Source organism: Arthrobacter sunyaminii, assembly GCF_018866305.1.
Classification (GTDB): domain Bacteria; phylum Actinomycetota; class Actinomycetes; order Actinomycetales; family Micrococcaceae; genus Arthrobacter_B; species Arthrobacter_B sunyaminii.
Map to the genome: position 1 here is coordinate 2858916 of NZ_CP076456.1, position 458576 is coordinate 3317491.

Annotated in this window: 425 protein-coding genes, 6 tRNA genes, 1 other RNA gene and 4 pseudogenes (1 of these 436 only partly in view); 145 read left to right on the forward strand and 291 right to left on the reverse strand. The window is 64.7% G+C overall.

The features are described from left to right. Positions 1 to 61: 61 nt before the first annotated feature. From thrB to argS, 5 genes are read right to left on the reverse strand one after another with little or no spacing between them, the layout of a single operon-like run. Positions 62 to 1072 (reverse strand): homoserine kinase, encoded by a 1011-nt coding sequence (gene thrB / locus KG104_RS12865; protein ID WP_207348022.1) that lies wholly within the window; start codon positions 1070 to 1072, stop codon positions 62 to 64. Between the two features lie 5 nt (positions 1073 to 1077). After that, complete coding sequence (gene thrC, locus KG104_RS12870) at positions 1078 to 2193, reverse strand: threonine synthase (protein WP_104052468.1); 1116 nt, start codon at positions 2191 to 2193, stop codon at positions 1078 to 1080. 4 nt (positions 2194 to 2197) lie between these two features. After that, on the reverse strand, positions 2198 to 3496 hold the full coding sequence (locus KG104_RS12875; RefSeq protein ID WP_207348021.1) for a homoserine dehydrogenase: 1299 nt from the start codon (positions 3494 to 3496) through the stop codon (positions 2198 to 2200). A 17-nt stretch (positions 3497 to 3513) separates the two neighbouring features. After that, positions 3514 to 4965 (reverse strand): diaminopimelate decarboxylase, encoded by a 1452-nt coding sequence (lysA, locus tag KG104_RS12880; protein ID WP_207348020.1) that lies wholly within the window; start codon positions 4963 to 4965, stop codon positions 3514 to 3516. Positions 4966 to 4968: 3 nt separating this feature from the next. Beyond that, positions 4969 to 6618: an arginine--tRNA ligase gene (gene argS, locus KG104_RS12885; RefSeq protein ID WP_207348019.1), complete on the reverse strand. Its 1650-nt coding sequence runs from the start codon at positions 6616 to 6618 to the stop codon at positions 4969 to 4971. 169 nt (positions 6619 to 6787) lie between these two features. Between argS and KG104_RS12890 the strand changes: the two genes are divergently transcribed. From KG104_RS12890 to KG104_RS12940, 11 genes are all read left to right on the forward strand, one after another. Continuing rightward, the gene (locus KG104_RS12890) at positions 6788 to 7231 is read left to right on the forward strand and encodes an FMN-binding protein (protein WP_237687158.1); all 444 of its coding nucleotides are present in this window, start codon (positions 6788 to 6790) and stop codon (positions 7229 to 7231) included. 7 nt (positions 7232 to 7238) lie between these two features. Next, positions 7239 to 8105, forward strand: coding sequence for an FAD:protein FMN transferase (locus KG104_RS12895; protein ID WP_207348018.1), 867 nt, complete (start codon positions 7239 to 7241; stop codon positions 8103 to 8105). After that, positions 8102 to 9652, forward strand: coding sequence for a ferredoxin--NADP reductase (locus KG104_RS12900; protein WP_207348017.1), 1551 nt, complete (start codon positions 8102 to 8104; stop codon positions 9650 to 9652). Before KG104_RS12895 ends, KG104_RS12900 begins: the two co-directional genes overlap by 4 nt. An 82-nt stretch (positions 9653 to 9734) precedes the next feature. After that, positions 9735 to 9807: transfer RNA gene (locus KG104_RS12905), tRNA-Arg, on the forward strand. Positions 9808 to 10100: 293 nt separating this feature from the next. Next, positions 10101 to 10700 carry a TetR/AcrR family transcriptional regulator gene (locus tag KG104_RS12910; RefSeq protein WP_104160573.1) on the forward strand — a complete coding sequence of 200 codons (600 nt, stop codon included), beginning with the start codon at positions 10101 to 10103 and terminating at the stop codon, positions 10698 to 10700. After that, complete coding sequence (locus KG104_RS12915; RefSeq protein ID WP_207348016.1) at positions 10697 to 11671, forward strand: NADPH:quinone oxidoreductase family protein; 975 nt, start codon at positions 10697 to 10699, stop codon at positions 11669 to 11671. Before KG104_RS12910 ends, KG104_RS12915 begins: the two co-directional genes overlap by 4 nt. A gap of 71 nt (positions 11672 to 11742) precedes the next feature. Further along, positions 11743 to 12537 carry an ABC transporter ATP-binding protein gene (locus KG104_RS12920; RefSeq protein WP_207348015.1) on the forward strand — a complete coding sequence of 265 codons (795 nt, stop codon included), beginning with the start codon at positions 11743 to 11745 and terminating at the stop codon, positions 12535 to 12537. After that, entirely contained in the window at positions 12534 to 13250 is a 717-nt protein-coding gene (locus KG104_RS12925) for an ABC transporter ATP-binding protein (protein WP_104052478.1), read from the forward strand. Before KG104_RS12920 ends, KG104_RS12925 begins: the two co-directional genes overlap by 4 nt. 1 nt (position 13251) lies before the next feature. Further along, the gene (locus KG104_RS12930; protein WP_104101277.1) at positions 13252 to 14130 is read left to right on the forward strand and encodes a branched-chain amino acid ABC transporter permease; all 879 of its coding nucleotides are present in this window, start codon (positions 13252 to 13254) and stop codon (positions 14128 to 14130) included. After that, positions 14127 to 15311, forward strand: a complete 1185-nt coding sequence (locus KG104_RS12935; RefSeq protein WP_207348014.1) for a branched-chain amino acid ABC transporter permease — start codon at positions 14127 to 14129, stop codon at positions 15309 to 15311. Before KG104_RS12930 ends, KG104_RS12935 begins: the two co-directional genes overlap by 4 nt. Then, positions 15308 to 16639, forward strand: a complete 1332-nt coding sequence (locus KG104_RS12940) for an ABC transporter substrate-binding protein (protein ID WP_237685716.1) — start codon at positions 15308 to 15310, stop codon at positions 16637 to 16639. The genes KG104_RS12935 and KG104_RS12940 overlap by 4 nt, the downstream gene beginning before the upstream one ends. 101 nt (positions 16640 to 16740) lie before the next feature. On the opposite strand, the gene KG104_RS12945 is transcribed toward KG104_RS12940, so the two are convergent. The 3 genes from KG104_RS12945 to KG104_RS12955 all read right to left on the reverse strand — a co-directional run bounded on the left by KG104_RS12945 (position 16741) and on the right by KG104_RS12955 (position 18731). Further along, entirely contained in the window at positions 16741 to 17193 is a 453-nt protein-coding gene (locus KG104_RS12945; protein WP_104052482.1) for a MaoC family dehydratase, read from the reverse strand. A 2-nt stretch (positions 17194 to 17195) separates the two neighbouring features. After that, entirely contained in the window at positions 17196 to 17969 is a 774-nt protein-coding gene (gene fabG, locus KG104_RS12950) for a 3-oxoacyl-ACP reductase FabG (protein ID WP_104052483.1), read from the reverse strand. 111 nt (positions 17970 to 18080) lie between these two features. Then, the gene (locus KG104_RS12955; protein WP_307859003.1) at positions 18081 to 18731 is read right to left on the reverse strand and encodes a DinB family protein; all 651 of its coding nucleotides are present in this window, start codon (positions 18729 to 18731) and stop codon (positions 18081 to 18083) included. A 123-nt stretch (positions 18732 to 18854) separates the two neighbouring features. Between KG104_RS12955 and KG104_RS12960 the strand changes: the two genes are divergently transcribed. Together KG104_RS12960 and hrpA are read left to right on the forward strand one after the other, a co-directional pair. After that, positions 18855 to 19853: a helix-turn-helix transcriptional regulator gene (locus tag KG104_RS12960; RefSeq protein ID WP_104052484.1), complete on the forward strand. Its 999-nt coding sequence runs from the start codon at positions 18855 to 18857 to the stop codon at positions 19851 to 19853. A 13-nt stretch (positions 19854 to 19866) separates the two neighbouring features. Next, positions 19867 to 23787, forward strand: coding sequence for an ATP-dependent RNA helicase HrpA (gene hrpA / locus KG104_RS12965; protein ID WP_207348013.1), 3921 nt, complete (start codon positions 19867 to 19869; stop codon positions 23785 to 23787). Between the two features lie 171 nt (positions 23788 to 23958). Here the strand turns inward: hrpA and KG104_RS12970 are convergent, their stop codons facing one another. The 3 genes from KG104_RS12970 to KG104_RS12980 all read right to left on the reverse strand — a co-directional run bounded on the left by KG104_RS12970 (position 23959) and on the right by KG104_RS12980 (position 26060). Beyond that, entirely contained in the window at positions 23959 to 24387 is a 429-nt protein-coding gene (locus KG104_RS12970) for an HIT family protein (RefSeq protein ID WP_104052486.1), read from the reverse strand. Positions 24388 to 24522: 135 nt separating this feature from the next. Further along, on the reverse strand, positions 24523 to 25395 hold the full coding sequence (locus KG104_RS12975) for a sulfurtransferase (RefSeq protein WP_207348012.1): 873 nt from the start codon (positions 25393 to 25395) through the stop codon (positions 24523 to 24525). Next, positions 25392 to 26060: an MBL fold metallo-hydrolase gene (locus KG104_RS12980; RefSeq protein WP_207348011.1), complete on the reverse strand. Its 669-nt coding sequence runs from the start codon at positions 26058 to 26060 to the stop codon at positions 25392 to 25394. The genes KG104_RS12975 and KG104_RS12980 overlap by 4 nt, the downstream gene beginning before the upstream one ends. A gap of 181 nt (positions 26061 to 26241) precedes the next feature. Here KG104_RS12980 and KG104_RS12985 point away from each other — a divergent pair, with 181 nt between their 5' ends. Further along, complete coding sequence (locus KG104_RS12985) at positions 26242 to 26664, forward strand: Fur family transcriptional regulator (protein ID WP_207348010.1); 423 nt, start codon at positions 26242 to 26244, stop codon at positions 26662 to 26664. A 6-nt stretch (positions 26665 to 26670) separates the two neighbouring features. Here KG104_RS12985 and KG104_RS12990 read toward each other — a convergent pair whose 3' ends face one another. From KG104_RS12990 to KG104_RS13010, 5 genes are all read right to left on the reverse strand, one after another. Continuing rightward, positions 26671 to 27546 carry a metal ABC transporter permease gene (locus KG104_RS12990; protein ID WP_207348009.1) on the reverse strand — a complete coding sequence of 292 codons (876 nt, stop codon included), beginning with the start codon at positions 27544 to 27546 and terminating at the stop codon, positions 26671 to 26673. Further along, positions 27533 to 28348: a metal ABC transporter ATP-binding protein gene (locus KG104_RS12995; protein WP_104052491.1), complete on the reverse strand. Its 816-nt coding sequence runs from the start codon at positions 28346 to 28348 to the stop codon at positions 27533 to 27535. The genes KG104_RS12990 and KG104_RS12995 overlap by 14 nt, the downstream gene beginning before the upstream one ends. Then, positions 28345 to 29352 (reverse strand): metal ABC transporter solute-binding protein, Zn/Mn family, encoded by a 1008-nt coding sequence (locus KG104_RS13000; RefSeq protein ID WP_207348008.1) that lies wholly within the window; start codon positions 29350 to 29352, stop codon positions 28345 to 28347. The genes KG104_RS12995 and KG104_RS13000 overlap by 4 nt, the downstream gene beginning before the upstream one ends. Positions 29353 to 29476: 124 nt before the next feature. Then, positions 29477 to 30547 carry a hemolysin family protein gene (locus tag KG104_RS13005; RefSeq protein ID WP_104160562.1) on the reverse strand — a complete coding sequence of 357 codons (1071 nt, stop codon included), beginning with the start codon at positions 30545 to 30547 and terminating at the stop codon, positions 29477 to 29479. After that, entirely contained in the window at positions 30544 to 31962 is a 1419-nt protein-coding gene (locus tag KG104_RS13010) for a hemolysin family protein (protein WP_104052494.1), read from the reverse strand. The genes KG104_RS13005 and KG104_RS13010 overlap by 4 nt, the downstream gene beginning before the upstream one ends. Positions 31963 to 32477: 515 nt before the next feature. On the opposite strand from KG104_RS13010, the gene KG104_RS13015 reads away from it, so the two are divergent. The 7 genes from KG104_RS13015 (at position 32478) to KG104_RS18325 (ending at position 43742) form a co-directional block, all read left to right on the forward strand. Beyond that, positions 32478 to 36326 carry a multifunctional oxoglutarate decarboxylase/oxoglutarate dehydrogenase thiamine pyrophosphate-binding subunit/dihydrolipoyllysine-residue succinyltransferase subunit gene (locus KG104_RS13015; RefSeq protein WP_104052495.1) on the forward strand — a complete coding sequence of 1283 codons (3849 nt, stop codon included), beginning with the start codon at positions 32478 to 32480 and terminating at the stop codon, positions 36324 to 36326. Positions 36327 to 36390: 64 nt separating this feature from the next. Next, positions 36391 to 36990: a GDSL-type esterase/lipase family protein gene (locus KG104_RS13020; protein WP_104052496.1), complete on the forward strand. Its 600-nt coding sequence runs from the start codon at positions 36391 to 36393 to the stop codon at positions 36988 to 36990. 340 nt (positions 36991 to 37330) lie between these two features. After that, the gene (locus KG104_RS13025) at positions 37331 to 39085 is read left to right on the forward strand and encodes an ABC transporter family substrate-binding protein (protein WP_104052497.1); all 1755 of its coding nucleotides are present in this window, start codon (positions 37331 to 37333) and stop codon (positions 39083 to 39085) included. 113 nt (positions 39086 to 39198) lie between these two features. Further along, a complete protein-coding gene (locus tag KG104_RS13030) occupies positions 39199 to 40731 on the forward strand; it encodes an ABC transporter permease (protein WP_207348007.1) in 1533 nt (510 codons plus the stop codon). Positions 40732 to 40743: 12 nt separating this feature from the next. Further along, complete coding sequence (locus KG104_RS13035; RefSeq protein ID WP_237687157.1) at positions 40744 to 41781, forward strand: ABC transporter permease; 1038 nt, start codon at positions 40744 to 40746, stop codon at positions 41779 to 41781. Continuing rightward, on the forward strand, positions 41778 to 43565 hold the full coding sequence (locus KG104_RS13040; protein ID WP_104052499.1) for a dipeptide ABC transporter ATP-binding protein: 1788 nt from the start codon (positions 41778 to 41780) through the stop codon (positions 43563 to 43565). The genes KG104_RS13035 and KG104_RS13040 overlap by 4 nt, the downstream gene beginning before the upstream one ends. 102 nt (positions 43566 to 43667) lie before the next feature. Continuing rightward, positions 43668 to 43742, forward strand: coding sequence for a 50S ribosomal protein bL37 (locus KG104_RS18325; RefSeq protein WP_369299106.1), 75 nt, complete (start codon positions 43668 to 43670; stop codon positions 43740 to 43742). Between the two features lie 97 nt (positions 43743 to 43839). Here KG104_RS18325 and rsrA read toward each other — a convergent pair whose 3' ends face one another. Then, positions 43840 to 44100: a mycothiol system anti-sigma-R factor gene (gene rsrA, locus KG104_RS13045; protein WP_104052500.1), complete on the reverse strand. Its 261-nt coding sequence runs from the start codon at positions 44098 to 44100 to the stop codon at positions 43840 to 43842. After that, complete coding sequence (locus tag KG104_RS13050; RefSeq protein WP_104052501.1) at positions 44097 to 44864, reverse strand: sigma-70 family RNA polymerase sigma factor; 768 nt, start codon at positions 44862 to 44864, stop codon at positions 44097 to 44099. The genes rsrA and KG104_RS13050 overlap by 4 nt, the downstream gene beginning before the upstream one ends. Positions 44865 to 45123: 259 nt before the next feature. Here KG104_RS13050 and KG104_RS13055 point away from each other — a divergent pair, with 259 nt between their 5' ends. From KG104_RS13055 to KG104_RS13080, 6 genes are all read left to right on the forward strand, one after another. After that, positions 45124 to 45705, forward strand: coding sequence for a DoxX family protein (locus KG104_RS13055; RefSeq protein WP_104052502.1), 582 nt, complete (start codon positions 45124 to 45126; stop codon positions 45703 to 45705). A 4-nt stretch (positions 45706 to 45709) separates the two neighbouring features. After that, on the forward strand, positions 45710 to 47086 hold the full coding sequence (aroA, locus tag KG104_RS13060) for a 3-phosphoshikimate 1-carboxyvinyltransferase (protein ID WP_104052503.1): 1377 nt from the start codon (positions 45710 to 45712) through the stop codon (positions 47084 to 47086). Beyond that, the gene (rsgA, locus tag KG104_RS13065) at positions 47086 to 48201 is read left to right on the forward strand and encodes a ribosome small subunit-dependent GTPase A (RefSeq protein WP_104052504.1); all 1116 of its coding nucleotides are present in this window, start codon (positions 47086 to 47088) and stop codon (positions 48199 to 48201) included. The genes aroA and rsgA overlap by 1 nt, the downstream gene beginning before the upstream one ends. Before the next feature lie 115 nt (positions 48202 to 48316). Next, complete coding sequence (gene hisN, locus KG104_RS13070) at positions 48317 to 49126, forward strand: histidinol-phosphatase (protein WP_104052505.1); 810 nt, start codon at positions 48317 to 48319, stop codon at positions 49124 to 49126. A gap of 2 nt (positions 49127 to 49128) precedes the next feature. After that, complete coding sequence (locus KG104_RS13075; protein ID WP_237688595.1) at positions 49129 to 49920, forward strand: class I SAM-dependent methyltransferase; 792 nt, start codon at positions 49129 to 49131, stop codon at positions 49918 to 49920. Between the two features lie 121 nt (positions 49921 to 50041). Beyond that, positions 50042 to 51154, forward strand: coding sequence for a carboxylate-amine ligase (locus KG104_RS13080; RefSeq protein ID WP_181032237.1), 1113 nt, complete (start codon positions 50042 to 50044; stop codon positions 51152 to 51154). Between the two features lie 8 nt (positions 51155 to 51162). Here the strand turns inward: KG104_RS13080 and KG104_RS13085 are convergent, their stop codons facing one another. Together KG104_RS13085 and KG104_RS13090 are read right to left on the reverse strand one after the other, a co-directional pair. Continuing rightward, on the reverse strand, positions 51163 to 51603 hold the full coding sequence (locus KG104_RS13085; RefSeq protein WP_181032236.1) for a DUF2568 domain-containing protein: 441 nt from the start codon (positions 51601 to 51603) through the stop codon (positions 51163 to 51165). Between the two features lie 35 nt (positions 51604 to 51638). After that, complete coding sequence (locus KG104_RS13090; RefSeq protein WP_207348006.1) at positions 51639 to 53348, reverse strand: glycoside hydrolase family 13 protein; 1710 nt, start codon at positions 53346 to 53348, stop codon at positions 51639 to 51641. A 257-nt stretch (positions 53349 to 53605) separates the two neighbouring features. Between KG104_RS13090 and KG104_RS13095 the strand changes: the two genes are divergently transcribed. Both KG104_RS13095 and KG104_RS13100 read left to right on the forward strand, forming a co-directional pair. Further along, a complete protein-coding gene (locus tag KG104_RS13095; protein ID WP_104160712.1) occupies positions 53606 to 54097 on the forward strand; it encodes a DUF1269 domain-containing protein in 492 nt (163 codons plus the stop codon). Positions 54098 to 54239: 142 nt separating this feature from the next. Beyond that, positions 54240 to 54641 (forward strand): hypothetical protein, encoded by a 402-nt coding sequence (locus tag KG104_RS13100; RefSeq protein ID WP_104160553.1) that lies wholly within the window; start codon positions 54240 to 54242, stop codon positions 54639 to 54641. Positions 54642 to 54742: 101 nt separating this feature from the next. Here the strand turns inward: KG104_RS13100 and KG104_RS13105 are convergent, their stop codons facing one another. The 9 genes from KG104_RS13105 to KG104_RS13145 form a co-directional block, all read right to left on the reverse strand. Further along, the gene (locus KG104_RS13105) at positions 54743 to 55378 is read right to left on the reverse strand and encodes a uracil-DNA glycosylase family protein (protein ID WP_104052510.1); all 636 of its coding nucleotides are present in this window, start codon (positions 55376 to 55378) and stop codon (positions 54743 to 54745) included. 351 nt (positions 55379 to 55729) lie between these two features. After that, positions 55730 to 56099: a transfer-messenger RNA gene (ssrA, locus tag KG104_RS13110) on the reverse strand. A gap of 85 nt (positions 56100 to 56184) precedes the next feature. Beyond that, complete coding sequence (smpB, locus tag KG104_RS13115; RefSeq protein ID WP_104052511.1) at positions 56185 to 56658, reverse strand: SsrA-binding protein SmpB; 474 nt, start codon at positions 56656 to 56658, stop codon at positions 56185 to 56187. Positions 56659 to 56700: 42 nt separating this feature from the next. Beyond that, on the reverse strand, positions 56701 to 58101 hold the full coding sequence (locus tag KG104_RS13120; protein ID WP_104160552.1) for a peptidoglycan DD-metalloendopeptidase family protein: 1401 nt from the start codon (positions 58099 to 58101) through the stop codon (positions 56701 to 56703). 53 nt (positions 58102 to 58154) lie between these two features. Beyond that, positions 58155 to 59066 (reverse strand): permease-like cell division protein FtsX, encoded by a 912-nt coding sequence (gene ftsX / locus KG104_RS13125; RefSeq protein WP_104052513.1) that lies wholly within the window; start codon positions 59064 to 59066, stop codon positions 58155 to 58157. Beyond that, complete coding sequence (gene ftsE, locus KG104_RS13130) at positions 59063 to 59872, reverse strand: cell division ATP-binding protein FtsE (RefSeq protein ID WP_104052514.1); 810 nt, start codon at positions 59870 to 59872, stop codon at positions 59063 to 59065. Before ftsE ends, ftsX begins: the two co-directional genes overlap by 4 nt. Before the next feature lie 127 nt (positions 59873 to 59999). Then, complete coding sequence (locus tag KG104_RS13135; RefSeq protein ID WP_207348005.1) at positions 60000 to 60773, reverse strand: 3-hydroxybutyrate dehydrogenase; 774 nt, start codon at positions 60771 to 60773, stop codon at positions 60000 to 60002. Positions 60774 to 60883: 110 nt separating this feature from the next. Further along, the gene (gene prfB, locus KG104_RS13140) at positions 60884 to 62002 is read right to left on the reverse strand and encodes a peptide chain release factor 2 (protein WP_104101322.1); all 1119 of its coding nucleotides are present in this window, start codon (positions 62000 to 62002) and stop codon (positions 60884 to 60886) included. A gap of 57 nt (positions 62003 to 62059) precedes the next feature. Next, entirely contained in the window at positions 62060 to 63718 is a 1659-nt protein-coding gene (locus KG104_RS13145; protein WP_207348004.1) for a DUF2142 domain-containing protein, read from the reverse strand. Between the two features lie 205 nt (positions 63719 to 63923). Here KG104_RS13145 and KG104_RS13150 point away from each other — a divergent pair, with 205 nt between their 5' ends. Beyond that, a complete protein-coding gene (locus KG104_RS13150; RefSeq protein ID WP_237685718.1) occupies positions 63924 to 64430 on the forward strand; it encodes a GtrA family protein in 507 nt (168 codons plus the stop codon). Between the two features lie 109 nt (positions 64431 to 64539). Next, positions 64540 to 64872 (forward strand): hypothetical protein, encoded by a 333-nt coding sequence (locus KG104_RS13155; RefSeq protein ID WP_207348003.1) that lies wholly within the window; start codon positions 64540 to 64542, stop codon positions 64870 to 64872. 21 nt (positions 64873 to 64893) lie between these two features. On the opposite strand, the gene KG104_RS13160 is transcribed toward KG104_RS13155, so the two are convergent. From KG104_RS13160 to KG104_RS13185, 7 genes are read right to left on the reverse strand one after another with little or no spacing between them, the layout of a single operon-like run. Then, entirely contained in the window at positions 64894 to 65379 is a 486-nt protein-coding gene (locus KG104_RS13160; RefSeq protein WP_207348002.1) for a pilus assembly protein TadG-related protein, read from the reverse strand. Beyond that, positions 65376 to 65837 carry a hypothetical protein gene (locus KG104_RS13165; RefSeq protein WP_104052520.1) on the reverse strand — a complete coding sequence of 154 codons (462 nt, stop codon included), beginning with the start codon at positions 65835 to 65837 and terminating at the stop codon, positions 65376 to 65378. Before KG104_RS13165 ends, KG104_RS13160 begins: the two co-directional genes overlap by 4 nt. After that, complete coding sequence (locus tag KG104_RS18140; RefSeq protein WP_372434178.1) at positions 65821 to 66162, reverse strand: TadE family protein; 342 nt, start codon at positions 66160 to 66162, stop codon at positions 65821 to 65823. Before KG104_RS18140 ends, KG104_RS13165 begins: the two co-directional genes overlap by 17 nt. 47 nt (positions 66163 to 66209) lie before the next feature. Continuing rightward, on the reverse strand, positions 66210 to 66431 hold the full coding sequence (locus KG104_RS18145; protein WP_237687156.1) for a hypothetical protein: 222 nt from the start codon (positions 66429 to 66431) through the stop codon (positions 66210 to 66212). A gap of 26 nt (positions 66432 to 66457) precedes the next feature. Continuing rightward, complete coding sequence (locus tag KG104_RS13175) at positions 66458 to 67399, reverse strand: type II secretion system F family protein (protein WP_207348001.1); 942 nt, start codon at positions 67397 to 67399, stop codon at positions 66458 to 66460. Further along, complete coding sequence (locus KG104_RS13180; protein ID WP_207348000.1) at positions 67396 to 68250, reverse strand: type II secretion system F family protein; 855 nt, start codon at positions 68248 to 68250, stop codon at positions 67396 to 67398. The genes KG104_RS13175 and KG104_RS13180 overlap by 4 nt, the downstream gene beginning before the upstream one ends. Continuing rightward, positions 68247 to 69473: a TadA family conjugal transfer-associated ATPase gene (locus KG104_RS13185; protein WP_104052524.1), complete on the reverse strand. Its 1227-nt coding sequence runs from the start codon at positions 69471 to 69473 to the stop codon at positions 68247 to 68249. Before KG104_RS13185 ends, KG104_RS13180 begins: the two co-directional genes overlap by 4 nt. 260 nt (positions 69474 to 69733) lie before the next feature. Here KG104_RS13185 and KG104_RS13190 point away from each other — a divergent pair, with 260 nt between their 5' ends. Further along, complete coding sequence (locus KG104_RS13190; protein WP_104052525.1) at positions 69734 to 70618, forward strand: glycosyltransferase family 2 protein; 885 nt, start codon at positions 69734 to 69736, stop codon at positions 70616 to 70618. Positions 70619 to 70640: 22 nt separating this feature from the next. Here KG104_RS13190 and KG104_RS13195 read toward each other — a convergent pair whose 3' ends face one another. The 7 genes from KG104_RS13195 to KG104_RS13225 all read right to left on the reverse strand — a co-directional run bounded on the left by KG104_RS13195 (position 70641) and on the right by KG104_RS13225 (position 77767). Beyond that, complete coding sequence (locus KG104_RS13195) at positions 70641 to 71666, reverse strand: D-alanyl-D-alanine carboxypeptidase family protein (RefSeq protein ID WP_181032235.1); 1026 nt, start codon at positions 71664 to 71666, stop codon at positions 70641 to 70643. Positions 71667 to 71673: 7 nt separating this feature from the next. Next, the gene (locus KG104_RS13200; protein WP_104160545.1) at positions 71674 to 72117 is read right to left on the reverse strand and encodes a DUF2304 domain-containing protein; all 444 of its coding nucleotides are present in this window, start codon (positions 72115 to 72117) and stop codon (positions 71674 to 71676) included. Beyond that, the gene (locus KG104_RS13205) at positions 72114 to 72821 is read right to left on the reverse strand and encodes a glycosyltransferase family 2 protein (RefSeq protein WP_104160711.1); all 708 of its coding nucleotides are present in this window, start codon (positions 72819 to 72821) and stop codon (positions 72114 to 72116) included. Before KG104_RS13205 ends, KG104_RS13200 begins: the two co-directional genes overlap by 4 nt. Before the next feature lie 260 nt (positions 72822 to 73081). Further along, positions 73082 to 73987 (reverse strand): glycosyltransferase family 2 protein, encoded by a 906-nt coding sequence (locus KG104_RS13210; protein ID WP_104160544.1) that lies wholly within the window; start codon positions 73985 to 73987, stop codon positions 73082 to 73084. Further along, positions 73984 to 75411, reverse strand: coding sequence for a sugar nucleotide-binding protein (locus KG104_RS13215; RefSeq protein WP_104160543.1), 1428 nt, complete (start codon positions 75409 to 75411; stop codon positions 73984 to 73986). The genes KG104_RS13210 and KG104_RS13215 overlap by 4 nt, the downstream gene beginning before the upstream one ends. Positions 75412 to 75415: 4 nt before the next feature. After that, positions 75416 to 76414 carry a dTDP-glucose 4,6-dehydratase gene (gene rfbB, locus KG104_RS13220; protein WP_104052531.1) on the reverse strand — a complete coding sequence of 333 codons (999 nt, stop codon included), beginning with the start codon at positions 76412 to 76414 and terminating at the stop codon, positions 75416 to 75418. Positions 76415 to 76480: 66 nt separating this feature from the next. Further along, positions 76481 to 77767, reverse strand: coding sequence for a hypothetical protein (locus tag KG104_RS13225; RefSeq protein ID WP_104160542.1), 1287 nt, complete (start codon positions 77765 to 77767; stop codon positions 76481 to 76483). 297 nt (positions 77768 to 78064) lie between these two features. Here KG104_RS13225 and rfbA point away from each other — a divergent pair, with 297 nt between their 5' ends. Together rfbA and KG104_RS13235 are read left to right on the forward strand one after the other, a co-directional pair. Then, on the forward strand, positions 78065 to 78934 hold the full coding sequence (gene rfbA / locus KG104_RS13230; RefSeq protein WP_104160541.1) for a glucose-1-phosphate thymidylyltransferase RfbA: 870 nt from the start codon (positions 78065 to 78067) through the stop codon (positions 78932 to 78934). A 104-nt stretch (positions 78935 to 79038) separates the two neighbouring features. Next, a complete protein-coding gene (locus tag KG104_RS13235) occupies positions 79039 to 81042 on the forward strand; it encodes a DUF6541 family protein (protein ID WP_207347999.1) in 2004 nt (667 codons plus the stop codon). Between the two features lie 100 nt (positions 81043 to 81142). Here the strand turns inward: KG104_RS13235 and KG104_RS13240 are convergent, their stop codons facing one another. From KG104_RS13240 to KG104_RS13265, 6 genes are all read right to left on the reverse strand, one after another. After that, positions 81143 to 81874, reverse strand: a complete 732-nt coding sequence (locus tag KG104_RS13240; RefSeq protein ID WP_104160539.1) for an ABC transporter ATP-binding protein — start codon at positions 81872 to 81874, stop codon at positions 81143 to 81145. A 3-nt stretch (positions 81875 to 81877) separates the two neighbouring features. Next, a complete protein-coding gene (locus KG104_RS13245; protein WP_104160538.1) occupies positions 81878 to 82750 on the reverse strand; it encodes an ABC transporter permease in 873 nt (290 codons plus the stop codon). A gap of 2 nt (positions 82751 to 82752) precedes the next feature. Then, a complete protein-coding gene (locus KG104_RS13250) occupies positions 82753 to 84669 on the reverse strand; it encodes a glycosyltransferase (RefSeq protein ID WP_104160710.1) in 1917 nt (638 codons plus the stop codon). 92 nt (positions 84670 to 84761) lie between these two features. Then, positions 84762 to 85949, reverse strand: coding sequence for a UDP-galactopyranose mutase (gene glf, locus KG104_RS13255; RefSeq protein ID WP_104052536.1), 1188 nt, complete (start codon positions 85947 to 85949; stop codon positions 84762 to 84764). Between the two features lie 106 nt (positions 85950 to 86055). Next, a complete protein-coding gene (locus KG104_RS13260; RefSeq protein ID WP_237688596.1) occupies positions 86056 to 88116 on the reverse strand; it encodes an acyltransferase family protein in 2061 nt (686 codons plus the stop codon). A gap of 256 nt (positions 88117 to 88372) precedes the next feature. Then, positions 88373 to 88810 carry a hypothetical protein gene (locus KG104_RS13265; RefSeq protein WP_237688597.1) on the reverse strand — a complete coding sequence of 146 codons (438 nt, stop codon included), beginning with the start codon at positions 88808 to 88810 and terminating at the stop codon, positions 88373 to 88375. A 248-nt stretch (positions 88811 to 89058) separates the two neighbouring features. On the opposite strand from KG104_RS13265, the gene KG104_RS13270 reads away from it, so the two are divergent. Further along, positions 89059 to 89307, forward strand: a complete 249-nt coding sequence (locus KG104_RS13270) for a WhiB family transcriptional regulator (RefSeq protein WP_104052537.1) — start codon at positions 89059 to 89061, stop codon at positions 89305 to 89307. 129 nt (positions 89308 to 89436) lie between these two features. Here the strand turns inward: KG104_RS13270 and KG104_RS13275 are convergent, their stop codons facing one another. From KG104_RS13275 to KG104_RS13290, 4 genes are all read right to left on the reverse strand, one after another. Continuing rightward, on the reverse strand, positions 89437 to 90918 hold the full coding sequence (locus tag KG104_RS13275) for a sensor histidine kinase (protein ID WP_104052538.1): 1482 nt from the start codon (positions 90916 to 90918) through the stop codon (positions 89437 to 89439). A 21-nt stretch (positions 90919 to 90939) separates the two neighbouring features. Further along, the gene (locus KG104_RS13280; protein WP_207347998.1) at positions 90940 to 95784 is read right to left on the reverse strand and encodes an NAD-glutamate dehydrogenase; all 4845 of its coding nucleotides are present in this window, start codon (positions 95782 to 95784) and stop codon (positions 90940 to 90942) included. Between the two features lie 85 nt (positions 95785 to 95869). After that, positions 95870 to 97237, reverse strand: coding sequence for a CpaE/TadZ family protein (locus KG104_RS13285; RefSeq protein ID WP_207347997.1), 1368 nt, complete (start codon positions 97235 to 97237; stop codon positions 95870 to 95872). Then, a complete protein-coding gene (locus tag KG104_RS13290) occupies positions 97234 to 97881 on the reverse strand; it encodes an SAF domain-containing protein (protein WP_104052541.1) in 648 nt (215 codons plus the stop codon). The genes KG104_RS13285 and KG104_RS13290 overlap by 4 nt, the downstream gene beginning before the upstream one ends. A gap of 208 nt (positions 97882 to 98089) precedes the next feature. Here KG104_RS13290 and KG104_RS13295 point away from each other — a divergent pair, with 208 nt between their 5' ends. Beyond that, positions 98090 to 98323: a helix-turn-helix domain-containing protein gene (locus KG104_RS13295; RefSeq protein ID WP_207347996.1), complete on the forward strand. Its 234-nt coding sequence runs from the start codon at positions 98090 to 98092 to the stop codon at positions 98321 to 98323. 3 nt (positions 98324 to 98326) lie between these two features. On the opposite strand, the gene KG104_RS13300 is transcribed toward KG104_RS13295, so the two are convergent. Beyond that, positions 98327 to 98872 (reverse strand): hypothetical protein, encoded by a 546-nt coding sequence (locus KG104_RS13300; RefSeq protein ID WP_104052543.1) that lies wholly within the window; start codon positions 98870 to 98872, stop codon positions 98327 to 98329. A 222-nt stretch (positions 98873 to 99094) separates the two neighbouring features. On the opposite strand from KG104_RS13300, the gene KG104_RS13305 reads away from it, so the two are divergent. Continuing rightward, positions 99095 to 99901 (forward strand): LysM peptidoglycan-binding domain-containing protein, encoded by an 807-nt coding sequence (locus KG104_RS13305; protein WP_207347995.1) that lies wholly within the window; start codon positions 99095 to 99097, stop codon positions 99899 to 99901. A gap of 85 nt (positions 99902 to 99986) precedes the next feature. Further along, positions 99987 to 100595, forward strand: coding sequence for an Rv3235 family protein (locus tag KG104_RS13310; protein WP_237687155.1), 609 nt, complete (start codon positions 99987 to 99989; stop codon positions 100593 to 100595). A gap of 24 nt (positions 100596 to 100619) precedes the next feature. On the opposite strand, the gene secA is transcribed toward KG104_RS13310, so the two are convergent. From secA to KG104_RS18330, 4 genes are all read right to left on the reverse strand, one after another. After that, on the reverse strand, positions 100620 to 103373 hold the full coding sequence (gene secA / locus KG104_RS13315) for a preprotein translocase subunit SecA (RefSeq protein ID WP_207347994.1): 2754 nt from the start codon (positions 103371 to 103373) through the stop codon (positions 100620 to 100622). Between the two features lie 91 nt (positions 103374 to 103464). Continuing rightward, positions 103465 to 104673 (reverse strand): winged helix-turn-helix domain-containing protein, encoded by a 1209-nt coding sequence (locus KG104_RS13320; RefSeq protein ID WP_207347993.1) that lies wholly within the window; start codon positions 104671 to 104673, stop codon positions 103465 to 103467. Positions 104674 to 104813: 140 nt separating this feature from the next. After that, positions 104814 to 105542 (reverse strand): ribosome hibernation-promoting factor, HPF/YfiA family, encoded by a 729-nt coding sequence (gene hpf, locus KG104_RS13325; protein WP_104052548.1) that lies wholly within the window; start codon positions 105540 to 105542, stop codon positions 104814 to 104816. Positions 105543 to 105670: 128 nt separating this feature from the next. After that, positions 105671 to 106096 carry a ComF family protein gene (locus KG104_RS18330; RefSeq protein ID WP_420481770.1) on the reverse strand — a complete coding sequence of 142 codons (426 nt, stop codon included), beginning with the start codon at positions 106094 to 106096 and terminating at the stop codon, positions 105671 to 105673. Here KG104_RS18330 and KG104_RS18150 point away from each other — a divergent pair. Then, positions 106076 to 106474 (forward strand): hypothetical protein, encoded by a 399-nt coding sequence (locus KG104_RS18150; RefSeq protein WP_237687154.1) that lies wholly within the window; start codon positions 106076 to 106078, stop codon positions 106472 to 106474. The genes KG104_RS18330 and KG104_RS18150 overlap by 21 nt on opposite strands. A gap of 241 nt (positions 106475 to 106715) precedes the next feature. Here the strand turns inward: KG104_RS18150 and KG104_RS13335 are convergent, their stop codons facing one another. The 3 genes from KG104_RS13335 to mtrA all read right to left on the reverse strand — a co-directional run bounded on the left by KG104_RS13335 (position 106716) and on the right by mtrA (position 110851). Then, positions 106716 to 108476, reverse strand: a complete 1761-nt coding sequence (locus KG104_RS13335) for an LpqB family beta-propeller domain-containing protein (RefSeq protein ID WP_207347991.1) — start codon at positions 108474 to 108476, stop codon at positions 106716 to 106718. After that, positions 108466 to 110049: an MtrAB system histidine kinase MtrB gene (gene mtrB / locus KG104_RS13340; RefSeq protein ID WP_104052551.1), complete on the reverse strand. Its 1584-nt coding sequence runs from the start codon at positions 110047 to 110049 to the stop codon at positions 108466 to 108468. Before mtrB ends, KG104_RS13335 begins: the two co-directional genes overlap by 11 nt. A 124-nt stretch (positions 110050 to 110173) precedes the next feature. Then, positions 110174 to 110851: an MtrAB system response regulator MtrA gene (gene mtrA / locus KG104_RS13345; protein ID WP_104052552.1), complete on the reverse strand. Its 678-nt coding sequence runs from the start codon at positions 110849 to 110851 to the stop codon at positions 110174 to 110176. 261 nt (positions 110852 to 111112) lie between these two features. On the opposite strand from mtrA, the gene KG104_RS13350 reads away from it, so the two are divergent. The 6 genes from KG104_RS13350 to KG104_RS13375 are packed head-to-tail and all read left to right on the forward strand — an operon-like array spanning position 111113 to position 117471. After that, positions 111113 to 112456 carry a glycerophosphoryl diester phosphodiesterase membrane domain-containing protein gene (locus tag KG104_RS13350; RefSeq protein ID WP_207347990.1) on the forward strand — a complete coding sequence of 448 codons (1344 nt, stop codon included), beginning with the start codon at positions 111113 to 111115 and terminating at the stop codon, positions 112454 to 112456. Between the two features lie 50 nt (positions 112457 to 112506). Then, positions 112507 to 113136 carry a DUF4129 domain-containing protein gene (locus tag KG104_RS13355; protein ID WP_207347989.1) on the forward strand — a complete coding sequence of 210 codons (630 nt, stop codon included), beginning with the start codon at positions 112507 to 112509 and terminating at the stop codon, positions 113134 to 113136. Next, a complete protein-coding gene (locus tag KG104_RS13360) occupies positions 113133 to 114353 on the forward strand; it encodes a DUF4350 domain-containing protein (protein ID WP_207347988.1) in 1221 nt (406 codons plus the stop codon). Before KG104_RS13355 ends, KG104_RS13360 begins: the two co-directional genes overlap by 4 nt. After that, positions 114350 to 115459 (forward strand): AAA family ATPase, encoded by a 1110-nt coding sequence (locus tag KG104_RS13365; RefSeq protein WP_207347987.1) that lies wholly within the window; start codon positions 114350 to 114352, stop codon positions 115457 to 115459. Before KG104_RS13360 ends, KG104_RS13365 begins: the two co-directional genes overlap by 4 nt. Positions 115460 to 115473: 14 nt before the next feature. Beyond that, positions 115474 to 116766: a DUF58 domain-containing protein gene (locus KG104_RS13370; protein ID WP_207347986.1), complete on the forward strand. Its 1293-nt coding sequence runs from the start codon at positions 115474 to 115476 to the stop codon at positions 116764 to 116766. 3 nt (positions 116767 to 116769) lie between these two features. Further along, the gene (locus tag KG104_RS13375; RefSeq protein WP_207347985.1) at positions 116770 to 117471 is read left to right on the forward strand and encodes a DUF4166 domain-containing protein; all 702 of its coding nucleotides are present in this window, start codon (positions 116770 to 116772) and stop codon (positions 117469 to 117471) included. 7 nt (positions 117472 to 117478) lie between these two features. On the opposite strand, the gene KG104_RS13380 is transcribed toward KG104_RS13375, so the two are convergent. Genes KG104_RS13380 through KG104_RS13395 form a run of 4 tightly spaced genes read right to left on the reverse strand, consistent with a single transcriptional unit; the run spans position 117479 to position 121410 of the window. After that, on the reverse strand, positions 117479 to 118588 hold the full coding sequence (locus KG104_RS13380) for a uroporphyrinogen decarboxylase/cobalamine-independent methonine synthase family protein (RefSeq protein ID WP_207347984.1): 1110 nt from the start codon (positions 118586 to 118588) through the stop codon (positions 117479 to 117481). Further along, positions 118572 to 118952: a chorismate mutase gene (locus KG104_RS13385; RefSeq protein WP_104052560.1), complete on the reverse strand. Its 381-nt coding sequence runs from the start codon at positions 118950 to 118952 to the stop codon at positions 118572 to 118574. Before KG104_RS13385 ends, KG104_RS13380 begins: the two co-directional genes overlap by 17 nt. Positions 118953 to 119011: 59 nt before the next feature. Further along, positions 119012 to 120166: a tRNA 2-thiouridine(34) synthase MnmA gene (gene mnmA, locus KG104_RS13390; RefSeq protein WP_104052561.1), complete on the reverse strand. Its 1155-nt coding sequence runs from the start codon at positions 120164 to 120166 to the stop codon at positions 119012 to 119014. Then, positions 120163 to 121410 carry a cysteine desulfurase family protein gene (locus KG104_RS13395; protein ID WP_207347983.1) on the reverse strand — a complete coding sequence of 416 codons (1248 nt, stop codon included), beginning with the start codon at positions 121408 to 121410 and terminating at the stop codon, positions 120163 to 120165. Before KG104_RS13395 ends, mnmA begins: the two co-directional genes overlap by 4 nt. 144 nt (positions 121411 to 121554) lie before the next feature. On the opposite strand from KG104_RS13395, the gene KG104_RS13400 reads away from it, so the two are divergent. The 8 genes and pseudogenes from KG104_RS13400 (at position 121555) to KG104_RS18220 (ending at position 127088) form a co-directional block, all read left to right on the forward strand. Continuing rightward, complete coding sequence (locus KG104_RS13400; protein WP_207347982.1) at positions 121555 to 122226, forward strand: nucleoside/nucleotide kinase family protein; 672 nt, start codon at positions 121555 to 121557, stop codon at positions 122224 to 122226. A 153-nt stretch (positions 122227 to 122379) separates the two neighbouring features. Then, positions 122380 to 123342, forward strand: a complete 963-nt coding sequence (locus KG104_RS13405; RefSeq protein WP_207347981.1) for a J domain-containing protein — start codon at positions 122380 to 122382, stop codon at positions 123340 to 123342. 22 nt (positions 123343 to 123364) lie between these two features. Further along, positions 123365 to 123832: a tRNA (cytidine(34)-2'-O)-methyltransferase gene (locus KG104_RS13410; protein ID WP_104052564.1), complete on the forward strand. Its 468-nt coding sequence runs from the start codon at positions 123365 to 123367 to the stop codon at positions 123830 to 123832. An 8-nt stretch (positions 123833 to 123840) separates the two neighbouring features. Further along, positions 123841 to 124641, forward strand: a complete 801-nt coding sequence (locus KG104_RS13415) for a class I SAM-dependent methyltransferase (RefSeq protein ID WP_207347980.1) — start codon at positions 123841 to 123843, stop codon at positions 124639 to 124641. 117 nt (positions 124642 to 124758) lie between these two features. Next, complete coding sequence (gene sigK / locus KG104_RS13420; protein WP_104052566.1) at positions 124759 to 125409, forward strand: ECF RNA polymerase sigma factor SigK; 651 nt, start codon at positions 124759 to 124761, stop codon at positions 125407 to 125409. Continuing rightward, positions 125402 to 126193, forward strand: a complete 792-nt coding sequence (locus KG104_RS13425) for an anti-sigma factor (RefSeq protein WP_207347979.1) — start codon at positions 125402 to 125404, stop codon at positions 126191 to 126193. The genes sigK and KG104_RS13425 overlap by 8 nt, the downstream gene beginning before the upstream one ends. A gap of 164 nt (positions 126194 to 126357) precedes the next feature. Next, positions 126358 to 126900: pseudogene (locus tag KG104_RS13430) on the forward strand (MerR family transcriptional regulator); the annotation flags it as partial. A gap of 86 nt (positions 126901 to 126986) precedes the next feature. Then, positions 126987 to 127088, forward strand: a complete 102-nt coding sequence (locus KG104_RS18220; protein ID WP_237687152.1) for a TipAS antibiotic-recognition domain-containing protein — start codon at positions 126987 to 126989, stop codon at positions 127086 to 127088. 73 nt (positions 127089 to 127161) lie between these two features. Here the strand turns inward: KG104_RS18220 and KG104_RS13435 are convergent, their stop codons facing one another. The 4 genes from KG104_RS13435 to KG104_RS13450 form a co-directional block, all read right to left on the reverse strand. Continuing rightward, positions 127162 to 127926, reverse strand: a complete 765-nt coding sequence (locus KG104_RS13435; protein ID WP_207347978.1) for a PIG-L deacetylase family protein — start codon at positions 127924 to 127926, stop codon at positions 127162 to 127164. Between the two features lie 4 nt (positions 127927 to 127930). Beyond that, the gene (locus KG104_RS13440) at positions 127931 to 128875 is read right to left on the reverse strand and encodes an electron transfer flavoprotein subunit alpha/FixB family protein (protein ID WP_104052569.1); all 945 of its coding nucleotides are present in this window, start codon (positions 128873 to 128875) and stop codon (positions 127931 to 127933) included. Between the two features lie 56 nt (positions 128876 to 128931). Then, positions 128932 to 129780, reverse strand: coding sequence for an electron transfer flavoprotein subunit beta/FixA family protein (locus KG104_RS13445; protein WP_207347977.1), 849 nt, complete (start codon positions 129778 to 129780; stop codon positions 128932 to 128934). 171 nt (positions 129781 to 129951) lie between these two features. After that, positions 129952 to 131469, reverse strand: coding sequence for a S1C family serine protease (locus KG104_RS13450; RefSeq protein WP_207347976.1), 1518 nt, complete (start codon positions 131467 to 131469; stop codon positions 129952 to 129954). A gap of 259 nt (positions 131470 to 131728) precedes the next feature. On the opposite strand from KG104_RS13450, the gene KG104_RS13455 reads away from it, so the two are divergent. Both KG104_RS13455 and KG104_RS13460 read left to right on the forward strand, forming a co-directional pair. Next, positions 131729 to 133768 carry a TPM domain-containing protein gene (locus KG104_RS13455; RefSeq protein ID WP_207347975.1) on the forward strand — a complete coding sequence of 680 codons (2040 nt, stop codon included), beginning with the start codon at positions 131729 to 131731 and terminating at the stop codon, positions 133766 to 133768. A gap of 105 nt (positions 133769 to 133873) precedes the next feature. Beyond that, positions 133874 to 134614, forward strand: a complete 741-nt coding sequence (locus tag KG104_RS13460) for a PspA/IM30 family protein (RefSeq protein WP_104052573.1) — start codon at positions 133874 to 133876, stop codon at positions 134612 to 134614. A gap of 232 nt (positions 134615 to 134846) precedes the next feature. On the opposite strand, the gene KG104_RS13465 is transcribed toward KG104_RS13460, so the two are convergent. The 3 genes from KG104_RS13465 to KG104_RS13475 form a co-directional block, all read right to left on the reverse strand. Then, a tRNA-Met gene (locus KG104_RS13465) sits at positions 134847 to 134923 on the reverse strand. 70 nt (positions 134924 to 134993) lie between these two features. After that, positions 134994 to 137999: a UPF0182 family membrane protein gene (locus KG104_RS13470; protein WP_207347974.1), complete on the reverse strand. Its 3006-nt coding sequence runs from the start codon at positions 137997 to 137999 to the stop codon at positions 134994 to 134996. Between the two features lie 226 nt (positions 138000 to 138225). Beyond that, a complete protein-coding gene (locus tag KG104_RS13475; protein ID WP_237687151.1) occupies positions 138226 to 139392 on the reverse strand; it encodes a YlbL family protein in 1167 nt (388 codons plus the stop codon). 300 nt (positions 139393 to 139692) lie between these two features. Here KG104_RS13475 and KG104_RS13480 point away from each other — a divergent pair, with 300 nt between their 5' ends. After that, the gene (locus KG104_RS13480) at positions 139693 to 141141 is read left to right on the forward strand and encodes a zinc-dependent metalloprotease (protein ID WP_207347972.1); all 1449 of its coding nucleotides are present in this window, start codon (positions 139693 to 139695) and stop codon (positions 141139 to 141141) included. Positions 141142 to 141187: 46 nt separating this feature from the next. Here the strand turns inward: KG104_RS13480 and KG104_RS13485 are convergent, their stop codons facing one another. Further along, a complete protein-coding gene (locus KG104_RS13485) occupies positions 141188 to 141829 on the reverse strand; it encodes a M48 metallopeptidase family protein (protein ID WP_104160517.1) in 642 nt (213 codons plus the stop codon). 135 nt (positions 141830 to 141964) lie between these two features. Between KG104_RS13485 and KG104_RS13490 the strand changes: the two genes are divergently transcribed. After that, positions 141965 to 143035 carry a ThiF family adenylyltransferase gene (locus tag KG104_RS13490; RefSeq protein WP_104052578.1) on the forward strand — a complete coding sequence of 357 codons (1071 nt, stop codon included), beginning with the start codon at positions 141965 to 141967 and terminating at the stop codon, positions 143033 to 143035. 8 nt (positions 143036 to 143043) lie between these two features. Here the strand turns inward: KG104_RS13490 and KG104_RS13495 are convergent. Then, positions 143044 to 143350 (reverse strand): annotated as a pseudogene (locus KG104_RS13495) (manganese catalase family protein); the annotation flags it as partial. Positions 143351 to 143467: 117 nt separating this feature from the next. Between KG104_RS13495 and KG104_RS13500 the strand changes: the two are divergent. The 3 genes from KG104_RS13500 to KG104_RS13510 all read left to right on the forward strand — a co-directional run bounded on the left by KG104_RS13500 (position 143468) and on the right by KG104_RS13510 (position 145457). Then, entirely contained in the window at positions 143468 to 144259 is a 792-nt protein-coding gene (locus KG104_RS13500; protein ID WP_181032446.1) for a GAF and ANTAR domain-containing protein, read from the forward strand. Positions 144260 to 144360: 101 nt separating this feature from the next. Continuing rightward, positions 144361 to 144933, forward strand: a complete 573-nt coding sequence (locus KG104_RS13505) for a hypothetical protein (RefSeq protein ID WP_207347971.1) — start codon at positions 144361 to 144363, stop codon at positions 144931 to 144933. Between the two features lie 161 nt (positions 144934 to 145094). Continuing rightward, positions 145095 to 145457, forward strand: a complete 363-nt coding sequence (locus KG104_RS13510) for a hypothetical protein (protein ID WP_207347970.1) — start codon at positions 145095 to 145097, stop codon at positions 145455 to 145457. A 118-nt stretch (positions 145458 to 145575) separates the two neighbouring features. Here KG104_RS13510 and KG104_RS13515 read toward each other — a convergent pair whose 3' ends face one another. Beyond that, on the reverse strand, positions 145576 to 147693 hold the full coding sequence (locus KG104_RS13515) for an ATP-dependent DNA helicase UvrD2 (RefSeq protein ID WP_207347969.1): 2118 nt from the start codon (positions 147691 to 147693) through the stop codon (positions 145576 to 145578). Continuing rightward, on the reverse strand, positions 147690 to 148652 hold the full coding sequence (nudC, locus tag KG104_RS13520) for an NAD(+) diphosphatase (protein WP_207347968.1): 963 nt from the start codon (positions 148650 to 148652) through the stop codon (positions 147690 to 147692). The genes KG104_RS13515 and nudC overlap by 4 nt, the downstream gene beginning before the upstream one ends. A 141-nt stretch (positions 148653 to 148793) precedes the next feature. Between nudC and KG104_RS18270 the strand changes: the two genes are divergently transcribed. The 4 genes from KG104_RS18270 to KG104_RS13540 all read left to right on the forward strand — a co-directional run bounded on the left by KG104_RS18270 (position 148794) and on the right by KG104_RS13540 (position 152558). Then, positions 148794 to 150278, forward strand: a complete 1485-nt coding sequence (locus KG104_RS18270) for a macrolide 2'-phosphotransferase (RefSeq protein ID WP_207347967.1) — start codon at positions 148794 to 148796, stop codon at positions 150276 to 150278. A 281-nt stretch (positions 150279 to 150559) separates the two neighbouring features. Continuing rightward, entirely contained in the window at positions 150560 to 150946 is a 387-nt protein-coding gene (locus KG104_RS13530; protein ID WP_104052585.1) for a GntR family transcriptional regulator, read from the forward strand. Beyond that, the gene (locus tag KG104_RS13535) at positions 150943 to 151872 is read left to right on the forward strand and encodes an ABC transporter ATP-binding protein (RefSeq protein WP_207347966.1); all 930 of its coding nucleotides are present in this window, start codon (positions 150943 to 150945) and stop codon (positions 151870 to 151872) included. Before KG104_RS13530 ends, KG104_RS13535 begins: the two co-directional genes overlap by 4 nt. After that, positions 151869 to 152558, forward strand: coding sequence for a hypothetical protein (locus KG104_RS13540; RefSeq protein ID WP_104052587.1), 690 nt, complete (start codon positions 151869 to 151871; stop codon positions 152556 to 152558). The genes KG104_RS13535 and KG104_RS13540 overlap by 4 nt, the downstream gene beginning before the upstream one ends. A 91-nt stretch (positions 152559 to 152649) precedes the next feature. Here the strand turns inward: KG104_RS13540 and KG104_RS13545 are convergent, their stop codons facing one another. The 3 genes from KG104_RS13545 to KG104_RS13555 are packed head-to-tail and all read right to left on the reverse strand — an operon-like array spanning position 152650 to position 159895. Continuing rightward, on the reverse strand, positions 152650 to 156174 hold the full coding sequence (locus KG104_RS13545; RefSeq protein WP_207347965.1) for an ATP-dependent helicase: 3525 nt from the start codon (positions 156172 to 156174) through the stop codon (positions 152650 to 152652). Beyond that, on the reverse strand, positions 156171 to 159494 hold the full coding sequence (locus KG104_RS13550) for an ATP-dependent helicase (RefSeq protein WP_207347964.1): 3324 nt from the start codon (positions 159492 to 159494) through the stop codon (positions 156171 to 156173). The genes KG104_RS13545 and KG104_RS13550 overlap by 4 nt, the downstream gene beginning before the upstream one ends. Next, entirely contained in the window at positions 159491 to 159895 is a 405-nt protein-coding gene (locus tag KG104_RS13555; protein WP_207347963.1) for an MGMT family protein, read from the reverse strand. The genes KG104_RS13550 and KG104_RS13555 overlap by 4 nt, the downstream gene beginning before the upstream one ends. Positions 159896 to 159967: 72 nt before the next feature. Between KG104_RS13555 and KG104_RS13560 the strand changes: the two genes are divergently transcribed. The 4 genes and pseudogenes from KG104_RS13560 to KG104_RS13575 all read left to right on the forward strand — a co-directional run bounded on the left by KG104_RS13560 (position 159968) and on the right by KG104_RS13575 (position 163765). Continuing rightward, positions 159968 to 160651, forward strand: a complete 684-nt coding sequence (locus KG104_RS13560; RefSeq protein ID WP_207347962.1) for a 3'-5' exonuclease — start codon at positions 159968 to 159970, stop codon at positions 160649 to 160651. Between the two features lie 321 nt (positions 160652 to 160972). Further along, entirely contained in the window at positions 160973 to 161962 is a 990-nt protein-coding gene (locus KG104_RS13565; protein ID WP_104052591.1) for a methionine ABC transporter ATP-binding protein, read from the forward strand. Then, a pseudogene (locus tag KG104_RS13570) lies at positions 161959 to 162636 on the forward strand (methionine ABC transporter permease); the annotation flags it as partial. The gene KG104_RS13565 and the pseudogene KG104_RS13570, both read left to right, overlap by 4 nt. A gap of 289 nt (positions 162637 to 162925) precedes the next feature. Beyond that, a complete protein-coding gene (locus tag KG104_RS13575; protein ID WP_207347960.1) occupies positions 162926 to 163765 on the forward strand; it encodes a MetQ/NlpA family ABC transporter substrate-binding protein in 840 nt (279 codons plus the stop codon). An 81-nt stretch (positions 163766 to 163846) separates the two neighbouring features. Here KG104_RS13575 and hemL read toward each other — a convergent pair whose 3' ends face one another. The 8 genes from hemL to hemE all read right to left on the reverse strand — a co-directional run bounded on the left by hemL (position 163847) and on the right by hemE (position 172663). Continuing rightward, positions 163847 to 165181: a glutamate-1-semialdehyde 2,1-aminomutase gene (gene hemL / locus KG104_RS13580; protein WP_207347959.1), complete on the reverse strand. Its 1335-nt coding sequence runs from the start codon at positions 165179 to 165181 to the stop codon at positions 163847 to 163849. Then, on the reverse strand, positions 165181 to 166164 hold the full coding sequence (gene hemB, locus KG104_RS13585) for a porphobilinogen synthase (RefSeq protein ID WP_104052595.1): 984 nt from the start codon (positions 166162 to 166164) through the stop codon (positions 165181 to 165183). Before hemB ends, hemL begins: the two co-directional genes overlap by 1 nt. Before the next feature lie 32 nt (positions 166165 to 166196). Then, complete coding sequence (locus KG104_RS13590; protein ID WP_104052596.1) at positions 166197 to 167072, reverse strand: uroporphyrinogen-III synthase; 876 nt, start codon at positions 167070 to 167072, stop codon at positions 166197 to 166199. A gap of 24 nt (positions 167073 to 167096) precedes the next feature. Next, positions 167097 to 168053, reverse strand: coding sequence for a hydroxymethylbilane synthase (hemC, locus tag KG104_RS13595; RefSeq protein ID WP_207347958.1), 957 nt, complete (start codon positions 168051 to 168053; stop codon positions 167097 to 167099). Beyond that, on the reverse strand, positions 168053 to 169249 hold the full coding sequence (locus KG104_RS13600) for a ferrochelatase (RefSeq protein ID WP_104052598.1): 1197 nt from the start codon (positions 169247 to 169249) through the stop codon (positions 168053 to 168055). Before KG104_RS13600 ends, hemC begins: the two co-directional genes overlap by 1 nt. Then, positions 169246 to 169965, reverse strand: coding sequence for a hydrogen peroxide-dependent heme synthase (gene hemQ, locus KG104_RS13605; protein WP_104052599.1), 720 nt, complete (start codon positions 169963 to 169965; stop codon positions 169246 to 169248). The genes KG104_RS13600 and hemQ overlap by 4 nt, the downstream gene beginning before the upstream one ends. 74 nt (positions 169966 to 170039) lie before the next feature. Then, positions 170040 to 171599, reverse strand: coding sequence for a protoporphyrinogen oxidase (gene hemG, locus KG104_RS13610; protein ID WP_207347957.1), 1560 nt, complete (start codon positions 171597 to 171599; stop codon positions 170040 to 170042). Between the two features lie 2 nt (positions 171600 to 171601). Then, complete coding sequence (hemE, locus tag KG104_RS13615) at positions 171602 to 172663, reverse strand: uroporphyrinogen decarboxylase (protein WP_104052601.1); 1062 nt, start codon at positions 172661 to 172663, stop codon at positions 171602 to 171604. Between the two features lie 156 nt (positions 172664 to 172819). On the opposite strand from hemE, the gene KG104_RS13620 reads away from it, so the two are divergent. After that, positions 172820 to 174178 (forward strand): glutamyl-tRNA reductase, encoded by a 1359-nt coding sequence (locus KG104_RS13620; protein ID WP_104052602.1) that lies wholly within the window; start codon positions 172820 to 172822, stop codon positions 174176 to 174178. A 31-nt stretch (positions 174179 to 174209) separates the two neighbouring features. Here KG104_RS13620 and moeB read toward each other — a convergent pair whose 3' ends face one another. Beyond that, entirely contained in the window at positions 174210 to 175394 is a 1185-nt protein-coding gene (moeB, locus tag KG104_RS13625) for a molybdopterin-synthase adenylyltransferase MoeB (protein ID WP_207347956.1), read from the reverse strand. 116 nt (positions 175395 to 175510) lie between these two features. Here moeB and KG104_RS13630 point away from each other — a divergent pair, with 116 nt between their 5' ends. Genes KG104_RS13630 through KG104_RS13640 form a run of 3 tightly spaced genes read left to right on the forward strand, consistent with a single transcriptional unit; the run spans position 175511 to position 176718 of the window. Further along, a complete protein-coding gene (locus KG104_RS13630) occupies positions 175511 to 176125 on the forward strand; it encodes a TetR/AcrR family transcriptional regulator (protein WP_104052604.1) in 615 nt (204 codons plus the stop codon). Between the two features lie 47 nt (positions 176126 to 176172). After that, on the forward strand, positions 176173 to 176397 hold the full coding sequence (locus KG104_RS13635) for a DUF3107 domain-containing protein (RefSeq protein WP_104052605.1): 225 nt from the start codon (positions 176173 to 176175) through the stop codon (positions 176395 to 176397). Positions 176398 to 176415: 18 nt separating this feature from the next. After that, positions 176416 to 176718, forward strand: a complete 303-nt coding sequence (locus tag KG104_RS13640; protein WP_207347955.1) for a hypothetical protein — start codon at positions 176416 to 176418, stop codon at positions 176716 to 176718. A 10-nt stretch (positions 176719 to 176728) separates the two neighbouring features. Here the strand turns inward: KG104_RS13640 and KG104_RS13645 are convergent, their stop codons facing one another. Both KG104_RS13645 and KG104_RS13650 read right to left on the reverse strand, forming a co-directional pair. Then, entirely contained in the window at positions 176729 to 177796 is a 1068-nt protein-coding gene (locus tag KG104_RS13645; protein WP_207347954.1) for an SGNH/GDSL hydrolase family protein, read from the reverse strand. An 83-nt stretch (positions 177797 to 177879) separates the two neighbouring features. After that, on the reverse strand, positions 177880 to 178596 hold the full coding sequence (locus tag KG104_RS13650) for a ferritin-like fold-containing protein (RefSeq protein WP_104052608.1): 717 nt from the start codon (positions 178594 to 178596) through the stop codon (positions 177880 to 177882). Between the two features lie 395 nt (positions 178597 to 178991). Here KG104_RS13650 and KG104_RS13655 point away from each other — a divergent pair, with 395 nt between their 5' ends. Together KG104_RS13655 and KG104_RS13660 are read left to right on the forward strand one after the other, a co-directional pair. Then, on the forward strand, positions 178992 to 180608 hold the full coding sequence (locus tag KG104_RS13655; protein WP_237688721.1) for a DEAD/DEAH box helicase: 1617 nt from the start codon (positions 178992 to 178994) through the stop codon (positions 180606 to 180608). Positions 180609 to 180627: 19 nt separating this feature from the next. Further along, complete coding sequence (locus tag KG104_RS13660) at positions 180628 to 181518, forward strand: DNA-methyltransferase (RefSeq protein WP_104052609.1); 891 nt, start codon at positions 180628 to 180630, stop codon at positions 181516 to 181518. 2 nt (positions 181519 to 181520) lie between these two features. Here KG104_RS13660 and KG104_RS13665 read toward each other — a convergent pair whose 3' ends face one another. Next, complete coding sequence (locus KG104_RS13665; protein ID WP_207347953.1) at positions 181521 to 182369, reverse strand: PHP domain-containing protein; 849 nt, start codon at positions 182367 to 182369, stop codon at positions 181521 to 181523. A 124-nt stretch (positions 182370 to 182493) separates the two neighbouring features. On the opposite strand from KG104_RS13665, the gene KG104_RS13670 reads away from it, so the two are divergent. Beyond that, positions 182494 to 184065: an aminopeptidase P family protein gene (locus KG104_RS13670; RefSeq protein ID WP_207348070.1), complete on the forward strand. Its 1572-nt coding sequence runs from the start codon at positions 182494 to 182496 to the stop codon at positions 184063 to 184065. A 77-nt stretch (positions 184066 to 184142) separates the two neighbouring features. On the opposite strand, the gene KG104_RS13675 is transcribed toward KG104_RS13670, so the two are convergent. Next, the gene (locus KG104_RS13675; RefSeq protein WP_207347952.1) at positions 184143 to 185036 is read right to left on the reverse strand and encodes a YflT domain-containing protein; all 894 of its coding nucleotides are present in this window, start codon (positions 185034 to 185036) and stop codon (positions 184143 to 184145) included. Positions 185037 to 185197: 161 nt separating this feature from the next. On the opposite strand from KG104_RS13675, the gene KG104_RS13680 reads away from it, so the two are divergent. The 3 genes from KG104_RS13680 to KG104_RS13690 are packed head-to-tail and all read left to right on the forward strand — an operon-like array spanning position 185198 to position 188240. After that, positions 185198 to 186484, forward strand: coding sequence for a magnesium transporter (locus KG104_RS13680; RefSeq protein ID WP_104052613.1), 1287 nt, complete (start codon positions 185198 to 185200; stop codon positions 186482 to 186484). Continuing rightward, positions 186477 to 187094: a DUF1003 domain-containing protein gene (locus tag KG104_RS13685; RefSeq protein WP_104052614.1), complete on the forward strand. Its 618-nt coding sequence runs from the start codon at positions 186477 to 186479 to the stop codon at positions 187092 to 187094. Before KG104_RS13680 ends, KG104_RS13685 begins: the two co-directional genes overlap by 8 nt. A 3-nt stretch (positions 187095 to 187097) precedes the next feature. Then, a complete protein-coding gene (locus tag KG104_RS13690) occupies positions 187098 to 188240 on the forward strand; it encodes an Mrp/NBP35 family ATP-binding protein (protein WP_237688598.1) in 1143 nt (380 codons plus the stop codon). 36 nt (positions 188241 to 188276) lie between these two features. Here KG104_RS13690 and KG104_RS13695 read toward each other — a convergent pair whose 3' ends face one another. From KG104_RS13695 to sigE, 3 genes are all read right to left on the reverse strand, one after another. Beyond that, positions 188277 to 188696 (reverse strand): twin-arginine translocase TatA/TatE family subunit, encoded by a 420-nt coding sequence (locus tag KG104_RS13695; RefSeq protein ID WP_104160496.1) that lies wholly within the window; start codon positions 188694 to 188696, stop codon positions 188277 to 188279. Between the two features lie 73 nt (positions 188697 to 188769). Further along, positions 188770 to 189705 (reverse strand): zf-HC2 domain-containing protein, encoded by a 936-nt coding sequence (locus KG104_RS13700; RefSeq protein ID WP_104160495.1) that lies wholly within the window; start codon positions 189703 to 189705, stop codon positions 188770 to 188772. Between the two features lie 4 nt (positions 189706 to 189709). Beyond that, on the reverse strand, positions 189710 to 190315 hold the full coding sequence (gene sigE / locus KG104_RS13705; RefSeq protein WP_104052617.1) for an RNA polymerase sigma factor SigE: 606 nt from the start codon (positions 190313 to 190315) through the stop codon (positions 189710 to 189712). Between the two features lie 242 nt (positions 190316 to 190557). On the opposite strand from sigE, the gene KG104_RS13710 reads away from it, so the two are divergent. Beyond that, positions 190558 to 191193 (forward strand): O-methyltransferase, encoded by a 636-nt coding sequence (locus tag KG104_RS13710; protein ID WP_104052618.1) that lies wholly within the window; start codon positions 190558 to 190560, stop codon positions 191191 to 191193. A gap of 27 nt (positions 191194 to 191220) precedes the next feature. Here KG104_RS13710 and KG104_RS13715 read toward each other — a convergent pair whose 3' ends face one another. From KG104_RS13715 to KG104_RS13740, 6 genes are all read right to left on the reverse strand, one after another. Continuing rightward, entirely contained in the window at positions 191221 to 192876 is a 1656-nt protein-coding gene (locus KG104_RS13715; protein ID WP_237687150.1) for a leucyl aminopeptidase family protein, read from the reverse strand. 12 nt (positions 192877 to 192888) lie between these two features. Further along, complete coding sequence (locus KG104_RS13720; protein ID WP_104052619.1) at positions 192889 to 193056, reverse strand: DUF3117 domain-containing protein; 168 nt, start codon at positions 193054 to 193056, stop codon at positions 192889 to 192891. Between the two features lie 155 nt (positions 193057 to 193211). Then, positions 193212 to 194498: a hypothetical protein gene (locus tag KG104_RS13725; RefSeq protein WP_237687149.1), complete on the reverse strand. Its 1287-nt coding sequence runs from the start codon at positions 194496 to 194498 to the stop codon at positions 193212 to 193214. Then, positions 194458 to 195036: a DNA-3-methyladenine glycosylase I gene (locus KG104_RS13730; protein ID WP_104052621.1), complete on the reverse strand. Its 579-nt coding sequence runs from the start codon at positions 195034 to 195036 to the stop codon at positions 194458 to 194460. The genes KG104_RS13725 and KG104_RS13730 overlap by 41 nt, the downstream gene beginning before the upstream one ends. Beyond that, the gene (locus KG104_RS13735) at positions 195033 to 195410 is read right to left on the reverse strand and encodes a DivIVA domain-containing protein (protein WP_207347951.1); all 378 of its coding nucleotides are present in this window, start codon (positions 195408 to 195410) and stop codon (positions 195033 to 195035) included. Before KG104_RS13735 ends, KG104_RS13730 begins: the two co-directional genes overlap by 4 nt. A gap of 53 nt (positions 195411 to 195463) precedes the next feature. Continuing rightward, entirely contained in the window at positions 195464 to 196234 is a 771-nt protein-coding gene (locus KG104_RS13740; RefSeq protein WP_104052623.1) for an LOG family protein, read from the reverse strand. A gap of 136 nt (positions 196235 to 196370) precedes the next feature. On the opposite strand from KG104_RS13740, the gene KG104_RS13745 reads away from it, so the two are divergent. From KG104_RS13745 to KG104_RS13760, 4 genes are all read left to right on the forward strand, one after another. Further along, a complete protein-coding gene (locus KG104_RS13745) occupies positions 196371 to 197147 on the forward strand; it encodes an amino acid ABC transporter ATP-binding protein (RefSeq protein ID WP_104052624.1) in 777 nt (258 codons plus the stop codon). A gap of 113 nt (positions 197148 to 197260) precedes the next feature. Beyond that, positions 197261 to 198106: a glutamate ABC transporter substrate-binding protein gene (locus KG104_RS13750; RefSeq protein ID WP_104052625.1), complete on the forward strand. Its 846-nt coding sequence runs from the start codon at positions 197261 to 197263 to the stop codon at positions 198104 to 198106. Positions 198107 to 198208: 102 nt separating this feature from the next. Continuing rightward, a complete protein-coding gene (locus tag KG104_RS13755) occupies positions 198209 to 198886 on the forward strand; it encodes an amino acid ABC transporter permease (RefSeq protein ID WP_104052626.1) in 678 nt (225 codons plus the stop codon). Next, the gene (locus KG104_RS13760; RefSeq protein WP_104052627.1) at positions 198883 to 199761 is read left to right on the forward strand and encodes an amino acid ABC transporter permease; all 879 of its coding nucleotides are present in this window, start codon (positions 198883 to 198885) and stop codon (positions 199759 to 199761) included. Before KG104_RS13755 ends, KG104_RS13760 begins: the two co-directional genes overlap by 4 nt. Before the next feature lie 102 nt (positions 199762 to 199863). On the opposite strand, the gene dapE is transcribed toward KG104_RS13760, so the two are convergent. Further along, positions 199864 to 200955: a succinyl-diaminopimelate desuccinylase gene (gene dapE, locus KG104_RS13765; protein WP_207347950.1), complete on the reverse strand. Its 1092-nt coding sequence runs from the start codon at positions 200953 to 200955 to the stop codon at positions 199864 to 199866. 87 nt (positions 200956 to 201042) lie between these two features. Between dapE and dapD the strand changes: the two genes are divergently transcribed. From dapD to galE, 3 genes are read left to right on the forward strand one after another with little or no spacing between them, the layout of a single operon-like run. Continuing rightward, positions 201043 to 202023 (forward strand): 2,3,4,5-tetrahydropyridine-2,6-dicarboxylate N-succinyltransferase, encoded by a 981-nt coding sequence (dapD, locus tag KG104_RS13770; RefSeq protein ID WP_207347949.1) that lies wholly within the window; start codon positions 201043 to 201045, stop codon positions 202021 to 202023. Between the two features lie 12 nt (positions 202024 to 202035). Then, a complete protein-coding gene (locus KG104_RS13775) occupies positions 202036 to 202908 on the forward strand; it encodes a hypothetical protein (RefSeq protein WP_207347948.1) in 873 nt (290 codons plus the stop codon). Between the two features lie 36 nt (positions 202909 to 202944). Then, complete coding sequence (gene galE / locus KG104_RS13780; RefSeq protein WP_104160488.1) at positions 202945 to 203961, forward strand: UDP-glucose 4-epimerase GalE; 1017 nt, start codon at positions 202945 to 202947, stop codon at positions 203959 to 203961. A 98-nt stretch (positions 203962 to 204059) separates the two neighbouring features. Here galE and KG104_RS13785 read toward each other — a convergent pair whose 3' ends face one another. The 3 genes from KG104_RS13785 to fdxA all read right to left on the reverse strand — a co-directional run bounded on the left by KG104_RS13785 (position 204060) and on the right by fdxA (position 207024). Further along, positions 204060 to 205352, reverse strand: a complete 1293-nt coding sequence (locus KG104_RS13785; RefSeq protein ID WP_207347947.1) for a citrate synthase — start codon at positions 205350 to 205352, stop codon at positions 204060 to 204062. A gap of 194 nt (positions 205353 to 205546) precedes the next feature. Beyond that, positions 205547 to 206701, reverse strand: coding sequence for a succinyldiaminopimelate transaminase (dapC, locus tag KG104_RS13790; protein ID WP_207347946.1), 1155 nt, complete (start codon positions 206699 to 206701; stop codon positions 205547 to 205549). After that, positions 206698 to 207024, reverse strand: coding sequence for a ferredoxin (fdxA, locus tag KG104_RS13795; protein ID WP_104052634.1), 327 nt, complete (start codon positions 207022 to 207024; stop codon positions 206698 to 206700). Before fdxA ends, dapC begins: the two co-directional genes overlap by 4 nt. Before the next feature lie 121 nt (positions 207025 to 207145). Between fdxA and KG104_RS13800 the strand changes: the two genes are divergently transcribed. Continuing rightward, a complete protein-coding gene (locus KG104_RS13800; RefSeq protein ID WP_207347945.1) occupies positions 207146 to 207379 on the forward strand; it encodes a putative acetyltransferase in 234 nt (77 codons plus the stop codon). Between the two features lie 73 nt (positions 207380 to 207452). On the opposite strand, the gene KG104_RS13805 is transcribed toward KG104_RS13800, so the two are convergent. From KG104_RS13805 to KG104_RS13835, 7 genes are all read right to left on the reverse strand, one after another. Next, positions 207453 to 207884 (reverse strand): hypothetical protein, encoded by a 432-nt coding sequence (locus KG104_RS13805; protein ID WP_207347944.1) that lies wholly within the window; start codon positions 207882 to 207884, stop codon positions 207453 to 207455. Between the two features lie 19 nt (positions 207885 to 207903). Continuing rightward, entirely contained in the window at positions 207904 to 209826 is a 1923-nt protein-coding gene (gene typA, locus KG104_RS13810; protein WP_104052637.1) for a translational GTPase TypA, read from the reverse strand. A 281-nt stretch (positions 209827 to 210107) separates the two neighbouring features. Beyond that, the gene (locus tag KG104_RS13815) at positions 210108 to 211817 is read right to left on the reverse strand and encodes an ABC transporter ATP-binding protein (protein ID WP_104052638.1); all 1710 of its coding nucleotides are present in this window, start codon (positions 211815 to 211817) and stop codon (positions 210108 to 210110) included. Positions 211818 to 211831: 14 nt separating this feature from the next. Then, the gene (locus tag KG104_RS13820) at positions 211832 to 212824 is read right to left on the reverse strand and encodes an ABC transporter permease (RefSeq protein ID WP_104052639.1); all 993 of its coding nucleotides are present in this window, start codon (positions 212822 to 212824) and stop codon (positions 211832 to 211834) included. After that, positions 212817 to 213743: an ABC transporter permease gene (locus tag KG104_RS13825; protein ID WP_104101493.1), complete on the reverse strand. Its 927-nt coding sequence runs from the start codon at positions 213741 to 213743 to the stop codon at positions 212817 to 212819. Before KG104_RS13825 ends, KG104_RS13820 begins: the two co-directional genes overlap by 8 nt. 132 nt (positions 213744 to 213875) lie before the next feature. Then, positions 213876 to 215519 carry a peptide ABC transporter substrate-binding protein gene (locus tag KG104_RS13830; protein ID WP_104052641.1) on the reverse strand — a complete coding sequence of 548 codons (1644 nt, stop codon included), beginning with the start codon at positions 215517 to 215519 and terminating at the stop codon, positions 213876 to 213878. Between the two features lie 319 nt (positions 215520 to 215838). Continuing rightward, positions 215839 to 217638, reverse strand: coding sequence for an ABC transporter family substrate-binding protein (locus KG104_RS13835; protein WP_207347943.1), 1800 nt, complete (start codon positions 217636 to 217638; stop codon positions 215839 to 215841). Between the two features lie 177 nt (positions 217639 to 217815). On the opposite strand from KG104_RS13835, the gene KG104_RS13840 reads away from it, so the two are divergent. Next, positions 217816 to 218427 (forward strand): NAD(P)-dependent oxidoreductase, encoded by a 612-nt coding sequence (locus KG104_RS13840; protein WP_207347942.1) that lies wholly within the window; start codon positions 217816 to 217818, stop codon positions 218425 to 218427. A gap of 27 nt (positions 218428 to 218454) precedes the next feature. Here KG104_RS13840 and KG104_RS13845 read toward each other — a convergent pair whose 3' ends face one another. From KG104_RS13845 to KG104_RS13895, 11 genes are all read right to left on the reverse strand, one after another. Then, positions 218455 to 220086 (reverse strand): glycoside hydrolase family 43 protein, encoded by a 1632-nt coding sequence (locus KG104_RS13845; RefSeq protein WP_207347941.1) that lies wholly within the window; start codon positions 220084 to 220086, stop codon positions 218455 to 218457. After that, positions 220079 to 222391 carry a beta-glucosidase gene (locus KG104_RS13850; RefSeq protein ID WP_207347940.1) on the reverse strand — a complete coding sequence of 771 codons (2313 nt, stop codon included), beginning with the start codon at positions 222389 to 222391 and terminating at the stop codon, positions 220079 to 220081. The genes KG104_RS13845 and KG104_RS13850 overlap by 8 nt, the downstream gene beginning before the upstream one ends. A 105-nt stretch (positions 222392 to 222496) precedes the next feature. After that, on the reverse strand, positions 222497 to 223315 hold the full coding sequence (locus tag KG104_RS13855; RefSeq protein WP_104052646.1) for an ABC transporter ATP-binding protein: 819 nt from the start codon (positions 223313 to 223315) through the stop codon (positions 222497 to 222499). Continuing rightward, positions 223315 to 224202 (reverse strand): ABC transporter ATP-binding protein, encoded by an 888-nt coding sequence (locus KG104_RS13860; protein WP_207347939.1) that lies wholly within the window; start codon positions 224200 to 224202, stop codon positions 223315 to 223317. The genes KG104_RS13855 and KG104_RS13860 overlap by 1 nt, the downstream gene beginning before the upstream one ends. Beyond that, positions 224199 to 225122 (reverse strand): ABC transporter permease, encoded by a 924-nt coding sequence (locus KG104_RS13865; protein ID WP_104052648.1) that lies wholly within the window; start codon positions 225120 to 225122, stop codon positions 224199 to 224201. The genes KG104_RS13860 and KG104_RS13865 overlap by 4 nt, the downstream gene beginning before the upstream one ends. An 11-nt stretch (positions 225123 to 225133) precedes the next feature. Further along, on the reverse strand, positions 225134 to 226123 hold the full coding sequence (locus tag KG104_RS13870; protein WP_104052649.1) for an ABC transporter permease: 990 nt from the start codon (positions 226121 to 226123) through the stop codon (positions 225134 to 225136). A 65-nt stretch (positions 226124 to 226188) separates the two neighbouring features. Beyond that, positions 226189 to 227874, reverse strand: coding sequence for an ABC transporter substrate-binding protein (locus KG104_RS13875; RefSeq protein WP_207347938.1), 1686 nt, complete (start codon positions 227872 to 227874; stop codon positions 226189 to 226191). A gap of 228 nt (positions 227875 to 228102) precedes the next feature. Further along, complete coding sequence (locus KG104_RS13880; RefSeq protein WP_207347937.1) at positions 228103 to 229134, reverse strand: LacI family DNA-binding transcriptional regulator; 1032 nt, start codon at positions 229132 to 229134, stop codon at positions 228103 to 228105. 139 nt (positions 229135 to 229273) lie between these two features. Next, complete coding sequence (locus KG104_RS13885; protein ID WP_207347936.1) at positions 229274 to 229741, reverse strand: NUDIX hydrolase; 468 nt, start codon at positions 229739 to 229741, stop codon at positions 229274 to 229276. Further along, on the reverse strand, positions 229738 to 230265 hold the full coding sequence (locus KG104_RS13890; protein ID WP_104160477.1) for a GNAT family N-acetyltransferase: 528 nt from the start codon (positions 230263 to 230265) through the stop codon (positions 229738 to 229740). The genes KG104_RS13885 and KG104_RS13890 overlap by 4 nt, the downstream gene beginning before the upstream one ends. 163 nt (positions 230266 to 230428) lie before the next feature. Beyond that, complete coding sequence (locus KG104_RS13895) at positions 230429 to 231439, reverse strand: hypothetical protein (protein WP_207347935.1); 1011 nt, start codon at positions 231437 to 231439, stop codon at positions 230429 to 230431. Between the two features lie 89 nt (positions 231440 to 231528). Between KG104_RS13895 and KG104_RS13900 the strand changes: the two genes are divergently transcribed. Beyond that, a complete protein-coding gene (locus tag KG104_RS13900; protein ID WP_207347934.1) occupies positions 231529 to 232101 on the forward strand; it encodes a TetR/AcrR family transcriptional regulator in 573 nt (190 codons plus the stop codon). Between the two features lie 264 nt (positions 232102 to 232365). Then, positions 232366 to 234297 (forward strand): annotated as a pseudogene (locus KG104_RS13905) (beta-glucosidase); the annotation flags it as partial. 16 nt (positions 234298 to 234313) lie between these two features. Here the strand turns inward: KG104_RS13905 and KG104_RS18160 are convergent. The 4 genes from KG104_RS18160 to KG104_RS13920 form a co-directional block, all read right to left on the reverse strand. Beyond that, positions 234314 to 235804 carry an MGDG synthase family glycosyltransferase gene (locus KG104_RS18160; RefSeq protein ID WP_237687148.1) on the reverse strand — a complete coding sequence of 497 codons (1491 nt, stop codon included), beginning with the start codon at positions 235802 to 235804 and terminating at the stop codon, positions 234314 to 234316. Positions 235805 to 235868: 64 nt separating this feature from the next. Continuing rightward, a complete protein-coding gene (locus KG104_RS13910) occupies positions 235869 to 236426 on the reverse strand; it encodes a dihydrofolate reductase family protein (protein ID WP_207347932.1) in 558 nt (185 codons plus the stop codon). Between the two features lie 46 nt (positions 236427 to 236472). Continuing rightward, positions 236473 to 237021, reverse strand: a complete 549-nt coding sequence (locus KG104_RS13915) for a GNAT family N-acetyltransferase (protein WP_207347931.1) — start codon at positions 237019 to 237021, stop codon at positions 236473 to 236475. A 102-nt stretch (positions 237022 to 237123) separates the two neighbouring features. Continuing rightward, positions 237124 to 237477: a DUF1801 domain-containing protein gene (locus KG104_RS13920; RefSeq protein ID WP_237687147.1), complete on the reverse strand. Its 354-nt coding sequence runs from the start codon at positions 237475 to 237477 to the stop codon at positions 237124 to 237126. 264 nt (positions 237478 to 237741) lie between these two features. On the opposite strand from KG104_RS13920, the gene KG104_RS13925 reads away from it, so the two are divergent. Further along, a complete protein-coding gene (locus tag KG104_RS13925; RefSeq protein WP_207347929.1) occupies positions 237742 to 238386 on the forward strand; it encodes an NAD(P)-dependent oxidoreductase in 645 nt (214 codons plus the stop codon). A 189-nt stretch (positions 238387 to 238575) separates the two neighbouring features. Here the strand turns inward: KG104_RS13925 and ychF are convergent, their stop codons facing one another. From ychF to KG104_RS13940, 3 genes are all read right to left on the reverse strand, one after another. After that, the gene (gene ychF, locus KG104_RS13930) at positions 238576 to 239661 is read right to left on the reverse strand and encodes a redox-regulated ATPase YchF (protein ID WP_104160466.1); all 1086 of its coding nucleotides are present in this window, start codon (positions 239659 to 239661) and stop codon (positions 238576 to 238578) included. 22 nt (positions 239662 to 239683) lie between these two features. Continuing rightward, positions 239684 to 240763: a 4-hydroxy-3-methylbut-2-enyl diphosphate reductase gene (locus tag KG104_RS13935; RefSeq protein WP_207347928.1), complete on the reverse strand. Its 1080-nt coding sequence runs from the start codon at positions 240761 to 240763 to the stop codon at positions 239684 to 239686. Between the two features lie 86 nt (positions 240764 to 240849). Continuing rightward, the gene (locus KG104_RS13940) at positions 240850 to 241665 is read right to left on the reverse strand and encodes a hypothetical protein (RefSeq protein ID WP_207347927.1); all 816 of its coding nucleotides are present in this window, start codon (positions 241663 to 241665) and stop codon (positions 240850 to 240852) included. Between the two features lie 64 nt (positions 241666 to 241729). Between KG104_RS13940 and xseA the strand changes: the two genes are divergently transcribed. Both xseA and KG104_RS13950 read left to right on the forward strand, forming a co-directional pair. Beyond that, positions 241730 to 243019, forward strand: a complete 1290-nt coding sequence (gene xseA, locus KG104_RS13945; RefSeq protein ID WP_207347926.1) for an exodeoxyribonuclease VII large subunit — start codon at positions 241730 to 241732, stop codon at positions 243017 to 243019. Between the two features lie 41 nt (positions 243020 to 243060). Next, positions 243061 to 243300, forward strand: coding sequence for an exodeoxyribonuclease VII small subunit (locus tag KG104_RS13950; RefSeq protein ID WP_104102740.1), 240 nt, complete (start codon positions 243061 to 243063; stop codon positions 243298 to 243300). A gap of 45 nt (positions 243301 to 243345) precedes the next feature. Here the strand turns inward: KG104_RS13950 and KG104_RS13955 are convergent, their stop codons facing one another. The 11 genes from KG104_RS13955 to galU form a co-directional block, all read right to left on the reverse strand. Then, positions 243346 to 244563, reverse strand: coding sequence for a pyridoxal phosphate-dependent aminotransferase (locus KG104_RS13955; protein ID WP_207347925.1), 1218 nt, complete (start codon positions 244561 to 244563; stop codon positions 243346 to 243348). 82 nt (positions 244564 to 244645) lie between these two features. Then, positions 244646 to 245608, reverse strand: a complete 963-nt coding sequence (locus KG104_RS13960) for an ABC transporter substrate-binding protein (protein ID WP_104052668.1) — start codon at positions 245606 to 245608, stop codon at positions 244646 to 244648. Then, on the reverse strand, positions 245605 to 246390 hold the full coding sequence (locus KG104_RS13965) for an ABC transporter permease (RefSeq protein ID WP_237688599.1): 786 nt from the start codon (positions 246388 to 246390) through the stop codon (positions 245605 to 245607). Before KG104_RS13965 ends, KG104_RS13960 begins: the two co-directional genes overlap by 4 nt. 10 nt (positions 246391 to 246400) lie before the next feature. Continuing rightward, complete coding sequence (locus KG104_RS13970) at positions 246401 to 247174, reverse strand: ABC transporter permease (protein WP_207347924.1); 774 nt, start codon at positions 247172 to 247174, stop codon at positions 246401 to 246403. 1 nt (position 247175) lies between these two features. Continuing rightward, entirely contained in the window at positions 247176 to 248318 is a 1143-nt protein-coding gene (locus KG104_RS13975; RefSeq protein ID WP_273545195.1) for an ABC transporter ATP-binding protein, read from the reverse strand. A gap of 115 nt (positions 248319 to 248433) precedes the next feature. Further along, a complete protein-coding gene (locus KG104_RS13980; RefSeq protein WP_207347923.1) occupies positions 248434 to 248886 on the reverse strand; it encodes an NUDIX hydrolase in 453 nt (150 codons plus the stop codon). Continuing rightward, positions 248879 to 249805 carry an N-acetylglucosamine kinase gene (locus tag KG104_RS13985; RefSeq protein WP_207347922.1) on the reverse strand — a complete coding sequence of 309 codons (927 nt, stop codon included), beginning with the start codon at positions 249803 to 249805 and terminating at the stop codon, positions 248879 to 248881. Before KG104_RS13985 ends, KG104_RS13980 begins: the two co-directional genes overlap by 8 nt. Positions 249806 to 249863: 58 nt before the next feature. Further along, positions 249864 to 251063, reverse strand: a complete 1200-nt coding sequence (locus KG104_RS13990) for an aminoglycoside phosphotransferase family protein (protein WP_207347921.1) — start codon at positions 251061 to 251063, stop codon at positions 249864 to 249866. A gap of 25 nt (positions 251064 to 251088) precedes the next feature. After that, entirely contained in the window at positions 251089 to 252159 is a 1071-nt protein-coding gene (locus KG104_RS13995; RefSeq protein ID WP_207347920.1) for a hypothetical protein, read from the reverse strand. An 87-nt stretch (positions 252160 to 252246) separates the two neighbouring features. Then, positions 252247 to 252861 (reverse strand): GNAT family N-acetyltransferase, encoded by a 615-nt coding sequence (locus tag KG104_RS14000; protein ID WP_104052673.1) that lies wholly within the window; start codon positions 252859 to 252861, stop codon positions 252247 to 252249. 4 nt (positions 252862 to 252865) lie between these two features. Then, a complete protein-coding gene (galU, locus tag KG104_RS14005; RefSeq protein ID WP_104052674.1) occupies positions 252866 to 253771 on the reverse strand; it encodes a UTP--glucose-1-phosphate uridylyltransferase GalU in 906 nt (301 codons plus the stop codon). A 78-nt stretch (positions 253772 to 253849) separates the two neighbouring features. Between galU and KG104_RS14010 the strand changes: the two genes are divergently transcribed. The 3 genes from KG104_RS14010 to cpaB all read left to right on the forward strand — a co-directional run bounded on the left by KG104_RS14010 (position 253850) and on the right by cpaB (position 255682). Continuing rightward, on the forward strand, positions 253850 to 254473 hold the full coding sequence (locus KG104_RS14010) for a 5-formyltetrahydrofolate cyclo-ligase (RefSeq protein WP_207347919.1): 624 nt from the start codon (positions 253850 to 253852) through the stop codon (positions 254471 to 254473). Positions 254474 to 254571: 98 nt separating this feature from the next. Continuing rightward, positions 254572 to 254898 (forward strand): FmdB family zinc ribbon protein, encoded by a 327-nt coding sequence (locus KG104_RS14015; RefSeq protein WP_207347918.1) that lies wholly within the window; start codon positions 254572 to 254574, stop codon positions 254896 to 254898. 109 nt (positions 254899 to 255007) lie between these two features. Beyond that, entirely contained in the window at positions 255008 to 255682 is a 675-nt protein-coding gene (gene cpaB / locus KG104_RS14020) for a Flp pilus assembly protein CpaB (protein WP_237688600.1), read from the forward strand. A 42-nt stretch (positions 255683 to 255724) separates the two neighbouring features. Here cpaB and KG104_RS14025 read toward each other — a convergent pair whose 3' ends face one another. The 11 genes from KG104_RS14025 to groES form a co-directional block, all read right to left on the reverse strand. After that, positions 255725 to 255913, reverse strand: coding sequence for a hypothetical protein (locus KG104_RS14025; protein WP_104052677.1), 189 nt, complete (start codon positions 255911 to 255913; stop codon positions 255725 to 255727). Beyond that, a complete protein-coding gene (locus KG104_RS14030) occupies positions 255910 to 259818 on the reverse strand; it encodes a DUF4011 domain-containing protein (RefSeq protein WP_181032225.1) in 3909 nt (1302 codons plus the stop codon). The genes KG104_RS14025 and KG104_RS14030 overlap by 4 nt, the downstream gene beginning before the upstream one ends. 135 nt (positions 259819 to 259953) lie before the next feature. After that, complete coding sequence (gene guaA, locus KG104_RS14035; RefSeq protein ID WP_104052678.1) at positions 259954 to 261543, reverse strand: glutamine-hydrolyzing GMP synthase; 1590 nt, start codon at positions 261541 to 261543, stop codon at positions 259954 to 259956. 57 nt (positions 261544 to 261600) lie between these two features. After that, on the reverse strand, positions 261601 to 262041 hold the full coding sequence (locus KG104_RS14040) for a DUF3817 domain-containing protein (RefSeq protein WP_104052679.1): 441 nt from the start codon (positions 262039 to 262041) through the stop codon (positions 261601 to 261603). Next, positions 262038 to 262853 carry an SURF1 family protein gene (locus KG104_RS14045; protein ID WP_237688601.1) on the reverse strand — a complete coding sequence of 272 codons (816 nt, stop codon included), beginning with the start codon at positions 262851 to 262853 and terminating at the stop codon, positions 262038 to 262040. The genes KG104_RS14040 and KG104_RS14045 overlap by 4 nt, the downstream gene beginning before the upstream one ends. A gap of 83 nt (positions 262854 to 262936) precedes the next feature. Next, positions 262937 to 263377, reverse strand: coding sequence for a PTS sugar transporter subunit IIA (locus KG104_RS14050; RefSeq protein ID WP_104102747.1), 441 nt, complete (start codon positions 263375 to 263377; stop codon positions 262937 to 262939). Positions 263378 to 263447: 70 nt separating this feature from the next. Then, complete coding sequence (locus KG104_RS14055) at positions 263448 to 265172, reverse strand: glycerol-3-phosphate dehydrogenase/oxidase (RefSeq protein ID WP_104160458.1); 1725 nt, start codon at positions 265170 to 265172, stop codon at positions 263448 to 263450. Positions 265173 to 265235: 63 nt separating this feature from the next. Continuing rightward, complete coding sequence (locus tag KG104_RS14060; RefSeq protein WP_104052681.1) at positions 265236 to 266375, reverse strand: GuaB3 family IMP dehydrogenase-related protein; 1140 nt, start codon at positions 266373 to 266375, stop codon at positions 265236 to 265238. Positions 266376 to 266481: 106 nt separating this feature from the next. Next, positions 266482 to 268002, reverse strand: a complete 1521-nt coding sequence (gene guaB, locus KG104_RS14065) for an IMP dehydrogenase (protein ID WP_104052682.1) — start codon at positions 268000 to 268002, stop codon at positions 266482 to 266484. 200 nt (positions 268003 to 268202) lie between these two features. Continuing rightward, on the reverse strand, positions 268203 to 269813 hold the full coding sequence (gene groL / locus KG104_RS14070; RefSeq protein ID WP_104052683.1) for a chaperonin GroEL: 1611 nt from the start codon (positions 269811 to 269813) through the stop codon (positions 268203 to 268205). 80 nt (positions 269814 to 269893) lie between these two features. Beyond that, entirely contained in the window at positions 269894 to 270190 is a 297-nt protein-coding gene (gene groES / locus KG104_RS14075) for a co-chaperone GroES (RefSeq protein WP_104052684.1), read from the reverse strand. Positions 270191 to 270560: 370 nt separating this feature from the next. Here groES and KG104_RS14080 point away from each other — a divergent pair, with 370 nt between their 5' ends. From KG104_RS14080 to KG104_RS14095, 4 genes are all read left to right on the forward strand, one after another. Continuing rightward, positions 270561 to 271520, forward strand: a complete 960-nt coding sequence (locus tag KG104_RS14080; RefSeq protein WP_104052685.1) for a siderophore ABC transporter substrate-binding protein — start codon at positions 270561 to 270563, stop codon at positions 271518 to 271520. Between the two features lie 86 nt (positions 271521 to 271606). Beyond that, complete coding sequence (locus KG104_RS14085) at positions 271607 to 272644, forward strand: ABC transporter permease (RefSeq protein WP_104052686.1); 1038 nt, start codon at positions 271607 to 271609, stop codon at positions 272642 to 272644. Further along, a complete protein-coding gene (locus KG104_RS14090) occupies positions 272637 to 273653 on the forward strand; it encodes an iron chelate uptake ABC transporter family permease subunit (RefSeq protein WP_207347917.1) in 1017 nt (338 codons plus the stop codon). The genes KG104_RS14085 and KG104_RS14090 overlap by 8 nt, the downstream gene beginning before the upstream one ends. After that, complete coding sequence (locus KG104_RS14095) at positions 273650 to 274408, forward strand: iron ABC transporter ATP-binding protein (protein ID WP_104052687.1); 759 nt, start codon at positions 273650 to 273652, stop codon at positions 274406 to 274408. Before KG104_RS14090 ends, KG104_RS14095 begins: the two co-directional genes overlap by 4 nt. Here the strand turns inward: KG104_RS14095 and KG104_RS14100 are convergent. The 4 genes from KG104_RS14100 to KG104_RS14115 are packed head-to-tail and all read right to left on the reverse strand — an operon-like array spanning position 274405 to position 277896. Continuing rightward, the gene (locus KG104_RS14100; protein WP_104052688.1) at positions 274405 to 275787 is read right to left on the reverse strand and encodes a hypothetical protein; all 1383 of its coding nucleotides are present in this window, start codon (positions 275785 to 275787) and stop codon (positions 274405 to 274407) included. The two genes, KG104_RS14095 and KG104_RS14100, sit on opposite strands and share 4 nt — an antisense overlap. Next, positions 275784 to 276176 carry a hypothetical protein gene (locus KG104_RS14105; RefSeq protein ID WP_104052689.1) on the reverse strand — a complete coding sequence of 131 codons (393 nt, stop codon included), beginning with the start codon at positions 276174 to 276176 and terminating at the stop codon, positions 275784 to 275786. The genes KG104_RS14100 and KG104_RS14105 overlap by 4 nt, the downstream gene beginning before the upstream one ends. 47 nt (positions 276177 to 276223) lie before the next feature. Beyond that, positions 276224 to 277525 (reverse strand): hypothetical protein, encoded by a 1302-nt coding sequence (locus tag KG104_RS14110; protein ID WP_207347916.1) that lies wholly within the window; start codon positions 277523 to 277525, stop codon positions 276224 to 276226. Continuing rightward, positions 277525 to 277896: a hypothetical protein gene (locus KG104_RS14115; protein ID WP_207347915.1), complete on the reverse strand. Its 372-nt coding sequence runs from the start codon at positions 277894 to 277896 to the stop codon at positions 277525 to 277527. The genes KG104_RS14110 and KG104_RS14115 overlap by 1 nt, the downstream gene beginning before the upstream one ends. 239 nt (positions 277897 to 278135) lie before the next feature. On the opposite strand from KG104_RS14115, the gene KG104_RS14120 reads away from it, so the two are divergent. Further along, a complete protein-coding gene (locus KG104_RS14120; protein ID WP_104052692.1) occupies positions 278136 to 278435 on the forward strand; it encodes a hypothetical protein in 300 nt (99 codons plus the stop codon). A gap of 18 nt (positions 278436 to 278453) precedes the next feature. Here KG104_RS14120 and KG104_RS14125 read toward each other — a convergent pair whose 3' ends face one another. Further along, positions 278454 to 279617 carry a MalY/PatB family protein gene (locus KG104_RS14125; protein ID WP_207347914.1) on the reverse strand — a complete coding sequence of 388 codons (1164 nt, stop codon included), beginning with the start codon at positions 279615 to 279617 and terminating at the stop codon, positions 278454 to 278456. A 54-nt stretch (positions 279618 to 279671) separates the two neighbouring features. On the opposite strand from KG104_RS14125, the gene KG104_RS14130 reads away from it, so the two are divergent. After that, complete coding sequence (locus KG104_RS14130; RefSeq protein ID WP_207347913.1) at positions 279672 to 280895, forward strand: class I SAM-dependent methyltransferase; 1224 nt, start codon at positions 279672 to 279674, stop codon at positions 280893 to 280895. 10 nt (positions 280896 to 280905) lie between these two features. On the opposite strand, the gene KG104_RS14135 is transcribed toward KG104_RS14130, so the two are convergent. Next, positions 280906 to 281718, reverse strand: a complete 813-nt coding sequence (locus KG104_RS14135; protein WP_207347912.1) for a shikimate 5-dehydrogenase — start codon at positions 281716 to 281718, stop codon at positions 280906 to 280908. Between the two features lie 162 nt (positions 281719 to 281880). On the opposite strand from KG104_RS14135, the gene KG104_RS14140 reads away from it, so the two are divergent. Continuing rightward, positions 281881 to 283029 (forward strand): glutamate--cysteine ligase, encoded by a 1149-nt coding sequence (locus tag KG104_RS14140; protein WP_104052696.1) that lies wholly within the window; start codon positions 281881 to 281883, stop codon positions 283027 to 283029. 264 nt (positions 283030 to 283293) lie between these two features. Further along, complete coding sequence (locus KG104_RS14145) at positions 283294 to 284610, forward strand: HNH endonuclease (protein ID WP_207347911.1); 1317 nt, start codon at positions 283294 to 283296, stop codon at positions 284608 to 284610. A gap of 64 nt (positions 284611 to 284674) precedes the next feature. On the opposite strand, the gene tsaD is transcribed toward KG104_RS14145, so the two are convergent. The 12 genes from tsaD to glmS form a co-directional block, all read right to left on the reverse strand. Continuing rightward, complete coding sequence (tsaD, locus tag KG104_RS14150) at positions 284675 to 285742, reverse strand: tRNA (adenosine(37)-N6)-threonylcarbamoyltransferase complex transferase subunit TsaD (protein ID WP_104160447.1); 1068 nt, start codon at positions 285740 to 285742, stop codon at positions 284675 to 284677. Next, the gene (gene rimI, locus KG104_RS14155; RefSeq protein ID WP_104160697.1) at positions 285739 to 286209 is read right to left on the reverse strand and encodes a ribosomal protein S18-alanine N-acetyltransferase; all 471 of its coding nucleotides are present in this window, start codon (positions 286207 to 286209) and stop codon (positions 285739 to 285741) included. Before rimI ends, tsaD begins: the two co-directional genes overlap by 4 nt. A 38-nt stretch (positions 286210 to 286247) precedes the next feature. Continuing rightward, positions 286248 to 286916, reverse strand: coding sequence for a tRNA (adenosine(37)-N6)-threonylcarbamoyltransferase complex dimerization subunit type 1 TsaB (gene tsaB / locus KG104_RS14160; protein ID WP_104101566.1), 669 nt, complete (start codon positions 286914 to 286916; stop codon positions 286248 to 286250). Between the two features lie 68 nt (positions 286917 to 286984). Continuing rightward, positions 286985 to 287566, reverse strand: a complete 582-nt coding sequence (tsaE, locus tag KG104_RS14165; protein WP_207347910.1) for a tRNA (adenosine(37)-N6)-threonylcarbamoyltransferase complex ATPase subunit type 1 TsaE — start codon at positions 287564 to 287566, stop codon at positions 286985 to 286987. Further along, entirely contained in the window at positions 287563 to 288729 is a 1167-nt protein-coding gene (gene alr, locus KG104_RS14170; RefSeq protein ID WP_237688602.1) for an alanine racemase, read from the reverse strand. The genes tsaE and alr overlap by 4 nt, the downstream gene beginning before the upstream one ends. Positions 288730 to 288819: 90 nt before the next feature. After that, positions 288820 to 289866 (reverse strand): L-glyceraldehyde 3-phosphate reductase, encoded by a 1047-nt coding sequence (mgrA, locus tag KG104_RS14175; protein ID WP_207347909.1) that lies wholly within the window; start codon positions 289864 to 289866, stop codon positions 288820 to 288822. A gap of 3 nt (positions 289867 to 289869) precedes the next feature. Next, positions 289870 to 291624 carry a malto-oligosyltrehalose trehalohydrolase gene (treZ, locus tag KG104_RS14180; protein WP_104052702.1) on the reverse strand — a complete coding sequence of 585 codons (1755 nt, stop codon included), beginning with the start codon at positions 291622 to 291624 and terminating at the stop codon, positions 289870 to 289872. Continuing rightward, positions 291621 to 293960 (reverse strand): malto-oligosyltrehalose synthase, encoded by a 2340-nt coding sequence (gene treY, locus KG104_RS14185; RefSeq protein WP_104052703.1) that lies wholly within the window; start codon positions 293958 to 293960, stop codon positions 291621 to 291623. Before treY ends, treZ begins: the two co-directional genes overlap by 4 nt. Then, positions 293957 to 296146: a glycogen debranching protein GlgX gene (gene glgX / locus KG104_RS14190; protein WP_104052704.1), complete on the reverse strand. Its 2190-nt coding sequence runs from the start codon at positions 296144 to 296146 to the stop codon at positions 293957 to 293959. Before glgX ends, treY begins: the two co-directional genes overlap by 4 nt. 59 nt (positions 296147 to 296205) lie before the next feature. After that, complete coding sequence (locus tag KG104_RS14195; protein ID WP_104052705.1) at positions 296206 to 297810, reverse strand: NAD(P)H-hydrate epimerase; 1605 nt, start codon at positions 297808 to 297810, stop codon at positions 296206 to 296208. Positions 297811 to 297819: 9 nt separating this feature from the next. Beyond that, positions 297820 to 298170, reverse strand: a complete 351-nt coding sequence (locus tag KG104_RS14200; RefSeq protein WP_104052706.1) for a holo-ACP synthase — start codon at positions 298168 to 298170, stop codon at positions 297820 to 297822. After that, entirely contained in the window at positions 298170 to 300065 is a 1896-nt protein-coding gene (glmS, locus tag KG104_RS14205; RefSeq protein WP_104052707.1) for a glutamine--fructose-6-phosphate transaminase (isomerizing), read from the reverse strand. The genes KG104_RS14200 and glmS overlap by 1 nt, the downstream gene beginning before the upstream one ends. 206 nt (positions 300066 to 300271) lie before the next feature. Here glmS and coaA point away from each other — a divergent pair, with 206 nt between their 5' ends. Beyond that, on the forward strand, positions 300272 to 301189 hold the full coding sequence (gene coaA / locus KG104_RS14210; RefSeq protein ID WP_216202377.1) for a type I pantothenate kinase: 918 nt from the start codon (positions 300272 to 300274) through the stop codon (positions 301187 to 301189). Between the two features lie 24 nt (positions 301190 to 301213). Here the strand turns inward: coaA and glmM are convergent, their stop codons facing one another. The 51 genes from glmM to rpoB form a co-directional block, all read right to left on the reverse strand. Further along, positions 301214 to 302578 carry a phosphoglucosamine mutase gene (gene glmM, locus KG104_RS14215; RefSeq protein ID WP_104052709.1) on the reverse strand — a complete coding sequence of 455 codons (1365 nt, stop codon included), beginning with the start codon at positions 302576 to 302578 and terminating at the stop codon, positions 301214 to 301216. A gap of 225 nt (positions 302579 to 302803) precedes the next feature. Continuing rightward, positions 302804 to 303301: a 30S ribosomal protein S9 gene (rpsI, locus tag KG104_RS14220; RefSeq protein WP_104052710.1), complete on the reverse strand. Its 498-nt coding sequence runs from the start codon at positions 303299 to 303301 to the stop codon at positions 302804 to 302806. 40 nt (positions 303302 to 303341) lie between these two features. Continuing rightward, a complete protein-coding gene (rplM, locus tag KG104_RS14225) occupies positions 303342 to 303785 on the reverse strand; it encodes a 50S ribosomal protein L13 (RefSeq protein WP_104052711.1) in 444 nt (147 codons plus the stop codon). A 242-nt stretch (positions 303786 to 304027) separates the two neighbouring features. Further along, positions 304028 to 304969 (reverse strand): tRNA pseudouridine synthase A, encoded by a 942-nt coding sequence (locus KG104_RS14230; RefSeq protein WP_207347908.1) that lies wholly within the window; start codon positions 304967 to 304969, stop codon positions 304028 to 304030. Positions 304970 to 305006: 37 nt separating this feature from the next. Further along, entirely contained in the window at positions 305007 to 305549 is a 543-nt protein-coding gene (gene rplQ, locus KG104_RS14235; RefSeq protein ID WP_104160437.1) for a 50S ribosomal protein L17, read from the reverse strand. A gap of 66 nt (positions 305550 to 305615) precedes the next feature. After that, on the reverse strand, positions 305616 to 306626 hold the full coding sequence (locus tag KG104_RS14240) for a DNA-directed RNA polymerase subunit alpha (RefSeq protein ID WP_104052714.1): 1011 nt from the start codon (positions 306624 to 306626) through the stop codon (positions 305616 to 305618). A gap of 186 nt (positions 306627 to 306812) precedes the next feature. After that, positions 306813 to 307214, reverse strand: coding sequence for a 30S ribosomal protein S11 (gene rpsK / locus KG104_RS14245; RefSeq protein WP_104052715.1), 402 nt, complete (start codon positions 307212 to 307214; stop codon positions 306813 to 306815). A 67-nt stretch (positions 307215 to 307281) separates the two neighbouring features. Beyond that, positions 307282 to 307659 (reverse strand): 30S ribosomal protein S13, encoded by a 378-nt coding sequence (rpsM, locus tag KG104_RS14250; protein ID WP_104052716.1) that lies wholly within the window; start codon positions 307657 to 307659, stop codon positions 307282 to 307284. Positions 307660 to 307817: 158 nt separating this feature from the next. Further along, on the reverse strand, positions 307818 to 307931 hold the full coding sequence (gene rpmJ, locus KG104_RS14255) for a 50S ribosomal protein L36 (RefSeq protein WP_012397712.1): 114 nt from the start codon (positions 307929 to 307931) through the stop codon (positions 307818 to 307820). Positions 307932 to 308015: 84 nt separating this feature from the next. Then, complete coding sequence (infA, locus tag KG104_RS14260) at positions 308016 to 308237, reverse strand: translation initiation factor IF-1 (protein WP_055239372.1); 222 nt, start codon at positions 308235 to 308237, stop codon at positions 308016 to 308018. 255 nt (positions 308238 to 308492) lie between these two features. After that, positions 308493 to 309323, reverse strand: coding sequence for a type I methionyl aminopeptidase (gene map / locus KG104_RS14265; protein WP_207347907.1), 831 nt, complete (start codon positions 309321 to 309323; stop codon positions 308493 to 308495). Between the two features lie 15 nt (positions 309324 to 309338). Then, the gene (locus KG104_RS14270) at positions 309339 to 309911 is read right to left on the reverse strand and encodes an adenylate kinase (RefSeq protein WP_104052718.1); all 573 of its coding nucleotides are present in this window, start codon (positions 309909 to 309911) and stop codon (positions 309339 to 309341) included. Beyond that, complete coding sequence (gene secY / locus KG104_RS14275; protein ID WP_104052719.1) at positions 309908 to 311218, reverse strand: preprotein translocase subunit SecY; 1311 nt, start codon at positions 311216 to 311218, stop codon at positions 309908 to 309910. The genes KG104_RS14270 and secY overlap by 4 nt, the downstream gene beginning before the upstream one ends. 253 nt (positions 311219 to 311471) lie before the next feature. Beyond that, positions 311472 to 311936, reverse strand: a complete 465-nt coding sequence (rplO, locus tag KG104_RS14280) for a 50S ribosomal protein L15 (RefSeq protein ID WP_104052720.1) — start codon at positions 311934 to 311936, stop codon at positions 311472 to 311474. Position 311937: 1 nt separating this feature from the next. Beyond that, entirely contained in the window at positions 311938 to 312150 is a 213-nt protein-coding gene (rpmD, locus tag KG104_RS14285; RefSeq protein ID WP_104052721.1) for a 50S ribosomal protein L30, read from the reverse strand. After that, positions 312150 to 312827, reverse strand: a complete 678-nt coding sequence (gene rpsE, locus KG104_RS14290; RefSeq protein ID WP_181032224.1) for a 30S ribosomal protein S5 — start codon at positions 312825 to 312827, stop codon at positions 312150 to 312152. Before rpsE ends, rpmD begins: the two co-directional genes overlap by 1 nt. 29 nt (positions 312828 to 312856) lie before the next feature. Beyond that, a complete protein-coding gene (gene rplR / locus KG104_RS14295; protein ID WP_104052723.1) occupies positions 312857 to 313240 on the reverse strand; it encodes a 50S ribosomal protein L18 in 384 nt (127 codons plus the stop codon). A 2-nt stretch (positions 313241 to 313242) separates the two neighbouring features. Further along, positions 313243 to 313779 carry a 50S ribosomal protein L6 gene (rplF, locus tag KG104_RS14300; protein ID WP_104052724.1) on the reverse strand — a complete coding sequence of 179 codons (537 nt, stop codon included), beginning with the start codon at positions 313777 to 313779 and terminating at the stop codon, positions 313243 to 313245. Positions 313780 to 313797: 18 nt separating this feature from the next. After that, on the reverse strand, positions 313798 to 314196 hold the full coding sequence (gene rpsH / locus KG104_RS14305; protein WP_104052725.1) for a 30S ribosomal protein S8: 399 nt from the start codon (positions 314194 to 314196) through the stop codon (positions 313798 to 313800). A 90-nt stretch (positions 314197 to 314286) separates the two neighbouring features. Next, positions 314287 to 314856 carry a 50S ribosomal protein L5 gene (rplE, locus tag KG104_RS14310; RefSeq protein ID WP_104052727.1) on the reverse strand — a complete coding sequence of 190 codons (570 nt, stop codon included), beginning with the start codon at positions 314854 to 314856 and terminating at the stop codon, positions 314287 to 314289. After that, positions 314856 to 315215: a 50S ribosomal protein L24 gene (gene rplX, locus KG104_RS14315; RefSeq protein WP_104052728.1), complete on the reverse strand. Its 360-nt coding sequence runs from the start codon at positions 315213 to 315215 to the stop codon at positions 314856 to 314858. Before rplX ends, rplE begins: the two co-directional genes overlap by 1 nt. A 3-nt stretch (positions 315216 to 315218) precedes the next feature. Continuing rightward, positions 315219 to 315587, reverse strand: coding sequence for a 50S ribosomal protein L14 (gene rplN, locus KG104_RS14320; protein WP_055239356.1), 369 nt, complete (start codon positions 315585 to 315587; stop codon positions 315219 to 315221). 353 nt (positions 315588 to 315940) lie between these two features. Continuing rightward, the gene (gene rpsQ, locus KG104_RS14325) at positions 315941 to 316246 is read right to left on the reverse strand and encodes a 30S ribosomal protein S17 (protein WP_104052729.1); all 306 of its coding nucleotides are present in this window, start codon (positions 316244 to 316246) and stop codon (positions 315941 to 315943) included. Beyond that, positions 316243 to 316575, reverse strand: a complete 333-nt coding sequence (rpmC, locus tag KG104_RS14330; RefSeq protein ID WP_104052730.1) for a 50S ribosomal protein L29 — start codon at positions 316573 to 316575, stop codon at positions 316243 to 316245. The genes rpsQ and rpmC overlap by 4 nt, the downstream gene beginning before the upstream one ends. 2 nt (positions 316576 to 316577) lie before the next feature. Beyond that, positions 316578 to 316994: a 50S ribosomal protein L16 gene (rplP, locus tag KG104_RS14335; protein ID WP_104052731.1), complete on the reverse strand. Its 417-nt coding sequence runs from the start codon at positions 316992 to 316994 to the stop codon at positions 316578 to 316580. Further along, the gene (gene rpsC, locus KG104_RS14340) at positions 316995 to 317837 is read right to left on the reverse strand and encodes a 30S ribosomal protein S3 (RefSeq protein WP_104052732.1); all 843 of its coding nucleotides are present in this window, start codon (positions 317835 to 317837) and stop codon (positions 316995 to 316997) included. After that, entirely contained in the window at positions 317838 to 318203 is a 366-nt protein-coding gene (rplV, locus tag KG104_RS14345; protein ID WP_104052733.1) for a 50S ribosomal protein L22, read from the reverse strand. A gap of 38 nt (positions 318204 to 318241) precedes the next feature. After that, complete coding sequence (gene rpsS / locus KG104_RS14350; RefSeq protein ID WP_104052734.1) at positions 318242 to 318523, reverse strand: 30S ribosomal protein S19; 282 nt, start codon at positions 318521 to 318523, stop codon at positions 318242 to 318244. 12 nt (positions 318524 to 318535) lie between these two features. Further along, positions 318536 to 319375, reverse strand: coding sequence for a 50S ribosomal protein L2 (gene rplB, locus KG104_RS14355; RefSeq protein ID WP_104052735.1), 840 nt, complete (start codon positions 319373 to 319375; stop codon positions 318536 to 318538). 30 nt (positions 319376 to 319405) lie between these two features. Next, the gene (gene rplW / locus KG104_RS14360; RefSeq protein ID WP_104052736.1) at positions 319406 to 319711 is read right to left on the reverse strand and encodes a 50S ribosomal protein L23; all 306 of its coding nucleotides are present in this window, start codon (positions 319709 to 319711) and stop codon (positions 319406 to 319408) included. Continuing rightward, positions 319708 to 320322 (reverse strand): 50S ribosomal protein L4, encoded by a 615-nt coding sequence (gene rplD, locus KG104_RS14365; protein WP_104052737.1) that lies wholly within the window; start codon positions 320320 to 320322, stop codon positions 319708 to 319710. Before rplD ends, rplW begins: the two co-directional genes overlap by 4 nt. Positions 320323 to 320326: 4 nt before the next feature. Continuing rightward, positions 320327 to 320983, reverse strand: coding sequence for a 50S ribosomal protein L3 (gene rplC / locus KG104_RS14370; RefSeq protein ID WP_104052738.1), 657 nt, complete (start codon positions 320981 to 320983; stop codon positions 320327 to 320329). A gap of 17 nt (positions 320984 to 321000) precedes the next feature. Continuing rightward, on the reverse strand, positions 321001 to 321309 hold the full coding sequence (gene rpsJ / locus KG104_RS14375) for a 30S ribosomal protein S10 (protein WP_003803825.1): 309 nt from the start codon (positions 321307 to 321309) through the stop codon (positions 321001 to 321003). Positions 321310 to 321777: 468 nt separating this feature from the next. After that, entirely contained in the window at positions 321778 to 321903 is a 126-nt protein-coding gene (locus KG104_RS18225) for a hypothetical protein (RefSeq protein WP_258059862.1), read from the reverse strand. A 32-nt stretch (positions 321904 to 321935) separates the two neighbouring features. Further along, positions 321936 to 326273: a hypothetical protein gene (locus tag KG104_RS14380; RefSeq protein WP_216202323.1), complete on the reverse strand. Its 4338-nt coding sequence runs from the start codon at positions 326271 to 326273 to the stop codon at positions 321936 to 321938. Positions 326274 to 326499: 226 nt separating this feature from the next. After that, positions 326500 to 327690, reverse strand: coding sequence for an elongation factor Tu (tuf, locus tag KG104_RS14385; protein ID WP_104052739.1), 1191 nt, complete (start codon positions 327688 to 327690; stop codon positions 326500 to 326502). A gap of 224 nt (positions 327691 to 327914) precedes the next feature. Beyond that, a complete protein-coding gene (fusA, locus tag KG104_RS14390) occupies positions 327915 to 330029 on the reverse strand; it encodes an elongation factor G (RefSeq protein WP_104052740.1) in 2115 nt (704 codons plus the stop codon). Between the two features lie 117 nt (positions 330030 to 330146). Beyond that, positions 330147 to 330617, reverse strand: coding sequence for a 30S ribosomal protein S7 (gene rpsG / locus KG104_RS14395; protein WP_104052741.1), 471 nt, complete (start codon positions 330615 to 330617; stop codon positions 330147 to 330149). A 1-nt stretch (position 330618) separates the two neighbouring features. Next, a complete protein-coding gene (rpsL, locus tag KG104_RS14400; protein ID WP_104052742.1) occupies positions 330619 to 330993 on the reverse strand; it encodes a 30S ribosomal protein S12 in 375 nt (124 codons plus the stop codon). Positions 330994 to 331303: 310 nt separating this feature from the next. Further along, positions 331304 to 332095, reverse strand: coding sequence for an IclR family transcriptional regulator domain-containing protein (locus tag KG104_RS14405; protein WP_104052743.1), 792 nt, complete (start codon positions 332093 to 332095; stop codon positions 331304 to 331306). Positions 332096 to 332123: 28 nt separating this feature from the next. Further along, a complete protein-coding gene (locus KG104_RS14410) occupies positions 332124 to 332843 on the reverse strand; it encodes a 3-oxoacid CoA-transferase subunit B (protein WP_207347883.1) in 720 nt (239 codons plus the stop codon). Beyond that, positions 332840 to 333523 carry a 3-oxoacid CoA-transferase subunit A gene (locus tag KG104_RS14415; protein ID WP_207347882.1) on the reverse strand — a complete coding sequence of 228 codons (684 nt, stop codon included), beginning with the start codon at positions 333521 to 333523 and terminating at the stop codon, positions 332840 to 332842. The genes KG104_RS14410 and KG104_RS14415 overlap by 4 nt, the downstream gene beginning before the upstream one ends. 8 nt (positions 333524 to 333531) lie before the next feature. Continuing rightward, on the reverse strand, positions 333532 to 334743 hold the full coding sequence (locus KG104_RS14420; RefSeq protein WP_207347881.1) for a thiolase family protein: 1212 nt from the start codon (positions 334741 to 334743) through the stop codon (positions 333532 to 333534). Next, positions 334740 to 335150, reverse strand: a complete 411-nt coding sequence (gene pcaC, locus KG104_RS14425) for a 4-carboxymuconolactone decarboxylase (protein WP_104101603.1) — start codon at positions 335148 to 335150, stop codon at positions 334740 to 334742. The genes KG104_RS14420 and pcaC overlap by 4 nt, the downstream gene beginning before the upstream one ends. 5 nt (positions 335151 to 335155) lie before the next feature. Then, positions 335156 to 335968: an alpha/beta fold hydrolase gene (locus KG104_RS14430; RefSeq protein WP_207347880.1), complete on the reverse strand. Its 813-nt coding sequence runs from the start codon at positions 335966 to 335968 to the stop codon at positions 335156 to 335158. Then, positions 335965 to 337386, reverse strand: coding sequence for a lyase family protein (locus KG104_RS14435; protein WP_207347879.1), 1422 nt, complete (start codon positions 337384 to 337386; stop codon positions 335965 to 335967). The genes KG104_RS14430 and KG104_RS14435 overlap by 4 nt, the downstream gene beginning before the upstream one ends. 2 nt (positions 337387 to 337388) lie before the next feature. Continuing rightward, positions 337389 to 337955 carry a protocatechuate 3,4-dioxygenase subunit alpha gene (gene pcaG, locus KG104_RS14440; protein WP_207347878.1) on the reverse strand — a complete coding sequence of 189 codons (567 nt, stop codon included), beginning with the start codon at positions 337953 to 337955 and terminating at the stop codon, positions 337389 to 337391. Beyond that, positions 337955 to 338773 (reverse strand): protocatechuate 3,4-dioxygenase subunit beta, encoded by an 819-nt coding sequence (gene pcaH, locus KG104_RS14445; RefSeq protein WP_237687141.1) that lies wholly within the window; start codon positions 338771 to 338773, stop codon positions 337955 to 337957. Before pcaH ends, pcaG begins: the two co-directional genes overlap by 1 nt. A gap of 120 nt (positions 338774 to 338893) precedes the next feature. Further along, positions 338894 to 340099: a 4-hydroxybenzoate 3-monooxygenase gene (locus KG104_RS14450; RefSeq protein ID WP_207347876.1), complete on the reverse strand. Its 1206-nt coding sequence runs from the start codon at positions 340097 to 340099 to the stop codon at positions 338894 to 338896. Positions 340100 to 340229: 130 nt separating this feature from the next. Beyond that, complete coding sequence (locus KG104_RS14455) at positions 340230 to 344120, reverse strand: DNA-directed RNA polymerase subunit beta' (protein WP_104052752.1); 3891 nt, start codon at positions 344118 to 344120, stop codon at positions 340230 to 340232. Between the two features lie 96 nt (positions 344121 to 344216). Continuing rightward, positions 344217 to 347717, reverse strand: coding sequence for a DNA-directed RNA polymerase subunit beta (gene rpoB / locus KG104_RS14460; RefSeq protein WP_104053681.1), 3501 nt, complete (start codon positions 347715 to 347717; stop codon positions 344217 to 344219). Between the two features lie 489 nt (positions 347718 to 348206). Between rpoB and KG104_RS14465 the strand changes: the two genes are divergently transcribed. Further along, positions 348207 to 349427 (forward strand): acetyl-CoA C-acetyltransferase, encoded by a 1221-nt coding sequence (locus KG104_RS14465; RefSeq protein WP_207347875.1) that lies wholly within the window; start codon positions 348207 to 348209, stop codon positions 349425 to 349427. A gap of 145 nt (positions 349428 to 349572) precedes the next feature. On the opposite strand, the gene rplL is transcribed toward KG104_RS14465, so the two are convergent. The 8 genes from rplL to KG104_RS14505 form a co-directional block, all read right to left on the reverse strand. Further along, positions 349573 to 349947 carry a 50S ribosomal protein L7/L12 gene (rplL, locus tag KG104_RS14470; RefSeq protein ID WP_104052754.1) on the reverse strand — a complete coding sequence of 125 codons (375 nt, stop codon included), beginning with the start codon at positions 349945 to 349947 and terminating at the stop codon, positions 349573 to 349575. A gap of 78 nt (positions 349948 to 350025) precedes the next feature. Beyond that, positions 350026 to 350589, reverse strand: a complete 564-nt coding sequence (gene rplJ, locus KG104_RS14475) for a 50S ribosomal protein L10 (RefSeq protein WP_104052755.1) — start codon at positions 350587 to 350589, stop codon at positions 350026 to 350028. A 285-nt stretch (positions 350590 to 350874) separates the two neighbouring features. After that, complete coding sequence (locus KG104_RS14480) at positions 350875 to 351966, reverse strand: GNAT family N-acetyltransferase (protein WP_207347874.1); 1092 nt, start codon at positions 351964 to 351966, stop codon at positions 350875 to 350877. A gap of 107 nt (positions 351967 to 352073) precedes the next feature. After that, positions 352074 to 352781, reverse strand: coding sequence for a 50S ribosomal protein L1 (gene rplA / locus KG104_RS14485; RefSeq protein ID WP_104052757.1), 708 nt, complete (start codon positions 352779 to 352781; stop codon positions 352074 to 352076). Between the two features lie 140 nt (positions 352782 to 352921). Then, entirely contained in the window at positions 352922 to 353353 is a 432-nt protein-coding gene (gene rplK / locus KG104_RS14490; protein WP_104052758.1) for a 50S ribosomal protein L11, read from the reverse strand. A 129-nt stretch (positions 353354 to 353482) separates the two neighbouring features. Next, entirely contained in the window at positions 353483 to 354274 is a 792-nt protein-coding gene (gene nusG, locus KG104_RS14495) for a transcription termination/antitermination protein NusG (RefSeq protein ID WP_104052759.1), read from the reverse strand. Between the two features lie 101 nt (positions 354275 to 354375). Beyond that, a complete protein-coding gene (secE, locus tag KG104_RS14500; protein ID WP_104052760.1) occupies positions 354376 to 354657 on the reverse strand; it encodes a preprotein translocase subunit SecE in 282 nt (93 codons plus the stop codon). An 81-nt stretch (positions 354658 to 354738) separates the two neighbouring features. After that, positions 354739 to 354811 (reverse strand) — tRNA-Trp (locus tag KG104_RS14505). Positions 354812 to 355131: 320 nt separating this feature from the next. On the opposite strand from KG104_RS14505, the gene KG104_RS14510 reads away from it, so the two are divergent. Next, positions 355132 to 356352 carry a pyridoxal phosphate-dependent aminotransferase gene (locus KG104_RS14510; RefSeq protein ID WP_207347873.1) on the forward strand — a complete coding sequence of 407 codons (1221 nt, stop codon included), beginning with the start codon at positions 355132 to 355134 and terminating at the stop codon, positions 356350 to 356352. Between the two features lie 22 nt (positions 356353 to 356374). Here the strand turns inward: KG104_RS14510 and KG104_RS14515 are convergent, their stop codons facing one another. Together KG104_RS14515 and KG104_RS14520 are read right to left on the reverse strand one after the other, a co-directional pair. After that, positions 356375 to 357028, reverse strand: coding sequence for a LuxR C-terminal-related transcriptional regulator (locus KG104_RS14515; RefSeq protein ID WP_104160422.1), 654 nt, complete (start codon positions 357026 to 357028; stop codon positions 356375 to 356377). Beyond that, positions 357025 to 358377, reverse strand: coding sequence for an ATP-binding protein (locus KG104_RS14520; protein WP_207347872.1), 1353 nt, complete (start codon positions 358375 to 358377; stop codon positions 357025 to 357027). The genes KG104_RS14515 and KG104_RS14520 overlap by 4 nt, the downstream gene beginning before the upstream one ends. Positions 358378 to 358511: 134 nt before the next feature. Between KG104_RS14520 and KG104_RS14525 the strand changes: the two genes are divergently transcribed. The 5 genes from KG104_RS14525 to KG104_RS14545 all read left to right on the forward strand — a co-directional run bounded on the left by KG104_RS14525 (position 358512) and on the right by KG104_RS14545 (position 362293). Continuing rightward, positions 358512 to 359834 (forward strand): PspC domain-containing protein, encoded by a 1323-nt coding sequence (locus KG104_RS14525; RefSeq protein WP_207347871.1) that lies wholly within the window; start codon positions 358512 to 358514, stop codon positions 359832 to 359834. Then, positions 359831 to 360130, forward strand: a complete 300-nt coding sequence (locus tag KG104_RS14530) for a hypothetical protein (protein ID WP_237687098.1) — start codon at positions 359831 to 359833, stop codon at positions 360128 to 360130. The genes KG104_RS14525 and KG104_RS14530 overlap by 4 nt, the downstream gene beginning before the upstream one ends. Positions 360131 to 360134: 4 nt before the next feature. Further along, complete coding sequence (locus tag KG104_RS14535) at positions 360135 to 360374, forward strand: PspC domain-containing protein (RefSeq protein WP_104052767.1); 240 nt, start codon at positions 360135 to 360137, stop codon at positions 360372 to 360374. A gap of 128 nt (positions 360375 to 360502) precedes the next feature. Then, entirely contained in the window at positions 360503 to 361531 is a 1029-nt protein-coding gene (locus KG104_RS14540; RefSeq protein ID WP_207347870.1) for a 6-phosphofructokinase, read from the forward strand. Positions 361532 to 361573: 42 nt separating this feature from the next. After that, positions 361574 to 362293 carry an N-acetyltransferase gene (locus KG104_RS14545; protein ID WP_104052771.1) on the forward strand — a complete coding sequence of 240 codons (720 nt, stop codon included), beginning with the start codon at positions 361574 to 361576 and terminating at the stop codon, positions 362291 to 362293. 28 nt (positions 362294 to 362321) lie between these two features. On the opposite strand, the gene KG104_RS14550 is transcribed toward KG104_RS14545, so the two are convergent. The 4 genes from KG104_RS14550 to KG104_RS14565 form a co-directional block, all read right to left on the reverse strand. Further along, on the reverse strand, positions 362322 to 362723 hold the full coding sequence (locus tag KG104_RS14550; RefSeq protein ID WP_104052773.1) for an ankyrin repeat domain-containing protein: 402 nt from the start codon (positions 362721 to 362723) through the stop codon (positions 362322 to 362324). Positions 362724 to 362777: 54 nt separating this feature from the next. Beyond that, a complete protein-coding gene (gene ygfZ / locus KG104_RS14555) occupies positions 362778 to 363869 on the reverse strand; it encodes a CAF17-like 4Fe-4S cluster assembly/insertion protein YgfZ (protein WP_207347869.1) in 1092 nt (363 codons plus the stop codon). Between the two features lie 63 nt (positions 363870 to 363932). Then, positions 363933 to 364532, reverse strand: a complete 600-nt coding sequence (locus KG104_RS14560) for a heme-binding beta-barrel domain-containing protein (RefSeq protein ID WP_104101634.1) — start codon at positions 364530 to 364532, stop codon at positions 363933 to 363935. A gap of 219 nt (positions 364533 to 364751) precedes the next feature. Beyond that, entirely contained in the window at positions 364752 to 365501 is a 750-nt protein-coding gene (locus KG104_RS14565) for a hypothetical protein (RefSeq protein WP_146067196.1), read from the reverse strand. A 144-nt stretch (positions 365502 to 365645) separates the two neighbouring features. Here KG104_RS14565 and KG104_RS14570 point away from each other — a divergent pair, with 144 nt between their 5' ends. The 10 genes from KG104_RS14570 (at position 365646) to KG104_RS14615 (ending at position 375143) form a co-directional block, all read left to right on the forward strand. Next, positions 365646 to 366356 carry a winged helix-turn-helix transcriptional regulator gene (locus KG104_RS14570; RefSeq protein ID WP_104052782.1) on the forward strand — a complete coding sequence of 237 codons (711 nt, stop codon included), beginning with the start codon at positions 365646 to 365648 and terminating at the stop codon, positions 366354 to 366356. A 75-nt stretch (positions 366357 to 366431) separates the two neighbouring features. Continuing rightward, positions 366432 to 367415 (forward strand): mycothiol synthase, encoded by a 984-nt coding sequence (mshD, locus tag KG104_RS14575; RefSeq protein WP_104160415.1) that lies wholly within the window; start codon positions 366432 to 366434, stop codon positions 367413 to 367415. 91 nt (positions 367416 to 367506) lie between these two features. Beyond that, positions 367507 to 369732, forward strand: a complete 2226-nt coding sequence (locus tag KG104_RS14580; RefSeq protein ID WP_104160414.1) for an RNA degradosome polyphosphate kinase — start codon at positions 367507 to 367509, stop codon at positions 369730 to 369732. Positions 369733 to 369737: 5 nt separating this feature from the next. Then, positions 369738 to 370748, forward strand: a complete 1011-nt coding sequence (locus KG104_RS14585) for an NUDIX hydrolase (protein ID WP_237685631.1) — start codon at positions 369738 to 369740, stop codon at positions 370746 to 370748. A 77-nt stretch (positions 370749 to 370825) separates the two neighbouring features. Next, the gene (locus KG104_RS14590; RefSeq protein WP_104052788.1) at positions 370826 to 371353 is read left to right on the forward strand and encodes a ferritin; all 528 of its coding nucleotides are present in this window, start codon (positions 370826 to 370828) and stop codon (positions 371351 to 371353) included. Positions 371354 to 371393: 40 nt separating this feature from the next. Next, entirely contained in the window at positions 371394 to 371933 is a 540-nt protein-coding gene (locus KG104_RS14595) for a DUF1648 domain-containing protein (RefSeq protein ID WP_104052790.1), read from the forward strand. A 16-nt stretch (positions 371934 to 371949) separates the two neighbouring features. Further along, positions 371950 to 372753 (forward strand): thymidylate synthase, encoded by an 804-nt coding sequence (locus tag KG104_RS14600; RefSeq protein WP_104052792.1) that lies wholly within the window; start codon positions 371950 to 371952, stop codon positions 372751 to 372753. Positions 372754 to 372764: 11 nt separating this feature from the next. Further along, complete coding sequence (locus KG104_RS14605) at positions 372765 to 373451, forward strand: dihydrofolate reductase (RefSeq protein ID WP_237687097.1); 687 nt, start codon at positions 372765 to 372767, stop codon at positions 373449 to 373451. Between the two features lie 9 nt (positions 373452 to 373460). Then, entirely contained in the window at positions 373461 to 374600 is a 1140-nt protein-coding gene (asd, locus tag KG104_RS14610; RefSeq protein WP_207347868.1) for an aspartate-semialdehyde dehydrogenase, read from the forward strand. 108 nt (positions 374601 to 374708) lie between these two features. Beyond that, entirely contained in the window at positions 374709 to 375143 is a 435-nt protein-coding gene (locus KG104_RS14615) for a hypothetical protein (RefSeq protein WP_207347867.1), read from the forward strand. Here the strand turns inward: KG104_RS14615 and KG104_RS14620 are convergent, their stop codons facing one another. From KG104_RS14620 to KG104_RS14670, 11 genes are all read right to left on the reverse strand, one after another. Then, entirely contained in the window at positions 375144 to 376217 is a 1074-nt protein-coding gene (locus KG104_RS14620) for a UDP-N-acetylmuramate dehydrogenase (protein ID WP_104053685.1), read from the reverse strand. It lies immediately after the preceding gene. A 5-nt stretch (positions 376218 to 376222) separates the two neighbouring features. Then, entirely contained in the window at positions 376223 to 376654 is a 432-nt protein-coding gene (locus KG104_RS14625) for a MaoC family dehydratase (protein WP_104052797.1), read from the reverse strand. 4 nt (positions 376655 to 376658) lie between these two features. Further along, complete coding sequence (locus KG104_RS14630; protein WP_104052799.1) at positions 376659 to 377108, reverse strand: FAS1-like dehydratase domain-containing protein; 450 nt, start codon at positions 377106 to 377108, stop codon at positions 376659 to 376661. Then, entirely contained in the window at positions 377105 to 377335 is a 231-nt protein-coding gene (locus KG104_RS14635; RefSeq protein ID WP_104052801.1) for a hypothetical protein, read from the reverse strand. The genes KG104_RS14630 and KG104_RS14635 overlap by 4 nt, the downstream gene beginning before the upstream one ends. 69 nt (positions 377336 to 377404) lie before the next feature. Continuing rightward, positions 377405 to 378334, reverse strand: a complete 930-nt coding sequence (locus KG104_RS14640) for a DUF2797 domain-containing protein (protein WP_181032454.1) — start codon at positions 378332 to 378334, stop codon at positions 377405 to 377407. 93 nt (positions 378335 to 378427) lie between these two features. Then, positions 378428 to 378994, reverse strand: coding sequence for a type 1 glutamine amidotransferase domain-containing protein (locus tag KG104_RS14645; protein WP_207347866.1), 567 nt, complete (start codon positions 378992 to 378994; stop codon positions 378428 to 378430). A 116-nt stretch (positions 378995 to 379110) separates the two neighbouring features. Beyond that, positions 379111 to 380295, reverse strand: coding sequence for a MinD/ParA family ATP-binding protein (locus tag KG104_RS14650; RefSeq protein ID WP_216202326.1), 1185 nt, complete (start codon positions 380293 to 380295; stop codon positions 379111 to 379113). A gap of 248 nt (positions 380296 to 380543) precedes the next feature. Further along, positions 380544 to 381827, reverse strand: coding sequence for a M20 family metallo-hydrolase (locus KG104_RS14655; RefSeq protein WP_207347864.1), 1284 nt, complete (start codon positions 381825 to 381827; stop codon positions 380544 to 380546). Then, the gene (locus KG104_RS14660; RefSeq protein ID WP_207347863.1) at positions 381824 to 383521 is read right to left on the reverse strand and encodes an amidohydrolase; all 1698 of its coding nucleotides are present in this window, start codon (positions 383519 to 383521) and stop codon (positions 381824 to 381826) included. Before KG104_RS14660 ends, KG104_RS14655 begins: the two co-directional genes overlap by 4 nt. Beyond that, entirely contained in the window at positions 383518 to 385209 is a 1692-nt protein-coding gene (locus KG104_RS14665; RefSeq protein ID WP_207347862.1) for a thiamine pyrophosphate-dependent enzyme, read from the reverse strand. The genes KG104_RS14660 and KG104_RS14665 overlap by 4 nt, the downstream gene beginning before the upstream one ends. A gap of 21 nt (positions 385210 to 385230) precedes the next feature. Beyond that, the gene (locus tag KG104_RS14670; protein ID WP_207347861.1) at positions 385231 to 386553 is read right to left on the reverse strand and encodes an MFS transporter; all 1323 of its coding nucleotides are present in this window, start codon (positions 386551 to 386553) and stop codon (positions 385231 to 385233) included. A 169-nt stretch (positions 386554 to 386722) separates the two neighbouring features. Between KG104_RS14670 and KG104_RS14675 the strand changes: the two genes are divergently transcribed. Next, the gene (locus KG104_RS14675; RefSeq protein WP_207347860.1) at positions 386723 to 387892 is read left to right on the forward strand and encodes a helix-turn-helix domain-containing protein; all 1170 of its coding nucleotides are present in this window, start codon (positions 386723 to 386725) and stop codon (positions 387890 to 387892) included. Between the two features lie 53 nt (positions 387893 to 387945). Here KG104_RS14675 and KG104_RS14680 read toward each other — a convergent pair whose 3' ends face one another. The 4 genes from KG104_RS14680 to KG104_RS14695 all read right to left on the reverse strand — a co-directional run bounded on the left by KG104_RS14680 (position 387946) and on the right by KG104_RS14695 (position 393669). Next, on the reverse strand, positions 387946 to 389397 hold the full coding sequence (locus KG104_RS14680; RefSeq protein WP_207347859.1) for an APC family permease: 1452 nt from the start codon (positions 389395 to 389397) through the stop codon (positions 387946 to 387948). A 74-nt stretch (positions 389398 to 389471) separates the two neighbouring features. Then, the gene (locus KG104_RS14685) at positions 389472 to 390959 is read right to left on the reverse strand and encodes an aldehyde dehydrogenase family protein (RefSeq protein ID WP_207347858.1); all 1488 of its coding nucleotides are present in this window, start codon (positions 390957 to 390959) and stop codon (positions 389472 to 389474) included. A gap of 53 nt (positions 390960 to 391012) precedes the next feature. Then, positions 391013 to 392209 (reverse strand): acyl-CoA dehydrogenase family protein, encoded by a 1197-nt coding sequence (locus KG104_RS14690; protein ID WP_207347857.1) that lies wholly within the window; start codon positions 392207 to 392209, stop codon positions 391013 to 391015. Positions 392210 to 392277: 68 nt separating this feature from the next. Then, the gene (locus tag KG104_RS14695) at positions 392278 to 393669 is read right to left on the reverse strand and encodes an aminotransferase class III-fold pyridoxal phosphate-dependent enzyme (protein ID WP_207347856.1); all 1392 of its coding nucleotides are present in this window, start codon (positions 393667 to 393669) and stop codon (positions 392278 to 392280) included. 80 nt (positions 393670 to 393749) lie between these two features. On the opposite strand from KG104_RS14695, the gene KG104_RS14700 reads away from it, so the two are divergent. Then, positions 393750 to 395255, forward strand: coding sequence for a PucR family transcriptional regulator (locus KG104_RS14700; RefSeq protein WP_207347855.1), 1506 nt, complete (start codon positions 393750 to 393752; stop codon positions 395253 to 395255). Here KG104_RS14700 and KG104_RS14705 read toward each other — a convergent pair. From KG104_RS14705 to KG104_RS14715, 3 genes are all read right to left on the reverse strand, one after another. Then, on the reverse strand, positions 395243 to 396499 hold the full coding sequence (locus KG104_RS14705; RefSeq protein ID WP_207347854.1) for a CaiB/BaiF CoA transferase family protein: 1257 nt from the start codon (positions 396497 to 396499) through the stop codon (positions 395243 to 395245). The two genes, KG104_RS14700 and KG104_RS14705, sit on opposite strands and share 13 nt — an antisense overlap. A 246-nt stretch (positions 396500 to 396745) precedes the next feature. Continuing rightward, positions 396746 to 396819, reverse strand: a tRNA-Met gene (locus tag KG104_RS14710). A gap of 80 nt (positions 396820 to 396899) precedes the next feature. Continuing rightward, positions 396900 to 396971: transfer RNA gene (locus KG104_RS14715), tRNA-Thr, on the reverse strand. A 197-nt stretch (positions 396972 to 397168) separates the two neighbouring features. Between KG104_RS14715 and KG104_RS14720 the strand changes: the two genes are divergently transcribed. Then, positions 397169 to 398542 (forward strand): protein kinase domain-containing protein, encoded by a 1374-nt coding sequence (locus tag KG104_RS14720; protein WP_237688603.1) that lies wholly within the window; start codon positions 397169 to 397171, stop codon positions 398540 to 398542. 186 nt (positions 398543 to 398728) lie between these two features. Here KG104_RS14720 and KG104_RS14725 read toward each other — a convergent pair whose 3' ends face one another. From KG104_RS14725 to KG104_RS14735, 3 genes are all read right to left on the reverse strand, one after another. Beyond that, on the reverse strand, positions 398729 to 400633 hold the full coding sequence (locus KG104_RS14725) for a DEAD/DEAH box helicase (protein WP_207347853.1): 1905 nt from the start codon (positions 400631 to 400633) through the stop codon (positions 398729 to 398731). Positions 400634 to 401048: 415 nt separating this feature from the next. Further along, positions 401049 to 401723, reverse strand: a complete 675-nt coding sequence (locus KG104_RS14730) for an MOSC domain-containing protein (protein ID WP_207347852.1) — start codon at positions 401721 to 401723, stop codon at positions 401049 to 401051. 62 nt (positions 401724 to 401785) lie between these two features. Next, complete coding sequence (locus tag KG104_RS14735) at positions 401786 to 403084, reverse strand: glycosyltransferase 87 family protein (protein ID WP_237687096.1); 1299 nt, start codon at positions 403082 to 403084, stop codon at positions 401786 to 401788. A 127-nt stretch (positions 403085 to 403211) separates the two neighbouring features. Between KG104_RS14735 and KG104_RS14740 the strand changes: the two genes are divergently transcribed. Both KG104_RS14740 and KG104_RS14745 read left to right on the forward strand, forming a co-directional pair. After that, positions 403212 to 404393 (forward strand): amidohydrolase, encoded by a 1182-nt coding sequence (locus KG104_RS14740; RefSeq protein WP_104052841.1) that lies wholly within the window; start codon positions 403212 to 403214, stop codon positions 404391 to 404393. 23 nt (positions 404394 to 404416) lie between these two features. Further along, complete coding sequence (locus tag KG104_RS14745; protein ID WP_207347851.1) at positions 404417 to 404833, forward strand: hypothetical protein; 417 nt, start codon at positions 404417 to 404419, stop codon at positions 404831 to 404833. 13 nt (positions 404834 to 404846) lie between these two features. Here the strand turns inward: KG104_RS14745 and KG104_RS14750 are convergent, their stop codons facing one another. Next, the gene (locus KG104_RS14750) at positions 404847 to 405995 is read right to left on the reverse strand and encodes a cystathionine gamma-synthase (RefSeq protein ID WP_104160397.1); all 1149 of its coding nucleotides are present in this window, start codon (positions 405993 to 405995) and stop codon (positions 404847 to 404849) included. Positions 405996 to 406027: 32 nt separating this feature from the next. Next, positions 406028 to 407407 carry a cystathionine beta-synthase gene (locus tag KG104_RS14755; RefSeq protein WP_104160396.1) on the reverse strand — a complete coding sequence of 460 codons (1380 nt, stop codon included), beginning with the start codon at positions 407405 to 407407 and terminating at the stop codon, positions 406028 to 406030. Positions 407408 to 407532: 125 nt separating this feature from the next. On the opposite strand from KG104_RS14755, the gene KG104_RS14760 reads away from it, so the two are divergent. Continuing rightward, positions 407533 to 408528, forward strand: a complete 996-nt coding sequence (locus KG104_RS14760; protein ID WP_207347850.1) for a DNA-3-methyladenine glycosylase family protein — start codon at positions 407533 to 407535, stop codon at positions 408526 to 408528. A 71-nt stretch (positions 408529 to 408599) separates the two neighbouring features. Here the strand turns inward: KG104_RS14760 and KG104_RS14765 are convergent, their stop codons facing one another. From KG104_RS14765 to KG104_RS14785, 5 genes are all read right to left on the reverse strand, one after another. Continuing rightward, positions 408600 to 410201 (reverse strand): ammonium transporter, encoded by a 1602-nt coding sequence (locus KG104_RS14765; protein WP_207347849.1) that lies wholly within the window; start codon positions 410199 to 410201, stop codon positions 408600 to 408602. Between the two features lie 283 nt (positions 410202 to 410484). Next, on the reverse strand, positions 410485 to 411711 hold the full coding sequence (fdhA, locus tag KG104_RS14770; RefSeq protein WP_104160393.1) for a formaldehyde dehydrogenase, glutathione-independent: 1227 nt from the start codon (positions 411709 to 411711) through the stop codon (positions 410485 to 410487). A 274-nt stretch (positions 411712 to 411985) separates the two neighbouring features. After that, positions 411986 to 412384, reverse strand: a complete 399-nt coding sequence (gene trxA, locus KG104_RS14775) for a thioredoxin (RefSeq protein WP_104052859.1) — start codon at positions 412382 to 412384, stop codon at positions 411986 to 411988. Positions 412385 to 412523: 139 nt separating this feature from the next. Further along, positions 412524 to 412605 (reverse strand) — tRNA-Tyr (locus KG104_RS14780). A gap of 136 nt (positions 412606 to 412741) precedes the next feature. Continuing rightward, positions 412742 to 413098, reverse strand: coding sequence for a hypothetical protein (locus KG104_RS14785; RefSeq protein ID WP_146068440.1), 357 nt, complete (start codon positions 413096 to 413098; stop codon positions 412742 to 412744). A gap of 127 nt (positions 413099 to 413225) precedes the next feature. Between KG104_RS14785 and KG104_RS14790 the strand changes: the two genes are divergently transcribed. Further along, a complete protein-coding gene (locus KG104_RS14790; protein WP_104101679.1) occupies positions 413226 to 413717 on the forward strand; it encodes a YajQ family cyclic di-GMP-binding protein in 492 nt (163 codons plus the stop codon). A gap of 246 nt (positions 413718 to 413963) precedes the next feature. Here the strand turns inward: KG104_RS14790 and KG104_RS14795 are convergent, their stop codons facing one another. From KG104_RS14795 to KG104_RS14805, 3 genes are all read right to left on the reverse strand, one after another. Then, positions 413964 to 414656, reverse strand: a complete 693-nt coding sequence (locus KG104_RS14795; RefSeq protein WP_207347848.1) for a histidine phosphatase family protein — start codon at positions 414654 to 414656, stop codon at positions 413964 to 413966. A 66-nt stretch (positions 414657 to 414722) separates the two neighbouring features. After that, positions 414723 to 415595 carry a zinc metalloprotease HtpX gene (gene htpX / locus KG104_RS14800; protein WP_104052868.1) on the reverse strand — a complete coding sequence of 291 codons (873 nt, stop codon included), beginning with the start codon at positions 415593 to 415595 and terminating at the stop codon, positions 414723 to 414725. Positions 415596 to 415658: 63 nt separating this feature from the next. After that, positions 415659 to 416930: an MFS transporter gene (locus tag KG104_RS14805; protein ID WP_104052871.1), complete on the reverse strand. Its 1272-nt coding sequence runs from the start codon at positions 416928 to 416930 to the stop codon at positions 415659 to 415661. Positions 416931 to 417047: 117 nt separating this feature from the next. Between KG104_RS14805 and KG104_RS14810 the strand changes: the two genes are divergently transcribed. Then, positions 417048 to 417791 carry an MBL fold metallo-hydrolase gene (locus KG104_RS14810; protein WP_104160389.1) on the forward strand — a complete coding sequence of 248 codons (744 nt, stop codon included), beginning with the start codon at positions 417048 to 417050 and terminating at the stop codon, positions 417789 to 417791. Here the strand turns inward: KG104_RS14810 and KG104_RS14815 are convergent. Further along, positions 417788 to 418489, reverse strand: a complete 702-nt coding sequence (locus tag KG104_RS14815; protein ID WP_181032221.1) for an esterase/lipase family protein — start codon at positions 418487 to 418489, stop codon at positions 417788 to 417790. The two genes, KG104_RS14810 and KG104_RS14815, sit on opposite strands and share 4 nt — an antisense overlap. After that, on the reverse strand, positions 418489 to 419244 hold the full coding sequence (locus tag KG104_RS14820) for an alpha/beta fold hydrolase (RefSeq protein WP_207347847.1): 756 nt from the start codon (positions 419242 to 419244) through the stop codon (positions 418489 to 418491). The genes KG104_RS14815 and KG104_RS14820 overlap by 1 nt, the downstream gene beginning before the upstream one ends. 105 nt (positions 419245 to 419349) lie before the next feature. Here KG104_RS14820 and KG104_RS14825 point away from each other — a divergent pair, with 105 nt between their 5' ends. Both KG104_RS14825 and KG104_RS14830 read left to right on the forward strand, forming a co-directional pair. Next, positions 419350 to 419799, forward strand: a complete 450-nt coding sequence (locus KG104_RS14825) for a Fur family transcriptional regulator (RefSeq protein WP_104052876.1) — start codon at positions 419350 to 419352, stop codon at positions 419797 to 419799. A 32-nt stretch (positions 419800 to 419831) separates the two neighbouring features. Beyond that, on the forward strand, positions 419832 to 421322 hold the full coding sequence (locus KG104_RS14830; RefSeq protein WP_207347846.1) for a catalase: 1491 nt from the start codon (positions 419832 to 419834) through the stop codon (positions 421320 to 421322). A gap of 211 nt (positions 421323 to 421533) precedes the next feature. Here KG104_RS14830 and KG104_RS14835 read toward each other — a convergent pair whose 3' ends face one another. From KG104_RS14835 to KG104_RS14860, 6 genes are read right to left on the reverse strand one after another with little or no spacing between them, the layout of a single operon-like run. Beyond that, positions 421534 to 422421, reverse strand: coding sequence for a prenyltransferase (locus KG104_RS14835; RefSeq protein WP_104052881.1), 888 nt, complete (start codon positions 422419 to 422421; stop codon positions 421534 to 421536). After that, positions 422418 to 422786 (reverse strand): lycopene cyclase domain-containing protein, encoded by a 369-nt coding sequence (locus KG104_RS14840; RefSeq protein ID WP_207347845.1) that lies wholly within the window; start codon positions 422784 to 422786, stop codon positions 422418 to 422420. The genes KG104_RS14835 and KG104_RS14840 overlap by 4 nt, the downstream gene beginning before the upstream one ends. Beyond that, positions 422783 to 423133: a lycopene cyclase domain-containing protein gene (locus KG104_RS14845; protein ID WP_207347844.1), complete on the reverse strand. Its 351-nt coding sequence runs from the start codon at positions 423131 to 423133 to the stop codon at positions 422783 to 422785. Before KG104_RS14845 ends, KG104_RS14840 begins: the two co-directional genes overlap by 4 nt. After that, positions 423133 to 424785 carry a phytoene desaturase family protein gene (gene crtI / locus KG104_RS14850; protein ID WP_104160387.1) on the reverse strand — a complete coding sequence of 551 codons (1653 nt, stop codon included), beginning with the start codon at positions 424783 to 424785 and terminating at the stop codon, positions 423133 to 423135. Before crtI ends, KG104_RS14845 begins: the two co-directional genes overlap by 1 nt. Then, positions 424782 to 425693: a phytoene/squalene synthase family protein gene (locus tag KG104_RS14855; protein ID WP_104160386.1), complete on the reverse strand. Its 912-nt coding sequence runs from the start codon at positions 425691 to 425693 to the stop codon at positions 424782 to 424784. Before KG104_RS14855 ends, crtI begins: the two co-directional genes overlap by 4 nt. A gap of 3 nt (positions 425694 to 425696) precedes the next feature. After that, positions 425697 to 426764 (reverse strand): polyprenyl synthetase family protein, encoded by a 1068-nt coding sequence (locus KG104_RS14860; protein WP_237687095.1) that lies wholly within the window; start codon positions 426762 to 426764, stop codon positions 425697 to 425699. Positions 426765 to 426799: 35 nt separating this feature from the next. Between KG104_RS14860 and idi the strand changes: the two genes are divergently transcribed. Beyond that, the gene (gene idi, locus KG104_RS14865) at positions 426800 to 427363 is read left to right on the forward strand and encodes an isopentenyl-diphosphate Delta-isomerase (RefSeq protein WP_207347843.1); all 564 of its coding nucleotides are present in this window, start codon (positions 426800 to 426802) and stop codon (positions 427361 to 427363) included. Here the strand turns inward: idi and KG104_RS14870 are convergent. Further along, positions 427318 to 428103 carry a glycosyltransferase family 2 protein gene (locus KG104_RS14870; protein ID WP_207347842.1) on the reverse strand — a complete coding sequence of 262 codons (786 nt, stop codon included), beginning with the start codon at positions 428101 to 428103 and terminating at the stop codon, positions 427318 to 427320. The genes idi and KG104_RS14870 overlap by 46 nt on opposite strands. Positions 428104 to 428202: 99 nt before the next feature. On the opposite strand from KG104_RS14870, the gene KG104_RS14875 reads away from it, so the two are divergent. Next, positions 428203 to 428841, forward strand: coding sequence for a DUF2238 domain-containing protein (locus KG104_RS14875; RefSeq protein ID WP_207347841.1), 639 nt, complete (start codon positions 428203 to 428205; stop codon positions 428839 to 428841). Here KG104_RS14875 and KG104_RS14880 read toward each other — a convergent pair. From KG104_RS14880 to exaC, 11 genes are all read right to left on the reverse strand, one after another. Further along, complete coding sequence (locus KG104_RS14880) at positions 428800 to 429552, reverse strand: ABC transporter permease (RefSeq protein ID WP_237688604.1); 753 nt, start codon at positions 429550 to 429552, stop codon at positions 428800 to 428802. The two genes, KG104_RS14875 and KG104_RS14880, sit on opposite strands and share 42 nt — an antisense overlap. 29 nt (positions 429553 to 429581) lie before the next feature. After that, on the reverse strand, positions 429582 to 430400 hold the full coding sequence (locus KG104_RS14885; protein ID WP_207347840.1) for an ABC transporter permease: 819 nt from the start codon (positions 430398 to 430400) through the stop codon (positions 429582 to 429584). Further along, positions 430397 to 431203, reverse strand: a complete 807-nt coding sequence (locus KG104_RS14890) for an ABC transporter ATP-binding protein (RefSeq protein ID WP_207347839.1) — start codon at positions 431201 to 431203, stop codon at positions 430397 to 430399. The genes KG104_RS14885 and KG104_RS14890 overlap by 4 nt, the downstream gene beginning before the upstream one ends. A gap of 48 nt (positions 431204 to 431251) precedes the next feature. After that, positions 431252 to 432313: an ABC transporter substrate-binding protein gene (locus KG104_RS14895; RefSeq protein ID WP_207347838.1), complete on the reverse strand. Its 1062-nt coding sequence runs from the start codon at positions 432311 to 432313 to the stop codon at positions 431252 to 431254. A gap of 221 nt (positions 432314 to 432534) precedes the next feature. After that, complete coding sequence (locus KG104_RS14900; protein ID WP_207347837.1) at positions 432535 to 433722, reverse strand: TerC family protein; 1188 nt, start codon at positions 433720 to 433722, stop codon at positions 432535 to 432537. A gap of 164 nt (positions 433723 to 433886) precedes the next feature. Beyond that, complete coding sequence (locus KG104_RS14905) at positions 433887 to 434522, reverse strand: nucleotidyltransferase family protein (protein WP_237688605.1); 636 nt, start codon at positions 434520 to 434522, stop codon at positions 433887 to 433889. Positions 434523 to 434526: 4 nt separating this feature from the next. Further along, on the reverse strand, positions 434527 to 434832 hold the full coding sequence (locus KG104_RS14910; protein ID WP_104052900.1) for a DUF4193 domain-containing protein: 306 nt from the start codon (positions 434830 to 434832) through the stop codon (positions 434527 to 434529). A gap of 239 nt (positions 434833 to 435071) precedes the next feature. After that, positions 435072 to 435440 carry a YtxH domain-containing protein gene (locus tag KG104_RS14915; protein WP_104052901.1) on the reverse strand — a complete coding sequence of 123 codons (369 nt, stop codon included), beginning with the start codon at positions 435438 to 435440 and terminating at the stop codon, positions 435072 to 435074. A 133-nt stretch (positions 435441 to 435573) separates the two neighbouring features. Further along, positions 435574 to 436008 carry a DUF779 domain-containing protein gene (locus KG104_RS14920; protein ID WP_237687094.1) on the reverse strand — a complete coding sequence of 145 codons (435 nt, stop codon included), beginning with the start codon at positions 436006 to 436008 and terminating at the stop codon, positions 435574 to 435576. Continuing rightward, entirely contained in the window at positions 436008 to 437027 is a 1020-nt protein-coding gene (adhP, locus tag KG104_RS14925; protein WP_237687093.1) for an alcohol dehydrogenase AdhP, read from the reverse strand. The genes KG104_RS14920 and adhP overlap by 1 nt, the downstream gene beginning before the upstream one ends. 60 nt (positions 437028 to 437087) lie before the next feature. Next, positions 437088 to 438611 (reverse strand): acetaldehyde dehydrogenase ExaC, encoded by a 1524-nt coding sequence (gene exaC, locus KG104_RS14930; protein ID WP_104052902.1) that lies wholly within the window; start codon positions 438609 to 438611, stop codon positions 437088 to 437090. Positions 438612 to 438784: 173 nt separating this feature from the next. On the opposite strand from exaC, the gene KG104_RS14935 reads away from it, so the two are divergent. Further along, positions 438785 to 440452: a DHA2 family efflux MFS transporter permease subunit gene (locus tag KG104_RS14935; RefSeq protein ID WP_207347836.1), complete on the forward strand. Its 1668-nt coding sequence runs from the start codon at positions 438785 to 438787 to the stop codon at positions 440450 to 440452. Between the two features lie 13 nt (positions 440453 to 440465). On the opposite strand, the gene KG104_RS14940 is transcribed toward KG104_RS14935, so the two are convergent. Further along, entirely contained in the window at positions 440466 to 441821 is a 1356-nt protein-coding gene (locus tag KG104_RS14940) for a GAF domain-containing protein (RefSeq protein ID WP_207347835.1), read from the reverse strand. A gap of 142 nt (positions 441822 to 441963) precedes the next feature. Next, positions 441964 to 443385: an FAD-dependent oxidoreductase gene (locus KG104_RS14945; protein ID WP_104052905.1), complete on the reverse strand. Its 1422-nt coding sequence runs from the start codon at positions 443383 to 443385 to the stop codon at positions 441964 to 441966. A gap of 185 nt (positions 443386 to 443570) precedes the next feature. Here KG104_RS14945 and rarD point away from each other — a divergent pair, with 185 nt between their 5' ends. Further along, positions 443571 to 444635: an EamA family transporter RarD gene (gene rarD, locus KG104_RS14950; RefSeq protein WP_372434166.1), complete on the forward strand. Its 1065-nt coding sequence runs from the start codon at positions 443571 to 443573 to the stop codon at positions 444633 to 444635. Between the two features lie 81 nt (positions 444636 to 444716). On the opposite strand, the gene KG104_RS14955 is transcribed toward rarD, so the two are convergent. The 3 genes from KG104_RS14955 to KG104_RS14965 form a co-directional block, all read right to left on the reverse strand. Further along, positions 444717 to 446387 carry a CAP domain-containing protein gene (locus tag KG104_RS14955; RefSeq protein WP_207347834.1) on the reverse strand — a complete coding sequence of 557 codons (1671 nt, stop codon included), beginning with the start codon at positions 446385 to 446387 and terminating at the stop codon, positions 444717 to 444719. Positions 446388 to 446690: 303 nt separating this feature from the next. Next, a complete protein-coding gene (gene gabT, locus KG104_RS14960; protein WP_207347833.1) occupies positions 446691 to 448046 on the reverse strand; it encodes a 4-aminobutyrate--2-oxoglutarate transaminase in 1356 nt (451 codons plus the stop codon). Between the two features lie 65 nt (positions 448047 to 448111). Beyond that, positions 448112 to 449542: a gamma-aminobutyraldehyde dehydrogenase gene (locus KG104_RS14965; protein ID WP_104160375.1), complete on the reverse strand. Its 1431-nt coding sequence runs from the start codon at positions 449540 to 449542 to the stop codon at positions 448112 to 448114. A 160-nt stretch (positions 449543 to 449702) separates the two neighbouring features. On the opposite strand from KG104_RS14965, the gene KG104_RS14970 reads away from it, so the two are divergent. From KG104_RS14970 to pqqE, 9 genes are all read left to right on the forward strand, one after another. Next, positions 449703 to 451127 (forward strand): PucR family transcriptional regulator, encoded by a 1425-nt coding sequence (locus KG104_RS14970; protein ID WP_104052912.1) that lies wholly within the window; start codon positions 449703 to 449705, stop codon positions 451125 to 451127. A gap of 125 nt (positions 451128 to 451252) precedes the next feature. Then, positions 451253 to 453205, forward strand: coding sequence for a M13 family metallopeptidase (locus KG104_RS14975; RefSeq protein WP_207347832.1), 1953 nt, complete (start codon positions 451253 to 451255; stop codon positions 453203 to 453205). 304 nt (positions 453206 to 453509) lie between these two features. Beyond that, positions 453510 to 453986, forward strand: a complete 477-nt coding sequence (locus KG104_RS14980) for an MSMEG_3727 family PQQ-associated protein (protein ID WP_207347831.1) — start codon at positions 453510 to 453512, stop codon at positions 453984 to 453986. Between the two features lie 15 nt (positions 453987 to 454001). Then, entirely contained in the window at positions 454002 to 455687 is a 1686-nt protein-coding gene (locus KG104_RS14985; protein ID WP_207347830.1) for a PQQ-dependent dehydrogenase, methanol/ethanol family, read from the forward strand. Between the two features lie 57 nt (positions 455688 to 455744). Next, entirely contained in the window at positions 455745 to 455840 is a 96-nt protein-coding gene (pqqA, locus tag KG104_RS14990; RefSeq protein ID WP_104052918.1) for a pyrroloquinoline quinone precursor peptide PqqA, read from the forward strand. A 74-nt stretch (positions 455841 to 455914) separates the two neighbouring features. Further along, entirely contained in the window at positions 455915 to 456808 is an 894-nt protein-coding gene (gene pqqB, locus KG104_RS14995; RefSeq protein WP_104052920.1) for a pyrroloquinoline quinone biosynthesis protein PqqB, read from the forward strand. A 9-nt stretch (positions 456809 to 456817) separates the two neighbouring features. Further along, positions 456818 to 457510 (forward strand): pyrroloquinoline-quinone synthase PqqC, encoded by a 693-nt coding sequence (gene pqqC / locus KG104_RS15000; protein WP_181032456.1) that lies wholly within the window; start codon positions 456818 to 456820, stop codon positions 457508 to 457510. Next, entirely contained in the window at positions 457497 to 457775 is a 279-nt protein-coding gene (gene pqqD / locus KG104_RS15005; RefSeq protein ID WP_207347829.1) for a pyrroloquinoline quinone biosynthesis peptide chaperone PqqD, read from the forward strand. Before pqqC ends, pqqD begins: the two co-directional genes overlap by 14 nt. After that, positions 457768 to 458576, forward strand: partial view of a pyrroloquinoline quinone biosynthesis protein PqqE gene (gene pqqE, locus KG104_RS15010; RefSeq protein WP_207347828.1) — the 5' portion only. Its footprint extends 367 nt past the window's final position; only the first 809 of its 1176 coding nucleotides appear in the window; its start codon is at positions 457768 to 457770; its stop codon lies beyond the right edge, outside the window. The genes pqqD and pqqE overlap by 8 nt, the downstream gene beginning before the upstream one ends.

Sequence of the window (458576 nt, forward strand, 5' to 3'; positions counted from 1 at the left end):
TCAACAAATACTCAGTGCGGTCCAAGTATGGACGGCCTGGATGCGGGAGCACAAATGACGGTTAGTACCGCTGGTGCTCTTCCACTCTAGCACCATCACGATCAACACTCAGCCGCAAAACACGCCACAAATGAGCAGTTTTAGCGTCCGCAAGATGCCGGCCAATCAGATGCTCGGCCCGCTGCGCCTGGTCCTCGCCGTTGGCCAGAGCCATGACCGTGGGGCCCGCACCGGAAATGACGGCGGCGATGCCGTGTTCACGCAGGTGCCGCATCAGTGCCGCGCTGGGCTCCATGGCCGAAGCGCGGTAGTCCTGATGCAGGAAATCCACTGTTCCCGCCGGCAGCAGGGAGGGTTCCGCGGCGAGGGCATGAATCAGCAGGGCAGCCCGTCCCGAGTTGGCAGCGGCGGCCGGATGCGGGACCTGCGCGGGAAGCAGCCCGCGGGCACTCTCAGTGGAGAGTTCAGTGGCCGGCACCGCGGCAACGGGGATGATGTCGCCGTGCACCGGTGCGCTGACAGAGCGGAAGATCCCCTCTTCTTCCCAGGAAATCGCCAAGCCGCCGGCCAGCGCCGGGGCCACATTGTCCGGGTGGCCTTCCAACCGGGAACACAGGTCCAGCAGCGCAGCTGCATCCAGCCGGTGCTCCCGAGGCAGCAGGGCGTTGCCGGCCAGCACACCGGAAACGATGGCCGACGCCGAAGAGCCCAGCCCCCGGCCGTGGGGGATGACGTTTTCCGCGTCCAGCTGCAGTCCGGGCAGGGAGAACCCTGCGGACTCCACGGTTTCCCTGATGGTCCGGACCACCAGGTGCGTGTCATCGGTGGGCAGCGTTCCGGCGCCCTCACCGGTGATGCGCACCGTGGTGCCCGGCTGAGCGGACGTGCGCACGCGCACGGTGTCATACAGGCCGACGGCCAGGCCCAGGCTGTCAAAACCCGGGCCCAGATTGGCGCTGGTGGCGGGAACCCGCACGGTCACGTCCTGACCGGCGGCCACCGCTCCGGTTACCGTTCCCGGCGCAGGCACTGACGCAGCGCGGGGCAGGGCAGCGGAATCACTCGCATGCATATCTGTTAGCCCGCAGCCTGTGCTTCCAGCCCCAGCGCGGCGGCAACGGAGACGACGTCGAACTCCACCTTGGTGGGTTCAACCTCGGAACCGTCGGCCGTGCGCAGGGCCCACTGCGGGTCCTTCAGGCCGTGGCCGGTGACGGTGATGACAATCTTCTTGCCCGTGGGTGCCTCGCCGGCGGCGTGCTTCTTGAGCAGTCCGGCCACGCCTGCGGCGGAGGCCGGCTCCACAAAGACGCCTTCCCGGGAAGACAGCCAGCGGTGCGCTTCGAGAATCTCGGTGTCCGTCACGGCTTCGATCAGCCCGCCGGACTCGTCGCGGGCAGCAATGGCCTGCTCCCAGGAGGCAGGGTTGCCAATACGGATGGCGGTGGCAATGGTGTCCGGATCCGTCACCGGATGACCCTTTACCAGTGGTGATGCACCCTCAGCCTGGAAGCCCCACATCACGGGAGTCTTCGTGGCCACCGGTGCCAGTTCCTCGCCCGCGACGTTGGTGTAAGGCTCGGAGTATTCCCGGTAGCCCTTCCAGTACGCGGTGATGTTACCGGCGTTGCCCACTGGCAGCAGGTGGTAATCGGGGGCATCGCCGAGGTAGTCCACCACTTCGAAGGCAGCGGTCTTCTGTCCTTCGATGCGGGCGGGGTTTACGGAGTTCACCAGGAACACCGGATAGGCCTCGGCGAGCTTGCGGGCCACATCCAGGCAGTTGTCGAAGTTGCCGTTGACCTGCAGCAGTTCAGCGCCGTGGGCAATGGCCTGGCTGAGCTTGCCCATGGAGATCTTGCCGTCCGGAACCAGCACGGCGCAGGTGATGCCGGCCTGCGTGGCGTACGCGGCGGCCGAGGCGGAGGTGTTGCCGGTGGAGGCGCAGACCACGGCCTTGGCACCGGATTCGACGGCGGCCGTCATGGCCATCGTCATCCCGCGGTCCTTGAAGGAACCCGTGGGGTTCATGCCCTCGACCTTGAGGTAAACCTCATTGCCGGTCAGTTCGGAGAGGGCCTTCGCTTTCACCAGCGGAGTGCCGCCCTCACCGAGGGTGATGATCTCGGTGCTCTCGGTTACGGGAAGACGATCGGCGTATTCGGCGATGACGCCGCGCCATTGATGAGCCACGGTATTAGACCCCTTCTACCCGCAGGACGGATGTGACTGAATTGATGATGTCCAGGCCCTTGATGGCCTCGACGGTGGCTGCCAGCGCAGCTTCGGATGCCCGGTGCGTAACGAAACGCAGCTCGGCAGACGAGGCCGTGCCGTCAGCATGGATGGTCTGGCGCATGGTTTCGATGGACACGCCGTGCTCGGCGAAAACCTGCGCCACCGCAGCCAGGACGCCCGGCTGGTCGGTAACCTGCAGGCCGATGCTGTAGCTGGTGGTGACCTTGGCGAACGGCAGAGCCGGTACGGAGCCGGTGGGCGTTTCAGCGCCGAGCGGTCCGCCCAGGACCAGACGGCGGGCGGTGGAGACGACGTCGCCCATCACAGCCGACGCGGTGGGTGCACCGCCGGCGCCCTGGCCGTAGAACATGAGCTCGCCGGCGTTTTCTGCTTCCACGAACACTGCGTTGAAGGCACCGTGCACCGCGGCGAGAGGATGCGTGCGCGGCAGCAGCGTGGGGTGCACGCGCACACTGACGCCGGGCTCGCCGTCGTTGTCCAGCTTTTCCGCGATGGCGAGCAGCTTGATGACGAAGCCGGCGTCCTTCGCCGCTGCAATGTCATCGGCGGTGACGGAGGAGATGCCCTCGCAGGAGACGTTGGCCAGGTCGAAGTTGGTGTGGAAGGCCAGCGAGGCGAGAATGGCGCCCTTTGACGCAGCGTCATGGCCCTCGACGTCGGCGGTGGGATCGGCTTCGGCGTATCCGAGGCGCTGGGCGTCAGCCAGGGCATCGGCGAACTGGGCGCCGGTGCTGTCCATGGCGTCCAGGATGTAGTTGGTGGTGCCGTTGACGATGCCCATGACCTTGGTGATCCGGTCGCCGGAAAGGCTGTCCCGGATGGGGCGCAGGATAGGAATGGCTCCGGCGACGGCGGCTTCGTAGGCCAGCCGCACGCCGGCTGCGTCGGCCTTTTCAAACAGTGTGGCGCCGTCGGCAGCGAGCAGGGCCTTGTTGCCGGTGACCACGGAGGCGCCGTGTCCGATGGCGTGCAGCATCAGCGTGCGGGCCGGCTCCATGCCGCCCATCAGTTCGATGACGATGTCCGCGCCCTCCACCAGCTTTTCGGCGTCAGTGGTGAACAGGTTCCGCGGCAGGTCCGTGTCGCGCGGCGCGTCCGGATTGCGCACGGCGATGCCGGTCAGTTCCAGCCGGGCACCGGTGCGTGAGGCCAGGTCTTCGGCGTCGTCAAGGAGGATCCGGGCAACCTGCGAGCCAACGTTTCCGCAGCCCAACAGGGCAACTTTGAGGGTCTTCATGGTGCGTGCCTACTCCTTCAGCGATTCGGGCGGTCGGACGCCGGCGTGTCAATGTCCCGGGCCAACAGGTCTTCTTCGGTTTCTCCGCGGATAATCAGCCGTGCGGCACCGTTTGATACGGCAACCACGGGCGGACGGGCAATGTAGTTGTAGTTGCTGGACAGGGCCCAGCAGTACGCGCCCGTTCCCGGAACGGCCAGCAGATCGCCGTCACCGGTGTCCGCCGGAAGATAGACGTCCCGAACCACTATGTCCCCGCTCTCGCAGTGTTTGCCAACTACGCGTGACATAACGGCGTCATCTTCGGACGTCCTGGAGGCAAGCACTGCCGAATAGTCGGCGTCGTACAACACGGGGCGGGCGTTGTCGCTCATGCCGCCGTCCACTGACACGTACCGGCGTTCGGCGGTCCCGCCGTCGGCCGTGTCCACGCGGACCGTCTTGACGGTGCCGGCGCGGTACAGGGTGAAGGTGGTGGGGCCAACAATGGCACGGCCGGGCTCAATAGAGATCCGCGGCACGGCCAGGCCCAGCTCGGTGCAGGTGGTGCCGACGACGGCGGCCATCGCCTGCGCAATTTCAGCCGGCGGACGCGGGGTGTCGGCTTCGGTGTAGGCAATGCCGTAGCCGCCGCCGAGGTCCAGCTCCGGCAGTTCGACGCCGTGGGCAGCCTTGATGTCCGCCAGGAAGCCGAGCAGCCGCTTGGCGGCCAGCTCGAAGCCCTCCGGCTCAAAGATCTGCGAACCGATGTGGCAGTGCAGGCCCAGCAGCCGGATGCCCTTGGCTTCCAGCGCAGCGGCCACAGCGGCAGCGGCCGGAGATACGCCGCCGGCAGCCGGATCCGGTGCCATGGAAAGGCCGAACTTCTGGTCCTCATGGGCCGTGGCAATGAACTCATGCGTGTGCGCATGCACTCCGGGCGTCAGCCGCAGCATCACGTTGGCCTGTTCGCCGCGGGACACCGCGAGGGCGTCCAGACGGTGCAGCTCGGCCATGCTGTCCACGACAATCCGGCCCAGGCCCATGTCCAGGGCCCGGGTCAGCTCTGCGTCGGACTTGTTGTTTCCGTGCAGTCCCAATTCAGTGCCCGGGATCCCGGCGCGAAGGGCAACGGCCAGCTCACCGCCGGAGCAGGTGTCCAGACGCAGGCCTTCTTCACGCACCCAGCGGGCCACCGCGGTGCAGAGGAACGCCTTGCCCGCATAGTAGACGTCCACTCCCCCGCACAGGTCGGCAAAGGCGGCGTCGAAGGAGTCCTTGAAGTCCCTGGCGCGGGCGCGGAAGTCCGCTTCGGAGACCACGAACAGCGGCGTGCCGAACTCCCGTGCCAGGGCGGAGACGGACACTCCCGCCACTTCCAGTTCGCCGCTGGCGCCGCGGCTGACGTCACGGGCCCACATTTGCGGGCGCAGCGCATTGGCGTCCGCCGGGTGGCTGAGCCATTCGGGGGCGAGCGGGGAAACAGTCATGAATTACATCCGTTCCGGTGCGGAGACTCCCAGCAGGCCAAGGCCGTTGGCCAGGACCTGGCGGGTGGCAAGGTTCAGCCACAGGCGGGTGCGGTTCACATCGGTGATTTCCTCGTCGCCCTGGGGGGCGATCCGGCAGGCGTCGTACCAGCGGTGGTAGGTGCCGGCGATGACTTCCAGATGGCGGGCCACGCGGTGCGGTTCACGGAAGGCGCTGGCCTGCGCGACGACGCCGGGGTACTGTCCCAGCGCGGCCAGCAGTTCACCTTCGGTGGGGTGGGTCAGCAGCGACGCGTCGAACCCTGAATCGTCCACGCCGGCGGCCTCGGCGTTGCGGGCCAGGGCGTAGGTGCGGGCGTGGGCGTACTGAACGTAGAACACCGGGTTCTCGTTGCTGCGCCTGGTCAGCAGGTCCAGGTCAATGTCAATGTTGGAGTCGGCGGAGAAACGGGCCAGCGTGTAGCGGGCAGCATCCACGCCCACGGCGTCCACGAGGTCCTCGAGCGTGACCACGGTGCCGTTGCGCTTGGACATGCGCACGGGCTTGCCGTCCTTGACCAGGTTCACCATCTGGCCGATCAGCACCTCAACACACTCCGGGTCGTGCCCCAGGGCGGCGGCAGCGGCCTTGAGCCGGGCCACATAGCCGTGGTGGTCGGCGCCGAGCATGTAGAAGTTCAGGTCAAAGCCGCGGTCGCGCTTGTTCTGGATGTAAGCGATATCCCCGGCGATGTAGGCGGCGTTGCCGTCGGACTTGATGACCACGCGGTCCTTGTCATCACCGAACTCGGAAGAGTTCAGCCACCAGGCGCCGTCCTTTTCGTACAGGTTCTTGGAGCCCTTGAGCTGTTCCAGGAGCTTGTCTACCTGGCCGTTTTCGTGCAGGGAATCCTCATGGAAGAAGACGTCAAAGTCCACGCCGAAGTTGTGCAGGGATTCCTTGATGTCGGCAAACATAAAGTCGACTCCGGCGGCCCGGAAGTGTTCCTGCGCTTCGGCGTCGGGCAGTTCCATGATGTCCTGTTCAGCGGCCAGGATGCGGTTGGCGATGTCCTCGATGTAACCGCCGGCGTAGCCGTCTTCGGGAGCCGGCTCGCCCTTGGCCGAGGCCAGCAGGGACCGGGCGAAGCGGTCAATCTGCGCACCGTGGTCATTGAAGTAGTACTCGCGGGTGACTTCGGCGCCCTGGGAGGAGAAGATCCGGGCCAGGGCGTCGCCGACGGCGGCCCAGCGGGTTCCGCCCAGGTGGATGGGCCCGGTGGGGTTGGCGGAGACGAACTCCAGGTTGATCCGGGTGCCCTTGAGGACTTCCGAGGTGCCGTAGGACTCGCCGGCATCAACAATGGTCTTGACCAGCTCACCGGCGGCACCGGCGTCGAGCGTAATGTTCAGGAAGCCGGGCCCGGCAATGTCCACCTTGGCGACGCCGTCGATCTTTTCGAGGCGTCCCTTGAGGATTTCCGCGAACTGGCGGGGATTCATTCCGGCCTGCTTGGAAAGCTGCAGGGCAATATTGGTGGCCCAGTCGCCGTGGTCGCGGTTCTTCGGACGCTCCACGCGCACCTCCCGGGGCACGTCGATGCTGAAATCACCGGCATCGATGGCGTCTTGGAGGCAGGCAGTTACGGCGGAGGAAAGTTCTTCAGGAGTCACCGGTTAAGCATAGCCTCCGGGCAGGTGCCGGTCCGCGAACTGTGACGACGCCGCGGACTGCCCCGGCTGTCCCCTGGTCCGCCCGGTGGGCAAATCAACACCCCGCGCACAGGCGAAGCGCAACCGAATACGTTGTAATGGATAGGGATCCCGCCTCCAAGGAGAGAAATTGACCCCCTCACACAAGACCATGCTGTTCGCCGCCGCTTCCCTGACCCTGGCTTCTGCCGCCTGCGCCCCGGCGGCCGACGACGGCGCCTCCGCCGACCCGGAATCTGCACCCCCGGCTGCCGGATCAGCTGTCCGGACCGGCAACTACGCCGACGGGGAATACTCCGCGCAGGGCAGCTACATTCCCCCGTCCAACCAAACCGAGGAAGTGGACGTGACCCTGACGCTGGAAGGCAATGTGGTCACCTCCCTGGACGTTCAAACGTCCGGCAACAACCCCACATCCAAGCAGTACCAGCGCGAATTCACCTCCGGCATCCAGGAACAGGTCGTGGGCAAAAACCTTGATGAGCTTGACGTGGACAAGGTTGCCGGCTCGTCCCTGACCAGCTCCGGTTTCAACAAGGCGCTGGACGCCATCCGGACGGAAGCCGCGAGCTGACGCTTCCATGCCGGATTTCAGCTTCGAGGCCATCGGCACCGCCTGGACCGTGAGCACCGCCGCCCCGGTGACTGAGCAGGAACGGGCAGCCGTCACGGAGCTGGTGGACTGCTATGACCGGACCTACTCGCGTTTCCGGCAGGACTCGGTCATCGCACCGCTTGCCGCATCGCCGGGAACCGTGGACCTTCCGGTGTCCGCCGCACCGCTGCTTTCCCTCTTCGATACCCTGAACCGGCTCAGCGGGGGCGCCGTGAATCCTTTGGTGGGCTCGTCGCTGGAGAAGCTCGGCTACGACGCGGCGTACTCGTTTGCCGCCGCGGCCCCCTCCCCGGCACCGGACTGGGCGGCCTCGGTGTCCTGGCAGGTGCTTGGTGACCGGACCGTGCTGAGCACCTCGGTGCCGGTGACTTTCGACATTGGCGCCGCGGGAAAGGGACAGCTTGTTGACCTGGTCTTTGAACTGCTGCGCGCGGCCGGGCACCGGGAGCTGACAGTGGACGCCGGTTCCGACCTGAGGCACCGCGGCCCCCGTGCCCTGCGGGTGGCCCTGGAACACCCGTATGACACCACGCAGGCCATCGGCGTGCTTCCGCTGCAAAGCCGCGCGCTGTGCGCCTCGGCGTCCAACCGCCGGCAATGGGGAGACGGGCTGCACCATATTGTTGATGCAGGGACCGGCCGTCCCGTGGAGACGGTGGCAGCCGCCTGGGTGCTGGCGGATAACGCCATGACCGCCGACGGGCTGGCCACCGCACTGTTTTTCACCGACCCCGGCACGCTCGCCGAAGAATTCGCCTTTGACTATGTGCGGATGTTTTCGGACGGGCGGGCCACTTTCTCAGATGCCATGGCTGGAGTTCTTTTTTCATGAGTCTTTCCCTGTCCGCCGCGTCCCGCAGGCTGGACGCTTTCGCCGGCCGCTGGACGATGTACCGGCTGACCACCCTGCTCCTGCTGGCGATGACGGCGTGGTCCTTTGTGCTTTCCGCGGCGGGGCAGCTGTTCTACACCCCGGCCGAGCTCGCCGCCACCGCAGCCACCGCCGTCGTGTCCGCCCTGGTGGCCAGCCGGGTCATGGGACTGCTCTTCCGGACCCGCCCGCAGACCGACTCCTCCATCATCACCGGGTTGTTGCTCTACTTCCTTTTCTGGCCCACCACCGAAGGATCCCAGCTGTTGACCGTGGCACTCGCGGCCGGGGCTGCCACGGCATCCAAGTACCTGCTGGTGTGGCACGGCCGGCACATCTTCAACCCCGCCGCTTTCGGAGCCGCAGTGTTGGCTGTGACGGGCCTCAACAGCGCCGTGTGGTGGGTTGCGGCTCCGCTGATGCTCGTAGTGGTCCTGCCCGCCGCGGTGCTGATCCTCTACCGCAACCGGCTGCTGCCGATGGCCGGCGTGTTCCTGCTGGCCTCGGGAGCGATCATCGTGGCACGGTTCCTGTCCGGCGGGGAACCGCTGACGACGGCGCTTGCCACCCTGATCGCTTCCTATCCGGTGCTGTTCTTTGCCGGCTTCATGCTGTCCGAGCCGCTGACGCTGCCGCCCCGGCGCGTCCAGCGCCTGCTGGAAGCCGCCGTCGTCGGCGTCCTGTTCGCCGTGCCGCTGAACCTTGGACCCGTGTATATGTCCCCCGAGCTCGCCCTGCTCATCGGGAACCTGCTGGCCTTTGCCTTGGCACCGCGTGCAGGCATCAGACTGCGGCTGCGCGAAAACCGGGCCCTGACACCCACGGCGAGGGAGCTGGTGTTCGAGCCCCTGCGACCGCTGACGTTCCGGCCGGGACAGTATGTGGAGCTGAGCCTGCCCCACGCCAGCCCCGATGCCCGCGGCGCCCGCCGCATCTTCAGCCTCACCACGGCGCCCGAAAAGCCGGACACAGTGGCCGTGGGACTGCGTGCCACAGAACCGTACAGCTCCTTCAAGTCCACCCTCCTGAAGCTGAAGCCGGGGGCCGTAATTTCCGGAACCACGGTGGCCGGGGACTTCCTGCTCCCCCGCGATCCGGGCGTTCCGCTGCTGCTGATGGCGTCCGGCGTCGGCATCACGCCGTTCATGAGCCATCTGCGTTCCCTTGCTGCCCGCGGAAGTTCCGGGGAGAGCACCGGGGGATCCCTCGGACGCGACGTGGTTCTGGTCTATGCGGCGTCCTCGGTGGAGGAGCTGGCATATGCGGCGGAACTGCACGGGATGGGAATCCGCGTTTTGGTCTGTACGCCCACCGATCCGAAGATCAGCGGATGGACTTGGCTGGGCCCCGGGCTGCCGGACGCTCAGGCGCTCGCCCAAGAGGTTCCGGACGCTGCCCGGCGTGCGGCGTATGTCTCCGGATCGCCGTCGGCTGTTGCCGCGGCACGGGCTGCGGTCCGAGGTGCCGGCGGCCGTTCCGTAAAGACGGACGCGTTCCTGGGCTATTGATTTCCGCCGCGTTTTCACACGGCGCGCCGGACCTGCTAAGCTTCTTGAGTCCCACAGGACCTGCCGGTTTACCGGTGTCCTTGCCCTCGTAGCTCAGGGGATAGAGCGGTTGCCTCCGGAGCAACAGGCCGTAGGTTCGAATCCTATCGAGGGCACATTGAGACACGAAAGGACCCCGCACAGGTTGCGGGGTCCTTTTGCGTTACGGATCAACCCCGGCTCACGCTGCCCGCTGTGAGAGGGCTCCTGCTGCCGAGATGACATGGCAACCGCGGGCAGCCCAAGTATTTCCTCTCGTGTGCCGGCGAAAAACTTCCGAAAAACCCTTGCGCAAGGCGGTCTGGTCAGCGGTAGGGTGTGGCACATACCAACCGGTCGGTTCCTTCACTGAGGGAGCGTCCCGACCGGGCAAGACACCACCGCCACGAGAAACACGGATCACCGCCCCATGAAGACCCTGAACATCAAAGAACAGCTGGCCCGCGTTTCCGTGGACCTCTTCGCCACGCAAGGCTATGCCAAAACCAGCGTCCAGCAGATTGTTGACGCGGCCGGAGTCACCAAGGGCGCCCTCTACCATTACTTCGATTCCAAGGACGATCTGCTCTTCGACATCTATGACCGCATCCTTACACTGCAGCACCGCAATCTCGAAGAAATCACGGCGCGGAATCTTCCGGTGGAGGAAACGGTCCGAATGGCGTGTGAAGACGTCCTCATTACTTCGATCGAATGGATCCGCGAAGGGGCCGTCTTCTTCCGTTCCCAGCACATGCTCAGTACGGATCGGCTGGAAGAAGTAAAGAGACGGCGCCGCAGCTACAGCGAAGTCTTCGCCGCCCTGATTGTCCGCGGCCAAGCCGAAGGTGTTTTCCGCAGCGACATCCCCACCGCCGTCCTGGTGGCCAATTTCTTCGCCAATCCGCACTATCTCTCGTATTGGTACCAGCCGGACGGACCCCTGACCAAACAGCAGGTCGCGAAGCAACTGACCGATTTGTACCTCGCCGGGCTCCGGCCTGCCACATCAGGAGGATCAGCACATTGAAAGCCTGGAACGTCGTCACCCTCGCCGAACCCCGTGACGCGATGCGCCTCACGGATCAGCCCTCCCCCGCCGCCGCACCGGGCTCGCTGGTGTTGAAGACCCTTGCCGTGGCCCTGAACTTCCCTGATGTGCTGCTGTGCCGCGGGGAGTACCAGGAGAAGCCCGAGCTGCCCTTCGTGCCCGGCATCGAACTGTGCGGCACCGTCACCGGAATCGGCGACGGCGTCACCGGCTTCCGGCTGGGCGACCGCGTGATTGCCACGCATCTGGGCGTCATGGCGGAGGAAGTGCAGGTTCCAGCCGCAACGGCCTTCCCTGCGCCCGGGTCCCTCTCCGACGCGGAAGCCGCCGCTTTGTGCATCGGCTACCAGACCGGCTACTTCGGACTGCACCGCCGGGCACGGATAGCGCCCGGCGAAACACTGCTGGTCCATGCGGCAGCAGGAGGCGTGGGAACGGCAGCCGTGCAGTTGGGCAAGGCTGCCGGCGCCACCGTGATCGGGGTGGTGGGCAACGAAGCCAAGCGCCGGATTGCCGAAAAGGCCGGAGCGGACATCGTGGTCAACCGCAGCACCGAAGATTTTGTCGACGCTGTCAAAGAGGCAACCGGGGGCCGCGGAGCCGACGTCATCTATGACCCGGTGGGCGGTGAAACGTTTGAACGTTCAACCCGTTGCATCGCTTTTGAAGGGCGGATCATCGTCGTCGGGTTCGCCGGCGGTACCCTGCAGACCGCCCGCATGAACCACGCTTTGGTCAAGAATTACTCACTCCTCGGACTCCACTGGGCGCTTTACACCAAGAAGGCCCCTGAACTGGTTGCCGAGGTCCATGAACAGCTCACGCTCCTGGCAGACAAGGGCTTGATCCGGCCCGTGGTCAGCGAAACCGTACCGTTCGACTCCGCTCCCGACGCCGTCCAGCGCCTGGGCGACGGCAAGACTGCAGGGCGGGTGGTGCTGACCCTGTAACTGAACACGCGCCCGCGTTCCCGGCACCGCGCCACTCACCGGAGCAATCTTCTCGAGACAACGGAGTACTCATGGAAGTTTTACATACCGACCAGTCGGTTTTGACCCCTCGCCTGCGCTTCAGTGACGTGAGCGTGCGGTTCGGCGGACTCACCGCCCTGGACTCGGTGTCCTTCACCGTTCCGCCCGGGGCCGTCGTCGGCATCATCGGGCCCAACGGCGCAGGCAAAACCACGCTGTTCAACGTGATCTGCGGTTTCAACACTCCGGCGTCCGGGTCCCTGGAGCTCGACGGCGAAAAGTTCCAGCCGCGGCGCCACCGGCTCACGCGCCAGGGTGTCGCCCGGACACTGCAGGGACTGGGCCTGTTTCCCGGGCTGACCGTGCTGGAGAATGTTCTGCTCGGGTTGGAGAGCACTGCCCGGCACAACCCCGTGGAGGATGCCCTGGCCCTGCCTCGTTCCCGGAGCGGTGAAGCCCGGCTGCGCGTGCGCGGGCTGCAGACGCTGGACGATCTCGGCATCGCGTCCTTCGCGTCCGCGTTGCCGGACACCCTTCCCTACGGGATCCGGAAGAAGGTGGCCCTGGCCCGTGCCCTCGCCGGCTCTCCCCGCCTCCTGCTCCTGGATGAACCCGCCGGCGGACTGGCCCACGAAGACATTGACGAACTGGCCGAAATCATCCGCTCGGTTCCGGAGACCGGCTGCTCCGTAGTCCTTGTGGAACACCACGTGGACCTGGTCATGAACGTCTGCGAGCGCATTGCGGTCCTGGACTTCGGCAAGCTGATCGCCGACGGCACCCCCGCGGAGATCGGCGCCAATCAGGCCGTCACCGATGCCTATCTGGGAGTTGAGCCGGCATGAGCGGCCTGCTGGTCCTGGACTCGGTCAGTGCCGGTTACGGCCAGGTTCCCGTCCTGCACGGCGTCAGCCTCAGTGTCGAGGCCGGCAGCATCACCGCCGTCGTTGGCGCCAACGGCGCAGGCAAAACCACGCTGCTCCGCACCGTGATCGGCCAGCTGAGACCGGCGTCCGGAAACATCCGCTTCGACGGCACCGACTTGGCGGCCACCAAAGTGGAGGACATGGTGCGGCGCGGCATCGCGCTGGTGCCGGAGGGACGGGGAGTCATCACGGAACTGACCGTGGAGGAGAACCTGCGCCTGGGCGGGTTGTGGCGCCGTGACCGGGCCGCGGCCGCAGCCCTGCTGGCACGCATGTACGAACTGTTTGAACCGCTGGACCGGCGCCGCAAGGCACCCGGGCACCAGCTCTCCGGAGGTGAACGGCAAATGCTCGCCCTGGGCCGCGCCCTGATGGCCGGTCCCCGGCTGCTGCTCCTTGATGAACCGTCCCTGGGCCTGGCACCGCGCATCACCGCACAAATCCTGGGACTGCTGCGCAGCCTCTGCGACGACACCGGACTCACCGTCCTTCTGATCGAGCAAAACGTCCGCAGCGCCCTTGCCGTAGCCGACGACGGCGTGGTCCTCAACCTGGGATCCGTCGTCGCCGCCCGTCCCGCCGCCGACCTGGCAGCGGACACCGACCTCCGCCACACCTATCTGGGGTTCTGACATGGACAGATTTCTCTTCCTCACCGTCGACGGACTGGCCCGCGGCGCTGTGCTCGCTGCCTTTGCCCTCTCATTGGTCATCATTTGGCGCGCCGCCCGCATCGTGAACTTTGCGCAGGGGGCGATGGCCGTTGCCACCACGTACATCGCCTATACCGTCACCAGCGCCACCGGCAACTACTGGCTCGGCCTGGCCTCCGCCGTGGTCACCGGCCTGCTGCTCGGGGCCCTGGTGGAGCGGACGGTCATGCGCTTTGTGGGAAACACCAATCCCCTGAACTCGGTCATTGCCGGGCTGGGACTACTGCTGGTTATCCAAGCAGTCCTGGGCATGATCTTCGGCAACGGATACAAGTCAATGGCCACACCGTTCAGCACAACACCCCTTTCCATCGGCGGCGTCAGCGCCGTCTCCCCCTACGACCTGTTCATCTTTGCCTGTGTCGGCCTGATCGTCGGTGGACTGGCCCTGCTGTTCACCAAGACCGCCCTGGGGCTGCGGCTGCGCGCCTCGGCCTTCGCTCCGGATCTGGCCCGGCTGCTGGGCGTGCGGTCCTCCCGCATGTTGACCCTCGGCTGGGCATTGTCGTCCGCCGTCGGCGCCCTGGCAGCACTGCTGATCATTCCCACCGAGCTGGGCCTGAACCCGCATGCCGTGGACACCGTCTTCGTCTACGCATTCACCGTTGCCGTGGTGGGCGGACTGGACTCCGCAGGCGGAGCCGTTGCCGGCGGGCTGGCCGTAGGCGTGGTGCTCAGCTGGGTCAGCGGATATCTGGGCGCCACCCTCGCACCCATCGCTGTACTGGTCCTCCTGCTGGCGGTGCTGCTGCTCCGACCGGCCGGACTGTTCTCCATGACGAAGGAGCGCACGGCATGAAACCGTTGAAGCCGGGGACTTCCCTCCTGGTTGCCGTTGCTGCGGCAGCAATACTGATCGGCCTCACCTTTGCCGTGGATCCCTTTCGGTCCTACCAACTGGCCACCGCGTGCGCCTACCTGTGCGCTGTTGCCGGCCTGACCCTGCTCACCGGAGCGGGTGGACAGCTCTCCCTCGGCCAGGCGGCGCTCATGGCCGCCGGTGCCTACAGCTACGCGCTCAGTGCCAATGCGCTGGCCGAAGCAGAAGTGGAAGGGCCCCTCCTGCTGCTGGCTCCGCTTGGGGCCGCAGTGCTGGGAGCAGGCGTCCTCGGCCTCATCATCGGATGCGCCGCCGGACGGTTGCACGGCCCCTACCTGGCCGGCTTCACCCTTGCCCTGGTGGTGGCCATTCCCGCGGTGACCAGTACGTTCTCGAATGTTCTGGGCGGGGACCAGGGCTTATGGATCACGGTGGAGAAGCGTCCGGCCGCGCTGCGCGGCACCGTCAGCAACGAACAGTGGCAGGCCTGGCTGGCCATTATCTGTGCGGTCGCGGTGATGGTGGTGCTGAACAACCTCCTGCGCGGACGGTTTGGGCGCCAGCTGCGGGCCGTGCGCGACAACGACGCCGCGGCCTCGCTTTCCGGTGTCAACGTGGCCCGAACCAAGATCATCTCCTTCACCGTGAGCGCTGCAGCAGCGGGCCTGGGCGGGGGCCTGCTCGCTTACGTCACCCAGAGCGCCAGTCCGGGCGCGTACTCGCTGGTGTTGTCCCTCTATCTGCTGATGGCAGCGGTCATCGGCGGCATCGGTTCGCTGACCGGCGCGGTCTGGGGTGCCCTGGTCATGGTGTTCCTGCCCTACGCGGTCAATTCCTTCACCGCTGATCTGCCGGTCTCCGCCGACGTCGCCTCCAGGCTGGACGGGAATCTCGCCATAGCGGTGTTCGGCACCATCCTCGTGCTGGTGATCCTGCTTGCCCCGCGCGGCATCCAGGGGCTGCTCTCCGCTGCGGGCCGCCGGATCCGGGCCCGTGTCTCTCCCGGGCCGGGTCCCTCAAACCCTGCCCCCGCCGTCGTCGTACCCGTTCAGCAGTCCCGCACACCAGCAGATAACCCGCCATCAGGAACAGACAAGCCGCCATCAGGAACAGACAATCCTCCATCGGAAACACTGTCCACCACGAAAGGTCAACGATGATTATTTTCCAGCACTCAGGTTCTGTCCGCAGCACCTCTGCTCCCGGGCGCACGAGCCGCTCCAAGCGCAATGTCCTCGCCGCGGCAGTCACTGTGGCTGCCATGGCTCTTGCGGCGTGCGGGTCCTCCGGAGAGGGCACCTCGACGGCGGCGGAAGACGTTCCGGGTGTCACCGACAGCACAGTCAAAGTGGGCACGCATCAGCCCCTGACCGGTCCGGCAGCGGCAGGATATGCCTCAATTTCGCCGGCCACCAAGGCCTACTTCGACCATGTGAACGCAAACGGCGGAATCCACGGCCGCACCATTGAATACACGGTCAAGGATGACGGTTACAACCCGGCCAACACTCAGAGCGTGGTGCGCGAACTGGTGCTCCAGGACGAAGTGTTCGCGATCCTCGGCGGTCTCGGCACACCGCCGCACAGTTCCGTGCTGGACTTCCTGAACGACAATGAAGTCCCGGACCTGTTTGTCGCCTCAGGCAGCCCCACCTGGAACCAGCCCGAAGACTACCCCTACACGTACGGCTTCATGCAGGACTATGACACCGAGGCCAAAGGCCTGGCTGCGTATGTGCAGGAAGAATTCCCGGACGCCACTTACTGTCTCTTCGGCCAGGACGACGACTTCGGAGCGGACTTCAAAACCGGCCTCGAGTCGGCGCTGGGCAGCGACGGACTGGCCAGTGCACAGGTTTACTCTACGGCGAACACGGACGTGGCAGCCCAGATCAGTGCCCTGCAGGCGGCCGGCTGCGATGTGAATTTCCTGGCCTCGATCAACGGCTTCACCGCGCAGGCCATCGGAACCGCTGCCAAGCTGGGCTACATGCCGAAGTGGGCGGCGTCCTCTGCCGGCGGGGATTACAACACGTTGTCCAGTTACCTCGGAGAGAACACCGACGCGCTCTTGGAGGGCTTCATCAGCTCAAACTACCTTCCGGCCAATACCGACGCCGACGATGAGTGGACGGCCAAATTCAAGGAGATCAACGAGAAGTACAACCCCGGCGCGGAGTTCGACGGAAACACGATCTTCGGCATGTCCATTGGCTATCTCTTCGCCGAAGCCCTGAACGAGGCCGGCGAGAACCCCACGCGGGAGTCGCTGCTGGAGGCGCTGGAGTCCGGCAACGTGCAGGGCAACGGACATGTGCCGCTGGGCTTCAGCGGGGACAGCCATGCCGGGTACACCGGTGGCATGATCACTGTAATTTCGGACGGTGTGCAGGCCTACACGGGAACCCCGTACTCCGCGGACGGTGACTCGGTCAGTGCCTACACCGAAGAACGTCCCGCGATGCCGGAAAACGGCATCCCGCAGTAACATTCCCTGTCCACCGCCGGGACGCCAACCGCATAAACAAGTAAAGGGCCCGCCGCTGAAATGTTCAGCGGCGGGCCCGTCTCTTTGGCTGCACCTGCTGCTTAGGCCAGCACGTACAGGGTGATCCACTCTGCAACCACCGCGGGCTTGTCCGCCCCTTCCAGTTCAATCGTGACCGCGGTGACAACGCGGACGCCCTGGCCTGTGGTCTCGACCTTGGACAGCTCGGAAACCGCCCGGACGCGGCTGTTCACCGGCACCGGGTGCGGGAACCGCACCCGGTCCAGTCCGTAGTTGATGCCCATCACGGTTCCGTCCACGCTCACCCGGTCCGCGGCCAGCGCCGGCAACAGGGAAAGGACCAGAAAACCGTGGGCGATGGTGGAGCCGAACGGACCTGCGGCAGCCCGTTCAGGATCCGTGTGGATCCACTGATGGTCATCGGTGGCGTCAGCGAACCGGTTGATCCGGTCCTGGTCGATGGTGATCCATTCACTGGTTTCGCGCTGCCCCACGGCAGCTTCCAGCTCTTGTACGGAGTTAAAGTGCGCCATCGCTAAGCCCTCGGTCCGCCGGCAACGTACAGCACCTGACCGGAGACAAAGGACGCTTCCTCCCGGATGAAGAAGGACGCCGCAGCGGCAATGTCGGCCGGTGTTCCGGCCCGCCCCACCGGGATTTCGGCCACCGCGTGCTTAACGAAGTCATCGAACGGCACTCCGACCCGTTCCGCGGTGGCCCGCGTCATGTCAGTCTCAATAAACCCCGGCGCAATGGCATTGACCGTGACGTTATACCGGCCCAGCTCGATCGCAAGCGTCTTAGTGAATCCCTGCAGCCCGGCCTTGGCAGCGGCATAGTTGGCCTGGCCTCGGTTGCCGAGGGCAGAGGTGCTGGAGAGATTGACGATCCGCCCCCACTTCTCCTGTACCTGGTGTGCCTGCACGGCACGGCTCATCAGGAAAGCGCCGCGCAGATGAACGCCCATGACCGCATCCCAGTCACTGTCGCTCATCTTGAACAACAGGTTGTCCCGGAGGATGCCCGCGTTGTTCACCAGGATGGTTGGTGCGCCGAGCTCGTCCGCGATCCGGGCCACAGCCGCTTCGACGGCGCCCGCATCCGCGACGTCAGCACCAACGCCCACAGCCTTGCCGCCGGAGTTGTTGATGGCCTCCACCGTTTCTGCGGTGTCTTCTTCCCGTAAATCGATGACGCCCACGCGGTGGCCGTCGGCCGCCAGCCTCGCTGCGATGGCCGCGCCAATGCCGCGTCCTGATCCGGTGACAATGGCGGTTCGCTGAACCGGAGGGTCCTGGGCTTCGGTCATGTTTCTCCTTGGTGTGTGAGCTGCATCATGGTGTCCCGCTGAGCGTACCGACCGGACGGTACGCACGCAACGTCTTCAGTGCCCGTCTACACACTCGCCGGGTTCCGTTGGTTATTTCGGGGTCCGGTGTGCGTACAGGTCCCGCAGCAGTGCCACCTCGGCGAGGTGATGAATCATCTCGCGGTGGATGTGCAGGACCAGCTCCGCCATCGGCGCCTGCGCCCAGTTCCCCTCCGCTTCTCCCACTGGTGCGGCGAGCGCGGATTCGGCCAAAGCGGCAACTGACCGGATCCAGGTCCCGTAATACTCATCCAGCACCTCCAGAGCCCGCGCCGCGGTTCCCGGATACTCAAAGGTTTCATAGCTGACCGCGGGAGCACCAAAGTGCGCCGCGTTCCGCATGCCCAGCACTCCCACAAGGATGTGGCTGAGCCGCCAGGCAATGGTGGTCACCGGAGCGGGAACGGGTTCCGGATACTCGAAGTCGATCGTGAAATTTCCCTTACCGGCTGCCTCCGCGTCCGTGCCGGAGGGCCGCGGACGCACATTCCAGGCTCCCGGCACGGGTTCCCAGAAATACTCGTCGTCGGTAAGCCCCTCCAGCCGGGGGCGCGCCTGGTTGTCCCAGTGCCACTGCATCTGGTCGACAAGCAGCCGCGGAATGTCCAGTGCGCCGCCGCGTGTCAGCCCCTCGCCGCCCGACGGACCTCTCCCCTCATCCTCGGCAGCGGCTTCCTCAACCATGTCCCTGTCCTGCTCCATTACCGTCCCCTTCCCTCGTAGAGCAACGGGGCTGCCGGGGTCCCGGCGCCCGTCACTCAGCTCCCCTCACCGTAAAAGCACATCAGGACAGCTTCTGTCCGCATCCGGGCGTATCTTGAAACCATGTTGGAAACCTCGGCCAGGCTGCTGCACCTGCTGTCGCTGCTGCAGATGAGACGCGAGTGGACCGGGGCAGCCCTGGCGGACCGGATGACGGTCACCGAGCGCACGGTGCGGCGAGACATCAGCAAGCTGCGCAGCCTGGGTTACCCCATCTCCGCCTCCCCCGGCATTGCCGGGGGCTATCAGCTGGGATCCGGTGCGCAGCTTCCACCCCTGCTGCTGGACGACGACGAAGCGCTCGCCGTCGCCCTCGGGCTGGCCGCCGTTGCCACGGGTCCGGTGTCCGGTATCGGCGAAGCCTCAGTACGTGCGCTCGCGAAGCTGGAACAGGTCCTGCCAGGACGCTTGCGCCCCAAGTTTTCTGCGCTTCGCCAAGCCGTCAGCGTGCTGGGCGGCAGTGCAGCCACCGTGGATCCGCAAACCCTGACCGCTTTGTCCGGGGCCATTGCCGAACAGCGCGTGGTCTCGTTCCGCTACACGGCGGCGGGCAACGCACCGGGAAGGCGGCTGGTGGAACCCTACAAACTGGTCAGCACCGGCCGTCGCTGGTACCTCGCGGCCTGGGACCTTGAACGGCAGGATTGGCGGACCTTCCGCATGGACCGCTGCCAGAGCATTCCGGCCATCCGTGAGCGTTTCTTCCCACGCCCGCTGCCCGCCAAGGACATGGCGGCCTATGTCCAGGACTCCATTACGCGCTTTCCCTACCGGTACGACGTCGTACTGCGGCTGGCGGCGCCCATCGCCGATCTCCGGGACCGGATACCGCCGGATGCAGCCAGCCTGGAAGCCGACGGCCCGGGGCACACCATCCTGCGCGGCGGGTGGGATTCCCTGGATCTGCCGCTGATGCGTCTGGCCGCGCTGGACATCGACTTCGAAATCCTGGCACCGGCCGAGATGCGCGATCGGGCGCGGGCTGCGGCAGCGCTGCTCCAGCGTGCCGCCGATGTCCAGCCCTCGGCGGAATACGGGAAGGCCGCGGATTCCAGGGATTAGACTGGGAGCAATCATGGCACTGACTATTTCCTACCCCGCGCTTTTGCCCGTTTCTGAGCGCCGCGAAGACATCATGGCGGCTATTGCCGCCAACCAGGTAACGATCATTGCGGGCGAAACCGGTTCCGGCAAGACCACCCAGATCCCCAAGATGTGCCTGGAACTCGGGCTGGCGGAGAAGGGCCTGATCGGGCACACCCAGCCGCGCCGGCTCGCCGCCCGCACCGTGGCGGAGCGCATTGCCGAGGAGCTCGACGTCGAACTGGGCGCCGAGGTGGGTTACCAGGTGCGCTTCACCGGCGAGACCAGCCGGCAGACCAAGGTCAAGCTGATGACCGACGGCATCCTGCTGGCCGAGATCCAGCATGACCGCAAGCTGAAAAAATACAGCACCATCATCATTGATGAGGCCCACGAGCGCAGCCTGAACATCGACTTCATCCTCGGCTACCTGCGCCGGCTGCTGCCGGAACGGCCGGACCTGAAGGTCATCATCACCTCGGCCACCATTGATCCGGAACGTTTCGCCGGGCACTTCGCCGCGGACGGCAAACCCGCCCCCATCATCGAGGTGTCCGGGCGCACGTTCCCGGTGGAAATCCGTTACCGTCCGCTCAACCAGCCGGCCGACGGCGGATCGGACGACGAAGCGATTGATGATGAGCTGGAGGAAGACCGCGATCCGGTGGACGCAGTCTGCGACGCCGTCGAGGAACTCTCCCGCGAAGCTCCCGGGGACATCCTGATCTTCTTCTCCGGGGAGCGCGAAATCCGTGACGCCGCCGACGCCCTGCGCTCCTCCGTGCAGCGGGTGCCCCGCCTGGCCAACACTGAAATCCTGCCCCTGTACGCCAGGCTTTCCCTGGCAGACCAGCACAAGGTCTTCCACCCCGGCAAGCACCGGCGCATCATCCTGGCCACCAACGTTGCCGAGACGTCGCTGACCGTGCCGGGCATCAAATACGTCATCGACACCGGCACCGCCCGCATCTCCCGGTACTCGCACCGCACCAAGGTTCAGCGCCTGCCGATCGAGCGCATCTCCCAGGCCTCCGCCAATCAGCGTTCAGGCCGCTGCGGCCGCGTCTCCGACGGCATCGCCATCCGTCTCTACTCCCAGGAGGATTTCAAGTCCCGTCCTGAATTCACGGATCCCGAGATCCTGCGCACCAACCTTGCCGCCGTCATCCTGCAGATGGCCGCCATGGGCGTGGCCAAGGGGCCCAAGGACGTGGCGGATTTCCCGTTTGTCCAGCCCCCGGATTCCAAAGCCATCAACGACGGCGCCACTCTCCTGAAGGAACTCGGCGCCCTGCAGCCGGCCGGCGGCATCACCCCGGTGGGCCGCAAGCTCTCCCAGCTGCCGGTTGACCCGCGGCTGGGCCGGATGATCGTGGAGGCCGGCGCGCGGGGCTGCGCCAAGGAAGTCATGGTGCTCACCGCCGCGCTGACCATCCAGGATCCGCGTGAGCGTCCCTCGAAGGACGACGCCGCCCGCGCCCAAAAGGCCGCAGAGCTGCACAAACGCTTCGTGGACGAAAACTCGGACTTCACCGGCTACCTGAACCTGTGGCGCTACGTGCAGGAGAAGCAGAAGGAACTCTCGTCGTCGGCTTTCCGCCGGTTGTGTAAAAACGAGTTCCTGAACTATCTGCGCATCCGCGAGTGGCAGGACCTGTTTACCCAGCTGCGCCAGATCGCCAAGCCGCTGGGCATCACCCTCTCCCCCGGCCCGGTGGACCCGGTGGCTCACGACAAAGAAATCCATATGAGCCTGCTGGCCGGCCTGCTCAGCCACATCGGTCTCTACGACCAGCGCAAGCGGGAGTACTCCGGCGCCCGCGGCACACGCTTTGCGGTCTTCCCGGGATCGGCCCTGTTCAAGAAGACACCGGACTGGGTGATGGCCGCCGAGCTGGTGGAAACTTCCCGGCTTTGGGCCCGCGTGGCCGCCAAGTTTGACCCGCTGTGGGTGGAGGAAGTGGCTCCCCATCTGATCAAGCGTTCCTACAGTGAACCGCACTGGTCCAAGAGCCGCGGCTCCGTCATGGCTTATGAAAAGGTGACCCTCTACGGTGTCCCCGTCATCCCCCAGCGCAGCATCAACTATGGCCGCGTGGATCCGGAACTCTCCCGGGAGATGTTTATCCGCCATGCCCTGGTGGAAGGTGACTGGCGCACCCACCACAAGTTCTTCCACCGCAACCAGGCGCTGCTGGCCGAAGTGGAAGAACTGGAAAACCGCGTCCGGCGCCGCGGCCTGCGCGTGGATGACGAGACACTGTTCGAGTTCTATGACGAGCGCGTGGGCAAGGACGTGGTCTCCGAGCGGCACTTCGACAAGTGGTGGAAGAGCGCCCGCCACGAGAACCCGGCGCTGCTGGACTTCGACCCTGATGCGCTGCGCACCGACGACGCTTCCGGACTGGACGAAAACGACTTCCCCAAGAGCTTCCGCTACGGCGATTTTGACCTGCCGCTGTCCTACGAGTTCTCCCCCGGCGTTGCCGGAGCCGGCGACGGCGTCAGCGTTGAGGTCCCCGTACTGTTCCTGAACCAGCTGGACCCTGAGCCGTTCAAGTGGCAGATCCCCGGGCTGCGCGCCGAGCTCATCACAGCGCTGATCAAGTCCCTGCCCAAGGCAATCCGGAAGAACTTCATCCCGGCACCGGACGTGGCGCGTGCGGCTGCGGCCGCCCTGGCCGCTGACTTCGATCCCGCGCAGGACGCGCTGGAGCCCTCCTTGGAACTGGCGCTGCGCCGGCTCAAGGGCCACATCATTCCGCCCGGCTCCTGGAACTGGGATGCGGTGCCCGAGCACCTGCGCATGAGCTTCACCGTGGTGGACGGCTCCGGCAAGGTCCTGGACGAAGGAAAGGACCTTGCCGGACTGCAGGAATCCCTCGCCCCCGCCACCCGGCGTGCCATTGCCGAATCCCTTGGCGCCACGCCCAAAACCGTTACTCCCAAGGCGGCCGGCAAGCGCGGCGGCAAGCCTTCCGGTCCGGCTGGAAACGCGGGGGCAGGGCAGCCGGGGGGTGCGGCGTCGTCGGGCCCCTCACTGGCCGAACAGACCGGGCTGACCGAGTGGAGCGTCGGCACCATCGACAAGCAGGTACAGCGGCTCGTGGCCGGGCACATGGTCACCGGCTATCCCGCACTGGTGGATGAAGGAAAAACTGCCGGGCTGCGCATGTTCCAAAGTGCCGGCGAACAGTCAGTGGCCATGCGCGGCGGTGTGATCCGGCTGCTGGTGCTGCGGGTTCCCAGCCCGGCGAAATACGTTCTGGAACACCTGAGCAATGCCGAGAAACTGACGTTCAGCCAGAATCCGCACGGATCGGTGGCGGCCCTGATCGAGGACTGCACCCTGGCCGCCGTGGACAAGCTGACGCCGGAAGCGCTGCCGTGGACCCGCACAGAGTTTGATGAACTCTACGAAAAGGTCCGCGCCGAGCTGATCGACACCGTCTTCACGGTGACGGCCACGGTGGAGAAAATCCTGTCCAGCACCCGCCGGATCACCAAGGCGCTCAAGGGAACGCAGTCCCTGGCCCTCATCAGCGCCCTGAATGACATCCGCGCGCAACTGGATTCCCTGGTGTACCCGGGGTTTGTGGCGCGCACCGGCTACGCGCAGCTCACGCACCTCCCCCGTTATCTGGCCGGCATTGAACGGCGGCTGGAGAAACTGCCCACCAATGTGCAGCGTGACGCCCAGCAGATGGCAGTGGTCCAGGCGCTGGAGGACGACTACGACGACGCCGTTGCGGCGCTGCTGCCCGGCGCAGGGACACCCCCTGCGCTGACCGAAGTCCGCTGGATGATCGAGGAACTGCGGATCAGCTTCTTCGCACAGGAACTGGGAACCGTGCGGTCGGTATCGGAAAAGAGGATCCGCACGGCCCTGAACGCGGCTCTGGCTCCGTCTTAGGCCGCAGATCCCTCCGCTTTGGGCAATCGCTGCCAGTTTGGGAAATCCCTGCCGGTCCGCACCGGCAGCAAAGGCCCAAAGTGGTTGCGGAATCCCAAACCGGTTGCCAGGCCGCGGCGCAATAAAAAGAGGGGCGGGTTTCCCCGCCCCTTTGCCGATCTGAGCTGCCCGCTACGCCTCCGGCACGAACTCCCCGTGTCCGGCGGCCCGCAGCGCCCCGCGGAGCTTCTGGGCATTGGCGTCCATGCGTTCCGGGTCGGGATTGGACTCGGCCCTGCTGAAGTCGAAGTCCTGCAGGGAGTTCGCGGGCCAGACATGCAGGTGAAGGTGATCAATCTCGAACCCGGCAATGCTCAGTCCGGCCCGCTCCGAGCCGAAGGCGGCAACCTGCGCCTGTCCAATAACCTGTGCCACGGCAGTGAGTTTCTGCACCAGATCAGCCGGAGCATCCGTCCACTTGTCGACCTCGAGCCGGGGCACCACCAGAGTGTGTCCGTCGGTGAGCGGACCGATGCTGAGGAACGCCACCACGTCCTCGTCCTTCCAGACAAAGCGGCCGGGAATCTCGCCGTTGATGATCTTGGTGAACAGGGTGGGCATGGGTGCTCCTTGCGGGGGCTGGGAGGTGGATGGCGGGGTTGCGGCGCCGCTTGATACATCGGATTGCTGCCTGGTTGCAGGCACCTTCAAGCGCAGGGGCGGCGGAACGGGACGGCCGGTAATCATGCTTAGACGCTATCGCTTTTTGACCGCCCCCGGCCATTCCCCCGCCTGTGTTCCCAGGGCAATCGGGGATCCTTTGGTGGAGGACCACTGGGACCAGGACCCGGGATAAAGGGCCGCCCGGTAGCCGGCCAGCTCCAGGGCCACGACATCGTGGGCAGCACTGACACCGGATCCGCAGTACACGGCCACGGGATCGCCTTTTCGAACACCCAGTGCCTCGTACGCTGTCCGCAGCTCCTCCGGCGGGCGGAAGGTGCCGTCCTCGGCAAGGTTCCCCGCGGCAGGAGCATTCACGGCTCCGGGAATATGCCCCGCCCGTGGATCCACCGGTTCGCGGTCTCCGCGGTAGCGTTCCTTTGCCCTCGCATCGATCAGGCGCCCGCTTGCCACAACTGCGGGGACGTCCCACATTTCCACCACCGGCATACGGCCCCAGGAGAGCTCGACGTTCCCGGGGTCGGGCACCACAGGTCCGCCCTGCAGAGCGAAACCGGCCCGGTGCCAGGCGACGACGCCGCCGTCGAGCAGGTAAACGGAGTCCAGCCCGGCGTGGCGCAGCAGCCACCAGGCGCGCGCTGCCGACGTGCCGCTGACGGCGTCGTACACCACCACGGTGTCCCCGGGGTTGATGCCCCAGCCGCGGACCGTGCGGTGAAAGTCTTCCGGCGCGGGCAGCGGATGCCGGCCCGCGGAACCGTTCCCCGCCGGAGCGGCCAGTTCCTTTTCCAGGTCCACGTAGACAGCACCCGGAATGTGCCCGCGCTCGTACTGCTTGTGCCCGTCGGTGTGTCCCAGCGCCCACCTCACGTCCAGCAGCACCACCGGCTCACCGCTGGCCAGGAGTTCCTGCAGGGACTGAACGCTGATGACCGGCCCGCTCATACCTCGACCGACTCTCCGGGGGACAGATGCCGGTACACGGTTCCGTACAGTTCGCCGAAACGGGTCACATGGCTCTCGGCGATCCCCAGGCCGCGCTCATTCAACAGGGCGTCGTGGATGGGATAGGCACGCTCGGCCCCGGAAGCGATGACAAAGTCGATGACCTCCCCCACCTTGGACCACGGAGCATGAATGGGGACCAGCAGGGTCTTCACCGTCAGCCCGTTCGGAATCACGAAGGAATCCCCCGGGTGATAAAGGGTGCCGTCAATCAGGTAGCCGATGTTGGCCACCAGGGGCACCAGCGGATGGATGAGGGCGTGCTGGCCGCCGAAGGACCGCACCTCGAAGCCCGCTGCCGAAAAAGCACTGTTGGGTTCGACGTCGATGATCCGGTCATCAGCGTCGTTGCCGTTCGCGGCTGATGCCGACCGCAGCTCTGCGGCCAGGGCCGCCGGCGCGTGAAGCACCAGCTCCGTGTTCGCGGCCAGCACGGCCAGAACACGGTCCCGGTCCAGGTGATCGGCGTGTTCGTGGGTAATCAGGACCGCTGAAGCGCCGTCCAGGGCTTCCTCCACTTCGGAGAAGGACCCGGGATCCAAGACGAGGACGTTGCCGTCACGCTCCAGACGCACGCAGGAATGGGTGTACTTGGTCAGATTCATAGGGTCACAGTACCCCTGCGCACCTGTCCTTGGCCGGACAATTCCCCGTGACCCGCGGGGCCGGCCGCAGGCCCGGTGCGATAATCTGGAAGTTGCGCCGGCGGTACCGGTTGCGGAGAGTCCATGTTGGGCTTGTCCCCCGGGGCCTGCAGGCACCGCCACCACTGTTCCAAGGAGGAGCATGTCATCCGAGACGTCCCGCCCAGTGAAGCGGCAACCGGAGCAGCGGGTCACCCGCCAGCGGATCGCCGTCGGCCGGACCCTGGATGAGCTGGATGATTTCGTCAGCACCCAGGAGCTCTACCGGCTGCTGCACGAGCGCGGAGACAGCGTCTCCCTGGCCACCACCTACCGCATCCTGCAGTCAATGGCGGAAGAAAACCAGGTGGATGTCCTCCGCACCGGCGACGGCGAAGCGCTCTACCGCCGCTGCGCCGTCGAGCACCACCACCATCACCTGGTGTGCCGCAACTGCGGAAAGGCTGTGGAAGTGGAGGCGCCCGCCGTGGAGGCCTGGGCTTCCGGGCTCGGGGCCCAGTACGGGTTCACGGACGTGGCCCACACGGTGGAGATCTTCGGCCTCTGCCCGGACTGCAGCGCCTAGGGCGGGCTACGCCCGGACTGTTGCGCCCGTCTGTGCCCGTCCCTTTGTCCGCATCCGCTTTATCAGCCGGCAGACGAGGTAGATCAGGAACGAGATGGTGGTGATGTAGGGGCTGATCGAGATCCGCCCGCCCAGCGCCAGCAGGATTCCGCCCACCGCCGAGGTCACGGCAAACGCAACACTGAGCAGCACGACGAGCCGCGGCGAGGATGTCACCAGCAGTGCGGCGGCCGACGGCGTGATCAGCAGCGAGAGCACGAGCAGCGCACCCACCACCTGGATGGACAGGGCCACTGAGAGCCCCAGCAGGATCATGAAGACAATGGACAAAACGCGCACGGGAACACCGCGGGCTTCTGCCAGTTCCGGGTCCGCGCTGGCAAAGGTCAGCGGCCGCCAGATCAGGACGAGTCCGGCTATGACGACGACGGCGGTGCCGGCCAGCAGGTTCAGCTGCACGGTGTCGACGGCAACGATTTGCCCGGTGAGCAAACCGAACTTATTGGCCGAACGGCCCTCATAAAGGCCCAGGAACAGGATGCCCAGGCCCAGGCCGAAGGGCATGATTACTCCGGTCACGGAGTTCCTGTCACGGGCCTTGAGCCCCATCACGGCGAGCAGCACTGCTGCGGCCACGGAGCCTGCCAGAGACCCGATCACCACGTTGGCGCCGATCAGCAGGGCAAAGGCTGCGCCGGCGAAGGACAGTTCGGCGATGCCGTGCACAGCAAAGGCGAGGTCCCGCATCAGGACAAAGGTGCCGATCAGGCCGCCTACCAGTCCAAGGATGGCTGCCGCCCAGATGGAGTTGGCCACCAGGGGCAGCAGCTGCCCGTAGTCGCTGAAGTCAAAGATGGCGGAGAAGTAATCACGCAAGTCCATGGTCATCCTCGCTCTCGCCGTGGACATGGGTGGTCGCATCGGGGATGCCGAGGACCACAATGCGGCCGTGGCTGCGCAGTACCTCCACCCGGCTTCCGTACATTTCCGAGAGCACGTCCGAGCGCAGCACCTCAGACGGCGTGCCGGTGCGGAAGGTGCCGCCGGCCAGGTACAGCACCCGGTCCACGTAATCAATGACGGGGTTGATCTCGTGGGTCACGAACACCACGGCCGAACCCTGTTCATGACAGCGCCGGTCAATCAGTGAGCTGATGGCCTGCTGGTGATGCAGATCAAGGGACAGCAGGGGTTCATCGCACAGCAGGAGGTCGGGATCGGTGGCCAGTGCCTGCGCGGCCCGCAGCCGCTGGACTTCGCCGCCGGAGAGCAGGCCCACCGGTTCATTGGCGTAACGCGTGGCACCGACCTGTTCCAGGAGTTCATCCACCCGCCGGCGGACCGGGGCGCGCTTCAGCCGAAGCCCCCATTTGTTGCCGTCGACGCCGAGTCCCACGAGGTCGCGCGCCCGCAGCGGCGTCCCGGGGCCGAAGGCCTTCTGCTGGGGAATATAACCGATGTCGGCGCTGCCCCGCTGGGCGGGTTTTCCGTTGATCTCCACGGTTCCCCGGCTCAGCTGCTGCAGACCCAGCAGGACTTTCAGGAAGCTGGTCTTGCCGGAACCGTTGGGGCCCAGCACCGTAAGGAATTCACCGGGTTTGATGTCCAGGTCCAGGCCGTCCCAAAGAGTGCGCTGCCCGTAGGTCAAGCCGGCATTCCGGAGCCGGACAACGGGACCGGTCACCGCAGCACGTCATCAATTGAGGTCACGTTCGCGCGCATCCAGCCAAGGTAGTCCTGACCTTCGGGCAGGGTCTCGGAGAAGTCCAGCACGGGTACGCCTGCGTCTTCCGCCGCGGCACGGACAGTTTCGGTCTGCGCCGTGGAGGTTTGGGTGTTGTAGGCCAGGAAGGCCACGTCACCGGAGCGCAGCAGATCCTGCATTTGTTTCAGAACCGCCGGCGGGACGTCGGACCCTTCCTCGACGGCTGAGGTGAAGTCTGCGGGGGTCACGTTGTGCAGGCCGGCAGCTTCGAACAGGTATTCAGGAACAGGTTCCGTTACCGCCACATCCCTGCCGCCGGCCGCGGTTTTGTCTTCGGCCAGGTCAGCCGTGAGCTCTTCGATGCCACTGTTGAAGGTTGCGGCATTGTCCCGGTAGGAGGAGGCATGGTCGGGGTCCAGAGTGGCCAGGCGTTCTGCGGCCGCTTCGGCGAGCAGCCCCATTGCTTCGGGGCTGTACCAGACGTGTTCGTTGAAGGATCCGTGGGAGTGTCCGCCGTGATGGTCGGCATGATCGTCTCCGCTCTCGGCGGAGTGCGAGGGGTCGTCGTCGTGCGTTTCGCCGCCAGCTTCCCCCAGCCCTGAGATCTCCACGGCGTTGAGGACGTCCGCGCTGTCGATGCCGGAATCGGCAACCAGCGTTTCCATGAAGGTGTCGTAGCCCCCGCCGTTCAGGACCACCACGTCCGCCTCTGAGACGGCCAGCTTGTCCCGTGCCGTCGCTTCGTAGGAGTGCGGGTCCTGGCTGGGGCGGTCGATGATCGAAGTGACGCTGACCCGGTCCCCGCCCACGGTCTCCATGATGTTCCCGTAGACATTGGTGGAAGCCACCACCTCAAGAGCGCCGTCGCCTCCCCCTGCGGAGGAACCGGAGCCGGAGTCACCGGAGCCCCCGGTGCAGCCGGAGAGCGCCAGGGCTCCCCCGGCCAGGAAGATGCCGGCAAGACGGACGGAGGGTCGTCGCATAAGTTTTTGTTTCCCTGTCGAGCGGAAGTGCTTGGAGATGGAGGGGGAGTTCCGCGGGGGAACTCCCCCAGCATAACCTAAACGCGAATCATTCGCATCTAGGACTGCGCGTTACGAGCCGGAGCTACTCGGAATAGCTTTCCCCGGACCGCCGGAATCCCTGGGCCTGCGTTGCGTCCCGGATCTCGCCCACGAGCTGCTCGATGATGTCCTCCAGGAAGAGCACTCCGCGGGTCTGGTTGTCCGGACCGAGCACGCGGGCCAGATGGGATCCGGTGCGCTGCATGGTGGCCAAGGCATCTTCAATCCCGTCCTCCAGCCGCAGGTTCGCCAGGGTCCGCACCTTGTTTTCGGTCAGCGGGCGGTCATAGGCATCCAGCGGCATGGCCATGATGTCCTTCAGATGCATATACCCGGTCAGGTTTCCGTGGTCATCCATCAGCACGAACCGGGAGAAGCCCGTGCGCCCCACGGCTTTCTCGAACTCTGCCGGTGTGGTGTCGGTGCTCAGCGTCACAAGCTCCTCCAGCGGCACCATCACTGTTCCGGCGGACTGCCCGGAGAACTCCAGTGCTCCTGAAATCACGCCCGAATCATCGGCTACCAGCCCGTGCTTCGTGGACTCCTCCACAATGGACTGCATTTCCTCCAGTGTGAAAGCCGAGGCCACCTCATCTTTGGGGGTAATGCCCATGACACGCAGCGCGTGGTTCGCCAGCCAGTTCAAACTGGAAATGACAGGCCGCACCAGCCGGGAGATAAAGACAAGCGGAGGTGCCAGAAGCAGCGCCGCCCGGTCCGCCACGGACACGGAAATATTCTTCGGCACCATTTCGCCAAAGGTCACGTGCAGGAAGGTCACGATCAGCAATGCCACCAGGAACCCGGCGCCGTCTGCGAATTCCACCGGCAGCCCAAGGGCTTCCAGCGGAGCCGCCAGCAAATGGTGGATCGCCGGTTCGGCCACGGAGAGAATGAGCAGCGAACACACCGTGATGCCCAGCTGCGCGCAGGCCAGCATCAGGGATACGTGTTCCATGGCCCAGAGCGTGGTCTTTGCCCGTTTGGACCCGGCTTCGGCCAACGGTTCAATTTGGCTGCGGCGCGCGGACATAACGGCAAACTCGCCGCCCACGAAAAAGGCGTTGCCGATCAACAGCACCACCAGCCAGAAGATGCCCATCAGGTCACTCATCGCCGATCCCCCTTGCCGGCAGCATCCGTTGTCGGAGCATCAGCTCCGGCTGCGCTCTTCGGTTCCGGCTTTTTCGAAGCCGCGGGTGCGCTTTCGTCGACAGCGGCAGGATCGTCGTCGTCGTACCGGGGAATGAAACTGACCCGGTCAATGCGCCGGCCGTCCATGCGTTCAACTTCCAGGAGTCCGCCCTCAACGCTGACGCGGTCACCGGTGGCTGCGATGCGGCCCAGCTCGGCCATAATGTAGCCGCCCACCGTTTCGTAGCCGGCTTCATCAGGAATGTGCAGCAGCGGCACGAGCCTGGAGACTTCATCAGGACGCATGATGCCCGGGAAGTACCAGGCACCGGCGGCACTCTGCAGCACGCCCGGCTTGATCTTGTCGTGTTCGTCGGACACTTCGCCGACGATTTCCTCCACCAGGTCCTCAAGAGTTGCGACGCCGGCTGTTCCGCCCCACTCATCGAGGACGACGGCGAGTTGCAGGTTCGCGCCCCGCAGCTCGGAGAGCAGGCTGTCCAGGTGCACCGTCTCGGGCACCCGGAGGACCTCACTCATGATGGCCCCGGCCGGCAGGTCCGCCCGCCGGCTGCGGGGCACAGCCACTGCCTTTTTCACGTGGACCACTCCCCTGATGTCATCCGGGGAATCACCCAGGACGGGAAAGCGTGAATATCCGGTGCGGCGTGCAGCTTCAATGACATCCGCTACGGACTGCTCGGAATCGATGGTCTCCAGCCTGATCCGGGGCGTCATGACATCTGCGGCGGTCCGCTCCGCGAAGGAGAACGTCCGGGACAGGAAGTTGGCCGTGCCCTGGTCCAGGGTGCCCATCTCGGCCGACCTCCGGACCATGGAGGAAAGTTCGGCGGGGGTGCGCGCTCCGCTCACTTCCTCCTTGGCTTCCAGCCCGAACAGGTTCAGGACCTTGTTGGAGAAGCCGTTGAGCACCAGGATGGCGGGCTTGAACACCACGGTGAACGCCAGCTGCGGCCGGGCGAGGGCGCGCCCTACCCGGAACGGCAGCGAGATGGACATGTTCTTGGGGATCAGCTCTCCCAGAAGCATGGACAGGAACGTGGCCAGGATCATGGCCGTCACCACGGACACGGAATCCACGGCAACCGGCGGCAGGCCCAGGGCAGACAGCGGGGTTTTCAACAGGCGGCCCACTGACGGCTCCATCACGAATCCGGTCAGCAGCGTGGTGAGGGTAATACCCAGCTGGCAGCTGGAGAGCTGGGTGGAGAGGGAGGTCAGGCAGCGCAGGAGCGGCTCGGCACCCTTGTCGCCGTTTTCCACGGCCCGCCGGACCGTGGGCTGGTCCAGGGCCACCAGAGAGAACTCAACAGCCACAAAAAAGCCGGTGCCGAGAATCAGCACCAGGCCAAAGAAGAGATATAACCATTCCATTTAGGCTCCCACCGCCGGATTGTGAAGCGCTGCGCGGCTTATCAGGGGAAGCGCGGAAGGAAGTACCGCGGGAAAGTGCCCGCTGCGGGCGGCAGGCGGAGGGTGATCGGCCGAAGCCGGTCTGGAAGGCTCCGATGCGGCGCCGGGGGTGCGGGGTGAATGGGTGCGGGCGTGGCCGGCTCTGTGCGTGCGGTCCGCAGAAGCTGCGGAACCGGACGCAGGCCGGCGCCTAGAGAAACTGTCCATGAGATTTTCAGTTTACAGGTTTGGCATTTGGGCGCCACCGGTGAAACGGAACGGCCGCACGCGCCACTGAGGAGCTTGCGCGTGGGAGGCCCCGCTGCATGACGGATGTCAAACAGAATTGGCCAGTTGTCCCGCAATGTCACTAGACTGGCATGAAGTCTCGGTCACTGCGCACCGGCCGGGCCGCACCAGTGAGCTTTGAGGCTTCTTGCCCTCAGACATGGTGCCAATCAGGGCAAAAGGCAACTCATGGAAGAGGCGTATTAACAGTGCCAGACCAATCCAACCACCGGCTGCCGGAAGAATTCGGCGGCAACGAGTGGCTTGTCGATGAACTCTACGAGCAGTACCTCAAGGACAAGAACTCGGTTGACAAGAAGTGGTGGAGCATTTTCGACTCCTTTAAGAACGAGGAGGCCCAGGCCTCCGGTTCGAGCACTTCCAACGGAAACGGATCGGCAGCCCCCAGCGAACTTGGCGCCAATCCCACAACGCGCCAGCTTCCGGTAGTGCAGGCCGAATCCGCCAAGCCGAAGGCTTCCGGCGAGTCCCCCGCCTCCACCCAGCAGTCCGGCAAGCCTCCGGTTGCCAAGGAATCCGCAGCGTCCAACTCTGCTGCCAAGGATTCCAAGCCGGCCGCCGGCAAGGGCGAAGCAGCCGAGAACAAGGCAGCTGACAGCAAGACCCCGCCGATTCCGGCCCAGCTGCCCAAGACGCAGCCCAACAGCAAGCCCTCCGAAGAGGACAAGGTCAACGTCCTGCGCGGTCCGGCCAAGGCCATCGCCACCAACATGGACCTGAGCCTGAGCGTCCCCACGGCAACCACTGTGCGTGCCGTGCCCGCAAAGCTGCTGATCGACAACCGCATTGTCATTAACAGCCACCTGGAGCGCGCCCGCGGCGGCAAGGTCTCCTTCACCCACCTCCTCGGCTACGCAATCATCCGCGCCGCCGCCCAGTTCCCGTCCCAGAACGTGTACTACGACGTCGTGGACGGCAAGCCTGTTGCTGTGCAGCCCGCGCATGTGAACTTCGGGCTGGCCATTGACATGCCGAAGCCGGACGGCTCCCGTCTGCTCGTCGTGCCGAACATCAAGAAGGCCGAAACACTGAACTTCTCGGAGTTCTGGCAGGCGTATGAAGACCTCGTGAAGAAGGCCCGCAACGGCAAGCTCACGGCGGACGATTACAAGGGCACCACCATCTCGCTGACCAACCCGGGCGGCATTGGAACGGTGCACTCCGTCCCCCGCCTGTCCAAGGGCCAGGCCTGCATCATCGGCGCCGGCGCCCTGGACTACCCGGCTGAGTTCCAGGGTTCCAACGAGAAGATCCTGGCCCAGAACGCCATCTCCAAGATCATCACCCTGACCTCCACCTACGACCACCGCGTGATCCAGGGCGCCGGCAGCGGCGAGTTCCTGCGGATCATCCACCAGCTGCTCCTCGGCGAGCAGGGTTTCTACGACGAGATCTTCGAATCCCTGCGGATCCCCTACGAGCCCGTGCGCTGGAGCCCCGACATCCAGGTCAACCCGGACGAGCAGATCAACAAGGTTGCGCGCATCCAGCAGCTGATCCACGCGTACCGCGTCCGCGGCCACCTGATGGCCGACACTAACCCGCTGGAGTACGTCCAGCGCCGCCACGCGGACCTGGACATCCTCAACCACGGCCTGACCCTCTGGGACCTGGACCGGGAATGGCCCACCGGCGGCTTCGGCGGCAAGCCGATGCTCAAGCTGCGCAAGATCCTCGGCGTGCTCCGCGACGCGTACTGCCGCACCGCCGGAATCGAATACATGCACATCCAGGATCCGGTGGAGCGCGAGTGGTTCCAGGATCGTCTGGAAACCAAGTACAGCAAGCCGACGCGCGAAGAACAGCTGCGCATCCTGGGCAAGCTCAATGCCGCTGAAGCCTTTGAGACGTTCCTGCAGACGAAGTTCGTCGGGCAGAAGCGCTTCTCCCTGGAAGGCGGCGAGTCCCTGATTCCGCTGCTGGACGCCGTGATTTCCGGTGCCGCCGACGACGGACTTGAAGAAGTCGGCATCGGCATGGCCCACCGCGGCCGCCTGAACGTCCTGACCAACATCGCGGGCAAGACCTACGCCCAGGTCTTCCGCGAATTCGAAGGCACCCAGGACCCGCGCAGCGTCCAGGGTTCCGGTGACGTGAAGTACCACCTCGGCACCGAAGGCACCTTCACCTCGGACAACGGCAACCAGACCAAGGTGTACCTGGCCGCCAACCCGTCCCACCTCGAAGCCGGGGATTCCGTGCTCGAAGGAATCGTGCGGGCCAAGCAGGACCGCCTGGACCAGGGGGACGAGTTCCCTGTCCTGCCCATCCTCATCCACGGAGACGCCGCTTTCGCCGGCCAGGGCGTGGTGGCGGAGACCCTGAACCTTTCGCAGCTCCGGGGCTACCGCACCGGCGGAACCATCCACGTTGTGGTCAACAACCAGGTGGGCTTCACCACCTCGCCCACGTCGTCGCGCTCCTCGGTGTACTCCACCGATGTTGCCAAGATGGTGCAGGCTCCGATCTTCCACGTGAACGGCGATGACCCGGAGCAGGTTGTGCGTATTGCACAACTGGCCTACGACTACCGCCAGCGGTTCCACAAGGACGTTGTCATTGACATGGTCTGCTACCGCCGCCGCGGCCACAACGAAGGCGACGATCCTTCGATGACGCAGCCGATGATGTACAGCCTGATCGAGGCCAAGCGCTCGGTGCGCAAGCTCTACACCGAGTCCCTCATCGGACGCGGCGACATCAGCCAGGAAGAGGCCGAACAGGCGCTGCGCGACTACCAGGGCCGCCTTGAGCGGGTCTTCGCTGAGACGCACGCTGCCCAGACCTCTCCCCTGCCGGTAATCACCAAGGACACCGAAGCCGTCTCCGATCTGGAGCGCCCGGCGTCCCAGCAGGAAGGCAGCACCATTGTGTCCCCGGCATCCACGGCTATTTCCGCCGAGGTCCTGGCACACATCGGCAAGGCCCACGTAGCAGTGCCCGAAGGCTTCACGGTGCACCCGAAGCTGAAGGCACTGCTGGAAAAGCGCGAGCAGATGTCCCGCGAAGGCGGCATTGACTGGGGCTTCGCTGAAATCGCAGCCTTTGGCTCATTGGTCATGGAAGGCGTCCCCGTACGCCTCGCAGGCCAGGATTCCCGCCGCGGAACCTTCACCCAGCGCCATGCCGTCTTCCACGACCGGGCAACCGGTGCGGAATGGATGCCGCTGGCAGAGCTGGATCCGAACCAGGCCAAGCTCTGGATCTACGACTCGCTGCTGTCGGAATTCGCCGCCATGGGCTTCGAATACGGATACTCCGTGGAACGCCCGGATGCCCTCGTTCTGTGGGAAGCGCAGTTTGGCGACTTCGTCAACGGCGCGCAGACCATCATCGACGAGTTCATCTCCTCGGCTGAGCAGAAGTGGGGCCAGCGTTCCTCGCTGGTGCTGATGCTTCCGCACGGCTACGAAGGCCAGGGTCCGGACCACTCCTCGGCCCGCATCGAGCGCTTCCTGCAGATGTGCGCCGAGGACAACATGATCGTGGCGAACCCCACCACGGGCGCTTCCCACTTCCACCTGCTGCGCCGCCAGGCCTACAGCCGTCCGCGGAAGCCGCTGATCATCTTCACCCCGAAGCAGCTGCTGCGTTTGAAGGCTGCGGCAACGTCGGTGGAAGACTTCACCCAGGGTTCGTTCCAGCCGGTCATCCCGGAGCACGCAGACCTGGACGCGAACGCCGTCGACCGCGTGCTGCTGGTCTCCGGCCGCCTGTACTACGATCTGCTGGCCAACCGGCAGAAGACAGGTGACGAAAAGACAGCCATTGTCCGGGTCGAGCAGCTTTATCCGCTGCCCGTTGCGGAGATCCAGGCAGCTGTCGCCAAGTACCCGAACGCTGACATCGTTTGGGCACAGGATGAGCCCGCCAACCAGGGTCCGTGGCCGTTCATCGGCCTGAACCTGCCGGCACAGCTGGACCGCCCGCTGCGCCTGGTGTCGCGTCCGGCGTCCGCGTCCACCGCCACCGGCTCAGCCAAGCGGCACGCCGTGGAGCAGGACATTCTCGTCAAGAAGGCCTTCGAGCGTCAGTAGGCTAAGTTGGGGTGGGGCGCCGCGGCGCCCCACCCCGTTTTTTTGTGACCGGAGAAGGTGACTAGTGGAACAACGCAAAATCAGGCTGGCAGCCGTCGGCGACGAGCTGCTGGCCGGGCACGGCGACCCTCGCGCCCTGGGCTGGCTGGGCCGCGTTTTGGCCCGCACCACCCCCGAAAACGTGAGCGTACAGGCGTATACCCTTGCAGCACCCCAGGAGGGAACCGAATCCCTGGCGAACCGCTGGCTTCAGGAGGCCGGCCGCCGGTTTGACGACAGGTGCGAGAACCGGCTGGTGATCGGACTGTCCGACCGGGACCTGGACCTTGACTTGTCAACGGCGAGAAGCCGCCTCAACCTGGCCAATATCCTCGACGGGGCCGCACAAATGAGCATCAAGGTCTTTGTCGTCGGTCCCCCGCCGGGGCTCGATGCCGAACGGAACCGCCGTCTGTCGGATCTGTCTGCCGCCTTTGGTGATGTGACCACACGGCGCAAGCACGTGTATGTGGACACGCTGACTCCCCTGCTAAACCATGAACAGTGGCGCACTGACCTGGCTTCCAACGGCGGGACTCCGGGACAGGCCGGATACGGCCTGATGGCCTGGCTGGTTCTCCACCGCGGCTGGTACCGCTGGCTGGACCTTCCGGACATGAACTGAATAGACGAGAACCCCTCATGAGGGCCTTCGGCGACACGCCGGAGGCCCTCTACACATTAAGACGTATTGCCCCAAGTAATTTTCTCCTCCATCCCTGATGCAGGCGGCGAAAAATCCGTGCAAAGCCGCGCCTTTCCGGCCTGCAACTGCAACTAAAGCACCTTCCTGCACAACCCTGCCGCCGTGCTTTACAAGTAACAATCAGTTAACGTCCGCTCACAGTTAGCACAGTGGAAACAATTAGTGACTAGTCTTTCGGAACATGTGGCGGTCATCACGATCGCTTGGGGGAGCCGCCAGCGGTGGTTCCTGACGACTTCATCACAAGTTAGGACTACGAATGCGTACAAAGCGCACGGCAACTCTTGCCGCACTTTCCGTGGGGGCCCTTTTCCTGGGCGCCTGCGGCTCAGCCGGAGGCGGAGAAACCGCCGAAAGCGACACCACTGAGGACGCCAACCTCGCGTCGTCCATCTCAGTTGCCATCAGCCAGGCCCCCGATTTCTACAACGGCGGCACGTCCAAGTCCAACAGCGTGTACAACACGTACGTGGACAACTTGGTTCACAGCAACTTCTCGGAGTACAGCCCCGAGGGCGTCATTCGCAATGAAGAGTTTGGCACCTTCGAAAAGACCAGCGATGACCCCCTGACCGTGAAGTACACGATCAATGAGGACGCCCAGTGGTCCGACGGTACGCCCATCGACTTCGATGACGTGCTCCTGAACTGGGCCGCATTCTCCGGCAAGGTCGTCGACGGCGAGACGGAAATCTTCGAGCCCTCCTCCAACAACGGCTACGAATACCTGGCCATGCCTGAAGGCGAAGCCGGCGACAAGGAATTCACCTACGTTTTCGACCAGCCGTACGCTGACTGGGAAAACCTCATGATCGGTTCCCTCATGCCGGCCCACGTTGCGGCTGAGCAGGGCGGACTGAGCACCGAGAACAATGGCGAAGCACTCGTTGCCGCCATCCAGGACAGTGACCTCGCGTCCCTGAAGCCCGTGGCCGAGTTCTGGAACACCGGCTGGGGCTACGCCGAGGGACTCCCCTCCCTGCCGGACTCCGCGCTCATCCCGTCCTCCGGTCCGTACAAGCTGGACAACGCAGCCGGCGGAAACCTGACGCTGACCGCGAACGAGAACTACTGGGGCGAAGACCGCAAGGCCGCCACCGAGAGCATCGTGTTCAAGACCATCGCCGACACCGAAGCTGTGCAGGCGCTGCAGAACGGCGACGTGGACATCATTGAGCCTTCCGGTCCCACCGGTGACACCAAGGATCAGATCGAAGCCATCGGCGATTCAGTCACCATGCTTACCGGCACCGGCATGACCTTCTCCCACATTGACCTGGACCAGTCCGAAAACGGCGTGTTCAAGGACATCAAGGTTCGCCAGGCGTTCTCCAAGTGCGTTCCGCGCCAGGACATCGTTGACAAGTTCGTCAAGCCGGTTGATCCCGAATCCACCGTGGTCAACCTGCGCGAATACCAGCCCTCCCAGCCCGAGTACGACGAGATCCTCGAGGGTGCACCCGCTGCCAGCGAATACGACGAAGTCGATCTCGAAGGCGCCAAGTCCCTCATGGCTGAAGCCGGAAAGACCGAGCCCGTTGACGTCCGCGTGCTGTTCTCCTCAGCCAGCCAGGTCCGCGCAGACATGACCGCACTGATCAAGGATTCCTGCGATCAGGCCGGCTTCAACATCATTGCCACCCCGGATGCCGAGTGGACCAAGAAGCTTGACGAGCTTGGCTCCTGGGACGCTGCACTGTTCGGCTGGGCCGGTTCCGGCCTCGTAGCCAGCGGCCAGTCGATCTACGACTCCGAGGGTGTGCAGAACTACGGCAAGTACAAGAGCGAAAAGGTCGACGCACTGTGGGATGAAATTGCCCAGACCACAGACGCCGACAAGGTGAAGGAACTGAAGATCCAGCTCGAAGAGGAACTCGCCAAGGACGTCTACAACGTCCTCCTCTTCGCCAACGCTGACATCGTCGCCCACAACTCCTCCATGGAGGAAGTGGTGTACAACCCCACCCAGAGCGGCGTCACTTGGAACGCCTTCAACTGGACCAAGCAGGCCTAACCAAGGCATCACGCCATAACGGTTAGAAAGCGGGATGGGCAGACCCACGGTCTGCCCATCCCAAACTTTTGCCCCGCTACGGCTTTACGTACCACCCCCAATAGGAGCCTTCGGTGTTCTCTTTCATCCTCAGAAGAGCGGTGACCTCGTTCTTCGTCCTTCTCGCCGCCACGGTGCTGATGTTCATCCTTGCCGTCAACTCTGGCGATCCCTTTCATGACCTGATCGAGCTCCAGAGCGCCGACCGCGAGTCGCGCATTGCCCAGCGAACGGCAGCACTGCATCTTGATCAGCCTGTCGCCGTCCGCTACCTCCTTTGGCTGCAGGAAGTTGGCCGATGCATGATCCCCGGCGGTGCCGAATGCACACTTGGGCTTAACCGTGCCGGCAGCCCCGTGATCGACCAGCTGCAGACAGCGATCGGCTCCACCTTCCGGCTCGTCGTCGTAGCTGTCCTGGTGGCAATCGTTCTCGGCGTCGCCGTAGGCCTGATCACTGCCCTTCGCCAGTACAGCACCTTCGATTACTCCATTACCTTCATTTCCTTCCTGCTCTTCTCCATGCCGCTGTTCTGGCTCTCCACGCTGCTCAAGCAGTACCTGGCGATTGATCTGAACACCTGGCTGGCCGATCCGCAAATGTCCTATCTGGGAATAGCGGCCGTGGGACTCATAGTGGGACTCATTGGAGCAGTCGCTGTCGGCGGCGACAGGAACCGCCGCCTTCGTGTCTTCGCCATTGTTGCCGTTGCCACGTCGGTCACGTTCTACCTGCTGCTCATCTCCAACTGGTTCAAGACACCGGGCCTGGGCCCGATTGGCCTGTTCATTACCGCCTTTGGACTGGCCCTGGGACTTACAGCCTTGCTGGCAGGTTTCCGCCGCCGCCGGATTGTCTATGCCGCTCTCGCAACTGCGGCGGTTGGTTTCATCGGTTATCTGGTGACCCAGCCGCTCATGCAGGATCCCAATTGGGGCATCATTGCAGGCCTCGCGGTACTCACCCTTCTCGTGTCACTGGCCATCGGTCATTTTGTGGGCGGTCCCTATGCCAGGCAGACCCGTAACCTGACCGCAGTCATCGGGCTGGCCATAGGCTTCTTCGTCTTTATTGACGCACTGCTGGGCGCCTATCCCTCCCTGTCCCGCAAAAACGGGGGTCGCCCCATTCCCACTACGGGGTCCTCGACTCCAAACCTGCAGGGCACCTTCTGGGAGATCAACCTGGATTACGCCCTGTACCTGGTCCTGCCGACCATCGCGATCATGCTGATCTCCTTTGCCACCTACACCCGCTACACCCGCGCCAGCATGCTTGAGGTGATGAACCAGGACTATGTGCGCACGGCACGGGCCAAGGGCCTGAGCGAGCGTTCTGTGATCGTCAAGCATGCCTTCCGCAACGCCATGATCCCCATCACCACCCTGATGGCGTTCGACTTCGCCGGAGTGTTGGGCGGGGCGGTCATTACCGAGGCGGTGTTCGGCTGGAGCGGAATGGGAAAGATGTTTACGGACGGCCTGAACAATGTGGATCCCAACGTCATCATGGCCTTCTTCCTGGTGACCGGTGTGGCCGCGGTGACCTTCAACATGCTGGCCGACATCGCGTACGCGTTCCTCGACCCGCGCATTAGCCTGAACTGATAGGCGGAAGACATGACTGAGAAAATACCGTCCGGAACCACGGGCAGCAGCCCGGAACTGACGAGCATGACTCTGGAAAGCCAGAGAACGGATATCGCTGACGCGCCCGCAACCCGGGCCGTCACGGCGGATCCACAGATCACCGCTGCGAAAAGCCAGGGCCAGCTGGTCCGCGAACGGTTTTTCCGCCATAAGGGTGCCATTGCCGGCCTAAGCGGTCTGGTGTTCATCGTGCTGCTCGCGTTTACCTCCATCGGGCTCTCCGTGGGCCCGCTGCGCATCCCCGGCTGGTGGCCGCACACGTTCTCCACGGTGATGCCGCTTGAAGACGGCGGAGCCCCCACCCTGTCCTGGACGGGACTGGGGAACCACCCGTTCGGCCAGGACACGCTGGGCCGCGATTACTTTGCCATGACGATGCGCGGCGCCCAGATTTCCCTGACCATCGCCTTCATTGTCGGAATCGTAGGCACCGTCGTGGGAACCGTCGTCGGCGCCCTTGCCGGGTATTTCCGCGGCTTCATCGAAACCGTCCTGATGCGCTTTACCGACGTCATCATCACCATCCCCCTGCTGGTGGTGGCCGCGGTGCTGGCCAGCATCGTCTCGGACTACGGCATCGTGGTGTTTGCGATCTTCCTTGGTTTGCTGACCTGGACCGGGCTGGCCCGTATTGTCCGCGGCGAATTCCTCTCCCTTCGGGAAAAAGAATTCGTCGAGGCTGCCAAGTCCGTCGGTGCCAGCTCCGGCCGCATCATCTTCAAGCACATCCTGCCCAACACCGTTGGGGTCATCATCGTGTCCGCCACTCTGGCAATCTCGGGCGCCATTCTGCTGGAGACCGCGCTGAGCTTCCTGGGCCTCGGTGTACAGCCGCCGGATACGTCCCTGGGCAAGCTCATCAATGAGAACCGGGCAGCCATGACCACCCGTCCGTGGCTCTTCTTCTGGCCCGGCATCTTCATTGTGGCCATTGCGCTCACCGTGAACTTTATCGGCGACGGCCTCCGGGACGCGTTTGATCCCCGACAGACAAGGAACAAGCAATGAGTTCGGCACCCCTGTACAGCGACATCACATCAACAGCGGGCACGGCTCCGATCCTGGAAGTGTCCGGCCTGGGCGTCGATTTCAGCGTGGACAACAAATGGGTAATGGCGGCGGAGGACGTTTCCTTCACCGTCTCCCCCGGCGAGATCCTGGCCATCGTGGGTGAATCAGGTTCAGGTAAGAGCATGTCGTCCATGGCGCTGCTGGGGCTCCTCCCCGGCAACGGACGTTCCAAGGGCAGCGCCAAGCTTCAGGGCAAGGAGTTGATTGGTGCTCCGCAGTCGGCACTGCGGAAAATCCGAGGCAATGACATTGCCATGATTTTCCAGGAACCCATGACCGCGCTCAACCCGGTGCTCACCGTGGGCGAGCAGATCAAGGAGATCATCGAACAGCACACTGATGCTTCTCCGGCACAGGCCAAGGCACGGGCCATCGAGCTGCTGCAGATGGTGGAAATCCCCGAGCCGGAGAGGCGGTACGATTCCTATCCGCACCAGTTCTCCGGCGGTCAGCGGCAGCGGGCCATGATTGCCATCGCCATCGCCAATGACCCCATCCTGCTGGTCGCCGACGAGCCCACTACGGCCCTGGACGTAACCGTTCAGGCTGAAGTGCTGGAACTGCTCCGGAACCTCAACAAGCGCCTGAACAGTGCTGTCATGCTCATCACCCATGACATGGGCGTGGTGGCGGACCTCGCTGACAAAGTGGTTGTCATGGAGAAAGGCCGGATTGTGGAAGCGGCGCCCGTGGCTGAGCTCTTCAACAATCCGAAGGAGGAGTACACCCGCCAGTTGCTGGCAGCGGTACCGCATCTGGGGTCAGTAGTCGGCGGAGTGCTGTCGGCCGTTGAGGTGGAGAATGACGGCTCGCTCCAAATATCCGCGGCTCCCCGGGCGGTCCTCCGGGATTCCGAGGATCTGACGACGCCGGACGCCGGCGTCGTGCCTGCCCTGCAGCTGACCGGGGTATCCATTGAGTACCCCGGCCGGTTCCGCCAGCCCGCCTTCAAGGCAGTGACCGACGTTTCCTTCGTCATCAACCCCGGTGAAGTCATGGGGCTGGTTGGCGAATCCGGTTCCGGCAAGTCGACCATCGCCCGGGCCGTAACGGGACTACTTCCGGTCAGTGCCGGCAGCGTTGACATCAACGGCACCAACATCGCCGGCCTGTCGCCGAAACAGATGCTGCCGCTGCGCAGGAAATTTGCAATCGTGTTCCAGGACCCGGCGGCGTCGCTGAACCCGCGCATGTCCATCGGCGAATCCATCGGCGAGCCGTTGTTCCTGCATGAGAAGCTCTCGCGCAAGGACCTCGACGCCCGGGTTGAGGGCCTGCTGGACGATGTCCAGCTCCCCACCAGCTTCCGCAACCGGTATCCCCATGAGTTGTCCGGCGGACAGCGGCAGCGCGTTGGTATTGCCCGGGCCCTCTCCCTGCGGCCGTCGCTGCTGGTGGCCGATGAGCCAACGTCCGCACTGGACGTTTCGGTACAGGCCAGGGTGCTTGCCCTGCTTCAGGACCTGCAGCAGCAGTACGGTTTCGCCTGCCTGTTTGTCAGCCACGACCTGGCGGTGGTGGAGATCCTGGCAAGCCATATCGCAGTGCTGAACAAGGGCATCATGGTTGAACAGGGCTCCACCGAGCAGGTGCTGCGGTATCCGCAGGATGCATATACGCGCCGCCTGCTCGCCGCAGCACCCGTGCCTGATCCGGCTGAGCAGGCTCTTCGGCGGGAACAACGCAACGCCCTCATGGCCGCAGGCAGCTCAATCGACTAAGCAAGCCTATTCCGCGGCCGGTCCGGGCCGCGGTTTAGGTTGTCGGGCTCACCTTGTGGGACACTGGAGGGCAGAACTTTCCGCAAATCGAAGGAGGCAGCTATGAGCAAGCGTGCACGCAAGCGTCGTGACCGTAAGCGCGGCGGCGCCAACCACGGTAAGCGTCCCAACACTTAAGTCTTGGACTAACCGTGTGGCCCATCGCCACTAAGAAAAGAACCCCCGGAGCCTTACGGCCGCCGGGGGTTCTTTTTTGGTATCAGCCGCCGGCTTGCTAGTGCTCAGCGGTCTGGATCTGGCTGATCCTCGCCAGGATGCTGGCTTTGAGTGTTTCCGGGGCGGCCTCGGTGCAGGACCGCTTCACCACGGAGCGAATGACACACTCCAGGTCGTGTTCCTCGGCGCACTCGGGACAACCGTCCAGATGCTCCTTGATTTCCACAATGTCATCGTGGGACAGAGCACCGTCCAGGTATTCGTACAGCCGTTCGATGCGGGTATCCTCGCAATCACCCAGGCTTTGGCAATCGCTCATAGCGTGTTCCCCTGTTTCTTGTTCTGGCTGGCCGCGGCGGGTGCAGGTGCTGCCTTGCCGCGGATACCGCGTTCATGTGCATATTCGGCCAGCAGTTCACGGAGCATTTTACGGCCCCGGTGCAGGCGCGACATTACGGTTCCGATGGGAGTATTCATGATTTCCGAGATCTCCTTATAGGCAAATCCCTCAACATCAGAGAAATACACTGCCAAACGGAATTCTTCGGGAATGGACTGCAGGGCATTCTTCACATCGGAATCGGGAAGATGATCCAGCGCCACTGCTTCGGCGGAGCGCAGCCCGGTGGAGCTGTGTTCGGCCGCACGGGCAAGCTGCCAGTCCTCCACACCGTCGGAGTTGGCCTGCAGCGGTTCGCGCTGCCTCTTCCGGTACAGGTTGATGTAGGTGTTCGTCAGGATCCGGTAGAGCCAAGCCTTCAGGTTGGTCCCCGGCCGGTACTGGTGGAACGCCGAGAAGGCCTTTGTATAGGCCTCCTGGACCAGGTCCTCGGCATCGGAGGGGTTGCGGGCCATGCGCATGGCCGCAGAGTAGAGCTGATCCACATACTGCATGGCATCGCGCTCAAAGCGTATCTTGCGGGCCTCTTCCGATTCGGAAGCGACATCCAGCTCGGAGTCTTCCACCTGGGGGCTGCCTTCCGGCGCATCAGTTCTCATCACTTCCAAGTCTACGGTGCGGGCTGCCGGACCCACACGCAACTGGACGGTTGGTGATGAAGCCTCCGGGTGTGCATCTGCCATCGCTAAAGTACCCGGCACGAACACTCTCCTCACTTGGGGCTGCTTTGCTTCAAGGGCACCGCGGTGCCCCCGAACCCGGTAATCCCCCGCTTCGCGAAGAATGCCGTATACCCCGCACAACGCCCGGCTGCGTCCGCTTATTCCGCCGCGGTGTTTTGGCGCCGCCGCGCGGCATAAGGTGTGCGCGACCGGTAAAAGTGCCAAACTAGGAGTATTCTGCCCGGCTATTCCGAGACCGGGCAGCAACCAGGAGGTCAATATGTCGATTGTCCGTTTGCTCGCCCGCCCGCTGCTAGCCACCGGCTTTATTGCAGCCGGAGTTGACCGCCTGCGGGATACCGACCAAACCGCGCAGCAGTTGCGGCCCACCCTGGATCGTGTCGGTGCACTGGTGCCTTCCGCTGCACCCGTTACCGGCAACGCCCAGCTCGTTGCCAAGGTTCTCGGCGCCACGCAGGTGGGTGCCGGTTCGCTGCTGGCTCTGGGCAAGTTCCCCCGTTTGTCCGGCCTGCTGTTGACGGGCACCGCAGTGCTGAACGCCGTCGTTGAGTACAAGAATGCCGAAACAGACACTGCCGATGAGCGCAAGGCACGCCGTGCCGCCCTGCTGAAGAACCTCTCCCTGATCGGCGCCGTCCTCCTGGTCGCCGTGGATACCAACGGCCGTCCCGGCCTGGCATGGCGTGCCGGTCATCTTGCTGATGACACCCGCCGCAGCGTTGCCTCCCTTGGCAAGGATGCCGGCCGCAAGTCGCGGTCAGTCCAGAAGGACGCCGCCAAGCAGCTCAAGAAGGCCAACAAGACCGTCCGCACCACCGCAGCCGGCATTGTGGGTTCCTAGCTCCATGTCTTTCCCCGCCAATCCGCAGACAGTCTCTCCCTGGCCCGCTCCCCGGGTGTCGGCACCGCTGGACGCCGACGTCCGGGTACCGGGTTCCAAGTCCCTGACCAACAGGTATCTGGTCCTTGCTGCCCTGGCTGACGGCCCCAGCAGGCTCCGGGCGCCCCTTCATTCCCGGGACACCGCCCTCATGGTCCAGTCACTCCGGGCGCTGGGCGCCACGGTGACCGAGATCGACGGCGACGGCGCCTTCGGACCGGATCTCGAGATCCGGCCGATGGATTCGGGGACCGCATCCGGGACAGGCATTGACTGCGGGTTGGCGGGAACAGTCATGCGGTTCGTGCCTCCTCTGGCCGCACTGAAAACCGGAAGCACAGACTTCGACGGCGATCCCCACGCGCGCCAGCGGCCGATGGCCGCGATCATCGATGCGCTCCGCGCGCTGGGCGTGACGGTGCACGACGACGGCAGAGGGGCCCTTCCCTTTAGCGTGGCCGGCACCGGAGAGGTAGCCGGGGGCCGGTTGGAAATTGACGCCGGAGCGTCCTCCCAGTTCGTCTCGGCCCTGCTGCTGGCAGGCGCGCGCTTCAGGGACGGACTGCACCTGGTCCATGTGGGCTCCACCCTTCCCAGCCGTGAGCACATTGCCATGACAGTCCAGGTGCTGCGCGGGGTTGGTGTGCAGGTGGACGATTCCGTCCCGAACGAGTGGCGCGTGGCGCCCGGCCACATCCGTGCCTTCGACGTAGCCATCGAGCCGGACTTATCCAATGCCGGACCGTTCCTGGCCGCAGCCCTCGTGGCAGGCGGCACCGTGCGCCTGGCCGGCTGGCCCGAACACACCACACAGGTGGGCGACCGGTGGCGGAGCATCCTGCCCGCCCTTGGCGGCACAGCCACCCTGTCCCGGGGCACCCTGACTGTGACCGGCTCCGGCCGCATCACCGGAGCGCAGCTTGCTGACACCAGCGAGCTGGCTCCCACGGTGGCCGCGCTGTGCGCCCTGGCAGATTCCCCCTCAACACTCACCGGCATTGCCCACCTGCGCGGCCACGAAACCGACCGCCTCGCTGCCCTGGTGACCGAGATCAACCGGCTGGGCGGAAACGCCGAAGAGACCGAAGACGGCCTGATCATCCGTCCCGCGCCCCTGCACGGCGGTGTTTTCGAAACGTATGCCGATCACCGGATGGCAACGGCAGGCGCTCTCATCGGCCTGGCGGTGCCGGGAGTCCTGGTGCAGGACATCGGCACCACCGCCAAGACGCTGCCGGAGTTTCCTCAGTTGTGGCGTGAACTCGCCGCCACGGCCCAACCACCGGCTGCAGCGGAACCAGGCTCTGCCGCGGCTCCGGGCCGGACGGAAGGTGCGCGCTGATGGCCCGCTCAACCGGCAGCTGGGATGAATCGGATGTCCGCATCCGTCCCAACAAAAAGGGGTCGCGGCCCCGCACCAAGGACCGGCCCGCCTATGACGAGGCCGTCACGGGCCGCATCATCACCGTGGACCGCGGACGATACACCGCCGTCGTGGACGAAGACACCCCCACGGAACGCATCGTCACCGCAGCCCGTGCCCGTGAACTGCGCCGAAACCCGGTGGTTGCCGGCGACCTCGTGTCGCTGGTGGGAGACGTGTCGGGCGGACCGGACACGCTTGCCCGCCTCGTACGCATCCAGGACCGCCGGACCCTTCTGCGCCGCAGCGCCGATGACACCGATCCCGTGGAACGCGCCGTCGTTGCCAACGCTGACCAGCTGGTCATCGTGGTGGCGGCAGCAAACCCCGAGCCGCGCACCGGGTTCATCGACCGCGCCCTCGTTGCTGCCTACGACGCCGGCATCTCGCCGCTGCTGTGCATCACCAAGGCCGACATCAAGGACCCCGCTGAACTGCTGGCCAATTACGAGCATCTGGACCTGGATGTCATCATCAGCCGCACCGCGGCGGACGACGCGTCGGGAATCGATGCCCGCTCCGACGATGGCCTGTCCGCCCGCCTGCAGGGAGACGCCGTGCAGCAGCTGCACCGCCACCTCGAGGGCAAGGTCTCGGTCCTGGTGGGGCACTCCGGTGTCGGCAAGTCCACCCTGGTGAATGCCCTGACCGGCTCCGACCGCGCCACCGGCGGCGTCAACGCAGTGACCGGCCGCGGAAGGCATACCTCATCCTCTGCGCTGGCCCTGAAAGTCCTGGAGGCGCCGTCGGGCAGCTGGATCATTGACACTCCCGGTATCCGCTCCTTTGGGCTTGCGCATGTTGACCCCGACCGGATCCTGCAGGCTTTCCCGGACCTTGAACCGGGAACTGAAAGCTGTGAACGCGGGTGCCGGCACGACGACCAGGCCAAGAACTGCGGGCTGGACCCGTGGGTGGAGTCGGGGCGGGCCGGGGCTGCCGGGCCTGCACGGCTCGCCTCCCTGCGCCGGCTGCTGGGTTCCGGCACCCGGACGGAAAACCGGGCATCTGCCAAGGAGCTCGGCGCGCAGTGACGCTTGCCGGGAACACACCAGAAGACTGCCGCGGCGTCCACGAGAGCGCGCCACGGCAGGTCCCGGGCCGTGTAATCGTGGGCACCGCCCACCGAATAAGGATAAGTTGAACAGTATGCCGTTCGCCCAGAACTACAACGATGACCTGCGACTCGCCCACGTCATGGCCGATTCCGTGGACGATCAGACAATGTCCCGCTTTAAGGCCCTTGATTTGAAGGTTGAAACGAAGCCGGACCTGACGCCCGTCACCGACGCCGACAAGGCTGCGGAGGATGCCATCCGCGGGCAGCTCTCCCGCGCCCGCCCCCGGGACGCGGTGCTTGGTGAAGAGTTTGGCTCCACCGGATCCGGGCCGCGCCGCTGGGTGATTGATCCCATCGACGGCACCAAGAACTTTATCCGCGGCGTCCCCGTCTGGGCCACCCTGATTTCCCTGGTCGACGACGGCGTTCCCGTCCTGGGCGTCGTCAGTGCACCGGCGCTGGGCAAGCGCTGGTGGGCCGCCACCGGAACCGGCGCCTATATGGGACGCTCCCTCGCCTCCGCCACCCGGCTGCGGGTGTCCAACGTTTCCGAACTTTCAGATGCTTCGCTGTCCTATTCCAGCCTCGGAGGCTGGAAGGAACGCGGCAACTTTGACGAGTTCATTGGGCTGACGGAATCGGTCTGGCGGACCCGGGCATTCGGAGATTTCTGGTCCTACTGCATGGTCGCGGAGGGCGCCGTGGACATTGCCTGCGAGCCGGAGCTGAACCTGTATGACATGGCAGCGCTGGTCCCCATCATTACCGAAGCCGGTGGCAGATTCACTTCCCTGGAAGGTGAAGACGGTCCGTTTGGGGGCAACGCCCTGGCCACCAACGGTGCGCTGCACAGTGACGTCCTGCGCCGGCTCAACCCGGCGCTGGACGACCTGCTCTGACCGTGGCCCCGTCAAGGTCCGGCCCCCGGCTGGAAGCCCTGCGCCGGCAGGAACTGGCGCGCAGCTATGAGGACGGCGGGGAACACTATGACCGCATCCGTCCCGGCTACCCCGCCGAAGCGGTCCAGTGGTTGTTTGCCGGGCCCCGGAACGCAGCTGCCGGGCCCGGCGCCCGTGTGGCCGACATCGGGGCCGGTACCGGCAAGTACACACGTTCCCTGGCCGCCGCGGGTTACCGGCCCACCGCCGTCGACCCCTCCGCCGACATGCTCAGCCAGCTGCAGCAGATACTGCCCGGAGTACCCGTCCTGCAGGGCACTGCTGAGGCCACCGGACTTCCCTCCTCCTCCATGGACGCCGCCACCGTGGCACAGGCCTGGCACTGGTGCGATCCCATCGCAGCAAGTACCGAGCTGGCACGGATTCTCCGGCCCGGCGGAATCCTGGGGCTGGTCTGGAATCAGCTGGACGTCAGCGTCCCCTGGGTCCACCGCTATTCGCGCATCATTCATGCCGGAGACGTCCTGAAACCCGGATTCCGGCCGGTTGTCGGCCCCGAGTTCTCCCCTGATGATTCCCACGTCACCCGGTGGTCGCAGCAGATGACCCCCGAGGACCTGATGGAGCTCGCCAAGTCCCGTTCCTACTACCTCAGCGCCGGCGGACAGGTGAGGGACAAGGTGATGGCGAACCTGGCCTGGTACCTGTTCGAACATTTGGAATACCGTCCGGGGCAAATCCTGGAGCTGCCCTATCTGACACTCTCCTGGCGGATGGTGCTGTCCGGGGGCTGATTAACAGCTCAGGTAGTATCTGTTCGCCGAGACCCCGCGGCATGTAGTCTGATGCCTCCGGCTCCGATGGGTGCCCGGACTTATCCAGCAACATACTCTGCTGCGGAACGGGGGCACGCACGTGGTCACCTTTGGAATCGAAGAAGAATTCCTGCTCGTCAACCCTGACAGCGAAATGCCCAGCTCCCGGGCCGGTGAGGTGATCACGGCGCTGATCCCCGGCGACGGCGTCAGTCTTACCAGCTCCGCGGAATTTCTGGCCTGCCAAGTCGAGAGTGCCACTCCTATCTGCAGCGACCGGGACGCAGCTCTCACCTCCCTGCTCGATTTCCGCGGCCGCCTTCAGGAGGCAGCGGCAGCGGCCGGACTCGCCGTCGCGCCCACCGGAGCAGCTCCTCTGGTTGAGGCTTCCCCGGCCGTTGTGAGCGGCACGGAACGCTATCAGGACATGGGTGCCATGGCCGGCGCTGTAACCGATGAGCACTATGTGAACGGAACGCACGTCCATGTTGCCATTCCCAGCCGGGAAGAGGGCGTCCAAGTCCTCAACCGCCTGCGCCCCTGGTTGGCCACTCTTGGGGCCATCAGCGCGAACTCTCCCTATTGGCATGGAAGGGACACCCTCTTTGCAAGCTGGCGGCTTGTCCAGTACCGTCGCTGGTCGGTGCAGGGGTGCCCGCCGTATTTCCAAAGTTCAGCGGACTACGACGCACGAGTGGCCAAACTTATGGCAACCGACGTTGTCCTTGATTCCGGCCACGTCGGCTGGACTGCCCGCCTTTCCAACCGGTTTCCCACCATCGAGATTCGGGTGGCCGATACGCAGTTGGAGGCACGGGACGCAGTTTTGCTGGCCCTCGTTGCCCGCGGGCTGGTAAGCACCGCGCTGTCCGAGGAGACTGCCAGCGTTGACGGCAGCCCGGACACGCTGGCCGATCCGGAAATCCTTGATGCCGGACTATGGCAGGCTGCACGCTTTGGATTGCGGGGGAACCTGTTGGATCACGGACCCAACGGCGGTGATCTGAGCCGTGCTGCCCCCGCCCAGGTGGGCGCGTTGCTGGACTATATTCGGCCTGCCCTTGAGGAGTCAGGCGATGATTCCTTTGTCCGGGCGGGTCTGGCGCATGTACTGTCCACGGGAACCGGCTCGCAGCGGCAGCGGGAGGCGGTACGCCACGGTGGCTTCGCCGCGCTCAGGCCGCTCTTTGCAACATCACTGACGGCGTCCTGACAACCGGTTTATTTGGCCCGCCGGCCGGAACGACGCGGCGCTGAAGCCACGGCCGGGTACCCGGCGGCAAGGTCCCACACCAGGTTCACAACGGCAGCCGCTGCAACCAGCACGGCGGCCAGGGCCAGACCGCTCACCATAAGTGCGCCCGCACCGGCAAGAAAGGCACCGCCGGCTACCAGTGGAAGCGCCGGCCACGGCAACCGGTTCTTGGCGCGGGGTGCCAGTACGAGGCTCCACAGGACAACCGACAGTGCCAGTGCAACAACAGCGGCGGGAGCCCGGTGCGAGGGAAAAGCGGTAATAGCCCAGTATGTAACAGCAAAGAGGAAAGCTGTTTCCAGGGCGAAGGCCAGCACCTGCCGGACAATTAGTGTCCACGGTCGGGAGCGGCCCTCACCTGCGGGCTTCGTTGCGGTGCGGGTCCGGGATGTCTCGTCCTCTGTCACAGAAGCAACTTTAGCCCCAGCGGCAGAGAATCCGGCTACCCGAACTCGTAGGTGGAAATATCCACGATCCGAGCCTCCCAGGGGCGCAGCCAGTGCGGCTCACCGGCTTCCTCATAGTTGCCCAGGATCAGGTCTCCGCTGCCGAGGTTGGAAGGCAGCTCCAGCACAGCACCGGAGACGTTGCACTCGACCAAAAACTGCTGGTCGCCGAGGCTGCGCCGGAATGCATAGAGAGTGGGATGTTCCGGGTCCAGCAAATGAAAATCACCGAGTGAAACAACTGCGGATTCATGCCGCAGACGGATCAGCTTCTGGTAGTAGCGGTAAACGGACTTCTCCGAGGCCAGGTCCGCCTCGGCGTTGATGTGGCGGAAGTTGGCGTTCACCGGTATCCAGGGCGTTCCGGTGGTAAACCCGGCGTTCGGTTCACTGCTCCACTGCATGGGGGTGCGGGCGTTGTCCCGGCTCATGGCGGCAAGCGCCGCCAAGACTGCGTCCGGATCGGACCCGCGGCTGAGTGCATCAGCGTAGTAGTTCAGAGATTCCACGTCGCGGTATTGATCGATGGACGTGAACCCGGCACTGGTCATTCCGAGTTCTTCACCCTGATAGATGTAAGGGGTTCCACGGTGCAGATGCAGCAGGGTAGCCAGAAGCGTTGCCGACTCGTAGCGGTATTTCCCGTCATCTCCGAACCGGGACACCTGCCGCGGCTGGTCGTGGTTTCCCAGGTACAGGCTGTTCCAACCCGTTGCGGAAAGTCCCCGCTGCCAACGGTTCCAGCTTGTTTTCAGATCTCTCAGGTCCAGTCCCCGGTAGTCCCACTTGTTTCCGGGGCTCTGGTCAAGGCTGACGTGTTCAAACTGGAAAACCATGTCCAACTCTCCGCGGTGCGGATCAGTGAACAGGAGCGCCTGGTCTACGGTTGCCCCGGGCGTCTCCCCCACGGTCAGGAAGTCCCCGGTGCGGTTCGCAAACACCGCACTCCGCATCTCACGCAGGAACTCGTGGATCCGGGGACCTGAAGTGAAATACGGCGTCCCGTCACCCCATACGCCGCCGGGCTCCACTACGCCGTCGGGCAGCGCCGGATCCTTGGAGATGAAGTTGATGACGTCCATCCTGAATCCGTCGACGCCCCGGTCGATCCACCAGTTCATCACGGCGTGGACGCGTTCCCTCACCCTGGGGTTTTCCCAATTGAGGTCCGGCTGCTGCGGGGTAAAAAGGTGCAGATAATACTGTTTGGTTCCCGGATCATAGGTCCAGGCGGATCCGCTGAAGTGCGAGCCCCAGTTGTTGGGTTCCGCCCCGGGCTCTCCGGGTTCAAAGCCTGGCCGCGGATCACGCCACCAATAGGTGTCGCGTTCCGCGTTGTCCCGCGAACGGGACGATTTGCGGAAAGCCTCATGCTCGCTGGAGGTATGGTTCACCACAAGATCCATGATGAGTTTCATACCCCGGGCATGGATGCCGTCGAGCAAATCGTCAAAGTCCTGTTCGGAGCCGAACATGGCGTCGATCCGGCGGTAGTTGCTGATGTCGTAGCCGTTGTCGAACTGCGGGGACTGGTGCACCGGCGAGAGCCAAATAACGTCTACGCCCAGTTCGGCAATGTAATCCAGCCGCGCTGTGATTCCGGCCAGGTCACCGGTTCCGTTTCCGCTGCTGTCCGCGAAGCTGCGCGGATAGACCTGATAGACAACGGCGTTGGTCCACCATGCCGGAAGGTCAGGATCGCTCATGCTGGCGCCTCTCACTTGGCCCGCCGCGCTCGCGTGCGGCCCGCACCAGGCCGGACCCAGATGTGATCCGGACACGCGGGTTCGTGCATTCTACGTCGGCCCCGGCCGGTCGGACAGTGCCGCGGGACACACTCCCCCAGTCCTCACCCGGTCAGGACGATTTCCTTGCCCCCAACTTTCCGGCGTCGTTAGTGTGGGCGCTACTTCGTCCCTTTATGGTGGACGATTTCTGGATCCCCACGTTTGGAGACAACGCGATGACAACACTGACCGTATGGAAATTTCCGGATTCAGGTTCTGCGGAACAGGCAACCGAGACGCTGTCCAGCCTGCAGTCACAGGGCTTGATCAGTGTCGAGGACGAGGCCTACGTAACCTGGCCCGAGGACAAGAAGAAGCCAAGCACTCATCAGGAACATCATCTGGTGGGAGCCGGCGCTCTGGGTGGCGGGTTTTGGGGCCTCCTCTTTGGATTGATCTTCTTCATTCCACTCATCGGTCTGGTCGTGGGCGCAGCCGTCGGTGCACTTTCGGCTTCCATGGTTGACGTGGGGATCGACGACAACTTTATTAAGCAGGTTCGCAGCGAAGTCACCCCGGGAACCTCGGCACTGTTCGTCCTCACCTCGGACGCTGTGGAGGACAGGGTACTGGATACCTTCAAGAGCAGCTTCCCCGACGCGAAGCTGATTTTCACCAACCTCTCCAAGGAGCAGGAAGCCAACCTGCGCCAGGCGTTCGCGGACTAATTCGTTCGGCGCAAACATGCTGACAGCATGACCGCGCCGACCCAATTCGTGGAGGCCGGATCGTCCGACTGGACGGCCCGGCCTTCACGCATGTCCGCCCCTGCGCGGCACGCTCGCCCCGGTTCCCGTATCGTTAATGGAGATGATTACCAGACGCCAAGCTGCACTTGCCCTAGACATTCCGCTTGAAATGGCGACCCGCCATGGAATCCCCGCCCGCCTCTCCGAAGAGGAACTGGACCGCCTGCAAACTGATCCCCCTGCCTGGCTGGTCCAGTCACGCGCCAATCGGACGGGCAAACGTCCCGTATGGGTGGAGCTGGAGTGTGTGGTGTGCGGTTACCGCGAAAACGCCCGGCCAAAGAAGTGGTGGCCGGACTTTTCGTTCCTGGCCTGTGCGGACCATGCCCTTCGCGAGCTTCCCGCGGTGCCGGCCGGACATGCGCGCGGCGAATATGACGGCATCGGAACCCGCTTTACCGGATATGTTCATGTGCCGGCGGATCAGGTTCCCGGCCGCACGGAATCGCCCGACAGCCACTGACCTCCAGGGGCGGGGCCCAAACTTTCAGACATCAAAAAACCAGGTGCGCCGCGGGGCGCACCTGGTTTTTTATGTACCGGGTTGAAAAACCGGCGAGAGTCTCAGTTCCCGGGAATGGCCAAACCGGTGCGTGCCATCGCGTCCTTGTACGCGATCCGCATGGCAGCCAAGCCTTCTTCCTGACGTTCCGCCGTTGCCCCAAACGCGCGGCCGTCAACAGAGCGGGCCTTGTAAATCTTGAAGCTGCGCCGGTAAATCATCCGGTTCTCAGTCTTGAGGAAGGCTGCACACAGGCGCTGTGCTTCAGTGCCGTGGGCCACGATGGCTGAGGCACGCGGCACCAAGGCGAGGAAGCGCAGCAGAGGCTTGAGCCCTTCCTGGATCTGTTCCTTGGTCAGTTTGCCGTTGGGCTCGCCGGGAACGTACCAGGGATAAGTGTTCCACGGCATGACGTACTCCGGCCGGAGCCCCACCTGCCAGTGGACTCCGAGAAGCCGGGCAACGGCGTCGTCATCGCCCGCGGTGATGAAGCCCGATGGGTGGGCTGTGCCGATATTGGAGAAAAGGCTCACAATGCGGGTCTCGCCCACGTCGTGCATGGGATCAACGTAGGGCACCTCGGTGCCCGGCTTCAGCGCTTTGAGTGAGTCGCAGAGCTGATTGACCTCAGCTACGTTGTCGTCATAGCGACGGTTCCAGAGTTCTTCGGATTGTGTTCCATTGTCCAGGCTTTGCATAAGGTGGTGCGTCTCCTACAGGGTCGTATCGACCGGTTATAGCTCATGTGCCCGGACGGAGCGCGTACGGGCGGATGCTGCCGTATCCCGCAGCGCCGTGAGGCGGCGGCATTCACGACCGCCGACAGCGGAAGGCCGGACGCGGTTCCTGGCAACAGGTTTCCGGCTCCTGCCAGTCTAGCAATTCCTGTGGTCCCTCCTTCCCGGCTCTGCAGACCGGGGACTGAAAAACCGGGGTGCTGTGACCAAGAACTCCCCGCAGTCCGGCTAATCGCCCGACGCCGGGACAAAGAAGTCGTTAAAACAAAAACAGGGAAGCTGCCTGTGGCAGCTTCCCTGTTTTTTACTATTGGGTGGAGATGGGGGGAATTGAACCCCCGTCCGATGTCGTGTTGTCAGGGCTTCTCCGGGCGCAGTCTGCGGTGGATTTTCTCGGCCCCAGCTGTCATGCAGACAAGCAGCTGATCCGGGCCCAGCCGTCTAAGAGTCCCGAACACGCCAACGGCGAGCATGTTCAGCAGTGGCCCTCTAAATGACGCCAGGATCCGGGACGAGAGCATTCCCGGGCTGACGGACTATGCCCGCTGCTTAGGCAGCGAGAGCGAAGTCAGTGCGCTTTGAATCGGCACTTATTGTTTTACAAGGAGCGTTTACGAGATAACCCTGTATCCTCGGCCCGCTTCACCTGTCTCGACTAACACCGTCGAAACCTGTCATCCCCAATGTATTGCTAACCCATATGTACTTTTCAAACCGGCCCCATGAACCGGACCGGTGCGTTAAGTGTAGCCCATGAGCGAAGCGGGTCAGGCGCCGCGGTTTTTCTCCCGCATGTCCCGCAGGGCTTCCCTGTTGTCCTGCTTTTCGCGCAGCGTCTGGCGCTTGTCGTAGTCTCGCTTGCCGCGCGCCACGGCGATCTCCACCTTGGCCCGGCCGTCCAGGAAATACAGCTGCAGCGGAACGATGGTAAAGCCGGATTCCCGTGTCTTCTGCATGATCTTGTCCAGCTGCTCCCGGTGCAGCAGGAGTTTCCGGCGCCGGCGGGCCGAATGGTTGGTCCAGCTCCCGTTGAGATACTCCGGAATATAAGCTGCCTCGAGCCAAAGCTCATCGTTGTAGAAGGTGCCGAAGCCGTCCACCAGGGACGCGCGGCCTTCCCGTAGTGACTTGACCTCGGTACCCATCAGAACCATGCCGGCCTCGTAGGTATCGAGGATTTCATAGTTGTGCCGGGCCTTGCGGTTGGTGGCCACAACCTTACGGCCACTTTCTTTGGGCACGGGGGAACTCCTTGTCGATAAACGGAAAACTCTATTGTAGGCCTACAGCAGGCCCATGGGGTCAACCAGCGCACCGTTCAGCACCGTCTCGAAGTGCAGGTGGCAGCCCGTGGAGTTGCCGGTGGTGCCGACGTAGCCAATGAGCTGGCCGGCATTGACCCACTGGTTAACGGAGACCACAAAGCTGGTCAGGTGGTAGTAGTTCGTTGCGAGGGCACTGTTTCCGATGACGCCGTGGTCGAGGACCACGCGGTTGCCGGTTCCGATCATGCCGTCGGGCTGGCCCTGGTCGGCGCGGTAGACCTGGCCGGCTGCCGGAGCGTAGACGGGTGTGCCGCAGCTGGCGGCGAAGTCGATTCCTGAGTGCAGGTATCCGCCGGTGCCGAAGAAGTCGATGCTGCCCGGAGGCGTGGCCCGCCAACCAAACCCGGAGGAAATGGAGGCCTGCACGGGGTGGCTCAGGCCGAAGGCAGACGGATTGGTAGGCGTAACGGAGGGCACTTCAGCCACAGGCGCCGGTCGGTTGTTGCGTGCCGCTTCTTCGGCGGCTCGGCGGTTCGCCTCAGCGATCCGGGCTTCCTCTTCCTTGCGTGCCTTCTCAAGGAGGGCGCGCTGGCGTTCAGCGATATCAGCCGTTGCCTTGGCCTTGGCCGTTTCCAGGGAAGCGAGCTGCGCCTGGATGACCGGCTTTCGGGCTTCCAGCGCAGCGTTCGCTGCCGCGGTCTGCTCGATCAGGGCATCCACCTTGGCCTTTTCAGCCGCAGCGGAGTCTCTGGCTTCCTGTTCCAGGACCAGTGCCGCTTCCGCCTGGGCCTTGAGGTTGGAGATCTCCTCTTCAACCGCGGCGAGGCGAGCTTCAGAGTTCACGTTGGTGGCGTTCTGCTGGGACAGCTGCTGCATGGCGGCGTTCTGGTTGCGCAGTACCTGTTCCGCCAGCCCCATGGAATCAGTCAGGCTGTCCGCACCGTCTGCTCCCAGCATCAGCGAAAAGCTGGAGGGCACCCCGCCGCTCTTGTAAGCCTGCGCGGCAATTTGGCCAATCACTTCTTCCGTGTCATCCATGGCCGCCTGATCCTGCTGGATCTGGGCAGCTATGGTGTTGCGGGTTTCCTGCGCCAACGCAACCCGGTCGGTAAGGGCGCTGACTTTACCCGCAGCTGCAGAAACTCTGCCTTCAGCATCAGCCAAGGCCTGCTGGGCTCCGGGAAGCTGCTGCTGGTAGATCGCCAGCTCGGCGACCTTCCTGCTGGTTTCGGCGTCCAGATACTCGTACGTTTCCTGCACCTTCTGCTGCTCGGCCTCGATGGCTGCCTTGCGGTCATCCAGTTCGTCAGCAGAGGCGGTTCCGCTGAAAGCAAGCGTCAACGCGAGTACGGCGGAGGCAACCACGCCTGCGGTGGTTTTGCGCAGGACCGGCCTCGCTGCCGGCTGGGCACTAACCATTGATGGAACCGTCCATGGAGTCTGTCAGCTTTCTCTTCAAAGTGAGCAACACTCTAAACCTTTAAGTAGCGTCTAAGCGTTAGTAGTGAGGATCCTCCGGCCAGCAAAGCCCCAATAACAAGTAGAACAGGGCTCAAGACCAGTACCTGTTGTGCGGAAATGAAAGCAGTCGCGGGGTAGGCCTCGGCAAGTGCACCGATAAAGAAGTGCGCCACTGCCCACAGCGTACCCGATGCCAGGACGGCACCAATGACGGCTGCGATGACCCCCTCCAAGATGAACGGCAGCTGGATGACGGCCTTGGACGCTCCCACCAGCCGCATAATACCGGTCTCGCGCCGCCTGCTGAAGGCAGACAAGCGGATTGTTGTGGCAATCAGCAGAATGGCGCAAACCAGCATCACCGAGGCAATAATGAGTGCGATCAGTGACGCCATGTTCATGAACGAGAAGACCTTCTCCAAAAGCTCACGCTGGTCGCTGACGGTCTCCACGCCGGGCATCGACGAGAATGCTTCATCAATAACCTCGTACTTTTCCGGATCAACCAGGGATACGCGGAAGGATTCGGGCAGCTGCTCAGCCGTCACGGAATCAACGAGCGGAGAGTTGGCGAACTGCTCACGGAAATGGCTCAGCGCCGTCGCCTGGTCCTCATAGTCAACCGACGCCACGTACTGGGAGAACGCCGGTGACTGAAGCTGGTCTTCAATGGCCTCCCGCTGCTCATCCGTCACAGCCCCGGCTGCGCAGGAGGCGGTGGTAACAGTGTCTCCGCAGAGGAAGATCGCCACCTGCACCTTGTCGTACCAATACCCCTTCATCTGGCCGATCTGCAGCTGCAGGAGTCCGGCAGCACCGACAAAGGTGAGGGATACAAAGGTCACCAGAATGACGGAGACCACCATGGACAGGTTTCGGCGGATGCCGGAACCGATTTCGCCCAGGACAAATGCCAGTCTCATGCCATGTCCCCCGTTCCCGCCGCGCCGGTCCCGCCCGGTGAACGGACGCCGTCGGCCTTGACTCCGTCGGCGGTCTTGATAACTGCGGGCTGCGGGATCACAGGTCCCTGCTGTGTCTGGGGCGCGCCCAAGTAGATGCCTTCACGCTCGTCGCGCACTATCTTTCCGTGGTGCAGCTCAACCACGCGTTTGCGCATCGTGTTGACGATGTCGTCATCGTGGGTGGCCATCACCACGGTGGTTCCGTTCTGGTTGATCCGGTCCAGGACCTTCATGATCCCCAGCGATGTGGTGGGATCCAGGTTTCCCGTGGGCTCGTCGGCAAGGAGAATTCCGGGCTTGTTGACGATGGCGCGCGCAATGGCCACCCGCTGCTGCTCACCGCCGGAGAGCTCGTGCGGCAAGCGGTTGTCCTTGCCCTCAAGGCCCACGGTTTTCAGGACCTCGGGAACGGAATCGCGGATAACGGCCCGGCTGCGTCCAATCACCTGCATGGCAAAGGCCACGTTGGCAAAGACCGTCTTGTTCGGCAGCAGGCGGAAGTCCTGGAAAACGACGCCGATTCCCCGGCGCAGGCGCGGAACGCGCCAGCTGGGGATTTTCGCCACATTGGACCCGGCCACGTAAACGGTGCCCCGGGACGCGTGCTCCTCCTTGAGGACCAGGCGGATGAAAGTCGATTTGCCGGACCCGGATGCCCCGACCAGGAACACGAACTCGCCGCGGTCCACTTCGAGGTTCACGGAATTCAGTGCCGGCCTGGAATTGCGGTCGTAGACCTTGGTGACGTTGTCGAAAGTGATCATGTCTGCTTAGCGCCCATCAATCGGCCGGAACACGGGCCTTGGTTTGGGAAAAGGGCGCCGGCTGTTCGACTATATCGGCGGTTCCCTCGACAAACGGCGATTAGGGCCGGTGTGTCGCCACAGGCGCTCACCGTCCGGACCATCCGCCGTCCATGGTGTAGGAGGCTGCAGTGACCATGCCTGCGTCTGCACCCGCCAGCCAGCCGGCGAGGGAAGCCACTTCAGCGGGCTCGACCAATCGCTTCACCGCCGGTTCGGTCAGCAAAACCGAGGAAAGTACCTCTTCCTCAGTAACACCGTGAATCCTGGCCTGGTCCTGGATTTGGGCTTCAACCAAAGGGGTGCGCACGTAGGCGGGGCAAATGCAGTTGGAAGTTACTCCGTGCGGACCGCCTTCGAGAGCTGCCACTTTGGACAACCCTTCCAAGCCGTGTTTGGCACTGACGTAGGCACTCTTGAAAGCCGAAGCCCGCAGGCCGTGGATGCTGGAAATGTTGATAATGCGGCCATAACCCCGGGCGTACATGCCCGGGAGCACAGCCCGGATCAGCAGGAACGGCGCCTCGAGCATTAGGCGCTGGATCAGCCGAAACGCTGCGGGATCGAAGTCCTCGATAGCGGCGATACGTTGAATTCCGGCATTGTTGACCAGGATGTCCGTGTCCAAATCCAGCTCGTCGAACGCGGCGGTATCGCTCAGGTCCACCTGCCAAAACGCGCCGCCGATGTCGTCTGCAACCCTGCCGGCGGCCTCACCGTTGATGTCAGCAACAGTGACTTTGGCACCCTGAGAAGCAAGTTGCCGGGCACATGCCTCTCCGATGCCGCCGGCTCCACCGGTGACTACCGCCCGAAGTCCGCTGAGATCGCCGCCGTTGCCCGGCTTGCCCGCACTTGCCACGAAACCGCCCCCTGAGCCAGGGCTGTGCCGTCCGCCCAGCCTCTAGGCCAGCATCATGCCATCCGACCCGCAAATTCGCGAGCTTCCCCCGCGAAAGTGCCGGACCTGCGCTACTTCCGGGCGGATACGCTCCCGTGGGCGCGCCAGCGAATGCCGGCGTCGATGAAGTCGTCAATCTCGCCGTCGAACACCGCTGAGGTGTTGCCGACCTCGTGCTCAGTGCGCAGGTCCTTCACCATCTGGTACGGATTGAGCACATAGGAGCGCATCTGGTCTCCCCAGGAGGCTTTGACATCCCCGGCGAACGCCTTCTTCTCGGCGTCCTCCTGTTCCTTCTTCAATAGCAGCAGGCGGGACTGCAGCACCCGCATGGCCGCGGCACGGTTCTGCAGCTGCGACTTTTCATTCTGCATGGAGACCACCGTCCCGGTGGGGATGTGGGTCAGGCGCACAGCCGAGTCCGTGGTGTTCACGGACTGTCCGCCCGGGCCGGAGGAACGGAAGACGTCCACGCGGATCTCATTGTCCGGGATTTCGATGTGGTCAGTGGGCTCGATCAGCGGGATCACCTCGACTGCCGCAAACGACGTCTGGCGGCGGCCCTGATTGTCGAAGGGGCTGATGCGGACCAGGCGGTGTGTGCCGGCCTCCACCACCAGCGTGCCGAAGGCGTAGGGCGCCTTGACCTCGAAGGTGGCCGATTTCAGGCCGGCCTCTTCGGCGTAGGAGGTGTCCAGGACCGTGGTGGGGTAACCGTGGCGCTCGGCCCAGCGCAGGTACATGCGCAGCAGCATTTCGGCGAAGTCGGCCGCATCCACTCCCCCGGCGCCGGAACGGATAGTCACCACGGCCTCGCGGGCGTCGTACTCACCGGAGAGCAGGGTGACCACTTCGAGCTGGGACAGGGACTTGCGCAGTGATTCCAGTTCCGTCACGGCTTCGGCCTTGGAGTCGGCATCGGCCTCGTCCTGGGCGAGTTCCACCAGCACCTCGAGGTCATCGATGCGTGACTGGATTCTCTCCAGGCGCTCCAACTCCGACTGGCGGTGCGAGAGCTTGGAAGTAATCTTCTGCGCCTCGGACGGATCATCCCAGAGGTCCGGAACGCCGGCCATTTCACTGAGCTCTTCGATGTCCTCTTTGATTTTGGCTACATCGGAGACCTCCTCGATGGAAGCAAAAGTGGACCTGAGGGCGCGGATCTCCGCGGGAAAATCTATTTCAGCCATGGTTCTTACAGCCTACGCCATGCGCCCTGCCGGCCGCCTCCGGGCATTGCGTCCGGGCTAGTGCCCCTCTGTACCGGATTCACGGTGCCGCCCGGCGGTCCCGGCAGAACCTGCCAGCACGCCCGCAGCAGGACTCGCGTTTGCCGGCGGCGACACAACAGGGTTTTCCGCACCTGACCCGCCGTCGGCGTCCGCCGCCGCAGCGGGATCGGGCGTCGGCCGGAACAGCGCCCGGTGAGCCAGGACGGCGCCGGCGGCCAGCACCAGCGCATACAGTGTGACGAGCACCGGCCACGTGAACGGCGGCTGCCAAGCCGTGTCCTTGAACATGCCAGCCCAGCGGATACTCTCCTCCAGCCCGACTGTGTAGCGGCGGAGTACGTAAATGAAAGCGTAGAACTGCGCCGCAGCCGTGCCGGCGAGCAGCCATGCCCCGGCCCTGCGGGCTACCGGGCCCGTGGGGAAGGGAACAGTGCGGAAGGCTACGCCGCAGGCCAGAAGCAACAGTACGATGACGGCCAGCAGGTAGCGTCCCTGCCAAATCCAGCCAAGCTGCGCAATGACCTGTCCCTGGAGGATGGGCGGCAGTGCTATGGCCGCGGCCACCAGAACCAGTACTGCCAGCCGGTCCCGCCGTTTGGGGGCTGCCAGCCCCAACAGCAGGACTGCTCCCATGGCCGCGTGCCAGAAAATGTAGACGCCCGCGGGAAGAGGTGTGTCCAGCCACCCCATATAACCGATGTAACCGGACACGTAATCGAAGCTTCGATCCAGCATGATCTGGGCCGCGTCCCACCGGCTCAGGTCCACGGGACGGCCGGTCAGACTCTTGAGACTGTCTGCCTGAAGCACCCAAAGGAGGCCCAGTACGCAACCCACACCGATCAGGGCGGTCATGGCTATGCCGAGCCGGTTCCGGAGGATGGCGAACATCGGTTTCCACCCGTACATGATGAGCGGAACAACTACGGCCAGGGCCAGCCAGACCAGTGACAGCGAACGGGTATTGGCGAGTACGGCTCCTGAGACTCCCACCAGGACGATGTTGCTCCGCACTGACCTCAGCGCCGCACTGTTCTCGAGGACAACACACAAATTGAGGAACAGCGCGGCTGTGGTGACGATTTCCAGGGCATTGGGATTAATCGACCCGTTCAGGAACAGCACCATGGGAGTGATCGAAACGATCGCGGCGGCCATCGGCCACCGGGGGCGGCGGAGGCGCGCCGCAGCCCCCAGCGACACCGCGAGGAAGGCAGCCCCGATAAGTCCGCTGACGATACGCATGGCGTAGACTGCCGGCGCTCCTGACATGAACAGGGAGGGCCAGCCCACCAGGAAGTAATACATCGGGTTGTAGTTGCCCGCGCTCGTTTCGGCTGCTGTCAGTGACGTGTCATCAGCATCGACCACGGGGGCGCAGTCGGCGGTAATCCGTCCGTCGTACGCGTGGCAGGCCTGCGCCGGGAGGCTGGCGATATAGCCCGGAACCTGAACGGTGGCCCGATCACCCTGTTCGCCGCCGGACACCCCGAGTAGCTCACCGCGGACCACAGACGCTGCCTTGATGGCGTGTGCCGGCTCGTCCGGTACTGCCATCAGCGGAGAGGCCAGCGCCCACAGGGTAGACAGCGCGGCGAGGACCAGGAAGGCCAGGGGAAGGAAAAGCCGCCCGGTAAAGGGCAGTGGGCGCGCACGGCGGTGCAGCACATTCATTCGTCGGTGTCCTACTCAGTGAAATGGTCCGGTCGACCCCGGCGCTGGGAGCCGACGCCTTTGAGGATGTCCAGTCTACTTGGCCACAGGGTCACGCTTTCGGTTCAGTGAATTTCCGGGCAGGCGTTAGTCTTAGTGCACTCCAGAGGTCTGTTTGCCGGTCCGTGGAGGGATCAGATCCGGTTTGGCGAGTCAGAAAGATGCAATGGTCCAAAGCAGAATGCACCGCGTGAACTCGGCGGTGGCTACTTTTCTGAGGCACCGGGTCGTCAGGTTCCTTATTGTCGGAGGACTCTCCTTCGCCATCGATCTGGGCCTGCTGATGATCCTGCATGAGGCGGCAGGGGTTGCTCTGTGGATCGCCACGCCCGTCGCCTTCATCACCAGCCTGGTGTTCAATTTCCTGATGCAGCGCATCTACACCTTTAGGGCCACGAACAAGGGTCACGTCAGCGCCGCAAAGTACGGGACGCTCGTGGTGTTCAACATCCTCGCCACTGACGCCATTGTGCTGCTGTTCGCCCAAACCGAGTTCACATACGCCGTCGGCAAGGTGGTCTCTACCGCACTCACGATGGTGTGGAACTTCTTCATCTACAAGTACTGGATCTTCCCCGCCGCAAAGTCCGACGCCGCGGCCTCCGCAGCCGTTTCGACTGCACCTGTCGAGCCTGATGCCCACGGGCCGGGTGTCCGGAACCGCCTCCCCTGAGCTGTTGTCCACCGCCCGTCCGGTGCCCGACATGCGCACTCCCGCTTTCAGGCTTTGCCGGGGGATCGAAGTAAATTAGAACTGTCAGCACATGCCGAAGGAGCCAAATGTGAGCAACCGGAACGCAACGAAGACAGCCACCAAAGACGCTAAATCCCTGCCCGTCCGCCACCCCGAATCTGGGCGCCGATACTCCTTGGAAGAGCTTGAGGCGCTGGCCGCCGAAGGTGATCCCTGGGCCCTGGGAAAGATGGACGATTGGGACCTGTCCTTCTCCAACGAGTACAAGGGCTCGCTGACGGACCGCTGTCCCGATCCGGAGTGCGACCAGTACGGCGAGCCGGTGACCCTGTGCTACGGAGAAGACGGCGAACTGCTCGACGTCGACCACGGCGGCTGGGGCCACCCGCCCGCCGCTGAGGTCCAGGCCAAGGCGTCCTAGCCGCACTGGATTATCCTGCCGCTACTGGCTGAGTTGCGCCCTTGCCTCGCTCACCGCGGTGATCGGAATTCCGTCCGGCACCAGAAAATTCACCAGCGGCGGATGCACGACGCCGGTCAGCACAACCTTGGCGGTGCGGCCGTCAACCGTTCCGGTCTCAGAGTCAACGGCCAGACCAGGAAGCCGTTCTGCGGCGTCCGTCAGCGACAGATAACGGTTCACCTCGGCCTGGACCGCTACCGGGGCCAGCACAGCCGCCGGTCCCTCCCCCGGCGCGGCAACATCCCCCAGCGAAAAAGTGTCGGCGGCCGCGAGCGCGGCTCCGTCCGCTGCGGAGAGCAGTTTCTTGTGTCCCAGATAGAGGGCAGAGGCGCCCATGACCACCGACACCACCAGCAGGCTCACCAGCATGTATCCGATGATCAGAACGCCGATTTGGCCTTCCTCTCCCCGAAGAAGGAACCGTTGGCTACCCGTTGGTGCGGCAGCATCCGCAGTTCTCCTCATCCGTAGCGCTCCACTATCTGGGTGGACGACGAGTCCACAGTCACGGGCGCAAAATCCATTCCCGGAACTCCCGGTGCCAGCGGCAGGGGAACGTCAAAGCGCACCAAAGCGGTCACCGTCGACCCCGCTGCCAGGCATTCTGCCGAACAGGAAATGTCCAACAGCATTTCCTCCGGCTCGAACCCGAAATCAGTGAACGCCAGCTCAGCCGCCGCCCTGGCCCGCTGTTCGCCGCTGACCGGGTCCTCCGCATCCACGTACACCCTCGCAGCCGCTTCAGCAGCGCCCACTGCGGCAAACGCTGCGCCCTGGACCTGCCCGGCCGTGACGATGAGATAGACCACGGGCACCAGCAGCACCAATCCGAGGAAGATGAACTCCACCACCGCGCTGCCTTCTTCACCGCTGCCGGCTGCGGCGTAGATCTGCTGCGGCTCCCTCCTACCCCCAGAATCCATGACCGGTCACCTCCAATCCGTCACTCGGGCCCAGGAAACCGATCACGGGAAGCGGAGCCCGAACCGTGACCTGCAGCGTCCGGACGCCGCTGACCGTCGTTTCCTCGTACGTCACGTTTTCCGCCAGCGAGTCATTCAGTGCAAGTCCGATCAGTTCTGCGGTGCGCTGCGCGCCGTCGGCCGGGGTGCGGTCAGCCAGCGTGCCGTACCGTGCGCCGGAAGCCGCTGCGTCAATCAGCGTATTGCGCACATGCAGGACCAGGGCCAGCTGGATGATCGACATGAACAGCAGAGTCACCAGGGCGCCCACCATGACAAAGTCCACTACGGCTGATCCTGATTCCCGGCTGTGTGCGCCGGGAGGCGAGACCGTCAGGGGTTGACCTTGGCGATCGCCGCGTTGAACATGTTGCGGAGGGCATCTTCTGCCAGAAACAGGATCATAGCGACCAGCGTGGCCGACATCAGGGTGATCATGACCCAGCCGGGGACGTCGCCGCGTTCGCGGTCCTCGCTCCTGAGCGTCTGTCCGAGACGTACGATCAGCGAGGTGCCGAGCAGAAGCAGGAGCCGCGGTGCGTGAATGGTGCGCATGGGATGTTCCTTTCATTGGGGTTGTCCTAGAGTCCGATTCCCAGGAGGGAAAGACCGGGGAAAATCGAGAAGAGCACTGTCAGCGGAAGGACCCCGAAAACCAAGGGGATCATCATCGCGATCTCCTTCTTGCCGGCGCTTTCCATGAGTTCGCGTTTGGCCAGGTCCCGCACGTCCTGGGACTGTGCCCGCATGACGTCCGCCAGAGGGGTGCCGCGTTCGATCGCCACAGTCAAGCCGTCCACAAACCGGGACAGCGGTGCGAGCCGGACCCGGTCCGAGAAATGCTGCAGCGCGTTGGTCAGGGGCACTCCGGAACGGGTTTCACCGAGGATGCGGGCAAACTCCCCGGCCAGTTCACCGTGGGCTGTGCGGGCGATCCGCTCAAGGGCGCCGTTGGCGCTTTCTCCGGCGCCCACGGCAAGGGCCATCATCTCCGCCAGGCTGGGAAACTCGGCGAGCATACGGGTCTCGCGGCTCGAAATCTGGGAGCTCAACCGGTAGTCGCGGAGGACGAACCCCAGGACCGCCCCCATGACGGTGCCGAAAATGACACCGGCCACGCCTAACCGGTCTATGCTGGCCAACCACACCGAAGCCACGCCGCCGCACAGGAAACCTCCGCCTGTCCACACCACCTGTTCGGCCCGGAAATCCAGCACGCTCAGGCCCTGCCCAGCGCGTTCCAGACGGCGTTCAAGGTCCCGGGTGACCGGGTTGATCCGGTTGAGCCGGCGAACTGCCAGGTGCAGGGCCGGACGCAGGATCCGCTGCAGCGGGCCGAACGGTGTGAGGTCGCCTGCCGGCACAATCAGGAGGCGGGATCCCTGGCCGCCCGTGCGCAGCTGCGGAGCAATCCGTTCGCTGAATGTCACGGGCCGGAGCCAGGGCACCCGCAGGACGGCAAACCAGAGGGAGGCCCCTAGGGAGATACCCAAGGCGACCGCCAGGAACCACGGCGCGCTCACCGCAGCACCCGCTCTTCTTCGGGGAGCGCCCCGATTCTAAGCATGAGCCGGTAGCAGATCACGGAAATGACAATGCCGGCCGCCAGCACGGTTGCCCCGCCGGCAGTGTTGTAGGCGGCAACGGCTTCCGGACGGGCGGCAAGCAGAATCAGCACGATCCATGGGGCGGCGACGGCGAGCCGTGCAGCGTTGACTGTCCAGGACTGGCGGGCCAGAAGTTCGCTGCGGGTTCTCGCGTTGTCCCGCAGGAACTCGTTCAGGGTGCCGAGCAGACGTCCAAGGTCTGAGCCTCCCACCTCGCGGGTGAGGCGCAGTGCTTCGACGATGCGGTCTGCCACCGGATCCGCCAAGGTGGCTTTCAGCCGTGTCAGGGAGTGATCGAACTGTCCTCCGGATCGGTAATCTGCTGCAAACTCACGGAAAGGCTGCCTCAGCTCTTCCGGACCGTTCTCCCCCAGCTGGATCAATGCCTCCGGCAGGGACAACCCGGCCCGGATGGCTGACCGCAGGTGATCCACGGCGTCCGGCCACAATTCCGCACGTGAGGTTCGCTGCTTCCGCGCCTGCCAACGGATCAGGAAGAGCGGCACACCGGCACCGAACAGGCCAAAGCAGGCGGCAATGGGTACGGCGCCTGTGCCGGCCAGCACCAGCAGCGCGACCAGCAGTCCGGCGGCGACGCTGGACCCTACTACTGCCCGCGGAGTTACCCGCTGGATTCCTGCCTGCAGCAGTTCATCCTCCAGCCGTCTGCTCCGCGGACGCCGGGCCGACACGGGCGGAACCACCCAGAAGGACCGCCATACCAGGAACAGTCCAAGGCCCAGCAGCAATCCCGCCGCGGCGCTCATGGCCGCACTTCCAGCAATTCGGCCACGTTGTAGCCGGCGCGGGCGAATTTCTCCGGTGCCGGCATGGACGCGGCCGTCACTTCCAGCCGCCCGTCGGTCCGCTGGAAAATGGATGACGCTTCAATCACGCCGTTCTCCACCCTGTTGCCAAGCGCCATGATCTCCACTACCTGGCGCTTACCGGCAGCGTTGCGGGCACAATGGATGACCAGATCAATGCAGGATGCCACGGTGGGCACCACGAAGGCACTGGAAATGTTGGCTCCGGCCAACAACGGCAGCGTACAGATTTTCGTGATCGCGTCATGGGCGCTGTTCGCATGGACACTGCACATTCCGGGCAGACCCGAGTTCAGCGCGATCAGCATGTCCAGGCTTTCGGCTTCCCGAACCTCACCAACAATGAGGCGGTCCGGGCGCATGCGCAGAGCTTCTTTGACGAGCCTGCGCAGTGGGATTTCTCCGACACCTTCCAGGTTGGACTGCCGGCACTGCAGCCCCACCACGTCCCGCAGCGGCAGCTGCAGCTCGAAGATTTCCTCAACCGTGACGACACGTTCCCGTGGGCCAATGGAAGCGCCCAGGCAGTTCAGCATGGTGGTCTTCCCGGCCTGCGTTGCTCCGGACACCAGGACATTCAGGCCGCTGGCAACTGCGGCACCCAGGAACCTTGCCGCCTGCGGTGTCAGGGTCCCCAGTTCCACCAAATGTTCCAGCCGGCTGGCGCGGGCAATGAATTTGCGGATGTTGACCGCCCAGTGACGCCGGGTAATGTCCGGGATCACCACGTGCAGGCGTGAGCCGTCCGGCAATGATGCATCAACAAACGGGGAGGAAAGATCCAGTCTGCGGCCTGAACTCTTGAGCATTCGTTCCACGAGGTCCCGCACCTGGTCCGCGGACAGGACCAGAGAGGTCAGCTCCGACCGCCCGTCACGTGCCGCATAGATCTCAGTGGGTGAATTGATCCAGACTTCCTCCACCGTGGGGTCATCCAGCAACGGCTGAAGGGCTCCGAACCCGGCTACGGCGTCAAAGACGCGGCGGCGGGCGGGCTCCAATGCGCCCAGCGGTGGCAGCGAACCGAGGAGGGAACGCTCGTCGTAATCGGTAACCGCATCCTCGACCAGGCGCCGTACCTCCGCGAGCTGGCTGGCGGGGTCAAGGCCGCGCAGACGGATCAGTTCCCGGACCTCATCCTCCACAATTGCAACGGCGTCCACTAGCTTCCCCCGGACTAAGCACGGAAAGGACGGATGTTGCCATCCTTGCCGTGAGACTGGTGCAGCCTGGTTGCGGCCACGGGGGTCAGATTAGGAGACTCACTGTCCAGATACGAGAGTGTTTTCATAACTGTGGATAAGCAGGTAGTTCATACCCGGGACCCGTTCCGGAGGCTGGAGCATTGCCCGGGTAGAAGCCCGCTCCTACCCTTGAATCACTCCCAGTGGGATTCTGACGCCGGAAAGGAGGGATCCCTGGCATGCCTGCCGTCGATATCCTGTTGCCCTATTACGGTGACGTGGACCTTATGAAGGCCGCAGTGGGCAGCGTGTTTGCGCAGACCCGCGAGGACTGGCTCCTGACAGTGCTGGACGACGCCTACCCGGACCCGGAGCCGCAGCGCTGGTTCGCGTCGCTGGAGGATCCGCGCGTCACCTATCTGCGCAACGAAACCAACCTCGGCGCCAATGGTAACTACCGGAAGGCCCTGGACATGGCCCAGGCCCCGGTGGTCGTTATCATGGGGGCCGACGACGTCATGCTGCCGTCCTATCTGGAGCACGTTACGGCCCTCCTGGACGAGTATCCGGAAGCCTCAGTGGCACAGCCTGGCGTGGAGATCATCGACGGCACGGGACATCGGGCGAAGACTCTGACCGACTCGGTGAAGTCCCTGACCGCCCCCTCCGGTCCGTATCCGGCGCTGGTTGGCGGTGAGCGGATGGCCGCCAGCCTCCTGCGGGCCGGCTGGCACTATTTCCCCGCCCTGGCCTGGCGCCGGGAAGCCATAGCGCATTTTGGGTTCCGCCCCGAGTTTGACGTTGTTCAGGACCTCGCGCTCCTGATGGACATCGCCGCCGCCGGCGGATCCATAGTGGTGGACGGCCCGGTTTCCTTCCAGTACCGGCGCCATGCATCTTCGGACTCATCTGTGCGGGCAGCAGACGGTCGACGCTTCGACGAAGAGCGCCGGTACTTTCGGGAACAAACCAACCGATTCCGGGACCTGGGCTGGCCTCGTGCGGAACGGGCGGCCCGCTTCCACTGGACTTCAAGACTGAACGCCCTGACGGTGCTTCTGGCGTCCCTGCGGCATCCCTCCGTGCGCACGGCACAGAACATGACCCGTCACATCGTGGGATGACGACGGCGGCTTGAAGGCGGCGCTACCGGGCCGGGTAGCCGGGAGCAGCAGGAAGATGGAAGTACTCCTCCAGCGTGCTGACACCTGATGAGTGAACGGCGAAGGCCAAGTCGACACCCACGAAACGCAGGTGCCACGGCTCATAGGCATAGCCGGTCACGGCAGAGGCTCCGGCAGGGTACCGGACGATAAACCCAAACCGATGGGCATTTTCTGCCGCCCACGCCCCGGCCGGGGTGTCTGCAAAGCAGGCCTGCAAAGAGCAGGCGCCATCCGCGGCGGCAATGTCCACGGCCAGTCCGGTCTGGTGCTCGCTGTAGCCCGGCCGGGCGGAGATGGCATCTGCCTGTTCCTGGCCGTACTGCGAGGTGTAGCCGCTGTACAGCTCGAACTGTGTCTCGAAGGGACGGTAGCCGCTGATGGCCCGGACCGTCACTCCGTCGGCGGCGGCCGCCTGCTGCAGGAGGATCAGCGCTTCCGCCGGTTCAGCGCGCAGAAGCTGTCCGTCGACGCTCAGGAGATCCTCCGGAGCATAATCTTCCGGCTCCAGCGGGCGTTCTTTGTTGACGACGACGGCGGTGTTCTTCGGGTTGTCGATGTCCAGGTCCACTGTGGCCGGCTCGGCAGGACGCCACGAAATGGTGCCGCGCTGGAAGCTTTGCGAACAGGTACCGCCGCTGCAGGCCGGGCTGGCAACCGGATAACCCAGCGGGCCATTCTCGAAGGAATACGTGGCCCAGGCCTCGCGGATGGCTCCCCACGAGGGCTGGGCGCCCGTGGCCGGGGACCACACAATTCCGCCGTGTTCATAGTTGCGGTAACAGCCGCCGTCGCGCAGGCCGCAGGTCTCTGCCCCCGTGGGCCTGCCAAGCCCGCTGTCCGTTCCACCCAACCGCTGATACTCCCGGTCGATGGCTGTTTCTGCCCGCTCAGCGCCTGTTTGGGCTGCCGGTGAAGCGACGGCGGCAGGAGCTCCGCCCAGAATCAGGACCAGGGCACAGACCGCTGCGGACAGGACCGAGAACCTCGGTCCTGTCCGGGCGGTCACTGGTGTCTTAGCCGTGGCGCGGTCCCTGCAGGCCGTCACCGTGATGAGGCGCCGGTGAACTTCCGTCCGCAGTCCCGTCCTGGCCGGACGACACAGACAGGGCTTCGACACGGGCGGTGAGCTTGTCCAGGGCGGCTCGAAGGATGGCTGCCTCTTCGGCCAGCGCTCTCGTTTCGTCCTCGACCACCGAAATTTCCAGAGACAGGTGCAGGCACACACCCAGGACCAGGAAGATCGCCAGGGTAAAGAGGAGGTTGGCCGGAATAGCGAACCCTGCCAGATCGGATGCCCAGCCCAGGAGTTGCGGGAACCCTGCCAGGACGATGATCAGCAGGCCGACAATGACCCACAGGACAGCGTATTTTTCTTTCAGCTTGCGCTGGCGCAGAAGCAGGACCACCCAGCAGACCACTGCCAGGGCAAGGAGGAACGGTAAGAGGGTGGTGGTCATTTCGCTGCGCTCCGGTCGGTTCCCACGCTGGTCTTCTTGCGTGACATGGCAATGAGCAGGGCGAAGCCGCTGCGTGCCAGGTAGATGGCCGCCTTGGCCGGGTTGTGGCTGGGCTGCCCGCCCTGGCGGGGCCGCATTTCCACCGGCACCTGGGTAACGGTCAGTCCGGACCGGACGGCAACAACCAATGAATCAATCGTGTCACCCAGGTACTCGGCCGGATAATGCTCACAGTACTGGTCGATGGCGCGCGCGTTGCCCGCGCGGAATCCGGACGTGACGTCGGTGAGGCGGGTTTTGGCGATCTTGGAGATGGACCACCCGAGAAATGACATGGCCCACTTCCGCGGGCCGCGCACTTCGTAGCTGCCCTTGTCCGCAAACCGCGCGCCGATGGAAATGTCCGCGTGCTGCAGCCCGTCTACAACGTTGATCAGGTCCTTGGGATCATGCTGGCCGTCTGCATCGACCTGGATGACCCGTTCATAACCGTGCCTCTTGGCATATTTGAAGCCGGCCCGCATGGCTCCGCCCACGCCGAGGTTGAACGGCAGCCGCAGCACGGTAGCACCGGCTGCTTCAGCGATATCGGCTGTGCCGTCCGCAGATCCGTCATCGACGACAAGGACGTCGGCGTTGGGGACGGCGCCAAGGACTTCCGTCACTGTGTTGCCGACGGACTCTGACTCGTTCCATGCCGGCATGATGACCAAAATACGGTCTTCAACGGCCGGAAGACTAAGCCTGTCCGTGGCTGTCTCGTGATTATTCTGCCCGCTCAGTGGTTCCAACTCCTACATAGTGCTGAAAGCGTGATCAAACCCGCCGCATCCCAAAAGCTTGTGCGACGTCGCCTCATTATCTGTGGTGTCCCCTTATTAAGGTATCCCAGGTCTGTCCGGGCCGCTGCCATAGCGTGGGGAACCGGGGGGGCACCCTCTCTCCGGGCAGGCCCGAAGAGCAGTTAGCTGCCGAAGGCGTGCCGCAGCAGAATCGGAACCGCACGGGTGTTCCCCGAGCGCAGGGCTCCGGGAACCAAGACAAGAGCGTGCGCACGCGAGGTGAGGTGCAGCCGGGCGGCCCGCCGGGTGCGGGACCACCCCTTGTCTGCCGTCAGGCTGGCTGCCAGGGAGAAGAACCGGCGCTCCCCCTCGAACCGGCTGCCGTCCACCAGTTCCAGTGAAGACGCACTGGAACTATGTCGGCGATAACAAAATACGGGGTCCGGAAGCACCATCAGGTCTTCGCCGTCCATGACCAGGTCCAGAATGAGGGCGAGGTCCTGAATCACGGAAAAATCGTCACGGAAATCATGGGTTTGGACGGCGTCCCGCCGGAAGGCCAGAGACGGCCAGTACAGCCAGTTTCCATGCATCAGGCCCGCCATCAGGCGGTCTCCGTGGAGCGTACGGACGGGCGGAGTCCGCGGCCGAAGCATCTTCTGCTTGACGCTGTCCGCCAGCGTGGCGGACTGTTTACCGTGCTCATCCACCACCTGGACCCCGGGCTGAATGATCCCGACCCGTGGAGCCGCCCGGTGAGCCGCCATCACCGTCTCGACGTAGCCGGGCAGCATGAAGTCGTCGCAGCCCATAATGACCAGCCGCGGCTCGGTGGCCATCTGCACGCACCGGCGGAAATTCTCGGTAATGCCGCAGTTTTCCGGATTGCGGATGTACCGGATTCGCGGTTCCTCCGCCAGCCCGGCAAAGTACTCGTCAACGGCGCGGTCCGGGTAATCATCGTTGATGACGGTCAGGCGCCAATGGGGGCTTGTCTGGCTGCGCACACTCTCCACCGCGGTCCGCAAATAGCCAAGGTCTCCCCAGAACGGGATGTAAATGCCCAGCACTTCCGGCTCGGCGGTCATGATTCTTCTCCCAAATCCCGGACATAGCTCTCCAGGCGCTTGGCCGCGGTCTCGGGCACAAACCCGGCGGCCTCAAGTTTGCCCAGGTCCAGGGTGGAGAGCAGCGGCCGCGGAGCCACGCCCTCCTTGCCCGCGAAGTACTCCGCCGTGGACACACCCGTCACGGACTCCGGTGCCGCCTCGCAGAGACGGAACACCTCCCGTGCAATCTCCGCCCAGGAAACAGCGGGCCCGGTGTTCGTGAGGTTGTACGTACCGTACGGGGCACCGGATTCCAGCAGATGCCGGATACCTGCGGCCAGGTCCTCGGTGAACGTGAGCCGGCCGATCTGGTCATCCACCACTGACGGTGTAATCCCCCGGGCGGCCAGGGAGGCCATGGTCTTCACAAAGTTGCTGCCGTCCCCGATCACCCAGGACGTGCGGACAATATAGTGCGCCGGCACGGCCCCCGCCACGGTGTCCCCGGCGGCCTTGGACTGCCCGTACACGCCCAGCGGCGAGAACGGTTCATCCTCGCGGTGCGGCTCAACAGTGCCGTCGAAAACATAGTCCGAGGAAACCTGCACCAGCGTGATCCGGTGTTCCACGGCAACCCGGGCCAGCCGGGCCACGGCTTCGGCGTTGATGGCCCAGGCCGCCGCCCTGCCCTCGGCTGTTTCAGCGGTGTCCACGGCCGTGTACGCGGCCGCGTTGATCACCGCTGAGTAATTCTTCCAGTTCCGTGACGCGAAGGACGCGGGATCGGTGAGGTCAAAGTCGGTGCGGGCAGCGAACTCAACGTTCCCGGCGCCGTCGTACTCAGCGCGCAGGGCACGGCCCAGCTGTCCGTCCGCCCCGAGGACCAGGATCTTCTTCGGCGGCATCGGCACCACATCGGCCAGCCGCGGATGGGCCTTGTCCTTGTCCGAGAGCTCCGCCTGTTCCAGCGGGATCGGCCACTGGATGGCCGCGGTCTCGTCAGCGAGGTTCAGGAACGTGTACTGCCCCTGGGCACCGGCGCTCCAGTGGTCATTGACCAGGTACGTGTAGGCGGTGTTGTCCTCCAGGGTCTGGAAGGCGTTGCCCACCCCCCGCGGGATGAAGATGGCCGTATCCGGGCCCATCTCGGCGGTAAAGACCGTGCCGAAGGACGGGCCCTCGCGCAGGTCCACCCACGCGCCGAAGATTCGGCCTGTGGCCACGGAAATGTACTTGTCCCAGGGCTCGGCGTGGATGCCGCGGGTGGTGCCGGCCTTTTCGTTGAAGGAAATGTTGTTCTGCACCGGCCCGAAGTCTTCCAGCCCCAGCGCAAGCATCTTTTCCCGCTGCCAGTTTTCCTTGAACCAGCCGCGGTTGTCGCCGTGGACCGGGAGGTCATACAGGACGACGCCGGGAATGGGCGTGGAGCGGGCAGCCAGCGGCTTGGAGAATTCTACGGTCATGGCGTTACTGGCCCTGGACCTTGTACTTGGCTTCGGTGACGTCCTTCTGGGGCCGCCACCATTGCTCGTGTTCCCGGTACCAGGCGATGGTGTCCGCCAGTCCCTGCTCAAAATTGGAGAACTGCGGAGCCCAGCCCAGCTCGGAGCGCAGCTTGGAGGAATCAATGGCGTAGCGCAGGTCGTGCCCGGGCCGGTCGATGACCTGGTCATAGGCGTCCGCGGGCAGCCCCATGTGCGTCAGGATCAGTTCCACGACTTCCTTGTTGTTCTTCTCCCCGTCAGCGCCGATCAGGTAGGTCTGGCCGATCTCGCCCTTTTCAATGATGGTCAGCACGGCCGAGGAATGGTCGTTGGCGTGGATCCAGTCCCGCACGTTCTCCCCGGCACCGTAGAGCTTGGGCCGCACGCCGTCGATCACGTTGGTGATCTGGCGGGGAATGAACTTTTCCACGTGCTGGTACGGGCCGTAGTTGTTGGAGCAGTTGCTGATGGTGGCCTGCAGCCCGAAGGACCGGACCCAGGCGCGCACCAGCAGGTCCGAACCGGCCTTCGTGGAGGAATACGGGCTGGAGGGGTTGTACGGGGTGGCTTCGGTGAACCGTGCCGGGTCATCCAGTTCCAGGTCGCCGTAGACCTCGTCCGTGGAGATGTGGTGGAACCGGGTGCCGTGCTTGCGGGCCGCTTCGATCAGCGTGTAGGTGCCGATGATGTTCGTGTCCAGGAACGGGCGCGGGTCATGCAGCGAATTGTCGTTGTGGGACTCAGCGGCGTAGTGCACCACGACGTCGGCCTCAGCCACCAGCGGATCCACCAGGGCGGCATCGCAGATATCGCCCACGACCAGGGTGAACCGTGCCGGGTCCAGGCCCTGCAGGGAGGCACGGTTGCCGGCATAGGTGAGCTTGTCCAGCACCGTAACCTGCGCATCGGTGTGCTCGAGTACGTAATGGACAAAGTTAGACCCAATAAAACCGGCTCCGCCGGTCACCAGAAGTTTCTGCATGATTTTAACCCTACCTGCCCGTCAGGGCGCCGTTGTCCGAGTCTGTACAGGCCTGCAGTCCTTCGCTCAGGGGGCTGCAGTGCTGCGCTTTGTGCCGCCGGCGGCACCGGACGCGGGCGCTGAGCGAACGATGACCCACAGGTGCACCGCGATGCCGCAGAGCGGACCCGCGGCAAGGCTGATAATCGTCCGTGTCTCGATGTCCAGCGGCAGCCACAGCAGGGCAAAGGACACCACGCAGGCCGTAACCCAGCCCAGCGAGTAGGCACGGTGCCGGTTACTGGCGATGGTCAGCGCACCGGTCAGGGTGAGCAGCGCCAGGAATCCGGCGTCGAACGTCAGTGCAGCCAGCACCGCCGGGGACATGTCATAGTGTTCGCCGAAGAAGGCCACCATGAGCCAGGGGCCAAGAAGCCACGCCGCCGCAGCACCCACCACGGCGACTCCAATCACCAAACCAAAAATGGGAGCCACTGCTTTCAGCCCCTCCGATCGCCGGGACATGAAATGGGTGATGGCGACGCCCTGGTAAGCCTGCAGCGGGATCATAAGCGGTGCCCGAGTCAGCGACAGCGCCATCAGGAGGGCAGCAGATTCCAGATACACGGAATCCGTGGTGGTCAGGCGCAGCAGGACGGGAAACCCAACCACCAGTGATGCACTGGCCGCCGCGGCCATGCAGGCATGCCACACGGTGCGCAGGTAGGGCCGCAGGCTCGTATCGGACCGCTGCAGGAAGGCTCTGCGGCTTTGGGGTGAGAGGAGCATGAACAGCAGCCAGGCAGCGGTGCCCGCGGCGGTTGCCCAGGCCAGTCCCGCTACCGTTGCCCCGATCAGCACCACCACAACCAGGACGGCGAGACGGACCGCTGACTCGGAGGCGATCATTCTCGAATAAGTCCCCCAGCGTCCCAGCCCGCCGAACTGACCCATCATGACAGCATGGCCGGCGTAAAACACCGCGGTCACACAGACCACGGGGACGAGTGCGGTGGCGTAGGTGCCAAAGACCGGCGGTGCCCACAGAGGGGACGCTGCGGCGAGGACAAGGCCCGTCCCCAGGCCCACAGCCAGAGCAACCGGGCCCATGCGGGGCCGGCGCCGGCCGTCAGGCGTTTCTGCCGGCACGGAACCGGAAACCTCGAGATTGCGTGCGGTCTTGGCGGCACGGGTGGTCTCGACGGCGATGCCGCCCAGCACGCCGATAACAAGGAACACCACAGACCAAAAGGTCAGGAAGGCAGCGTTGTCCTGCTTGTCCAGCGTGCGGGCCGCCACCACGATCACGACGTAACCCACGGCGGCGGAGGCCAGCGAGGCAGCTCCCACGCCGGCGGCCGAAGCCTGGCCCATGCCCTTTTCAGGGGTTTGAGCCCCCGTAGTTTTACCCAACTTGAACCTGATTGCTTTTCACCTCGTGTCAGCCGCTCCTTCCGGCCCGCAGCGGGACGGAGAAGATTATGCGGAGGATGCCGGGCAGAGATGCCGCCCCGGAGACAAAACTCCCACCGATCAACCCTACCGGAGCTTCACCCGGGGCACACTGCGTCCTGTGCGTGCTCTGCGCTCGGAACCTCTGTGCTCGAAACACCGCGGCCTGTCCGCGTCCTGTGATTTTGCCGGTGCCAAGGGCTGGGAGAAGATGATTCCATGCGCGGAATAATACTGGCCGGCGGCACGGGATCCCGGCTGCACCCCATCACCCACGGCATCAGCAAGCAGCTTGTCCCTGTCTATGACAAGCCGATGATCTATTACCCGCTGTCCACTCTGATCCTGAGCGGCATCCGCGACATCCTCATCATCACCACCCCGTACGACGCCGATCAGTTTGAGCGCCTGCTCGGAGACGGCAGCCAGTTCGGCATAAACATCACTTACGCCCAGCAGGCTTCCCCGGACGGGCTGGCCCAGGCCTTCATCCTGGGTGAAGAGCACATCGGCAGCGATTCCGTGGCTTTGGTGCTCGGTGACAACATCTTCTACGGACACGGCATGGGAACCCAGCTGCGCCGCTTCGAAAACGTGGACGGCGGCGCCATCTTCGGTTACTGGGTCCAGGACCCCAGCGCCTACGGCGTGGTGGAGTTCGACGCGGCCGGCAAGGCGCTGTCCCTGGAAGAGAAGCCCGCACATCCCAAGAGCAACTACGCCGTTCCCGGCCTGTACTTCTACGACAACGACGTCGTGGAGATCGCCAAATCGCTCAAGCCCTCCCCCCGCGGCGAACTGGAAATCACCGACGTCAACCGGGTTTATCTCGAACGCGGCAAGCTGAGCGTGGACATCCTTCCCCGCGGAACGGCATGGCTGGACACGGGAACCTTCGATTCCCTGAACGACGCCTCAAACTTCATCCGCACGGTGGAGAGCCGGCAGGGCCTGAAGATCGGTTCGCCCGAGGAAGTTGCCTGGCGGCTCGGATTCCTTTCGGACGATGAGCTGCGCAAGCGGGCGGAACCGCTGGTTAAGAGCGGCTACGGGGATTACCTGCTTAACCTGCTAACTCACGGGAAATAGGGCTTTGCTCACAACCGTTCAGTAGTGAGCTTGGCTCCGGGAGCAACCGGCTAAACTGGCCCTTGGCCTTTTCAGGCCGGATTTTATGCACTCAAGGAGGCCACTTGTCCTGGATACCCGCACTACCTGCCCTGCTGACAACGGCGGGGCTGGTGCTCATACCGGGGCTGGTCGTTGCGTTCTGCCTCCGCTTTAAGGGCTTTTCGGTCCTCGCCCTGGCGCCGGCCTTTTCAGCCGCGATCGTTGGTGCTTTCGGCGTCCTCGCCGGGATCCTGAACATCAGCTGGAGCATCTGGGTCTATCTCGCGGGAACGGCCATCACCGCCGTTGCTGCCTACCTGCTCACCATGAACAAAGGGCGGCAGGCGCCGGACACCGCGATTGCGGACGATGTTTCGCCCCAGGCTGAGCCCGGCAGTCCCTGGCGCGGTGTCTGGCTGCCGATTGCAGCTGCCGGGCTAGCTGCGGCCATGGTGGCCCGACGCCTGCAGCAGCTCATTGGCCAGCCGGATAACTTTGCCCAGAACTTCGACAATGTTTTCCACCTCAATGCCATCCGGTACGTGCTGGAAACCGGCAACGCCTCCTCGCTCACTCTTGGCCAGCTTCAGGGGGAAGGCTCCCTGGGCGTGTATCCGGCAACCTGGCATGCCTTTGCCGCCCTGACCGTCCAGCTCACCGGTGCGTCGGTGCCTTTGGCTGAAAACTCCATCAACATCGTCGCCGCCAGTATCATCTGGACGTTGTCCTGCATTTTCCTGGCCCGGACGCTCTTCGGGCGCAGCCCGGTTGTCACTCTGGCCGCCGCTGTCCTCTCAGCAGTCCAGATTGCTTTCCCCTTCATGCTTCTGGTGTGGGGACCGTTGTTCCCCAACACCCTGGCGCTGAGTATGATCCCCCTGCTCATCGGCATCGTGGTCATGCTGACCCGCGGAGCCCGGCTGGACAGTGACCAGTCGCTCCGCCGGTCCTGGTGGTTCGCGCTCCTGCTGGGTCTCGCCGGCATGTCCACGGCGCACATGAGCTCCGTGAATGCTCTTCTCGTGTTCGTCCTCCCGTTGCTCCTCGCTGTGTGGTGGCAGGAACTGCGCAAACTGATCAGTACGGGCGCCAACGCCCGAAAGCTGACAACGTTCTCGGTGCTGTCCGTAGCCGGTGCAGCAGTGGCGCTGGCCCTGTGGGTTTTCCTGCGGCCTGCCTTCTACGATTCCTGGGGAACTTCCCAAACCATGGGCGGAGCAATTGGCGAGGCCCTGACCAACGGCCCCATGGGCACACCGGTCAACTGGCTGGTTACCATCCTGGCCTTTGTCGGCATTGTCCATCTGTTCCGTATCCGCCAGCACCGCTGGCTGGTGGTCAGCTATGCCATTTCCGTGACCCTGTACGTGGTCGATGCTGCAGTGGAGCGCGGTTTCCTGCGCAACTTCCTGACCGGAAACTGGTACCAGGACACCTACCGGCTGGCCGGGTTCCTCCCGATCTTCGCAACAGTGCTGGGAGCCGCAGGTGCATGGGCCATCGCGCAGTACCTGATGAAGGCTGTCGGGGAGCGCAACGCCCGGCTGCGCCGCCCGGTCCCGGCACGGAACCTCAGGGCGCTGGGCGCCGGCACTCTTGCCGCGGCCACGGCCGGTGTTGCGCTCCTTGGCTACTTTGGCCCGGTCCAGCAGTACATCCAGGAAAAGATGTCTCTGTACTACTTCAATGAGGCATCGCCTTTGGTCACTCCCGAAGAGCTTGAGCTTATTGAGCAGCTGGATGAGTACGTTCCTGATGGCACCGTACTGGCCGTCAATCCCTGGAACGGCAGCTCCATGGCCTATGCCCTCGGCGGCGAGGAAGTCCTCACGCCGCATCTGTTTGCTAATCCGGACCCCGAACGCAGACTCATTTCGTATGACCTCGACAGCTTCTCGCCGGAGGTCTGCACCGCCGTGGAGGATGAAAATGTTGGCTATGTCCTGGACTTCGGCAGCCAGGTCCTGGCCGACCTCGCCGGAGACGAGTACATCGGTGTGACCGATGTGGCCGGTGAACCGGGCTTCGAACTCGTTGCCTCCACGGGCGAGAACGCAAACCTCTACCGTATTACGGGCTGCGACTGACAGGTCCCGCTGCGGAAAGCGGGCATAAGAAAGGGCGGGCCCCGCGGGGCCCGCCCTTTCTTATGCCGTCATGGCCGGGTGTGCGCTGTTCGGCGGCCTGCTAGCCCTGGCCGCGCAGGCGGGCGACAACGTCGATCACCGGCCCGTCCATGACCACCTGGCCGTGTTCAAGCAGTACGCCGCGTTCACAGATCTTGGACACCAGGTCCAGGTCGTGGCTCACGACAACAAGGGTCTTGCCCTCATCAGCCAGCTCACGGATCTTGGCGATGCACTTCTTTTGGAACGGTTCGTCTCCCACGGCGAGGATTTCATCGACGAGGAAAACCTCGGGGTTGGTATGCACCGCCACCGAGAAGGCCAGCCGGAGATACATTCCCGAGGAGTAGAACTTCACCTCGGTATCAATGAACTGGCCAATCTCCGAGAACTCAACAATCGAGTCGAACTTCTCATCGATCTCCTGCTCGGTCATCCCCAGGATGGCGCCGTTCAGGTAGACATTGTCCCGGCCGCTGAGGTCGTGGTGGAAACCTGCTCCCACCTCAATGAGCCCGGCCACCCGTCCCCTGGTCCCCACGGATCCGCTGTCGGGGCGCATGACGCCGGAGATGTGCTTGAGCAGGGTGGACTTGCCGGACCCGTTCAGGCCCAGCAGTGCCACCGTCTCGCCCTGCTCAATATTGAGCGAGACACCCTTGAGCGCGTGGAACTTCTCGGACAGGTCGCCTTTTCGTCCTTTGACCAGCCAGACGAACGCTTCTTTCATGGAGCGGGTGTGCCGCAGGACGAACTGCTTGTTGATATTGCGTACTTCAATGGCATTTACCACGGTTTACAGCTCCTGCGCGAAACGGCCTTCAAGGCGACGGAAGACTAGCTGGCCCAGCAGCAGCACAGCTGCCGAAATGGCTAGTGCAACGGGAATCCACACGGAAAGCAGATGCGGCGGAATTGCCTCGGCACCGTCCGTGGTGGGAAGCCAGAACGCGTAGTGGAAGGTTTCCACGCCTACTGTGATCGGGTTCAGCTGGTAGATGTTGAAGTAGGTCTCCCCCAGCTTGTCCCGCACCATAATCCAGGAATAAAGCACCGGCGAGGCCCAGGTGGCAATCATGAGGAGCATGTCCACCAGGTTCTCCGCATCGCGGAAGTAGACATTCACCGCTCCGAAAAGCAGGCCCAGACCGGTCGCAAGCAGGGTCACGATGATGAATCCTGCCGCCGCGGCCGCCAGCTGCAGTAGTGATGGCCGCCAACCGTTGAACAGGCACGCGACCACCAGGATGACTATCTGCGGCACAAAGTGCACTCCGGAAACCCACACGGAAGCCATCGGGAAAAGTTGGCGGGGAAGGTAGATCTTCTTGATCAGGCCTCCGTTGCCGACGATGGATCTGGACGCGTTGCCGAGCGCTTCGGTGAAGAAGTTGATCAGGACAATGCCGGAGAACAGGTAGATTGCGTAGTTTGGCAGGCCGTCGGGGTTCCGGTCGCTTTCCTCAAGTCCGAGGAAGACGCCCAGGGCAATGTAGAAGACCACAAACTGGACGCCGGGCTTCACATAGGACCACAGCAGCCCCAAAACCGATCCTCGGTACCGGACCTTAAGTTCCTTCGAAACCAGCAGTTTGAGCAGGAAGCGGGACCGGAAAATATCAGCCAGTCCTGCTCCCCGCCCCGGGGTTTCAAGCGCGCCGGTGGACAAGCTTACTTACTCTCTTCCGAGTGCTTTTCGAAGGTCGCTTTCCAGGCCTCCATGGACGTAATTTCCGGAAGCGCCTTGCGGTACTTCTGGCTCAGCTTGTGCCAGTCCTTCAGGATTTCTGCGTTGAGGCGTGCCCCCTCGGCCAGCAGTGCCCGCAGCTTCTTTGGATCCCGCTGGTACCACGAGGCTGCCGTACCGTCTGCGTTGGTGACCACCGCGCTGTCGTACTGCGACATGCGCCACCACCGGTTGTCGATGTGGGCAACCCGGGCCTGGGGCCGTTCGATGCTGGACTTCGCCACCGGCTTGGTCAGCTGCCGGACAATGGTCTTGGCTGCCCAGGGCACGAGCGTGACGTAGGACGGTGCTTTGAAACCCTGCCCGTGGCGCGGCGGCTTGACCATGCCCGGGCGGGGGAACGCCTCGGGGTCGGCTTCGAACTGTGCTTCGGAGTATTCCTTGCGCATCGCCTGGATGGCAGGGAGCCGGCTGGGCAGGATGTCGTGGAGCTGCTCCGGACCGGCGATCAGGTCCTTCAGCGCCATGACGCGTCCCTGTGCCGTGAAGTACTGCATGGAAATCAGGTGCTTGATATCAATGAAGCTGCCCTCACGCACCACCCGTCCGCCACGCGGATAGGGGCTGTGCAGCAGGGCGGTGATGATGCGGTTCCGGCTGTGGAAGTAGGCCTGCCAGTCCACGGCATCGTCTTTGTCAGCCCAGGTGATGTGCCAGACGGCGGCACCGGGCAGCGAGACGGTGTTGTAGCCTGCGGCCTTGGCGCGGAGGCCGTATTCGGCGTCGTCCCATTTGATGAACACGGGCAGGGAAAGCCCAATGTTGCGGATAACCTCGGTGGGGATCATGCACATCCACCAGCCGTTGTAGTCCACGTCCACCCGGCGGTGCATCCACGAGGTGGTGCGCAGGTTGGAGCGCGCGAAGTCGTGGCCGAGCACCTGTTCCTTGAAGGGATGGTCAGGCTGGAAACGGAAGACGTTCACTGTCTCGCCGAAGGTGTGCAGGACCGAGCGGTTGTACAGGTCGAACATGTGCGCCCCGACGATGGTGGGCGTCTTGCAGTGGTCAGCGAACGTCAGCATCCGGGTGATGCTCTCCGGCTCCATGACAATGTCGTCATCGAGCAGCAGTACGTAGTCGCTGCCGCTCTCGACCGCCTCGTACATGCCGCGGGCAAAGCCGCCGGAGCCACCGAGGTTGCCCTGGTGGATCATTCGCAGCTTGCCGCCAAGCGCTGCTTCGGCTTCGGCGAAGCCCTCTGCATCGACCAGCTTCTTTGTTCCCTGGTCAACGATCAGCACCTCGGCAACGTTTTCCAGTGCCTCGGGATTGTCCGCCAGAATCTTGAGGTTGTTCAGGCAGAACTCGTTCTTGTTCAGCGTGGTGATTTCCAGCGTGATTGAACCGGGTTTCTGCGCCTCGCCTTCGGCCATCCAGTTGGCTTCAACCAGGGCCATGGGCTCGGCGCCCGCCACCAGGTCAAACCAGTACCAGCCGCCGTCGCCAAAGGGCTTCAGCGTGAGGTCGAAGTCGGAAACCGTGTCACCGTCCACCCGCCGGGTCTCCACATGCTGCAGGGAGCCGCGGGCGTTGGACTTGTAGACGCTGACGGCGCCGGCGCCCTTGGTTTCCACGTGCAGGCGGACACTTTCAACGTCGGTCCAGCGGCGCCAGTAGCTCGCCGGGAACGCATTGAAGTAGGTGCCGAAGGACAGGCGCTGCCCGGGGCGGGCAATGGTGCCGGTGCGGGAGAGGAAGTCCTCCACATGCACTTCACCGCCGGATGCGGCGGCCTCGGTGCTCTGCGTCTTGGTGGACTTCATCATGGAGCCGTCCATGGTGTTGAACTGCGCACCCATGGCAGAGCCGCTGTCGACGTACAGCAGTGCCGTGTCCATTTGGCTCTGGTCCGGGAAAATAATGCGCTGCAGTGTATGCCACTGCTCCGATTCCCCGGTGGTGCCCTGCTTTTCTTCAGTCTTCAGCTGGCTCACGCGTCAACTCCTCCGCTTTCGAGCTTTGCCCCGCCGGTGAAGTGGGGCTTGATCTTATTGTCGTACATCGACAATGCCGATCCGATCGCCATGTGCATGTCCAGATACTTGTAGGTGCCCAGGCGGCCGCCGAAGAGGACTTCCTTTTCGCCCTTGGCAAGGTCGCGGTAGGCCAGGAGCTTGGCCCGGTCCTCCGCCGTGTTGACGGGGTAGTACGGCTCGTCACCCTTCTCCGCGAACCGGGAGAATTCGCGCATGATGACCGTGGCGTCCTTGGTGTAGTCGCGCTCAGGGTGGAAGTGACGGAACTCATGGATCCGGGTGTAGGGAACGTCCTCATCCGGATAGTTCATGACCGAGGTGCCCTGGAAGTCCTCCATCGGCAGGACCTCTTCTTCGAGGTCAATGGTGCGCCAGGAGAGGTTGCCCTCGGCATAGTCAAAGTATCGGTCCACGGCGCCGGTGTAGATGACCGGCACCTGGCCCCGGGTGGCGTCGCGGGAGAACTCATGTCCGGCGTCGAAGAAATCGGTGTTCAGGTGCACCTGGATATTGGGGTGGTCCGCCATCCGCTCGATCCAGGCGGTATACCCGTCAACGGGCAGCCCCTCGTACTTGTCGTTGAAGTACCGGTTGTCATAGTTGTACCTGACCGGCAGGCGGCTGATGATTTCGGCCGGCAGGTCCTTGGGATCGGTCTGCCACTGCTTGCCGGTGTAGTGCTTGATGAACGCCTCGTACAGCGGGCGGCCGATCAGCTGGATGCCCTTGTCATTGAGGTTGGCCGGATCAGTTCCGGCGAGCTCGCCGGCCTGCTCCTGGATCAGGGCCTTTGCCTCGGCGGGGCCCATGGAGGAACGGAAGAACTGGTTGATCGTGCCCAGGTTGATGGGCATGGAGTACACCTCGCCCTTATGGCTGGTGTACACCTTGTGAACGTAGTTGGTGAACTCGGTGAACCGGTTGACGTACTCCCAGACGCGTTCATTGGACGTATGGAAAAGGTGCGCCCCGTAGCGGTGCACCTCAATGCCCGTCTGAGCTTCCTTTTCACTGTAGGCGTTGCCGCCAATGTGGTGGCGGCGATCCAGGACAGCGACCTTAAGGCCCAGTTCCTTTGCAGCGCGCTCGGCTACGGTCAGACCGAAAAATCCCGATCCGACGACGACGAGGTCAACGTTCACTTGCTTCTCCTGTTTGTTTCGGTACGGCCCATGCGGGCACGGACCCGACGGTCTAGGTTATCCGAGAATCGGCACACCGGCACTTTTTGGCAACACGACTCCGGCGCTACCAGTTCAGAGCTGCATGGAATCGGCTCTCGAATGCGTCAATCATTGAGGCGGTATAGGTGGTTGTGAGGTGATTGTCGTCCAGGTAGACGTAGACGTTGCCCACCGTTGGGACGCAGGTGCCGTAGGGGCAGATCAGGTCCGTCATATCCATCAGCTCTACCCCCGGCACCGATGCGAAGTAAGAGGCAGTGGAGACGGGATCTGAGAGTTTCTCACTCACATCGGCGCTGCATTCTTCGGAATGCGGGCCATTGGCCTCGGCGCATCGGAGCATATCGAAGCTGTACCGAGGATTGTCACGGACGCCCACCATTGGAATCCCGGCCTGCCGCAGCACCTCGGATGCTTCCGGCAGCCCGTCGACGGGCGGATCGGCAGCCTCCACCGGGTCAGCGGCCGTCGCCACGGTGAAGACGGCGTCGGGATTAAGCTCCAGTGCGTAGTCCAGCGCTGCAGCGTTAAAGTCATTGCATCCAGGGCTCCGGCCCTCGGAGGACTCCCCGAATGAGCAGGCGCCCATCAGCAGAGAGATCAGCTGGTAGTTGTGCTCCTTCGCCATCGGCTCCAGCACCCCAAGCCACTGCTCGGTATGGGAATCCCCGATGACGAGAACAGTTTTCTCTGCCTCGCCCTTCGGCACCGATGCCATGCAGGAGTCCAACAGCACGGGATCGGACGGCCGTGTATCAAGGTCCGAACAGTCGGTTTCCAGGACACCCCATTCTTTGCCCAGCGCGCTCAGCAACGGAATGGGCTGGGCATCCGGAGTACTCATGTCATTGAAGCCTGCCAGCAACACACGCGCCCCGGGATTGTTCTTGAGCGCCTCGGCTTCAAGCCGCTCGGCCTGGACCTTCAGCCCGTACTGCCAGCCGGCTACCGGGGCTGCCACCAGGGCGACGCACAAACCAATCACTACGGCGGCCCGCATCGAGTTTCGATTGACCCAGGCCGAGGAACGAAGCGGGCGTTCAACCAGCTTGGTAGTCAGGTAGGCCAGGACAAGGGAGAGCATGATGATCGCTGTTCCGCCTACCGGTCCCACTTCCTGCCTGTCACGCCAGATCAGGTAGATCACCAGGACGGGCCAGTGCCATAGATACAAGGCGTAGGACATGTCGCCCAGCCGCATCAACGGCTTCCAGGACAGGAACCGGTCTGCACCGATTCGGCTGCCTGTCTGCCCGGCCACGATCACCAGCGATGCCGCCATCAGCGGCATCAGCGCGACATAGCCGGGGAACTGCCCCTGCACGTCCAGCAGGAAGCCGACGCTGAGCATCGCGGCCAGCCCCAGCCACCCGGCGACAACCCGCAGACCCCGGGGCAGCTTCAGATACGGCAGGGCCAGTGCAAGCAGGGTTCCGAAAGCGAATTCCCACAACCGGGTGCGGGTGTCGAAGTAGGCGTGCGCCTGGTTTCCGTAGGTCTCAATAACGGAAAAAGTAAAGGAAGCGGCGAAAACTGCACCAAAGACGGCCAGCACCACGGCACGGAAACGGAGCCTAAAGGCTTTGGCCAAAAGCGCCGACGCGGCGAGCAGCAGGGGCCACAGAATGAAAACCTGGCCTTGAATGGACAGCGACCAGAAATGCTGCAGCGGACTCGCGGTGCTGTGGTCCGCAGCGTAGTAGTCCACGGATTCGGCCGCCAACAGCCAGTTCTGGAAATACAGCAGCGAAGCCCAGCTCTGGGACAGAATCTCGGTCCACCTGCTTTGCGGAACAAACAGCGCCGTTGCCGTCAGTGTTCCGAGCAGCACCACCACCACGGGCGGCAGCAGGCGCTTGAATTGGTGCAGCCAGTATCTTCCCAGCTGGAGGGCCCGCCCACCCTCCACCTTGCGGATAAAAGAGAGGGTCAGCAGGAAGGCGGAGATCAGGAGGAAAACATCCACACCGCCGGAGACACGCCCAAACCAAATGTGATAGGTGACGACCATCAGCACTGCGAGGGCCCTGAGTCCCTGCACTTCGGGGCGGTAGGTGGACTTTACTGCCGACGGAGCCGGGGTGTCAGGGGAGACCGGTACGGTTTCCGTTTCTAGCCTAGACACATAGTCCTCTCGTCAGTACAGGCATTCCAGCCATAGACAATACCCTCAAAGCCTTGCGGCCTGAGCTTAGGCTTCGGCCGCGGGACCGCCCACAGTCCCCGCCAGCTTCCATTTTATGCGGCTTGCTGACCCGGTTTGACGGCCAACACGCGAGGAACCGGCCAACAGAGGATGCTCCCCGGCTCTCGGCGGAACGCCGGCGCCTGTGTCCGATCAGACAGCGGATACCGCCTTTGGGCCCCGCTTGAGATCGTTCCTAGAAGGCCTTCGGCTCGCCCGAGATCCGGCTGGTGTGTTCCAGCACCGGGCGGGTGAACAGCAGCAGCAGCACAACTGCCGCGGGCAAAAGCAGGAGCAGGCCAATGAGGACCACTCCGCCCTGCAGAGTTGGAACGGCAAGGACTATCGCGAACAGCTGGAACACCAGCGCTCCGGCACGGGTCCAGCGGAAGCCGCGGAAGAAAAAATGGCCGAGGACCAGCAGCCACACACCTGCGGCGGCAAGGATGACTGCCGTGAAAACCGCTCCGCCCAGGGATGCCGCCTCGGTGGTGAAGAGACTGTAGACAAACCAACCTGCCAGCGCCAGCAGGGCCGCTGCTTCGAGGACGAGGACTGCCGAAATAACAATGACGGCCGCCGGAACGGACGCAGGGCGACCGGCCGGGGGCTGTGGTTCTTGGGGTCTTGACACACTGGCACACTACCGGACATAGTCGGAGAGCGTCCGGCCCATGGGGCCCGGATAACGGATGCTGTGACGCATCCCTCACGCCTTTGGCCAGATTGAGGGCAGATTAACCCTTGTCTGAGTTTCCGTAACGTGGAATCCTAGTAGTTGGGGAAATCAGGGGCCGGAACTGGCCCCTTTCGTTTGCAGTTGCTCGTGAATGTTTTCACAAACACGTGGGAGTCAACTATTTAGAGGAGATTGTGATTAACATGGATTGGCGGAGCCGCGCAGCGTGTCTGGACAAGGATCCGGAGCTGTTCTTCCCTGTGGGCAACACCGGCCCGGCTCTTCTTCAGATTGAAGAAGCCAAGAGTGTGTGCCGGCGGTGCCCGGTCATGGATACCTGCCTCCAGTGGGCCATCGAAACAGGCCAGGACGCAGGCGTCTGGGGCGGTATGAGCGAAGATGAGCGCCGCGCACTGAAGCGTCGTGCCGCACGAGCACGCCGCGCTTCGTAATTCAGCACGGACGCTTGGCGGTCCCACGGGACTGATCTCGTCTACAAGACTTCAGAATGGCCGCTGCCACGGGCAGCGGCCATTCCTGTTTAACCCCGGGTGCTCCGTAGCGCACCGTCCGCCGGGGCGTCAGCTCCTGCGTGACTCATTGTCCAGTCCCATTTCAATCCGAACCTCTGTGCCTCCGCCCGGACGGGCAGACCATTCAATGGTGCCGTCCAGTTCGCTTTGGACGAGGGTGCGCACAATCTGCAGCCCCAGCCCCTCCCGCCGCGGCTCCGGCGGCAGCCCGGCGCCGTCGTCGGCCACGGTGACCGTGAGGATTTCCTCGGCGTAGGCGCCCCTCTGCCGGGCGGCACTGAGCCACACCGTACCCTTGCGGTCCGAAAGTCCGTGCTCGACGGCGTTAGTCACCAGTTCATTGATCACCAGGGCCAGCGGTGTTGCAAAATCGCTGGGCAGCTCTCCGAAAGAGCCTTCCTTCTCAGTGCTCACCTCTTGCGTGGGGGAAGCGACCTCCGCGGCAAGCCGGAACTGCCGGTCGATCAGCTCGTCGAAGTTCACGTTCTGTGTCAGTCCCTGGGACAGCGTTTCATGCACCAGCGCAATCGTGGCGACCCGGCGCATTGCCTGCGCCAGCCCCTGTTTGCCTTCTTCGCTCTCCATCCGCCGCGACTGCATCCGCAGCAGGGCTGCCACGGTTTGCAGGTTGTTCTTTACCCGGTGGTGGATTTCACGGATAGTGGCGTCCTTGGACACCAGTTCCATTTCCCGGCGGCGCAGCTCGGAGACATCCCGGCACAGTACCAGGGCACCAAAGCGCTCCTTCTCGTCCCGCAGCGGAATGGCACGCAGGGAGAGGCTTACCCCGCGGGACTCGATCTCGGTGCGCCACGGCATCCGGCCGGTCACCACCAGCGGCAGTGTCTCGTCCACCATGCGGCGGTCCTTAAGCAGCGCCGTCGTAATCTCCGCGAGGGCCCGCCCCTCCAGGCTCTCCATCTCCCCCAGCCGGCGGAAGGCGGAGACTCCGTTGGGTGAGGCGTACTGCACAATGCCGTCGGCATCCATTCGGATGAGTCCGTCCCCTACCCGCGGAGCGCCGCGGCGGGAACCGGTGGGTGTGGCAAAGTCCGGCCAGAGACCCAGCGTGCCCATCCGCAGCAGGTCATAGGCACACTGCCGGTAGGTCAGTTCCAGCCGTGAGGGCATGCGGGAGGAGGACAAATCCATGTGACTGGTGACCACGGCAAGGGTTCGGCCGTTGCGGACAAAGGGGATGGCTTCCACCCGCATTGCCGTCTCCGCGGTCCAGTTTGTTTCGGGTGAACGCTCGATGACCTGGCTGGTCCAGGCCCTGTCGACCAGCGGCTGAAGATCGGCACGGATCCGCTCCCCGACGAAGTCACTGTGGAATACAGTGTGCGACGTCGAGGGGCGGGCGTGTGCCAGGGCCACGTAACTTCCGTCCGGAACCGGAAACCAGAGCGCCAGATCGGAGAACGCCAGGTCGGCGACCAGCTGCCAGTCGCCGACCAAGAGGTGCAGCCATTCCGCGTCTCCCGGTCCAAAATCGGCATGATCCTTGATGGGGTCGGTGAATATGGCCACAGTCTCGTCTTCTTTTCGTTTCTAGCGTCGAACGATGGAGCGCAGCAGACGCAGGGCAACCGAGAGGGATGCCATGTCTTCGTGCTCCAGCTTGTTCACATCTTCGAACATGACACGGGCGCGTTCCAAATTGTCGGCGTTCTGCTCTTCCCACAATTCCACCCGCTTCAGCGGGTCCTGCTCCGCCTGCCCCGCGGTTGCCGTCAACGCGGCCACCGTCATGTCAGCCACCGTCGAATACAGGTCATCACGCAGCGCTGCCCGGGCCAGAGCCTGCCAACGGTCACCGCGCGGCAGCTTGGTGATCCGCTCCAGCAGGTCATCCACGCCGAACCGCTCATAGAGGGCGAAGTACACGCCGGCAACGTTCGCAGCCGGTTCATCCACCCGCTTGGCGGCCAGCAGCGCGATGTCCAGCAGGCCGAAGCTCTCGAACAGCTCAGCCCAGTAAGTGCCCAGGCCTTCGGGGAGCTCCCACTGGCGGGACCGGTCAAGTGCGCTCCGGAACCGCTCCAGGTCCTCTCCCTGCAGGTACTCGAGCAGGTCTGCGCGAAGCGGGGTCATGACGGGCTTGAACGCTTCGATGTCCTCGTCGATGGAGCTTCCGCGTCCCACATGGTTAATGAACCAGCGCACGGCACGGTCCAGCAGCCTGCGCATGTCCAGGTGGATGGTGGTCCAGTTCTCCGTGGGGAAACTGGCCGGCAGGTGGTTCAGCTCCTTCACGACGCCGTCGATCTCGTAGATTTCCCGCAGTGCGGTGAAGGCCCGGGCCACCATGGATTCGGTGGCCGAGGTCTCTTCGATGACACGGAAGGCAAACGTGATGCCGCCGATGTTGATGATGTCGTTGGCCACCACCGTGGAGATGATTTCCCGACGCAGCGGGTGGGTGTCCAGCTGGTCCTCGAACCGCTCCACGAGCTGCTTGGGGAAGTACCGGCGCAGCGTGCCGCTGAAGTAGGGGTCATCGGCCAGATCGGAGTTGGTCAGGGCCTTGGTCAGCTCGATTTTGGCGTAGGCCGCCAGCACCGACAGTTCCGGGGAGGTCAGACCCTCGCCGGCCGCCACCCGGGCGCGCAGCTCCTCGTTGGAGGGCAGCGCTTCCAGCTCGCGGTTCAGGTCCGCGTGCTTTTCGAGCCAGTCCATCAGCCGCTCGAAGCTCGGGTTCCATTCAATGACATGCCGGCGGTCGTTGAGCAGGAGCATGTTCTGGTCCTTGTTGTCCTGCAGAACCAGGCGCCCAACTTCATCCGTCATGGAATGCAGGAACTCGGCGCGCTCTGCCGGGTCCAGCCGCCCGGCGGCAACCATCCGGTCCACAAAGATCTTGATGTTGACCTCGTGGTCCGAGCAGTCGACACCGGCGGAGTTGTCGATCGCATCGGTGTTGAGGATGACTCCGGCCCGGGCGGCTTCAATGCGGCCGCGCTGGGTCATGCCCAGGTTGCCGCCTTCACCGACCACCTTGACCCGCAGGTCGCGCCCGTCAACTCGGATCGCGTCGTTCGCCTTGTCCCCTACCTCGGTGTGGGTTTCCGTGGAGGCCTTCACATAGGTGCCGATGCCGCCGTTGTAGAGCAGGTCCGCAGGCGCCTTGAGGATGGCGCGGAGCAGATCCGGCGGACTCATTTTGGTGACGCTGTCTTCCAGGCCCAGCACCTTGCGGACCTGGGGGCTCAGCGGAATGCTCTTGGACTGGCGCGGGAACACTCCTCCGCCCTCGCTGATCAGCGACGCGTCGTAATCGGCCCAAGAGGAACGCGGAAGCTCAAAGAGCCGCCGGCGTTCCGCATGGGATGCCGCCGGATCCGGGTTCGGATCCAGGAAAATGTGACGGTGGTCGAACGCCGCCACCAGCTTGGTCTGCTCGGACAGGAGCATGCCGTTGCCGAAAACATCGCCGCTCATGTCTCCAACGCCGACGGCGGTGAAGGGCTCGGTTTGCGTGTCGACACCCAGCTCGCTGAAGTGCCGCTTGACGGATTCCCAGGCGCCGCGGGCCGTGATGCCCATGGCCTTGTGGTCGTAGCCAACGGAGCCGCCCGAGGCGAAAGCATCGCCGAGCCAGAAACCGTATTCAGCCGACAGGGCATTGGCGATGTCGGAGAAGGAAGCAGTGCCCTTGTCCGCCGCCACTACGAGGTAGCTGTCATCGCCGTCATGACGCACAACGCGCTTTGGCGGGACCACCTGTTCCGCGCCGTCCTCGGACAGCACCAGGTTGTCGGTAATGTCCAGCAGCGCCCGGATAAAGGTGCGGTAGCTTTCCTTGCCCTCTTCCATCCAGGCCGCGCGGTCCGCCGCCGGATCCGGCAGCTGCTTGGCATAGAACCCGCCCTTGGCACCGGTGGGCACGATCACGGCGTTCTTGACCGTCTGGGCCTTGACCAGGCCGAGGATTTCGGTGCGGAAGTCTTCGCGCCGGTCTGACCAGCGCAGACCGCCGCGGGCCACTTCGCCGAAGCGCAGATGCACGCCTTCCACCCGAGGGGAGTAAACCCATACCTCGTATTTGGGCCGCGGGAACGGAGCGCCTTCAATCGCGGCCGTGTTCAGCTTGAAACTGACGTACGGCTTGTCCTGGTAGAAGTTGGTGCGCAGGGTGGAGTTGATCAGGTTGGCGACGGTGCGCAGGACCCGGTCCGCGTCCAGCGTGGGAACCTGTTCCAGACCCGAGTCCAGTGCGGCACGGGCCGTTTCCTCGGCTGCAGTGCGCTCGTCCTCGGACAGATCCGGGTCAAAGCGGGCTTCAAACAGGGCAACCAGAGCACGTGCCACGTCCGGATTCCGGCGCAGCGTGCCCGCCACGAAACCGTAGGAGTTGGTGTTCCCCAGCTGGCGCATGTACTTGGCGTAGCTGCGCAGGATGACCACCTGGCGCCAGGAAAGTCCCTGTTCGAGAATGAGGCGGTCGAAGTAATCAGACTCGCTGGCTCCGGACATTCCGGCGCGGAAGGCCTCGGCCAGCAGCGAACCGGTTTTCACCGGATCCAGCCCGGCGGGGTACTTCAGTCCCAGGTCATACAGGAACACGGTGGTGCCGTCTCCCCGGCGGATCTCGTAAGGACGTTCGTCGAGGACTTCCAGGCCTAGGTTGTGCAGGGTCGGCAGCAGCTGTGTCAGGGAGCGCGGCTCCAGAAGGTACAGCTTGAGCCGTGCGTCTTCGTCGCCGGTGACACCGGTGCGCTCCGGAACGTAGACAAACAGTTCGGGGGCGGAATCCGGCGCCGCGAGACGCGCCTCGAAGCGGGCGATGTCTTCCAGGGCGTCTTCGACTTCATAGCCCACACGGTAGTTTTCGGGGAAGGCTTCAGCCCACAGGCCGGCCAGCCTTTCGGCGTCGCTGCCGTACTTTGCCCGGACAACTTCGCTGATCCCCTCGCTCCAGGACCGGGCGGCCTTGACCAGCCGCTGCTCCAGAGCAGCCGGATCCAGGTTCTTCATTTCGACGCCGCGCGGCAGGCGGATACGGAAAAAGAGGCGGGCCAGTGCGGACTCGGTCAACCGTGCTTCGAAGTCGATGGACTCCGCATTGAAGCTGGAGCGCAGTTCATCCTGGATGCGCAGGCGGACCGAGGTGTTGTACCGGTCCCGCGGCAGGAAGACCAGCGCGGACATGAACCTGCCGTAAACATCGGGACGGAGGAACAGCCGGGTGCGGCGGCGTTCCTGCAGCCGCAGTATGCTCTGGGCAGTCTCCAGCAGTGTTTCCACGTCAATCTGGAAGAGCTCATCCCGCGGATAGGTCTCCAGGATGGACAGCAGATCCTTTCCTGAATGCGAGTCGGCAGGAAAACCTGCACGGCGCATGACTTCGCGAACCTTGTCCCGCACGATCGGCACGTTGCGCACCGAACCGGTGTAGGCGCCCGTGGAGAAAAGCCCAATGAACCTGCGCTCACCGTTGACGTTCCCCTGCGCGTCGAATCGCTTGACACCGATGTAGTCCAGGTAAGCGGCACGGTGAACGGTGGAACGCGAATTGGCCTTGGTAATCACCAGCGCACGCTTTTCCCGTGCCTTGGCCCGGCCTGCACTGGTCAGGTGCTGAACGCGGCGGGCGCCCGAGGAGCGGCTCAGCAGCCCCAGGCCCTTATCTTCGCTGACCTGCAGCAGGTCCTCGCCGTTTTCGGTGATCAGGTCATACTCCCGGTAGCCCAGGAAGGTGAAGTTGCCGTTGTCCAGCCAGGAGAGCAGCTCGCGGGCCTGCTGAAGATCGGGAATGCTGCCTGCGTTGCCGGCAGCTTCCAGAGAGCGGGAAACTTCATGGACTTTCGCGCGCATTGCCGGCCAGTCAGTGACGGCCAGCCGCACGTCCTCGAGGACCTTCCGGAGTCCTTCAATAAGCTCGGTGCGCTGCGCTTCGTCGCTCACGCGTCCAATTTCGACGGCGATCCAGGACTCTACCCGGGTGGTCTCGTCCTGGCTGCCCAGCAGGCTGGAAAGGTTGGGCAGGGCTGCGGTGTCTCCGCTGGAAACACCGGCGGCCGAAGGAACGCGGTGCACTGACTGCAGCTCGCCGGTCTCACGGTCACGGCTGGCCAAAAAGGTTGGGTGCACCACAAGCCGGATGGCAGCATTGCGGCGCACCACTTCAGCGGTCACAGAATCCACGAGGAACGGCATGTCATCAGTAACGATCAGGATGATGCTGGAATCATCCTGATCAAACATGTCCACAGACGCCTGGCCCTCCGGCCGCACGGCGCCCAGCGCCCGGTGGCGTTGGGCTCTTTCCTGCAGTGCCGACGGCGGATATCCGTCTGCGTCTTCCCCCGCCAGATGTTCGTAGTAGTTCCCTATGAATTCGTCCAGGGAATCGTCGGTACCTGGTAGATCCGGAATACGGGATCCAGACGACATGTAATACGCCTCCGTTGTAGCCTTCTTTGCGACCCGCTTCTTTGCGGATGGCCTTACCCGAGCCTATCCCGCAAGAAAGAAAAGGTCACTTTGCCGCGGCCGCCGCCTTCCTGGCACGCCGCCGAGTGGAGACCCGCACGTTGGCGAGCGCTGCTATCGCGTGTCGCAGCGGCGATGAGGGCGCCGTTTCCAGCAGCGCCGATCCCGCCAGCAGCGCCGCATCAACCGTGGCGAACTCTGCCGGGAGGAAAGCCGTCACCGGGATTCCCGGACCGAAGCGTTCCCAGGCATCACGCAGCTGCCGCTCGGGGGAACGCCCCACGGAGGAAGCACGGACCTTGTTCAGCACGACCTTCGGGGCCGACCCGGGGACAGCGGATTCCAATTCGGTGAGGGCCCGGACGAGCCGGGGCACCCCCACTGAATCCGCTGAACCGACGGCAAAGACGGTGTCAGCAAGTTCAAGGGCCCGCAGTGTGGCGCCGTTCCGCCGCGGGGCCATGGTGTCGAAGCTCAGCTCTTCATCGGCCTCCAAGCTGAACCCGCAGTCGATGACGATCAGATCCATTGCCTTTCGTGCCTGTTCCACCACCAGGCCCAGCGCCGTGGGGCGCAGCTCGATCCAGCGGTCAGACCGGGTGATGCCCGTAAGCACCAGCAGCCGCTCCCCCTTCATCGACACGCTGAGGGTGCTGCGGAGCAGGGAATCAACATCCAGAAGTCCCTGATCCGCTAAACGGCAGGCCTGGGCCACCCCTGCGGATTCATCAAGAAGGCCAAGGTGTGCGGCAACAGAGGAACCGTAGGTATCCGCATCAATCAGGAGCACGGTTTTGCCTGCCGCCGCGGCCTCCGCTGCCAAGTTGACGGCAAGCATGGTCCTGCCCGGTGCTCCCGCCGGACCCCAAACTGCAATCACCGAACCGTCCACGCGGCCGCCGCCGGGCACGCTTTCCTGTCCGTCTTCCCAGTTGTTCCCTGCCGCGCGGTATCCCGGTGCCCGTTCCGCCGTCCCCGTACTGCGGCTCCCCCCGCCGTCGGCTTCCACCGCCCAGGTGTCCAAGGCTGCCGCCGGATCGGCCGGAACGGAAGAACCGCCGCCGGCTTTCATCCGGTCCACTGCATCCGCGACGAGGTCAGAGAGCATCTCGGGGGCCGAGCCCCTTGGTGCATGGACGATGTTCAGTGCGTCAAGGCGGCGCAGGGCACCCTCCTCATCTGCCAGCACCAGCAGTGCCACACCCGATGCCGCCAGCCGCTCTGCCAATGCCGCAGTGACTTCTCCGGCGTCGTCGGACACGATGGCTGCCCGCGCTATCCCGCTCTGGCACGCTGCAATCAGTTCGGGCAGCTCGGCGCAGCGGCGCACCACGGTGACCGGCCCGTGCAGCCGCTCCAGGTCCTGCACAAGGTTCCCGACGCCGCTGCCCACCGTCACGACGGGAATATTCATGACCCGGCAGCCGGGTTGAGGACCACCGAAATCTTGGCGCCATTGGACTGGGCGCTGAGCAGCGACGGAAGATCGTCATCCTCTACGAGAACCAGTATCTGCATGGCGCGGTTGGCTCCCAGTACGGATTCGTCAACGCTGAGCTCGGAGATTTCTGCTGCCGTCAGGATCTGCTTGGGCTCTTTGAATCCGTTTCGTTCATCCGGCATGGAAACCCACACATCGACCCGCGACCCCGCCTCGGTTCCCGCCGGCAACGGATCATCAATGCGAAGGCCCACCGGCTTCCGGTCCAGCTCATCCGCTTTGCCCAGGTCCGCCCGGGAAAGCAGTTCGCCCTTCCTCAGCAGGGACGAAGCCACCATGTTTTCAGGAATGCCGTCTGCCGCCGGCAGATAGGCCCCTGAAACCTCGCCGAGCCGAACCGGTACCACCGCGAAGTCCTCTGCGGTGACCCGTGTTCCCAGCGGGATCGCCTCCTCTACGGCGAACACATCGGTGGTTTCGTCCGCTGCACCGACAAGCCCAACGACTCCTGCCGTTGAGGCAAGCACCAGCAGTATTCCCAGCAGAAGCCGGGGATCCTTCCACGACGGTTTTTTCAGACGCGGCGCGGACGCCTGCATGCTTGTTGCGAGACTCATTCTTCCCCCTGGTGGCACCGGAATCCGGGCTGCAGAGCTCCGGATTGGCAATCGGTGCCATTGTTAACCACAATTCCGTGGAAGAACACGGTGTTTCTGCGAAAAGTTCAAAGTGTGGATAACCTGCCCATCCCGGCGTTGGAGATGGGAGACTAATGGCAGCGTTCTGGAAAAGGAACACGCGCCCGAGGAATACAGAGGTAGAAACGTGGATGAAAAGAGGTTCCTGACACTGGCTGATGTCGGTGAGGTGCTGAACATATCCTCGTCACAGACGTACGCCCTGGTGCGTTCCGGAGAGTTGCCGGCCATCCAGATCGGAGGACGGGGCCAGTGGCGGGTGGAATCACGGGTGCTCGAAGAGTTCATTGCCGACGCGTACCGCCGTTCGGCTTCCGGTCTTCGCGAGGAAGCGTCCCAGGGCCAGACTGCCAAGCAGTAGCCCTTACGAAGAGACGACGGCGACCGATTGCAGGGGCACTACGTAAACGCCCCGCACGTTTTCCTGCCTGCGCGCTTCTCCGCGGGGTATTAGCGACAGCTCAAAAAAGTCCTTGCCCACCCGGTCCACGCTGCCGTCCAAGGCTGCAGCCGGCGGCTGTCCTGCCGGATAGACCCGTACCGACGCACGGTCCCGGGACAATCCCCTGAGCGCGGATGCGAGACCCAACCGGGGCACGGGTGCCCCGGAGGTGGAGAAACGATCCATTCCAGCGATGAACACCGTGTGAGCGAGGGCAATGACGGACGATCGTCCGCCGCCTTCCAGGACCAGCCAACCGCGGCCCACGTGGCTCAGTACTCCCTGAAAGGATCCGGGAAGCCCAAGATCCACTTTCAGCGGCCTGCCCATCTGGCTTTGCAGCCGTCCCGACAGCTCCATTCCGGCAAAGTCCGTCCGGAGCCGTTCCGAAACCTCGGATTCCTGGACAGCATCCCGGGCGGAAGCCAGTTGGGCCTCCATGTCGGCAAAAAGGGCATCCCATCGCATGTGCACAGGCTAACGGCTCTCATCGATGTCACCCAGTGCAGAGCGCGACAAACATTCTCCAAATCACCCTAGACACACTGCTTCCGGACCTGTAGACAAGTCCCACCAAACGAAGTTACTGAGTTCAAAGCGCATCAAACAACACCAAATGACATCAAACAACATCGGATAGCGGCTGACCTGGTCATCCAACGGGTCAGCGACGGCGGAAGGAAGGCAGCTGTGCGCAACCATGGAAAGGACCTGCTCACTTTTGCCGCCGTCGGGGCTGCGGCAGCAATTCTGATCTGGGCTGGACTGGCAACCCGGCCGGACCCGGCAACTCTGTTCAGGGGTTCCGTTTCCTCCCTGCAGGACGCCGCCGGATTCGCCGCCGCCGCCTTCGGCCTCGTCGTCGCCCTGTGGTGGAGTCTGGGAATGATCCTGGCTGTGGTATCCGCAGCACTGCACAAGGCGGGGCACGCGGCAGCCGCAGCGGCCGCGGGGGCCCTGGCCCCCTCGTTTATGAAACGGCTGGCCGCAGCCGCGATCGGGCTAAACCTCGTTTCCGGGATGGGAGCAGCCGCTGCCGCTGAATCCCTCGCTCCCGCCAGCCCGCCGCAAAGCATCTCCGCACTGCAGCGGCCGGGTGATGCTGCGGTTCATCCCCAGTGGGAACCAACCGCGCAGCTGCGCGCAGGAACGGACCCTCAGCAACCGGCAGACGGTTTGAGTGCTGCAGCGGAGGCAGACCAGAGCGGCGAGCCGCCCTCTGCGCACTGGAAGCCGCGAACTGCGCCGTCCGCAGAGAACGTTTTTATCCGTCCGGGCCGGTCTGACACCCCGGAGCAGGCCGTAGTCCAGGCGGGCGATTCGCTGTGGAGCCTGGCCGCGGCCCAGCTAGGCCCTCTCGCCACTGACACCCAGATCGCTGCCCATTGGCCCCGCTGGTACGAGCTCAACCGGACGATCATCGGTGATCATCCTGACCTGATTCTTCCCGGTCAAGTTTTGGAAGTTCCGGAAGTCCCGGAAGTTCCCCGGCAGTAACAAGCGCGGTTGCGTGAACCACCAGTTTCGACGTACATCCAATCACTGCCGCTCCGTGGAGCAGCCTGCAGGAAAGGACAGTTCCATGACCACCGTGATCACGTTTCCCGTCCAAGAAGAAGCCGGCGAACTGGCTGCCGCTTCCGGCGCGCCCCGTCCGCTCACCGTCCACCGAATTCCCGTTACCGGCTATGCGCCGCTGGGTGCGCCTCCGGTCAAGCTGCGTCCGCGCCCCGCCGCGCAGCCTGACTGCTCCGAGGCAGTGCCGGCTCCGGAACCCTTGGAGCAGCAGCATTGGCACAGCGAACCGGTTGATGACGCACGGGTGGACGCGATCGCACGATCCGTCACCCAGGCCGCGCTGGAAGTGCTTGGCGGAACCCGTCCGCTGCAGCAAATGGTTCGCTGGCTGGATCCGGAAAGTTACGAACGGCTTCAGCTGCGGGCTAACCTCGTTCGCAGCAGGGAAGCGGCGCTTGCGGGCCGCAGGAACACCCGGGGAGGAACCCCCGCTCCCGCGCCGCTGCGCCTGCACCGCCAGGTTGTGATCCGATGCTGCCGGCTATGCCCTGTTTCGGAGGGGGTCTACGAAGCATCTGTCGTAGCGGCAGAACAAAACAGAGTCCGCGCCGCGGCTCTGCGTATAGAGCTGCGGCGCGGACTCTGGAAGATCACCGTCCTGGAGATCGCCTAAGCGGCCCTCCGGAGGTTTTCGGACCTATTTGCGGCGCTTGTTCTTCTTCGGGGCGGAGTTTCCGCCCTTCCGCGACTGGCCTTCCGGCTTCGCCGGCTTGTCCGAGGTGGCCCGCTCCACGCGGGTTTCCACTCCGCCCTCGCTGTTCGGGGCTGAGAACTGCAGACTGGCGGGGCGCTGCGGAGCCTCCAGCCCGGCGGCGGTGATGGTCGGCTGGCCAACCACTGACCGCCCATCCTTAAGCCCGGCCAGCGCTGCGGGAACGTCCGCTGACGGCTGGTTGACCTTCACCTCGGCATTGAACAGGTATCCGATGCTCTCCTCCCGGATCGCTTCGGTCATCGTCTGGAACATGACAAACCCTTCGCGCTGGTATTCCACCAGTGGATCACGCTGGGCCATCGCCCGCAGGCCAATGCCTTCCTTCAGGTAGTCCATCTCATAGAGATGTTCCTGCCACTTGCGCCCAATTACCGACAGGACCACCCGGCGTTCCAGTTCACGCATCGCCGGTGCGCCCAACGCCTCTTCCCGCGCCTGGTAGGCGAGCCTGGCGTCGGAGAGAATCTCTTCCTGCAGGAACTCGCGGGTGACCTTGGAGCGTCCGCCGGCTTCCTCAATGACCTCGTCAATGGTCAATCCCACCGGGTAGAGGGTCTTGAGGTTGGTCCACAGCTGCTCGTAGTCCCAATCGTCGCCGTGCCCTTCGGCAGTGGCTTCGTTGACGATCGAAGTCACGACATCCTCCAGGAAGAATCCGATTTTCTCCTGCAGGTCATCGCCCTCCAGGATCCGGCGGCGGTCGCCGTAAATGGCTTCGCGCTGGCGGTTGAGGACGTCGTCGTACTTCAGGACGTTCTTGCGCTGCTCGGCGTTGCGTCCCTCGACCTGTCCCTGGGCGTTCTGGATGGCTTTGGAAACCAGCTTGGACTCGAGTGCGACGTCGTCGGGCATCGAGGAACTGTTCATGATGCGTTCCGCGGCACCGGAGTTGAACAGGCGCATCAGGTCATCAGTGAGCGAAAGGTAGAAGCGTGACTCCCCCGGGTCGCCCTGGCGGCCGGAACGTCCGCGCAGCTGGTTGTCGATGCGCCGGGACTCGTGCCGCTCGGTGCCGAGCACGTACAGGCCCCCGAGGTCGATGACTTCCTGCTGCTCGGTTGCCACGGCTTCCCGCGCCTTTTCGAGGGCGTCAGGCCAGGCGGCTTCGTATTCGTCCGGATTCTCATTCGGATCCAGTCCGCGCCGTTCCAGCTCGGCGATGGCATTGAACTCGGCGTTTCCGCCAAGCATGATGTCGGTGCCTCGGCCGGCCATGTTGGTCGCTACGGTGACGGCGCCCTTGCGTCCGGCCTGTGCCACAATTGCGGCTTCACGCGCATGGTTCTTGGCGTTGAGGACCTCATGGCGGATGCCTGCCTTGGCCAGCTGCTTGGAGAGGTATTCGCTCTTCTCCACGCTCGTGGTACCCACCAGCACGGGCTGGCCCGCGGCATGGCGCTCGGCAATGTCCTGGACAACGGCGTCGAACTTGGCGATTTCGTTCTTGTAGATCAGGTCCGACTGGTCGATGCGGGACATCGGTTTGTTGGTCGGGATGGGCACCACGCCCAGCTTGTAGGTGCTCATGAACTCGGCGGCTTCGGTCTCGGCCGTGCCGGTCATGCCTGCGAGCTTTTCGTAAAGCCGGAAGTAGTTCTGGAGCGTCACCGTGGCCAGCGTCTGGTTCTCGGCCTTGATGGCCACGCCCTCTTTGGCCTCGATGGCCTGGTGCATGCCTTCGTTGTAGCGGCGGCCCGCGAGGATACGGCCGGTGTGCTCATCAACGATCATCACCTCACCGTTGAGGACCACGTAGTCCTTGTCCCGCTTGAACAGTTCCTTGGCCTTGATGGCGTTGTTCAGGAAACCGATCAGGGGCGTGTTGGCGGACTCGTACAAGTTGGAAATGCCGAGGTAATCCTCGACCTTCTCAATGCCGGCTTCCAGCACACCAACCGTGCGCTTCTTTTCATCCACCTCATAGTCGGTGTCCAGCTTCAGCCGCTGCACCACCTTGGAGAACTCGGTGTACCAGCGGTTGACGTCACCGCTCGCTGCACCGGAGATGATCAGCGGTGTGCGGGCCTCATCAATGAGGATGGAGTCAACTTCGTCGACGATGGCGAAGTGATGGCCGCGCTGAACCAGCTCGGCAGCGCTCCAGGCCATGTTGTCGCGCAGATAGTCGAAGCCAAACTCATTGTTGGTTCCGTAGGTGATGTCCGCGTTGTACTGCTCGCGGCGGGTGGCCGGGTCCTGGTTGGACAGGATGCAGCCGCTGGTCATGCCCAGGAAACGGAAGACACGGCCCATCAGGTCCGACTGGTACTCGGCCAGATAGTCGTTGACAGTCACAATGTGGACACCGCGGCCGGTCAGGGCGTTCAGGTAGGCAGGCGCCGTTGCCACGAGGGTTTTACCCTCACCGGTCTTCATTTCGGCAATGTTGCCCAGGTGCAGTGCAGCACCACCCATCATCTGGACATCGAAGTGGCGCATTCCCAAGGTCCGGCCCGCGGCTTCGCGCACCGCGGCGAAAGCCTCCGGGAGCAGATCGTCCAGACTCTCTCCGTCGGCGTACCGCTCCTTGAAGCGTTCTGTCTCCCCCCGGAGTTCGGCGTCGGACATGCCCCTGTACTCGTCCTCGAGCACGTTGATCGCATCGGCGTAGTTGCGCAGCGTCTTCAGCGTCTTCTTATCGCCTGTACGAAGAACCCGTTCGAGTAGTGATGCCACTGATTTGCTCCCAATCTAGTGTTGCCTAATTCTGGCGTCCCCAGTCTACGTGAGAGACGTTTGGCAAGGTGCCGGAATTCCCGCAGCGGGGCTATTCCCGGCATACTGCCAGTTTCAGTTCCTCCGCAAGATTCCCCAACGGTTTTACAATAACGTCCTCAAGCCCCAGCCAATCTGCCATCATACGTAGTTCCGCGGCAAGCTCAACGGCAGTGTGGGCCGGTGCGTCCGGTTCCCGGTGGGCAGCCTGCACCAGCAGGACCCTTCTCTCCCGGTCCGCCTTCAGATCTACCCGGGCCGCGATTTGCTCTCCCAGCAGGAACGGCAGCACATAGTAGCCGTACCGGCGCTTGGGCAGCGGGGTGTAGATCTCCAGCCGGTAGCGGAAGCCAAAGAGGGCCTCGAGGCGTTTCCGTTCAAACACCAGGGAATCGAAGGGACTCAGGAGGGCACGGGCCGCGGAGCGGCGCGGAATGACGGTGTCTGCATGCAGGTAGGCCGGCGTGTTCCAGCCCGCCACCTGCACCGGGCGCAGTGTCCCGGAACGGACAAGGTCAGCGACGGCGGTGGCGGTGTCGCGCTGCGGAAGCCGGAAATAATCGGCGAAACAGCGCACGGAGCCCACGCCGTGCGCCTGGGCCGCGAGCTCGGTCAGACGCAGCACCGCTTCCTGCGGATCGGAGGCTTCCAGCGCAGCTTCTCCTGCGGGATGCACGCAGGCCGTTGGAGCGTACTGCCGCTCGAACTGCTGCGTACGCCCGGCAGAACTGATGGTTCCGGCCGCGAAAAGGTCCTCCAGCACCCGCTTGGAAGCGCTCCAGTTCCAGCCCCAGTTGCCGGAGTCCTTGGCTTTCCCTCCGTCGAGCCTGAGTGCAATCTCCCTGGAGGTCAAAGGCGGACCGCCGTCGAGGACCGCCATAATTTCTTCGCTGAGCCTGTTCCGAACCTCGGCGGGAAGAGAGTGCGCCGTCATCCAAACGCGCCGCTGGACCGCCCGCAGATCCGCGAAAAGTTCGGGGCGGATATAGCTGGCCTCGTGGGCCCAATACTCCACCATCCGTCGCGGGGCCCGGGAGGCCAGTCTGTCGGGGATGGCGGTGTCATAGGGACCAAGCCGTGAGAAAAGGGGTAGATAGTGGCTTCGGGAAAGGACGTTCACAGAGTCGATCTGCAGCAGCTGCAGCCTCTGCAGCGTCCGCTCAACCGATCTGCCGGCAGGGTTTTCCGGCCGCCGCCTGACCAGCCCCTGCGCCCCAAGCGCTGCCAGCCGCGCCTGCCTGAGCGTGAGGGTGGTTTTCATACGCCCCATCCTAGGTCCATGGCGGAAACCTGCTGCCGGCAGCAAAAGACCCCCGGGCCGGTGGACCGTCAAAACGTCCAGCTGCTCCGGAGGCCTTTTGCTGCATTACGGTGGTGAGCGCCTGTCAGGCGCTCACCGCGTCAGGCGGTCTTGGCGGACCCGGCAGACGCGCGGTAAGGCCGAATTTCTTCCTTGATGTCCTCAGCGCCCTCCGCGCACCGGGAATCGAGCGTAATCACGCCGTAGGTCCAGCCGCGGCGCCGGTACACGACCGAAGGTGCTCCGGTGGCGGAATCCACGAAGAGATAGAAATCGTGGCCGACCAGCTCCATGTTGTCCACGGCATCGTCAAGGCTCATGGGGGCACCCGGGAAAACCTTGCGCCGGATCAATACAGGGCAGTCATCCGCGGCTTCCGCGGCATCGTTCTCTTCGGTCACGGCATCGGCCGAAGCTTCAGCCTCAGCGGCGGTTTTTTCCAGCTGAACATGGAGCGGTTCGCTGGTGCTGACCGTGTCCAGGTCTGCGGTAGCAATCCGTACTGCTACCGGGGTATGGCGGCCATGATGGACCTTGCGGCGGTCGCTGGCCCTGCGCAGGCGTTCAAGGAGCTTGGCATAGGCAAGGTCAAAGGCTGCGAATTTGTCCCCGGAGGTGGCTTCGGCCCGTACCACGGGTCCCCGGCCCACAACGGTCAATTCCACGGTGAGAGAGCTGTCGGCCTCACGGACGTTGGGCTGCTTGGTAACGCGCGCATCAACACGCTGGACCTTGTTCGCCAGGTTTTCCACCTTGGCGATTCGTTCTTCGGCATACTCCCGGAACCGGTCGGATACTGCAACGTTGCGTCCGCTGATCATGAATTCCATGGTGCCCTCCAATAGATTTCGGTGACACAGCAACGGCCGCTGCCAAAACCCTTGCGACCGCTGCCGCAGGACAGCTCCGCTTCTTGAAGCTGTCCATACCAACACGTTAGATCACTGCCGGACGTTATTCACCTCCGGACATTCCGATTACCTAAGACGCCGGAAACTGGATTAGGATCCTCCCTTGTGTTAGATGCGTCATATGAGGGTGGTGTGGTTGCAGCCAGTACAACAGCGCCCTCAACCCGCGCTCCAGCAGCCCTTAGCGCACGAGTGGCTTCCGCTATGGTTGCCCCGGTAGTCAGGACGTCATCAACTACCAGGCATCGTGTTCCGGCCAGCGACCCCTTCTCCCCGGCCGTCATAGTCCCGTAAACATTTCTGCGGCGCCCGCTGCGTCCCAGTGTCTTTTGGCTTCGCACCCCGCCGGCAGCCGCAGCCGGGGCGGAGGGACGCACAAGGTCCCGTGGACGCCGTCCTCTGAATCTGACCAAAGGTTCCAGGGCTGTTCCGGCCGGCAGGAGACTCTTGGATTGGAGAGTGGAGAGGAGCATGCCAAGCGGGTTGTAGCCCCGCCGGCGGCGCGCACGCCCCGTTGCGGGGACCGGGACCAGGACGATCTCGGTGTTATCACCGCCCGTCAGGCCACCGACGTCGGCCGCGGCCTGATGCAGTGCACCGGCGAGCATCGGACGCAGCACATCCGCGAGATCAGTATGGCCGTGATTCTTATAGGCAAGGAGCACTCTCGCCAGGCTGCCGGCATAGCGGCCGGCAGCGGTGACGGGCAGCGGCGCCGGCTCATCGGCCTCCAACCCCTGGGCGCTGTCCGCCGAGTTTTCCCTGCCGGGCAGCAGTTCCGCTGCGTCCTGTGCATAGTAGGGGCGCGTTCCGCTGCGCCGGACCACGCGGCGGCAGCCGGGGCAGAGTGAACAATCCGCGGTTTCGCAGACCACGCAGGACGTTGGCAGGAGCACCGCCAGCAGGTCTGCCCACGCGGCTCCAACCGAGGCTGCCCATGGTTGAAGCCGCCACCGGTCAGCACGGCGGGCCAGGTCCGAAAAGCAGGAAAACACGCTCATCCGCCCAGCATCCGCCTGGATCTGCGCCGAAGCTGGGCGAAACGGCCCGGCAGTGGATAAGCGGCGCGGGCGCCGGCCTGTGCAGGAGCGCCTACCCCGGGAACGCCGGGTCCAGCAGCCCCTCCCCCACCTCGTACCAGCTGTTACCCATGCGTTTGTACATTGCAGCTTGGGTTTGTACGTAGATTTCCTGCTCACCCTTGCCGACGCTCAGACCGGTAATCCCGGTCAGACCGGCCAGAGGCTCGGGATCGGCACCGAGCCTGAGGATCAGCGGAGTCACCTGGCCTTCGGCAGAGGTCTTCAGGACTGCAATGGCATCCTCGGAGACCCACTTGGCGCGGTCCACCGGCTGTGTTGCCGGAATTCCCGAACCTGACTCGGTGGTAACAGCGAGTTCCAGCGGAGTCGTGAGAGTTTTCGGAACCCCTCCCGCATCCCGAACAACGCCGGCCACCAGGACGTGGCTGCTGCCGCCGGAGTTCGTGACCAGCAGCGCGCGTGCACCGTCGCGTGAGATCCGAAGCTCGGAAATGGTTGCCTCATCCAGCCACGGAACGGACAGCGTCAGGATTTGGTCGGCGTCGCCGCCCGGCGGCAGGGCCAGGATTCGAGCGGCCGTTCCGGTGTTCGAGGCAGTCCAGGTCCACTTTTCAGGATCAATACTGGGCGCGGTCAGGGACGCGCCGTCGGCCGCTTTTCGCACCTCCTGATTGGGCCCCGTCAGGAACAACGAGGTCCGGTCCGCGTTGAGGAACGCAATGGTGGCCAGGTCCAATGACAGGGCCGGATCCCGGGGACCGTACTCCGCCACGCTCGGGATGCCCTCGATGGCCTGTGGTTCCACTCCCTTGAAGTAGGCCAGTTCGTTCTGGTAAACGGCTATCTGTGTGCTTCCCGCTTCGGGGTCCGCCACGGCCTCCACCAGGGCGCCGCTTTCCTTGCCGAGATCCACATCCCGCTGGTTGACGGTCATGCTGACAGTATTCACGTTGTTGAGGTGGGTCAGGTTCTGCTGCAGCTGCAGGGCCATCTGCTGCCGGTTCAGGTCGCTGGAATCCTGCAGGACGTCCGCGGAAAGATCCACGGTGGCCACCCCGGAGACCACCGGCACGGCATCCCGGGCAAGCGCGGTGCCCGCCGGGAATGCGCTGCTTACGGCCCCCTGAAGGTAGGGAGCCGGGCCCTCGAGCATTGCTTTGACCACATTGGCGGCGATTCCGGATTTCTGCACGAACCAGCGCGTGTCCGGCACCCAGAACTCAAAGTTGCTCGAATAGAAGTACAGGTTGTGGGAAAGGAACAGCCAGGAAAAATTGACTTCGGACATCATGATGCCGTGCGGAATGGCGCTGATGCGCCATTGCCCGTCCACCTGCTCCATGGAGGCGGAGAGGGTTTCCGTGGTGCCTGATGCCTTGTCGGTGCGGATTCCGCGGGCATCGAGGGCGCCCACCACTTCGAGCTGAATGGAGTAGGTGTTGCCGTCCCGCGCCGCCACAATGTTGGGATCCGCGCCGTAGATCAGCACACGGTCGGTGGGGTTCCAGGTGTCGGCGAGGCTGTCGGTGAGGAACTCGCGGGCAACACTGTAGTCGTCTGCGGCCCCCGTTCCCGCAGTGATGAAGCCCTGCAGGATTTCTTCCGGCGTTTCTCCCCCGTCTTGGCCGGGGCCGCGCGGAGCCACGGCAAAGGTGTCTACCAGCGAACTGCCGTCACTGTCCGCAGAGGCTGTTCCCACCGGGCCTGTGGTGGGAATGGACGAGCATCCGGACAGCACAGCCAGTACCAGTGCTGCCATCAGGATCAGGCGTGCGAACGGCCGCTGGCGGGCCGGACTGTTACCCTTCATCGTTCATCTCCTGTGTGACAGGTGCAGGTGCGGCCAGTGCCCTGGTCCCGGAGGCGCCGTCGTACGGCGACAGCGGCACCGGGAAATCGGAGAACGGAACTCCGTGCCGGCGGGGCAGCGTGAGACGGAAACAGGCTCCGTCTCCGGGTCGCCCCCATGCTTGAAGCAGGCCGCCGTGCAGCAGCGCGTCCTCGACGGCGATGGAGAGGCCAAGTCCGCTGCCGCCCGTGGTCCGGGCGCGGGCCGGATCGGCACGCCAGAAACGGTCGAACACCCGGGAGGCTTCGTCGTCGGTCATGCCAATGCCGTGGTCGCGGACGGCAACCGCGACGGCGTCAACGTTGGAGCCGATGGCAATCTCGATGGGCTGCCCCTCGCCGTGTTCCAGGGCATTGACCACCAGGTTGCGGATGATCCGCTCGATCCGCCGCGGATCAGCGTCCACCATGCAGCTGACTTCCTTCGAGACCACGGTGATTTCGGACCCGATGTTCAGGGCCAGCGGTTCCGTGGCGTCGATGACGTCGCGCACCACGGTGAAAATGTCGGTGGGTTCCAGATCCGGTGACGCGGCACCGGCGTCGAACCGGGAAATCTCCAGCAGGTCCGCCAGCAGCGCCTGGAAGCGCTCGACCTGGTGGTAAAGCAGTTCTGTGGACCGTTTGCTGATCGGATCGAAGCCGTCCCGCGCGTCGTAGAGCACTTCGGCAGCCATCCGCACCGTGGTCAGCGGGGTGCGCAGTTCGTGGGAAACATCGGAAACGAAGACCTGCTGCATGCGTGAGAGCTGGGCCAGCTGGGTGATCTGGTCCTGGAGGGTGGCGGCCATGCGGTTGAAGGACGCAGCCAAACGCGCCACGTCATCCTCGCCCTTGACCACCATGCGTTCCTGCAGCTCACCGTTTGCCAGTTTCTCAGACACCGCCGCGGCGTCACCGACGGCGCCCACACCGGCCTTGGTGACCAGCCATGCGATGGTTCCGATGATGACCATGAGCAGCCCGCCGGCGATCCACATGATGCGGTGGATGTCATCGAGAGTGTGCTGCATGGACGACAGATCGTAAATCAGGTAGAGCGCGTACTCGGCGCTGTCCGGCGGCAGCGTGACCTTGGTGCCAAAAGCCAGGCCGGGCTCCCCATGGGAGAGCGCGAGCGGGGACCAGTGGATGGTGTCCAGGTCCTCGTTGACGTTGATGCTGCTCACGGACTCGCTCAAGGCCAGCGGAATGCTGCCGGCGGTGATGCCTTCTCCGAGCGTTTGGGAGACGAACAGGTTCTGTTCCTGGTCCGGCAGGGGCGTGAGAAGGTACAGCCGCCGTGCATCGGCGCCCTGCCCTTCCAGCAGCGACAGGGTGTTCGAGACGAGCCGTTCAGTGCCTTCACGGTCAGTTGCCGCGGTGGTCCGGAAGTTTTCCTTCGCCGAAATCAGTCCGGCTGTGGCTTCGGACTGGAACTGGTTTTGCCGCTCTTCATAGAGCGCGCCGGCAATCTGGTGGGAAAGGAAAGCACCCACGCCGCCGCAGGCAAGGGTCACCAGCAGCAGCGTGGAGACCACGGTCTTGAACAGCATGGAACGCCGCCAGAGGCGGGCAACCCGGTGGAACGTCGCTTTTCGCAAACCGTTGCGGAGACGCCGAAGCGTCCGCAGTACCACCGGCAGGATGTCATGTTTTAGGACCGCAGTCCGTGAGCGCCTAGCTCTGACCGGCTTTGTAACCGACACCACGCACCGTCAGAACTATCTCGGGTGCTTCGGGGTCGCGCTCGATCTTGGAACGAAGCCGCTGCACATGGACGTTGACCAGCCGGGTATCCGCGGCATGGCGGTAACCCCACACCTGTTCCAGCAGCATTTCACGGGTGAAAACCTGCCAGGGTTTCCGGGCCAGGGCCACCAGGAGGTCAAATTCCAGCGGGGTCAGCGAAATGATGTCGGTGCCGCGCGTCACTACGTGTCCGGCGACGTCGATGGTGACTTCTCCGATGCTGAGCGTTTCAGGGGACTTCGTGTCGCCGGGACGCAGGCGGGCACGCACGCGGGCCACGAGCTCTGCCGGCTTGAACGGCTTCGGCACGTAGTCGTCCGCGCCCGATTCCAGGCCGCGCACAACATCGGACGTGTCAGACTTCGCAGTCAGCATGACAATGGGAACATCGGATTCACCGCGGATTTGGCGGCACACCTCGATGCCGTCAATGCCGGGCAGCATGAGGTCCAGCAGGACCAGATCCGGCTTGGAACTGCGGAAGACCTCTAGAGCCTTCGAGCCGTCCGCGCAGAAGACAGGCTCAAACCCGTCGTTGCGGAGCACAATGCCAATCATCTCGGCCAGTGCTTCGTCGTCATCCACGACCAGAATGCGTGCCTTCATATCTCCCTGTCCCCGGATGACTTCTCACACCGGTCCATCGTTGCGGTGCCGGACGAATTTCCGGCTGCCCGGTGCCTGCACCGCGCTTCAGCCCGCTGTCCGGAAAAGGTGGTTCCCCGGGTGCGTCCCGGGACACCGCGACAGCTGGCAATATCCCTATCATCCTAAGGGACGGAGTTTCCGGCTATTTCTACAGGGGCTGTCCGGACTGCTCTGGAACTATGGTGGGATAAGGCCAAACAACTCTTTTGGGGGGACACCTTGGGTCAGGACAATCACAGCGGCGGAGATCCGCGGGAGCAAAATGACGACGGCGGGATCCCCGGCATCCCGCCGGCGCCGCGTCCGGGCGGCTCCCCGGAATGGCAGCCGCCGCAGTGGAACCAGCCCCCGCAGCCGCAAAACCCGTGGAACCAGCCCCCGCAGCAGAACCAGTGGAACCAGCCGGGCACACAGTGGAACCAGCCCGGCGGCTTCCCGCCCCACCAGCCCAACCAGCCCTGGGGGTTCCCCGGCGCCCTGCCGCAGGGCGGCTGGACGCCTCCGCCCAAACCCGGCATCATTCCGCTGCGGCCCCTCGGCCTGGGCGAGCTTTTGGACGGTGCTTTCCAGGCCTGCCGGAAGAACCCTGCCGCAACGTTCGGAACGGCACTGCTGATCCAGGCCGTCATCTCACTGCTGACGTACCTGTTTATCGGCAGCCTTGTGCCCGATGCCTTGTTCAGTCCGGACTTCGACGACACCGACTTTGAGTCCGTCGAGTCGAACGCTGCCTGGTCCGTGACCGGTTTGTCCCTTTTGGGTGTTATCTCCGTAGTGGGAGTCCTGCTGTTGCAGGGAGTGCTGGTGGTGCCCCTCGCGCGGTCCATCCTGAATCTCAAGACCGGCTTCGCGCAAACGTGGAGGCTTTGCCGCTCCCGGCTGCTTGCGCTGGCAGGAATGGGGCTGCTGCTGACCGTGGCCTTCGTTATCGGGCTCGCGGTTTTCGGTGTGCTGGTGGGACTGCTGGTAAGTGTCCTCGGCGCAGCGGGCGTTCCTGTCCTGATTCTGGGCTTCCTGGCCCTGATCGCCGTGTTCGTCTGGCTGGGGGTCAAGCTGGCCTTTGCTCCGGCGGCACTGGTCCTGGAACCCGCGGGGATCTTCGCGTCGCTTCGCCGTTCCTGGCAGCTGACCAACCGCAACTTCTGGCGTTCTTTCGGGATCCTTGCGCTGACTGCCATTCTGGTCTCCATCATCTCCTCGGTCATCAGCGTTCCGGTGCTCCTCATCACCAGCCTTGCCGGAGCTTTTGGCAGCGGCTCCGGCACAGATGCCGGAACAGTGGTGGCGCTGTTTGCCTTGAATGCGGCCCTCACCACCTTCTTCAGCGCCATCGGTTACGCCTTTCAGGCCGCGGTGACTTCGCTGCTGTATGTTGATCTCCGAATTCGGCGCGAGGGCTTTGACCTCACCCTGATGAAGGAGCAGGAGATTGCCGGGGTCACCCCGGATTTGGTGCCCGGACGGCACAGCGGCAAGCCCGGTGACGGCTTCGGCGGAATAACACCGCCCGGAGCGGGACCGGCACCCTACGGCGGACCTCCCGGCACGGGCTACGGCGGATGATGCTGCGGGCGGCGGGGCCGGTGCAGGGGTTTGGGGTGCGGGAGGTCCCGGTGCTTCCCGATGCGGATCAGGGCCGGGAATGGGCTGAGCAGGAATTGTCCCGGCCCGTGTACCAGGCCGCCGAGCCCACCCTTCTGGAGCGTTTCTGGCGGTGGGTGGGCAACTTCTTTATCGAGCTCCTCAACGGCATTGCCGGTTTCGATCCCACCGTTGGCGTGGTTCTCCTGGCTGTCGGGGCGGCAGCGGTGCTTGCCGCAGCGGTGTTCCTGGTCCGCCCGCGGTTGAATGCGCGGCGCCGCCGGGAGGTTTTCGACTCAGGCGAAGTCCGGATCGCAGTGGATCACCGCAGGCTCGCCGAGGAGGCAGCCGCCCGCGCTGAATGGGACACGGCGGTGACCGAACGTCTGCGTGCCATCATCCGTTCGGCCGAGGAACGTGTTGTCCTCGAGCCCCGTCCCGGCCGCACGGCTGCAGAGGCGGGACATATCCTGGCCGGGTCTTTCCCCTCAGCCTCGGACGAAATCATCTGGCTGGCCCGGCGGTTCGACGACGTCCGGTACGGCCATCTGCCGGCCACCTCCGGTGACGCGGAGCGGGCCGGCGTTCTGGATGCTTTGCTGGAACGCCTGTCTCCCGCAGTTCCCTCCCCGGCCCGTAACACGTTGGCGGTTCCACGGTGAGCGCCCCGCACGCGGGCACCGCACCCCCGGAAGCCGTTCCGGTACCCCCGGCAGGTCCGGACCGCAGTCCGACGCTCAGCGAAACCGTGCGGACCCGGCTGCGGGCGTGGCGACTGTGGATCATTTTGGGCCTGGTGCTGTGCTTCGTTGTCCTCCTGGCCGTCCTCGGGAGATCCGGCGATGACGATACAGCGCTCTCCCCCGCAAACCCCGCCCCCGCCGGTGCACAGGCAGCGGCAACGATCCTGGGCAACCGGGGCGTGGACGTTCAAGTTCCGGACTCCTATCAGGAAGCCGTTGACATGCTCCAACGCCGGGGCGGGCAGTCAACGCTGTTTCTGTACGACCCCAACGGCTTTCTGGGGCCGGACCAGCTCGCGGAGTTGAACGGCCTTGCCCGTAGGCAGGTGCTGGTGGAACCCGGCTTTGTCCAACTCACCGAGCTCGCCCCGGAGATCCGCTCCGCCGGGGTGCTGCCGGAGCAGGACGCCGGTTTGGAGGCGCAGTGCGATGCTGCGGACGCCTCCGCCGCCCAAAGCATCGACGCCGGCGGTTTGGCCTACCGCGGGCCGGTCACCTGTTTCCCCGCCGCCGACGGCGGTACCGGGGCAGGTTCGTACGCGGGCAACGACGACGGCAGCGTGATTGTCCTGGGTAATTCCGCGCTGCTGGCCAATGAGTCCCTCGCCAACCGGGGCAATGCGGCACTGGCGCTGCGCACCCTGGGTTCCACCGAGACCCTGGTCTGGTTTTTGCCCACTGTCTCGGATGTGCCGCCCGCGGAGGCACCTGCCGATTTCCGCACGCTGCTGCCCGGATGGGTGGATCCGCTGCTGCTGTGGCTGCTCGTCGTGGCGGCACTGGCGATGCTCTGGCGCGGACGCCGGTTGGGGCCTCTGGCCGCCGAACCGATGCCCGTGGTGGTACGGTCCGCAGAGACGGCGGAAGGCCGCGCCCGGCTGTACCAGGACGCACGTGCAACGGACCGCGCGGCCCAAACACTTCGCGCCGCCGCGCTCACCCGCCTTGCCGCCCGGCTGCGGCTGGGACCCGGAAGCAGCACCGACACGGTGGTCCGGGCGGTCGCCGCGTCCACCGGCCGGCCCGAGGACGAGGTTAATTCGCTGTTGAACGGGGCTCTGCCTGCAGGCGATGCCGCGCTTGTTCAGTGGTCACAGGATTTGCAAGCCCTAGAGGAAGAGGTCACCGCATCATGAGCCAGCAGTACCAGCCGCAGCCCCCGGGTTCCCCGCCGTCACCCACGGCCCAGGTCAGTGCCGAAGAAATCAGGGCCGGGGAAGCGCCGGGAGCCGGAGTTGCGGAGCAGGCCGCTTCCTCAGGGCCGGACGCCGGCCGGGATGTTGACCCGGGCACCGATCCGGTCCGCCAGGCCCTGCTTGACGTCCGCCGGGAAGTGGCCAAGGCCGTAGTGGGCCAGGATGCCGCGGTGACGGGGCTGATCATTGCGCTGCTGGCGCGGGGGCATGTGCTCCTGGAGGGGGTTCCGGGCGTCGCAAAAACTCTGCTGGTGCGTTCCCTCTCCGCCGCCCTGTCCCTGGATACCAAGCGGGTGCAGTTCACCCCTGACCTCATGCCCGGAGATGTCACCGGCTCGCTGATCTATGACGGCCGCACTTCGGAATTCTCCTTCCGGGAAGGACCTGTTTTCACCAACATCCTGCTGGCGGACGAAATCAACCGCACCCCGCCCAAGACCCAGGCATCGCTGTTGGAAGCCATGGAGGAGCGGCAGGTGTCAGTGGACGGAGTGTCTCGTCCGCTGCCCGATCCGTTCATTGTGGCGGCCACCTCCAATCCCGTGGAGTACGAAGGCACGTATTCCCTGCCGGAGGCCCAGCTGGACCGGTTCCTGCTCAAGCTGACCATGGACCTGCCCGGGCGGGACGACGAAATTGAGATCATCCGCCGGCACAGCGGCGGTTTCGATCCCCGGAACCTTGGTGCCGCCGGAGTCCGTCCCGTTGCCTCTGCTGCCGATCTGGAGTCAGCCAGACGCGCCGTCGCCGAGGTGGAGGTCTCCCCCGAAGTCCTCGGCTACATCGTGGACCTGGTCCGGGCAACCCGGAGTGCGCCGTCGTTCCAGCTTGGTGTCTCCCCGCGCGGCGCCACGGCACTGCTGAACACTTCCCGCGCCTGGGCCTGGCTCTCGGGGCGGCCCTTCGTCACGCCGGACGACGTCCAGGCACTCACATTGCCGGCGCTGCGGCATCGGGTGTCGCTGCGCCCGGAGGCACAGATGGATGGTGTCTTAGTCGACGGCGTGCTGGGCAGCATCCTGGCCACCGTTCCGGTACCGCGCTAGGTCGCCGGTCTCTGATGGCGATCTCCGGCCGGCTGGTCTTCCTTGCCGCAGCGGGTTCCGTGGCGGTCCTGCTCTTTCCGGGCGCTGCCTCGATCACGCTGTGGCTGGTGTTTTTGTGCGCCGCTGTCGGCGTTGATCTGGTGGCGGCTGCATCGCCGCGCTCGCTCACCCTCGAGCGCACCGTTCCGGGAAGCGTTCGACTGACCGAGCCTGCCGCCGCGGTCCTGACTGTCCGCAACACCGGCCCCCGTCCCCTTCGCGGCAGCTTCCGGGACGGCTGGCAGCCTTCGGCCGGAGCCCTGGACCCTGTGCAGCGGATGCAGATACCCGCGCATGAAGCCCGCCGCTTTGAGGTGCGGCTCCTTCCGGAGCGCCGGGGGGACCTGCACAGTGAATCCGTCACTGTACGCAGCTTCGGTCCGCTGGGTCTGGCCGCCCGCCAGCGCACCCTGCCGTGCCCCGCAGTGCTGCGGGTGCTCCCCCCGTTCCACGCCAAACGTCACCTGCCGTCGAAACTGCGGCGGCTGCGGGAGCTGGACGGCAACACCACGGTGCAGATGCGGGGTGCAGGAACGGAATTCGATTCCCTGCGTGACTATGTGCGCGGGGACGACGTCCGGTCCATCGATTGGCGTGCCACTGCCCGCCGGCGGGACACCGTGGTGCGGACCTGGCGTCCGGAGCGTGACCGGCGCGTGGTGCTGCTGCTGGATACTTCCCGCACGTCAGCTGCCCGGATTGGCGATGAACCGCGGCTGGACACCGGCATCGAAGCCGCTCTGCTGCTGGCCATGCTGGCTTCCGGCGGTGCCGACCGGGTGGACTTCCTGGCCTTTGACCGGCGGATCCGGGCACGTGTCCAGTCCGGGGGAAAGGGCAACCTCCTGCACCGCCTCGTTTCGGCGATTGCCCCGCTGGACGCCGAGCTGATTGAAGCTGACTTTTCCCTGGTGCCCGGTGCCGTCCAATCCGTTTCCACCCGCCGTTCGCTGGTGGTGTTGATAACTGCCCTGGATTCCGGCGCACTCGAAGAGGGGCTGCTGCCGGTGCTGCCGCAGCTGCTGGACAAGCATGTGGTGGTGGTTGCCTCGGTCCGGGACCCGGAGCTGGAGGAACTGCGGCGGCAGCGGACAACGGCCACCGAGGTGTTCCGCGCAGCAGCGGCGGAGCGTGCCCTTCTGGACCGGGCAGCGGTCAGCGCCCAGCTGCGGTCCATGGGTGCCGAGGTGGTTGACGAAACCCCGCACGAGTTGCCGCCCAAGCTCGCGGACCTCTATATCCGGCTCAAAGCTTCCGGAAGGCTCTAGATCATGGCTCCAGTCGAACCAGCAGCGGTTCCCCGCTCCGTTTACCGCCAGGTCCTCGGAGCGGACTTCGAGCGGCTCCAGCCCGCGCTGCAGGAGTACTTCTCAGCAGCGGCCGGCGGCGGCGTGTACGGCGAGGGAGAGGGCGTTTTCGAAACCGCCGGCTGTCCCCGGCCCTGGCTGCGGCCGCTGCTCAAACTAGTTCCGGTATCGAATGCGTTCTTCCCCGATTACGGCACCGGCGTTCCCTTTACCATCCGCAACTACCCGCATCAGGATCCACAGGGCAGGCCGTCGCTGACCGCGGTGCGGACCTTCCGGTTTCCCGGCGGCAACCGGACCTTTGAGGACACCACCACGCTGACCGGTCCGGGGCATCTGACTGATTATCTGGGACGTAAACGAAATCTGGCCACTGATTTGGTGCTGTCCGTGACCGGGGAAGGGCATCTGCTCATGGATTCTCCGCGCGGCCGGCTGTTCCTGGGCCCGCTGCGGCTTCCGCTGCCTGGCTTTGCTGCTGCGGACGCACATGTGGAGCAGCGGTACGACGACGGCGAGGGCGTCTTCCGCATCCGCACGCGGGTGGTGCAGCGGCAGGTGGGTACCATCTTCGTCTACGAAGGAAGCTTCACTTACCGGCAGCAGCCCTGGGACGGCGAACTTCCGGCCGAGGCCGTGCCTTCCCGCTGGGAGCGGCGGGTATAAGAGCCGGTTAAGTTCCGGTGCCCCAGCCCTCGGCGGCCACCTGGGACAGCGCCTGCGCAGTCTGCGTGAGCCGGCTCAGGACCTTCCGGGCGGACGACGGCGATACCTCCGCCAGCTCGGCGGCCGGTGTCAGGCGAAGCGCCGGAAGCGCGTTGGCTGACAGGCCGATTTTGGTCCACGGCCGCAGTACATCCTCCACCAGGGCTTTCACTTGGCGGGGCTCAGCGTTCCCTGCCGGTTCCGGCAGTATTCCCAGCCACAGCGACTTTCCGCTTTCGACCGCTTCCGCAATTCCTTCCCAATCCGCTCCGGTAAGCCCGGCGGCAGGCAGGGCCGCGCCGGTTGCGCCCGCCCCCAGTGCCAAGGCAAAAGGTGTCTGGGCTCCGGGGCGAAGCACCGCGGAGCGTCCGGTCTCCGGCAGGCGCAGGACGATCTGCTCAGCCCCCGCAAGGGTCAGTGCCTCCATGAGCTGGGCCCAGGCGGATGACACTTCCGTGGCCGGCACGGAGCGCAGTGTCCGGTAGCCGCTGGCCGTGGGAATGGCGCCGCCGAGAATTTCGGCGATGTCGGGCTCATCGAGCTGGACGATAATGCCGGCCTCCGGTGCGGCTGTGCGTGCACGCGCCACATAGTCCACTGCGCCTGCGGTAAGTGACTGCAGCAGTTCCCGGCGGGCTCCGGCGTCAGAGAGGGCACGTTCGCCGTTGTGCAGGTAGAGACCGGCGGCCAGGGACAACGGACCGCGCAGCGAAATCTTCAGCTGCCTGCCCGGGGATTCCTCGGCACCAACAACATCGGCGAGGGCATTGAGATCCTGGCTCAGCAGGGAGACTGCCCTGCGGTGGTCCTTTCCGGGCCGGGGCACCAGGCGCCAACCGTGCGGCTGGAGGTCCACGGCGAGCTCCACGAGCAGTGCGGCCGTCCGCCCCAGGGCGTCGGCGCCCGGACCGCGGTGCGGCAGTTCCACCAGGAACGGAAGATGCGGCGCACCGAGCTCACCGCGGATGATTCGGGTGGCTTCCACCGGGTCATCGCCCGGCCACGAGCCTAAGGCAGTGGCCGTGACGGTGGTGGATTCCGGCTGCTTAGTGTCCGTCTGGTCAGAGTCCTGCTGCATTGCTGTTGCCGCCGTTGTGGTTGTCGGAGATCGCCTGGTGGTGCCGGATGACCTCGCTGATGATGAAGTTCAGGAACTTTTCCGCGAAGGCCGGATCCAGGTGGGCGTCCTCGGCGAGCCGGCGCAGCCGGGCAATCTGGGCCACTTCCCGTCCCGGGTCAGCAGGCGGCAGATCGTGCTCCGCTTTCAGGTACCCCACCCGCTGGGTGGCCTTGAAACGTTCCGCGAGGAGATACACCAGAGTTGCATCGATGTTGTCGATGCTGCTGCGGACAGCCAGCAGTTCCTGCATAACGTCGTCGGAAATTTTACCGGCGAGGGAACTGGCAGCGGGGTCGAACTCATCTGCGGATGTTTCAGTCATGGCTCCAGTCTAGAGTCCGGCCCGCGTGCGGCAGAGCACGTTACGCCGGCCCGCCCGGATCAGGACACCGCGGCGGGATCCCATTCCAGCGAACGTGCCGAATCGATCGTGGCCTGGCCCAGGACGCGGGTGCCCTGGTAGATAACCATGGACTGGCCCGGTGCAACGCCGCGCATCGGTTCGTTCAGCCGGACGACAAGCTCCTCGCGGACGCCGCCGTCGGCCTCATCGGAGGCAACATCTTCCATCCAGCCGCGGGCGGCCACGGGATCGCCGTGGGCGCGGACCTGGACCATGCAGTCAAACTGGGTGCGGGCCTCAATCTCGGGGATCGGCAGGCCGGCCCAGGAGATCTTGATGCCGCGCATCTGGTCGATGTTCAGCAGCTTCTCCGGCCCCACGACCACCTTGTTTTCCTTGGGCCTGATTTCCAGCACGAAGCGGGGCTTGCCGTCGTCGGCCGGGCGGCCCAGCTTCAGGCCCTTGCGCTGGCCCACGGTGAAGGCGTTGGCGCCGGGGTGCGTGCCGATCTTTTCGCCGGAGGAATCGACAATGTCGCCCTCCGTCATGTCGATGCGCTCTTCGAGCCAGCCGCGGGTGTCGCCGTCGGGGATGAAGCAGATGTCGTGGCTGTCCGGCTTGTTGGCCACGGACAGGCCCCGCCGTTCGGCTTCAGCGCGGACCTCGGCCTTGGACGGGGTTTCGGCCAGCGGGAACATGGAGTGCTTGAGCTGTTCGTGCGTGAGCACGCCCAGGACGTAGGACTGGTCCTTGGCCCAGTCCGCGGCACGGTGCAGCTCCGGGTTTCCGTCGGCGTCGGTGATCACCTTGGCGTAGTGGCCGGTGCAGACGGCGTCGAAGCCCAGGGCCAGTGCCTTTTCCAGCAGGGCGGCGAATTTGATCCGCTCATTGCAGCGCATGCAGGGGTTGGGGGTGCGGCCGGCGGCGTACTCGGCGACGAAGTCATCCACCACGTCTTCCTTGAACCGCTCGGAGAAGTCCCACACGTAGTACGGGATGCCCAGGATGTCGCAGGCCCGCCAGGCGTCGCGCGAGTCCTCGATGGTGCAGCAGCCCCGGCTGCCGGTGCGCAGGGTGCCCGGCATGCGGGACAGCGCCAGGTGGACGCCGACGACGTCGTGCCCGGCTTCCACTGCTCGTGCTGCGGCTACAGCGGAGTCCACTCCGCCGCTCATTGCTGCCAAAACCTTCATGAAGTAAAACCTGTTCCTGCTGTTTGGATGCTGCTGACGTGGGAAGCCATACCGGCCTTTTTGGCCCGCTCATAGGCTTCGGGAAGTGCGTTCAACAAGGTGTCAACGTCTGCGGCCGTGGTTGTATGCCCGAGGCTGAAACGCTGCGCACCGCGGGCCTCGGTCTCGCTCAGTCCCATGGCCAGCAAAACGTGTGAGGGCCGGGGAACTCCCGCCGTGCACGCCGAGCCGGTGGAGGACTCCACCCCGGCCAGATCCAGCAGGAACAGCAGCGAATCGCCTTCGCAGCCCGGAAACGTGAAGTGGGCATTGCCCGGCAGCCGGCGTGGCCTGCCTTGCTGGCCGGTATCCCCGCTGTGGTCCTCCCGTGCGCCCCGAAGCACTGCGTCCGGAATTTCGCGCTCCACCCCGGCGATCAGCGTGTCCCTCAGGTTCCGCAGGCGGGCGGACTCAGCGGGAAGGTTTTCCGTGGCTTCACGGGCTGCAGCGGCGAAGGCCGCAATGCCGGGGGTGTCCAGGGTTCCGGAGCGGATGTCCCGCTCCTGCCCGCCGCCGTGCATCACCGGCGTGAGTCTCACGGCCCGTCCAACGACGAGCGCCCCGACCCCCACCGGTCCGCCGATCTTGTGACCGCTGATGGCCATGGTGTCCACACCGGCCGCCCGGAAGTCCACCGGCAGTGCGCCGAACGCCTGCACGGCGTCGGTGTGCACCGGCACCCCGTATTCGTGTGCCAGCGCAGTGAGCGCGGGAATGTCCTGGACCGTGCCCACTTCATTGTTGGCCCACATGACGGTCAGCAGGGCGGTGGTGTCTGCGGAGGCGGCAAGCTCGGCCCGGATGGCTTCCTCGGAGACCACGCCGTCCTGATCCACCGGCAGCCACACCACGGTGGCACCCTCATGCTTTTCCAGCCACTGGACGGTGTCCAGGACGGCATGGTGCTCAATCGGGGAACAGAGGATCCGGGTGCGGCGCGGGTCGGCATCGCGCCGGGACCAGTACAGCCCCTTGACGGCCAAATTGTCCGCCTCGGTTCCGCCGGAGGTGAAGATGATCTCCGAGGGGTGGCAGCCTGCGGCGGCGGCGAGCGCTTCGCGCGATTCCTCCACCACCATCCGGGCGCGGCGGCCGGAGCCGTGCAGGGAGGACGGATTGCCGCTGCGGCTAAGTTCTGACGTGAGTGCGGCGAGGGCCGAGGCCGAGATAGGCGTGGTCGCCGCGTGATCTAGGTACACGGGCACCTGATCATTCTAACGGGGATCGCAACCGATGCCGATTGGAACTGGCACAATGCCTCTGTGACCACTCCGCCTCCCCCGCCGGCGCTCCCGGTTTGCCCTGTGCCTGTCCGCCGGGCTGCGCTCCTGCAGAACCTGGCGGCATGCTTGTCCGGCAGGTCCCCCGGCTGCCGGGTATTCGCGGCGGTGGACGGCGTTGACGGCTCCGGGAAAACAACCTTTGCAGACGCCCTGGCTGCCGAGCTGGCCGGTGCCGTGAACCCGCGGCCGGTGATCCGGGTGTCGCTGGATGACTTTCATCACCGCCAAGGCATTCGGTACCGGCGCGGCCGACGTTCGGCAGCCGGCTTTCGCCATGATTCCTACAACGTGGAACAGTTTCGGGCCTACGTCCTCGACCCGCTGAAGCCGGGAGGCGGCGGGAGCTACCGGCCCGCCGGGCACAGCCTCGTCACCGACGCCGTCCTGTCCCCGCCCGAGCTGCCCGCCCCCGCCAACGCCGTCGTGCTGGTGGACGGACTCTTCCTGCACCGCCGCGAACTGGCGGCGGATTGGGACTTCTCGTTGTTCCTCGACGTGCCGTTTCCCGTGACCGCGGCTCGGATGGCTCAGCGCGACGGAACGCCGGCGGATCCGAATGATCCGGCCATGCACCGCTACGTGGGCGGCCAGCGTCTCTACTTCGCTGACACGGATCCCGCGGGCCGTGCCACGGTGGTCGTGGACAACACCGATCCGGACCACCCGCGGGTCATCCCCGCTGCCGCGGCGAGTTATCACTCTGTCCGCAGAGTTGCCCGGTCCGTCCGGGAAACATAGTTCACCCTTCCAGCGTTATAGCTGGTGCAGCCTTATGGCTGCCGGTTTGGCCGGTGACGCTGCCAACCTGAGAGAATGCAACCGCTGTGAAACCTGCGGCGCCATCCGCGCGCTGTGCCTGCCGGGTCTTCCGGCCCAATGAGAGGATCCGCTGTGAGCCCGTCACCCAAGACGCTGTATGAGGTTTTGGGTCTTACCCCCTCGGCCACAACGGACCAGATCAAGACGGCCTACCGCAAAGCCGCACGCGCCACCCACCCGGATCACGGAGGCAGTGCCGAAACGTTCCATGTCATCGCCGAGGCGTACGAGGTGCTGTCCAACCCGGAGCAAAAAGCGGCGTATGACCTGAGCCTGGGCCGCGGCTCCGGCGGGCGGCCCGGAGCCGCGTCCAAACCGGCGTCCTCCGCCCGCACCGGCTACACCCGCGGCGGATCACCCTCCCCCGACGAGGCCCTGGCCAAGACCCCGCGCTTCGTCCCGGACTTCTCCCCCGGTTCCCCGCCGGTGCTGCCGCTGGCACTGGCCGGACAGCAGGTCCACGGATCCCCCCGCAGGCCCGGGTTCATGGCGCGCCTGGGCTCCGGTGCGGGCGCCCGGTACGACGGCGAGGTCCTCACCATTCGCCTGCTTGAACGCACCCTGCTGCCGGATTATCCGGCAGGACGGCTGGTCAACGGCCTGCACCTGCCGGACCGCTCTCCCCGCGGCGGCAACCTCAACGTGGGCCATGTGCTCCTGGGCGGCTACCGGATGGCCGTCCTTGAATCCCAGGTTGCTTCTCCCGGCAATTACAGCTGGGACGGCCGGCACCTGCGCTACCGCGGCAAGGAGGTGTCCAGTAACCGGCTTCCGGATGCCGTGCGCACCCTCCAGGACCGCTTCCCGGAGTGCAACGTCAGCGGCTGGGTGGTGCTGCACAGCCCCAACGGCAACCCCTTTGAACCCGTGATCGACTATCCGCCCTCGCTGAGCCGCAGCGCCCCCGCCATGGTTCACGTCGCCAATGCCGGAACCCTCCAGCGCGAACTCAAGCGGTTCTTTAGCGAAGGACCACAGGCCAACGCGGTGCAGCTCCCCGTGCTTGGCGGACTCCTCGATGCAACGGTCCGCTAGCTGCCGGGCTTAGGATGGGGTTGTGTTCCGCATCCTCTTCCACACCCCTGAAATCCCCGGCAATACCGGCAATGCAATCCGCCTGGCCGCCATTACCGGAGCCGAACTCCACCTCGTTGAGCCCCTGGGCTTTGAGCTGGAGGATTCCAAGCTGCGCCGCGCAGGGCTGGACTACCATGACCTGGCCGTCCTCCACGTGCACCCCACCCTGGAGGCCGCGTGGAAAGCCCTTGCTCCGGAACGGGTCTATGCCTTCACCTCCGACGGTGACACGTCCTACACGGACATCGCCTATCAGCCCGGCGATGTGCTGATGTTTGGCCGCGAATCCGTGGGACTGCCCGAAGAGGTAAAGCAGGACCCGCACGTTACCGCGCGTGTCCGCCTGCCCATGCTGCCGTCCCTGCGCTCCCTGAACCTTGCCAACTCCGCCTCCATCGCCGTCTACGAAGCCTGGCGCCAACACGGCTTCGCAGGTGCCCAGCTCTAAGGACTCCCATGCCCGAGATCACGATTGGCTCCGCGTTCGACGACGGCGCCGCCGACTTTGAGCGCCTGGCACCTTCGCTCTGGAACCCGATGGGCAACGCCCTGGTGGCAGCTGCCGAGATTGAGGTTGGCCACAGGATCCTGGATGCGGGCTGCGGCACCGGAGCAACCACCATCCCCGCGGCACAGTACGCCGGCCCGGACGGGCGGGTGGACGGCGTCGATCTTTCGGCACAGATGCTGGCCCTGGCCCAGGCGAAAGCCAGCACCCTCTCCCTCGAGAATGTTGTCCTGCATCTGGACGACGCCGGTGCGTGGACCGGGGACGAGCCGTACGACGTCGTGCTGTCCGCCTACTCGATCTTCTTCCTTCCGGACATGGACAAGGGAGCAGCTCACCTGGTCTCGAACCTGCGCCCGGGTGGCATGCTGGCCCTGAGCACGTGGGCGGAAGGTGCCCTGAGCCCGTTTACCGATCTTTTGGTGCAGGAGTGCCGGCGTGAGCGGCCCGAGCTGACGGGACTGATTTCCGGGGCACGGGACAACACCGAACGCCTGAACACGCCGGAGAAACTTACCGCTTGGCTCGAGGGTTTCGGACTCCAGGACATCAAGGTTCTCTCCACTCCGGCGCAGGTCCAGCTCAACCAGTCCCTGGCCTGGTCGCTGGTGATGGGCAGCGGACTGCGCTTCCTCCTGCCGGAGGACGAGGAAGCGGCGGCAAGGGTGAAGACCGCCTTCTTGGCGCAGTTGGGTGAGGAGTACAACCTGAATGCCGATACACTGATCGCCTCCGCCCGCCTCCACTAGAATCCTTCGGGAACTGCCGCCGGGAGACCGCCCCATCAATTCCGCCTCCGGCAACGAATAGGGGGCATGGAAACTCAGGGAGCCGCAGCCACGGGTTTCCCCCTATGCTGGAAGCCTATGGACAAGCCGAACCAGGGACGGCCCTCCGCCGCGCAGGCCTCCATTCCGGAGCGCGCCGCCGAAGCCGCGCAGAACCACGGGCAACAGCCTGTCCCCCAGCCTTCGCTGGAGTCACTGCTGGCGGGGATTGCCGGCGGCAGCCGTGGTGATTTCGAGCGCTTCTATGCACTGACATCACGTCGTGTCTACGGGTTGGCCCGCCGGGTGCTCATTGATGCCGAGCTCAGCGAGGACACCACGCAGGAGGTCTACCTGCAGGTGTGGACCAGCGCTTCCCGCTTCGATCCCGCCGTCGGTTCGCCCCTGGCCTGGCTGCTGACGCTCGCCCACCGCCGCGCCGTTGACCGGGTCCGTTCCGAACAGAGTTCCGCCAACCGGGAGGCCCGCTTCGGCGCCGCCATGCAGGAACCGGACTATGACAATGTGGCGGACACCGTCGCTCAGCGGCTCGATGCCGAAGCGGTGGTGGAGTGTCTGGAGTCCTTGACCGACACCCAGCGGGAATCGGTTCGCCTCGCCTACTACGGCGGATTCACCTACCGCGAGGTCGCGGAAAAGCTGAATGCCGCAGTGCCAACCATCAAGTCGCGGATCCGCGACGGACTCATACGACTGAAGAAATGTCTGGGGGTGCCCGCAAATGCCTGAAAACAGCTTTGATGCCTCCTCAGATGCCCTCTACACAGACTTGGCCGACGGCCGGCTGCTGGAATGGGCTGAGGTTTATGCCCTGAACGCCCTGCCCGACGACGACCGGCAGGCAGTGGATGCCGCCCTGGAACGGGCAGACCCGGGCGTCCGCCGGTCCTTCCTCCAGCGTGTCTGGGCCACGCGCGAAGCACTGGCCGGAGGCTACCGGGCCGAAGCCGCTCCGCCCGAAGACCTCTTGGAACGGATCATGGCCCGGCTGCCGGAGCAGGAGGATTCCGCTCCCGCCCCGGATCCCGGCGACGAGCTTGCCGCCCGCCGCAGCCGCCGCTCGCCCCTGGGCCGCGCCGGCCGCTGGATCCTTGCCGGCGCCGCAGCCGCCGCAATCGTTGTGGGAGGCGTGACCGTCAGCAACCTCGGACAACCGGATTCGGTGAGCGAGGAAGTGCTGCAAGCCTCCGACGTGCAGCAGCGCACCATTGACCTTCCCACCGGAGGTACCGCGGAAGTGGCCACCTCCAAGGGCAAGGACGCCGCCGTCGTTACTCTCAGCGGAGTCCCGGCCCCGCCGGAAGGATCGGTCTACCAGATGTGGCGCGTCCCGGCCGACGGATCCGATCCGGTGTCGGTGGGTGTCATGACAGGCGAGGAAGTCTCCGGAACCAAGGCCACGGAGCTGACGGACATTGATCCCTACAGTGCGGTGGCGTTGACGGTGGAGCCCGACGGCGGTTCGCCGACTCCCACACCGCCCATCCTGCTGGTCATCCCCTTCGCGGCCTGAGCCCTTGCCGGCCGCTTGACGTTGACGCTGGGTCAACGCCTACCGTAAGGAGAAGCAGCCGGATCCCCCGGCTGCACATCCCGGCAGGAGCTGAAAATGATGCCCAGGGGACGGCTGTGAAGTCCCGGCATAAGGATGCCTGGCCCATCTCCGAGGTGGCACGCATGGCTGGAGTTTCGTCGCGGACGCTGCGCCATTACGAGGAACGCGGTTTGCTCTCCCCGGCTTTTACCGGCCCCAACGGATACCGGTTCTACCGGATGGAGGAATTGCTGCGGCTGCAGCGGATCCTGCTGCTGCGCCGGCTGGGTCTGGGACTGGACTCCATCGCGTCCGTCCTTGCCGGGCAGATCGATGAGGCTGAGGCACTGGCGGTCCACCACCGGTGGCTGCAGGAGGAGAGCCGGCGCCTGGCGGAGATGGCAGCGACGGTCCGGGCAACACTGGATACCTTGGCACAAGGAGGAACCATGGACGCGCAGGAACTGTTCCGGGGATTCGAAGAGAACCCCTATGAGGATGAAGCCCGGCAGCGCTGGGGCAATGCCCGGGTCGAGTCCAGCAAAGAAAAACTGGAATCGCTGGGAAAGGACCGGCAGCAGGAACTTCTGCAGGAGGCCCGAGTCATCAACACGGAGCTTGCCGCCTGCCTGCGCGCCGGACTGGCGCCGTCGGATCCTCAGGTCGGTGCCGTCGTCGCGCGCCATTACCGGTGGGTCTGCGCCGGCTGGACTCCCGACCGCGCAGCTTACAAGGGTCTGGGTGAGCTGTATGTGCAGGACAGCCGCTTCATGTGCAGGACAGCCGCTTCACCGCTTTCTACGACAGTGAAGCGCCGGGGCTGGCGGCCTACCTGGCTGAGGCCATCGGTTTCTGGGCCGAGGCAAACCTGTAGCGGATCAAGGACCCCTTCCACCGGTACAGCACAAGGACGGGCTGCGGTCGGCATGAGTGAGCCGGTACAGACGTCAGAACCCGGCGATGGTCTGCTCGGTATTGACTCCCACCACATGAAAAACTTCGGCACTGGCACCGTCGGGGAGCCCAAAACGGCGGGCGTTATCACGAAGCATGGACTTCACCGCAGCTTCCATCCTGCCAATGTCCGGATGCTGGCTGGCGTGTACCCGGATCGCTGCCAGTTTGGTTTCAACCAGCCCGCTGATATCCACGGCATGGTTTTCCCGTTCCCGCGGAGCACCGTAAAACCACAGCCACGGGACCTTGAATGCTTCCAGGCCCCGTTCCGCCAGCCGCGGGAAGGCAAAGGGATTCTCCGCCGCCGGATATACCGCCCGGGTGACGATCTCGCCGCAGGCCAGATGGTCTGGATGGCTGGCCTGGATGCGGTCCCAGTTGCGTTCGGGATGCATGGAAAGCACGACGTCGGGGCGGACTTCGCGGATCAGCGCGACAACCTGCTCCACCACTTCGGGGGTCACCGCCAGGAAGCCGTCGCGTTCACCCAGGAACCGGATGTCCCGCACACCCGCGAGTTCTGCGGCTGCCTGCTGTTCGCTGCTGCGCAGCTCCGTTACTTTGTTTCGGTCTCCGGGCTCGAAACCGCCGGCGTCACCGGCGGTCATGATGCAGTACGTGACCTCGGCTCCTGCCGCGGTCCAGCCCGCCACGGTTCCGGCGGCACCGAAGTCGATGTCGTCCGGATGGGCGGCGAAGGCCAGCACACGCTGCACCCGGGGAACCTCTTGCTCTTGTTCCTGTGCCTGGGTCATGGAATCAGGACCTGCGCTTCTTGATTTCCTCGGTGGCCTGCGGCAGGACTGAGAACACGTCCCCCACGATTCCGAAGTCCGCAATTTCAAACACGGGTGCATCGGCGTCCTTGTTGACCGCCACAATGACCTTTGCCGTCTGCATTCCGGCTTTCTGCTGAATGGCGCCGGAGATGCCTGCCGAGATGTAGAGCTGCGGAGAGACCGTCTTCCCGGTCTGGCCCACCTGGGCGGAGTGTTCAATCCAGCCGGCGTCGGTGGCTGCACGCGAGGCGCCCACGGCACCGCCCAGCGCGTCCGCGAGGTTTTCCACCGGCGTGAAGTCACCGTCCATTCCGCGTCCCCCCGCCACAATCACCCTGGCTTCGGAGAGTTCGGGACGGCCGCTGACCCGCTTCTCGGTGCGGCCCGTGACCCGTGCAGCGGGACCGGCGTCGGGGACGGCAACCCGGCGGCGTTCCGGAGCCGCGGGAGCCTGCGCCGGAACCGGCTCAACGCTGTTGGCTTTCACCGTGATGACGGGAATTCCGGCCTGTACCCGGCAGGTGGAGGTGTAGGACCCGGCCAGCACCGATTTCGTCACTGAAAAGTCCGGAGCAACGGCCACGGCGTCCGTAATGACGCCGGAACCCAGTTTTATGCCTGCACGGGCCGCCACCTCGCGGTCCTCGAAGGAATTCCCCAGCAGCACCCCTGCAGCGCCTGCGCTCTGGGCGGTTTCGGCCAGGAAGGCGGCCTTGGCCGCGATCAGGACGTCCGGCAGTTCCGCTGCGGGTTCGTAGACGGCTGCGACGCCGTAATCCCCCAGAGCCTGCAGCGCCTCATCGCTGAGGGCACGGGGGCTGGCCACCGCAGGCTCCCCCAGCCCGCGGGCAATGGTCAGCAATTCGCGGCTCGCCCGCGGCAGCGGCAGGCCCGGTACATCGATAAAGACGAGGACAGAGGCCATGGTGGGCTCTCCTTAGTGCTTCGGGCGCAGCCGGGGCAACGCCGGTGAAAGGATTATCAGATCAGTTTGGAAGCGGCCAGGAAGTCCACCAGGGCAACCCCGGCGCTGCCGTCATCGGTAATGATGGTTCCGGCTGAACGCGGCGGTCGGGGCGCGGAGGCGGCCACGGAGGTCCAGGACCCGGCCAACCCTGTTTGCTCCGGTTCGATGCCCAGATCCTGCAGGGAAAGAACCGTGATGGTCTTTTTCTTGGCGGCCATGATGCCCTTGAAATTGGGGTAGCGCGGTTCGTTGGCCTGATCAGTGACCGAAACCAGTGCCGGCAACGGTGCTTCGAGCGTCTCCGAGAAGGAATCGCCGTCCCTGCGGGCACGGACCGCGGGAGCGCCGTCAACATCGCGCACCTCAATCTCGGAGGCAAAGGTGATTTGGGCCAGCTGGAGACGTTCCGCCAGCTGCGCCGGAACCAGGGACGTCTCTCCGTCCGTGGACGCCATTCCCGTCAGCACCAGATCCGGCATTGCCGGGGCACCCGGCGCGCCGGCGGCGTGCTGCACTGCCGCGGCGAGCACCAGCGAAGTTGCCGCGGCATCGGAACCGGCCAGAGCGGCGTCGTTCACGTGAACACCCTGGTAGGCACCCATCTGGAGGGACTTCTTCACCGCGTTAACCGCGGCATCCGGACCCATGGTCAGTGCAGTCACCATGTTCCCGGCCGACTGGCCCCCGCGCGCCTCGGCCAGCTGCAGCGCCGCTTCAAGGGCGTACTCGTCCAGCTCGGAGAGGATGCTCTCGGAACGGTCGAGCGTGTGAGCGGGACCGGAAAGGTGCCGGTCAAACTGGGCATCGGGCACGTGCTTTACCAGGACAACAATATTTAGCGGCCTGTCGGCTGATTCCTGCATGCGGAACCTTTCTGCGTGTGAGATCCTTCCGGACTCGGCTTCGCCGGGTCCGGGACCAGCCGCCGGGGCGGCAAACTTAAGCTAATCACACCGGGAGGCAGCCCCGTGCCCGCCCCCGAACACGGGTGGACCCGCCCTTCCCGAAGAAGAGCGGGTCCGTAGTGCATGGAGTTACTGGTCTGCGGAGTTGCCCAGCGTCACGTCCGTGCTGTCCGTGCGGCCGCCGCTGGTGTAATCGATGGTGACCTTGGTGTCTGCTGCCTGCATCCTGATGGCGGCGGTCAGGGACTGCGCGTCGGTGACCGGAATTCCGTTTACTGCCGTAATGACGTCACCCTTTTTGAGTCCTGCCCGGGCCGCCGGGGTTCCGCTGGCCGGGTTCTCGGCCACCTCGGCGCCCACGGTAAAGGCCGAGGAGCTGGAGGCCACCGCCGGAGTGACCGAGACACCCAGGAAGCCGTGGGTCGCAGAGCCGCTGTCGATGATCTCATTGGCCACCCGTTCCGCGTAGCTCATCGGCACTGCGAAACCGACGCCGATACTTCCGCTGTCCTCGCTGGCGGACGCAATGGCCACGTTGACGCCGATGACCTCGCCCTCCGTGTTGACCAGTGCGCCGCCGGAGTTTCCGTGGTTGATCGCCGCGTCCGTCTGGATGACGTCCAGATAGATGGAGCCTTGAGCCGCACTTTGGCTTTGGCTGGACCCGTCCGGCGGAGCAAAACGGAACCCGTTGCCGTCATTGTCCTGGCCGGTTCCGCCGTCCGCCGGGGATTCCGGGGCCGCGGAAGACTGAACGCTGATGGTCCGGTTCAGCGTTGACACGATGCCGTCCGTTACCGTGCCCGCCAGTCCCAGTGGAGCACCGATGGCAATGACGGTGTCCCCCACGTTCAGGTCGTTTGAGTCACCCAGGCTGGCCGGGGTCAGGTCGGACGCGTCCACTTTGATGACAGCCAAATCGGAGACGGGGTCGGTTCCCACTACTGTGGCGGAGAACACACGGCCGTCATGGGTCTGAACTTCGACGGACGGGGATGCAGCAGTCCCGCCCAGAGTGACTACGTGCGTGTTGGTCAGGATGTGTCCCTCATCGTCCAGGATGATCCCGGAGCCAGTGCCGGAACTGCCGCTGGCGGAGACATCGATGGTGACAACGCTCGGCGAGGCTTTCACGGCGGCCGCAGTCACCGCATTGACGCTGTCATCGTTGTTGACCACAACAGTCTGTGCCTGGCCTGTGCTTTGCGGAGAGGAATCGTTGTCCATCAGTGCGTCAGCGCCCACTGCAACGCCGCCGCCCAGCAGACCGGCCAGCACCATGCCGGTGATCAGGGTGCCGGCTCCGAACCGACGCGGCGAACGCTCCTGCGCCGGCTGGTGACCGGAACCGTAGGGATCCTGCCCGTAGCCGCCGGTCGAATAACCGCCGGTTGACCCTCCGCCGCCGTTACCGGTGGCGGAGGGGCTGCCGCCGTAACTGCTGCTGCCGGAGGCCGACGGCGCATGGGCAGGCGGCTGCTGGGGCGCCTGTGGCTGAGCATGCCTGGCCGCAGCATCGGGGAACTGCTGGGTCTGACCCTCGTTTGCCTCACCCGCCGCTGCACCCTCGGACGAAGCAGGCGGTGCAGGCGGACGGGGAGGAATCGGACGCTGCGGACCCTCGGTGCCCCCGTATTGCTCAGACATGTGCTGTCCTTTCCAAATCAATGTGCCCGTGGAAGTGTGAGGCTTCCTCAACTATGACAGTACTTTCTGTGACGATTGATGGAGGTTCCTGAACAGTTCCTGAAAGCTTGCCGAAAGACATCCAGCCTTCTCCATGGTGGACTCGGTATGTTGGCGAACAATAGAATCAAACCAGGAACCGGCCTTCCCCCGCGGAGGGACCGAATCCGGCGGAACGAAGCGCAGTTGCCACGCACCACACGATCCTGAGGACAAATTTATGCGGTTGAAGACCATGCGGCTAGCTGCCGTGCTCGGTTTGAGTGTCTCGGCGCTTCTGGTTCCGGCTGCAGCCGCTTCCGCGGTCCCTCCGGTAACCATTCCGCCCGGGCAGTTCCTGGTCGACGACGCCGGCGTCCTGGGCTCAGATGCCGGCGAGGTCAGCACCGCCATCATGGAGGTGCGGGAGGACAGCCGGTACACCCTCTATGTGGTCTACGTGGACGAGTTCACGAACCCCTCCGATCCCGCTGCCTGGGGACAACAGGTGGTCGAGAACGAAAACATGGGACAGCGCGAAGTGCTGCTCAGTGTTGCCACAGAGAGCAGGGAGCTTCAGGTTTCCACTCCCGCAAATACTGAACTGACCGAAGAGCAGGGCAACGCCATCTATGACGCGGCCACGGATGAGCTGTTCGGCAAGCAGACCATTACTTCAGCGGATTGGGCCTCTGCAGCGGTCAGCGCTGCCGATGCACTTGAGTCCGGCCGCACAGGTTCTTCCAGCGGCGCGTCTTCATCTTCCGGCGCCAGCCTTGCTCCGGTCGTCCTCATTGGCGGGATTATTCTGCTGGGCGGCGGCGCGGCCTTCCTGTTTGTCCGCAGCCGCCGCAAGGGCGCGATCGCAGCCGGACCGGATGCTTCGGGCCCCCGGGGGCCCGTGGACCCGCTGGATGAAATGAGCGTGGAAGACCTGCGGAAGCGTGCCGGCAGCCTTCTGGTGGCCGCGGACGACGCCATCAAGTCCAGCGAACAGGAACTCGCCTTCGCGATGGCCTCCTACGGAGACGACGCCGTCAAGACATTCACTGACGATCTGGCAGCGGCGAAGAACCACATGAGTGAGTCCTTCAAGATGCAGCAGCAGCTGGATGACCATATTCCGGATACGGAAGCCCAGCAGCGGACCTGGCTTAAGGACATCATCCGCCGCTGTGAAGCGGTCAACGAGTCGCTCCAGGCGCACAAGGAAGACTTCGACGCGCTGCGTGAACTCGAAAAGAACGCACCTGCGGCTCTGGGTGCGGCCCGGACCAGCGCACAGTCTGCGGGCGGGCGTCTGGCCGCTGCAGAGGCTTCCCTCACCGGGCTCCGCCAGCGTTATGCCGATTCCGCCCTGGCCCAGATCGCGGACAACATTGAACAGGCACGCCAGCGGCTTGAGTTTGTCGACAATGCCGAAGAAACAGCCCAGGCCAAGCTCGACGAAGGAGACACCGCTTCCGCCGTCGTCGCCGTCCGTGCCGCCGAGGAAAGCGTGCACCAGGCCAACGTCCTGCTGGATGCCATCGAGAAGACCGGACACGAACTCGACGCAGCGCGCAATGAACTGCAGCGTGCGGTCGCGGATGCCCGACAGGACCTTGCCCAGGCCCGGGCCTTTGCAGCCAACGGCGCCAACGCCGGACTGGCTGGACCGATGGCAGGTGTGGAAGCGGCGTTGGCCGCAATAGAGCGCGAATCTTCGGACCGGAACAATCCCGTGGATCTGCTCCGTCGGCTGGAGACGGCCAACTCCCAGCTCGACAATGCGCTGGAAGGCATCCGGGACCGGCAGGAACAGGAACGCCGCGCACGGGATGCGCTGCAGCACGCCGTGATGTCAGCCCAAGCACAGATTTCTGGCACCTCCGACTACATCCGCGCCAGGCGCGGCGGTGTCGGCAGTGAGGCCCGCACCCGGCTGGCCGAGGCTGAGCGGAACCTGCAGCAGGCCATAGCCCTGCAGTCCTCGGACCCGGTCAGCGCCCTCGCTTACGCCCAGCAGGCCAACGCGCTGGCCGCGCAGGCAGCTGAGATGGCCCAGCAGGATGTCGACGGATTCGGAGGCGGCTTCGGCGGCGGCGGCGGAATGTACGGCGGCCGCGGCGGCGGCTCAGGCCTGGGCGGTGCGATCCTGGGCGGTATCCTGATCGATTCCATCCTGCGCGGCGGAGGCGGAGGCTTCGGCGGCGGAGGTGGCTGGGGCGGCGGCGGTTTCGGCGGTTTCGGCGGCGGTGGAGGCGGTGGAGGCTTCGACGGCGCAGGCGGGAGCTTCTAGGTTCGGGCTGTAAGCACAGCCGGTCACAGCAGGACGCAACATCAGTGAAGGTGCACCATCAGTTTTTTCAGCAGATTCAGTTCCACAAACCGAAAGGCAGACACCGTGGTAAAGCAGTCAATCTTTGGACGCATCACCCAGCTGGCCAAAGCCAACATCAACGCCATCCTGGATCAGGCCGAAGATCCGCAGAAGATGCTGGACCAGATGGTTCGGGACTACAGCAACAACATCGCTGAGGCTGAGAGCGCCGTTGCCCAGACCATCGGCAACCTGCGCATGCTTCAGGATGATTACAACGAAGACATCCAGAATGCCCGCAACTGGGGCAACAAGGCCCTTGCGGCCTCCCGGAAGGCTGACGAGTTCCGCGCCGCGGGCAACACTGCCGACGCGCAGAAGTTCGACAACCTGGCTAAGGTGGCAATTCAGCGCCAGATGGCGTCGGAGAACGAGGCCAAGGGTGCAGAACCCACGATCGCTTCGCAGGAAGAGATTGTGGAGCGGCTCAAGACCGGCCTGGACCAGATGAAGGGCAAGCTTAACCAGCTGCAGAGCAAGCGGGACGAGCTGATCGCGCGTGCCCGCAACGCGCACGCCCAGACCCAGATGCACGAAGCCATGAAGAGCATCGACGTCATGGACTCGACCTCGGAGGTTGGCCGCTTCGAAGAGAAGATCCGCCGCGAAGAAGCCCGCGTCCGCGGCGCAAACGAGCTCGCTGCGTCCAGCCTGGATGCACAGTTTGAGAGCCTTGAAGACCTGGGCGAGCAGACCGAGGTTGAGGCCCGTCTGGCCGCACTGAAGAGCTCCGGCTCCGGACAGTCCGCCATCGGCCAGAACTAAGCACTAAGCGGCGCTGCCGGCCTACGGGCGGCATTCCCCTGCGGGAGTGCCGCCCGTCTCCGTTTACCGGGGCTTAGCCACCCCCGGCGGAGAAGCGCGAGCCGTCCGTGCCCAATTTCCCATGCCGCGGGTCTGATGGCACCAGTGCCGGGGAACAGGGGAATTCCCGGAAAGCAGAGAATCCCGGCTGGCATCTCTGCCAACCGGGATTCTCTGATGATTCTGTGTTATTTGGTTGCGGGGGCAAGATTTGAACTTGCGACCTCTGGGTTATGAGCCCAGCGAGCTACCGAACTGCTCCACCCCGCGGCGTGATAGTTAACTCTACCCGCCGCGGGGCCCGGCTGCAAATCGGCAGCCGGGCCGCAGCCTCAGCGCGTTAGTTACCCTCGGTGGGCGCGGGAGTCGCACCCTCCGTGGCACCGGTTTCCCCGCCGTCGGTTTCCCCGGCGGCAGCGTCCATGGCCTCCTGTGCGGAGATGGCGCGCTGGATTGCTGTGTTGAGCTTGTCCTGCGCCGCACCGTAGGCAGCGAAGTCGTTGTTTGCCAGTGCCGCCTGGCCTTCCTGGATGGCGGCTCCGGCATCAGCCAGAGCAGCGGCCAGGTCAGCAGCTGCCGTCGTGTCGCCCGGCACCTCGCCGGTCCCGGCGTCGGGGGTCTGGCCAACATTCTCGGAGTCACCGGTAATGGCACCGGAGTCACCGCCGAAGACCTGGTTCAGTGCTTCATCCAGTGTGGGAGCGAAGCCGACCGTCTCGCCGAAGTTCACGAGCACGCGCTGCAGCGTCGGGTAGGACGCGTCACCGGAAGACTGCACGTAAACGGGCTGCACGTAGAGCATGCCGCCGCCCACAGGCAGGGAGAGCAGGTTGCCGTTGATGACCTCGGAAGCACCCTGGCGCAGCAGGTTCAACGCGTTGGAAACCGTCGGGTCCGAGTTGAACCGGTTCTGGGCCTGGCCGGGACCGGGGACCACGGTGTCGGTGGGCAGCGACAGCAGCCGCAGCTTTCCGTAGTCCTCGCTCTTGACGCCCGCCTCGCCCGTTCCGGCATCAGCTTCGGCTGACAGGAAGCCGTACAGCACGTTGCGGGCTTCACCGTTGGGCGAGACAAACGGAATAAACGGAGTGGTCAGGGAGAACGCTGTGTCATCCTGGCCCGGCATCTGCAGGGACAGGTAGTACGGAGGCTGCTTCACCTCGGCGTTGGCCACAGTGGGATCGTTCGGCACGGACCAGGCGTCGTCGTTCTTGAAGAACGAGTCCGCGTTGGTGACGTGGTACTTGCCCATCAGCTCACGCTGGACCTTGAACTGGTCCTCCGGGTAGCGCACGTGCGACATCAGCTCGGCGGACATCTCGCTGTACGGCTTCAGCGTGGACGGGAAGACTGCCTGCCAGGACTGCAGCAGCGGATCCTTGTCGTCCCAGGCGTACAGGGTGACGGAACCGTCGTAGGCATCGACGGTGGCCTTGACCGCGTTGCGGATGTAGTTCACCTTGTCCGCCGGAAGGGCTGCGGCACCCGTGGTGAGGGAGTCAGTGGTGGCTGCCTGCAGTTCCTGCTGGGTGGAGTAGGGGAAGTACTTGCTGGTGGTGTAGCCGTCCACGATCCACTGGACCCGGCCGTCGACGATCGCCGGGTAGGCGTTGCCGTCCACCGTCAGGTAGGGAGCAACCTTTTCGACGCGTTCGCGGGGATCGCGGTCGTAGAGGATCTGGGACTCGGGGTTGATGGCGTCCGAGAGCAGCATTTCGGTGGACTGGAACTTGATGGCGTAGACCAGCTGGTTGAACAAATTGCCCACGCTGGGTCCGCCGTCGCCGTCGAACGTTGTCTGGGACTCGGTGTCCGAGTCGCCCGTCTGCGGGCGGTCGATTTCCTGCGGTGCCGAACCCTCGGGTGCACCGACCACCGAGTAGTCGGGTGAGGATTCGCCGAAGTAGATCCGGGGTTCGTAGTCCCCCAGCACGCCGCTGGAGGGGATGCCGGATTCCATGAAGCTGGGCTTGCCGTCGGCCTGGACCGTTGATCCGCGGGCCGCTACGACGCCGTAGCCGTGCGTATAGAGAATGTGTTCGTTGACCCAGCCGTCGGGAACGCCGTCGATGTTCAGTTCACGGACTGCAATCACCGTGTCCTGGGTTTCGCCGTCGATGTCGTAGCGGTCCACGTTCAGTGTTTCCGGGAACTGGTAGTACTGACGGAACTGCTGCAGCTGCGAGAACGCCGGGGACACGACGTTCGGATCCAGCAGGCGGATGTTGGAGGTGGTGCCTGAATCAGCGGCCAGCGCGCCGGCATTTGCCTCAACCGTGGCCTTGTAGTCGATGACTTCTGTTTCATCCAGGCCGTAGGCCTCACGCGTGAGATCAATGTTGCGCTGGATGTAGGGCGCTTCCTTGCTGAGCTCGGAGGGCTTTACCTGGTACTGCTGCACAATCCACGGGTAAACGCCGCCGGCAACAATGGCCGTGATGATGAGCATGGCCGTACCGATGATCGGCAGGCGCCACCGGCCGATGACCGCAGACACGATGAAGAGCAGCGCCACGATGACCGAGGCAACGGTGAGGATGGTCTTGGTGGGGATGACGGCTTCGACGTCGGTGTACAGGGCACCGGTCCAGGTCCCCGAGGTGCTCAGCAGGGTGTCGTAGCGGTCCAGCCAGAAGTTGGCGGCCTGCAGGAGCAGGAAGCTGGCCGCAATGACGGCAATGTGGATTCGCGCCTGGCGGGAGGTGAAGATGCCCTTTTCCTCCAGGCGGATGCCGCCGTAAAGGTAGTGGGTCAGCAGCCCGGCGATGCCCGAGATGACGACGACGCTGATGAGGAAGCCGACGATGAAGCCGATGAACGGCAGCTGTGTGAGGTAGAAGCTGAAGTCCAGGCCGAACTCGGGATCCTGCTGGCCAAAGTTGCGGCTGTTGAAGAACAGCAGCGCCTGCTGCCACATGGACATGGCGGCGGTGCCGGCGAACCCGCCAACGACGACGGGGATGCCGATCATCAGAAGCTTGCGGACAGGCTCAAGCTGGGCCTGGTAGCGGTTCAGGTTGTCCTGCAGTGCGCTGTCCGGGGCATAGACAGGCCGTGAGGCGTACGCGGCCCTAATGCTCAGGAAGACACACGCGGCCATCACGATGAAGGCACTGAGGAACATCGCGATTCGCGTCAGGTTTTCCTTGACGAAGACTTCGAGGTAGCCCAACTGGTTGTACCAGAGGACGTCCGCGTAGACCTGGGAGAAGTAGACGAATCCAATTACGAGGATCGCCACAACAATCAGTGTGGCAATCAGCGGGCTCGGTCCGCGCCGCTTGCCGGGGCGGGCGCCCGCGCTGGGGCTGGGTCGGGAAAATGGGCCATTAGGTCCGGAAGTCACTGTTACCTCATCGTTCGGTGCGTCGGTCCACGGCGCCTGCAACGGGTATTACAGGACATTTTTTCGTCCCCTTTGCAAGTTGCCGTGCTTTCTCATTCTGCCTTGTCTTTATTGCGGCGGGCCACCTGCCGGGCCTATCGGCAAGAACCTTTTCAAGATCGTGATGGGCCGCCCGGAAAATCCGGCGCCGTTTGGCAGCTATATTGCCGCCTTTTCCTGTCCGTCCCTAGTCCACCGAGCACTGTGCCAGACCGGCCGGGTCTGCCCCGGCGGCCAGATCCTCGACGGCGCTGCGGGCCTCATCCAGCGTGGCCACCCGGACCACGGCCAGCCCGTCCGGGATGTTCCCCACCACTTCACCACAGTTGTCGGCCGGTGCGAGGAAGAACTGCGCGCCGGCGTCGGAGGCGCCCTCCATCTTCTGGGCAATTCCGCCAATGGCCCCGACCTTTCCAGCCGAGTCAATGGTTCCGGTTCCGGCAAAGTGCTTCCCTCCCGTCAGCTCTTCGGGGGTCAGCCGGTCAATGATGCCCAGGGCAAACATCATGCCGGCGGACGGGCCGCCCACGTTGTCCAGGGCGATGCTGACGTCGAAGGGGAACTCGAAACTCGTGGCGAGATAAATGCCGAGCTGATAGGAACCGGCATCACCGGGAGCGGGGGTAAGCGCCGCTGCCTGTTCCTCCCCGTCGCGCCGGTAGGTGACGTCCACCGGATCGCCGCCGCTTTCCTGCAGTTTGGTGCGGAGGGTGTCGATCCCGTCAATATCGGTGCCGTCCACCCTGATGAGGGTGTCTCCGGTCTGCAGCACGCCGGCGGCCGGCGAGTCCTCCACGAGATCCGCCACGGCGAGCTCCTCGGTGAAGGCGATGTCCAGTTCGCGCAGTGCCGCAGCAACGGCTGCCTCCTGGGAAGAGGTCATGGCTGCTGCATTCTGCTCATCAACCTCCTCGCCGGTGGTTCCGCGGGGGTAGACAAACTCCTCGGGAACCACTGAGTCTTCCGGGCTCAACCAGGCTCCAACGGCTTCCAGAAAGCTCATGGCGCTGCCCGGACCACCGGCAACATAGACCGTGGTGAGGTCCAGCTGGCCCTCTGTGGGGTAAGTGGTGGCACCGTCGATCTCGATGAGGGGCGAGTCTTCCCCGTTCCCCGTCTTCACGGTTCCGACGGTGTTGAAAGTGGGGCCGGGCGATTCCACCACATAGGGTGCCGGAAGGAACACGGCAACGGCGCCCAGAGCCAGAGTGAGCGCCCCCGAGATCACCAGCGCGCGTGACCGCGGGTCCCTGTGGTGGGCGTCGGGACGGGACGGCGGCGGCACGGGGCCGTTCCAGTCCGCCGGGTCATGCCCGCCGGCAGCGGGGTCGTGCGGAGTATCTGAGGGGCGCAAGTGGCCAACCCTTTTCTGCTGAGGCGGGAACCCGAGGCAACCCACAGAGGCTGAAACGGCGAAGACTGCCACCCAGCCTACGCCCGCGTGCTCTGCCCTGCAGGCATCCACGCCCAGGCGCTTTGCCAACAGCGAACGAATCGGGTGAACGCGGGACAGGCATACGGGCATGCCGGTAACGTAAGGAAACCATGGTCGCTGTTCGGCGGTCCATGGTCCGGGGCAGTTGCCGGCCGCTGGCCGGCTGACAATTCTGCACCTTGCAATGCACTTCAATCTTCCACAGGACCGGTGGTATCCATGAGCTCCAACCCTTCCGACTCCGGGGATACGCCCCAGGATCCGCTTTCCGAGATGCTTGCCAAGCTCTTCGGCGGCGCGGGTGCCGGCGGCATGGATCCGTCCGAGCTGGCAAAGGCAGCCGGGCTTCCCTCTGACCCCAATGCCATGGCCATGATCTTCCAGCAGGTCCAGGCAATGTTCAGCGCTCCTTCCGACGGCCCGGTCAACTGGCAGCTTGCCAAGGACAACGCCCGCCGTGTTGCTGCGGCAGACAGCGATCCCTCCGTGTCGGCTGCGCAGCGCCGCGAAGTCGACGAAGCCCTGCACCTCGCCCAGCTTTGGCTGGATCCGGTGACGGATTTTGCTTCCACTTCCACGCTGGGACAGGCCTGGAGCCGGGCCGAGTGGGTGGAAGCCACCATGGCCTCCTGGAAGCGCCTGACGGAGCCGGTGGCGGTCAGCATTTCGCAGGCCCTCTCCAACGCCATCACCACTCAAATGCCCGAGGAAATGAAGGTCATGATGGGTGGGGCCTCCTCGATGCTCGCCAATATGGGCGGGGCCATGTTCGGAATCCAGCTTGGCCAGGCCATTGGCGCGCTTTCCAAGGAGGTTGTCAGCTCCACCGATATCGGTCTTCCGCTGGCTGCCGGAACCATGGCGCTGCTGCCGGCCAACGTGACCAAATTCGGTGAAGGCCTGGACGTTCCCGAGACCGAAATCCGGCTGTACCTGGCGGTCCGCGAAGCGGCCCACGCCCGGCTTTTCACCCACGCTCCATGGCTGGGTGCCCACCTCTTCGGTGCCATCGAAAGCTATGCACGCGGCATCCACATCGACATGTCCAAGATTGAGGAAGTGGCCCGGGACCTGGATCCGTCCAACCCGGAGTCCATCCAGGAAGCCCTCTCCGGCGGAGTCTTCCAACCCGAGCAGACGCCCGCGCAGGCAGCGGCACTGGAACGCCTGGAAACGGCACTGGCACTGGTGGAAGGCTGGGTTGACGAGGTCACCGCAGCCGCCACGGTCAATCTGCCCTCCGCCGGTGCCCTGCGTGAGATGATCCGGCGGCGCCGTGCCAGCGGCGGTCCGGCAGAGCACACCTTCTCCTCGCTCGTCGGCCTTGAACTGCGGCCGCGCCGTCTTCGTGACGCCGCCGCCCTATGGTCCCAGCTGCGTGAAGAGCGCGGCATCGAAGGCCGCGACGCTGTCTGGGAACACCCGGATCTCATTCCCACATCCAAGGACCTGGATGACCCGCAGGGCTTCAGCAAGCGCCGTGAGCTGCTCGAGGCCTCGGATTCCGACGTGGACGCCGCTCTGCAGCGCCTGCTCGACGGCGGTTTTGACACGCCCGCCGAAGATCCCGCCGGCTCGGATGAAACACCGGATGACGGCGCGGACGAGGGACCCGGAAACGGTGAAGAAGGAAACGGTTCGGACGAGGGCGAAGCGCCCAAGCCCTGACCGGCCCTGACAGGCACGAATTGAAGAGCCGGGCGGCGGGCGAAAGCTAGTCGCCCGGCTCTTCGGCGCCCTGGTCCTCCTGCATGGCGCCGTCAAGCCCCCGCGCGGAGGCAAAGGCCGCCCCTTGAAGGTACGCCTTGGCAGTTTCGGTTTGCGGATAAGCCTCCAGCAGCTGCCAAAACGCGGCTGAATGGGAAGCCTCAATCAGGTGCGCCAATTCGTGCAGCAGCACATAATCCACCACCCACCCGGGCATTCCCTGCAGCTTGTCGGAAAGCCGAATGGTTCCCCGGGCCGGGGTGGCGGAGCCCCACCGGGAATTCTGGTTGCTGACCCACCGCACCGACACCGGCCGGGCAGCCCCGCCCAGATACCGCTGTGACAATTGGGCCGCACGCTCGGCAAGCTCATTGGCACGGGCCTGCGGATCGGGCAGCTGTGCCGGAGCCGTGCGCTGCTCAAGGCGCATCACCATGCGCTGGACCCACTCCGCTTCCTGCGCCGTAGTGAAGTGGCCGGGGATCGAAATGACCGCTTTTCCGTCCCGGAAGGCGGCGTTCACCGTACGCCTGCGCTTGGCTGAGCGCCGCACTTCAATGGGGATGCCGGTGCTGGTTACCGACGGCACGGCTGTCCCGCCGGAGCGGAGCCGGCGTTGTGCTGAGCGGGGTAAATCTCCTGAAGGCATGTCTTAACCCTAGGCGAGGCACCGGTGTGCACGCGCACCTGTGGATAACCGCTCCCTCTTTCCAACCGCATGCCAAGATGGCTCAGCAGGCCCATCCCGCCCGCTGCCGAGCGGATGTCCCCTTTGGAGGTTTCCATGCGGATCAACCCCGGAATTCATGTCCTGGTGCTCTCGCTGACAGCCCGCCAATTCGGGCTGGGGCCGGATGCTCTGGTGGTCCGCGGGCTGCAGGCGGGTGATGTGGAGTTTTTGGCGGTTCTCCGCGCCGGAGTCCCGGACGGTGCGGAGACTGCAGCCGCCCGGCAGTGCTCCGTCCCGGCACAGCGTGCCCGCGCCCTGATCTCCGCTCTCTCCCCCGTACTTGTGTCGTATGCCGATACGGCGGAGCCGCCCGGGCAGGCTGTTCCGGCGCTGCGCCTCGAACGGCTGGCCGGGGATCTGGACCATTTGTCGGCGTCGTATCGGATGAATGCAGGCGCGTGTGCCCGTTCCCGTGCCCGTGCAGTGGTGGAGGTCAGCGGGCTAAGCCGCACCGGCGCCCTTCTTGCCCGCACTCTGGCCGGCGCCGGCGTCGGCACCTTGGTCCTGAGCGACCCCGGAGTGGTGCTGCCCTCCGATGTGGGCGCCGCCTATCCCCTCACTGATCTGGGAATGGGACGTGCGCAGGCAGTGAAACGGCACATTTACCGGTTGGATCCCACCGTGCAGGTTCTTCCCACCACCAGCCCGGAGCAAAGTCTGCGGGCGGGGAACCTGGACCTGGCGGTCGTGGTCGGCGGCCCACCCATTGCCGGACGCCAGACGGGCCTGCCAACGCGGGAACACCCCCTCCTGAGCGTGACTGTCCATGAGGCGGGCATAGACGTCGGGCCGCTGGTGGTTCCGGGGCTGACACCGTGCCTGGAATGTCTCGAGCTGCAGCTCATCGACGGCGACAGCACGTGGCACGACGCATCGGAGGCCTTGGGGCGGCAGCAGGTGGAGGCCAGGCCCGCCGGCGAGGAAACAGCCGGAGCCGTCTCTGCCGCCGGTACCGCTGCTGCCCAGGTGCTGTCCTTTCTGGACGGCGTGGTGCAACCGGTGACTTGGTCCGCTGTGCTTTCGCTGCGGGCGGCCGACGGATATGCCGGCCTGAAAAGACTTGCGTTCCACCCGAAGTGCGGCTGCCGGCTGCAACGGAAAAACACTCCGGCGCAGGCGTCCTAGCGCTTTCTCGGCGTCGTTGCTGACCACACCGGGCGGGCACCGGCTCCGGCCACCTTTTCGGGCAGCTGGGCGATCATGACGGCGAGCATCTCCACCTGCCGCCCGTCTCCTCAGCCGCAATCCCGTAAAATAGATGTCGGTGCTTGCCGGACAGGTGCGAATTCCAGGACTGGAAGCCGTGCTGCATTACTACGGTGATTTCACCTGTCCGCCGAGCAAGTCCTGAAGCTTTCGTGCGTAGACGGCATCCGGCTTATCCGGCGTTGCCTTGAACTGAAGTTCCTGCTTATGAAAAACACTATTCGCCTTTGTCAGGCCCGACAGTTGCGCCTCTGATGCCGACACCGGGCCGGGCCAGTGACTGACATCTGAACCGGCATGCAACTAATAAGCACACTCGGTAACGGCAGTAGGGGTGGAGAGGACCACCAAATGAAACAGATGCAGGGGATGCATACAGAGGTTAGGCATGCGTTCGAGAGCCATGCCGGATCACCCGAGACCCTGGACAGCTTCTTGCTGGACCGGCTGGAAGACGTCATTCTCTCGAGCTGCACCGTCCCGGAATTCCTGCATCGGCTGGCCGTCCTCACGTCAGAGACTTTTTCGACGGACACCGACCCGATACTCACCGCCATAGCCCTGCTCCGGGACCGCAAGCCCGTCTGCATGGGGTTCAGCAGCGAGCCGCCCCCGTCCGTCGAAAAGCTGGAGTATGCCTTTCGCCGGGGACCGGCGAAAGCAGCCGTGAGCCAAGAGTCCACCGTGCACATATCCGACCTTTGGAACGACCCCGCCAGCGGTGCCTACGCCGACGTCGGGCAGCAGCTTGGCGTGCGCTCCCTGATCTTCGTTCCCCTGAATCTCGACACCGAAGGACGTGCCGGGCTCACGCTGTACTCGGCCCGGCCAAACAGGTTCGATGCCGACGCCGTTTCCCGCGCCGAGGCGTACGGCCGCCGGATCCTCAAGCCGCTCCGCATCGCCGCACGCCTGGCGTCGAGGGAGGAGCAGTCCTCGGACCTGAGGGCGGCCATGGAGTCCCGCACCACCATCGATCTGGCCATGGGAATCGTGATGGGACAGAACCGCTGCGGCCAGGACGAAGCCTTCACCATCCTGCGGTCCGCCTGCAGCCGCCGCAACATAAAGCTCCGGGATCTGGCGGCTCTTTTGGTGGCCTCAGTGGGCGAAAGAGCGCCACGGACGCACTTCGATTTCTGACGCAGCCGTCCGTTCCTCCCGATTTGCTCCCGCCAAGGTCGGCCTTCTACGCTTATAGCAGAGGCTCAGCAGTGCGCCCAGGAACTCTTCTTTGGAGACCCGTGGAACATAAACTGCATGTCCTCGTCCAGCTTGATGCCGATCCCGTCGAGGCGGTCCTGCAAGTATCGGGCTGCCTGACGGCCGAAAGCTGCCAGGCCCTGCCTCCCATCGTTCACAAAGCCGCTGCCCTTCTCCACGGAAACCGGATCACGGTTGACCTGACACGGGCACGGCACATCGAACGGGAAGCTGTTGCCCTTCTGCGCAGCGGCACCGGCTTCGGCAAGTCCGAAGTCGTGGTCAAATGCCCGGATCTTCTGCCCCAATGCCCAGCACCGAAAACGGCCCCGCGGGCACACCGGGTGCATCACGAGCTATTCCCCGCCCAACGTCCCTCTGCGCTGTCGTGGATGGACCTGCCGACGGATCCGCTGGACACCGAGGCCCTGGCAGCCCTTCCCCAGCGCACTCTGCAGGCCCTGACGGACCGGGTTTTTCACCAGTTGGATTCCGATCATCCATCTGCCTTCGCGCTCGAGTGGTACAGCGCGCTGTGCGGGGAATGGGCCCGCCGCACGGGACCCGGCGCAGGCCAAAGCACCACGAAGATCTACGACCACGAGTATCCGTAAGTCCCTGTGGCCCGGCACCCGGGACAGGGATAAGGTCAAGGGTTACTCCTTGGGGGAAGGAGTCTTTGGTGTTCTGTCACGCAGCGGCGAATATCCTGCCCAGCGTCTCAGAGCACGTCATCAAGAGCGTTGGGAAACGACAGCGCGGCTAGGGGCAGAAGATGGTCTTCGAGGCAGTTGAGCCGGAGCAGCGGCAGTTGCTCAAGAAAGCGCTCGACGACGCCCGGCTGTGCGTGCCCGATGTGTGGATACAGTACGTCAGCCTCGGCGGCATTGTGGGCGAGTACGAAGTCGATGCCTACATCAACGGCTCTTTGTCGCTTCCTCCGCTGCAGCGGGACATCCTCGCCCATGCCGCGAACGAGCTCATCGACGAACTCCCGCCGCGTCCGCGCGCGCCGTACGGTGCCGACGTCGCCCGCACGCAGGCTGGCGGGCATCCGCTGGAAGACGGCAGGCACCCGCAATCCGCAGAGGAGCAGGGCTACGGACGCGGCCGCGGCTCGAACCCGGGCGAGGGCTAGCGTCCCGATATTCTTTCCGCGCACCAGGAACGCGAAGAGGCCGAAGCGGCAGGCGTTTCCGCGCCGACGCCCGACGCCGGAGACTGCAAACCCCTGTGACGTGACGCTGATGTGCCGGCTAGTTGTCCGCCAGCACCCGCAGCACGGCTTCCCCGTAGCGTTCCAGCTTGGACGGTCCGACACCGGGCAGGGTTGCCAGCCGGTTCAGCGACGGCGGGCGGTCCTCGGCTATGGCTACCAGCGTGGCGTCCGTAAAGACCACAAAGGCAGGAATCCCGGCCTCGGACGCGGCTTCACGGCGCCATTCCCGCAGGGCATCGAAGGTGCTCTCTTCATAGGTCACCGGGCATTCGCCGCAGCGGCCCACCTTCCGCTCGGCTCCGGTGGTGAGCAGGGTTCCGCAAACGCGGCACTTGGCCGGGCCGCTGGATTTGCGCCGTGCCGGAGCCTTGGGCGTAACAGTGCGCTGCAGGTCGCGGGTGGTCTGCGGCCGCAGGCCGTCCAGGAACCGGGACGGCTTGCGGTTGGCACGGCCGCCGGGGGTACGGGCAGTGGACCAGGAAAGATGCAGGTGTTCCCGGGCACGGGTGATGCCCACATAGAGCAGACGCCGTTCTTCATCCACTGCCTCGGGGGTGTCCGCGAAGGAGATTGGCATCAGCCCTTCGCTCAGCCCCACCAGGAACACCGCATCCCATTCCAGGCCCTTGGCGGAGTGCAGCGAGGCCAGCGTAACGCCCTGGACCGTGGGGGCATGCTGCGCGGCGGCACGCTCGTCGAGCTCTGCAACAAAGTCCATCAGCGTGAAGATGGCATCGGGATCCTGTGTGCGGTTGGCGTGCAGTTCATCGGCCAGTGCCACCAGGGCTGCCAGCGACTCCCATTTTTCCCGCACGGCGCCGCCGCCGGCCGGAGCCTCAGGACTGTAGCCCAGGGACACCAGGATGTCCCGGACCAGCTGGGGCACCGGCTCGTTGCCCACTGAACGCGAGGCTGCCCGCAGTTGGAGCATGGCATCACGCACTTCGCGCCGTGCGAAGAACCGCTCCCCGCCGCGCAGCTGGTAACCGATGCCGGCCGTGGCCAGCGCCTGCTCGTAGGCCTGGGACTGACCGTTGGTGCGGAAAAGGATGGCGATTTCCGCGGGCTTCACGCCGTCCTTGATCAGCGCCTTGATACGTTCGGCCACCGAGGCGGCTTCGGCGTCGTCGTCGGCGCATTCCGTAAAGGTGGGCTCGGGACCTGCCGGACGCTGGGCGATCAGTTCCAGCGGCTTGGGCCACGGCGGAGCGAACCGCGAGCGCTCCCCCTCCGCCGTGCGGGCGGCAAGGATCCGGTTGGCCAGTCCCACCACTTGGGGCGTGGAGCGGTAGTCCCGCACCAGTTTGACGATGGGAGCGTTGGGGAACCGGGACGGGAAACCCAGCAGGTGCTTGGACGTGGCGCCGGTGAACGAGTAGATGGTCTGGCTGGAGTCGCCCACCACGCACAGCTCGTCACGCCCGCCCAGCCACAGGTCCAGAAGCCGCTGCTGGAGCGGGGACACATCCTGGTACTCGTCCACCACGAAGTGGCGGTACTGGTCCCGCACCGTGGCGGCCACGCGTTCGTCCTCCTGCAGGATGCCCACGGTGATCAGCAGGACGTCCTCGAAGTCGATGACGTTGCGGTCCACCTTGACGTCTTCATAGGCCTGGAAGATGCGGGAAATGGTGATGAGGTCAAAACCTGCCGGAGCTTCACGTCCCTTGGCAGCGGACACATAGCTTTCCGGCGTCAGCATGGACACCTTGGCCCATTCGATCTCGGCGGCGACGTCCCGGATGGCGGCGCGGTCGGTGGAGAGCCTCAGGCGCCGGGCGGCTTCGGCAATGAACTGGGCCTTGTGGCTGAGCAGGTCCGGGAGCTGGCCGCCGACGGTCTGCGGCCAGAAGTACTGCAGCTGCTTCAGGGCAGCGGCGTGGAAGGTCTTGGCCTGCACTCCGCCGGCCCCCAGGTCCCGCAGGCGGGTACGCATCTCAGCCGCTGCGCGGGCGGTGAACGTCACGGCCAGGACACGCTGGGGCTTGTACACGCCGGTGTGCACCCCGTAAGCCATGCGGTGGGTAATGGCGCGGGTCTTACCGGTACCGGCACCCGCGAGGACACACAGCGGGCCGGTCAGGGAGGTGGCCACTTCACGCTGTTCATCATCCAGTCCGGCGAGGATTCGGGCTTCAACGGTGTCGCCGCTCATGCCTGCGCCTCGACCTCCGGTTCTGTGATCGGTCCTCCGTACCAGCGTTCAATCAGATTCCGTGCAATGGAGATCCCGCTGGCAATCGTAATTTCACCGCTGGCTACTGCCTCTCCCAGTTCTTCCCTGGTGAACCAGCGCACGTCTGAAATCTCAACGCCGTCGGGTGTCGTGGCGGTGTCCTCGGTGCGGGCGGTGAAACCCAGCATCAGGGAGCAGGGGAAGGGCCAGGGCTGTGAACCCAAATACTGCGGAGAGTGGACGGTCAGCCCGGACTCTTCGGCCACCTCACGGATGACGGCCGCTTCCAGGGACTCTCCCGGCTCCACGAACCCGGCCAATGTGGAGTAGCGGTTGCCCTTCCATGCGGCAGCCGAGCCGAGCAGGATGCGGTCCTGCGGGTCGGTGATGGCCACGATGATCGCCGGATCCGTGCGGGGGAAATGCTGGCTGTTGTCCTGCGGGCAGCGGCGGACCCAGCCGCCCTGCTCGGGAACGGTGGCGGCACCGCAGCGCGGGCAATGAGTGTGGGCGGCATGCCAGTTGGAGACGGCAGCTGCCTCCACAAAAAGGGCGGCGTCCAGCTCACCCAGGAGGACGGCGACTTCGCGCAGCGATGCCCAGCGGGCGCCGTCGATCTCCAGCAGCGGATCTTCCTGAGCCAAAGTCACCAGTACGACGTCGGTGCCTGCCGGTTCCTGCGCGTCCGCCAGGGTGCGGCCAAGGTAGATGGGCACGTCTCCGAATCCGGTCTCCGCGACCGGGGCGAGCACCACCTCGGTGCTGTTGATCAGGGCCTTGCCCCCGGCCATGTACATGACGCGGGTGGCGGGATTTGTGCGGATCTGTTCAAAGAGGTCCGCGGCGACACGGCGGTCCGAACCGCGGTCCACTGCTGTGCGGGCCAGCGGCAATAATCCTAATGGGGGTACAACTGCTACCGGTGCTGAGCTGCTCATGTTCCTACCGTACTGACTTGCACCCCCCAACCTGTAGTTCGCCCCCGGACTACCCGCCCGGCTGAGTTATTGCTCACGCATCCGGCGACTCGCCGTGAGCCTATGGTTATTCGCACCACATCTGCCTCTACGGTTGAAGATGTGAAACGCACCCCCATGGAATTGGCAGCAATGGCCAGCGCCGCCGTCCCCGGGCTGGCCCCCACCGGCGTCGCAGGCTCCCCCGACGACGCCGCGGACTTCGACTCCGCCGTCCTTGTCGACGAAGCCGGAAAGCAGTGGCGGGTACGTTCGCCCAAGCACATCGATGCCAGCATGCGGCTGGAAACAGAGCTCCTGGTACTGCGGGCCTTCGTGCCGGCGGTACGGGCAGAGCTCCCGTTTGCCCTGCCCTATGTGGCCGGCACCGTACGGCAGGGTGACCTCTGCACTTTTGTCTACTCGCACCTGCCCGGTTCCACCCGGGACATTGATTCACTCGTAGCCGAAGGCGGGCCGCTGCCCCGCGAGGTGGGGCGTGCCATGGCCGCCATCCACAGCCTGCCGCATGACCTGGTGAATGACGCCGACCTGCCCAGCTATTCGGCAAACGAGTTCCGGCAGCGCAAACTCAACGAACTGGACCAGGCCGCCACCACGGGCAAAATCCCCCCGGTGCTGCTGCGCCGCTGGGAACACGCCCTTGAGGACGTCACCCTGTGGCGCTTCAACCCTTCAGTGGTTCACGGTGACCTGCACGAAGACAACCTGCTGGTTTCCAACGGCCGCATCAGCGCCGTCACGGGCTGGACGGACCTTCGCATCGGCGACCCGGCAGACGACTTTGCCTGGCTGATCGCCGCCAACGATCCCACCTTTACCGACGCCGTGCATGCTGCTTACAACGCCGCACGTCCGGAAGCGCCTGATCCTCATCTGATCCGCCGGGCGGCCCTCTCCGCGGAGTTCGCACTCGCTCAGTGGCTGGTACGCGGTGTGGCAGCCGAAAACCCGGGAATGGTTGCCGAGGCCGAGGAAATGCTCGCCACCCTTGAAGCGGACATTCTGGAGCAGGAAGCCGCGGAAAAGGCCGAGCAGGACGACGCCGAAGCCCTTGCGGCGGAAAGTGCCGCAGCCTACAAGGCCGCCGCTGCGGAAAAAGCCGCGGCAGCCGATGCCGCGGCAGCCAGCCAGGCCGCCGCACCTGCAGTTGTGCTTCCCGCTTCCCATCCGGCTCCGGCCAAGGGTCCCACGGTCAGCGGTACGGTGAGCGCAGGCTCTTCACGCGTCACGGTCATGCCCATCGAGACTGTGCCTGCTAAATCCGAAACAGACGGCGCACAGGATTCAGGCAAACCCCCGGCGGCGGCCACCGGTGCCATTTCCGCGGTTGCCGTTCCGCAGGGCGTCACTTCAAGCGGTACTCCTTCAGCGGGTGCTTCCGTATCAGAAACCGCCTCGTCGAAGGTCACCGTCCTCGACGCAAGCAGCGGGACCGAGGCAGAGTCCGGAAAAACACGGAACGAGGATTCATCCTCCGCCGCACGTTCCGAAGCGGCAAAGCCGGCCGCAGCTGATGATTCACACGGAAAGCAGCAGAATTCGGGTCCTGCGAAAAAGAAGTTTGGACCGATAAAGAAGAAGTAGGTACTGGCGGCCGCATCTGCCCCCCCCCGGCGGGCGGCAAACCCGGTCCGGCATCCGTTGGCCCCTTTGATGCCCCACGGCACCCCTTGATACCTCACACCAGGAGGGCTCTCTGCGACCCTCCTGGTTTTCTGCTGCCCGGATTCTGTCACTCAGCCCTTGCCACCGGGCTATCCTGGTTCTATGGTTAGTTACACCACCAACTAACCAAGCAACCAGATCAGGCGCTTTCTGATCCCACTCCGTGAAACCGAGGCAGGCATGACCCTCAGGCCGCATCCGTGAACGTTTTCGATGAAAGCCGTCCCATCTTTGTGCAGATAGCCGAGCGCATCGAGGCCGACATATTGGACGGTGTCCTTGCGGAGGAAGCCCAAGTTCCCTCCACCAACGAATTCGCTGCCTTTTACCGCATCAATCCGGCAACCGCCGCCAAAGGCGTCAACCTGCTGGTCGACGAGGGCCTCCTGTACAAACGGCGGGGCATCGGAATGTTTGTTGCCTCCGGATCCCGCGCCGTCGTCCTGGCCAAGCGACGTGAACAGTTCTACCGCCAGTACATCCAACCCGTCGCCGACGAAGCGCGAAAGCTGGGCATCGGCATTGACGAGTTATCCGAACTCATCCACCGCAGTGCCGCCGAACACGAAGGGACCCCGGCACCATGAACGTCGTAGAAACCCGCAACCTCACTCGCCGTTACGGAGACGAGACGGCATTGGACAACGTGACCCTTTCACTGCCGGCCAACCGCATTTACGGCCTGCTGGGCCGCAACGGCGCCGGAAAAACCACGTTGATGTCCATCCTCACCGCACAGGCGTTCGCCAGCTCCGGGGACGTCCGGATCTTTGGTGCACACCCGTTCGAGAATGAATCTGTCCTGTCCCGAATGTGCTTTGTCCGTGAGTCGCAGAAATACCCTGAGGACTTCACCATCCGCAACGCCCTCGACGCAGCGGCCCTCTTCTTCCCCAACTGGGACAAAGACCTGGCGGAGGTGTTGTTGGCTGACTTCCAGCTGCCCGCTCCGAAGAAGCACCGGATCAAAAAGCTCTCACGCGGACAGCTCTCGGCCGTAGGAGTCATCATCGGCTTGGCCTCCCGCGCCGAACTGACTTTCTTTGACGAGCCTTATCTGGGTTTGGATGCCGTGGCACGCCAACTCTTCTACGACAGGTTGCTGACTGACTTCGCCGATCATCCCCGGACCATCATCCTTTCGTCCCACCTGATCGACGAAGTGGCAAACCTGCTCGAACATGTGATCGTGATCGACCACGGCCGCATCGTTATGGATGACGAAGTGGATGCCGTCACAGGTTCGGCCTTCGCCGTCGCCGGTTCCGCCGCCGCGGTGGAACGGTTTGTAGGTGAACGGCCCATTCTGCACAGGGACTCGCTCGGGGCACTTTCCTCGGTGACGGTGGACAGCACGCTGACCGCGGACGACCGTGAGCTTGCACGGACGCTGGGGCTGGAACTTGCACCGGTCTCACTGCAGCAGCTGATTGTCCGGCGCACCCTCAAAGCGAATGAAAGCTCCGGTTCTTCGGACGAAACCTACAACAAGGATCTGGAGGTGCTGCGATGAACCGGCCGCTGGCAGTAGCTCGCATGCAGCTGCTCAACAAATGGATTTATTTCGGCATCCCGGCGATCATCCTCGTTTCCTCCACGCTGATCGCAGTGGCGATTCTGGCGGTTATACCGGACACCGGCGGCACCAGGATGGCCCTCTCCGGCCAGTCCGTCATGTGGTATTTTCTCGGCATCGGTGTGCAGGCTCTGACCCTCACCTTCCCGTTCTCGCAGGCCATGAGCGTCAGCAGGCGTTCCTTCTACATTGGAACCCTGGGCCTGTTCGCCGTCATGGCCCTCGGGCTCGGTGTGCTCTACTGGCTCCTCGGCCTGGTGGAAAAAGCGACGAACGGTTGGGGAGTGAACGGTGCCATCTTCGCGATTCCCTGGATAGTGCAGTCCGCCTGGTACACGCAGATCCTGCTCTACTTCGCACTGTCGACGCTGCTGTTTATGTTCGGCTTCTGGTTTGCCACGGTCTACAAGCGGTGGCGCACCACGGGCCTGCTGGTCGCCCTTATAGGGTTCGCCGTGATTCTTCTGGGGGCCGTGGCATCGGCCACCTGGACGGACTCCTGGGCAGCGGTGGGAGCCTGGTTTGTCCAGCTGACGCCTCTCGCGCTGACGGGTTGGCTCCTCTTGGGCGGCGTCGTGCTGGCGGCGGGTTCATACGGAACCCTTCGCCGGGCCACGCCGTAGGCAGGCTTTTGCCGCCGGCAAAACAAGGCGACTAAATAACAGAGGTGCCGCCGCCCCTTCACCGGGGCGGCGGCACCTCCGTTGTCCGGGATCAGTTCCGGTCCGAAGAATTCGCCGATCGGATGATGTCCTCCAATTCCTTCTCCCCCAGCAGGTTGAAGGGACGAATGAGCTTGTCGGCTGCCACGTAATAGAACGCGGCGTTGACCTTCTCCAGCGGCACCTGCTTCAGTCGGGCCCACGCCAGCCGGTACACCGCCAACTGGACCGAGCGGATGTCCAGCTTGTCCTTGGACGGCGGCGCTCCGGTTTTCCAGTCGATAAGGTCCCAGGTTCCGTCGGCATCCTGGAAGACGGCGTCGATGCGTCCGCGCACCACCACCGTGTCCACCCGGGTTTCCACCGGCACTTCGATGAAGGCCGGAGTACGCCGTGCCCAGGGCGAAGCCTCGAACGTGGCGATCATGTCTTCGAGCTGATAAGCCTCGTCCACGTAGGCGTCGGCTGCGCCGGGGTGCTCGTCGATGTCCAGCATGCCGCTGGTCCCGAAGAACTCCTCAACCCAGGCATGGAACGCCGTTCCCTTGCGCGCCGCCATGCCCGGCTCCCGCGGTACGGGACGCCGCAGCTGCCGGGTGACTTCCTGGGGATCGTCTTTCAGATCCACCAGCAGGGAGGCGGAAATGTGGGCGGGCAGTTCAACTTCCACCACCTCGTTGGGCGGGCGGTGCCGGGCCAGGACGAGCTCCACCTCTTTTGCCCATCGAGTGGGTTCAAACACGCTGCCGGACGACTCCCGGGGTTCCTCCTCCGGAAGGGCATCCGCGCCTGTGAGGATGTCGATCTCCGACTGCCCCACCCGTCCCGACTGCCGGGCCGCTGCGCCGAGGACTGCCGCTGCAGCAGCCTGCATATCTGCGCGCCGCTCCCCCAGCGGATCGACGGGCCAGCTCCGGCGCTGGACGTCGGCATTGGCCGGGTTGGAGGTCCCTTCGTTCCCCTCGTCCACCCATGACAGGAGATGGAATCCGGGAGCTCCGGCCTTTCCGAGGTCGTACAGGTCCTGGAGATAGCGGGAGACCGCCGTCGGTTTGGACCGCCCGCCTCCCCACGCACTGGAGGTACAGATCAACACATATTTGGCCCGGGTAAAGGCAACGTAGGCCAGACGGCGTTCTTCACGCTCCGCGTGTCCGCGCGCGTCTTCGCTGAAGGCCTTCTCGCTGTCCACCCAGCCCTTCTGATCCTCCTGCTCCCAGTCCCACTGCGGAAGATCGGGGGCGTCCCCCCGCAGGGGCCAGGGAATGGCGCCTTCCCCGCTGCTCCAGCGCGAATCACGGTCATTGGGGAACTGGCCCTCGTTCAATCCCGGAACCACCACAACGTCCCATTCCAGTCCCTTGGAAGCATGGACGGTCAGCAGCTGCACGGCGTCGCGGCTGGCTTCGAGCTGTGTGACAGGCAGTCCGTTTTCTTCCTCGTTGGCAGCCTCCAGCCACGCCAGGAAGGCCATGAGGTCCACCCTGTCGCTCGACGCACTGAAGGTGGCTGCTGCGTCCACGAAGGCATCCAGGTTCCGCCGCGACTCGTGAATGGTGACGCCGGGCTTGGCTGCCACTTCGATGTCCAGCAGGATCCGGCGCTCAACCTCGCCGATCAGAGTGGTGAGGTCTTCGCCGACATAGCTGCGCAGGTCCCGCAGTTCGTCGCGCAGCAGGGTCAGCCGGCGCAGCCCTTCCGCGGAAATGGACCGGCCGGCGTTGGATACCCAATCCGGGCGCGGAAGCGCATCAACGGCTTCCACCAGGGAACCGGCTTCCGCCATGTCCGCTTCCACCACGGTTTCGGTGCCGTCCGGCGCCTCATCGGGACGGTGGACGTCCGCTGCATCAGCCACGGACATAGCGCGCTCCCGGACCCGGACGAGGTGCCGCGACCAGTCGGCCAGTGCCATCAGGTCTGCGGGACCAATCCGCCAGCGTGCTCCGGCCAGGATCCGCAGCATTGAGTCCGAGCGTCCGGGGTCGCCCAGGACACGCAGGACGGCCAGAAGATCCACCACTTCAGGCGTGGACAGCAGACCGCCAAGGCCCACGATCTGCACTGGAATTCCGCGCGCTTCGAGTGCCTCCCGGATGGGGCCGAACTGTTTGCGCCCGCGGCACAGGACGGCCATGGTGGGCTGGAGCTCCTTGCCTGCGTCGTCCTTTTCGAACCGCCCTCGGCGGTGGAGCAGGATCTGTTCGGCCACGGCGTCGGCTTCGCCCGGGATGTCTTCAGCATCTCCGGTCCCGGGTACGGAGACGTCCGTCAGGTAACGCCCGAGATGGACCTCGCCCAACGGTGCCCGCGGCTTGGCCTGCAGTTCGGGAACGTGCGGCAGCCTCTGGTGTTTCAGCCACGGTGCGGTGGTGTTCAGGGGTGCCGAGACGGCGTTGGCGGTGGCGAGGATGGAGGTTGAGTTGCGCCACGCCACCGACAGATTAGCTACCGGCGCCAGTGCCCGGGAACCGTCGGGCAGGAATAGCGGGAACTGGTCACGGAACGTACCCAGCTGACCGGCGGATGCGCCGCGGAAACCGTAGATGGACTGATGCGGATCTCCCACGGCTGTCACGGCACGGCCGTCGCCGAACAGTTGGGAAAACAGCACCATTTGGGCGTGGGAGGTGTCCTGGAATTCATCAAGGAGGACCACCTTGTACTTTGCCCGCTCCATTTCAACGGCCTCGGGGATGGTGGCGGCGATCCTGGCCGCCAGTTCCACCAGGTCACCGAAGTCCAGCTGCCGGCGCTCGGATTTGGCCCTGCGGTAGTTCTCGACCAGTTCCGTAACGGAGATGCGGGTGCGCAGCCGGTCCATCAGCTTCTGCACCGCTGCGGTTGCGGCCTTGGTTTTGCCAGCCTGGTAGGGCAGCCCGGAAACGACGGCGAGATGGGCCGCCAGGTGCTCCCGAACGTCACCGGGGGTCTGCAGGTGTTCGGCGCATTCGCTGGCCATCTGCAGCACGCCGTTGACCAGGGTGGACTTGGCGGCCGTGAAATGTTCAAACTCTCCGGTGTAGGCCTCCACCACTTCGGTGGCCAGCTGCCAGGACTGGGCTCCGCCGAGCATCACGGAATCCCGTTCCACGCCCAGGCGCAGACCGTAGTCGTTGACGATGCCGTTCGCGTAGGAATGGTAAGTGGACACGGTGGGATCCAGCCGGGCGTCGGCGCTTTCGTCGGGGTCGGTTCCCGGCGGAATCAGGCCCGGATCGGCAGTGCCCACCGAAAGGACCCGGTGCAGCAGGTCCAGCCGCTGCCGGATGCGGGTTTCCAGCTCTCCCGCCGCCTTGCGCGTAAACGTCACGCCCAGGATTTGTTCCGGGCGCACCAGCTGATTCGCCACCAGCCACACCACCCGGTCGGCCATGGTTTTGGTCTTGCCCGAGCCGGCACCGGCAATGACGAGCAGGGGTTCCAGGGGCGCTTCGATGATGCCGATCTGGTCATCGGTGGGGTACTGCACCGGGTTCTTCGGATCGGTGTGCAGCATTTCAGCCAGCTCGCGGGCCGAATACCGGGGGGTGCCGGGAACCTCGGGAGGCAGGGTTTCACTCAGGGAGGCACTCATTCGGTGACCTGCTTTCCTTCGGGGCAGAGCGGGCAGATTTCCGGAAGACGGCAGCCGTGGCCGCCGAATCCGCTGCGTGTGGGGTCATGCACGGTGTCAAAGGTGGAATCGGACATCAGCGCCGCCGCCGTCCGGATCATGTCCTGCGCCCGGGTGTCTTCGGGGTCCAGCGGTTCCTGCTCCTGCACGGACACTCCCTTGTTGGTGGTGCCCAGCTGAACCAGTGCCGCCCCGCCGGGCAGGGACGACGGCGCAGCAGGCTTCGCCGCGGGGGCGTCCCCTTCCTCAGGCTTTTCCCGGGCGACGGCACCTTCCCGGACGGCTTCCTGATAGGCCGCAAGCTGCGGGTGTCCTTCGAGTTCGTCCTTCTTGGGGGCAGACTTTCCCGTTTTGAGGTCAACGATGAACAGCCTGCCCTCGGCGTCGATCTCCAGCCTGTCGATCTGCCCGCGCAGCAGGGCGGTCCGTTCCTGTCCGCGGATTTCCACCGGGATTTCCGCGGCGAAGTCCCGTTCCACATCCACCAGGGAGCGGCCTTGCGGCCGCATCTTGATGACGTACTCGGCGAGTTTTCGCACCATGGTTTCGGCGCGCTTGAAATCCACTTTGCCTTCCCAGTTGTCCTTCATGCCCAGGGCCGGCCAGCGCCGCTGGAGTTCCGCGACGTATTCGCTGCCTGAGGCGTCCGGCAGGTCCTGGGCGATTTGATGCACCAGGGTGCCCAGGGAACGGGCGAAGTCGGTGGCCTGCTCCCCGCCCGCAGCGGACACAAACCAGCTCAGCGGGGATTTCAGCACAGCGTCAACCTTGGACGGCGAAACCGGAATAGGAGTTTCCTCGGGAATCACCGGGGCGTCCGTGGACAGGGGCGCCAGCCCCCACCACTCGGACGGCGCAGCACCGGGCACCCGCACGGGGTGGTTAAGCATGGTGCCCAGATGATGGACTGCCTCACGGGCGAGTTCCGGTTTTTCCTCCCGCTGCTGCGCATGGGCCCGCAGCTCCGCCACCAGGGAGCGCAGGGTGAGCGGACGCAGGACCTCGGTGCGTTCCCGTTTCATCGCTTCGGGCGGCAACGGTTCCACCAGGTCCAGGAACGGGGAGGGCTGTTCATCATCCGAGGACACCGCTGTGCAGATCAGCAGATCGCGGGCACGCGAGACGGCGGTGGAAAAGCTGCGCAGCTCATCGTGCCGGGTGGCGTGCATCAGTGTTTGCGGGCTGCGGTGCCTGGCAAAGCCGTCACCGTGCTCAACGGCCGCCACCAGGTCTCCGCTGCCCAGCAACTCTCCGCGGAGCCGGAGATTGGGCCAGACTCCGTCCTGCACGCCGGCAACAATGACCATGGGCCATTCCCGCCCCGCAGCGCTGGCCGGTGTCAGCAGTTCCACGGCATCGCGGCGCTGGGCACGGGCGGCCAGGGTATCCATCGGCAGTTCGGAGCTGGTCAGGTAGTCGAGAAACTGGGCCGGCGTGGAGCCCGGCAACTGGTCAACGTAGCGTTCAGCGGTCTGGAACAGCGCCATGATGGCATCCAGATCCCGGTCGGCCCGTGCCCCGGAGGCCCCTCCGGAGAGCGCCGCTTCAGCCCACTTTTTGGACCAGCCCGAGGCTGACCACAGGGCCCAGAGCACTGTTTCAGCTGTGGCACCGGGCTGATCCGCCGCGGTGCGCCCGGCGCGCAGCATGGCGGCCAGCCGCTGGGCTGCCCGTGCTTCCCACGACAATCCTGCGAGCGCCAGGCCGCTGGGCGACAGCGGGTCCAGCAGCGCCTCCACCAGCAGGACATCGCTGGTGCGCCCGCCTCCGCTGCGGACTTCTTCCCGCCGCAGTGCCTGGCGCAGCCGGCGCAGTTCAATCGAGCTGGCGCCGCCGATCCGCGAAGTCAGCAGGGCAACGGCCGATTCGGGCGTCAGCAGGTCCGGATTCAGGACGACGGCGAAAGCGTCCAGCAGCGGCCGCACCGCGGCTTCATCGCGCACCGCCTTTTCCGCAACGGGCACTTTGACGTCGATGCCCTGGCCGCTGAGGTACCGCTGGATCCGGGCCAGCTGGCCTCCGGTGCGGACGATCACGGCCATGTCTTCGAGCCTGCGCCCGTCCAGCAGCTGTGCCTGGAGGATGCGCTGGGCTATGTAGCGCAGTTCATGCATGGGCGAATCGACGACGTGTGCCTCAGCCCGGCCGGAAACCACCGCGTCAACCGGTACCTCGTCCGAAACTGCACCCTCTGCCGGTTCCTCCGGCCCGGTAACGGGAAGATCAGCGGCGGGAAGAACAGCAGCCCGGTAACGGGGCAGCTGCCCGACCACCGAAATGCGCGATGCCGTCCGGAGCCAGGCTGTGGCAATGGAACCGGTAAGCCGGTGCTGTCCGGACAGCACAAACGTCTGCAGCCCCTCGCCCAAGATGTCGGAGAGTTGACCCAGCAGGTCGGGGCGGGCTCCGCGGAAGCCCTGCACAACGGTGTCGGGGCACGCGGTGACCACGGCGTCCCCGCCTCCGGCGAGCAGTCCCAGCAGGGCGTGGATGGCCGGGTTTGCTTCCTGCAGGTCATCCACGAGAATGAGCTGGAAGCGGGCCCGTTCGGCAGCCAGGAACTCGGGATCATTCTCCAGGATCTGCAGCGCGCTGGTGATGATGCCCGCCGGGTCAAAGGCCTCCGGCATCCGGATATCCAGGACGTCACGGTACTCCGCATACAGGGCAGCCGCGGCCACCCAGTCCGGCCGGTTGTGCCGGCGGCCCAGATCCGCCACCCGCTCCGAGGAGATGCCGTACTCGATAATGCGGTCAAACAGCTGCCGGATCTCCTGCCGAAAACCCCGCGTGGGCAGGGCCAGGTCCAGGGACTCAGGCCACGGCAGGGCGGGGATCCCCTGCTGGCCGTGCCCCTCCAGCAGTTCCTTGATGATGACGTCCTGTTCGGCGCCCGACAGCAGCTTGGGTGCCCGCGTGATGTAAGGCAACCGGCCTTCGGCTTTGGCCCGCCGAATCAGATCAAAGGCGTAGGAAGCCCAGGTGCGGGCCGGAGACGTGCTCAGGGTGCCCTGCAGCCTCGCGGACAGCGCATCGCGCAGCGCCGCGGCGGCCAGGCGCGTGGGGGCCAGCAGGAGCAGTCCCGCGGGATCGAGTCCGCGGCTGATCCGGGCAACGGCCGCTTCCACCAGAACCGTGGACTTGCCGGTGCCGGGAGCGCCCAGCACCAGGACGGGTCCGCTGCCGGCGGGCAGGTCCACGACCGCCTGCTGGTCCGGCGTCAATTCCGGGGCCTGTGCGGTTGCCGCGGAGGGCCCCACCAAATGCAGTTTTACGCTCATGTCTCTACTTCATCACGTCCCGCCGACACTTCCGGCCCAATGCCGCCCAGCCCGGCGCGCAGGACCTCGAAGACGGCCCAATCCGTTTCCGAGGGGGACCACCGTGCTGCGCCGATCCGCACCCGGTAGCCGCCGCCGTCGTCGTCCGGGGTCCCCGTCACGGGGGTACCTTCGGCCGCGTAATGCTCCCAGGCGCGCCGGCCGTGGCACCGGGGAGGTTCACCGCCGGCGCGGATCACGCGCCACCAGGGCAGGCCGGCTCCGTGACGGGACAGGACGGCACCCACCTGGCGCGGACCGCCGTGGCTGAGGATTTCGGCCACATCCCCGTAGGAGAGGACATGTGCGGGCGGTATCAGCTCAACCACTGAGCGCACGGCTTCGACGTAGTCATTGCGCATATGACCAGCGTAAGCCGAGCGCCCGGCGTACCGGAATCTTGGAATGTCAGTGCCCAACGGTACGTTTATTTCATGAACAGCTGGCATGAACTCCCCCACGCGGCCTTTGATCTTGAGACCACCGGCCGCGACCCGCAGACCGCACGCATCGTCACCGCTTCCATCATTTTGGTCAACGGTCAGGGGGAAGTCCTGAAGCACCATGAGTGGCTTTCCGCTGTGGAAGAGGACATTCCCGCCGAGGCTGCCGCCATCCACGGCATCAGCACCGAACACGCCCGTGCACAGGGGCAGCCCGCGGCCGAGGTTTGCGCTGAAATTGCCGGAGTGCTGGGAAGCCTCTTCGCTGCGGGCATCCCGGTCCTGGCGTTCAACGCCTCCTATGACTTCACCGTCCTGAACCGGGAGTGCGAGCGGTTCGGGCTGACACCGCCGGCCCCTGCCCCCGTCATCGATCCGTACATCCTGGACAAGCAGGTGGACCGTTACCGCCGCGGAAAGCGTACGTTGACGGCGCTGACGGAACACTACGGCGTCGGCTTCGAGAACGCGCACACTTCAGCCGCTGATGTCATGGCCACGATCGGGGTTGCCCGGGCCATGGCCGGCAAGTTCCCCGTGCTGCACCGCGAAGCAACACTGCTGCATGAGGCACAGGTCAACTGGGCCCGTGAACAGGCAGCCAGTTTCCAGGAGTACCTGCGGCGCAAGGATCCATCCGCCGTGGTGGACGGCACGTGGCCCGCGCGCAGCTGACACCCCGCCTTCCCGGACATCCCCGTGTCCGGCAGCAACCCCGCGTCACGTTACGAAACATATTGGAAGCCTGCTTCACACTGTCCGCCCCGAATCGAGTCAGTAGCCCCCTGCGTGAGATACTGACAGCTGTGTTAGGCGCTGATGGCGCCCCAGGCGCGACCCGGAGACCCCGTGGCAGGGCATCTCGCAGGGATCCGGCGTCTTGTGCCACGTGATTGGCAGACACCACCCGGTTGGCCGGCACCCAGACGTGCCCGGTACTTTCCGCGCCCGGCAACCGCCCGCTGACCAGCACCAATACACAGACCACGAGGATCAATGATCACAGTTACCGACCTGCGCAAGGTCTACCGCCAGGGCGACCGAGACGTCACTGCGCTCGACGGCGTCAGCCTGAGCGTGCCGAAGGGATCCATCCACGGGATCATCGGGCATTCCGGTGCCGGCAAGTCCACCCTGGTGAGATGCCTCACCCTGCTGGACCGTCCGACGTCGGGCTCGGTCACCATCGACGGGCGGGAGCTGACCGCGGTCAAGGACTCCGAAATCCGCAGCGCCCGGCGCCGCATCGGCATGGTTTTCCAGCACGCCAACCTGATGGATTCCCGCACGGCAGCAGCGAACATCGCGCATCCTTTGGAGCTGGCCGGCGCCAAGAAGCAGGTCATCCAGGACAAGGTGTCCGATCTCCTGCGCCTGGTGGGACTGGAAAGCTTCGCGGGTGCTTATCCCGCACAACTGTCCGGCGGCCAGAAACAGCGCGTTGGCATTGCCCGCGCCCTGGCCTCTGATCCGGACATCCTGCTGTGCGACGAGCCCACCTCGGCCCTGGACCCCGGCACCACCGATGACATCCTGGACCTGATCTCGGACCTCTCGCACCGGCTGGGACTGACGGTTCTGATCATCACCCATGAAATGAACGTCGTGAAACGCATCTGCGATTCCGTCTCCCTGCTCGAAGCAGGGCGGGTTGCCGAGCACGGACCGCTGAACGAGGTCGCTTCCAACCTCGGCGGCCGGCTGGCCAAGGCGCTGATTCCGCTGCCCGCCACTCCCCTTTTGCCCGGGGATCCCACCGGACCGGTCCTGGAGCTGCTGCTCACGGGCGGCAACGCCACGGAACCGGTGCTCTCGGCATTGACCCGCCGCTTCGACACTGATGTGAACGTCCTCGCGGGAAGCGTTGAAACCCTGGCAGGCAGGCGCTTCGGACGACTGCGCATCCAGCTCGACGTCCATACGGACATGACCGCCGTAACCGACTATCTCGCCGACCAGGGCGTTGCCGTGGAGGTGGCCGCATGAACTTCCTGACCGAACTTTTGGACAATCCCGGAATCACCAAGGCTTTGCCGGAATCCATTCTGGAAACCCTGCAGATGGTGGGCATCTCCGGCCTTGTCACGCTGCTCATCGGCCTTCCGCTGGGTATTTTCCTGCACACCAGTGCACCCGGAGGCCTGCGCCCGCTGCCCGTCACCAACCGGATTGTCAGCGGCGTCATCGTGAACATCACCCGTTCCATTCCGTTCGCCATCCTGATGGTGACGCTGATCCCGCTGGCCCGCATCATCACCGGCACCTCCATCGGACCGATCGCCGCCTGCGTGGCCCTGAGCATCGGCACCATCCCCTTCTTCGCCCGGCTGGTGGAAACCGCGCTGCGTGATGTGTCAGGCGGCAAAATCGATGCCGCCCTGGTCATGGGGTCCACGAAGATGCAGATCGTCTCCAAGGTCCTGCTTCCGGAAGCGATGCCGGGACTGGTTGCCGCGCTGACCACCACGATGGTCACCCTGGTGGGCTACTCCGCCATGGCCGGCATCGTGGGCGGCGGCGGGCTGGGCCGGCTGGCCTACAACTACGGTGTCCAGCGCTTCGACAGCGGCGTCATGATCGTCACCATCATCGTGATCGTGGCCATTGTCCAGGTCATCCAGATTGCCGGCGACATGGTGGCCCGCCGCGTGGATCACCGCTCGGCCGACGGCGGTGCCAGGCGCCGCCGCCGGACCGCTGCCGCCGGCGCCCCCGGTGCCGCTGCCCTCGATGTCAGCGTTGTTGCGCCGCCCGCCGGCCCGGACCACGTCCCCGGCCGCAGCGTCCAGGACACAGCGGACATCCGCCGCTGACCATTGAAGTTTTTCCCGCCGTCCCGCTGCCTTGCCGGCCGCGGTCCGGACCGGAATCTGCAGCCAGTAGCCGCTAGCTGCCCACTGTCCGGGTTGGATGTCTTCCGGCCCGGGTTCCCTGAAAGGAACGCACCCGATGCGTAAATCACTGACTCTCGTTGCCACCGGTGTGGCCGCTGCCCTGGCGCTGTCCGCCTGCGGAGGCTCCGACACCTCCAGCGAATCCGTTGACAGTCTGGATCCGGCAAACCCGGTAACCCTGACGGTGGGTGCCAGCCCGCTGCCGCACGCGCAGATCCTCCAGTACGTCGCCGACAATCTGGCGGCCGATGCCGGCCTCGAGCTGGAAATCAAGGAATTCGACGACTACGTCACTCCGAACATCGCCCTGGATGACGGCTCGCTGGACGCGAACTACTACCAGCACCTGCCGTACTTCGAGTCCCAGGTCGAGTCCCAGGGCTACGACTTTGAGCACGGCGCCGGCGTCCATGTGGAGCCGTACGCCGTCTTCTCCGAAAAGCATGAGGACATCTCCGCCGTCGGCGACGGCGCCCGCGTGGCCATCACCAACGACCCTTCGAACCAGGCCCGCGCGCTGACGCTGCTGGAAGAAGCCGGCCTGCTGGAGAACGTTGAAGACGACGCTTCGGTGCTGGCCCTGACGGACGAGCAGAACCCCAAGGGACTGGACTTCGTTGAGAACCAGCCGGAACTGCTGGTCAATGACCTCAGCGATCCCACCGTGGACCTGGCCATTCTGAACGGCAACTACATCCTGGCCGCCGGCCTGAGCACCGACGACGCCCTGCTGGTGGAATCCGTCGAAGAGAACCCGTACGCCAACTTCCTGGCCTGGAAGACCGGCAACAAGGACGCCCGCATCGACAAGCTCGAAGAGCTGCTCCACTCCCCCGAGGTCTCTTCCTTCATCGAGGAAACCTGGCCCAACGGTGACGTCACTGCTGCTTTCTAGGCACTGACTGCCGCCCGCTGAACAACGAAAAACCCCGCCCCTCCCGAAAGGAAGAGGCGGGGTTTTTCGTGGCTCGGGCCGTTACGGCTGTGCGTCAGCCGCAGCCTTGGCGGCCGCCGGAAGCGCAGCGTAGATGCGTTCCATGGCGGCGTCGTCGTGCGCGCCGGACAGGAACCAGGCCTCGAAGACCGACGGCGGCAGGTACACGCCGCTCTCCAGCATCGAGTGGAAGAACGGCTTATACCGGAAGGACTCCTGCGCCTGGGCCTGCTCGTAGTTATGCACGCCCGTGTCCGAGGTGCCGAAGGCAACGCTGAACAGGTTTCCGGCTCGCTGGATGCTGTGGTCCACGCCGGCGTCAGTCAGTGCAGCGGAAACCGCGGCGGAGAGCTCGGCGCTGCGGGCATCCACAGTGGCATAGACCTCTGCGGTGGCAGCCTTCAGCGTGGCGACACCGGCGGCCATGGCGATTGGGTTACCCGACAGGGTACCTGCCTGGTAGACCGGGCCCAGCGGAGCCAGGTAGTCCATCACGTCGGCGCGGCCGCCCAGTGCGGCCACGGGCATCCCGCCGCCAATGACCTTGCCGAAGGTGAACAGGTCCGGCGTCCAGCCTTCCTTCGCGCCGGTCAGGCCCCAGTAGCCGGCTGGTCCGGTACGGAACCCGGTGAGGACCTCGTCCAGGATGAGCAGGGCGCCGTTTTCTGCGGTGATGCGGGACAGGGCGGCGTTGAATCCCGGCTCCGGGGTCACCACGCCCATGTTTGCGGGCGCTGCCTCGGTGATGACGGCGGCAATGTTCGCGCCGTGCTCAGCGAAGGCCTTTTCGACCGCATCCACATCGTTGTACGGCAGCACCAGCGTTTCAGCGGCGGTGGCTTCGGTGACGCCGGCGGACCCGGGCAGGGCCAGGGTGGCCAGGCCGGAGCCGGCAGAGGCCAGCAGCCCGTCCAGGTGGCCGTGGTAGCAACCGGCGAACTTGATGACCAGGTTGCGGCCGGTGTAGCCGCGGGCCAGCCGGATGGCGGTCATGGTGGCTTCGGTGCCGGTGGAGACCATGCGCAGGCGCTTCACGCCCGGCACCCGGTCCATCACCAGCTGCGCCAGTTCGGCTTCGGCGGGGGTGGACGCACCGAAGGACAGTCCGTTGTCGACGGCGGCGTGCACCGCGGCCAGCACGTCCGGGTGGGAGTGGCCCACCAGGGCGGGCCCCCACGAGCAGACGAGGTCCACATACTCGCGACCCTCGGAGTCCGTGATGTACGGGCCCTTGGCGGAGACCATGAACTTGGGCGTGCCGCCTACGGAGCCGAAGGCCCGGACCGGGGAGTTCACGCCGCCGGGCATCAGGGCCCGGGCACGGTCAAAGAGTTCTTCGTTGGACGACGGTGAGACAGGTGAGACAGGTGAGGACATTACTTGCTTTCCTTCAGCCAGGCCGCCAGCTCGGTGGCCCAGTAGGTGAGAATCATGTTTGCGCCGGCCCGCTTGATGCCCAGCACGGACTCTTCGATGGCCCGGCGGCGGTCAATCCAGCCGTTGGCGGCGGCAGCTTCAATCATCGCGTACTCGCCGGAGATCTGGTAAGCGCCCACCGGGACCGGAGACATGGCGGCCACGTCGGCCAGCACGTCGAGGTAGCTCATGGCCGGCTTGACCATTACCATGTCCGCACCTTCTTCAAGGTCCAGCTCAACCTCCAGCAGGGCTTCGCGGCGGTTGGCCGCCTCCATCTGGTAGGTCCTGCGGTCGCCTTTGAGCTGGGAATCAACGGCTTCGCGGAAGGGGCCGTAGAACGCCGAGGCATACTTCGCGGCGTAGGCGAACAGGGACACGTCCTGATACCCGGCGGTGTCCAGTGCATGGCGGATCACGGCGATCTGCCCGTCCATCATGCCGGACGGGCCCAGTACGTGGGCACCGGCGCGGGCCTGCTCCACAGCCATCCGGCCGTAGATTTCCAGGGTGCTGTCATTGTCCACGACGCCGTTTTCGTCCAGGACGCCGCAGTGCCCGTGGTCGGTGAATTCGTCCAGGCAGACGTCGCTCATGATGACGAGGTCATCGCCCACTTCCTCGCGGACGGCGGCTATGCCGCGGTTGAGGATACCGTTCGGATCGGTCCCGGCGCTGCCGACGGCGTCGCGCTCGGCGGGGATGCCGAAGAGCATGATGCCGCCCACCCCCAGCTCAACCGCTTCCGCGGCGGCCTTCTTCAGGGAATCCATGGTGTGCTGGACGACGCCGGGCATGGAGGTGAGCGGATTGGGCTCGGTGATGCCCTCGCGGACAAAGGCGGGGAGGATCAGTTCGGCCGGATCCAGCCGGTATTCGGCGGTCAGCCGCCTCATGGCAGGTGTGGTGCGCAGCCGGCGGGGACGGTGCTGGGGGAAGCTCATGGATAAATCTGCCTTCCGGTAATGACGGGGAACTAGTTTGTAGGACCCGTAGACGTAGCAATAACGAGGGCCTGCGCTATTCCCTCGGGCGTGGGTTGGTTTGCCACAGCATCGGGCGGGCAGCCCAGCTCAACCATTTGGGCAGCCGTGCTGTCTCCAATGGCAACCAGCAGTGTGCCCCGCGGAACGGGTGCGCACAACCGCAGGAAGCGGCGAACGATGCTGGGCGAGGTGAGCACGACGGCGCGCGGACCGGCCGGTGCGGCGCCGAGGAAGTCCTGTGCGGTGATCAGCGGAGCCGTTCCGTCAGCGCCGGTGTCGGCTGCGGGCGTAAAGCGGACGCCCGGGGCGGGATAGTCCACGGTGCAGTAGGCCGTGACGGCGCGGACGTCCCAGCCCAGCGATGTGAGGTTGTCGCGGAGCGCCGGATCGGCCAGGTCCGCCTGCGGCAGCAGGATGCGCAGTGCCCCGCCCTCGGGATCCGAATCCTGAGGGTGCGGCCAGGTTTCAGCCAGCCCGCGGGCGGAATGATCCCCCTCGGGCATCAGGTCCACGGCCAGACCGGTGTCCTCCAGCGCCCTGCGGGTTCCGGTACCGACGGCGGCGATCCGGGTTCCGGCAGGCACGGCGGATGCCGCCGCCACCCCCAGGGCGGCGCAGCGGCGCACCATGGCGCGCACGGTGGTCACGCTGGTGAAGATCACCCAGGCAAACCGTCCGGAGCGCAGGGACACGAGCGCCGAGTCCAGCTCACTGGTGTCAGCGGGAAACTGGAAATCAATCAGCGGCAGGAGCGCCACGGCAGCACCGCGGGATTCCAGTTCGGCGGTCATTGCCGCGGCCCGGTCCGGGCTGCGCAGCAGGACCACGTTCAGCCCCGCCAGTTCCCGGAGTTTAGCCCCGCTCATCTCAGCTGTTTCCGGAAGGCAGCATTAGCTGACCGCCAGGTCCGTCAGGGACGCGGCACCGGCGGCAAGCAGATCTTCTGCCAGGCGGACGCCCAGGGCACGGGCGCCGTCTTCGTCCAGCTCCGCCGTAGCCGCGGAACGCAGCATCACCTTGGCACCGTCGTCGCTGCAGACCACGGCCTCCAGATGCAGGCGAACCTCAGTCACAGTGGCCAAGGCACCAATGGGTGCGGTGCAGCCGGCTTCCAGCCGGTTCAGCAGCGCGCGTTCCGCAGTGACCGTCAGGCGGGCGGCGTTGTTGTCATAGGCAGCCAGTGCCCGGCTCAGCGGTCCTTCGGCGGCGTCAGCGGTCCGGCACTCCACTGCCAGGGCCCCCTGGCCGGGAGCGGGCAGCATGACGGAGGGGTCCAGGAATTCCGAGACCATCTCCAGCCGGCCCAGGCGCGCCAAACCTGCGGCCGCCAGCACGACGGCGTCAAGGTCGCCGGGAGCGCCTTCCACCAGGCCGGCCACACGGCCCAGGCGGGTGTCCACGTTGCCGCGGATATCCACTACCTCCAGGTCCGGACGGGCGGCACGCAGCTGTGCGGCCCGGCGCGGAGAGCCGGTGCCCACGCGGGCGCCTTCCGGCAACTGCGCCAGGGTCAGGCCGTCGCGGGCGCAAAGCGCGTCACGGACGTCCACCCGGCCCGGGATGGCCCCGATGGTCAGGCCGTCCGCTGCTCCGGTGGGCAGGTCCTTGAGGGAGTGGACGGCTACGTCGCAGTCTCCGCGCAGCAGCGAGTCCCGCAGTGCGGCCACGAAGACACCGGTGCCGCCAATCTGGGACAGGGCGGCCCGGTTGATGTCCCCTTCGGTCCGCACCCGGACCAGTTCGACGTCGAAACCGCCCAGTTCGGAGAGCGCGTTGGCCACTGTGGTGGTCTGGGTGACGGCCAGGGCGCTGCCCCGGGTGCCGATCAGGACGGGCGAATGCGCCACTACTGCACACCCACCGTGGAATCGGCGCCTGCGATCGTCGGCTTTTCGCCGCGCAGGTTCGCGCAGCAGCCGGGGCGGCAGACGTCGTACCAGGGGCCCAGCGGAGTCACGGCGGGACGGTCGGCAATGTTGTTCTCGACGGTGCGCTCGCAGAGCAGATCCACCAGTCCTGCGACGAAGGTGTCGTGGATGCCCGGGGTGGGCGTGCGGTGGGCTGCCAGGCCCAGTTCTTTGCAGGTGTCCATGGCTTCGGTGTCCAGGTCCCAGAGGACTTCCATGTGGTCGCTGACAAAGCCCAGCGGCACAATGACGACGCCCTGGACGCCCTTGGCGGGCAGTTCCGCAATGGCGTCATTGATGTCCGGTTCCAGCCACGGCGTGTGCGGGGATCCGGAACGGGACTGGTAGACAAGCTGCCAGTCGAGCCCGGCGGCTTCCGGGATGCGGTCGATGATGGCGCGGGCGTTGGCGAGGTGCTGCGCCACGTAGGCGCTGCCTTCCTCGAACTCGCGGTCGCGCGGGCCGGACGCTTCGGCGTCGGCAGTGGGGATGGAGTGCGTGGAGAACAGGATTTCAATCTTCCCGTCCGTCTTGCCCTCGGCGGCCAGCTGTTCGCGGACCTGGGCGAGGGAATCGCGGACGCCCTCGACAAACGGTTCCACAAACCCGGGGTGGTCGAAGTACTGGCGGACCTTGTCCACCTGCAGCTTTTTATCCAACCCGGTCGCCAGCAGGTTCATGCCCAGGTCCTCGCGGTACTGGCGGCAGCTGGAGTAGGAGGAGTACACGCTGGTGGTGACCATCAGCAGGCGGCGGTAGCCGGTGTCATACGCTTCCTGCAGCACGTCCTTGATGTAGGGGGCCCAGTTCCGGTTTCCCCACAGGACCGGGGTGTCAATGCCGCGGCGCTTCAGCTCAGCCTCGAGGGCTGCCTTCAGCGCACGGTTCTGCTCATTGATGGGGCTGATGCCGCCGTTGGCGCGGTAGTGGGTGGCCACTTCCTCCAACCGCTCGTCCGGGATCCCCCGGCCGCGGGTGACGTTCCGCAGGAACGGAATGACGTCTTCCTGTCCTTCGGGGCCGCCAAAGGAGGCCAGCAGGATCGCGTCGTAGTGCTTGGGGGCCATGCGTCCGTTCTCGTCAACGCCGTCAAGCGGGTTGAATGCTGCGGACTCGCTGGAGGGCTCAGATGTCATTTCAGTACCTCGGCAACTTCCGCGGCGTCGATGCGCCGGCCGGTGTAGAAGGGGATTTCTTCGCGGACGTGGTTACGGGCTTCGGTGGAGCGCAGGTGACGCATCATGTCCACCAGGTCAACCAGGTTGGGAGCTTCCAGCCCCAGGATCCATTCCCAGTCACCGAGGGCAAAGGAGGCAACAGTGTTGGCCAGGACCTGCGGGAATTCGCGTCCCAGCATGCCGTGGTCGCGCAGCATCTTGCCGCGTTCCTCGGCCGGCAGCAGGTACCACTCGTACGAGCGGACAAACGGGTAGACACAGATCCAGGCTTCGGGATCAATGCCCCGGGCGTAGGACGGCCAGTGATTCTTGGAGAACTCCGCATCGCGGTGCACACCCATGGCAGACCAGGCAATTTCGGTTCCGGCGAAGAGGCCGGAGCGGCGGATGTCGCGGACGGCTGACTGCAGGTCTTCGGCGCGGCCGCCGTGCAGCCACACCATGACGTCGGCGTCGGCCCGCATGGCAGAGACGTCATACAGCCCGCGAAGGGTGACATGGCGCTCTGACAGTTTCTCGGTCAATGCCTCGAAGGCTTTGACGTTTTCCTCGGAATCGGCAGCTGCACCTGATGCCCCACCCGTCGCGGACCGCTTGAAAACGGTCCAGAGGGTAAAGAACTGTTCTTCGGTGGCGGCTGTTTCTGCGGTGCTCTGACCCATGGGCTCACTCATGATTAACAGTCTGCCCTTCCGGGCAGGCTTAGGCGAAATACTCCACTTCTACTTCTTGTAGAAAGTGGTCAAGATCACTGCCGGTCCAGTTGGTCCACCAGTCCGGCAATCCGGGTGCGCGTATCGGCCGTGACGGCGGCCAGACCGGTGCCGGCCAGCCAGGCCCCCACCACTTCCAGCCCGGCAACCTTCTCCACGGCGGCGCGGACCGCCGCGACCCGGTCGCGGTGCCCGACGGCGGCGGAAGGCAGGGCGCCGACCCACCGCACCACGTCCCAGCCCACCACGTCGTCCACCCCCAGCGGAACCTGGAGGAGCACCGAGGCGTCGGCCAGGGCCTGGGCAAAAAGATCCTCGTCGTCGCGCTCCACCGGACTTGGCCGTGCTGCGGCAGCGGCATCGGCTGCGCTCAGGGCCCGCCCGTAGGAGAGCCGCAGCACGTGCGTTCCCGGTCCGGTGGAGTCGGCAAGCCACTGCCATTTTGCAGTGGCGTGAGTCAGGGCCTTGGCGTCAACGGCATCAACGTCCGCCGCAACGAGCACTCCGGTGCCGCGCGGGTGGGCATCCAGGTCCGGCTGGTCCACTACGAGGGTGACGAGGGCGACGCCGGGCCCGGGGCCCGGGCGGGCGGCTGCCAGTTCCGGAACGGTGCCTGCCAGCAGGTCCGCAGCGCAGGGGCCGTCCGTTGCCATAACCAAACTGTCTGCGGCGATTGTTTCCGCCTCGGGCGCCTGGTCTCCGGCGACCGAGACCGTCCAGCCGCTGCCGCTGTGCCCCACGGCCGTGACGGCCGCTCCGGTGCGGACATTTACGCCCAGCGCAAGCAGGTCCTTCTCCAGGGCACGGGTGAGCATTCCCATTCCTCCGGCCAGCCCGGCGACGGCGGATCCGGCAGGTGCTGAGGCCCGTATGGAAGCCACCGCCCCGGCCAGGGACCCGTGCTTGGCGAGGGCGGTGCGGAGTCCCGGAGCCACTGAGTCCACGTCCAGCACGTCCGGATCCGAGGAGTACACGCCGCCCACCACAGGCGCAACGAGGCGGCGCAGCACCGCGTCGCCCATGCGGGCGCGGACCACTTCGCCCAGGCTCACAGTTTCCCGGCGGGCCAGGCTACCCACGGGCAGCACCTTGTCCAGTGCCGCCCTCGCGGAACCCGTGCGTCCGATGGCCTGGACAATTTCGGGTGCGCGCGGATCCGCGGGAATACCGAGCAGACCGCTCTGCGGCATCCGCTGGGCGGCCGCAGCGGTGTCCTCGCCGGCCAACTGCAGCCAGGCGCCGTCCCGGTTGGGCTGGACGACGGCGTCGCCCAGCCCCAGTTCCTCAATCAGCTCGGGCACGGCACGGGACCGCGTAGCGAAGGATTCGGCGCCGCTGTCCAGGGTCAATCCCGCAACGGAATGCGCGCCAACACAGCCGCCAAGCTCGGTTCCCGCCTCCAGCAGGGTTACGGATATGCCGCTGCGGGCCAGGTCCCGGGCGGCGATCAGGCCGGAGATGCCGCCGCCCACCACCACTGCAGTTCTAGGGGCAGGTCCGGGCGCTTCCGGAACAGCGTCGGGAACGGCTTTCCGTGCGGTCGGGAAATGGGACAGGGCAGCGGGCAAATGAGGAAGAACCGGACGGTGCGGCATGGTTACGGCTCCACCGAATGGATGAGCTGTACCACCCGCGTCAGGACGTCCGGGTCCGTTTCGGGGGGCACGCCGTGTCCCAGGTTCACCACATGGCCCGGTGCAGCGGCTCCGGCGGCCAGGACCTCGCGCACATGCGCTTCCAGCACCGGCCACGGGGCATTCAGCAGGGCGGGGTCAATGTTTCCCTGCAGGGGCGTCGCTCCGCCGAGCCGGCGGTTGGCCTCGTCCAGCGGCAACCGGTAGTCCACTCCCACCACATCGACGCCAACATCGCGCATGGCGCCCAGCAGCTCGGAGGTGCCGGTGCCGAAATGCACCAGCGGCGCACCAAGATCCCGGACATGGTCCAGGGCGCGGGTCGATGCCGGCGCCACATGGCGGGTGTAGTCGGCGAGTCCAAGTGAACCGGCCCAGGAGTCAAAGAGCTGCCCGGCGCTTGCACCTGCTTCGAGCTGGGCGCGCAGGAACATTCCCGAGGCATCCGCGGCCCACTCCGTGAGTGCACGCCAGGCGTCCGGATCAGCATGCATCATGGTCCGCGGACCCAGGTGGTCACGGGAAGGCTTGCCCTCCACCATGTAGGCGGCCAGCGTAAACGGGGCGCCGGCGAAACCGATCAGCGGAGTCTTGCCGAGTTCCGCCACTGTGAGGCGGACTGCTTCGCGGATCGGCTCCAGTGCCTCTTCGGTCAGGACCGGCAGTGCGGCAACATCCGCCGCGGTGCGCACCGGTGTGCCCAGGACGGGTCCGACGCCGGGAACGATGTCGACATCGACACCGGCAAGCTTGAGCGGGATGACGATGTCAGAGAAGAAGATGCCGGCGTCAACGTCATGCCGGCGGACGGGCTGCAGCGTGATTTCGGAGGCCAGCGCGGGGTCCAGGCAGGAATCCAGCATCGCAATTCCCTCCCGCAGCTTGCGGTATTCCGGAAGCGACCTTCCGGCCTGGCGCATGAACCAGACCGGCCGGCGGGAGGGAGTTCCACCCCGGTAGGCGGTAATCAGGGGGGAGTCGGCCGTGCGGCCATCCATGAGCGGATGAGAGGCGCTAAGAGTCATACCCTGATTCTCTCCAAAATCCTCCCCGATGGATAACCGGGCCGCCCTGATGCACCGCATCGGGCGGACAGGTGAGGGGAAACACATGCCGAAACGGTTCAGGTAAGGCCGCCCTATTGGGGTTCGGAGAGAGACGGTGGCTACTATTGAGGCACTGTGGTTCTACTTTCCTTAATTGCGACGCACTCCGATGTTGACTTGGAAACCGTTGCCCGCCTCAGCGCCGGCGCCTCCCAGGTCTCCTCCTCCCTGCTCGAAACCGGATCGGCGGTGACCGGATCCGTGGTCCTGGCCACCTGCAACCGGTTCGAGGTTTACTGCGAGGCCAAGTCGGAGGCGGACATTGAAGCAGCCCGTTCCGCCGTCGTCGCAGAAATCAGCCGGCACTCCGGCCTGTCCAAGGACCTGGTCTCCCGGTCTCTGGACACCAATACCGGCGAATCCGTGGCCAAGCACCTGTTCGCCGTCGGCGCGGGCCTGGATTCGGCCGTCGTGGGCGAGCGTGAAATTGCGGGGCAGGTTCGCCGGGCCCTGATCGAAGCGCAGGAAAAGGGCACGGCCAGCGGAGGGCTAACCCGCCTTTTCCAGACAGCTTCCCGGACAGCCAAAGATGTTGGAGCACTGACAGCCCTCGGTAAACGAGGGCTTTCCATTGTCTCCGTGGCGCTGGAACTGGCCACGGATCTCTCAATGGACACGGACTGGTCCGCCAAGGACGTTGTTGTCTTCGGCACCGGCGCCTATGCCGGAGCCACCATGGCGCTGCTCAAGGAACGCGGCTGCACCCGCATCAGCGTGTATTCCTCGTCCGGACGGGCCGAGTCATTCACTGCATCGCGCGGCGGAACACCGCTGACCCGCGAGTCGCTGCCGGATGCCCTGGCTGCGGCGGACGTGGTCATTGGCTGCAGCGGGAGCGAAAGCCAGGTCAGCGCCGGGGACATCAGGCGTGTTCGCAAGTCCAGCAACAAGCCGCTGATCATCATTGACCTGGCCCTGACCCATGACTTTGATCCGGACGTCCGCGAGGTGGACGGCGTGGAGCTGATCACCTTGGAATCGGTGCGTCTGGCGGCTCCGGCAGAGCAGGTGGAGTCGTTGAAGCAGGCCAGCAGCATCGTGGCCGACGCCGCCAAGGCGTTCTCTGAACTCCAGCTGAGCCGTCAAATGGACTCCGCCATTGTGGCCCTGCGCCGGCACACCCTCAACGTCCTTGACTCCGAGCTCGAAAAGGTTCGTGCCCAGCACGGCTGCACCGGAGCTGCGGAGGAAGTGGAGTTCGCCATGCGCCGCATGGTCAAGCAGCTCCTGCATGTTCCCACTGTGCGGGCCCGCGAGCTTGCCGCCAGCGGCCAGCAGGATGATTACATCAAGGGTCTCGAAGCCCTGTTCGGCATCACCCTGGATCAGCCGGTGGAACGCCGGCGCCCGTCCGCCCCGCACGGCCCCGCCCATCACGGCAGTACCGAAGCGGACAATTCCGAAGACGGCGCTGACACTGCAGCCTCCGCCTGAGCAGTAAAACCCGTCTCCTAAGCAGTGAAACTCAGTACAGGACCTTGGCCGGTTCGATCTCCCGCACCCATGCCAGGATGCCGCCGTCCACGTTGAACACCCGGTCATAACCCTGGGCCCTGAGGAAAGCGGCCACTTCCGCTGACCGTCCCCCGGACTTGCAGTGCACATAGAGCTCCCTGCCGCGCGCCGGCAGGTTCTCCCCCGACAGGATGCCGGCACGGGGCATCAGCTGAGCGCCGTCAATACTGACAATGGCGTGTTCGCCGGGCTCCCGAACATCGATCAGATCAAAATCTCGCTCCCCTGCCGCGCGGGCGGCCAGCAGCCGCTGCAGTTCGCGGACATCGACGGCCGGTTCCTGGTCCCCGTCCACGCCGGCACGGACCGGCAATCCGCAAAAGGCCTCATAATCCTCCTCCAGTTCGGTGACCTGTTCAGCAGCCGGATCCTTGCGCACCCGAATCTCCCGCCAGGACATGTCCAGCGCATTGAGCACCAGGACCCGTCCCAGAAGCGTCACACCGGTACCGGTAACCAGTTTCACGGCCTCGTTGACCATGACGGATCCGATCTGCGCGCACAGCACTCCCAGAACTCCGCCTTCTGCGCAGGAGGGAACCGAGCCGGCCGGCGGTGCCTGCGGATAAAGGTCGCGGTACGTCGGTCCGTGCCGCCCCCAGAACACGCTGACCTGGCCGTCGAACCGGAGGATTGATCCCCAGACATACGGCTTGCCCAGGATTTCCGCAGCGTCATTGACGAGGTAACGGGTGGCAAAGTTGTCGGTGCCGTCCAGGATCAGGTCATATCCGGCAAAGATCTCCAGCACATTGGCCGCATCCAGGCGGACCGGGTGCAGCTGGACCGTAACCAGGGGGTTCAGTTCGTGGATGCTCCGCCGCGCAGACTCGGCTTTGGAGCTGCCGATATCCGACACACCGTGAATGACCTGGCGCTGCAGGTTGGACTCATCCACAGTGTCGTCGTCAACGATTCCCAGCGTTCCCACGCCGGCGGCGGCAAGGTACAGCAGGGCAGGGGAGCCCAAGCCGCCTGCCCCGATGACCAGGACACGGGCGTTCTTCAGCCGCTGCTGGGCAACCATCCCGAATTCGGGAATAATCAGGTGCCGGGAATAGCGCCGGGTTTCCTCGTGGGTCAGCGCTGCCGCAGGCTCAACCAGCGGCGGCAGTGCGGCGTTTGGCTCAATCATGGATCCCAATCTAGTACCCAAACGTGCTGCGGAACCTGCCGGATGTATTACCCGCGGGTAAACTGAAGGCCGTTGACCGGGCACCTTGGCCCGGTGCCGTTGAGAGGTCCGTACACGTGAGCAACCAGCAAACCGGCAAGCCGACCCGGCTCCCCCGGGAGGAACGGCGGCGCCAACTGCTGAACGCCGCGCAGGAAGTTTTTGTCAGCAACGGTTTCCACGGAGCGGCCATGGATGACATTGCCGAAGCGGCCCAGGTCAGCAAACCCGTTCTCTATCAGCATTTTCCGGGCAAGCGGGAGCTCTATCTCGCGCTGCTCGAGGACCATCTGGGCACCCTGACAGAATTCCTCACCAGCGCCCTGAACTCCACCAGCGACAACAAGCTGCGCGTCCGGGAAACGATGCGCGCCTATTTCCGCTTCGTGGCGCAGGACAGCCAGGGCCACCGGCTGGTTTTTGAATCCGACATGACCAATGACGCGGAAGTCAGCTCACGCATCGAGGAATTCAACGCCCGGTTCGCGTCCAATATTGCCGGCGTCATCGCCGAGGACACCAAGCTTTCACCTGTGGAGGCCACGCTGCTGGGCCGGGCTCTGGCTGGAATGGCCCAGGTCAGTGCCCGTTACTGGCTGGAGACAGATGGGGACTTGGACATCGACGCGGCGTCCGAGCTTATCTACCGTTTAGCTTGGCGCGGAATCAGTCGGTTCCCCAAGGAGATTTAGAGTAGATTTCGAAGCGGATATGTTTCATTAATACAGGAGGCACCACGGTGGAAGTAAAAATCGGCATTCAGAATGTTGGCCGCGAAATTGTCTTTGAATCGAGCCAGAACGCCGACGCCGTTGCTGACGTCGTGGCCGAAGCCCTGAGCAACCAGAAGGAACTGCGCCTGAAGGATGACAAGGGCAGGCTCATCATGGTTCCCGCCGGCGTCATCGGCTATGTGGAAATCGGCGCCGAAGAGGTTCGCCGCGTCGGCTTCGGCGCCCTCTAGGTCCCGGCAGGCCGGACGGTGATCAGCCTGATTGTTGCCGCCCTGGCCGCGCTGGCGGCCGGCTTCATCGTCCGGGGCGCGGACCGGCGCCGGACCCGGTACGGTCTTTTCCTGCTGCCGGGCTTGTCGCTGGCGGCAGCCATGATCCTGTGGGTGGGCCTCCAGCTGGGCGGTGTCGGCTCCGATCCTGACCTCTTTTGGCTTGCTTGGGTCCTGCCGCCGGTTGCCGGGGCGGCCGCTGCTGTCATTGCTGCGGTTGTCACAGGTCCCGGGCGCGAAGCCCGGGATGCGGCAGAGCTGGAAAGGGTGCTGCGGTTCTGACGGCCCGCGGCTAGCCGGAGGACAGGAGGGTGCCCAGCTCGCGGGCCAGGATGTGTCCTGCGGCCCGGTGCCCCGCCTCCGTGAAATGGCGGCCGTCATGCTCCCGGTACTCCCCCAGCGAGAACCGGCTCCACCAGTCCCCCACACTAAGGAACTCCACCCCCTGGCTCCGGGCCACCCCGGCCAGCAGGGTGTCAACCGCCGTGCGCCTGCTGCCCGCCGAATCCAGGCCGGAGGAAATGACGCCCACCATGACCAGCCGGGACTGAGGATAAGTGCGCCGGGCTTCCCGGATCATGCTCTCCGCCGCTTCGGCAATCTCTGTGTCCGACGCGTTTGAGGCATCATTTCCTCCGCCTTCCAGGACAACGAGCTTTGGGGTTCCCCATGGCAAGACCCATTGCTGCCGTGTCAGGGCTGTGTAGTAGTTGCCAATAGTGCCGTTGCCCTGGACGTAGCCTGTCCCTCCGGCGCCGCGGAGCACAGTCCGGTAGCCCAGCTCGGCCAACCCCTGATCCACCCAGGTGCCCGGCCCTGCCTGTGAGTCTCCGATGACGACTGCGGAACCGGCAATTTCAGGATCCCAGGTCATCACCCGGTCCAATTCCGGGACGCGGATCAGCGAACCGTTCTCAAAATCCGTACGGTAAACGGCTCCCTGGGCGTACTCGGAGGTCAGCGGTTTGCCCAATGAGGAAAAATCGCTCCGTTTGCTGAGGGCATCCACTGATTTGTGAAGCGCCAACGCTCCGTTTCCGGCCGTCCAGAAAACCACTTCGTCGCCAAACTGCCTGCGGCATACGGCCGGTTCCGGACAGGACAAGCCGGATACGGATGGCTCCAAGGGATGTCCTTCCGCTGCCCGCAGCAGCTGGAACGCCCTGATGTCTTTCCAGGCCGTCTGCGGCAGTCCCCCGGCCGGTTCGGCGCTGTTCTTTTCCTGCAGATACCCGGCCAGCAGCGAGATGCGCGGTTGCGTCTGCTGCTGCAGGCCGGAGGTGTCCGTTGCCCCGGCCGAGACGGCGAGCGCCGCGGCGCAGGCCAGCAAAAGGCCGCGTTTAGCCACAGATCTGCTCATGATGCTCCCCCATGCGTTGTAGAGCGCCTGTCGATCATCCGCGCCTGCCGGCTGTTGTGCGGCAGCGGCTGCGGGAGTCGCTGTCAGGCGGTAAGACCGAGCCGGCTCATCCGCCGGGAGTGGTTGCGGGTCAGTTCGGCGAACAGAGTCTTGAGCTCATCCCCGTACACTCCCTGTGCTGGTCCCTGCAGGTGCCCGCCTCCAACCGCACGCTCAAGCACCACGCGCTGGGCCTGGGTCAGCGCTTCACCAACCAGCCGCCTCCCCCACAGGGCCAGGCGGGACGCGAGGCGGGGATCATCGGCTAGTGCCTGCTGCAGCCTGGCTTCTAGGACTTCTCCCGCGGGCTCCGCTTCTTCCTTCAGCCCAAGAACCAGTTCTGCCGTGGCGGGATCCAGCCGTGCGGCAACCGACTGATAGAAATCATCTGAAATGGCATCCGTGACGTAGAACTTCATCAGGGACTCAAACCAGTCCGCGGGCCGGGTCCGGTCATGGAAGGCATCCACTGACGGCTGGAAGGGGCGCATGGCCGCCTCCGGATCAAGGCCCAGCTTCACCAGGTGCTCCGTGACGCACTCAAAGTGTTCGTATTCGCGCACGGCCAGCCGGCCCAGGACCGTGCGGTCATGCAGGGTGGGTGAAAAACGTGCATCGGAGGACATTCGTTCGAACGCTGAAAGCTCTCCATACGCCATGACGCCGAAGAGGTCCGCGAGGAAGCGGCGGTAAATATCTCCGTCATCTGAGGATCCCGGGCCGTAGGCGGAGTCTGGTTCAGTGCGGGTCCCGTTTGTCATGGACCCCAGCGTACCGCCGGCACCGGACAGTCGTCTGCGCGCCGCGCCCCGCCAATGCATGGCGGCTGGCACCCACCGGGTAGACTGGTTGGTAGTAAAAGGATGCCCGGTCGTCTGATAGACCTTAGCCAGACCCGCAATACCTACGCGATCTTGAAATTTTTGGCCGTCGCCCGTGCCCGATGCACCGCGGCGGACCTGCAGTTGTTAGCCCGCGATCGGCTTCCGCTGGACGCATCATGCGCCCGCCATCCGCTCCGGTGTGGACTCTTGCAGCCACTCGTCGAGCCTGGCGCCGCGATGCCTAACTGAACGGTACTTAATTGAACACTGAACTTTCCCAGGTGGACGACACCCGTCACCTCACCGCCGATGACAGCAATGAAGCTTTGAACGTGGCTGAAACCCTGGCCACTACGCAGGCAGCGGCCGTAATCCCGGAACTGACCTTCGCGGATTTCGGCGTCCGCTCCGACATTGTGGAATCCCTCTCCGAAGCGGGGATCACCCATCCCTTCCCGATCCAGTCGATGACCCTGCCGGTGGCGCTGGGCGGCCATGACATCATTGGCCAGGCCAAGACCGGTACCGGCAAGACACTGGGATTCGGCATTCCTGCCATCCAGCGTGTCATTGCGCCCGACGACGAGGCCTACGCCTCCCTGGCCGTGCCCGGCGCCCCGCAGGCCCTCATTGTGGTTCCCACCCGTGAACTCGCCGTTCAGGTTGCCGGCGACCTGTCCACCGCTGCTAAGCGCCGCGGTGCACGGATCGTCACGATCTACGGCGGCCGCGCCTACGAGCCGCAGACCGAGGCCCTGGCTGCCGGCGTCGAAATCGTGGTCGGCACCCCGGGCCGCCTGATCGACCTTTACAACAAGAAGCACCTCTCGCTGAAGAACGTGCGGATCGTGGTCCTCGACGAGGCCGACGAGATGCTGGACCTTGGCTTCCTGCCGGATGTGGAAACCCTGATGGCCGCCACGCCCGCAGTGCGCCAGACGCTGCTGTTCTCGGCCACCATGCCCGGCGCCGTCGTCGCCATGGCCCGCCGCTACATGACCAAGCCCACCCACATCCGGGCAGCGGATCCTGATGACGAGGGCATGACCAAGAAGGACATCCGCCAGGTTGTCTACCGTGCCCACAACCTTGATAAGAGTGAAGTGGTGTCCCGCATCCTGCAGGCCAAGAACCGCGGACGCACCATCATTTTCACCAAGACCAAGCGCACGGCCGCCAAGCTGTCCGAGGAACTGGCGGACCGCGGCTTTGCCGTTGCCGCCATGCACGGCGACCTGGGCCAGGGCGCACGCGAGCAGGCCATGCGCGCCTTCCGCAATGAAAAAGTTGACGTACTGGTAGCCACCGACGTGGCTGCCCGCGGCATCGACGTTGATGACGTCACCCACGTCATCAACTATCAGTGCCCCGAAGACGAGAAGACCTACCTGCACCGCGTGGGCCGCACCGGCCGCGCCGGCAACAAGGGCACTGCCGTGACGTTCGTGGACTGGGATGACGTCCCCCGCTGGGGCCTCATCAACAAGGCTCTGGGCCTGGACCAGGCCGAGCCGGTGGAAACGTATTCCTCGTCCCCGCATCTCTACACCGATCTGGACATCCCCGAAGGCACCAAGGGCCGGCTGCCGCGCAACAAGCGCACGCATGCGGGTATTGACGCCGAGAAGATCGAGGACCTGGGCGAGACCGGCAAGAAGAACGGTTCCGCTCCCTCCCGTGACGGCGCCCGTGACAGCTCCCGCGGCCGTGACCGGACCCGTACGGGCGGCACCCGCGGCGACCGGCCCCGCAGCGGCGGCGACCGCGGACGCTCCGACAAGCGTGAAGAGTCCCGGCGTTCCGGCGACCAGCAGGCTGCCCCGGCGCGCGCTGCCGAAGCGCCGTCGGCATCCGTTGACACCGCTGCAGAGCGGCCCCGCCGCAGCCGCACCCGTACGCGCCGCCGCAACGGCGAAGTGGTCGGCAACTCCGCACCCGCAGCCGAATAACCGGGCAGCACTCCTTTTTATGAGCACTCCCCTTTGGTCACCGTCCGGCAGGTCGCTGGTGGTACACGCGGACAACGCCGTGTTCCTGCCAACCCTGCCGGACGGCGCCTTCACCATGATTTACGTGGATCCCCCGTTCAACACCGGCCGCTCACAGCGGCGGCAGCAGACCACCATGGTCCGCAGCACCGACGGCACCGGTGACCGGGTGGGGTTCAAGGGCCGCAGCTACAGCACGGTCAAGGGCCTGCTTTCGAGCTACGACGACGCCTTCGAGGACTACTGGGCGTTCCTGGAACCACGTTTGGCCGAAGCCTGGCGCCTCCTGGCCGACGACGGCACCCTGTACGTGCATCTGGACTACCGCGAGGTGCATTACGCCAAGGTCATGCTGGACGCCCTTTTCGGCAGGGACTGCTTCCTTAACGAGATCATCTGGGCCTATGACTACGGCGGACGGGCGAAGAACCGCTGGCCGGCCAAACACGACAACATCCTCGTGTACGTCAAGAATCCCGCGGCATACCACTTCGACAATGCCGAAGTGGACCGTGAGCCGTACATGGCCCCGGGTCTGGTCACGCCCGAAAAGGTGGCGCTGGGCAAGCTGCCCACCGACGTCTGGTGGCACACCATCGTGTCCCCCACCGGCAAGGAAAAAACCGGCTACCCCACCCAAAAGCCCGAGGGTCTGCTGCGGCGCACCGTGGCCGCCAGCAGCCGTGAGGGCGACTGGGTCCTGGACTTCTTTGCCGGTTCCGGCACGCTGGGCGCGGTAGCCGCCAAACTGAACCGGAAGTTTGTCTGTGTGGATGCCAATCCCCAGGCCATTGAAGTGATGTCCAAGCGGCTTGGGCATGCGGCCGACATTGTTTCCGGTGACGCGGTTCAGTCCGTGGCCAGCGCCTGATCCTACGGCCGGACGACGGCGGTCCCGGTTGCCAGGGACTCTATCTTGTCCAGCACCTCCGGGTCCGTAGTGAACTCCCCGAGCAGGTTGGGTTTGCCGGTCCCGTGGTAGTCGCTGGATCCGGTGACCAGCAGCGAGTGCTCCGCTGCCAGGCTGCGCAGCCACGCCCGGCCTTCCTCCGGGTTGTCGCGGTGATCCGCTTCCACACCCAGCAGCCCGGCGTCGATCATTTCGCGGAAAGTTTCTTCGCCCACCACCCGTCCGCGGGAGGACGCCACCGGGTGGGCAAACACGGGCACTCCCCCGGCCGCGCGGATCAGCTCGACGGCGTGGGCCGGGTCCGGCGCATAATGCGCCACAAAGTAGCGCGAGCGTGCCGTCAGGATGCCGGAGAAGGCAGCCGAGCGGTTGGGCACCACTCCGGCGGCCACGAGCGCATCAGCGATATGCGGCCGCCCGATGGTCGCCCCCGGAGCAACATGGCGCTGTACCAGGTCCCAGTCGATGGGGAAGTCTTCCGCCAGCCGCTGGACCATCATTTCCGCCCGTGACACCCGTGCGGTCCTGGACCTGGCGATTTCCGCCAACAGTTCCGGGTTCGCCGGATCATGCAGGTAGGACAGCACGTGAACGCTGATCCCTTCGCTGCTCCGGCAGGAAACTTCCATCCCGGGCACCAGGATCAGGCCCTCCTTACGTGCGGCCTGCATTGCCTCTGTCCACCCGGAGGTGGAGTCATGGTCGGTCAGGGCCACCGCGTCCAGCCCTGCCTCTTTCGCCGAACGCATCACCTCCGCCGGCGGCTGCGTTCCGTCGGAGACTGTGGAGTGCGTGTGCAGGTCGATTCTCACCCCATCAATGTACTTGCTTCAGGCCCTTGCGGGATTGCACGCTGCCGCAGGAAGCTTTTGCGCATGTTTGGCCGCCCCGTCCGCACAGTGAGACCATGGAAGGGTGACTACTGATGCGAATCCAATGACCACCGCCGACACGTCGGGTCTCGGGGAGTTGTCCGAAGGGCAGCCCTTGGATGACCGCGTAAACAACCGCTCCCAGAAACCGTCCAACGAGGCCTACAAGGCCTTCATGGCAACCGGCTGGGCCGAGGACGACGCCGAGCTTCCCGCGCGCGCAGAAGTTGCCCCCTACGCCGCCCAGCGCCGTCGTGCCCTGTCCGAGCGGTTCCCGGGTGAGCGCCTCGTCATCCCCGCCGGCCCGCTCAAGGTCCGGTCCAATGACACCGACTACCGTTTCCGCCCGCACTCCGGCTTTGCGCACCTGACTGGCCTTGGCCTGGACCGGGAACCCGACGCCGTGCTCATCATGGAGCCGGTCGAACCGGGAACCGGCGACGACGGCGGCAACCACACTGCCGTCCTCTACTTCCGTCCGCTCGCCGGCACGGACAGCGAAGAGTTCTACTCCAACGCCCGCTACGGCGCGTTCTGGATCGGCTCACGGCTGGGCCTGGAACAGGTCAGCGCCCTGCTGGACCTGCCCACCCGCCACCTGGACGAGGCTGAAACAGCCATCACCTCCAACGTCGGCGATCCGCAGTTCGGCGGCATCTCCGTGCGCCTGCTGCGCAAAGTCGATGAGATGGTGGATGCGCTGGTGGACACCGTCCGCTACAACACCGCCATGGATCCCGAAAACGTTGACCTCAGCGCGCTTGACGCCCTGGACGGCGAGCTGACCGAGGCTCTGTCCGAACTGCGTTTGATCAAGGACGCGTGGGAAGTGAAGCAGATGGAAGCCGCCGTAGCGGCGACGGTCAACGGCTTCACCGAGGTCGTCAAGGCCCTCCCCCGCGCCATCGCCCACCCTCGCGGGGAGCGCGTAGTGGAGGGTGCATTCTTCTCCCGTGCCCGTGAAGAGGGCAATGACCTCGGCTACGACACCATTGCCGCGGCCGGCAACAACGCCACCGTGCTGCACTGGATCCGCAACAACGGCACCGTCAACGCCGGCGAGCTCCTGCTCCTCGACGCCGGAGTGGAAGCCGACAGCCTCTACACCGCCGATATCACGCGCACCGTTCCGGTCAACGGCACCTACTCAGAGGTGCAGCGCAAGATCTACCAGGCCGTCCTCGATGCCGCCGATGCAGGCTTTGCCGCCGCCAAGCCCGGCGCCAAGTTCCGCGACGTGCACCAGGCTGCCGTCAAGGTTCTGGCCGAGCGGCTGGCCGACTGGGGCCTCCTGCCGGTCTCCCTGGAGGAAGCCCTCTCGGACAACGGCCAGCAGCACCGCCGGTGGATGCCGCACGGCACCAGCCACCACCTCGGTCTCGACGTTCACGACTGCGCCCAGGCCCGCAAGGAGCTTTACCTGGACGGCATCATCACCGAGGGAATGGTGTTCACCATCGAACCGGGCCTGTACTTCAAGAACGAGGACCTTTCCGTTCCCGAGGAATACCGGGGCATCGGTGTGCGCATTGAGGATGACATCCTCATCACCGCCGACGGTCCGGTGAACCTCAGCGCCGCTCTGCCGCGCAATCCGGAAGATGTGGAAGCCTGGATGGCTGGACTCGCCGAGTAACTGACGGTGTCCTGACAGAAGACTAAACAGCGGAAGGCTCCGCACCCTTGGGTGCGGAGCCTTCCGCTGTTTAGTCTTTATGCCTGCTGGCGGGGAACCCCGCCTTCTCCTTCGCCGTGCTCCTTCGCTTCGCCGCTGTGCGTCGCGGCGGGCGGGGCTGCTGCCGGGGCGGACGGAAGCCGCACTCCGTACTGCGGACGGCCGTCGGGAAGATCCGGGAACTGCCCCCGGGGGACGGTTCCGGTGGGGGCCTGCTCTCTGCCCGGCGCCTGCCCTTCCTGCCCGGCATCCGCCGGCTGGGTCGGCTGGGTTGGCTGGTTCGGCTGCCCGCCGGTTGCCGCCCCGTACGGGTTGGCCCATCCGGCCGGCCGCTCCGGAGCTGCTCCGGCCCCGCCCTGCGGCGGCCCCTGCTGCCCATGAGGTCCCTGGGGGCCGGCGTACGGCGGACGGTACTGCGGAGGCTGGGGGTGGCCGTGCTGGCCGATCATCGGCAGCTGCTGCAGCAGCCGGCGGGCGTCATTGGCTGCCTGTGGTGCCACAATCACGTCGTAACTCGTGGCAATGACCTGGCTTGTGGAGGTGAAGTCCCGCCGGCCCCGCTGGAGAGCGTAGGCGAGCACACCGAACAGCAGCCAAAACACTGCACCAAGAGCCATGGACGGGATCAGGGAAACATAGCTTTCCCCGCCGGCAAAGAGCATCAGCGCCAGTCCAACGAACAACCCGAACCAGGCACCGGTAGCCATCGAAGACAGCGCAACCCTGGGGTAGGACAACCTGCCGGTCACCCGTTCCACCGACTTCAGTTCGCTGCCGATAATGGAGACCATCTGCACCGGAAACTTGCTGTCTGCCAGATAGTCCACCGCCTTCTGGGCATCCAGGTAGGCGGTGTAGCGGCCCACCGTTTCGCCCTGGGGCAGGGCGCGGCCTTCATCACGTGGCGGCTTTGAACCGAAAAGGGTAGACATCCCTCCATTCTGTCCCACTTACCGCTCCCATGGGGGCCGTATCGCTCGAAGTGAACTTCATCCGCGGCGGTGCCGGGACCGGCCGTGCATTCCTCCCCGGCCGGTGCTGCGGCGGAGCCGCCGATACGGCGGAAGCGCCGGGCACCCCGTAGCCTAAGAATGTGAGCAAAAATCCTACCCGCGTCTTCATCGCACGCCTGCTCGGCCTCGACGTATTCGACCCCCTGGGTGACCGTCTGGGCCGCCTTCGCGACGCCGTCGTGCTGGACCGCGGGCCCGGGCGTCCTCCGCAGGCCGTAGGCATTGTGGTGGAGGTGCCGGGCAAGAAGCGCGTCTTTGTGCCGCTGACCCGCATCACCTCCATGGATCCAAGCCAGATCATCTGCACCGGACTGGTCAACCTGCGCCGTTTCGAACAGCGCGGCGCGGAGATGCTGGTGGTGGGAGAGCTCTTCGACCGCAAGGTCACGCTGCGGGACGGAAGCGGCGAAGCCACCATTGAAGACATTGCCATTGAGCAGAACCGTGCCGGCGACTGGCACGTGTCCAACCTCTTCGTCCGCCGCAGCGGTCCGGAATCCCGCCTGCGCCCCCTGCGCAGGCGCGGTGAACAGATGATCGTGGACTGGAAGGACATCATCCACTGGGACACCTCCGGCCCCCAGGCCGCCACCTCCTTCGTGGCCCAGAATGATGACCTGAAGGCTGCCGACTTCGCCGATGCCCTGCATGAGATGACCGGCAAGCGCCGGATTGAAGTGGCCAGCGAACTCCAGGACGAGCGCCTTGCGGATGTCCTGCAGGAACTTCCTGACGACGACCAGGTCCAGATCCTGCAGTCCCTGGATGTGGAGCGCGCTGCCGACGTCCTGGAGGAAATGGACCCCGACGACGCCGCTGACCTGCTCAACGAACTTCCGGAGGACCAGAAGGAAGAGCTCCTGCAGCTGATGGAACCCGAGGACGCCCGCGATGTGCGGCGGCTGCTGAACTACGAGGAAGACACCGCCGGTTCCCTGATGACCCCGGTTCCCGTCATCCTGCCGCCGGAGGCTACGGTTGCCGAAGCGCTGGCCCATGTGCGCCGCGAGGAGCTGACCCCGGCCCTGGCTTCCTCGATTTACGTGTGCCGCCCTCCCCTGGAAACACCCACGGGACGGTACCTCGGTGTGGTGCACATCCAGCAGCTGCTGCGTTCGGCTCCCCCGGAGGCGCTGGGGAATATCCTTGATACGGACTTGGAGCCGGTCCGGGACTACGCCAGCATCAGCGAAGTGTCCCGGATGCTCGCCACCTACAACCTCAATTCATTGCCTGTCGTCAATGACGCCGGCCGTCTGGTGGGGGCGGTGACCGTGGATGACGTCCTGGACCACCTGCTTCCGGACGACTGGCGTGCCTCCGACGACGCACCAACCGATGTGAAGCAGGGAAGGACCCATGGCTGAAAAAGTAAAGTCGCAGACCAGCGGCCTGGATACGCCCCGGACCGCCCGTGCACGCTGGCTTCCGCGCTTGTCTCCGAACCCGGACGCCTTCGGCCACGCCACCGAGAACTTTGCCCGCTTCATGGGCACCCCGCAGTTCCTGCTCTACATGACGGTGTTCTGTGCCGTCTGGTTGATTTGGAACACCTGGGGACCGGAGCCCCTGCGCTTCGACGACATAGCGCTGGGCTTTACGCTGCTGACCCTCATGCTTTCGCTGCAGGCTTCCTACGCCGCCCCGCTGCTCCTGCTGGCCCAGAACCGCCAGGATGACCGGGACCGTGTGTCGGTTCGCCAGGACCGCGAACGCGCTGAGCGAAACCTGATGGACACGGAGTACCTGACCCGGGAGATCGCCGAGCTGCGGATCGCCCTGCGCGAAGTCGCCACCCGCGACTACGTACGGTCGGAGCTAAGAAGCCTCCTCGAGGAACTGCTCGAAGCCAACAACAGCGAATCATCCGAGGACGCTCCCGCAAAGCGCAGCCAGCGCCGTCGTCCTGATTCCTCAGGATCTTCCGCGGCCACGGAACACATGCCCAAACTCAATCCGGGCGGGAGGGAAAACTAGAGCGTGGCACCACTGCAACACACAGCCGACCGTGCGCTGGCTGCGCTTGACGCGGTCCTGGACCCGGAGCTCCGGCGCCCCATCACTGAGCTGGGAATGGTCAGCGGCGTGTCCGTGGACGACGACGGCGTCGCCTCCGTGGGCGTCCTGCTCACCATCTCCGGGTGCCCCCTGCATGAAACCATTACCGCCGACGTCGAACGCGTCCTGGGCAGCGTTGAGGGCATCACCGGGGTCCGTGTTGACCTTGGCGTCATGACCGCGGAGCAGCGGACAGCACTTAAGGAAAAACTGCGCGGTCCCGGCGGAGCCAAGGACATTCCCTTCAACCGGCCCGGTTCCCTGACCCGCGTGTACGCGGTGGCCAGCGGGAAAGGCGGGGTGGGAAAATCCAGTGTCACCGTGAACCTTGCCGCGGCCATGGCCGCCTCCGGACTGCGCGTGGGGATCGTGGACGCTGATGTTCACGGCTTCTCCATCCCCGGGCTGCTGGGCATCACCCAGCCGCCCACCCGCGTGGATGAAATGATCCTTCCGCCCGTGGCCTACGGCATCAAGACGATTTCCATTGGCATGTTCGTGGCCGGCAACGCTCCGGTGGCCTGGCGCGGACCCATGCTCCACCGCGCTCTGGAGCAGTTCCTGACCGACGTGTACTTTGGCGACCTTGATGTCCTGTTCCTGGACCTGCCGCCGGGCACCGGAGACATTGCCATTTCTGTGGCGCAGCTCCTGCCGCAGTCGGAAATTTTGGTGGTAACCACCCCGCAGGCAGCCGCAGCGGACGTCGCCGAACGTGCGGGAACAGTGGCTTCCCAAACCGGTCAGAGCGTGGCGGGCGTTATCGAGAACATGTCCTGGCTGCAGCTGCCCACCGGAGAACGGATGGAGCTGTTCGGCTCCGGCGGCGGAGACATCGTGGCCAAACGGCTCAGCGAAGCACTGGGCAAGGACATTGCGCTGCTGGGAAGCATCCCGCTCGATGTTGATCTGCGGACCGGCGGCGATTCCGGTGCACCCGTGGTGCTCTCGGAATCAGCCCTGGTGGAAGGTTCGGCGGGCGCTGAGCTTCGCCGCATCGCCGGTGCCCTGGCCAGGCGTCCCCGGGGACTCTCGGGCTTGAAGCTCGGTGTTACACCGCGCTAGGAGTTCCTGTTCCGCCGCTTTGGCTTCTCAGCGTGTTTAGGTGGCTTCGGTGTCAAAGGGCGCCCGGTCCCCGTCCTGCAGCCGCATGAGCGGCTTCACAGCCGGAGCTCCGCTGGGTGCAGCGGCGCGTCCGGGGGCACCTGCGGTTGCCTGCGGTGCAGCAGGCGCGGGCCGCGCGCTGACGGGTTTGACGGCGTCTTCGAAATCATCCAGAAGTGCTTCCTTGATGATCCGGCGCGGGTCATACTGCCGCGGATCAAGTTTGCGCCAGTCAACCTCGTCAATTTCGGGGCCAACCTCGTCCCGGAGCTGTTCCCGGGCACCAGTGGCCATCCGCCGCACTTCACGGACCAAACGTGCAAGCTGGGAGGCGTATTCCGGCAGCCTTTCGGGACCCAGCACCGCTACGGCAAGGATCGCCAGGACGAGCAGCTCATAGCCGTTGATTCCGATCACCTGTGAAGACTACCTTTCCTGCTGCACCGCAAGCCAGTTCCCGTTCCGGACGGACGGTTTTTCTGCGATCCGGTCAATCCTGTCCCCCGGTGCCCGTCATGATGGTGAAACCGCTCTTGATGCGGTCCCATACCCCATGGGCCTTCTCCCGGGCATGAAGCGCCAGCCTCGATGACTCGGTGAGGGAAATCTCGCTGACAGCTTCGTTCAGAACGTCCCCGGACGAAGACACCTCCACGGTGTAGGTAACCCGCTTCGAGGCCACAACAGCGCGATGGGGACGCTGGGGATGAATCCATATCTGCGGGCGTCCGGGACGCTCTTCCTGCAGGATGAAACCTTCCTCCGTGACCGGTTTCCCGCTGACGCCGTCCACCACGGTCTCTTCGGACCAGGAAGCAGGGTGGGTCTCATACACGTTCACGCTGGTCCCCTCGCCTTCCAGGGTCATAATGACCGCCGGTTCCCCGTCAACCAGGGCAGCCCGGGCCCCTGCGACGGCCATTCCCGCCGATGCGAGCTCCGGGCAGGCCCACCCGCGGGACCGCAGTTCCGCGAGCTGTTCAGGAGCCAGCTGGTCATCCCGGCCTCCGCCGGTTACGTCGTTCCACACATCGGCCAGACCCGGCGCCGCCTGCTGCGTTACCGGAGGCTGGACCCAGCCTCCCAGCAGGTAGGCGGTGGAAAGGACCAGCCCGACGGCGGCAGCCACCACTCCTGTGGCAGCTGCGAAGCGTCGTCGGCGGTTCCGGCTTGGTCCGGGAGCATGTGCATAATCCGCCGGTGTCCCGTCATCTGCGGGGTGTGCCGTGCGTTCGATGCGTTCGCGCAGCACGGGATCCGGTTCAGGAACCGCAAATGCGTTCAGGCGTGCCCGCTGCCGGCGTTCCCTGGCCGCTTCGGAACGACACCGGGCACACCGCGAAAGGTGTGCCTGCAGTACAGCGGCACGGGCCGGGCTGGCCTGACCGTCCAGGTATTCCTGCAAAAGGCGTTTGGGGTGTCGCATGAAATCAGTTGGCGCCTGCCACGCGCGGCAGCTTGAGCCGCGGTCCGGTTTGGGGGCGGACCTGGGGATCGCGGTGCGCCAATTTCTCTTTCAGCATGGTGCGGCCGCGGTGAATCCGGGAGCGGACCGTTCCAAGCTTGACGCCCAGGGCACGGGCCACTTCGTCATAGGACAGGCCCTCAAGGTCGCACAGGACTACGGCAGCCCTGAAGTCGGGCGGAAGTTCATCCAGCGCTCGGGCAATATCCACGTCGAGGTTATTGAACTCAAAGCTTCGCTCGGGTCCGGGCCCGTTGCTGGGGAGCCGGCTCTCAGCCTCTTCGGTCATGCCGTCAAACCGAATGCGGCTCTTGCGCCTAGCCTGGTCCAGGAAGAGATTTGTGGTGATGCGGTGCAGCCACCCGTCCAGGGTTCCGGGCTGGAAATTCTCCAGGGAGCGGAAGACACGGACAAACACCTCTTGCGTGAGGTCTTCGGCGTCGTGCCGGTTGCCGGTCAGGCGGTAGGCCAGCCGGTACACTTTGGCTGAGTGCGCCTGCACTACTTCTTCCCAGGTGGGCCGCACCCACTCGGAGTCAGCCGGTCCGCCGGTTGCTGAGGTCGTGGACATGGCTGCCCTCCTTCCCGTGAAGTAATGTCATCCGGCCCGCGGCCAAACGAAGCCCTTGTTAGCGTCCTGCATAATTATGTTGACGCATCAGTCTGGGAATTCGCTGTTAGCACTCTTGCCGTGCGCACACAAGAGCGGTGTTTTACCGGCTGCCGCGGCCCGCGTCCCGCAAAGCCAACCCGGCCGCCGCCGGGCCTTAAGCTTGACTGAGCATGGTTCCCCAACAAACGAAAGTGACACGAATGAGCGCCGACAAGCAGACCAGCTGGTCCTACACGGAGGGACTGCCCTTCGAGGACGAGGTCCTGCTGCGCGCGCGGGAGCGCTCCTATGAACTGGGAGTTTCGCCCGTCTCGACCGGCGTCGGCGCTGCCCTGACGGTTCTCGCCGCAGCGTCCAAGGCCCAGACTGTGGTGGAAGTGGGCACCGGTGCCGGGGTCTCCGGCGTCTGCCTGCTGCGGGGTCTGGGACGCCAGTCCGTCTTGACCACCATTGATTCCGACGTCGACCATCTTCGGGCGGCGCGTGAGGCCTACCGCGAAGCCGGCGTGGCCGGCAACCGGACCCGCACCATTTCGGGCCGTGCCGCCGAGGTCCTTCCGCGGCTCACCGACGGAGCCTACGACATGGTTTTCATCGACGCCGACAAGCCGTCTTTTCCGCTCTATGTGACGCAGGCAGTCCGTCTGCTCAAGCGCGGCGGACTGCTGGTGGTCAACGACGCCCTGGACCACGGAAAAGTCTCCGATCCGGCCATCCGCGAAGAGACCACCAACACCATGCGGAAAGTCGGAAAAGCGATCCGGGACAATGACGCTCTTGTGTCGTCACTGCTGCCCACCGGTGACGGCCTGCTGCTGGCGGTCAAGACCAGCTAGCGGTCCGGGGCTCCCCAGCGGCGGCGGTCAGGGCCGGAGGCCGGGCAGGTTCTGAAGGAAACTGATCAGCAGCCTGGCTCCGAATCCGGTGGCACCCTTGGCGATCTCATGCCTGTCCGCACGAGCGCTCATCGGCCCGGCAATGTCCAGATGCGCCCAGGGAACACCGTCAACGAACTTTTCGAGGAACAGCGCGGCCACAATTGCCCCGGCGCCGAACTTGAGCGCCGGCGGAGCCACGTGCGCCACGTCCGCTGTCACCGAGTCAAGAGCGTAGTCATATTCATGGACAAGGGGCAGCGGCCAGACGCGGTCCCCCGAAGCCTCCCCCGCTTCCTCCATTGCATCCAGCAGAAGCTCGGCATTGGAGAACACTGCACCGTACTGCTGACCCAGACCCAGGGCTGCAGCTCCCGTCAGGGTGGCAATATCCACCAAAACGTCCGGGGCGAGGCCCGCTGCTGCATAGGCCAACGCGTCAGCGAGGACCATCCTGCCCTCGGCGTCCGTGTTCCCGATCTCCACAGTCGTGCCGCCGTAAGTGGTGACAACGTCGCCGGGCCGGTAAGCGGAAGCACCGATGGCGTTCTCCGCCAGGGCCAGGATGCCCGTAACGCGGTGCGGCAGCTCCAGTTCGGCAGCGGCCTCCACAGCAGCCAGCACCACGGCGGCGCCGGCCATGTCCATCTTCATGGACATCATTGCGTCACGGGGCTTCAGTGAGATGCCGCCGGAATCAAAAGTGATCCCCTTGCCAACCAAAACAACGTGTTCCGCGGTCTCGGCGGAGGGCTGGTAAGTAACCTGCACCAGGCGCGGCGGATTCGCAGAACCGGATCCAACCGCGGTCAGGCCGCCGAACCCCTGCCGCAGGAGTTCGGTCTCCTCCAGGACGGTGATCTCCAGGCCGGCACGCTTCGCAACGGCACGGCTTTGTGCCGCCATCCAGGCGGGGGTTGCGACGTCGGGCGGAAGGTTGGTGAGATCCCTGGCCAGCCACACAGCCCGGGCGGTGATCTGTGCCTGGCGCTGCGCATCTGAATCCAGCCCGGTGACTTCCATGGCGCGGGCCATGGCAGGGCCGGCTGGCGTTTTTCCCTGGCGGGGTGCCTGGTATCCGCCCAGCAGGAAGCCTTCAAGAAAGGCCTGCTGCGAGGCGGGACCGAGTCCGTCAACCACCGCGGCGCGTATCCGGCGGGCACCTTTGGTGGCTCGGGCCAGTGCCGCTCCGGCACGGCGCAGGTTTTGGACGGACTCATCGCCGACACCTACAAAAATCAGTTTGGCCGGCAGGTCAGCGGCCCTGTCCGACGGCGGTTCCACCAGCAGTGTTTCACCGGCTTTGCCGGTAACGCCGGCCGCGGCCGCGCGGGCAGCTACGTCCACGCCGTACCAGAGGGCTGTTTCCACAGCGCCCCGCCGGGGCTGCGGCGTGGGATGCAGCGACTCCTCGGAGTCCTCTCGGGGCGAGGAGTCAGGAGCCGCGGCCATGGCAACGGCCAGGACATCGACTTCTTCCTCAGGGGCGGGCCGCAGCCCGGTGCCGGCGGTGGGGGCACCGGCACCGGTCAGCAGCTGATCCACCGCTGTCACCGCCGTCATGGCAATGCCAGACAAATCGGTCCCCGGAGCCTCCCCCGCGGAGGAGGTGGCCGGTGAGGATCCTTTGGGGAGTCGCTGCATTGGTTTCGCTTCCTAGCTCGTGGCGCCCAGCAGGCAATCCTTGAGCTTGCCGGCTTCCTCAGCATTGAGTTCGACGACGAGCCGTCCGCCGCCGTCGATCGGCACCCGCAGGATGAGGCTACGCCCCTCCTTGGTGATTTCCATGGGTCCGTCACCCGTACGCGGTTTCATCGCTGCCATGTTCCAGTTCCCCTTTCACAGTGCGCTGCGGGCGATCCCCCAGTCACACATGTAACCTCTGTCGCACGGCCTACAACCTGCTCCGGCGGCAATTGCCTTCATTATTCCGCACAAACATCGTCCAAACGAAATTTCTTGTGTTCCGCGCCACAATCCTAGGGGGGATAATCCCCTCCGCCCGGAAGCGGAGTCCAGCGCCAGAGCCACACCACCCAGACAATCTGCAGCACCAGGAAGGCCATTGCGACCGTGGTCCGGTAGGCCCGGGAACTGCTCAGGGATGCCAGGGCCAGCCCCAGCGGGAACAGCGGCAGCAGCAACCGGAACGTACTGGTCAGCGGATTCAGGAAGGCCAGCAGGTACAGCACATAGGCGGCACACCACACCTGCATTTCCACGCCGAGCCGGCGCACAGGCTCGGAATTGAGGCACAGGACGGTGAGAGCCACCAAGGCGATCAGTGCCACCGGCCCCATGACCGGACCGAAGAGCCGCTCCGCCTCGACAAACCACGGTTTGAAGACCAGCAGGGTGTCTCCCCGCCAGGCCGTTTCCGTGTCCGTGTAGGCACCCGCCTCCCCGGTGTACCACCACGCCAGTGCGGGCCAGGCGAGGGCGCCGGCTCCGGAGGCCATTCCCAAGACCACCATCCGCCATGCCTCGGCCGGCGGGAAGGCTTCCTTCCGGCGCAGTATCCAGCGGCGCACAAACAGGATCCCCATCATGAGGGCAAAAGCGACACCCACCGGCCGGGACAGGCACATCACCAGAACCACCGGCACTGCGGACAGGTAGCGGCGGGTGATCAGCAGGTACAGCGATGCCGCCAGCAGCAGCAGGTTCAGCGACTCCGCATAGGGAACCTGCAGGATCGGGGATACCGGGTTGACCGCCACAAACACCACGCCCCAGAGGGCGGTGCCGGACGAGGCCCGCAGCGCGAAAAGCCGGTACACCATCAGAGCGGCGCCGAACCCGGCGGCGGTGGCCACTATGGGTGCGAGGACTTCCCAGCCCAGCCCGGTGACTGCTGCGAGCAACCGGACCAGTCCCGGAAAGAGAGCGTAGAAAGCCCACTGGTTCTCCTGCGCCCGGCCCGTTTCATCACGGGGGATTTCGGACGGGTAGCCGCCGGCGAAAATGCGCTGGTACCACTCGCTGTCCCAGGCTCCAATGAACTGCAGGTACGACGGCGTTCCCTCCCATCCCCACGGGTTCAGTCCCTGCTGCGCCGCTACGGCAACGAACACCGTGAACGAAAACAAGCGCGCGGCCGCCCAGACGGCCAGGACCTTGATGTACCAGGGCCAGCGGCTGAAGGCCGCGGCCAGGCGCGCTGATGCACGCACCAGCGCGGTGTTGGCGGCCGACGCCGGACGGGTGTCCCCCTGCCGGGCCGCGCTATCCGCCATTGCGAACCCAGCAGCTTGCCAGATGGTCATTGACATACCCGGTGGCCTGCAGCATCGCGTAGGCAGTGGTGGGTCCCACGAAACGGAAACCGCGCTTTTTCAGGGCCTTTGCCAGCGCAGCGGAATCCTCCGTGATAGCCGGAACGTCGGAAATAGTCTGTGGTGCCGGGCGCTGCGGGTCAGCGCGGTGTGCCTCAAGCAGCTTTTCCAGGCTCTCCCCTGCCGGCAGGTCCAGGAGTGCCCGGGCGTTGGCGATGACGGCGTCGATCTTTGCCCGGTTACGGACAATTCCCGCATCATTCATCAGCCGTGTCCGGTCCTCGTCCGTAAACCGTGCCACGGCCGCAGGATCGAAGCCTGCAAAGGCACGGCGGAACGCTGGCCGCTTACGCAGGATCGTGATCCAGCTCAATCCCGCTTGGAAGGCCTCCAGGCTCAGGCGTTCAAAAAGGGCTGCCTCGCCGGTAACCGGGCGGCCCCATTCCTCGTCGTGGTACTGCTGATAATCGGGGCTGCTGACTGCCCAGGGGCAGCGCAAAAGCCCGTCGGAACCTGCCACAGTGCTCATGACGGCATCCCCGGATCCTGACGCGCATCGTTCCCCGGCTGCGGCGGAACCCTTCCAGGAGCCTGCACGGCAGCCAGAGCGGCATCCCTTTCCGCCAGCACCTCTTCCAGCCGCGCCAGGACAGCGTCCACCTGGTCCATCCGGTAACCCCGGAACGCCACCGAAAATCTCAGCCGCCCAAGGTCAGCGGGCTGCACGTCCTCCGGCAGGAGGACCGGAGGCAGCCTTGGATCCGGTTCCGCCAAGCCGGGATCCCCCGCCGATGCGGGCTCCCCGGGCGCCGTCCCGGGTCTGCGGAAAGGCGGAAGCCCGGTAGCGGCAAGCGCCACTGCACCTGCTGCGAGAACGGCCACGAAAATTAGGAAGGTTGTCACAGGACCATCGTGCCAGAGAGCACCCCGTGCTCCCCCCACCGGAAGCCGGTGCGTTAGGGCGAGACGTGCCCGGCGCTGTCGGTAATCATCAGTTCCACGGCTTCCGCCGGATCATCCACGATATGGATCAGGGCGAGGTCCTTCTCGGAGATCATCCCCTCGGCCAGCAGCGTGCCCTTGACCCAGTCCATCAGGGGACCCCAGAAGTCCGTGCCGATCAGGACAATCGGAAAGGACGTCACCTTCTGCGTCTGGACCAGCGTCATGGCTTCGAAGAGCTCGTCCATGGTTCCGAAGCCGCCCGGCAGGACGATGAACCCCTGCGCGTACTTTACGAACATGGTCTTCCGCACGAAGAAATACCGGAAGTTGATTCCCAGATCCACCCAGTCGTTCAGACCGGTTTCGAAGGGAAGCTCAATGCCCAGGCCAACAGACAGGCCGTCCGCCTCGACCGCGCCCTTGTTCGCCGCCTCCATCGACCCCGGGCCGCCGCCCGTGATGACGGCCAGCCCCTCTGCCGCGAGCAGCCGCCCCACTTCCTCGCCGAGCTTGTAATAGGCAGACCCCGGCATGCTGCGGGCGGAACCAAAGACGCTGACAGCCGGCCCAAGCTCCGAAAGGCTGCCGAATCCCTCCACAAATTCGCTCTGGATGCGCAGCACCCGCCACGGATCAGTGTGCGTGAAGTGCGTCTGGTCCGAAGAGTCAAGCAGGTACTGGTCCGACTGCGGCGCACGGGCCTGCGCCCTGCGCAGTTCCACCGGTCCGCGTTTGCGGGGGCTGATATCCCGGCCCCGGGAGCTGTTGTCGCTGAATTCCATGATTCAAGGGTAGCCACATGTGTGTTCCGGGCCTCACAGGACTCCCCCGGTACGTTTGGTTGCTCTTGCGTCACGATTATCGGCGTTTTGTGGACTCTGACACATTCCGGACACAATCGTTGGCTATCTTCTTCTTATGACCCGTGACACAACCGAAGGCGCAACGCCTGATTCCGCCGCACCTCTTGTCTCACTCAAGAACGTCAACAAACACTTTGGCGACCTGCATGTTCTGCAGAACATCAACCTCAATGTGGCCCGCGGTGAAGTGGTCGTAGTGATCGGCCCCTCCGGTTCCGGAAAATCGACGCTCTGCCGTGCCATCAACCGGCTGGAGACGATTGACGACGGCGAGATTGCCATCGACGGCAAGGTGCTGCCGGCCGAAGGAAAGGCACTGGCAAAACTCCGCGCCGACGTCGGCATGGTGTTCCAGTCCTTCAACCTGTTTGCCCACAAGACAATCCTCGACAACGTGTCCCTTGGCCCGGTCAAGGTCAAAGGCATGAAGAGTGCCGAGGCAAAGGCACTCTCGATGGAACTGCTGGAGCGGGTTGGCGTTGCCAACCAGGCCAATAAGCTGCCGGCGCAGCTTTCCGGCGGCCAGCAGCAGCGCGTGGCCATTGCCCGGGCCCTGGCCATGAAGCCCAAGGTCATGCTCTTTGACGAGCCCACCTCGGCCCTCGATCCCGAAATGATCAACGAGGTGCTGGACACCATGGTCAGCCTGGCCAAGGAGGGCATGACCATGATCGTGGTAACCCACGAAATGGGATTCGCCCGCAAGGCCGCTGACCGCGTCATCTTCATGGCCGACGGACAGATTGTCGAAGAAGCCACCCCCGAAGAGTTCTTCACCAACCCGAAGAGCGACCGGGCCAAGGACTTCCTCGGCAAGATCCTTTCGCACTAGACCGTCCACAGCAGTACCGGCAGTACCGCAGTACCGGGATTTCACCAGTTGGGGGAAATCCTTATGAGGCTAGGTGCCCCGTCCACCGGAGCACCGCAATGCAAGGAGAAATCATGCGCAAGACCCGTTACGCCGCAGCAGCCATGGCTGCCGTGGCTGCCCTGACCCTGTCCGCCTGCGGCGGAGATTCCGGCTCGGATTCCGGCAGCACCGAAGGTGCCGGCGAGAAGATCCGCATCGGCATCAAGTTCGACCAGCCCGGCGTCGGTTTCAAGGACGGTAACGAGTACACGGGCTTCGACGTTGACGTCGCCAAGTACGTGGCCAATGAGCTCGGCTACCCCGAGGACCGGATTGAGTTCATCTCCACGCCCTCCCCGCAGCGCGAAAACATGCTCGAAAATGACCAGGTGGACATGATCCTCGCGAGCTACTCCATCACTGATACCCGCAAGGAAAAGATTGCCTTCGCCGGCCCCTACTTCGTTGCCGGCCAGGACCTGCTGGTTCCCACCGACAGTGAAATCGGCGGCCCCGACGAGCTCGACGGCAAGAACCTGTGCTCAGTCTCCAGCTCCACCTCCGCCCAGAAGATCAAGGACAACTACGCCGCCGGCGTGAACCTGCTGGAGCAGCCCAGCTACGCCGAGTGCGTGACCGCCATGCAGGGCGGCTCCATTGATGCCGTCACCACTGACGACATCATCCTCGCCGGCCTGGCGTCCACGGACGCCAACAAGGGCAAGTTCAAGGTCATCGGAAACACCTTCTCGGAGGAGCGCTACGGTGTGGGCCTTCCGAAGGAAGACGGACTCGTCAAGTGCGAGGACATCAACACAGCGATCACCAAGATGGTCGAAGAGGGTGCCTGGGAAGAAGCCATCAAGAAGAACACCGAGGGCGTCGACTACACCTACAAGGCCGAGCTGAACCCGCCGGAGACGGACGCCTGCGCCTAACCGGTACCCCCGGTGCCTGAGGCACCGTCCCGTTCCACCCCGCGGCCGGGAGGGCATTGCGCTCTCCCGGCCCGGGCTTCGTCCACCATAAAGAGGTGAAACATGGAGGGTTTTACTGCCCTCTTCGAGCAGTACGACGTCGTCGGCGCTTTCTGGGTCAATATCCAGCTCGCGTTCTGGGCGGCTCTCTGGTCGCTGATACTCGGTACCGTCCTGGCGCTGATGCGGATCTCGCCGATCCCCAGCCTGCAGTGGTTCGGTGCCGCCTACGTGAATATCTTCCGGAACACTCCGCTGACCATCATCATGGTGTTCGGTTCGCTGGCTCTCTGGTCACAGCTGAACGTCAGCCTGTCTTCGGACTTCAACACCAACTTCTTCCGCCTGGCTGTACTCTCGCTCACCGTGTACCACGCGGCCTTCTTCTGTGAAGCCATCCGCAGCGGCGTCAATACCGTTCCGCTGGGACAGGCCGAAGCTGCCCGTGCCATCGGTCTGGGGTTCTTTGCGGCGGCGCGGATCATCATCATGCCGCAGGCCTTCCGCGGCGCCATCGCGCCGATCGGCAACGTGCTGATCGCCCTGGTGAAAAACACCACCGTCGCCGCCACAGCCGGTGTTGCCGTGGAAACCTCCAGCACGATGAAGACCATGATCGAGTTCTATCCCAACCTGATGACACAGATCTTCCTGACCTTTGCCATTGGCTACGTCATCATCGTTATCCCCATCGGCCTGCTTACCACCTGGGCTTCGAAGAAACTGGCGGTGGCACGATGACACAGAACGTCCTGTTTGACGCCCCGGGTCCCAAGGCCCGGCGCAACATTCGAATCGCAAACATCCTGGGTGTCCTGCTGGTGGCGGCACTGCTCTGGTTCGCTGTCTCCGGGCTGGCGGAGAAGGGCCAGTTCGAGGCCGCCAAGTGGACGCCGTTCCTGGAATGGAGCACCTGGCAGTACTACCTCCTGCCCGGCCTGCTCTCCACCCTGAAGGCTGCCGCCGTAGCAGTGGTGGCGTCCATCGCTTTCGGCCTGCTCTTCGGTATCGGCCGGCTTTCACCCTTCAAACCCATCAGGTGGGTCTGCGGCATTGTGGTGGAATTCTTCCGAGCCGTTCCCGTGCTGCTGATGATGGTGTTTTTCTACCAGTTCCTTTCCAAGTCCACCCCGGTGGACTCGGCACAGGTTCCGTTTTGGGCCGTGGTGATTGCCCTGACCCTGTACAACGGTTCGGTCATCGCCGAGCTGGTACGCTCCGGTGTCTTTGGCCTGCCGAAGGGCCAGCGCGAGGCAGGCCTGGCCATCGGGCTGACCCCGGGCCAGTCGCTGCGCAGCATCGAGATGCCGCAGGCCCTGGTTGCCATGCTGCCGGCGCTGCTGAGCCAGTTTGTGGTCATCCTGAAGGACTCAGCGCTGGGTACCTTCATCGGTTACACGGAACTGCTTGAGTACGCGCGCCGCCTGGCCAGCGGCGAAGGCAACATCCTGCCGGCGCTGCTGGTCACCGCGGCGATCTTCATCCTCCTGAACTGGCTGCTGACCTTCGCCGCCCAGCGTCTTTCACGCCGTCTGGGCGCGCGTGCCGGCAAGGTGCTGAAGATCGAGGACACCATCGAGCCCGAAGGCATTGAGGCTCCGGCTCCGGCCAAGTAGCTGCCGGAACCGGCATAAAGAAGGGGAGGACCGGCACCGCCGGTCCTCCCCTTCTTTATGCCGTGCCTCTGTATGCCGTGCTTCTTTATGCTTTGCGCAGCCTCAGCTCAGCCAGGTCCGCAGCGCGGCCAGGCAGGCCCGCACAGCCGCGGCCTCAACGTGCTCGTTGTCCGTATGCGCCAGCAGGGCGTCCCCGGGACCGAAGTTCACGGCCGGGATGCCCAGGGCGCTGAACCGGGCAACGTCGGTCCAGCCGTACTTGGGTTTGGGTTCCTGCCCGACGACGGCGACAAAACTCGCCGCGGCGGTCCGGTCCAGTCCCGGCCTGGCACCGGCGGCGGCATCAGTGCGGACCAGATCGAAGCCGGAGAGCAGGTTACGGACGTATTCCTCGGCCTGTTCCACCGATTTGTCCGGGGCAAAGCGGTAGTTGATTTCCACGGTGGCTGCATCCGGAATGACGTTCCCGGCGGTTCCGCCCCAGATCTTGACGGCGTTCAGCGATTCCCGGTACTCCAGCCCCTCCACGGAGACGGTGGCAGGTTCATGGTCCCGCAGCCGGGTCAGGATTTCCGCTGCTGCGTGGATGGCGTTCTCCCCCATCCAGGCACGGGCGGAATGCGCGGCCCGGCCGGTGGTGGTGGCGTGGAAGCGCATGGTGCCGTTGCAGCCGCCCTCCACCGTGCCGTTGGTGGGTTCCAGCAGTACGGCGAAGTCTGCTTCCAGCCAGTCCGGGAACCTCTCCTGGAGCCGGCCCAGACCGGACAGCGACGCTTCCACTTCTTCATGGTCATAAAAGATGAACGTTACGTCCCGTGTCGGGTTGGCAAGCTCTGCGGCCAGCGCCAGCTGAACGGCCACCCCGCCTTTCATATCCGTGGCTCCGCGGCCGTACAGCACCTCGCCGTCCCAGGAGGAGGGAACGGTTCCGCGCGAGCCCGGGACGGTGGGCAGCGGAACGGTGTCCAGGTGCCCGGCAAGGATCACCCGTTCGGCGCGGCCCAGCGACGTGCGCGCCATGATGGAGTCGCCGTCGCGCACCACTTCCAGGTGCGCCAGGGAGCGCAGCGCAGCCTCCACGGCGTTGGCCAGCTCCGTCTCATTGCCGGACACGCTTTCAATGTCCATCAGGTCTGCGGTCAGCAGGGCAACGTCGCGGGTCAGGTCCAGGGTGCGGGATGGCGTTTGAGTCATGTCTCCACCCTACCGATCCCATGTCTGGGCGCCGGAAGCAACCCCTGCGCCCGCGTCCGGCGGACACCAATCGGTAGACTTGAATCCATGACTTCAAGCTCCTCCTCCCCCACTGCCCGCATCGCCTCCGGCCTCGGCCTGGCCACGATCACCGACGACGGCACAGTGCTGGATGTCTGGTACCCCCGGCCCGTGCTCGAAGCCCGGGACGCGGCCGCTTCGGCTGACGCCAATTCCCTTGCCGCAGAGCTGGAAGCCGCAGCCGCCGCCATGACCGATGCCGAGCGCGGCACGCACGGCGAGGTCCTGCGCACCGAGATTGACCTCGACGAGGCGCCGGCGGATACCGCCGATGCGTACCTGCGCCTGCATCTGCTCTCCACCCGCCTTGCCGCGCCCAACACGCTGAACCTGGACGGCATCTTCGGCAAGCTCCCCAACGTTGTCTGGACCAACTTCGGGCCGTGCGCGGTGGAAGGCTTTGAGACGGTCCGCCTGCGGCTGCGGGCCCGCGGGCCGGTCACTGTGTACGGCGTGGACAAGTTCCCCCGGATGACGGACTACGTGGTTCCCTCCGGTGTGCGGATCGCCGACGCCGGCCGGGTCCGGCTGGGTGCGCACCTTGCCGAAGGGACCACTGTCATGCACGAAGGCTTCGTGAACTTCAACGCCGGAACACTGGGCGTCTCCATGGTGGAGGGCCGCATCTCCGCGGGCGTGGTGGTGGGCAACGGCACCGATGTGGGCGGCGGCGCCTCCATCATGGGCACCCTCTCCGGCGGCGGCAGGGAAAGAATCACCCTTGGCGAGCGTGTGCTGCTGGGCGCCAACTCCGGCGTTGGCATCAGCATCGGCAATGAATCCGTCGTGGAAGCCGGCCTGTACATCACCGCCGGCACCCGGGTGGCCGTGCTGATTCCCGGTGAGGAGCCGCAGACCGTCAAGGCGGTGGAGCTCTCCGGCGTGCCCAATCTGCTCTTCCGCCGTAATTCCACCACCGGTGCGGTGGAGGCCCTCGCCCGCAGCGGCGCGAGCGTGGAACTCAACGACGCCCTGCACGCCAACTAGCACGTTCGCCCCTTGGCCTCCGACCCCAGCCGCCGGCGCAGCACCGGATTTGTTCCGGTGCTGCTGCTGGTGGTGCTCTTCCTGGCAGCAGTCACCGTGTACGCGGTCTCCGTCCTGCGGGAGCCGGAAGACAAGAGGCCGGAACCCGCAGCCTGCACGGCCACAGCGGACGGTACGGCCTACCATCTGACACCCGCCCGGACATCGACGGCGGCCCTGATTTCCGGGATCTCCGTTCGGCGGGGCATGCCGGCACGCGCCGCCTCCATTGCCGTGGCCACAGCCATCCAGGAATCCGGGCTGCGGAACCTCGATTACGGGGACGACGCCGGACCGGATTCCCGCGGATTGTTTCAGCAGCGACCGTCTCAGGGATGGGGCAGCGAAGAGCAGGTGATGCAGCCGGTGTATGCGGCAAATGCCTTCTACGATGCGCTGGAAAAGGTTCCGAATTACGCGGACCTCCCGCTGACGGTGGCGGCACAGACGGTCCAGCGCAGCGCTTTCCCTGACGCCTACGCCGATCACGAAGCCGAGGCCAAGGCCTTCGCTTCCGCCCTGACCGGGCACTCCCCCGCAGCGCTGACCTGCACCCTGGCTCCGCCGTCGTCCTCCGGCAGCCCGGAAGCCGTCCTGGCGGCAATGACCACCGTGTACGGGCCGGTGGAGGCAACCGTCGAAGGAGACCGCATTACGGTTGCCGGCAGCGGAACCTACGGCTGGTCCCTGGCTCAGTGGGCGGTTGCCAACGCCGAAGCCCTGTCGCTGGACTCCGTTGCGTTCGACGAACTGCGGTGGACGCGCGCAACCGGCTCCTGGGATCCCGCGCCTGCCCCGGACAACGCCGTGGTCCTTACGGTCCATCGGGCCGCTGAACAGTCCTGAACCGGGGCCCGCAACGGGATCCACTACTCTGGAACCATGCGAATACTAGTTACCGGAGGCACGGGATACATCGGCTCCCACACGACACTGGCACTGCTGGAAGCGGGCCACGACGTAGTGGTCCTGGACAATTTGGCCAACTCGAGCGAGGAATCCCTGAAGCGGGTTCAGGAGCTGGCCGGACGCAGCGCGGTCTTCGTGCACGCGGATCTGCTGGACGAGGGCGCTGTTGACAGCGTATTCGCAGAGCACGCGATCGACGCCGTCATCCACTTTGCCGGACTGAAGGCTGTCGGCGAATCCGTCGCAAAGCCGCTGTACTACTACCACAACAACGTGGGCGGCACCCTGAATCTGCTGCGGATGATGGACAAGCACAATGTCCGCACCCTTGTCTTCAGCTCGTCGGCCACGGTGTACGGCGCCAGTGAAGAAGTTCCGCTGACCGAAAAGATGCCCATGGACGCGGTGAATCCCTACGGCCGCACCAAGGAGCAGATCGAAGACATCCTGGCGGATCTGGGCGCTGCCGACGGACGCTGGAATATTGCGCTGCTGCGCTACTTCAACCCCGCCGGCGCCCACGAGTCCGGCCGGATCGGTGAAGATCCCACAGGCGTGCCCAACAACCTGCTGCCGTTCGTTGCGCAGGTGGCTGTGGGCCGCCGCGAGAAGGTCATGGTGTTCGGCGATGACTACCCCACGGAGGACGGCACCGGCGTGCGGGACTACATCCATGTGGTGGACCTGGCCGCCGGTCATCTCGCCGCACTGGAATACATCACCGTAAAGCCCGGCGTGCACCGCTGGAACCTGGGCACCGGCAACGGTTCCTCGGTCCTCCAGGTGCTGGCCGCCTTCTCCAAGGCCGCGGGCAGGGACATCCCGTATGAGATTGCTCCCCGCCGTCCCGGAGATGCCGCCGTCAGCTACGCGGATCCCTCGGCAGCCCTGGCAGACCTCGGCTGGTCCGCGCAGCGCACGCTGGATGCCATGTGCGAGGACCACTGGCGCTGGCAGAAGAACAATCCCCAGGGCTACGCCGCATCCTGACCCGCCGGCCCTGACGGGCGAAACGCAAAAAGGCCCCCGGAATCCTGAACGGATTCCGGGGGCCTTTGCCGTTACTGTCCTGCCGCAGGCTGTGACGCCTAGCGGACGGGGTAGCTGCGCTCCAGGGAGCCGGTGTAAAGCTGGCGCGGACGGCCAATCTTCGTCTGCGGATCCAGCATCATTTCACGCCACTGTGCAATCCAGCCCGGCAGGCGGCCGATGGCGAACAGGACCGTGAACATCTTCTCGGGGAAGCCCATGGCCTTGTAGATCAGGCCGGTGTAGAAGTCCACGTTGGGGTACAGCTTGCGTTCGATGAAGTAATCATCGGCCAGGGCCTTCTCTTCCAGGCGCATGGCGATTTCCAGCAGCTCGTCGTTGCCGCCGAGCTTGGCCAGGATGTCGTGGGCGGTTGCCTTGACGATCTTGGCGCGGGGATCGTAATTCTTGTAGACGCGGTGCCCGAAGCCCATGAGCTTCACGCCGTCTTCCTTGTTCTTGACCTTCTCCATGAAGGTTTCCGGTGCCATGCCCGTGGACTTGATCTCGCGGAGCATGTTCAGCACGGCTTCGTTGGCCCCGCCGTGCAGCGGTCCGGACAGGGCACTGATGCCCGCGGAGACGGAGGTGAACATGTTGGCACCGGCGCTGCCGACCAGGCGGACAGTGGAGGTGGAGCAGTTCTGCTCGTGATCGGCGTGCAGGACCAGCAGCTGGTCCAGTGCCTCGACCAGGTCCGGGTCAATCTCGTACGGCTCGGCCGGAAGGCCGAAGCTCAGACGCATGAAGTTTTCCACGAGGTTCATGGAATTGTCCGGGTAGAGCATCGGCTGTCCGAGGCTCTTCTTGTGCGCGTAGGCAGCGATGACCGGAAGCTTGGCCATCAGGCGGATGGTGGAAAGTTCCACCTGCTCCTCGTCGAACGGGTCCAGGGAGTCCTGGTAGAAGGTCGACAGAGCGCTGACGGCCGAAGACAGTACCGGCATCGGGTGGGCGTCGCGCGGGAACCCGCCGAAGAAACTCTTGAGGTCTTCGTGCAGCAGCGTGTGCCGGCGGATCCGCTGGTCAAAGTCTTGCAGCTGGGCCTCAGTGGGCAGTTCTCCGTAGATCAGCAGGTAAGACGTTTCCAGAAAGCTTGATTGCTTGGCCAGCTGCTCGATCGGGTAGCCGCGGTACCGCAGAATTCCGGCGTCACCGTCAATGTAGGTAATGGCGGACTTCGTGGATGCAGTGTTCATGAAGCCCGGGTCAAAGGTGACGGTTCCGGTCTGTTTCAGCAGTTTGGAGACATCAAAGCCGCCATTGCCTTCCACCGCGTCAACGCGGGGAAGCTCAAGGCTGTCTTCGGTGTTTTCCCCATAGCGCAGCTGTGCACTGGGACGCTCAGTCATTAAGTCTCCTTCAGGAGTTTGAAGAAACCAGAGCTATGGGCCCCGCTGGTTCCGGGCCACCCATAGGGTCAATTCCGCTAGATCTATTTACGCAAAACGCTACACTTTAGCCGGGCTTTAGGACTAATCGGCGGCCGGGTTGTTGTCTAAGCGAAACATACAACCCGCCCGGCCCCGGGTTATCCGCGAAGGGTTTATCCGCCGGCAGCGGTCAGACGCCGGGCGGCGGCTGCCACGCGCTCATCCGAACCGGTCAGGGCAATCCGGACAAAGCCGTCACCGGCGCTTCCGTAAATGCTGCCCGGTCCGGACACAATGCCCAGCTTCGCCAGCCGCTCCACTGTGGTCCAGGTGTCCTCGCCCGCGGTTGCCCACAGGTACAGCCCTGCCTCGGAATGATGGATCTGCAGCCCAAAAGCTTCCAAGGCGGGAACCAGGAGTTCCCTCCGCTTCCGGTACAGGTCCTTCTGCGTTGCCACGTGGGTGTCATCCCCCAGCGCTGCCTCCATGGCGGCCTGCACGGGGGCGGGCACGATCATGCCGGCGTGTTTGCGGCTGTTGACCAGGTTGGCCATGATGGCTCCGTCACCGGCCACGAAAGCGGCACGGTAACCGGCCATGTTGGACTGCTTGCTCAACGAGTAGACGGAGAGCAGCAGCTCATTGCTGCCCCCGCTGACGGCGGGATCCAGGATGCTCGGCACCGGAGACCCTCCACGCGAGGGATCCCAGGAGCCCCAGCCCAGCTCCGCGTAGCACTCGTCGGAGGCAACCACCGCTCCGAGGGCCCGCGCGGATTCCACCACTGAACGCAGTGAGGCCGCTGAACGGACAATTCCGGTGGGATTGCCGGGCGAGTTGACCCAGACCAGGCGCACCCGGGCCCGGACGTCGTCGTCGAGCTCCTCCAGATCATCGGCGGCCACCGGGGTGGCGCCGGCCAGGACAGCACCCATGTCATAGGTGGGGTAGGCAACCGTGGGGCGGACGACGACGTCGCCCTCGCCCAGTCCCAGCAGCAGCGGCAGCCAGGCCACCAGTTCCTTGGAACCGACCGTGGGCATAATGTCCTGCGGATTCAGGTTCGGAACTCCGCGGCGCCGTGCGTACCAGGCAGCTATCGCTTCGCGGAGGGCCTGTGTGCCGTGGGTAGTGGGGTAACCGGGCGCATCAGCGGCCGCTGCCAGGGCCTCGCGAACGAGCGTGGGAGTGGGATCAACCGGGGTTCCGATGGACAGGTTCACCGCCCCGTCAGGGTGCTGTGAGGCCAGTTGCACGTAGGGAGCCATGGCTTCCCACGGGTACTCCGGCAGATTCAGCCCAAAAGTGCGGGACGGAACGGAGCTCATGCCTCTTGGTTCTGCGGAGGCAGCACGGCGATGATCGGATGGTCCTTGTGCGTGTTGCCGATCTTGGCAGCTCCGCCCGGGGAGCCCAGGTCATCGAAGAACTCAACATTGGCCTTGTAGTAATCGGCCCATTCCTCGGGAGTGTCATCCTCGTAGTAAATGGCCTCAACGGGGCAGACCGGCTCGCAGGCACCGCAGTCCACGCACTCGTCGGGGTGGATGTAGAGGGAGCGTTCACCTTCATAGATGCAATCCACCGGGCATTCCTCAATACATGCCTTGTCTTTTACATCTACGCATGGCTGCGCAATTACGTACGTCACGTCCCTTGCCTTCCTGATCTGCGGACCGTCCCGGACGGGAAAAATCCACGAAGTGTTGGTTCCACGTTAGTAGCCCGAACCATTATCTCCCAGCCGGGCCCTGCCCGCGTACCATTGAACGGTGAACGTTTCGAGCCCTGCGGCCGTCCTCCGGTCCCTTCCCGACGGCGCCCGCGTGGTGGTCCGTTACCGTATCGACGGCGGTTTCACGGATGTGCTGGGCTATCTGGTTCAGGCCACGGAGGAGTCCGTTACGGTGGCGGGCCGGCGGGAAAACGTCACGGTTCCCTGTGCACTCATTACGGCTGCCAAGCAGGTACCTCCGCCGCCGGAGCGCCGTGCACCGCGGCGCTGACCCGCTGAGCCTGTGACCCGCTTAAACGAAGGAAGGCCGCCGCGGTGTCCCGCGGCGGCCTTCCTTCGTTTATCTAAGCTTCCTGCTGCGCCCCGGCGCGGCGGGCCATGGCCAGCACACGCGAGGTGATCAGCAGGGCGGCAATGGTCGCCAGTGCCTGCCCAAACAGCCAGATCCGTCCGGCCAGGACAATCCCCGGCTGCTCCTCCAGAATGGTTCCCGTGATAATCAGCGGAGTGTCCCAGAGGTCAAGGGTGAACAGGCCGAGCACCACGTAGGCCAGCAGCCCGGCTACCGCGCTCCACAGCGCCGCACCGGCCCAAAGCCCGGCAAACACCGTGGCCGCGCAGCTAAGCACTATGGCAGCCGCTGCTCCCAGGGGAAGCGGCGTGTCTCCGATGTAGAGAATCTGGGCGTGCAGCCCTGTTCCCAGCACGGAGGCCAGCAGACCGCCAAGCACAGCTGCCAGCGGGCCCCGCCAGCGCGGGGCCCGACTCAGCGGCACTGTTGCCGAGCTAATGGGATTAGCTCTTGGCGCGTGCGCGGGTGACCTTGGCACGCTCGGAAGCGCCCAGGACCAGCTTGCGGATGCGGATGGACTCCGGAGTAACTTCCACGCACTCGTCTTCGCGGGCGAATTCGAGGGACTCTTCCAGAGTCAGCTTGCGCGGCGGGGTCAGGTTCTCGAAGGTGTCCGAGGAAGCGGCACGCATGTTGGTGAGCTGCTTTTCCTTGGTGATGTTCACGTCCATGTCATCGGCGCGGGAGTTCTCGCCAACGATCATGCCCTCGTAAACCTCGGAGGTGGGCTCCACGAAGAAGGAACCGCGTTCCTGCAGCTTGATCATCGCGAACGGGGTGACAACGCCGGAGCGGTCAGCGATCAGGGAACCGTTGGTGCGGTACTCGATCGGGCCAACCCAAGGCTCGTAGCCTTCAGCGATGGAGGAGGAGATGCCGGCACCGTGGGTTTCCGTGAGGAACTTGGTACGGAAGCCGATCAGGCCGCGGGCGGGAACGATGAACTCCATGCGAACCCAGCCGGTGCCGTGGTTGGACATGTTGACCATGCGGCCCTTGCGGACGGCCATCAGCTGAGTGACCGCACCGAGGTATTCCTCGGGTACGTCGATGGTCATGTGCTCCATCGGCTCGCACTTCTTGCCGTCGATCTGCTTGGTGACAACCTGCGGCTTGCCAACGGTCAGTTCGAAGCCTTCGCGGCGCATCTGCTCCACGAGGATGGCCAGGGCGAGCTCGCCGCGGCCCTGCACTTCCCAGGCATCCGGACGCTCGGTCGGAAGGACCTTCAGCGAAACGTTACCGATCAGTTCCTTGTCGAGGCGGTCCTTGACCTGGCGGGCCGTAACCTTGGCGCCCTTCACGCGGCCGGCCAGCGGCGACGTGTTGATACCGATGGTCATGGAGATTGCCGGATCATCGACAGTAATCAGCGGCAGCGGCTTGGGGTTGTCGATGTCGGTGAGGGTTTCACCAATGGTGATGTCCTCGATACCGGCAACGGCAACGATTTCGCCGGGGCCGGCGGATTCGGTCGGAACCCGGTCCAGGGCCTTGGTGGCCAGCAGTTCGGTGATCTTGACGGACTTCATGGTGCCGTCGGCACGGGCCCAGGCAACGGTCTGACCCTTGTGCAGGGTGCCGTTGAAGATGCGCAGCAGTGCCAGGCGACCCAGGAACGGAGAAGCGTCAAGGTTGGTCACGTGGGCCTGGAGGACGCCCTCGGGATCGTAGGTGGGGGCCGGGATGTGGTCGATGATCGTCTGGAACAGCGGTTCCAGGTTGTCATTGGCCGGAGCGGAGCCGTCAGCCGGCTGTTCCAGGGAAGCAGCGCCGACGCGGGCGGCTGCGTAAACGACCGGAACGTTCAACACCAGGTCCAGGTCCAGGTCCGGAACTTCGTCCGCGAGGTCCGAGGCCAGACCCAGGAGCAGGTCCATGGCTTCGCTGACGACCTCGTCGATGCGGGAGTCGGGACGGTCGGTCTTGTTGACCAGAAGGATGACGGGCAGCTTGGCGGCCAGCGCCTTGCGCAGCACGAAACGGGTCTGCGGCAGCGGGCCCTCGGAAGCATCAACGAGCAGCACAACGCCGTCCACCATGGACAGGCCGCGCTCAACCTCGCCACCGAAGTCGGCGTGGCCGGGGGTGTCGATCACGTTGATGGTAATGGTTTCACCCTTGGCAGCCGGACCGTTGTAGAACACGGTGGTGTTCTTGGCCAGGATGGTGATGCCCTTTTCGCGCTCCAGGTCACCGGAGTCCATCACGCGTTCTTCCACGTTTCCGTGGGCGGCAAACGAGTTCGTCTGCTTCAGCATGGCGTCGACGAGAGTCGTCTTACCGTGGTCAACGTGGGCCACAATCGCAACGTTGCGGAGATCGCTTCGTACTGCGGTATTTACAGCCGTGTTGGTTTCTGACATGCGTGAGGACTCAATTCATAGGAGATAAGTTCGAAGGTGGTGCACAGTAGCCCAGTCGTGTGACCGGGCTAATCCGGCCGTTCTGTACGAATCCCGCTCTGCACGTATGCTCCGTAAGAATGTACCGAAGGCGCCGCCGTCAGCGGGCACGCTAATATTCTAGTCCGAAGACCATAAGTTCCCTAATGGACCCGATTTGTTCCCGCCGCTGCGCGGATCCTGACGCACGGAAGGCAGGCCGCCCGCGGGCAGCCTGCCTTCCGCCGGTATCGGGAAATACCCTAGGCAACTTCCGGAGGAAGCATCAGCCCGGCACCCGGGATGGCCGCCAGAAGCGCCTTCGTGTATTCCTGCTGCGGATTGTCGAAGACATCGTCCGTGGACCCGGTTTCGACGATCCGGCCCTTCTGCATCACGCACACCTCGTCCGCGATCTGGCGGACCACGGCCAGGTCATGGGTGATGAACAGGTAGCTCAGCCCCAGTTCGGACTGAAGATCGGCCAGCAGGTTCAGGATCTGCGCCTGGACCAGGACGTCCAGGGCCGAAACAGCCTCATCACAAATAACCACTTCCGGGTCCAGCGCCAGTGCGCGGGCAATGGCCACGCGCTGACGCTGTCCGCCCGACAGCTCGTTCGGGTAGCGCCGCATCATCGATGCCGGCAGCGAGACCTGGTCCAGCAGCTCCCGGACCTTCTTCTCGCGGCTCTTGGAATTACCGATGCCGTGAACGCGGAGCGGTTCCTCGATGGTCCGGAAGATGTTGTACATGGGGTCCAGCGAACCGTACGGGTCCTGGAAGATGGGCTGCACACGGCGCCGGAAATCGAACATCCTCTTACGGTTCAGAGTGGTGATGTCCACTCCGTCGAACAGGATCTGCCCCTCCGTTGCCTTTTCCAGGCCCAGGACCATCCGTGCCACCGTGGATTTGCCGGAGCCGGATTCGCCGACGACGGCGGTGGTGGTGCCGCGCGGAATCGTAAAGGACACGTCGTCGACGGCTTTGAAGTCGGTGGACTTGCCCAGTGCCCCGCGCAGCTTAAACACCTTGGAGAGCTGCTTCACCTCAATGACGTTCTCGGTCTTGACTCCGTCAGGATGTGCCGCGAGGAGTTCCGCCGAGTCATCCAGGCCCAGTGATTTCGCCGTCTCAATCCGCCGGGAGGCGAGCGAGGGCGCGGATTCCACGAGCTTGCGGGTGTACGGGTGCTGCGGGTTGGTGAGGATTTCCAGTGCGGGACCGGATTCCACCACCTGCCCCTTGTACATCACGACAACCTTGTGGGCGCGCTCGGCTGCAAGGCCGAGGTCATGGGTAATAAGCAGGACTGCAGTGCCAAGCTCGTCGGTCATGCGGTCCAGGTGGTCCAGGATCTGGCGCTGCACTGTGACGTCCAGGGCCGACGTCGGCTCATCGGCGATGAGCAGCCGCGGCCGGCAGGACAGGCCAATGGCAATCAGTGCACGCTGGCGCATGCCGCCGGAGAACTCGTGCGGGTACTGGTTGGCCCGCTCCGCGGCGTCAGGCAGTCCGGCCTCGCTGAGCACCTGCGCAATATCCTTCGCGGTGTGCGGCAGGCCGTTGGCCTTCAGCGTTTCCTTGACCTGGAAGCCGATCTTCCATACGGGGTTCAGGTTGGACATCGGATCCTGCGGAACCATGCCAATGGAGGAGCCGCGCAGCTCAACGATGCGCTTTTCGCTCGCATGGGTGATGTCTTCACCGTCAAAGATGATGCTGCCTCCGGAGACTGCACCGTTGGCGGGCAGAAGACCGATGGCGGCCAGCGCCGTCGTCGACTTTCCGGAGCCGGACTCCCCCACGATCGCGACCGTTTCTCCGGGCATGATCGTCAGGTGGGCGTTGCGCACAGCCGGGACGTCGCCGTTGTTCGTCTTGAACGTAATGGCGAGGTCCCGCACTTCGAGCAGCGGCTTGGGCAACCCGTTCAGGGGCTGCGACTGGTCCATGGAATGCGTGGACATGGTTCCATCCTTAGTCATCGCTTACGCGACTTGGGGTCGAGCGCGTCCCGCAGAGCATCACCGAGCATGATGAAGGACAGCACGGTCAGCGACAGTGCAAGTGCCGGCCAGAACAGGGCCATCGGATTGGTGCGCAGGGAGGGCTTCGCGGAGAAAATATCGTTGCCCCAGGACATGACGTCCGGCGGCAGGCCAATGCCCAGGAAGGACAGTGTTGACTCGGCCACGATGAAGGTGCCCAGCGAAATGGTTGCGATGACGATGACGGGTGCCATCGCATTCGGAATGACGTGCTTGATCAGCGCGGACATCCGTGAGACGCCCAGCGACTGGGCTGCCGTGACGAAGTCCGCGTTGCGTATCTCAAGCACGGCGCCGCGCGTAATGCGGGCAACCTGCGGCCAGCCGAACGTGACCAGGATCAGGACGATGGTCCATACGTTGCGGTTCTCCCGGAAGAACGGAAGCTGCACCACAACAATGGCGCCAAGGATCATCGGCAGCGCAAAGAAGATGTCGCTGACGCGGGCCAGGATGGCATCAACCCAGCCGCCGAAGAAACCGGCAAGGGCGCCAATGACGCCGCCGACAACAACCACGCCGAGGGTGGCCAGCAGACCGACCATCAGCGATGAGCGTGTTCCATAGACCACTCGGGCCAAAACATCGCAGCCCTGCTGGGTAAAGCCGAGCGGGTGGCCCGCAATCGGACCGCCGTCTGAATTGGCCAGCAGGCAGTTGTCGTTGGGCTGTTCGCTGGTGAAGATGCCGGGGAACAGTGCCACGACAATTACGGCCAGAAGCAGCAGGGCGCTGATGATGAACAGGGGCTGCTTGCGCAGGCTGCGCCAGGCTTCGCCCCAGATGCTGCGGGGCGCGCCGTCTGCGGTCGAGCTGTCAACGGGCTGGACCGGAGTCTCCTCCACGTCCGCCACAAAATGCTCGATCGGGTAGGGAGAGACCTTGCCGCGTGAAGCGGGGGTCAGTGCTTTGTCATTCTCAGGCATATCGAATCCTCGGGTCCAGCCACGCGTACAGAAGATCTACCAACAGGTTGGCGAGGCAAAAAATCAGGATCAGCACGGTGACGATGGAGACGACCACCGGAGCTTCACCATTGAGCACGGCGCGGTACAGAGTGTTGCCGACGCCGTTGACGTTGAAGATCCCTTCGGTCACGATCGCGCCGCCCATCAGGGCACCCAGGTCGGCGCCCAGGAAAGTGGCAACCGGAATCATGGAGTTGCGGAGAATGTGCACCGTGACGACGCGCGGACGACTCAGGCCCTTGGCCGTTGCGGTGCGGACATAGTCAGCGTTGGCGTTCTCAATCACGCTCGTGCGGGTAAGACGCAGCACATAGGCGAAGGAAACCAGGCCCAGCACAATGGCAGGCAGCAGCAACTCGGTAAAGGACGCGTCACCGCTCACGGTGGGGTTGGTCCAGGCGAGTTTGACGCCAAAGACGAACTGCATCAGGAAGCCGAGCACGAAGATCGGGACGGAGATGACCACCAGGGACACCACGAGAACCGTGGAGTCGAAGATCTTGCCCTTGCGCAGGCCGGCGAAGAGGCCGAAGACGATGCCGAAGACGGCTTCGAAGACGAGGGCCATGACGGCCAGCTTTGCGGTGGTCGGGAAGACCTCGGCGATGATGGTGGAGATCTCGCGGCCGGCGAAGTTTGTTCCCAGGTCGAAGGTCAGAACGCCCTTGAGGTACAGGAGGTACTGCATCCAGAACGGCTGGTCCAGGTTGTACTGGGCACGCAGTGATGCTTCGACGGCGGGGGTGCAGCCCTTGTCGCCGCAGATGGCGGCCGTCGCGTCGCCGGGAAGGCTGAAGACCAGGAAGTAGAGAAGCAGTGTTGCACCCAGGAAAACGGGGATTAACTGCAGGAAGCGCCGAAGAACGTATCCGGCCATCAGATGTTTGCCTCTGGCACAGTGCGCACACGGGGGCGCTGGTTGGTGAAACTCATATTAAGAGCACCTTTACATTGGAGCGGCCCAAGGGCCCGGCTGCGGTGTGCGGCCGGGCCCCCGAGCTGTGAGGAATTACTTGCCGGTGATGGCGTAGTACAGGGGTACGCCGTTCCAGCCGAACTCAACGTTGGTCACGTTGGTGCTCCAGCCGCCCTGGGCAACCTGGTACCACAGGGGGATGGCGGGAAGATCTTCGAGGAGCATTTCCTGCGCCTCGTTCATCTTCTCGTTGCCTTCTTCAACGGTGGATGCCGAGAGACCCTCGCTCAGCAGAGCGTCGAACTCGGGGTTCTCGTAACGTGCGTCGTTGGAGCCGGCTCCGGTGGCGTAGATCGGGCCGAGGAAGTTGTACAGCGACGGGTAGTCTGCCTGCCAGCCGGAGCGGATGGCTCCGGTGAGGACAGCGTCGCTGGCTTCGGTGCGGACTTCCTTGAACGTCGCGTACGGCTTGCCGGTGACCTCGATGCCGAGGTTGTTCTTGAGGCCGTTGACTACGGCTTCAACCCAGGTCTTGTGGTCGCCCTTGTCCGCGTTGTACGCGATGGTCAGGGGCTGGGACTCGTCGTACGGCGAGATCTTCTCGGCTTCTTCCCAGAGTTCCTTGGCCTTTTCCGGGTTGAACTCCAGGTTTTCGCTGCCGGGCAGGTCCGCGGAGTAGCCATCCAGCACGGGTGCTGTGAAGTCTTCCGCCGGGGTGCGGCCGTTGCTGAAGATCACCGAGGTGATTTCTTCGCGGTCGATCGCCATGGAGAGAGCCTGGCGGCGCAGCTTGCCGGCTTCACCGCTCCAGTTCTCCAGGTAGTAGGGGATGGCGATGGTCTGGTTGCCCGCGTACGGGGACTCGATGGAGCGTTCCTCGCCGAGGTCATTCTTGAAGTTCTTGACGTCTGACGTCGGAATGGTCTTCAGGACGTCCAGGTTGTTGGAAATCAGGTCCTGGTAGGCCGTGGTGTCGTTCTGGTAGATCTTGAACGTAATACCGGCGTTCTGGGCTTTCTGAGGTCCTTCGTAGGACTCGTTCGGGACCAGGTTGATCTCCTGGTTGTGCTCCCAGGCGCCTTCTCCGTCGAACTTGTACGGACCGTTGCCCACGGGGTTCTCGCCGTAGGTCTTCGGGTCTGCAAGGGCTTCGGGGATCATCGGGTAGAACGCGCTGTAGCCCAGGCGCAGCGGCCAGTCGGACTCAGGCTGCTTCAGCGTGACCTCGAACGTGGTGTCATCGATGACCTTCAGCCCGGACATGGTGTCCACTTCCGAGCCTTCGGCGCTGGCTTCGTCGTATCCCTCGATGCTCTCGAAGAAGTAGCTGGAGAGCTGGGCGTTCTTAGCCGCGGCGCCGTAGTTCCAGGCATCCACGAAGGACGAAGCAGTTACCGGCGCACCGTTGCTGAAGGTTTTGCCTTCCTTCAGCTTGATGGTGTAGTTCTGCGCGTCTTCGGTCTCGATCGACTCGGCCATTTCATTCTGCGGCTTGCCGTCAGCGTCGTAGCTGATCAGGCCGGCAAAAAGCAGGTCCAGTACCGCCCCGCCGCCCACCTCATTGGTGTTCGTGGGGATCAACGGGTTCTGGGGCTCTGAGCCGTCGGCAATGATGACACGGCTGGTGTCACCTTCTGCGCCGGATTCCGAGGAACCATCTCCCCCGCCGCAGGCGCTCAGCGCCAGAACGGCCACGGCCGCGACGCTCAGCATTTTGGAAGTGCGTGTGAAGCGCATTCCGCCTCCTATGTTGTCTATGGGTGCCAACGTGTTGCGTCGGCATTGCGGCTCGCAGACAGTGAGCCGACTCACAAGGTCAAAAGCATATTGCTTTGGAGTACACCGTACTCACCACGGGGAGCCGTGATTGACTCCCGGGACGCCTCCGGCGGCCCATAGCAAGGCAAAAAGGTGCCCCTCGTCTGGAATTATATAGAAAGACATGTCGAGATAACGATTTGGCATACCTCTGACGTGTTACGACACAATGGTGTCCTTTTGCCTTCCGACCTGCCATTATGCCGACGGTCGCGGGGGCATGCCATGACCAACGTCACTACCGGGCTACGGACCACTCCCAGAAGTTCCACCACAGTCCGGTCTGGTTGGGCATGTATTCGACATGCTCGATGGTGTCGGCTGAAGCTTGCAGCCCCGGCACCTGATAGAGGGGCAGTCCGTAGCGCGCGTCCCAGATGAGCCGGTCTATCCGGGTCTGAAGCTCATCCCGGCGCTGGGCATCAGCCTCCGTCACGAGTTCGTCCATCAGCGCATCCGCTGCGGGACTGGAAAAACCGTTGAAGTTGGAGGCCGAGCCGGTCCGGAAGACCTGAGGCACTCCGGACACCCCGACCCCGGAGGCAGTCCAGCCAAAGATGGCAGCGTCATGGCTGTCCGTTCCCAGTTGTTCCGCCCAGTCAGAGGCGGGAAGTCCGCCGTCGACGACGGTGAACCCGGCTTCGGACGCTGACTCTTGAATCAGCTTGAACGCAGCCGCCCGGTTGGTGTTGTCACGGTTGTAAAGGATGCGCACCTCGGGTGTGGCGCCGTCGAGCAGGTCTCGTGCACGGTCCGGATCCACCGCGGCGAACTCCCGGGAGCCGTTTGTGGCGGCTGCTTCCTCATAGGCGGACTGGTCGGTGAGGAACACTTCAGAGTCCAACGGCTTCGCCTCGGGCTGCAGCGGCTGCACGGTTGCCTCCACGATGGCTTGGCGCGGCACGGTATGAAGAAAGGCCTCGCGGACAGTCTTGTCTGCGAAGACGCCGTCGAATTTCAGGTCCAGATGGTCATAGGCAAGCTGGTTGCCCCGGTGCAGGTTGATGTTGCCCATCGACTCGAGTTCAGTCAGCGTGCCGCTGTCCGCCGGCGGAGAGATGATGTCCACGGTGCCGTCTTTCAGGGCTGCCGCCTGGCCGGAAGAATCCTGGAGGAACCGCACCGTGATCCGGTCCAGCTCCGGCTGGGGACCCCACCGGTAATCGTCGTTCCGCACCAGCGTCAGGGACGTTCCCGGTTCGATGCTCTGAACTATGTAAGGGCCGCTGGAAAGATAAAGCGCCGGGTCATCCGGAAGTCCGTCGGTGGTGAAGGCTGTGTTCCAGTAGTCTGCGACAGCTCGCAGTTCCGGGTTGACCGGAGCAGGATCCAGGGCATCACCTGCGGGGGTGTTCCGGATCAACCGGGTCAGTTCTTTTTCGTCTGCCAGCCCTGCACCCTGGGCGACGACGTGCGCCGGGACGCCGATCCCGCCGTCGTCGGCCAGTGATCCGAACGCTGTCTCCCAGTCCGCGTACGGCTGTGAATAGGTCAGGGTGATGGACCGGTTGTCATCACCGATTTCCGGAAGGCCGGTCAGGGCCAGGGCCTCAGTGGATCCCGCGTAGTCGAAATAGCGCGTGCCTGAGAGAACAGTGCCGTTGCTGGCCGTGAGCTCGTCATCGAACCGCCCGGATGCTGCGGCCCAGGCGAGCATCATGTCATCCGCACCCACCGGAGCTCCGTCGGACCAGGCCACCCCCTCATTGACCGTGTACTTTACCGTCAGCGGATCCTCGGAGATTCTTTCGTAGGTGCCGAAATCCTCCAGCGGAACAACGTCCAGGTTGTTGTCCACATAGTTGAAGCCCGAGTGGGTGGCATAGGCAATGCGGTTGTTGATGTCCGTGTTCCCGTCCGCAGTTTGCGGATTGAAGGAGCTGAAGGAGCTGGTCTCCGCCACGGAGATCTCACCTCCCGGAGTCGGCGAGGTTCCGGGCACTTCCTCGACGGCATCCGGCTCAGCGGTGCAGGCACCCAGGACCAGGACCCCTGCGGCGCACGCAGCGATGAGTTTGGTCAGGCGGTCAAAACGCATAGTTGCTCCCCGGGACGTTATGGCGTTGATCGCACACCCTGTGATGATGACACACGGCGCCCTGTTCCCACGAGCATCAGCCGGGTGAGCCGATGTTGGAGTCAGGCGTAGTCGGCCTGGGCGCCGATAAGATAGTTTCAGGCTCTGAGAGCACGTCACAACGAATAAGAGGACCCTGTGAAGATCACCATTGTCGGCGGCTCAAAAGGCACCGGAGCACAGCTCGCCGCGCTCGCGCAGGCAGCAGGCCACGAGGTTACGGTCGTTTCCCGCAGCGGCAACGCACCCGCAGGCGTGCACGCGGTCACCGGCGATGCGGCCGACCCCGCCGTAGCAGCCCGGGCGGTGGCGGGAGCCGACGCCGTCGTTGTCACCGTGGGCGGCGCCAAGGGTGTTTCCCGGCAGCGGACGGCTGTCACCGAAAGCGTCATCGGTGCGATGCAGAAAGCCGGCGTGCACCGGCTCCTGGTGCAGTCCTCGCTGGGTGCCGGAGATTCCGGCTCGCAGATGCCCGCACCGCTGCGGCTCGTCATGCAGGCAGTGCTCGCCAAGGCCCTGGCGGATCACAACAAGCAGGAGGCTGCCGTGCAGAGTTCCGGCCTGGAATGGACGATCGTCCGTCCCACCGGCCTCACGGACAAGGAGCCGACCGGCACCTGGAAGGCGCTGACAACGGGCGACGGCGGCCGGCTGGGCGGGTCAATCCCCCGCCGTGACCTGGCCGCCTGCATGCTCGGGTTGCTTACTGACGATTCGAGCGTGGGCAAGGCCCTTGGGGTGAGCAGCTAGCTCAGGCAACTCCAGCTAGCCCCGGCGTCAGCGTTCGTAGACCATCTCCGCGAAAACCGCTCCGGTACCGGCTGTTCCCATCGAGTAGACCGAGGCCACGGCACCGACAAAACCGCCGGCGGCTTCAGTGCTGAGCACCCGTGCCGGGAGGTCTGCGCTAAGAACAACGGCCCCGTCCGTTCCTGTTTCCACGCGCACCGTGGCACCATCGAGAACGGCCATCCGCAGTTCGATACCGGCAGGTTCACCAGCCACAAGACGGTCGAACGTTTCGTCGTCGAGGTTCCGGGATTCAACTATCCGGCTCACACCGCCCGCCACCTCTATGATGTCGATACGAGCCGCCTTCTCCACGCTGAGCTCGGCCCGGATCTGTGATTCCGGGCTCTGCGACAGACTGATTCCCACCAGGGTCTGCATCGGCCCGCCAGCCGCCGGGGACCTGAGCAGGCGTTCGACCGTGGCGGCGAACGCGGCCGTGTGGTGGGAGAGGCGAACCCCCAGCGCCGCGGCAGGTTCCGTCCGGTCGACGCGCGCCCCCGTGGACAGCAAGGCGATCCTGTTCTCGCTGCCCGCCTCCCCCATATGCTGAGCCGGGAATCCCCGGGCCGTTATCCACGGTTCGTCCCGGCCCAGGACCCTGCGCACCGGGTTGGGGGAGGTGATGAGAGGTTGCTCAGCCGCTGCATTGGTTTCAGCAGTCACAAACGCAGGCACTTCTCCCGATTCAGACAGGCATCCCAGACCGGGGTTGAATACCGGCCAATCGTTCTCCCACGCCACCGGCGCCAAGAAGGTCTCCCGGCCCAGCAGCGTCAGACTGTGCCGTGGTCTCGTCGCGAGCGCCACGGCCCACCAGGATCCGTCGGTTGCCTGAACCAAGTCGGCGTGGCCGACGCATTGAACGGCGGCGGTGCCGCCGAAGTTCCGATGCGTGAGCACCGGGTTACGGGGATTGCCAAGGTACGGACCCGTGACATTGTTCGCGCGCGCCACGCTGACGGCATGGTTGTCGCCCGTGCCGCCTTCCGCGGCGAGCAGGTAGAAGTACTCACCGTGTTTATAGAGGTGCGGCCCCTCCGCCCATATGGCCCCTTTGACTGCCCCGGTCCAGAGAATGTGTTCGGGCCCCGTCAGGCGGCCTTCGACAGGGTCAAGGCGCTGCAACCAGATCTCGGTCTGTCCCTCGTATTCCGGCTCAGCAACCTGTCTGCAGCCCGCCCACCAGATATCGTCACCGTCGAAGAAGATGGTGGGATCGATGCCTGCGGCGTCGGGCAGCCATACGGGGTTGCTCCACGGTCCCGCAGCGCTGGCGGCCGTGATGTAAAAGCTTCCCGACGGTCCGTCAACCCCCACCGCGGTGCAGGCGATGTAGAAGAGGCCGTTGTGTTCCCGGATTGTCGGCGCAAACAGACCGCCGGAGGCCCTGGCAGAGGAGAGGTCGAGCTGTTCCGGCCGTGTGATGGCGTGCCCAATCAAGTCCCAGTGCACCAGGTTGGTGCTGGCGTAGACAGGAAGTCCCGGCAGGTACTCAAACGTGGAATTTACCAAATAGAAGGTGTCACCCTGTCGACAGATCGACGGGTCCGGGTGCATTCCCTCCAGCAGGGGGTTCGTGAAGGTAAGGGACTGCTCCGGGGCCGGGACTTTACTCATTGGATACGGCGACCGGCGTGGTCAGGACCCGGCCGCTGCTGAGAATCCGTCGCTGACCTGTCACGGCAATGCGTGCGTTCTGGCCGTCATCCTCTGCATTGTGGGCGACGGCGAGAGTGGCTTCGAGCGGACCGATCTCCCATTGTCCCGACTGCCCCACATAGCTGAGGCGATCAGCAGACACGGTAAAGGTGACGGTCCGGCTTCCGCCGGCCTCGATGTCCACAGCGGCATAACCAATGAGGGTCGAGACGGGACGCGTCACGTGTGCCGTGACCTCGCGGACGTATAGCTGCACCACGTCAGTGCCGTCCCGTTCACCGGTGTTCTGCACCTTGACGGCCACCTGCAGTGTGCCGGTGCTGTCAATCTCATGTGCATCGAGTATCAGGCTCGAGTGGGTGAAGGTGGTGTAACTCAGGCCGTGGCCAAACGGAAACACGAACTCGGCACCCAACGAGGTCACCGCCGACGTTCCGGCGAGAGCCGGTCGCAGATAAGTAGCTGGCTGGCGGCCGGCGGGTCCCGGGTAGGACAGTGTGGTGCGGCCACGCGGATTGATGCGGCCGGACAGGGCGCCCGCCACAGCCGATGCTCCTTCCTGCCCGGGGAACCAGGACTGCACGATAGCGGCGCAGCGGTCCGCCGCCCAGGACAGGTCATAGGGGCGGCCGGTGATGAGGACGAGGACAACAGGTTTTCCGGTGTCCAGCAGCGCCTCGACGAAGCGGCGCTGCACACCGGGCAGCTCGAGGCTGTCCACGTCGTTGCCCTCTCCTACCGTGCCGCGGCCGAACAGTCCGGCTTGGTCTCCCATCACGGCCACCACAACATCGGCGGCACCGGCCTGGGCCACGGCGGCGTCGAATCCCCCGGCATCGTCACCTTCAACCTCGCAGCCGCGGGCGTAGTCAAGGGACGGGAATTCGTTCCTCAGGGCGTCCAAGACGGTGGGGATATCGATCCCGGCGGCAACATCGGGGTAATGGGCCTCCACGTGGTTGGTGAAGCTGTAATCTCCGAGCAGGGCGGTCCTGCTGTCCGCGTTGGGCCCTACCACGGCGATCCGGGCGGCGGATTCCAGCGGCAGCGTGCCGTCATTCGCGAGCAGGATGATCGATTTCTCGGCCACTTCCCGTGCGAGGTCCCGGTGGGCTGCGGGATTGAGGTCCGGAGCCACGGCCTCGGTGCCGGCGCGCTCCGCGTAACCGGCGGCGGCCGCGAAGCCGGCCGGCAGCAGCCCGTAGTGCTGCTTCTGCAGCAAAACCCGGCGGAGTGCGGCGTCAACCGCTTCCTCCTCCAAATCCCCGGAGCGAACGGCAGCAACCAGGTGCGGGAATGCTGCGGCGTCCGGGAGCTCGACGTCGACGCCGGCTGAAATGGCGCGCACCGCGGACTCCGCACGGGACCGGGTAACGCCCTGCGTTGTCTGCAGGAAATTTACGCCGAAGTAGTCGGAAACCACGGTGCCGTCGAAACCGAAGCCGGTGCGCAGCACATCCGTGAGCAGGTGTTTGTCACCGTGCGAAGGCACGTGGTCAATCGCGGAGTAGGACGGCATGATGGACCGTGGCGAGCCTTCGCGGATGGCAACTTCAAAAGGATAGAGGAAGACTTCGGCCAGTTCCCGGGGCCCGGCGTCCACGGGTGCGTGGTTGCGCCCGGCCCGGGAAGCGGAATACCCCACAAAATGCTTAGGGGTGGCGATGATGTCCCTGCTTTCCAGGCCCCGGATGTAGGCGGCGCCCAGGGTTCCCACCACGTACGGATCCTCGCCGAAGGTCTCCTCGGTGCGGCCCCAGCGGGCGTCGCGGGCGACGTCCAGCACCGGTGCGAGTCCCTGGTGAACCTCCAGCCCCTGCAGGCTGTCGCCGATCGCCGCGCCCACGCGCTCGATCAGCTCCGGGTCCCAGGTTGCCGCATACGCGGGAGGTGACGGGAAGGTGGTGGCTCCCCATGCCGCCACGCCGGTCAAGCATTCCTCGTGGACGATCGCACCGATTCCGTGCGGGGCGGCGTCGCGCAGTCCTGCCTGCAGCCGGCGCAGTGTTTCCAACCCGTACTGGGCCGAAACCGGGCGCGTGCCGTAGAGCCGCGTGATCTGGCCGAGGCCCTCGGCCTCCGTCTCCGCCCAGGCCTTGGCCCGGCCAGTGTTCTCGGCCTGGGCCGGTGCCACCTCGCCGCCGTCGGCCACTCCGATCCAGAGACCGACCAGCTGGGCCACCTTCTCTTCCAGAGTCATGGCGTTAATCAGGCTCTCTACGTCGGGGGCCTCTGTCAGGGTGTGCGCAGTCTCGTCAGTCATGGGGTGCTTCCTTTGGACTCGGTGAATCGAAGATCGGTGAAGAAAGGGTTCGGTGCGTGGCCGGACAACCCCGGAGCGAGTGTGCGGCCACAGCGGTGCGCAGGGTCAGGCTCTGCCCTGCAGCTCGGCGAACCGGGGATGTGTTCCAGGGTCGGGAGCAGCCGCCAGCAGCCGCTTCGTGTATTCGTGCCGGGGATCGAGGATGACGGCGTCGGACGGTCCGTGCTCAACCACCTCGCCCCGGTACATCACCAGGATTTCGTCCGAAAAATGGCGGGCTGTGGCCAGGTCATGGGTGATGTACAGGACGGCCAGGTCCTCCTCCCGCTGCAGCTGCGCCATCAGGTTGAGCACGCCGAGCCGGATGGAGACGTCGAGCATCGAGACTGGTTCATCGGCGATGAGCACCCGCGGTTTCGGGGCCAGCGCCCGGGCAATGGCGACCCGCTGCCGTTGTCCGCCGGAGAGCTCATGCGGACGGCGGTGGATGAAATCGGGAGCCGGGGTGAGGTTCACCCGTTCCAGCAGCCGGAGCACTTCCCGGTCGTATCCGGCAGCGGATTCGGCCTGCCGGTTCAGCTGCAGCGGCCTTCGCAGATGATGGCTGATGGAGTGGTAGGGGTTCAGCGAAGCGAACGGATCCTGAAACACCATCTGCACTGCGCTCCGGTACCGGCGCAGCGCACGGCCGGCGGATGCGATCTTGAGACCGTCGAGTTCAATGCTGCCGGCGGTGGGTTTTTCCAGCTGGGCGATCATCCGTGCCACGGTGGATTTGCCGCTCCCGCTCTCCCCCACCAGGGCAACCGTCCGTCCCGAGGTCAGTTCAAAGGAAACGTCGTTGACTGCACGGAATCTGCCCCTGGCGCCGCCGGAACGGGAGGGGAAGTCCTTGATGAGGCCGTTGACTGAGAGGGTGGACATCAGATTGCCCCTGCCGTTGTGGTTGAGCTGTTGATGGATTCCCCGGTGCGGATGAAGTCTCCGCGTGCTCCGGTCAGGGAGGGGAAGGACTTGAGCAGCTTGCGGGTATAGGGATGGTCTGCGTCGGCGTAGATTTTCTCCGCCGTCGCCAGTTCAACGATCTCCCCGGCGAGCATCACCGCTATCCGGTCGGAGATTTCCAGGAGCATGGGCAAGTCGTGGGTGATGAAGATGACTGCAAAGCCGAACTCGTCGCGCAGCCGCTGGATTTCGCCCAGGATTTCCCGCTGCACCACCACGTCCAAGGCTGTCGTCGGCTCGTCCATGATCATCAGCTGCGGGTTCAATGCGAGCGCCATGGCGATCATGACCCGCTGGCGCATGCCGCCGGAGAGCTCGTGCGGATAGGCCCGCATCCGGTCGGCTGACACCCCCACCAGTTCAACGAGGTGGCGGATGCGGTCGCGGCGTTCAGCGCGTTTCATCTTTGGGCGATGTGTCGTTAGAACGTCTTCGATCTGGTCCTGCACCGACAGCACCGGATTCAGCGAGTTCATCGCTCCCTGGAACACCATGGATGTCTTGTCCCACCGGTAGCTGCGCAGCCGTTCACCGGACAGTGCGAGAACATCGATGTCGCTGCCCGAGGCGTCGTGAAAGGTCACCGCACCGTTTTCGATGACGGCGGGCGGCTTCAGCAGCTGGTTGATGCCGTACGCGAGGGTTGATTTGCCGCAGCCGCTCTCCCCTGCCAGGCCCAGGATCTCTCCGCGGCGGACGGTGAGGCTCACGTCCTTGACCGCATGAACCCGGGTGGCGGCGTGATAGATCACGTTGAGGTTCTCAATGGTCAGCAGCGCTTCGGCGGTCTGGGGTGTCTCGCTCATCGGGTGGCCTTTCGTGCGGCTTTGGCGGCGGTGGCCAGGCGGAGCTTGGGGTTGATGACCTCGTCAATGGCAAAGTTGATCAACGCCAGTCCGGCGCCGAGCAGCGCAATCATCAGTCCCGGCGGAATGAACCACCACCAGGCGCCCAGTCTGAGCGAGAAGGCATTCTGCGCGTAGAACAGCATGCTGCCCCAGGAGAACGTGCCGGAGACACCCAGGCCAAGAAAGGACAGGCTGGATTCGCCGAGGATTGCGAAGATGACCGCGAAGACAAACTGGGAGGCCAGGACGGGCAGCAGGTTGGGCAGGATCTCAACAAGGATGATGCGCCAGGTCGGTTCGCCGGCCACCTTGGCTGCCAGCACGTAGTCCCGGTTGCGCATGGACAGGGTCTGGGCCCGCAGCACCCGTGCGCCGCCGGCCCAGGAGGTGAGGGTGAGGACAACGATGATCATCAGCAGCCCTTTTTGCTCCACATAGCTGGCCACCACAATCATCAGCGGGATGCCCGGAATAACCAGGGCCACGTTGGTGAAGAGGGAAAAGCTTTCATCCCAGCGTCCGCCCAGGTAGGCACCGAGGATCCCGACCAGCCCGGAAAGCGCCACGGCAAGGAACCCGACGGTGACGCCCACAATCAGCGAACCGCGCGTGGCGTGGGCGAGTTGGGCGAGGACGTCTTGCCCCGTCTGGGTGGTGCCCAGCAGGTGCTCTCCGGAGGGCCCGGAAAGTCCAATGTTGCTGATCGCCATGGGATCGGTGACCAGCAGCGGCCCGATAAGCCCGAACAGCGCAATCGCAAAGGTGATCCCCAGGCCGATCACCAGTTTGGGCGTCCGGGGCGGAAGGCTTCGCCGCATCCCGTCGAACCGCCGCTGCGGCTCGGGGCTGAAGGTGGAAAGTTGAGCGGTGGACGTCATGATCTGGCCCTCTATCCTTGGTGCCGGGTTCGGGGATCGATGAGTCCGTAGACCACGTCGACGAAGAAGTTGGTCAGCAGCACCGAGGTGGTGATGATCAGGAAGACACCCTGCATCAGGGCGTAGTCATTGTTCTGGACCGACTGCAGGAGGGTCTGGCCGATACCGGGGTAGGAAAACACCTGCTCGGTGAGAATGGACCCGCCCACGACGGCGCCCAGGGCAATGCCGAAGCCCGCCACCGAGGGCAGGATGGCGTTGCGGCCGGCGTACATGGTCATGATGCGGCGGGGCCGCAGTCCCTTGGCCTCGGCGGTGACGACGTAGTCCTCGGCCATGGTGGAGACCATCATGTTGCGCATGCCCACGAGACCGGCCCCCAGGGAGCTGATCACGATGGTCAGGGCCGGCAGGGTGCCGTACTTTACCGCGCTGGCCAGGAACTCCCAGCTCCAGCCGGCGCTCACTGTGCGGTAGTCGTATCCTCCGCTGATGGGGAAGAATCCCAGCGTCACGGCAAACACGTAGCTGAGGATGAGGGCGAGCCAGAAGTAGGGCACCGCCTGCAGGACTGTCGACGTCGGGATGAGGCTGTCGAGCCAGCCCCCGCGTTTCCAGCCGGCCAGCATGCCAAGCAGCTGGGCGATGACAAAGGAAATCACGGTGGCGATGCCCACCAGCAGGATGGTCCAGGGCAGCGCCTGCCCGATGACGGTGACCACCGGCGTGGGAAAGAAGGTGACCGAGACGCCCAGATCGCCGCGGAAGATGTTGACCAGGTAATCGCCGAACTGGGAAAGCAGCGATGCGTCATCGGTGGTTCCCAGCATGGCCTCAATGGCCTCGCGGGTTTCGGGTGCAACCTGGCCGCGCTGGGCCAGTTTTGCCAGCATCACGTCCACGGGGTTGCCCGGGAGCAGGCGCGGCAGGGCAAAGTTGATGGTGATCGCCGCGCAGAAGGCAACGATGTAGAAGAGGATTTTCCTCAGGAGGTATCTCACGCGGTTCTCGTTCCGACATAGATCAGTGGCGGGCCCGGAGCCCGCCACTGATCTCGATGGGATTTTTACTTAAGGGTGAGGTTCTTGAGGACCTGACCGTAGTCAGGTGCCTGCCACACCATGGGAAGCGCGTAGAGATCGTCGTCGCTGGGCCAGCCTGTGACGACGTCCGTGCGGAATGTGCTCAGGCTGCCGTAGGACTGGATGGGAATGTACGGCATGTCCTCGGCAATGGCTTCCTGGATGATGGCGTACTGCTCCATCTTCAGGGACTCGTCGGTGGTGCCGTTGAGCACGTCCAGCGCTGCGTCCACATCCGGGTTTGAGTAGCGGGCCCAGTTCGGGTTTGCCGACTCGCCCACCGGCGCCGTCGATTCGCTGTCGAAGAAGGCCTTGTACAGGTAGTAGGGTTCGGAGCCGGCACCGGGCCACAGGTTGTTGACCAGCATCTGGAAGTTTCCGGTGTTGGTGGCTTCGGTCCACTCGTTCCAGGACATCTGCTCTGCCTTCAGCTCAATTCCGACCGGCAGCAGCTGCTGGGCCATCGTCTCGATTCCGGCAATCCAGTCCGTCCAGCCGGTAACGGTCTTGACCGAGAAGCTCAGGCGCTCGCCATCCTTCGCGTAGATGCCGTCGGCGCCCTTGGCAAAGCCAGCGTCGGTCAGCAGTTTCTCGGCCTTGGCGGCGTCACCCTTGTTGGAGGCAACCGGCTCCTCGATCGACGGGGAAATCCACTTCTCATCCCGGGGAAGCAGCGCGTACGTGGGGCTGACGTCGCCGTTGAGGTTGGAGAAGGCCAGGGAGTTGAGCTGGTCGCGGTCCATGGCCGCGTAGATCGCCTGGCGGACAGCCGGATCCGTCTGCGGACCGGTGCAGCCGAGCTCAACATTCGAGCACGTCACTAGGGACAGCTGGTTCTGGACGGTATTGACGTATTCCACGTCCTCCTCCGGACCCAGGAGAGTATCCACCTCGGGGATGAACATGCTCATCCAGTCAACGTCGCCATTGAGGATTGAATCGACGCCGGCCTGGTTGCCGGACAGGGACACGTACCGCACGCCGTCCAGCTCAGGCTTGCCCGCTTCCCAGTACTCTTCATTCTTTTCCAGCAAATAGCTCTGCGGGGAGAAGTCGGACACGACAAACGGCCCCGTGCCCACGGCATCCTGGTTGATGAACGTGGCCGGATCCTCCACCTCGGACCAGATGTGTTCGGGAACAATGTAGATGGAGCTCAGGGCACCAATTGAGTTGAGCACATCGGGCTTGGGGTAGGTGATGGTGAGCTCGGTGTCGCTCACGGCCTCGGCCACGCCGTCGAACCCGCCGGTGTTCAGCGCGGGCGTGTTGGCGATCAGGTTCAGAGTGAAGACCACGTCGTTGGCGGTGAACGGTTCACCGTCGCTCCACGAAACCCCCTCACGGGTGTTGATGGTGAGAACGTTGCCCTCGTCGTTGTACGAGTACTCGGTGCCCAGGACCGGGACGGGGTCCCCCTCGGCGGCCCGGTTAACGAAGAACAGGGTTTCATAGACGGTCGACTGCACGCCCAGCAGGGCAGTGGTGGAGAACGGGTTGAAGTTCTCGGTGAACTGAGTGGACGAAGCGCCGGGCATTGTCAGAATGGCGTCACCGCCCCCGGAAGCGCTTTCCTCGCCTGCACCCCCGCCCGACTGGCAGCTGGTGACCAGCAGGGCCGTGGCTGCCAGCGCCGCGACGCCGGCGAGTCTCTTTCGTGAAGTGAACATCATTGTCCTTTCGACGATCGAGACCACCCCGACCGCTGTGTGCCCGAACTCACATCCAAGCCTCCGGCCTGGTGTTCAGTAAGCGCTATCTCGGAGACTAACGTCGATGTTTTGGCGCGTCAATGGTTTCTTTTGGCGCTCCATAAACGGAACATGTGCAGAAGTGGCGGATCACCGGTAAGCGCGTGCTGAGAAGGACGCGCTACAGACGCCGGCGGAATAAGCCGCTTAGAGTGAATCCCGGCGGGTGAGGCTGCTCGGCAGGACGCGCTGCACAACGGAGGTGCCGGAGCTGGCCATGAGGGCGGCGAGCGCATCAACCATCTCTTCACCCATTCGTTCCAACGGCTGGCTCACCGAGGTTAGCGGCGGATTCGCCACCTCAGCCAGGACGGAATCGTCGTAGCTCACCACTGAAATATCGTGGGGTACCCGGCGTCCGGCCGCGGCCAGAACCTGCAGCGCTCCGGAGCCCATGTAATCCGAGCAAACGAAGACACCATCAATGTCGGGGTAGGCGGCAAGAAGCCGTGTCATGGTCTCCGACCCTCCGGCCGGCGAGAACGCCCCCCGGGCCATTCGATGGGCCTCGAGGCCGTGCTCGGCCATAGTTGACCGCCACCCCTCGAGCCGGTCTCTCGCCGCCGTCAGCCGATCGTTGCCAGCCAAGATGGCAATTCGGGACCGGCCTGCTTCGATGAGAGCCTCGGTGGCCAGCCGGGCGCCGCCCACGTTGTCAACGTCGACATAAGACTGGGCTTTTGCATCTCCCAGCGGCCTGCCCAGATAAACAACGGGCACACCGGCATCGCGGAGAAGCTCAGGAAGGTGTGAAATCTCGTCTTCCAGGATGACCATCGCTCCGTCCACACCGGTTCGACGCAGATACTCGAGGAGGTATGACTCCTGCTGTGCGCTTCCGGAAAGAAGCATCACGATCTGCAGGTCATGCCGGGCAACTGCGGACAGCACACCGTGCAGCGGCGCCGAGGTAAACGAGTACGGCTGGGAGAGATCGGCCTCAGAGATAATCAGGGCAACGGCCCCGGTGCGTCCGGTGGCCAGCGTGCGGGCAGCAGCATTGAACTGGTAGCCCATCTGCCGGGCGATGGCCTCCACCCGAAGCGCCAGATCCGCATTGACTGTAGGCACGCGGTTCATCACGCGGGACACTGTCGCGGTGGATACCCCTGCAGCGGCCGCCACATCGGCAAGGGTGGTGACGGCACGCCCGGGGCGCCGCGCTCGAGTCTCGCTCATGGCTACATATTGCCACAGTGCCGCGGCACTGAAGCGCCGCCGGGTAAGCGCTTACGTCATTTGTCCTGACAATCCAAAGACAAGCCAGGCGCACTCCCGGTTCGATGCCCGCTAGTAAGCGCTCTCTCGGGAGCTTGCGTCACCGCGGATGTGACACGTCAAGAACAAGCTCCCCCAGCCTGGCACCGAAACCCGCACAGAGAACATGGGCGTTCTCCAGGGGCGCCCACCAGCACGTCCAAGTGTGAGCTGCACCGCCGTCTGACGGGTGCTCTTCCCCAGCAATCCAGCGCTCACGCGGCGGCGTGTCATCCAGAAGCTCGAGCTGGAAGAAGTGCCGTTCATGAATCTCCGGTTTCGCGGGCCACACGTCATAGCGGTCCACTCCGAGCGCACGGACGACGCGCGTTCGCATCCCGGTCTCTTCGAGTACCTCGCGAACCACAGCTTCCTCGGGTGCCTCACCCGGCTCGATAGTTCCGGCGGGGACCTGCACGCCGGCGGCCTCGATCGGCACGTGATTGTGAGTGAACACCAGCAGCCGCTCCCGGTGGACAACATAGCCGACGGCCTTCCGCACGGAACGCCGGTGCAGATGGCCGGTCATGCGATATCCGGCGTTCGCGCGCCCGCCCCGCTCGGAGTTAGCGGCTTCACCATGATCAGGCAGGGCGTGTCCGCGCCCCAAAGGTCCGTTTCCTCCAGGGGAAGAAAACCCCGTCTCTCGTAAAAGTGACGGGTCCACGCATACCCGGTATCCGGATGAGAGGGGCCGAGGGTCTTGACCTCCAGCAGGCGGACACCCCGGGCGACGGCATCTGCCTCGATAGCCGCGAGCATCGCCGTTCCAACGCCGAGCCCGTGTGCTGCTCGTCCGACCACTGTGAGATGGATTTCCGCCACGTGGGGAAAGTGGCGATCAACGAGAGTGACCCCGACAACCCTCCCGTCGGCGTCGCGCGCGGTCCACGTCTCCTTGGTTCTTGCCGCCTCGATGTATTCGGCATTTGAGTCCGGCTGCCCAAACCACTCGGGGACCGTTGCCAGCAGCCGGGCGACGTCGTCGGGCACAGGCTCGTCCCGGACTGCAATCCAGTTGCCATTGGTCTGCTTTACGCCAGTGCCACCCATGAGTCCTGTCTACCAAGACATCTGTCGTCCGTTTGCCAGCGACACAGTCCGGCGCACGCACGGGTGCCCTGCACGGACGGTCCGAAACGGCACCCGTGGTTCCAACAGCAAAAGGGAAAGCCCCACCAAAGGCGGGGCTTTCCCTTCCAGCCCGCACAGGCGCTTAGACCGTGGCGGGTGCTGCCTCTTTCCGGGTCTTGGCAGCCGAGATGCGCGGGCCGCTGAACCACAGCACGATCCCTGCCAAGACCCACGCGCCCAGGGTCAGGGCCGCAGCGCCTCCGCCGACGCCGTCGAAGTACGCCACGGAACGGACCAGGGTGCCGGCAGCGCCGGGCGGCAGGAGCTGGCCAATCATGGCCACCCCGGCGGGCAGCCACTGGGCGCTCGTCGAGATGCCGGCGAAGGGGTTGCCCACAAACATCATGGACATGGCCGCAATAGTGAACCCTTTGGTGCCAAAACACTCATTGAGGCCGGCCAGGGGCAGGGCCAGTGCTGCGATGCCAAGGGCAACGCTTGCCGCAACCGGGACCAGGGGGCCCTCGATGCTGCCAAAGAGGTACTTCAATACGGCCGCGACCACGAACCCGCCCGCCACCGAAAAACCGGTGAGGCCGGCGAAGATCCACCAGCGCTGGCCGGACAGCATGGAACGGAATGCCACGGCCGGCACAATGCCACCGAACACCAGCGGAAAAGCCAGGCCTCCGATGCCGACGCCGGTCGGGTCTCCGGAGGGAAGCGGAACCACGTCCACAATCTCGGCCGTCTGTCCCATGCTGCCCGCCATGGTGGCCCCGACATTGCTGACCGTGCCGGAAACGGCCGTTGAGCCGGCGCTGGCCACATAGACGGTCATATCCGGATCGGTGAAGTCGAATCCGCCAACGATCTCCCGGTTACGGATGCCCTGCTCGAGGTCCTCGGCATTCTCGTAGGACTGCACCACGAAGGCCCCCGGTGACTGGTCCTCCAAGGTTTCTGCGACCGACGCTGCCCGGTCCTGCGGCCCCACCACACCTAGACCCAAATCACGGGGTCCGGAATGGAGCGAGGGCGAGATGAACAGCATCAGGAGGGCCAGCAGGATGACGGAAAGCCCGGTGGTTAAACCGACCCAAACGGCCGCGTGCTTTCGATGAGAGCCGGATGACGGCGTTTGTGTTGTCATGATCCTTCTTCTTTTCGGAGGAACTTCCTCCGCTTCTACGGATGATATTCCTCCGGTTTAGACTGAAGGTCAATTTGAAGGGAGTGCGGATGAGAGCTGACGCTGCGCAGCGAAGAGAAGCGATCATCACCCATGCGAGGCACCTGTTTGCCGAGCGGGGCGGCGATGTTGCACTAGAGGCTGTAGCCGCTGCAAGCGGGGTGGGGATTGCCACCCTGTACCGCAACTTCCCCTCCCGCGGGGACCTTGTCCACGCCGTGGTCCAGGACATTGTGGAACAGATCATCCACGCCGTGGATCAGACCCGGAGCACGCTGAACACTGATCCGGCCGCGGCATGGAAGGACCTGCTGTCCAGCCTCACGGCAATGGAACTCGGTGCGCTAACGGACGGGCTCGCGCTGCAGGCTGGGGCCGTCCAGGATTTGGAAGCCACACCTCTGGCGCAGGTTCAGCAGCCGGCAGTAGATGCCCTCAACGATGTGCTTGCAGAGCTCAAGCGGCGCGGTGCAGTGAGGGAGGCCCTCTCTGCCCTGGACGTGATAGTTGCGGTCGCGACGATCACCCGTCCACAGGTCGCCCCCATCCGTGGAGCAGCCCCGGGCGTGCCGGACCAGCTGGCCGAGGCGTATCTTCTCTGGAGCCGAGGCCAACAGGCCTAACCCACGGGCCCCCGTCGCCTAATCACCCCGGGTTTAGGTCCGGATGGAGCGGCTAATCCGCGCCGCGCAGACACAGGGTGGAGAATGCAGTGCATGAACATCGCTCCGGAGGCCAGCGCGTACGGTGAGGCAGTCCGCGCAGTCCGGGAGGGCGCGCTCGATCCGGATGAGGCAGCCGAGCAGCTCATCAGCCAGATGACGGCAACGGAGCTTCTCGGGCTGCTCGACGGCGACTCCCCCGGGCTGCTGCTCCCGCTCATCCCGATGCTGCTGCGCCGGCGGCCGTTCGTGGCCGGGGCGGTCCCGCGGCTGGGCATCCCGGGAGTCCGGTTCAGCGACGGCGGCCGCGGCGTCGTCATCGGCGCCTCCACGGCCTTCCCCGTGACCATGTCGCGGGCCGCAACCTGGGATCCGGCACTGGAGGAACGGGTCGGGCTCGCGGTGGGCCTGGAGACCAGGGCGCGGGGAGCAAACTACTCCGCCTCCGTCTGTGTGAACCTGCTTCGCCACCCCGCATGGGGCCGGGCGCAGGAGTGTTACGGGGAGGATCCGGTGCTCACCGCCCGGATGGGATCGGCGATGACCCGGGGTGTGCGCGTGCACGCGATGGCGTGCGTGAAGCACTTCGCGCTGAACTCGATGGAGGACGAGCGCTTCGAGGTCGATGTGTCCGTCGACGAGCACTCCCTGCACGAGGTGTACCTGCCGCATTTCAAGGCCGTTGTGGAAGCCGGTGCCGATTCCGTGATGAGTGCCTACAACCGGGTGCGGGGCGAGTACATGGATGTCAATCACGCCCTGCTCACCGACGTGCTGCGGGATGAGTGGGGCTTCCGGGGATTCGTGACGAGCGACTGGGTTTTCGGCACCCACGACGCCGTCACCAGCCTGCAGGCGGGGATGGATGTGGAGATGCCGCTGCGGCTGCTCCGGGCCCGTACTTTGCCTGCAGCGCTGCGGAACGGTCAGCTGGCGCGCGCGACTGTAGTGCAGTCCGCGCGCCGCATCCTGCGCACCACCGTGCTTCACGCCGCAACACGGGAGACGGCGGAGCCGGGCGCCGCCGTCATCGCCTCCCCGGCCCACCGGGCGCTTGCCCGCCGGGTCGCCGCGGAATCGGTCGTGCTGCTGAAGAATGAAGTTCTTGGCGAAACACCGCTCCTGCCGCTGGCGCCCGCCATTTCCCATCTTGCGGTGATCGGACGACTAGCGGCCCGGGCAAACCTGGGCGATCACGGCTCCTCACGCGTCCGGCCTCCCTCCGCGGCTTCGGTGCTGCAGGGGCTGCGTGAGGCGCTCCCCCGGGTGCGCATCACGACCGACTCAGGACGGAACGAACGCGCCGCGGCCGCGCTGGCAGCCGCCGCAGACACGGCGATCGTCGTCGTCGGCCTGGACCAGCACGACGAGGGCGAGTCCGTTGTCACCGGAGGCGTTAACGTGGGCGTGCTCGGTCCGGCCTTCGGCTCGGGTGCCCTCAGTCGGGTCGTCACCGGTCTCGCGCATCTGGCCTCTCGATTCGTCCGAGGCGGCGACCGCAGCTCACTCGACCTGCGCCCCTCCGATGTGCGCCTCATCCGTGCCGTCGTGGCTGCGAACCCGCGGACCGTCGTCGTACTAATCGGCGGCAGCGCGATCCTCACGGAGGAATGGCGGGAACAGGTGCCCGCACTCGTCCTCGCCTGGTACGGCGGTATGGAGGGCGGCCGCGGGCTGGCGGACGTGCTGACCGGTGCTGCGGACCCCGGCGGGCGGCTGCCGTTTGTGCTGCCCACGGACCCCGCGCATCTGCCGCCCTTTGACCGCACGGCGAAGTCCGTGGTTTATGACGACTTGTGGGGTCAACGCCGGCTCGACGGCGAGGGACACGCGCCGGCGTTCCCGTTCGGGTTCGGCTTGAGCTACACCACGTTCGAACACCGGCTTCTCGAGCATCGCTTCGACGACACGGGCGGCTGGGCTGACGTGCTCGTCACGAACACCGGCGGTCGCCGGGGGTCCACTGTTGTTCAGGTCTACGCCGCAGACGTGTCAGTCCGCAGGCCGGTGGCTCAGCTCCTGGGCTTTCGCAAGGTGACGCTGCAGCCCGGCACAGAGACAACGGTGCGGGTTGCCCTGGATGCCGGGCCTACGCTGCAGCGCGATCCGGACACCCGGTGCTGGTCCCCCCGCGCCGGGGACTGGGCCCTGCTCGCCGGCCAGCACAGCCCGGTCAGCTGGGCGGACGCGGTCCGATTGCGGCGCCCTGCGGAACCGGCCGATGAGGACGGGATCTCTCAACACGAACGGCCAGCGTGTCATCCCCCCGCAGGATGGCGCGGAGCAGCCGCCGCTCCTCCCACCTGAGCGACCTGAACGCTTGGCTGCGCCGCAGCACCAGGCTCCCGTCCGGGGTCCCGTACCGCTTCTGCAAATCCTCCAGCTCCTGGGCCTGCAGCAGGGCGACCGTGCTGCCCGTAGCCGAGTCGATCAACCGGACCAGCGCGGATGGTCCGCTCAGATCCGTCGCCACAACGCGGTCCTCACTGGCGGAGAGGATTGTCTTCTGCGCCGCGCGGGTTATCACCAGCGGACGGGACGGCCCGTCCAGCAGTCGGGACAGCACATCTGCCGCAGCTTCAGGTCGGCCCGTCCTCTGCGCCGCGGCCTGCATCTGCTGCAGGCGGCCAGGCTCGCGCAGCACCTCGTCGATCTTCCAGCCAATTGTCGCTGAAGTGTTGCAGCGGACCGCCGCCCCCTGTTCCAACAGGTAGTCGCCGTTGCGGACCTCCTGCCCCGGAATGGGGTTCACCATCACCATGGGCAGGCCGGCAGCCATGCACTCCGACACGGACAGCCCGCCGGGCTTGCCCACAAACAGGTCGGCGCGGCGCAGCAGCTGCGGCATCTCCGTGGTGAAGCCGAGCACGCGGTAGCGGTTCCCGGCGGGTGCCACCAGCTGCTCGATACGCTGCCGCAGGGCATCGTTTCGTCCGCACACAACCGTCGCCGTGAAGGGCGAGCGCATGTGCAGCGTCTGCCGCACGACCGAAACGGCGTAGTCACCGCCGGTCGCGCCCGCAGAGATCAGCAGCATCGGGGGCTCGGTTGCATCGCGGGAGGGCGCGGCCTTCAGCTGTGTGGCGATGGGAATCCCCGGAGCCGCAACCCGATCGGAAGGCAGGCCAAGCGCCATCAGTTCCACCCTCCCCTCCTCCCGGGCCAGGAAAAGCGCATGGAACGCGCCGGTAAGGGACAGCCCCTGGAAGTCATAGTCCGTCGTTACGACGGCGGTCCTCGCGTTGGTCACGCCGCGAAGGAGCAGCGATGCCAGCAGCTGGGCGGGCAGGAAATGCGTGCACACGATCGCGGTCGGGCGGAACCGCTTAATCGCATCAATGACCGGAACGGAGTTCATCCGTGTCCAGGGGTCTATGGGGCCCCGGCGCCGGAAGGGACGGTCACTGATGTCGTAGCCCCAGTCAATCAGCCACGGCAAGCCCTCGACCAGGACGAAGTAACCCTTGTTCAGCAGTGCCCGGTAGAGCACGCTGCTGACCTGCAGCACGTCCAGAACCTGGACCTCTGCGACGTCGGCACGCGCGGCGCACGCCTGCTGCACCGCCGCTGCGGCACTGTTGTGCCCGGCGCCCACACCTGCGGACAAGATCAGTACGCGCTCCCCTGCAGCGGTCTTGGGGGTTCGTCCCGGCGTTTTGCGCATGAAGCGAGGCTAGCAGGGGCTGCATCGCCGTCTGAACGGCAGCGCAGCATCAGCGCTGTGGGTCTCAGTCAGCCCGCCGGTAATGCATGGAAACTGCACCGTTGCTCATCGGTTCCGCCGAGATCAGCTCGAGGCGGCGTGTGCTGTCGAGAAGTCCCTCGTAGAGCGTGGGACCGTGGCCGGTGATCATGGGGTGCACCAGGAACCTGTATTCATCAATCAGGTCCAGCCGGTCAAGTCCCGCCGCAAGCCTGCCGCTGCCGAGGAGCACCCCCTCCGGGGTCCGGTCCTTGAGGTCCTGCACTGCGGTGCGAAGGTCACCTTCGATCCGGTGGCTGTTGTTCCATGGGAAGTCGCTGCGGGTTGAGGACACGACGTACTTCGGTTTGGCCTCCAGCGTGCGGGCCCAGTCGCGCACCGCTGCCGGCGCTGCGGCCTCCCCGCGGGCGACCGGCGGCCAGTAGCTCTCCATCATTTCGTACGTGGTGCGCCCCCAGAGCATGGCGCCGGAATCGTTCAGGAGCCGGGTGTAATGGGTGTGCGTCTCGTCGTCGACGATGCCCTCCTGGTGGTCGATACAACCGTCCAGGGTGACGTTGATGCTGAAAGTCAGGAGGCCCATGGAGCGATTTTAGGTCTCAGGCCCTCCCCCGCAACCGTTTGCGGAGTCAGCCGGTCCAATCGCGGCGCAGAAGACCGTATATCCAGGAATCGGAGACCTCGCCGTCGACGATGCAGTCCTCGCGCAGTTCGCCCTCGCGCAGGAAGCCGAGCTTCTCCAGGACCCGGGCGGAGGCGATGTTGCGTGTGTCCGTTTCGCCCTGGACCCGGTTCAGGTCCAGGGTATCGAAGGCCCACTGCAGCACGGCGCGTCCTGATTCAGCGGCGTAGCCGCTCCCCCAGGCCTCTTTCGCCAGGCAATAGCCGAGGGAAGCACTCCGGAAGGCGGGGTTCCAGCTGTTGAAGGTGCACCAGCCCAGGAAGAGCCCGTCTGTCTGCCTGGTAATCGCCAGCCGCGCTCCGGTGCCTTCCTCCGCCATCTTCCGGCAACCATCCAGAAAGTGTGTGGCCTGTGAAGGACTGGACCACGGCGGACTGTCCCAGTAGCGCAGGACTTCTGCGTTACTCTGCAGTGCGAAGAGGCTGTCCGCGTCCGTATCAACGAAAGGCCGCAGGACCAGGCGCGCAGTGTCCAGGGTAGGAGTTGAGAGGCTCATGGCTGCCAGCCTGCCATATGTGTGTCTGTGGCATGGTCCCGCCCTCCGCCGACGCCGGTCCCGTGCAGTACGGACACCGCCGGGGAAGGGCGGGAGCCGGGCTCAGTCGAGAACCGAGCGGACGATCTCCGCGACGCGCTTCTCCGTATCGGCGTCGATGGTTTCGAAGTACCAGGCGGCAGGCATAAGCGTGCCGTCCGGCCCGCCGGCCGGGCGGAGCGGCGCCTTCTCGGTGACCGACAGGTTGAGGCGTTCATCGTTGCGCAGGGTCAGCAGCGCCGGGGAGCCTGCAGACCTGGCGTACGCGGGCATGCCGTACCAGATACGTGGTTTGAGGCCCGGAGCCGCGTCCATGATGACGTCATGCACCCGCTGCATCAGCCCGCGCTGCGGCTCATCCATGCCAGCGATCTTGTCCACGACCTGGCCCAGGTTCTTTTCGTCTTTCGATGACATCTCGCGTCCTTTCGACAGCCGATGCCGCGGCATCGGTGCAATGAAGCTGGCGCATCAGTGCGCCGCACTCCATCGGGACGTGTCCTGGGGAGCCAGTCCTCTCCGCGATGATTCACGTGGTCTTCACGTGGAAGCGCCCTCGGTGGCAGGGCCACCGGCATCAGGATAACTCTGCCCCGTGCGGGGAGGGAATACGTGGACTCGGCAGCTGGTTGCATCTTCGCCGGGGAATTGCCGGCTCCCTACTGCAAGGAGAGAACGCACATGGCACGAGTAGTGATCTTCGGCGGAACCGGCTACGCCGGCGGACACATCGCCCGCGAGGCGGCTTCCCGCGGGCACCAGGTGATCTCCTACACCCGCAGTGCACCGGAGGAGCCGCTGGACGGGGTGGGCTACCGCACCGGATCTCTGGCTTCCCCGGAAGTGCTCACCGCGGCGGCCGCCGACGCGGATGTCCTCGTTGTGGCGGTGCACGGAGCCGACGTCGACGGCGCTCCGCTTGCCACGTACATGCCGCAGCTGATCGAAGCCGTGCGCAGCAGCGGCGCGCGCCTCGCCTTCGTTGGCGGGGCAGGCTCGTCGCTGGTCGCGGAAGGTGGTCCGCGGCTGGTCGACACACCGGACTTCCTCGATGACTGGAAGCCCGAAGCTCTGGCGCACGCCGAAGTTCTCGAGGCGCTGCGGCAGGCACCCGAGGACCTCGACTGGTTCTATGTCAGCCCGGCAGCGCTCTTCGGTGTCTTCGCTCCGGGCGAGAGCACCGGCGCCTACCGGACGGGCGGCGACATCCTGGTGACCAAAGATGACGGCTCCTCGGAAGTTTCCGGTACCGACTTCGCGCTTGCCTTCGTCGACGAGATCGAGAACCACGCCCATCCGCGTCAGAGGTTCACCGTCGGGCACTAAGGCGTACGTCCAGCACCGCAGAACCGTACGTTGTATCCACTTCGGGCCAGTCTGCCATGTCTCTCTGTGCCACCTATGAACCCTCGGATCGGGGCGTGGCATCCCTGTGCTCTTTTCCGCTAATACATAAGAAAATGCCGCCCCCGAAACGTAACGGGGGCGGCATTTCTACTGATTCAGGCGAAGAACCTAGACGTTGAAGCGGAACTCCACCACGTCGCCGTCGGCCATGACGTATTCCTTACCTTCAATGCGGACCTTGCCGCGCGACTTGGCCTCGGCCATGGAACCGGCTTCCACTAGGTCATCGAAGGACACAACCTCGGCCTTGATGAAGCCTCGCTGGAAGTCGGTGTGGATGACACCGGCAGCCTGGGGCGCGGTGTCACCCTTGCGGATGGTCCACGCACGGGTTTCCTTGGGACCGGCCGTCAGGTAGGTCTGCAGGCCCAGGGTGTGGAAGCCGACGCGGGCCAGCTTGTCCAGGCCGGACTCTTCCTGGCCGCTCATCTCCAGCATTTCGCGGGCTTCTTCTTCGTCCAGCTCCACCAGATCGGCTTCGAGCTTGGCATCAAGGAAGATGGCGTCCGCCGGGGCCACCAGGGCGCGCAGTTCCTCCTGGCGCTCCGGGTTGCCAAGCACGGCGTCGTCGACGTTGAACACGTAGATGAAGGGCTTGGCGGTGAGCAGGCTCAGCTCCCGCAGGTGCTCCATCTCCAGCTTGTCCTTCTCCACGGAAGAGAAGATGGTGTCGCCGCGCTCCAGCACGGCCTGCGCGGCCTGCATGGCAGCCAGCTGCGCGGGCTCGCGCTTCTTGATCTTGACTTCCTTCTCGACCCGCGGAATCGCCTTTTCCAGCGTCTGCAGGTCGGCCAGGATCAGTTCGGTGTTGATGGTCTCCATGTCGGAGCGCGGATCCACCTTGCCGTCCACGTGGATGACATCGGGGTCATCGAACACGCGGATGACCTGGGCAATAGCCTCGGCTTCACGGATGTTGGCGAGGAACTGGTTGCCCAGCCCTTCACCTTCCGACGCGCCCTTCACGATGCCGGCAATGTCCACAAAGGACACGGTTGCCGGAAGGATGCGCGCGGAACCGTGAATCTCGGCCAGCTTGGCCAGGCGCGGATCCGGAAGGGACACGACGCCGACATTCGGTTCGATGGTCGCGAACGGATAGTTCGCCGCCAGAACGTTGTTGCGGGTCAGCGCATTGAACAGGGTTGATTTGCCGACGTTGGGCAGGCCGACGATGCCAATAGTAAGAGCCACGTTGCCATCATACCGGTGCCCGTCAGGCTCCGGCGCGCCGCCCGCCCAGACCGCGCGAGGTATCCCCCATCGCCTTCAGCGTGGCACGGATCTCCTTGGGCAGGGAGAAAATGATGTCCTCCTGCGCAGTGACCACTTCCTCTACGTCGCCGTAGCCGTACTCGGCCAGCAGGTGCAGGACGTCCTGGACCAGGTTTTCCGGCACGGATGCGCCGGAGGTCACACCAACAGTGGCCACGCCCTCGAACCAGGTCTCATCAATCTCGTTGGCGAAGTCCACGCGGTGCGAGGCCTTGGCGCCGTATTCCAGCGCAACTTCCACCAGCCGCACGGAGTTGGAGGAGTTCGCGGAACCTACCACCAGCACCAGATCCGCTTCGGGAGCGATCTTCTTGATCGCAGCCTGCCGGTTGGAAGTGGCGTAGCAAATGTCGTCGCTGGGCGGATCCTGCAGCGTGGGGAACCGCTTGCGCAGCAGGTTCACCGTGTGCATGGCTTCATCCACGCTCAGTGTCGTCTGGGACAGCCAGATGACCTTGTCCGGATCACGGACCACAACCTTGTCCACGTCTTCGGGACCGTTGACGATCTGCGTGTGCTCGGGTGCCTCGCCATAGGTGCCTTCAACTTCCTCGTGGCCGGCGTGTCCGATCAGCAGAATGTCAAAGTCGTCGCGCGCAAAACGCACCGCTTCCTTGTGGACCTTGGTCACCAGCGGGCAGGTGGCGTCGATGGTCTGCAGGTTCCGGTCCTTCGCGGACTGTACGACGGCGGGAGAGACGCCGTGTGCGGAGAAGATCAGGCGGGCGCCTTCCGGGACCTCGTCGGTTTCATCGACGAAGATGGCACCCTTCTCCTCCAGTGTCTGGACCACGTGGAGGTTGTGCACAATCTGCTTGCGGACGTAGACGGGCGGGCCATAGGCTTCCAGCGCCTTCTCCACGGCAATCACTGCGCGGTCGACGCCGGCGCAGTAGCCGCGCGGTGCGGCCAGCAGGACGCGGCGGGCGCCGGAGACGGGAGCGGCGGCGGATACCTCCTGCGGGCTGCGGCGCCTGCGCGGAACGGTGGGCATAGGCACGGAAACGGCAGTGCTGGTCATGCCTCCATGCTATCGGGTGGACCGGCACCGAACGCGCGCGACGGCGTTCCGTCCGCTGTCGGCGCACTGCTCCCGGATCAGAGCACTCAGCGCCGCCCGGAACCGCCGACGGCACGCACCAGCAGTCCCAGCACCAGCAGCACAGCCGCACCCACCATGAAGGGAAGCGTCCATGCCTGCAGGCTGGGTCCTGCTTCCGCGGCGAACGCTGCGGCAAAAGTCTCCGCCAGGGCGCTGCTGTAGGCGGGACGTGCGGCGAGCGAAGGAAGGGACCCGGCGGCAAACCACAGCGCACCCCCGGCCAGCAGTGCCCCTCCTCCCATCCAGGCCAGTGCCGCTCCCCTGCTCCGAGCCACCAGCAGGGCCAGCACCGCTGCTATGCCCGAGCCCAGAGCCAGAAAAGGCCACGCCTTGGCGGCGTTGGCTGCGAACTCGATGTCCGAACGCTGATCCACCCCGCCCAGCTCCAGCAGCGACTGTTCCGGTGCCTGCACATCCGTCCCGGCGGCGCTGCCGAGCTCGTTCGCCACCAGGCCCACCACCGGGGCGACATCCAGCGTGACTCCGCCGCCGCCGTCGAACGTTTGGGCGTGCGAGCGCTGCAGCGTCTCGTCCCAGGCCTGCGGATAGCCGGGCAGCGACTGCACTCCCTGCACCGCGCTGGTGATCAGCGGCTGCACAAAGGAGGCGACGGCGTCGGGCAGCTGGACACTGTCCGTCACCTGTGCCCCCAGCTCCTCGGCGAGGTCCTGCTGGAAGGCCTCGTTGGTGCCCAGCGGCTGGCCCAGGGCAACAAATCCGTCTTCAGACACCACGTTTTCGGCCAGCCAGGCCGAACACAGGGCGGCAGCTGCCAGCAGGACGGCGGCAAAACCCAAGATGGCCGAGCCGAATGTTCGCATCGGGTGTTTCCTCACTCTGGTTGCGGAACCCGCGTTGTGGGCGGCACCTGATAGACATTAACTTATGCAAGACCCCATAGAGCGCACCGAACCCGATGAGTCCGCCGCTGCGACGAGCCTGCCGAAGACCGCCGCGGAAACCAGTCCCGAGAATCCGTGGCCGCTGCAGCTGCTGTCGAGGAACCTGAAAAGCTACATCGACCGCGCCCCTGCCACCTGGGTGGAGGGGCAGATTATCGAGCTGAACAAACGGGCCAACGCCTCCTACATCACACTGCGCGACGTCGATGCGGAGATTTCGCTGTCCCTGACAGTGTGGAGCACGGTCATGAACCGGCTGGAGCTGCCGCTGGAACGCGGCGCCCGGGTGGTTGCCCAGGTCAAGCCCGATTTCTGGGTCAAAACCGGACGGCTTTCCATGCAGACCAGGGACATCCGCCCGGTGGGCATCGGTGATCTCCTGGCCCGGATCGAGCGCCTGCGCCAGGCCCTGGCCGCCGAAGGGCTGTTCCGGGAGGACCGGAAGCTGCCGCTGCCGCTGCTGCCGAACCGGATTGGGCTGATTACCGGACGCAACTCCGATGCCATGAAGGACGTCATCCGCAACGCGTCCCTGCGCTGGCCTGCCGTGGTCTTCGAAGTGCGCGAAGTAGCCGTGCAGGGCGTCAACGCCGTGTCGGAGGTGACCCGGGCGCTGGCCCAGCTCGATGCCATGCCGGAAGTGGACGTCATCGTGATTGCCCGCGGCGGCGGGTCCCTGGAGGACCTGCTGCCGTTCAGCCACGAGGATCTGGTCCGGGCCGTGTCCGCCGCGCAGACGCCGGTGGTCAGCGCGATCGGCCATGAAGCGGACCGGCCGCTGCTGGACGAGGTCGCAGACCTCCGGGCCTCTACGCCCACCGATGCTGCCAAGCGGATTGTTCCGGACGTCGGCGAGGAGCTGCAGCGCATTGGTGCAGCCCGTGCCCAGCTGAGGCGCATCGTGGACCTGACGGTCGCCCGGGAGATGGAACGGCTGAACCACATCAGGTCCCGTCCCGTGCTGGCCGCTCCGGAAACCATGGTGGATCTGCGCCAGCAGGACGTGTCCCGCCTGCGCGAGCGCGCCCTGTCCTGCATCACTTCCGAAGTGCGGCGGGACACCGACCGGATCGCGTACCTGCGGGCGCAGGTCCGCTCCCTCTCACCCCAGAACACACTGGACCGCGGCTACGCCGTCGTGCAGCTGGCCGACGGCTCCGTGGTCCGGGAGGCAGCGGCCGTTCCCGGCGACGCACACCTGCGCATCCGGGTTGCCGTGGGCGAACTGGCCGCCACGGCAGCAGCGCCGGCTGAAGAAAAGCCCGGCGCATGAACATGCAGAATCAACAGCTCCAACCGAAAGAAGACCCGAAAATGAACCCCGCAGCAAACGAAGCATCAACCATCCCGGCAGACATTGAAGCCATGAGCTACGAGCAGGCCCGGGACGAACTGGTTTCCGTGGTCGGCAGGCTGGAAACCGGAGGCGCCTCCCTGGAGGAATCTCTGGCTCTGTGGGAGCGCGGCGAGCAGCTTGCCACCCGCTGCGAGTCCTGGCTGGAAGGTGCCCGCCGCCGCCTCGATGCTGCCCGCGAGGCGGCCGCCGGCGAATAGCCTCAGCCGAATAGCCTCAGCTGAATAGGCCTGCCCCGAACAGGCCTACTGCTTGTAGGTGCTCAGGAACTCGGCGAGCCGGACCATGGCATCCTCGATGTCATCCACGTTGGGCAGGGTCACCATCCGGAAGTGGTCCGGCCGCACCCAGTTGAAGGCCGTGCCCACGGAGATCAGGATCTTTTGCTGCTTGAGCAGGTCCAGGGCAAACTGCTCGTCGCTGGCGATCGGATAGACCTCGGGGTCCAGCTTCGGGAACAGGTACAGGGCCCCCATGGACAGCTCGCAGCTCACGCCGGGAATGTCGTTGAGCATCTTGTGGGCCAGATCGCGCTGCGCCTTGAGCCTGCCGCCGGGCAGGATCAGGTCATTGATGCTCTGGTAGCCGCCCAGTGCGGTCTGGATGGCGTGCTGCGCGGGAACGTTGGCGCACAGCCGCATGTTCGCGAGCAGATTGATGCCCTCGATGTAGTCCTGGGCCTCATGTTTCGGTCCGGAGATGGCCATCCAGCCGCTGCGGTAGCCGGCAATCCGGTAGGCCTTGGACAGGCCGCTGAAGGTCAGGCACAGGACATCTTCGCCGGTGATCGTGGCTGAGTTCAGGTGCACGGCGTCGTCGTACAAAATCTTTTCGTAGATTTCGTCCGAGAAGATGATCAGCCCGTGCTTGCGGGCCAGGTCCACGATCGCCTTGACGACGTGCTCCGGATAGACCGCCCCGGTGGGGTTGTTGGGGTTGATCAGGACAATCCCCTTGGTGCGGTCGGTGATTTTGGACTCAAGGTCCTCGACGTCCGGCCACCAGTGCTCGTTTTCGTCGCACAGGTAGTGCACAGCGGTTCCGCCGGCAAGTGAGACGGAGGCGGTCCACAGCGGATAGTCCGGAGCGGGCACCAGGATCTCATCGCCGTTGTTCAGCAGCGCCTGGAGCGAAAGCGTAATCAGTTCGCTGACCCCGTTGCCGAGGTAGACGTCATCGACGTCAATGTTCTGGATGCCGCGGCTTTGGTAGTACTGGACGACGGCGGTGCGGGCGGAGAAAATCCCGCGGGAATCGCTGTAGCCCTGGGCCTTGGGAAGGTGGCGCATCATGTCCACCAAGATCGCTTCCGGCGCCTCGAAACCAAAGGGCGCGGGGTTGCCGATATTCAGCTTCAGAATCCGCTGACCGGCTGCTTCCATGCGCTGTGCATGCTCCAGCAGCGGCCCACGGATGTCATAGAGAACGTTGTGGAGCTTGTGGGACTGCTTGAATTCGGCCATGAAAACATGGTGCCACAGGCAGGGACCCCTCCCCGCACATGTGAAGCGGAAAGGGGTCCCTGTAACAACGGCGAACCAAGGGTTAGGCGAAGCCCTTTTCCTCCAGCCACATGCGGGCTGCTTCACTGGGATCCATCTTCTGGTCTCCGCTGACGGCCTGGTTCAGGTCGATCAGGTCCTCGGTGGTCAGTTCCGCAGACACTTTGTTCAGCACCTCTGCAGCCTGGTCATTCACGGCCTGCGAGGAGGCCAGCGGAACCACCTGCTGGGCGGGCCAGTTCTGCAACGGGTCCTCCAGCACCACCAGGTCATTTTCCACAATGGCCGGGGTGGTGGTGTAAATGTCTGCAACCTGCACGTCATCCTTGAGCAGGGCGTCCACGGTCAGCGGCCCGCCGCTGTCACCGATCGGCGTGAACTCCTTGAACTCGCAGCCGTACTTGTCCTTCAACCCGATCAGGCCCTGGACCCGTTCCGCGAATTCCGCCGGTGCAGCCAGCGTCAGCTGGTCACAGACCTTGGCCAGGTCCTCGATGCTCTCCAGCTGATACTTCTCCGCCGTGGCCTTGGTGACCACCATGGCATCCTTGTTCTCGGCGTCGGACGGCTCGAGGATTACCAGGCCCTCGGGCAGGGCACCGGGCAGGGCATCAATGATCTCCCCGGCGTCCACGAGTTCAGTGTCCGGGTCCACTCCCACCAGCAGCGCGCCGGTGTATTCGGGGATCAGGTCAATGGAGCCGTCCTCCAGTGCGGGGAGGTAGACCTCGCGTGAACCGATGCCGAGCTTGGTCTCTGCGGGAATGCCGGCACCGTTCAGCGCACCGGCATAGATCTCCGCCAGGGTGCTGGATTCGGGGAAGTCCGCCGATCCCACCACAATTGTTTCGGCAGCCCCGGACGCAGCGCTTTCCGACGGCGATTCCGAGGCCAGCGGGTCACCTCCGCCGCCGCTGCAGCCGGCCAGCCCGAGGGCCAGGGTGATGCCTCCGGCCAGAACGGTCAGTCCCTTGGGCCGGGCAATCCGGCGCTTGTGCTGCGTCATTGTTTTCCTCCTTGTGAGCCGGCAGCGGAAAATCCGCCGCCGGTGGGTGTAGGTGCGGTCGGAGCTGCTGTACCGGCCGCGGCGACGCGGCCCTTCTGCAGCCCGGGTGAAATCAAGAGACGTGCTGCCAACGCAATCACGGCATCCACTGCAAGCGCCAGCAAGGCAATGATGACCGCGCCGCCGAAGACCCTGCCGTAGTCGCCAACGGCCAGTCCGTCGATGAGGTACCGCCCGAGTCCTCCCAGGTTGATGGTTGCCACCACGGCAGCGGTGGCCACGACCTGCAGTGTGGCGCCCCGCAGTCCGCCGAACAGGACCTTCAGCCCGTTGGGGATTTCAACCCGGAACAGGATCTGCAGTTCCGTCATGCCCATGCTGCGGGCCGAGTCCACGATGCTGCGGTCCACGGCAGCAATCCCCGAATAGGTGCCGGCCAGCAGCGGGGGTACGGCCAGCAGGACCAGGGCCCAAATGGGCGGCATGAGGCCCAGGCCGGCCAGGAGGACAAAGAGGGTCAGCATGCCCAGGGTTGGCAGGGCGCGCAGCAATCCGGAGATGGTCACAACGGCCACCTGGCCGCGGCCGGTGTGTCCGATGAACAAACCAATCGGCACGGAGATGGCCAGGGCAATCAGCAGAGTCAGTCCGGTGTACTGCAGGTGCTCCAGGGTGCGCACCGGAATCCCGGCGGCTCCGGTCCAGTTTGCGGGATCCGTCAGCCATTCCCAGCCCTGCCCCAGGGCATTGGTGGAGGTGTATTCGGTGCGGGGAATCGTCACGGCCACCGGATTACGCCCCCTTCAGTGCGACGTCGGGCGCCGCTGCCGGGGTGCCGGGGGCGGCCTGGTCTCTGGTCCCGGGGACGCCGGCAGTGCCGGCGTCCCCGCGCCTGCGCAACCCGAACATGCCTGCGGAGGCTCCCGGAACCCGGCCGGCGCGCAGCCAGGGCGTCAGCGCACGCTGCAGCAGCACGAACACCAGGTCCATCAGGAAGGCCAGGACAAGCGTGGCAACAATGCCCACCACAATCTCGGTGATGAAGTAGCGGCGCAGTCCGTCCCGGAAGAAGAAGCCCAGGTTTTCCACTCCGATGAGGGCGCCCACGCTGACCATCGAGATGTTGCTGACCGACACCACCCGCAGCCCGGCAATCAGGACCGGAACGGACAGCGGCAGGTCCACGGTGAGGAACCGGCGCAGCGGCCGGTATCCCATGGCGACGGCGGCCTGCCGGACGCCGTCGTCCACTGAGTCGAAGGCGTCAACGGCCACGCGCAGCATCAGCGCCACGGCGTAGATGGTCAGCGCGATGATGATGTTGCTGATGTCCAGGATGCGGGTTCCAAGGATGGCGGGCAGCGTCACGAAAAGCGCCAGGGACGGAATCGTGTAGAGCAGCGACCCGGCGGCAAGAATGATGCCGCGGACGCGGTTGCTGTTGCGGACCAGGGCTGCCAGCGGCACCGCGATGAGGATGCCCAGCACCAGCGGCACGATGGACTGGTACAGGTGCAGTCCGGTCAGCCGGAACACCTGGTCGGTGTGGGCGAGGAACCATTCCATGTCAGCCCGCACTCCGCTGCAGCCTGGCCTGCTCGATGAGTTCCAGCACCTCGGCGGCCCTAATGGTTCCCGTGACGCGGTTTTCCGGGTCCACCGCTACGCCCAGCCCCGCGGGGGAAGACAGTGCGGCGTCGAGCGCCTGCCGCAGGGTTTCCCCCTCGCGGTACAGCGACCCTCCCGGGACCAGCTGATCCGCGGCAGTGAACGACGCGCGCCGGGACGCCGGCACCCAGCCCAGCGGCCGCCCGCCGTCGTCGACCGCGAGCGCCCAGTCCTCCTCCACAGCCACCGCAGGATTCGCCAGCTCGGAGGGTGTCAGGAGCTGCACCGGATGCAGCGGCACACCGTTTCCCGCTTGGAAGGACAGATGCCGGAACCCGCGGTCCCGCCCCACGAAGCCGGCCACAAAGTCATCCACCGGGGCCCGCAGGATTTCTTCGGGTGCCGCGTACTGGGCCAGCCGTCCGCCCGCGCCGAAAACCGCGACCTTGTCTCCCAGGATTGTTGCTTCATCAATGTCGTGGGTGACAAAAACAATGGTTTTGGCCAGGTCCCGCTGCAGGCGCAGCAGTTCCTGCTGCAATTCGGCACGCACCACCGGATCCACGGCGCTGAACGGCTCATCCATGAGCAGTACGGGCGGATCTGCGGCGAGCGCCCGCGCCACGCCGACCCGCTGCTGCTGTCCCCCCGAAAGCTGTGCCGGGTACCGTCCGCCCATTGCAGAGGCCAGCCCGACGACGTCGAGCAGTTCTGCGGCACGGGCACGGGCGCTGGTCCGGGACTGTCCGTTGAGGCGCGGAACGGTTGCCACGTTGTCCAGTACGGTGCGGTGCGGCATCAGGCCGGCGGACTGCATAACGTATCCCATGGACCGCCTGAGCTGGGGAGCTTTGACCCCGCTGACGTCCGCGCCGTCCACTGTGATGGTTCCGGACGTGGGTTCCACCATGCGGTTGATCATTCGCAGGGATGTTGTCTTTCCGCAGCCCGAGGGTCCAACAAAGACGGTGACGGCACCGCGGTCGATGTCCATGCTCAGGTTCTCCACGGCGGGCGAGGCCGAGCCGGCGAAGGACTTGGTGACACCGCGGAAGGTGATCATCGGTTCGACGGCCCGCGGGGCGGAGTCCGGCAGGGTCATGGGGAAACCTTCCGTTTTTTGTGCGGGAGTCCCGCCTCTGGCCGCGGGGGGTCCGCAGACGGGCCGTCCTGACGTGTGTTTACGGTAGGACACCCGGTGGATGTAGTCCAGCAGATCATTCGGAACGGACAGCCGGGCGGATGGCTGCCATCTTCAGCCCCACCTGCACCAGGGGTGCCGGTCCCAGCTCGGGAACCCGGTCCAGCGGCACCCAGGCTGCCTCGTCGGTGCTGCCGCCCAGCTCATGGGTGAGCGTCCCTGACAGGACACGGGCACGGTAGACGATCCGCAGTGCGTGGAGCAGGTTCCGGTTTTCGCCGGGAAAGCGGTGCTCCGGTTCGATGAAGATGCTGTCCACCCCCAGCAGCTCCTCCGGTTCCACAAAATAGCCGGTCTCCTCGCGGACTTCCCGCACGACGGCGGCGGTCGCGTCTTCACGCACCTCGAGTCCTCCCCCGGGCAGGGTCCAGCTGGAATAGCCGTGGTCACGCCAGTGCGAGAGCAGGATGCTGCCGTTTCGGATGATGACGGCGTATGCGCCCACCCGGGTGTCGAAACTTTCAGCCACGCTGGACGTCCTGCGCGGCCAAATACCGGACACCGTGCACCGGGTCCTGTTCCAGGAACCGGATGCCGGTCAGCCCGGCGCGTTCCAGGTCCTGGCGCAGCCGGTCCCGGAGCAGCGGCTGATACATGCCCAGGCCACCGCCAACCACCACGGGGCCGCTAATGTCCAGCAACCGGGCAGTATCCGCCGCCAGCCCCGCCAGGTGACGCGCTCCTGCCGCCACAATTTCGCTGCCCGCGGCGCTGCCCTGCGTTGCGGCATCAAAGACCACTGAGGCTTTCGAGGCCCAGTACCGGCGCCCGGTGCCGGTGTCGTGAAACAGGGCGATGAGTTGCTCCGGATCGGTCACTGAGCAGGCGGTCAGCAGCGCGGCGGACAACTCATCCGGCTGCTGGCGAAGGTTGAAGCGGCGCAGGGCATGCCGGACGGCTTCACGCGCCATCCAGTAAGCGCTGCCCTCATCGCCCAGAAGGTAACCCCAGCCTCCGCAGCGGGCCTCTTCCCCGGTCGGGTTGAGCCCCCACGCCACGGATCCGGTCCCGGCAATCAGGGCAATGCCGGCCGGCGTCTGTCCGGCCGCCAGGATCAGGCGGGTGTCATGGATGACGTCCACCGCGGCGCCTGGAACGTGGGGGCTGATCAGCGCACGGAGCGCGTCGGCGTCGTCGGCGGTGTCAATGCCGCCGGAACCGGCGATAACGCGGTTCGCCGGAACGGAGCCCAAAGCCGTAAAAATCTCGGCGAGGTTGGCGGCAGCCTGCGCCGGGGCAACGTTCTGGACATTGGCGCTGCCGCTCACTGCTTCCCCGGCGGGAACCCCGTCAACGAGGAGCAGCCCGTGGGTTTTGGTTCCGCCGATGTCCAGGCCAATGATGATCTGGCCGGAACCGCTGCTTTGTGCCCCGCGGAGAATGTCCATTTGTCCACCCTACTTTCCTGGAGCGCCGAGCGGCACTTGCGGAGCGCTTTCGGTGCGGTCAGGAATGTTCCCGGGAACGGACCAGAAGCTCCTGGGCTGCGGCCAGCGTTCGGACCGCTGCCTCCGTTCCCCGCCCCGCCGCACCGGCCACGAGGGTCAGCGCCACGGCGGCCGCCCGGGAGTAGAGAGCGGCGGGATCCGTTTCGGCCGCGAAGGCGCCTGCAAAGCGGTCCGCGGAGGCCCTCAGACCCGGGCTCCGCGGGTTTACCGCCGCAAAAACAAACAGGTGCCCCGTAAAACAAGCGAGATCATCCACCAGGTGTCCGGGGCCGAGGGCGTCCACATCCAGCATTCCGCTGATCTTCCACCCGGCCCGGCCTGGGTTGTCTACGAGGAGGTTGCCGCCGTGAAAGTCACCGTGCGCGGTCACCAGCGGGCCCGGATCGGCAGCGCGGACCGCAGCGTCGATTTCGCGGGCACACCGGGTAATCCGTTCCGCCTCCTGCGGGAACGCGACGGCGGCCCCCGCGGCGTAGTCCACAACGCGTTCGGCCCATGCCGGTCTGCGGCGAAAAGCCAGTGCCTCCGGCGGCAGTCCCGCCAGGAGATCGAGCAGCGACCGCGGGTCAACATCATCCGGGGACACATGGAGGTGCTGATGCAGGGAACGGCCTGGAAGTGCCCGCAGGGCCAGGACACTGTCCGGCTCCGGAACGGCTCCGACGGGGATCTCCAGCAGCGCAGGCACGGGAAGTCCCGCAGCTGCCGCCGCTTCCAGCCGGCGGCGAAGCCCGGGAGCCAGTCCCGGCTGCAGAACTTTGAGGTAGGCCGTGGCACCTTCGAAGGTGCCGCGGACGACTGCGCGGCGCAGCGGCCGGTAAGCCGCCAGGGTCAAGGACGCCCGGGCGCCGTCCGTTCCGGCGTCAAAGAGGTCCCGGGCCACGGCGCCGGGGCTGGTAGCCCAGGCCAAACCCGACAGGACAGGGTCCCGGGGATGCACCCAGAGTCTCACTGCCGTACCGTCCGCAGAGCCCCGCACGGTCCGGCGGCTTTGTTCAGGGGTCAATGCAGCGGTGGTTGCACCCACCTGCACTTGTACGGGTTGGCGGCCGCTGTCGGCTGAACCGCGGCGGGGTACTGCTTCGACCCGGTACAAGGCACTGATTCCTGCACCCGGACGGTGATGGGTGCGCAGGTGGCTCCAGGACAGGGGCACCAACCCCAGCGGACGCACCGCAGCCATCAGCGGTCCGGACATGCCCGGACCTTCCAAACGGGATTTCTTAAGCGCGGCGGCGCTGGAGCACATCGTCGAGATTGATCTTGCCGGTCCCGGGAGCTGCCTCGGCTCCGGCGGAGTCCGAGGACTCTGTAACCGCGGGGGTAACCCCGGCGCGGAGGGACGTGCGGCCGGCAGGCTTGGGGGTCTGCGGCGGAACAAGCGGTTCCGGTGCCGGGCGCTGGGCCACGGGTGCTTCCACATAAATCGGCTTGGGCACTGCAACCGGTTCCCACGGGGTGGTGGAGGTTTTCGGCGGTCCGGCAGGGCCCTGCGGGGTTGAGGCGGCAGCGAAATCGAGGGCTGCACTGCGCAGTTCCGCTGCTGTGAGCGGTCGGTCGGAAGAACCGGGCGCCGTGGAGACTGTGGCCTGACCCGGAGCTCCGGCCGCGGCGGACCCGCTGTCGGCGCCCGGGGTGCTTTCAGCGTCAAACAGGACAGTTTCACGCTGCGGCCTTACGGGCTCCGGGGAAACTTCCTGCGGCTCGTCCACCTCGTACGCCGGCTCCGGTGCTGACACCGGCTGGTGCCGGCTCCCGGCGCTCATGGCAGCCCGAAAGGCTGCGTCGACGCGGCGGCGTCGGTCACGTACCGCGAGGGCACGTAGCGAGGCAACTGCGGCCCCGGCCAGGACGACTCCGACCAGGGGCATCCACCATGAAGCAGCACCGAAAGCGGCCAGCGGGAGTCCAAGGACAACTGCGGCCAGGGCCAGCGCACCCATCAGGGCCAGTGCGGTGCGGCCGTAACGGACGCGGAAAACCGGCTGCGGGCCCTGGTGCCCGCGCGGCGCGTCCGGGGACGGTGTCCGGGAAGCATGGTTTCCAAGCCCGGCGGCGGACTCGTTGTACGAGGTGGACTCGTTGTACATAGTGGTGTTTCCCTGCTGGGACAGTCCATCAGCGGAGATGGAAGAGCGGATGGCTGTTGAGGAGGGAGCCGGGCGGACCGCCGGCCGGTGGGCTGCCGGCACCAGTGCGGTGCCTGACAGGCGGAATATATAGGGGGCAACCCACAGCAGCCAGAGACCAACGGTGACGGCCAGGATCAGGGAGCTGTTAAGAGGGAAGTCCACAACTACGACGTTATGAGCTAATGCACAGGTGACTGCGCATTCGTGTCGGTGTGTCGGAGTTCAGTGCCAAAAAAGGATGCCCTGCTGTCATGTCCTGGCCAGCCAGCGGGTCAGCAATCCCTCCGGAACATCTTCGGTAGTGAGGGCAAAGCTGCGGTGATCAGCCCATTGACCGGCAATGTGCAAATATCGTTTCCGCAGCCCTTCATCACGAAAACCCAGCTTTTCGACAACGCGAAGGCTGGCGGCGTTCTCCGGTTTGATGTTGATTTCCATCCGATGGAGTCCAAGGGCACCAAAGCAGTGGTCCGTAGCCAGAGCAACCGCTGTCGGCGCGATCCCCCGGCCGGCCCTCGCTTCGTCCACCCAGTACCCCAGGGTGGCCATGCGGGCTGATCCCCAGACAATGGTGGACACGGTCAGCTGCCCCGCAATCGCCGGCGCAGAACGCAGTCCCTCGCGTTCAGTGATGAGGAAAGGGAGTGCTGTTTCCTGGCGCGCCTGCTGGTTCAGGCTGCGCACCATAGCCGCATAGGACGGAAGGTCGCCGCCGGGAAGCGGATTGCTTGCTTCCCAGGGCGCCATCCATTGGGCATTGCGGATGCGGAGGTCCGTCCACTCGCGCCGGTCGCGGTAGCGGATGGGGCGCAGCCCCAGGTCGCCGCATTCCAGCGTCACCGGCCAGATGGCCGACCCCCACACGACATCAGCTTTCGAGCGTACCGGTGAAGTCCTTGAGCCACTCGCGCAGGTCCGGACCGAGGTCCTCGCGCTCGGAGGCCAGCGTCACTACGGCTTTCAGGTAGCTCAGCTTGTCACCGGTGTCATACCGGCGGCCGCGGAACACGACGCCGTACACGCCGGCGCCTTCACCCTCTTCCCGTGCGGCCAGGGTCTGCAGGGCATCGGTCAGCTGGATTTCTCCGCCGCGTCCGGGGCCGGTTTCCTCCAGCACATCGAACACCGCCGGGTGCAGGACATACCTGCCTATAACGGCAAGGTTGGACGGTGCGTCAGCAACATCCGGCTTTTCCACCAGCTTGTTCACACGGACGTAGTCTTCGCCTTCGACCACGGAGATGTCGGCGCAGCCATAGGCGCTGATCTGCTCCGGCTCCACCTCGATGAGGGCAATAACCGAACCGCCGGTCTTGGCCTGGACCTCGACCATCTTGGTCAGGAGTTCGTCACGGGCGTCAATCAGATCATCACCGAGGAGTACAGCGAACGGCTCATCTCCGACGTGAAGCTTGGCCCGCAGCACGGCGTGTCCCAGACCCTTGGGGTCACCCTGGCGCAGGTAGTGGATCTCGCCGAGTTCAGAAGCCGCCCGCACCAGTGCAAGTTTTTCGAGATCGCCCTTATCCTCAAGCGTCTTTTCGATAAAAGGGACGCGGTCAAAGTGGTCTTCGAGGGATCGTTTGTTACGGCCGGTAATCATCAGGATGTCGGACATACCGGAATTGACGGCCTCCTCCACCACATATTGAATGGCGGGCTTATCCACTACCGGCAGCATTTCCTTCGGCATGGCTTTGGTTGCCGGCAGGAAACGGGTACCCAGCCCGGCTGCGGGAATTACGGCTTTGGTTACGGTGGCACGTGAAGTCATGTCCGTAAGAGTACATAAGCGGGGCCCCATTCCACCAAATGCGCGCCATTTTCACGCCGCGGTTGGGACAATGGTCGGATGCCTCACTCTGCTGCTTCCAAGGACCAGGCCCGGAACGAATATCGACGGCGCCGGCGGGAGCTGCCATCCGCCGCTGCGCTGGTTGCCGGCCGGTCGCTGGCAGCCCGTGCTTTCACCGTCATTCCGCGTTTGGTGTCCCCCGCTGCCACGGTGGCCGCGTACCTGTCCGCCGGACGTGAACCTGACACAGGTCCGCTGCTGGCAGGACTGCACGCGGGGGGATACGACGTCGTGGTTCCGGTCTGCGAGCCTGAGCGCCAGCTTTCCTGGTGCCGCTGGACACCCGAATCATCCCTCGTACCCGGGTTATTCCCGTCCGTTCCCGAACCTGCCGGGCCCAGGCTGTCAGTGCAGGACCTCCCAAACCTCGAACTGCTCCTCATCCCGGCCCTGGCCGTTGATGCCGAGGGGATGCGGATGGGCAAGGGCGGCGGCTACTACGACCGGTTCCTGTCCGGTTTCAGGGCCATGGGTAACGCCGCCCCGGCGGTTGGCGTGGTCTATGACCAGGAATTTGTGTCTGCAGGGTCCTGGGAATCCGATTCCCTGGACCAGCCGGTGAACGCAGTGCTGACCCCCTCACAGTGGACGAATCTGCCGCTTAGGCCGGTGTATAGTTAGCACTCAAGGGCACCGAGTGCCAGCCGGGCCTGACAGTAGTCAGTGAATCAGCCGGGCCGGGGCCCTGACATCTTGGTTTTCAGGAGGAGTAAGTAACAGTGCCTACGTATGCCTATGCCTGCAAGGACTGCAGCCACACGTTCGATATCCAGCAGTCCTTCACCGATGACACCCTGACGGTTTGCCCCGAGTGCAGCGGCAACCTGAGGAAGAAGTTCAACAGTGTAGGGGTGGTGTTCAAGGGGTCGGGTTTTTACCGCACTGATTCCCGCGATGCCAAGAGCACCCTTCCGGCAGCACCGGCCAAGACTGACAGTGCTTCGTCCACTGCCTCTACAGCTACCTCGTCACCGGCACCGGCAACTTCTTCCGCGTCCGCAGGATCCTCCGGCTCGTCCTCAGGCAAGGGCTCTTCCGCCGCTTAGCGGCCCAACGCTCCTCCCCAGCGGGCATACGGGGACATTCGGGGAAGAAATATCCTCAGCAGCCCGAACGATGCGTTCCTGCCCGGTTGACCGGGCCTAGGTTCGGTGCGTGAGTCCTTACCCCGCACCAAAACCCCGTTTCGCCTCCGCCCTTCGCCTGCGGTTGAAAAGATTCCTGCTCCGCCGCAGGCGCCTGCTCGCGGCCCTCTTGTGCTGCGCCGCCGCGGGCACAGCCGTCCAGGCGCTGTTGCCGCCTGCTGCCGGTGAAAATTCACTTGTCGTCTCGGCCTCGGACCTGCCGGCCGGAGCCGTACTCACGTCACGGGACCTCCGGACGGTGACGGTTCCGGCAGCAACACTGCCCCCGGGCTCATTCGCTGCCCCTGGACAGGCTGCCGGCCAGCGGCTGGCCACTCCCCTGAAGCAGGGCAGCCCGGTGCTGCAGACATCGCTGGTGGGTAAAGGACTCCTGACCGGAGCCCCGCCCGGTTCCGTGGCGGTGGCGATCCGCCCAGCCGATCCTGCCATGGTTGCGCTGTTGGCCCCTGGACAGCTGGTGGACGTGGTCCTCGCAGGCTCCGACGGCATGCAGCATCCGGACAGCCCGGTGCTTCTCGCCTCCGGAGCACCCATCCTGTGGACGGCTGCGGACGGTGCTTCCGCGTGGCCGGGTTCCGCCGAAACCGATGCCATGGTGGTATTGGCGGCCGCACCTGACCAGGCTGCCGCCCTTGCCTCCGCCTCGGGGTCCGGCCTGGTTCACCTGATCCTTACCGGGGGCTGAGCTTTCGCTGCGACGGCAGTGGCAGTCCCGGGGACGACAGTGTCAGTCCCAGTGCGGCGGCCGCTGTTCGAGCAGCCAGGTGTCCCGGTCCTCGGGTTCATCGCCCCACACCCGGGGATCGTCCTCCGCGGCCTTGGCCTTGAGTTCGGCCGGGGCTTCTTCCTTCCGTGCCGGCAGCGGGCGGGGGACGGTGCCCCCGCTCGCGCGGCGGTGCGGCTTCCGGGGCGTCACGGCCGCCGTGCCTCCCGGCTTGATGCATCGGGATCAGTCTCGGGCTTGGGTGCAACCGTGCCGCGTTCCCTGATCCGGCTGCTGCCGTGCGGTTTTGAGGGGAGGCTGCCGCGGCGGGCAAGCGACCCGCTGACGGAAGTCCCCCCGGACTGGACCGGCTTTCCTTCACCTTCCCTGGGTGCGGGCAGGTTGAGGTATCGTCCCACCAGATCCGCGCAGGCTGACGGATCGCTGAAAACCTCAATGGTCCACAGCGGCATATAGCGCCACCCCAGACGTTCCAGCAGCTGGGGCCGCAGCCGGCTGCGCTCACGCACGCTCATTGTCCGGTACCGCTCGGTGCCGTCGGACTCGATGGCCATCGGCACGGCGGGTTCACCGTCGGCGTTGCTGCCGTCAACGGTAGCCACAATATCGATGGCTCCCTGATAGTGGTCCCACACTTTGGCACCGCGGGCCCGCAGCCGGTTGACGAGGTCAGCCACCAGCGGATCCTCCTCCATGATCCCGCCTGCAATGTTCTCAGCTCCGCGGGGTGCCGAACCCGTTTCGGCAGCTTCGCTGCGCTGGGCGGCGGAAGGCGCCGACTGGTCCAGTTCCCGTTTGATGAGGTCGTAGAAATCGAGGGCACCATACCCGAGGCGGGACTTGTCCAGGTCCTCGGGCCGGAAACAGGTCAGGACATGCAGCCTGCTGCGGGCACGGGTCATGGCGGTGAGGAACTTTCCCCGCCCGTCGGACGCGGACAGCGGCCCGAAGGTGTGCAGTGCACGGCCGTGGGGAGTGCGCCCGAACCCGAGGGAGAAAATCACGCTGTCGCGCACCAGCCCGGCCGCGCGGTCCACGGGGACCACCCGGAAGGATTCCTTGCCCGGAGTGAAGAAGTCGGAGGCCCAGGGGAAATTGGCCATCTGCACCCGGATTGCCTCGGCAACACGCACGGCATGCCGCGGGCTGGCCGTGACAACTGCCAGGGACTGGTGCGGACGGCGGCGGATGTGCTCGAAGACCAGGTCTACAACGCGGTTGACCTCGGCGGCCACGCTTTCGACACCCTCGTGGTCGGCGCTGGGCATACCCGTGCCGTCCGCCAGGTATTCGACCGTGAGCGGACGTTCAGCGGAAGAAACCTCGGCGCCGCGCGGAACCATGGTCAGGCGGCCGTCATAGAAACTGCGGCTCAGCTGATTCATGAGTGCGCGGTCAGTGCCGCGGTACACGGTGGACAGCGTCCGGGTCGGCAGGACGGCGGTCAGGGCTTCGAAAACACTGACGAGGTCATGCTGCTCCCCCGCCGGACGGGAGGGTTCAACGCCAATCGTGAACGGCCTCGGACCGCCAAGCTCCCCGTCACCGAAAGCGATGACCTGGGCGGCCCGTGCCAGGGCGGGAACCGCGGACTGCAGGGAGGTGGATTCGGCGTCGAGGACAATGACGGCGTCAAAGGACCTGGTGCCGGGCAGCACCATGGGCAGGACCAGCGGACTGGCGGCCCAGACCGGCAGCAGTGCGGAAACCAGCTCGGCTGACTGAGCGCACAGGTCCGGCAGGGTGAGCGGACCGTTCTTGATGGCGTCGCGCAGAGCGGCTGCATCGGAGGGCGCAGCCTTCACTCCACGGCGCCACCTGTCCGCGAGGGCAAACCGCACCCGGGCGCTGCCGGAGGCAATGTGCGCGTTGTCCGCCAGACGGTATTCGGCTTCAAGCCGGCGCAGGCTGTCGCCGTCGGACATAGCCAAATAATCATCGCCGCTGATCATTGCTTCAAGAGCCGACTGCCACCAGGCAAGCTCAAGCTCATAGCCAACCTGCCGCGGCTGGACTTCACGGGCTTCGAGGTCATCCAGCAGCTCGCCCAGACCCTGGCCGCGCATTTCGTCCAGCAGGAGGGTGCGTTCGGGCAGGGTTTCCAGCGTCTCCCGGTCCCCGGCCAGCGCATCGAGCTGCTTCTCCAGCTCATCCAGCGTCAGCTCGGCGAGGTTCGGCTTGGCCGGCGTCCCGTCGAGAATGCCTGTGAGGGTGTCCAGTTGGTCCTTGACGGTGATGTAGGACCGGTTGATGTCGGCCAGCCCGGTGGGCACCGAGGGGTGGCGCTGCGTAGTGGCGTAGCGGCCCCACACGGCGCGCTGCTGCTGGACCTCAACCAGTGAGGAGTGCAGGTCTGAAATGTGCACCCCGGGCCGGATGTACTCCTTGGCGACCCGCCGCAGGCGGGACCGGGTCATGGAGCTCATGTCCACGGCGCGTTCACGCCGCCAGGACGAGGATGCCGTGGCGGAAATCAGGTCACTGACCGGACGGTCGAAGATGTCCGGGGTGAACTTGTCCAGGCTTTCACGCACCGCGACCAGCAGCTCCAGCTGCTCGCCCCACTGTGCAAAGGTTTCACCAAGGCGGATCTGCGAATGTTCGGCAACGGACTGCACCTGTGCGCGCAGTTCAGGCAGGTCCCGGGCCAGGCTTTGGGTGAGCTCGTACGCCTCTTCCGTTTCCTTGCGGTTGAGCAGCTTGGCGCCGAACCAGGGGCTGGTGGTGGCGGCACGGCTGAAGCTGCCCAGTTCCGCGGCCCGGCGCAGCCTTCCGGTCAGCTCGGTCCGGTCCGTGATGCTGTCCAGGACACTGCGCTTGAGCCGGACAGTCGTGGCCGGGGCAGGGCTCATGGACGTGAGTTCCGCCAGGGACTGCATGGCCTGGTAGGGCGAGCAGCCCCAGCGCCGGCGAACATTGTGCAGTGATTTCACGTGGTCGCGCAGCTGGTGCCGGTTGGAGACCAGAACCTTGTGCAGGCTTTCCAGATCCGGGTCCGCAGCCTTTTCGTTGCGGACGATGGCCCGAATCAACTGATCCTTCAGCTGCTGCTCAGTCAGGCCGGCGTTGATTTGGAGCACGGCGGATCCCAGGTGCAGGGAATCCAGCGCGGAGACAAACTGATTCAGCGTCCCGCGGCGTTCGGCCACCACGAGAACGGACTTCCCCGCATGGACCAGCGCAGCCGCGGCATTGAGGGCAGTTTGCGTCTGTCCGGTTCCGGGAGGCGCGGAGACCACCAGTGACTGGCCGTCCAGGATCAGGTCCAGGACGTCCTGCTGCTCATGGTCGGCATCCAGTACCAGCAGCTCATCGGCCGGCAGCCGGTCATCCAACGGCGGCAGTGCGGGATCCTTGGCATCCGGGGCGGCGCTGCCCGTGCCGCGTGCGGAGTCCATCAGGGCCCGCAGGATGGGGTGGGCCGGGTCCAGGGCGCTGTCTTCAGCCAGATCCGACAAATCAGCGAAGGTGGAGACCAGGAGGCGGTGTTCAATGTTGATGCCGCGGACCCCCTCCGTGACGGCCCGCAGTTTTTCCAGGACCGGGTGCGGATCAAACCTCGCGGTGCCGTAGGCAAGACGCGCCAGTGCCTCGACGTCGATGTCCAGGCCCTGTTCATGCTGCAGGTGGCGGACAAAAGCGGGGTTCAGGGCTGCCTTGTCGGTGAGCTGCAGCTCATAGTCGTCCTGTGAGGGGTGCACGGTCAGCGAGACCGGGGTCAGCAGGACCGGAGCCGTGAGCGACTCGGGGCGGACGGCGTCGTCGTCAGCGTAGCGCCAGGAGGCGGTGCCGGCGGCCAGGTAGCCGACGTCGATGCCGCGGTCCGTGCCGAGCTCGTAAATTTTCGCACGCAGCAGGCGCCCGGCCTTCATGGCGGCACCGTACTGCTCTGAGTCGCGCAGCAGGGTGGACAGGCGCGTGCGGCGTCCCGCCAGCAGCTGGGCCAGCCCGGACGGGTGCGCATGGGTCAGATCGATGCTGTTGGAGGGTGACGGGGTGAAGTGAAGCAACGTGTCCGATCCGGCATGCTGTCCCAGTTGTCCCAGCCACGGCAGCAGGAAGTCCGAGGCGTTGTCCCCGGGATTCTGCTCAGACACTGGTGCCCTCTTTTCTGCACTTCCGCGCGACGTTCTTGACCAAATTGGCATACCTTCCAAACTATCGCTTCCTGCCGGGTTTACCCGACATAGCAACGCGGGGGACAGCCTGTTCGGCTGTCCCCCGCGGTCAATCTACTCCCACTCGATGGTTCCCGGCGGCTTGGACGTCACGTCCAGCACCACGCGGTTGATCCCGTCGACTTCATTGGTAATGCGGTTGGAGATGCGTGCCAGCAGGTCATACGGCAGGCGTGACCAGTCAGCAGTCATTGCGTCTTCGCTGGAAACCGGCCGCAGGACGATCGGATGTCCGTAGGTGCGGCCGTCGCCCTGGACGCCCACGCTGCGCACATCGGCCAGCAGGACAACCGGCATCTGCCATACGTCGTTGTCCAGGCCGGCTGCGGTCAGCTCGGCGCGGGCGATCGCGTCGGCGCGGCGCAACAGGTCCAGGCGTTCCTGGTTGACCTCGCCGATGATGCGGATACCCAGTCCGGGGCCGGGGAACGGCTGGCGTCCCACGATCTCGGCCGGCAGGCCCAGCTCGCGGCCCACGGCGCGGACCTCGTCCTTGAACAGGGCCCGCAGGGGTTCCACCAGCTCGAACTTCAGGTCCTCGGGCAGCCCGCCCACGTTGTGGTGGCTCTTGATGTTGGCTGCACCCTCGCCGCCGCCGGATTCGACGACGTCCGGGTACAGGGTGCCCTGAACGAGGAAGCGGATGGGTTCACCGGCAGCAGCTGCCTCGGCCATGATGGCGCGCTCGGCTTCCTCGAACGCGCGGATGAACTCGCGGCCGATGATCTTGCGCTTGGTTTCCGGATCCGTGACGCCGGCGAGGGCTTCGAGGAAGCGCTTCTGCTCATTGGCGACGTAGAGGTTGACGCCGGTGGAGGCCACGAAGTCGCGCTCCACCTGCTCGGCTTCACCCTCGCGCAGCAGGCCGTGGTCCACGAACACGCAGGTCAGCTGGTCGCCGACGGCACGCTGCACCAGTGCTGCGGCAACGGCGGAGTCGACGCCGCCGGAGAGCCCGCAGATCACGCGGGAGCTGCCCACCTGCTCGCGGATGCGTTCGACCTGCTCTTCCACAATGTTGCCCGTGGTCCAGCTGCGGTCCAGGCGTGCACCCTTGAACAGGAAGTTCTCCAGGACGGACTGGCCGTGCGCGGAGTGCTTCACCTCCGGGTGCCACTGGACGCCGTAGAGCTGCTTCTCTTCGTTGGCGAAAGCCGCAACGGGGGCACCGGCCGTGGTGGCCAGCACGTCGAATCCGGGCGGGGCTTCCTGGACGCTGTCACCGTGGCTCATCCACGTGTTCTGCTGTTCCGGCGTGCCCTCAAGGATGGAGCGCGGGCCTCCGACGGCGGTGGCGTCGGTGGAGCCGTATTCGCGCAGGCCGGTTTTGGCGACCTTGCCGCCCAGGGCGTTGGCCATGGCCTGGAAGCCGTAGCAGATGCCCAGGACGGGGACACCTGCCTCAAACAGGCCTTCGCTGACTGCGGGGGCGCCTTCGGCGTAAACGCTGGAAGGGCCGCCGGAAAGGATGATCGCGGCCGGGTTCTTCGCCAGGATCTGTTCCGTGGTCCAGGTGTGGGGCACCACCTCGGAATAGACATCTGCATCGCGTACCCGGCGGGCAATGAGCTGGGCGTACTGGGCGCCGAAGTCCACAACTAGGACAGGGCGCTCTTCTATGGGAGGGGTCGCGGAATTAGTCACGCTTCAAGGATAGTCGCCGGAGCATCCGCGCCGCACATCCGCGTGGAGGCCGGTGCCTCAGTAGCGCTTGGCCGCTTCCGGATGGGCAGCGAGTTCCGCAAGGACCTGTTTGTGCGTACGGCCCTCCACAATGAAGGACAGGAAGGGCACCACACCGCCCAGGGCGATCAGGATGAACTTCGAGAACGGCCAGCGCATCAGCTGCCACAGGCGGAAGTCAGCCAGCAGGTAGACCACGTACAACCAGCCGTGGGCAATCAGCACACCCGTGAAAAGGTTCAGCGGGCCAACGGTGATCTCCTCGATCTTCAACCCGTATTTGAGGATCATCTCAATGCACAACAGGAGAAGAAACACACCCGTGACGTAGGAAGAAACCTTGTAAAAGGTCAGGGCCGAACGGATCTGGGCGTGGGTGCCGCCAAAACGGCGCTTCTTCCGGCGCGGTTTCTTGGTTGCTGCGGGTGCCCCGGCGGGGGCCTGTACTGGATCGCTCACTTCTGTACCTCACTGGTCGGTGCCGGATGCCCCGGGACGGGGCCCTCGTCGTCGTCGTCGTCGTAATAATCGTCGTCGTCCTCGAGGGAACGCTGGTGGGCATCCGCCACGAGGCGCCACCACAGGAAGACGGAGAACCCGGCGAAGACCACCCACTCGATGGCGTAGAAGATGTTCATCCAGTTCACTGAAGTTTCCTGGGGCTGCGCATCCACGTCGACTACGCGCATGTCTCCGGTTTCCGGAGCCTCACCGTCCACCGTGATCTCGTTGGCAGTGACGAACGCCGCATACCCCGGGGTGTCCCAGACATTGATCAGTTCGGCGCTGGAGAGGCTGGGCAGGACCCCTTCCTCTTCGGGTGCCTTTGCGATGGGGCCTTCGGGCGGCAGCAGGCGGCCGACGACGACGGCGTCCCCGGACGGGGCGGGTTCGGCATCGCCGGGCTCGGCAACCCAGCCGCGGACCACCGGCATGACGGCGCCGTCCGGCGCTCCCTCCACGGCGAATGCGGTGACCACCCAGTATCCGCGGTCCCCGTCGTACAGCCGCTGGTCAATCAGTACGGTGTCCTCACCACGGAAGGAACCGTTCATGGAGACCATCTGGTCTGCCTCGGTGCCCATCAGTTCCACACCGGGGGTGAACACCTCGGTGAGGGGACGGACGTTTTCGGTTTCACCTGCGGCGGGCGGCAGCTCACTCTCGGCGGTCGAAAACTGCCACTGGCTCAGGAGCACGAAGACCGTCGAGATCGCAAGCGCAAAGAGAAGGGCGGCGATCCAGCGGGGTTGCAGGGCAGTTTTCAGCACCCCTTAACCGTACTTCGTACCCGTGTAGAAAACCCAATGCCTGCTGTGCGCAGCTCGGGCACCCGCGGCATCAGCAGGCGCCGTCAATGGTCAAAAAACACCAGCGAGGAGTTGATCAGTTCGGAAATGACTTCGGCGTCGTTGGCCCGGCGGAGCGAATCCCGGAAGGCCGGGCGGAACAGCGACCGCGCGATGGTGGCCAGGACTTCCAAGTGTTCAGAGAAGGCTTTGGCAGGCGTGGCTATCAGCAGAATCACCGTGGCCGGTCCGTCCGACGCACCAAAATCAATGCTGTGCCCGTAGCGGGTGATCCCCACGGCAATTGAGGTCTGCACCACTTCCTCGCTGCGCGCGTGCGGCATGCCGATGCCGCCGGGCAGCCCGGTGGCCATTTGGTGTTCCCGGGCATTGACCTGCTCCAGGAACACCTCCAAATTACGGATCCGTCCCTGGTCATACATCCGCCGGGCAAGCTGGGCTGCCGCATCCGAGCGGTCGGCCGCTTCCATCTGCAGAATGACCATTTCAGGGACCGTCAGGACGGCGCCCTTTTCATTCAGGGAGAGTTCAGGTTCCACTTCCGTTGGTTCCGGTTCAGGCCAGCGGAGCGATGTCGTGGGCCTTCAACCGTGCTGCGTCGGCCGAAACGTCATCGGGCTGTTCCTGGCTGCGCCGCTCGGCTTCCACCCGCGCCTCGTAGTGGGCCACTTCCTGCTCCACCCGCTCCGGACTCCAGTTCAGGATGGGCGCCATGAGTTCGGCCACAACCGGGGCAGCGGAGACTCCCCGGTCCCACGACTCGATGGAGATGCGGGTGCGCCGGGCCAGGACGTCCTCCACATGCCGGGCACCCTCGGACGTGGTGGCATACACCACTTCGGCGCGCAGGTAATCGTCTGCTCCGGGCAGGGGCTCCCCCAGCTCAGGATTGGCACGGATCAGTTCCAGCACCTCGTTAGCCAGGGATCCGTAACGGTTGAGCAGATGCTCCACCCGGACCACATGGACTCCGTAGTGCTCCGCAGTGCGGTGCCGGAGATTCCAGGCAGCCTTATAGCCCACCGCACCCAGCAGCGGGATGGTGGAGGTGCAGCTTTCCGGCACCTTCCCGTCCAGCGCCCGGGCGGCCTCATCCACGGCATCCTTCGCCATGACCCGGTAGGTGGTCCATTTGCCGCCGGCAACAACCACCAGCCCCGGCACGGGATGGGCCACCACATGTTCGCGGGAGAGTTTGGCCGTGGAATCATTCTCGCCGGCGAGCAGCGGCCGCAGGCCGGCGTAGACGCCTTCAACGTCCTCGCGCGTCAGCGGAGTTTTCAGCACGCTGTTCACATGCTCCAGCAAGTAGTCGATGTCCGCCGAGGTTGCTGCGGGATGTGCCTTGTCCAGATTCCAGTCGGTGTCCGTAGTGCCCACAATCCAGTGCCGGCCCCACGGGATCACGAACAGCACGGATTTTTCCGTGCGCAGGATCATGCCCACGGTGGACTGGATCCGGTCGCGGGGAACCACCAGGTGCACACCCTTGGACGCCCGGACTTTCAGCTGTCCCCGGTCCGTCACCATGGCCTGGGTTTCGTCGGTCCACACGCCGGTGGCATTGACCACCTGGCGGGCGAACACATCGAATTCCCGGCCGGTCTCGGAGTCCTTGACCCGGGCGCCCACTACACGCTCACCCTCGCGAAGGAAGTCCACCACGGACACCCGGTTGGCCACGGTGGCGCCGTAGTGCGCTGAGGTGCGGACCATGTTGGCAACGTACCGGGCGTCGTCCACCTGGGCGTCGTAGTAGCGGATGGAGCCAACCATGGCGTCATCCTTCAGGCTGGGCGCCGCCCGGAGGGTGGCTTTTTTGCTGAGGTGCTTGTGCATCGGCACCCCGCGGGAATTACCGGAGGTCAGGCCCATGGTGTCGTACAGCATGATGCCGGCACCAACGTAGGGCCGCTCATAGAACCGGTGTGTCAGCGGGTAGAGGAACGGTACGGGCTTGACCAGGTGCGGGGCGATCCGCTGAATCAGCAGGCCGCGTTCCTTTAGCGCCTCGGCTACGAGGGCAAAATCCAGCATCTCCAGATAACGCAGACCGCCGTGAATGAGCTTGGAGGAACGCGACGACGTGCCCGATGCCCAGTCCCGGGCCTCCACCATGCCCACTTTGAGTCCGCGGGTGACTGCGTCCAGGGCGGCACCGGCACCCACCACGCCGCCGCCAACAATCAGGATGTCCAGTTGCTGGCCGGGCTCCGCCGTGGAACGCAGCGCCGCCAGGGCGTCCTCCCGGTATTCCGGACTGAGTGCATCTTTGCTCATGGTCAAGATTTCCTCTCTGGGACGCGCTGGCGGCGCAGTGGTCTTTGCAGCCACTGTAGGGAACTACATGGCGGATAGGTAGGGCGCGACCAGCACCTCAATGCGCTGGAAGGCTTTCACATCGGAGTAACCCGTGGTGGCCATGGCACGACGCAGGGCACCCATCAGGTTGGACGTGCCGTTGGTGTGGTGCGACGGGCCCCAGAGAACTTCCTGCAGCGGGCCGACGGTGTCCAGCCGGACCCTGTCGCCGCGGGGAAGTTCGCTGTGGTGGGCTTCCTGGCCCCAGTGCCATCCCTGTCCGGGGGCTTCTTCCGCCCGGGCCAGAGCCGATCCGAGCATCACGGCGTCCGCGCCCATGGCGATCGCCTTGACGATGTCACCGCTGGTGCCCATTCCGCCGTCGGCGATCACGTGGACGTAGCGTCCGCCTGACTCGTCCATGTAATCGCGGCGCGCCTCGGCGATGTCTGCGATCGCGGTGGCCATGGGGGCGTGGATGCCCAGTGCCCGGCGGGTGGTGGTGGTCGCTCCCCCGCCGAAGCCGACCAGGACGCCGGCGGCTCCGGTGCGCATCAGGTGCAGGGCCGGGGTGTAGCCGGCCGCGCCGCCCACGATGACGGGAACGTCCAGTTCGTAGATGAACTGCTTGAGGTTCAGCGGCTCAACGGTCTTGGAGACGTGCTCGGCAGAGACGGTGGTGCCGCGGATGACGAAGATGTCCACGCCGGCGGCCAGGACGGTCTTGTAGAACTCCTGGGTGCGCTGCGGGGTCAGGGAGCCGGCAACGGTCACGCCGGCGTCGCGCACCTCGGCCAGGCGGGAGGTGATCAGCTCCGCCTGGATGGGTGCTTCATAGATTTCCTGCAGCCGGCGGGTGGCCGCGGGATTAAAGTTATCTTCACTGAGAACCGCGATCTCATCCAGCAGCGGCTGGGGGTCCTCGTAACGGGTCCACAGCCCTTCAAGGTTCAACACGCCCAATCCGCCCAGGCGGCCCATCGCTATAGCGGTGGCCGGGGACATCACCGAGTCCATGGGGGCTCCCATGACCGGCATTTCAAACTGGTAGGCGTCGATCTGCCAGTTGATGGAAACATCCTGCGGGTCCCGCGTCCGGCGGGACGGCACAATTGCCACATCATCGAGGGAGTAGGCTCGGCGCCCACGCTTGCCACGGCCAATTTCTATCTCATTGCTCACGCCTCTAGGTTATCCCAGCTTTGGAAGCCGGGCCTTAAAGCAGCAGCAACCGCATCCTTCCCCGTCATTTGGAGGATGGATGCGGCTGCTGCCGTCGGTGCCGAAATTAGCGGCGGGTGCCGTAGTTCGGCGCCTCCGCCGTCATCATGATGTCGTGCGGGTGGGATTCCTTGAGGCCGGCCGGGGTGATCCGGACAAACTTGCCCTTCTGCTTCAGCTCTTCGATGGTGCGCGCACCGGTATAGAACATGGTCTGGCGCAGGCCGCCCACCAGCTGGTGAGCGACGGCGGACAACGGACCCCGGTAGGGAACCTGGCCTTCAATGCCCTCGGGGATCAGCTTTTCGTCGCTGGGGACATCGGCCTGGAAATAGCGGTCCTTGGAGTAGGACGTGTTCTTGCCGCGGCTCTGCATGGCACCGAGCGAACCCATGCCGCGGTAGGACTTGAACTGCTTGCCGTTGACGAAGACCAGGTCCCCCGGGCTTTCGGCGGAACCGGCCAGCAGGCCGCCCAGCATGACGGTGTCTGCGCCGGCAACGATGGCCTTGCCGATATCGCCGGAGTACTGGAGGCCGCCGTCGGCGATCACCGGCACGCCCGCCGGGATGGCGGCTTTGGCAGCTTCGTAGATGGCGGTGATCTGAGGAACGCCCACTCCGGCCACCACGCGGGTGGTGCAGATGGATCCGGGACCCACGCCCACCTTGATGGCGTCGGCGCCGGCGTCGATCAGGGCCTGGGCACCTTCGCGGGTGGCTGCCTGGCCGCCAATGATGTCCACGTGCGCCACCGCCGGGTCCTTCTTCAGGCGGGCAATCATGTCCAGCACGCCTGCACTGTGGCCGTTGGCGGTGTCCACGACGAGGATATCCACGCCGGCGTCAACGAGTGTCATGGCACGCTCATAGCCGTCACCGAAGAAACCGATCGCGGCGCCGACACGCAGCCGGCCTTCCTCGTCCTTGGTGGCCAGCGGGTACTGCTCGGCCTTGTCGAAGTCCTTGACCGTGATCAGGCCCTGCAGGCGGCCGTCGTCGTCGACCAGCGGCAGCTTCTCGATGCGGTGCTTGCCCAGCAGTTCCACGGTTTCTTCGGCGCTGATACCCACGCGGCCGGTGATCAGCGGCATGCGGGTCATGACTTCATGAACCTTGCGGGCGGGGTAGTCGGCACGCGGGATGAAACGGGTGTCGCGGTTGGTCACGATGCCCAGCAGCTTGTCGTCCGCATCCACAACGGGCAGGCCGGAGACACGGAAGTGGGCGCACAGGTCATCCAGTTCCTGCAGGGTGGCGTCCGGGGAGATGGTCACCGGGTTGGTGATCATGCCTGATTCGCTGCGCTTGACGCGGTCCACGTGCTCGGCCTGGTCTGCGATGGACAGGTTGCGGTGGATGACACCGAGTCCGCCCTGGCGTGCCATGGCGATGGCCATGCGGGATTCGGTCACCGTGTCCATCGCGGCCGAAAGCAGCGGTGTCTGGACGGTGATCCGCTTGGACAGGCGGGAGGAGGTGTCCGCCTCGGACGGAATGACGTCCGTGGGGCCGGGCAGCAGCAGGACGTCGTCGTACGTCAGGCCGATGAAGCCGAACGGGTCATGCTCTGTGGACTGCTGGCTCAAAACTGCGCCTCTTTCGCGGAAGGACCGGAGGGATGGGGAAAACGCCGGAAAAAGGACCGGCTGGCTTCCTTACATCCTAAAACGAAAGACCGCCGGTCCCTATTCCAAATCCTTACTGGTGGCATCACTCACAGCCGGGCATGCAAAAGGCCCCGGTGCCGCAGCAAAATACTGCTGCAGCGCCGGGGCCTCTGTGTCACCTAGTGCTGGTGGCCGTGATCTTCTTCGTCATCGGCAGGCTTCTCCACCACAAGTGCCTCGGTGGTGAGGACCAGGGCGGCGATGGATGCGGCGTTGCGCAGCGCCGAACGGGTGACCTTGACCGGGTCAATGATGCCGGCCTCGATCAGGTTCTCGTATTCGCCCGTCGCGGCGTTGAAGCCGTTGTTGACCTCAAGGTCAGTGACCTTGGCGACAACAACCATGCCCTCGGCGCCCGCGTTCTCGGCGATCCAGCGCAGCGGCTGTGCCAGGGCGCGGCGCACCAGACCGACGGCGGTGGCGGCGTCGCCTTCCAGCTTCAGCACCTCCGCGTCGGTGTCCAGGGCCTTGGCAGCGTGGACCAGTGCGGAACCGCCGCCGGCCACGATGCCCTCTTCCAGGGCCGCACGCGTCGAGGACACGGCGTCTTCGATGCGGTGCTTCTTTTCCTTGAGCTCCACCTCGGTGGCTGCGCCAACCTTGATGACGCCAATGCCGCCGGAGAGCTTGGCCAGGCGTTCCTGCAGCTTCTCGCGGTCCCAGTCGGAGTCCGTGCGCTCGATCTCGGCACGGATCTGAGCCACGCGGTCAGCGACGTCGGCTTCGGAGCCGGTTCCGTCGACAATCGTGGTGCTGTCCTTGGTAACCGTGATGCGGCGGGCGGAGCCCAGCACCTCAAGGCCAACCTGGTCCAGCTTCAGGCCCAGATCCGGGGAGACAACCTGCGCACCCGTGAGGGTGGCGATGTCCTGCATCATGGCCTTGCGGCGGTCACCGAATCCGGGTGCCTTGACGGCAACCACGTTCAGGGTGCCGCGGATCTTGTTGACCACCAGGGTGGACAGGGCTTCGCCTTCAATGTCCTCGGCAATGATGAACAGCGGCTTGGAGGTCTGCAGCGCCTTTTCAAGCAGGGGCAGGAACTCGGCAACCGAGGAGATCTTGCCGGAGTTGATCAGGATCAGCGCGTCTTCGAGGACGGCTTCCTGGCGCTCCGGATCAGTGACGAAGTACGGGGACAGGTAGCCCTTGTCGAACTGCATGCCTTCGGTGATGACCAGTTCGGTCTGCGTCGAGGAGGATTCCTCGATCGTAATGACGCCGTCCTTGCCGACGGTGTCAAAGGCCTTGGCCAGCAGTTCGCCAATCTCCATGCTCTGGGCGGAGATGGCAGCTACGTGGGCAACCTGGTTGCCCTCAACTTCCTTGGCGTTTTCCAGCAGCCGTGCAGCTACCGCTTCCACGGCCGTCTCCATGCCGCGCTTCAGCTGGCCCGGAGCGGCGCCTGCAGCAACGTTGCGCAGGCCTTCCTTGACCAGGGCCTGAGCCAGCACCGTGGCGGTGGTGGTACCGTCACCGGCGACATCGTTGGTCTTGGTGGCTACTTCCTTGGCCAGCTGGGCACCGAGGTTCTCATACGGATCATCCAGCTCGACTTCACGGGCGATGGTCACGCCGTCGTTCGTGATGGTGGGAGCGCCCCAGGTCTTGGCGAGCACTACGTTGCGGCCGCGCGGGCCGAGGGTCACCTTGACGGCGTTGGCCAGCTTGTCGACGCCGGCCTCCAGCGAGCGGCGGGCGGAGTCGTTGAACTCCAATTGCTTTGCCATGTGTGTGTCCTTTCCGACAGCTACATCTGCACCTGCATCAGAAAACCCCGGCCAGATTGGCCGGGGTCTTCCTTTTTCAACTACTTAACGACGATGGCCAGTACGTCGCGGGCGGACAGCACCAGGTATTCGGAGCCGCCGTGCTTGACTTCGGTTCCGCCGTACTTGGAGTAGATGACAACGTCACCTTCGGAAACATCCACGGGAACGCGGTTGCCGTTGTCGTCAACGCGGCCGGGGCCTACTGCAACAACTTCGCCCTCCTGGGGCTTTTCCTTTGCAGTGTCCGGAATGACGAGGCCGGAAGCAGTGGTCTGCTCGGCTTCGAGGGGGCGGACAACAATGCGATCCTCAAGGGGCTTAATAGAGACCGACACTCGGGCTCTCCTTTGCGTAGTTACTAACGGATAGGGACCGTCGGTGGGCGCTGGCCGTCGTCGCGGTGCCGGTTGGCGCTTCCCTCAGGAATTAGCACCCTCACAGGGAGAGTGCTAGCTCCGACTTTATGCAAGGGCTGGCACTCGGTCAAGGTGAGTGCCAATTTACTTTGCCGCGTCATGATGCCCCGTAACCAAAGCCCGCTCACCGGGACATAAAAGTTGCTTAGCCTCACCTAACCCTGTAGTTTTCAAAGGCGCGCAAAATTAGCAAACATTTATATGTCCTAAATACGCAAACATCTGTGTCCTATTGGCGGGCCTCCCCCGCCGGGCCGGACGATAGACCCGAACAGCTGGAGCCCCTGACGTGAAGAAAACCCTCAAGTCCCGCCTTGTCGCCGGGACCGCCCTCGCCTCCCTCCTGGCCCTGAGCGCCTGCGGATCAGACAGTTCGGCCAACGCGGACGCCACCGCCGATGCGTCCGAGCCCACCATGGTTACCGTTGAACACACCCAGGGCACCACCGAAGTTCCCGTGAACCCGGAGACTGTCTACACGTTCGACCTCGGCGCATTGGACACCCTGGATGCCCTGGGTATCGAGGTTGACGGCGTTCCCGCCGCAAACTTCCCCGAAAGCCTCTCCAAGTACGGCTCCGATGACTACACCAAGATCGGCAGCATGAAGGAGCCCGACTTCGAGGCCATCAGCGCCGGCGCCCCCGATCTGATCATCATGTCCGGCCGCACCGCTGACTCCTACGAAGAATTCTCCAAGATCGCGCCCACGATCAACCTCAGCACCGACGCTGCGGATCCGTGGAATTCCTTCATCTCCAACACCGAGATCATCGGTGACATCTTCGGCAAGGAAGCCGAAGTTGAAGAGAAGCTCGCTGCACTCGAGACCAAGGTGGAAGACACCAAGGCAACCGCCGCCGACGCCGGCAACGGCCTCATCATCATGACCAGCGGCGGCGAAATGACCGCTTACGGTGAAGGTTCACGCTTCGGCCTGATCCATGACGTCCTTGGGGTTGCCACCGCTGCCGACATCAAGTCCGAAGCACAGCACGGTGAATCCGTGTCCTTCGAATACGTTGCCGAGATCAACCCGGACAACCTGTTTGTCATCGACCGCGACGTCGCTGTGGGCAATGCGGGTGAAGTTGCCTCCGCTGTACTGGACAACGAACTCGTGATGGGCACCAAGGCCGCCAAGAATGACCGCATCACCATGCTCGATTCCTCCAGCTGGTATCTCGTGGGTTACGGCCTGAACAATGTTGACTCCATGGTCAGCGCTGTTCAGGACGGCATCTCCTAACCGTCCAGCCCACCTGCCAATCCTTGCCGGCCGGCCTTCCTCCCCTCCGGGAGCAGGGCCGGCCGGCGGGGGAGACGGAACGCACCATGACCACTGCGCTAATCCCCACCGCCCCGGCAGCCGCCGGGGCCACTGCTGTTTCCGGCCGGCGCCGGTTCCTCGGCCCCGGAGCCAAGCTTCTGCTGGGAGGAACAGCTGTCCTGGTGCTTGCCGTTGTCAGCATGTTTGTCGGCGTGAGCGACGTTTCGCTTCCCGGCCTGCTCTCCGGCGATGAACACGCGTGGGACATCTTTTGGATCAGCCGGGTTCCCCGGACCCTGAGCATCATTCTTGCCGGGATGGCGCTGAGCGTCGCCGGTCTCATCATGCAGCTGATGGCCCGCAACAAGTTCGTGGAGCCGTCCACGGTGGGCACAGTGGAGTCCGCTTCCCTGGGCATCCTGGTGGTCACGGTGTTCCTGCCGGGGGCCTCGCTGTTCCTTAAAATGTCCACCGCAACCGTCTTCGCCGTGGCCGGGACCGCCCTCTTCCTTCTGGTCCTGCGCCGGATTCCGCTGCGCAACACGCTGATCGTTCCCCTCGTGGGAATCATGCTTGGCGGCGTTATTGCGGCTGTGACCACGTTCTTCGCCTACCGGTTCGACCTGCTGCAGACCCTGAATTCCTGGATGGTCGGAGATTTCTCCGGCGTACTGCGCGGGCGCTACGAACTGCTCTGGATTGTAGGCGCCCTGACCCTGATCGGTTATTTGGCAGCTGACCGCTTCACCGTCGCAGGCATGGGCCAGGAGTTCACCACCAACCTGGGCCTGAACTACAACCGGGTGATGACGCTGGGCCTCATCATCGTGTCCCTGATCAGCGCCGTCGTGGTTGTCAGCGTCGGCTCGGTGCCGTTCCTGGGCCTGATCGTTCCCAACCTGGTCTCGCTGATGATCGGGGACAACGTCCGCCGGGCCATACCGTGGGTCGCCATTTTCGGGGCCGGCTTCGTCCTGGCGTGCGACATCATCGGCCGGACCATCCGCTACCCGTATGAAATTCCGGTGGGGGTCATCGTCTCCGCCATTGGCAGCGCCCTGTTCCTTTACCTGCTCCTGAGAAAGCGCTCCGCCCGTGCCTAGCAGTCCAGTCAGCGCCCTTCCCTCCGCACTTACCGTGCAGCGCCGCCGTCCGGTGCGCAACCTCTCCCCCCGGTTCTGGATCATCCTGCTGTCCTTGGCGGCAGCCGCTCTGGTCGTGGTCTTCATGACCATCGATCTGCGCGGAAACATCGGCTATGTCCTTCCGCGCCGCGCCGTTAAGGTGGGCTCGATGATCCTGGTGGCCTACGCCGTCGGCGTCTCCACCGTATTGTTCCAAACTGTCACCGCCAATCGGATCCTGACGCCCTCGATCATGGGCTTCGACGCCCTGTACGTCTTGATCCAAACCATCCTGGTGTTCACCCTCGGCGGCGGCCTTGTCCTCGCCATGTCCGATCCGCTGCGTTACGGCATGGAAGTTGCCCTGATGGTGGGGTTCTCGTTCCTGCTGTACCGGTGGCTTTTTACCGGCGGCGGCAAGTCCCTCCATCTGATGCTGTTGGTGGGCATTGTGCTGGGCACGCTGTTCCGGGGTGTGTCCTCGCTGCTGCAGCGGCTGATCGAGCCCAGCGAGTTCATCATCCTGCAGGACCTGTTTTTTGCGTCCTTCAACAACGTCGACGCCAAGCTGCTTGGCTACTCGCTGATCGCTGCAGCCATCGTTACAGTTCCGGCCTGGCGCCTGCGGCACTCACTCGATGTGCTGTCGCTGGGCCGGGAAACCTCGATCAACCTGGGCATCAACCACAAACGCACGGTGACGCTGGTGCTGGTGATCTGCTCGGTGCTCGTTGCGGTGTCCACCGCTCTGGTGGGGCCGGTTACCTTCTTCGGTCTGCTGGTGGCTTCCCTGGCTTACCAGCTTTGTTCGCATTTCAAGCACGCCGCTGTTGTCCCCATCGCAGTGCTGCTGGGCATCATTGCCCTGGTGGGCGGCCAACTGGTCCTGGAGCGCGTGTTTGCGTTCGATACAGCCCTGAGCATTGTCATTGAATTTGTCGGCGGGATCGTCTTTTTGATCCTGCTCCTGAAAGGCTCCATCAAATGATCTCCGTCAACGGCGTCACCAAAAAATATGCCGGCACCACCGTTGTTGATGAGGTGAGCTGCCATATCAAAGAAGGCGGAGTTACCTCGATCATTGGCCCCAACGGTGCCGGCAAGTCCACGCTGCTCTCTATGATCAGCCGCCTGCTGCCCGCTGACGCGGGAACGGTGACTGTGGACGGCCTCGACGTCGTGAAAACACCGGGTAAGGACCTGGCCAGGAAGATGGCCATCCTGCGGCAGGACAACCATCTCACCGTGCGGCTGACCGTTCGCGATCTGGTCGGCTTCGGACGGTACCCGCACAACGGCGGGCGTCCGACGTCGGTGTGCCGGGAGAAGATAGAGCAGTCCCTGGCTTTCCTGGACCTGTCGGATCTGGCGGACAGGTTTGTTGACGAGCTCTCCGGCGGTCAACGGCAGCGTGCATTTATTGCCATGGTGCTGGCCCAGGACACCGACTACCTGCTGTTGGATGAGCCGTTGAACAACCTGGACATGAAGCACTCCGTGGAAATGATGCGGCTGCTGCGCCGGCTCACCGACGAGCTCGGCAAGACGGTGGTACTGGTCATCCACGACATCAATTTCGCTTCCTGCTATTCCGACGACATTATTGCCATGGCCAACGGCAGGCTCCTGCACCAGGGGCCGCCGTCCATGATCATGCGGCCCGAGGTCCTGAAGGATATCTACGAAATCGATATCCGGATCGAAGAGATCGAGGGCAACCGGATAGGCGTGTACTTCGCCTAGCCGTTGAAGCCCGGCACCTCGGGCAACCGGAGCGGAATCCCTTCCACAGCGGCGTGGATGAACCGCACCAGCATGTCCCAGACGACGGCCGAGGACATGGGTTCGAGACGCACGGTGCGGCCCTGCTCCTGATATCCATCACCGGGTGAAAGCCGGTATTGCCCGGCCGCCCCGGCGTTCACCCAGCCGAACCACCCGCCGGTTTGTTCGTTCAGGATCTGCCATTCGGCCCACGGTTGCTGCCACATCTGCCCCGCAGCTTGATCCAGGGTCTTCGGTGCCGGGGTCCGCGCCGACTTGAGCCGGGCCTCATAGTGGTCCATGCCCAGCACCACCGGCTCGTGCGGGATACTCCAGCCCGGAGAAAGACCTGCCCAGTCTGCAATCCGCTTAGGCACCATGTTGGCCTGCATAATGCTGGCGGCTACATCATCGGGTTCAAAGGCCGCCGACGCAGCCGGGAACAGCGACGGCCCGGCAGTGATCTTCCCAAGTCCGCCGCCAATCCAGGCCTGCAGCACTGAGCCTCCCGCTGCGTTGGATGCTTCCACTTGAAAGGAAGCATCCAGCTTCCGGACGGGCAGGAGGAACTGTTCCCCTGCCGGAGTCAGCTTTGCTGCAGCCGTAAGCAGACCTGCGGCTTGGAGCGTCGCCACAGACGGATCCTTCCGTTGAAACCGCCCCAACCGGTCCCTCACCAAAAGCGTATCGAGCAGTTCCAGGGCCGGAATCGGCAGCAGCCTTCCGCCTTCCCGATAGGGTTGTGCTGCAGCGATGCTGCCCAAATCCTCCAACTCGGCACCCGCGCACCGGGAGGCATAATCATCCAGCCGGGGCTCCTGCGGGGCTATCCGATCGATGTCACGCCGGCCCTCCCGGACGGCCTGGCTACCGGGCATATCCCGGACGGCGGTGTTGATCCGGATATCCCGGACCATCTGTTCAAACAGGAGTTTCATTCCGGTGTGCTGCTCAATGGTGTAGCTAGCGGTTGCCTCCATGACGAACCCGTCATCCATCCAGATCCAGCGGTCCACGCAGACCGGATGCCGGCCTGCCCGGTGGACAAACCGCTGCCTGCGGCCGCTGCCCTCCGTGCCCAACGCCTCCGGACTCCAGAGATCGTTGGAGAGAATCCGAACGTCCTGGAACTCCTCGAGCGTTGAGGCCAGTGCCGCCGTCGCGAACCGGGCAATGGAAATCCCGTCTGCCGGTCCCCCGCGCAACACCATGTTGGGCCGGAAGTCTCCATCCGTCACCGGCGGATGAGCTACTGCCAGGACCCCGGCTTCCGTCTCGACCCGCTCCCAGCCATCCGGACGCGGCAGGTTGAAAGCGTGCAGGCGCTCGTAGCTGAATCCCTGGGCAGCCGCCGTCATCGTTTGTCCTTCCCCTTGACGTACTGCCTGATGCGCCGAACCTTGCCGCGGGCCTTGAGCCGGTCAGCCTCCTTCAACCACGCCGGTTGCATAAACTTGGGCATCCAGAGCCAGCCAAGCATCCCTATGCCCTGGCAGGCGAACGTCAGCAGGGCATAGGGAACAAAAATGATGTCGCTGGAGGTTATTTCCCGGAAGTTCGAAGCCGGCAGAAGCATGAGCCACATGCCCAGGAAGGTGCAGGCGAGCGAGTGCTTTCCAGGGAACCGGTCATCCAGCGCCGGGGGCACCATCTTTTGTTTGTAGACCAGCAATCCGCCGACGAAGAGCAGCAGCCCGAAGGGGAACATAACGGCGAAGAGTGCCCAGTCGTTCGTTTCAGTTTCCATGTCTCATCCCTTGCCTAGCTGAGCACTGCATTGGTGTGAAGCCCGGACTATCGGCCAAAGAGCTTGTTCCAGCAGTCGGCAACCGCATCCGCTGCTCCCCGTGCCGCCTTGCCCGCGTCAGACTTCATCAGGTTTGATTCCATGAAACCGTCCACCAGGTCCAAGGCAGTGTCCGCGGCTGCATCCTTGATGGTGCGGTTGTCCAGGAAACCGAATTCGAGGGAGGTGACAACCGAAATACCGATGCCGATCGCGGCACCTGCCACTGTCCCCGCCGGTCCCCCTATTGCGCTCCCGATGAGGGCGCCGGTCCCGGCCGCCGCAAGATCGATTCCGGCCTTGGCACTGCCCTTCACCGCTCCCACCGAGTCCGCCCGCTCGTTCAGCTCGTCAGGGTCCATGTCCGGATGGGCCTGCAGGAGTTCGTTATAGGCATCCTGCCGCTCATCGGCGATCGTAAATCCTGCCGTTGCCACTGACAGCATTCCGCCGCCCACTCTGAAAGCAGCAGCGGTCTTAGTCAGCTCGTGCAACCCGCCCATGTCCGGCGCCCACTTCGCTCTGTTGGCCTCCACCCGATTCCTGTAGCCGCGCGAGTGCTTATGAAGCACCGTGCTGACTTTGGGCCTGAGTTCCAACATGTTGGCGGACACCAGCGCCCAGCGGCCGTCGGTCACCCATCGTCCGCGTGCCATGTACCGCACTCGTTCAGCCTCGGTTTCATAGCGGACGTAGACGGGGGAAGGGGTTGAAATTTTCACGACAGTCCGCCGTGACGAGGGCAAGCCGGCGAGTTTACCCGCGGCCCCCGTAGCCACCGTGCCTGTCCGGTCCGTGATGAGGTTAGTGAGGTTATGGTCCCCCAGGACGATGGCAGTCAGCTTGCCCGCCGTCGCTTCCTCCAACAAGGTGTAGTTCCGGGCCAGGACGGCGGCGGAATCCGCTGCTGCGCGCAGCAGAAGCTCCGTTGACGGCAGCGTGGATGCCGTATTCTGATCCGGTTGGTCCGCGGACTCGAGCAGGGCGCAGTTGGCTGCATCAATTTGCACCATCAACGCATCCCGCTGAGCCACAAGCGCCCGGATTCCCTCCGCAAATTCGGCCAGCACGCCGGTGGCCTGCTCCGCACTTTGCGCCAGCAGGCCTGCGTGGGGCAGAACTGCCCCGAAGGCGTCCTGGATTTCCTCGGCGCCGTCACCGCGATAGTGCGCATTCAGCTGCACCCACGTGGCCGCAGCCCGCTCCACGCTCCTGAGATAGGCCCGGCCGCCGGCGCCGATCCCCGGTGCGGCACCCTCGACGGCATCCGGAGAAGGCCAATCGAAAAGTCCGGAGGTGTCAACGGACATCAGCGGGTCCCGGTCAGCGAAGGTGCCCGGCAGATCCCCGATTGCAGCTGTGCCAAACTCGCCCCGGCTGCATCGGCCATCGCCCGGTCCGCCTCGGAGATGATGTTCACTGCTTGACGGACCCCGGCAACCGCATTGCCGATCCTCGTCTCGGCCGCATCTGCCTGGAGCAGCAGCGTATTGGACCAAAGCTCTTCCAAAGCCCGCACCACTACGCCCGAGCCGCTGGAACACGCCCACTGCGCATCCGTGACCCTGGTCCGCAGCGTGGACGACGAAGCTGCCCTGGCCTCGTCGTCCTCGACCTGCGCGAGAATACGCTCGCAACCCTCGGCATTTACGCTGTAATTGCCCAGCAGCATGGTTCCCACTCCCCTAGTCCGTTCCGTCCTGCCCTCAACCTAGGGGGTTCCCCGAACCCGGTCCACGGATGCATCACCCGGTGTGGATAACCTCCCCTTATCCTTCGGCTGCAAGCCAATCAGGAGTGTCCCGCGAGCTAATTGGGCTCAGGCGGCGGCAGTATTTCCTGTTCGCATTGCGGCGCGCCGCAGGCCTCTCCTACGTTGAGTGTTCGGCCAACTGGTCAGGCACACCGAGGAAGGTTTCCATGGAGCCCAAGCTGCGCGTCGTCGCCCAATTCGACATAGATCTCCGGAAGGTGCGTTTGGTGGTCAGGGGCCGTGTCACCGAGCAGAACAGCAGGGTGCTGTATGTGCTGGCGCGGCGGGCCAACGCCACCTTGCCTGGCCTCAACGTAGTGCTTGACCTGCATCTGGCGACAATTACTCCTGCTGCTCTCAACGACCTTCGCCTCAGTTCCGAAACCGGTGCGCTGCCCCTGCTGACCGGGCATAAGCAGGAACTACTGGCTCCGCAGCAGCTGAGCATCCTGGCCCCTGCCGCCTGAGACTCTGAGGTTCAGGCGCTATAGGTCCGACGGCGCCGCCCGCACTGCAGCCAGCCGCGTCACGGCCTCCGTCAGTACCTCCGGGGAGCAGGCAAAGTTCAGCCGGACAAACCCCGTGCCCTGCCGACCAAATTTGAGGCCTGATTCCAGTGCAACACGTCCCTGTTCCAGGGCCACTGCCGCCGGATCCCCACCCCAGCCCACGCCCCTGAAATCCAGCCACGCGAGATAGCCGGCCAAGGGAGGACGGTAGACAATCTCGGGCAGATACGCAGACAGGAGCTCGGCCAGCAGTTCCCGGTTCTCCGCAAGGGAGTTCAGCACCGCCGTCAGCCACGGTCCGCCGTCGTCATAAGCTGCCACGGAGGCATGCAGGCCCAGGATGGAGGTCCGGGCCGAGACCTCCTCGGGCATCGAATCCAGCTGCAGCCGCGTGCGCTCGCTCGAGGCCACCATGACCGCACATTTGGTTCCGGCAATGTTCCACGCTTTGCTGGCTGCGCTGACGCAGATGCCATATTCCCGTGCCGCGTCGGAGACTGAGAGGTAAGGCGTAAAGGAACGCGGGTCATAGGCCAGCGGGGCATGGATTTCATCGCTGATGACCGCGACTCCGTATTTCGCTGACAAATCGGCGAGCGCCCCCAGGGTTTCGGCAGAGTGCACCAGCCCCAGCGGATTGTGCGGGTTGCACAGCAGCAGGGCATCAGCGCCCCTGGCGAACGCTCGTTCCAGTGCCGGAAGGTCCAGTTGCCATCCTGTGCCGGTGAGTAGAAGGGGAACCTCCACCACTGAAGCGTCGGCCTCCAGCGGCAGCTCAAAGAAGGGCGGATACACCGGCGGCGTGATCACCACCGAACCGTCCACCGGGACGGTCTGGCGCAGGCACTCGACAATGGCCACGCTGACATCAGTGGTGGTCCGGACATCCCCGGGATCCACCTGCCAGTCCCAGGTCCGCCGCGCGTATCCGGCGAATGCATCGGCCACCGGTTCCGGTCCGGCGACATAGCCGGTATCCGAGGCCAGCACCCGGCCGATAATCGCCTGCTGCACCGGTTCAGCCAGCGGATAGTCCATCTCTGCCACAAACAGCGGCAGGACATCTGCCGGGTAGGTCTGCCACTTATAGCTGGTGCGTGTACGCAGTACGGACAGCGGCTCGGCCTCGATCTTCCTCATGCCGCCCAACCTACAGCTAACGTGCCCGGCCGCAGAAGAACTAGGCTGGTAGTCATGCCGGATACTTCGCTTGCCCATGTCCTGACGTCCGAAGGCTGGGAACTGCTGAACTCCCTTGGCCCGTATCTGGAGTCCGAATCCTTCAAGCTCAACACTGACCTGCGTAAGGCCGGGCACTCCCCCGACGTGGTTGCCGCCGTCCTGACCCAGGCCAAGCTGCGGATGAAAGCACGGACCAAGTTCGGGCCGTTCGCCGAGCACATGCTGTTCACCGCGCCCGGGCTGGAACAGGCCACCCGGCTAAACGTGGCCGCCCTGCATGCCCAGCGCTACGTCCAGGCCGGCCTGGACAAAGTTGCCGACCTGGGCTGCGGGATCGGCGCCGATTCCCTGGCCCTGGCCACCCTGGACCGGCAGGTCACCGCCGTCGAACTTGATGAGATCACTGCTGCCGCCGCCACCATCAATCTCATGCCCTGGCCCAACGCAAAGGTGGTTCAGGGCGCTGCCGAGGAGTTCGATCTGGACGGGTTCGACGGCGTGTGGCTGGATCCGGCCCGCCGGACCACGTCCACCTCCGGGACCACCCGCATCTTTGATCCGGAAGCTTTCTCCCCGCCGCTGTCCTTCGTGGAGTCCCTGGCCGACCGCGGCCTGCCGGTGGGCGTGAAGATGGGTCCGGGCATTCCGCACGATGGCCTGCCGGCAAACTGTGAAGTGCAGTGGGTCTCAGTGGACGGTGACGTTACCGAGGCGACCCTATGGTTCAACGCCCTGCGCCGCGACGGCGTCCGCCGCGCAGCGTTGGTGATTGGCCCGGAGGGTGCCGCCGAGCTCACCTCGCCGGTGGATTACGACGCCGGTGCCCAGGACGTGGGCATTGGTCCGGTGGATGCCTACCTGTACGAGCCCGACGGTGCGGTGATCCGCGCGGGCCTCGTCGCCGACGTCGCGCGTTCCCTGGGCGGGCACCTGCTGGATCCGCACATTGCCTACATTGGTGCACCCGAGCTGCTGCAGACTCCGTTTGCCCGCGCCTACAGGGTGCTCGAGGTCCGCCCGTACAACGTCAAGGCCCTCAAGGCCTGGGTGAAGGCCAACGGAATCGGTGTGCTGGACATCAAGAAGCGCGGCATGTCCGTGACGCCAGAGGAACTGCGCAAGCAGCTGCTCACCGGTTCCGGCAAGGGGCCCAACAAAGCAACCCTGGTGCTGACGCGCCTGGGCGAGGACCGGGTGGCCATCGTGGTGGAACCGGTGGCGCTGCCCGCCGCGTAGGTTCCGCAGCCTACGCGCGGGAGAATTCGCTGGCCTCCCGCACCTGCTCCGGAGTGGGCCGCACCCCGGTGTACAGCACGAACTGTTCCTCTGCTTGGATGGCAATGACTTCCGCACCTGTAATTACGGGCTTTCCTGCGGCTCGGGCTGCAGTGATGAGCGGCGTTTCGGCCGGGAGTGCGACGACGTCGAACACTGTGCGTGCCGCAGCGATGGCCGGGTCAGTGAATGCCTGAACGGTTTCATGCTCGCCGGTCATTCCCAGCGGCGTGACGTTGAGGAGCAGGTCTGCGGTGTTTTCACCCTGAACGGGCTGCCAGTTGAAGTCGTAAAGATCGGCGAGTGCCCGCCCGGCAGCCTCGTTGCGGGCCACGATTGTCACGTCCGTGAAACCGGCATCCCGCAGCGCTGCGGCAACGGCTTTGGCCATGCCTCCCGATCCCCGGAGCAACACAGACCAGGACGCCGGCACGTGGTGGTCCCGCAGAAGCCGGGAGATGGCCAGGTAGTCGGTGTTGTAGGCGGTGAGGACGCCGTCGTCGTTCACTATCGTATTCACTGAATGGATGGCTTCGGCGGACGGATCCAAGCGGTCCACGAGTGCTATGACGTCCTCCTTGTACGGCATGGACACCGCACACCCCCGGATCGGCAGGCCGCGCACGCCCATGATGGCCTGGGCCAGGTCCGCAGGGGCAAACGCCTTGTAGACATAGTTCAGGTCGAGCAGGTCATACAGGTAATTGTGGAAGCGCGTACCAATGTTTGACGGCCGGGCAGCGAGGGAGATGCACAGGGTCATGTCTTTGTTCAGGATGGGCATCCTCCCATTATGTCGGGGTATCCCGGCGGTGCGGCAGGTCCGGGATTAGGAGTGAGTGAACGGAATACCCCTCTCCCGCGGCTAGGATTGGATCCGGGTTCTCTACCGCAACGCTGCGGAAACCGAGTTCCTCCAACAGCTACATATACAGCAGGAGACAGTTTGGAAATCGGTTTCGCCCAGTCGGCACAATCAACCCTTGGCGTTGAATGGGAGCTGGCACTTGTCGACCGGAACACCGGGGAACTGGTGTCCGTTGCCGACGAGGTTCTGCGCGGCGTCAGCGCCGCGCATCCCGGGATCAGTGAAGGTGACGAGCACCCGCACATCAAGCAGGAACTGCTCGAAAACACCGTAGAGCTGGTGACCGGTGTGTGCAACACCGTTGCTGACGCCAAAGCTGACCTGACCCGTTCCCTCGAGGCACTGCGCCGGGTGACCGATCCCATGGGCGTGGAGCTGTTCTGCTCCGGTTCCCATCCGTTCAGTGCCCCGCGCTCGCAGCCGGTCACCGACAAGGAACGCTACGCGAAACTGATTGACCGCACGCAGTGGTGGGGCCAGCAGATGCTCATCTACGGGGTTCATGTCCACGTGGGTCTGGACAGCCGGGACAAGGTGCTTCCGGTGCTTGACGGCCTGGTCAACTACTTCCCGCACTTCCAGGCGCTGTCCGCTTCCTCGCCTTACTGGTCCGGCGAGGACACCGGTTACGCCTCCCAGCGTGCCCTGATGTTCCAGCAGCTGCCCACAGCCGGCCTTCCCTTCCAATTCGGCTCCTGGGCCGAGTATGAGTCCTACGTTCAGGACATGTTCACCACCGGAGTGATCGACTCGATCAGCGAGATCCGTTGGGACATCCGACCTGTGCCGGGCCTGGGCACCATTGAAATGCGGGTCTGCGACGGAATGGCCACCCTGCAGGATGTTGGCGCCGTGGCAGCCCTGACCCAGTGTTTGGTGGACGAGTTCTCCACCATCCTGGACAACGGCGGCAGCATCCCGACCATGCCTCCGTGGCACGTTCAGGAAAACAAATGGCGTGCGGCCCGGTATGGCCTCGACGCCATCATCATCCTTGATGCTGCCGGCAACGAGAAGCTGGTGACGGACCATTTGCTGGAGGATGTCCTCCCCCGCCTGGCTCCTGTTGCGGAGAAGCTTGGCTGTTCTGCCGAGCTGGCGGACGTGGCATCGATCATTGAACGCGGTGCCGGCTACCAGCGGCAGCGCCGCATTGCTGCAGAGAACGACGGCGATTTGCGCGCGGTGGTGCAAGACGGAATCCGACAGCTGCGCGGCGAAGCCTGACCTCAGGCAGAACCATGGACGCTCACCCGGGCATGCCACCAGTAAAGTAAAGCCCGGCGTGGCCAGATTCGAGTAATTTACCCGTAATCATCCTCGGTGTCGGGTGTGAGATAACCCACTAAAATAGAACACACGTACGAGGAACTGTCGGGCCGCGAACCACAGGAGACCGTCCGGATCAGCAGGAACCCTGATCCGGACCCTTCCGTGCCGGGCCCGGATCCCGAGAGCTCTGTGCCGGCGGCACCGGCAGCCTTGGCAGCATTGATTGACCAGATCCGGGCACTGGAAGAACTCAAGGCAGCCGCGTCAGCCGCCCAAGCCCGGGCAACAGCCTTGTTCGACGCCATCACCCGCCAAACCCAGGCCGCAGCCGGCGCCCGGGCCGAAGACCTCGGCAAGGGAGTCGGCGCGCAGATCGGATTCGCCCGCCGGGAATCCCCGCACCGCGGAAACCGGCTGCTCGGTCTGGCCCGGATCCTGACCCGGGAAATGCCCCACACCCTGCACGCCCTCACCACCGGGGTCATCAGCGAATGGCGGGCCACCCTCCTGGTCCGTGAAACCGCGTGCCTAACCCGGGAGGACCGGCAGCGCGTGGACGAACTCGTCGCCGGCAACCTCTCCGCCCTGGAACAGCTCGGCGACCGGCAGCTCATCGCCCGGATCAAAACCCTCGCCTACTCCCTGGACCCGCACTCCGTGGTGAACCGGACCGCCAAAGCCACCGCGGAACGGTTCGTGTCCTGCCGTCCGGCACCGGACACCATGACCTACGTGACCGCCCTGCTGCCCGTGGCCCAGGGAGTGGGCGTTTACGCGGCGCTGACCCGGGAAGCGGACCGGCAGCGCGCTGCCGGAGATCCCCGGACCAAGGGCCAGATCATGGCCGACACCTTCGTGGAACGCACCACCGGACAAGCCCGGGCCGAAGACGTGCGGATCGAGGTGCAGCTGATCATGACGGACCGGGCCCTGCTCGCCGGATCCGCGGAACCGGCCGTGCTGCCCGGTCACGGCATGATCCCGGCACAGACTGGCCGGAACCTCGTCCGGGGCGGATCGGACACCCAATGCACGCCTGGCCCGGACATCCAACCCGACAAGACCGTTCGCACCTGGCTGCGGCGGCTTTACAGGGAACCGTCCACCGGGCAGCTCGTGGGAATGGATTCCCGGGCACGGCTGGTACCGTCCGGGCTGGCACGGTTCATTGCGGTCCGCGATCAGGTCTGCCGGATGCCGTGGTGCGGAGCGCCGATCCGGAACTTCGACCACATCCGCCCCTTCCACGAAGCCGGACCCACCACAGCGGACAACCTGCAGGGACTGTGCGAGGCCTGTAACCAGGCCAAAGAAGCACCCGGCTGGAAGGCCACAGTTGTCACCGAGCCCCCGATCCAACCGCATACGGTCGAAACGCGCACACCCACCGGCCACGTCTACCGATCTACCGCGCCGCCCCCGCCTGGAACCGTACGCTGGCCCGGACGTTCCGTGTCCGAGCCCCTGTCCCTGCCCATATCCCTGGTAAGCAAACCTGTCCGACTAAGAAAACCTGTCCGGTTGGGATTCTGCTAACCTCGGCTGTCATTGGTTGGCGTGGGCTAACAAGCTGGCTACGGAAGCCGGTTAGGCGAGCTGATTAGAGATGGACGCTCGTGACCGGCATGGATGGATCCGGCGCGAAAGTGATACCCGAGGGCTCGGCCCCCGCCATCACCACTTGCGCCCCCAGGGCAGCAACCATTGCACCGTTGTCCGTGCACAGGGAAATGGGCGGCACGCGCAGGGAAATGCCCTTGGCCTCGCAGCGCTGCCTCGTCAGCTCGCGGAGCCGGGAGTTGGCCGCCACTCCCCCGCCCAGCAGGAGATTTGTGATGCCGTGTTCCGTGCAGGCAAGGACCGCCTTGGCGGTGATGACATCCACCACGGCTTCCTGGAAGGAAGCAGCAATGTCGGCCACGGGAAGTTCTTCACCCGCAGCTTCATATGCTTCAACGCAGCGGGCAACTGCAGTCTTCAGTCCCGAGAAGGACCAGTCATAGCGGTGCGGGCCGGGCTCTTCTGCAGAACCCATGTACTTGGGCTGAGTCAGTCCGCGGGGAAAACGGATGGCCTTGGGATTTCCCTGCCGGGCCAGCTTGTCGATGGCCGGTCCGCCCGGATAACCGAGCCCAAGGATGCGGGCAACCTTGTCATAGGCTTCGCCGGCAGCGTCATCGATGGTGGAACCGAGCAGCTGCACATCACCGGTCAGCGACTTCACGCGCAGGATCTCCGTGTGGCCCCCGGATACCAGCAGGGCGCCGAGATTGTCCGGCAGGGTTCCGCCGTCGAGCACGCCCACGCCCACATGGGCCACCAGGTGATTTATCGCGTACAGCGGCTTACCTGTGGCAACGGCGAGCGCCTTGGCAGCGCAGACACCCACCATCAGTGCTCCGGCCAGTCCCGGCCCGGAGGTCACGGCGATCGCATCCACTTCGGCCAGGGTTACTCCGGCCTCGTCCAGGGCCTGCTGCAGCGTGGGCACGAAGGCGTCCAGATGTGCACGGGAGGCGATCTCCGGAATCACGCCGCCAAAACGGACGTGCTCATCCATCGACGAGGAAACGGTGTTGGTCAGCAGCTGGTCGCCGCGGACAATCCCGACTCCGGTTTCGTCACAGGATGATTCGATGCCAAGCACCAGGGGGTCGGTGCGGTTCATTTCGGGTCCTTCGTTGTTGCGTGCGGGGACCCGTTCCACGTGGAAAGGTCCAGCCGCATGATGAGTGCGTCGGCGCCGTCACGGTAGTAGCGCGGACGGATGTGGATTTGCTCGAATCCGAACCAGCGGTAGAGCCGCTGGGCCCGGGGGTTGTCCGCCCGCACTTCCAGCAGCACGTCGTCAGCTCCGCGGGCTTTGGCCTCTTCGATGAGCGTGGTCAGGAGTGCAGAGCCGATGCCGGCGCCTTCAGCCTCGGGCGCGACGGCGATGGTCTGCACATCGGCTATGGGCAGCACGCACATGAGTCCGGCGTACCCAATCACCGTGCCGCGGCTGTCCACGGCGACGTAATAGGAACGGGTATCTGCTTGGTTCAGCTCGTCGTAGAACATTTGCAGCGGCCACGCATCCACCGGGAACAGGGCCCGCTCGAGTGCGTCCACGGCGGCGATATCGTCAACGGTCATGGTCCGGATCTTCGCGGGCACGGCAGCGGTATGGCCGGTCACAGCGCGCGCTTCCGCGGGCCTGGCACCTTGGCATCGGATTCGCGCAGGTACAGCGGAGTGCTGTCCAGCAGTGGAAGGCCGCGGACCAGCCGCACGACGGCGGTGCGGCCGAGGGCTTCCGCGGTGGGCTGGGTGCCGGCAAAGTCAGCGACACCGCGCAGGACCTCAGGGTACAACCCGGCCCCGGCACCGTAGGCCGGCAGGTCCGGCACCTCTGCTGGATCGCTCACGAACGGCCCGGCCAGGAGTTCGGGTGTCCCTCCGGTGCTGCGGTAATGCGCCCAGTAGACTTCCTTGCGCCGGGCATCGGTGGCCACGACAAATTCGTCAATGCCCAGCCGCCAGGCGTCCAGGGCTGCGTCAGCCGCAATCGCGTCCAGGCTCATCACTCCATGCACGGGTTTCTGCCACGCGAAGCCGAGGGTACGCGCTGTGGCAATGCCGGAGCGGAGCCCCGTAAACGGTCCGGGACCAACTCCCACCACTACGGCGTCGATGTCAGCGGCGGTGACGCCCGCTGTTTCCATCAGGTTCCGGATACCCGGTGCCAGCACTTCGGCGTGGGAACGGGTGTCCTGCGTGGCGAACGCGGCCAGGGTCTCCCCTTCCCCGGTCAGCAGTGCCGCACTGGCAATAGCGGAGGTGTCAATAGAGAGAATAAGCACGGTGCCTATTTTACGTCCCCTTTTGCTCCGCATTTTGCGTCCCGGACCGGTCGAAGCCCGACGGCAGGTCAGGAAAGGCGGTTGTCCTTCCACCGCGGGCCGTAGGCGGCGAACCGGATCACCCGTTCTTCATCAGGATCATCGTCGTACTCGAAGCTCAGGCCGGCGGCTTCCTGCACCGGGTGGCCTGTCTCCTGCCCACCCACGGTGCCGCCGCCGGTGGGACGCAGGAGCGTCACCTCCAGCCGGCTGTCCGACAGGTGTTCCACCAGGCCCCGGCCCCACTCGACCACGGTGACGGAGGTATCCATCGTGTTTTCCAGGTCAATGTCATCAATCTCACCGCTGGACCCGAGCCGGTAGGCATCCACGTGCACCAGATCGGGTCCGTCCGCCAGGCTCGGATGGATGCGCATCAGCACGAAGGTTGGGGAAATGATTCCGGGCCGGACACCGAGCCCGCGGCCCAGGCCCTGGGTGAAAGTGGTTTTACCGGCTCCGAGTTCGCCCGTCAGCAGCAGGAGGTCACCTGCGGCCAGCCGGTGACCCAGCTGCTCGGCCACGGCCTGTGTCTGCAGGGCATCCGTAGTGCGGATTTCTTCTTCCCATACGGGTTCAGCTGCGCCGGTGTCAGCGAACTCTCCACTCATAGCCCGGCCTCCTCGGAATCGGTGTACTTACGCTGAACGCGGGAGCTGATCCTGGTAATGATCTCGTAGTTGATGCTTCCGCAGGCCTCCGCCCATTCATCCACGGAAGGCATTCCCACACCGCCGAACAGCACTGCTTCCCGGCCCACGAGGTCTTTGCCGGTTCCTGCAATGCCGGTGGCCTTAAGGTCTATCACCATCTGGTCCATGGCTATCCGGCCGACTACCGGGTAAACATTGCCGTCCACCCAAACGGGACCGCCCGTGCCCACGCGGGGGACGCCGTCGGCATAGCCCAAGGGAACCAGCGCCAGTGTGGTGGGCTCCTGCGTGGTGTAACGAAGCCCATAGGACACACCCTGCCCGGCGGGAACCTCCTTGCAGTTGGCGATGGTGGTCTTCAGGGTCATGGCCGGGCGCAGGCCCAGCTCGTCGGGTGACTGCTCCGGAAAGGGCGACAGACCGTACATGCCCAACCCAACCCGCACCATGTCAAAGTGGGAATCGGGGCGGGAAAGTGCTGCGGGAGTGTTAGCGATGTGCCGCACTTCATGGTCCACTCCGGCGTCTTCGGCAACTGCCACGGCGGTGCGGAACTTCTCCAGCTGCAGGTCAGTCTCCGGCCTTTCCGGTTCATCTGCCACGGAAAAGTGGGAGAAGATTCCGACGACGCGCAGCAGCCCCTCCTCCTGATAGGCCAGGGCCCGGCCAACGAACGCTTCCCATTTGTCCTCGGGGCAGCCGTTGCGGCCAAGGCCGGTGTCGATCTTCAGGTGCACCCGTGCCGGAATCTGCAGTTCCCGTGCAGCGGCCACGACTGACTCCAGTTCCCATCCCGAAAGTCCCAAATCAACGTTGGCAGCCACTGCCTCGGCAAAGGGGGTGTCCACGGTATGCAGCCAGGCCAGAATCGGAGCTGAGATGCCGGCGCTTCGCAGCGCGAGCGCTTCGGAAATATGGGCGACACCAAGCCAAGTGGCTCCGGCTTCCAATGCTGCGCGTGCCACCTGCTCCGCGCCGTGGCCGTACGCATCAGCCTTGACGATTGCCATCACGCGGGCCGGACTGGTGAGCCGGACAAAGTGGCGGACGTTGTGCCGCACGGCGGCTAGATCTATGAGGGCGAGGCGTTCAGCGGGAGGAGGTACTTGTTGGTCGTTCACCAGACCATTCTTTCATTTCCCGCACTGTACCGGCGCCGGTCGGGTCGCCCGTGAGGCTGCAACCGGTGGAACCGGCTGCAGCCTCACCTGTTAGGCGTCCAGAGCCGAGGCCCACAAATTGATGTTGGAGTCCACCGCATACTCGTCGATGCTGGCCAGTTCCTCGGCGGTGAAGTCGAGGCGATTCACTGCCGCAAGGCTGTCCTCAAGCTGACGGACGCTGGAGGCACCCACCAGCGCCGATGTGACGGCACCGCCTCCGGACTGCGGCCGCAGCACCCAGGCAATAGCCATCTGGGCCAGCGTCTGGCCGCGGGATTCCGCCAGGTCGTTCAGTGCCCGCACCCGCCGCAGGTTGTCCTCGGACAGCTGGGACTTCTCCAGCGATTTCCCGGCCGCGGCGCGGGAATCCTCGGGCACCCCGTTCAGGTACTTGCTGGTCAGCAGACCCTGCGCCAACGGGCTGAAGGCGATGGAGCCCGCCCCGGCTTCCTCCAAAGCAGCGAACAGGTTCGGGTCCCCCTGCTCAACCCAGCGGTTCAGCATGGAGTAGGAGGGCTGGTGAATCAGCAGCGGAGTTCCCATGTCGCGCAGGATCCGCGCAGCTTCAATGGTCTTCTCCGGCGAGTAGGACGAGATGCCGGCGTACAGGGCCCGGCCGGAGCGCACGGCGGTGTCCAGTGCTCCCATGGTCTCTTCCAGCGGCGTCTCGGGATCGGGACGGTGGCTGTAGAAAATGTCCACGTAGTCCAGGCCCATGCGTTCCAGGGACTGGTCCAGGCTCGCGAGCAGGTACTTGCGGGACCCCCAGTTGCCGTAGGGACCGGGCCACATGTCGTAGCCCGCCTTCGAGGAGATGACCAGTTCATCCCGGTACGGACGGAAATCGTCCTTGAAATGGCGTCCAAAGTTGGTTTCCGCCGAGCCGTAGGGCGGGCCGTAGTTGTTCGCCAGATCGAAATGGGTCACGCCCAGATCAAACGCCCGGCGCAGGATGGCACGCTGGGTCTCGAAGTTCTTATCGTCGCCAAAGTTGTGCCACAGTCCAAGCGATACAGCGGGCAGCTGCAGCCCGCTGCGTCCGACGCGGCGGTAGGGCATGGAATCGTAGCGGTTTTCCGCAGCAATGTAGGTCATGGATTACATCCTGCCATTCGATGTCGCGAGGACGGCAGCGCCGTAAGCGGGCAGCTGCACACCGTCTTCATACAGCTCCGCGGGTGCCGTCTCCAGCAGCAGCTGCGGAGAGCTGATCGGAAGGGGGATCTCGCGGGAATCGCCCGCGAAATTCAGTACGACGGCGGTGTCTCCCCGTTGCAGGACAAGCCACCGGCCCACTTCGTCGAAGTCCACGCTGACGCTGCGGAGATCCGGGTCCATCAGATCAAGACGGTCACGGCGAAGCGTCAGGAGCTGCTGGTACAAAGCATGCAGCTTCGCATGGTCACCCTCTTCAACCTCGGACCAGTCCAGCTTTGAATTGGCGAAGGTTGACGGGTCCTGGGGGTTGGGCACCGTGTCCGGGTCCCAGCCCATCCGCTCAAACTCCCGCAGCCGGCCTTCCGCCGTTGCCTTGCCCAGCTCCGGTTCCGGGTGGGAGGTAAAGAACTGCCAGGGCGTGGAGGCACCGAATTCTTCGCCCATGAAGATCATCGGCGTAAACGGGGAGGTCAGGTTCAGCACTGCGGCAAGCGCCAGCTGCGGATAACCCAGGCTCGCGCTGAGCCTGTCCCCGGCCGCCCGGTTGCCAATCTGGTCGTGATTTTGAATGCAGGTCACAAGCTGCCGGGCAGTGATCACGTCTTTGTTGATGGGCCTTCCGTGGGCACGGCCACGGAAGGAGGAGAAACCGCTGTCATGGAAGAACCCGTCCCGCAGCACCTTGGCCAGGGCGCCGAGGGAATCGAAGTCCTCGTAATAACCCCCGTTTTCCCCGGTGAGGTTGGTATGTGCGGCATGGTGGAAATCATCAGACCATTGGCCGTCCAGCCCGTAGCCGTTCAGGTTCCGCGGACTGATCAGCCGGGGATCGTTCAGGTCAGATTCGGCGATCAGGAACAGCGGCTTGCCGAGACCGCGCGCGCACTTTTCGGTTTCCTGCGCTATCTCTTCCAGGATGTGGATGGCGCGCTCGTCGTGCAGCGCATGCACCGCATCCAGGCGCAGTCCGTCCACGTGGTAGTCGCGGAACCACATCAGCACGTTGTCCACAATGTACTGCCGGACGGTGTCAGAGAGCGGGCCGTCCAGATTTACCGAATCGCCCCAGGTGTTGGATTTGCCTTCCGTGAGGTACGGACCAAACATCGGGAGGTAGTTGCCGCTGGGTCCGAGGTGGTTGTACACCACGTCCTGGATGACTCCGAGTCCTGCTTGATGCGCGGCGTCAACGAACCGCTGGTATGCCTCGGGACCGCCGTAGGTTTCCTGCACGGCGTACCAGAGCACGCCGTCGTAACCCCAGTTGTGGGTTCCGTTGAAAGCATTCACCGGCAGCAGTTCCACATACCGAACACCCAGGTCCACCAGGTAGCCGAGCTTGCCGATGGCCGCGTCCAGGGTGCCTTCCGGCGTGAACGTACCGATATGCAGCTCGTAGATGGCGCTGCCGTCCAGGCCCGGCGATTTCCAGTCCGCATCATGCCACTGGTATTCGTCCGGATCGAACGTGCGTGACAGCGCATGGACGCCCTCGGGCTGGCGCCGGGACCGGGGATCCGGAACCGGCGTCTGCGCGTCGTCAATCAGGTACCCGTAATCAATGTCCCCGGTGAGTTCGGCGTGCTGGGCATGCCACCAGCCGTTTTCGCCGCGGCTCATGGACAATTTGCGGCCGTCGGCCAGCAGCGTCATCGTGCCGGCTTTGGGCGCCCATACGTCGAAATTCGTCCTCATTCGCCGTCCTCCCGAACGAGTAGTGCCACCGGATAGATTTCAAACAGATCCGCGGCCGCCAGCCGGCCGCTGCTTTCGAGCATCCGGCCCGTGAGCACGTCACGGTAGGTTCCCGCATCAAGCACGACGGCGGTGTCCCGCCATCCGCCGGCACGCTCCATTCCGAGCGGCAGCCGGGTGACAGCTGTAATGGCTCCGCCCCGGTCGAAGGCAAAGAGATGCTCTGCCGCCGTACCTTCCACCGCTACGGGGACGTAGCGGCTGAAAAGCTCCGGGCGCCCGCGCTTGAGCTGCAGTGCCCGCATGGTGACGAGCAGCTTGGCGGCTGCTTCTTCGTCCAGGTCCGGTGCCTGCACGGTGCCGCCGGCCAGGGATTCGGCAACGGCGCGGCGCCGGGCGTAATCCACTTCGCGCCGGTTGTCCGGATCGACGAGCGACCGGTCCCAGAACTCGGTGCCCTGATAGACATCCGGAACCCCGGGCATGGTCAGCTGCAGGAGCTTGGCGGAAAGGGAGTTCGAGTAGCCGGCACTAAGGATCCGCTCCACGAGCGCTTCAATGCGGTCGGTGACCTCAGGGTTGTCGAAGGCGGCGTCAACGGCTGCGTGCATGCGCTCTTCGAACTCGGCGTTGGGTGCAGTCCACGTGGTGCTGCTCGACGCTTCGCGCGAAGCCTTTTCAGCGTAGGCATGGGCACGCTCACGGCTGAGCGGCCAGGCACCGATGATCGCCTGCCACAGCAGGTTGGCCATCGGCACATCTCCCATGGGTGCCAGGGACTCCAGAGCGGTGAAGGTTTCATTCCACTCGTCGGGAATCTCCGAAAGGACCGAAATCCGGGCGCGGGTGTCTTCGCTGCGCTTGGTGTCATGCGTCGTCAGCGCGGTCATGGCAGCGGGCTGCTCCAGCTGCCGGCGCAGCATCTTGCTGTGCAGGTCCGACGGTGCCACCGCGAAATGTGCCGGATCCGCACCCACCTCGTTCAGCGAGGTCAGGCGTGAGTAACGGTAGAACGCAGTGTCTTCCACGCCCTTGGCCATCACCATGCCGGAGGTCTGCTGGAAGCGCACCGCAAGCTCGCCCAGGGCCTGGAGGGAGACGTCATTCGTTTCCCCTGCTCCCAGCGGATTCAGCAGCCCGCCCAGGGTAGTCAGGGCAGCAGCCAGGTCCGGCCGGCGCACGGTGGCCGCGATGACGGCATCGGTCAAATATCCTGCCCCGTCCGGGAGGTAACTGCGGTACACCGGAAAGCAGGCCAGCAGTTCCGCGAGTGCATCCGCTGCGGTCTCCGGTTCCAGCCCGGAGTCCGACGGCAGCAGCCGGACCAGGCGCTGCACTTCCGAGTGCAGCAGCTGATCGGCGATGCCGCGTTTGGTGCCGTGGATCATGTCCGCGTACGGTTCCACGGGCACCATGGCCGTCAAGGTGCCCTCGCCTGCCGGGTCAACGAAAAGCCGGTCGATGTCCGCCAGCGCGTCATATCCGGTGGTTCCTTCTGTTTCCCAGTTCCGGGGCAGCGTCTCCCCCGGCTCCAGGATCTTTTCCACCAGGATGTAGGCACCCCCGGTCAGTTTCCGCAGCCGGGCCAGATAGCCCTTGGGGTCGGCCAGCCCGTCCGGATGGTCGATCCGCAGACCATCCACGAGTCCTTCATCAAACCAGCGCTTGATCTCCGCGTGGGATTCGTCGAAGACCCAGGGCTCCTCCACGCGGATGCCGGCGAGGGTGTTCACGCCGAAGAAGCGGCGGTAGTTCAGTTCATTGTCTGCCCGCCGCCAGTTCACCAGTTCGTAGTGCTGGCGGGCGTGGACGTCCACGGCCGAATCGCCGTCGGACGCCGTTCCCGGCGCCACCGGGTATCGGTTGTCGTAGTAGTGCAGCTCGTCGTTGACCAGTTTCAGCTGCTCCAGCTCGTTGTCGCCGTCGCCCAGGACGGGCAGGCGGAGTTTTCCGCCTGCCGCGTCCCAGTCGACGTCGAAAGCTTCGGCGTACCGGGAACCCCGGCCTTCCTTCAGGAGCGACCACCACCAGTCATTCCGCGCGGGGGTGGCGACCCCCATGTGGTTGGGCACAATGTCCACCAGCACCCCCATGCCGGCGGCATGGGCGGCGGCGGAGAGGGACTTCAGCCCTTCGGCGCCGCCGCGGGCAGGATCCACCGCCGTCGGGTCAACCACGTCGTAACCGTGGTCCGAACCCGGTTCGGCGGTCAGGATCGGTGACAGGTAAATCCAGTCGACCCCCAGATCCTTCAAATACGGGACCAGCTCGGCGGCGTCGAACAGCGTGAACGACGGCCGGATCTGCAGGCGGTAGGTGGACAGCGGGGTCCTCATACGGCGGCCTCGCCGCTGTGCTGCTTGGAACCGGCCAGGGCTGCGAGGGAGGCAGCCACGGAGTGGTCGTGCTCTTCCTCCGCTTCGTGGGCACGCAGGACCACCATGGACTTGGCTGCAATGGTGATTTTGGCATCCGCCGGAATGGATCCGGAATCGGCAAATTCACCGGCCGTGTCAATGACCTCGTCCCACATCGGCGCATACTCACGAGACGGCAGGGTGACCTTGACCGCCTCGTCGTGGGCATTGAAGTACAGCAGGAAGTTCACGTCGGTGATCCGCTCTCCGCGGGCATCACGGCCGGAAATTCCCTGTCCGTTCAGGAACACGCCCAGGGAACGGCTCACGGGAGTGTCCCAGTCGTCCTGGGTCATGGGGCTTCCGTCTTCCGCCAGCCAAACGATGTCCGGCAGTGCTTCGCCTTCGCCGCGGCGCACCGGCCTGCCATCGAAGAAGCGGCGGCGGCGGAACGTGGGGTGTTCGGCGCGCAGGGTGTTGACCGCGGCAGTGAATTCGAGCAGCGGAGTGTCCATGTTCTCCCAGTCGATCCAGCTCAGCTCCGAGTCCTGGGCATACGTGTTGTTGTTGCCCTCCTGCGTGCGGCCAAGCTCATCGCCGTGCGCAATCATGGGAACGCCCTGGGACAGCAGGAGCGTGGCCAGGAAGTTCCGCTGCTGGCGGGCGCGCAGGGACAGCACCTCGGGATCATCCGTGGGACCCTCCGCTCCGCAGTTCCAGGAGCGGTTATGGGACTCGCCGTCGTTGTTGTCTTCACCGTTGGCCTCGTTGTGCTTCTCGTTGTAGGAGACGAGGTCGCGCAGGGTGAAGCCGTCATGGGCGGTGACAAAGTTGATGGACGCCACGGGACGGCGTGCCGAGGACTCGTAGAGGTCCGCAGACCCGGTGATGCGGGAGGCAAACTCACCCAGGGTGGAGGGCTCGCCGCGCCAGAAATCGCGCACGGTGTCGCGGTACTTGCCGTTCCATTCGGTCCACTGGGGAGGGAAGTTGCCCACTTGGTAACCGCCGGGTCCGATGTCCCAGGGCTCGGCGATCAGCTTCACCTGGGAAACCACCGGGTCCTGCTGCACCAGTTCGAAGAAGGTGGAGAGCTTGTCCACGTCGTAGAACTCGCGGGCCAGGGTGGAGGCGAGGTCGAAGCGGAAACCGTCAACGTGCATTTCGGTGACCCAGTAGCGCAGCGAATCCATGAGCAGCTGCAGCGAGTGCGGGTTTCCCACGTTCAGGGAGTTGCCCGTCCCTGTGTAGTCCATGTAGTAGCGCTTGTCGTCTTCGACAAGGCGGTAGTACGCCTGATTGTCGATGCCGCGGAAGGACAGCGTGGGGCCCATGTGGTTGCCCTCTGCCGTGTGGTTGTAAACCACGTCGAGGATAACTTCGATGCCGGCCAGGTGCAGGGCACGAACCATGCCCTTGAACTCCTGGACCTGCTGGCCGTCGTCACCGGTGGCGCTGTAGGTGTTCTGGGGCGCGAAGAATCCGATGGTGTTGTAACCCCAGTAGTTCGACAGTCCTTTTTCCTGCAGCGTGGAGTCATTCACGAACTGGTGCACCGGCATCAGTTCGATGGCGGTGACGCCCAGCTTCTGCAGGTGTGCGATCACCGCGGGGTGCGCGACGCCGGCATAGGTACCGCGCTGTTCCTCGGGAACCTCGGGGTGACGCTCGGTGAGGCCCTTGACGTGGGCTTCATAGATGACCGACTGGTGGTACGGGATCTTGGGCTTGCGGTCACCGTCCCAGTCGAAGAAGGGATTGATCACCACGCCCATCATCATGTGCGGCGCTGAGTCTTCGTCATTGCGTGAGTTTTCGTCGCCGAAGTTGTAGCCGAACAGCGCCTGGTCCCAGTCGATCTCGCCTGATACTGCCTTCGCATAGGGGTCCAGCAGCAGTTTGTTCGGGTTGCAGCGGTTGCCCTGGGCCGGATCGTTGGGCCCGTCAACGCGGTAGCCGTACTTCTGCCCGGGCATCACCTGCGGCAGGTAGCAGTGCCACACATAGGCGTCCACCTCGGTGAGGCGCACACAGGTCTCGACGCCGTCGTCGTCAAACAGGCACAGCGTGACGGACTCCGCCACCTCGCTGTACAACGCAAAGTTGGTGCCGTTTCCGTCGTAGGTAGCGCCCAGCGGATAGGCGTCTCCCGGCCAAACTTCCATGTAGAGCTCCTGACTAGTTCCAGATGACAACAAGCAAAGTAGTATGTCTACTTACTTTTTTACCTCAGACGGGGCAAAGCATTAAACGGGACCGATTGCCACTCCCTGTTTTTCGGCCGTCGGCCGGCACGTTTCGATGCTTCCCGCATGGCCGCCAGCTCCCCCAACACGGTCCGGATAGCTGCCGGGAGCGCTGATGGTTCCAGCGGTCCAGCCTGCGCGGCGAGGTTTCCGGCCCTGCCGTGGATACTGGCTGCCGCTGCGGCCAGTTCGGCGTAGTACCCCGCCGGGGGCTCCAGGTCGGCGTCCCGATTACACCGGTTGGTGGCAAGCAGGGCACCCAGGATTCCCGCCAGAGTGTCCCCTGAACCGGCGGCCGCGAGCCAGGGTGTGGCCTCGGCCTGGCTGTAGGTTTCACCGGTGGGTGACGCAGTGATCGTGGCCCAGCCTTTGAGCAGCACCGTAGCCCCGGTGAGTTCCGCAGCGCGGCGGGCGTACCGCAGGGGATCTCCTTCGATCTGCTCCCGGGTGACCGTTTCCCCCAAACGGGTGAGGAGGGCTGTGAGCTCCCCGGCGTGCGGGGTCAAAACCACCTGCGGGCCGAGACCCGGCTCCACGTAGGAAATGGCGTCCGCGTCGATCACCGCGGGCAGGCCGGAGGTCATGGCCTCCAGTGCCCGGCGCCGCTGGTCTTCATCCGTTCCGGCTCCCGGTCCGGCCAGCCAGGCCTGCACGTGCGCCAGGGGAACGTTTCCGGTGGCGCAGACGGCTTCCGGATGAGCGGTGTTGATCAGCCGGCAGACCGATTCCGGGCCAAGATAGCGGACCATCCCGACGCCGGTGGCCAGGGCGGCTCCGGTGGCCAGCACTGCGGCGCCGGGGTAAGCTGCCGAGCCCGCCGCAATACCGAGGACACCGCGGGAGTATTTCTGATCTGTTTTCCGCGGAGACGGCAGCAGGCCGCTGAGGTCGGCAGTTTCGAGCCGGCGGACAGCCTGCCCCGGGACCGTTCCCAGGCCGATATCGATGATTTCGATCCTGCCTGCGGCCACCGCCCCGGGTCCGGCCATCAGACCGGTTTTGGCTGCACCGAAGGTCACGGTGAGGTCCGCAGCCAGATGCACCCCGTCGGCCCGGCCGGTGTCGGCATCCACGCCGCTGGGAAGGTCGCAGGCGATCATCACCGGTGAAGGGTTGCTGCCGGAGGTGAGACCGGCGAATGCACGGGCAAGCTCGGCGGCAGGACCCCGCAAACCGCCTTTGCCGCCGGTGCCCAGGATGCCGTCGATGACCAGATCCGACGCCGCACAAAGCCGGGTGCACTCCTCAACGGCGCTTGAAAGCTCTACGGTCCTGCCGCCGGCGGACCGGAAGGCGGCCAGTGCCTGTGGATGGGAGACAGCCGAGGTAAGGACGGCCGTAACGGCTGCGCCGCGGCGGCCCAGCCTCGCTCCGGCGAAGAGCGCGTCGCCGCCGTTGTTGCCGGCGCCTGCCAGCACAGTCACGCGCGCCCCGTACAGGAAACCTCGCCGCTCCAGCAGTTCCCGGGCGCAGGCAGCGTACAGCCCGTACGCTGCCCGCTGCATCAGTGCTGGACCGTTTCCGGCCTCGAGCAGGGGTTTTTCAGCGGCCCGCACAGCGGTGCCGGAGTAGGCACTGATCATGCCTACAGACTAGCTCTCGGCAACCACCATTGCTGTGGCAACGTCGCCGTCGTGGCTCAGGGACAGGTGCCAGACCCGCACGCCCTTGGCCTCCGCGGCAGCCGCCACCGTGCCGCGCACGCTGACGGCGGGGGCTCCGGCGGCGTCAAGATCCACCTGGCAGTCCTGCCAGTTCATGCCGGCCGGCGCCCCGAGGGCCTTGGCAACCGCTTCCTTCGCTGCGAAGCGTGCCGCAAGGGACCGCAGGTTCAGTTCACGCTCGGCCGGCACAAACAGCCGGGCACGCAGGCCGGGGGTCCGCTCCAGCTGGCGGCCGAAGCGCGGCACGTCCACGACGTCCACGCCGATGCCGACGATCATTATTCGACCGTGACGGACTTGGCGAGGTTACGCGGCTGATCCACGTCGAAGCCCTTGGCCGTGGCCAGTGCGCAGGCGAAGATCTGCAGCGGAACGGTGGTCAGCAGCGGGGCCAGCAGCGTCGGCGTTTCCGGTACATAGAACACGTACTCGGCGTAGGCCTTCACTGCGTCGTCGCCCTCTTCTGCGATCACGATGGTCTTGGCGCCGCGGGCGCGGATCTCCTGGATGTTGGAAACCACCTTGGCGTGCAGCGAATCGCGGCCGCGCGGGGAGGGAACCACCACAAAGACCGGCTGGCCTTCTTCGATCAGGGCGATCGGACCGTGCTTGAGCTCGCCGGCGGCGAAGCCTTCGGCGTGGATGTAAGCCAGTTCCTTCAGCTTCAGGGCACCTTCCATGGCCACCGGGAAGCCAACGTGGCGGCCCAGGAACAGCACGGACTTGGTGTCGGCCATCATCTCGGCCAGTTCCTTGATTTGTCCTGAGTTGTCCAGCACCTGCTGGATCTTGGCGGGAACCTTCGCAAGATCGGTCAGCAGGTCCTTGATTTCGCCCTGGAACTTATCTCCGCGCAGCTGGGCAAGGTACAGGCCCAGCAGGTAGGCGGCGGTGATCTGCGCCAGGAAAGCCTTGGTGGAGGCCACGGCGATTTCCGGACCAGCGTGCGTGTACAGCACGGCGTCGGACTCGCGCGGGATAGTGGAGCCGTTGGTGTTGCAGATGGCCAGAACCTTGGCGCCCTGCTCCTTGGCGTAGCGGACGGCCATCAGCGTGTCCATGGTCTCGCCGGACTGGGAGATCGCCACGATCAGCGTGTTCCCGTCCACAATCGGATCGCGGTAGCGGAACTCGTGGCTGAGCTCCACTTCCACGGGGATCCGGCACCAGTGCTCAATGGCGTACTTGGCCACCTGTCCGGCATAGGCGGAGGTACCGCAGGCCAGCACCATGATCTTGTTGATGGACTTGAGCTCTTCGGGGTCGATGCGCAGCTCGTCCAGGGTCAAACGGCCCTCCGCGTCGGAGCGGCCCAGCAGGGTGTCCCCCACCGCCTGCGGCTGATCGTTGATTTCCTTCTCCATGAAGGAGGGGTATCCGCCCTTTTCCGCGGCCGCGGCGTCCCAGTTGACCTCGAATTCCGTGCCCGTGGCCGGGTTGCCGAAGAAATCGGTGATTTCCACCGTTTCGGGGGTGATGGTGACGATCTGGTCCTGTCCCAGTTCAACGGCACGGCGGGTGAAGTCGATGAAGCCGGAAACATCCGAGCCCAGGAAGTTTTCACCGTCGCCGAGCCCGACGACGAGCGGAGAGTTGCGGCGCGCCGCGACGACGACGTCGGGCGAGTCAGCGTGAATAGCCAGAAGCGTGAAGGCACCTTCCAGCCGGCGGCAGGCCAGCTGCATGGAAAGAGCCAGGTCTCCCCCGCCCTCCCCGCGGTAGATGGCGGCCAGCAGGGCAGCGGCTACTTCGGTGTCCGTTTCGGAGAGGAACTGCGCTCCGGCGTCGAGCAGTTCGGCTTTGAGTTCCGCGAAGTTTTCGATGATGCCGTTGTGGATCAGCGCGAGGCGGCCTTCATCGGCCAAGTGCGGGTGTGCGTTCTCGTCGGTGGGTCCGCCATGGGTTGCCCAGCGGGTGTGGCCGATGCCGGTGGTCGCCTCGGGCAGCGGTGCGGCGGTGAGTTCCGCAACCAGGTTGGCGAGCTTGCCTGACTTTTTGCGGGATTCGATTCCGTTGTCAGTCAGCACTGCCACGCCGGCGGAATCGTAGCCGCGGTATTCCAGGCGGCGCAGGCCTTCCATGACCACATCAAGGGCGCCGTGTTCATGACTCTTGACCTGCTCTGCGGCGGCGGCACTGGGGCGGCGGCCTGCATATCCAACGATTCCACACATACGGCTAAGAGTACCGGCAACTGCTCCTGCAACGCCAAAGCGGGACCGGGCTCCGGGGCTCCACCGCGCCGCCGGGCGCTCCGTTTTGGATTGGGTGCGCGGCAGGGCAGAATCATAAAGTGAGCGACCGAACATCAAACTCAGGTCAGACCCCGTCAGCCAAGAGCTCTTCCGGGAACGGAGGGGACAGCGGCTTTACGCCGTTTGTGGAACTCGACCGGCAGACGTGGTCCCGGCTTTCCAACGAAATCCGGTCACCGCTGAACCAGGATGACATCCTGCGGCTGCGCGGTTTGGGCGAGAAACTGAACCTTGATGAAGTGCGCGAGGTTTATCTTCCTCTTTCGCGCCTGCTGAACCTCTACGTTGCAGCCGCCGGGCGCCTGCACAGCGCCACCACCACTTTCCTGGGTGAGAAGACCACCCGGACTCCTTTCGTCATCGGCCTGGCCGGCTCCGTGGCTGTGGGCAAGTCCACTACCGCACGCGTCCTGCGGGAGATGCTGCGGCGCTGGCCGGACACGCCAAATGTGGAGCTCATCACCACCGACGGTTTTCTGTATCCAAACGCCGAGCTGCAACGGCGCGGCCTGATGCAGCGCAAGGGCTTTCCGGAGTCCTACGACCGTCGTGCCCTGCTGCGTTTTGTCAGCGCCATCAAGAGCGGTGCCGAGGAAGTGCGGGCACCGCGGTACTCACACCTGACCTACGACATCGTCCCGGGCGAGGAGATTGTTGTCCGGCGGCCGGATGTGCTGATTGTTGAGGGGCTGAACGTTCTTGCGCCGGCCCGGACACGCGCCGACGGCCGGGCCGGCCTTGCCCTGAGCGACTTTTTCGATTTCTCGATCTACGTCGACGCCCGGACCTCGTACATCGAGGAATGGTACGTCCAGCGTTTCCAGTCTCTGCGCGGCGGAGCCTTTGCGGACCCGGAATCCTATTTCCACCGTTACGCAGACCTGACGGATGAGCAGGCCCGGGCAACCGCCCTGGACATCTGGAAGCGCATCAACGAGCCCAACCTCATCACCAATGTGCTGCCCACGCGCGGGCGCGCCCAGCTGGTTCTCACCAAGGATGCGGACCACTCGGTGAGCCGCATGCTCCTGCGCAAGACCTAGGACTGCGCCCGCGGGATTTTCGGGTCATGCCCGGGCGTAGGGCTCCAACGCGAGATTGTTCTCGACAGTCTCTGCGAGCTTGGAGGCAATCGAGGCCGCAGTCTCCATGTCCGCCGCTTCAACCATCACGCGGACCAGGGGCTCGGTTCCCGAGGGGCGCAGCAGGACCCGGCCCGTTTCCCCCAAAACTGACTGGGCGTCCGCTACGGCCTGCCGGACAGCCTCGTTGCTGTCCACGGCAGCCTTGTCGACGCCCTTGACGTTGATCAGGACCTGGGGAAGCTTGGTCATGATGCCGGCCAGTTCCTTGAGCGTACGTCCGGTCCGCTTGACCTGCGCGGCGAGCTGCAGGCCGGTAAGGACACCGTCGCCCGTGGTTGCGTACTCGGAGAAAATGACGTGCCCGGACTGCTCGCCGCCCAGGCTGTAGCCGCCTTCGCGCATACCTTCCAGGACGTACCGGTCCCCCACTCCGGTTTCCCGCACGCTGATGCCGGCTTCCCTCAGCGCAAGCTTCAGGCCCAGGTTGCTCATGACGGTCGCCACCAGCGCGTCGTCCTTGAGCTTGCCGGCTGCTTTCAGGGAGACCGCCATGATTGCCATGATCTGGTCGCCGTCCACGACCGTGCCCTCATGGTCCACGGCGAGGCAGCGGTCGGCGTCGCCGTCGTGGGCAACACCCATGTCCGCGCCGTGTTCCAAGACCGCAGCCTGCAGTTTCTCCAGGTGCGTTGAGCCGCAGCCGTCATTGATGTTGATCCCGTCCGGATCCGCACCAATGACAATTACCTCGGCACCGGCGTCCGCGAAGACCTGGGGAGAACAGCCGCTGGCGGCACCGTTGGCGCAGTCCAGTACCACCTTCAGTCCGTCAAGCCGGTTCGGCAGTGTCTGCAGCAGGTGGATGACATACCGGTCTTCCGCGTCCGCAAAGCGGTGGATCCGGCCAACTTCGGCTCCGGTGGGCCGCAGGTTCGGCTTGGTCATCTCAGTTTCAATGTCGTCTTCAGCGGCGTCGTCGAGCTTCTGCCCGCCGCGCGCCAGGAATTTGATGCCGTTGTCCGGGGCTGCATTGTGCGATGCGGAAATCATCACGCCAAAGTCTGCATTCAGGTCCGCGACCAGGAAGGCCGCTGCCGGGGTGGGGAGCACGCCGGCATCAAAGACGTCCACGCCGGAGCTGGCCAGTCCGGCTTCCACGGCCGCCGAGATGAAGTCTCCGCTGATTCGGGGATCACGGGCTACTACCGCAACCGGCCTGCGGCCGTTTTCTACACGCCGGTGCCCCAAAACGACGGCGGCCGCCTGCGCCAGGCCCAGGGCCACTTCGGCGGTGATCAGGCCATTGGCCAGGCCACGGACGCCGTCGGTTCCAAACAATCTAGTCATCGCACATAATCCTCAAACAGGGGGCAGGGCATGAGGCCGCCGAACGGGGCGGCCCACTGGGCTATTGTGCCACTGGATTGGCTCGGCCTACTAAGTGGCCTGCGCAAGCGGGGCGAAAGTACACGGTTTCCGCGTCGAAGATCACGTCCAAAAACGCCAAAAGGCCGCCCGCTGATGCGGACGGCCTTTTGGTCCAAACGCCTCGGCGCTTGGAGAAGCGCTGAATTAGCGCTTGGAGTACTGCGGTGCCTTACGGGCCTTCTTGAGACCGGCCTTCTTGCGCTCGATGACGCGGGCGTCACGAGTCAGGTAACCGGCCTTCTTCAGGGTCGGGCGGTTGTTCTCGCGGTCGATCTCATTCAGCGAACGAGCAACACCCAGGCGCAGCGCACCGGCCTGGCCGGAGGGGCCACCACCGTGGATGCGGGCAATAACGTCGTAGGCGCCGTCGAGGTCCAGGACCTTGAAGGGCTCGTTGACGTCCTGCTGGTGCAGCTTGTTCGGGAAGTAAGCAGCCAGCTCGCGGCCGTTAACCAGCCACTTGCCGGTGCCCGGGACAACGCGCACGCGGGCAATTGCCTGCTTGCGGCGGCCAACGGCAGAGCCGGAGACCGTCAGTGCCGGGCGTTCCTTGACAGCAGCCTCGGCTGCATCAGGGGTTTCCGAGGTGTAGCTGGAAAGCTCCTCGGTTGATTCATTCAGCTCTTCAGTGTTCTGAGCCACGATTCTCCTTGAATTAATTCTTTAGTTGGCGGGGCCAGAACTACTGGGCGACCTGGGTGATTTCGAAGGTCTTGGGCTGCTGGGCTCCATGCGGGTGCTCCGCACCGCGGTAGACCTTGAGCTTGCTGATCTGCTGTGCAGCCAGGGAATTCTTGGGCAGCATGCCGCGGATGGCCTTCTCAACTGCACGTACCGGATTCGACTCCAGCAGTTCTGCGTAGTTGACGGAGGACAGACCGCCCGGGTAACCCGAGTGGCGGTAGGCACGCTTCTGTTCGAGCTTGGCGCCGGTCAGGGCAACCTTCTCAGCGTTGATGATGATGACGAAATCGCCCATATCCATGTGGGGAGCGAAGGTCGGCTTGTGCTTTCCGCGCAGCAGTGTTGCGGTCTGGCTGGCAAGACGGCCTAGGACAACGTCGGTGGCGTCAATGACGTGCCACTGGCGGTTGATGTCGCCGGGCTTCGGGGTGTACGTACGCACGGTGTTTGCCTTCGTTTCTTCTTCTTAGGTGGCGCGGACCATATGGATGCCACATGTTCCGCAGCTTCTCTATGCGTTTACCGGATGGTCAGGTGAGGACTGATGTAACCAGTGGTCCTGATGTACTCGGCTATTTCCCCGGGGCCAGGTGGCTCTGCAACTGAGCCGCTCCCGTGGGCATAGACCTATCGAGGTAGGACACGCACAACGACTATAAACAATAGCCTGCTTCCCGGGCCAGGTCAAAAACCGGGGATGGCACGCCTGGCGCGCGTATTCTCCGCCCTCAGCTGCATTTCGCCCTCCGGCGGATACCGGACCTCTTCCAGGATCAGCGGATGCGGAGGGGCAAGCAGCGACTTGGAATCCCGGACCCGTGCCTGGAGTCTCGTGGCCAGCCATTCCGGGGGCCGCTCCCCCGCTCCCACGAGGATGGCGCCCCCCACGAGGGAGCGAACCATGTTGTGGCAGAAGGCATCGGCACGCAGATGCGCTTCCATGACGCCGTCGGGCCGCCTGAGGAAGGAGAACTCCTGGAGCTCCCGAACCGTGGTGGCACCGGTGCGCGGCTTGCAGAAAGACAGGAAATCCCGAATGCCCAGAACTGTATCGGCAGCTGCGTTCATCCGGTGCTCGTCGAGGGAAAAGTCATGCCACAGGGTCACTGCCCTGGTCAGCGGATCGCGGCCGGCTTCACGGTCTGCGATCCGGTAGCTGTACCGGCGCCAGAGTGCCGAGAACCGCGCGTCGAACCCCTCCGGCGCGAGGGAAGCCGAATGGACCGCAATAGCTCCCTCCATGGCGTGGATGGCGCGCTTGGAGGCTTTCGCCTTGCGCAGCGGCATGGTGAGGTCCTTGTTCAGGATGCCGCGCAGACGCCGGATGAGGGCCTCTTCCGGGGTAAGGGCTGCTCCGCGGGGCAACCCCGCCCATTCGGGGCCGGTGAGGTCGAAATGGACCACCTGCCCGCGGGCATGGACGCCGGAATCCGTGCGTCCGGCGACGGTTACCCGGACAGTCCTCCTGATCAATACCTCCAGGGCCGCCTCAAGGCTTCCCTGAACCGTTGGCAGGCCGTCCTGGCAGGCCCAGCCGTAGAACGGCGCGCCGTCGTAGGACAGGTCCATCCGGACACGAAAAAGCCCGCCGTCCTGGGAAGGTACGGCGGGCCTATCGTTACTCATGCCCTCAATATTAAGGGACTGAGTGCTGAAGCGAAAATTACTTCTTCTCTTCGGTTTCCACTGCTTCGTCAGCGGAGTCGGCGGAGTCGGCAGACTCAGCGGAATCTGCGGACTCAGCGGAGTCGGCCGATTCGGCGGACTCTGCAGATTCAGCGGACTCGACCGGAGCGGAAACAGCAGCAGCGGTTTCAGCTTCAGCCACTACGGCCTGCTTGGCCGAGAGGGGTTCGAGAACCAGTTCGATGACAGCCATGGGAGCGTTGTCGCCCTTGCGGTTGCCGATCTTGGTGATGCGGGTGTAGCCGCCGTCGCGCTTCTCGACTGCCGGAGCAATGTCGGTGAAGAGCTCGTGGACAATACCCTTGTCCGAGATCAGGCCCAGGACGCGGCGGCGGGAAGACAGGTCTCCGCGCTTTGCGAACGTGATCAGACGCTCGGCGTAGGGACGCAGGCGCTTGGCCTTCGTCACCGTGGTGGTGATCTGCTTGTGCTCGAACAGCTGGGCAGCCAGGTTCGCCAGCATCAGGCGCTGGTGGGCCGGGCTGCCTCCGAGGCGCTTACCCTTGGTGGGTGTAGGCATTACATTTTCTCCTCAAACGGTGCCGAACGGAGCTCTTGTGGCCCGGACGGCAATATTTTGCGTGTGTTAGAGCTCGTCGTCCGAGTATTCGGACTCGTCCTCTTCAATAGCTGCGGCACGGGCGGCCAGATCAAATCCGGGAGGGGAATCCTTCAGGGACAGACCGAGCTCGACCAGCTTTGCCTTTACCTCATCAATGGACTTTGCACCGAAGTTGCGAATGTCCATCAGGTCAGCCTCGGAGCGGGCAACGAGTTCACCCACAGTGTGGATGCCTTCACGCTTGAGGCAGTTGTAGGAACGCACCGTGAGCTCAAGGTCTTCGATCGGCAGGGCCATGTCGGCTGCCAGGGCGGCATCCGTGGGGCTCGGACCGATTTCAATACCTTCAGCAGCACTGTTCAGTTCACGGGCCAGGCCGAACAGTTCAACCAGGGTGGTGCCGGCAGAGGCGACGGCGTCGCGCGGTGCAATGGCATCCTTGGTCTCAACGTCAACGATCAGGCGATCGAAGTCGGTGCGCTGTTCAACACGGGTGGCCTCCACGCGGAAGGTCACCTTCAGGACCGGCGAGTAGATGGAGTCAACCGGAATGCGGCCGATCTCCTGGTCACCGGACTTGTTCTGGCTGGCGGAAACATAGCCGCGTCCGCGTTCGATGGTCAGTTCGAGCTCGAACTTACCCTTCGAATTCAGGGTGGCAATGTGCAGATCCGGGTTGTGGAACTCCACGCCGGCCGGCGGAGCGATGTCCGCAGCCGTTACGACGCCGGGGCCCTGCTTGCGCAGGTAGGCGACAACGGGCTCGTCGTGCTCGGAGGAGACCGACAGGTTCTTGACGTTCAGGATGATCTCAGTGACATCTTCCTTCACGCCCGGAACCGTGGTGAACTCGTGCAGCACGCCGTCGATCCGAATGCTGGTTACTGCAGCACCGGGGATCGAGGACAGGAGCGTACGGCGGAGGGAGTTGCCGAGGGTGTAGCCGAAACCGGGTTCCAGCGGTTCGATGATGAACCGTGAACGGTTGTCCGCTACGACTTCTTCAGTGAGGGTGGGGCGCTGTGCAATGAGCACTTGCATTTCCTTTCAGCGAGCGTCCGCTATATGACGCAACACAAATGGTGGAAACGACGACGACGGGTCTTCCGCGGGCGTCTTGGACGGCTGGCAGCCACGTGCCCGGAGCCGGAGGCGTCCGATGGGCGGCCCGCCCCGAAGGGTGGACCGCCCGCCGGATATTACCGGTACCGCAAGTGCTGCTTAGACGCGGCGGCGCTTCGGGGGACGGCAGCCGTTGTGCGCGCTCGGGGTGACATCCGAAATGGAGCCAACTTCCAGGCCGGTGGCCTGGAGCGAACGGATAGCGGTTTCGCGGCCGGATCCCGGACCCTTGACGAAGACGTCGACCTTGCGGACGCCGTGCTCCTGGGCGCGCTTTGCAGCGGCTTCAGCAGCCATCTGCGCAGCGAACGGGGTGGACTTGCGAGAGCCCTTGAAGCCAACCTCACCGGCGGAAGCCCATGAGATAACAGCACCGGACGGGTCCGTGATGGACACGATGGTGTTGTTGAACGTGCTCTTGATATGCGCCTGGCCCAGCGCGATATTCTTCTTATCCTTGCGACGCGGTTTGCGGACCGCTCCACGAGTCTTGGGGGGCATTGCTTCTCCTACAAAGAGTTTGGTTTAGGTGGCCCGCTAAAGGGGCCGTGGCCTCACACCGCTAGGTTTAGCGGGCGGCCTTCTTCTTACCGGCAACCGTACGCTTCGGGCCCTTGCGGGTACGAGCGTTGGTCTTCGTGCGCTGGCCGTGAACGGGCATGCCACGACGGTGGCGGATACCCTGGTAGCTGCCGATTTCCACCTTGCGGCGGATGTCAGCGGCTACCTCGCGGCGGAGGTCACCCTCAACCTTGAAGTTGCCCTCGATGTAGTCACGCAGCTGAACAAGTTCAGCGTCCGTGAGGTCCTTGACGCGAGTATCCGGGCTGATGCCGGTCTCTGCCAGGGTCTGGTCTGCACGGGTCTTGCCCACGCCGTAGATATAGGTAAGCGCAATCACTACCCGCTTTTCGCGGGGAATGTCAACGCCAGCGAGACGTGCCATATCGGCGGTTCTCCTCTTGTTTCACCGGAGGTCTGAAGCAGTGCGTCCCTGTTGCCAGGTCCCCGGCCTCCGTGCCGGGGGTATGCGTTACGCGTATCAACGCTGCACTGCCATATTCAAATTACTACTACGCGTGGGCCGTCCCTGAAAGCAGGAAATTAGCCCTGGCGCTGCTTGTGGCGCGGGTTCTCGCAGATCACCATGACTCGACCGTTACGGCGAATCACCTTGCACTTATCGCAGATCTGCTTGACGCTCGGCTGGACCTTCATGGTTATCCTTTGCGTGGTTGCAGGGTTGGGCCGCTGGCGGCAGGCGTTCCAACTGTCCGGAACGCCGGCTGTTTGCGGCGGTTTTTACTTGTAGCGGTAGACGATACGGCCCCGGGTGAGGTCGTACGGGCTAAGTTCCACCACAACGCGGTCTCCGGGGAGGATGCGAATGTAGTGTTGACGCATCTTTCCCGAGATGTGTGCGAGCACAATGTGACCGTTGGCCAGCTCAACGCGGAACATCGCGTTGGGCAGGGCTTCGTTGACCGAGCCCTCAATCTCAATGACGCCGTCTTTCTTGGCCATATCCTCCGCTAACGTCTGTGTCCATGCGCATACGCGCAGGACGGTTTATGTCTTTGGTTCTCCCGGATGCTTCCTGCCCCCGCCAACTGAGGCGAAGTCCGCACTGCCGGCCGCTTGAACAGCGGCCCGCGTGCTTGGAAAAGGGCACGAATATAGAGACAACCAACAGATAACTCTACTCGACAAGGGGGATTAAGTTAAATCCCACCCCGCCTGCCGCCCCCGGTCCCCGCGAACGGGGACCGGGTGCAGCAATCATTCTTCGGGAATCGGCACCGGCGTCACGCCCAGCGGAGCCAGCTTTGCGGCTCCACCATCGGGGGAGGTCAGGACCCAGATTCCCTTTTCATGAACCGCCACCGAGTGTTCCCACTGCGAGGCGCGGGATTTGTCGGTGGTAACCACCGTCCAGTCGTCCTCCAGTGTGACGGTCTCAATCTTGCCGCGGACCAGCATCGGCTCGATGGCCAGGCACAGTCCGGGCCGGAGCTTGGGACCGTTGTGCGAGGTCCGGTAGTTGAGCACATCCGGCGCCTGGTGCATCTCGGTACCGATGCCGTGACCCACATAGTCCTCCAGGATTCCGAGCGGCTTGCCCGGAACCGAAGAAACGTAGTCATCGATGGCCGCTCCGATGTCGCCGACAAACCGGCCCTTGGCTGCGGCAGCGATGCCGTGCCACATGGCCTGCTCCGTGACGTCGGACAGCCGCTGGTCCTCGGGATCCGCGGCGCCCACAATGACGGTGCGCGCCGAGTCCGAGTGCCAGCCGTTAACCACGGCTCCCCCGTCGATCGACAGGATGTCCCCGTCTGTGAGGACCCGCTCCCCCGGAATGCCGTGAACCACTTCCTCGTTCACCGACACGCAGACCGTTGCCGGGTAGCCGTGATAGCCAAGGAAGTTCGAGGTTGCCCCCGCGTCCTTGAGCACCACGGCAAACGCAGCGTCGATGTCCGCTGTGGTTGCACCAACCACCGCGGCCTCTACGGCGGCGTCAAGCGCCCGGATCAGCACGAGGCCGGCCTCACGCATGATGCGCATCTGCGCGTTGGTTTTGTATTGGATTCGAGGCTGGCCGAACATATCTCTTCTAACTCTCTAGCAAATATCTTTGAGGGCTTCCATGACGCGCTCGGTGACATCGTCAATGCCGCCCAGTCCGTCAACGCGGGCCACGATGCCGCGCTTGTCGTAGCTGGCGACGACGTCAGCGGTCTGGGCCTTGTACAGGTCCAGACGGTGCCGGATGACGTCCTCGTTGTCGTCGGCGCGGCCTTCAAGTTCTGCCCGCTTGAGCAGACGCTGAACGAGTTCCTCGTCGTCGGCCGTCAGCTGCAGGACGACGTCGAGCTTCTGGCCCTTCCCGGCCAGGATGTCGTCCAGCTCTTCAACCTGCGCAGCAGTGCGGGGGTAGCCGTCCAGGAGGAACCCGTCTTTCACGTCGTCTTCCTGCAGCCGCGCCCGGACCATTTCGTTGGTGACGGAATCCGGCACAAAGTTTCCGGCGTCGATGTACTTCTTGGCCTCGATGCCAAGGGGTGTTTCATTCTTGACGTTGGCGCGGAAGATGTCGCCGGTGGAGATTGCAGTGACCCCAAGCCGCTCCGAGATCCGGGCCGCCTGTGTGCCTTTGCCGGCGCCGGGAGGTCCGATAATGAGCATTCTTGTCATCGCAATAACCCTTCGTAGTGACGCTGCTGGAGCTGCGCGTCAATTTGTTTGACTGTTTCGAGTCCCACACCAACCATGATGAGGATCGAGGTTCCGCCGAACGGGAAGTTCGCGTTAGCTCCGACCAGCACCAGAGCAATCAGCGGAATGAGGGCAACAAAACCCAAGTAGAGGGCGCCGGGCAGGGTGATGCGGGACAGCACGTACTGCAGGTATTCGGCGGTGGGGCGGCCGGCCCGGATGCCGGGAATGAAGCCGCCGTATTTCTTCATGTTTTCCGAGACTTCCTCCGGGTTGAAGGTGATCGACACGTAGAAGTAGGTGAAGAACACGATCAGCAGGAAGTAGACGGCCATGTAGAACGGATGGTCGCCGCTGGTGAGGTAATTGTTGATCCAGATGACCCACTCCGGCGGTGCGCCGTTGGCAGGGGTGTTGAACTGGGCAATCAGCGACGGCAGATACAGCATGGAGGACGCGAAGATCACCGGGATGACGCCGGCCATGTTGACCTTGATGGGAATGTAGGTGTTCGTGCCCCCGACGGTGCGGCGGCCCACCATGCGCTTGGCGTACTGCACCGGAATGCGGCGCTGGGACTGCTCGACAAAGATGACGAGGGCAACCACCAGGACGCCGATGGCGAGAACGGCAAGGAAGACGGTCCAGCCCTGCGCACTGAGGATGGCGCCGAGCGAGCTCGGGAAGCCTGCGGCGATCGAGGTGAAGATCAGGAGGGACATGCCGTTGCCGACGCCCTTTTCGGTGACCAGTTCACCCATCCACATGATGAGGCCGGTGCCGGCTGTCAGCGTGATGATGAGCAGCAGGATGGTGATGATGTTGTCATCCGGGATGATCGGCACGGAGCAGGCGTTGTTGAACAGCGCTCCTGTGCGGGCCAGGGAGACAACGGTGGTGGCGTTAAGCAGGCCAAGGGCGATGGTCAGGTAACGCGTGTACTGCGTCAGCTTGGACTGTCCCTGGGCCCCTTCCTCGTAGAGGGCCTGGAAGTGGGGAATCACGACGCGCAGCAGCTGAACGATGATGCTGGCGGTGATGTACGGCATGATGCCCAGGGCAAAGATGGAGACCTGCAGCAGGGCGCCGCCGCTAAAGAGGTTAACGAATTCGTAGAGGCCACCTGAAGTGGCACCCAGAGCCAAGCACTGCTGCACATTGCCGTAGTCAACACCCGGGGCCGGGATAAAAGCACCCATGCGGAAGATAGTGATGATTCCCAGCGTAAACAACAGCTTGCGTCGCAGGTCTGGCGTCCGGAAAGCCCGGCCAATAGCGCTAAGCAAGCGTCCTCCTGAATGAGATCTGAAGTAGGTGAAGTCCAAATGGACTGGTAACAAAAACAGAGTCTATCCGCTCATGCCCCGTAGAACGTTAACGGGGCCCGCGGCGTAGTAGTGCCTTAAACAAAACTAAACCCCCGGCGGGCCGCAGGGCGGCCCGCCAAGAGTTTAGTCGTAGTCCTGCTTGCCGTGCAGACGACTGCCGGGGGCCGGTCTCCCGGCCGCCCGAAGTCATTGCACGAATCAGACACAGTGCTTAGAGCGCCGTGGTCGATCCGCCTGCAGCGGCAATCTTCTCAGCCGCACTGGCGGAGAAGGCATCTGCCGTGACATTCACCTTGACGGTGATGTCGCCGGAGCCCAGGACTTTGACGGGCTGGTTCTTGCGAACGGCGCCCTTGGCCACCAGATCGGCAACGGTGACGTCGCCGCCTTCGGGGAACAGCTCCGAGATCTTGTCCAGGTTTACTACCTGGAACTCGACCCGGAACGGGTTCTTGAAGCCGCGCAGCTTCGGCAGGCGCATATGCAGCGGCAGCTGCCCGCCAGCGAAACCGGCCTTGACCTGGTAACGGGCCTTGGTGCCCTTCATACCGCGGCCTGCGGTCTTACCCTTGGAACCTTCACCGCGGCCAACACGGGTCTTGGCCGTCTTGGCACCGGGTGCCGGACGCAGGTGGTGAACCTTGAGCGCGTGCTCGTTGTTGTTTTCTTCGGCCATGTTAATTCGCCTCCTCAACCTTCACGAGGTGCGGAACCGTGTTGATCATGCCAACGGTCACGGCGTCTGCAGTACGAACGGTGGTAGCACCGATGTGCCGCAGGCCCAATGAGCGCAGCGTGTCCTTCTGATTCTGCTTACCACCGATGGTGGACTTAATCTGAGTAATCTTCAGTGTTGCCGTGCTGACGGCAACGTTCTTCGGAGTAGTCATCAGGCACCTGCCTTCTGCATGTTGCGGAGCATCGCAGCAGGCACAACCTCGTCCAGCGGCAGGCCGCGGCGGGCAGCCACTGCCTGAGGCTCTTCGAGGCGCTTCAGCGCATCAACCGTGGCGTGCACGATGTTGATGGCGTTGGAGGACCCGAGCGACTTGGACAGTACGTCATGGATACCGGCGCATTCGAGAATGGCGCGGACCGGACCACCGGCGATAACACCGGTACCCGGGGAAGCCGGACGCAGCAGGACAACGCCTGCAGCAGCTTCGCCCTGGACCAGGTGCGGGATGGTTCCACCGATACGCGGGACGCGGAAGAAAGTCTTCTTGGCTTCTTCAACGGCCTTCGCGATTGCGGAGGGAACTTCCTTGGCCTTGCCGTAGCCGACACCAACCATGCCGTTGCCGTCTCCGACAACAACGAGGGCGGTGAAGCTGAAGCGACGACCACCCTTGACAACCTTGGCGACGCGGTTGATGGTCACGACGCGTTCAATGAACTTGTCCTTCTCATCGTTGCGTCCGCCGTCGCGGCCACCGCGGCCACCGCGTTCGCCGCGGCCTCCACGGTCGGAGCGCTGCTCGCCCTTGCGTCCGCCGCGGCGGTCGTCAGTGGCGGGAGCGGCGGCGTCCTTGGTCTCAGTTGCCTCAGCAGCTGTAGCTTCAGTCACCTGATTTTCCTTTTCCTTGTTAGCCTCGGTCACAGTGACAGCCCACCTTCGCGTGCGCCGTCTGCAACGGCCGCGATACGGCCGTGGTAGCGGTTGCCACCGCGGTCGAAGACAACGGCTTCAACGCCGGCAGCCTTGGCACGCTCGGCAACGAGCTCGCCAACGCGCTTGGACTTGGCAGTCTTGTCGCCGTCCAGTGCGCGCAGGTCAGCTTCCATGGTGGAAGCCGATGCAACGGTTACGCCGCGGGTGTCATCGACAACCTGGACGAATACGTGGCGGGCCGAGCGGTTGACCACCAGGCGCGGACGAGCCGCGGTACCGGAGATCCGCTTGCGGATGCGCAGCTGGCGACGGCTGCGTGCAGCCGACTTGCTCTTGGAATTACGCTTCTTGTTAATGCTGATGGCCATGGTTACTTACCAGCCTTTCCGACCTTGCGGCGGACAATCTCGCCGGCATAACGAATACCCTTGCCCTTGTAGGGATCGGGCTTGCGCAGCTTGCGGATGTTGGCCGAAACCTCGCCCACCTGCTGCTTGTCGATGCCGGACACTGTGACCTTCGTGGGGCCCACGACGGTAAGCGTGATGCCCTCGGGTGCCGTGACCGGAACCGGGTGGCTGTAGCCCAGGGCGAACTCGAGGTCCGAACCCTTGGCCACTACGCGGTAACCGGTACCAACGATTTCCAGGTCCTTCTTGTAGCCTTCGGTCACACCGGTGATCATGTTGCTGATCAGGGTGCGGGTCAGGCCGTGAAGGGAACGGGATTCGCGCTCGTCGTTCGGGCGGGCAACGGTGATGGTGTTGTCTTCGAGCGTGACAGTGATCGGGCTGGGCACAGTGTGGCTCAGCTCGCCCTTGGCACCCTTGACGGAGACAAGGTTGCCGTCAACGGAAATTTCAACTCCGGCAGGAACCGAGATGGGCAGACGTCCAATACGTGACATTTTTCTTTCCCTTCCCTGCTACCAGACGTAGGCGAGGACTTCCCCACCTACACCCTTCTTGGCGGCCTGGCGGTCGGTCAGGAGACCTGACGACGTCGACAGGATTGCGATTCCCAGACCACCGAGAACACGCGGCAGGTTGGTGGACTTTGCGTATACGCGCAGACCGGGCTTGGAGATACGACGCACGCCGGCGATGGAACGCTCGCGGTTCGGACCGAATTTGAGATCAAGGGTCAGCTTCTTGCCGACGACGGCCTCTTCTTCCTTCCAGCCGGCAATGTAGCCCTCGGCCTTCAGGATGTCAGCAACGCGTGCCTTGAGCTTGCTGTAAGGCATGGACACGGAATCGTGGTATGCCGAGTTTGCATTGCGCAGACGCGTAAGCATGTCTGCGACAGGATCTGTCATTGTCATTGGGCTCTTGCCCTCCCTCGTAACGGTTTCCTGCGGAGTTCCGGCTCAGGCGCACCTGGCCGGGGGTCCGTCGGACCTGTTACGTAGTAATTAATCTTCGGATTTGAACGGGAAGCCGAGCGCCTTCAGCAGCGCGCGTCCCTCGTCATCGGTCTTTGCAGTGGTAACCACGGTGATGTCCATGCCGCGTACGCGGTCGATCTTGTCCTGATCGATTTCGTGGAACATCGACTGTTCGGTCAGGCCGAACGTGTAGTTGCCGTTGCCGTCGAACTGCTTGCCGTTCAGGCCGCGGAAGTCGCGGATACGCGGCAGGGCGAGGGTAACCAGGCGGTCCACGAATTCCCACATGCGGTCTCCACGCAGAGTTGCGTGGCAGCCGATGGGCATGCCTTCGCGCAGCTTGAACTGTGCGATGGACTTGCGGGCCTTCGTAACCTGCGGCTTCTGACCCGTGATCTGGGTCAGGTCCTTGACTGCGCCGTCAATGAGCTTGGAGTCCTTGGCGGCATCTCCAACACCCATGTTCACAACCACCTTGACGAGGCGGGGAACCTGGTTGACGTTTGCGTAGTTGAATTCGTCCTGCAGGGTCTTCTTGATCTCCGCTGCGTAGCGGGTCTTCAGACGGGGGACGGTCTTGGTGACAGTCTCAGTCATTAGAGGTCCTTCCCAGAGCCCTTGGCGACGCGGATACGCACAGTGCGCTCACGGCCGTCTTTTTCGACGATTTCCTGGCGGTAGCCAACGCGGGTCGGCTTCTTCGTTTCCGGGTCAACGACTGCGACGTTGGAAACGTGGATGGGAGCCTCAACGGTTTCGATGCCACCGGTCTTGGAGCCCTTGGAGGACTGTCCAACCTTGGTGTGCTTCTTGACAGTGTTGATTCCTTCAACCAGAACGCGGTTGGTGTCGGTGTAAACCTTCAGAACCTTGCCCTGCTTGCCGCGGTCGCCGCCGCGGTCAGCCTTTGCACCGGTGATGACCTGAACCAGGTCACCCTTTTTGATTTTTGCCATGGACTACAGCACCTCCGGAGCCAGCGAAATGATCTTCATGAACTTCTTGTCGCGAAGTTCGCGGCCGACCGGGCCGAAGATGCGGGTACCGCGGGGGTCTCCGTCATTCTTCAAGATCACTGCAGCGTTCTCATCGAACTTGATGTAGGAACCGTCCTGGCGGCGGCGTTCCTTCTTGGTACGAACGATGACGGCCTTGACCACATCGCCCTTCTTGACGTTGCCGCCGGGAATTGCATCCTTGACGGTGGCAACAATGGTGTCGCCAATGCCTGCGTAGCGACGGCCGGATCCACCGAGAACGCGGATGGTCAAGATTTCCTTGGCACCCGTGTTGTCGGCGACCTTCAGTCGCGACTCCTGCTGAATCACTTATTACTCCTGTCGTCGCGCCGGTTCTCAAATTGAGCCTTGCGGAACGGATATGGGTGGACCCCGTAATACTGGTACTCAGCACTTCCCCGCCAGGGGCGAACCGCGGCTGGCCGCGGCAAAGTGCCGAACAAGATTATCGGGCTTTTGTCTCATACGGCGGTGAGGATGTTCAGTCCAAAACTGGACACACTTCCGCACCGCACAGACAAGATTTCAAGTTTACCGCGAAAGGGCCCCGGATGCGAAATCGGATGATAACGCGGCCGGGGCCCTGTCGCCGGATGGCGGTTGCCGGCGAGCTCATCCCGAGAGGATCAGCTCACCGGCGGCCGGCCGGATGTACTTCTTTGTTACTTGGCCTTTTCGAGGATCTCGACCAGGCGCCACCGCTTCGTAGCGGAGAGCGGCCGGGTTTCCGAGACCAGCACGAGGTCTCCAACGCCGGCAGCATTCTGCTCGTCGTGGGCCTTGAGCTTCGAAGTGCGGCGAAGCACCTTGCCGTACAGGGCGTGCTTCACGCGGTCTTCAACCTGGACAACGATGGTCTTATCCATCTTGTCCGAAACCACGTAGCCGCGTGCGGTCTTCCGGTACCCGCGGGCATCGGCGCCGTTTGCGTCAGTTGTCACTGCTGCCTCATTCTTGTTTTCACTCATTTGGCATCATCCTCAGCGACCTTGGCTTCAGCTTCAGACTCAGTAGCCTTCTTCTTGGACTTCTTCGCTGCCTTTTCAGGAGCTGCTTCCTCAACGGGAGCAACAACCTCGGGACGAATCCCCAGCTCGCGCTCACGCAGCACGGTGTAGATGCGTGCGATGTCGCGCTTCACTACGCGCAGACGGCCGTGGCTTTCCAGCTGGCCGGTTGCGGACTGGAAGCGGAGGTTGAACAGCTCTTCCTTGGCCTTGCGAAGTTCCTCGACGAGACGGTCCTTATCGAAGCCGTCAAGCTGCTTCGATGCCAGTTCCTTTGAACCAATTGCCATTTCTATTCACCACCCTCGCGACGCACAATGCGTGCCTTCAACGGCAGCTTATGGATCGCCAGGCGCAGTGCCTCACGAGCTACCTCTTCATTAACACCGGAGATCTCAAAGAGAACCCGACCCGGCTTCACGTTTGCAACCCACCACTCCGGAGAACCCTTACCGGAACCCATGCGGGTTTCGGCCGGCTTCTTCGTCAGCGGACGGTCAGGGTAGATGTTGATCCAGACCTTACCGCCGCGCTTGATGTGGCGCGTCATGGCAATACGTGCAGCTTCGATCTGACGGTTGGTGACGTATGCAGGCGTCAGAGCCTGAATACCCCACTCGCCAAAGCTGACTGCGGTGCCGCCGGTAGCAGCGCCGGAACGACCCGGGTGGTGCTGCTTGCGGAACTTGACTCGACGTGGGATAAGCATTTAAGCCTGTCCTCCTTCTGCTGCGGGAGCGGCTGCCTCAGCGGCCGGAGCCTCTGCAGCAGCAGGCGCGGCGGCCTTGTCGGCACGCTCGGGACGACGACGGCGGTCGCCGCCACGGTCTCCGCGATCGGCCGGGCCGCGGCCCGGACGGTCGCTGGAACGTCCGCGGGACGGTGCAGCAGCCTGCTGTGCAGCCAGTTCCTTGGCGGTAACGTCACCCTTGTAGATCCAAACCTTCACACCGATGCGGCCGAAGGTGGTCTTGGCTTCGAAGAAGCCGTAGTCGATCTGCGCGCGGAGGGTGTGCAGGGGCACACGGCCTTCGCGGTAGAACTCCGAACGGCTCATTTCAGCGCCGCCCAGACGGCCGGAGCACTGGATACGGATACCCTTTGCACCTGCACGCTGTGCGGACTGGATAGCCTTCTTCATTGCACGGCGGAAAGCCACGCGGGAAGAGAGCTGCTCAGCAACGCCCTGGGCAACAAGCTGTGCTTCCATCTCGGGGTTCTTGACCTCGAGGATGTTCAGCTGAACCTGCTTGCCCGTGAGCTTCTCCAGCTCGCCGCGGATGCGGTCTGCTTCGGCGCCGCGGCGACCGATGACGATGCCCGGACGAGCCGTGTGGATATCCACGCGGACACGGTCACGGGTGCGCTCGATCTCAACCTTGGCGATGCCGGCGCGGTCCATGCCGGTGGACATCAGCTGACGGATCTTGATGTCCTCGCGGACGAAGTCCTTGTAGCGCTGGCCCGGCTTGTTGCTGTCAGCAAACCAGTGCGATACATGGTCAGTGGTAATGCCGAGTCGGAACCCGTGCGGGTTAACCTTCTGTCCCACTTAGCGTTCCTCCTCGATTTTGGGGGTTGCGACAACCACAGTGACGTGGCTGGTCCGCTTGTTGATGCGGTACGCGCGGCCCTGTGCACGGGGCTGGAACCGCTTCATGGTGGGCCCTTCGTCAACGAATGCTTCGCTGATGAAGAGGTCACCCTCATCGAAGGCCACACCGTCACGGTCCGCGAGGACACGTGCGTTGGCCATGGCCGACTGAACTACCTTGAATACCGGCTCCGAAGCTGCCTGGGGGGCAAACTTCAGAATTGCCAGAGCCTCATTCGCTTGCTTGCCACGAACAAGGTTGACGACGCGCCGGGCCTTCATAGGCGTTACGCGGATATGACGCGCAATTGCCTTGGCTTCCATTGCTTTCCTTCTCTCGTCTTCTGCCGAAAGAGCAGCGCCTAGCGGCGCTTGCCCTTGCGGTCGTCCTTCACATGGCCGCGGAATGTCCGCGTCAGAGCGAATTCGCCGAGCTTGTGCCCGACCATCGACTCGGTGACAAACACCGGAATGTGCTTACGTCCGTCGTGTACGGCGATCGTGTGCCCGAGCATGTCGGGGATGATCATCGAACGACGGGACCACGTCTTGATGACGTTCTTGGTGCCCTTTTCGTTTTCGGCCGCTACCTTAAGGAACAGGTGCTGGTCGACGAAGGGGCCTTTCTTCAGGCTGCGTGGCATGTTTCCAGGCTCCTATCGCTTGTTCTTGCCGGAACGACGGCGACGCACAATGAGGTTGTCGCTCTCTTTATTGGGGCGGCGTGTGCGGCCTTCGCGCTTACCGTTCGGGTTGACCGGGTGGCGTCCACCGGAGGTCTTACCTTCACCACCACCGTGCGGGTGGTCGACCGGGTTCATGGCGACACCGCGGACGGTCGGGCGTACGCCCTTCCAGCGCATACGGCCGGCCTTACCCCAGTTGATGTTGGACTGCTCGGCGTTGCCGACCTCGCCGACCGTTGCGCGGCAACGGGCGTCGACGTTACGGATTTCGCCGGAAGGCAGACGCAGCTGGGCGAAGCGGCCTTCCTTGGCAACAAGCTGAACCGATGCACCGGCGGAGCGGGCCATCTTGGCACCGCCGCCCGGACGCAGTTCAACTGCGTGGATGGTGGTACCCACGGGGATGTTGCGCAGGGGCAGGTTGTTGCCGGGCTTGATATCAGCGCCGGCGCCGGCCTCTACGTGGTCGCCCTGCTTGAGCTTGTTCGGAGCAATGATGTAACGCTTGGTGCCATCAACGTAGTGCAGCAGTGCAATGCGGGCGGTACGGTTCGGATCGTATTCGATCTCGGCAACGCGAGCGTCGACGCCGTCCTTGTCGTGGCGGCGGAAGTCGATCAGACGGTACTGACGCTTGTGCCCACCACCCTTGTGCCTGGTCGTGATCTTACCGGTGTTGTTACGGCCGCCCTTTTTGGGCAGCGGGCGTACCAACGACTTTTCCGGCGTCGACCGCGTGATTTCGGTGAAGTCGGCTACGCTCGAGCCGCGACGGCCCGGTGTAGTCGGCTTGTATTTACGGATTCCCATTATTTATTCCTCGTTAAAGTGGTCTCCGCCCTAGCTGAGCGGACCGCCGAAGATGTCGATTGTGCCGTCCTTCAGGGTGACAATGGCGCGCTTGGTGTTCTTGCGCTGTCCCCATCCGAACTTGGTCCGCTTGCGCTTACCGGCACGGTTGATGGTGTTGATCGAGTCGACCTTGACGGAGAAGATTTTCTCCACGGCCAGCTTGATCTCGGTCTTGTTGGAGCGGGGGTCGACCAGGAAGGTGTACTTACCTTCGTCGATCAGGCCGTAGCTCTTTTCCGAAACGACGGGTGCAAGCACTACGTCGCGAGGGTCCTTAGCGGTGGTCGCGCTCATTTGGCGTCCTCCTTGACAGTGTTCTTGCCGACGAACTCGTCGTAGGCAGCCTTGGTGAAGACCACGTCGTCGGCAACCAGCACGTCATACGTGTTCAGCTGATCTACATAGATCACATGAACATCGGTGAGGTTGCGCACGGACAGTGCAGCAACGTCGTTGGCGCGCTCGATAACAACGAGCATGTTCTTGCGTTCGGTCAGCGAACGCAGGGACTCACGAGCAGCCTTGGTGGACGGCGTTTCGCCGGCTACCAGGGTTTCCAGCACGTGGATGCGGCCGTTGCGTGCCCGGTCCGAGAGTGCACCGCGGAGTGCGGCGGCAATCATCTTCTTGGGGGTGCGCTGGCTGTAGTCGCGGGGCGTCGGTCCGTGAACCACGCCACCACCGGTCATGTGAGGAGCACGGATGGAACCCTGACGGGCGCGGCCGGTACCCTTCTGCTTGAACGGCTTGCGGCCTGCACCGGAGACCTCTGCGCGGGTCTTCGTCTTGTGCGTACCCTGGCGGGCAGCTGCAAGCTGAGCAACTACAACCTGGTGCAGAAGCGGAACGTTCGTCTGAACGTCGAAGAGTGCTGCGGGGAATTCAACAGTGGTTTCGTTAGCCATGAGACTAAGCTCCCTTCACGGCGGTGCGTACGAGGACGACCTGGCCGCGGGCGCCGGGAATGGCACCCTTGATCAGCAGGAGCGACTTCTCGGCGTCCACACCGTGAACCGTGAGGTTCATCGTGGTGTGGCGGACGGCGCCCATGCGGCCTGCCATCCGAACGCCCTTGAAGACGCGGCCCGGGGTGGATGCGCCACCGATGGAACCGGGCTTACGGTGGTTCTTGTGTGCACCGTGGGAGGCACCGACGCCGTGGAAGCCGTGACGCTTCATAACACCGGCGAAGCCCTTGCCCTTGGAGGTTCCGGTGACGTCGACCTTCTGGCCGGCTTCGAAAATCTCAACAGAGAGTTCCTGGCCCAGCTCGTAGGTGTCGGCGTCTGCGGTGCGCAGTTCAACAACGTGGCGGCGAGGCGTGACGCCTGCCTTTTCAAAGTGGCCGGCCAGCGGCTTGGTCACCTTGCGCGGGTCGATCTGGCCGTAGCCGATCTGAACGGCGGTGTAGCCGTCCTTGTCCGCGTTGCGCAGCTGCGTAACAACGTTTGAGTCAGCCTGGACAACGGTCACCGGGATGAGCTTGTTGTTCTCGTCCCAGACCTGAGTCATGCCCAGCTTGGTACCCAGAAGGCCCTTGACCTGGCGTGTAAGTGAAGTAGACATATGTATCTGCTCCCCCCCTACAGCTTGATTTCGATGTTCACGTCTGCAGGCAGGTCAAGACGCATCAGCGAGTCAACGGCCTTAGGCGTGGGGTCAATGATGTCGATCAGACGCTTGTGCGTGCGCATTTCAAAGTGCTCGCGGCTGTCCTTGTACTTGTGCGGCGAACGGATAACGCAGTACACGTTCTTTTCCGTGGGCAGCGGCACGGGGCCTACTACCGTTGCGCCTGCACGCGTGACCGTCTCAACGATCTTCCGTGCTGATACGTCGATGACCTCGTGGTCATACGACTTCAGCCGGATGCGGATTTTTTGTCCCGCCATGGCGTCGTGCCTCTTTCTTCGAGTATTGCTCTCTGTACAGTTTTTGTACCTAGCTGCCTTTACGGCCTGGCACTCCTCCAACAGACTGAATCCGGATAAATCCGGGTTCCTCACCCTGCCGAGGCTCCGACCCCCGCGCTCGGGCGTGTCGCGGATGTTGCATCTGCGACGCCCTGGCAAGAATGGGGGCGGGTTATATATGGGCTTTTCCCCTAAAGGATCCGCCCCTGCATCAGGCATTATCCTGACCGGGACGCAATCTCATCACACGCTTGGGGCCGATCCATTCGGACCGGACGGCGCATGCGGGCACAAAAGCGCTTGAACAACTTCTCTAGTCTGCCAGAACAGCGCAGAATCCGCCAATCGGCGTTCTGCTGCCAAGCAGATCAGCCGCGATGGTCCGCGGCCTATAACAAGTCAACGTTCCCCAGTTTAGCGCAGGCCGGGGCCCACGGAAAACCAGGCTCAGGGCCTGCGGTTGGAACGGCGGATGCGCTTGCCCCTGTCGAGTTCACGGCGGAAGGTCCGCCGACCCCAAACGACGGCGCCTGCGACAGCCACAACAACGGCAAGGATGATCAGTAGTTCCATTTGTCGATCCTAAACCAGACGCGGGTCAGCCTCTAGGATGCGGGTTCTCCTGCTGAGTCCGAACGCACCCGGTTCAGCCTCCAGACAGCCAGGGCAATGAGGGCTGCGGCCAGGAGCGCAAGCAGCAGGAACGTGTAGCCGCGCAGATACCAGAGCACAGCAAGGGCAACCCCGGCGGCGCCCCAAACCGTGAACAGCCGCCGGCTGGCGAGGACGCCGAACGCCAGCAGGCCAGTATGCGCCACCAGTGCCCACACCTGCTCGCCGGCGTTCCCGCTGACTACGGTGGTCAAACCGGTAGCGGACAGCAGCGCCGCGGAGGCTGACAGGACAACTGCTCCCCGCGCGCTGCGGCGGCGGTAGAACTCGTAGACGGCAAGCGCTGCCAGAAACACCACCCAGAATTGCAGTGCCCAGAACCAGCCGGTGTCTTCAACGAATAACCAGATGATGCGCTGCAGTGCCAGTGCACCCACGAGGGCACCGGCTTCCCCCGCATCCTCCCGCCGCTCGGCCGGTACTTCCAGGACTGCTGCCGCCAGAGCGCAGATCAGGACCACGGAACCGTAAAGCGCTGAGGCGTTGTCCGTGGACATGGCCGCGACTCCTGCGCCCGCGGCGATGAGAGACGCGCTGGAGCCTAAAATGCGTTGCCGCAGCACGGCGTCGGGATTCTGTGGAAGGACGGAGCACACAGTCCGTACCGCGTACAGCACCACGGCAGCTGAAAAACCCGGCCACAACTGCGCGGAGCCGGGCAGGAATGCGATCTCCAGAATGTCACGGATGATCCATCCGTAAAGCAGGAACGAAGCAGCCAGGATCCCCGCCGATGCTGCAGCAGCGAGCCACGGAAGCTTACGGGTGAAAGAAACACCGAGAAACCCTGCGGCCAGAAGCAACAGGGCCAATCCGTCAAACAACGCCTGTCCCTCCCAGACGGCCAGTGCCAGCACCAGAACGGGATAGCCGCCGGCGGCAACAAGGAAGGGGTTGCGGACGTTTCGCCCGGCCTCTTTCCGGCACTCGCCGAAGAGCGCTGCTGCCCCAAGCACCAGGAGGGCCACGCAGGCAGCGTCCACGGAGATTGGCGACTCGGCGGCTCCGGTCCCCTTGCCCAGGACTCCTCCGCTGCTGAACTGGATGACAGGTGCCAGCACAACGGGAAGCAGTCCCAGGGCATAGACGCCGGCATACAGGGCGTTGCCGTTCCGGTCCTTTCGGAAAGCCGCCAGGGACACGCTCAGGAGCAGCACCAAGGAAAGTGCCACAACATGGCGCTGAGTCCCGCTGCCTGCAATTTGGAAGTAGGCCAGGGGCAGCAAAGCCAGCACCGCGATGCTCCCCCACTGAGCAACCGGTACCAGCTGGCCCAGTCCCACACTGCCGAACCGGTCCTGCAACACCGTCCGCACCACCTGCTGAACGGCCACCGAAACAGCCACCGCAACAAACACCCCGTGCACGCTCAACTCCAGGTCCGCAACAACCAGCGCCGCCAACACCGTCAGCATCACCTGGGCTGCCAGCACGTACCGGCCCCGCACTTCCGCCCGCGCCCACCGCACAGCCATGAACCCGCAGTAAACCAAAGCCGCACCGACAAGCACCTCATACCCGCGCAGCCCCAGCACCCCGGCACCAACCAGCGCAGCCGCAGCAAACCCGCCAGGGCCCACCCACTCCAACCAGGAACTCGCGGCGAAGAACCGCCGCAGCACCACCGACGTCAGCACATTCACGGCCAGCGCACCGAACACCACGCACACCGTGAGCACAGTCCCCGGATCCTCCACGAACCGCAGCCACACCGTCAGCACCGGCACCAGCCCGGCCGCGCCGCCCAGCACGGCATCCGCAAACCGAACCGGACGGCCGGAAACCATCCGTGCCGTTGCCGCTGCCTGCATAAAGAGAGTCATCCCGACGGCAATTCCCAGCAGCAGCACGTACGTGGGCTTTTGGACCGGAACAGCAATGAGGAAGTAGGCCAGGGGCAGCAAAGCCAGCACCGCGATGCTCCCCCACTGAGCAACCGGTACCAGCTGGCCCAGTCCCACACTGCCGAACCGGTCCTGCAACACCGTCCGCACCACCTGCTGAACGGCCACCGAAACAGCCACCGCAACAAACACCCCGTGCACGCTCAACTCCAGGTCCGCAACAACCAGCGCCGCCAACACCGTCAGCATCACCTGGGCTGCCAGCACGTACCGGCCCCGCACTTCCGCCCGCGCCCACCGCACAGCCATGAACCCGCAGTAAACCAAAGCCGCACCAGCAAGCACCTCATACCCGCGCAGCCCCAGCACCCCGGCACCAACCAGCGCAGCCGCAGCAAACCCGCCAGGGCCCACCCACTCCAACCAGGAACTCGCGGCGAAGAACCGCCGCAGCACCACCGACGTCAGCACATTCACGGCCAGCGCACCGAACACCACGCACACCGTGAGCACAGTCCCCGGATCCTCCACGAACCGCAGCCACACCGTCAGCACCGGCACCAGCCCGGCCGCGCCGCCCAGCACGGCATCCGTAAACCGAACCGGACGGCCGGCGCCCAGCAGGTAAACGGACAGCACCTGGTTCAGCAGTACGGCGGCAATAGACAGGGTCAGGGTCCACGCCCACACGGTCTGCCCGTCCAGACTGGCACTTTCCATTCCCGCCACGGACAGGACAGGCACCAGGCCGGTAGCGGCGCACCGCGCGCCGACGATAAAGTCCTGGCGCTGCACGCCGGACGAGGAGACAGCGCGCAGGACCAGGAAGGCCACTACCAACACGCCCAGCAGGACGGCCGTCCACAGCGATCCGTCCCAAGGGTCAAAGAGCCGGGGAATAAAGCCGGGCAGTGCCGCCGCTGCAACCGTTGCGGCGGGAACAAAAGGCACCTTCCAAGCCGCAACCATGAACGTGATCAGTACCAGCACAGACGTGGCGGTGAACGTGGCCAAGCTCCCGCTGCCGCCTTCGAAGGATGCTGCGATTCCTGCAGCAACTGCGGCAGCGGCTTGTAGGCACAGCAGGATAACCAGATCGACACCGAAGAATCGTTTTCCGCCAACGGCATCATAGTGACGGCGCCACGCCGCCAGTCCCGCTGTTTGGAGCGCCAGGAGCAGGGAAAGGACAAGGAGCGCGGTTCCAAGATCATCGCCAACCTCGTAGGACAGCACTGCCAGTCCTGCCGTGGCCGAGATCCGGAAACCGTAGCTGTTGATCAGGCGTTCCCGCCGCGGGCTCTGCAGGAACAGAACGGCGTAGTAGCAGGCGAACGACAGGAACAGGATGGAGAACTGCCATCCTCCCAGCTCTGCGGCTGTTAGGACCGCCACGGCTGCCGTGGCCGGAACCAGGAAGCGGTGGGAGCTGACAAAGGCGTCCAGATACAGGTTGTTCAGCCACGCCGGGCGGCGCATGGCCATCAGGGAGATCGCCGTCGCCAACAGGACAGTGAAGAGAAAGTACCAGACAATTCCGGAGCGCAGGGCGGCACCTGAGGCCAGCGCTGTCGAGAGCAGGAAGGTTATGGACAGGTAGGCAACAACCCTGCTGTCCAGCTTTGCAGCTGCATAGCCAAACGCCATGGTTCCGACAAGCGAGGTGGCCAGCCAGGCCAGGGGCGCATCGCGGAGCACAAAGTTGTTCAATGCCAGGCCCACTACAGGGATGAGAGCCAAACCGGTTCCGGTAAAGGCCACCCCGGCTGGCCGCAGCCGCCGGCTTCTTGCATGCACAGCCAGCCCGCCGGCGTAAAACAATCCGGAAACAATGCTCACGCCCGCAAACCGTGCGGTCTGCGATATTGCCAAGCCGATGAAGAGTGAGGCGGCGGCAACCAGCAGGAGGCACGCAGCGTAGAGGGTGATGTTGATGTTGCGCAGGTCCCTGCGGTGTTTGCGGGCTTCCTCTTCCGCCTTCAGGGCCGCAAGTTGCTTGGGACCGGGAGTCACGGCCGGAGGAGGCGCAGGCCGGGCGGGAGTGGACAGGGACGGAACCGGTCCGGCCCGGAGTGCCTCGGGCGGCGGACCGTCCAGGCGGGGAGTTTCCGGCGGTTTGGCAGTCTCCGGTGGTTTGGCAGTCTCCGGTGGTCTGGCAGTCTCGGGTGGTCTGGGAATTTCCAGGACGGGCTGCCGCAGGGCAGTCTCGCTGCCGGCCCCGTGCGCCGCAGAAGCGATGGTGTAGCCGGCCCGGTAACCTTCGTTGTAAGCCTTGCTGAGAGCCTCTGACGCCGCCGGCGCCGCCTGTGCCTGTGCCTGTGCCGGCACAGCAGGTTCCGAAGCCTGCGAGCCGTGGCCGCGGCAGAACCAGCCTATGGCGAAACCGATGCCCATGAGCACCAGGACCGCCCCAACTACTATCTCCATTGCCCGTCAACCCCCATTAAGCGATGCAAATCTGCTTCACATCATAGAGGCGTTGTCGTTGGCTTCAGGACAGAGTGCACCGCGGATGGGGATAACTCACCTGCCTGCCGGCCCACCGCCCGGTTAAAGCAAGATGTCCCCGCTGCGTGAGCAGCGGGGACATCTTTTCAGTTCGTATCCTTACCCGGAGGCAGGATCTTCACCGTGGATTCAACAAGTAAGGAAATTACTTGATGATCTTGGTGACACGGCCTGAACCAACGGTGCGGCCGCCTTCGCGGATAGCGAAGCCGAGGCCTTCTTCCATGGCGATGGGCTGGATGAGCTCAACGGTCATCTCAGTGTTGTCGCCGGGCATAACCATTTCCGTGCCCTCGGGCAGGGTGATAACGCCGGTTACGTCCGTGGTGCGGAAGTAGAACTGCGGGCGGTAGTTCGAGTAGAACGGGTTGTGGCGTCCGCCTTCATCCTTGGACAGGATGTAGACGTTGGCCTCGAAGTCGGTGTGCGGGGTGATGGAACCCGGCTTCACGACAACCTGGCCGCGCTCTACGTCTTCGCGCTTGATGCCGCGGAGCAGGAGACCACAGTTCTCGCCTGCCCATGCTTCGTCAAGCTGCTTGTGGAACATCTCGATACCGGTAACCGTGGTCTTCTGGACCGGACGGATGCCGACGATCTCGACCTCGGAGTTGATGGCAAGGGTACCGCGCTCGGCGCGGCCCGTGACAACGGTTCCACGACCGGTGATCGTGAAGACGTCCTCGATCGGCATCAGGAACGGCTTGTCCTTGTCGCGGATCGGGTCCGGCACGTTGTTGTCAACGGCTTCCATGAGCTCTTCGACGGAAGCAACCCACTTCGGGTCGCCTTCCAGAGCCTTGAGGCCGGAGACGCGAACGACGGGAGCGTTGTCGCCGTCGAATTCCTGGGAGCTCAGCAGTTCGCGAACTTCCATTTCAACGAGGTCCAGCAGTTCCTCATCGTCGACCATGTCGGACTTGTTCAGTGCGACCAGCAGGTAGGGAACGCCAACCTGGCGGGCCAGCAGAACGTGCTCGCGGGTCTGGGCCATCGGACCGTCGGTAGCGGCAACCACGAGGATTGCGCCGTCCATCTGAGCTGCACCAGTGATCATGTTCTTGATGTAGTCAGCGTGACCGGGGGCGTCTACGTGTGCGTAGTGGCGCTTCTCGGTCTGGTACTCGATGTGCGAGATGTTGATGGTGATACCGCGCTGGCGCTCTTCAGGTGCAGAGTCGATAGCAGCGAAATCGCGCTTTTCATTCAGATCAGGGTACTTGTCAGCAAGCACCTTCGAAATGGCAGCGGTCAACGTCGTCTTTCCATGGTCAACGTGACCAATGGTGCCGATGTTGACGTGCGGCTTAGTCCGCTCGAACTTTGCCTTCGCCACGGGTTCCTCCTAGAAAGGTTGAAGACTCAATCTCCAACAGCGCTTCTCGCTGCTGAAACTGATGTAAGTCTACTGGGGGCTGTTTATTTGATGAAATTGCCGTATATCCGCAGCAGCCTGGCGAGGCCGCTCAGTCTGGCTATGCAGCGGGCTTCCGGCCTGGGCCTTGGCCCGCTGCACACAGCTGGTGTTCCGAAGTTGCCCCCGGAACACCAACCAGGGTTTTATTCGCCGCGCGTCTTCTGGATGATCTCGTCGGCTACTGCCTTCGGGACCTCCGCGTAGCTGTTGAACGACATGGAGTACACGGCGCGTCCCTGCGTCTTTGAACGCAGGTCGCCGATGTAGCCGAACATGCCGGACAGCGGTACGTGAGCACGGATGACCTTTACGCCTGCGGCGTCTTCCATGGACTGCATCTGGCCGCGGCGGGAGTTGATGTCACCGATAACTTCACCCATGTATTCCTCAGGGGTGCGGACTTCAACATCCATCAGCGGTTCGAGCAGTACAGGGTTCGCCAGGCGGGCGGCTTCCTTGAAAGCCTGTCGTCCGGCGATCTTGAACGCCATTTCCGAGGAGTCAACATCGTGGTAGGCACCGTCAAGCAGGCTTGCCTTGACACCGACCACGGGGTAACCGGCGAGCACACCTTCGGTGAGCGCGCTCTGGATACCCTGGTCAACGCTGGGGATGTATTCACGGGGAATACGGCCACCGGTGACCTTATTGTCGAACTCGTAGAACACGCCTTCCGACGTGTCCATCGGCTCGATCGCGATCTGGACCTTTGCGAACTGGCCCGAACCACCGGTCTGCTTCTTGTGCGTGTAGTCATGCTTGGCCACAGCGCGCTTGATGGTTTCGCGGTAGGCAACCTGGGGCTTGCCCACGTTTGCCTCGACGCGGAATTCGCGGCGCATGCGGTCAACCAGGATGTCCAGGTGCAGCTCGCCCATACCGGCGATGATCGTCTGGTTGGTGTCTTCGTCGAGGGAGACCTGGAAGGTCGGATCCTCTTCGGAGAGCTTCTGGATGGCCGTGGAGAGCTTCTCCTGGTCACCCTTGGTCTTCGGCTCGATGGCCACGGAAATCACGGGCTCCGGGAAGCTCATGGATTCCAGCACGATCGGGTTCTGAAGGTCGCACAGGGTGTCACCCGTGGTGGTGTCCTTCAGGCCAATCGCAGCGTAGATGTGACCGGTGGTGATCTCTTCGACCGGGTTTTCCTTGTTGGCGTGCATCTGGAAGAGCTTTCCGATGCGCTCCTTCTTCTGCTTGGTCGCATTCATGACCTGGGCGCCGGAAGCAGCGTGACCGGAGTACACGCGGATGTACGTCAGGCGGCCGAAGAACGGGTGCGTGACAACCTTGAACGCCAGGGCCGAGAACGGAGCGTTGGCATCAGCGGCGCGTTCGAGGATGACCTCTTCGTCGCGGATGTCGTGGCCCTTGATGTTCGGGACGTCCAGCGGGTTCGGCAGGTAGGCGACGACGGCGTCAAGCATCGGCTGTACGCCGCGGTTCTTGAACGCGGAACCGCAAAGCACCGGGTAAACCAGCGAGTTGATGGTCAGGTGGCGGATGCCGGCCTTGATTTCCTCGGTGGTGAATTCTTCACCTTCGAGGTACTTGTTCATCAGTTCGTCGCTGGCTTCGGCAACGGTCTCGATGAGCGCGGCGCGGTACTCTTCAGCCTTTTCGGCCAGATCGGCCGGGATGGGCTCGACCTCGTACTTGGCACCCATGGTGACGTCACCCTTGGAGTCGCCGCGCCACGTCAGTGCACGCATCTCGACCAGGTCAACGACGCCTTCAAACTCGCTCTCGGCACCGATGGGCAGCTGGATAACCAGCGGCTTCGCGCCGAGGCGGTTGATGATCGTGTCCACAGTGAAGTAGAAGTCAGCGCCGAGCTTGTCCATCTTGTTGACGAAGCAGATGCGCGGAACGTTGTACTTGTCAGCCTGGCGCCAAACAGTCTCGGACTGCGGCTCCACGCCTTCCTTGCCGTCGAAAACGGCTACAGCGCCGTCGAGCACGCGCAGGGACCGCTCAACCTCGACCGTGAAGTCAACGTGACCCGGGGTGTCGATGATGTTGATCTGGTTGTTGTCCCAGTAGCACGTGGTAGCTGCGGAGGTAATGGTGATACCCCGCTCCTGCTCCTGTGCCATCCAGTCCATGGTGGACGCACCGTCGTGGGTCTCACCAATCTTGTGGTTGACACCGGTGTAGAACAGGATGCGCTCGGTGGTGGTGGTCTTGCCGGCATCAATGTGGGCCATGATGCCGATGTTGCGGACCTTGTTCAGGTCGGTAAGCACGTCAAGTGCCACGGTTTCTCCCTTAGTTGGTTTTTGCCGGTTCGACTGCGTTTATCTGCTTCGGGCCCCGCACCCCGCCGTAAGCGGAATGCAGGGCCTTGAAGGAGTGGCCGCCGTCGGCCTGGCTTATTACCAGCGGTAGTGTGCGAAGGCCTTGTTGGATTCAGCCATCTTGTGGGTGTCTTCGCGGCGCTTGACTGCTGCACCAAGACCGTTGGAAGCATCCAGGATCTCGTTGCGCAGACGCTCGGTCATGGTCTTTTCGCGGCGGGCCTTGGAGTAGCCAACCAGCCAGCGCAGGGCCAGTGCAGTTGCACGGCCCGGCTTGACCTCAACCGGAACCTGGTAGGTGGCGCCGCCGACGCGGCGGGACTTGACCTCAAGGCTGGGCTTGATGTTGTCCATGGCCTTCTTCAGGGCTGCAACGGGGTCTCCCCCGGTCTTCTCCTGAGCGCCTGCGAGTGCACCGTAAACAATGCGCTCAGCGGTGGACTTCTTGCCGTCGACGAGAACCTTGTTGATCAGCTGAGTGACCAGCGGGGAGCCGTAGACGGGATCCAGTACGAGCGGCCGCTTGGGGGCCGGACCCTTGCGGGGCATATTACTTCTTCTCCATCTTCGCGCCGTAACGGCTGCGAGCCTGCTTGCGGTTCTTGACACCCTGGGTGTCGAGTGCGCCGCGAACGATCTTGTAACGAACACCGGGCAGGTCCTTCACACGACCACCGCGAACGAGGACGATGGAGTGTTCCTGCAGGTTGTGACCAACACCGGGGATGTAGGCGGTCACTTCAATGCCACCGTTCAGGCGCACGCGGGCAACCTTACGCAGTGCAGAGTTCGGCTTCTTCGGGGTGGTGGTGTAAACGCGGGTGCAGACACCACGGCGCATCGGGCTGCCCTGGAGGGCAGGAGCCTTGGTCTTGGAGACCTTGGGTGACCGGCCCTTGCGGACCAGCTGCTGAATCGTAGGCACTTTCGTGTTCTCCGTTTTTTCTCGAGATAAGTTCTCTTGGTTGCTCCGCCCCGCTGTCAGCTGTTGGAACAGCCGAGGCGACGCGCTTTAAGTCGTCGTTTCCGCAATGCCCCGAGAAGCTCCGATAGTCTCGCCGAAAGCGACCGTAGGCGTGCAAAAGTGTGGCATTCGTTGCACAGGAACCCTGCAACCCGGAAACAGGCCCGCTACGATAAGCGTCCTTCATCCACTGCCACACAAACAATTGATTATTAGTCTAACAGACTTAAGCTTCCCCGCCTGACGATGCGGCAAGAATCACATCCTGAGGCTAGCTCCCGGCAACCAGCGCGGCGGTAATCTTCGCCGCAGTCTGCTGCAGGTGCGGCAAGACCTCCGCAACAGCTTCCTCCAGAGTACTCCCGCCTGTCCCCAACGAAGCCTGCATGGAGGTATTGATGGCTGCAATCACATCCCCGCCCGGCCCTCGGACCGGGACGGCAACGGAGCGCAGCCCCGCTTCGAGCTCCTGGTCCACGACGGCCCAGCCGGCTTCCCTCACCCTGGTTATCTCTTCCCGGAGGTCCGTGACGGAGGTGAGGGTCCGTTCCGTCAGCGGCCGGGGCTGGACCTGAGCCAGGTACTGCTCCAGCTCCGCGTCCGGCAGGCCGGCCAGCAGGACCCGCCCCATGGAGGTGGCATAGGCGGGGAACCGGGTACCGACGGCGATGCCAACGCGCATCAGCCTCCGGGTATGGATTCGGGCGACGTAGACAATGTCCTGGCCGTCAAGGATGGACGCGGACGTGGACTCCGAGATGGTGCGGGAGAGGTCTTCCAGCAGGGGCTGCGCCAGCTGCGGCAGGGTCTGGCCCGAGAGGTAGGAATATCCCAGGCCCAGCACCTGGGCGGTCAGCTCGAAATTGCGGCCGTCAGTGCGCATGTACCCCAAATCCACGAGGGTCAGCAGGAACCGCCGGGCGGTGGCACGGGTCAGCCCGGTCCGGCGGGAAACCTCGCTCAGGGTCATGCTGACGTGGTCGGCGTCGAAGGACCGAATCACGCTTAGGCCGCGCGCCAGCGACTGGACGTGCTGGCCGCTTGCGGCGGAGGTCTCGCTCATTTCTCCCTCGTGGATAACGGTGCCGGCCTTAGGTGCCGGCCGGATCGCGGATCAGCGGAACATCCATCACGGCGGCCAGCTCCTCGAAGCTGATGCCGTGGGTTTCCCGCACGTGCACGCCGTCCTCCTTCAGCAGGAAGACCGCTTCATTAGTGTAGACGCGGGTCACGCAGCCCACTCCTGTCAGGGGGTAGGTGCACTGGCGGACGAGTTTGCTCAGGCCTTCCCGGGTGAACAGGGACATCATGACGTAGACGTCCTTGGCTCCGGTTGCCAGGTCCATGGCTCCGCCCACGGCTGGAATGGCGTCGGCGGCGCCGGTGTGCCAGTTGGCCAGGTCTCCTGAAGCTGAAACCTGGAAAGCGCCAAGCACGCAGACGTCCAGGTGACCGCCGCGCATGATGGCGAAGGAATCGGCGTGATGGAAGTACGCCGCTCCCGGCAGCTCGGTGACCGGGATCTTTCCGGCGTTGATCAGGTCGCCGTCGATCTGGCTGCCCTGCGCTTGGGGCCCCATTCCCAGCATTCCGTTTTCGGTGTGCAGGGTAATCTTCTGTTCCGGCATCAGGTAGTTCGACACCAGGGTGGGCTGGCCGATCCCGAGGTTGACGTAGGAACCGGGTGCGATGTCCCGCGCCACCAGTTCCGCTAGCTGGAACTTGTCCAGGCGGTCCCCGGTTTCCGTCCCGCCTGCTGTGCCTTCTGCTCTCGTGCCTTCTGCTCTCGTGCCTTCAATTGAAAAGTTCATGCTGCTGCCGGCTCCTTTTCCTCTGCCACGCGCACCAGCGTGTTCACGTAAATACCCGGTGTGACGACGTGCTCCGGATCCAGGTCCCCCGGGTCCACGACGTCGCGGACCTGGACAATGGCGTTCGTCGCCGCGGCGGCCATGACGGGACCGAAGTTGCGGGCGGTCTTGCGGTAGACGAGGTTCCCTGCCCGGTCGGCACGCAGTGCCTTGACCAGCGCAAAGTCCGCCGAGAGCGGGGATTCGAATACGTAGCCCCGGCCGTCGATGATCCGGGTCTCCTTGCCCTCAGCGAGCATCGTTCCGTACCCGGTGGGCGTGAAGAAGCCGCCGATGCCGGCCCCTGCGGCCCGGATCCGCTCGGCAAGGTTGCCCTGCGGCACCAGCTCGAGTTCGATCTCCCCCGCCCGGAACTTCGCGTCGAAGATCTGGGAGTCGGACTGGCGCGGGAAGGAACAGATGATTTTCTTCACCCTGCCGGCGCCAATGAGCGCTGCCAGGCCGTGTTCACCGTTGCCGGCGTTGTTATTCACCACTGTCAGGTCCGAGGCTCCCTGCCGGAGCAGCGCCTCGATCAGTTCCACGGGCTGTCCGGCCTTGCCGAAGCCGCCGATCATGACGGTTGCCCCGTCGGTGATGGACGCAACGGCTTCGTCGACGTCCTGCACGATGTTGAGCACAGTTTCCCCTAGTTCGCGGTGGTTGTTGAGTTTTCGAGCACTACGGCCAGTCCCTGGCCGACGCCGATGCAGATCGCCGCGACGCCCCACCGCTCGCCGGAGGCTTGGAGCCGGCGAGCCAGCGTTCCCAGGATGCGGGTGCCTGAGGCACCGAGCGGGTGTCCGATGGCCACCGCACCTCCCCACGCATTGACGATGTCCGGGTCGATGTCCCAGGCATCGAGGCATGCCAGGGACTGGGCGGCGAAGGCTTCATTGAGCTCGACGGCGCCCACGTCACCCCAGCTGATCCCGGCACGTTTGAGGGCGAGATTAGCGGCTTCGACCGGCGCGTAGCCGAAGTACTGCGGTTCGTTGGCGGCGGCGCCGCGCCCGGCAATGCGGGCCAGCGGGGGCAGCCCGAGAAGACGCTCGGCTGCCTCGCTTCCCAGCCAGGCGGCCGAGGCACCGTCATTCAGCGGCGAGGCGTTGCCGGCGGTAACAGTGCCGCCGGAGGCATCGTTGCCGGCGGGACGGAACACGGTGGCGAGGGTGGACAGTTTCTCCACCGTCGAACCGGCACGGATGGATTCATCCCGGTCCAGGGCAACACCGTCGACGGCGACGGTCAGGTTGGCGTAGTTGCCTTCGTCCCAGGCCTTGGCGGCCAGCACATGGGACTTTGCCGCAAACTCGTCCTGGCGGTCCCGGGTGATGTTGTACTTTTCGCGCAGCTGCTCGGTCGCTTCGCCCAGCGACACGGTCCATTCCGCGGGCATGGCGGGGTTCACGAGCCGCCAGCCCAGCGTGGTGGAGGCGAGCGTCTGGTTCCCTGCGGGATAGGCCTTCTCGTTTTTCGGGAGTACCCAGGGCGCACGGCTCATGGACTCCACGCCGCCGACGAGCATAAGGTCGGCTTCCCCGGTGTTGATCTGCCGGGACGCGATGATCGCGGCATCAAGGGAAGAGCCGCAGAGCCGGTTCACCGTGGTTCCCGGGACCGACGTGGGCAGGGAAGCCAGCAGTGACGACATCCTGGCGACGTTGCGGTTCTCCTCGCCTGCGCCGTTGGCGTTGCCGAAGACCACTTCGTCCACGGCCGCGGGATCCAGGTCAGGTGCGCGGTCCACTGCCGCACGGATGACCCGTGCTCCCAGGTCATCCGGCCGCACTCCGGCCAGCACACCGCCGAACTTGCCGAACGGCGTGCGGACTGCGTCGTAGATGTACGCCTGATTCATCGCTTCTCCAGCCCGTCGAGTTCTGCGAAAACCTGTTGCGCCGTCTTGAATGCCGAATTGGCAGCCGGAACGCCGCAGTAGATGGCCGACTGCAGAATGATTTCCTTGATTTCGGCCCGGGTCAGCCCGTTGGTCAGCGCTGAGCGGACGTGCATGGCGAACTCCTCCGTGTGCCCGTGGGCAATCAGTGCGGTGAGCGTGATCGCGCTGCGCATGGTCCGGGGCAGTCCGGGCCGGGTCCAGATGCTCCCCCACGCATACTTGGTGATGAGCTCCTGGAAGTCCTCGGTGAATTCGTCCTTGGCGGCGTTCGCGCGGTCCACGTGGGCAGCACCGAGCACCTCGCGGCGGACGGCCATCCCCTCGTCGTAGACGTCCTGCTGGGTCTTGTCTGCATCCTCAATCATGGAACCTACAGTCCTTCCTGATATGCGGCACCAAAGAAGTTGCGCAGCAGGTGAGCGGTTTCTTCCGGCTTTTCGGCCGGAAGCAGATGGGCGGCGCCGCCGACGGCGGCACTGGTGCCGTTGGGCGTGCGCTCGGCAACGTACTCGGCGAACGACGGCGGGGTGACCGCGTCCTGCTCGCCCGCCAACGCAAGCAGGGGAAGGGTGATGTCGCCGAGCCTGCCGCGGACGTCGAATTCGGCCAGAGCCTCACAGCAAAACGCATAAGAGAACCGGTCTGCGTCCTGGAGGGAATGCAAAAGGGCAGCGGAGGCGGCCGGTTCACGGTCGATAAAGCCGGGGGCAAACCAGCGCTCAGCGGAGCCGGCCAGGACTGCGGGAGTGCCCTGGTTCCGGACCGTATCGGCGCGCTCTGCCCAGCCTTCGGCGTCGCCGATTTTTGCGCCGGAGCACAGAATCGCCAGTCCCTCGAATTCCTGGGAATGGTCCAGCCCCAGCTGCAGTCCCACGGCCCCGCCCAGGGACACTCCGGCGTAGTACACGCTCTGCTGCGCTGTGATGTCGCCGCCGGCACGTGCTGCGGCAACCAGGGCCGCAACACTGTCCGACAGGTCGGCCACGCTGAACGGCTCGGCGGCTGCGGGGCTGAGGCCGTGTCCGGGAAGGTCCCAGGCGATCACGGTGAAGGTCTTCAGCACGGCGGCGGCCGGGGACCACAGCGCCGCGGCGGAGGTCCCCAGCGACGGGCCGGCGATGAGGACGGGAGCATTCGCGCCGGCGGCGCTGAGGAGGCTGGCTTTGAGGACGGGCTGGCTCACCGGGAGCTCCTTACGGGATAGGCGGCAAGAATGCGGTCAATCAGGGCGGAGGCCTCGCCCACGTAGTTGGCGGGATCCAGCTGGGCGGCAAGCTCGGCATCGCTCAGGACATCGGCGGATACTGACTTGCGCAGCATTTCGCCCAGAGAGCTCCCCATGGTCTGGGCGGCGGTGACCAGCTCCTGAAGGCGGGCCTTGCCGCTGCCGGGTCCGCCGTCGTCGTCCAGCAGCGGGGCAACCGTGGCCATCAACCGTTCGCTGACCACCAGCGGTCCGGCGGTGAGCAGGTTGTCCCGAAGCACTGCGGTGTTTACGGTGAGCCCTTCGGTGAGTTCAGCGAGTTTCTCCGCAGCGCCCGAGGCCAGCCGCAGCAGGGAGCGCAGTGCCTGCCACTCGGTGTGCCAGGAGCCGCCGGGGCGCTCGTCGTCCGCAGCTCCGGCCGCGGTCTGGAGCGCCGCCCCGCAGCCCGGACCGGCCAGCGCGGCGCTGCGGATGAGCACGGACAGCACCGGGTTCCGTTTCTGCGGCATGGCCGAGGATCCCCCGCGGCCAGCCGCCCGCGGCTCGGAGACCTCCGCTACCTCGGGCCTGCTCATCAGCAGGACGTCATTGGCGATCTTGCCGGCGGCAGACAGCAGGTCCTGCAGGGCGGCACCCACTGCAGTGACGGGCAGCCGGTTTCCCTGCCAGGGTGCGGCCGGCGCTGCCAGTCCCAGCCGGAGTGCCAGTTCGTCGGCAAGCTCCAGAGGCGTTGCCGCTGATCCGCTGGCATCCACGACGGTGCGCAGGGCCGCAAGCGTGCCCGAGCCGCCGCCCCACTGCAGGGGCAGACGGGATGCTGTTGTTTCGAGCGCCTCCGCCGCCTGCCCGATCCCGTGCAGCCACTGGGCGGCGCGGAGACCGAAGGTGGAGGGCAGTGAATGCTGGGTGAGGGTCCGGGCCACGCAGAGGGTATGCCGGTGCTCGACGGCGAGACCGGCCAGGGCAGACATGGTCCGCCGGGTATCGGAGGCAATGCCTGCCAGCGTGTCCGCGGAGACCAGCATCAGGGCCGTGTCCAGGATGTCCTGGCTGGTGGCTGCAGTGTGCACAGCTTCGGCGGCAGCGGGCGAAATATCGCGCACCTTGGCGCGCAGGTCAGCCAGCAGGGGGATCACCGGGTTGCCTCCCCCGGCGGACCGGGCTGCCAGGGACGCCGGGTCGTAGAGGTCGGCGCGGAAGGCGGGGGCGGCCTCGTCGGGCAACTGCGGTGCAATGACGCCCGCGCCGGCCAGGACGCGCAGCCATTGGAGTTCGACGTCCAGCAGTTTCTGAACAATCCGGCGGTCACCAGTCCGGCCCGCACCGGTGGTGCCTGCCCACACCGGGGACAACAGCCCGTAGTCTGCGGTGTCCGCTGCGCTTACTGATCCGGTCATCGTTAGGCTCCGGGGAAGGACAGGAAAACGGTTTCATCCCGGCCCTGCAGGCTGATGTTCCAGCGCAGTCCGCCGTCCGCCTCACGGGTGGCGATCAGGGTCCGGCGGCGTTCCTCGGGCAGCGAGGAGAGCAGGGTATCCCGGGCCAGGGCCTCTTCGTCGTCCGGCAGGTACATCCGGGTGTGCAGCTTGTTCAGCAGGCCGCGGGCAAAAATGACGAAGGAAATGAAGGGTGCCGCTCCTTCTTCCGCGGGACCGGGGTTGACCGTGGTGAAGGTGTAGTTGCCGGCATTGTCGACTGCGGTGCGGCCCCAGCCGGTGAAGGTGTAGCCGTCACGGACCAGGGAACCTGACCGCTGCGGGATATTGCCGTCGGCGTCCGCCTGCCAGATTTCCAGCAGGGCATCCGGGATGGGATCCCCGGCGCCGTCGGTCACCGTACCCTGCAACCGGACGCTCCCGGGCACGCCCGGGGACAGCAGCTGGTTGTCCTTCTCGAAGGGGAGGGCATAGCCGTAGAACGGGCCGATGGTCTGGCCCGGCGTGGCTGTCAGCTTCTGTTCGCTCATTACTCTGCGTCCTCTTCTTCCATCCAGGTGCGGTTGCTGCCGGTGAGCACGATGTCCCAGTTGTAGCCGGTGGCCCACTCGTGCGAGGTGAGGTTGTGGTCGTACGCGGCCACGAGGCGGTCCCGTGCTTTCTGGTCGGTGATCGACTGGTAGATCGGATCCAGGGCGAACAGCGGATCCCCGGGAAAATACATCTGGGTGATCATGCGCTGGGTGAAGTCGGTGCCGAAGAGCGAGAAATGGATGTGCGCCGGCCGCCAGGCGTTGTAGTGGTTCTTCCACGGGTACGGTCCGGGCTTGATGGTGGTGAACTCGTAGAAACCGTCCTCAGTAGTGAGGCAGCGGCCGACGCCGGTGAAGTTGGGGTCGATCGGCGCCGGGTGCTGATCCCGCTTGTGGATGTAGCGTCCCGCCGAGTTCGCCTGCCAGATTTCCACCAGCTGGTTACGGACCGGATGCCCGTCGCCGTCGAGGATGCGTCCGCGGACAATGATCCGCTCCCCCAGCGGTTCGCCGTTGTGCTGGATCGTCAGGTCACTTTCCAAGGCGTGGACATCCTGGTGGCCGAAGGCCGGGGACCACAGCTCAATGGTTTCGGGGTCCGCGTGGTGCGGATCCTTGGTGGGGTGGCGCAGAAGGGAGCTGCGGTACGGCTGGAAGTCCACACGGGGCTGGGTCTCCTCCGTACCGCCGTCGTCCACCGTTTTGCGGTAGGCGGCATGGATCGAATCGATCTCCGCGGAAATCTGGTCCTGCGAGGCTTCCGCAGCATCCAGCCGTTCGATCACATGGCTGTCCGGGAACAGGCCTTCTTCCATTTCCATGGTTCTCCCTTGTCGATGTTTCCCCTCCGCCCGTACCGCTGCCAAGCATCTTGAGGATGGGACCACCCTACGTCAATGTTCACTTTGTGTACAGGTGTTCACTATGCGAACTTTCTATTTCGAGGTTGTCGCCGGCCAGCCGGTGTAGGCCTCCGCAAGGTAGGCGCTGCCGTGCCGGGAGGCAACGACGCCGGCCAACTCCCCCAGCGCACGCTTGCGTTCAAAGGGGCTGGCATCGGCCCTGGTATGCAGCATGGAAGTCATCCAGTAAGAGAAATTCTGGGCCCGCCAAACCCGTGCCAGTGCGCGCTCACTGTATCCGTCCAACAGGTTTGTTTTTCCGGTGGCATACAACGATTCAACGGCTTCAAACAGAACCTGGACGTCGGCCAGGGCAAGATTGAGCCCCTTGGCTCCCGTGGGCGGCACGGTGTGTCCTGCGTCGCCGGCAAGGAACATCTTCCCGTAGCGCAGCGGCTCGCAAACATAGCTGCGGAACTTCAACAGCGTCTTTTCAAAGATCGGACCGCGTTTGAGCTCAAAGCCGTCGGGGCCGTCCACCCGCCGCTGGAGCTCATCCCAAATCTGCTCCTCGGACCAATCGTCGGGGTTCTCATCAGGGTCGGCCTGAAAGTACATCCGCTGGATAGTCTGACTGCGCTGGCTGATCAGCGCGAAGCCCCGGCCGGAGTTGGTGTAGATCAATTCAGGTGCACTCGGCGGTGCCTCTGTAAGGATCCCGAACCAGGCAAAGGGGTACTCAATGAAATTCTCCCTGCGCTGTCCGGCCGGGATGGCCCGCCGGCAAATGCCCTGCGAACCATCCGCGCCCACCAGGATGTCGCAGTGGACCTCGAAGACGGCACCCTCCGCGTCGGTGAACCGGATTTTGGGCGTATCGGAGGAAAGGTCAAGAACCTCAGTGTCGGAGACCGCCCACCGCACGTCCCCGCTGTCGCGCTCCCTGGCAGCAGCCAGGTCCACGAACACTTCATTCTGCGGATAGAGCCAAACGGACTCCCCCACCAGATCCTGGAAATCTATCCGGTGGCTGGCGCCGCCGAACCGAAGGTCAATACCGTCGTGGCGGTGCCCGTCGGTGAGGACCCTGTTGCTGACACCGCCCTCGGTGAGCATCCGCACCGACCCGTGCTCCAGGATTCCGGCACGGTGCGTGGTGCGGATGGTGTGATAATCCCGTTTCTCCACCACAATGCTCTCAATGCCGGCTTGAGCCAGCAGATGCGAGAGCATCAGTCCGGCAGGACCGGCACCCACGATGCCGACCCGGGCCTTGAGAATGGTGCGTGCTGCGCCCATGCAGTACTCCTTAGAAAGCTGCCTGTCGGCCATTCCCAGAGTCTGGCACAAACGCGAAAGGTCCCGCACCAAACGGTGCGGGACCTTTCCTTACTGCGGCATGCCGTGTGGCGGGCCGCAGCGTTGCAGGTTAGCGGAAGTCGCTGCCCATGTCGTAGTCATCCAGCGGGATGGCATGGAACTCGGGGCTCAGGCCGCCGTCCACTCCGGCGTAGTCGAAGTCGCTGAAGGCGCTCGGGCCGGTGAACAGGTTGGCCTTTGCTTCTTCGGTCGGCTCGACGGTGACCTCGGTGTAACGGGGAAGGCCCGTTCCGGCCGGGATCAGCTTACCGATGATGACGTTTTCCTTGAGGCCGAGCAGCGGATCGCTCTTGCCTTCCATGGCCGCCTGCGTCAGGACGCGGGTGGTTTCCTGGAAGGAAGCAGCGGACAGCCAGGACTCGGTGGCCAGCGACGCCTTGGTGATACCCATGAGCTCGGGACGGCCGGAGGCCGGCTTCTTGCCCTCGGATACCACGCGGCGGTTCTCGTTCTCGAAGCGGCGGCGCTCGGCCAGCTCACCCGGGAGCAGATCCGAATCGCCGGACTCGATCACGGTCACGCGGCGCAGCATCTGGCGGACGATGACTTCCACGTGCTTGTCGTGGATGCCTACACCCTGGCTGCGGTACACGCGCTGGACTTCGTCCACCAGGAATTCCTGTGCCTTGCGCGGGCCGAGGATACGGAGGATCTGCTTGGGATCCACCGCACCGAAGACCAGCTGCTGGCCAACCTCAACGTGGTCGCCGTCGGCAACCAGCAGGCGGGCGCGGCGCAGGACCGGGTACGCGATTTCTTCGGAGCCGTCATCGGGAGTGACAACCAGACGCATCTGGCGGTCGGTCTCTTCGATGGTGACCCGACCCGCGGTCTCGGAGATCGGAGCAACACCCTTGGGTGTGCGTGCTTCGAAGAGCTCCTGGATACGGGGCAGACCCTGGGTGATATCTTCCGCGGAAGCAACACCACCGGTGTGGAAGGTACGCATGGTCAGCTGGGTGCCCGGCTCACCAATGGACTGTGCGGCGATGATGCCGACGGCCTCGCCGATGTCCACGGTCTTACCCGTGGCCAGGGAGCGGCCGTAGCACAGTGCGCAGGTACCGACGGCGGACTCACAGGTGAGTACGGAGCGGACCTTGATGTTGGTAACTCCGGCTTCGAACAGCTTCGCGATGAGGACGTCGCCCACATCGTCGCCGCCCTTGGCCAGGACATTGCCCTGGGGGTCGACGACGTCGGTGGCCAGCGTACGGGCGTACGCCGAGTTCTCGACCTCTTCGTGCAGCTGCAGTTCACCGTTGGAGTCCGGCACTGCGATGGTGACATTCAGGCCGCGCTCGGTGCCGCAGTCTTCCTCGCGGACAATGACGTCCTGGGAGACGTCCACCAGACGACGGGTCAGGTAACCCGAGTTGGCGGTACGCAGAGCGGTATCGGCAAGACCCTTACGGGCACCGTGGGTGGCGATGAAGTATTCCAGCACCGACAGGCCCTCGCGGTACGAGGACTTGATCGGGCGGGGAATGATCTCACCCTTAGGGTTGGCCACCAGACCACGGATACCGGCAATCTGGCGAACCTGCAGCCAGTTACCACGGGCACCGGAAGACACCATGCGGTTGATGTTGTTTTCCTTGGGCATGTTCGCACGCATGGCCGCAGCAACTTCGTTCGTTGCCTTGTTCCAAATGTCGATGAGCTCCTGACGGCGCTCGTCTTCTGCGATCAGGCCCTTGCCGTACTGGCTTTCAACCTTGGCAGCCTGTGCTTCGTAAACCTCCATGATGGCCGGCTTGTCGATCGGCGCGGAGATGTCCGAGATGGCAACGGTGACGCCTGAGCGGGTGGCCCAGTAGAAACCGGCGTCCTTCAGGTTATCCAGCGTTGCCGCCGTCATCACCTTCGGGTAGCGCTCTGCCAGGTCGTTCACGATCGTGGACAGCTGGCCCTTGTCTGCAACCTTCTCAACCCACGGGTAATCCGCCGGCAGGGTCTGGTTGAAGATGACCTGGCCAAGGGAGGTCTGGATGAGGGCAGGAGTGCCTTCTTCCCAGCCTTCCGGAGCCGGACGGTCGGCGGAGGGCACAAAGCCTTCCAGACGCATGCTGACCTGAGCGTTCAGGTCCAGCTCACCGAGGTCGTACGCCATCAGGGCTTCGGACGGTGTCGTGAAGAACCGGCCCTCGCCTGCTGCGCCTTCCTTCTTGGTGGTGAGGTGGTGCAGGCCGATGATCATATCCTGCGAAGGCAGGGTTACCGGGCGGCCGTCCGAGGGCTTCAGGATGTTGTTCGAGGACAGCATCAGGATGCGTGCCTCGGCCTGGGCCTCCGGGCTCAGCGGCAGGTGAACTGCCATCTGGTCACCGTCGAAGTCAGCGTTGAACGCGCCACAGACGAGCGGGTGCAGCTGAAGCGCCTTGCCTTCAACGAGCTGCGGCTCGAATGCCTGGATACCCAGGCGGTGCAGGGTGGGTGCACGGTTGAGCAGCACCGGGTGTTCGGTGATGATCTCTTCCAGCACGTCCCAGACCTGCGGGCGGAACCGCTCGACCATGCGCTTGGCGCTCTTGATGTTCTGTGCGTGGTTGAGGTCAACCAGGCGCTTCATCACGAACGGCTTGAAGAGCTCCAGGGCCATCTGCTTGGGCAGACCGCACTGGTGCAGCTTCAGCTGCGGACCAACAACAATGACGGAACGGCCGGAGTAGTCAACGCGCTTACCCAGAAGGTTCTGGCGGAAACGTCCCTGCTTGCCCTTGAGCATGTCGGAGAGCGACTTCAGCGGGCGGTTGCCCGGTCCGGTGACCGGACGGCCGCGGCGGCCGTTGTCGAACAGGGAGTCAACAGCTTCCTGGAGCATGCGCTTTTCGTTGTTCACGATGATCTCGGGGGCACCGAGATCCAGCAGGCGCTTCAGGCGGTTGTTGCGGTTGATGACGCGGCGGTACAGGTCGTTGAGGTCGGACGTCGCGAAACGGCCGCCGTCGAGCTGAACCATCGGGCGCAGTTCCGGCGGGATGACCGGGACAGCGTCCAGGACCATGCCCAGCGGGCTGTTGGTGGTGGTCAGGAATGCGTTGACAACCTTCAGGCGCTTCAGGGCACGCGTCTTGCGCTGGCCCTTGCCGTTCTGGATGATGTCGCGCAGCAGCTCGGACTCAGCCTGCATGTCGAAGTCCTCAAGGCGCTGCTTGATGGCTTCGGCACCCATGGAGCCTTCGAAGTACAGGCCGTAGCGGTCCCGCAGTTCGCGGTACAGGCCTTCGTCGCCCTCCAGGTCGCCGACCTTGAGGTTCTTGAAGCGCTCCCAAACCTGCTCGAGGCGCTCGATGTTGTTGTCGGCGTCGCGGCGGACCTTGGCCATCTGGCGGTCGGCGGAGTCGCGGGCCTTCTTCTTGTCCGCTGCCTTGGCGCCTTCACCCTCAAGGCGAGCAATTTCGCCCTCAAGGTCCTTGGCGATGGCAGCAATGTCAGCGTCGCGCTGGTCGACGAGGTGCTTGCGCTCCAGGTCGTGCTCGGCCTGCAGGTTCGGAAGTTCCGCGTGGCGGTTTTCTTCGTCCACCGAGGTGATCATGTAGGCAGCGAAGTAGATGACCTTTTCGAGGTCCTTCGGAGCCAGGTCCAGCAGGTAGCCCAGGCGGGACGGAACACCCTTGAAGTACCAGATGTGGGTCACGGGAGCGGCAAGCTCAATGTGGCCCATACGCTCGCGGCGCACCTTGGCACGGGTGACCTCGACGCCGCAGCGCTCACAGATGATGCCCTTGAAGCGAACTCGCTTGTACTTACCGCAGTAGCACTCCCAGTCGCGGGAAGGACCGAAGATCTTTTCGCAGAAAAGACCGTCCTTCTCCGGCTTCAGGGTTCGGTAGTTGATGGTTTCCGGCTTCTTGACCTCGCCGTAAGACCAACCGCGGATTTCATCCGCGGTGGCAAGGCCGATTCGCATAAGGCCGAACGTGGAATCGTTGGACATGGGTCCCTGTTCTCTCTTGTTCTCTAAATCTGAATGTCTCGGGTACGGGAAGGGGCTGCCGGAGGCCGGCCCGCTGATGCGGGCCGGCCGGCTCGGCTAAACCTCTTCTACGGAGCTGGGCTCTGCGCGGGACAGATCGATACCCAGTTCTTCCGCGGCCCGGAAGACTTCTTCATCCGAGTCACGCATTTCAATCGTGTTGCCCTCGGTGGAGAGTACTTCCACATTCAGGCAGAGCGACTGCATTTCCTTGATGAGCACCTTGAAGGACTCGGGAACGCCCGGCTCCGGGATGTTCTCGCCCTTGACGATGGCTTCGTAGACCTTCACGCGGCCGTGGATGTCATCGGACTTGATCGTCAGCAGCTCCTGCAGCGTGTAGGCGGCGCCGTACGCTTCCAGGGCCCAAACTTCCATTTCACCGAAGCGCTGGCCACCGAACTGTGCCTTACCACCCAGCGGCTGCTGCGTGATCATGGAGTACGGACCGGTGGAGCGTGCGTGGATCTTGTCATCAACAAGGTGGTGCAGCTTCAGGATGTACATGTAACCCACGGAGATGGGCTCCGGGAACGGCTGGCCGGAGCGGCCGTCGTACATGCGGGCCTTACCGGAGGCGCCGATCAGGCGGTTGCCGTCACGGGTCACGTTGGTGGAATCGAGCAGGCCGGTGATTTCATCTTCACTGGCACCGTCGAACACCGGGGTGGCGACCGTGGTGGGGCCGGATTCGCGCGGCAGTTCCGGCAGGTTCTTGACCCAGTCGGGGTTGCCGTCGATCTTCCAGCCCTGCTTGGCAGCCCAGCCGAGGTGGATTTCCAGGACCTGGCCGACGTTCATTCGACCCGGAACACCCAGCGGGTTCAGGACGATGTCAACGGGGGTTCCGTCTTCCATGAACGGCATGTCCTCGATCGGAAGGATCTTGGAAATGACGCCCTTGTTGCCGTGGCGGCCGGCCAGCTTGTCGCCGTCCGTGATCTTGCGCTTGTGCGCCACGTAGACGCGCACCAGCTGGTTCACGCCCGGGGGCAGCTCGTCGTCGTTGTCGCGGTCGAAGATGCGGACACCGATGACCGTTCCGGACTCGCCGTGGGGAACCTTCAGGGAAGTGTCGCGGACTTCGCGGCTCTTCTCGCCGAAGATGGCGCGCAGCAGGCGCTCTTCCGGGGTCAGTTCCGTTTCACCCTTGGGGGTGACGCGGCCAACCAGGATGTCGCCGGCTTCAACCTCGGCACCGATGTGGATGATGCCGCGCTCGTCCAGCTGGGAGAGCACTTCCTCGGACACGTTCGGGATGTCACGGGTGATTTCCTCGGCACCAAGCTTGGTGTCGCGGGCATCAACTTCGTGCTCCTCGATGTGGATGGAGGTCAGGACATCGTCGGAGACCATGCGCTGCGAGAGGATGATGGCATCTTCGTAGTTGTGGCCTTCCCATGACATGAATGCCACGAGCAGGTTCTTACCCAGAGCCAGTTCACCCTGGTCCGTGGAGGGACCGTCGGCGATGATGCTGTTGACCTCGACGCGTGCGCCTTCGGAAACCAGTACCCGCTGGTTGTACGCGTTGCCCTGGTTGGAGCGTGCGAACTTCATGATCGGGTAGTTGGACTCGGTGCCGTCGTCGTTCATGACGGTAACGAGCTCAGCGGAGACCTCGGTGACAACACCGGGCTTGACGGCGGTAACAGAGTCACCGGCGTCAACGGCGGCGTACTTCTCCATGCCGGTACCCACAACGGGGCGCTCGGAACGGAGCAGCGGGACAGCCTGGCGCTGCATGTTCGCACCCATGAGGGCGCGGTTGGCGTCATCGTGTTCCAGGAACGGAATCAGGGCCGTAGCCACCGACACCATCTGGCGCGGGGAGACGTCCATGTACTCGACGCCTTCGGGCTCAACGAGAACGGGCTCGCCGGAACCGCCGCGGGCACGGACGAGGACCAGGTCCTCGGCGAAGTGCTGGTCTTCGCGCAGCGGAGCGTTTGCCTGGGCAATGGTGCGCTCAACTTCGTCGTCAGCGGTCAGGTAATCAACCTGGTCGGTGACAACGCCGTCGATGACCTTGCGGTACGGGGTCTCGATGAAGCCGAACGCGTTGATCCGGGCGTAGGACGCCAGCGAACCGATCAGACCAATGTTCGGGCCTTCAGGGGTTTCGATGGGGCACATGCGGCCGTAGTGCGAGGGGTGGACGTCTCGGACTTCCATGCCTGCGCGGTCACGGGACAGACCACCCGGGCCCAGCGCGGACAGGCGGCGCTTGTGCGTCAGTCCGGCGAGCGGGTTGTTCTGGTCCATGAACTGCGAGAGCTGGGAGGTTCCGAAGAACTCCTTGATCGCTGCCACGACGGGACGGATGTTGATCAGCGTCTGGGGCGTGATGGCCTCGACGTCCTGAGTGGTCATGCGCTCACGGACAACGCGCTCCATGCGGGACAGGCCCGTGCGGATCTGGTTCTCGATGAGTTCACCGACGGCGCGGATACGGCGGTTGCCGAAGTGGTCGATGTCATCGACCTCGACGCGGATGTCAACATCCTCGCCGTTGCGCTTGCCCGGGACGGTCTTCTCGCCGGCGTGCAGCGCCACCAGGAACTTGATCATGGCGACGATGTCGTCGTTGTTCAGGACCGAGGCGTCAGAATCCGTCAGCGGCTTGTCGATGCCCAGCTTGCGGTTGATCTTGTAGCGGCCAACCTTGGCCAGGTCATAGCGCTTCGGGTTGAAGTACAGGTTGTCCAGAAGGGTCTGGGCAGCCTCGACCGTGGGCGGCTCGCCCGGACGGAGCTTGCGGTAGATGTCCAGCAGGGCATCTTCGCGGGTTTCCGTGGGGTCCTTCTCCAGGGTGGCACGGATGGAGTCGTACTCGCCGAAGGTTTCCAGGATCTGGCCTTCGGTCCAGCCCAGTGCCTTCAGCAGCACGGTGACGGACTGCTTGCGCTTGCGGTCCAGGCGGACGCCCACCTGGTCGCGCTTGTCGATTTCCAGTTCGAACCATGCACCGCGGGAAGGAATGATCTTCGCGGTGTAGATGTCCTTGTCACTGGTCTTGTCAGCGGTGCGCTCGAAGTAGGCGCCCGGGGAACGGACCAGCTGGGAAACCACGACACGCTCGGTGCCGTTGATGACGAACGTTCCCTTGTCTGTCATGAGGGGGAAGTCGCCCATGAACACGGTCTGCTGCTTGATTTCGCCCGTGTTGTTGTTCATGAATTCGGCTTTAACGTACAGAGGGGCCGAGTACGTGGCGTCCCGGTCCTTGCACTCAGCCATGGTGTACTTCGGGTCGGCAAACTCCGGCTCCGAGAAGCTCAGGGACATGGTGCCCTGGAAATCCTCGATCGGGGAGATTTCCTCGAAGATGTCGGCCAGGCCGGAGGTGGTGGCAATGCCCTGTTCCCCGGTCTGCTTGGCCTCTTCTACGCGCGCTTTCCAGCGCTCGTTGCCGACAAGCCAGTCAAAGCTGTCGGTCTGCAGGGCAAGAAGATTGGGAACGTCAAGCGGTTCGTGAATCTTTGCGAATGAAATCCGGGGAGCGATGTTCTCCGGGATGTTAGCGGTTGCATTATTAGAGGTGCTCGAGGCGACCAAGAGGGATCCTTCCACAGACCTTCAGGCGTGTTTCGCGCCTCCTTCTCTGCACAGAGCGGACCTGGTCCGCGTGCGTCCTTGCATCCGGCCGGGCGCGCAAAACGCTGCCTGGCACAGGACGGAGCCCACCGCTATATGAAGGCTGAAGGTTAAGAGAGGGAAGCAAATATCTACTATAGGGCATTATGGGCAGACAAGTCTACCCGGTCCCTGAAACCCTGCGTGGCTCAACCCGCCGGGCAAGGCTGGAATCGTGTTCCAGCCGGCCGCTTTACGAGGAGCTACAGGCAACACCGGCGCACCGCTGACGCATCGGATACAGATACCTTACCGCACGCGGCCCCAATTGTGCGCGCCGGTGCCCGGCCGCCCGCCGAGTGCGGTGTGACTCTTCTCTCCCCGCACCCGTGTCTTGGCGTACCCTTGTTCCAGCGTGGTCCGCATCACCGGGCTCACAGCAGATTCGACGACGAAAGAGACTATTCCGCCATGAGCAACCGTCCAGACCAAGATGCAGCAGCCATGACCGAAGTGGTCATCGTCGGTGGTGCACGCACCCCGCAGGGACGACTGAACGGCCAGCTTGCCTCTTTTAGCGCCGTGGAGCTCGGCGCCTTCGCCATTGCGGGTGCTTTGGAGCAGGCCCGTGTACCGGCCGCCGATGTGCAGGCCGTCATCATGGGCCATGTGGTCCAGGCCGGCTGCGGACAGAACCCGGCCCGCCAGTCCTCCATCAAGGCCGGCATTGGCTGGGATGTCCCCACTGTCACGATCAACAAGGTTTGCCTGTCCGGACTGGCCTCCGTGGTTGACGCCGCCCGCCTGATCCGCGGCGGTGAAGCCACGGTGGTGGTGGCCGGGGGCCAGGAATCCATGACAAACGGGCCGCACCTGCTGCCCGGGTCCCGCCAGGGCTGGAACTACGGCAACATCAGTGCCCTGGATTCCGTCGGCCATGACGGGCTGACGGACGCTTTCGACCATGACTCCATGGGCATCTCCACCGAGCGCGGCAACACCAAGCTGGCCATCAAACGGCTGGAGCAGGACGAAGTGGCCGCCGCTTCACACCGTCGGGCCGCCGCCGCCATGGCATCCGGGGTGTTCGAAACCGAGATTGTGCCCGTCACTGTTCCGCAGCGCCGGGGCGAGCCGCTCATCCTTACCTCCGACGAAGGCGTGCGTCCCGCTACGACCACCGAAACACTGGCCGGCCTCCGTCCTGCCTTTGATCCCGAAGGCACCATCACGGCAGGCAACTCGTCGCCGCTTTCCGACGGCGCCGCCGCGCTGATTCTCACCACACGCGCCTACGCGGAAGAGAACGGTCTCGACGTCCTGGCGGTGGTGGGTGCCCCGGGGCAGGTGGCCGGTCCCGACAACAGCCTGCATTCACAGCCCTCCAACGCCATCTTTGCCGCCCTGAACCGGGCCGGCTGGACCCCAGCGGACCTGGATTTCATCGAGATCAATGAAGCCTTCGGTGCTGTAGCCGTCCAGTCCCTGAATGAACTGGGAATGGATTTGGACCAGTGCAATCTGTACGGCGGTGCCATCGCCCTGGGTCACCCGATCGGAGCTTCGGGTGCCCGGCTGGCCCTTACCGCAGCCTTCGAGCTGCAGCGGCGCGGCACCGGCAAAGCTGCGGTTGCCCTGTGCGGCGGCGGCGGGCAGGGTGAAGCACTGCTGCTGTTCCGCGACGAGGCCTGACTAGCCCGTTCTCCCGCCGGCCAGAGGCTCCGTCCGCGCACCGGACAGCACCAGGCTGCGGGGACCGCACCTAAACAGAAAGACCCCGTCCCAAGGGACGGGGTCTTTCTGTCTGCGCGGCGTCAAGCCGCGAAGGGAAAAACTACTACTTGACGGTAACCGTGGCGCCGGCAGCCTCGAGGGCTTCCTTTGCCTTCTCTGCGGCTTCCTTCGTAGCGCCTTCCAGGACAGCCTTCGGGGCGCTGTCGACAACGTCCTTGGCTTCCTTCAGGCCCAGGGAAGTCAGGGCACGAACTTCCTTGATGACTGCGATCTTCTTGTCGCCTGCAGCTTCGAGGATGACGTCGAATTCAGTCTTCTCGTCTTCGGCCTCGGCAGCACCGGCGGCGGGACCGGCAACTGCAACAGCAGCAGCGGTAACGTCGAAGGTCTCTTCGAAGAGCTTCACGAAGTCGGAGAGCTCGATGATGGACAGTTCCTTGAAGGCTTCAATGAGCTCTTCGTTGGTCAGCTTCGCCATGGTGTGGCGTCCTTCCTATAAGTGGTGCGCGGGCACCTTAGTGGTGCGACGGCACCGGAGTGTGGATTGGAAGAGCGATTACTCTTCGGTGGCTGCTTCAGCGGCCGGAGCTTCTTCTGCGGCGGCCGGAGCCTCTTCCGCGGCGGGAGCAGAATCGCTTCCCTCTTCAAGCTTGACGCGCAGGGCATCGACCGAGCGTGCCAGCATGGACATCGGTGCCTTGAGGACACCGGCGACGCGTGCAAGCTGGAGCTCACGGGATTCAAGGGCAGCCAGGGCGGCAACACCGGTAGCATCCAGGGCATTGCCCTCGAAGACACCGGTCTTGATGATCAGCTGCGGGTTGGTCTTGGCAAAATCCGTCAGGCTCTTTGCAGCTGCAACTGCGTCACCCTTGATGAAGGCAATTGCAGTGGGGCCGGAGAGCTGGCCGTCGAACGCGTCGATGCCGGCTTCCTTGGCTGCAATGCCAGTCAGGGTGTTCTTGACGACCGAGTACTTGGTGTCCTGGCCGAGCGAACGACGCAGCTCCTTGAGCTGTGCAACGGTGAGCCCGCGGTATTCGGTTAGGACAGCAGCGGTTGATTCCTTGAAATCTGTGGTGATTTCTTCAACTGCCGATACCTTTGTTGGCGTTGCCATAACCCTCCTTCCGGGGAATAGTGCCGGTGGATCGGGTCCCGAACATAAAAAACGCCCCGGGCAGATGCACGGGGCTTAGCAGCAGGCACGCATTGACGCGCACCGTTTGGCTGAGTTCGTTCACCTGCGCAGGCCGCCCTGTGAAGGGACTTTCGGATGTCCGATCAACCGGAGTCCACCCGCGGTCCCGGAGATCCAGGATGAGAGTGGGATTGAAAGCACATCGACCGACGGTCTTTGGTATCTCCAGCGTACGGGAGAATCCCGGGCAGGCCAAATCGGCCTTCAGAGAACCTTCTGCCACTCCCCCGAATATCCGACGGGCTCAAACCCCAGCTCCTCGTTGATGGCCAGCATGTGGACGTTCTCGGCTGCATTCCAGGTCCATACACGTGATGCCGCGGAGAGCTCCTGCCGCAGCCGCACCAGGTTGGCAGCCTTGAGCAGCATGCCGAGCCCGTGGCCCCGGTGCTCCTCCAGGACCAGGGTATCGTCCTGAAAGGCCACCGCCGGGTTGCTGCGAAAGACCATCAGGACCGTGTGCCCGGCCAGCTGGCCGGTGGGAACATGCCGGACAGCGCTCACCAGCTCTTCGGCCTGCATTTCACACACTTTCGCTTCCCCCTCACGGATCCGACCGGCGTCCCACCGCTCCTCCTCCACGTCCAGGCCGGCCATGGGGGCATCCGTGCTCATCCTTTGCCGCAGCAGCGCGTACGCATCCACAAGGTGCTCCGGGCAGGCACCCTGCCAGAACTCCAGGGCATAGTCCTGTCCGGCAGCCGCCGCGGCAGCGTCCAGCTTCCCCTGCCAGTCAATGCTGCCCGTCAAATCCAGGAGGCTGACCCGTTCCACCTGTTCCAGCTCAAAGTGCCGGTCCGCGGCAAAGCGTGCGGCGCTGTCCGCAGGAATGGCTCCGATCCCGCTCTTCGGTGCCAGCACCGGGCCGGAATCAGAGCCCGGCCGCACAGGATGATCAGTTTCCCCCAAAAGGGTTCGGCGCCCGTCGGCCGCTGCGGCCTGCTCAACCGCCGCATACAGGCGCTTTCCCAGCCCGGTCCGCCGGATACCGGGAGCCACGGCCACATTCACCCATGCCGAGTGGATGTTGTCCAGCATCGGCAGCTTCAACGCGGCCACACCCACCAGCTCGTCGCCGATCCGCGCACCCAGCAGAATCCGCCGCCGCATTGATGAAGGACGAAAGCCCGCCAGCTGCGTCTGGGGTGCGTCCCGGAAGTCGTCATTGCCCCACGTCTCGCGCAGGGCGTCATTCAGAAGCTCAACGGCGGCGATGAAATCCGCCGAGGCAGGATCCGAAGAATCCAGGCTCCCGGGGATGGGCAGCGGAGCGATAACCGCAGAGTCAGGTGTCATGGATCACATCCTGCCGCAACCTGCTGCAGGGCACAAAAAAGCGGCCGCAGCGATATGCTGCGGCCGCCTTTGAGACGGAATCGGAACGCTGGCGCCCCTAAGCCGAATTATGCGTCGGCGAGAACCTTCGTGACGTTGGGGTCAACGGAGATGCCCGGGCCGAACGTGGTGGAAACGGTTGCCTTCTGGATGTAGCGGCCCTTGGAAGCGGACGGCTTCAGGCGCAGGACTTCCTCCAGGGCTGCGGCGTAGTTCTCGGCCAGCTTCTGCTGGTCGAAGGACACCTTGCCGATGATGAAGTGCAGGTTGGAGTGCTTGTCGACGCGGAAGTCGATCTTGCCGCCCTTGATGTCGGTGACAGCCTTGGCGACGTTCGGGGTAACCGTGCCGGTCTTCGGGTTCGGCATCAGGTTACGCGGGCCGAGGACGCGGCCCAGGCGGCCGACCTTGCCCATCATGTCGGGGGTGGCAACGGCGGCGTCGAAGTCGACCCAGCCTGCGGCAACCTTTTCGATCATGTCATCGGAACCAACGAAGTCAGCGCCGGCTGCAATAGCCTGCTCTGCCTTCTCGCCCGTTGCGAAAACCAGGACGCGGGCGGTCTTACCCGTACCGTGGGGCAGGTTAACCGTGCCGCGGACCATCTGGTCGGCCTTGCGGGGATCGACGCCCAGGCGGAATGCGACCTCTACGGTGGCATCAAACTTGGACGGGTTGGTTTCCTTCGCCAGCTCTACAGCCTCAACCGGTGCGTACAGCTTGTCCGCATCGATCTTGGCTACAGCTGCTTCATATGCTTTGCTGCGCTTTGCCATCTGCTTTTTCTCCTTGTGCAGTTGTGGTCTGTCGGACCGCGCTCGGCCCTGCCACACGCCGTCGTACCCTATGGCACGAGCAGCTTTTTGAGTGTAAATGTTTGTTCGGCGGGCGAACCCGCGTCACGGAAAAGGCGTTATTAGCCTTCTACGGTGATACCCATGGAGCGGGCGGTGCCGGCGATGATCTTGGCAGCAGCCTTGACGTCGTTGGCGTTGAGGTCTTCCATCTTCATGGTGGCGATCTCTTCGACCTGAGCCTGGGTCAGGTTGGCAACCTTGGCGGTGTGCGGGGTTGCGGAACCCTTGGCAACACCGGCAGCCTTCTTGATCAGCTGAGCAGCCGGAGGAGTCTTCGTGATGAAGGTGAACGAACGGTCTTCGTAAACGGTGATTTCAACCGGGATAACGTTGCCGCGCTGGGATTCCGTTGCAGCGTTGTACGCCTTGCAGAATTCCATGATGTTGACACCGTGCTGGCCAAGTGCCGGACCAATCGGAGGAGCCGGGTTGGCGGCACCTGCGTTGATCTGCAGCTTGATGAGGCCGGTGACCTTTTTCTTGGGGGCCATGAAAGGGTCCTTCTCTAAATTATGTTCCCGGGGAACAGGAGCGTCCGTCCGGGTTGGTGGCCGCCATGGCGTGGCGGCCGGACGCTGCCGGCAGGGTAAAGCGGACCTGCAGACAACGAAGTCTTTGTGTTACTGCAGCTTGGTGACCTGGCCGAAGCCAAGCGTAACCGGAGTCTCGCGCTCGAAGATGGTCACGAGGACCACCAGCTGCTGGGACTCGGGCTTGATCTCGGAGATCGTGGCCTGAAGCGTCTCGAACGGTCCTTCGTTGACCGTAACGGGCTCGCCGACCTCGAAGTCCACTGCGTAGTTCGAAGATTCCTGCGCGGGCTTGCCGGCTTCGATCTTCGGGGAAACCACGGTGTGCTCCAGCATGGAGTAAACCTCTTTGAGGCTCAGCGGCACCGGGTTGTGGGCGTTGCCCACGAAGCCTGTAACACCGGGGGTGTGTCGCACAACACCCCAGGAGGCGTCGGTCAGTTCCATACGGACCAGCACGTAACCGGGGATTCGGACCCGGTTGACGATCTTGCGGGTCGTGTTCTTGATCTCGACGACTTCCTCCATCGGGACCTGGATTTCGAAGATGTTATCTTCCATTTCCATGGTCTGGATGCGGGTCTCAAGATTGGCCTTGACGCGGTTTTCGTAACCTGCGTAGGAGTGGATGACGTACCAGTCACCCTCCTGGCGCCGCAGCTTGGCCTTGAAGGCTTCTGCGGGATCTTCCTCGGGCTCTTCTTCAGAGTCTTCGGAGTCTGCGGAATCAGAGTTCACGGCCTCATCGGCGGCGTCGGCATCCTCTGCCGGAACGTCGGCCTCAGCGGGCGCCTCGGCGACGTCTGCTGCGGTCGTTTCATCCTCGGCATCCAGATCAGCGGCATTGTCATTGATCTGTGATTCGAGTTCTTGCTCGGACACGTAGATTCCTGCTTTCTTCTTCAGAGCTCTATAGGGTTTGTCACTAGCTCCAGCTCAAAGGCCTGAGGTTCCTGCCCTTGGGGCGGGGCTCAAGGAAGGCGCTAGCTCTCGCCGCTGCCCTCACCGAAGATCCACAGTGCTCCCGCACCAAAGACAAAATCCAGAACTGTCACGATAACTATCATCACGACCACGAAGGCCAGGACCACGAGGGTGTATCTCAGCAGTTCCTTGCGGGTGGGGGTGACCACCTTTTTCAGTTCTGCAATGACCTGACGCAGGAAGAGCGCAATGGCCGCGAAGAAGCCGCGCTTCTTGGGCCCGCTGGAGGGGTGTCCCTTGGAGCTGCCGGCAGCTGTCTCGGTCACCATCGCCTCACTCATCTGTTCGGTTCACAGCCGCAGCAAGTGCTGGGACTGCTGCTTCATGAAGGACTGCTGAGCTGCCGTGATGACAGCCGTGCGCAGGGCAGACAGGACTCGAACCTGCAACCTGCGGTTTTGGAGACCGCTGCGCTACCAATTGCGCCACTACCCTATGGAGGAAACCACTCTACCGGTAATAACCGTCGTCAGCGAACCGGCGACAGGCACAGACCAGTGTTGGGACTTCAACACGAAGATCAAGTCTACTCAATGTTTGCTGTTCCGTCGAACCGGCGTTTTACGACGGCGGATTGCCGTGCATTTTCCGATGCTCAGCACGCTGTTGGCCGCCTGGTTTTTTCGCGGCAGCACCGTAAGAAAAGGCGTGCACCGGCCCCTGCACCTAAACTGGAACCGGCAGCCGGATATCCGGCAGCCGCGTATGCCATAAGTCCCCTTCGGGAAATCAACGCAACCACAGACGGGAACGCCATGCCTTCCACCGGCCGAATTTCAGAGCGCATCGCTTCGATCGCGGAGTCCGCGACACTTGCCGTAGACGCCAAGGCGAAGGCACTCAAGGCAGCAGGGCGGCCGGTGATCGGCTTCGGTGCAGGCGAGCCGGATTTCCCGACCCCGGAGTACATTGTCGACGCGGCGGTCGAGGCCGCCCGCAACCCCCGCTTCCACCGCTACTCCCCCGCCGGCGGGCTGCCTGAACTGAAAAAGGCCATCGCGGAGAAAACGCTGCGCGATTCCGGTTATGCCGTGGACCCGAGCCAAATCCTGGTGACCAACGGCGGCAAGCAGGCGGTTTACGAGGCCTTCGCCACCCTGCTGAACCCCGGCGACGAGGTTCTGCTCCCCGCTCCCTACTGGACGACGTATCCGGAAGCCATCCGGCTGGCCGGCGGCGTTCCCGTGGAAGTGTTTGCCGGCCCCGAGCAGGGATACATGGTCACCGTGGAGCAGCTCGAGGCAGCCTGCACCGACAAGACCAAGCTCCTGCTGTTCTGCTCGCCCTCCAACCCCACCGGCGCCGTTTATCCCGCCGAGCAGGTTGCCGAAATCGGCCGGTGGGCTGCAGCCCGCGGCCTCTGGGTAGTCACCGACGAGATCTATGAACACCTGACGTACGACGGCGTGGAATTCACCTCCATTGCGACCGCGGCGCCGGAGCTCGGCGACAAGGTGGTAGTGCTCAACGGTGTGGCCAAGACCTACGCCATGACCGGCTGGCGCGTGGGCTGGATGATTGCCGCCCCGGACGTGATCAAGGCTGCCACCAACCTCCAGTCCCACCTGTCCTCCAATGTGGCCAACGTTTCCCAGATGGCCGCACTTGCTGCTGTCTCCGGTCCGCTGACCGCCGTGGAAGAGATGAAAACAGCCTTCGACCGCCGCCGCAAAGCCATGGTGGCGGCACTGAACTCGGTTGACGGCGTCGAATGCCCCATGCCGGAAGGCGCTTTCTACGCTTATGCCGACGTTCGGCAGCTGCTGGGCAAGGAGTTCCCCGGCTCTGACGGTCCGGTCCGGCCGCAGACCTCGGCCGAGCTGGCGGCGCTGATCCTGGAAACGGTGGAGGTGGCAGTGGTTCCCGGCGAGGCGTTTGGCCCCTCCGGCTACCTCCGCCTGTCCTATGCACTGGGCGACGAGGACCTTGCCGAAGGCATGTCCCGCCTGACGGAATTCCTCGGCCGGGCCAGCTGACCCGGCCCCGGGGTGCGGGGAACTAAAGAAGCCGGCGTGCCGCAGCCCAGCGGGTGAGTTCGTGCCGGTTGGAGAGCTGGAGTTTTCGCAGGACGGCCGAAACATGGGTTTCGACCGTCCTGGCGGAGATGAAAAGCTCCTTGGCCACTTCCTTGTAGCTGTAGCCGCGGGCGATCAGCCGCATTACCTCCAGCTCGCGGGCGGAGAGGCGGTCCAGCTCGTCGTCGACCGCGGCGACCGCAGCAGTTCCGAACGCATCCAGGACAAAACCCGCGAGCCGTGGCGAGAACACCGCGTCGCCGCCTGCCACCCGCACCACGGCATCGGAAATCTCGGCACCGGAGATCGTTTTGGTGACGTAGCCGCGGGCGCCGGCGCGGATCACGGTCACAACATCCTCCGCCGCGTCCGAAACGCTGAGCGCGAGGAACCGGGTGCTGCCCAGCAAATCGCGGCAACCGGCTATGACTTCGGCCCCGCCGCCTCCCACTCCGCCGGGCAGATGTACATCAAGGAGCACGACGGCGGGGCGGTGCGCGCGGACAGCGGCGACGGCGCGCTCCACGGTGTCCGCCTCGGCCACAACGCGGAGCCGGGAGTCCAGGTCCGCTTTCAGGCCCGAACGGAAGATTGCGTGGTCATCAACCACTACGACGTCGATGGTGCCGGGAATCATTTGCGCTCCGATGACTGCTGGTTGTTCTCTGTGGTTTTCGTTGATGGGTCAGCTCCCGCTGCCGGGTTTGTTTCCGTTGCCGGGCGGGTCAGCGGCAGGGCCAGCCGCACTTCGGTTCCGTCCGGCCCGCTGCGGATGACGGCGGTGCCGCCGTGGCGCCTCATCCGGCCGACAATTGACTCGCGGACACCGAGCCGGTCTTCGGGCACTTCCTCGGGGTTGAAGCCGGGTCCGCGGTCGCGGATGAAGACCTCAGCACGATCAGCGGTGCATTCCACGTAGACCGAGACCGGTCCGGGTGCATGCTGGGCCGCGTTAATCAGCGCCGCCCGTGCGGCCTGGACCAGGGCGTCCGCAGGCTGGTCCAGGGTCGCATCACCCACCGCCACCACCTCCACGGGGTACCCGTACTCGTCCTCAACCGAAGCAGCCACCGCTTTGAGGCGGTCCGACAGCTGTCCGGCCGTCCGCGGATCATCAGCGAAGAGCCACCGCCGCAGCTCGCGCTCCTGCGCCCGTGCCAGACGCAGAACGTCCTGCTCCGAGCCGGACCGGTTTTGGATCAGGGCCAGGGTCTGCAGAACCGAGTCATGCAGGTGCGCGGCAATTTCCGCCCGTTCCCGCTCCCGGATCCGGCCTGTCCGCTCCGTTTCCAGATCCCGCCAGTACTTTACGGCCCACGGCGCAAACACCAGTGCCACTCCGGCCAAAACAGCTGCCGAGGCAAGCAGGCCTGCCAGCAGGGCGTCCCAGGTCAAGGCGCCGGACACCATGAGGATCACCCCCACAACCACCAGCAGGAGTCCGCCTCCCAGCCGGAGCAGACCGGTGCGGCGGTCTGCACCCGCACGGCTGAGCAAACCCGCCCGTCGTGTTTCATCAAGCTGGGACCAGGCCAGGACGGCTCCAACAATGATGGTCCCCGCGGGAAACAGGAGCTGCCAGTTCACATCGGCGCCAAACCGCTGTGCAATGACCGCTCCGGCCACGGCAAGCAGTGCCAGCCCGGCGAGGATCTCTCTGTTGGACGCTGCTGCAATCCAGCGGGAATCTTCCGGTGCGGGTTCCCGGGCGTCGGACTCCCCGGACGGTTGCTCGTTCAGATAGGCAGCAAAGTTCCGGGCCACACTCCTCGGGTCGCGGTTGGACTGCACCTTGTCGGCGGCTTCATCCGCCGTGGGGACCAGCACCCACAACCAGGCGTACAGCACCAGGCCTGCGCCTCCGGCCAGCGCCAGCAGAACCATGAGTGCCCGGACCAACCCGACTGACCAGCCCAGGTGCCCGGCCAGCCCGGAACAGACCCCTGCCACCACGCGGTCATCTGTTCTCAGAAGCGGATCCAACATGTCCTAATCCAAGCACGTTCGCTGTCCCGGTACGTCCCGGGGGCCAGTCCCCGGCCTGTTTTCAGGGCCATCTCAGGGTTTCCTCAGGGCTGTCCCGGATGTTTCAGCAGCCTGCAGCCGGCCAGAATGGAAACATGACCCCGCAACCCCCAGTCCCGGACCCGGCCGGCTCCCCCACGGAACCCCTGCCGCCCTTTGACTCCGCTGAGAATCCCACCCGCCCGCTGCCCCGTCCCAACGGCTTCTTCACGTGGTTGCGTTCCCTGGGCATCGTCCGCGGAGAGGACCGCTGGGTGGGCGGTGTCTGTGAGGGAATCGCAACCCGCACCGGACTGGATCCGGTCCTGGTCCGGGGGCTGTTCATTGTCCTGGGCCTGTTCGGCGGCGGACTCCTGCTCTACGGGCTGGCTTGGGCCCTGCTCCCGGAGCCCGACGGACGCATCCATGCAGAGGAAGCCCTGCGCGGCTCTTGGACGTCCGGGACCACCGGAGCGCTCGTGGCCTGCGTCCTGGGCGGTGGAAGTCCCAGCATTTTCTGGTCCGGCGACGGGCTGCTCGGCGGCTTCTTCTGGACGCTGTTCTGGGTTGGCGGCCTCGGGCTGCTGGTGTACTGGCTCTTCACCCGCAACGGCCGCGGTGCCGTGAGCGACCCCCACACTTCTGCCGCGCCTGTCCCGCCGATGCCGCCGGCCCCCTCCGCTCCGTATGCCGCAGCCTCCGCCCCTGGTCCTGCAGCTTCCGCCCACTACACCGCGCAGGGGCCTGCGGCTTCGTCGGTCCGGCCCGCTGCGGTCCCGCCCCGCCGGCGGACCACGCCCGGAGCCGCCGAAACCGCGGTTGTCCTTGGAGCGGTGCTGCTGACCATCGGCGTCATCCTGACCCTGGATTACGCCTCGGTTATCGACATCGGCACCCCGGTGGCCGTTGCCCTCGCGGCGGGGGCGGCAGTCAACGGACTTGGCATCGTCATCCTCGGGGCCCTTGGGCGTTCCTCCGGAATCCTTGGCCTGACCGCCATCGCCGCAGTGGCCGGTGCCGGCGTGGCGGGCAGCAACCTTGGCACCTTCGACACCGTCGTCGTCGCCAATCAGGGGAACTGGACACCCACTGCTTCCTCTCCGGCCACCGGGGGTTACACGCTTGCGGCCGCCGACGGGAACCTGGACCTGCGCTACCTTGCGGATGAGACAGACCCGGCCGTTGAGATCCCGGTCAACGTGGCTGCCAGCGACCTCACCATCCTGGTGCCGGACGATGTCCCCGTCCTCGTCCGCGCGGACATGTTTGCGGGCAACGTCCAGATTGACGACGGCGTCACCCTCACCGAATCCGGGGGGTTATGGAAAACAGCGGATGAACGAATGAATGACACGGACGGCGACCCCCTAGTAGTCCGTATCAAGGGAGTTGCCAGCAATGTCCTGGTGACCGTAAACGAAAGCGACCTGGACCGATGAATGCTTCCGCGTACCCCCAGGGTTCCTCCGAGCACTTCCCTGAAGATTCCCCCGCCAAGCGGCCGGTCCGGACCGGCACCATTGTCTGGGGACTGCTGATCATCGCAGCTGCGGTCCTGCTCCTGGCCTGGCTGCTGACCGACATCAGTTTCGACCCCCTGGCAGTGCTGCTGGGCCTGTTGCTGGGCGGCGGCACCGCCCTGCTGATCGGCGGCGCAATCTCCGCTTTCGGCGGCCGCAACCACTTCACCAGCGGCGGAAACGACACCCGTCGGCCCACCGGACAGGCAGACTAATACCATGAACCGTTTCTTTGACATTCTCCGTTCCTCCCCCGTCCGCCGGACCCGCGGCTGGGCCGGCGGGGTCTGCGCCGGGGTGGCAGCACGGTACGGCTGGGACGTCTCAGCGGTCCGGATAGCCGTCCTGCTCAGCTTCCTGCTGCCTTTTGTCGGAGTGTGGACCTATCTCGCCGCATGGCTCCTGCTGCCTAAGGATGACGGCACCATTGCGCTGGAGCAGCTGATCGGCAAACGCTAGCAGTCTGCAGGCTTGTTTTGGCTCCTCGGGGCCGGCTGGACCCTCCGGGCGATGGCCGGCAGCCCGGCGGTGGCTAGAATCAAGGCTGAGGATCCACCAGCTGCCCAACTGAACCAGAGGTTTTAACAATGAAGATCGGCATCCTAACCAGTGGGGGCGACTGCCCCGGACTCAACGCGGTGATCCGCGGAGCCGTCCTCAAGGGCATCAAGGTCCACAACCAGGAGTTTGTCGGGTTCCTGGACGGATGGCGCGGCGTGGTGGACGGCGACGTCATCGACCTCCCCCGAACCAGCGTCCGCGGCATTTCGAAACAGGGCGGAACCATCCTGGGGACCTCCCGCACCAATCCCTTCGAAGGACCCAACGGCGGGCCGGAAAAAATCAAGGCCACCATGGACCGGCTCGGTGTCGACGCCATCATCGCGATCGGCGGTGAGGGCACCCTGGCGGCGGCGCAGCGCCTCACAGATGCGGGCCTGAACATCGTAGGCGTTCCCAAAACCGTGGACAACGATCTGGACGCCACCGACTACACCTTCGGTTTTGACACCGCTGTGCAGATCGCAACCGAAGCGATTGACCGGCTGCGGACCACCGGTGAATCCCATCACCGCTGCATGGTCGCTGAAGTCATGGGACGCCACGTCGGCTGGATCGCGCTTCACTCCGGCATGGCTGCCGGGGCGCACACCATCCTGATTCCGGAAAATCCACAGAGCCTGGATCAGATTGCCGAGTGGGTCACCCATGCCCGTGACCGCGGCCGCGCCCCGCTCGTCGTCGTTGCCGAGGGTTTCGTCACCACTGACATGGAGTCCCCGCACTCAGAACGCGGGCTGGACGCCTTCGGCCGGCCCCGGCTCGGCGGCATCGGAGAGCTGCTGGCCCCGGAGATCGAAGCCCGGACCGGCATCGAAACCCGTGCCACTGTCCTGGGACACATCCAGCGCGGAGGTGTTCCCACCGCTTATGACCGGGTACTGGCCACACGGCTCGGCATGGCTGCCATTGATTCCGTGATCGACGGGCTGTGGGGAACCATGGTGGCCCTGCACGGCACGGACATTGTGCACGTGGGCTTCGAAAAGGCGCTGGACAATCTCAAGACAGTTCCCCAGCACCGCTACGACGAAGCGTCCATTCTCTTCGGCTGACGGCCCTGAGCCACAGACGGGACCGGGTGTAGGTTGAAACGTATGAATTTGGATCCGGGAACGATTGCGATCATTCAGCTCGCCTGGTCCCGCCGCTTAGGCCTGGCCGATGATGCCCTGTCTGCCGCCGGGGACGGAACGCGGATCTACAGCGTGCAGGACGAGTCCCGCAGCGTATCCTTCATGCGCCTTTTTGGCCGGGAGGTCTTCTGCGGGCCCGAATGGGCGGCTCGGCGTGCCCGCGGCAAGAGCGCAGCGGAACTCAGCCGCCAAACCTCTCTCGCCGGCCTTTCCGTGGAGTACGGCGGAAGAACCGTTGGCTCCGAACATCTGTGTTTTGCCGATGCGTTCCCGGAGCCCATGGAACCGGCGGAGGAACTGGCTGTCTCCGAGGACCCGGAGATTGCCGTCCAGCTGGAGCGTCTGTGCCCGCCCGACGACGTCGCTGAAGCAGGCTTGGCGGGCAAGGAAGCGCTGTTCATAGTCGTGGATGACAGCGCAGAAGTTCCGGTTCCGCTGGCGGGCGCCGGCTACAACATCCGGGACGGCATCCTGGCTGACATCTCCACGCTCACCGCTCCGTCCAGCCGCCGGCACGGACTGGGACGCTATGTCACGTCCATTGCAGTGGAGGAGTCCATGGCGGCTGGCCTGATCCCGCAGTACCGCACGCCCCTGGACAACATCGGGGCGGCCCGGACGGCGGCCGGAGCAGGTTTCCTTGCCGTCGGGATCCGCTCCGAAGTCCAGCTGACGGCCTAGCCTTTCGGGGCAGGGTGTGGACCTGCAGTTATGGCAGCAGGGCCAGCATTTCCTGCCGCTGAAAGAATCCTGCCGTGTCCCGTGCACTCGGCGAACCGGCGTCAGGGTCCGCTCCCCCTTCAACCAGGATGCGGAAGATACCGGTGTAGCCCTTGAAGACGGCACCAGCCAGCGGGGTCTGGCCCCGGTCATTCTGGGTGTTCACATCCGCGCCCCGCTCAACCAGCAGCGCGGTCAGGCTCTCGTGGCCGTGGTAGGAGGCCAGCATCACCAGTGTGTCGCCGGAGCCGTTGGTCAGGTTCACGGGCACTCCGGCATCCAGGTAACCCCGGATCCCCTCCGTATCACCGGCGCGCGCAGCATCGAACACCAAACCGGCCAGTTCGATGATGTCTTCGTCAATCTCCGGGCGGGATTCCGGGGTGCTCATGGGGATTCCTTTCAAGTGCGTACATCGGTCTAACGTCTTTGGCGCTGAACTCCGCTATGCCCGGGGCGGGCGCAGGAATCCGCCGGCACGGCCGACAACCTGGCCGGCATCCGGGGCAACAATGACTTCCTGCGCGGCGGCGTAGGGCTCGCCGTCGTCGTCCACCACCAGCTCTGCCGCGGGATCCACGGAGCGCTTAATCACGGCCAGCGCAACGGCGCCCATTTCATAGTGCTGGGCAACCGACGTCACCGCTCCCACCCTGCGTTCTCCCAGCATCACTGCACTGCCCGGCGCGGGAAGCGTGTGCTGGGAACCGTCCAGCTGCAGGAACACGAGCCGGCGGGGCGGATGCCCCAGGTTGTGCACACGGGCCACGGTTTCCTGGCCCTTGTAGCAGCCCTTGGCCAGATGAACCGCTGTCCGGATCAGATCCAGCTCATGCGGAATGGTTTTGTCGTCGGTCTCGGCGCCCAGCCGCGGACGCCAGGCCGCAATCCGCAGGGCCTCGGAGGCCATGGTGCCGGCAAGGGTGCGCCCTGAGTCCGTAACGGCCTGTTCCAGCTCCGCTGCCGGAATCAGATACTCATGCCAGGGGCGGTCGCGTCCCGGATGGGAATCCTCAGGGACGCCGGTGTAGGCGAAACCGCCGGCACCAATGTTCGGCCAGGGATCGGTCCAGACGGAATAGTTGGCCCAGGCCTCCACTGGCGTCACTGATCCCACAACGGCCCAGTCCCTGCTGACATCGGCCACCTCGACCCGGAGCATGAACTTCATCCGTTCCAGGAACCGGGCCAGGACGGGCGCCTCAGCGGCTTCCACGATCAGCCACGCGGTGTTCCCGTCGTCCAGGATCCGTGCGTCGTGCTCAATGCGTCCCTGGACGCTGAGCAGCAGCAGCTCCGAACTTGTGCCTGGCTGCAGGTCGCTCACGCTTTGGGAGGACAGGGTGTTCAGCCAGCTGAGGCGGTCGGGGCCGGTGACGGTGACAACGCCGCGGTGGGACAGGTCCGTGACGGCATTGCCGCGCGCCAGTTCCCGCTGCTCGCGCAGGGGATCGCCGTAGTGGGCTGCAACACCGGCGTCGAGGCCGCCGGCTTTCACCGCACCGTGGCGGGACAGGAGGGGGCTGAGGTAAGTCATAACGGGTGCAACGTCCTTGCGGGGGCGGCTATTCCGTGCTTGGTTTCCGCAGCGCCGGAAGGCTTAGGAGGTTTTCTTCAGGATGGCGGAGGCGTGGGCCTTCAGCGCGTTGCCGCCCTCAGCTACATCCCAGCGCCAGTACAGGTCACCGTTGACCAAACCGAAGATGCGCGTGGCGGCGGTGTACTCCTTGGAGTTCACGCCCCGCATGACCAGATCGGTGGTCAGCTGAATTTGGGGGCCCTTGATTTGGCCGTAGTACAGCTCTGCGATGCCGCCGGGATGGACGATGGTGGCGGTGATGTCAAAGCCGCCGCTGTCATTGCGGAGCTTTTCGACTTCGTCGGCGCTGCGCAGCGCCGGAACAATGTCCGCCGGGGTCAGCCCGGGGCCTCCGTCGGCGTCGTTCAGAGGGCGGTCCAGCGCCCAGAATCCCGTCTCAACGGCGAGCGGGCGCAGAACGGTGCCGTCTTCGTCCGTGAGCCAGCTTTCGGCGTCGTACTTCAGGTACGGCAGGCCATTTTGGCTGAAAGTCACACGCTGGGTGAAGTGCTCGGAATCGGCTTCACCCTCCCCCAGCCTGCCGGAGCCCTCCCAGACTCCAAGGAGCCAGGACAGCGGCACGAGCTCAGGGGTCAGATCGGTGGGGATCTCCATGGGCATGGCGCTGACCTCTTCCTTCGGTTGCTCTTGGGCGGGCTACTTCTGGCCTTTGTACAGGCGGCTGATGACCAGGCCGGCGAATGCGGCCATGCCGACGCCGGTGATGCCAAGCAGGACGATAAAGAAGATTTCAAGGGCTACAAGCGAATCCATAGCTACATCCTAACCCGGAGCCGCGGACGTTTCGTCCCATGACCTGCCGGCCGGGATAGGAAGAGGTCAGGGGACGAGCAGGCTGGCCAGGAAATAGACCACGGAGCCCAGCGCCACGATGGGTGCCAGGGCCAGGGCCAGCCGCCCCCGGCGGGTGGAAATGTCATCGCGGGAGAGGATCAGCCGGCGGACCGCCATGACGACGGCGGCACCCGCGGCGCCCATTAGCGCAGCAGCGGCAGCATGCACTCCGGCTTCCGGCTGCAGGACTCCGGCCAGCGCACCGGCCAGGGCGCCGGCGGCTACGCCCAGCGGGGCGGTAATCCTGTCCGGCAGGGGGATCAGGGACACAGCGAGTGCGGCGAGGATGCCGGCTGCACTGATGGTCAGGCCTGCCGGGCTGCCGTCGGCACCGGCCAGCCGGTCCGCGGCCACCCAGCCTGAACCCATCACCGTCAGGAGGACACCTGCGATGTTGCCGATGGTTGATTCCAGCCGGTGGGCCTGTCCGGTTCCGCGCAGCAGCTGGATCAGGAAGATGGCGCCTACGCCTACTGCCGCCACCCCGGGCAGCCAGGTCAGTAATGCCGTGGACGGTGCCACCAGCGCGGCGGCACAGGCGGCTGCGCCTGCGAGCGCCAGTACGGCGCCCTGGGTCTTTTTGGCCGGAACATCCAGGAGGTGCGGCCAGCCGATCCCCACCACGATGCAAAGAATGCCGGTAACCACTGCCACGGCCCCAACGGACCAGTACGAAGCACCGACGATGCCAATGAGGGCTGCTGCCGCCAGCACCGCTACGCTCCAAAGTTTCACCTAAGCCATCCTGCCTTATTACGTAGTGCAGATGAAAGCTACGGGTCCGGCGAGGTCCCGTGGGTATACTTTCAACACCTTCGCCCCGCCTGCGGACGCGGCCCAGCTTGTGCCCGATGATGTGCGCCCAACCTTGGAGGATCCATGTCGCACATTTTGCTGCTGACCAACAGTCCGGGACCCTCTGTCGAGGTCCTGCCGGCCCTCGGTCTGCTCAACCACAAAGTGCAGGTTGTTCCCGCCGAACCCACGGCGCTGCTCGACACAGAGCCCAGCGACGTCGTGCTTATTGACGCCCGCAAGGATCTGGTCGGCGCCCGTTCACTGACCCAGCTGCTGAAGGCAACCGGACTGGACACGCCGCTGATCCTTATTCTTACCGAAGGCGGCATGGCTGCCGTGGCTGCAAACTGGCGGGCCGACGACGTCATCCTCGATTCGGCCGGACCGGCCGAGCTGGAGGCCCGGCTGCGGCTCATGTCTGCAAGGATCAACTCGTCCTCGGAAGCTGCCAGCACCGAGATCCGTGCATCCGGCGTCGTCATCGACGAAGCGAGCTACACGGCCCGGGTGAACGGCACTGCGCTGAACCTCACCTATAAGGAGTTTGAGCTCCTGAAGTACCTGGCCCAGCACCCCGGCCGTGTCTTCACCCGCGACCAGCTGCTGCACGAGGTGTGGGGCTACGACTATTACGGGGGCACACGGACGGTGGACGTCCACGTCCGGCGGCTGCGGGCCAAGCTGGGGGCGGACCATGAAAACCTGATCGGCACGGTCCGCAACGTGGGCTACCGGTTCACCCGGTCCCGTCTGGCCGGGGATCCCGCGCAGCCCGCGAGCCAGGAAGCCTGACCTGCTGCGACACTGCCTGCGGGAACTTTGGACGCCTCCGCTTGTCCGGTGCCCTCCGGGCGCTAGGCTTCTTCAATGAGAGACGAACGCGTAATGCCCTGGCCCGTCACAGTCACCAAGGGAACCCCGGAGCCCGATGAGCTGGACCGGATCCGCGAATTGGCCGCCGCCGCCGCCGATGCGGACGGTAACCCGCCGCTCTCCGAACAGACCCTCGTTGACCTGCGTTCCGGTGACACGGACCCGGACTCCCTGCTGGTTTTCGCCACCTATGCCAATGATGAGTCCTCGGATCCGTCGGCTACCCAGGCGCTGGCCGGCGTCGCTGTGCTGATCAGTGACGGTCCGAAAGAACCGGGTGTGCTGGAACTGGTGGTCCATCCTGCCTACCGCGAGAAGGGTGTGGGCACCGCCCTGGCGTCCTCCGTGCAGGAGCACGTTAGCGCCGGCACCGTCCCCGCACCCCAGGCATGGTCGCACGGCAACCATGACGCCGCCGTCGAATTGGCCCGGCGTTTTGGCTACCGTCCGGTGCGCGAGCTGCTGCGCCTGCGGCTGAGCCGTGGCGCCGGAACTGACGGACTGCCCGCCGCCGAGCTGCCCGAAGGCGTCTCGCTGCGGGCCTTTCATCCGGGGGCCGACGACGACGCCTGGCTGGCAGCCAACGCGGCCGCCTTTGCCCACCACCCCGAGCAGGGCGGCATGACCCGGAGCGACCTCGCCGCACGCATGGCGGAGGACTGGTTCGATCCCGAAGGATTCCTGCTGGCTGTGCGGGACGAAGACAATGCCATCCTCGGCTTCCACTGGACCAAGGTCCATCCCGGTGCCGGCGGACATCCGCCCATCGGAGAGGTGTACGTGGTGGGAGTGGTTCCCGAGGCCCAGGGCATGGGACTGGGCCGCACCCTGACCGTTGCCGGCATCCGGCACCTCCAGGACAGCGGCCTGCCGGCCATCATGCTTTACGTGGATGCGGACAACGCTCCGGCCATGGCGCTGTACCAGCGGCTGGGTTTCGTCCGCTGGGACGCGGATGTGATGTACGCGGCCGGATGAGCCGGAACAGCTTGTAATGTTGAATTGACGGCCCTGCCGCCCGGTCCTCCGGGAGGCACGCCTGACCGCCGCCATACTGCAGGGAGAAACCATGGGATCCGATACCGCCGCCGAGCCGCACTCCACTTTCGGATCGGCTGAGTCCATGTCGGCGCCCCGGGCCACTGAGGACCGGATTGATATTCCGGACTTTGGTCCGGCACTCGTCCCGGAAGGGGACATCAGCCCCGAGCGTTTCCTGGACCGTGAAATCAGCTGGCTCCATTTCAACGCCCGTGTCCTTGAGCTCGCTGAGGACCCGGACCTGTACCTGTTGGAGCGGGTCAGTTTCCTGTCCATCTTCGCGTCCAACCTGGACGAGTTCTTCATGGTGCGGGTTGCCGGCCTCAAGCGCCGCATCGCCACCGGGTTGGCGGTTCCCTCCGCTGCCGGCCTGAGCCCGATGGAACAGCTGGAACACATCGTGGAGGCCGGCTACCGGCTCCAGCAGCGCCATGCCGAGGTCTTTGCCCGTCAAATCCGCCCGGCGCTGGCCGAGGAGCAGATCCATCTCGTGGGGTGGAACGAGCTCGATGACACCGCCAAGGCCTATCTGCACCGCCAGTTCGCGTCCAAGGTTTTCCCGATCCTCACCCCGCTGGCCGTGGATCCGGCGCACCCCTTCCCCTACATCTCCGGCCTCTCCCTGAACCTGGCCGTGGTGGTGCGCAACCCCGTGAGCGGCAAGGAGTTCTTCGCCCGCGTCAAGGTTCCGGACCAGCTGCCCCGGCTGATCTCCGTGGACGGCCCCAGGGCCGGAAATGTTGCCGGCCGGGTGGCCCGCTTCATTCCGCTGGAAGACGTCATTGCCGAACATCTGGACCAGCTGTTCCCCGGTATGGACGTCATGGAACACCATGCCTTCCGGGTTACCCGCAACGAGGATCTGGAGGTGGAGGAGGACGACGCCGAGAACCTGCTGCAGGCGCTGGAAAAGGAGCTCCTGCGTCGCCGGTTCGGCCCGCCCGTCCGCCTGGAAGTCACCACCGACATCAACCCCAGCATCCGCGAGCTGCTGGTGCGCGAACTCGGCGTGGAAGAAGACGAGGTGTATGCGCTGCCCGCACCGCTGGACCTGCGCGGACTGGCCGGCATCAGCCGCATCGACCGCCCGGACCTGCACTACCCCAAGCAGGTGCCGCATACGTCCCTGCACCTGAAGGAGTCCGAAACCTCCAAGCCGGCGGATGTGTTTGCTGCAATGCGCCGCCGCGACATCCTGCTGCACCACCCCTATGATTCCTTCTCCACCTCCGTTCAGGCCTTCCTGGAGCAGGCCGCCGCCGACCCACGGGTCCAGGCCATCAAGCAGACGCTGTACCGCACGTCCGGGGACTCCCCCATTGTTGACGCGCTGATTGATGCCGCGGAGTCCGGCAAACAGGTGCTGGCCCTGGTGGAAATCAAGGCACGGTTCGACGAGCAGGCCAACATTTCCTGGGCCCGCAAGCTGGAGCAGGCCGGCGTGCACGTGGTCTACGGCATCGTGGGGCTGAAAACGCACTGCAAGTTGTCGCTGGTGGTCCGCCAGGAAGTGGACGGGCTGCGGCGCTACTGCCACATCGGCACCGGAAACTATCACCCCCGCACCGCCCGCTATTACGAAGACCTGGGGCTGCTGACCTCTAACGAACAGGTGGGTGAAGATCTGACGAAGCTCTTCAACCAGCTCTCCGGGTATGCCCCGAAGTCCACGTTCAAGCGCCTGCTCGTGGCTCCCCGGTCGGTGCGGTCAGGTTTGATTGACCGGATTGAACGGGAAATTGCCAATAAGAAGGCCGGCCTGGCCGCCCGGGTGATCATCAAGGTCAACTCGATGGTGGATGAAGCCATCATCGATTCGCTGTACCGTGCCTCCCAGGCCGGTGTCCGGGTGGATGTGATTGTGCGCGGCATCTGTTCCGTGCGCCCGGGCGTCCCCGGCCTGAGCGAGAACATTACTGTCCGGTCCATTCTGGGCCGGTTCCTGGAGCACTCGCGCGTGTTTGCCTTCGCCAATGCCGGAGACCCGGTGGTGTTCATCGGTTCAGCAGACATGATGCACCGCAACCTGGACCGCCGGGTGGAGGCCCTGGTGCAGCTTGCCTCCCGGGAGGACATCGCTGACCTCATCGCGCTGATGGACCGCTACATGGATCCGGCCACCGCAAGCTGGCATCTGGAGAAGGACGGCATCTGGACCCGGCACCACAAGAATGAAGGAGGGGAGCCGCTGCTGGATGTGCAGTCGTGGCTGCTCGCTTCCCGGTCCCGGCAGCGCGCCGCTGTCCGCCGTTGATGACCATGCCCACCGAACCGGGAGCTTCCATGGGTGAACAGGCCACTCTCCCCCGTCGCGGGCTGGAAACCGGTCCCGGGGATTCCGTGCCCGCAGACATCAAAGTGGTGGCTGCAGGCGCCATTTGCTGGCGCACCCGGAACGGCGAACTCGAGGTCCTCATGATCCACCGGCCCCGGTACAAGGACTGGTCGTGGCCGAAGGGGAAACTGGATGCCGGCGAGACAACTCCTGAGTGCGCAGTGCGCGAAGTGCAGGAGGAAGCCGGGGTCCGGATCAGGCTGGGCATTCCGCTGCCGGCCACGGTATATCCGGTGGCGTCGGGAATGAAGATCGTCCACTACTGGGCCGCCCGCATCGAGGAGGGAAAGCCCCGGCCGGACGGCAAGGAAGTGGACGGCGTCCGCTGGTGCACTCCGGCGCAGGCCCATGCCGAACTCAGCAATCCTTCGGACCGGCTGCCGCTGCGCATCCTGGAGGAGGCCCATGCCGAAGGCCGGCTCCGGACATGGCCGCTGATCGTGGTGCGCCATGCCAAGGCCAAGCCCCGGTCATCCTGGACCCGGGCTGAAGGGGACCGTCCGCTGGCGGCCACCGGCCTGCGCCAGGCACAGGCCGTGTCGCGGCTGCTGGCCGCATGGCTGCCGGACCGGGTGGTGTCCAGTCCCTGGGTCCGCTGCGTGCAGACTGTGCGTCCCTATGTGAAGGCACGGGCCGTGAAGTTCAAAACCGTCGACGCCATTACCGAGCACAGCGCCAAGCGCAAGCCCGGCAAGGCCCGCAACGCGGTGGAAGCATTGTTCGACAAGGCCAAACCAGTTGCCCTGTGCACGCACCGGCCGGTTTTGCCGCTGACATTCGAGGTTCTGGCAGACCATATGCCGGCCGGCCTGTCCATTGGTTTGCCGGACAAGGATCCGTATCTGGCGCCGGGCGAAGCGATCATCTGCCAGGTCTCCTCCGCCGAGGAGGGGCGCATCGTGTCGCTGGAGCGGTTCCGGGCATTCGACGACTAGGTTTTCCGCCGCGCCGCACCGGATAGCTAAGCCTAACCGTGCTTTTTTGATCCCGGCCACCGCCCTATGGTGGGGCAATGACAACTTTCACCGAACTCCTCGAAGCCCAAATCGGTAACGAATTCAATGCCTCGCAGCAGTACGTGGCCATGGCAGTGTTTTTCGACGGCGAAGACCTCCCGCAGCTGGCCCGGCACTTCTATGCTCAGTCGGTTGAGGAACGCAACCACGCCATGATGCTGGTGCAGTACATGCTGGACCGGGACATGCCCGTGCGGATCCCCGGCGTCGCCGCGGTGCGCAACGACTTTGCCACCGTGGTGGAACCGATCCAGCTGGCTCTGGAGCAGGAGCGCCAGGTCACCCGCCAGATTGAGGCTCTCTTCGCCGCTGCACGTGCAGAGGGCGATGCCCTGGGAGAGCAGTTCATGCTCTGGTTCCTCAAGGAGCAGGTGGAGGAAGTCGCCTCCATGTCCACCCTCCTCACGGTGGCCAAGCGCGCCGACAACCTCTTCGACCTGGAGAATTTCATGGCACGGGAACAGGTTGGCGACGGCGGCGGAAGCGACGCCGGCGCTCCCGAGGCTGCCGGCGGAGCCCTCTGACCGATACATTCCCGGGGACCGGAAGCAACAGGGAGACCAAATGACAGAGACGGCGAAGAAGAACATCCCCCTGCCCGGCGTGCACCGCGGCTGGTATCTGGCCTCCGGGTTCTTGGTGGGCCTGGTGGCAGCCACGGGCTCGCTGGCCTGGTCCACGATCCCGCAGAGCCTGCCCATGCACTGGGACGGCGCCGGGAACGTGGACCGCTATGCGGAGAAGTCCTTCTGGACCGTGTTCACCGGGCCCCTGATTTGCCTCGGACTGCTCCTGTTCCTCTATGCAACCGCCCTGATTATCCGGCGTTTTCCGCTCAACAATTCCGCCCCGTACGGCGTGGACGAGCAGGTGCACCAGCGGGCCGGCATGGACTCAACACTGTATTTTCTGGCACTGAGCGCGTTTGCGTTATCCCTGCTGATTGGCTGGATGACTCTGCGCAGCTGGTTCCTGCCCCCGGAAGCGTCGGATCTCCTGCTCGTACTCCCCACACTGGCTTTCCTGGGTGTGGTGGCCGTGGCCGGGCTGCTCGCCTGGCGACGCTACGGCCGTCTTGTAGCCGCCCTCTCCGCCGAGGACTGAGCTATAGACTAAAGGGGTGACTATCCCAACCCCGTATGAAGACCTGCTCCGCGACGTGATGGCCCACGGAACGCAAAAATCCGACCGCACCGGCACCGGAACCCGCAGTGTCTTTGGCCGCCAGATGCGCTTTGACCTCAGTGATTCCTTCCCGCTGATCACCACCAAGCGGGTGCACTTCAAGTCGGTGGCCCTCGAACTCCTGTGGTTCCTGCGCGGCGATTCCAACGTCCGCTGGCTGCAGGAGCGCGGCGTCAGCATCTGGAACGAGTGGGCGGACGACGACGGCGAACTGGGCCCGGTCTACGGTGTCCAGTGGCGCTCCTGGCCGGCCCCGGACGGCGGACAGATTGACCAGATCGCCAAGGTGGTTGAAAGCATCCGCACCAACCCGGACTCCCGCCGGCACATCGTCACGGCCTGGAACCCGGCCGAAGTGGACAACATGGCCCTGCCGCCGTGCCACGCGATGTTCCAGTTCTACGTGGCCGACGGAAAACTGTCCTGCCAGCTGTACCAGCGCTCGGCCGACCTGTTCCTCGGCGTCCCCTTCAACATTGCCTCCTACGCACTTTTGACGCTCATGGTGGCGCAGCAGACCGGCCTCCAGCCCGGTGAATTTGTCTGGACAGGCGGTGACGTCCATATCTACGACAACCATGTGGACCAGGTCCGCGAACAGCTCAGCCGCGCACCCTTCCCGTATCCGCAGCTGCGCCTGGCCCGGACGCCTGACTCGATCTTCGATTACGTCCTGGAGGATTTTGAGGTCCTGGACTACCGCCACCACCCCGGCATCAAAGCTCCGATTGCAGTCTGAGAGGCGTTCCCTTGAATGAACCCGCCGGCATCCGCTATTTCGCCACAAGCGGTGGAGATGCCTCTCCTGAGGGCATGGACCTGTTGGCGGCATTGTCAGCGGCCAATCCCCTCGGGATGCCGCAGCCGCTGGTAGGCATGATCTGGGCCCAAACCGTGGACGGCGTCATCGGCCGGGACGGAGGAATGCCGTGGCACCTGCCCGAAGACCTGGCACATTTCAAGAGCACCACGGCCGGACACCCGGTCATCATGGGCCGGCGCACCTGGGAGTCCTTTCCCGCCGCCTACCGGCCGCTGCCCGGCCGCACCAATATTGTGGTGAGCTCCAGCGAAACACTGGCGGACGAGATTTCCCCGGCCGGCGCCGTCGTGGTTCCCACGCTGGAACAGGCACTGGACACCGCCCGGCACAGCCCCGGCGGCAGCGAACAGATCTGGATTGTCGGCGGTGCCCGGATGTACGAGGCAGCTGCTCCCCTGGCGGACGCCGCCGTAGTGACGGTCATTGATGCGAGCACCGAGGGCGACACCTACGCGCCGCATCTCGGCCCCGACTGGGGGTTCACGGCGGTGAGCCCCGCCGAAGGCTGGCACACGGGAACCAACGGCACCTGCTACCGGATAGCCCTCTGGTCCCGGGTCCGGGATACGGACAGCGGCGTCACCAAGCACTACGGCAGCGCGGCCCTGCCCTAAACTGAAACCATGACTTTCGCAGCTACCCCTGTACCCACCGCGGGCTTCATCGGCTGGCGGGGCATGGTCGGTTCCGTCCTCATGCAGCGCATGCAGGATGAAGGCGACTTTGACCTGATCAACCCCGTGTTCTTCTCCACCTCCAACGCCGGGGGCGCCGCGCCGTCCTTCGCTTCGGGTGCAGGAGAGCTCCAGAATGCCTACGACATTGAGACGCTGGCCAAACTGCCGATCATCGTCACTGCCCAGGGCGGCGGTTACACCTCGGAGGTCTATCCCAAACTGCGCGACGCCGGCTGGAACGGGCTATGGATCGACGCCGCGTCCACACTGCGGATGGAGCAGGACTCCATCATCGTCCTGGACCCGGTGAACCGGGACGTCATCGACGCCGGGCTGGCCCACGGGGTGAAGAATTTCGTGGGCGGCAACTGCACCGTCTCCTGCATGCTCATGGGGCTGGGCGGATTGTTCCGCAACGGCCTGGTGGAATGGGGCACCTCCATGACCTATCAGGCTGCCTCCGGCGGCGGTGCCCGGCACATGCGTGAGCTGCTCAATCAGTTCGGCTCCCTGAACTCCGTGGTTGCGGACCAGCTTGCAGACCCGGCCTCCGCCATCCTGGACATCGACCGTGCGGTGCTGGCCCAGCAGAAGAACCCCGCCATGGACTCCTCACAGTTCGGCGTGCCGCTGGCCGGTTCGGTGATCCCCTGGATCGACGCAGACCTGGGCAACGGGCAGTCCAGGGAAGAGTGGAAAGCCGGTGCCGAAACCAACAAGATCCTGGGCCGGGACACGGCCGGACGAATTCCGTTTGACGGTCTCTGCGTCCGCATCGGCGCCATGCGCTCACATTCACAGGCGCTGACCCTCAAACTCACCGAAGACCTTACAGTGGCGGAGATTGAGCGGATCATCGACGCCGACAACGAGTGGGCCAAGGTGGTGCCCAACACCAAGGAAGCCTCCATGGCGGAGCTGACCCCGGTGGCCGTCAGCGGAACCCTGGACATTCCGGTGGGCCGGATCCGGAAACTGGAAATGGGTCCGGAGTACATCAGCGCCTTCACCATCGGCGACCAGCTGCTCTGGGGCGCAGCCGAACCGCTGCGGCGTATGCTGCGGATTGCCACCGGCAACCTCTAACCCTGCCAGGCCGGTCCGAACCCGGCTGCAGCCAGCGGATCCGTTCCCTGCGGGACGGGTCCGCTTTTGCGTGCGCTGAGTGTCAGTGGCAGGTGGGAAGGTGGCGCTATGGACAAGTTCACCGTGGAAGAAATCCTCCGCACCTTCTTCACCCTCAGCGCCGAGGGCAAACAAACAGCCACCGCAGCGCGGTACGCCAGGGTTCTGGCACAGCTGCGGCTGTACCTGGAAACAGACGGCTGGATATACCTGACCCCGGACCGTGCCGTCCTGCTGGATTTGGAACGGAGCTTCAACCCGGAGCACGCCTTCGCGCGGATCTTCGACGCCGAGGACCTGCTCTATACGCTGCACGGCTTCCTGGACCCGCGGTGGCTGCTGCCCGGACTGCAGGACCGGCGAACCCAGGTGAGCCTGACGTCCCGGCTGGTGCAGTGGCTGTGCAGCCGGGCACTGGTGGACCCGTCGTGGCACGGCGGACAGGTGCGCGAAGTCCTGGCCGCCGCCCAAATCATGCGCCGGAACCGCGGCGGGGCAGCCTGATTACAGCGAGCAGTTGATGAGCAGCGGCTCCGGGTGCAGGCGAAGGCCAAAGGCTTCATCCACGCCGTCTGCCACGGCCCGCGCCACAGCCAACAGGTCCTCGGCCGAGGCGTTGCCGCGGTTGGTTACTGCAAGGGTGTGCTTGGTGGACAGGGAAGCCCGGCCGCCGGCCAGTTCGGCCCCCTGGCCGGTCTCCGGCAGGCCGAAGCCCTTGGGGAAACCGGAACGGTCAATGAGCCAGGCGGCGCTGAGCTTGACCATTCCGGGCTGTTCCACCGGGTAGCGCGGCGCCTCGGGCGGCAGATGCGCGGCCTCTTCCTCGGAAACCACCGGGTTCGTGAAGAAGGAGCCGGTGCTCCAGGTGTCCGGATCCTCGGGGTCAAGCACCATGCCCTTGCCGGCGCGCAGCCGCAGCACCTCGCGGCGGACGTCTTCGGCAGCGGCCCGCTCCCCCGCCTCCACACCGAGTGCCCGGGCCAGCTCGGCGTAGCGCACGGGCGCACTTTCCATGCCCCGGGTCAGGCCAAAGTCCACGGTCAGGACCACGTACCGCGGTGAACCGTTCACCGTGGCGCGTTTCAGCACCGAGTCCCGGTACCCGAACTGCAGCTCTTCATTGGTGAACTGCACCACGGTACGGGTTTCCCGGTCCCAGGCGCGGACGCCGGTAATGCTGTGCGAAACATCCGCACCGTAGGCTCCCACATTCTGCACCGGCGTCGCACCGGCCAGGCCCGGAATGCCGGAGAGCGCCTCGAGGCCGGAGCAGCCCCGGCGCAGGGTTTCCGCCACCAGCTCATCCCAGGGGTGACCGGCCTGCGCACGGACGGTGACCGTGTTTTTGTCCTCGGTGAATTCCAAGCCGCGGGTGGCAACGTGGACCACCGCGCCGTCGAACCCGGCGTCGGAGATCAGCAGATTGGAACCGCCGCCCACAATCAGCAGCGGTTCCTTCGCCTCATCGGCGGCACGGACCGCACCGATGAGTTCGTCCTCGGTTTCAGCGTTGATGTAGCGGCGGGCGGGCCCGCCCACGCGGGAGGTGGTCAGGGAGGCCAGGGGCAAAGAGGTCAGCGCACTCACCAGATCCGTACAACCGCCTGTGCCTTGACCAGCACCTTCTGGCCGTTGAACGTGACGGTGAGGTCCACGCGTGCGGTGGAATTGTCAGCGTCGAGCGCTCCAATTACTCCGGTGACTTCGACGACGGCGCCGGCCTCGCCGTCAACATCCTCCACCGGAACCGGCCGGGTGAAACGCGTCTGGTAGTCGATCACGGCACCCGGATCGCCGATCCAGTCGGTCACCAGCTGCACAGCGGCGCCCATGGTGAACATGCCGTGGGCGATGACGCCGGGCAGGTCCACGCTGCGGGCAAACCGCTCGTTCCAGTGGATGGGGTTGAAGTCTCCGGACGCTCCCGCGTAACGGACCAGATCGGCGCGGGAAATCTCCAGCGTGGCCGAGCCGATTTCCTGTCCGGCGGCGAGTTCGCTTAATGCAATCGACACGGCGTTACTGCCCTTCTCCGCGGACGAGGATGGATGACACGGCAGTGGCGACCTTTTCGCCCTCCGTGGTGGAGATTTCCGAGCGGGTGGTGAGCAGGGCGCCGTCGCCCATGGCCCGGACGGAATCCACGTGAAGTTCTGCAATCAGTTCATCACCGGCGACAATCGGCCGGTGATGCGTGAAGCGCTGGTCTGCGTGGACCACGCGGGTGAAGTCGATGCCGGCCTCCGGGTCGGAGATCAGCTGCGCATCGGCGCGCTGGGCCACGATGACGGCAAAGGTGGGCGGAGCCACCAGGTCCGAGTACCCCAGCTGCGCGGCCTCCGCTACGTCATAGTGCGCGGCATGGCCGGCTTTGACCGAGCGGGCAAACTCACGGATCTTCTCGCGGCCCACTTGATAGGGCTCACTGGCGGGATAGCTGCGCCCCTGCAGTTCGGGATTGATACTCATTTGGTTCCCTTCATCCGGCGCCGGGCGTCCCGGGCTCGAACCACCATACCGCTCAGGTGCAGGCACATGCCCACCACAATCACGGGCGCGGCGATGTACATCAGCAGCGGGGAATCTCCGATCGCACCGAAAACGACCATCAGCACGCCGGCTCCGGAAACCACCAGGGCGGATACAACCAGCTTGCGATACAGGGCGGAACCGGTTTCCCACGGGGTGTTTAGCATGCCCCCAGAATACAGGCGGGGCACCTCCTGCCGCGAAACGGGGGTCCGGGGCCGGGAGCCTTCCTGACGCTAAAAGAGCGCAGTCTGCAGGGCAGGAAGCCGTGCCTGATAGGCGCCGAGGTTCAGCCGGCGGCCCTTCAGCCGGGCCAGATCGGCAAGGAGCGGTGTGTCCGAACCTTCCACCGTCACCAGTGCCGCTGCTCCCACCATGGCTTCAATGACCATGGCGTGCTCGCCGCTGCCCGGATCCAGCGGATAGGCAACAGCCCCGGCCGCGTCCAGCACCACCCGTGCCTGGGCCGGACGCTCCCAGGTTTCAGCCACCACGCTGAATCCGCGGATGCCCGCCCCGGCCAGCAGTTCCCGGACCTTCGCCGCGTGCAGGGAGTTGGTCCGGTCCAGGAATTCCTCCGCCAGCGGCTGCGTCAGGGCAGCGGCCTTGGTGCCGGCACGCACCGCCTGCACCAGTCCCGCTTCAGCTGTGACCAGGTCTTCCAGGATGCGCACCACCCGCCCGTCGTCTGCGCGGGCCACGTAGCGCGCGGCCACCGCGCCCTGTTCCACGAGGCGCAGGCGTTTCCTTCCGGCTGCAGCGGTCCCCACCTTGCTCGTGCCGTCCGCAAAGGTGGCAACGTACAGCCAGTGCGGCTGCTCGAGGTACAGCTGAAGTCCCGGCGACGCGATTCCGGACCGGTGGACGTTATGCACCAGCCGCCAGTCGTCGCGGGCGAAGCAGGGCCCGCACTGATAGCCGCGTTCTGCCGCCGAATGCTCAGGGCAGGGCTGGGCGATGCGGGTGTGCCGGTCCTGCACCTTCACCGACCCCAGGCAGTGCCGCAGCGCGCCGTCCTCGCCGGGAAGAACCCGGTAGGACAGGACGGTCCCGGCGTTGAGCCTCATCTGCAAGGACACGCCAACAGGCGAGCGCAGCGCAAGATACGGACCGTCGTCGTCCCACGAAACTCCGGCGCTCAGATACCGGCCGGGGGCAGTCGTCACGGGTGAATCTCCAGAGAAAAAGGGAACAGGGCGCAAAGCGAAGGGCGGGGAGACGCCTGCGCGTGTCCCCGCCCCATTATCCCGCTTGACCGGTTAGGCGTGCTGTCCCTCGTGCTCGCCCTCGGCAATTTCCTCCAGCAGCTTGTCGTTGAAGGCCGGCAAATCATCCGGGTTGCGGCTGGTCACCAGGCCCTGGTCCACCACCACTTCCTCGTCGCTCCAGTTGGCGCCGGCGTTCTTGAGGTCCGTAGCCAGCGTGTAGTAAGAGGTCAGGTCACGGCCCTTAACGACGCCGGCCTCGATCAGCAGCCACGGTCCGTGGCAGATGGATGCCACCGGCTTGTGCGCTTCGAAGAACGCCCGCGTGAAAGCCTGGGCGTCCTTGTCCACGCGCAGGAAGTCAGCGTTGACCACGCCACCGGGCAGGACCAAGGCATCGAAATCATCGGCGTTGGCCTCAGCCACGGGCAGGTCAACGGTAAACGTCTCGCCCTTGTCCACGCCGTCGAAGCCCTGGACCGTGCCGCTGGACGGTGAGACCAGGGTGGGCACGCCGCCTGCGGCTTTCACGGCCTCCCAGGGGCTGGTGAGCTCGATCTGTTCCACACCGTCAGTGAGGAGAAAAGCGACCTTCTTGCCGGAAATATCATGTTCAGACATGTTGCCTCCGTTTCGCAGACTTCTAGGGGCGGTATGTATCCGCCTGGAACCGAACGATTCCGTTGCCCCCACCCTAGGAAAAACCGGCGACAATAAGCAAGCTGACTAAATGCCCGTTAGCTGGCAGACAGGCCCTCGGCGACTGCGGCAGCAGCTGCCAGCCAGGCCCGCTGGGTGGCAGGGCGCAGTGAACCGTAGCGGATCTGGCCCTTGCGCAGCGCCGCATCGTAGGGAATGGTCACCGTGGCCCGGGCCAGCGGTTCGAAGCCGCGGGCAACGCCGCGGACCTGGGCATCGGTTCCGTTACGGTCCGACTGGCTGACGATGACGACGGCGTTGGTGGCGAGTTCGGCGAACATTCCGCCGCGCTCCTGGAGGGCTTCGAGCAGGAGGGCTCCGGCCTCGGCGTGTTCCTCAACCGTGGTGGTGGCAATGACGAGCTGATCGGTGTGGTGGATCATCCGCAGCCAGCGCTCTGCGCTTTCATCGTTGCCCGAGTCCACCAGGTTGAGCCGGAAGTACTTCGAGGCCACCTCATGCAGGGCGTCGAAGTCCGCCATGGTGATCTTCTGTTCGGAGGCCAGGACGTCGGGCTTGGAGCGCAGGACGTCAAACTTGTCCTCCGTCTGGTGATGCACAAAGCGGGCCAGCAGGGCGGACTGGGCCGACGGGGACAGCAGGTTGCCGGTGTTCGGCAGCAGGTCCATGACGGTGGAGTCATGCGGCCCCTGCTCGGTGCGCCAGCCCAGGGTTCCGCGGGTTTCGTTGTTGTCCCAGGCCAGAACCGGACCCCCGCCGTTGCGGGCGAATACGGCCGCCAGCATGACGGTGGTGGGTGTCTTGTTGGCACCGCCCTTGCCGTTGACCACGGAGATGGTCCTTGGACCGGGCCAATGCTGGCTGACAGCCCGGATGTCACGGCGCTCGGCCTGCTCGGACTCGGACGGGGACATCCGAATCCCCATGCTGCTCAGCAGTCCGCGGAAGCCGCGGGTGGCCGGAATCCGGGCAGTCCGGGTGTCCAGGAAGGAGGCCCGGCGCCGGGCGGTGGCACGCGTTTCCGGTTCCCCGGCGATGACACTGCTCCAGTCCGGCGCAACGGTTTGTTCGGCGGCGAGCCCGGTCTCCGCGGCATACCCGGCTTCGTCCTCCCAAACCAGAGGCGGGTTGTCCTGCCGGAGGGATTCCGCGAAGCCGGCGGGCGGCTGGGCTGGCGGCTGGACAGGTGGCTGGGCAGGCGGAACGGGAGCGGACACCGCCGCGGTGCGGCCCTCGATCCCCCGCCGGCTGCGCCGGCTCATCGCAGGAAGATTGGCTGCTTCCCGCCCCTCAGAGCCTTGGGTGAAATGGTCTTGGGCAGCGGGGTATTCAGGACTGGGCTCGCGCATGTCTTCGTCTTTCGTTCCGGGCTGTGTGGTGGGCTGAACACGGGGTGCGGACAGCTCATATACCGCTGCTGCACCCCCGATTCCGCTCCCCCCGGCGAATGTAAAGGCCTTTCCACCCTACAGAAGGCCCCCGCGGCTCACAGAACCGGGCCGCGTCCGGCCTACTTCCCGCTCACGAAGCCCCCTGCCGCCACGCGTCCCAACAGTTCCGTCAACAGGTCCACTCCGGCCAGCATGTCCGCGTCGCTGGTCAGTTCCTTTTCATTGTGGGAAATCCCTTCAACGCTGGGCACGAAAAGCATGATGGTGGGCACCAGGTCCTTCAGGTTGGTGGAGTCGTGCCCGGCCAGTGTGCGGACTGTTCCGTACGGCAGGCCGAGGGACCGGGCGCAGTCGGCAGCGAGCGCCATGCCGGCCTCGTCGTAGGCCTTGGCGGCCCACACATGCTGGGCTCCCTGTTCGATGCGTACTGAGGCGGACTCCTCAATGGCGGCGATGCGCCGGTGGAGTTCGGCGTCGGCTGCGGCCAGCACATCGGCGTCGGTGCTGCGCACATCCACCAGCAGCTGAACCCGGCTGGCGACCACCACGGGAGAGTTTGGATAGACGGTGAATTCACCGCAGGACGTTATGACGGCGTGTTCCTGGGTGCTGAACCCGTCAGCGATCTCCCGGGCCGCCACCACCAGGGCGCTGGCCCCCAGCAGTGCGTCATGCCGGTCGGCAATTACGGTGGCACCCGTATGGGCCTGTTCGCCGTGGACCGTGAACTCGTACTTGTTGGCACCCCAGGTGGATTCGACGAGGCCGATGGTCAATCCGGCATCTTCCAGCGAGCGCCCCTGCTCAATGTGGATCTCCAGGTATGCGGCCAGGTCCAGCGAGAAATCCCCGATGGTGCCAATGCTCTCCAGTGCTTCCCGCACCGATGTGCCGCGGGGATCGGTGGTCGCCAGGACCTGCTCCGCCGGAAGCTTGCCCGTGAACACCGCGCTGCCCATCATGGACGGCTTGAACCGGCAGCCTTCCTCGTTGAACCAGTTAATTACCGCAATGTTGAACAGCGGCTCGTCACCGCCCGCGGCCAGTTGCTGCTGCAGCCGGATGGCCGCATGCGCCCCGGCGAGGACACCGTAAGCGCCGTCGTACCTGCCGCCCAGGGGCTGGGAATCAAGATGTGAACCCATCGCAATGTACGGCGCCCCGGGAACCAGTTCCAGCAGGGCAAACTGGTTGCCCACTTCGTCATAGCGCACCTCAAACCCGTGTCCCTCGGCCAGCCCGCGGAACCAGTTCCTGGTTTGCCCGTCCGCGGGGGTTCCGGCCTGCCGGTCCACTCCTCCCCCGGCTGTGGCTCCGAAGGTGCTCATGGAGCGGAAATCGGCGAGGAAGGCGTCGGCGTCGCTGCCGCGCAGGGACGGGGACTGGGGTGCGGTGGTGGTCATTGGATAGCTCCTGTTGTTGGGGCCGCCGGTTCGATGCCCGGTGCTGCTCCGGCAAGCCTGTTGTAGGTGAATTCGCCGCCCACAAGGGTGGCGAGGACTTGGAGGGCTGAAATGTCCGGCGCATCCAGCGGTGAACCGGAGAGCACCGCAAAGTCCGCGAGCTTTCCACGGCGCAGGGTGCCTTTGTCCGCGGCCGTGCCGGTGGCCTGGGCCGCCCAGTCGGTATAGGTGCGCAGCGCTTCCTCGGGGGTCAGGCCTTCGCCGGCACCGCCCAGGATTTTTCCCTTTTCGGTTTTCCGGTCCACGCAGGACTGCAGGGCACGCAGGACGTTGTTGTCCGCCACCGGCAGATCCGAGCTGCCCGCCACCAGGATTCCCGCGTCAACCAGGGACCGCCCGCGGTACAGCCAGCCCTCGCGCTCCGGCCCCACCATGGCGGCGAACTGGTCCCCGAGGGGACCAATGAACGCTGCCTGCGGGGTAACGGCAATGCCTGCGGCGGCGACGGCGGCCAACTGGTCAGGGCGGGCGATGCCAAAGTGTTCAATCCGGTTGGGCAGGGCGTTGCGGCCGTAGCGTTCCTGGCACGCAACAATGATTTCGGTCGCCAGGTCGATTGCTGCATCCCCAATCGCGTGCAGGGCGATAGGCCAGCCGGCCCGGTAGGCGGCGTCGACGCGTTCGCGGTAGACATCGGGATCATCAAGCAGGTACCCGGTGTTGTGCGGATGTCCGCAGTAGTCTTCGGTGACCGCCGCCGTCGCGCCCAGCAGCGAGCCGTCCATGAACACCTTGACCGGACCAAGGGATAACCGCTCATCGCCAAAACCGGCCACCACCCCCAGGTCCAGCCCGCGGCCGGCTCCGGTGCCGTGCATGTCGGTTTCATTGGCCTGCAGCGGCTGCAGGGAATCCAGTGCCGGCATCAGCTGAGCTCTGGCATGCAAACGTCCCGCGGCGGCCGCCTGCTGATACGCCGAAACTTCCACCGGACTGTGGCCGATCCAGCCGCCGCCCACGCCGGCTTCGGTGAAACTGGTGATGCCGACGGCGGCGTAGCGGGCGGTGGCTGCGTCCAGGGCTTTAACGATTTGTGTCACCGGATAGGGCAGCAGCAGGCCCTGCAGCAGCTGCTGGGCTGCTTCCTCCACGATTCCGTTGGGTGATCCGTCCTCTGCCCTGCGGACGGCGCCGCCGGTGGGATCCGCGAACCCCGGTTCAAAGACGCCCGCCAGCTGCAGCGTGGCGGTGTTGGTAATGGACAGGTGCCCGGAGACATGGCGCAGATACAGCGGCCGGCCGCCGGTGATCCGGTCCAGCCGGTCGATGTCGGGAAAGGCCCCGCCGTGATGCTTGTGATTGAACCCCGTTCCGTTGATCCAGGCCCCGGGTGTGTCCGCCAGCCGCTGCACTTCGTTTTCCAGCAAGGCGTACAGCTCGTCGAGGCCGCGGGCCTGCTCCAGATCGATGGCGTCCAGCCCCAGGCCCCACCAGGTGGTGTGGCAGTGTGCATCGATAAAACCGGGCACCACGGTGGCACCGTCAAGGTCGATGCTCCGTTCGGCGGTGCATCCCTCCAGCTCCTCGTCAAAGCCGGCAATCCGGCCGTTGAGCACCCCCACTGAACGGGCAGCGGGCCGCTCCTCCTCCAAGGTGACGATGTTCCCGCCGTGCAGGATGAGGTCAAGTTTCATCGGATTCCTTCCAGCGCCGCCGGTTCCGCACTGCGGCCGGGGACTGAGGCTGTGTCTCGTGCGAGGGTGTTGGCCGTGGCGGGAGCCATGGTGTCCGGATCTGTCAGCACATGCAGCAGCGCCAGGCGCCCGCTGTCCAGGGCCCGGTCCAGTGCCGGGCCGAACGCAGCGGTGTTCTCCACCCGCTCTCCGTGTCCGCCGAAGCTGCGGATCCAGCCGGCAAAGTCCGGGTTGGCAAGCGCTGTGCCGGAGGGCCGCTCCGGATATTTTTGGCGCTGATGTGCCACGATCGTGCCGTAGCCGCCGTTGTCCACCACAATCACCAGCGGGGCTGCGCCCTGTGCTGCGGCGACGGCCAGTTCCTGGGCGTTCATGAAGAAGTCACCGTCACCGCAAACGGCAACCACCGGGCGTTCGGGGTGGATCAGCGATGCAGCCACCGCGGCAGGCACTGCCAATCCCATGGCACCGTTGCGCGGGCCCACCAGGGATCCCGCGCCGTGGTGACTGAGGTAGCGGGCGCCCCAGATGGTGGCGTTCCCGGCTCCGTAAGTCAGGATCCGGTTCTCCGGCAGCCGCCCTTCCAGGAGGCCAAAGGCCACTGCCAGGTCGACGCCGGAGCCTCCGTCCGGCCGCGGTACGGCGTACCGCCGCTGATCAGCGGCGAGTGCTTCCATCCACGCACCGTCCCGATCTCCGCGGGCCGCCAAAGGATCCGGCAGGGACCGGGTGAAAGCCGCGGGGGTCACGGTCAGATGCAGGTCGATGCGTCCGTCGTGGCCTGCTGCATCGGGATCGGGCAGCACCAGGACGGTTGGTGTTCCCGCCCCGCGCGTGTAGCCGTCGCTGAGGACGTCGGTGCGCGCACAGCCAACAAAGAGCAGCAGGTCCGCCTCGTCCAGCCGTGCCGCCAGGGTGTCGGCCCGCCCATATCCCAGCCACCCGGCCCAGGCCGCAGAAGTGTGCGGCACGGCGTCGTAGGACCGGAAATCCGCAGCCACCGGAACCCGTGCCGAGACTGCCCATGCGGCCAGCTGCCCGCCGTCGTCGGCCGTCCAGCCTTCCCCGCCAACGATCAGCAGCGGACGCTCCGCACGAGCCAGCCGGGTTGTCAGCTCGTCAAGATCCGCTCCACCGGGCTGCGCGGCGGCGATTCTGCGGGGCGGCACGGTCCCCTGTCCGGCCGGACGCACGAGTACGTCCTCGGGCAGCCCGATCACCACCGGCCCGGGCCGTCCGGAGGCGGCCAGGTGCATGGCTTCGGCTACGGTTTGCGCTGCCCGGCGTTCGTCGTCGAGCACCATCACTTTTTTGGCCGTGGTGGAGAACCAACCCTCCAGGCTGAACTCCTGGAAGGCGCCCCGGCCGCGGTCTGCGTGCGGAATCAGTCCGACAAAAAGGACCAGCGCAGTGGCGTCCTGCCAGGCCGTGTGGACCGCGATCATGGCGTTGGCCGCTCCCGGCCCGCGGGTCACCATTGCCACGCCGGGTGCGCCGGTGAGCCGGGACTCCGCGAGCGCCATAAACCCGGCTCCGCCCTCCTGCCGGCAGACCACTGTCCGGATGGCTGAATCATGGAGCCCGTCCAGGACGTCCAGGAAGCTTTCACCGGGGACGGTGTAGATCCGCTTTACGCCGTGCTCTTCCAGCTGGCGGACAATGAGATGGCCTGCTGAGCGCTGTGCCACAAGAAATTCCTTCCGTTTGACCTAGTGCTTGAAGCCGGGAAGGTCCACGCTCATGCGCGGGGCGATGGTTCCGGCGGCCGCAGTGAACAGGCTCAGCACCACCAGCATCGCCGCAGCCGGCCACCAGTGATCGGATGCCGCCGCCACCAGGCCGGTGGCCACCAGCGGAATGAAGCCCGACACCATGCCGGCGGTGTTCTGCGCGAACCCGACGCCCGTGTACCGGGTGCGGGCGGGGAAGAGCCCCGTCAGGATGGTGCCGTTTGCGGCGTACGGGAGGGACAGGGTGGCCACGGCCAGTGTCATCCCCAGGATCACCAGCACCGGCGTGCCGGAGGTGATGAGCAGGAAAGAGGGGATGGCTGCGACGGCGGATCCGAGGCCGCCGTAGAGGATCACCCGGCTGGAGCCGAAGCGCTCGCCGAGCCGCCCGCCCAGGATGAGCACGGGAATTTCCACCGCCGCGGCCACCATGCCGCCCAGCAGCATCAGCTGGGAGGAGTAGCCCAGGATGGACACGCCGTAGTAGACCACGAAGGCGGTCACCAGGTAGAAGCCGCCGACGCCGAGCAATGCAGCGGCCATGCCTACGATGATCTGCTTCCAGGAGTCCTTCAGGGTGGTGCGGATGGGGGTCTTTTCCACCTGCCCGTGTTCAAGCAGCTCCGCAAACACGGGAGATTCCTCCAGCCGGCTGCGGATGTACACGGCAACAAGGAGCATCGGAATGGCGGCAAGGAAGGGAATGCGCCAGCCGAAGCTGTCAAAGTTTTCCTGCGAGAACAGCAGTGTCATCAGGAAGAATCCGCCCGAGGACAGGATGGTTCCGATAGGTGAACCAATCTGCGGGAACGCGGCGTACCGGGCACGGCGCTCCAGCGGTGCGTTTTCCACCACGATGGTCATGGCTCCGGACCATTCCCCGCCCACGAACAGGCCCTGGGCCACGCGCAGGAGCACCAGGAGGACCGGGGCGGCGATGCCGATGGCCGCGTAGGTGGGCAGCGCACCGATCAGGCCCGTGATGATTCCGATGCCCACGATGGTGATCATGAGCGTCTTGCGCCGGCCGATCCGGTCCCCCATGGCGCCGAAGAACATTCCGCCCAGCGGCCGTGCCAGCAGGCCGACGCCGAACGTCGCGAACGAGGCCAGGGCCGCCGCCGTGGCATTCTCATTGGTGAAGTATTGAACGTTGAAGATCAGCGCTGCAGCGGCGCTGAAGAGGAAAAAGTCGTACCACTCCATGGCGGTGCCGATCAGGGCTCCGACAGAAACCTTCATGGCCTCTTTGTCGGTGAGAGTCCGGGTTGCCCCGGCCTCGAGGTTCAGTGGTTGTGTCATGCCTGCCTCCGCAGCTGCTGGTGCCAAACCGTTCAAACGGTCGTTCTGGACGGGAACGAAGCACCAGCATCTCAGGGCGCTCCGTATGACGCGTGCAACAAATTCAGTGGATTACGCCCCGTAAGATGTGCAAAAGCACAAAAACAGGGCGGTTTATCAAGTGGTAATCATGCAGAAACACGGATTTAACATAGAGGACTCCTCAGCACGGTGGACCGCACTCCTGGACGGGCTCAGCGTGGAGCGGCTGACTGCGCTGTTCCTGGAGCGGGTACTGCAGCTGAATGACTACCACGACGGCGCGTTGCCGGCCAGCGAGATCCGCCGCACCGCCACCGTGTCCTTCGGCGCACTGATTGAAAGCCTGCGTCCTCGGGATGACAGCCCGCGCCTGGTGGCGGAGCGCCACGACATTGCCCTGGATGTGGGGGTCTCACGCGCCCGGGCAGGTGTTCCGGTGGAGTCGCTGATGACGGCGATACGCCTGGATTTCACCATCCTGTGGAGCGAGCTGATGAACCTGGCTGATGCCGCGGATGCCGAACTGCTGGTCCGGCGGGCCGAGACTGTCTGGGAAGTGGTGGATTCCTATGCCTCCCAGGCCCAGGCCGCATACATTCTGGAGCGCCAGCGAATGGCACAGGAGGCAACGTCGCTGCGGCAGGGCTATGTTGCGGCGCTCTTCGGGCCGGTCAGTGCGCCGCCGGAAATGCTCGCCCGCATTGCCCGGGGCCTCGGGGTGGGCGACGACGCAATCCTGATGGTGGCGGCAGCCGCCGCGGACAACACCGCCGCCCTCCATCTGGCTGTGGCAGCGGCTTCACGGCGCGGCGCTGACCTGTTCACGCATCCCCTGCCGGACGGGCTGGTGGTGTTTTGGGTGTGCGACGAGCGGAGCGGAAGCGCCGTCCGGGACGCCGCCGAGCAGGTCCGCGGCATTCCGTGCGGTCTGGTGGAACGCGTACACGGGCTGGCCGGCCTGAGGCTGGCCGCGCAGACGGCCCGGGCATTGGCGGCGCTGGCCGGCCCCGGCGACCGGGGAGCCCTGACCATGCGCAACGCGTGGGCCCGCCTCGCGCGGCACCGGCTGGCGGAGACCGGCATTCCCATGGTCCCGGATGTGGACGCGGCCCTGCAGGGCTGCGGCCCGGTGGAGCGGGAGCGGCTGCAGGAGGCCGTGAGCACCTACTTGGCGACCGGCAGCATCGCCCGGTCTGCGGAGCAGTTGTTCTGCCACCGGAATACCCTGATGAACCGGCTGCGCCGCTTCACCGAGCTCACCGGCATTGATGTGATGGTGCCGGAGCAGGCGGCGCGCCTGGTGGTGGCCTGGTCCTAGGATCCTAGGATCCTAGGATGCATTGACCGGGCCCGCCGCCGCTCCGTCCCCGTTTAGCGCCGGCGCCGCGCGGCCAGGCGTTCCAGCAGATCCTCCTCTGCATGTTCCCCGGGGGCGATCCCGCCGGGAATGCGCAGCAGGAAGAAGAGTCCCAGCGTCCACCACAGGCCAAAGAGCAGCCACGGGACGGCACCCAGCGCGGCCGGCATGCCGGGCAGGTACAGCGAGAGCAGTCCCAGGCACAGCACCACCGCGGCGATGCCGATCAGCTGACCGCCGTTGCCCTTGCCGCCGATACGCAGCGGGCGGTCCATCTTCGGTTCGCGGCGGCGCAGGAGGACAAACACCAGCGAAACCATCGCATAGGCAATCACAATGCTCGGTGACCCTGAATCAACCAGCCAGCCCAGCATGTTCTGCCCGAAGAACGGCGCCAGGACGGACAGTGCCCCGATGAACAGCAGCGCATTGACCGGGGTGCGGTACTTGGGGTGCAGCTTGCCGAACCAGGCCGGCAGCATCCCCGCGCGCGCCATCGAATACATCAGCCGTGAGGCACCCAGCAGCAGGGAGTTCCACGAGGTCAGGATGCCCGCGATTCCGCCCGCGATGAGGATCTTGGCCATGATGTCGGAGCCAAACAGTTTGCCCATGGCGTCCGCCGTCGCAATGTCGGTGCCGGCGAGCTCCTGCGCGTTCATGGCGGAGGAGGTGGTGAGGATGGTGCCCACGTACCAGATGGTGGCCAGCGCGACGGCGATGACCACCAGGCGGCCGATCTGCCGTGCGGGGATGTGGGTTTCCTCCGCGGACTGCGGAATGACGTCAAAGCCCACGAACATGAACGGAACCACCACCAGCACCGCGAAGAAGCCGCCCATCCCGCCCGTGAAGAAGGGCTCCATGTTGGCTGTCGATCCGCCGGTGAAGGAGCCAAAGACCAGCATCAGTCCGACAACGATCAGCAGCAGAACTACAAAGGTCTGCGCCACGCCGGCGTGCCTGACACCCAGAATATTCACTGCCGTAATGACGACGGCGGCCACCGCGCCCACCAGCGCCCAAGTCAGGTGCACGTGGTCCCCGGCAATCTCCCACAGCGGAACCGCGTTGAGGTTGGGGAACAGATAGGTGGCGGTCCGTGGCAGGGCCACGGCCTCAAAGGCCACAATGGTGATGTACCCGCCGGTAATCCCCCAGGATCCGATGAAGGACCACCGCGGTCCCATTCCGCGCAGCAGGTAGTTGTGCTCGCCGCCTGCCTTGGGCATGGCTGCCACGAGTTCGGCGTAGGTCAGGCCAACCACCGCCATGATCAGGCCGCCGGTGACCATGGCCAGGACCGCGCCCATGGTGCCGGCCGAGGTGATCCAGTCGCCGGTCAGGACCACCCAGCCGAAGCCGATCATGGCTCCGAAACCCAGGGCTAGAACGTCCCAGTTACCGAGGACCTTGAGGAGGGACGGCTCTGCGTCCCGCGTGGACTTCACTTCTGTTCTGCCCATTGATCTACCTATTCTGTGATTACCTCGGGTGGGTGTTGCGGTCAGGTGGTGATGCGGTGCCCGGCGCCGAACTGTCAGCCCGGATTTCCCCCGCGCAGATAGACGGTGGTGGTGTGGCTGAAGAATTCCTTCGCCGCGCCGCCCTGTTCCTTCGGTCCGTACCCGGATTTCCGTGCACCGCCGAAAGGCACGTGCGGATCGGCGCCTGCGGATTCCGAATTCACGTGCAGGATGCCAACGTCAAGGCTGTCCACGGCATCAAGCACGCGGGTGACATCCTGGGTAAAGACGGCGGCGCTGAGCCCGAATTCACTCTGGTTGGCCAGTTCAAAAGCCTGTCCGGCATCAGCAGCGCGGCGCACGCTCAGCACGGGGCCAAAGAACTCTTCCCGCCAAGCAGTGTTGGCTGCCCCGGCCGCCGGATCGCCCGGCAGTTCCAGCACCGTCGGCGGAAGGAAGAACCCGCCGTCCGGATCGGCGCGGCCCGGAGCCTTGCCCTGATAGGCAAGTTCCGCTCCTTCGGCCAGGGCCGCCTCCACCCCGGCGCTCACGCTGTCCGCAGCCGCTCCGTTAATCAGCGGCCCCATGTGGACTCCGTCGTCGGCGGGGTCCCCGGTCACCCAGGCATCAAGGCGGGCGCGGAGCCGGTCCAGGAAATAATCGGCCACCGCCCCGTCCACGATGAGGCGTGAGGTCGCAGTACATTTCTGGCCGGTGGAACGGAACGCTCCCAGCAGGACCTGCTCGGCTGCGAGATCCAGATCCGCATCCCGGAGCACGACGGCCGCGTTCTTGCCGCCCATCTCCGCCTGCACCGGAACGCCGCGCGCGGCACCGGCTGCGGCGAGGCGCCGTCCGATGCCGGTTGATCCGGTGAAGGTGAGACCGTCCAGCCGCGGGTGTTCCACCAGGGCGCTGCCCAGGCTCCCCGGTCCAATGACCAGGTTGAGCACACCCGCGGGGAGCCCCGCTTCCGCCAGGGCACCGGCCAGCCGCAACGCCAGCAACGGCACGGTGCTGGCGGGTTTCCACACCACCGTGTTGCCGTACGCCAGCGCCGGGGCGATCTTCCAGGCCGGGATAGCGATCGGAAAGTTGAAGGGTGTCACCACACCCACCACACCCAGCGGCTTGCGGACCACCAGGATCCGTTCGCCCCGGCGAGGGGAGGAGAAAACCTCCCCGGCGGACCGGTCCCCTTCGTTGCCGTAGTACCGAAGGATCTGTGCTGCGCGGAGCACTTCGCCCTGTGCCTCGGCTCGGGTTTTCCCTTCCTCCCGCGCCAGTTCCAGGCCGAGGCGCTCCTGGTCCCGTTCCAGGATGCCGGCGGCCCGGAGCAGGATTGCCCCGCGCTCATGCATCGGAGTACCGGCCCAGGCACGCGCCGCCGCCGACGCAGCGGCCACCGCACGATCCAGCTGCTCTGTGGAGGCCTGAGGGCCGTGAGCCACTGTTTCGCCGGGCCGGGCCGGGTTGACCGAAGTCAGGACGGAACCGGTGCCTTCTTCCCATGTTCCGTTGATGTAGTGCCGCAGTGCGGCGGCTGGTGCAGAGTGCGTCAAGGGAGCTCCTGGTGTGGGACGGCGGTGAGGCTGCGGACGGGATTCGCGGGCGGTTAGCGGAAGGCGGGGATGCCGGTGAGTTTCTGCCCCAGGATGAGGGTGTGCACTTCGTCGGTGCCCTCGTATGTGCGCACCGACTCCAGGTTGTTGGCGTGGCGCAGCGGTGAGTATTCCAAGGTGATGCCGTTGCCGCCGAGGATGGTCCTGGCTTCGCGGGCAATCGCAATGGCTTCGCGCACGTTGTTGAGCTTGCCCACTGAGATCTGGTGCGGCTGCAGGGTTCCGGCGTCCTTCAGCCGTCCCAGATGCAGGGCCAGCAGGAATCCCTTGTTGATTTCCAGGGCCATGTCCACCAGCTTCTGCTGGGTCAGCTGGTAACCGGCCAGCGGCCTGTCGAACTGCAGCCGCTCCTTGGAATAGGCCAGGGCGGTTTCGAAGGAATCGCGGGCGGCGCCCATGGAGCCCCAGATGATGCCGTAGCGGGCTTCATTCAGGCAGGAGAAGGGGCCGCGCAGTCCCTTGGCGCCGGGCAGGACTGCATCAGAAGGCAGGCGGAGGTCGGTCAGTTCAATCTCGCATTGGATGGAGGCACGCATCGAGAGCTTCGGTTCAATCGGCGTGGCGGCAAAGCCCGGCGTGTCAGTGGGCACAACGAAGCCGCGGACGCCGTCGTCGGTCTGCGCCCAGATGACGGCGACGGCGGCAACGTTGGCCAGTCCGATCCAGCGCTTGGTGCCGTTGAGCACCCAGTCGTCCCCGTCCCGGCGAGCGAAAGTCTTCATGGATGAGGGATCGGATCCGGCTGTCGGTTCGGTGAGCCCAAAGCAGCCAATGAGTTCGCCGGCTGCCATTCCCGGCAGCCACTGGGTTTTCTGCTCCTCCGAGCCCCATTTGGCGATGGCGCTCATCGCCAGTGACCCCTGCACGGAAACGAAGGTCCGCAGTCCGGAATCGCCGGCTTCCAGCTCTGCTCCGGCCAGCCCGTATTCGACCGCGGAACCGCCTGCGCAGCCGTAGCCGTGCAGGTGCATGCCCAGAAGACCGAGTTTGCCCATTTCCGGAACAATTTCGAGCGGGAAATGGGCGTCCTCGTACCAGCGCGCAATGTTCGGGCGGATCTGATCATTGACGAAACCGCGCACCCGTGCGCGCAGCTCCAGCTCCGCCGGGGTGAGCAGGGAGTCGAAGTTAATGAGGTCTGCGGGTTCCAAGGCTGCTTCGCCGGGTTCCTGGGCGGCAAGGGCGGTCATGATGCTCCATCTCTGTAGGGCGTTGCGGTTGTGCTGTGGGGCCGGCCCCTATCAGCGGGGCGGGTGTGTCAGGAAATGCTGGCTGCGGGTGCGGCGGAGGATGCCGCCTGAAGGATGGCCGTGCGGAGAACATCCAGCCCGTCGCGCAGCAGTTCGTCGCCAATGACCAGCGGCGGCAGAAGGCGGATGACGTTTCCGTAGGTACCGCAGGTCAGGGTCAGGACACCTTGGGCGTGGCAACCTGCGGAAACAGCTGCGGCCAGGTCCGGCCGGGGCTGCAGGGTGTGGGGATCGGCAAACTCCAGGGCCAGCATGGCTCCCCGGCCGCGGAACTGGGCCACGACGCCGATCTCCTCCACCAGCGGTTCCAGCAGCTCACGGGCTGCAGCTTCAATGGACCGGGCGTTGGCCAGCAGGGTGCCGTCTTCGAATTCCTCAAAGACTGCCAGTGCGGCCTCGCAGGCCAGCGGGTTGCCGGCATAGGTGCCGCCGAGTCCACCCGTATGCACGGCGTTCAAAAGCTCCGTCCGTCCGGTGACGGCGGACAGCGGCAGGCCCCCGGCCAGTGCCTTGGCGCTGAGGGTGATGTCGCCGGCCACGCCCTCGTACTCGCTGGCATACAGCGTGCCGGTGCGGCCCATGCCGGCCTGGATTTCATCCATGACCAGGACAATCCCGTGCCGGTCGGCGATCTTCCGCAGTCCGGCCAGGAAACCGGGCGCCGGAACAATGAACCCGCCCTCGCCCTGGATCGGCTCGATGACCATGGCAGCGAAGGTTTCCGGGCCGCTTTCTGCCAGCGTCTGCTCAACGGAGGCCAGTGCAGCTGCGGCGTTCCCTGCCTCGGCACCGGTTGAAGGGCGCAGGGGGTTGGCCGAGGCTGCCCGGATAACCTCGCCGGGCAGAGGACCGAAGTTGAGCCGGTACGGGTTTACCTTGGCGGTCATGGCCATGGTGAGCAGGCTGCGCCCGTGGTAGGCCTCGTCGAAAACCAGCACGTTAGGCCGGCCGGTTGCCGCGCGGGCTATCTTGACGGCGTTTTCCACGGCTTCGGCGCCGGTGGAAAACAGGGCGGTGCGCTTGTCGAAATCGCCGGGGGTGTGTTCATTGAGCCAGCGGCATACCTGGGTGAACGAGTCATATTCGGTAACCATGAAACAGGTGTGGGTGAACTTTTCCAGCTGCGCAGCCACCCGCTGCCGGACCCGCCGATTGGCGGCACCCACACTGGTCACCGCAATTCCGGAGGCAAAGTCGATGAACCGGTTGCCGTCCACGTCCTGGAGGATCCCGCCGTCGGCCCGGTCAATGAACACGGGCAATGTGACGCCGAAGCCGGCGCTGACGTGGGCCGTGCGCTCCTGGTGCAGCGCCCGGGAACGGGGGCCCGGCACGTCGGTTGCCAAGTGCCTGGTCTGGGGAAGGGTTGCGGCTGCGGATTCAAAAGATGTCTCGGTCATGCGCACACGCTACGGAGCAATGCGACGTGCGTCATTGAACATTTGAGCCAATTTTGGCCGCGGTACTGGATGATTTGTCTATGGTCTCCCTCACTGAGCTCAGCAACGCCCTGGGCCCCCTCCTGGTCTTCCATTCCGGACGGCAGCAGCCTAACCGCCAGCTCACCGGCGTCCATGTGTCCGAGCTGGAGGACCCCACGCCGTATCTGGAGGGCGGGGAACTGCTGCTCACCACCGGCATGCCGCTGGTGCGCAATGATGCCGCTGCCGGAGAGTACGTGGCGCGGCTTCGGGACAAGGGAATTTTGGCCCTTGGCCTGGGTTTGGGCCCGTGGCTGGAGGAGGTTCCTCTGCCGGTGGCCGAGGCCTGCGCAGCGGCGGGCGTTGAACTGCTGACCGTTCCCGACGGAGTGCCGTTCCAGAACATCTCCCGGGCGTACTGGCGGTTGTCCGCCCTGAGCAGCCAGGCCGACCTCATGAGCAGCCTGGGCACCCAGACAGCCCTCGCCCAGGCGGCGATGCGCCCGGACGCGACCACCGCCGTCGTCCGCGGCCTGGCGCAGGCGCTGGGGGGCTGGGCCGCGTATCTGCCCGCCGATTCGGGGCCGTCAACCTTTTGGCCCGCCAGCGCCGAGGGGTACATTCCGCCGCTGCGCGCCGAAACCCTCCGGCTCAACCGGGCCGGAACACACTCTGCGGCCACTTTTGAAATTCACGGGCAGGCCGTTGTGGAGTATTCCATCGGCACCAGCGGACGCATCCACGGTTTCCTCGCCGTAGGCCCCGGACGCACGCTGACGGCGGCGGACCGCCAGGTGATCCTGACCGTCTGCACGCTGCTCGCGCTCAAGGCACGGCAGCGGGAGGTGGTTTCCGGCGCCACTGCGACGCTGGGCGCTGCCGTGGCCAAGCTCGTCCTTCACGGACACACGGAGGCGGCACGCATCCTCGCTGCAGACGTGGGCCTGCAGGAACTGCCCGGCCGGGTGCGCGTGCTGGGACTTACTGTCCGGGCCGGCGAGAACCCGGGACTGCTGATTCGGGCCGCTTCCGCTCTGGTTCCCGATGCCGGGCTGCCTCCCCTTCCGGACTATTCGGCCGCCGGCCCGCTGCGCCATGAGGAGGAATCAGCCCTGTACCTGGTGCTTCCGGCCCACGAAGTTCCGGCCGCGGGGCAGGAACCGGGGGCCGCGGCGTCCAGCCCTGCGGCGGCCCATCCGCACCTGGCCGGAGCCCTGAGCGAGCCGGTCCCGCTGGGGGAAGCGGCGTCGGTGATGCCGGCCGTCCGGCGGGCCCTGCGGCAGGCACCGCCCGGTTCGCTGGTGGGGACCGGAAGTGACAGCAATTCCCGGGCGCGTGAATGGGTGACTCTTCTGCAGGGCTACCCGCGGGCGGACCTGGTGGGCACAGTGACCGAGTATCTGCGCCACCGCGGCCACTGGGAAAACGCCTCCCGCAGCCTGGGTGTGCACCGCAACTCGCTGCGGCACCGCATCGGCCTTGCTTCCTCGCTGCTCGGTGTGGACCTGGATGATCCCGATGTCTTTGCACCGCTGTGGATGGAGCTGCGGCACTACGAAAGGTGATCGGTTGGCTGCCTCTCGGCCTCTTCGCTGCGCAGCCAGGAGAGCACACTGTCCGTGTGCTCGCCCAGCCGGGGCGGGGCCTGGACGCGCGGTGCCAGCGGCGGCTCCCAGACGGCGGGGTGCCGCAGCTGCCGCCCGCTCACGGCGCCCGAGGCGTCCCGGACCTCGATGGTGGGTTCCAGTCCCAGCGATTCGGCGTAGGCAATGCCGTCATCAATGCCCGCGACCCGGCCGGCCGGCACGCCGGCCCGCGTCAGCCGTTCCTGCCATTGGGCAGCCGGAGCCGCCGCCAGCAGCTCTTCCAGCAGCGGCACCAGCGCCTCACGGTGTTGCACACGGGCACTGTTCGTTGCAAAGCGCCCGTCAGCGGCCAGGTCCGGCGCTCCCAGCTCCGCGGCGAGGCGGCGAAACTGTGCGTCATTGCCGCAGGCGACGGCAAGCGGTCCGTCAGCGCATTCAAGGAGTTGATACGGCACGATCGACGGGTGGGCGTTGCCCATTCTGGCCGGCACCGCTCCGGCCCCCAGGAAGGCCTGCCCCTGATTGGCCAGGGCTCCCTGCAGGCTGGAGAGCAGATTCAGCTGGACGTGGCTGCCGCGCCCGGTCGCGCGGCGGGCCTGGAGGGCGGCCAGTACGGCAATGGTGGCGTCCTTGGCCGTCAGCACGTCCACCAGCGCGACGCCGGCCTTGTACGGAGCACCGTCGGCTTCCCCCGTGATGCTCATCAGTCCGCCAAGGGCCTGGACGATGAAGTCATATCCGGGAATGTCCCTGCCGCCGGTTGTTCCGAAGCCGGAGATGGAGGCATACACCAGCCCGGGATTCGCGGTGCTGAGTTCGGCGTACCCCAGGCCCAGCCGGTCCAGTCCGCCGGGCTTGAAGTTCTCCACCAGCACGTCCGCACGCAGTGCCAATTCCCGCGCCGCCTGCAGATCGTCAGGGTCGCTGAGGTCCAGGCAGACGGACTCCTTGTTCCGGTTCACCGATTCAAAATACGTTGAACCTGTTTCCGACCAGGGCGGCCCCCAGCTGCGGGTGTCATCACCGGCTCCCGGGCGTTCCACCTTCACGACCCGGGCGCCCAGGTCCGCCAGCGTCATGGTGCACAGCGGGCCTGCCAGCACGCGGGAGAAATCTGCAACCAGGATCCCGTCAAGCGGCCGCTGGCCCGCGGCGTCCGCTGCGCAGCCTGCCGCTGATCCATCCAGTGCGGCCGGTCCGTCCGGCGATGCTGAATTCACCATCTGTATGCTCCCCTGTTCCCCGGCGGACTTTCTTTCAGGGAATTCCCCCTGTGTCACTCGTCACGCCGGACGGTGCATCCAGCTTAGACACGGGCCGGACCGGAGATTTGGACGAATTGTCCTGCCGCAGGGCGCTCTGCACACCGGACGCGGCGTGCGGGCCTAACTGGACAGGGATTGTGCGCGGCAGGTGGGCAACCGGCGGGAAAAAGAAAAAACCCCCGGAAAACCGGGGGTTTTAGTCTGTAGCGGTGGGGAGGCTCGATCTCCCGACCTCACGATTATGAGTCGTGCGCTCTAACCAACTGAGCTACACCGCCACTAAATGAGTGAAGCCCGCGTCCCTAAATTGGCCTCTGCAAAAACAAACAGCCTTAGCAACACGGGCCCTCCCATTGAGAGCCCCGACCGGGAATCGATCCCGGGACCTCCATCTTACCAAGATGGCGCTCTACCACTGAGCTATCGGGGCAACGAGTAAATACTTTACCAGTAGTTTTCGAGAACATGAAATCGGGCAAAAACCGCACAGATAAAGTGATCCGGGCCACTCTGAGGTGCGGGGAAATCGGCAGCTTCCCGAGCCCGCCGCTCCGCCTGGAAGTGGTGCCCCGAAGGAGGGTTTTCCGCCAATAGTCAGTATGCTTAGGGGACGAGAAAGTAGGCATAGTGACAGATTCACCGCAGCACCCGGACGGTGCCCTGTTGGGCGGTCGCTACCGTTTGGAGCAACAAATCGGTGCCGGCTCCATGGGCACCGTTTACCGCGCCCGGGATGAATTCCTGGGCCGCGACGTAGCCGTGAAGGTGGTCCGGACTTCGGCTGCCACGGCAGAAGAACAAGAGCAGGCCGACGCCGAGGCGAAGATCCTGGCACGGCTGAACCACCACAGTCTCGTGACTCTGCTCGACGCCGGGACACATCTCGCCGCTCCCGGTATCCAGCAGGTGTACCTGGTGATGGAACTGGTGGAGGGTGCGGATCTGCGGCTGCGGCTTCAGGACGGACCGCTGGCTCCCCGCAAGGTGGCCCAGCTGGGCTATGACCTCGCGGTGGGTCTGGATTACATGCATCGCGCCCACGTGGTGCACCGGGACGTCAAACCGGCCAACATCATGCTCTTTGACTACCGCGGTGACGACGCCCGCCTCCGCGCCAAGCTCACCGATTTCGGCGTGGCGTTGATTGCCCGGGAGCCGCAGCCGCAGAACGGAACCTTCACCGGCACCGCTGCGTACATGAGCCCGGAGCAGGCCCGCGGCGAGGCGGTAGGCACGGAATCGGACATCTACTCGCTGGGCCTGGTGCTCCTGCAGTGCCTCACCGGCGTACCTGCCTACCCGGGGCCCGCCCTGGAGAGTGCTGTGGCACGCCTCCTGCGCACCCCTGCCATCCCCGAGGACCTCGAGGATGGGTTCCGGAGCCTGCTGACCGCCATGACGGCTCTAAAGCCCTGTGACCGTCCGTCCGCCCACGAGGCTTCCCTCGCCCTGTATGAACTTGCGGTGGCACCCCGCGCCCGCCACCGGATGAGCCTGCCGCTGATTCCGGCCGACGAAGCCGAGCGCATCGCGGCTGTGCGGCGCTACAACCTGCTGGACACTCCCCCGGACGGTGCCTTTGACCGCATCACGGCCCTGGCTGCACGGCTGTTCTCCGTGCCGGTGGCGATAGTGAGTGTGGTGGACACGGACCGAATCTGGTTCAAGTCCCACCACGGAACTGACGTCAAGCAGATCGGCCGGGACCCGGGACTGTGCGCCTCGGCAATCCTGCAGGACGATGCCTGGGTGGTGTCCGACGCGCGGGTGGATCCGCGGACTCTGGCCAATCCCCTGGTGGCCGGCGAGTTTGGGATGCAGTTCTACGCCGGGGTGCCGCTGCAGACCCGCGACGGCTACAACCTGGGCACCCTGTGCGTCTTGGACCGGGAGCCACGGGAATTCACGGAAAACGATGTTCAGACTCTCGAGGACCTGGCCGCCATCGTCATGAATGACTTGGAACTGCGGCTGGAGAGCCAGCGCACGCTGGTCTCCTGAACTGCATGACCGGGCCGTGACGCACCGGGCTTCCCGGACTCCCCGGGCTCCCCGGACTCCCGAGAGACTTCCACACGCAGAAAAGGAAAGGCACCTCCGATAATTCGGAGGTGCCCTTCCTGTGCGTCAGTAACTTATCTCAGAGCGGTCGCGCCTCTCGGCGCTGCCCCGCCTAAAGCCCGGTGCTTAGTCGCGGAAACGCGGTGCGCGGGTACCGGCCGGCTTGAAGCCGCCGCGGTCGCCGTCGCGCTTCTTGAAGCCGCCGCGGTCGCTGCCGCTGCGGTCACCGAAGCTGCGCTCGCCGTCGCGCTTCTTGAAATCCTTCTTGAAGCCGCCGCGGTCGCCGCGGTCATTGAAGCCGCCGCTTTCGCGTTCGCGGGCCGGCTTGCGGCCGTTGTCCAGCTCGAGGTGGATCAGCTCGCCGCCAATCCGGGTGCGGGACAGAGCGCGCAGCTGGTCCTGGCTGAGGTCAGCCGGGAGCTCAACGAGCGTGTGGTCGGCGCGGATGTCGATGCCGCCGATCTGTGCGGAGGACAGTCCGCCTTCGTTGGCAATGGCGCCAACGATGGAGCCGGGCATGACGCGCTGGCGGCGGCCGACAGCGATGCGGTACGTCGCATTGCCTTCGGTCAGCGGGCGTGTCGGGCCGCGGGATCCGTTGCCGTCGTTGCGGCCTTCGGAGCGCTCACGCTGGCGGGCCGGAGCCTGGGGAATTTCTTCCATCAGCAGCGGGCGGCCGCCCTGTGCCATGACGGCCAGTGCAGCGGCAACTTCCTCGGCGGTGACGTCGTGGTCGGCGAGGTAGGTCGTGACCAGGTCGCGGAACACCGAGACATCCTCGGATGCCAGGGTTTCGGTGATCTGCTCGGAGAACTTCGCCAGGCGCTTGTTGTTCACAATGTCGATGCTCGGAAGCTGCATGTGCTCAACGGGCTGGCGGGTGGCCTTTTCGATGGCCCGCAGCAGGTACTTCTCGCGCGGGGTCATGAAGAGGATCGCGTCGCCGGTGCGTCCTGCACGGCCGGTACGGCCGATGCGGTGGACGTAGGACTCCGTGTCGTGCGGAATGTCGTAGTTGATGACATGGCTGATGCGCTCAACGTCAAGGCCGCGGGCGGCGACGTCGGTGGCAACCAGGATGTCGATCTTGCCGCTGCGCAGGGCCTCGACGGTGCGCTCGCGCTGCTGCTGCGGGATGTCACCGTTGATTGCTGCGGCCAGGTAACCGCGGGCCTTGAGCTTGTCAGCCAGGTCCTCGGTGGCCATCTTGGTGCGGACGAAGGCGATAACGCCGTCGTAGTCTTCGCTTTCCAGGATGCGGGTCATCGCGTCCAGCTTGTGCGGGCCCATGACCTGCACGTAGCGCTGGCGGGTGTTCGCACCGGTGGTCGTCTTGGACTTGACCGTGATTTCCGCCGGGTTGTTCAGGTACTTCTTGGCGATCTTGCGGATGGCGCCGGGCATGGTGGCGGAGAACAGTGCCACCTGCTTGTCGGCGGGCGTGGTCGCCAGGATCTGCTCGACGTCCTCGGCGAAGCCCATGCGGAGCATTTCGTCAGCCTCGTCCAGAACCAGGTACTGCAGGTTGGACAGGTCCAGGGAACCCTTGGAGATGTGGTCGATGACGCGTCCCGGGGTACCGACAACAACCTGGGCGCCGCGGCGCAGGCCGGCCAGCTGGGGGCCGTAAGCGGAGCCGCCGTAGACGGGCAGGACGGTGAAGTTGTCCATGTGCTTGGCGTAGGAAGCGAAGGCATCAGCGGACTGGAGGGCCAGTTCGCGGGTCGGTGCCAGCACCAGGATCTGGGTGTCCTTGGTGGCGGGCAGGCCGGCCATCAGGGACAGGGCGGGAACAGCAAACGCGGCAGTCTTGCCGGTACCGGTCTGCGCCAGGCCGACGACGTCGCGGCCTTCAAGCAGGAGGGGGATGGTGGCTGCCTGGATGGGGGACGGCTTTTCGTAGCCGACGTCAACCAGGGCCTGCAGAACGCGGGCATCAAGACCGAAATCGGTGAAGAGAACCTGGTTCTCTTCGGCTGCTTCGGGAGCGGCGGTTGCTGCGGTGTCAGTGTTTTCTACAGTGTCAAGCAAAAGAAATAATCCTCATTCATTGGGACCGCGCGGCCAATACCGGCCGCAGGACGTAAGTCCGGCGCTGTTGCAATCCCATGGCAGGACTTTCCGTCACAGCTGTAGGCCAATTTCACTGGATTGTGAGGCGTGGCCGGTGTGACGATTTCTTTGCCGGCGCTCCCAAAAAGATGAATCTGCCCGCATTCGAAAACGCGAGCCCCAACACAACGTACCTAACGGTCAGAAACCGTAGGAAAATAAGGGAATACCGGAGTGGGGGATGTTTCAAGTGTACGGCATGCCGGGGGTGGCCCGTCCACAGTTGCCGGTGAGCTTGGGCACACGGGCCCATAATCAGCTGTTTTGGCCGGTCTCCCGGCTCTCGATTTTGCTGGTTTGACGGCGTTTTCGGAGTTCGCTTGATCTTTTGGGTTTATTGGGCGGCGGGCGCGGTTTCCCGGGACTGCCGTGATTCCAGGGTGCGCAGGACCTTCTTGATTTCCGGGGACAGCACCAGTCCCCCTGCAGCCTCCGCGTCGGCCAGCAGCCCGGCCTGTGCCGGACTGAGCCCGCGGAAAACATCGCCGGAGGTCACCCCGTGTTCCGGACGCCGAATAACAGTCACCGGGTCTCCTGCGCTGATGGTCCCGTTGCGGACAACGCGCAAATAGGTTCCCACCCGGCCGGCCGCCGCGAACCGCTTCACCCAGCCGGGCTGCTCCATCCGCTGGGCAAAATTCCGGCACGGCGTGCGGGGGCAGGTCACTTCCAGGATGGTCCGGTCCCCGATCTGCCAGCGCTCACCGATCACGGCCTCGGATACCGGAAGGCCCGCAATCCGCAGGTTTTCCCCGAAGCGGCCCGGAGGAATGTCCGTACCCAGTTCGCCTGCCCAGTAGTCGGCGTCGTCCTGCGAATAGGCGTAAACGGCCTTGGATTCCCCGCCGTGGTGTTTGCGGCTGGCCTGGATGTCCCCGCTCAAACCGAGACCGTGAACCTTCACGGGCCCGACGACGGGACGCTTGTCGATTGCCGTCACGCCGGTGGAATCTGTGGTGGGCAGCAGTTCGTGGACGCGGCACACGGCCAGCAGGGTTCCCGGGGTCATGCGGATGATTCTACGAGGCTGGTTTGTGTTCCGCACGACACTCGGCGGGCAGTGACCGGATACTACGGCTGAACGTTCTTCACGGGAGCCAGCGGGATCTGTTCCGAAACGGACTGTTTCCACCAGCGCTGCGGGCGGCTCTTCCACAGCGCGACGAGCCACCAGGCCATCAGGCCCACTCCCCAGAAGACACCGACGCTGGAGGCCATGAGCCATGCCTCGGGTATTTGGGAATCAAGGTTTGGTGCCCCCATGAGCCAGCCAATGGCCTTGGGCGAGAGTAGGAAAACCACAAAGGATGAGACCAGCAGGACCATGCCCCAGCGGTGAACCCCTGTTCCCTGCTGCGTAAAGTCCGCGATGTTCCGCCAGAGGACCGGGATGAAGAGGGCCGCCCACACCCAGTGGTGCGACCAGGAGACCGGTGAGATCAGCAGCATGAGGAGCGCGGTTGCAGCCAGGGCAGTGATCAGGTCTCCGCGGTTGCCGGCGAGCCGGATGATCACGGCCGCCGCAGCAATCATCAGCAGGGACAGCAGCAGCCAGGGCAGGTCCACGGGGAAATCCGGTCCGGTGAAATGCAGGATGGCGCCCTTGATACCCAGGTTGTCCACATATCCGGCCCCGCCAATCCGGGAGGTGTCGGGCAGCAGCTCGGCCCAATAGGTGCGTGATTCCCGCGGCAGGATCAAGAAGCCAAGCCCAAAGGTAGCCAGGAAGCCAAAGGTCATGTTGCGCAGGCCGCGCCAGTCTCCGCGCGCCAGGTAATACAGGCCGAACACCAGCGGCGTGAGCTTCAAGCCGGCAGCGACGCCGGTCAGCAGTCCCGTGGGCCAGGTGTCCCGCTTAATCAGGAAGTCCGCCATGATCAGCCCGAACAGCAGAATGTTGATTTGCCCGAACGCCAGGGTTTCCCGCCAGGGTCCCAGCAGGATCACGAAACCAATGCCGGCCAGGGCCAGCGGACGCAGCCACTGGTGCTTGAGGACGGCGCGCACTCCCGGCTGCCGGAAGGCGTAGGCAACACCCAACACGGCAGTGGCTGCGGCGATCAGCAGCGAGATGCCGGTGAAAATGTTGAGTCCGAGGCTCTGCCCGAACGGCGCCAGAACAGCGAACAGGAGCGCCGAAAAAGGCGGATACGTGAACAGGAGGCTGCTGCCCTCGCGGTACCGCAGTTCCTTGGTGTAGAGCTCGCCTCCGGCGTCGATCACGCTCTGTCCACCGGTCAGGTACACGCTGAAATCCAGCCCGTGCCGGGGGGAAATCACAAAGGCTGCAGTGATCATGAGTGCCGCAGCGAACAGCGCCGCCAGAGTTACTGCCAGCCGGGCCATTCCGGATCGGGTCTTCAGGCCCATGATTCTCCCTGCACTACAGCCAACCGAGATATTAACGCTCGCAAGTCTACCGGGGGCCGCGCATCGGTGAACTGTCCGGGGCACAGGATAGGCTGGGCGCAGTCAATCCATCATTGGAAGGTTGCTCATGTCCGCACCGCTTTTGGCCATCGTTAATGCCCGCGTTGTTCCCGTCACTGCGCCGCCGTTCGACGGCACGGTGGTGCTGGAAGACGGCAGGATTCGGGAGCTTGGCCCGGACGTCACCGTTCCGGAGGGAGCGCAGGTCATCGATGCCGGCGGCCAGTGGCTGCTGCCGGGCCTGGTCGACGCGCACACCCACCTCGGCGTGCATGAAGAGGGCGAAGGCTGGGCCGGCAACGACACGAATGAAATGACGGACCCGGTGATGGCCGGGGTCCGCGCTATCGACGGCGTCAACCCGCACGATCTGGGTTTCGATGATGCGCTCGCCGGAGGGGTCACCGCAGTGAACATCAACCCCGGTTCGGGCAACCCCATCGGCGGTCTGGCCGTGGCCCTGCACACACACGGGCGGTACGTGGAGGAAATGGTCCTCCGCTCCCCCAGCGGCCTGAAGTCCGCCCTCGGCGAGAATCCCAAGCGCGTGTACAGCGACAAGAAGCAGACCCCGTCCACCCGGCTGGGCACGGCGCTGGTGATCCGCAAGGCGTTCATGGATGCACAGAACCACATGGGAAAGAACGACGACGACGACCGCGACCCCCAGCTCGAAGCCCTCGCCATGGTGCTGCGCCGGGAAATCCCGTGGCGCCAGCACGCCCACCGCGCCGACGATATCGGCACGGCCCTGCGGCTGGCCGACGAGTTCGGCTATGACCTGGTCCTGGACCACGGCACCGAGGCCCACCTGCTGGCAGACGTCCTGGCCGAGCGCGGGGTGCCGGTGCTGATCGGACCCCTGTTTACTACCCGTTCCAAGGTGGAGCTGCGCCAGCGGAGCATGGAAAACCCGGGCAAGCTGGCCGCAGCGGGCGTGGAAATCTCCATCATCACCGACCATCCGGTGGTGCCGATCAACTTCCTGATCTATCAGGCAGCCCTGGCGGTGAAGGAAGGACTGGATCCCGAGACAGCCCTGCGTTCGGTCACCATCAATCCCGCCAAGGTCCTGGGCCTGGCAGACCGCATCGGTTCGCTTGAGCCGGGCAAGGACGCCGACGTTGTGCTCTGGAGCGGAGATCCGCTCGATGTCATGCAGCGGGCGCTGACCGTGTGGATCGGCGGACGCGAGGTCTACCGCTATGACACCCAGACCCGGACGCCCGTAGTGGCCGGCCGCCAGTGACCAGACCCGCAGACCGCAGCCCCGTGACGAACAATCCCCGCACTCCTCTGCCCAAGATCATCCGGGCCGCTTTCGGAGCCTGGCTGGCGGCGGCCGTTCTCGTGGCCGTGGCCGGGATTTCCTTCATCACGTCAGCCCAGACCCAGCACCGCGACGGCGCCGCACTCACCAGTTTGGGGCTGGTGACCCTGGCTGTGGCGGTGGTGATGGGGTTTTATGCGCTGCGCCTGCGGACCGGGAAACGCAGCGCACGCGAGACACTCACCACCGTGGGCATGATTCTCGGGATACCGCTGCTGTTCCGCGGCCCGGCGCTGGTCGCCCTCGGCGCCGTCCTGCTGCTGTGTGTGCTGCTGCTGTGGCTGCCGCAAAGCAGCAGGTTCTTCCAGGAACGAGATCCCAAGGCCCGCCGCCGGCTCCTGGGCCGGCGGCGGCCTTAAGGCTGCAGGTTTCCTACAACTGGTCCAGTGCCTGCTGCAGGTCCGCGATTAGGTCTTCGAGATCCTCGATGCCCACGGAAAGCCGCAGCAGGTTCTCCGGAACGGCAAGCTCGGTGCCCTTGACTGATGCGTGCGTCATTTCCGACGGATAATTCATCAGCGACTCGACCCCGCCCAGCGACTCCGCCAGCGTGAACACACGGGTGGATTCGGCCACCTTCCTGGCCGCGGCCTCGCCGCCCTTGAAGGACACTGAGACCATTCCGCCGAAGTCCTTCATCTGGGCCTTGGCCAGGTCGTGTCCGGGGTGGTCTTCCAGCCCCGGATAGAGCACGTTTTCGACGGCGGGCTGGTCCCGCAGCCACTTGGCGACCGCCATGGCGTTGGACGAATGCCGGTCCATCCGCACACCCAGGGTCTTCAGTCCGCGCGTGGTCAGCCAGGCTTCCATCGGAGCGGACACCGCGCCGACCGCAAACTGGATGAAGCCGATCTTCTCGGCGGCGGCGTCGTCGTTCAGGATGACCGCGCCGCCAACGGCGTCGGAATGCCCGCCGATGTACTTGGTGGTGGAGTGCACCACAATGTCCGCGCCCAGTGCCAGCGGCTGCTGCAGGTACGGGGAAGCGAAGGTGTTGTCGACAACCAGCCAGGCCCCGGCGTCGTGCGCGGCCTGCGCGACGGCGGCAATGTCGGAAATCTTCATCATGGGGTTCGACGGCGTTTCCAGCCACACCATTTTGGTGTTGCCGGCGGCGATGGCCCGGGTGAGGGCGCCGACGTCGGACATGTCCACTGCGGCGTTGGTGATGCCCCACGCGGAGAGAACCTTGTTGATCAATCGGTAGGTGCCGCCGTAGGCGTCGTTGCCGAGCACAATGTGGTCTCCGGGGGCCAGGAGGGCGCGGATCAGGGCGTCCTCCGCGGCCAGGCCGGAACTGAAGGAGTACGCGTGGGCGCCGCCCTCCAGTGCGGCCAGCTGGTCCTGCAGCGCATCGCGGGTGGGGTTGGTGCCGCGGCCGTATTCGTAGCCGTTGCGCAGTCCGCCAATGCCGTCCTGGGCGTAGGTGGTGCTTTGGTATAGCGGCGGAATGACCGCACCGGTGGTGGGGTCCGGGGTTTGGCCCGCGTGGATGGCGCGGGTGTTGAAGCCTTCGCTCATGGTTTGCTCCCTTGCTTCAGGATGGATGTCGGTTAGACGCTCATGTAGGACAGCAGGTCATGCCGCGTGAGTATTCCCACCGGCGCGCCCTCTGAGGTGACCATGACGGCGTCGTTCTCCTGCAGTTTTTCCTTGGCGGCAGCCACGGAGTCCCCGGCACCGACCATCGCCAGCTGCGGTCCCATGTGGTCCCTGATGCTGTCAGTGGGCTTGGCCTCGCCGCGGAACAGCTTCTCCGTCAGCGAGCGCTCGTCCACTGATCCGAGGACCTCGCCGATGCGCACCGGCGGTTCCTGCGACAGGACCGGAATGCACGAGACACCGTACTCGTTCAGGATGTTGATGACGTCCAGGACCGTCTCGTTGGGATGGGTGTGCACCAGGTCCGGCAGCGAGGCGTCCTTGGTGGCCAGCACGTCGCGGACGGCGGCTTCCTGCTCCGGGCCCTGCAGGAAACCGTAGGAGCGCATCCACTCATCGTTGAAGATCTTGCCCATGTAGCCGCGGCCGCTGTCCGGCAGCACCACCACCACCACGTCGTCGGGGCCCAGGTCGCGGGCAGCGCGCAGGGCCGCCACTACTGCCATGCCGGAGGAGCCGCCTACCAGCAGGCCTTCCTCCCGGGCGAGCCGGCGGGTCATGGCGAAGGACTCCGCATCGTTCACGGGAATCACCTCGTCCGGAACGGACGGGTCATAGTTGCCCGGCCACATGTCCTCGCCTACGCCCTCCACGAAGTAGGGACGTCCCGTGCCGCCGGAGTAGACCGAGCCCTCCGGATCGGCGGCAATGATGCGCACCGGGCCGGTTGGACGGTCGGCGGAGATGTCCTTGAGGTAGCGGCCGGTGCCCGTGATGGTGCCGCCCGTGCCGGCGCCGGCCACGAAGTGGGTCACCGTGCCGTCGGTGTCCGCCCAGATCTCCGGGCCCGTTGACTCATAGTGGCTTTCCGGGGCGGAGGGGTTAGAGAACTGGTCCGGCTTGTAGGCGCCGGGGATTTCCCGGACCAGGCGGTCGGAGACTCCGTAGTAGGAGTCGGGGCTGTCGGGTGCGACGGCGGTGGGTGTCACCACCACTTCGGCGCCATACGCGCGGAGCACATCGCGTTTTTCCACCCCCACCTTGTCCGGCGTGACGAAGATGCAGCGGTAACCCTTTTGCTGTGCCACCAGTGCCAGGCCGACGCCGGTGTTTCCGCTGGTGGGCTCGATGATGGTGCCGCCGGGCTTCAGCTTGCCTTCCCGTTCAGCGGCCTCGATCATCCGGACCGCGATGCGGTCTTTGATGGATCCGCCCGGGTTCAGGTATTCCAGCTTCACGAGCACCGTGGCCGCGATGCCATCGGTAACGTGGTGCAGCTTCACCAGCGGGGTCTTGCCGATCAGGTCCAGGACAGTATCTGCAAACTTCATGTGCAACACGTTACTTGTTCGGTTCCACGGGTCCAGCTTTCCCCGGAACCCGGCGTAGCAAAAGCCACACCGCCCGGCCGCCTCCCCGGCCCTGAGCTGTCAGCGGTGCGTGCAACCATGGAGATATGTCCTTCTCCGTACCGGTGTCCGCCGCTGGGGGACCCGGCGCCTGCTCCGGAGCCGGGCCGCTCTCCATCCTCTGGGAGTCGGACCGGCCGTTGAGCCTGACCCAGACGCTGGGCATTCTGGCCCACGGCAGAAAAGATCCGTCGGTGCGGATTGGCCCCGGGGTTGCGTGGCTGGCCTTTTCGACGCCGGAAGGGAACGCAACGCTGGCACTCAGCGAGCAGCCCGCACCGGCACCGGGCGCCCGAGTGCTGGCCCGGGCCTGGGGTCCGGGCGCCGGGGCGGCGCTGGCTGGCGTTCCGGCTCTGCTCGGGGAACGTGATGACTGGACGGCCTTTGATGACCCAGACTTCGCCGCTTCCCTCCCCGCCGCAGTCGCGGAAACCCGGCGCCGGAACCCCGGACTGCGGCTGCCCAGCACCGGCCGGATGCTGGACAGCATTGTTCCCGTCATCCTGGAACAGAGGGTCACCGCCATGGAGGCCTATTACGCGTGGCGGTATCTGGTGACCAAATACGGTGCCGATGCTCCGGGCCCGGCACCCGCCGGCTTGAAAGTGCCGCCCGGCGCCGAAACCTGGCGCCGGGTTCCGAGCTGGGAGTGGCACCGTGCCCGGGTGGATTTCCACCGGTCCGGCACCATTCTGCGGGCCTGCGGAGCTGCCTCCGGTCTGGAACGGCTGTCCGGGGTTCCGCTCGGCACGGACCTGACGGAGCGGTTGTGTTCGCTTCCCGGCATCGGCCCCTGGAGCGCCGCGGAGATCACCCAGCGCACGCACGGCGCTCCGGACTCAGTCTCCGTGGGCGACTACCACCTGGCAGCGTTCGTGGGTGAAGCGCTGACCGGGCGCCGGACGGACGACGCCGGGATGCTGGAGCTGCTGGAGCCCTGGCGGGGCCACCGGCAGCGGCTCGTGCGGCTGCTGGTGCTAAGCGGCTTCCGGAAGCAGGCCTTCGGGCCGCGGCTGGCTCCGGAGGACTACCGCGGCCGTTAGGGCACGGATTTCTCTCTGTCCCGACGCTGCCAAGACCTGCCGCGCCTGCGAAGGGCTAATCCTGCGAAGGGCTAATAGGGGGTAATCGCCAACCGGTAGATGGACGACGGCTCAGCCCCAAAGCGCTTCAGCACTGCCACCACCGCCTCCTCGTGCTCGCGGTCAACGGCCACCTGTGCGCGCAGCCGATCCTCGAAGTCCATTTTCCGTTGGTCGCCGCGGAAGTTTTCCGTACGCACCCTGTCCGAGTACACCGCGGAGTCTGCCAGTTCCAGGGATCTGGCCCCGGCCAGCAACAGGGCATCGCGGAGACCATCGATACGATCGGTGTTGACGACCGCGCTGATCAAATAGTCGGGGGCGCTGGAAGGGCTTTGAGCGCCATCTCCGGTTGTCGAGGTCATGTCGGAGCCCCGTCCTCTGGTGGTGGGCCGTGAGGTGATCCCGCTGAGCGCGTAGGCTGAGGCGCCCTGCTGGATCTGGTCCAGGTCGTCCTGCTCCGGGCCAGGCTCGCGCAGCCCCATGGTGCGGCTGATGATCGCGGCAATTATCCAGCTCAGGATGAAGGAAAACAGGACCACGCACACAATGGCAACCACTTGGTGCCAGAGCAGCAGCCCGCCGCCTCCGTTGAACAGTCCGTCGTCGCTGGTTGCATTCACGGAGCTGTCCGCGAAGAAGCCCAGCAGGAAGGATCCCAGGACGCCGCCGATAAAGTGGACGGCGATGACGTCGAGGGCATCGTCATAGCGCAGCACGTGCTTGAGCCCCACCGCGAAGCAGCAGACGCAGCCGGCAATCAGGCCAATCAGCAGTGCTCCGCCGGTGCTGACAAAGCCGGCGCAGGGGGTGATGGTGGCCAAGCCGGCGACACCCCCGGAAACCGCGCCCACCAGGGTGGAGTGGCCGCTGGTCAGGCGTTCCACCAGCAGCCAGGTCAGCATGGCGGCACCGCCCGCCACGTGTGTGTTCATCAGGGCCTGGGCCGCGATGTCGTTGGCCTGGAGCCCGTCGCCGGCGTTGAACCCAAACCAGCCGAACCACAGGATGCCGCCGCCCACCAGCATGAGCGGCAGGTTGTTGGGCGAAGTCTTGAGGTTGGGCCAGCCGCGGCGTCGGCCTACAACCAGGAGCACGGCGACGGCGGCGGCTCCGGCCGAGGCGTGCACCACCATTCCTCCGGCCCAGTCCTGGGCGCCGAGCTGAGTCAGCCATCCCTTGGGATGCCAGAGCCAGCGGGCCACCTGCGGATAGACGAGGATGGACCATGCGGCCAGAAAAACGGTCCAGCCGGCGAACTTCAGCCGTCCCGCCGTCGCCCCCGTCAGCAGCGCCGGGGTGATGATGGCAAACATCATTTGGTAGGCGACAAAGGCGAGCGCGGGGATGGTTACCCCCGCCGCCACAGTGTGGAACTGGGGGGTGTCCACGTCGATCAGGGCAAACGCGTCGAACTCCCCCACCAGCGAGTTCCCCTGGTTGCTGAACGCCAGGGTGTAACCCACCAGCACCCAGGTGACGGTGATAATGCCCAGCGGGATGATGTTCTGCATCATCATGGTCAGGACGTTGCGGACCGGAACCATGCCGCCGTAGAACAGTGCCAGCCCTGGAATCATGAACAGCACCAGGCCTGCGCAGATCAGTACCCAGGCGGTATCCGCGCCGTTCACGGCCGGCCGCCCTGCGGGAAGAGTCCCCGGACCCGCTTGTCCCGGGGTATGGATTGTCCGTGGAAGGTGTATCGAGCAGCAAGCTTGCAAGTGGGCATGACATCCCCGTTCCGGCTCTGCTTCAGGTGAATGGTGCGTCCGGCGCGCCGCAGACAGCGCGGGCCACCGGAGCTACGAGCTTACTTCCGCGGCCAAACCCATAAGAAGAGGACAGGTCCCTGCACGCAGCCAAAGGGCCGAAACCGTTTCCGGTTCCGGCCCTTGAACTGCCCCCGCGCTGCGGTCAGGACGCCCGGGCGCCCACCATGCCGTGCGGATCGATGACGTATTTGCGCGCCACCCCGGAGTCGAATTCACGGTAGGACTCCGGAGCCTGGTCCAGGCTGATGGGCGTGGCGTTGACAGCCTTGGCGATCTGGACCTTGTCATGCAGGATCGCCATCATCAACTCCCGGTTGTACTTCATCACCGGGCACTGGCCCGTGGTGAAGGCCAATGACTTAGCCCAGCCGGTTCCCAGATCGAGGCTCAGGGAGCCCTTCTGCGCCGCCTCATCCACTCCGCCCGGATCGCCGGTGACATACAGCCCGGGAATGCCCAGGGCACCGCCTGCAGCCGTGATGTCCATCAATGAATTCAGCACCGTGGCCGGCGCCTCTGTGGACGAACCATGGCCGTGGCCGCGTGCCTCGAACCCGACCGCGTCCACGGCGCAGTCCACTTCGGGGACGCCCAGGAGCTGTTCAATCTGGTCCTTGGGGTCCCCCAGCGACACGTCCACCGTTTCGCAGCCAAAGCTGCGGGCCTGAGCCAGGCGGTCCTTGTTCAGGTCACCGACAATAACGACGGCGGCTCCCAGCAGTTGCGCTCCGGCCGCCGCGGCCAGGCCCACCGGACCGGCACCGGCGATGTAGACGGTGGATCCGACGCCGACCCCTGCAGTGACCGCCCCGTGATAGCCGGTGGGAAAAATGTCCGAGAGCATGGTCAGGTCAAGGATCTTCTCCATTGCCTGGTCCTTGTCCGGAAACCGCAGCAGATTCCAGTCCGCATACGGAACGAGCACGTATTCGGATTGGCCTCCCACCCAACCGCCCATGTCCACGTACCCGTAGGCGCTGCCCGGACGGTCCGGATTCACGTTCAGGCAGATGCCCGTTTTCCGCTCCTTACAGTTCTTGCAGCGTCCGCAGGAAATGTTGAAGGGCACCGACACCAAATCCCCCACGGAATGGAATTCCACGTCAGGGCCGGTTTCCACGATTTCTCCGGTGATCTCATGTCCCAGGATCAGGTTGGGAGGAGCGGTGGTGCGGCCGCGGACCATGTGCTGGTCCGATCCGCAGATATTGGAGGTGACCACCTTCAGGATTGCCCCGTGGGGCACCTTGCGCCCCACATTGGCGGGATTGACTCCGGGTCCGTCCCGGAGTTCAAAGGTTGGATAGTCGATGTCCTGCACTTCCACGACACCGGGTTCTATGTAGGCAACTCCGCGGTTTGAGCTCATAGGATTCTTCGCCTCGCCTTATCGTCGTTGATACGGGCCCGGGCTTCACCGATGTACGCCGTTTGGATGTACACCGTTTGCCGGAGCCGGTGCCGCCGCGGGATGCCTAGACCCTAGACCGGGACAGCGGCCGGCGCCAGAGTAACCCCGGCCGCGGCGCAACCGGTGCTGCCTGATACGACGCGCTTAACGCACACCGCGGAGGTCCCCGTTGAGGGGACCCCCGCGGTGTGCGAAGCCTGTGCCGCTCATCGGTAGCGGCGAATGTGAACGGCTAGTTGGCCTGTCCGTCGGACCCCGCTGCAGCCTGCCCGCTTTCCTGTGCCGCGATCTGCTCGTGGACAGCCTTCATGTCCAGTCCCTTGACCGCATCCACCAGTTCACTGAACTGGGAAGCGTTGAGCGCGCCGGGCTGCGAGAAGACCAGGACCTTTTCGCGGAAAGCCATCAGCGTAGGGATGGAGGTGATGCCGGCAGCAGCCGCCAGGCCCTGCTCTTTTTCGGTGTCCACCTTCGCGAAGGTGATGTCGTCATGCTTCTGGGACACGGCGTCGTACACCGGTGCGAACTGCTTGCAGGGGCCGCACCAGTCCGCCCAGAAGTCCACGAACACAATGTCGTTTTCCTCAATGGTCTCGGGGAACGTTGCCTCAGTGATGTCGATAGTTGCCATCCTTCAACGCTATCCGGGGGATGCGGAGATGTCTGCAGTTGTTCGCTCAGCGGTGAAGGCGGCAGCGCGGGGCCGCGCTCCGGGCAAGAAAAAACCCGCCCCGGCCAGTTTCCTGGCGGAGCGGGCTCTTCCCGTTCGGTGGCAGATACTGGATTCGAACCAGTGAAGGCGTTGCCAGCTGATTTACAGTCAGCCCCCTTTGGCCGCTCGGGTAATCTGCCGAACATCTTCGCGATCAACATCTTCGCGGAAGACTGCCGCAAGCGACTGCGGCCTAAACAACTTTACAGAACTTTTGCCCAAGATACGAATCGGCGGCGTGAATTGCTTCCTGCCCCGCCCTGAAGGCAGTCCGGACTAGAGCCCGCGGGCAATCCGTGACTGCATCTGGGCGTAGAACGCATCGGCCTGCGCCCGGGTTACGGCCCCCCACGCGACGGCGTTGGCCAGGTCTTCCCGGATGCCCAGCAACCGGCGCTCCGCTGACGCGTGGGGAGCGGAGACTGTCTCCTCCGCGCCGGCGACCGCTGCACCCAGCCCTTCCACCGGTGTCAGGAATGACCGCAGCTCCGATGCCTGCGCGGGGGCCGCGGCAGCTCCCACACCAGTGATGGAAACCGCAGCCAGCACGGATCCTGCCGCGGCGGTGCGGAGTTTGCCCATCTGGCTTCGTCGATGACGGGAATCGGACGGAGGGTTGGCGGTGGTGTTCACCCAAATACTGTCGCCCGGAAAGATGGGACCCATCCCGGCAAAAGCTGGGTGCAGCCTGTGAGGGCTGCCACGGATGCCCGGACCTACTAGGCTGGATGCAGGAGAAAAACTACTGCAAGGAGCGCACATGGCCAGCGAGTCATCATTTGATGTTGTGAGCAAGATCGACAAACAGGAAGTTGCCAACGCCTTGAACCAGGCGCAGAAGGAACTGTCCCAGCGCTACGATTTCAAGGGTGTCGGCGCCGAGGTGGACTTCAGCGGCGAGAAGATCCTCATGAAGGCCAACTCCGAGGAACGCGTCATGGCGGTACTCGACGTCCTGCAGTCCAAGCTGGTCCGTCGCGGCATTTCCCTGAAGTCCCTGGATGCCGGCGAGCCGTTTGCCTCCGGCAAGGAGTACCGGATTGAAGCCTCCATGAAGGAAGGCATCGCCCAGGACCAGGCCAAGAAGATCAACAAGATCATCCGCGACGAAGGCCCCAAGGGCGTGAACTCCCGAATCCAGGGCGACGAGCTGCGCGTGACATCCAAGTCCCGCGACGACCTGCAGGCGACGATGGCACTACTCAAGGGTGCCGACGTGGACGTGGACCTGCAGTTCATCAACTTCCGCTAGGCCTTCTGCGGCTGCCGCGGCAGCCGGTTATCCAGCGCAAGTACGACGACGGCGCCGCTCCCCTTGGTGGGGTGCGGCGCCGTCGCCTTGTCCGGGCATCTCCCTGCAGCACCTGTTCAGTCGGGCAGATCCGGGGGTTCCCGCCTGATCAGGTGCCGCCGCTGTCGCTAGTACAGATAAAGGGCTCATCAGCTCCGGAGAACCCCTTTATCTGTGCGAAGGATGGCCTGCGCCCCTGGTTCGTGCCTAGAGCTTCACATCTTCGCCGGCGGGACCGTCCTCGCCGTAGTCCTGCAGGGCGCTGCCGCCAACTGCCTCACCCATCCAGGTGAGCAGCTTCCATGAGCCCTTCGTGCCTTGGCCGTCGCCGTCGCCGTCGCCGTCGACCCGGTCCATCACAGCCACCCCGGTGTTGCTCAGCGCGTTCTCCACGATGAAGTCGGGCTCCACATTCTCCGCCCGGGCCGTGCACCAGGCGCGGATCATGGCGCCGTGGCTGACCACCACAGGGTTTTTCAGTCCGGCTGACTGTAATTCTTCGATCACTGCGTCAAACCGCGCGAAGGTTTCATGGCCGTCGGGTCCGCCTGGCATGTGCACTCCCAGATCTCCCCGAACCCAGCTGTAGACGGTTTTGAGGTAGGCAATGACGGCGTCGCGGTCATTGCGCATTTCCAGATCGCCGGCAGAGATCTCCCGCAGCCCTGGGCGAACCTCCACGGGCAGGCCCAGAGCTGCGGCCAACGGATCAGCAGTGAGCTGGGTCCGGACCAGGTTGGAGGCAAAGATGCCGTCGATGGGCTCATGGCCCAGGACTTCCGGCAACGCTGCTGCCTGGGCAAGGCCCAGCTCCGTCAACCCCGGACCGGGGACATCAGTGTCCAGGAAATGGTGCTCATTGGAGGGAGTCTGGCCGTGGCGGACAAGAATGAGGCGCATGCCTGAGAGCCTACCCTTCGTCCGCCGGCCGGCATTGGTGCCGGCCGGCGAGGACGAGAGCAGCGGTCAGGATCCGAGCGGACGTCCGGCCATGTTTTCCAGCCGGCGGATGCGGTCGGCCATGGGCGGGTGGGTGGCCATCAGCCCGCGGACGCCGTTCCGGAAGGGGTTGGCGATCATCAGGTGCGAGGTGTTGACCAACCGCTGGTCATTGTTCGGCAGCGGTGCACGCTGGGTTCCGCTTTCGAGCTTGCGCAGTGCGGAGGCGAGCGCCAACGGATCGTCGGTGAGCTTGGCGCCATCTTCGTCGGCGTCGTATTCCCTCGTCCGGCCAATCGCCATCTGGATCAGCGACGCGGCGAACGGGGCCAGAACAGCCATCGCGATCATGGCCAGCGGGTTGGCGTTGCGGCGGTCACCGCCACCGAAGAACAGCAGGAACTGCCCCAGTGAGGTAATGACGCCGGCGATGGCGGCCGCCACCGAGGATGTCAGGATGTCCCGGTTGTAGACGTGCATGAGCTCGTGGCCCAGCACTCCGCGCAGCTCCCGCTCGTCGAGCAGCGTCAAAATGCCCTCGGTGCAGCAGACAGCCGCATGCTGCGGGTTGCGGCCGGTGGCAAACGCGTTGGGTGCCATGGTGGGTGAAATGTAGAGCTTGGGCATCGGCTGACCGGCGCGGGCCGAGAGCTCCCGCACGATGCGGTACATCTGAGGAGCCTGCTGTTCGGTGACGGGAATGGCCCGCATGGCGCGGATGGCAAGCTTGTCACTGTTCCAGTAGCTGTATGCGGTGGTGGCCAGCCCGATGAACAGGAAGATCCAGATGAACGAGGAGCTGCCGGTTCCGCTGGAAAGCAGGGCGCCTATGCCCAGCAGCACGGCGAAGAGCACACCGAACAACGCGGCGGTCTTCAGTCCGTTGAAGTGTTGATGCACTTAGGTGGTCCTTTCGTCAGTGGATTCACCGATATCAACGTTTCACGGGGCGCGTCTGTTCCGCTAGGGCTCGGGGTGCCGGGCGTCGTACCGGGCGAAACGCGGCTGGCTCCGGGCCAGCACTCCCACCAGGACCACGCAGACCAGGCCACCGATAACCGCTGCCCATCCTTCACCCAGGAAGGAGGCGTCGACGCCGGCCACCAGGTCACCCAGGCGCGGGCCTCCGGCCACCACCACCACGAACACCCCCTGCAGCCGCCCGCGCATGGCGTCCGGCGTCGCGGACTGCAGGATCGTGGAACGGAAGACTCCGCTGACGGAATCGGCGATGCCCGCACACGCCATGGCGATGGCAGCCGGGATGAGCCATGCGGTGGGTTCGGCGCCGTCGTTCCGTCCGGCCATCACCACCACCACACCGAACGCGGACACGGACAGGCCCCACGCCACCACCGACCACAGCACCGCCAGCCCCTGCCTCCGCACCGCGCCGAGTGGCCCGGAAAAGAGACCGGCGAGGAAAGCGCCCACGGCGGTGGCTGCCAGCAGCACCCCCACCGTTGTGGCTCCCCCGCCCAGCAGCACGGCTCCGATGGCGGGCAGCAGTGCCCGGGGCTGGGCCATGACCATGGCGGCAAGGTCCACCAGGAAGGTCATGCGGATGTTGGGCCGGGTCGCCAGGAAGCGGAAGCCCTCCAGCACCGATTTCAGGCCGGCCTTCTGTACCTCACCAACGGGCGGCATCGGGTCCAGCCGGTACACCGCCCACATTGCGGCGGTGAAGGTGACGACGTCGACGGTGTAGGTCCAGCCGTAACCGACCCTGGCCACCAGGACACCGGCCAGCAGGGGGCCGATGGTCATGGCCAGGCCGAAGGTGATCATGCTGAGGGCATTGGCGGCCGGCAGCAGCTCGGGCCGCACCAGCCTCGGAATGATGGCGCTGCGTGCGGGATGGTTTAGCCCGCCGGCACCGGCGTTGACTGCCACCAGGGCATAGAGCAGCCAAATGTTGCCCAGTCCCGCCCATGCCTGGGCGGCAATGCCGATCGTGGACAGCCACAGCAGAACGGAGGAGAACAGGGCCACTTTGCGGCGGTCGTACGCATCCACCACGGAGCCACCGTAGAGCCCGGCCAGCACCAGCGGAACCAGCCCCACCAACCCGAGCAGTCCCACATAAAAACTCGACTGGGTCAGGGAATAGACCTCCAGGCTGACGGCCACCAGCGTCAGCTGGGTGCCGACGGCGGAAAGCGCCGTTCCGGTCCAGAGGCGGCGGAAATCCGGGCTTTCACGCAGCGGGGTCAGGTCAGCGAGGAGTTTTGGCACCCGAGCAGTCTAAGCCGGAGGCCGCCGGGCCCTCTTACAGGCGCCTCCGGCGGGTTGCCGGCACCGATAGACAGCACCCTTACGATGGAGGAAAAGCCGCGAATCCTTGGAGGTCACGTGTTTACCCGGAACGTTGCAGAGGGAATCCACCGCATCGAACATGCCTACGTCAACACCTACCTGGTGGAAGACGACGGCGGCCTGGCCATCATCGATGCCGGCCTGCCCGGCATGTGGCCGGAGCTGTCCCGGGCCGTCCGCGAATTGGGTTACGGGCCGGGATCCGTGTCGGCGCTGGTGCTGACCCACGCGCATTTCGACCATGTAGGCTCAGCCGCCAAAATCCGGCGGGAGTTCCGGACGCCCATTTTGGTGCACGACGACGACCGGTACATTGCGGCCCACCCCTACCGATATGAGCATGAGAACAACAGGTTCCTCTATCCCGTCCGCTACCCCGCGTCGATCCCCTACCTGGGCGCTATGACCCTGGCGGGAGCGCTAAACGTCCGCGGTGTCACCGATGTGCACAGCCTCGGGGAAGACACCGGCTCCACCCTTCCCGGATCACCGCGCATCATCCATACACCCGGGCACACTGCCGGGCACGTTGCCCTGCACTATCCGGACCGGGGCGTGCTGATCTGCGGGGATTCCCTGGTGACGCTCAACCCGTATACCGGGACCAAGGGGCCGCAGATCGTTTCCGGAGCGGCCACCGCCAACAGCCCGGAGGCGCTTCGATCCCTGGAACTGCTGGCCGCGACAGGCGCCCCCACGCTGTTGACCGGCCATGGAGAGCCCTGGACCGGCGGTGCCGAGGCCGCCGTCGAGCAGGCGCTGGCGCGCGGGGCGTCCTAAGGCTCCCGCTCGACTTCCTGTTTCAGCACATCCAGCAGCCGGGGATCGCCGATGGGACGAAAGTGCCCCATCGTTTCGAGCTGGATATTCCGCGCTCCGGGCAGGGAACTGCCGCCGGGAATGTGGGGGTCAAAGCGGCTGTACACGGAGGTGATGCGCGCGTTGACGTCGCTGCTGCCCTGGAGCCGCAGCAGCAGCTTGTCGCGCGGCGAAAAGGCGCGGATGGACGGAACAAAGAAAAAGCGGGCGTAGACGGAGCCGGAAAAGGGTGTGTTGACGGCGACCATGTGGTCCACCCGCCGGGCACCTTCCGGCAGCAGCATCAGTTGCTTGCCGATGAGGCCGCCCTTGCTGTGGGCCACCACGATTACATCGCTAAGGTCCCGTTCCACGAGATACTGCTGGACCAGTTCCGCCATGCGGTCGATCCGGCCCCGGTTGAAGCCCAGCGGCGCCACCGTGTGAACCGGATGCCCCCAGGAAGACAGTGCCTGCGCCAGCGGGCGCAGGAACTGCCAGTTCTCATACACCCCGGGAATCAGGACCACCGGGCGTCCCGCCGCACCGGCCTCCGGCACCAGGTACTCGGACGGATCCTTGCGGAACAGGAACCCGTTCACCTGCCAAAACCCCACATAGGCGTAGTCCGCTGCCCAGGCCCTGGCCAGCGCCGCCCGGCGGCGCATCCGCTGCGGCATCACTGCCGGCGTGCTGCTTCCCGAAGGAGCGCCGCGGTCTGCGCCGGCTCGGTGTACATGCACACGTGCGGCTGGCCGGGCAGCTCCACGGCAACCGCTCCGGGGCGCGCGGCGGCCAGTTCCCGCAGCCAGCGGGCGGGAACAATGGGGTCCCTGGCGCCGCGGACGAGAGTCACCGGCGCCTGGACCCTGCCGATGCGCTCCTCGAGCCGGTGCCGCACCATCTTCGGCATGGTGCGCAGGTACCAGCGGGGACCGGCCCGCAGATAGTCGGTCAGCAGAATCCAGTTGATCACCGGAGGTTCCCGCAGGCAGTCCTGCGCCAGCCGCAGTCCCTGCGGCACGGCATGGCGTTCCCCGCTGTTGGTCGTGGGCCCCATCAGTACCACGGAGGTCACCAGGTCCGGCGCGCACAGCGCCATTTCCGTCACCACCTGGCAACCCATGGAATGGCCCACCCACTGGGTGGGACCGATCCCGGCGGCCCGCAGGGCATCGCAGCTGATCTGTGCAAAGCCGGCCATGTCCAGACCGTGGTGCGGTGTGGATGCGGACCCGAAACCCGGCATTTCCAGCGTATGTACCGTGGAATCCTTCGCCAGTTCGTCCACCAGCCGGGAAAAATAGCGCCCGGAGGCTCCCAGGCCGTGCACCAGCACCATCTGATCGGCCCCGGACCCGTAGGTGCGGATGTCGACGTCGTACTCTCCCACCCGCACGCGCTTGTGGGTTGGCTGTGCCTTGGTACCTGTCAAAGGATTCCCCTGTATTGAACGTCGGTCCGAACTCCTGAGACCACACTAGTGGGCAGGCTCGAGTCTTATTATGAATTATTCATAATAAGTGGTTAGCTAGTGGCCATGACATCGACAGCAGCCACCGCAGAGACCACCGCACGGTGGTCCGAAGCGCTGCGCACCCACGGTCGTCGGGTCACTAAGCAGCGGCTGGCGGTCCTCACCGCCGTCGAACATCACCCCCATGCCGTGGCCGACGACGTCGCCGCCGCAGCACGCGGGGAGCTTCCGGACATCAGCCTGCAGTCGGTCTATGTGGTCCTGGCGGACCTGACCGAGACCGGGCTGCTGCGGAAGATCGAGCCGCCGCACTCCCCCGCCCGGTACGAGACCCGCGTGGATGACAACCATCACCACGCGATCTGCACCGGCTGCGGACGGATCGAGGACGTGGACTGCGCAGTGGGGCACGCGCCTTGCCTGACGCCGGAGAACACCCACGGCATGACCATCCAAATTGCGGATGTGCTCTACCGGGGGCTCTGCGCAGACTGCGCCGGCCAAGCTTCCTGACGTCATCTGAACACCCTTAAGAAAGAGAGAGCATGTCGAATTTCACCACCACCCAGACCGGCACACCGGTTGGCAGCGATGCCAACTCGCTGAGCGCCGGCCCCAACGGAGCCATCGCCCTGCACGACCGTTACCTGGTCGAGAAGCTGGCCCAGTTCAACCGTGAGCGCATCCCGGAGCGCATCGTGCACGCCAAGGGCGGCGGCGCATTCGGTGAGTTCGTTGTCACCGAGGATGTTTCCAAGTACACGCGTGCCGCTGTCTTCCAGCCGGGCACCGTGACGGAAACCGTCCAGCGCTTCTCCTCGGTGGCCGGCGAGCAGGGCTCCCCCGACACCTGGCGCGACGTTCGCGGCTTCGCACTGCGTTTCTACACCTCCGAGGGTAACTACGACATCGTGGGCAACAACACCCCGGTGTTCTTCATCCGCGACGGCATCAAGTTCCCCGACTTCATCCACTCGCAGAAGCGCCTCCCGGGCTCCGGTCTGCGTGACGCTGACATGCAGTGGGATTTCTGGACCAACTCCCCCGAGTCCGCACACCAGGTCACGTACCTGATGGGTGACCGCGGCATTCCGACGTCGTGGCGCGAAATGCCCGGCTTCGGCTCGCACACCTACCAGTGGATCAACGCCGCCGGCGAGCGTTTCTGGGTGAAGTACCACTTCACGTCCAACCAGGGCAACCACGAGATCACCGGTGCAGAAGCAGAGAAGATTGCCGGCGCTGACGCCGACTTCTACCGCCGCGACCTGTACGAGGCCATCGCCGAAGGCAACTTCCCGTCCTGGGACCTGCACGTTCAGGTCATGCCGTACGAAGATGCCAAGACGTACCGGTTCAACCCGTTCGACCTGACCAAGGTCTGGCCGCACGCGGACTACCCGCTGATCAAGGTGGGTACCCACACCCTGAACCGCAACCCGGAGAACTTCTTCGCGCAGATCGAGCAGGTTGCCCTGTCCCCCGCGAACCTGGTCCCCGGCATTGACGCCAGCCCGGACAAGATGCTCATGGCCCGCATCTTCTCCTACCCGGATGCACAGCGTTACCGCATCGGCGCCAACTACAACCAGCTGCCGGTGAACTCGCCGAAGGCTCCGGTCAACAACTACTCGCAGGACGGCGCCATGCGCTTCTCCTACAACTCCCCCGAGACCCCGGTCTACGCGCCCAACACCCTGGGCGGCCCCGTAGCCGATGCCGCACTTGCCGGCGAGGGCTCCTGGGAGAGCGACGGCTCGCTGGTCCGCGCCGCCGCCACCCTGCACTCCGAGGACAGCGACTTCGGCCAGGCTGGCACGCTGTACCGCGAGGTGTTCGACGACGCCGCCAAGGAGCGTTTCCTGGAAACGATCACCGGTGCCGTCTCCGGCGTTCAGCGCCCGCACATCCGCGAAGCTGCGATCCAGTACTGGACCAACGTTGACGCGACCCTGGGCGAGAAGCTGCGCCTGAACCTCGCTTCCGGCGAGACGACGCCGATCGAGAAGGCCGAGTTCGTGGGCGTTGCCGACTAACTCCGGGCTCTCCGGCGACCACCTTCGGTGGTTGGTGAAATGACATGAGCGGCCGGTCCCTTCGGGGGCCGGCCGCTTTTGTGTAATTGGCGACCGCTTTGGGCGTCGGCGACCGGTTTGGGAAATCACTGCCTGTGCGGACCGGCAGGGATTTCCCAAACCGGTTACATCTGCCCAAAACGGAGGGGAAACCTCGGTTGCTGGTGTTTCCCTACCGGTTGGGCCAGTACCAGATGATGAGCATGGTCACGAGGAAGCCGGTAAGGAAATTCAGCTTCAAAAAACGCTTCCAGCCGGCGTTGGCACGCTCCGAATCAGCATCCGAAATACCGAGGAAGGGCAGCAGGTTGAGGATATACGGCAGCGCCAGCAGGCTTCCGAGCGTTGCCGGCCACGGAGTGAGGAGCATCAGCAGGCCGCCGGCGAGATAGGCTGCGGCGGCAATCCGGACCACTGCTTTGGCGCCGAGGACCGTGGCGATGGAACTGATCCCTCCCTCGCGGTCCGGCACCACATCCTGCACGGCGCCGAATGCCTGGCTCGCCATTCCCCACAGAAAAAACGCACCCAGCACCGCCCACAGCCCCGGCGTGAATACGGCTCCGGCCAGCACCAGCCCGTAGACCGCGGGCGAGACGAAGTGGGTGCTGGACGTGATGGAGTCCAGGAAGGGACGTTCCTTGAACCGCAGCCCGGGAGCGCTGTACGCAATGACGGCAAAGACGCTTACAGCGAGCACCAGCCAGGACAGCGGGTTGCCCAGCACGATCAGCGCAACCAGGAACGGAACATTGGTGACGACGGCGGCCCACAGGGTGATCCGGTGAAAACCGCGGTCCAGGACCGCCCCCTCCACTCCGCCCTTGCGGGGGTTGTGCAGATCCGATTCGTAATCGAAAACGTCATTGATGCCGTACATCGCCAGATTGTAGGGAATCAGGAAGTACAGCGTTCCCAGCACCCAGGTCAGGTCAATGCCGCCCGTGGTGATCAGGTAGGCGGCGGCAAACGGATACGCGGTGTTCACCCAGGACAGCGGCCTGGACGAGACCAGCAGCATCCGCAGCGTCGTTCCCGCCGTACGGGTGGTTGTGCTCACTGTTTCTCCTGGGGATTGATGGCGGCGTTGCGGGCCTTCAGCGGCTTCTTTCGTCTTCCAAGGAGCATCCACAGCGCCGGCAGCAGCAGCACGGCGGCAACTGTGTAGGCGAAGTCTTCCAGCGGTGCCCTGCCGATAAAGGCACCCGAGATACGCTCCGGGTTGTACCAAAATAGTCCCGCGGCGATCATCACGTTGTCGAAAACGGCAGTGAGGAGCAGCAGGACAACAGCGGTGATGCTCAGCGCCGCCAGCACGCCCTTCCGGCCGCCCGCCGTCGTCGTCGTGGTCCGCCGCATCAGGGCGAGGACCAGCACAGCGGCGGCCGGAACCAGGAACACTGCGTTCAATGCCCAGTACGTCACTGTTCCGCCTCGTGCCGGGAAGTGCTGCGCTTTCCGTCGCGGTTCAGCACCAGGGACACCAGGCCAAACAGGACCATGGTCAGGTAGCAGAGGAAGCCGAGGAAAAAGACTTCTTCCACGGGCAGGTGCGGTGCCAGGACAATGCCGAGCATGATCGGTGTTTCACCCCGGTAGAAGATGTCCAGGGCAATGCCGCCCAGGTCCCACAGCAGGAAAAACACCAACCCGATTGCCGTCACCCAGGCGGCACGCCTGGCGTCCGCGAAGAAGAAGAGCCGAAACCGGTGATCCAGCAGTACCATGCAGCCGATCGACGCCAGCAGCAGGAACAGATAGAGGAATCCCACTAGCCGCGGCCTCCCGGAGCCCGGTCCCCGTGTCCGGACGGCACGGGCAACTCTTCCGTGCTGGTGTCCCCGCGCAGCCGCTTGAGCACCAGTTCTGCACTGATCAGGCACATCGGCAGTCCGATGCCCGGCAGGGTGGAGCCGCCGGCGTAGAGCAGCCCGTCCACCTTGCGGCTGGCATTGGAACCGCGGAAGAACGCGCTCTGCTTGAGCACATGGGCCGGGCCGAGCAGCGTTCCGCGCCAGGAGTTCAGGTCCTGAACAAAGTCCTGCGGGCCCACGGTTCGCCGGACCGTGATGCGCTCGGCGAGGTCCGGAATGTTTGCCCAGTCGGAAATCTGGGCGATGACGGCGTCGGCCATCCGCTCGATCCGTTCGTCGCCGCTGCCGTCCATGCCGCCGGCTCCCAGAGCCGGATCGGAGGGCACCGGCACCAGGACGAAGATGTTCTCGTAGCCGTCCGGGGCGGCGTCGGGGTCGGTCGCACTGGGGCGGCAGACATAGAGCGACGCCGGATCCGGCACCGAGGTTTCCTTGCCGAAGATCTTCCCGAAGTTCTCTTCCCAGTCCTTGGTGAAGAGCAGCGTGTGGTGGGCCAGGGACGGCAGCGTCCCGCGGACACCCAGGTGCAGCAGCAGCCCGCCGGGGCCGGGGATCCGGTTTTTCCAGTAACGCTCCGGATAGGTCTGCAGGTTCCGGGGCAGCAGCGAAGTTTCGGTATGGTGCAGGTCCGCCGCGGAGACCACCAGATCGGCGTCCAGCACCAGTGCCTGTCCGGCAACATTGGTGTATTCGACGCCGGTGGCCCGCACGCCGGGGCTGCGCCGGAAACGGCTCAGCCGCCCGGCCGGCTCAGGATCCGTGGTGCGGATCCGCGTGACGGTGGCATCGGTACGGATCGTGACGCCCTCCGCGGTGGCCAGATCGGCGATGACGCTGATCAGCCGGGTAAACCCGCCCATCGGATAGAGCACTCCGTCCGCCAGGTCCAGCCGGCTCATCAGGTGGTACATGCTGGGCGTGGTGAATGGGGAGGAGCCCAGGAACACGGCCGGATAGCCCAGGATCTGCCGGATCCGGGGATCGGTGAACTTCTGTGCCACGAAGGAACTCAGCGGCTGCAGCAGCAACTGGGCAAGCCGGGGACCGCGCTTGAGCACGTCGGGGCGCAGCAGCGGCAGGAAGGAAGCGAAGGTCGAATAGAGGAACCGCTTTTTGGCCATGTCATAGACGTCGACGGCGGAATCCAGGTATTTCTCAAGCTTGGCTCCGGCGCCGGGCTCGAGGGATTCAAACAGTTTCACGTTCTCAGCGCGCGTGGCCGCGATGTCGACGGGTTCACCGGAACCTTCAAAGATGACCCGGTAGCCGGGGTCCAGCTGCACCAGGTCCAGCTGCTCCTCGGCGGATGTGCCCATGAGGCGGAAGAAATGGTCGAAAACCTCGGGCATCAGGTACCAGGAGGGCCCCGTGTCGAAGCTGAAGCCGGCGCTTTGCCAGGTACCGGTGCGTCCCCCCGGGACTGACTGCTGCTCCAGGACGGTGACCCGGAGGCCTTCCCGAGCCAGCAGCGCCGCAGTGGCCAGGCCCGTGATGCCGCCGCCGATCACTACGGCGGTGCGGGGAGGTGCGGATGCGGTCCTGCGGGTCATGGCTGCCTTCCGGCTTCGGTGCCGCGCAGCGCCGGGCGGCGGAGGCGGTGGGTGTAAAGCGTTTGTGCCGCAATGCGCAGCTTCACCGGGTTGGGCACCCGGATGCGGCTGCTGCGCAGCTGCCGGGCGGGTGTGGCCCGCAGTCGGCGCGACAGTTCACTGAACAATTCCTGCGCCAGCGCCACGGCGGGCCGCGCAGCCGGCGGGAGCTCCGCAATGGACGCTCCGGAGACCAAAAGGTCTGCATCGATGTCATCCAGCAACCGGTGCTTATCCGCTTCGGAGAACGACCCCACGCTGATGCCGGGAAAGTAGCTGCGGCCCAGCGTGTCGAAGTCGTCCGCCAGGTCCCGTAGGAAGTTGACCTTTTGGAAGGCGGCTCCCAGTCGCTGGGCACCTTCCTGCAGGCGTTTGCCCCGCTCCTCGCTGACCTCGGTGCCGTGCAGGAAACACTGCAGGCACATCAGTCCGATAACCTCGGCCGAGCCGTAAACATAGTCGTTGAAGGATTCGGCGGTGTGCTCGGTGCGGAGCAGGTCCGCGCGCATGGACCGGAAGAACGGAGTGGTCAGTTCCCCGGTAATGCCGGTGGCGCGGGCGGTCAGGGCGAAGGCGTGCACCACCAGGTTCACGCTGTAACCGGTGTTCAAAGCCTGCCGTGTTTCCGCTTCCAGGGCATCCAGTACGCGGGCAACGTCCTCCGGCGGCAGGGCCGCCTCCGCGGCCACGCCGTCCACGATTTCATCTGCCAGCCGCACCAGCGCGTAGATGGCCTCGATCTGCAGCCGGGTCCGGGGCTGCAGCAGCCGCGAGGCCAGCCCAAAGGATGTGGAGTAGGAACGGATCACCACAGACGCCGTCTCCACGGCGACCTTGTTGTACAGCGAAAGGCCGCTCTGCCTGGCCATCCCCTACCGTCCCCGGTTTACGGCGCCGGCCACGATGCGTTCGAGCACCTGGCGCAGCGGCCCCGGGATGGACGGGCAGTCCAGGTGGGACCGGGCGCGGTCCGCGTATTCCTCCGCCAGGGTCCGGGCGTAGTCGCGGGCCCCGGAACTGATCAGCAGTTCCCGTGCGCGGTCCGCTTCCTCGGCGGTAAGATCCGGGCAGCCGATGAGATGGGACAGTTCTTCCCACGACTCACCCTGGGCGGCGTGCGCAATGAGAACCGTCCGCTTTCCCTCCCGCAGATCGCTCAGGTTCGACTTCCCGGTGGCGCTCTCCTTGCCGAAAACACCGAGCAGATCATCGACGAGCTGATAGGCAATTCCAGTGTCCCGGCCAAAGTCGCCCAGCGTTGCGACGGCGTCGTCGTCTGCTCCGGCCAGCACCGCACCAGCCTGCAAAGGTGCTTCGAAGGAGTAGACAGCTGTCTTCAGGCGCTCCATGTCGAGGATCTCGGGGATCTGCGGTGCGCCGAGGGAAAAGGAAAAGTCCACGTCGATCAGCTCGCCTGCGGCGGAGGCAAAGACTGCGTCATCCAGGATCGCCGCGAGTCGAAGCCGGGTCTGCTGGTCGGTGTCAACGGTGTCCAGCATCCGGAACGCCCCGATCAGTGCCAGGTCTCCGGCGATGATTCCCGCTGACATTCCCCGGTGCCGAGCGGATTCCGGTGTCTGCCCGGCTGTCTGCGCCAGGGCCCGGTAGGTGCCCGAAACATTCTCGTGTCCGCGCCGCATGAAATCCAGGTCGATGACGTCATCGTGGATGATCAGCGCCGTGTGCAGCAGCTCAAAGGCCGCACCCACCCGGGCCGCCGCTTCCGTGTTCGTGCCGCCCAGATGATGATAAGCAGTCATCAGGATTCCAGGGCGGACGCGTTTGCCGCCCACCGTGGATTTCTCCAATGTGTCCCACAGGCTAAGGTAGCTGGGACTAAGTTTGGCTGCACGAAGCTTTGCCTGGGAAAAGAATTCACGCAGGACACCTTCCACCTGCTCGTATCCGACGGCTGGGTCAAGCAGTGGTTCGGTCTCCATAGGTCCAGTAAACACGGTGAGTATACGGAGGAGAAATGTCGCAACGCGGGGAACTCGTAGTTCTCGTGGATTCGGATGGCACGCCCGTCGGAACGCAGGAAAAATCAACGGTCCACACAACTAATACGCCCCTGCATTTGGCGTTTTCCACTCATGTGTTTAACCGCGCCGGACAAATGCTCGTAACCCGGCGGGCCTTAAGCAAGCTGACTTGGCCGGGAGTGTGGACCAATTCCTTCTGCGGGCATCCCGGTCCCGGCGAAGCCACAGAAGACGCCGCCATCCGCCGGGCGGACAGGGAGCTGGGCCTGACACTGGTCCGGGACCAGCTTGACCTTCGGCTGCCGGATTTCCGCTACCGCGCGGTGGATGCCTCAGGAATCGTGGAGCACGAGATCTGTCCTGTCTACACGGCGGTCACGGACGTAGATCCCGTGCCTGCTGCGGACGAAGTCATGGACTGGAAGTGGGCGGATCCGCTCGCGCTGGCCGAGGCCGTGCGCCTGACCCCATGGGCCTTCAGCCCCTGGCTGGTGCTGCAGTTGCCCCTGCTCTATCCGGAGGTATTCGCGGGCCGCGGTTCCTCCGTGCCGGCATAGGCCGCAAAGGAGAGCCGGCGGGGCCAGCGAACCCACGGCGCTTCAGCGGGCCAGTGTGCCCACAGGGTGTGAAAGGCCCGGCGGAACCGGCGGATGACGTTCGCGGTTCCGATCAGCGCCCGCGGGGCCATGCCCACCACTAAGGTCCGTTCAAAGCGGCACCGGTAGCGCTGGCCCATATGCAGACTGAGGCAGACGTCGTCGTGCATTTCCGTATCGCTGCGGTGCACCTCGGAGCGGATCTCACACCACGCTGAACGGCGCAGGGCGAGGTTGGAGCCGAAGAGCGGCAGATGCCCCATGGCGAGACCCATGGCCAGGTAATAGGACCCGAGGTACAACACACTGAGCACAGCGCCAACCGGCCTGCGGAAGCCGTAGAAGGAGCCGGGCCCGGAGAGCGCCGCGAGGGCGGGATCGGCGCGGAAGGATTGTGCTATCTGCTGAATCCAGTCCGGCGGCAGCACGCAGTCGGCGTCGCACCGCGCAATGATGTCTCCTGTCGCGGCGTCGTAGCCGGCGGCAGCTGCGGCCGGAATTCCGCGTTCCCCCTCAAACACCACGCGGGCACCAAACCGGCGTGCGACGGCGGCGCTGGCATCAGTGCTGTTGTTGTCCACCACCACGATTTCAAGCGGCGGCACCGATTGTCCGGCGAGGGAGGCCAAGCACCCCTGGAGGGCGGCCGCGTCATTCAAACAGGGGATCACCACGCTGACTGAGGGCAGGGCGGCAGACATGGGGGAAGTCTACCGGGACCGGCATCCGTCTGGGACACGGCGGACCTCCCGGATGCTGCTCGTCTGCCGCCGGGCTGCACGCTGCGCTACCGTGAATTCATGATTGACGCCCTCCTCCGCCGTCCCGCGGGTTCCGGAGAGTTCTTCGCTGACGGGGTGCGCCTGGCCGTCCTGTTCAGCCTCGCTGCAGCTCTCCTCTGGTACGGCCCGGTGGACGTGGCCCTGTTTTTCCTCGTTCTGGGGGGAACGCTGGTCTCACGTTCCCTGAACATCTCCCGGCTTTTTGACGGGCTCTACGGGCTGACGCTGCTGGCCGCGGCATGGAGCAGCGTCCTGGACGTGTACGCGCGGGTGGGCTGGTGGGACCTTCCGGTGCACTTCGCCGCCACCGGTGTCATAGCCGGCATGACGTACTTCCTGCTGTCCCGCCTCGGTGTGATTTCCGTTCCCGAGCGTCGCCCCGCGCCTCCCGCAGCCCGGCTGGCCGTGCCGGTGCTCGTTTTCGCCCTGGGGCTGGCCGTGAGCGTGTTGTGGGAACTGGGCGAGTGGTGGGGCAACTCCTTTGTGGACGCCGCCATCAACGTGGGCTACCAGGACACCATGGGTGACCTGGTAGCCGGCGGATTGGGCTCGCTGCTCGCCGGCGTCGTGATGGATCAGATGATCCGGCGGAACCCGGAATCAGCAGCTCAAGCATCAGGTGCCGGTTCGCCGCTGCAGCGCCGCCTCCACCGCTGATACCAGCGCGTAAAGCACGATCGACGCAAGGGTCACGACGACGACGCCGGCCCAGACCTGGTCATACCGGGCACGGGAAACGGCTGACACGATCCCGTAGCCTATCCCCTGGCCGGTTGCCAGCCATTCGGCCAGCAGCGCTCCCGTCAGTGCTCCCGGAATCGACACCCGCAGAGCCGTGAAAAAAGCCGGCGCAGCGGAGGGCAGTGCCACCTTCCGGAAGGCGTCCAGCCGGCTGCCGCCGTAGACCTGGACAACCTCCAGCATGGCCGGCGAGGCAGATCGAAGTCCGAACACCATCGTGACCAGTGCAGGGAAGAGCACCACGATGCCGCCCATGGCAGCCACTGCGGCTTCCTGCCGGCCAAAAATCAGGATGATCATGGGTGCCAGCGCCACCAGCGGCACCGACCGAAGAAGCATGGCCAGGGGCATCAGGGCTTGTTCCACTCCTCGGAAGACCGTGAAAAGGCAGGCCACGACGGCGGCGGCGAGCATTCCCGCGGCGAACCCCATTCCGGCGTCCAGCAGGGTCTGGCCCAGCTGCCCCATGATGAGGGCCCGGTTTTCCGCTGAATCCGGATCACGGAGCAAATAGCTGTAAACGTCCCAGGGACCCTTGCCGATGTAGGCCGAAACCTCGAAAACGCGCAGCAGCCCAACCCACAGCGCTCCGACAACGGCCAGGGACAGGACAAGGCCAAACAGCATCTTCCCCGTAGACCGGAGCACCCCGCGCATCAGGACCCTCCGGCCCGGACGCCGGAAGCCCAAGGTGCAGCGAACCGGGAGAGGAGTCCCAGCACGGCGTACGCTCCCCCGGCCAGGGCGGCACAGGCAAAGGCAATTCCCCAGACCCGGGCTACTTCCAGGGTCTGTTGGGCGTTGACCATTGCCGGTCCCAGCCCGCGGTCCACTCCCCCGACATACTCGCCCAGGATGGCGCCCAGCAACGCGGCCGGGGCCGCGATTTTAAAGGCCGCCAAGACCGCCGGGAGGGCCGCAATGATGCGGACTTTCAGGAGTTGGTGGATCCTGCGGCCGCCGAACACCGCCACAATATCCAGGCAGGACCGGTCGGCCGCCTTCAACCCGGCGAGGGCACTGACCATAGTGGTGAAGAAGACGGACAGGGCAGCCAGTGCTACGGCGGTGCCTGAGGGATCACCGGAGCGCGGAGGTCCCAGGACGATGAAGATCACCGGGCCAACGGCCACCACCGGCAGGCAGTAACTAATGACGGCCAGCTGCGTTGCCAGGCGTTCCAGCGGCGGAACCAGCAGCACCAGGAACGCCAACAGCAAAGCCAGGGCGTTGCCCCACGCGTAGCCGGCACCGGCTTCGAGCAGGGTCACTGCGGCGTTCCGCCAGTAAAACCCCCATCCGTCAGCTCCCATTTGGCTCAGCACCTGCCAGGGTGTGGGTATGGCTCCTGTGCCGCCCCCGGCCGGGGCCCCGACACCGCGCAGGAATGTGGCGGCGCCGATCCACCACAGCGCCAGTGCAGCGCCCGCCCCGGACAGGCCCACGGCCCAATGCGGAAGCTGTAGGCGTCTCACGGGGTCTCCCCGGACGCCGGACCGCTGAACAGCAGTTCTGAAGCATGGTCATGCAGGGCGTGGAATTCAGGGGTGCGCATCATGTCCGGAGTGCGCGGCCGCGGCAGGTCCACGGTGATGACTTCCTTGATCCGTCCCGGCCGTGGGCTCATGACCGCAACGGTGTCAGAGAGGAAAATGGCTTCGGAGATACCGTGGGTGACCATCAGCGTGGTGGCAGGTTTCTCGGTCCAGATTCGCAGCAGTTCCAGGTTTAGCCGCTGGCGGGTCATGTCATCCAGTGCTCCGAAGGGTTCATCCAGGAGCAGCACGGACGGTTTCAGGACCAGGGCCCGCGCAATCGAGACGCGCTGGCGCATTCCGCCGGAAAGCTGTGCCGGGCGGGCCTTCTCAAACCCGTTCAGCCCCACGAGGCTGATCAGTTCACGGATATACGCGTCATCAGCGGGCAGCCCCGAGACTTCGAGCGGCAGCCGGATGTTGGTGTAGACGCTGCGCCACGGCAACAGGGCCGAATCCTGGAAGGCGATGCCCAGTTCGTGTCCGCGGCGAAGATCCTGCGGGGATTTTCCGTCCACCAGCACTTCACCGGTGGTGGGGGTTTCCAGCCCGGCCAGGATCCGGAGCACGGTGGATTTGCCGCAGCCGGATGGTCCGAGCAGAGAGAGGAACGAGCCCCGTTCGGTCATGAGATTGGCAGCTTCCAGAGCCGTGACCTTCTGCCGGCCGGAGATGAAGGTCTTGCCCAGGTCTGCGAGCCGGATTCCCGTTCCTGACCGGGACTCCGCGGATTCCGGTTGCACCAATGTGCCTGCGGGCGGCACTGCGGCAGCCACGAAGTCCCGGCGCAATTACTTCAGCTCCGGGTTTTCTTCGTAAACCTCCGCCAGCAGGCTCATGTCAAAGACATCTTCGGCAGCGAGGTCATAGCCGGCCAGCTTCAGGATCGAGAGGTTCTCTTCGATCAGGGAATCAGAGATGGTGAAGAGACCATTGGTTTCGGTCTCCTCGGTAACCACCAGCTTGGTGTTCTGCTCTTCGGCCTGCATCTTCTCCTTGGCCATGTCCAGGTTCAGGTCGGCGCCGTAGACTTCCACAGCCAGACGTGCCGATTCCTCCGCATCCGCCACGGCGTCCTTCCAGCCGCGCAGTGTGGCACGCAGGAAATCCTTGAGCTCTTCGCGGCGGTCCGCGATGCTCTCATCCGTGGTGACAAAGCTCTCCGCAACAAAGGGCAGTCCGTTGTCCGCGAAGGGCAGCACTGCCGTCGCGTGGCCGGCCAGTTCCAGGGTCAGCACCTCGTTGGTCAGGTAACCGAAGAAGCCGTCCACATCGCCGTTGACGAGAGGCTGGGGATCATATTGGACCGGCACCTTCTCGACCGTCCCGGCATCGATGCCGTTGACTTCCAGCAGAGCGTCGAACAGGGTCTCGTTGACCCCGGCCTGCACACCTATCCGCTGGCCTAACAGGTCTTCCGGGGCGGTTATCGGGTTGCCGTCCAAAGAAATGATGACAAACGGATTCTTCTGGTACGTGGTGCCGATGATTTTCAGCGGCGCGTCTTCCTCCATAATGACCGGTGCAACACCCATGGGGCTCGAGGTGCCCACCAGGGCCCCGCCGGAAAGGAGCATGGTTTCCGTGGACGTGCCGCCCGGTCCGCCGGCAATCAGGTTCAGCTCGCTGAAGCCCTCCTCGGCGTAGTAACCGTTCGCGTCGGCGAAGTATTCTCCGGCGAACTCCGCGTTCTTGATCCAGGACAGGTTCATGTCCAGGGTGCCGTAGTCGCCGGCATCTGTGCCGGCCTCCGCCTCGGACCCCGTGCAGGCGGTGACCATAAGCAGGCTGGATGCGGCCAGAGCGGCAAGGGCTGGCGTGAAACGTCGTGTTGGCCGGGAGGTAAGGCTCATCGGTATCAGGCTTTCCGTAGGCGAATAAGTCCTGAGCCTAGGAACGCATTGTTACCACCGGCGTACTTTCCTCGTTACGTTGCGGTAAACGGGCAGGCCGGCGCTTGCGCCCCGCCCGTCCGTGCCCGTTGAATCCGCGGCCAGGCACAAAAAAGTCCGGACGGGGCCCTGCGCCCCGTCCGGACTTTGATCCTGCTGTGCGGTTACTCGCTGATGTACTTCTACTTGCTGATGTACTTCGCGTGCGCCTCGTGCGCCCGGGCTACCTCTGCCCGGATCTCCTCGATGTCCTTGACCTTGTTCCGGTACTTGAGGTCCATCCCGGCGATCTGCCGTTCTTCCTCGCAGAGCGCGGTGTAGATACGTTCCCGTTCGCCTTCATCCGTCGTGTAGGTCAGGTCCAGGTAGGCGTTGGCGTGGCGGCGGGCATTGTTCACGGCCGTTTGGGCCTTGCCGGCCGGGCTGACCAGCGACGCGATGATCGTGACCGTCAGGACCCCGATGATCACACCGAGGGACAGTCCCGTGCCGATCTCGATGACCTCCACATGCTCACCGTTGTTGATGAACCACAGCGTGTTTTCGTGCAGTGCATGCAGCACCAGCTTCACGCCGATGAAGGCGAGAATGGCGGCCAGACCGTAGGAAAGGTAGATCAGGCGGTCCAGCAGCCCGTCGATGAGGAAGTAGAGCTGGCGCAGGCCCATCAGGGAGAACGCGGTGGCGGTGAAGACAATGAACGTGCTCTGGGTCAGGCCGAAGATGGCCGGAATGGAGTCCAGGGCGAAGAGAATATCGGTTCCGCCGATGGCCACCATGACCAGCAGCATGGGGGTGAGGACCTTCTTGCCGTTCTCCACCGTGACGAGCTTGTCGCCGTCGTAATGGTCGGTGGTGGGCAGCACACGTTTGGCGATGCGGATGATGAAGTTGTTTGCCTCATCCTTTTCGCTGTTCTCGGGCTTGAGCAGATTGCCGGCCGTGATCAGCAGGATCAGGCCGAACAGGTAGAAGATCCACGAGAAGGAGTTGATCAGCGCCGCGCCCAGGAAGATGAACCCGGTCCGCGCGATCAGGGCGAAGACGATGCCGAAGAGCAGCACCTTCTGCTGGTCTTCGCGGGGCACCCGGAAGCTGGCCATGATGATGAGGAAGACAAAGAGGTTGTCCACTGAGAGAGCCTTCTCAGTGATGTATCCGGCGAAATACTCACTGCCGGCGGTGGCTCCGCCGAAGACCAGGACCAGGACGCCGAAGACGAGCGCCAGACCCACGTAGATGGAAGACCAGACAGCGGCTTCCTTGAGCGTGGGAATATGCGCCTTGCGGATGTGGAAGAAATAATCGAAGGCCAGCAGGCCCAGAATGACGGCAATCGTCACTCCCCAGATCAAGGGGGAAACAGTCATGGAAGTCCGCTTTCGTAGGGTCGTCAGAGAACCATAGGTCTCTCCGGCAACCCTGAACAGGTGCCCGCTGCATCCGGCGGGGGCATCGGTGCCCAGCGTGTTGACGGATAACGGCGAGGTGGATACTCCCCTACGAAGGGATCAGTCTAACGGGTTTGGAAGCGTTACTGCCACTCATTGTTCGCGGGGATCTCCAGAAGCGGCAGGTCAGCCGGGGTGTCAACGTCCAAACCGTCAGAAAGATCAGAGCAGTTGACGACGTCGATCAGTGAGGGATTGGCGTGCAGGTACGCTCTGGCGCCGGCGTCTCCAGCCGCCGTCTTCGCCGCAGCGGCGGCCAGGACCGGGTCAAAGACCAGCGGATGGCCGCGGCGAAGATCGGCTGACCCGGGCTGCCGGTAGCCGGCGGCGGTGATACGGCCGGGTTGATGGCGTGCAATCAACCGGCCGACGACGGCGGCGCTCACCCCGGGCTGGTCGCCGAGTGCCACCAGCAGCGCTTGTGCGCCGGGGTGGTCCGCCAGCGCGGCGTTGACGCCTCGGCTAAAGGAGGATCCCAGTCCGGTTTCCCAGGACGGGTTGGTAACTATTCCGGCCCGGTCCAGCCGCGCATGGGCCAGCACCCGGTCGGCTTGGGCCCCAAGGACCACGGTAATGTCAGTGCAGCCGCCGCTGCGAAGCTGCGTGAGGATGTGTTCAATCAGCGGTCTGCCCCGGAAGGACAGCAGTGCTTTGGTGCCCAGACCCAAACGGGTGCCCGCCCCGGCAGCCAGCACAAGGCCAACCACCGGGACGGGCACGATGTCAGCCTTCGCAGTCAGAGCAGTACTTCATGCCGTTCTTTTCCAGGGCCACCTGGGAGCGGTGGCGGACCAGGAAGCAGGAGGCGCAGGTGAATTCGTCGTCCTGCGCCGGAACCACGCGGACCAGCAGTTCCTCGCCGGAGAGGTCAGCGCCGGGGAGTTCAAAACTCTCCGCGGCCTCCGTTTCATCAACGTCTACGGCGGTGGCGGACGGGGTCACACTGCGCTGGGCCTGCAGTTCTTCAAGGGACGCGGTGGATGCTCCGTCGTCCTCGGTCTTGCGCGGTGCGTCGTAATCTGTCGCCATCTTCCTTGGCTCACACTCCTATTTTCAGCTCATTGTCGGATCCGGCCTTGATCGTAACGGATGGACGGCAACTCCCCTGCCTCCAAGGGCAACAATCCGGACATATTCGCCGCAGGCCGAATCAGGTGCAGCCCGCCGTACGCCCAGGGCAGGTCCGGCACCCTGCCGCGCCGGCCCCGGGCATGCCAAAGGGGCGCCCCGTTTCCGGAACGCCCCTTCGAATTATCCGTGTAGTTTGGCTACGGCTTCTTGGGCTCGGGCTGCACTTCGGCCGGAGCCATGGTGTGGTTACCACCCGTGGTGAAGGATCCGTTGGAAGCGGAGCCGGTTCCGCTCGCTTCAGCGGGCTTGGAAGCGGACGAGCCTGCCGATGAGGCGGGCTTACCGGAATCCGATGAATGCGAGACCTTGTCCTTGGCAGTGGAAGTAACCTCGGACACCTTCTCCTGCAGTCCGGGTGCCTTTTCCTTTGCCCACTCCGTGCCGTGGGAAACAGTTTCCTGGACCTTGGGGTCCTTCCAAAGTTCCATCAGCTTTTCGCGGCCGGCCTTGGAACCGAGCAGGTAGCCAACGCCTGCGCCGGCCAGAAATACGAACTTCTTAACCATGGTGCTCCTCATTCCTGCCCCCGTGAGGGGCATTGCGAATACCGTCTGGGTGTTCATACGCACACTACCGCCGGAAGCGGAAGAATCAACAGCAACCTTACTATGTCCGGACCGGTTCCGCGTACCGGTGTGCCTAGCTGCCCATCAGGCGGGACCGGATGAGGAACCGCTTGCCCTCCGGAGCTTCGACAGAGAAGCCGCTCCCCCGGCCCGGGACCACGTCGACCGTAAGGTGAGTGTGCTTCCAGTACTCGAACTGCTCCAGGGACATCCAGAAGTCCAGTTGTTCCCCGGGCGCCACTTCAAAGGTCCCCAGCAACACATCCGCTTCAGAGGTGATGAAGTCCCCGGCCGGATAGCACATCGGTGATGAGCCGTCGCAGCAGCCGCCCGATTGATGGAACATCAGCGGGCCGTGCTGTTCCCGCAGCTGCAGCAGGAGCTCCTGCGCAGCAGGCGTCAACGCCACCCGGGAAAAGTTCTCCCCGGGCAGCGTGACGGCGGCCTCCAGCGCCTCTGCAGACACGATGGCGGCGCGGTTGGAGCCTGCTTCCTGGTTTGCAGCCATCAGTACTGGACAACCACCCGTCCGTCGACTTTGCCCTGCTCCAGCTCCTCCATCACGGCGTTGATCTCCTCGAGGTTCCGGGTGCTCACCTTCGGATGGATGAGGCCGCGGTCGTAGAAGTCGATCGCCTCGGCAAGGTCCTGCCGGGTGCCCACAATCGAGCCGCGGATGGTGAGTCCCTTGAGCACAATGTCAAAGATGGGTGCCGGAAAATCTCCCGGCGGAAGGCCGTTGAAGACAATGGTGCCGCCGCGCCGTGCCATGCCAATGGCCTGCCCGAATGCCGAGGGATGGACCGCTGTAACCAGCACGGCATGGGCACCGCCAATCTTGGACTGGATTGCCTCGACGGGATCCTCGGTGCGTGCATTGACCACCACTTCGGCGCCGAATGACGTGGCGAGCTCCAGCTTGTCGTCAGCGATGTCCACTGCGGCAACCCGCAGCCCCATGGCTTTGGCATATTGAACCGCGATATGGCCCAGCCCTCCAACGCCGGAGATCACCACCCATTGCCCGGGCCGTGCTTCGCTGACCTTCAGCCCCTTGTAGACGGTCACTCCGGCGCACAGCACCGGGGCGATCTCCACCGGGTCCGCACCCTTGGGGATGCGGGCGGCAAATTTGGCGTCAACCAGCATGTATTGACCGAAGGATCCGTTGACTGTGTAGCCGCCGTTCTGTTGCTGCTCGCACAGCGTTTCCCACCCGGTGCGGCAGTACTCACACACGCCGCAGGCGGACCACAGCCACGCGTTGCCCACCATGTCCCCCAGGGCGACATCAGTAACGCCGTCTCCCACAGCAACAACTTCACCGACGCCCTCGTGGCCGGGGATGAAGGGCGGAGTGGGTTTCACCGGCCAGTCACCCTGGGCAGCGTGAAGGTCAGTGTGGCAGACGCCGGTGGTGACCAGCTTGACCAGCACCTGTCCCGGTCCGGGGTCCGGGACCGCCACTTCTTCCACTGACAGTTCCTGTCCAAGCTCGTTGACTACGGCTGCTTGCATGTTTGCCATTCGGTCCTCATCTCCTTGATCCGCGCGGGTGTAGTTCAGCGTAGGTTCGACCGTCCGGGGTTAGAAGAAGCCCTGCTTGTTTTCGGCGTAGCTGACCAGCAGGTTCTTGGTCTGCTGGTAGTGGTCCAGCATCATGGCGTGGTTCTCTCGTCCGATGCCGGAGGACTTGTAACCGCCAAACGCCGCGTGTGCGGGATAGGCATGGTAGTTGTTCACCCATACCCGGCCGGCCTGGATGTCCCGGCCGGCGCGGTACGCGGTGTTGCCGTTGCGGGACCATACGCCGGCTCCGAGGCCGTAGAGGGTGTCGTTGGCTATGGCCAGAGCCTCGCCGTAGTCCGAGAAGCGGGTCACCGAGACCACCGGGCCGAAGATCTCCTCCTGGAAGATGCGCATGTTGTTGGTGCCTTCAAACACGGTGGGCTTCACGTAGAAGCCGCCGGCGAGATCGCCGTCGAGCATCAGACGCTCACCGCCGGTGAGCACTTTTGCGCCTTCCTGATGCGCAATATCCATGTAGGAGAGGATCTTTTCCAACTGGTCGTTGGACGCCTGCGCACCGACCATGGTGTTGGTGTCCAGCGGATTGCCCTGGATCATCTGCGCGGTGCGCGCCAGCGCATCCGACATGAAAGAGTCGTAAATGGAGTCCTGGACCAGCGCCCGTGAGGGGCAGGTGCACACTTCACCCTGGTTCAGGGCAAACATGTTGAACCCTTCCAGTGCCTTGTCGTAGAAGGCGTCATCCTCCTGGGCGACATCCGCGAAGAAGATGTTCGGGCTCTTGCCGCCCAGCTCGAGGGTGACCGGAATGAGGTTCTGGCTCGCGTACTGCATGATCAGCCGGCCGGTGGTGGTTTCACCGGTGAAGGCGATCTTGCGGATCCGCTTTGAGGATGCCAGCGGCTTGCCGGCCTCCACGCCAAAGCCGTTGACCACATTGAGCACACCGGCGGGCAGAATGTCCGCGAGCAGTTCCATGAGGACCATGATCGAGGCCGGAGTCTGCTCGGCCGGCTTCAGGACGATGGCGTTGCCCGCGGCAAGCGCCGGAGCCAGCTTCCAGACAGCCATGAGGATGGGGAAGTTCCACGGGATGATCTGTCCCACCACACCCAGCGGTTCGTGGAAGTGGTAAGCCGTGGTGTTGTCGTCAATCTGGGAGAGCGTGCCCTCCTGCGCGCGGACGGCTCCGGCAAAATAGCGGAAGTGGTCAACGGCCAGCGGCATATCCGCGGCCAGCGTCTCACGGACGGGCTTGCCGTTGTCCCAGGTCTCGGCAACAGCCAGCAGCTCCAGGTTTTCTTCGATGCGGTCGGCGATGCGGTTCAGGATCTGTGCCCGTTCCGCCACCGAAGTCTTGCCCCACGACGGAGCGGCCTTGTGCGCCGCGTCCAGGGCCAGGTCAATGTCCTCTGACGTACCCCGGGCCACTTCGCAGAACACCTTTCCGGTGACCGGAGAAACGTTTTCAAAGTACCCGCCCTTGACCGGGGGCACCCATTCGCCGCCAATCCAGTTCTCGTATCGGGGCTTGAAGGAAAGCTTGGAGCCCTCGGTGCCGGGCTGTGCATATACAGTCATGTTGCGCTCCTGGAGTTGTGACGTCGGTGTCTTTTCCGTCGGTGGCATGAGCGTAGACCCGGCTACGTTGCATCTACGTAGCGCCAGGGATGGTGCAGCGCCTGCACCGGCATTATTGTTGCCGTGGGCAATTTTCCGGACCTGCTCCCGGACGGACCTGACAAGGACGGCACATGGCTATCGAACGCAGTACCGACGGCGGGGCACCGGGCACCAGCCGCTACATCCGTTACCGGTGGTGGGGCCTGCTGGCCATCAGCCTCGGTGTGGCCATGATTATCATGGACGCCACCATCGTGTCGGTGGCCGTGCCCTCAATCGTTGGTGATCTGGGCATCTCCAGCACCCAGATCCAGTGGGTCCAGGAAATCTACACCCTGCTGTTCGCTGCCCTGCTCCTCACCTGGGGCCGGATCGCGGACCGGGTGGGACGACGGCGGGTGATGCTGGCCGGCGTCGTCCTGTTTGTTGCCGCGAGCATACTGTGCGCCCTCGCCGAGTCCGGCGGTGTTCTGATCCTGGGGCGCGCCATCCAGGGGTTGGGCGGATCGATGATCCTGCCGACCACCCTGGCCCTGTTGAACGCCAATTTCCAGGGACGCGAACGCGGCATCGCCTTCGCCGTCTGGGGATCAACGATCGGCGGCATGGCGGCCATTGGCCCGCTGCTGGGCGGCTGGCTCACCGAGAATGCCAGCTGGCGCTGGGCTTTTGGCATCAACATCCCGGTTGGCGTGCTGATTGTGGGCGGTCTGCTGCTGTTTGTCGCGGAGTCGTCCGAACCCGTGGTCGGCGCCGCACAGCGCTTGGACCTGGGCGGAGCCGCCCTGTCCATTATCGGCTTCGGGGCACTGGTGTTCGGCCTGATCGAAGGCCGCACCTACGGCTGGTGGAATGCGTCCGAGGACGCTGCGTTCCAGGTGGGGAACCTCTCCCCTGTTCCCCTGGCCTTCCTGCTCGCTGTATTGGCCCTGACGTGTTTTGTGCTGCTGCAGCGCTCGCGGACGGCCGCGGGGAAGGGCGTGATCCTGGATCTGTCGCTTTTCCGGATCCCGTCCTTTGCCAACGGCAACGTCACCGCGCTCATTGTCAGCTTCGGTGAGTTTGGGCTGATCCTATCGCTGCCGCTGTGGTTCCAGAATGTGCTGGGCTTTACCGCTTTCCAAGCCGGCCTGGCCCTGCTGCCGCTGGCCGTGGGATCTTTCCTCGCCAGCGGAGGCGTTGCGGCGCTGGCGCGGAGGTTCAGCCCCATCCTGGTGGTCCGGATGGGACTGGGTCTGGAAATCCTGAGCATTGCCGCCCTGGCCCTGCTGATCCGGCCGGACAGCACCGCCTGGCTGACCTCGCCCATCCTGCTGGTTTACGGCATTGGCGTGGGACTGGCCACCGCCCAACTCACCTCAGTGGTCCTTGCCGAAGTTCCCATCGCCAAGAGCGGACAGGGCTCGGCTACCCAGAGCACCGCGCGGCAGACCGGATCCGCGCTGGGCATCGCCGTGCTGGGAACGGCCTTCTTCACCACCCTGCGCACCGGCACCGAGGACCGGGTGGCGGACGCCGTCGCCGGCAACCCCCAGCTGGGTGCTGTGGTGGATTCCGTCAATGCAACCTCAGGCGGCAGCATCTCCGCACTGGCAGCGGATCCGCAGACCGCTTTCATCGCGGACGCCGCTCGGGAAGCCATGACCAACGGGGCGTCCCTGGCGGGCTGGATCGCCGCTGCCGCACTGCTGATTGGCTTCCTCACCAGCCTGCGCATCAAGCCGGTTATCGGGCCGCGGGCCGGTGAGCCGGCCGGTGTGCGGGCTCCGGAAGAGGGGCCCGGCGCAAGTTCTCCGTAGCCGCCGTCCCGGGTCAGCCCAGGTCCCGCTCAATGCGCTGGAGGCCGGCCACTATCGAGGCTTTCCGCGGGGAGCGCGCAGGAAGCAGCTGCAGGGCGCGGGACCAGGCCTCGGCGTCGTCCCTGCCCTCCGGCAATGCCAGGTACGCGAGCAGCGAATCCGGACCGGCGTCCGAGAGCATCGCCTCGCGCAGCACCATGCTGACCTCGCTGCGCAGAGCGGTAATGGCCGGGGCATCCGAGCGCGGCAGGACCGGCCCCCGGTACAGTCCCAGCGCCAGCCGATAGGCGCCGTTCTCCAGGTATCCGAGCACCTGTTTGGCATCAATGACCACCCCGCGCGGAAGCCGGTACGGACGGGACTGCGGTACCAGGGCAGGCTCCGGCGCACCTTGGCTGTGCTTTCCCAGCAGATTCCGCAGCCGCAGCATTTCAGCACGGACGGTGCTCACGGAGGTGCGCTCCGGATAGACCATGACGGAGAGTTCATCGGCGGTGAGCCCGCCCGGGTGCAGGGCAAGGAGAGTGAGCAGCTCAGCGTGCCGGGTGCTGAGCGTCGCGGGACGTCCGCCGACGTTGACCACCGCCGGATCACGCCCCAAAATCTGCAGGCTGTCCTGCCGAAGGAGGGTCCGGTGTGCTGAGCGCGGCGAGGCATCCGGCAGGCGCGGACGGCGGCGCAGGTTGCGGCGGCGGCCGGCCGCCTGCAGACGCGCCACCTTCAACTGGGACTCCGCTGCCGCCACGGTGGCTTCAACCAGCGCCAGGGTGTGGGCTGCCACGGCTTCGTCTTTCCCGGTGATGTCGACGACGCCGATGAGGGTCCCCGTATCCGGATCGTGGACGGGCACCGCGGTGCAGCTCCACGAATGAACCTGGCGGCTGAAGTGCTCAGCTCCCGAAATCTGAACGCTCTGGCCCGAGGCAAGCGCAGTCCCCGGGGCGCTTGTTCCAATGGAACGCTCCGACCAGTCCGTGCCGGGGATAAACAGCATTCCTTCCGCGAGCCGGCGTGCGTCGTCGTCGCCCTCCACCCACAGCAGCCGCCCCAGTTCATCTCCCACGGCCACGAGGAGCCCGGTGTCGGTGCCCGGGCGGACCAGCAGCCGCCTGATGACCGGCATGATGGCTGCCAGGGGATGCGAGGTGCGGTACTCCCCCAGCTCGGAGCCGGTAAACACCAGCTGCGGAACGGCCTCGTCCGGGTCTGTGTGGTGGCGCAGGGACCGCTGCCAGGATTCACGGACCGGGGGCCGGAGCCAGCGCGTCAAACCGTCCGCAGAACCAAGGTTTTCGTGAGCGCGGAAGGCATCGCGCTGCAGGGCGTCCGCAGTGCGCGGAGGCGGATCATCGTAGTCCTGATTGTGCACTGCCCCGACCTATCCACACCGATAAGGAGACTGTCCTGGCACCCGCAACTGCGGGTGTCAGGACAGTCTACTCATGCCGCTTCCGTCCGTTCCACGGGAAAGGGCCGAAGCTTCGGTGTTATCCGGGCGTGCCGACGGCGGGTTACTGTCCGCGGGCGATCCGGACCATCTCGTCACGGTCCACAACCTTGACGCGCTCGCGCACCAGCTCGCCCGTGGCGGGATCGGGATGGACGTAGGACGCGCCGAGGCTCTTTTCGTAGGCGTCCAGCTTCAGCCAGCCCTCCCACGTGGTGTATTCAACGCCGCGGTCTTCGAGCAGCTTGATGATGGATTCCTCGTCCGGTTCCTCGGCGGCCGGCAGGTTCAGCCGGTCTTCCAGCAGGAAGCCGATGGTTTCCAGCGCGTCACCCTTGGTGTGTCCGATCAGGCCAACGGGGCCGCGCTTGATCCAGCCGGTGGTGTAGATGCCGGGAACGGGGGTGCCGGCTTCGTCGATGACCCTTCCGCCCTCGTTCGGAATGACGCCGCGCCGGGAGTCAAAGCCCACCTCCGGCAGTTCGGACCCGAAGTAGCCGATCGCCCGGTAGACCGCCTGGACCGGGTAGTCGACGATTTCTCCGGTGCCGCGGGCGTTGCCGGTTCCGTCCAGTTCATTGCGTTCGAACTTCATGCCGGCCACCTTGCCGGGGTTGGCGGGGTCCTCGTAGATCTCCACCGGGCTGTGCAGGAAGTGCAGGTGCAGGCGGCGGGAGGCACCGGAGTCCTGTTCCTCGACCAGCCAGTTGGTCAGCGTGTTGACCATGGTTTTGGTCTGGTTGTTGGTGCGGATCTGCTCGTCCGAGCCTTCGTCGAACTCGAAGTCCTCCGGGTAGAGCACAATGTCAACGTCACGGGAGTGCGAGAGTTCGCGCAGTTCCAGCGGCGTGAACTTCACCTGTGCCGGACCGCGGCGGCCGAAGATGTGGACGTCCGTGACGGGGGACTTTTTCAGGCCCTCATAGACATTGTCCGGAATCTCGGTGGTGAGCAGGTCATCGGCGTGCTTGGACAGGATGCGGGCAACGTCCAGGGCCACGTTGCCGTTGCCGATGACGGCAACTTCCTTGGCGTCCAGCGGCCATTCCCGCGGCACGTCCGGATGTCCGTCATACCAGGACACGAAGTCGGCACCGCCGAAGGAGCCCTCGAGCTCGACGCCGGGGATGCTCATGTCCGCGTCCTTGATGGCGCCGGTGGCGAAAATGATGGCGTCGTAGAAGTGCCGGAAGTCGGTGAGGGTCAGGTCTTTGCCGTAGTGCACGTTCCCGAGGAACCGGATGTCACCACGATCCATGACTTTGTGCAGGGCGTTGACGATGCCCTTGATCCGGGGGTGGTCCGGAGCCACGCCGTAGCGGATCAGGCCGTAGGGTGCGGGGTATTTGTCGAAGAGGTCAATGCTGACCTCGAAGTCCCGTTCAGCTTTGGTGAGGATATCTGCGGCATAAACACCGGCGGGGCCAGCGCCGATGATGGCGACTCGCATGGGGCGCTGCGACCGGTCCGCGGCTGAATTAGACACTGATAGTCCTTCGTCTCGGGGAGAAATCCTGTGCGGAATAACGCACAGTTTCCTATTCTAAATGCCGCGTACGACGGCGTCTAAACGGTTCGGTGCGAACGTCCCCGCGGATGGGCGGGGGACGGGTTTGCGCTCCTGGCCACCGGCTGCGCTGCGGCGGGAATACCCGGCGGTCTCAGCATGTTGTGGCTCACGTGTCTTCTTCGAACGGAACCGGCGCCGAGCGCTCCGCATCCTTGTCCGCCTCCGCATCCTCCCCCGCGTCCGCGCCAGCCCGTTCCGCCCCGCAGCAGCCGGCGGCGCAGGCGTCGCCGCCGCCGTCCGGGGCGTCGTCCGGCAGACGCAGCGAAAACTCCACGGGCATCCTGTTTGGGGTCGGTGCGTATGTGCTGTGGGGACTGCTGCCCCTGTACTTTGTCCTGCTGGTTCCGGCGGGAGCGGTGGAGATTGTTGCCTCCAGAATCGTCTTCTCCCTGGTGTTCTGCGCTGCGCTGCTCACCACCCTGCGCTCGTGGAAGGCCACGGCCGCAGCCGCAAGGAACCCGAGATTGGTGGCCACGCTGAGCGGCGCCGCCGTACTCATTGCCGTTAACTGGCTCACTTATGCGTGGGCCGTCCTGAATGAACACGCGGTGGAGGCCGCCCTGGGGTACTTCATCAACCCTCTGGTCTCCGTACTCCTGGGCGTGGTGATCCTCAAGGAAAAACTCAGGCCGCTGCAGTGGGTGGCTATGGCGGTGGGGTTTGTTGCCGTGCTGGTACTGACGTTCGCCTACGGCACTGTGCCCTGGGTGGCGCTTGCCCTCGCCTTCAGCTTTGGCCTGTACGGGCTGGTGAAGAAGGGCGTGGGTGGAAAGGTTGATGCAATCTCCAGCCTGACCATTGAGACCGCCGCTCTGACGCCAATCGCCGTCGGCGTCCTGATCTGGCTCTCGCTTAGCGGAACGGCCACCATCCTCAGCAACGGCGCCGCTCACTTCTGGCTGCTCGCCGCTTCCGGCATCATTACGGCTGTTCCGCTGATCTTTTTCGGCGCCGCCGCCCGGCGCCTTCCGCTCTCAACGGTGGGCATGCTGCAGTACCTGGCGCCCACCCTGCAGTTCATTATTGCCCTGGCGGTCTTCAAGGAAACCATGCCGCCGGAGCGCTGGGCAGGTTTCGGACTGATCTGGCTGGCGTTGGTGATCCTGACCGTGGACATGATGGGCGGTCCCCGACGGAACCGGCTGCTCCGCGCCGCCGGGGTCTGAGCAGGAGCAACGACTCAAAAAGAAAACAGCCCCCGCTGTCCGAAAGGACGGCGGGGGCTGTTTTGGTCTGCGTGAAGCGTTTTAGCGGATCGAAGCTGCGCGCTGGCGCTGGAGTGCCACCAGGGCGGCACCACCGGTCAGCGCCATCAGGGCGCCGATCCCGCCGATGGCCAGCTGCGCGGCATTCAGGCCGGTTGCGGCCAGCTCCGCTGTCCCGTCAGCTGCAGCCGGAACCGGCTGCGCTGCCAGGACGGTGACAGCCTGCTCGACCGTGAAGGTTGTCCAGCCTGCAAGGGCCCCGTTCCGGAACAGAGCCACCTTGTGCTCACCTGCTGCCAGAACGGCCGGAACGGCCACAGCCAGTGATCCCTGGGTGTCTGCGGTAACCTCACCCAGATTGACACCTGCGGACGGCAGCACCACTTCGTAGGCGGTTCCGCCGTTCAGGCCCGAGATGCGCAGCTGGCTGCCGGATGCAGCAGCGGTGACCGTTCCCCGCGCGGCTTCGGTGAGGAGCGTGTCCTGCCCCAGCGTCACCTGCTCAACAGTGGCGACCCCGGCCGCAGCCTTGGCCTTGGCCTGCTCGGCTGCACGGCGTGCTTCTTCTTCTGCAGCAGCTTGCGCTGCGGCAGCCGCCTGGGCTGCTTCCTTAGCTGCGGCCTCATTAGCTGCTTCCTGGGCGGCAGCTTCCTGTGCGGCGGCCTCGGCAGCAGCGGCTTCCTGGGCAAGGGCCTCGTCAGCGGCGGCCTGCTCTTCAGCGGCCTGGCGTTCCTGTGCTGCGGCTTCCTCAGCAGCCTTCTGAGCAGCGGCGTCCTCAGCAGCCTTCTGAGCGGCGGCCTCCTGCGCGGCCTTATTTGCAGCAGCGGCTTCCTCGGCGGCCTTCTTGGCAGCAGCTTCCTCGGCGGCCTTCTGAGCGGCGGCTTCTTTAGCGGCCTTCTGCGCAGCGGCCTCTTCAGCGGCCTTGTCCTCCACCGGGGCGGTGTCAGGCTTAGCAGCTGCCGCTTCTTCGGCGGCCTTCTTGGCAGCGGCTTCTTCGGCCGCAGCCTTGGCGGCGGCTTCCGCAGCTGCCTTGGCAGCCTCGGCCTCGCGGGCGGCGTTGGCAGCAGCCTCTTCGGCGGCAGCGCGGGCAGCAGCTTCAGCGGCTGCCTTTTCCTCAGCGGCGCGGGCGGCGGCCTCCTGTGCCGCTGCCTCTTCGGCAGCAGCGCGGGCAGCAGCTTCAGCAGCTGCCTTTTCCTCGGCGGCGCGCGCGGCGGCCTCACGGGCTGCTGCTTCGTCCTGCGGCGAGACCGCGTACTGGCCGAACTTCGCAGTGGCGAGGTAGGCGCCCTGGTTGGGACCGGCAGTCAGCTGGACTGCTCCGATTCCAATATCCGTGTCAGCGGCACGGAGCATGTTGGCGCGGTGCGCCGGCGAATTGACCCACCAGCTAAAAGCCTGGTCGGCGCTCATGTTCCAGACGATGTTCTCGGGGAACGCATAGGATCCCGGGCTGTGCTGGAAGACGCCGGCTCCGTAGATGTTGGCCTGGTCGGCCGACTGCTGTGTCCAGGACTGCGACTCGGCAGACATCTGGTCATTCCAGCGCAGCGGGGCCAGCGCATGCTGTGCCCGGTAATCATTAATCAAGACGTACAGGCGGTTGGCGAACTGAGCGTCCGCGGAGCTTGCCGCTGCGGACGGGATCGAGATCAACGCCGTCATGAGTGCGATGGCGAGCGCCGTGAAGACGCCCACAAGTTTCTTAAAGCGCAAAGTGCATCCTTATGCCTCGGGACCCGGTGAAACACCGGTGCCGGCCGTGCGCAGACTCCCCAGAAGACTGCGGTGCCCGGTAAAAACGTCACGGGGCAACGATGTGAATTTACCGCAGGCACCACCAATAGACAACAGGCCCTCTAATAACATCAGTAACACCAATAACAAATAGGACACGCTGAACCCGGTAACCGCTGTCAGTACCGGGCTTGCCGGAGGGTGGCCCGGGACGCAAAAAGATGCGCCGGGCTCTTCGCAGAGTCCGGCGCATCTCCAGCACCGTGAGGGCGTGCTCAGCAGCTAAAGCTGTGCGCGCACCGCCGCTTCCAACACGTCGAGGGCGTCTGACAGCAGCTCTTCCCCAATCACCAGCGGCGGCAGCAGGCGCACCACGTTGCCGTAGGTGCCGCAGGTCAGGATGATGACGCCTTCAGCCAGACACGCCGCGGCGATGGCCTTGGTGATGTCAGCGTCAGGGTTTTTGGTGCCGGGCTTGACGAATTCCAGCGCCAGCATGGCACCGCGGCCGCGGACCTCGCCGATAACGCCGGTGTCTTCAGCGAGCTGCTGCAGCCGCGGAACCGCCAGCTCCTCGATCCGGCGGGCGCGCCCGGAAAGATCGAAGGCTTCCATAGTCTCGATTGCTGCCAAGGCCGCGGCGCACGCAACGGGGTTGCCGCCGTAGGTGCCGCCCAGACCGCCGGCGTGGACGGCGTCGAGCAGTTCGGCGCGGCCGGTGACGGCCGAGAGCGGCATGCCGCCGGCAATTCCCTTGGCCATGGTCATGATGTCCGGAATGACGCCCTCATGCTGCACGGCAAACCATTCGCCGGTACGGCAGAAGCCGGACTGGACCTCGTCCGCGATGAAGACAATTCCCTTGGACTTGGCCCACTCGGCCAGCCGCGGGAGGAAGCCTTCCGCCGGAACAATGAAACCGCCCTCGCCCTGAATCGGCTCGATCAGGATGGCTGCCGTCTGGTCCGCACCGATCTGCTTTTCGATGGCCAGGATGACCCGATCGGCTGCCTCGGCACCGGTGAGCTCCGCATTTTCCTCGCGGAACGGGTAGCTCATGGGCATCCGGTAGATCTCCGAGGCAAACGGGCCGAATCCGGTCTTGTACGGCATGGCCTTGGCGGTCAGCGCCATGGTGAGGTTGGTGCGGCCGTGGTAGGCGTGGTCAAAGGCGACGACGGCGTCCCGGCCGGTGGCGGACCGGGCAATCTTGATGGCGTTCTCCACGGCCTCGGCGCCGGAGTTGAAGAGGACGGTGCGCTTCTCATGGTCCCCGGGGGTCACTTCGTGCAGCTTTTCGGCCAGCGCAATGTAACCCTCGTAGGGGGTCACCATGAAGCAGGTGTGAGTGAAATGTTCCACCTGCTGCTTCACCGCGTCGACGACGGCGGGATCCGACGCACCGACGCTGGTCACGGCAATGCCGGAACCCAGGTCAATGAAGGAGTTGCCGTCCACATCACGGATGATGCCGCCGTCGGCGTCGGAGACATACACCGGAACGGACGAGGCCACGCCCTTGGCAACCACCGCTGCCCGGCGGGCGTTCAGCTCGGTGGACCTGGGGCCTGGGAAGGTCCCGTTGATGCTGCGCTTCTGCTCCAGCCGGTAGGCGGGTGAGAGGGCTTGGGTGCTCATGGGGTGTGCCTTTCAAACGGTGTTGCGGGGAGATAGGTGCTGCGTTGCAGCGGCGGGAGTGAAGCCTAGGCGTCCAGCGCGGTCATGACGTGCTTGATCCGCGTGTAGTCCTCTACGCCGTACATGGAGAGGTCTTTGCCGTAGCCGGAGCTCTTGAACCCGCCGTGGGGCATTTCGGCCGTCAGCAGGATGTGCGTATTGATCCAGACAGCGCCGAAGTCAAGGTCGCGGGCCAGCCGCATGGCCCGGCCGTGGTTGGTGGTCCAGACGCTGGAAGCCAGGGCGTATTCGACGTCGTTGGCCATTTCCACGGCCTCTTCCTCGGTGCGGAAACTCTGCACCGTGATGACGGGGCCGAAGGTTTCCTTCTGGACGATGTCATCATCCTGGCGGGCGCCGGTGATGACCGTCGGTTCAAAAAAGAACCCCTTGGCACCGGCACGCTTGCCGCCGGTGACAATGCTGCAGTGCTCCGGCAGGGCGTCGATGACGGCATTGACCGCATTGAAGTGGTTGATGTTGTTCAGCGGTCCGAAGTAGTTCTCCTCGGAATCCTCGTGCCCGGTCTGCAGGGTTTTGGTGTGCTCCACCAGGGCGGCCACAAACTCGTCCTGAACAGAGTCCTCCACGAGTACGCGGGTGATGGCGGTGCAGTCCTGGCCTGCATTAAAGAAGGAGAACTCGGCCACGGCCCGGGCAGTCTTCTGCAGGTCCGCGTCAGCGAACACCACAGCCGGCGCCTTGCCGCCGAGTTCCAGGTGCGCACGCTTGAGTGTTTTGGCGGCGCCGGAAGCCACCGCGATGCCGGCGCGGACCGAACCGGTGATGGACACCAGGCCCGGCACGGGGTGCTCCACCATTGCGGCACCGGTTTCTCCGGTGCCCAGGACCACGTTCAGGACGCCGGCAGGGAAAATCTCCCCGGCGAGGCGGGCCAGAACGAGTGTGGATTCGGGCGTGGTGTCGGAGGGCTTGAGCACTACGGTGTTCCCCGCGGCGAGCGCCGGGCCGATCTTCCAGACGGCCATCAGCAGCGGGTAGTTCCAGGGGGCAACCTGGGCGACGACGCCGATAGGCTCGCGGCGGATGAATGAGGTGTGATCCTCCATGTACTCCCCCGCTGCCTTGCCCTCCAGCAGACGGGCAGCACCGGCAAAGAAGCGCAGCTGGTCCGCTCCCACGGCCACTTCCTCCGCGGCAATGACCGACCGCACCTGTCCGGTGTTGCGGTGTTGGGCGTCCACCAGCTCATCGGCATTGGCTTCCAGTGCGTCGGCCAGACGAAGGAGCATGAGCTGGCGTTCGGACGGAGTGGTCCGCTTCCAGGTCTTGAAGGCGGCCGCGGCGGCCTCCATGGCGGAGTCGACGTCGGCCTGATTGGACACCGGAGACGAGGCAACCACTTCGCCGTTGACCGGGTTGATGATTTCCAGCTGCTCGGTTCCCTGTGCCGGGACAAACTCTCCGTTGATGAAGTTCTGCAGCGTCTGGGCCATGGCTCGCACTGTCCTTTCGGGTGGAGGTAAGCCCGGACTCCGTTGCCCGGGACTTTCCTCTCAACCTATGCGGTGAAGACTTCGTTCCATAGGGACAAAACTACAATGGTCACCGTCTTGGTCTGTGCAGGCGACCAAAGCCCGCCCGTATAGTTGCTGCATGCCAATCCAACTGTCCGATCTCCTCGCCGCTCCCGGTCTCAACCTGCGCAAATGCGGCACTGCCGAGCTCACACCCGCACCCCTCCAGTGGGTTGCGGTGACCGAACTTGAAGATCCGTTTCCCTTTCTGGGCGGCGGAGAGGTCGTATTGACGACGGGGCTGCGGCAGCGCAGCGGAGCCGTGCAGCGCAGTTTCGTGGACAGCGTGCACCGGGCCGGAGCGCTGGCTATTGGTTTTGGCACCGGACTCAGCCACGCAAAGGTGCCGGCTGCCCTTCTCGAAGCGGCGGACCAGCGCGGCCTGTCCGTCTTCGAAGTTCCCTACGAGACCCCGTTCGTGGCCCTTGGCAAGATGGTGGCGGACGCCTTGGCGGCTGATCACGTCACTCAGCTTCGCGATCTGCTCGCTGCACACCAGTCCCTGGCGGCAGCGCTGCTGGGCGGGAAAGGCCTGCCCGGATTGCTGCAGGAACTCTCCGGGCTGCTGGACAGCCCGGTTGCCCTGTACCAGTACGGTGCGCGGCTGTTCACCACCGGTGCCCGCGCCGAGTCCGGGCCGCGCCGGCGAGTTCCCATCGCCACCGGCCTCCGGGACCGGTGCACCCTGATGATCGCTGAACCCTATCTCCGGTCGGACATTGTGGCCTACGCCCAAAGCCTGATCAGCGTCGAACTAAGCAACCAGGCCCGCCGGCGCACCCGCGAGCGCGCCGTGACCGGTCAGCTGCTGGCCGACGTCGTCGCGGGCCGGCTGACCGGCACCGACGCCTCGATGCGCCTGCAGGGGGCCGGCATCTCCATGACCGGGCGCAACGTGACTTTCCTGGTGGAAGCCGCTTCCGGCCAGGTGCGTTCGCTGCCGTCCCTTCCGCTGCCCGCGGAGTTCGACGGCGCTGCCACCGCCGTCGTCGACGACCGGCTGGTTGTCGTGGTTCCGCAGGGTTCCCGCCCCGAACTCGCCCGGATCCTTTCCGACTACCTCTACGGCAGCGGGCTCACCGCGAAGATCGGCATCGGCGGTTCCTACGCGGACCATGCCGGGCTGCGCTGGAGCTATTTCGAGGCCAAGGAAGCCCTCCAGCGGGGCCAGAGCCTCAACGAACCGGTTCGGCTGAGCCTCACCTCACTGCTGATGTCCGGCACCGACGTTCCGCTGGCCGATCTCGCCGCCGAAGCGCTGGACCCGGTGACGGACTTTGACGCCGCCCACGACGCAAACCTGCTGGAGACCCTGGATCATTACCTGGCCCTGAACGGATCCGTGGCTGCCGTGGCGGATGAGCTGGGACTGCACCGAAACACCGTGCGCTACCGCCTGGGGCAGATTACCGAACTGACCGGCTACGACCCCGCCGTCACCGCGGACCGGGTACATCTGTTCCTGGCACTGAATGTTCGCCGTCTCGGCCTCGGAGCGCCCTGAGGTGCGGGACACAAAACTTCTCCGCGTTATCTAGTACGGTGCAGGTATTCAAAGTGCAAACCACCATCACGTAGACGCCGCAACCTTAAGAGTGCCCGCTGCAGTGTCCACACGAGGAGCCACCAATGCCGCAGTCGGGGATCGATTTTTCCAGTGCTGACAACAGCGTCCGTCCCCAGGACGACCTCTACCAGCATGTCAACGGCGCGTGGCTCAACAGCACCGTAATCCCTGATGACAGGCCGCTGGAGGGCACGTTTACCGCCCTGCGTGACGGAGCTGAACTGGCAGTCAAGGCGATTATCGAAGAAGCCGCCGCCAAAGGAGAGTCCGCATCCGGCGTCGAGCAGCAAATCGGCGGCCTTTACTCCAGCTTCATGGACGTCGCTGCAGCCGACCAGCTGGGGTTGAAACCCCTGCAGGAACGTCTGGAACAAATCCGCGGCGTGCGCTCAATCGAAGAGTTCGCGGGCCTGCTTGGCCGGCTGTTCCGCTCCAACGTCCACGGTCTCTTTTCCATCTACCCCGACCCGGACGCGGGCAACCCGGAACGGGTCATCCTCCATCTCGGGCAGGGTGGCCTGGGGCTGCCGGATGAGTCCTATTACCGCCAGGACAAGTTTGCCCCTGTCGCAGCGGCCTACGGCGACTACGTTGCCAGGTTGTTCACCCTCGCTGACATCCCTGATGCCCAAGCCGCGGCGTCCCGCGTCGTCGAACTCGAAAGGGCCCTGGCCTCGTATCACTGGGACCGGGTCACGGTTCAGGATGCCCACAAGACCTACAACCTCAAGACAGCCGCTGAAGCCGCTGCTCTCTTTCCGCTGCTGGACACGTGGTTCGAAGCCGCCCGGGTGGAACCGGCCAAACGGGATGAGGTTATTGTCAGCACTCCGGACTTCTTCGCCGGTGCCGCCGGCTTGCTGGAGTCCGAACAACTGGGCACTTGGAAGGAATGGCTGACGCTGCGGGCCCTTAGCTCGGCCGCCCCCTACCTGTCCTCTGAATTTGTGGAGGCGCATTTTGACTTCTACGGCACCACTCTCAGCGGGACACCCCAAAACAAGGAACGGTGGAAGCGCGGGGTGGCCGTCGTCGAAGCGAACCTGGGCGAGGCAGTGGGCCGGATCTACGTGGAGCAGCACTTCCCCGCCGGCCACAAAGCCCGGATGGAGTCCCTCGTCGCCAACTTGACCGAGGCCTACCGGGACAGCATCTCCTCCCTGGAGTGGATGGGCGAAGAAACGAAGGCTGAAGCACTGATGAAGCTGAAGGCCTTCCGTTCCAAGGTGGGGTTCCCGGAAAAATGGATCGACTACTCGGACGTTGAGATCGATCCGCATGATCTTCTGGGCAATATCGAGCGGGCCCACAACGCCGACGTCGACCGGCATCTGGACGAGGTCGGCAAACCGGTTGACCTCACCAAATGGCGCCTAACACCGCAGACGGTGAACGCCTACTACCACCGGACGCTCAACGAGATCGTCTTTCCCGCCGCCATCCTCCAGCCGCCTTTCTTCAACGCGGAAGCAGACGACGCCGTCAATTACGGAGGAATCGGAGCGGTGATCGGCCATGAAATCGGCCACGGATTCGACGACCAGGGTTCACAGTTCGATGGCAGCGGGGCGCTGCGGAATTGGTGGACTGATGAGGACCGGGCCGCGTTTGAAGCTTTGACGGCCAAACTGGTGGCGCAGTACGACGCGCTCTCTCCGTATGCCGCACCAGGCCACAAGGTGAACGGAAAGCTGACCCTGGGCGAGAACATCGGCGACCTCGGTGGTCTGGCGATCGCTTATAAGGCCTACCTCCTCAGCTTGGGCGGAGCCGAACCGGAGGTGATTGACGGCGTCACGGGACAGCAGCGGTTCTTCATGTCATGGGCAGCCGTATGGCGCCAGGTAATCCGTTCAGAGGAAGCAATCCGGAGACTGGCGACGGATCCCCACTCTCCCAACGAGTTCCGCACAAACGCCATAGCCCGCAACCTCGACGCTTTCCATGAAGCATTCAAGGTCACCGCCTCCGACGGCATGTGGCTGGATCCGGAGCAACGCGTCAGCATCTGGTAACGCGCAGGTCCTTCTCGTCTTCACCCCCTCCTCCGGGGCAGCATCGCGCGTGCACGCAGGGGCAGCATCGCGCGTGCACGGGGGCAAATGCGGGCCGTTGCGTTGCATCAGACGGCGGATTCGGTGTTGAGCGGTGCGTTCAGACCCCTGAGCGGCGTAGTCCGGGGATCGGGCGGTTCTCCCTCGTTGTCCGGGTTTGGCAGGCATACGGTTACTCCCAACTGGCTCGTCTGAGCGAGTGCACTCTGAACATGCCTGCACTGCCGGAGTTCAGATGTGTCTTTTCACGAGGAGGTGAAGTCCTGTGGAGATTACTGAAGAAAACATCACCGAAGAACGATCCGCGATGTTGTCCAGGCTCGGTCTGGACGTACAGAACAAAGGAACCATGGGCCGGATTTTGGCCACCGGTTCCATCGCCGAGGCAACCGAACGCCCGGACGGCACGATGGAAGCCACCATTCGGATCAACGAAGACGAGATCTGCTGGGAACCGGCAATTCTGGTGCTTCCGCACGGCGGCGAACTTGACCTGACGGTCATCAACGATGACACAAACACGCATTCGTGCCTGCTGCCCAGTAACGGTGACCAGAAGTTTCTGTGGCTGGTGAACCATTCCAGGGGCCGGGCAACCCTGACCCTGGATGGGCCGGGCTACTACTGGTACAGCTCACCAGGAGGAAACGATGAGGGCCGCGGCCTGACCGCCGCCATCGTGGTGCGGGGCGAAGTGCCCCCGGAAGCCCGCCTCGACCGTCCCGACCAGCCCCGACCATAGGAAGGAACTGAACCAATGACTATTGAGTATTTGGACGCCGGTGAGGCAATCAGCCACGGTGCCCTCAGCGCCGTACCCGGTGTTGCACCGGCGGTTACGGACAACATTGACTACGAGCGTTTGCTGAGATCACGTGCGGAGTCGCATAACTGGATCACTTACTACGGCGCCTATGACGGGCAGCGGTACAGTCTGCTGGACCAGATCAACACGGAGACCGTAAAGCAGCTCACCCCGGCCTGGATCTTCCAGGCCGGGCAGTCGGGACAGATTGCCGGCGCCTCGACCTACGCTTTCGAGACCTGCCCGCTGATCGTGGACGGCGTCATGTACGTCACCGGATGGGACGGCTGGTTCTGGTGTTTGGATGCGGTGACGGGCAAGGAACTCTGGCGCTACAAGCATGCGGTGCCCTATGACGTTTCGCTGTGCTGCGGCAACGTCAACCGGGGTTGCGCAGTGGCAAACGGAAAAGTGTACTTCGTGACCCCGAACGCCCAGCTGGTGGCGTTGGATGCTACCAACGGCCAGAAGGTGTGGCAGAAGACCATTGGTGACGTGCGTGCCGGTGAAAGCGCATCGCTGGCTCCGACGGTCATTAAGGACCTGCTCATCACCGGAAGCGCCGGCGGCGAGTTTGGCGTGCGCGGCCATATCGATGCGTGGGATCTGGAAACCGGCGAGCAGCGCTGGCGCACCTACACCGTGCCCAAGCCCGGCGAGCCGGGTTCGGAAACCTGGCCCGCTGACGGTGAGGCCTGGCAGCGCGGCGGGGCAAACCACTGGGTCACCGGAACGTATGACCCGGAGACGAACCTGTACTACGCGGGCACTGGAAACCCTGCCCCCGATTTCGACGGCGAAGTCCGCGAGGGAGACAACCTTTACACCGACAGCGTCGTTGCACTGGACGTCGACTCAGGTCAGATCAAGTGGCACTACCAGTTCACTCCGCACGATCTGTGGGATTACGACTCCACGATGGAAATGACCCTGTTCGAGCGCGACGGCAAGAAGCTGCTCGGGCATTTCGACAAGAACGGTTACTTCTTCGTCCTGGACCGTACCAACGGTGAACTGCAGAACGTCACCCCCTTCGTGGACCGCATCGACTGGGGTGTCATTACCCCGGACGGAAAGGTCACGCCCCGGAAGTACCCGGACAAAGAGGGCGTGCCCGTTCACTTCTACCCCGGCCCGGCAGGCGCGAAGGAATGGACCCACGCGGCATACAGTCCGAAGACCGAGATGTTCTACGTGCCGGTCGCCGACGTGGGTGCCACTGCAACCCGGCGTCGCCGGGAGTTCAAGGAAAGCATGCCGTACTGGGGTGCCGGCGTTGCCGTGGACATCGACGACATGGCCGGCTCGGTCAGCGCGTTCGACACCCACGGCGAGGAAAAGTGGCGCTGGCGCATCGACTACCCCATGGCCGCCTCGGTTCTGGCCACCGCAGGGGACCTGGTCTTCGCAGGCACCCCGACCGGTGAGTTCGTCGCCCTGGATGCCCGGACCGGTGAGAAGCTGTGGGAATTCCAGTGCGGCAGCGGCCACCACGGCAGCTCCTCGACCTACAAAGTCGACGGCAAACAGTACGTCGTTGTCCCCGTCGGTTGGGGTGGATGGCTTGAAGGCATCATCCCCGGAATGCTCGGCGCCGGCCACGGCAGCGCGTTGATCGCGTTCGCCCTGCCCGACTGATCCCCGCCCATCAAGAACTGATCCCCGCCCATTAGGAAACAGAAAGGAAAAACAAACATGACCGCTAATAACGATCTGCAGAAGTGGGAAGCCCCCACCCTCGCGGAAATCCGCGTGTCGGCCGAGGTCACCGCCTACGTCGCCACGAAGTAATTCACATCAGGCGGGCCGCCGGGCGACACGGTCCGGCGGCCCGCCTGCCACCAGCGAAAAGGATGCCATCAACGATGTGGGCACGAGTACTCGGATCAGCCGCCGGCGGAGGATTCCCGCAATGGAACTGCGACTGTCCCCGATGCCGGGCAGTACGAGACGGCTCACGGCCCTGCGTCCCGCGCAGCCAATCGTCCATTGCGGTAAGCGCCGGCCGGCAACAATGGTTCCTGATTAACGCCTCGCCCGATATCCAGTTCCAAATAGAAGCCTTCGGGGCCCTGCACCCCGCAGACGGCAGTGTGACCCGGATGCAGTCCGTCCTGCTCACCGACGCCGAGCTTGACCACACACTCGGCCTGCTCCTGATGCGGGAAGGCCGCGGGCTCGAGATACACGCAACCGAGTCGGTGTATGAGACTCTCACCACCGGCACCGGGATACTGCGGACGCTCGAAGGTTACTGTCCCGTCACCTGGCGACCGGTGATGCCGGGCACCGAGATGATGCTGGGCGAAGGACTGTCTTACCGCGCCTTCGATGTCCCCACGACCAAACGGATGCGGTTCCCCGGGGCCGCGGAGAAAGGCCGGGTCGTGGGCTACCGCATCACCGATACCGCCAGTCAGCGAAGCCTGGTCTATCTCCCCGGCGTGCAGCAGATCACACCGGACGTCCTTGAGGAGCTGGCGGGCTCCTCCGCACTGCTGGTTGACGGCACCTGCTGGCGCGATGATGAGATGCCCGGCCTCGGCCTTGCCAGCAAGACATCGCGCGACATGGGACACATGCCCATCGACGGACCGGACGGCAGTCTCGAGCTGCTTGCACCCCTGCCCGTCGACCGCAAGATCTACATCCACATCAACAACACCAATCCCATCTTGATCGACGACTCCCCCGAACGCCTGTCCCTGGACAGGCGTGGCCTGGAGGTCGCCGTAGACGGCTTGGAACTGGAAATCTAAGGAGCAATGATGACGGCAGTACTCACCCCCGATGAACTCGAGGAAACGCTCCGCTCACACGCCAAGCAGTACCACAGCGAGCATCCGTTCCACCGTCGGATGAACGATGGCCAGTCCAGCCGTGAGGAGATCCGGGGGTGGGTTGCCAACCGCTTCTATTACCAGGTCAACATTCCCCGGAAGGACGGGGCGATCCTCAGCAGCTGCCCGGACAGTGATGTCCGGCGCCGCTGGGTCCAGCGGATCATCGACCACGACGGCGTCACTGAAGGAACCGGGGGAATCGAGTCCTGGCTGCGTTTGAGTGAGGCAGTCGGCCTGACCCGCGAGGAAGTGGAGGATTCACGGCATCTGCTCCCGGGCGTGCGGTTTGCCGTGGATGCCTACGTCACCTTCACCCGCACCCGGCCCTGGGTGGAGGCGGTGGCATCCTCCCTCACCGAATTGTTCGCACCCGATCTGATGGCCGAGCGGATCGCGGCATTCGAACGCGACTACACCTGGATTGCACCGGAGGGCCTGGCCTACTTCCGGTCCCGCCTTACCCAGGCCCCCCGCGATTCACAACACGGTCTTGAGATCGTCAGGAAGCACTGCACCACACCGGAAACACAGGCAGCAGCAGTGGCGGCGCTGTCCTTCAAATGCGATGTGCTCTGGAGCATGCTGGACGCAATGGAACAGGCCTATGGAAACCGCTGACCTGAATGCCCGGCCGCGGTTGGCGCCGCACGTACGGATGGTTTTCAATGCCGCACGCGGGGAACACGCGTTATTGTCACCGGAATTGATTTGGGTCATCAACGCCACCGGAGCCGCCATCGTCGAGTTGTGCGATGCCAAACGGACCATCGCGGAAATCGCCGTCGAATTGCGCGGCCAGTTCGACCAAGTCGCTGAAGGCGACGTTCAACGCTTCGTGGCCGACCTCGTCACCAAGCACGGCATGGAGGTAGACCATGGATAACCCTTACGGACTGCTCGCAGAACTCACGTATTCCTGCCCGCTGCAGTGTTCCTACTGCTCCAACCCCCTTCAGCTCGATGATTATCGAGACGAGCTGAGTACCGAGGAGTGGAAAAGAGTATTCACCGAGGCCGCCGGCCTGGGCGTGCTCCAGCTGCATCTTTCGGGCGGTGAACCGCTGCAGCGCCGCGACATCGTCGATCTGGTGCAGCATGCCAACCAGCTGGGCCTGTACACAAACCTGATTACCAGCGGGCTCGGGCTGTCCACGCTTCGGGCCGAGCAACTCCGCAAGGCGGGCCTCGACCACGTGCAGCTCAGCATCCAAGCCGATGACCAAGCCCTGTCCGATCAGATAGCAGTGACTACGTCGTTCGAACGCAAGCAGGTAGCCGCAGGGCTCATCAAGTCACTGGGCTGGCCGCTCACCCTGAACGTTGTGTTGCACCGGCAGAACATCGACAGGATCGGGGGCATCCTCGATATGGCGGAGGCGATGGAAGCCGACCGGGTGGAACTGGCGAACACGCAGTATGCCGGCTGGGCAGGACCCAACCAGGCCGAACTGCTGCCCACCAGGAACCAGTTGGAGGGTGCGGAGGCGGTGGTGCGGGCAGCCCGGGAGCGGATCGGGGATCGGATGGAGATCATTTACGTCATGCCCGACTACTACAGCATGTATCCCAAGCCCTGCATGGACGGCTGGGCCAGCCGTCAATTCACCGTGGTGCCCAACGGCGAGGCGCTGCCATGCCCGGCAGCCCATGAGGTGGCCCGCGGCCTCGGCCTTCCCCCTGCCAC

Coding starts and splice junctions, on each gene's coding strand:
- thrB (WP_207348022.1), bottom strand. CDS start 1,072: ATGCATGCGAGTGATTCCGCTGCCCTGCCCCGCGCTGCGTCAGTGCCT.
- KG104_RS12875 (WP_207348021.1), bottom strand. CDS start 3,496: ATGAAGACCCTCAAAGTTGCCCTGTTGGGCTGCGGAAACGTTGGCTCG.
- lysA (WP_207348020.1), bottom strand. CDS start 4,965: ATGACTGTTTCCCCGCTCGCCCCCGAATGGCTCAGCCACCCGGCGGAC.
- KG104_RS12895 (WP_207348018.1), top strand. CDS start 7,239: ATGCCGGATTTCAGCTTCGAGGCCATCGGCACCGCCTGGACCGTGAGC.
- KG104_RS12900 (WP_207348017.1), top strand. CDS start 8,102: ATGAGTCTTTCCCTGTCCGCCGCGTCCCGCAGGCTGGACGCTTTCGCC.
- KG104_RS12910 (WP_104160573.1), top strand. CDS start 10,101: ATGAAGACCCTGAACATCAAAGAACAGCTGGCCCGCGTTTCCGTGGAC.
- KG104_RS12920 (WP_207348015.1), top strand. CDS start 11,743: ATGGAAGTTTTACATACCGACCAGTCGGTTTTGACCCCTCGCCTGCGC.
- KG104_RS12925 (WP_104052478.1), top strand. CDS start 12,534: ATGAGCGGCCTGCTGGTCCTGGACTCGGTCAGTGCCGGTTACGGCCAG.
- KG104_RS12930 (WP_104101277.1), top strand. CDS start 13,252: ATGGACAGATTTCTCTTCCTCACCGTCGACGGACTGGCCCGCGGCGCT.
- KG104_RS12935 (WP_207348014.1), top strand. CDS start 14,127: ATGAAACCGTTGAAGCCGGGGACTTCCCTCCTGGTTGCCGTTGCTGCG.
- KG104_RS12940 (WP_237685716.1), top strand. CDS start 15,308: ATGATTATTTTCCAGCACTCAGGTTCTGTCCGCAGCACCTCTGCTCCC.
- KG104_RS12945 (WP_104052482.1), bottom strand. CDS start 17,193: ATGGCGCACTTTAACTCCGTACAAGAGCTGGAAGCTGCCGTGGGGCAG.
- fabG (WP_104052483.1), bottom strand. CDS start 17,969: ATGACCGAAGCCCAGGACCCTCCGGTTCAGCGAACCGCCATTGTCACC.
- KG104_RS12955 (WP_307859003.1), bottom strand. CDS start 18,731: ATGGAGCAGGACAGGGACATGGTTGAGGAAGCCGCTGCCGAGGATGAG.
- KG104_RS12960 (WP_104052484.1), top strand. CDS start 18,855: ATGTTGGAAACCTCGGCCAGGCTGCTGCACCTGCTGTCGCTGCTGCAG.
- hrpA (WP_207348013.1), top strand. CDS start 19,867: ATGGCACTGACTATTTCCTACCCCGCGCTTTTGCCCGTTTCTGAGCGC.
- KG104_RS12970 (WP_104052486.1), bottom strand. CDS start 24,387: ATGCCCACCCTGTTCACCAAGATCATCAACGGCGAGATTCCCGGCCGC.
- KG104_RS12975 (WP_207348012.1), bottom strand. CDS start 25,395: ATGAGCGGGCCGGTCATCAGCGTTCAGTCCCTGCAGGAACTCCTGGCC.
- KG104_RS12980 (WP_207348011.1), bottom strand. CDS start 26,060: ATGAATCTGACCAAGTACACCCATTCCTGCGTGCGTCTGGAGCGTGAC.
- KG104_RS12985 (WP_207348010.1), top strand. CDS start 26,242: ATGTCATCCGAGACGTCCCGCCCAGTGAAGCGGCAACCGGAGCAGCGG.
- KG104_RS12990 (WP_207348009.1), bottom strand. CDS start 27,546: ATGGACTTGCGTGATTACTTCTCCGCCATCTTTGACTTCAGCGACTAC.
- KG104_RS13000 (WP_207348008.1), bottom strand. CDS start 29,352: ATGCGACGACCCTCCGTCCGTCTTGCCGGCATCTTCCTGGCCGGGGGA.
- KG104_RS13005 (WP_104160562.1), bottom strand. CDS start 30,547: ATGAGTGACCTGATGGGCATCTTCTGGCTGGTGGTGCTGTTGATCGGC.
- KG104_RS13010 (WP_104052494.1), bottom strand. CDS start 31,962: ATGGAATGGTTATATCTCTTCTTTGGCCTGGTGCTGATTCTCGGCACC.
- KG104_RS13025 (WP_104052497.1), top strand. CDS start 37,331: ATGCGTACAAAGCGCACGGCAACTCTTGCCGCACTTTCCGTGGGGGCC.
- KG104_RS13035 (WP_237687157.1), top strand. CDS start 40,744: ATGACTGAGAAAATACCGTCCGGAACCACGGGCAGCAGCCCGGAACTG.
- KG104_RS13040 (WP_104052499.1), top strand. CDS start 41,778: ATGAGTTCGGCACCCCTGTACAGCGACATCACATCAACAGCGGGCACG.
- rsrA (WP_104052500.1), bottom strand. CDS start 44,100: ATGAGCGATTGCCAAAGCCTGGGTGATTGCGAGGATACCCGCATCGAA.
- KG104_RS13050 (WP_104052501.1), bottom strand. CDS start 44,864: ATGGCAGATGCACACCCGGAGGCTTCATCACCAACCGTCCAGTTGCGT.
- KG104_RS13055 (WP_104052502.1), top strand. CDS start 45,124: ATGTCGATTGTCCGTTTGCTCGCCCGCCCGCTGCTAGCCACCGGCTTT.
- aroA (WP_104052503.1), top strand. CDS start 45,710: ATGTCTTTCCCCGCCAATCCGCAGACAGTCTCTCCCTGGCCCGCTCCC.
- rsgA (WP_104052504.1), top strand. CDS start 47,086: ATGGCCCGCTCAACCGGCAGCTGGGATGAATCGGATGTCCGCATCCGT.
- hisN (WP_104052505.1), top strand. CDS start 48,317: ATGCCGTTCGCCCAGAACTACAACGATGACCTGCGACTCGCCCACGTC.
- KG104_RS13090 (WP_207348006.1), bottom strand. CDS start 53,348: ATGAGCGATCCTGACCTTCCGGCATGGTGGACCAACGCCGTTGTCTAT.
- KG104_RS13095 (WP_104160712.1), top strand. CDS start 53,606: ATGACAACACTGACCGTATGGAAATTTCCGGATTCAGGTTCTGCGGAA.
- KG104_RS13100 (WP_104160553.1), top strand. CDS start 54,240: ATGATTACCAGACGCCAAGCTGCACTTGCCCTAGACATTCCGCTTGAA.
- KG104_RS13105 (WP_104052510.1), bottom strand. CDS start 55,378: ATGCAAAGCCTGGACAATGGAACACAATCCGAAGAACTCTGGAACCGT.
- KG104_RS13120 (WP_104160552.1), bottom strand. CDS start 58,101: ATGGTTAGTGCCCAGCCGGCAGCGAGGCCGGTCCTGCGCAAAACCACC.
- ftsX (WP_104052513.1), bottom strand. CDS start 59,066: ATGAGACTGGCATTTGTCCTGGGCGAAATCGGTTCCGGCATCCGCCGA.
- ftsE (WP_104052514.1), bottom strand. CDS start 59,872: ATGATCACTTTCGACAACGTCACCAAGGTCTACGACCGCAATTCCAGG.
- prfB (WP_104101322.1), bottom strand. CDS start 62,002: ATGGCTGAAATAGATTTTCCCGCGGAGATCCGCGCCCTCAGGTCCACT.
- KG104_RS13145 (WP_207348004.1), bottom strand. CDS start 63,718: ATGAATGTGCTGCACCGCCGTGCGCGCCCACTGCCCTTTACCGGGCGG.
- KG104_RS13150 (WP_237685718.1), top strand. CDS start 63,924: ATGGTCCAAAGCAGAATGCACCGCGTGAACTCGGCGGTGGCTACTTTT.
- KG104_RS13160 (WP_207348002.1), bottom strand. CDS start 65,379: ATGAGGAGAACTGCGGATGCTGCCGCACCAACGGGTAGCCAACGGTTC.
- KG104_RS13165 (WP_104052520.1), bottom strand. CDS start 65,837: ATGGATTCTGGGGGTAGGAGGGAGCCGCAGCAGATCTACGCCGCAGCC.
- KG104_RS18145 (WP_237687156.1), bottom strand. CDS start 66,431: ATGCGCACCATTCACGCACCGCGGCTCCTGCTTCTGCTCGGCACCTCG.
- KG104_RS13180 (WP_207348000.1), bottom strand. CDS start 68,250: ATGAGCGCCGCGGCGGGATTGCTGCTGGGCCTTGGACTGTTCCTGGTA.
- KG104_RS13190 (WP_104052525.1), top strand. CDS start 69,734: ATGCCTGCCGTCGATATCCTGTTGCCCTATTACGGTGACGTGGACCTT.
- KG104_RS13200 (WP_104160545.1), bottom strand. CDS start 72,117: ATGACCACCACCCTCTTACCGTTCCTCCTTGCCCTGGCAGTGGTCTGC.
- KG104_RS13205 (WP_104160711.1), bottom strand. CDS start 72,821: ATGCCGGCATGGAACGAGTCAGAGTCCGTCGGCAACACAGTGACGGAA.
- KG104_RS13210 (WP_104160544.1), bottom strand. CDS start 73,987: ATGACCGCCGAGCCGGAAGTGCTGGGCATTTACATCCCGTTCTGGGGA.
- KG104_RS13215 (WP_104160543.1), bottom strand. CDS start 75,411: ATGACCGTAGAATTCTCCAAGCCGCTGGCTGCCCGCTCCACGCCCATT.
- rfbB (WP_104052531.1), bottom strand. CDS start 76,414: ATGCAGAAACTTCTGGTGACCGGCGGAGCCGGTTTTATTGGGTCTAAC.
- KG104_RS13225 (WP_104160542.1), bottom strand. CDS start 77,767: ATGGGCCAGGCTTCGGCCGCCGGCGTGGGAGCTGCCTCGCTGGCCTCC.
- rfbA (WP_104160541.1), top strand. CDS start 78,065: ATGCGCGGAATAATACTGGCCGGCGGCACGGGATCCCGGCTGCACCCC.
- KG104_RS13250 (WP_104160710.1), bottom strand. CDS start 84,669: ATGGACACGGCACTGCTGTACGTCGACAGCGGCTCTGCCATGGGTGCG.
- KG104_RS13270 (WP_104052537.1), top strand. CDS start 89,059: ATGGATTGGCGGAGCCGCGCAGCGTGTCTGGACAAGGATCCGGAGCTG.
- KG104_RS13280 (WP_207347998.1), bottom strand. CDS start 95,784: ATGTCGTCTGGATCCCGTATTCCGGATCTACCAGGTACCGACGATTCC.
- KG104_RS13285 (WP_207347997.1), bottom strand. CDS start 97,237: ATGAATATTCCCGTCGTGACGGTGGGCAGCGGCGTCGGGAACCTTGTG.
- KG104_RS13290 (WP_104052541.1), bottom strand. CDS start 97,881: ATGAGTCTCGCAACAAGCATGCAGGCGTCCGCGCCGCGTCTGAAAAAA.
- KG104_RS13300 (WP_104052543.1), bottom strand. CDS start 98,872: ATGCGATGGGATGCCCTTTTTGCCGACATGGAGGCCCAACTGGCTTCC.
- KG104_RS13310 (WP_237687155.1), top strand. CDS start 99,987: ATGACCACCGTGATCACGTTTCCCGTCCAAGAAGAAGCCGGCGAACTG.
- KG104_RS13320 (WP_207347993.1), bottom strand. CDS start 104,673: ATGAAAACCACCCTCACGCTCAGGCAGGCGCGGCTGGCAGCGCTTGGG.
- hpf (WP_104052548.1), bottom strand. CDS start 105,542: ATGGAATTCATGATCAGCGGACGCAACGTTGCAGTATCCGACCGGTTC.
- KG104_RS18330 (WP_420481770.1), bottom strand. CDS start 106,096: ATGCTCCTCTCCACTCTCCAATCCAAGAGTCTCCTGCCGGCCGGAACA.
- KG104_RS13335 (WP_207347991.1), bottom strand. CDS start 108,476: ATGAAGGGTAACAGTCCGGCCCGCCAGCGGCCGTTCGCACGCCTGATC.
- mtrB (WP_104052551.1), bottom strand. CDS start 110,049: ATGCTGTTCAAGACCGTGGTCTCCACGCTGCTGCTGGTGACCCTTGCC.
- mtrA (WP_104052552.1), bottom strand. CDS start 110,851: ATGAAGGCACGCATTCTGGTCGTGGATGACGACGAAGCACTGGCCGAG.
- KG104_RS13365 (WP_207347987.1), top strand. CDS start 114,350: ATGAGCCAGCAGTACCAGCCGCAGCCCCCGGGTTCCCCGCCGTCACCC.
- KG104_RS13370 (WP_207347986.1), top strand. CDS start 115,474: ATGGCGATCTCCGGCCGGCTGGTCTTCCTTGCCGCAGCGGGTTCCGTG.
- KG104_RS13375 (WP_207347985.1), top strand. CDS start 116,770: ATGGCTCCAGTCGAACCAGCAGCGGTTCCCCGCTCCGTTTACCGCCAG.
- KG104_RS13380 (WP_207347984.1), bottom strand. CDS start 118,588: ATGCAGCAGGACTCTGACCAGACGGACACTAAGCAGCCGGAATCCACC.
- KG104_RS13385 (WP_104052560.1), bottom strand. CDS start 118,952: ATGACTGAAACATCCGCAGATGAGTTCGACCCCGCTGCCAGTTCCCTC.
- mnmA (WP_104052561.1), bottom strand. CDS start 120,166: ATGAAGGTTTTGGCAGCAATGAGCGGCGGAGTGGACTCCGCTGTAGCC.
- KG104_RS13415 (WP_207347980.1), top strand. CDS start 123,841: ATGCCCGAGATCACGATTGGCTCCGCGTTCGACGACGGCGCCGCCGAC.
- sigK (WP_104052566.1), top strand. CDS start 124,759: ATGGACAAGCCGAACCAGGGACGGCCCTCCGCCGCGCAGGCCTCCATT.
- KG104_RS13425 (WP_207347979.1), top strand. CDS start 125,402: ATGCCTGAAAACAGCTTTGATGCCTCCTCAGATGCCCTCTACACAGAC.
- KG104_RS13435 (WP_207347978.1), bottom strand. CDS start 127,926: ATGACCCAGGCACAGGAACAAGAGCAAGAGGTTCCCCGGGTGCAGCGT.
- KG104_RS13440 (WP_104052569.1), bottom strand. CDS start 128,875: ATGGCCTCTGTCCTCGTCTTTATCGATGTACCGGGCCTGCCGCTGCCG.
- KG104_RS13445 (WP_207347977.1), bottom strand. CDS start 129,780: ATGCAGGAATCAGCCGACAGGCCGCTAAATATTGTTGTCCTGGTAAAG.
- KG104_RS13450 (WP_207347976.1), bottom strand. CDS start 131,469: ATGTCTGAGCAATACGGGGGCACCGAGGGTCCGCAGCGTCCGATTCCT.
- KG104_RS13455 (WP_207347975.1), top strand. CDS start 131,729: ATGCGGTTGAAGACCATGCGGCTAGCTGCCGTGCTCGGTTTGAGTGTC.
- KG104_RS13480 (WP_207347972.1), top strand. CDS start 139,693: ATGAGCTCCAACCCTTCCGACTCCGGGGATACGCCCCAGGATCCGCTT.
- KG104_RS13485 (WP_104160517.1), bottom strand. CDS start 141,829: ATGCCTTCAGGAGATTTACCCCGCTCAGCACAACGCCGGCTCCGCTCC.
- KG104_RS13490 (WP_104052578.1), top strand. CDS start 141,965: ATGCGGATCAACCCCGGAATTCATGTCCTGGTGCTCTCGCTGACAGCC.
- KG104_RS13500 (WP_181032446.1), top strand. CDS start 143,468: ATGAAACAGATGCAGGGGATGCATACAGAGGTTAGGCATGCGTTCGAG.
- KG104_RS13510 (WP_207347970.1), top strand. CDS start 145,095: ATGGTCTTCGAGGCAGTTGAGCCGGAGCAGCGGCAGTTGCTCAAGAAA.
- KG104_RS13515 (WP_207347969.1), bottom strand. CDS start 147,693: ATGAGCGGCGACACCGTTGAAGCCCGAATCCTCGCCGGACTGGATGAT.
- nudC (WP_207347968.1), bottom strand. CDS start 148,652: ATGAGCAGCTCAGCACCGGTAGCAGTTGTACCCCCATTAGGATTATTG.
- KG104_RS13535 (WP_207347966.1), top strand. CDS start 150,943: ATGAACGTCGTAGAAACCCGCAACCTCACTCGCCGTTACGGAGACGAG.
- KG104_RS13540 (WP_104052587.1), top strand. CDS start 151,869: ATGAACCGGCCGCTGGCAGTAGCTCGCATGCAGCTGCTCAACAAATGG.
- KG104_RS13545 (WP_207347965.1), bottom strand. CDS start 156,174: ATGAGTGCCTCCCTGAGTGAAACCCTGCCTCCCGAGGTTCCCGGCACC.
- KG104_RS13550 (WP_207347964.1), bottom strand. CDS start 159,494: ATGAGCGTAAAACTGCATTTGGTGGGGCCCTCCGCGGCAACCGCACAG.
- KG104_RS13555 (WP_207347963.1), bottom strand. CDS start 159,895: ATGCGCAATGACTACGTCGAAGCCGTGCGCTCAGTGGTTGAGCTGATA.
- KG104_RS13560 (WP_207347962.1), top strand. CDS start 159,968: ATGAACAGCTGGCATGAACTCCCCCACGCGGCCTTTGATCTTGAGACC.
- KG104_RS13565 (WP_104052591.1), top strand. CDS start 160,973: ATGATCACAGTTACCGACCTGCGCAAGGTCTACCGCCAGGGCGACCGA.
- KG104_RS13575 (WP_207347960.1), top strand. CDS start 162,926: ATGCGTAAATCACTGACTCTCGTTGCCACCGGTGTGGCCGCTGCCCTG.
- hemL (WP_207347959.1), bottom strand. CDS start 165,181: ATGTCCTCACCTGTCTCACCTGTCTCACCGTCGTCCAACGAAGAACTC.
- hemB (WP_104052595.1), bottom strand. CDS start 166,164: ATGAGCTTCCCCCAGCACCGTCCCCGCCGGCTGCGCACCACACCTGCC.
- KG104_RS13590 (WP_104052596.1), bottom strand. CDS start 167,072: ATGAGCGGGGCTAAACTCCGGGAACTGGCGGGGCTGAACGTGGTCCTG.
- KG104_RS13600 (WP_104052598.1), bottom strand. CDS start 169,249: ATGACATCTGAGCCCTCCAGCGAGTCCGCAGCATTCAACCCGCTTGAC.
- hemQ (WP_104052599.1), bottom strand. CDS start 169,965: ATGAGTGAGCCCATGGGTCAGAGCACCGCAGAAACAGCCGCCACCGAA.
- hemG (WP_207347957.1), bottom strand. CDS start 171,599: ATGCCGCACCGTCCGGTTCTTCCTCATTTGCCCGCTGCCCTGTCCCAT.
- hemE (WP_104052601.1), bottom strand. CDS start 172,663: ATGACTCTTAGCGCCTCTCATCCGCTCATGGATGGCCGCACGGCCGAC.
- moeB (WP_207347956.1), bottom strand. CDS start 175,394: ATGATTGAGCCAAACGCCGCACTGCCGCCGCTGGTTGAGCCTGCGGCA.
- KG104_RS13645 (WP_207347954.1), bottom strand. CDS start 177,796: ATGAGCAGATCTGTGGCTAAACGCGGCCTTTTGCTGGCCTGCGCCGCG.
- KG104_RS13650 (WP_104052608.1), bottom strand. CDS start 178,596: ATGACAAACGGGACCCGCACTGAACCAGACTCCGCCTACGGCCCGGGA.
- KG104_RS13660 (WP_104052609.1), top strand. CDS start 180,628: ATGAGCACTCCCCTTTGGTCACCGTCCGGCAGGTCGCTGGTGGTACAC.
- KG104_RS13670 (WP_207348070.1), top strand. CDS start 182,494: ATGACCACCGCCGACACGTCGGGTCTCGGGGAGTTGTCCGAAGGGCAG.
- KG104_RS13675 (WP_207347952.1), bottom strand. CDS start 185,036: ATGTCTACCCTTTTCGGTTCAAAGCCGCCACGTGATGAAGGCCGCGCC.
- KG104_RS13685 (WP_104052614.1), top strand. CDS start 186,477: ATGGCTGAAAAAGTAAAGTCGCAGACCAGCGGCCTGGATACGCCCCGG.
- KG104_RS13700 (WP_104160495.1), bottom strand. CDS start 189,705: ATGCGACACCCCAAACGCCTTTTGCAGGAATACCTGGACGGTCAGGCC.
- sigE (WP_104052617.1), bottom strand. CDS start 190,315: ATGTCCACGACCTCAGCAACCGGCGGACCGGCTGACTCCGAGTGGGTG.
- KG104_RS13710 (WP_104052618.1), top strand. CDS start 190,558: ATGAGCGCCGACAAGCAGACCAGCTGGTCCTACACGGAGGGACTGCCC.
- KG104_RS13715 (WP_237687150.1), bottom strand. CDS start 192,876: ATGCAGCGACTCCCCAAAGGATCCTCACCGGCCACCTCCTCCGCGGGG.
- KG104_RS13720 (WP_104052619.1), bottom strand. CDS start 193,056: ATGGCAGCGATGAAACCGCGTACGGGTGACGGACCCATGGAAATCACC.
- KG104_RS13725 (WP_237687149.1), bottom strand. CDS start 194,498: ATGACCATCTGGCAAGCTGCTGGGTTCGCAATGGCGGATAGCGCGGCC.
- KG104_RS13730 (WP_104052621.1), bottom strand. CDS start 195,036: ATGAGCACTGTGGCAGGTTCCGACGGGCTTTTGCGCTGCCCCTGGGCA.
- KG104_RS13740 (WP_104052623.1), bottom strand. CDS start 196,234: ATGGAATTCAGCGACAACAGCTCCCGGGGCCGGGATATCAGCCCCCGC.
- KG104_RS13745 (WP_104052624.1), top strand. CDS start 196,371: ATGACCCGTGACACAACCGAAGGCGCAACGCCTGATTCCGCCGCACCT.
- KG104_RS13750 (WP_104052625.1), top strand. CDS start 197,261: ATGCGCAAGACCCGTTACGCCGCAGCAGCCATGGCTGCCGTGGCTGCC.
- KG104_RS13755 (WP_104052626.1), top strand. CDS start 198,209: ATGGAGGGTTTTACTGCCCTCTTCGAGCAGTACGACGTCGTCGGCGCT.
- KG104_RS13760 (WP_104052627.1), top strand. CDS start 198,883: ATGACACAGAACGTCCTGTTTGACGCCCCGGGTCCCAAGGCCCGGCGC.
- dapE (WP_207347950.1), bottom strand. CDS start 200,955: ATGACTCAAACGCCATCCCGCACCCTGGACCTGACCCGCGACGTTGCC.
- dapD (WP_207347949.1), top strand. CDS start 201,043: ATGACTTCAAGCTCCTCCTCCCCCACTGCCCGCATCGCCTCCGGCCTC.
- galE (WP_104160488.1), top strand. CDS start 202,945: ATGCGAATACTAGTTACCGGAGGCACGGGATACATCGGCTCCCACACG.
- KG104_RS13785 (WP_207347947.1), bottom strand. CDS start 205,352: ATGACTGAGCGTCCCAGTGCACAGCTGCGCTATGGGGAAAACACCGAA.
- dapC (WP_207347946.1), bottom strand. CDS start 206,701: ATGAGCTCCGTTCCGTCCCGCACTTTTGGGCTGAATCTGCCGGAGTAC.
- typA (WP_104052637.1), bottom strand. CDS start 209,826: ATGTCAGAAACCAACACGGCTGTAAATACCGCAGTACGAAGCGATCTC.
- KG104_RS13815 (WP_104052638.1), bottom strand. CDS start 211,817: ATGTCCACGCATTCCATGGACCAGTCGCAGCCCCTGAACGGGTTGCCC.
- KG104_RS13820 (WP_104052639.1), bottom strand. CDS start 212,824: ATGCCTGAGAATGACAAAGCACTGACCCCCGCTTCACGCGGCAAGGTC.
- KG104_RS13825 (WP_104101493.1), bottom strand. CDS start 213,743: ATGGCCGGATACGTTCTTCGGCGCTTCCTGCAGTTAATCCCCGTTTTC.
- KG104_RS13830 (WP_104052641.1), bottom strand. CDS start 215,519: ATGCGCTTCACACGCACTTCCAAAATGCTGAGCGTCGCGGCCGTGGCC.
- KG104_RS13835 (WP_207347943.1), bottom strand. CDS start 217,638: ATGCGTTTTGACCGCCTGACCAAACTCATCGCTGCGTGCGCCGCAGGG.
- KG104_RS13845 (WP_207347941.1), bottom strand. CDS start 220,086: ATGAGTAAAGTCCCGGCCCCGGAGCAGTCCCTTACCTTCACGAACCCC.
- KG104_RS13850 (WP_207347940.1), bottom strand. CDS start 222,391: ATGACTGACGAGACTGCGCACACCCTGACAGAGGCCCCCGACGTAGAG.
- KG104_RS13855 (WP_104052646.1), bottom strand. CDS start 223,315: ATGTCCACCCTCTCAGTCAACGGCCTCATCAAGGACTTCCCCTCCCGT.
- KG104_RS13860 (WP_207347939.1), bottom strand. CDS start 224,202: ATGAGCGAGACACCCCAGACCGCCGAAGCGCTGCTGACCATTGAGAAC.
- KG104_RS13865 (WP_104052648.1), bottom strand. CDS start 225,122: ATGACGTCCACCGCTCAACTTTCCACCTTCAGCCCCGAGCCGCAGCGG.
- KG104_RS13875 (WP_207347938.1), bottom strand. CDS start 227,874: ATGTTCACTTCACGAAAGAGACTCGCCGGCGTCGCGGCGCTGGCAGCC.
- KG104_RS13880 (WP_207347937.1), bottom strand. CDS start 229,134: ATGAGCGAGACTCGAGCGCGGCGCCCCGGGCGTGCCGTCACCACCCTT.
- KG104_RS13885 (WP_207347936.1), bottom strand. CDS start 229,741: ATGACCGGCCATCTGCACCGGCGTTCCGTGCGGAAGGCCGTCGGCTAT.
- KG104_RS13890 (WP_104160477.1), bottom strand. CDS start 230,265: ATGGGTGGCACTGGCGTAAAGCAGACCAATGGCAACTGGATTGCAGTC.
- KG104_RS13895 (WP_207347935.1), bottom strand. CDS start 231,439: ATGACAACACAAACGCCGTCATCCGGCTCTCATCGAAAGCACGCGGCC.
- KG104_RS13900 (WP_207347934.1), top strand. CDS start 231,529: ATGAGAGCTGACGCTGCGCAGCGAAGAGAAGCGATCATCACCCATGCG.
- KG104_RS18160 (WP_237687148.1), bottom strand. CDS start 235,804: ATGCGCAAAACGCCGGGACGAACCCCCAAGACCGCTGCAGGGGAGCGC.
- KG104_RS13910 (WP_207347932.1), bottom strand. CDS start 236,426: ATGGGCCTCCTGACTTTCAGCATCAACGTCACCCTGGACGGTTGTATC.
- KG104_RS13915 (WP_207347931.1), bottom strand. CDS start 237,021: ATGAGCCTCTCAACTCCTACCCTGGACACTGCGCGCCTGGTCCTGCGG.
- KG104_RS13920 (WP_237687147.1), bottom strand. CDS start 237,477: ATGTCATCGAAAGACGAAAAGAACCTGGGCCAGGTCGTGGACAAGATC.
- KG104_RS13925 (WP_207347929.1), top strand. CDS start 237,742: ATGGCACGAGTAGTGATCTTCGGCGGAACCGGCTACGCCGGCGGACAC.
- KG104_RS13935 (WP_207347928.1), bottom strand. CDS start 240,763: ATGACCAGCACTGCCGTTTCCGTGCCTATGCCCACCGTTCCGCGCAGG.
- KG104_RS13940 (WP_207347927.1), bottom strand. CDS start 241,665: ATGCGAACATTCGGCTCGGCCATCTTGGGTTTTGCCGCCGTCCTGCTG.
- xseA (WP_207347926.1), top strand. CDS start 241,730: ATGCAAGACCCCATAGAGCGCACCGAACCCGATGAGTCCGCCGCTGCG.
- KG104_RS13950 (WP_104102740.1), top strand. CDS start 243,061: ATGAACCCCGCAGCAAACGAAGCATCAACCATCCCGGCAGACATTGAA.
- KG104_RS13955 (WP_207347925.1), bottom strand. CDS start 244,563: ATGGCCGAATTCAAGCAGTCCCACAAGCTCCACAACGTTCTCTATGAC.
- KG104_RS13960 (WP_104052668.1), bottom strand. CDS start 245,608: ATGACGCAGCACAAGCGCCGGATTGCCCGGCCCAAGGGACTGACCGTT.
- KG104_RS13970 (WP_207347924.1), bottom strand. CDS start 247,174: ATGGAATGGTTCCTCGCCCACACCGACCAGGTGTTCCGGCTGACCGGA.
- KG104_RS13975 (WP_273545195.1), bottom strand. CDS start 248,318: ATGACCCTGCCGGACTCCGCCCCGCGGGCCGTCGAACCGATGATCACC.
- KG104_RS13985 (WP_207347922.1), bottom strand. CDS start 249,805: ATGGACATTCTCCGCGGGGCACAAAGCAGCGGTTCCGGCCAGATCATC.
- KG104_RS13990 (WP_207347921.1), bottom strand. CDS start 251,063: ATGTCCGGACCGCTGATGGCTGCGGTGCGTCCGCTGGGGTTGGTGCCC.
- galU (WP_104052674.1), bottom strand. CDS start 253,771: ATGACTTCACGTGCCACCGTAACCAAAGCCGTAATTCCCGCAGCCGGG.
- KG104_RS14010 (WP_207347919.1), top strand. CDS start 253,850: ATGCCTCACTCTGCTGCTTCCAAGGACCAGGCCCGGAACGAATATCGA.
- KG104_RS14050 (WP_104102747.1), bottom strand. CDS start 263,377: ATGGTCATTCTGCAGATGGAAGCGGCCGACCGCTCGGATGCGGCAGCC.
- KG104_RS14055 (WP_104160458.1), bottom strand. CDS start 265,172: ATGAGCAAAGATGCACTCAGTCCGGAATACCGGGAGGACGCCCTGGCG.
- groL (WP_104052683.1), bottom strand. CDS start 269,813: ATGGCAAAGCAATTGGAGTTCAACGACTCCGCCCGCCGCTCGCTGGAG.
- KG104_RS14085 (WP_104052686.1), top strand. CDS start 271,607: ATGACCACTGCGCTAATCCCCACCGCCCCGGCAGCCGCCGGGGCCACT.
- KG104_RS14095 (WP_104052687.1), top strand. CDS start 273,650: ATGATCTCCGTCAACGGCGTCACCAAAAAATATGCCGGCACCACCGTT.
- KG104_RS14100 (WP_104052688.1), bottom strand. CDS start 275,787: ATGACGGCGGCTGCCCAGGGATTCAGCTACGAGCGCCTGCACGCTTTC.
- KG104_RS14105 (WP_104052689.1), bottom strand. CDS start 276,176: ATGGAAACTGAAACGAACGACTGGGCACTCTTCGCCGTTATGTTCCCC.
- KG104_RS14110 (WP_207347916.1), bottom strand. CDS start 277,525: ATGTCCGTTGACACCTCCGGACTTTTCGATTGGCCTTCTCCGGATGCC.
- KG104_RS14120 (WP_104052692.1), top strand. CDS start 278,136: ATGGAGCCCAAGCTGCGCGTCGTCGCCCAATTCGACATAGATCTCCGG.
- KG104_RS14125 (WP_207347914.1), bottom strand. CDS start 279,617: ATGAGGAAGATCGAGGCCGAGCCGCTGTCCGTACTGCGTACACGCACC.
- KG104_RS14130 (WP_207347913.1), top strand. CDS start 279,672: ATGCCGGATACTTCGCTTGCCCATGTCCTGACGTCCGAAGGCTGGGAA.
- KG104_RS14135 (WP_207347912.1), bottom strand. CDS start 281,718: ATGCCCATCCTGAACAAAGACATGACCCTGTGCATCTCCCTCGCTGCC.
- tsaD (WP_104160447.1), bottom strand. CDS start 285,742: ATGAACCGCACCGACCCCCTGGTGCTTGGCATCGAATCATCCTGTGAC.
- rimI (WP_104160697.1), bottom strand. CDS start 286,209: ATGACCGTTGACGATATCGCCGCCGTGGACGCACTCGAGCGGGCCCTG.
- tsaE (WP_207347910.1), bottom strand. CDS start 287,566: ATGAGTGGAGAGTTCGCTGACACCGGCGCAGCTGAACCCGTATGGGAA.
- mgrA (WP_207347909.1), bottom strand. CDS start 289,866: ATGACCTACATTGCTGCGGAAAACCGCTACGATTCCATGCCCTACCGC.
- treZ (WP_104052702.1), bottom strand. CDS start 291,624: ATGAGGACGAATTTCGACGTATGGGCGCCCAAAGCCGGCACGATGACG.
- treY (WP_104052703.1), bottom strand. CDS start 293,960: ATGAGGACCCCGCTGTCCACCTACCGCCTGCAGATCCGGCCGTCGTTC.
- glgX (WP_104052704.1), bottom strand. CDS start 296,146: ATGGAAGTTTGGCCGGGAGACGCCTATCCGCTGGGCGCTACCTACGAC.
- KG104_RS14195 (WP_104052705.1), bottom strand. CDS start 297,810: ATGATCAGTGCCTACTCCGGCACCGCTGTGCGGGCCGCTGAAAAACCC.
- KG104_RS14200 (WP_104052706.1), bottom strand. CDS start 298,170: ATGATCGTCGGCATCGGCGTGGACGTCGTGGACGTGCCGCGCTTCGGC.
- glmS (WP_104052707.1), bottom strand. CDS start 300,065: ATGTGTGGAATCGTTGGATATGCAGGCCGCCGCCCCAGTGCCGCCGCC.
- glmM (WP_104052709.1), bottom strand. CDS start 302,578: ATGACTAGATTGTTTGGAACCGACGGCGTCCGTGGCCTGGCCAATGGC.
- KG104_RS14230 (WP_207347908.1), bottom strand. CDS start 304,969: ATGAGTAACGATAGGCCCGCCGTACCTTCCCAGGACGGCGGGCTTTTT.
- rplQ (WP_104160437.1), bottom strand. CDS start 305,549: ATGCCTACACCCACCAAGGGTAAGCGCCTCGGAGGCAGCCCGGCCCAC.
- rpsK (WP_104052715.1), bottom strand. CDS start 307,214: ATGCCCCCCAAGACTCGTGGAGCGGTCCGCAAACCGCGTCGCAAGGAT.
- rpsM (WP_104052716.1), bottom strand. CDS start 307,659: ATGGCACGTCTCGCTGGCGTTGACATTCCCCGCGAAAAGCGGGTAGTG.
- rpmJ (WP_012397712.1), bottom strand. CDS start 307,931: ATGAAGGTCCAGCCGAGCGTCAAGCAGATCTGCGATAAGTGCAAGGTG.
- infA (WP_055239372.1), bottom strand. CDS start 308,237: ATGGCCAAGAAAGACGGCGTCATTGAGATTGAGGGCTCGGTCAACGAA.
- map (WP_207347907.1), bottom strand. CDS start 309,323: ATGTTCGGCCAGCCTCGAATCCAATACAAAACCAACGCGCAGATGCGC.
- KG104_RS14270 (WP_104052718.1), bottom strand. CDS start 309,911: ATGACAAGAATGCTCATTATCGGACCTCCCGGCGCCGGCAAAGGCACA.
- rplO (WP_104052720.1), bottom strand. CDS start 311,936: ATGGCCGAAGAAAACAACAACGAGCACGCGCTCAAGGTTCACCACCTG.
- rpmD (WP_104052721.1), bottom strand. CDS start 312,150: ATGACTACTCCGAAGAACGTTGCCGTCAGCACGGCAACACTGAAGATT.
- rplR (WP_104052723.1), bottom strand. CDS start 313,240: ATGGCCATCAGCATTAACAAGAAGCGTAATTCCAAGAGCAAGTCGGCT.
- rplF (WP_104052724.1), bottom strand. CDS start 313,779: ATGTCACGTATTGGACGTCTGCCCATCTCGGTTCCTGCCGGAGTTGAA.
- rpsH (WP_104052725.1), bottom strand. CDS start 314,196: ATGACAATGACAGATCCTGTCGCAGACATGCTTACGCGTCTGCGCAAT.
- rplE (WP_104052727.1), bottom strand. CDS start 314,856: ATGACTGAGACTGTCACCAAGACCGTCCCCCGTCTGAAGACCCGCTAC.
- rplX (WP_104052728.1), bottom strand. CDS start 315,215: ATGGCAAAAATCAAAAAGGGTGACCTGGTTCAGGTCATCACCGGTGCA.
- rpsQ (WP_104052729.1), bottom strand. CDS start 316,246: ATGAGTGAAAACAAGAATGAGGCAGCAGTGACAACTGACGCAAACGGC.
- rpmC (WP_104052730.1), bottom strand. CDS start 316,575: ATGGCAATTGGTTCAAAGGAACTGGCATCGAAGCAGCTTGACGGCTTC.
- rplP (WP_104052731.1), bottom strand. CDS start 316,994: ATGCTTATCCCACGTCGAGTCAAGTTCCGCAAGCAGCACCACCCGGGT.
- rplV (WP_104052733.1), bottom strand. CDS start 318,203: ATGGAAGCCAAGGCAATTGCGCGTCATATCCGCGTAACGCCTATGAAG.
- rpsS (WP_104052734.1), bottom strand. CDS start 318,523: ATGCCACGCAGCCTGAAGAAAGGCCCCTTCGTCGACCAGCACCTGTTC.
- rplB (WP_104052735.1), bottom strand. CDS start 319,375: ATGGGAATCCGTAAATACAAGCCGACTACACCGGGCCGTCGCGGCTCG.
- rplW (WP_104052736.1), bottom strand. CDS start 319,711: ATGAGCGCGACCACCGCTAAGGACCCTCGCGACGTAGTGCTTGCACCC.
- rplD (WP_104052737.1), bottom strand. CDS start 320,322: ATGGCTAACGAAACCACTGTTGAATTCCCCGCAGCACTCTTCGACGTT.
- rplC (WP_104052738.1), bottom strand. CDS start 320,983: ATGTCTACTTCACTTACACGCCAGGTCAAGGGCCTTCTGGGTACCAAG.
- rpsJ (WP_003803825.1), bottom strand. CDS start 321,309: ATGGCGGGACAAAAAATCCGCATCCGGCTGAAGTCGTATGACCACGAG.
- KG104_RS18225 (WP_258059862.1), bottom strand. CDS start 321,903: ATGGAACTACTGATCATCCTTGCCGTTGTTGTGGCTGTCGCAGGCGCC.
- KG104_RS14380 (WP_216202323.1), bottom strand. CDS start 326,273: ATGGAGATAGTAGTTGGGGCGGTCCTGGTGCTCATGGGCATCGGTTTC.
- rpsG (WP_104052741.1), bottom strand. CDS start 330,617: ATGCCCCGCAAGGGTCCGGCCCCCAAGCGGCCGCTCGTACTGGATCCC.
- KG104_RS14405 (WP_104052743.1), bottom strand. CDS start 332,095: ATGAGCGAGACCTCCGCCGCAAGCGGCCAGCACGTCCAGTCGCTGGCG.
- KG104_RS14410 (WP_207347883.1), bottom strand. CDS start 332,843: ATGAACTTTTCAATTGAAGGCACGAGAGCAGAAGGCACGAGAGCAGAA.
- KG104_RS14420 (WP_207347881.1), bottom strand. CDS start 334,743: ATGAATCAGGCGTACATCTACGACGCAGTCCGCACGCCGTTCGGCAAG.
- pcaC (WP_104101603.1), bottom strand. CDS start 335,150: ATGATTGAGGATGCAGACAAGACCCAGCAGGACGTCTACGACGAGGGG.
- KG104_RS14435 (WP_207347879.1), bottom strand. CDS start 337,386: ATGACCGGATCAGTAAGCGCAGCGGACACCGCAGACTACGGGCTGTTG.
- pcaG (WP_207347878.1), bottom strand. CDS start 337,955: ATGAGCGAACAGAAGCTGACAGCCACGCCGGGCCAGACCATCGGCCCG.
- pcaH (WP_237687141.1), bottom strand. CDS start 338,773: ATGGAAGAAGGCCTGTTCCCGGACAGCCATGTGATCGAACGGCTGGAT.
- KG104_RS14450 (WP_207347876.1), bottom strand. CDS start 340,099: ATGGGCGCAGCACGCACCATTCTCAAGGCCCGGGTCGGCATCGTGGGT.
- KG104_RS14455 (WP_104052752.1), bottom strand. CDS start 344,120: ATGTCCAACGATTCCACGTTCGGCCTTATGCGAATCGGCCTTGCCACC.
- KG104_RS14465 (WP_207347875.1), top strand. CDS start 348,207: ATGAGCAACCGTCCAGACCAAGATGCAGCAGCCATGACCGAAGTGGTC.
- rplL (WP_104052754.1), bottom strand. CDS start 349,947: ATGGCGAAGCTGACCAACGAAGAGCTCATTGAAGCCTTCAAGGAACTG.
- rplJ (WP_104052755.1), bottom strand. CDS start 350,589: ATGGCAACGCCAACAAAGGTATCGGCAGTTGAAGAAATCACCACAGAT.
- KG104_RS14480 (WP_207347874.1), bottom strand. CDS start 351,966: ATGACACCTGACTCTGCGGTTATCGCTCCGCTGCCCATCCCCGGGAGC.
- rplA (WP_104052757.1), bottom strand. CDS start 352,781: ATGGCAAAGCGCAGCAAAGCATATGAAGCAGCTGTAGCCAAGATCGAT.
- rplK (WP_104052758.1), bottom strand. CDS start 353,353: ATGGCCCCCAAGAAAAAGGTCACCGGCCTCATCAAGCTGCAGATCAAC.
- secE (WP_104052760.1), bottom strand. CDS start 354,657: ATGAGTGAGGCGATGGTGACCGAGACAGCTGCCGGCAGCTCCAAGGGA.
- KG104_RS14510 (WP_207347873.1), top strand. CDS start 355,132: ATGCCTTCCACCGGCCGAATTTCAGAGCGCATCGCTTCGATCGCGGAG.
- KG104_RS14515 (WP_104160422.1), bottom strand. CDS start 357,028: ATGATTCCCGGCACCATCGACGTCGTAGTGGTTGATGACCACGCAATC.
- KG104_RS14520 (WP_207347872.1), bottom strand. CDS start 358,377: ATGTTGGATCCGCTTCTGAGAACAGATGACCGCGTGGTGGCAGGGGTC.
- KG104_RS14525 (WP_207347871.1), top strand. CDS start 358,512: ATGACCCCGCAACCCCCAGTCCCGGACCCGGCCGGCTCCCCCACGGAA.
- KG104_RS14530 (WP_237687098.1), top strand. CDS start 359,831: ATGAATGCTTCCGCGTACCCCCAGGGTTCCTCCGAGCACTTCCCTGAA.
- KG104_RS14535 (WP_104052767.1), top strand. CDS start 360,135: ATGAACCGTTTCTTTGACATTCTCCGTTCCTCCCCCGTCCGCCGGACC.
- KG104_RS14540 (WP_207347870.1), top strand. CDS start 360,503: ATGAAGATCGGCATCCTAACCAGTGGGGGCGACTGCCCCGGACTCAAC.
- KG104_RS14545 (WP_104052771.1), top strand. CDS start 361,574: ATGAATTTGGATCCGGGAACGATTGCGATCATTCAGCTCGCCTGGTCC.
- KG104_RS14550 (WP_104052773.1), bottom strand. CDS start 362,723: ATGAGCACCCCGGAATCCCGCCCGGAGATTGACGAAGACATCATCGAA.
- ygfZ (WP_207347869.1), bottom strand. CDS start 363,869: ATGACTTACCTCAGCCCCCTCCTGTCCCGCCACGGTGCGGTGAAAGCC.
- KG104_RS14560 (WP_104101634.1), bottom strand. CDS start 364,532: ATGCCCATGGAGATCCCCACCGATCTGACCCCTGAGCTCGTGCCGCTG.
- KG104_RS14570 (WP_104052782.1), top strand. CDS start 365,646: ATGTCGCACATTTTGCTGCTGACCAACAGTCCGGGACCCTCTGTCGAG.
- mshD (WP_104160415.1), top strand. CDS start 366,432: ATGAGAGACGAACGCGTAATGCCCTGGCCCGTCACAGTCACCAAGGGA.
- KG104_RS14580 (WP_104160414.1), top strand. CDS start 367,507: ATGGGATCCGATACCGCCGCCGAGCCGCACTCCACTTTCGGATCGGCT.
- KG104_RS14585 (WP_237685631.1), top strand. CDS start 369,738: ATGCCCACCGAACCGGGAGCTTCCATGGGTGAACAGGCCACTCTCCCC.
- KG104_RS14590 (WP_104052788.1), top strand. CDS start 370,826: ATGACAACTTTCACCGAACTCCTCGAAGCCCAAATCGGTAACGAATTC.
- KG104_RS14595 (WP_104052790.1), top strand. CDS start 371,394: ATGACAGAGACGGCGAAGAAGAACATCCCCCTGCCCGGCGTGCACCGC.
- asd (WP_207347868.1), top strand. CDS start 373,461: ATGACTTTCGCAGCTACCCCTGTACCCACCGCGGGCTTCATCGGCTGG.
- KG104_RS14615 (WP_207347867.1), top strand. CDS start 374,709: ATGGACAAGTTCACCGTGGAAGAAATCCTCCGCACCTTCTTCACCCTC.
- KG104_RS14630 (WP_104052799.1), bottom strand. CDS start 377,108: ATGAGTATCAATCCCGAACTGCAGGGGCGCAGCTATCCCGCCAGTGAG.
- KG104_RS14635 (WP_104052801.1), bottom strand. CDS start 377,335: ATGCTAAACACCCCGTGGGAAACCGGTTCCGCCCTGTATCGCAAGCTG.
- KG104_RS14645 (WP_207347866.1), bottom strand. CDS start 378,994: ATGTCTGAACATGATATTTCCGGCAAGAAGGTCGCTTTTCTCCTCACT.
- KG104_RS14650 (WP_216202326.1), bottom strand. CDS start 380,295: ATGAGCCGGCGCAGCCGGCGGGGGATCGAGGGCCGCACCGCGGCGGTG.
- KG104_RS14655 (WP_207347864.1), bottom strand. CDS start 381,827: ATGACCACCACCGCACCCCAGTCCCCGTCCCTGCGCGGCAGCGACGCC.
- KG104_RS14660 (WP_207347863.1), bottom strand. CDS start 383,521: ATGAAACTTGACCTCATCCTGCACGGCGGGAACATCGTCACCTTGGAG.
- KG104_RS14670 (WP_207347861.1), bottom strand. CDS start 386,553: ATGACACAACCACTGAACCTCGAGGCCGGGGCAACCCGGACTCTCACC.
- KG104_RS14675 (WP_207347860.1), top strand. CDS start 386,723: ATGCAGAAACACGGATTTAACATAGAGGACTCCTCAGCACGGTGGACC.
- KG104_RS14680 (WP_207347859.1), bottom strand. CDS start 389,397: ATGGGCAGAACAGAAGTGAAGTCCACGCGGGACGCAGAGCCGTCCCTC.
- KG104_RS14690 (WP_207347857.1), bottom strand. CDS start 392,209: ATGACCGCCCTTGCCGCCCAGGAACCCGGCGAAGCAGCCTTGGAACCC.
- KG104_RS14695 (WP_207347856.1), bottom strand. CDS start 393,669: ATGACCGAGACATCTTTTGAATCCGCAGCCGCAACCCTTCCCCAGACC.
- KG104_RS14700 (WP_207347855.1), top strand. CDS start 393,750: ATGGTCTCCCTCACTGAGCTCAGCAACGCCCTGGGCCCCCTCCTGGTC.
- KG104_RS14705 (WP_207347854.1), bottom strand. CDS start 396,499: ATGGTGAATTCAGCATCGCCGGACGGACCGGCCGCACTGGATGGATCA.
- KG104_RS14730 (WP_207347852.1), bottom strand. CDS start 401,723: ATGACCCCGGGAACCCTGCTGGCCGTGTGCCGCGTCCACGAACTGCTG.
- KG104_RS14735 (WP_237687096.1), bottom strand. CDS start 403,084: ATGGGCCTGAAGACCCGATCCGGAATGGCCCGGCTGGCAGTAACTCTG.
- KG104_RS14740 (WP_104052841.1), top strand. CDS start 403,212: ATGTCCGCACCGCTTTTGGCCATCGTTAATGCCCGCGTTGTTCCCGTC.
- KG104_RS14750 (WP_104160397.1), bottom strand. CDS start 405,995: ATGAGCGAAGGCTTCAACACCCGCGCCATCCACGCGGGCCAAACCCCG.
- KG104_RS14755 (WP_104160396.1), bottom strand. CDS start 407,407: ATGAAGTTTGCAGATACTGTCCTGGACCTGATCGGCAAGACCCCGCTG.
- KG104_RS14760 (WP_207347850.1), top strand. CDS start 407,533: ATGTCCTTCTCCGTACCGGTGTCCGCCGCTGGGGGACCCGGCGCCTGC.
- fdhA (WP_104160393.1), bottom strand. CDS start 411,711: ATGAGCTCAAACCGCGGAGTTGCCTACATAGAACCCGGTGTCGTGGAA.
- trxA (WP_104052859.1), bottom strand. CDS start 412,384: ATGGCAACTATCGACATCACTGAGGCAACGTTCCCCGAGACCATTGAG.
- KG104_RS14790 (WP_104101679.1), top strand. CDS start 413,226: ATGGCCAGCGAGTCATCATTTGATGTTGTGAGCAAGATCGACAAACAG.
- KG104_RS14795 (WP_207347848.1), bottom strand. CDS start 414,656: ATGCGCCTCATTCTTGTCCGCCACGGCCAGACTCCCTCCAATGAGCAC.
- KG104_RS14815 (WP_181032221.1), bottom strand. CDS start 418,489: ATGCCGCAGCGGATGCGCCGCCGGGCGGCGCTGGCCAGGGCCTGGGCA.
- KG104_RS14825 (WP_104052876.1), top strand. CDS start 419,350: ATGACATCGACAGCAGCCACCGCAGAGACCACCGCACGGTGGTCCGAA.
- KG104_RS14830 (WP_207347846.1), top strand. CDS start 419,832: ATGTCGAATTTCACCACCACCCAGACCGGCACACCGGTTGGCAGCGAT.
- crtI (WP_104160387.1), bottom strand. CDS start 424,785: ATGACCCGCAGGACCGCATCCGCACCTCCCCGCACCGCCGTAGTGATC.
- KG104_RS14855 (WP_104160386.1), bottom strand. CDS start 425,693: ATGGCCAGGCAGAGCGGCCTTTCGCTGTACAACAAGGTCGCCGTGGAG.
- KG104_RS14860 (WP_237687095.1), bottom strand. CDS start 426,764: ATGGAGACCGAACCACTGCTTGACCCAGCCGTCGGATACGAGCAGGTG.
- idi (WP_207347843.1), top strand. CDS start 426,800: ATGTCGCAACGCGGGGAACTCGTAGTTCTCGTGGATTCGGATGGCACG.
- KG104_RS14870 (WP_207347842.1), bottom strand. CDS start 428,103: ATGTCTGCCGCCCTGCCCTCAGTCAGCGTGGTGATCCCCTGTTTGAAT.
- KG104_RS14875 (WP_207347841.1), top strand. CDS start 428,203: ATGATTGACGCCCTCCTCCGCCGTCCCGCGGGTTCCGGAGAGTTCTTC.
- KG104_RS14880 (WP_237688604.1), bottom strand. CDS start 429,552: ATGCTGTTTGGCCTTGTCCTGTCCCTGGCCGTTGTCGGAGCGCTGTGG.
- KG104_RS14895 (WP_207347838.1), bottom strand. CDS start 432,313: ATGAGCCTTACCTCCCGGCCAACACGACGTTTCACGCCAGCCCTTGCC.
- KG104_RS14900 (WP_207347837.1), bottom strand. CDS start 433,722: ATGACTGTTTCCCCCTTGATCTGGGGAGTGACGATTGCCGTCATTCTG.
- KG104_RS14910 (WP_104052900.1), bottom strand. CDS start 434,832: ATGGCGACAGATTACGACGCACCGCGCAAGACCGAGGACGACGGAGCA.
- KG104_RS14915 (WP_104052901.1), bottom strand. CDS start 435,440: ATGGTTAAGAAGTTCGTATTTCTGGCCGGCGCAGGCGTTGGCTACCTG.
- KG104_RS14920 (WP_237687094.1), bottom strand. CDS start 436,008: ATGGCTGCAAACCAGGAAGCAGGCTCCAACCGCGCCGCCATCGTGTCT.
- adhP (WP_237687093.1), bottom strand. CDS start 437,027: ATGGCAAACATGCAAGCAGCCGTAGTCAACGAGCTTGGACAGGAACTG.
- exaC (WP_104052902.1), bottom strand. CDS start 438,611: ATGACTGTATATGCACAGCCCGGCACCGAGGGCTCCAAGCTTTCCTTC.
- KG104_RS14935 (WP_207347836.1), top strand. CDS start 438,785: ATGGCTATCGAACGCAGTACCGACGGCGGGGCACCGGGCACCAGCCGC.
- gabT (WP_207347833.1), bottom strand. CDS start 448,046: ATGAGCACCCAAGCCCTCTCACCCGCCTACCGGCTGGAGCAGAAGCGC.
- KG104_RS14965 (WP_104160375.1), bottom strand. CDS start 449,542: ATGGCCCAGACGCTGCAGAACTTCATCAACGGAGAGTTTGTCCCGGCA.
- KG104_RS14970 (WP_104052912.1), top strand. CDS start 449,703: ATGCCAATCCAACTGTCCGATCTCCTCGCCGCTCCCGGTCTCAACCTG.
- KG104_RS14975 (WP_207347832.1), top strand. CDS start 451,253: ATGCCGCAGTCGGGGATCGATTTTTCCAGTGCTGACAACAGCGTCCGT.
- KG104_RS14985 (WP_207347830.1), top strand. CDS start 454,002: ATGACTATTGAGTATTTGGACGCCGGTGAGGCAATCAGCCACGGTGCC.
- pqqA (WP_104052918.1), top strand. CDS start 455,745: ATGACCGCTAATAACGATCTGCAGAAGTGGGAAGCCCCCACCCTCGCG.
- pqqB (WP_104052920.1), top strand. CDS start 455,915: ATGTGGGCACGAGTACTCGGATCAGCCGCCGGCGGAGGATTCCCGCAA.
- pqqC (WP_181032456.1), top strand. CDS start 456,818: ATGACGGCAGTACTCACCCCCGATGAACTCGAGGAAACGCTCCGCTCA.
- pqqD (WP_207347829.1), top strand. CDS start 457,497: ATGGAAACCGCTGACCTGAATGCCCGGCCGCGGTTGGCGCCGCACGTA.